This window comes from Nitrospirota bacterium (assembly GCA_004296885.1).
Taxonomy (GTDB): domain Bacteria; phylum Nitrospirota; class Nitrospiria; order Nitrospirales; family Nitrospiraceae; genus SYGV01.
Window position 1 is genome coordinate 171,069 of record SCVN01000023.1, and the last position, 406,322, is coordinate 577,390.

Genomic DNA, 406,322 nt, shown 5'->3' on the forward strand with positions numbered 1-406,322 from the left:
CCACGGGAATCGGCTGCTATTTCGATGACCCCGTGCACCAGACCTTCGGGATCAAGGACCAAGCCTTGCAATCGCTTTACCACTTTACCGTCGGCGGGCCGGTCGAAGATTCCAGGCTGACCACGCTCCCGCCGTATGGGCCGCAGACGCAATGAGGGGTATGCAGGATGTTCAAGATTAAGAAACGGGCCGCTGCCGCCGGAAAATCTCCGGTCCTCTACAACATCATCGAGGACTATACGGAGTTCGATGCGCCCGGCAACGTGACTCTGTGCGCGATGACGGAGCCGGAGGACCTGCCCGGCCATGCCCGAGTCCTCTCCGAGAGCTACGCAGTCCCGATCGATGCAATGACGAGGCTGCTTACCGAGGGCGGAGTCTACGTCTATCCGCAGGAAGGCGTATTGGTGACGCGAGGATTGTTTGCGTGCCAGCTCGATGTCGCCGGGAAAGGGCCCAAGCAGACCTGGGTCTTGGACGTTATGCAGTATGCGGAGGCGGAGCAGTTGACGCGGGCGTATGGGCTCAGCCTGGAAGAAGCAGCGGCGAGAGTGTTCCGCCGGACCCTGCCGCCTGAGCTCCAGGAACGGCTCAGGCAGCCGAACATTGGGCTCGACTATGCCAAGCTCGACCGGGCCGTGGCCAAGGGCGGCAATGTGAAGTATATCGATTTCAGGAAGGACTGGTCCCCACACTTCAAGCGGCTCTGCATCATGCCGGACGGCAAGCTGGTGGAGACCGGCGGCATCGAAGAATTTTCATCCTTGCACGGGATCACGCCCGCACAGGCCAAGCAGCTGTTGGAGGCCGGGGGCATCTTGGAAGTGGAGGAGGAGGTCCTGGCCTGCCAGGTGGTGAACGGCCAGCCGGCCGTGGCCCGGTTCAACCGTCACCAGTATGCCAAGGCGAAAGAGCTCGTGCAGAGCAAGGGTATGCATGTGATGGATGCGCTCAGCGAGGTGGGGCTGAGCGACCCGGCTTTAATGCGCTCCCTGCGTCGTCTGGAACGGCAGTCTTAAGGCTGGGCAATGGGAATGGATGAGTGGTGCGCCCGGAGGGAGTCGAACCCCCAACCCCTAGATCCGTAGTCTAGTGCTCTATCCATTGAGCTACGGGCGCGTCTTGGTGCCTGGACCTTATACAGGTCTTTGTATCGGGGGGTCAAGAGAAGTGGGGCAGGCTTAAAGGAACGGGAAAGCCGACGGTTCACCAAAAGGTTATCCGCCCTTCACCGGGCAGGGCAAAAGCTCTCCGGCCGCATGTGAGCGAAGCGACCGAGGCGATTGGTTGGAGCAAAATCAGCTGCGGATCGCGATCAGAAGCGCTCCCGCCAAGCAAGCTCGGGATGGCGGAGAGGGCGGGATTTGAACCCGCGACAGAGCTTTTGGCCCTGTGCCGGTTTAGCAAACCGGTGCCTTCGGCCACTCGGCCACCTCTCCGCATCGGCTGTCTCCGGATCGACTTGGTTATCGGTGCGTTTGGCTGACGTTCGCTATCTGGTCCCGGGGGACTCGCACCCCGGACCGCGCCCCCTCATGAGGGCTCACCCTTATACCATGCTTGGCCGTGAGAGGGAAGAAATAGGAACGGAAGGATGTTCCGTTGGGCTCAATGATATGGGTCAACAGCCGAACGCTCCAACGGAAAATATTGGAGGTATTCTCCGGCGGCACAATTCATATCATAGCCAGAAATACACTTGAGGTGTTTCTCCGTTGACCTCAATAGATAGGTCAACGGCTACAGCAAGCTGGGCGTGGCGGAGGGGGCGGCATTCGAGGTCGCGGAGCGACACCTTGTCATGGCCATGAAGCAGCATTGCCGGTTGGTACGGCTGGCGCGGCACTGCCTGTCGGCTGGTGAACCGACGGCTTCTGTCGCGCCAAGTCATGGCGGAGGGGGTGGGATTCGAACCCACGGTCGAGTTACCCCGACTCTGGTTTTCAAGACCAGCGCTTTCGGCCACTCAGCCACCCCTCCATACCACACTTCGTGTGAGCCGGCGGCTCAGTATCGTTTTATCGCAATTGATGCCGCCGGAGAAAACCTTCAAACAATTGCACCTTCGATAATTGCCCGGCCCTTCGATCACATGGGCCGGGAGAAGTATTTTGCCGCCAGTGAAATACTATGCCAAGCTTCGCTTGAACCGTCGCGTTCGAGCAAATCGCGGCGGAGATTTACATTCAACTGTCAGGTAAAATATTGCAGGCGACGTTTCGACGTGAACGGCTGCCCTGTTAGCTTTTCGAAATCCGCTCCGTGCCGCCCATGTATGGCCGCAAGACATCTGGGATCATGACGGACCCGTCTGCCTGCTGGCCGTTCTCAAGAATTGCGACCAGAGTCCGGCCCACGGCCAGACCCGAGCCATTCAAGGTGTGGAGGAAATCGTTCTTGCCGTTGGCTCGTTTGAAGCGGATACCGGCACGTCTGGCCTGAAAAGCTTCAAAATTGCTGCAAGAGGAAATTTCCCGGAACGTCTTCTGGGAGGGGAGCCAGACTTCTAGGTCGTAGGTCTTGGCTGCGCTGAAGCCCATGTCGCCGGTGCAGAGAGCCATGACCCGGTAGTGCAAGCCCAGGCCCCGGAGCACCGCTTCGGCGGCAGCCGTGAGTCGCTCCAATTCCTCGTAAGAGTCCTCCGGTTTCGCAAACGCCACCAGTTCCACTTTATTGAACTGATGCTGTCGGATCAGCCCTCGGGTATCCTTCCCATAGGAGCCGGCTTCACGACGGAAGCAGGGCGTATGGGCGGTGTATTTGATGGGGAGCTGCGCCTCCGTGACGACTTCCTCGCGATGCAGGTTCGTGAGCGGCACCTCGGCTGTCGGGATCAACAGATAGTCGTCGTCGCGCAGCCTGAATAAATCTTCTTCAAACTTCGGAAGCTGGCCTGTGCCGGTCATAGCCGCTCGATTCACCATGAAGGGGGGGAGTACCTCACGATACCCATGCTCCGTCGTATGCAGGTCCAGCATGTAGTTGATCAACGCCCGCTCCAGTCTTGCCCCAAGGCCGGTGAGTACCGCGAATCGCGCGCCGGCGATCTTGGCGGCCCGTTCAAAATCCAGAATGCCCAGTGCTTCACCAAGTTCCCAATGGGGTTTTGGCGCGAAGGAGAGCGCTGGGGCCGAGCCCCAGCGCCGCACCTCCACATTCGCCGTTGCATCCGGCCCGACCGGGACGGACTGGTGGGGGAGATTGGGAATGCGGAGCGCCATGTCCTGGACCCGCTCATCCACCAGGCGGAGACTCTCTTCGCCTTCTTTAATACGATCGCCCACAGCCTTCATCCGGACCATAGCCTCGTCTGCCGGCTGCTTCTCGCGCTTGAGCCGCCCGACTTCATCGGAACCCTTCTTGAGCTGGTGCCGAAGATCTTCCACCTGCGTCATCAGACGGCCGCGCTCCTGCATCAGCTTGCGCAGGTCGTCCCAAGGCACATCTCCGGCACGCAGGCCGAGCTGGGCCTTCAGCCCATCCAAGTTTTCACGAAGGAGCCGCATATCGTGCATGGGCTCGGATGTTACGTGAGGACCGTGGAATCGTCAATGGCTGAGCCGGTACCGGCAAGGTTGTCGGAGTAGAGGTCCTCCGGAGCGCGTATCCCAGAGGCGCTGTCCTTGAGCCGACCTTGACAAGGCCGGCCCGGGAGAGGGAGCATAGGGGCCGTGCGAACCGTCTCCAACCCCCCGAACCCGTTTGAGTCGCGGCATCGCCATCTCCTCGAACCTGCACCTCATGCACAACTTCAGGTATTCGATGATTCAACGAGAGAAATATTGAGTTCCAATGACAGTCCCGATCTGCCATTCCGTTGGAGCCTGAACCCCTACCGAGGTTGTTCCCATGCCTGCGCCTACTGTTATGCCAGGCCGACTCATGAATATTGGGGCTTCGGGGCCGGAACGGATTTCGACTCCAAGATCGTCGTCAAGCGCGAGGCCCCTGCGTTGCTCCGGCGGACTCTCCTGAAACCATCATGGCAGGGCGAACTGATCGTGTTTTCCGGCAACACGGACTGTTACCAGCCGCTGGAAGCCGCTTATGGGCTGACCAGGGCTTGCCTGGAGGTCTGCGCAGAATTTCGCAATCCGGTGGGTCTCATTACCAAGGCGGCGTTGATTACCCGCGACCTTGACGTGCTGACGCGATTGCACGACCAGGCCTGGGTCCAGGTCTATTTCAGTATTCCCTTCGCCGACAATGAGACGGCGCGGAAGGTGGAACCGCAGGCGCCGTCGACCGTAAAACGGTTCGAGGCCATGCGGCGTCTCTCGGAAGCGGGCATCCCCACGACGATCTCCATCGCCCCGGTGATCCCGGGGCTCAATGAAGACGATATTCCGGAACTGCTCGCCAGGGCCCGCGAGGCGGGGGCCGTCAGTGCGACCTTCGTCGTGCTTCGCCTGTCCGGCAGCGTCGAGCCGGTGTTCCTGGAGCGGATGACCGCGGCTTTTCCTGACCGCATCAAGAAGATTACCAACCGGATGAAAGAAGTCCGGGGTGGGAAGCTCTCAGAGGGACAGTTCTTCAAGCGGCATACGGGCGAAGGCACCTATTGGAACATGATCGAACGCCTGTTCGAGGTCGGCTACAGGAAGGCGGGGTTTCAGGACGATGCGGTGAGACCCGTGCCGCACAGTTTCCGCAGGCCTGGACCGGCACAACTAGCCCTGTTCGAAGGCGAGGAGGAGCTTAGTGAAACATAATCCGGGGTTTCTGGAGCTCGTAGAGCGGGCCAAGCAGCGGATCAAGGAATGTACCGTCGCCGAGGTCAAAGCCAAACTGGATCGAGGAGAGCCGATGCACTTCCTGGACGTTCGGGAGGATCACGAATTCGCCAAGGACCACGCGAAGGGGGCCAGACACCTGGGACGGGGCATTCTTGAGCGGGACATCGAAGGGCTTATCCAAGACAAGCAGGCGCCGATCATCCTCTATTGCGGGGGCGGGTACCGGTCGGCACTGGCGGCGGAAAGCTTGCAGCATATGGGCTATCGTCGCGTGGTCTCGATGGCGGGGGGGATCAAGGCTTGGCGTGACGCAGGTTTTCCTCTTGAGCGGGGGGGAGGGCCGGGCGCCGCCTGACGGCGGCGCCTCGATGCCTTACTTCACCGGATTGAGTTTATCGAATTCCTTGATCACTTGGTCGGTCAAGTCGATCGTGTCCTTGTTGTAGATGACGATCCGCAAGGTCTGTTCGCTGCCCTTGTCGACAATCACACTGAACCCGCCGCGCTCCGCCACGGCCTTGGTGGCGACGGCAATCCGTTTCATATAGTCGTCCACCATTTCCTTTTGCTTGCCTTGGAGGTCCTGGTTGAACTCCTGCGCTTGCTTCTGATAGTGCTGAATCTTGGCGCGAAACTGTTCCTCCATGGCCTTCTTTTCCTGATCGGACAGCTTCGATACCTGATCTTTCATTTTGCTCTCGAACGCCTTGAGCTCTTCCTCGTCGGTCGACAGGACTTTCTGTCTCGTGCGGGCGTACTCTTTGAGCGCATCCAGCGACCGCTTGCCGGACTTGGATTTTTCCAGCACTTCTTGCGGATCGAGCACGCCCATTTTGAACGCATCGGCAGCCAATGCGGGCGACGGGCCCATGACCATGAGGACGCAGGCAAAGACGGCCATCAATGCCAGCATTGCTATTCCCGCTGTTCGCTTCATCATAACCGCATGACTCCTTTTCCTTGGTGCCGATTCTGAGCCAAACGACAGGGGTCGATCGCCCCTGCACATTGCCTGGAATTCGCGCGAGAATAGCCGTAGCGGTCGGCTGTGTCAAGTTCTTCATCCGGTCCGATATGGTATGGGCGACTGCAGATACGGGGCACTTTTAACACCATTTTTACAATCCCGGTGTTACCGTAATCTTGCTGTTGGAGGAACCTGCCATGGACGCGATCTATCTGGATGTGGCCTTTGTCGGCGCGGCCGCCCTATTTTTTCTGTTGTCAGGGTGGCTCTGCACCGGGCTCGACAAGCTGTAGGAGGCACACGATGAGCGCGCTCTATATCGGCGCAGGCCTGGTGGCGGTGGGATTGCTGGTCTATCTCCTGGTCGCGCTGTTGAAGCCGGAGTGGTTCTGATGACGGGCCATGGCGTGCTGCAAATCGGGCTGTATCTCATTGCGTTGTTGGCCCTGGTGAAGCCCCTGGGCTGGTATATGGCGAGAGTCTATGAAGGGGCGCCGGTGGGAATGGATATCCTGCTCGGTCCGGTCGAGCAGGGGATCTATCGGCTCGCTGGCGTTCGACCCAGCGACGAAATGGGGTGGAGGGCCTATGCCGAGGCCATGCTGCTGTTCAACGCGGCGGGTCTTGTCGCCCTCTATGCTTTGCAGCGGTTCCAGGGCTTTCTCCCGTTGAATCCCCAGGGCTTCGGCGCCGTGCCGCCGGACCTGGCCTTCAACACCGCCGCCAGTTTCGTCACGAACACGAACTGGCAGGCCTATGGCGGAGAAACCACGATGAGCTACCTGACCCAGATGCTCGGACTGACGGTGCAAAACTTCGTATCGGCTGCCACGGGGATGGCCGTCCTCGTCGCGCTGATTCGTGGCCTGGCACGTCGGACGATCGAAACGCTGGGGAACTTCTGGGTCGATCTCGTCCGCAGCACTCTCTATATCTTGCTGCCGCTCTCGATCATTCTATCGCTGGCGCTCGTTGCGCAAGGGACGATCCAGACGTTCGACTCGTACAAAACGGTCGCGCTGGTCCAGCCGCTGACCTACGACAAGCCGATCACAGACGCCAACGGCCGGCCGGTGCTCGACGACAAAGGCCTGCCGAAGATCCGGCCAGTCACGGTGGCCGAACAAATCCTCGCCGTCGGTCCGGCCGCATCTCAAATTGCGATCAAACAGCTGGGCACGAATGGGGGCGGGTTTTTCAACGTCAACTCGGCGCATCCATTTGAGAACGCGACCCCTCTGTCGAACTTTCTGGAGATGCTGGCTATGCTGCTCATCCCGGCGGCGCTCTGCTATACCTTCGGCCGGATGGTGGGGGATACGCGCCAGGGATGGGCGATCCTTTTCGCGATGACGATCATCCTTGTCCTTTTTCTCGGGATGGGTTTCTGGGCCGAGCAAAGGGGCAATCCGATATTCGCAAACCTGGGGCTCGATCAGGCCGCGGGCAGCCGGCAGCCGGGCGGCAATATGGAGGGCAAAGAAACCCGGTTCGGTATCGTGAATTCGGCGATCTGGGCGTCGGTAACGACGGCCGCCTCGAACGGCTCGGTCAATTCCATGCACGATTCCTACACGCCGCTCGGCGGGTTCGTGCCTCTCTTCCTCATGCAGTTCGGCGAAGTCGTGTTCGGCGGGGTCGGCTCCGGCCTCTATGGCATGATCGTCTTCGCGATCATCGCCGTCTTCGTCGCGGGACTGATGGTCGGCCGCACGCCCGAATACCTGGGCAAGAAGATCGAGCCTTACGAGATGAAGATGGCCGCGCTGCTCATTCTGATCATGCCGATCGTGGTATTGGGATTCACCGCGGTCGCGGTCATGACCCAGGCCGGCACGACCTCGATCTTCAATCCAGGGCCGCACGGATTCAGCGAAGTGCTGTACGCCTATGCGTCCCAGGGCAACAATAATGGAAGCGCCTTCGCCGGGCTCAACGTGAATACGCCGTATTACAACACGACCGGTGGAATCGCGATGCTGATCTCCCGCTTCTGGCTGGCGATTCCCACGTTGGCGCTGGCCGGGTCCCTCGCCCGCAAGAAGGCGGTGCCGGTCGGTCCCGGCACCCTCCCGACCCATACCCCGCTGTTCATCGTCCTGCTGATCGGGGTCGTGGTGCTCGTGGGCGCGCTCACCTTCATCCCGGCGCTGGCCCTCGGTCCGATTGTCGAGCATCTGTTGATGGTTCACTCCTCATGATCCTGTGGCAGTGAGGCATGCGTCATGACCAGTCATGAGAAGGCGATCTCCCTGTTCAGTCCCCCTCTCATCCGGCAGGCGACCCTGGAGTCGTTTCGAAAACTGGACCCGCGGCACCAAGCCCGCAACCCCGTGATGTGCGTGGTGGCTGTCGGGGCCGTTCTGACCACGATCCTCTTCGTGCAGGCGCTTGCGGGAGCCGGCGAAGCCTCCGCCTGGTTCATCCTCGCCATCTCCCTCTGGCTGTGGTTTACCGTGCTGTTCGGAAATTTTGCCGAGGCGATGGCGGAAGGCCGTGGCAAAGCTCAGGCCGAGTCCCTGCGAAAGGCCCGGCGTGAGCTCACCGCCAAGAGGCTCGACCGGCGGGAGCCCGGCGTCGAGTCTGTGGCAGGATCGAGTGCGATGGGCAAGGCAGGCGAAGGCTATACCGTGGTCTCCGCGAGTATGCTGAAAAAGGGAGACACGGTCCTGGTGGAGGCGGGCGACTATATCCCGGTGGATGGCGAAGTGCTCGAGGGTATCGCGTCGGTGGACGAAAGCGCCATCACCGGGGAAAGCGCCCCGGTCATCCGCGAGACCGGCGATCGCAGCGCCGTGACCGGCGGAACGCGCGTCCTCTCCGACTGGCTGATCGTCCGCGTCACGGCCACGGCCGGCGAAACGTTCCTGGACCGCATGATCGCCATGGTGGAAGGGGCCCAACGGCAGAAGACGCCCAACGAGCTGGCGCTGAATATTCTGCTCGCCGCCCTGACGATCATCTTTTTGCTCGCGACCGTCACGTTGCTACCGTTCTCGCTCTACAGCGTGCAAGCCATGGGACAGGGCGTGCCGGTCACGGTGACGGTGTTGGTGGCGCTCCTGGTTTGCCTGATCCCGACGACCATCGGCGCCCTGCTCTCGGCGATCGGCATTGCGGGCATGGATCGCATGATCCAGGCCAATGTGATCGCCATGTCGGGCAAGGCGGTGGAGGCGGCCGGCGATGTGGACGTGCTGCTGCTGGATAAGACCGGCACGATTACCCTCGGCAACCGCCAGGCGGCCGAATTCATTCCCGCGGAGGGCGTGACGGAATCCGCGCTGTCCGACGCGGCGCAACTCTCCTCCTTGGCAGACGAGACGCCCGAGGGACGGAGTATCGTGGTGCTGGCGAAGGAGCGGTACGGCTTGCGCGCGCGCGACATCCATGAGCTGGGCGCCGTCTTCGTGCCCTTCACCGCGCAGACGCGGATGAGCGGCGTCACCCTCAACGGCCGCGAGATTCGCAAAGGCTCGGCCGACGCCATTGAAGCCTATGTCACCCATCGGGGCGGGCGCTTCTCCGGGAAGGTCCGGACGACCGTCGAGACGATTTGCAAGCAAGGGGGCACCCCGTTGGTGGTCGCCGAAGGGGCGCACGTGTTGGGGGCCATCCATCTCAAAGACATCGTGAAGGGCGGGATCAAGGAACGCTTCGCCGAACTGCGCCGCATGGGGATCAAGACGATCATGATCACCGGGGATAATCCGCTGACGGCGGCGGCCGTGGCGGCGGAGGCGGGGGTGGATGACTACCTGGCGCAGGCAACGCCCGAGGCCAAGCTCCAGCTCATTCGCGAGTTGCAGACGGGCGGGCGGTTGGTCGCGATGACCGGCGACGGGACCAACGACGCGCCGGCCCTGGCCCAGGCCGATGTGGCGGTCGCCATGAACACCGGGACCCAGGCCGCCAAGGAGGCCGGCAACCTGGTCGATCTGGATTCCAACCCCACCAAGCTGATTGAAATCGTCGAAATCGGCAAGCAACTGCTGATGACCCGTGGCGCACTCACCACGTTCAGCATCGCCAACGACGTCGCAAAATATTTTGCGATCATCCCCGCCGCTTTCGCCGGCACCTACCCGGCGCTGGGAACCCTGAATGTTATGCGACTGGCGACGCCGGAGAGCGCCATCTTGTCCGCGGTGATTTTCAACGCGCTCATCATTATCGCCTTGATCCCGCTGGCGCTGCGCGGGGTGCAGTATCGTGCCATGGGGGCGGAGCCGTTGCTCCGGCGGCACCTGTGGATCTACGGGGTCGGGGGAATCCTTGTCCCGTTCGTCGGCATCAAGATCATCGATGTCCTGTTGGAAGTCTTGAGACTGATCTGAGGAAGATATGACGCGTACGCACCTGCGACCGGCGCTCGTCATTCTGGGGCTTCTGACGGTCCTCACGGGGCTCGTCTATCCGCTCATGGTGACCGGGATGGCCCAGGTATTCTTTCCCCGGCAGGCGAACGGCAGCCTGATCGTCCGCGACGGAAAGCCGGTCGGATCCGTGCTGATTGGGCAGCCGTTTGACGCGCCACAATACTTCTGGAGCCGTCCCTCGGCGACGTCCCCCTTTCCGTATAACGCGGCGGCCTCCGCCGGCTCGAACCTGGGACCCACCAATGCAGCCCTGGTCAAAGCCGTCCAAGCTCGAATCGACGCGCTCAAGGCGGCTGATCCGGGGAATCCCAAGCCGATCCCCGTGGATTTGGTCACCGCGTCCGCCAGCGGACTCGATCCGCACATCAGCCCGGCGGCGGCCGACTATCAGGTGCGCCGCGTGGCCAAGGCACGCGGGATGGACGAGGCGGTGTTGCGGCAGCTCGTCGCCAGCCACACCCACGGTCGGCAATGGGGTCTGCTGGGAGAGCCGCGGGTCAACGTCTTGGAGTTAAATCTGAGGCTGGATTCCACGCCATAATCGGCTCTCGCGGCCTTGTCCTTGCAATTCCAAGCCAGGTTGTTTCCTTCGGAAGCCGCTGACTTCGTTGACGCCTTGGCATACCTCTTCTACAATCCCAGCGAGATATTTGTGCCTATCGTGATGTGCGGGTAACAGTACTCGAGAGCTCAGCGCAGGAATCCGATGAACGATCAACGACCTGACCCTGATGCCTTGCTGAGACGCGTGCAAGCCGAAGAGGCCGAGCAGGCACGCGGCAAGCTCAAAATCTTCTTCGGCGCCACGGCCGGCGTGGGCAAGACCTACGCAATGCTGGAGGCGGCGCACGAACAGCAGGCGGACGGGGTGGACGTGGTCATCGGCTGGGTCGAGACCCACGGACGGGTCGAGACCGATGCTTTGGCGAGGGGACTGGAACTTCTTCCTCCCAGGACCGTTGAACACGGTGGAACGGTCCTGCGAGAGTTCGACCTGGATGCCGCGATCGCCCGCCGTCCGACCTTGATCCTGATGGATGAGTTGGCCCATACCAACGCGCCTGGCTCGCGCCATCCGAAGCGGTGGCAGGACGTCCAAGAGTTGCTCGGTGCGGGGATCAACGTCTATACGACGATCAATGTCCAGCACCTCGAAAGCCTCAACGATGTCGTCGCCCAGATCACCGGCGTGGTCATGCGGGAAACGGTGCCGGACTCGGTCCTGGAACGGGCCGACGACGTCGAATTGGTCGACCTGCCGCCCGATGACCTGCTCCAGCGGCTCAAAGATGGAAAAATCTACCTGCCTCAGCAGGCGGAGCAGGCACTCCGCAATTTCTTCCGCAAGGGCAACCTGATCGCGTTGCGTGAGATGGCCCTGCGTCGCACGGCCGACCGCGTGGACGAGCAGATGCAGGTATATCGGCGCGATCATGCCGTGGTCCGGACCTGGCCGGCGGCCGAGTGCATCATGGTTTGCGTCAACATGAAGCCACGGGGAGCCCGGCTGGTACGTGCCGCCCGCCGCATGGCGGCGGGGCTGCACGCCAAGTGGCTGGCCGTGTACGTGCAGATGCCCCGGCATCTGCAGGCGAAAGAAGCCGATCGGGATCAGATCGTCCAGACCCTCCGTCTTGCCGAGCAACTGGGCGCTGAGACGGTCACGTTGAGTGGAGAGAACGTCAGCCAGGAAATCCTGAGCTACGCGCGCGCCCGCAACGTGACAAAGGTCATCGTGGGCAAACCGGTCCGCGCCCGCTGGAAGGAGTGGGTGTTCGGATCGGTGGTGTCGGACCTCGTCCGCAACAGCGGCGAGGTTGATATCTACGTGATCACGGGGGAGGCGGGCGAAGGCCGACCCCTAGCCGCCCCGGTGTTCCAGCGGACCAGCAACTGGTGGTCCTATGGGCGGGGGGTGCTGGCGGTCGTCTTGTGTACGGCGCTGGCCTGGCTCATGTTTCCGTACTTCGGCGTGACCAATCTGATCATGGTCTATCTGATGGGGGTGGTCATCGTGGCCACCCGGTATGGTCGCGGTCCCTCCGTGCTGGCATCCATTCTGAGCGTCGCCACCTTCGACTTTTTCTTCATCCCCCCGTACTTTTCTTTCGCCGTATCGGATACGCAATATCTCCTGACCTTCGGCGTCATGTTAGTCGTGGCCCTGTTGCTCAGCGGGTTGACCGGGCGCATCAAACGGCAGGCGGAATTGGCCCGTCAACGGGAACGGCGCACGTCCGTCTTGTATGCCATGAGCCGCGACCTTGCGACACGCCGTCGCGTGGAGGATCTGGCCACGGTGGCCGCCCGGCATATCGGCGAGGTGTTCGAGAGCCAGATCGCCATCTTTCTCTCCGCGCCCGATGGCCGCCTGGCCTGGCAACGCGGCGCCCAGCTCTCTTTCGAGTTCGATCCCAAGGAAACCGGCCTGGCCCAGTGGGTCTACGAACATGGTCAACCGGCCGGACTGGGGAGCGATACCCTTCCCGGGGCCGGCGCGCTGTACCTGCCGTTGGTGGGTGCGCACGGACCGGTAGGAGTCCTGGCCGTGCGCCCCTCGCGTCCGGGGCGTCTCTTTGATCCGGAGCAGCTGCACCTCCTTGAAACGTTTGCCGGCCAGATCGCCCTGGCGATTGAACGCGTCCGTTTGGCCGAAGAAGCCCAGCGGGCGCAAGTCCTGGCGGAAACCGAACGAATGCGCAATGCGATTCTCAGCTCGGTCTCGCACGATCTGCGCACGCCGCTCGCCACCGTGACGGGCGCCGCGAGCAGCCTGGTGGAGGGCCGCGACCGGCTCGATGCCGCCGCGCGGCATGACCTCGCCAAGGCGATTTATGGAGAGGCGGCCCGCTTGGATCGCCTGGTCAAAAACCTGCTGGACATGACGAGACTGGAAGCCGGCGCCGTCCAACCGAAGAAAGAATGGCATCCGATCGAGGAAATCGTCGGGGCCGCGCTGACGCGGCTCGAGGGGAGCCTGCAGGGCCATCCGGTCAAAACACAGTTTCCCCCGGACCTGCCGCTGGTGCGCCTTGACGGGGTGCTGATCGAGCAGGTGCTCGTGAACCTCCTGGAGAACGCGCTGAAATATGCGTCGCCGGACGGCCCCATCGAACTCTCGGCTTCCAGGAGCGATGATGCCGTCACGGTGGAAGTGGCCGACCGAGGGCCGGGATTGCAGCCCGGCGACGAACAACGGATTTTCGACAAATTCTATCGTGGGAGTCAGGCACGGAAGGGTGGCGTGGGATTGGGGTTGACCATCTGTCGCGGCATCGTCGAAGCGCATGGCGGTCGGATTTGGGCCGAGAATCGGCCCGGCGGCGGCGCCGTCTTCCGCTTCACGTTGCCGCTGGACGCAACCCAACCCACGGTTGAACCAGAACGGACGGAACCGCACCCGGCCGCGTAACAACCATGCCGACCTCGAATTCCCAGATGCCCGTTGCCGCCGTCCAGCATAACGCCGCGGTGTTGCTGATCGAAGACGAACCGGAGATCAGACGATTCCTCCGGGCGATGCTCTCGCCGCAGGGTTATCGGCTGCACGAAGCGACAACGGGACAGGACGGACTGGCGCAAGCCGCCGCCCGCAATCCTGATCTAATACTGCTCGACCTCGGCCTGCCGGACATGGATGGACTGGAGGTGGCGCGACGGTTACGTGAATGGACGAGCGTCCCCCTCATCGTCCTGACGGCCCGCGGCGAGGAACAATCCAAAATCGAAGCGCTCGATCTGGGCGCAGACGACTATGTCACCAAACCCTTCAGTGCGGGAGAATTATTGGCCCGTATGAGAGTGGCCTTGCGCCACGCCGCGAAACCGCCAGGAGATGAGGGGGAGGCCAGCTTTGCGACGGGGAACTTGCGGGTGGACCTTTTGCGCCGGCAGGTGTTTGTCAAAGAGAAGGAAGTCCATCTCACGCTCATCGAGTATAAACTCCTGACGACGCTGGTCCGCCACGCGGGAAAGGTCCTGACGCACCGCCAACTATTGAAGGAGGTCTGGGGTCCGTTGCATGTGGACGAAGCCCACTATGTGCGGGTGTATATGCGGCAACTCCGCAACAAGCTGGAAGACAATCCGGCCCGCCCGCAACTGTTGCTGACGGAACTTGGCGTCGGCTATCGCCTCCGTACGGAGTAGTCCCAAAGTCGTCAAATCAGAAAGTCTTCAAGTCTCGTTTGCACCGTCTGAGACGGTCCGGCTTTATAGACTGTCCAGACTTTTCAACTTGACTGTTAGGGCGAATCGAAGGTCCAGAGGACGCCGAAGAGCAGCAAGTGCTGGCCCGGCGTGAGCATCGGCTGCCCATTGGCAAAGTTCCCGTTCTTAAAGAAGCCGCCCTGGGGACCGGTGGACTCGTCATAGCGGTATTCCGCTCGGAACGTCGTGTTTGTCCACTGAAAAGGCGTTTTGTATTCCACCGTGTTGGTGATGGCTTTGACGAGCTGCTGGTTGCCTGTCCAGCGTCCGTTTCGGTCCCAATAGAACTCCGGCCGCAGGGCCAGGCTCCAGGGCCCGGCCACATGCCACCTGGTGAACAGAGCCCCGCCCATGACAAACGCCCTGGGGCTCCCCGGCTGCCCGGCGATGTTTTCCGTTCCGAAGTCGTAAGACAACGCGACCGTGACATCGTCGCCCTTCCATTCGGTGATGTAATTGGAATACAACCGCCAGAACTCCATGGCGGTATTGGCTTGAGCCGGACCGTAATAGATGGTTTCCGTCACCGTCACCCGCGACGTCGCCTTCCAGGACAATTGCCCCCCGTAGCTGGGCTGGTCGTTGGCATGGGCCAAATGATAGTACCCGTTGATCACGAAGGCCGCCGCCGTCAGGTCGTCGTTGATCGGATAGCGGGCGTTGACGCCGAACATCATGTAGGGGGTATTGTCCGCGATCCAGGACCGGGTGTAATTGAAGTTGTCCTTGGCATAGAGCGATTCGTAGCCGATCAAGCTGTTGAACAACCCCGCCGTAACCGTCAAGTCCTTGCCTCCGACAGGAGCCAGGTAGGACAGGTTGGCACGGGAAAAATGGCGGAGCGTATCGGCCCCTCCGACTTTCGGCTCCCCTTGGAGGAACGCAAAGTCCTTGGTGTCGTAGCCGCCTTGCGCACCGAACTCCATGCCCCACCGGGATTCGGCCGTCGCATCCTTGCGCATGTAGACCAGTCCCATGTTCGGGTCCAGCTCGTTTGTTCGTTGAGTTGTCGTTCGGCTTCGGAACAGATGATTCTTGGGAAAGTTGAAATCGACGTCGTAGCTCAAGTCGACATAAGCGCCATAATGCCAGAGGGGAGGGGCGGCCTGCGCAGCATCTGGAGCCGGCGGTGGCTCAGCGGCTGTCCCTCCAAGAGGCTCCTGTGCAGCGACGGACGTGACCAACAGCCACATCAACAGCGGCAACGTCCAGCTCAATCGGACCGTAAACCGTGCCATGAGATCTTTGCCTTTCCTTCCGGTAACATCGCTCTGATACCACATCTCGAATCAGGATGGCGAATGGGAGACTAAGTTCAACGTCTGTTTTCCCGCTCCGCCGTGTCCCTCATAATCCACAGACACAAGCCACCCAGGATCAACACCCACGCAATCAACACCATGACACACCTCCTTCTGTATGCAGAATCGGCAGCGGTGATCGAACCATGCTCATGCATACATGTCGGTGCAGGTTACGCGACGGCGTATCAAAACAGGGGCAAAAGGGGCCGGGAACGTATTAAAACGGCGTAAAAGTCCTGCGCTGGGGTAGGAGGAAAGAGATGCGGAGCCGGGAAGCGTTCTTCAAGCCGGAAGAGATGGCCGGTCATTTGATTCTTGAGCGGAGCACTGTTAGGCTTGTGCGAAATGCGAGGGCAGACATGAGCACCAAGACCCCATCATTACAGCCGTACGGACATCCAGAATTCGTCAAGGCGCTGCAGCATGAAACCATCCCATGTCCGACCGTGGGATGCGCCGGGCCGCTCGACGTGACCGACCTCTCCCAGTTGAAGGACCGGGTCAAGACGTTCAGTCTCCGCTGTCCGCACTGTGGGTGGGAAGGGCAACTGAGGGGGCAGGAGGCCCTGGCCCCCCCCTGGGACGACGCCTCGCTCCTGCTCATGGCGGATGAGCATCTGATGCATCAGCAACCGATCTGCCCGTTCGACGATACCCCGGTGGTGTTCACGTCCTTGCCGAACCCACGTCGGCGGGCCCGGTATCGGCTGTCCTGTTTTTATTGCGGGCGACAGACGGAATTGGACTGGCCCCCGGCTGAGTCCAGGCGGTAGCAAGGGCGATGGGGAGGGAAGAGCCGGTCAGGTGCGCTGGACCGGAACCGATTCGGGAGACGGAGCTTTGGAGTCGAGCATCGGCAAGTGGGCGACGCGGTTCCGCCCCTCTCGTTTGGCCATATACAGGGCCAAATCCGCCACTTTTAAGATTTGCGCGGGAGTCGGGGTCTCGGTCTTGTCGGGGAGGTAGGTTGTGAGGCCGACGCTCGTCGTCAGCTTTAAGGTGCGGGTCTCATTGCCGAATTGATACTCTTCGACCGCCTCGCGCAGCCGCTCCGCGGCGGCGAGCGCCCCATCCTTTCCCACGCGGGGCAGGATCCAGATAAACTCGTCGCCGCCCATCCGGCCAGCCAGGTCGTAGCCACGGCTTTGAACCGCGAGGATGGAGGCATAATCCTTCAGCACCCGGTCGCCCATATCATGGCCATACGTGTCGTTCACAAATTTGAAATGGTCCACGTCGATGACCGCGCAGGACAGGGGGCAGTCAAACCGCCTCGATTCTTCCAACGCCCGGGACAGGCTCCCCAGCAAATGCCGACGGTTAGGCATCCCCGTCAGTTCGTCGTGCATGGCATCGTGGGCCAACTTTTCTCGATGCGCCCGCTCATGCTGGGCGAATTCAGCCAATGCTCCGTAAAAAAGCGTCATCACCAGCAAGAAGGGGAGCCGAATCAGGAGCGTGCCGACCGGCAGGGGTTTATGCTGCGTGATGAATAAAAAGGTGCTGTAACCAAGATAGGCGGCGCAGGTGATCGAGGCCAGGATCAAGGCCCGCTTCAGATTCCCGGCGGCGCCCGCGATCATGATGATTCCGAAATACACCACGAAAATGTCGGTGCTGCTCGTCCCCGTGACATACAGCATGGCGGGCACGAGGAGGGTATCGACAATCACCAGGGTCGCCGGAATCGAACCGGGGGCAATCAGCTTCGGCAGGCCGTAGAGCAGAAGGGCGTTGCCGGCAAGCAACACCAGAATCAGAAAGATGGCATCGCTGGATTCGAGGGCGGATTCTGCGGTGACGACGTGAGCCGACAGTACCACCACCACAAGCCACTGCATGATGGGAATCGGCTTGACGAATTTCTCAAGGGCTTCGGCCATCCCTTCCGCCGCCTCCCACGCACTTGCGCGGCATTGTGTACTGGAGGCAAAAGATTTGTCAACGTATTTGCCGCCGGACACAACCGCACGAATACGGGCAAGTGTCTCATGAGACACTTGCGCATGAGTACGCATAGATGAGCAACGCCGGCCTTCCCCTGATTATGTGTTTTGGCGACAGCCTGACGGCTGGCTATCAGTCGCCGACCATGGCTTGCCCGCAGCTATTGGAGACGCCCTACGGCCGCTTCCTTCAAGATCGATTGCGCGGAAGAGCCAAGGTTGTCGTGAGCGGCCTATGCGGAGAAACGACGGGCGACATGGTGACGCGTTTTCAGCGGGACGTACAACTGCACCGGCCGGCCTGGGTTGTCATCTTGGGCGGCACCAACGACCTGGGGTGGAATGCCGCGCCGCTCGAAATCATGGACAATCTGGCTCATATGTACGGCCACGCGCTGAACCGGGGCATCCGGCCGGTTGCCGTGACCGTCCCGTCCATTCGCGTGGGAGAGGAAGGCAAAAACGAAGACGCCTCTCCTGCCGCTACCGACCCGGCCCTCCTCGGGGAGGCGCGACAATGGCTGGCGGATCATATCGACCGCCGCCGGATATTGAACCGACTCATCATGGACTATTGTTCCGGAAAGGGAATGGCCTGTGTCGATCTGTTCACCGACACGGTGGTCCCGCTGACGGGGCAGCTTGCCGCCCGCTATTCCAACGATGGACTGCACCTGACGACCGAAGGGTACGAACGGCTGGCGGTACTGTTATACGAACGGGTCTTTGCCGCAGCCTGCGCTGAGGGAAACCGATGATTCGCGACGTCCGTGACGACGAATTCGACCGGATTGTGGAAGGGGCAAGCCGGCCGGTTCTGGTGGAATTCTGGCAGCCAGGGTGCGGAGGCTGCCGGGCCTTACTGCGCGAGCTGGAAAAAGTTCAACTCGATGCAGGGCATCGTCTTGTCATCCTCAAGATGAACGTGCAGGAAAACTATCAGATCCCGGCCGAACTGGAGATTTCGTCGCTGCCCGCCCTGGCCTTGTACCGGCACGGGCAGTTTGAGCGGTTCATCGGGGGCTTGGGCACAAAAGACATGATCCTGCAACAGTTACAAGAAGCGCTGAATGATGCATGATGAACGAAAACGATCAGCTCAGAAATTCATCATTCTGCATTCATCGTTTATCACTGCTATAGAATGCGCCATGTCCGCCCATCGCTCTGGATCAAGCGATCGGCTTCGACCGGCCCCCAGGTCCCGGCCGGATATTCCGGCAGCCACCGGACCCCTTGCGCCCGCCAACCTTCCAGAATTCCACTGACCCAGGCCCAGGACACTTCGACCGCATCGCGCCGCATGAAGCGTGATGCGTCGCCGGTCATGACGTCCAGCAGCAGCCGCTCGTAGGCCTCCGGAGAAGGGGTTCCGAACACTTCGCTGTATTTGAAGCTCATATCCACCGGGTGAGTCTCCGCTCTGGTTCCCGGTACGCGCGACATGAGACGCAGGGACAGCCCCTCTTCTGGCTGAATCCGAAGAGTCAGAAGGTTGGGCACCTGCGGCGTGGCGGGATCGACATTGAAAAGCACCCTCGGAATTTCCTTAAACTGCACCGCAATCTCGCTGGCCCGCTTGGGCAAGGCCTTGCCGGTTCTCAGATAAAAGGGGACGCCGGCCCAGCGCCAGTTCTCCACGAAGCACTTGACCGCCACATAGGTCTCGATCAGGGACTCGGGGGAGACGCCGGCTTCCCGGCGGTACCCGGGGACGTCTTTGCCATGAGCCTTGCCCTGGCTGTATTGAGCGCGCACGGTAAAGCGCTCCACGTCTTGGCCCAGGATTGGCCGCAGACAGTGCAACGCCTCGATCTTGGCGTCGCGGACCACGTCCGGGTCGAGCGAATGGGGCGGCTCCATGGCAACCAGGCAGAGCAACTGGAGCAGATGGTTCTGCACCATGTCGCGTAATGCGCCCGATTCCTCGTAATAGGTCGCCCTGGTGCCGACGCCTTCCGCCTCGCTGACCGTGATCTGCACATGGTCGATGTACTTGTGGTTCCAGATGGGCTCGAAGATGCTGTTCGCAAAGCGCAGGACCATGAGGTTCTGGACCGTTTCCTTGCCCAGATAATGGTCGATGCGGAAGGTCTGCGATTCGTCGAAGACCTTCCCGATCGTGTTGTTAATCGTCCGCGCCGACTCCAGGTCTCGACCGACCGGCTTTTCCACAATCACCCGGGAGTAGGGCTCGCCGTTTTGAATCGGGCGGACCAAGCCGGCTTGCTGTAGACCTTCACAGACCGGCGCGATCGAAGTGGGGGGGATGGCCAGGTAGAAGATCCGGTTGCCCGGCAACTTCAAATCGGCTTCGAGCTTCTCCGCAGCCGCTTTGATGTCGTGATAGGAGGCGTGGTCGTCGATCACCGAGGCCTGATAATGCAGATGCCGCTCAAAATCGGCCCACTTGGATTCCGTCAGCGCCTGGCGGGAAAAGGTCTGCACCCCCTCGCGCGCAATGGTTCGGAATTCCTGATCGCTCAGCGGTTTGCGGCCGAGTCCCAGCACGGTATAGCGTTCGGGGAGCAGGCCGTCCAGCAGCAGATTGTAAAGCGCGGGCACCAAACGACGCCGGGCCAGGTCGCCGGACCCGCCGAAAATCACCACCGTGCAAGGCTCGGCAGCTCCGTTGCGTCCATGCTCATCGGCAAGCGGCTTCTGTCCTGGTTGCGTCATGCGTCGGCTCCTCGTCCGCTCATCCCGGTGTTATCGGCGGACCGCATGGCCGCCGAACGCGTTCCGCAGGGCCGCCAGCATCTTCTCGGCAAAGGTATCCTGCTGGCGGGATCGGAAGCGGGTGAAGAGCGCGGCGGTCAGCGTGGGAACGGCCACGTCCTTTTCAATCGCATCCAGCACCATCCAGCGGCCTTCCCCCGAGTCCTGCACATAGCCTTTTAATTGATCCAGGCGCGGGTCCTGGGCCAGGGCATCGGCGGCCAGTTCCAGCAGCCAGGAACGTACGACGCTGCCGTGCATCCACAGGTCGGCGATCTTGGCCAAGTCCAGGTTGTAGGTGCTCTTGGCCATCAGCTCGAATCCCTCGGCATAGCCTTGCATCATGCTGTACTCGATGCCGTTATGCACCATCTTGACGTAATGGCCGGCCCCATGGCTCCCCATATGAGCCCAGCCGTTCTCCGGGGCTAGCGTCGTGAAGATGGGCTCCAGGCGCTTGACCGGCTCCTTGTCGCCGCCGACCATCAGGCAATAGCCGATCTTGAGCCCCCAGATGCCCCCGCTCGTGCCGGCGTCCACATAGTGGATGCCCTTGGCCTTCAGGTCCGCGGCCCGTCGCACATCGTCGTGGAACTTCGTATTGCCGCCGTCGATAATGGTGTCGCCGGGCTTGAGCAGCGCCGCCACCGCTTGCACGGTCTCTTCGGTGGGCTGCCCGGAGGGAACCATGATCCAGACCGCCTTGGGCGCGGCCAGCTTCGAGACGAGATCGGCCAACGAGGTTGCGCCGACGCACCCTACGCCTTCCGCCTGTTTAACCAAGTCCGCCGTCCGGTCATAGACCACGACCCGATGTTTGTCCCGTTGCAGGCGCGTGACCATATTCATGCCCATCTTGCCCAGTCCGACGAATCCGAGCTCCATAACGATCCTTTCTCCGTCTGTGTTCGCCCGCCATGGCGGGGAGGGAACAGAAGACAGCTATCCCTATCCATCTTCTATCGGGCGCAATTCTAGCATACTTGAGAGGGGGAAACGGAAATGTTGAGGAGATCCAGGGGCCCTACAGGATGGTCAAAAAACCGTCAACGATGCGAGAACGAAGCGATAGGTTTTCCTGACATCCTGTTAATCGACGCGTTGGGGGTGGGGAATGTCATGAAACAGATGGAGCGCAAGATTCCGCCCGATGCCGAGCCGCTCGGGCATGGTCGGTGCAGCCAGGAATTGCTCGATGAGGTCCGCCAAAGCGGCGTCCCGCGAGGCGACAAACCGGAGCGTGTCGGCCGGTGCCGTCGGCCAAAACCCGCGGAGGCGGAAGAAGTCGTCCACGAGAGCTTCCAGGAACAGTCCCAGGAGATACTCAGCCGTGGCCGGTTGCTGGCTTAGATCCTCGACTTTGCCCAGTCGGTGGAAACACTCGGCCTTGAGGCGGATTTTCTCATGCATGCCGATCGGGGGAGGGCCGTTCCGGAACCGCTGGTTGGCTTTGTCGGTCAGCTTCGAGCCGGCCCCTTCGAGTTCGAACAGCACACGCGCCTTCCGGAGTAACGGTGGAAGACGGAGCACCAGCGCCAGATCCTGCTCGACCCCTTTATATTCCCGGTAGCGGATCTCCACCTGCCGGTTGGCCACGCGCACGATTTCATCCCCCTCGCCCTTACCCTTCACGAGAGCGATCAAGTCCACATCGCTGTGCGCGGTCCACGCGCGCCTGGCGCCGGAGCCGACCAGGAGCACGGCCAGAAGGTCGGCGCCTCGCCGTCCGCGGACATAGCGCAAGGCGGCCTCCAGCACCTGCTCCACGCCGGGAGGATCGGGCACCGGGGGCGCGTCGGGCACATCCGGCACCTCCAGGAGTTCAGCCTGCAGTTCCTCGCGAGAAGGCCGCTGCGCGAGCGGATCGCTGGCCGATTGTTCCGACGGCGGGGTCGACACGTGGTCCATTATATGTCCAGGCCTTTCTGCCCTGAGCGTGCGTCGTTCACGAACCGGTCACCTTGCGGATCTCCGCCTCGAGGGAGGCCAGCCACTGTTCGAACGGGAGGGTCTCGTCCACCACGATCTCCAGTTTCCCGTTCGGCAGTTTATGCACCAGTCCGGGACTGGCAGGAGAGAGGGGAATTTCCACCCACTCGCGCGACAATCCCAGCCGGTCCGTCAACTCTAAGATGCGATTGATCTGTGGAAACGTGACCATGGATATCATGGCGCATTCTAGAGAGGGGGTGAGGAGCCTGTCAAATCAACGACACGCCTTGGCTTCGCGCCTCACGCTTCACGAGTACTAGCGGGTGAGCACGCGGGAGAAAATTCGGCCCGCCTCCTCGATCGCCTGGGCGGACACATTCAGGTGGGTGACCGCGCGAAAACTCATCCCCCCGACGCTGTTGATCAGCAGGCCCGCCTGTTTCAAAGTCCCGAGGATTTCCGAGGAGGAGCGGGAAGGATCGGTGACCTCAAACACCACAATGTTGGTTTCGACGCCCTCTGCGTCGATGGACACGGAGGGAATCTTCCGGAGCTGCCCGGCCAAGGCCTGGGCATGTGCATGATCGTCTTTCAGCCGGGCGATGTTGTGCTCCAGCGCGTAGAGGCCGGCTGCGGCCAGAATGCCGGCCTGCCGCATGCCGCCTCCATACATGCGCCGGAGCGGTCGGAGCTTCGCGACCGTATCGGCATCGGAGACGATGATCGAACCGACCGGCGCTCCAAGACCCTTGGACAGGCAGAACGAGACGGTCTCGAAATGCCGGGCATAGTCGGCCGCCGGCACGCCGGAAGCCACCACGGCATTGAACAGCCGGGCTCCATCCAGATGCATGGGGATGCCGCGCGCAACGGCTATGTCTCTGATCCGCTGGATGGTCGGCAGGGGATAGACTGAACCACCGCCGCTATTGTGGGTGTTTTCCAGGCAAATAAGTCTGGTCTGGGGATTGTACGGGTCGTTGGGACGGATGGCCGTCAGGACTTGCTCCGGCTCCAGAATGCCGCGCTGTCCGCTCACCCAATGGAGCTGCACGCCAGCCAGGGCCGCGGCGGCGCCATGTTCGTATTTCACGATATGGGCGCGGCTGTCCACGATCACTTCATCGCCCGGCTGGGTATGGACCCTGAGGGACAGCTGATTGGCCATGATGCCGGTCGGCACAAAGAGCGCCGCCGCTTTCCCAAGCAAGGCGGCCGCCATCTCCTGCAAACGGTTGACGGTCGGATCTTCGCCGTAGACGTCGTCGCCGACGGGCGCCGTCGCCATCGCGTCCCGCATGGCTTGGGAGGGCTGCGTCACCGTGTCGCTGCGGAGATCGATCATGGGGTCTGACCCAGATGGCGCCGGTCTTCAAACTTGTACTGTTGCCGGCTCAGGACTGGGAGGACGGAGAAGATCGGCGTGTTGCAGGGGACCACCGCACTGTCCGTTCCGGGCAGCAATTGCAGGTGCATGTTCACGAAGTTGAAACTGAGCCCCTCCGTCCAGGCCTGAGTGACCGCCTCGGCATAGGCTTGGACCTTTTCGGTGGCATAGGTGCGCGTCAGTAGTCCCGCGCCCCCTTGCAAGCCATACTCGTGCAAGTCCGGCGCGCCCTGGACGAGGAGCGAGACCGATGCCGCGTCGAACCAGACCTTGAAGTTGCAGACCACCTGGATGTACGGCCCCAAGGCGTTCGTGGCATCCAGGAATGCGCGGGGGAGGCCGATCTCCATGGGCACATCCGACGGCAGCGGACGCTCGATCGATCCCAATTCCGTTTCCTTCACCGGAGAAGCGGAGACGAACAACAAGTTCGGATCGTCCAGGGCAATGTCCAGCACCTGATCGTCGTAGTAGCTGCAAAGCTTCCCCATCCCATAGCGGAGTGGAAAGGAATAACCCATCGTCGCGTACCAGATGCGGAGCGCGGCGTCCAGCGGTTCGTCCGGCTTGCGGCTGATCTTCAGATCGAAGGGGAGCATCAGATGCAATGCGCTGGTCCGCACGGCCATGAAGGGAGCGCAGGCGCCGGCAAACTCCTTGTGGACGGCGGGATTCTCCGGCTCGAACTTGCGGGCTGGGCCGGTGAAGTGCTGAGCGGTCTTGGACTCTTTGGTCAGCTTGTACTTGTTCTGATAGTAGGCCGACGCACGCTTTTGGGCTGTGTCCAGAAAGTAATCCGGCAGGTCGGTTTCGACGATGATGCGTTGCTTGTCGAGCGCCGTCGGGGCCTGCGGCCGATTCGACCGCATCGCTTCGTTGTAGAGGTCCAGCTCGGCAGTCGCCTTCTGGATCTCCTGGGTCAGGTGCTGTGCTAATCCCGGATCGGGGCAGGAGGTCTGCCGGAGCAGATGCAGGGCCCGTTGAAGGTAGTCGAGCTTGTGGCTGTAACGCTTCGGCTCGGCCGCGAAGGCCTCGGCGGTGGCCATGTAGAGGTTGAACTGCTCCTCTGGCAGGAGGCCGAGCTGGTCCAGGTCATGGTCCTTGATAAAGGCCATGGCCAGGGGCCCGAACGACTCCTCTTTCCTGATGCAGAGGGTCATCAGATAGTTGTATCGGGCGCGGGCTTCTTGTGATGTCATGTCGGCATTCTAAGGGAATCAGGAGCAGGGGAACAAGTGACCGAGGCCGGGCGGGAGGTTTTGTCGTCGTAGACGCCTCCGGGTGCACCCAACTACGCCTTGCGCGCTGGAATCCTGCAAACTCGGCCGGAACGGCCTCAGACAGTGCAGGCTTCTCCCTTGCCTGCAAAGAGCAAGGACGCGCGCAACGGCTAGTTGTGTCCCGCCCCCTCCGGCGATAGGCGACAAACCTCCCGCCCGGCTCACGGAAGCATCCAAGTTAGGATTATTGACAGTATTAGGAGAGAGGACTATAAGCAGGTAACCTGAGTCGAGGGCTGACCTGCACTGGATCTTAACTAAAAGTGGAGGCGGGTGATGGACAAGGGAGTGAAGAGATCTCTTCAACAGTATGCCCAGGTCTTTCAGGACGGCCGCCAGCGAGGCATCAATGAAGCAGATACGGTCATGTACCTCACTAAATTTTTCACTGATGTGTTGGGATATGATCTGTTTTCAGAGATTACAAAAGAATTCCAAGTACGAGATCGCTATTGTGATATCGCCGTAAAGATCGGAGGGCAGGTTAGATTCCTTGTGGAAGCAAAAGCCATGCCCTTACCGCTGGCAGACAGGCATATTGAGCAAGCAGGAAATTATGCGTCACGGTCTGGGATTCCATGGGTAGTCCTGACCAATGGCATCTCCTGGAGACTGTACCATTTAACCTTCGATGCGGGTGGAATTGAACATGACCTTGCTTTTGAAGTTGATCTCGCTCCCGAATCCGACCTTGAAGAGGCGTGGAGATGCTTGCACCTTCTCTCTCGTGAGAGCTTAGTCAGTGAAGGACTGGAAGACTTCTGGGCTCACAAGAAAACATTAAGCCCCGCGTCACTCGTTAAGGCTCTTTTTACTGAAGAAGTCTTGAATGCTCTCCGGAGAGATTTGCACCGTAAATCAGAGGTGCGCTTGGAGTTAACCGATGTTGCTGCTTCACTTCGGCGCCTACTTAACCCTGAGGTCCTGACTGAGGATATTAAAATACGCAAGGCCAGAAAAAAGAAAAAGAAAAGCGCTAAGACAGAGGGTCAAGGAGATGCAGACGGCAATGATCTTCAAGACCCTGAAGAAGAGCTAGCCGATGCAACAGATGAAGGCATGGCTGGCCCTGCATCAAATCAGGACGGCCCGCCAGCAGGGAACATTGACTAGGCGCCTCGCCCTCCCTTCCTTCTCAGCCGAGACATCCCACTCTTTTGACTGGCCTGAAAACTGCGTGCTATAGTCCCGCCACGGTCAGGCACTTCACGTTTCACGAGGACACCATGGTTGAAGTTCCGGTCAAGATGTATGTGGCGGCCCTCGCCAAAAAAGCGAAAGAGGCGGCGCGGGCGATGGCGCTCGTATCCGGTTCCGTCAAGACCAAGGCCTTGTTAGCCATGGCCGACCGCTTGGAGGCGGAAGAAGAAGCTATTTTTGAAGACAACCGGCTGGATGCGGAAGCGGTGGGCAAGAGCCTGACCGGTGACACCAACCGGGACACGGTGAAAGAAGCCGTGGATCGGGTCCGCTTTGCGGAGGATGCCGTCAAGGAGATGGCCAAGACCTTGCGCCAGGTCGCGGATATGCCTGACCCGGTCGGAGAGATGACCAAGCTTTGGCGCCAACCCAACGGAATGCAGGTCAGCCGCATGCGCGTGCCGTTGGGCGTCATCGGGATCATTTCCGACGGAGGGCCGCCGGTCACGACCGAGTGCATCGCGCTCTGCTTGAAGGCGGGCAACGTCAGCCTGGTGCGCGGAGGCCCGGAATGGGCCAAGTCCGGCGCCCGGGTGGCGACCATCCTGCGCGAGGCGGCGGAGGCGGCCGGTGTGTCGGCCGGGGGCATCACCTTCGTGGAACGCAACGAAAAAGACGCGGCGCTGGAGCTGCTCCGGCTCAACAAGCATCTGGACGCGATCCTCCCTCGGGGCGGGGCCGGCTTGCGCAGGACGGTCATCGAGCAGACCCGTCTACCGGTGCTGGGTCAGGACGTGGGCGTAAGCCATGTCTATATCGACGGGGATGCGGACCTGCCGCTAGCCCAGAACATCGTGGTGAACTCCAAGGCGCAGCAGCCGACCGCACCCAACGCCGTGGACTGCGTGCTGGTCCACCAAGCCGTGGCTCGGTCGCTCTTGTCCGCCCTGATTCGGCGCTTGCTGGACGAGTTTCGAGTGGAAGTGCGGGGCTGCCCTAAGACGATCGCCATGACCGGGTCTTTCGCCTTGCCCGGTTATATGAATCTCATCGCCGCCACGGACGACGACTGGGGAAAACAATTTCTGTCCAAGACGTTGGCGCTCAAGGTCGTGACGGATATGGACGATGCCTTGGCCCACATCGCGCAATATGGTCCCGGCCATACGGATACGATCGTGACCCGCGACTATACCTCGGCGATGCGCTTTATCCGCGAGGTGGATGCGAGCGCGGTCCTGGTGAACGCCTCCACGCGACTGCACGACGGGCAGGAGTTCGGATTGGGCGGGGGGCTGGGCGTCAATACCACCAAGCTGCCGGCGCGCGGGCCCGTGTCGTTGGACGAACTCACGTGCCAGAAATATGTGGTCATGGGCACAGGCCAACTCCGTCACCCCCATCCGGTGCCGGTGACCTATGAAGACGCGATCATGTTGAAACGGCCCTCGTAAGAAGCTGTCAGCGATCAGCAGTCAGCTTTTTCGAAATGAGCCCCGACAAACGCCTCATCATAAGCTGATAGCTGAAGGCTGATTGCTCTCCCGTCACCATGACCGGCCCAGACCTCCACTCTCTGCAAACCGGACTCGCCGAGCACCTTGCCTGGTGGGGATTGCGGCATGTCGAGTCCGACCGAGTCTACTTCGAGTGGCAGCAGGAGACTCTGTCGCCGGGCCAGCTGACATCGCTCCATCGGGCAGTGGAAGCCAAACAGGCCCAGCCCCAGCGAGCCGATCTGGAAACGGCGTTTTACGATCTGGCGGCCGATCCGTCTATCCTGCCGGTCCTGTACAGCCAACGCTATGAACTGTATCAAACCGTCGGCCCGCTGATCGCCGCCCTGTTGTCCGCCGAAGGTCCGGCGCAGGGGACGGTCCTGGATTTCGGCTGCGGGGTCGGGGTGCTGACGACCTTCTACGCCAAGGTCTTTCCGAGCCTGATGATCGTGGGGCTCGATCGCTCCGTCGCCTCGGTCAAGGCCGCGCAAGAGCGGGCCCAGGCCTTGGGACTCACGAACGTCCGATTTGAATCCCTGGATATCGAACGGGCACCAGTTCCCGGCCCCTTCGATGTGATCCTTTCGGTTCATGCTCTCTTACAAGCCGAGGGGGAGCCGGGCCTGCCGAGCCGGGATTGGACGACATTCGAACGTCCGCCTGGGACAGGTCCCCAAGAGGCGTTTGAACAGCGCACCGGATTGGGGCTCAGGCTCGACCGGCTCTGTGCCGTCCTGGCTCAGGAGGGGCTGCTCATTGCTTTTGAGAAGACCCGCGAATTGGCGAGGCGGGTTCCCTTCCAGCGCGCCCTCGCCGCCCGCGGCCTGATCCTGGCCAAGCCTCCGCTGCCGCTGCGGTATCGGATCATCGAAGAGGTCTCGGACGACGGGCCCTTATATGTGACGGGCCGGGGAGGGGCATCGGGCGAGGGCCATCCCGGAAACGAAGCCCAGCCCTGGGATGAAACCCCGGAAGAGCGGGGAGAAGCCATTGCGTCCGTTACAGAGTTGCTCGCGCAGGTGCGGGCCTCAGCCACCAGGGCTCCAGCCACCTCCCAGGCCCCCCTCTATGAAAATCACGAGGCTTCGGCTGAGTCGGTCTGGCTGGGTCTGCCGGACCGCCTGATCCGCCGCGAACAGACCTTTACGGCCCCCACCGGCGCTCAGGTTCACGTCGAACTCGGCGAGTCAGACGGACTCAGGTACCTCTACCAAGCCACGACCCTTGACCACCGCCAATTGGTCCTGGTCGAGCCGGCTCGGGCGGCCCTGCTGGAGGCCTACTATGCAGAACTGCTTCCCCAACAGCCAGACATGTAACCCTAGGAGCCGCCTTCTCAGTGCAAGTCCATGAAAATCAAAGGCCTTGACCAGGGGCGCGTGCACCGCCTAGAATGACCCAACATTCCGGGCTGGGGACTCTCTCCCATGCGCGTGCAATACTCCAAGGGGACGCAAGCCTCCGAGGAATTGATACAACTTCATCGGCGAACCTCCGAGGAGGCAGCCGGCGGGCGAAAGGTCAAAGTACTGTTGATCTTTCCGCCTGATTGGTATCCCTCCGAGCCCTACCTCAGCTTGCCCACGCTCACGTCCGTGCTCCGTGCCGCCGGCCATACCGTCGTCCAGAAAGACGTCAATCTGGAAATGTACGACTGGTACTTCAGCGAGGACTTCCTCAAGAAGGTGCTGCGGCGGGTGCCCCAGCAGTTGGACCGGCTGAGAAAGCTCGCCAAGAAGCGCGCCCTGGAAGAATGGGAACGGGACCTGCAACTGGCCCTCTGCGACCTCACGCGGGAACGGATCGCCGAGCTGGCCCGCAAGGCCGAAGAGGCCAAACGCATCGTCCGCAGCCAGGACTTCTACGACATCGACAAGCTCGAATGGGCCGTCAATACGTTTCGCGAGGTTACCGCGGCCATTTCGCTCGTCTATGCGCCGGCCCGCATCTGCATGCCGCCGATGGAGACCGATCTCTCTTATAAAGTCTACGTTTCGTCCGAGATCATGGACGCCGTGCAGGATCAGCAGGTCAACGTCTATCGCGACGTATTCGAGCACCTGGTCAAACCGGCGATCGAGGCCGAACGGCCGGACGTGATCGGCATCTCGATCGTGCTCCAGCAGCAGCTCTTCTCCAGCATGACCTTCTGCGCCCTCATCAAGCAGCATTTCCCCGACATCCACGTCACGATCGGCGGCAACACGGTGACGCGCTTGCGCGACCTGCTGCCCCAGTCGCCGCTCTTCGCCTATTTCGACAGCGCGGTCTTTTATGAAGGGGAAACGGCGTTCCTGCAACTGGTCGAATCGGTGGGGGCGGGGCGCAGCCTGGACGGCGTCCCCAATGTGCTCTACCGCGATGCATCCGGGGTGCACACCTCGACGCTGACCTACTCGGAAGACATGGAGGCATTGCCGCCGCCGGATTTCGATGGCCTGCCGCTGGACAAGTACTTTCTGCCGGACAAGATTCTGCCCTATTTGGCGACGCGCGGCTGCTATTGGGGCCGCTGCGAGTTCTGCGACCACGGCGAGGGCTACACGGCCGGCTACCGGACGAAGAAGATTCAGCAGATTCTGGACGAGGTGCAGCAGTTACGCGACAAGCACCGGGTCCGGCATTTCCACTTTACCGACGAATCCTATCCGCCGGCCCTGTTCCGCAAGCTCTGTCGCGGGCTGATCGAGCGCCGCATGGACATCGCTTGGACGACCCACATGCGCTACGAGAAAAGCCTGCTCGACGAACCGGTGTGGGAGGACGCCAAGCGGGCGGGACTCAAGTACCTGCACGTGGGCTACGAGTCGGGCAACGAGCGGGTGCTCAAGCTGATGGACAAGGCGACGACGACGGACGTGATCACGCGCAGCCTCCAACTGTCGGCCAAGGCGGGCATCTGGAATCACGCGATGGGCTTTTTCGGATTTCCCGGTGAGACCCGCGAGGAAGCGCTGGACTCCATCCGGTTCCTGGCCAAGAACAAGGACATCGTCCATTCCGTCGGCTTCGGCACGTTCGATCTCAGCCGCCACACGCCGGTGGCCAAGAATCCCGAAAAGTGGGGCGTGACACCCTATGTCAACCCCGAGTGGGACCTGGCGCTGGACTACTATTACACGGTCAAGCAGGGGCTCAGCATCGAGGAAGCGGAGCAGGTCTTCGAGGAGTTCGAGCGGAACCATCCGTCCAACTGGGACCTGCGGATTTTCATTCGGGAGTATATTTTCCTCTACGTCGCCCGGTTCGGCTTGAGCACATTGCCGGCGCTCCAATTCGACGCGGCGAAGGCCGGCTCCGGATCGCCCCCGTCGCTGGAAGCGAAAGTCTGTTGAGCATGAGCACGTTGCTGCACATTGACGGCACCATGCCCAGCGCGGCGCAGGCGCATACCGCTCCCGCCCGCAAGCTGAAGACCATGCTCCTGTTCCCCCCGGAATGGGTGCCGACGGCGCCCTACCTGGCCTTGCCCAGCCTCACCGCGGTGCTGCGTGAACAGGGGCATGAGGTCGTGCAGAAGGACATCAACATCGAGATGTACGACCACTTCTTCAGCGACTCCTTCCTGATCTGGGTCAAGACCCGCATGGCTTCGCAGCTTCGCGCCCTGGAGGACAAGGCCAAACACGCCTGGCTGACGGAAGCGGAAACCCAGCACAAAGCTTGCCTGACCGCCAAGGTCGATCTGGACGTCTTCGAGCTCATCGAACAGGCCCAGCGGGCCAAATCCATTGTGCGCGGGGAGGCCTTCTACCAGGCGGACAAGCTGGAATGGGCCCTGAATACCTTCCGCCAGGTGATGCAGTACATCTCGGCCGCCTACTATCCGGCATCGATCGTCTTCTATCCGATGGAGAGCAATCTCGGCTATCGGCCCGGCGTCTCGCGCGAAGTCCTCGCTTGCCTGGATGACGACCAGGTGAATGTGTATCGGGATATCTGCCGGCAACTCGTGCTTCCGGCAGTGAGCAAGGAGGCGCCGGACGTGGTGGGGGTTTCGATCGGCACGCAGATGCAGCTCCTGGCCGGGCTGACCTTCTGCAAGATGGTCAAAGAAGCCTTCCCAAACATTCATGTGACGGTCGGGGGCAACGTGATCACCCGCCTGCAGGAAGAGCTGCCCCGGCAGGAACGGTTTTTCACCGAGGTCTTCGATTCGGCCATCATGTACGAGGGCGAGCACGCACTGTTGTGGCTCCTGGAGGCCCTGTCCGGAGGACGGGCCATCGAGTCCGTGCCGAACCTCATGTATCGGGACGCAACCGGCATCCACGTCAACAAGGAAATCTATACGGAGAAGACCGCGGCCTTGCCGCTCCCGGACTTTGAAGGGCTGCCCCTCGACCATTATTTCTCGCCGGTCCGCATCCTGCCGTACCTCGCCACCAGAGGCTGCTACTGGGGCCGCTGCACGTTTTGCGATCACGGACAGGGCTATTTCGACCAGTACCGGGGGCTGCCGGCGCAGGACGTCGTCCGCCAAGTCAAGGCATTGAAGGAAAAATACCAGGCCGAGCATTTTCTCTTTGCCGACGAGTCCTATCCGCCGGCCCTGTTCAAGAAAGTCTCCCAACTGCTGGTCGAGCAGAACGTCGGGATCAAGTGGACCACGTTGATCCGCTTCGAAGAAACCCTGCAAGAACAGGACATGAAACTCGCGGCTCAGGCCGGCTGCTGCACCCTCTATTACGGCATGGAGTCGGCGAACGAGCGGGTGCTGGGCCTCATGGACAAGCACGTCAAGAAGTCTATCATCGCGCGCAACCTCAAGGACGCGGCCCAGGTCGGAATCTGGAACCACGTCATGGCGTTTTACGGATTCCCGGGGGAGACCCGCGACGAGGCGCTGGAGACCAGGCAGTTCGTCCTGGACAACCAGCCGCAGATCCATTCGGTGGAGCTGTTCTACTTCGTGGCCTATCGACACACGCCGATGGTGCGCAAACCGGAACAATTCGGCATCACGATCCACAAGCAGGACGACTATGATCTGCCGCTGGATTATTATTACACGCTGAACGAACCGGTCGGGCTGACCTGCCTGGACGCGATGCAGCTCTGCGAGGAGTTCTATCAGAACGACTTCGAGCCCTGGGCCGTGCGGGTGAATGCCCGCGAACACGTCTTCCTCTACATTTCCAAGTACGGCACGAACTGCTTGCCGCAGATTTATGCGAAGACGAAGAGCGGCGATGAGGTTTCCGGTCTCGTCACCTGGCCGGTTGCGCGGGGGGAGGAAGGCGACATGGCCCGCGTGGTCAGCCACGCGGTTTCATAGAGAAGAAAAGAGCCGATGGCTAATGGCATATAGCAGGAGCCGACTACCTTCCGGCCATAAGCCATACGCCATATGCTCTTTTCTGTTACATCGGCCATCAGCTCTTGGATGTTTCTTCAAGCCAGGCGGCCAGGACTTTATAGGCCGCCTGGATTTCTTTCGTCATGGCCTCGCCCTTCTTGTACATCTGCATGTACTTGCGCGGGTTGTTCGTGAGGTTGGCATAACGGTGCGGATGCCAGGTCGCCAGCAGTTCTTTCTTTCTCGCCTCCAGCTGTTCTCGTGTCGGTTTTTCCGTCAGCCCGAAGGTTTGCAACGCCCGGATAATGTCTTCTTGCGCCACGTTGGCTCCAGGTTACGCCATATGTGAGCGGGGAGTCTGACAAACCTTTTCCACCTCTGTCAATGAGGGCCAGATTCGATGAACCGCCCGCTCCCCATCCTCCAGCCGGCCAAACTCCTTGCGGGGAAGGATTACCGCGAGGTGCTCAACCAGGAGATGGATGCGGGGAAGATCCCCATCAGCCTGGGGAAAAACTGTCCGGTCAAGTGCGAGTTCTGCTACGAGACGGACCATTCCTACCGTGAAACCCTGGAGCCGCCCAAGACCACCCAGGAAGACTGGGCCTACATCCTCGACTACCTCAACAAGAAGCCGACCGATCCCGCGCAATTTTGGTGTCTGGGCGGAAACGAGTACATGGAGTGGACCGACCTCTTTCTGCACCCCAAGGCCATGGAATGGGTCGAGGATTTTCTCAAGCACACGGACAAGAACCTGACCTTCTTCACCGTTGGCTTCGTCCACGTGCCCAAGATCCATCAATTGGCCGCCCAATATCCGGGGCGGATCAATTTCGAGCTGTCGGTGATCACGCTCGGAGACTATCGGCAACGGCTGATGCCCCATGCGCCGGCGGTCAAACACTTGCTCAAGGTCCTGGACGGCCCGGCCGTGTCGTCGGCCAACTTCTACAGCTTCGGCGACCAGACGATGTCGAGGGATGCGGCGATGATTTCGGAGGTCAATCAGAAGTGCGTCCTCTGGATGGGCTGCCTGACCCCGGTCCGCGGGATCAAACCGGAGACGGCGGACCTGATGCGGCAGGGCCGGAAAGCATTGCCTCAGGAAGCCCGGCGCATCTACGACTTGGGCCTGCCGAATATGACGACCATTCACACGGAGGCTTACATTACCGCCTTCCTGAACCGTCGCCGCATCGTCAATGAGTTCGACAAGCTGGAGTTGGAGAAGAAAGACACGGTCATCGTGGCCGGCAGCGTCTACAAGATTCTGAACCTGTACCGGAAGCGGCGGGCCCGGTACCTCTATGTGCCGAATACGACCTTGGGCGGGGATTCGGACTGCACGGTGCTCCTGACCTTCGACGATATCGCCAGGCGGATTACCAAGGAGAAGCTCGTCCACATCCCCAAGTGCGTCATGCAGTCGGGGCGCGGACCCTATCGGGACATCGCCGGCGTCTCGCTGGACGATTTCATAAAAAAAACCGGCGTCAAGGTGAGAGTCCTGCACAAAATCGACACCAACTTCGCCAACCGGCAACTGTACCGGAACGGATTTCTGAAGAACTACGTGGAAGACTACCTCCGCCACCCCTTGGCGCAATCGTACGAAGCCCTCTCCGTCCCGGCCTGACCCACGCCTTGGCGGCGTTGACAAGCGTGGCCGCCTGACCTAGAGTACGACTCGACCTATGAGTCCGGATCGCCGCAGCCTCCAGTTCTATCAAGCCGATGTCTTCACCGATTTGCCCTTCGGGGGCAATCCGGTGGCGGTCGTTCCGGACGGGAGCGACCTCAGCGACCATGAGCTCCAGCAAATCGCGCGGGAAATGAACCTGTCCGAGACGGTCTTCGTCCTCCCGCCCACCGATCCTGCCGCCGCCATCAAGCTGCGCATTTTTACGCCCTCCCAGGAGATTCCCTTTGCCGGACATCCGGTCTTGGGGACCTTCTTCGTGCTCGCCACCTTGGGGCGGCTGTCTCTCAAGGGCCCGGTGACGCGCCTGCTCTACGAATGCAACATCGGCCTCTTTCCCGTCGAGGTCCACGTCCGCGACGAGACCATACTCCGAGTCGTGATGTCCCAGCCGAAGCCGCAGTTTCTCGGGGCGATCGAGCCGGTCCAAGACTTGTTCGAAGTGGCTCAGGCGCTCGGCCTGACCAAGAGGCAGATCGACGGCACGAAGCTGCCGGTGGAGGTGGTGTCGACCGGCTTGCCGGTCATGATCGTGCCGGTCAGGACCCTCACGGCGGTCCGCTCGATCAAGCCCGATGCCAGCGCGATCACCGAACTCTGCGCACGATACGGCGCCAACGGCATGATGGTGTTCACCACGATGACGGTGGAGGAGGTGTCCACGGTCCACACGCGCATGTTCGCGCCGCCGATCGGCATTCCCGAGGACCCGGCCACCGGCAGCGCCAGCGGGGCCCTGGGGGCCTATCTCGTGCAAAATGGAGTGGTGGATGTGGGCCCGACCAGCACGATCATTGCCGAACAGGGGTATGAACTGGACCGCCCCTCGCGCATCATGATTCAGGTGGAATCGGACGACGATGCGATTCAGGAGGTGAAAGTCGGCGGGCAGGTGGTCATGGTCCTGCAAGGGACGCTGACGTTCTAACCGGACTACTTCGTGATTTCGCGGAGCATGTGCCCCAGCTCCGGCAGGACGAGCTTCTCCATGGCCAGGCGGACCGCCCCTTCGGAGCCGGGGGTGGAGATGACGATCCGGTTCTTGTAGAGGCCGGCGGTCGCACGGCTCATGATGGCGGCCGAGCCGATGTCCTGATAGGTCAGGTAGCGGAAGATCTCGCCGAAGCCCACCAGGCGTTTTTCGAGCAGGGTATCCACCGCCTCAAAAGTCGAATCGCGCCGGGAGATGCCCGTCCCCCCGTTGATGAGCACCGCCTGGATGTGCTTGTTGCGCGCAGCCTGCTGAATGAGCGCGGTGATCAGCTTCGGCTCGTCTTTGACGAGATGGTAGGCCACTACCTCATGGCCGGCTCCCTCCAGCTCCTTCCGAATCAGCCATCCGCTGGTATCGGTCTCCGGCGTCCTCGTGTCGCTGCAGGTAATGACCATGCACCCGACACGGGTCGGAGCCTGCTCCTTATGTTCCTTATGGGAGGGAAGGGAGACCTGCGGCGACACAGAACGCCGAGGCCCGGAGGATTTCTTCGGCTTGGAAGCCTTGCGACTATGCTTGCCCATCGCCCGTGCAGCGCCGAACAGCTGGTCAGCCCCAGACCGAGTCCGGTTTGAGCTTGGCCACCGGCTGGCCCTTGCCGATATGTTCATCCAGAATGGCCGGCACGTCGGCCTCCTTGACCTGCGAGTACCAGGTTCCGTCCGGATAGACCACAACGGTCGGGCCTTGCTCGCAAGGCCCCAGGCAGGCGGAACCGGTGACCAGCACCTGGCCAGGCTGAACGCCCCGCTCCATCAAGCCCATGTTGAACGCCATCAGCAACCCCGGCGAGCCAGCCGCGCCGCAGGAGGGCTTGGGATGGCCGGGAGGCCTGGTGTTCGTGCAGACGATAATGTGATATTTCGGCTTCGGCATTATGTCTCCTTGGTTTGCAAGAAACTGTCAGCCTTCAGCTCTCCGCATTCAGCTTGTTGAAGAAGAACTGACGGCTAATTGCTGATAGCTGTGTGCCGTCTCATTTCGGCATGAACGAGCGCCACCGCTCGATACATTCTTCGGGCAACTTCCAGTACTTGGCTCCTTTGAGCACCCACTCCAGATAATGTTCCTTGGGCTTGAACTTGCCGATGGGGGCGGCCACATGGGTGTTCACCAGCATTTTCTCCCCTTGCTCGCCCACCACCGTGACCTGCAGATGACGAAACGCCCCGTCGGGCACCTCGCCCTCGAACTCGTCCATCAGCTTGAGATCTTCTTCGGTCACCTCCAGCACCACGCCCCAGACCTGTTCGCCGGGGGAGGGAGCCACGCTGGCCAATCCGCATCGCCACTGGGACGACCAGCGGCAAAACTGAAGAGCATGGTCGGGCAGGTACGCCTTACAGACGAACTGGTGCTCGGGCGCCCGGCGCTTGAGTTGGGTCGGATTCAGATTGTCCGCATACACGAAAAATTTCATGGTTGTGCCGTGAGTGGGCGCGCAGATGGGCTCTGTGCAAGCAGAAGCAGTTGTACCACAAGGCCTTCCGGCCTTGTCAAGGCCGGTATGGGCTGTGGCCTGATGTTGCCGCTGGATGCGTTGACATTTCTTCGAAGAGGCAGTTAAGCTGATTCCATGGGGATCCGCCGGGCCATGATGATCGGAGGTCTCCTGCCGGCCTCGCTCTTGATCTGGGCGGCGGTTACGCCGGCTTCCGGCTGGACTGCGGAATACTACAGCTGGATTGATTCATCCGGCACCTTGGTGTTGACGGATGATCTGAGCGGGCTCCCTCCCTCGATGCCATCCACGTCCGTCTGGACGTATAAATTCAGGGACCGGCCCTCGACCTCGACTTCCAACCACACTCAAGCCATGAACAGCAACGCAGCATCAAGTATGCAGGAGTCGGCGCCGGCCAGCGAAATCGCGAGGCTGGCTCCGCCGACCGAATCACCCGGCGAGGCCCGGACAGACTTGCAGGGCCAGATGGAACAAGCAAACAATCAACTCGCCTTGGGCCAGGCCTTGACGCTGGGTGTTCCCTTGCTCGGCAGCTCACGACCCGGCCAGAGTTTTCCATTCGGCTCGATGGTGATCCCTCCTGGCCCAGGCGGATTGCAGCAGCGTTTGCGGGAGCTGCAAGCGTTTCAAGCCCACTCCTTCTCCCATCTTCCAATGCCTCATGCCAAGCCGGGATCTCGGCAGGTCGTAGCCGGACAAGGCCACGGCCATCGCTAGCCCTACGATGCAGCCGGAACACAGCGACGCGACTCAGGCGGCCGGTTCATTCTCCACCAGCAAGGTGCTCCATTATCTTGCCGTCGGTCTGCTGGTCCTCGGCGGCCTTGCCTACTGGGTGATGAAACCCCCAACGGCCAACCCAATGGCCGACCCGCGAGCCGCCGAGGCGATGGCGCTCGTACAAACCCATCGGGCCAAGCAAGCCCCCACGCTCCGTCAGGCGCTCACCGAGCGGGTGCAAGGGATGGCGGCCCGCGGGAAAGGGGTCCGCATGGGTGAGTGGACGGTTGAGAAGAAGCGCGACGACCTGTATGTGGTGAAAGTCTTTGTCCGCGAGGAGGGGAGCCAAGGCGGAGGGCTGCGCTGGTTCGAGCGGGACTATGAGTGGCAGGTGGACCTGACGAAACAGTCCGTCGTGCCCATGTCCATGCCCGCGGAAGACCTCATGCCCCCTGGGGCTGCCGGCCCTCTGCTCCGCGGAGGCGGACCGGCGGGCCTGTGAGTTAAGGCCCGATGCCTTCCGTTTCCGGAGGGACTTGCACCACAATTTCTCCCTCCACAATCTGCACCACATACCGGCTGACCGTCAAAACAGGATTCTCCGGCCGTTCGCCCGTGCAGACGTTGAACCGCCAGCCATGCCAGGGACATGTCACGATGTTGCCTTGCAACGTCCCTTCCCCCAGCGGGCCGCCAGCATGGGGACAGCAGTTATCCAACGCATAGATCGTTCCCTCGACATTGAAAAGCGCGATGCCTCGCCCCTCGGCCTCAACCGAGAGACAAGCGCCAGGCGCCAACTCGTCCACCTTCGCCACCTTGACCCACTGAGCCATCATCGCCTCCTCAATGGCCGCCCAGTCTAGCCAGTCGGAGCGGAGGCTGCAAGGTGCATAGCCGCCGTGGACGTGCCAAGGGATTGATTTTACAGCAGGACTATGGCATAGAGTAGAGCAGTGAAAGCCTTGGTTCGGCACTGTCGACTTGCGGGGTAACCCAGGAGGACAGATGGAACTGACGCTGCTACTGAACTCGACCTACGAACCGCTTCGAGTCGTCACCTGGAAAAAAGCCATTACGCTCCTCTGGCAGGAGAAGGTGGAAGTCCTGGAAGTGTACGACCGGGACATCCAGGGGATTTCGATCTCCATCAAGCTTCCGGCCGTCATGCGGCTGCTCAAGCTGGTCAAGTTGAAGGACAGTCACCGGGCGGTCAAATTTTCCCGTATTAATATTTTTACGCGCGACGGCTATACCTGCCAGTACTGCAGCCAGAAATTCCGGACCGAGGACCTGACCTTCGACCACGTCGTCCCCATCGCCAAGGGGGGCAAGAAGACCTGGGAAAACATCGTCACGGCCTGCTGGCGCTGCAACAACCGCAAGAGCGGACGGACGCCGGACGAAGCCAGCATGCGGCTAATCCGGAGGCCGGTCAAGCCGCGCTGGAATCCCGTGATCACGATCACGATCGGCATCAGGAACGCACCGGAAAGCTGGCGGGACTATCTGTACTGGAACCTGGAACTGGAGGCGGACGCACCGGAGGCAGGCTAGTATTCCTTTAGTACTCCTTGTCGATCACGATCGCCACTTCCCGCGATCCCACCAAGGTTGGATTCTTCGCAAACTTCCCTTCCAAATCTCCCGGCTGCGGCGGCCCGGCCTGGCCGTCCCGGTCGATGCGAGCCAGCACATCCACCATCCCGCGTAATTCCGACCCGCTTGCCATCACGTCCTGATTGGTAATTTCGAACGAGACCGGAAACGTCGGGTTGTCGATACGCTTCGCCGCCAGGGGACGGGGCGCTCCCTGCGGCCTGCGAACGATGACGAACAGCACGTCCGTCGGGCGGACTTTTGACGCCAAGGCCGGATCGATTGTGACCTGTCCGGCAATCACGCCGCTGCCCGACGGTTTTTCGCACCCGTGCGCCAGCCCCATCCAAGCGGCCAAACCTGCCAGGGCAATCACGCCGCCGGCCATCCCGATCACCCGCATTGTGCCTTCTGCCACCTGCGTCCTCCTTCACGTCAGACCCAACCAGAACAGCCAACGCGGCGCATTATACAAGCCGGATCGGGGAATAGAAAGGGAGCTTCCTCCAGGCAGGGAGGCTGTTGTATGATACGCGCCGGCAAGCACCAACGAGGGCATACAGGTCTTGAGATGATGGGTAGGGAGGAGCAATGGCAGCCAATCCAGGGTTTCAAGTCTCACTCGATGTAAAAGGACGGTCCTGCGTGGTCTTGGGAGGCGATGACGAAGCCTCCGACAAGGTGGACCGCCTCTTGGACAGCGGCGCCAAGGTCACGGTGATCAGCCCCACCTTGAACGACCACCTTCGGAAACTCACGGCGACCGCCAAGATCCTGCACCGGGTCCGGCTGTTTCGTTCAACCGACGCGCAGGGCTGCTTCCTCGTCGTCAACACCCTAAGGCACGATCAGGACTTTTCCCGTTCCCTCTACGAACTGGCCCAGAAGGAGCGGTTTCTGCTCCTCGCGTCAGACCAGCCTGAACACTCGACGGTGATGCTTCCCGCCGTGGCCAAGCGGGGTCATTTGCGCCTGGCCATCAGCACCAGCGGCGTGGCGCCGGTCCTGGCCGGCAAAATCAGACAGGATTGCGAGCAGCTCTTCGATGAGGAGTTCGAGCGATTCCTGGAATGGTTGGCCGTCATCCGGGATGAAACCAAGGCTGCCGAGCCGGACGCGGAGCAACGTCGCGCCAAGTTGCGCGAGGCCGTCGAAGGCTTCAAGCTCAGCGGCACCATTCAATACCCGAAAGCCTGGCTCAATGCGCGCCGGCAACAACAAGCCTGATTGGAAGGAGCGATACATGGTCCTCTTGGAATTCAGCATGTCCCCGCTGGGCAAAGGGGAGAGCGTCGGCAAGTACGTGTCGCGATCCCTGGACATCATCGACAAGAGCGGGGTGGACTACCGGCTCAACCCGATGGGCACGGTCCTGGAAGGGGAGTGGGACGAGGTGTTCGGGGTGGTGCGCAAGTGTTACGAACGGATGAAGAAAGACTGTGGCCGCATCTCCTGCACGATCAAGGTGGATTACCGCAAAGGACACAAGGGACGCCTCGCCGGCAAAGTCGCCAGTGTGGAGAAAAAGCTCAAGCGAAAGCTCAAGACCTAGCAGATCGCAACGGCTGGCGACGGGAGGACAGTCGGCATCCCTTCACTACAAGCCATGGGGCACAGAGACGGGTGACAAAGGGCGGGCAACTCAGGCGTCGGCCTGATGCGATGATCTCCTCAAGCTAGCCGCACCATACCGTTGGCAGGTCGCCTCAACGGACGACCGGAGCCCGGCGACCTGCACCCTCTTGGCTATTAAACTTGCTTTGCCCGCCAGACCGAACGCCTTCGTGCCCATCCCTTCCACCCGCGTCGAGAATAAAAAAGAACGAGCAGGGACAGGCCGCTTGTAGGCCTGTCCCTGTTCCTAATCCCATCAAGATTAGATTCTTCCCCAACAGGAATCGTTATTGTGCTCGGCTGGCTGGTTTGGGAGGCCAGCCTTTTCCCCTTTGGTCATCAGGTAACTTCTCGATTGGACCCGAGCTAGTTATCGTCCTCACAACCGCTGGGTAGCCAAGCACATAGCCATCTCGCACATAGTTATCGAACAAGTCTTGCCCCCGAAGTGCCGGCCGATCTCCGGGAACGAGGAGTCCGTCATCTCACGACAGAGACACACGGCGATCTGCCGCAGATAGGCCAGCGCCTTGCTCCACCACCGGCTCTTCAACTCGGCGATCTTCACATGCAAGAGGGATTTATAGAAAACAGAACGGGGGATAGGTCTACAAGCGACCTGTCCCCCGTTTACTTTCTCTCCCCTCAGCTGGAACGGCTAGGCAGGGAGGTGGCGGCACGGCGGGGATGGAGCATCAAGAGCAGGAGGAGTGCCGGTCGCCAGGCTCCGCTCATCCGTTGAGGCGACCGACCAACAGTAAGGGCGAGGGTGCAGTTTGAGATCAACGCATCGTGCCGCCGCCGAGGCTGTCAGCCGTTCGTCAGCCGAGCTATCTAAATTCTGCGAATGTTTTAGACGCAAGCGGCAAGAGGACTGGCAAGAAGTTGCTGCGATTCTTTCGAGATGCCAGTTAAAACACTGAAAACTTGAAGTATTTAGTGGGGTTCTTTTTGACGTCTTCGATCAGGCTCTCCACTTCGGTCAGTAGCTTATCCGCCCGCTGGTAGAGTTCATCCTGATTGATCAGCTTGCCCGCCGTGCCCTGGCTTCCTTCTACTTTCGCCAGCAATTGCTCGCCCCTGCTGGTCAAATTGTCCAGTCGCTTGTAGAGGGTCGGGTCGGCCAACCTGGCCAGGGTCCCGTTCTGATCGTTGAGCTTGCCGGCCAGGGCGTTCAGTTCCTTGACCGCCTGGTTGGCCCGCACATAGAGCTCCTTGTCCGTCATCAACTGCCCGATCGTGCCCTGGCCCTTCTCCACTTTTTCCAGCAAGGCCACGCCCTTTTCGGAGGCGATCTCGATGTTTTGCACCGCCTTCTTGGACTGTTCATAGAGAGCCGGATCGGACAGCAGTTTGCTGGCCGTGCCCTGGCCTTCGTTCAGCCGCACGAGAACCTTCTGCATTTCACGCAATGCCGCATTGACGTTATCCAGCGTAGCGCTCGCACCGGAAGCAAGGTTCGTCAGGTCCGACTCGGCCTCGCCGACCAGGACGCTGCCAGGCGCCAAGGCCGGCTCGGTCTGGCTGCCGGGCATGATCTCCAGAAACTTGTCCCCCAGCAGGCCCATCGGTCTGATGCTGATCTTGGCATCCCGATGAATGTGCGGCGCCACGGCCTTCTGCACCGTGAAGAGAATGTCCACGTTGGGAGAATCCTGCGCGATGGCGATGCGGTGCACATTGCCGATATCTACCCCGTTCATGCGCACGGGGCCTCCGACCTTGAGCCCCTGCGTGTGAACCACAGTGGCCCGAAACTTGACCTGCCTGGCGAAGAGACCCATCCCTTCCTCCAGGTTCATGATCACCCCGATCAGGATCGCCAGGGCCACCAGCACAAGCATGCCCACCTTCACTTGGGCCCAATGGAGCTGCGACTGCCTGTTCATGACACACTCCTTGGTGTGGCAATCGGCCGCACGAGCGACTCATCGGACATGCCATTCGAGTTGGGCGAGGGCGTCCATTCCGACGGCATGCTGCTCGGGTCGAGGAATTGTCTCACCTCCGGCCGTTCGCAACGCCGGAGTTCATCCGGAGTGCCGTCGAAAGCCAGCCGTCCTTTGACGATCAAGATCATCCGGTCCGCGACCCGGTAGGCGGTATCCAAATCGTGCGTGACGACGACCTGGGTGACGCCCATGGTCTTGAGCCGGAGAATCAGCCGGCCGATCACGCAGGTATTGATCGGGTCCAGGCCGGCGGTCGGCTCGTCGTAGAGGAGAGTCTTGGCCCCGCTGGCCAGGGCCCTGGCGATGCCGACCCGCTTCCGCATGCCGCCGCTCAGTTCCGCCGGCATCTTGTCGAGTATGTCGTCCAGCCCGACGAAGCACAGGCTTTCCAGCGCCTTCTGCTCGATCTCTTCGTCGGAAAGCAGGCCCTGTTCCCACAAGCGGTAGCCGACATTCTCACGGACGGAGAGGGAATCGAACAGGGCCGCATCCTGAAACACCATGGCCATCTGTTGCCTGACTTGAAACAGGTCACGCTCCGGCAGGCCGGTAATGTCCTGCCCGGCTACCTTGATCCCGCCCTTGTCCGGGCGGTAGAGGCCCAGCGCCAGCCGGAGCAGGGTGGTCTTGCCCGACCCGCTGCCTCCCAGGATCACCCTGGTCTCTCCCGGCTGCACCACGAACGAGACGTCCTTGAGGATCAGCCGATCCCCCAGCGTCAGCCAGACATTCGCATACTCGATCATCGTCGCCCCGCGCCTCTAGCTTAGGCAAAGGCCATGAAGAACTTCGTAATAAAAAAATCGCTGGCCAGGATCAAAATGGACGAATAGACCATGGACTGGGTGGTGGAGACACCCACGCCGGCCGTGCCGCCCTTCGTCGAAAATCCGGCATAGCAACTCACCATCGCAATGATGAATCCGAAGACCAGGGGTTTGACCAGCCCTTGCACGATGTCGTCGAGTTGAATCGCTTCGAACGCCCAGGTCCAGTAGAAATAAGAGTCGATGGCCAGGTACAGCCTTGCGACCAGCCACCCGCCCAGAATCGCGATGCAGTTCGTGATGATCGTCAGCAGGGGGATCATGATGAGACAGGCGGCCAGCCTGGTCGTGGCCAGCTTTTTGATTGGATCGGTGCCTTCCGCGCGGAGGGCGTCGATCTGTTCCGTCACTTGCATCGACGCGATCTCTGAGGCGATGCCGGTTCCCACACGTCCCGCGATCATCAGGGCGGCCAGGACCGGGCCCAGCTCCCGGACGACGCTTTCGCTGATCAGGCGGGACACGTACATCGTCGCGCCGTAGGGCTCCAGCTGCACCGCGCCTTGCAGCGCCAGCACCATGCCCGTGAACAAACCGGTCAACATCACGATGAACAGGGACCCGACGCCGATCCGGTCCAGTTGCAGCATGATTTCTCGAAGATACCAGGGAGGCCGGACCAGCCCGGCGACCGTCTGGGCGCAAAGGATCGTAAACTCCTGCACGATCAGGAGCAGATCGAAGAGCCTGGCCGCAAGATTGAACGAGGTCGGCATCACCGCACCGTCTTTCTGCATCACCGCCCCCTGTCACGCGCCATTATAGGGCAACCGCCCGGCGCGAACAACGAACACCACCGGAGGATATCGCCCGGGCTGGGAGCAAGGCGATGTTCAGGAATAGACCCGCAGTACCCGCGGCCCGATCCCGCAGAGGACTTCGTAGGGAATCGTCCCGCTCCAGGCTGCCAGGTCGGTCGCCAGGATTGCGTCGGTCCCTTGGCGGCCGATCACGACCACCTCGTCGCCGGGGCGGACGTCCGGCAGGTCCGTCACATCCACCAACGTCATGTCCATGCAGACCCGTCCCACGACCGGACACCTCCGGCCCTGCACCAGTAGATGCCCGCGGTTGGAGAGGGCCCGGCTATAGCCATCCGCATAGCCGATCGGCAGGACGGCAATCTTGGAAGGCCTGCTTGCGACGAAGGATCGGTTGTAGCCCACACTGTCGCCCTGCGCCAGACTCCTGACTTGCGCAACCTGGCTGCGCAGGGAGAGGACCGGTTTCAGCGTCTCCGCCTGGCCGCTTTGCGGAGCGGTGGAGTACCCATAGAGCATGATGCCGGGCCGCACCAAGTTGAAGTGCGCGGCCGGATGCCCAAGGATGGCCGCGCTGTTGGCTGCATGGATCAGCGGAACCGGGAGGCCGGCCTTACGCAGCCCGGCCAGGACCGTTTGGAACCGCTCGATCTGGATCTGGGTATAGGCAGGATCGGCATTATCGGCATCGGCCAGATGCGTCATGAGCCCTTCCAACCGCAACGGACCTTGGAAGACAGGGGATTGGAGCAGGGGCAATACTTGTTCCGACAGGAGACCGAGCCGTCCCATCCCCGTATCAACCTTGAGATGGACCGGGTAGGGATTCGACCTGCGGCCGAGCCTGGCCGCCAGCTCTGCCGCAATGCTCGACTCGTAAATGACCGGCGTCAGGGCATAGCCCAGCAGATCGGCGAGCTGGGCCGGAGGCAAAGCTCCCATGACCAAAATCTGCGCCTGGATACCGGCGTCACGAAGTTGGGCCCCTTCCTGGATCGTGGCGACCGCGAACCGCGTTACTCCTTGCTGTGCCAAAGCCTTGGTGATGGCGACGGCGCCGTGCCCATAGGCATCGGCCTTGACGACGGCCAGGATGTCGCAACCGTGGGACAAGAGTTGCCGCGCCTGCCGCAGATTGGACGTCAGGGCAGAGAAATCGACAGAAGCGATGGTCGGGGGTGCGGTCGTGAGGGGAGACACGCTGGTTACTGAGATCGAAGCGGACCGCGAGCCCGCTCAGATTTCGAGGATCTCCTCCTCCTTTTTCTTGAGGGTCTGGTCGACTTTCTGGACGTATTGATCGGTCACCTTCTGGATCTCGGCTTCCGCCTTGCGGACGTCGTCTTCAGACAACTTGCCGTCCTTGTGCAGGCCCTTGAGTTCCTCGTTGCCCTCGCGGCGGATGTTCCGAAGCTGGACCTTGCTCTCCTCCCCATGCTTCTTGCACAACTTGATCAGGTCCTTGCGCCGCTCCTCCGTCAGGGATGGGACCGGGATGCGAATCAACTTGCCGTCGTTGGAGGGGGTGAGCCCGAGCCCGGAGGCCTGGATGGCCTTCTCGATTTCCTTGATGAGGGCCGGCTCCCAAGGCTGTACGGTGATCAAGCGGCTCTCGGGCACGCCCAAATTGGCCACCTGCTTGAGGGGCGTCAACGTCCCGTAGTAGTCCACTTTCACCCCGTCCAGCAGAGCCAGGGAGGCACGGCCGGTCCTGAGGGTGGCCAGATCCCGTTTCAGATGTTCCAGCGCCCCTTCCATCCGTTCCTGGACTTGTTTGTGCGTGGCGCCCGACATAAGCCTCTTCCTCCGCCTCAGCGGCTGCCGGCGGTCACGAGCGTCCCGATCTTTTCCCCGCGCACGACCTTGGCCAGGTTGCCGCGTTCCTTCAGATTGAAGACGATCAGGGGCAGGTTGTTGTCCATGCAGAGCGTGACGGCCGTCGAATCCATGACTTTCAGGTTTTTATTGATGATGGACAGAAACGGCACCTCGGTGAACATCTTGGCGGTCGGGTTCGTGACCGGGTCCGCTTCGAAGACCCCGTTCACTTTGGTGCCTTTCATGATCACCTCGGCCCCGATCTCCATGGCGCGAAGGGCGGCGGCCGTATCGGTCGAAAAGTAGGGGTTGCCGGTTCCGCCGGCGAAGATGACGACGCGCTTCTTTTCCAGATGCCGGATCGCCCGGCGGCGGATGTATCCTTCAGCCAACTGCCGCATCTCGATGGCCGACTGGACGCGGGTCGTGACCCCTTTGCGTTCCAGCGCATTCTGCAGCGCCAGCGCGTTGAGCACGGTGGCAAGCATCCCCATATAATCCGCGGAGGCCCGTTCCATCCCGCTGGCACTGGCCGCGATGCCCCGGAAGATATTGCCGCCCCCGATGACCAGCGCTACTTCTACATTCAGCGCCACGACGGAGGCCACTTCCTCGGCCAGGCCTTCCAGCACGGACGGCTGAATACCGTAACCCTGGTCGCCGGCCAGAATCTCGCCGCTGATCTTGAGCAGGATCCGCCGGTATTTGGCGGCACTCATTCGTGCCCCAGTTGATAACGCGTAAACCGCCGGATAGCCATGTTCTCGCCGATCTTGGCGATTTTCTGCGCCAGCAGGTCCTTGATCGTGACCGTGGGATCCTTGATAAAGGCCTGCTCCAACAAGCAGCTCTCCTGGTAGAACTTTTCGAGCTTGCCGTCGACGATCTTGGCCCAGGCCGGTTCCGGCTTGCCCATTTCCTTGGCCTGCGCCAGGTATATCTGCTTCTCTTTCTCGACGACGGACGCCGGAATATCCTCGCGCTTCACGAAGGAGGGATTGGATGCGGCGATCTGCAACGCCAGATCCCGGACGAAGGACTGAAACTCGTCGTTCCGCGCCACGAAGTCCGTTTCGCAATTGACTTCGACCAAGACCCCGATCCGGCTGCCCGGATGGATGTACGAGGAAATGATGCCCTCGTTCGTCTCCCGCCCGGCCTTCTTCTGGGCCGCGGCCAGGCCCTTCTGCCGAAGGTGCTCAATGGCTTTTTCGATGTCGTCGCCGGATTCGACCAACGCCTTCTGGCAATCCAGGATGCCGGCGCCGGTTTTCTCCCGCAGCTCTTTCACTAACGTCGCATTGCCTGCCATGCCGTTCGCGCTCCCCTTGGTAATCGTCACACAGTGACAGTCGGCCCGACGCCGGACCCGTTACGAAGCCGGAACGGCTTCCATCACCATCCCGGTCGCCTTGCGCACCTCTCCCTGGGCCTCGGGCTTCTCGCCCTCCTCGCGCTGCGCACGCAGGTGCGCGCCCTCGACACAGGCGTCTGCAATGCGCGACACGACCAGCTTGATGGAACGGAGGGCGTCGTCGTTCCCCGGGATCGGATAATCGATGCCGTCGGGATCGCAGTTGGTGTCCACGATCGCGATGACCGGAATCCCGAGCCGGTTCGCCTCCATGATCGTGATGTGCTCGATCCGCGTGTCCAGCACGAACACGCAGCCGGGCAGGCTGTTCATGCTCTTGATCCCGCTGAGATACTTTTCCAGCTTGACCCGCTCTTTTTCCATCTGACCGACTTCTTTCTTGGTCAGCCGCTGATGGGTGCCGTCGGTCAGAGCCGATTCGAATTTCTTCAGCTTCTCGATGCTCTTGCGGATCGTCTGGAAATTCGTCAACATCCCGCCCAGCCACCGCTTGTTGACGAAGAACATGCGGGCCCGCTTGGCTTCTTCCTCGAGAATGTCCACGGCCTGGCGCTTGGTGCCGACGAAGAGCACGGACTCGCCGGCCGAGACCGTATCACGGACAAAGGCGTAGGCGGCTTCGAACCGCTGCACCGTCTGCTGCAGATCGATGATGTAAATCCCGTTGCGCTCGCCGAAGATGAACCGTTTCATCTTCGGATTCCAGCGATTGGTCTGGTGGCCAAAATGGACACCGGCTTCCAGCAATTCCTTGATCGCGATCATCCCCATCCGTTCACCTCCTTCCTCTGCTTGCGGAGCGTCCGACGACATCGGACGAGAGGTCTTTCTCCCCTTATTCCCAAGCCGAGTGGCGTGCAACACGCCAATTCGAATTTGAGTAATGAGCCTTGCGGCTTTCCCCTGAGTACCGAAGTCTGCGTTTGTCGAAATCGTACAAGGGCTTGAAAACGTAGCATGATCGGGACCGGATTTGCAAGCCGGCGGCGTTCGTTCCTACGATCGATAGGACGCGTTGATCCGCACATACTCGTAGGAGAGGTCGGTCGTCCAGATGGCGCCCTGCGCAGAGCCGAGTCCCAAGTCGATCACGATTCGAAACTCCCGCCGGCGGAACAGCTTTGCAATGGCTCGCTCCGCGGCGTGCCCAAGACTGACGCCGCCTTTGACGATCGGCGCCCCTTCGATGGTCAACCCGATCCGCTCGGGTCTGATGCGCACGCCGACGCGCCCGACGGCCGCCATGATCCGGCCCCAGTTCGCGTCTTCCCCGAAGAAGGCGGTCTTGACCAGGCAGGAGGTGCCGACGGTGTTAGCCACGGCCTTCGCGTCAGCCGTTGACTTCGCCCCCGTGACCAGAACCTGCACGATCTTCGTCACCCCTTCACCGTCGCGGCAGATATGCATGGCCAGCGAACGGCAGGCTTCGCTGAGCAAGGCCTGGAATGAAGCCAACTCCTTCGTGCCGTCGCGCAACGGAGCATTACCCGCCAGGCCGTTTGCTAGACAGAGGACGGTGTCGTTGGTGCTGGTGTCCCCATCCACCGAAATGCAGTTGAACGACGTCTCGGCCGCCACCCGCAGCGCTCGCTGCAATACCGGCGGTGTGATCGCCGCATCCGTGGTCAGATAGGCCAGCATGGTGGCCATGTTCGGATGAATCATTCCGGACCCCTTGGCCATTCCGCCGACCGTCACCACATGCCCGGCGATCCGCGCCCGCAGGGCCACTTCCTTGGCCTTCAGATCCGTCGTCAGAATTGCCTTGGCCGCCTCCCGTCCTCCGGTCCGGCGCAGCCGCTGGACCAATCGCGGGACTCCCTGCCTGATCGCGGTCATCGGCAAGAACTGGCCGATGACCCCGGTGGAGCTGACAAAGATCGAACGAACGGGCACGCCAAGGCACTGAGCCGCCAACGTGGCCATTGCCTTCGCGTCGGCCAACCCCTGGGCGCCGGTACAGGCGTTGGCATTGCCGCTGTTGACGATGAAGGCGCGCCCCATCCCTTGCCCTTGCTTGAGATGGAGTCGATCCAGGACCACGGGGGCGGCGGCAACTTGGTTGGTGGTAAACAGCCCGGCAACAGGCCCCGGCTGTTCGGAGGCCACAAGCGCCAGATCCAGGATCGAGGGTTTTTTGATGCCGGCATGGAGACCGGCAGCGAGAAAGCCGCGCGGGGCCGTGATCCCGCCGGGGATCTTGTGAATGGTCGTCGGCTTCATGTTATCGAGAGACCAAGCAGGGGCGGGCGGTAAGTCTGCTCACGGGAAGACTCCCGGCGAGCGGAGGCCCATGTCTTCCGGAAACCCCAACATCAAATTCATGGCCTGAATCGCCTGGCCCGCAGCTCCCTTCACCAGGTTGTCCAACGCCGCGACGGTGACCACCCAACCGGATCGCGCGTCCGAAAAGGCGGACAGGTCGCAGAAGTTTGATCCGCGGACGTGGCGCGGATTGGCGGAGGCGTTCCCGCTCTGGAGCCGGATGAAGGGCTCCCCCTTATAGAAGTCCGCGTACAGGGCTCTCACCTCATCCTGTCCCAGCGGCTCGCGCAGCCGGCAATAGGCGGTGCTGAGGATGCCGCGATTCATCGGCACCAAGTGGGGAGTAAAGGCCACTCGCAAGGCGGCCGTCTTCGCTGCCGAACGCCGGCTGAGCAGACCCAACTCCTGCTCGATCTCGGGAATATGACGATGCTGGCCGACCTTGTAGGCCTCAATGGACTCATGGGCTTCGGGAAAATGATAGGGGAGCGCCGGGCTCCGCCCCGCGCCGGAGACCCCGGACTTGGCATCGATCACCAGCGTATCCGGCGTTACCAGTCCCTTGGCGACCAATGGCGCCATCTGCAAGATGGCTGCGGTTGGGTAACAACCAGGAGAGGCCACTAGGCGCGCCGACTTAATCGCATCCCGGTGCAGCTCCGGCAATCCATAGACTGCCTCGCGCAATAAGTTCGGATGGAGATGCGGCGTCTGGTACCAGGTTTCATAGAGCACCGGATCTTTCAGCCGGTAGTCGGCGCTTAAATCAATCACGTGCTTGCCAGCGGCCAGGCAGGCCGCAACCGGCGCCAGCGATTTGGTGTGGGGGAGGGCCAAAAAGATCACGTCGGCGCGCTTCGAGATCTCCTCCGGAGCCAGGGCTTCAAAGGACAGGGAAAGCACCGACGCCAGGTGGGGGAACGAGGCGGCCACGGGACTCCCGGCTGACTTTTCCGAGGTGACCGCCGTGATCTTCACGCGCGGATGCCCGAGCAACAGGCGCAGCAACTCACCGCCTGTGTAGCCGCTGGCCCCCGCCACCGCCACGGTGATGATTTTAGTCGTACTCACGCCGCTGATTCCTTCGACAACAGACAGAAAAAAGGGAAGGCCGCGAGGCCTTCCCTTTTGACAGACAACTCGCGATGCCTTAACGCTTGGAGAACTGGAACCGCTTCCTGGCTCCCTTCTGCCCGTATTTTTTCCGCTCCTTGACGCGCGAATCGCGGGTCAGCAGGCCTTCCTTCTTGAGGGGCTCCCGCAAGGCCGGATTCATGGTCACCAACGCTTTGGCGATGGCATGGCGTAGCGCGCCGGCCTGGCCGGTGGTGCCGCCGCCGCAGAGCGTCGCCTTGACGTCACACTTGCCAGCGAGGCCGGTCACTTCGAGCGGGAATTGAATCAAGCTCTGCAAGGACGGCCGGGGAAAATACTGGTCCAGCGGCCTGGTGTTGACGACGATGCTGCCGTTGCCGGCGGACACCCACGCCCTCGCGATCGCATACTTGCGTTTGCCGGTTGCATACTGTGTTGCGGCCATCGACGATGCCTCCTTCAGTCCCGTAGAGAGATCAGGTTAGAGCGCGAGCACTTCCGGGCGTTGCGCATGGTGCGGATGCTCGGCCCCCGGATAGACTTTCAACTTTCTCGCCATCTGCTTTCCCAGCGTGTTTTTCGGGAGCATGCCCTTGATGGCCCGAGCCAGCAACTCCGTGGGGTTCTTCGCGTGCAGATGTTCGGCGGAGGTGGTTTTGAGCCCGCCGGGATAACCGGTGTGATGGATGTACAACTTGGTGCGCATCTTGTCGCCGGTCAGATGCACCTTGCCCGCATTGATCACCACCACATGGTCCCCCGTGTCCACATGGGGCGTGAACGTAGGCTTGTGTTTGCCGCGCAATAAGATGGCGACCCGTGCCGCCAAACGACCGAGCGTCTTGCCGTTGGCATCCACCAGATACCACTTGCGCACGACGTCCGCCGGTTTCTCAAGATAGGTTCCCATGATCCTCTTCCATCCTTCCTGTGTCCGATGCCCGTTCCTAAGCCGAGTTACTTCCCGAGATTCTTTGTCCCGAACCGCTCCAGCCATGCGTCCAGATTCGTGCCGCCCCGCTGCTTCAGAACCTCCTGCGTCACAAAAATCGGACAGTTGGTGCGAAGCGCCAAGGCGATCGCATCGCTCGGACGCGAGTCCACCGTTTGTTCGCCATCCGCGGTGAGCAGGTGAATCCTGGCATAATAGGTGTTGCTCTTGACCTCCGTGATCACCGCCTGCGTCACCTTGACGTTCAAGTGCTCCGCGAAGCTTCGAATCAGATCGTGGCTCATGGGGCGTGGCGAAACCATTCCCTCCAACGCCATTCTGATCGCGTTACCTTCCGCCGCGCCGACCCAGATCGGCAACACCTCGGCATGCTGTTCATCCCGAAGGATAACGATGTGGGTGTCGGTGTTCTGGTCGGGCAGGACTCCATGCACCGACAAGCGGATCAGTTCACCGGCGTCTACGTCATCGGCTGCCATCGTCGTCCATGGTCGATTGTTTGCGCGGTCTGCCGAAAAGCCGAACGGTTGGTCGTTCCGGCCTTACCGAAGGCCCGTCGGTCAGGATTCGTACTTCCCAAAATCTTCCGGCTTGAGGTTCTCCAGCCACTGCCCCAGCTCTTCGGACGCCTGCTGCCGAATCACGTCTTCTTTTGCAAAGATCGGCGCATCGGCTCGCAGGGCCAACGCGATGGCGTCGCTGGGCCTGGCGTCGATGGAATATTCCGAATCTTCGCTCATCAGGTGGACTCTGGCGTAGTAGGTGTTGTCCTTCAAATCCGTGACGACCACGCTGATCACCTTGGCTCCGGCCGCATCCAACACGGCCTTCATCAGATCATGCGTCATAGGTCGCGGCGCCGCCACGCCCTCCAACGCAAAACTGATCGCGCTGGCTTCTGATTTTCCAACCCAAATGGGTAACATATCCACGTTATGCTCATCCCGCAAAATGACCACAAAGGTATTGCTATAGGGATCAAACGTCAGCCCGCGGACTTTCATCTGTGTAATCATAGGGTCGGGCTCTTTAGCATAACCGAGCTTCTATACCATCCGCCGATGGTAATTGTCAATGAAACCCCTCGCCAGCCTTGCCGGAAAACCTCATGACCGATCGGAAAAATCGAAGGCTTTCCCTGACATGGCCGGAGTCGCCGAGGCCACAAGGCGGAGCAGGACCTGGGCCGCCTCGGATGGGGTATGCAGGCGCCGTCGATCTTCACGCGGATAGGCCCGGGCTCTCATGTCGGTCTTCGTTCCCCCCGGATTGAAGGTGAACGCGATGACGCCGCGGGTCCGAAGCTCATCGGCGAGTATCTGGCTCATGCCCTCTCCTCCGAACTTCGAGACGGCATAGCCGCCCCAATTCGCACGTCCTGCCCGGCCCACTGAGGACGAGATGGTGACGATGCACCCTCTACCCTGAGCCGCCATCAGCCTGGCCGCCTGCTGGGTGACGATAAAGGTCCCGGTCAGGTTCACCCGCAGCACCTTACTCCACTCGCGCAGGGGATACGCGACGAGGGGCGCCAGCGGCCCCAGAATCCCGGCATTGTTAATGAGAATGTCGAGCCGACCGTAGCGCCGCTTGGCCAGACCCGCCAAGGCTCGCCCCTGCCTGGCCAATCCGATGTCCGCCACCCGCGCCACCGCTTCTCCACCGCCGGCGACGATGGACTTGAGCGTCGCATCGAGCTGTCTCTTGGTTCTTGCGCACAAGACAAGCCGCGCGCCGGCCTGTGCGAAGAGTTCAGCCGTAGCCCGACCGATGCCGCGGCCGGCCCCGGTAATGAGCGCCACTTGACCGGCAAGCGGTCGGGACTCGGACCGGATACCGGCGCCCCTTGTCATCCGTGATGGGCGAGGGGCGGGGGGGCGCGGTTTTCTGTAGGTTGGCCTATCCGTCAAGGCGAGACATGAACCATCATCGAGCCGATCGGAGCGCTATGCCTGGGGCTTGAAATTCTGCTGCAGCTTGCTGGTATCCACCGCCTCGCCGAGGTTGAGAAAGGCCCGCATCTGTTTCTTGACGAGTTCTCGCCCACTCTCCTCGCCGAGATTGACCTGATACTCGTTGATGACCATGACCCGCATGCCCTCCCACTGCTTCCAGCAGTCCTTGCACACCTTGGCCTTGATCTCGGATTCAAGTTTTCCCATAAAGAGCGTATCGGTAATCGCCTCGCCCTCTTTGGCGCATTTGACACATTGCACAGCAGCCATCAGAACATCCTCCTTACCCCTCGCGCGCAGACATCATGCAGGGGCATTCTAGCATTCATGCCGAGAGAAAGAAAAGAGGCGCGCCCGGTTGACGGCCTGCCGACATCAATGTTAAAGAAACGCCATTAACCTATCGGCCCGGATGGCGGAACTGGCAGACGCGCGAGACTCAAAATCTCGTTCTCGCAAGAGAGTGGGAGTTCGATCCTCCCTCCGGGCACCATCCTCCCGCCTCACGAATACATTTTGATACGAAAGCTGGAGGCACCCTCCAAGAACTGAATACCACCCCAGGTAGTGGCATGGGCGACCTTTCGACACAATCAACGGAATTTCCCTCTTGACAGACAGGGGTGAATATCCTAATATCCGCGCCTGTCTCTCTATACATGCGCCAATGAATCGGGTACGTTACATCGGTTTTGTCGTTCATCATTCATAGTCTAACTCACAAGGAGGCAGCACATGCGTAAGGCATTTTTGTTCGGAGCAATGATCCTGCTCGCCGGCTCCGTGGGGGTGGCAACGGCCCAAGAGCGGCTACCGCAGTCATCCTCCGGGTCCGGCTTCGGAGTCGGAGCGGGCGTCGGCGACGTGTCCGGCAACTCGACCCGCACCAGCTCCTTTGACAAGAGCGCGTTCCTGGAGCGGCTCTCGCAGAACGAAACGGTCTTCGGTCGCGTGCTGGCCATCGATATTCCTGGCCGGCGGCTACACCTCGAGACGGGTGGCAGCTCACACGACGAAGGCCGGGCAGGGACCGGTGCCATGTCCTCCCTGACCCTCTATCTGGATAGCGATACCAATATGGAGTTGATCAAGCAGGTCAACAGCGGTGATGACGTGACCGTTCAGGTCCGTGAAGAAATTTCTGCGAATCAGCCCTTTGGAACAGGCCGAAAGTTGGTCCGTGACGTTTCCGTCCTCCGCGGTAACGAGAAACTGGCCGGCTTCGGCGGCCTCGGCCAGCGGCCCAACCCCGGAACCGAGCGGGGCATTGAGACCAACTCCGGCTCAGGAACAGGCGGCCCGGTTGGACAGATTCTTCCTGGCGAAGTGACCGGCGCCAAGGGCTTCAATAGCTCGATCGGCGAAGTCACCGGTGCCGCTCCCTGCTGGAACTGCGATCCGCAGCCGGGCTGGGGCTATGGCAACAGCACCAAGAGCGACTACGGAAGCTCCGACAAGCCTTCCTATACGAAGGGTCTGCAGTAAACCGCGACCCGGTTGTCGGATCAGTCAGAGCGTGAAGGCGGTGGCGGCGATAAGCCGCCACCGCTGTTTTTAGCCCCTTGCAATCTGGCGGTAAGATGAACGAGCCGGCACAGGCAGCTTTGGACAACTTGCATGCCGATGCGGAACTGGATTTGCGGGGCGTGATCTGCCCCTACAACTTCGTCAAGACCAAACTGAAACTGGAAACCATGCAGGCGGGACAGATCCTGGCGGTTATTCTCGACGAGGGGGACCCGATCCGCAACGTGCCGCGAAGCGTGTCCGACGACGGGCATACCGTGCTTGCACAGGAATTGTTGACAGGCGCCTATCGCGTCACGATCCGGAAACGCGCTGCCTCTTAAGCCGCGTTTTTTTCTTCCGATTTTGTCCGGCCTTTCCCTCGCCTCCTTCAATCACCAGTGTCACCGCTCCGCTGATGGGGATCTCAAGAAGCTGCCTCATGACAGCGTCGGCTTGGCCGCGGACGACCGTCTCCCCGGACATCGTCAGATCCTCGGCCACTACAACATTTCGGTCGCCCAGCACTTCCTTGACGGCTTGGAGGATCTTGCGAAGCCTGCCCGCAGTCGCCAGGAGGATCAGCGTGCCTGGCTCCTTCCGCAAGGTTCCTAACAAGCGATGCAGGGCCGCAAATGTATTGGGAATGGCCCCCAGGAAAAGAAACCGGTCCCCCGAGAAGCCGGAAACAGAGAGGGCCGCCAATCCGGCGGATGGGCCCGGCACCGGAGCAATCGGGATGCCCGCACGGATGGCTTCTTGAATCAGAAACTTTCCGGGGTCGGCAATCACCGGAGTCCCCTCGTCTGCGACCAGCGCCACACTGGCCCCCTCGCGAAGACGCGACAGCAGCACCGCGGTTTTTTCTTCTTTGTTCTCATTGTGGTAACTGGTAAGCGGCGCGCAGAAATCATGCCGCTCGCAGAGCGCCCGGGTCTGTTGCGGATCTTCCGCGGCGATGACCGCCACCTCCCGGAGAACACGAAGCGCCCGAAAGGTTACGTCTTCGATGTTGCCGATCGGGGAGCTGACGACATATAACGTTCCCGGGCTGACGCTGTTTTTCATCACACCACCCTTCGGATCAGGCACAAGATGTATCGGTTATCCTACTTGTCCTCTCAGCGGAATGTCTAGAAGTGCGCGCGGACGAGCCGGCCGCAATGATCCTCCGATGAATCAGTCCCTTCCTTGACCCTCTCGCACGCTTGACGTTATAATAACGGGTTTTAAGGTAGGAATTTTCTCAGTGAAGTTGCGAGGATAGGGCTGATGCCGGTCACGTTTTTTATCGCGACGATCGTCCTCTATTTTGCAGGCACAGGTTTTTTCCTGGCCTACCTGCTCCGACGATCGGAGGCCCTATCACGGGTCTCCCTGGGCGTCACGGCGGTCGGATTCCTGACCCATACCCTGGCTCTATTGACACGCATGCTGGAGGCGGGACAGGTGACGCTGGCCAGCTTCCACGAAGCCATGTCGTTTTTTTCCTGGGCACTCGTGCTGGTGTTTCTGTTTGTGGAGATCCGTCAGCGTATCCATGTCCTCGGCTCGTTTATTCTTCCCCTGGCCTTGATTTCCCTCCTGTCCGCCGCGGCTCTGCCCAAAGAGGTCCCGACGCTGGAGCCGGTGCTCAAGACCGTCTGGGTCCACGTGACGCTCAGTATGTTGGGCACGGTCGGATTCGCCGTGGCGTTCGTGGCCGGAATCATGTACCTGATCCAGGATGGCCTGCTCAAATCCAAGCGATTCAATGTCCTCTACAGCAAGTTGCCGCCGCTGGACTTTCTGGACCGACTGAACCAGCAGTCCATCGTGATGGGATTTCCGCTCCTGACCATGGGCATTATCGCGGGCGCCTTTTCCGCCGAGTTCGCGCAAGGTTCATACCTTAGTTGGAATCCCGAACAACTCTGGGCGCTGGTCACTTGGCTGTTTTATTTCGTGGTGCTGATGGGACGTCTGACCGTCGGCTGGCGGGCCAAGCGTGCCGCCTATCTGACGATCATCGGGTTTGCCGGAGTGGTCTTGACCTTCATCGGCGTGGTGCTGAAAGCCCATGGAGCCGTCGCATGAGGGCTTCCGTGAGGTCCAGAGCATGAACATCATCGCGGTCGGCTTGAGCCATAAGACGGCTCCCGTGGAGGTGCGCGAGCGGCTGGCCGTCCCGGAGAGCCGATTGGGCGAAGCGCTGCACCGGTTGTGCGGCTACCAGGGGATCAAAGAAGGCGTGCTCCTCTCCACGTGCAACCGCGTCGAGGTCTATGCCGTCGTGGACGATGTCGATGCCGGCTTTGCGCGGGTGCAGGAGTTTCTGGCCGATACGCATCTCTCTCTGTCTTCCGAGCAACTCACGCCGCACCTCTATTGGCATACCGACGGCCGCGCGATCAGTCACCTGTTTCGGGTCGCGGCCAGCCTGGATTCCATGGTCATCGGAGAACCGCAAATCCTGGGCCAACTCAAGGACGCGTTCGAGGCCTCCTTGACGCATAAAGCCAGCGGGGTGGTGCTCAACAAGCTGTTGCAGAAAGCGATTTCGACAGCCAAGCGGGTCCGGACGGAAACCAAGATCGCCGAAACCGCGGTGTCGGTTAGTTACGCCGCCGTCGAACTTGCCAAGAAGATCTTCTCGAACCTCAGCGAGAAGACGGTCCTGCTGGTCGGAGCGGGGGAGATGGCCAAACTGGCCGCCAAACACCTGATCAACAACGGCGTGCAGCGGGTCATGATCACCACCCGGAATCCCCAAGGCGCGATCGAACTGGCGCAACGATTCAACGGCACCTCGATTCCCTTCGATGAATTCCGCCGGGCCATGGCGGAGGCCGATATCGTCCTCTGCTCGACCGGCGCCGCGCACTACCTGATCCGGGCCGCCGACGTGGAAGAAGCCGTCCGGCGGCGCATGAACCGCCCCATTTTCCTGATCGACATCTCTGTGCCGCGCAATATCGAACCGGCCGTCAAGGACATCGACAACGCGTTTCTATTCGACATTGACGATCTGGAAATGCGGGTCGAGCAGAACCGGGAAGAACGCCGGCGCGAGGCGGTCAAGGCGGAAGGCATGATCGAGGAAGAGGTGGTCACCAGCCTCCAGTGGCTTAAGTCCTTGGACGTCACCCCGACGATCGTCGCCCTGCGCAAACGGGCCGAAGACATCAAGCAAACGGAGATCGACAAGGTCATGGCCCGGCTCGGACACCTGTCGGCGCAAGAACGAGGCGCTATCGAGGGATTGGCCTCCGCCATTGTCAACAAGCTGCTGCACGGTCCCTTGGTGACGCTGAAAGCGGAAGCCCATTCCGCCGGCAGCTCCATGTACGTCGAAGCCGCCAAGCGATTTTTCAGCCTGGATGCAGACCAGTTGCCGCCCGCCATCCCCGCGGAGCCCACCCTGGCCAGGAGCGAGAGCAGGGGGGCGGCACAGGTTCCGGCACCGGCGGCAGCCTTGAAACAAAGCGCGCCAGGCGGAGAACCGGAGCAGAAGCGGGCGTAACGGTTCACAGGCAAGGCGATGGCACAGGGCCCTCAATTATTTACTTGCCCCAAGTGCCGGAGTACGTATCTGGGTCATGAACCGCTTCCCGACTGTCCCCGGTGCGGATATGACTACCGGGAGCAAGAAGGGTTTCGTTGGGACGTGTTGATGTATCTGTTGGCCATCATGGGACTGCTGAGCTTTCTGCTCGTGGCCTCGTATTACCGAGGCAACTTGGGCGTCACACCACGCCTGTCGGCAGCATCCCCGAGCGAGGGACGTGAAAAGCCGCCGGGAGACCGCTCTCCGGCAGACTCGCCCGCGGCTCCATTCCCAAGTCCTGATCGCGAACCAGGCCGGTAAGTGGGCTCGGCCAGACAAACTCACATGCGAATATGATGGCATACTCCACCACACGACGCTCATCGCTGATTATTGGCACGCGGGGAAGCAAGCTGGCCCTCTGGCAGGCCGAATGGGTCCAGGCCAGCCTGCATGCCATCGTCCCGGACCTCTCGGTCACCCTCAGGACCATCAAAACCTCCGGGGATAAGATTCTGGATGTGCCCTTGGCTGCCATCGGCGGCAAAGGTCTCTTCGTGAAAGAAATTGAAGAGGCCCTGCTGCGGGAAGAAATCGACCTGGCCGTGCACAGCATGAAAGATGTCCCGACTCAGCTTCCCGAACAGCTCGCGATCCTGTGCATCCCCAAACGGGAAAACCCGCACGATGCGCTCATCAGTCGGAACTCGTGTAAGTTGGCGGACCTGCCGGCTGGAGCCCGCATCGGCACCAGCAGCCTACGCCGGCAAGCCCAGCTCCTCCATCACCGACCGGATCTGCGCATTCAGATGCTGCGCGGCAACCTGGACACCCGTCTGCGCAAAGTTCGGGATGGAGACTACGAGGCCATTGTTCTGGCGGCGGCCGGCCTGACTCGCTTAGGATGGCTGGATGAGGTAACGGAATATTTGCCTTTCACGATCAGTCTTCCGGCTATCGGGCAGGGGGCCATCGGGATTGAGGGGCGTCGTGATGATGCGTTTGTGGGCACGCTCCTCCAGAAATTGGACCACCTGGAAACCCGTATAGCCGTATCGGCGGAGCGGGCCCTGCTGGAACGGCTGGAAGGAGGCTGCCAGGTTCCTATCGCCGCCCATGCAACAGTCCAGGGCAAAACTCTCTTGATGGAAGGGCTGGTTGCCAGCGTGGATGGCCGGCAAGTCTTGCGCGAGACGATCGAAGGACTGGCCCCCGAAGCCGAACATGTGGGACGCCAACTGGCTGAACGGCTGCTGGCTCGCGGAGGGCAGGCCATTCTGAGCCAGATTTACGGGAAAGGCTGACCGTGATTAAAAAGAGCGGCACAGTCTATTTGGTCGGCGCAGGGCCCGGCGATCCCAAGCTCCTGACGTTGCGCGGAAAGGAATGCCTCCAACAGGCCGATGTCATCCTCTACGACTATCTGGCCAACCCGCTGCTCCTCCATCATGTCTCGGCCCACGCTGAGCGCATCTATGTAGGGCGCCGGGGCCGAGGACGGTACCAGGACCAGGAGGCCATCATCCGCCTCATGATCGAAAAGGCTCGCGCAGGGAAGGTCGTGGTCAGGCTGAAAGGGGGAGACCCCTTTGTGTTCGGCAGGGGCGGAGAGGAAGCGGAAGCCGTGGCGGCGGCCGGGCTGCCGTTCGAGGTCGTGCCCGGGGTCACCTCCGCGGTCGCCGCTCCGGCGTACGCCGGCATTCCGGTGACCCATCGCACACTGGCCTCGACCGTGACTTTCGTGACCGGCCACGAGGACCCGGCAAAAGGAGCCGCGACTCTGGAATGGCCGCGCCTGGCCGCAAGCCACGGGACTCTGGTCTTTCTCATGGGGATGAAGAACCTGCCGACCATCGTCGAGCGCCTGCTGGCGGAAGGGAAAGCGGGCGAGACGCCGGTGGCCTTGATCCGCTGGGGAACCAGGCCCGATCAGTGGACCCTGGTAGGCACGCTGACAACAATCGTCGCCAAAGCCCAAGCGGCAGCGCTGGAGCCCCCCACCGTCATTGTGGTCGGCGAGGTGGTGCGACTCCGGGACCAGTTGAATTGGTTTGAAACCAAGCCCCTGTTCGGCAAACGCATTCTCGTGACCAGAGCCAAGGAACAAGCAAGGGAGCTGACTCAGCTTCTCGGAGCCTACGGGGCCGACCCAGTCGAATGTCCGACCATTCAGATCGTCCCGCCTGAGTCCTGGGAAGAACTCGACGGCGCGGTAACCCGTCTCTCCCTCTATCAATGGCTGGTGTTTACCAGCGTTAACGGCATCCGGCCCTTTATGGAGCGGCTGCGCCAGCATAATCTGGATAGCCGCGCCCTGGCCGCTTTGCGAATTGCTTGTATCGGGCCTCGGACCGCCCAGGAATTGGCCGCCTATGGCCTGCGTGCGGATCTGCTCCCCGCTGAATTCCAGGCCGAAGGGCTGGTGGAGGCGATGAAAGCCGCAGGGGTCGCGGGACAACATGTGCTGATCCCCCGCGCGGCGGTGGCACGCGAGCTGCTTCCGGAACAGTTGCGCACGCTCGGCGCGGAGGTGTCGGTGGTCACCGCCTACCGGACGGTCTGCCCGCCAGCGGACCGAGCCTGGCTGAAAGATCTCCTTCGACAGGGCGCGATCCACCTGATCACATTTGCCAGCTCCTCGACGGTCCGGAACTTTGCCCAGCTCTTCGACGGTCAGCATGAGATGAAGACATTGACCGCCGGGACCGCCATCGCCTGCATCGGCCCCATCACGGCCCAAACGGCGGCGGACGTCGGACTACCGGCGACGATCACGGCAACCCAAAATACCATCCCGGCCCTGGTGGAGGCGATTCTCAGGCATTCGGCAAGTCCGGCCATGGCCGCCCATTGAACGTGGCGACCGCACAGTGCAACATTGTCAACGCGCCCTTACTTAACCGCAGTCATCACTAGCGAACGGAGGACAGTATGGTTCCTGTGAAGTCGTTTATGGTGCCCAAGGAAAAGTTCATTACGGTGGATCGGGACACGGATGTGCGGAAGGCGGCCCAGGTCATGCGCGACCGCAACATCGGCAGCGTCTTCATTACGAGAGATCAGGAAATCATCGGTATCCTGACCGATACCGATCTAGTGCGGCGCGTCGTCGCCGTGGGCGCCGATGCCGCCAAGACCCCCGTCGAGCAGATCATGTCGGCGCCGATCCTGACCATCGAGGAAAACAAGACCATTCTCGACGCCAACGATATGATGGCCGTCCATCATTTGCGGCATCTCGGGGTGACCAGGGACGGTGCGCTCGTGGGCATGATCTCGGTACGCGACCTGGTGGTGTTCCTGACCAACCTGCCGAGAAAATAGGAGCGAGGCATGGCATTTCCCGATCAACGAATGAGGCGCTTGCGGCAGAGCGAACCCCTGCGCCGGATGGTCAGAGAGACGAGCCTCAGGGCCGCCGACCTGATCTACCCCCTGTTCGTGGTGAACGGCCGCGACCAGCGGCAACCGATCACGTCCATGCCGGGCCAGTTCCGCCTGTCGGTGGATCTGCTGGTGAAGGAAGCCGACGAAGCCAGGCAGCTCGGCATTCCGGCCGTGATTCTCTTCGGCATTCCCGACAAGAAGGACGAGCGGGGATCAGGGGCGTACGATCCGGACGGCATCGTGCAGCGGGCCGTCAAAACGTTGAAGGAGCAGGTACCGGAGCTCGTCGTCATCACGGACGTCTGCATCGACGAGTACACATCCCACGGCCACTGTGGCATCGTGCAAGACGGGCGCATCCTGAACGATGCGACCTTGGACTGTCTTCGGGCCATGGCCCTGACCCATGCCAAGGCCGGGGCGGACATGCTGGCGCCTTCCGACATGATGGACGGGCGAGTCGGCGCCATCCGTAAAGAACTGGACCGCGGAGGATTCAGCGAACTGCCCATTATGGCGTACAGCGCCAAATTCGCCTCCTGCTTCTATGCGCCCTTCCGTGAGGCGGCCGATTCCAGCCCCAAGTTTGGGGACCGCCAGTCCTACCAGATGGACCCGGCCAACGCGCGCGAAGCGCTGCGGGAAATCGACTTGGATATCGAGGAGGGGGCGGACATTGTCATGGTCAAGCCGGCCTTGCCCTTCTTGGACATCATTGCCACCGCGAGGACCAGGATCAACCACCCCATCGCCGCCTACCAAGTCAGCGGGGAATACAGCATGATCAAGGCAGCGGCTCAAGCCGGATGGGTGGACGAGACCCGTGCCATGCTGGAGTCGCTCCTCTCGATCAAACGGGCGGGCGCCGATCTGATTCTGACCTATTTCGCGAAAGACGCAGCCCGGCTGCTTCACGGCTGACGTGATGAAGATCACCAGAGGCTTGGACGAACACAAGCGGTCCCCCTATCCCGTCCTGACAATCGGGAATTTCGACGGCCAGCATCGGGGCCATCAGGCCTTGCTTCAGACGGTCGTGCGGACCGCCGCCGAGACCGGCGGCACTCCGATGGTGCTGACGTTCGATCCCCATCCAATTACGGTCCTGAGGCCAGGCATTGACCTGTTGCTCCTGACCCCCCTTGAGGAAAAGCTCGCACGCTTCCAAGACGCCGGTATCGAGGAAGTCCTCTTTCTCACATTCAATGCCGCTTTGGCGGCGTTGACACCGGAGGAGTTCGTGGACCAGGTGCTCGGAGAGGGGATCGGGGTCAAGGAACTCTTTGTCGGCCAGCATTTTGCCTTCGGAAAAGGCCGAGCGGGACGCATGGACGATCTGCTTCGCCTCAGTGCCAAGACCGGCTTTCGCGTCCATGCGGTCGCCCCTGTGCTGGTGGACGGGGAGGTGGTCAGTTCCACCAGGGTCCGGCAACTGGTGCAAGCCGGGGAACTGCGCGCAGCCGCTCGCTGCCTGGGCCGTCCTTATGGATTCAGCGGCACCGTCGTCGCGGGCGCACAACGAGGCCAGACTCTCGGTTGGCCGACCGCCAACCTCCCGCTGCCACGAGGGCTTGCGCTCCCGCCGGATGGAGTGTACGCCACGATGGCGCACTGGAGAGGGAACCGCCTCGCCTCGGCCTCCTACATCGGAACGCGCCCGACGTTTGACGCCGGGGCACGGCTCTTGGAGGTGCATCTTCTGGATCAGGCGGTTCAGTTGTACGGCCAGGAGATCCGGGTCGAGTTCATCGAACGTATCAGGGGCGATCTGCGCTTTGACTCGGCGGAGGCCCTGTCCGCCCGCATTGAGCTGGACGTGCGGCTGGTCCGGGAAGCATTAGCCAACCAGCCGCAGACCTTGGCCGAAGCCTAGGAAGAGACCAACACCTCGTGCATCGCACAGCCCAGACACAGAGAAAATCCACGCAACTGCTTCAGCTTGTCGCCAGGCACGCCAAGGCCGCAGGCCTCATTGAGCCAGGGCAGAGGCTCCTGGTTGCGGTCTCAGGAGGGCCGGATTCCGTGGCGCTCCTCTCGGTCCTGAAGGAACTGGCGCCGGCTTGGCGGTTGACACTCTATGCCGCCCACATTAACTATGGACTGCGCGGGGAGGAATCGGAGGAAGACGCCCGGTTCGTGGCCCGGCTCTGCGACCGCTTCGGGATTACTCTGCACTGCGAACGAGTCACCGTGGCGCGAAAGGGGAGCGTCCGCGATCGCTCGTCGCTGCAAGAACGCGCGCGGGAAGCTCGGTATCGGATTCTGACAGAATTGGGCCGAACATTGACAGCGGACAGGATCGTCCTGGGCCACCAAGCAGACGACCAAGCCGAAACCGTGCTCATGTGGATGCTGCGTGGGGCCGGCATCGCCGGACTGGCCGGCATCCCGCCGATCCGTGAATCCCTCTTTATCCGCCCGCTACTCGGCATTTCCCGCGAAGCGGTCATGGAATATTTGTGGAGCCGCGAGTTGCCGTTCCGGCTCGACTCGAGCAATGCCAAACCTCTTTACTTGCGCAACCGAATCCGTCACGAATTATTGCCCGTCATGAAGCGGCTCAACCCGTCGATTGTCGAGGGCTTGGCGCGCCAGGCCGATATTCTCCGCGAAGACGATGTCTACTTGCACCGGTTGGCGTACGACGCAATGGCCCCGTTGGTACATACAAGCGATCAAGGGGTCATGGTCGACAGGACCGGATTTTTGGCCCTTCCCCTGACGCTCCAACGACGGATTCTTCGTATCCTTCTCCAAGACCTGCATCCGCGCCGCAAAGGACCTGGATACAGGACTATCGCCTCGCTCCTGGAAACGGTGTTTGAGGGAAGGACCGGATCGAGCACCACCATCCAAGGCGTGCTGGTCACCCACGAATATGGAACCGTCCGACTCCAAGCAGATCCGTCCGCACGTGTGACTGCAAACGCAGCCGATGATGCGACGGTCCCTGCTCCCAACGGTCTGACCCTGCCGGTTCCGTCATTACTCCGTTGGCCCCTCACAGGCCAGCTGATTCGAGTCAGCCTGGGGCCCCGATTCCTTCCTTCAAGCAGGGCCATTCCCCGCAACCAAGCTTGCCTTGATCTCGATCTGGTATCCATGCCGCTGAAGGTTCGATCATGGCAACCAGGCGATGTTTTTCAGCCGGCGGGGATGGGGGGGCGGACAAAAAAGTTGCAGGATTATTTTTCGGACATCAAGCTGCCACGCCACGCGCGTGCGCTCGTCCCCATCATCCTGGCCCCGGATGGCATCCTCTGGGTGGCAGGCCATCGGATCGATCACCGGTTTTGCGCTCGGCTTGGCACACAGCGGACCCTGCTGCTGGAACTGCTGGAGTCCACGTCAGAAGGAGGAACAGACTGAATGGAACGTATCTTCGGGCGTCCGATCGTCACACAAGAGCAGATGCGCACGCGCATCAAGGATCTCGGCCGGCAGATTGCGTCGGACTATGCCGACAAGGACCTCATTCTGGTCGGTATCCTCAAGGGCGCCTTTGCATTTTACGCGGACTTGGCCCGCGCCATCCGCATTCCGTTGCGGGTGGATTTCCTGGTAGTTTCCAGCTACGGTTCCCGCTCCAAGACATCGGGAAAGGTTAAGATGGTGACGGATTTAACGGAGAACATTGCCGGGCGGGACGTGCTGCTGGTGGAGGATATCGTCGACTCGGGTCTGACCTTGCAGCACCTGACCAAGACCCTTGCCAAACGAAGGCCCAAATCAATCAAGGTCTGCGCCTTGCTGGACAAGCCCGACCGCCGCCAGGTTGCGGTGCATGTGGATTATGTGGGATTTGAGATTCCCAATAAATATGTAGTCGGCTACGGCTTGGACTATCAACAGAAATATCGCAATCTTCCCTATTTGGCCATCCTGGATCAGGTCGACGAAGAAGGCGAGGCGACCTAGCAATCGGTTGTCAGCATTCGAATAACTATGTTAGAATTCGCAGTCGGTTTGATTCCTTGCCCCGGCTGGTGTGCAGGCTGAGGAGGAGTAATGAATTCTCGGGTGAAAAATTTACTGTTCTGGGTCGTGGTGGGTCTGTTCATGATCCTGCTGTTCAACTTGTTCAGCGTGCCCACCCATGCGCCGGAAGAGGATGTCATCTTCAGCGATTTCATGGCCCAACTCGATAAAGGCGAGATCACAAAGGTGATCATCAAGGCGAACCATATCAGCGCCATTCTCAAGGACGGTACGCGGATTCGCACCTATTCGGCCGACTACCCGGACATGGTGAAGGTTCTACGGGAACGGAACGTGCAAATCGAGGTTAAGCCGCCGGACGAAAACCCCTGGTACATCACGTTTCTCGTCACCTGGGGCCCATTCATCCTGTTTCTGGGGCTTTGGTTCTTCCTTATGCGGCAGATGCAGATCGGGGGCAACAAGGCCCTATCATTCGGCAAGAGTCGGGCCAGGATGCTGACTGAAGAACGTAAGAAGATTACCTTCTCGGACGTAGCCGGTATTGACGAAGCCAAGGAGGAAGTGGCCGAGATTATTGAATTCCTCAAGGATCCGCGCAAGTTTCAGAAACTGGGGGGACGCATCCCCAAAGGTGTCTTGATCGTCGGCCCTCCCGGTACGGGCAAGACCCTCCTGGCCAAGGCCATCGCCGGAGAAGCCGGGGTGCCCTTCTTCAGCATCAGCGGGTCCGACTTCGTGGAGATGTTCGTCGGCGTCGGCGCATCGCGGGTTCGCGACCTCTTCGAACAGGGGAAGAAGCATGCGCCTTGCATCATCTTCATCGACGAAATCGATGCCGTGGGCCGGCTCCGGGGAGCGGGCCTGGGTGGAGGCCACGATGAGCGAGAGCAGACTCTGAACCAGCTGCTCGTGGAAATGGACGGATTCGACACCACCGAAGGGGTGATCCTGATTGCCGCCACGAACAGACCGGACGTGTTGGATCCGGCTCTGTTGCGTCCCGGACGCTTCGACCGTCAGATCGTAGTCAATCGCCCGGATTTGCGCGGGCGGACCGAAATTCTCAAGGTCCACACCAAGAAGGTGCCGGTGGCCCCGGATGTGGAACTGGAGAAGATTGCGCGCGGCACCCCCGGCTTCTCAGGAGCGGACCTCGAAAATCTCGTCAACGAAGCCGCCTTGTGGGCAGCACGCCAGAACAAAAAAGTCGTGGAATTGGTGGACTTTGAGACGGCCAAAGACAAGGTATTGATGGGCGCCGAACGCAAGAGCATGGTCTTGAGCGACGAAGAGAAACGCGTCACCGCTTACCACGAGGCCGGCCATGCGCTCATGGCCAAGCTTCTTCCGGGTACGGACCCCGTGCACAAGGTCACCATCATTCCGCGCGGACGGGCCCTCGGCATGACCATGCAGTTACCGACCGACGACCGGCACAACTACTCCAAGGAATTCCTCTACAACAACCTCGCCATTTTGCTGGGAGGACGGGTGGCGGAGGAACTGGTCTTACACCATATCACGACAGGGGCTGGGAACGACATCGAACGAGCTACAGACTTGGCGCGCAAGATGGTGTGCGAGTGGGGCATGAGCGAGAAGTTGGGCCCGCTGACCTTCGGCAAGAAAGAAGAGGAAATTTTCCTGGGTCGCGAAATCGCCACCCGCCGCGACTTCAGCGAACAGGTCGCACTCGAGATCGACCACGAAGTCAAACGCCTGGTCACCGAAAATTACGAGCGGACCAAACGGATGTTGACTGAGCACATGGGAACCCTCAAAGCCCTCGCCGAAGCACTCCTCGAAAAGGAAGTGCTCGACGCGCCGGAAATCGACCAGATCATTCAACAGGGCTCGCTACCCCAGACCATGCCAGCCTGAACTCAAATGAGGTCCCCATGGTCTATGTTGTCCTGGGATCATGAACTACGGCAGCTCCTGCCTTGTCCCGTCCGCCTCGCAGGAACGATTCTGACTTAGGTCCTCCTCAGAGGATACGGCCCATGCCCCTTCCGATCGTCGCCAAGCCACCTTCCCAGCCAGGCCACTTGAAGGCTCGTGAATATTTCCTTCCCCTTCAGCGCCGGGTCCATTTGATGGGAATCTTGAACGTCACCCCTGATTCCTTCTCGGACGGAGGCCGATTCCTCGCCCCTGATGCGGCCGTTGCCCACGTTCTCGACATGGTCGAGGCGGGAGCGGACATGATCGACATCGGCGCCGAATCCACGAGGCCCGGGGCAGAACCGGTGGACGAGCCGGAGGAAATCCGTCGGCTCATCCCTGTCGTGAGAGAGGTCTGCCGCCGAATCACCGTGCCGGTTTCCGTCGATACATCGAAAGCATCGGTCGCCAGGCTGGCCCTGGAAGCGGGGGCCGCCATCATCAATGACATCAGCGCATTGCGAAACGACTCCCGCATGGGCACAGTCGTCGCCGAATCCGGCGCCGGTCTTGTGCTCATGCACAGACAGGGCACCCCGCTGACCATGCAACAGGCTCCGGCCTACCATGACGTGGTGGCGGAAGTCCGCCAGTTTTTGGCGGACCGAGTCCGGACGGCGCTGGAATGCGGTATCAGCCCCGCTCAGATCATGCTTGACCCGGGCATCGGATTTGGCAAGAATTTGCAGCACAATCTCACATTGTTAGCTCGGATGTCAGAATTGGTCTCCTTGGGTTACCCCGTCCTGGTGGGGGTATCGCGAAAGGCCTTCATCGGACAACTCCTGGGACGTCCGATCGAACAACGAGTGATGGGGACGGCAGCCGCGTCGACGATGGCGATCTTGGGCGGCGCACGAGTAGTCCGGGTCCATGATGTCGGCGAAATCCGAGACGTCGTCACGATGGTGGACGCGATCCGTGGCATGCAGCCGCAGACACTGTCAGCGTACCGATAATCATCCCGGCCGGCAAGACGCGCAAAGCGAGAGGACAGGCCTCATGAGAACGTTGTTCGGCACAGACGGGATACGCGGGGTGGCGAACCTCGAACCAATGACAAGCGAGACGGCGATGAAGCTCGGACGAGCCGCCGCCTATCTCTTCAAGCGCCGCTCCGGCCGGCATCAGATCGTGATCGGCAAAGATACCCGGCTCTCCGGCTACATGCTCGAATCAGCCCTGACGTCGGGGATCTGTTCCATGGGCGTAGACGTGCTGCTGGTCGGGCCGATGCCGACCCCAGCGATCGCCTTTCTGACCAGAAGCCTGAGGGCGGACGCCGGCGTCGTGATCTCCGCATCCCACAATCCGTATCAGGACAATGGGATCAAATTCTTTTCCAGCGACGGGTTCAAGCTACCCGATGAGCTGGAGACGAGGATGGAGGCCCTGATCACCTCCGACGAAATCCAGCACCTGCGTCCCACGGCCGATGAAGTCGGGAAAGCCTACCGGATCGACGACGCTGAAGGACGGTATATCGAGTTCGTCAAGCGCTCCTTGCCGCGGGACGTCGATTTCCAAGGGCTGCGGATCGTCGTAGACTGCGCCCATGGCGCCGCCTACAAGGTTTCTCCCAAGGTTCTGCGGGAATTGGGCGCCACCGTGTGGGTCATCGGAGACGAACCGGACGGGACCAATATCAACGACGGGTGCGGCGCTGTCCATCCCGAGCGGCTCCAGCAAGCGGTGCGCGAACACCACGCACAAATCGGCATCGCCCATGACGGAGACGCCGACCGGGCCATTTTCGTATGCGAACAGGGACGCATTATCGACGGCGATCACGTCATGGCCATGATTGCGATGGATCTGCAAGAACGGGGGCTGTTGAAGCGACAGACCGTCGTCGGAACGGTCATGAGTAATTTCGGTTTGGAGTTAGCGTTGGCCAAAGCCGGGATCGCCTTGGTAAGAACCGCCGTCGGCGACCGTTATCTCCTCGAGCGCATGGTCACGGATGGTTACAATTTCGGCGGCGAGCAATCGGGCCATTTCATCTTTCTGGACCATAACACCACGGGCGACGGCCTGATTTCTGCTTTGCAGGTCGTGGCCCTGATGAAGCGGACGGGGCGCTCCTTGTCGGATCTGGCCCGATGCATGACGGCTGTGCCGCAGATTTTATTGAACATCCGCGTCAACGGGAAACCGGACCTTAACCGGGTCCCAGAGTTGACGCAGGCGATCCGGACGGGAGAAGCCACGTTGAACGGGACCGGACGCGTCCTTGTCCGTTACTCCGGCACGGAACCGGTGCTCCGTATCATGGTCGAGGGAGAGGAGGCTTCGCTCATCCGCCTCGTCGCCGACGACCTCTCTGCAGTCGTCCAACGTCACCTCGGATAGCGTTTCCGGCTCAGTCGGTCGCGCCCAGGACTGGCGCCACTCGACTCAGCCTGCCGGCAACATTGTGTGACGCTGCCATGCTTGCCCAGATCACGATCGCCTTCCTGGTCGGTCTGCTCGTCGGTTCTGGTTTTCCTTTCACCCCGTTCCTCTGTATCGGCTTCCTCTTGCTCACAGCCATTGTGCTGGTGGGGCTTGAACGGTCCGGTTGGCTCCATTCGCGCCATAGCTCCATGCTCTACGCCGGCCTGCTGGTCGGACTCTTGTATTGGACTGTCTTTGCCTGGCTCAGCACCCCCGTATCCCTGCACCGCCTGGCAGGCAATGCCCCGCTGCCTATCACAGGGCGGATTACGGAACCTGTGCACTACGCACCGGGGCGTGCCTCGTTTCATCTGACCGTCAGCCAACTGGGTAACGCACCGGCTGATCGCCACAGAGACGGAACCCTTCGCATCACCTGGCGAGAGCCTGGTCGCGACCTAAAGCAAGGCGACCTGGTGACACTCACCGCCAGGATCCATCCGCCCTCCGGACAAGTCAACCCGGGCGGATTCGACTATGCCACTTACCTGATCAGGCATGGAGTGGATGCCACAGCTTCCGTTTCCGGTCCCGACGCAGTCAGATGGCTGGGCTCAACGAACGGCCTGACGCGATGGGCCCTGTGGCGCACAGTCGACGAATGGCGGGATCGCATCCGGAACGCGGCGGTGGCGTCCTTACGCGACCCGGCGCGCGGAATCTACTTGGGTATCATCGTCGGCCAGCCGGGCTATCTCACCGCTGAGGTCCGGGATGCCTTCATGGCCACCGGCACCGTGCACATTCTGTCGATCTCCGGTTCCCATCTCGGTCTGGTCGGGCTCCTGTCCTTCTTCCTGATCAGGCACACCTGCCGCCGCCTGCCCGCACAGTGGCTGTTGGGCCTCTCCCGCCACATCACATCGACACGAATCGCGGCCTTAGGTACGGTCATTCCCGTCACAATCTATGCGCTGTTGGCCGGCGCGGAAGTGGCGACCGTTCGCTCCTGGATCATGATCGTGGTATTCCTGCTGTCCGTTTGGCTGGGTCGGCAGGAACACCTCCTGCTGTCCCTTGCCTGTGCCGCCTTCTTGATCGCCCTCCACGACCCCCGGGCTCTCTATGACATCTCGTTTCAACTGTCGTATTGCTCCGTGCTGGCCATCGCATTGGTAATCCGCAGGCCGTCGGACGAAAGCGGGGAGCACCTCCCGCCATCGCGCTCTATTCGGAAGCGGCTCGAAGATTGGCTCACGACCTATGCCTGGATCACCGGCGGGATCACGCTCGCGACGCTGCCTCTGGTCGCCTACCATTTCAATCAAGTGGCCTGGCTGGGCCTCGTCGCAAACCTTGTCGTGGTGCCTCTGGCCGGACTGCTGCTCGTACCTCTGGGCCTTGGATCAGCCTTGTGGGTCGCGGCAACCGGGAATGCGACGCTTCCAGGAACATTTCTCAATCAAGCCGGCATGGATTTTTTATCCGATCTCGTTCACATGCTGGCCCGCCTCCCAGGGGCCGAATGGCACGTTGCGTCGCCGACGCTGATCTCAATTGTTCTCTTCTACGGGCTGCTCATCATGGCGATCAGCTTGCCGGCACATCACCGGGTCCGGCTCATCTGTTTTACAGGCGCAATCATTCTGGTTGCATGGTGGGTCTGGTCTCCACGCATGTGGGGGCAGGATGGATCCTTGCGCGTGACGTTTCTCGATGTGGGCCAGGGAGACGCCACGGTCATCGAACTTCCAGACGGCGAAACCGTTCTCATCGACGCCGGGACCCGGCATGAGACATGGGATATGGGGCGATCCGTCGTCGCCCCGTACCTCTGGGACCGGAGCATCTTTCGCCTCGACCACGTGATCGCCACACACCCCCAACTCGACCATATCGGCGGCCTCGCATCCGTCCTTCGACACTTTCCCGTCGGCCACTACTGGAGCAACGGGCTGACCAGGCAAGAACTGTTCTATCAAGAACTGCAACGCGCCTTACGGCATCAAGGACTATCCGAGTCCATTGCGGTCGAGGGAGAGGAAATTCTCGCCACCGGGACATGTCGTCTGTCGGTGCTCAACCCGGCGGTGGGCGAACAACCGCAACTATCGGCACCGACAAATATCGGCACCCTGCTGAATAATCAATCAGTCGTCACGAAGCTGCTTTGTGGTCCCCACTCATTCCTCTTCGCCGCCGATGCGGAAGCGCAGACTTTGTCGCGCATGGCCAAGACTGACGTCTCGGCCAGCGCACGCATCGTGAAAGTTCCACACCATGGAGCCAACAGCTCCCTGGACGAGCAATGGATACGGCACGTGGCTCCGGAGATCGCAGTGATTTCAGTCGGAGACCGCAACCCCTATGGCCATCCGACACAAGCAGTACTCCGGGCGTATGAGCAGCAGGGGAGCCGGATTTTCAGAACCGACCGGGATGGAGCCGTCTCGATCGCGGCCCGCCTGTCTTCACCCTTGTTTGAACTCTCTCGAGCTCGTGCGACCGAATTCAGACCTATCCGGTTTGGCGCCTCGATGTTCCACGACGAGTGGTTGAACTGGGGACGTTTGCGGTGTCAGATGGGCCGCGCTTAAAGCACCAGGTGCATACGTTGGGGCTCCCGCAAGACTCGCCCCTCCGCCTTCACATTGACAAATCCGCAGGGCTGACCTATAAAGAATCCATGCCGGTACCTGTGATACGAACCCGCCGCCGCACCCTGCGGGAGCAAATCAGGCAAAACTGGAAGTTTGCGGCTGGCTTGGTGGGCCTCTGTGCAGTGGTCGCCCTGGGAACAGCCATCGCAACTCAGGGGCTTGAAACGATCATGTCCCGCGCTTCCTTGGCGATGAAAGCGGTGGAGGACCCGAGCAAACTGTCCTCGGATGAAAAAGAGCAGATCAAAAAAATGGTTAAAACTAAGGGGGCCAAGGGAACGTTGGAAGCTCTCAGCCCGGAACAGAGAGAACAGGCCAAGCAAGCGTTCGGCGGGATGAGTGAAGATCAAAAGAAGAAGTACCGTGAGATGTACGGCAAGTGAACCCTCCGTTTCTACCCCTTCCGTAGCCTCTCATTCATTTCCGTTCCTCGATCGATAGAACCAAGTGGAACAACTCGGTCCATTTCAACCCAGTCCCTCACGATCGGAAGCAGATATTTTAGGCAGAACGGGGGCCGGTTTGCACGTCGCGATGGTTTTGACAATTTTATCGGGTCTATGCTAAAGTCCGCGAAAATTTATGGACTTCTGGCCAAAGACAGATGGCCGACAGGAGCATGATACGGAGTAATATGATGGGGTCGACGGGATCATCACCAGCACATCTCATTATCATCATCGGCGCGGGTCCGGCAGGCATGTCGGTCGCGAATTTGATGTCCAAGGCCGGACATGAAGTGGTTATCCTCAACCGCGACGTCAAGTTCGGCGGCTTGGCCGAATATGGCATTTTCCCGAACAAGTTGAAGCTGCGGGGCGGGCTGCGGAAAACCTACTGGGAGATTCTTGGGCGGCCCAACATCCATTACTTCGGCAATGTGACCGTGGGGCTCGGCAAAGACCTGACAGTTGAGGACCTCAAAAGCTTCGGCGCAAGCGCCTTGATCTTTGCCAGCGGCGCTCAGGGTACCAAGACCATCGGAGTCGAGGGCGATTCGGCCCTCGGCGTACACCATGCCAAGGATATCGTCTTTCATTTCAACCGGCTGCCTGGGTTTGGCGACAAACCGTTCGAGATGGGCCGCCGGGTCGCGGTAATCGGCGTAGGCGACGTCATGGTCGACATCGCTCATTGGCTCGTACGGTACAAGCAGGTCGAGCACGTGACGGCGATCGCCCGCCGAGGCCCGGCGGAGCGCAAGTACAATCCCAAAGAAATTCGTGCCGTCTGCGCCAATATCGACCAGACGGCCCTGGCTCAAGAGTTCGAACGGATCACGCCCAGACTGCAGGCAGCCGGTCAGAATCCCGGCGAACTCCTCAATGGCATGACCGCCGAATTCACCAAATGTGAGCCGCTCAAGAGCAACACCAGGATAAACTTCCGCTTTCTGGCTTCACCCCGTCGAGTCCTGACGGATGCGCAGAATCGGGTGCGCGGCCTCGAAATCGAGGAAACGAAGCTCGAACCGAAGGGAACTGACTTCTCCGCCGTCGGCCTGAAGCAGTACTACGAGTTTCCCTGTGACAGTGTCGTGTTCGCCGTCGGAGACCGGGTGGACGATACGGTTGGCCTCCCATACAAGAACGGATTGTTTCTCACCAACCCGGCCTCAACCGCAAACGAACCGGACGATGCCCTCTTTCAGGCTTACAATGAAGCTACCGGAAAGGTTCTTGATGGAGTGTTCCTGACCGGCTGGGCCCGCAAGGCAAGCGAGGGGCTGGTGGGGGTGGCGAAGCGGGACGGGGAGTGGTGCGCCGAGGTGGTCACCCGGTACTTGGCCGAGCGGACGCCGCAAGCACGACCCGCGGTCAACAAGGCCCTCGACCGTATCAAGACGACGCTCAAGGATCGGAAGGTGGAGGCGATCGACTTGGCCGGCCTCCGCGCCCTGGAAGCAGCCGAGCAGGAACACGGTTCCTCCAACGACTGCATCGGCGAGTTTAAGTTTGGATCCAACCAGGAGATGCTGGCGCAGATACAGCGCCGGCTCGAGCGGACCGGATCTTCCGCCAGATCCTAACCATCCCCCCACTTCAGCTTTCTTCGCAGGACATCGTAATAGGTCCGGTCCGAAAACCGGATGAGGCGCGTGGCGTGCTTCGAAGCGCCGACGGCAACCGTGTCCCCCTGCGTGATGGCCACCCCGACTTGTCCATCGAAAGTGGTCATGGCTCCTTCATCCTTGCTGGTGAGCGTCACTTCCAGCACCGCATTACTGGGGATCAAAAGCGGGCGATGGGTCAAGGTGTGGGGACAGATGGGGGTCAGGATCAGAGCTTGGACCGAGGGGGCAATAATAGGCCCTCCGGCGGACAGCGAGTAGGCGGTGGACCCCGTCGGCGTCGAGACGATCACGCCATCCCCCCGCAAGCTGGTCACAAACCGACCGTCGATGGCGATTTGCACCTCGATCATGCGGGCCAAAGTCCCCTTGCTCACCACCACATCGTTAAGCACCGTGGCCTGCGCCACGTGCTCTCCATGGCGATGGATCTCGGCCCGCAGCATGAGCCGATCTTCCAGCGTGAACTCGCCGGCAAACACGCGCTCGATCGTCGGGAATAGCTGATCGAGCGTCACTTCGGTCAGAAAGCCAAGCCCGCCCATATTGACGCCGAGGATCGGCACGCCCGTTTCCTCGACTAAACGGGCAGCGTTCAGCATCGTCCCGTCGCCCCCCAACACCAACACCATATCGGCCCTGGCGGCAATCTGGGTTTTCTTGGCGGTGCTGTGCTCGCCGATCAAGGACGCAGTCTTGCCGTCAAGCACAACGTCCTTGTCCCGTTCTCTCAGCCAGGCCACCAGATCCTTGAGAATGTGCCTGACATCGGGAAACTTCGGTTTGGTGAGAATGCCGATCGTTTTCATGGATCTCCGGGCGCTATGGGCCATGCACCCTTCTTCAGCAGCGGCAGGTGAGCATATATCGAGGAGCGGCCAGGATTGTATCGGGAGCCCTAACGGTTGTCAACGCACCTCAACGGCCCACAAAAAAGGCCGGGGAAGACTCTCCACTCCGAAATCGCACCGCCAATTCGCACCGACTCCTCTCACAATCGCATCTGGTTCTCGCGTCAGGGCTTGACAGGACAGCCACCTGCTTATAGAATTACAGCAAGTTTCTAAAGGGTTCCCGCGTTTCACCGCCCGCTCCGGATCGACAACCTCTGTCGACAACCAGAAGGAGGAAGGATGTTCGAACGATTCACGGACAAGGGTCGCAAGATCATCATCCTGGCCAGGGAAGAAGCTGAGCGCCACCAGAACGACTATCTCGGCACCGAGCACCTGGTCTTGGCCATCCTCCGTGAGTCCGATGGGATCGCCCTCATGATCATCAAGAAGATGGGGCTATCCACGGAACAAATCCGCCTTGAGATCGAGCGGAATCTGCCCGGAGGCGGCACGACCATGACCTTCGGAGAAATTCCGTTCAGCCCGCGCGTCAAGAAAGTCATCGAGTACGGAGTCGAAGAGGCCCGCCTGCTCGGGCATAACCACATCGGCAGCGAACATCTCCTGCTCGGCCTGCTCCGTGAAGAGGAGGGGATCGGCGGCAAGATCCTTCGGAGTCTGGGCGCAAATCTCCTGACAGCCCGGCAACTGACGGTCACTTTCCTTCGAAAGTCCGCTCCGCGCGAACGGGATCGCAAGAGCAACACGCCGGCGCTGGACGAGTTCGGCCGGGACCTCACCCAGTTGGCCCAGGACGGCCAACTCGATCCTGTGATCGGCCGCGCCGACGAGATCGAACGCGTCCTCCAGATTTTGAGCCGCCGCACCAAGAACAATCCGGTCCTGATCGGGGAGTCGGGCGTGGGCAAGACCGCCATCGTGGAAGGTCTCGCCCAACGGATCGTGATGTCGGAGGTGCCGGACAATTTGTTGTCGCGGCGCGTCATCGCCTTGGACCTTGGGTCCCTAGTCGCCGGCACCAAGTACCGCGGCCAGTTCGAAGAGCGATTGAAGGTGGTCATGAAGGAGATCGTCCAGGCCGGCAACATCATCATCTTCATCGATGAGTTGCACACCCTGGTCGGAGCGGGCGCCGCAGAAGGCTCAATCGATGCCTCCAACATGCTGAAGCCGGCCCTCTCACGCGGGGAAATTCAGTGCATCGGCGCCACCACGCTGGACGAATACCGCAAGCATATTGAAAAAGACGGCGCCCTCAAGCGGCGTTTTCAGCCGATCTATGTGCAGCCCCCTTCGATCGACGAAACCATCCGCATCATTCAGGGGCTGCGCGACCGTTATGAAGAACACCATGGCGTGGAGATCACCGAAGAGGCCATCACCGAGGCGGTCAAACTGTCCGACCGATACATCACGGACCGTTTCCTGCCGGACAAGGCGATCGACCTGATCGACGAGACCGGCTCGCGCGCGAAGCTTCAAACCTACGCTCTGCCCGGAGAACTCAAAGCCTTGGAGCAAGAGCTGAAAAAGGTTTCGCGCGAGAAAGAGCTGGCGATTTCGCTCCAGAACTTCGAAGAGGCCGTCAAGTTCCGGGAGGAAGAAGAGCGGCTCCGCAAGCTGCTGGACGAATCCAAGCGCGAGTGGAAGAAAAACCAGGAGAAGAACAAGCCTGTCATCACCAAAGACGACGTCGCCTACGTCGTATCGAAGATGACCGGCATCCCTCTGTTCAAGTTGGAAGAGGAAGAATCCAGCAAACTGCTCCACATGGAGGACTACCTCCACAAACGCATTGTGGGACAGGAAGAAGCCATTTCAGCCGTATGCCGCGCCATCCGTCGGTCGCGGGCCGGCCTGAAGGAAACCAAGAAGCCCATCGGCTCGTTCATCTTCCTGGGTCCCACCGGCGTCGGCAAGACGGAACTCGCACGGGCTCTGGCTGAATTTCTGTTCAATTCCGAAGACGCCCTGGTTCGTATCGACATGTCGGAATACCAGGAGAAGTTCACCAGCTCACGGCTCTTCGGCGCCCCTCCGGGCTATGTCGGTTATGAAGAAGGGGGCCAGTTGACCGAGCGTGTGCGCCGACGGCCCTATTCAGTCGTGCTATTCGACGAGATCGAAAAAGCGCATCCCGATATCTTCAACCTGCTATTGCAGGTCCTCGACGATGGCGTTCTGACCGACAGTTTGGGCCGCAAAGTGGATTTCAAGAATACAGTCGTGATCATGACGTCGAACCTCGGGACTAAGCTGATCCAAAAAGGGGTGGCGCTCGGATTCCAACGAGCCGAAGCGGAGCAGAATCGGCGCATCAAAGACGAGGTTCTGGCCGAGTTGCGCCGCTCATTCAGTCCGGAGTTCTTGAACCGCATCGACGAAGTTGTCGTCTTCCACCAGCTCGAGAAGGAACATTTGGTCACCATCGTGGATATCCTGATCAAGGAGCTCAACGGCCGTCTCCTGGAACGCGGCGTCCAATTGGAGGTCGGCGACGACGTCAAGCATTGGCTTATCCAGGAAGGGTACCAGCCCCTGTACGGAGCCAGACCGATGCGGCGCGCGATCCAGAAGAATATCGGCGATCCGCTGTCGGAGGAACTGATCAAGGGGCGCTTCAAAGATGTCCGGAAGATCAAGGTTCTTCTTCGGGACGGCCTGCCCATCTTCACGGAGGAAGAAGCGATGGCGGAGGTGTGATTCCATCCACCTCTGCGCATTCCTCGTCGCGTGACACAAGCATTTTCTTCAGCCATGGACAAAAGACTGTACGACCCTCGTGGGAACTTCCCCGGGGGTCGTTTCGTTTGGAACGGGCCGCCCGGGGTTTCCCGATCCGCGACTCATCGCGCCGCTCCCAAGCTTCCCCAGGCGGCCTGCGCTGATGCCTCATCGTTGGCAGCCGTGCCCCTAATGACCATGACATCTTCGGCACCAGTCATTCTTGGCATCGAAACATCGTGCGACGAGACCGCCGCGGCTGTCGTTGCAGGAACGGGCCAAGTGCTCTCCTCCGTCTTGACCTCGCAGCATGATGTCCATGCCAAGTATGGCGGCGTGGTTCCAGAACTGGCCGCCAGACGTCACATCGAAACCATCGAGCCCCTCGTCAAGGCCGCCATAGAGCAAGCCCGCCTCGGCTGGACGGACATTCATGCCGTTGCCACCACGCGCGGCCCCGGCCTCGCCGGAGCATTGTTAGTGGGAGTGAGTTACGGCAAAGCCTTGGCCTATGCCTTACAAATTCCCCTGATCGGCGTCCACCATCTGGAAGGCCATGTGGCTTCGGCCTGGATCAATCGGCCTGACATTCCCTTTCCCTGCGTGGTCTTGGTCGTTTCAGGCGGCCACACCCACCTGTACCTGGCTGAATCGGACGACCGGTTTGAATTATTGGGGCACACATTGGATGATGCCGCAGGCGAAGCCTTTGATAAAGCCGCGGCGATGTTGGCCCTCGGGTTTCCTGGCGGCCCGGCTATCGATCGGGCGGCTCGTTCCGGCAATACAAAGGCCGTACGGTTTCCGAGGCCGTACGCGAAACCCGGGAACCTGGATTTCAGCTTCAGCGGCCTCAAGACTTCGCTCCGGTATTACCTCAGGGACCTCGATCGAGCCGGCCATCCCAGGCCCGTCGCGGATATCGCGGCGGGGTTCCAGGAGGCCATCGTGGATGTGCTCGTGACCAAGACCTTCGATGCCGCCTACCGGTGCGGCGTCAAGACCGTGGCGGTAGTCGGCGGGGTCTCCGCAAACAGCCGGCTGCGGACCCGCCTTGTCCAGCGCGCACAAGCAGACGGAGTCCTTCTGGCGCTGCCTGACCCGGTCTATTGCACCGATAATGCGGCAATGATCGCCGCCGCCGGGCTGCGGGCCTATCGACGAGGCCATGTCGCATCATGGGAAATGGAAGCGGAGGCAGGGCTGGCTTTTCCCGCCGTGTCCCGTCTCCGGGCCCGTGGCGCATCCGGCAAGCGTGGCAAACCCTTCACGCAACCGGCCTGATCGGGAGGTTTCAGATTCCCACCGTTTTGGGCAACATCAACAATCTCAAAGCCAGCCAGATCCTGCAGCTGGAGCACCTGTACCGTCGGCGAGTCCCGGTGGACAAACTCATCAGCAACGAATTGGCACGGGCCTGCACCGAGCTGTCCCAGGAACTGCGCTGCCAACTCGGCCTGCTGATCAACCGGCGCGGCCTGATCGAGCAGGTGATCGTCGGAAACGGGCACGAGCTGGTGCTCAACGACCTCTCCCGTCTGCGTCTGGGAAATCGGCTGCTGCGCGGCGTGCGGCTGATCCACACGCATCTGCACAACGAGCCGCTCAGCCAGGACGACGTCACCGACCTAGCCTTGCTGCGACTGGACCTGATCGCCGCGATCGGTGTTGGGGCCAACGGATTGCCGGCCGACGTGCAGGTCGCCCATCTTCTGCCCCCGAATCCCCAAGGCCGTGTCTGCGACATCATGCCGGCAACGCCCTTTTATGCCTTCGAATTGGACTGTCAAAAATTCGTGGAGGCGTTGGAGGCCGAGCTGGCCCGCGGCAAAGCCAGCCACGAGGTCAAAGCCGGCCATGAAACCGCCATTCTGATCAGCGCCTCCAAGCAGTCCAGAGCCGATCAGGAAGAGCGCCTGGAAGAACTGGCCGAACTGGTCCGGTCCGACGGCATGACCGTACTGGGGACCGTCGTCCAACGGACCCCGGAGATCCATCCGAAATACTTATTAGGGAGCGGCAAACTGAAGGATGTCGTGATCATGGCGCTCCATCAAAGCGCGGACTTGTTGATTTTCGATCAAGACCTCGCCCCGGCCCAGGTGCGGGCGATCGCGGACCTGACGGAAATGAAAGTCATCGACCGCACACAACTCATCCTGGACATCTTCGCCCGCCGAGCCCACAGCCGTGAGGGCAAAGTGCAAGTCGAACTGGCGCAACTCCGGTACCTGTTGCCGCGCCTCTCCGGGAAAAGCACGGCGCTGTCGCGCCTCGGGGGAGGCATCGGGGGAAGGGGACCCGGCGAGACCAAACTGGAGACGGATCGGCGCCGAGTCCGTGATCGCATCGGCCACTTGGAACGGGAACTTGGGCATCTGACCCGCCATCGGGACCAGCGACGGGCGCGGCGAGTCCGCCACATGATTCCCATCATCTCCATCGTGGGATACACGAACGCCGGGAAATCGACCTTGCTGAACGCGCTCACCGACAGCACCGTTCCGGCCCAGGACCGGCCCTTCGAAACGCTGGACACGTCCAGCCGACGCCTCCGGTTCCCCCACGAACAGGAGGTGATCATCACCGATACGGTGGGCTTCATCCGCGACCTTCCCCAAGCCCTCGTGGGCGCATTCCGCACCACGCTGGAGGAGCTCCGGGACGCGGACCTCCTCCTGCACCTCGTCGATGCCAGTGCCAAAGATCCCTCCGCCCAGATCAAAGCGGTCGACGACATCCTCGCCCAGCTCGACCTCGATCACATTCCGCACATACTGGTCTTCAACAAATGCGACCGCCTGCCCGGCCATGAGGCGGACGTCTTATGCCGACGGTACGGAGCAATCGGCATCTCGGCCCTGCAGTCGTCAAGCCTGACACCACTGGTCGACCGTCTGGCCCAGACCATGCGAGCAAGGCTCACGCCACTACACCCGGTACCACAGACGGCACCTTCCTTGGCTGCCCTGAGCGCAAGCCGGGAGCACCGCCCATGATTTCCGCTGCCTCCGACCGCCGGAAGAGAGGCGGACGACCGGCCCGGCGCATGACGCCCGGGATCAATGGCGGACCGACTCCGGCAGCCAAACGGCGAGCCGCGCGCATTCTCGATCGACTCGAGGGCACGCTGCCCGAGGTGCAGGTGGAACTGTCTCACCGAAGTCCGCTGGAGCTGCTCATCGCGACCATCCTGTCGGCTCAGTGCACGGATCGGCGGGTCAATCAAGTCACGCCGCAGTTGTTCGCCCGCTATCGGCAGGCAGAAGACTATGCCCAGGCCGACCACACGGAGTTGGAAACACTCATCCGGCCCACCGGCTTCTTCAAGAGCAAAGCCCGCAACATCGTCGCCTGCGCAAAGGCGCTCACGGCCCGTTTTGGCGGACAGGTCCCCGCCAGCATGGAGGAACTGACCAGCCTGGCCGGAGTCGGCAGGAAAACCGCCAACGTCATCCTCGGCGCCTGCTTCGGCAAACCGGCCGTCGTGGTGGACACCCACGTCAAACGCGTCGCGACTCGTTTGCGGTTGGCGTCCAGCACGAATCCGGAAAAAATTGAAACCGCCTTGCAGCAACTGATCCCTCCATCCCTCTGGACCAAAGGTTCCCAGCGACTCCTGTTGCACGGACGCTATGTGTGTCTGGCAAGGGCCCCCCGCTGCGCGCATTGCGCGATCTACAGCCTCTGCGACTGGACCGGAAAGGCCGCACGATGATCAAAAGCATGACGGGATACGGCCGACGCGAAGCCGCCTGGCCCGGAGGATCGGTGGCCGTGGAGATCCGCTCCGTCAACCATCGCCATTGTGAAATTTTCATCCGTTTGCCGAAGGGCCTGTCGGCCTTGGAAGAGGGTCTGAAACGGACCATTCAGTCCCGATGCCAGCGAGGACGGATCGAAGCGACCGTGTCCCTCTTCGGCAGGGTGGAGGGGGAGAAGCAGGTGAGCCTTGACCGCTCTCTCGCCAAACAGTACTATGCAGGGTTGCAAGCCATCAAGACGGGCCTCCGCGTAAGCGGCCAGGTGGATCTGGCCTTGCTGGCCGGCTTCCGTGAGATCTTCGTGCTCTCCGAAGCGCCCCTGGACGACCGGCGTCTGGGACAAAAGGTATCCCGGCTGATAACGGGAGCCCTGACCGATCTTGACGGCATGCGCCGACGAGAAGGGCGTACGCTGGCGCAGGATATCGCGCAGCGGCTGAAGCTGGTCCGCAGAATCGCCCAGGCCATCGAAGCCCGCGCCCCTGACTCGGTGCGCGGGCACTTCGAGCGCATGCAGACCAGAATTGCGCAGCTGAGCGGGACGGAGCAACTTGATCCGAACCGCATGGCTCAGGAACTGGCCCTCTACGCCGACCGCTGCGATGTCACCGAGGAGTTGACCAGGCTCGGATCACATGTTGCGCAGTTTGAAGCAACCCTCACCAGCCGGGAGCCCGTGGGCCGAACGCTGGATTTTCTCCTTCAGGAGATGGGCCGGGAAGTGAATACCGTCGGGTCCAAGGCCAACGACGCCGAGATTGCCGGGCACGTGGTTCGGCTGAAGAGTGAGATGGAAAAGATCCGGGAGCAAGTCCAGAACATCGAGTAGCCTTGCTGAGGCGCCGATCGACCACTATTACACATGCCGCAAGATCCAGGACAACGCAAAGGATGGCTGTTCGTCGTATCCGCGCCGTCAGGCGCCGGCAAGACCACGCTCTGCAAGCAATTGGTCGCGACGGTGCCGGGACTTCGGCACTCGATCTCTTACACCACGCGGAAGCCCCGGCCGGGCGAAGTGCACGGTCGTGAATATTTTTTCGTGGAGGACCAACTGTTTCAGGACATGATTCAGCGGAACGAGTTTGCCGAATGGGCGCCGGTATACGGCCACTTCTACGGAACGCCGCGCAGCGCGTTGACCGGCATGATGAACCAGGGCCTGGACGTCCTGCTCGAAATCGACACCCAAGGAGCCACACAGATCAAGAAGCGCTTCGAGGATGCGGTCTATATCTACATTCTGCCGCCGTCGCTGGAGACGTTGCGTATCAGGCTGGAGAACCGCGGCGGGGATGCCCCGGAGGAAATCCAACGACGCCTCCAAAAAGCGCGGGAGGAAGTCTGGAGCTACCGGAATTACGACTACATCGTGCGGAACGACGACATGAAACAGGCGTTGCAGGAACTCGAAGCCGTCATTCTGGCCGAACGCATCAAGACCAAACGGCTGGACATCGGCTGGCTTGAAGAAAACTTCATCCGCGAAAAGGACGACGCGTCCGCAGTTCGAGACGGATCCACCCTCACCCCACAGCAGGAGAACAGACGCCCATGATCGACATGCTATCGTTGTTGCCAGAGGCCAACCAGGACCGGTTCGATTCGCGCCATCGCCTGGTGATCGCGGCCGCCCAGCGGGCGAAACATTTGATGCAAGGCGCGCCGCCTATGGGCCCGGTCCGGTTCACGAAAGAGACCACCCAGGCGCTCGACGAGGTCTTGCAGGGACGGATCAAGTTCCTCACAGGAAAAGACGCCCGACAGGCTCTCAAGGAAGCCAAAAAGGGTCGAGAGGGCGAACTGGAACGAACCGTCGCCGTCGAGTCGGCGGAGGACGCCCGGGAGATCAAAAAAGAGCTGAGCGTCTACGTGGATGACTCGCCCAAACCAGCGGAATCGGACAGCGAGGAGTAACGGAAGACCCCGATGAGGCCCGAGCCGCCCATGAAGCTGACAGGGAAACGTCTCGTGCTCGGCGTGACCGGCAGCATCGCGGCCTACAAGGCTGTCGGGCTATTGCGGACGTTCATGCGGGAGGGGGCCGACGTCTCGGTCGTCATGACTCAGGCCGCCGGCCGTTTCGTGACACCGCTCACCTTTGAGACCCTTTCCAAGCATCCGGTTGCCACCGACCTCTTCGCCGCTCAGCAGGACATGCCGCATCTGGCTCTGCCCGAGCGCGCCGATGCGGTGATCGTGGCCCCGGCCACCGCCAACCTGCTGGCCAAGTGCGCGCTGGGCCTGGCGGACGACCTGCTCAGCACCTTACTGTTGAACGTCACCAGTCCACTGATCGTCGCACCCGCAATGGATGGCGGGATGTGGCACCATCAGGCCGTTCAGGCCCATGTCGCAACGCTTCGGGCGCGGGGGGTGACGGTCTTGGACCCGGAAGAGGGTCCGCTCGCCTCGGGCCGGATCGGACTCGGACGCCTGGCGGAAGAATCACGGATCATGGCCGCGCTGGAACAGGCCCTCGCTCCGCGACAAGATTGGACCGGCCAACGGCTGCTCGTGTCCGCCGGTCCGACGCAAGAAGCCATCGATCCGGTGCGATACATCTCCAACCGGTCGTCCGGCAAGATGGGGTACGCCATCGCACAGGCGGCCCGCGAACGCGGCGCCGCCGTGGCACTGGTCAGCGGCCCCACGACACTCACCGCCCCTCCCGGCGTCGACCTGATTCACGTCGTCACGGCGGAAGAGATGCAGAAGGCCCTGCTGGCCCGCTTGCCCTGGGCCACCGTCGTCGTCATGGCGGCCGCGGTGGCGGACTTTCGACCCTTGCGGCCATCCTCCGCCAAATTGAAAAAGGACGGCGGGTACTGGAAGAAGCTGGACCTCGCCCCGACCGACGATATCCTGCACCAGCTCTCGCAACAACGCCGCGACCAGGTTCTCGTCGGTTTCGCCGCCGAGACCGAATCTGTGCTGGCCCACGCGACGGCCAAACTGAAACGGAAAGGTCTGGATCTCATCGTGGGCAACAACGTCGCCGCCGAAGGCTCCGGATTCGGTTCCGACACCAACGCCGCCACACTGATCGACCGCAACGGCCAGGTCAGGGAGCTGGGACTCCTGCCGAAACGAGAGTTGGCCGATCACATTCTGAATGCCGTCCTGACATTGATCCGCCCGCGCCGGAAACCGGGGCCTTCGAAAGGCGGCACCTGACCGTCACCGACTCGCCGGCATCGCGGCCGAGCGCGAGCACTTTCCCTCGCATCGCCGGCTCCGCACCCATGTTCTTTTATTTACTACCTACTTAAAGGCTGCTACAATACACAACTTCGGCAAGCGAAACCCGAGTAGGCCATGGCGACGCTCACGAACAGCACGAAAACCCGGTCGACGCTCCGCATCCTGGTGCTGCATGGGCCCAATTTGAATCTGCTGGGAACGCGCGAGCGATCGCTCTATGGCCGCACGACGCTCAAAACCATCGAGGCGCAAATGGCCGAGCTGGCCAAGCAAGAGCGCATCTACGTGGAGAGTCGGCAATCGAACCAGGAAGGGGAGTTGGTCACCTGGATACAGGACGCCCGCGACCGCTTCGACGCCATCGTCATCAATCCGGCCGGCTACACCCATACCAGTGTCGCCATCAGAGACGCCATTGCCGCCGTGGAGGTCCCGACCGTCGAGGTGCATCTCACCAACATCCATGCTCGGGAAAAGTTCCGCCGGCGGTCGTATATCGCCGCAGTGGCGGTGGGACAAATTTCCGGCTTCGGGCCTGCCGGCTATCTCTTGGGCATCAAGGCGGCCGTCGATCACGTGCGGCACACACGTTCATCCGCCGCCAACTGAGGCGTCTACGCTAAGGAAGAAAGGGGTTCTGACTCGTGATTTCAACCGCAGATTTTCGCAACGGGACCAGGCTGATGGTGGAAGGCGACCCGTACTACATCGTCGAGTTCCAGCACGTGAAGCCGGGCAAAGGGGGCGCGTTTGTCCGCACCAAGCTGAAAAGCTACAAGACCAACAACATTCTCGATCGGACCTTTCGCTCGGGCGAACGGTTCGAGGAGCCGGACCTGGAAGAGCGGGAAATGCAGTTTTTGTATGCCGCCGGCGATTCGTACACCTTCATGGACACCGAGTCCTTCGAGCAGTTTACCTATGAGAAGAAGCAACTCGGCGAGAACGCAGACCTGCTCAAAGAGAACATGATCTCCAAGATCCTGGTGTACGAACACCGGCCGATCGCCGTGGAACTGCCCATCTTCATTGAACTGAAAGTGGTGGACGGCGAACCGGGCGTGCGCGGCGATACGGCCTCCGGCGGAAACAAGCCCGTCATCGTGGAGACCGGTGCCGTCATCAAAGTGCCCCTGTACCTGGAAATCGGCGAGGTGATCAAGATCGACACCCGAACCAGGGAATACGTGGAGCGCGTCAGGTGAAGAAGCCACAACCGCACCGCCAGCCGAAACGAAACCCGACCCGCACCAAAGCCGCGAAGCCGGAGGCCCGCACGCCGCGCGCCGCCGGTTCGCAGGATATTTCCAGGGCGCAGCGGAACCACATCGCGCAACTGGTCGAGCTGCTGAAGGAGCATAACCTGACCGAACTGGAGTTGGAACGGGACGGCGTCAGAGTCCGAGTGCGCCGGGATTTCTTTCCGTCCGCCGGCCAGCCGATCTCCTGGGAGAACGCCTCGGCCGGTCAAGTCGCGCAACCGGAGCCCAGCGCCGAGCCGACTCCGACGGCGGAAGTCGCCGGGGGCATCACGGTCACCTCGCCGATCGTCGGCACCTTTTACCGGTCGCCGTCCCCGGACGCCGACCCCTATGTGAGCGAGGGGGACCTGGTCAAGAAGGGCCAGGTGCTCTGCATCGTGGAAGCCATGAAACTCATGAACGAGATCGAATCGGAGATGGACGGCCGGATCGTCAAAATCCTGGCTGAGAGCACAAAGCCCGTCGAATACGGGCAGCCGCTGTTTCTGATCGCGCCCGCGTCAGCGTCATAAGAAGACCACCCCGCAGGAGTCTCCGTGTTTAAGAAAGTGCTCGTCGCCAATCGAGGGGAAATCGCCCTCCGGGTCATTCGGGCCTGCCAAGAGCTTGGGATCCAGACCGTCGCGATCCATTCCGAGGCGGATGCAGCCTCGGTGCACGTGCGGACAGCGGACGAACATGTCTGCGTCGGCCCGGCCGAGAGCGCGCTCAGCTACCGGAACATTCCCAACGTGCTCAGCGCCGCCGAGATTACCGGTGCCGATGCGATCCATCCCGGGTATGGATTTCTGGCTGAAAACGCGCATTTTGCGGAAGTCTGCGAATCCATCGGCGTGAAATTTATCGGACCCACTTCAGAAAACATCGCCATGATGGGGGACAAGGCCAAGGCGCGGGAACTCATGATCCGCCGCGGCATTCCGGTCCTTCCCGGCAGCCCGGGCGAACTCCACAGCGAAAGCGACGCGCTGGAGGCCGCCCGCAAGATCGGGTTTCCGGTCATCATCAAGGCGTCCGCCGGCGGGGGCGGCCGCGGCATGCGCGTGGTCAACAAGGAAGAGGAAGTGGTCCGGGCCTTTCAGACGGCGCAAGCCGAAGCCAAGTCCACCTTCGGCAACGAGGGCGTCTATCTCGAACGGTACTTTCTGGAGCCTCGCCACATTGAAGTCCAGATCCTGGCCGACGAGCGGGGCCGCGTGGTCTTCCTGGGAGAACGGGACTGCTCGATCCAGCGCCGTTACCAAAAGCTGGTTGAAGAAACCCCGTCCCCGGCCGTGGATGACCGGTTGCGCCGGGAGATGGGCCGCGTCGCCGTCGAAGCCATCAAAGCCGCCCACTATCGCAACGCCGGCACCGTCGAATTTCTGCTGGACAAGGACCAGAACTTCTACTTTATGGAGGTCAACGCCAGAATCCAGGTCGAACATCCGGTGACGGAAATGGTCACGGGCATCGACCTGATCAAGGAGCAGATCCGGATCGCGGCGGGCTTGCCCTTGGCCTTCCGGCAACAGGACATCAAGCTGTCCGGCCACAGCTTCGAATGCCGGATCAACGCGGAAGATCCGGAGAAGTTCACCCCCTGTCCCGGCCCGATCTTCCGCTACCATCAGCCCGGCGGGATCGGCGTCCGGGTGGATTCGGCCATGGAAGCCAACAGTACCGTGGTGCCTCACTATGATTCGTTGATCGCCAAACTGATCACCCACGGGCAGGATCGCGACGAAGCCATGGCGCGCATGCGCCGGGCGCTGGGCGAGTTTGTGATCGAGGGGATCAAGACCACGATCCCGCTGCACCGCCGGATTTTCAGCGACGCGGAATTCCAAAAAGGCCGGGTCTCGACCAGTTACCTCGAACGCTTCCTCGCCAACCATCCGGTCAACCCTGCGCACTGACTCAGGTGGCTGCGCATCCAACCCGTTCGTCTCCGCTCAAGGGCCTCTACGTCATCCTCGACCCGATCGCCTCCGGCAGCAAGCCCCCGGAGGAATTGCTGCGCGAGGCGGCCTCCGCCGGCGTGCGCTTGTTTCAATACCGCAACAAGACGGATTCCGCCCTGACCGTCTATCGTCAGGCCTTGCACCTCCGCCAAGTGGCCGCCGACGTGCAGGCCCTGTTCATCATCAACGATCGCTGCGATCTGGCCCTGGCGGTCGAAGCGGACGGCGTCCACCTGGGCCAGGACGACCTTCCAGTGCCCCTCGCCAGATCCCTCATGGGACCGGACAAGTTGATCGGCATCTCCACCCACCGAGAGGCGGATGTTCAATCAGCCATAGCCGGAGGAGCCGACTATCTGGGTTTCGGCCCGATCTTTTCCACGGCCAGCAAACGGGACCATGAGCCGGTGGTCGGGCTCGAAGAGCTGCGCCGAATCAGAACCCTGACCAGGTTGCCGATCTTCGCCATCGGAGGGATCACGGCAAACAACGTCGCAGCCGTTGTCGAGGCGGGAGCGGATGGAGTCGCGGTGATTTCAGCTCTGGCACAAGCTGCCGACGTGCCTGCGGCCGTTCGGGCCTTCAGAGCCCATCTCGGCTGACGAGGTCGGCCAGCGTTTCGATGCCCGGATCGCGGGACAGTTCCGACACACCCACATCCCCCCCTCCGGCCAGGCCCGCCAGGTAGGGGAGAGGCCCAATCACGGGGACGCCGCTCCGTTCCTTCAGCAAGGCGACCGTCGAGGCCGCTTGCAGATCTTCATCCAAGGCTGCCTGATACGGAATCTGTTGGTTCAGCACCAGGGCCAGCACGGGAATCTTTCGCGCCCGCAAGGCTTCGAGCGTCAGCAGCGCGTGGTTGACGCCGCCGAGCGCGCAGCGGCCCACGAGCACGACCGGCAAGGCCAATCGCTCGATCAGATCCCGCATGTCTTCACGGTCGGTGAGCGGCACACAAAGGCCGCCCGCCCCCTCGATCAGCACGGCACGATAGCGAGCCGCCAACCGTCCATAGGCTTCCACGATGCGGTCCAGACTGATGACCGCTCCGACTTGTCTGGCGGCGGCCAGCGGCGCGATGGGGGCAGAGAACTGATAGAGGCTCAGGAAAGCGCCGGGATCGTCGCCGGCCAAGCAAGTAAGAAACCGTTCCGCATCGGATGGCCCGGCAGAGCCTGCTTCATAACCGGTTTCAACCGGCTTCAGAACACCAACCGAGAGCCCTCGACGCTTTAAACAGACAACCAGCGCGGCCGTAACCACCGTCTTGCCGACACCCGTATCCGTTCCGGTCACAAAGCAGCTGCCGGACGATAGGGGAGAGGCGCTGCGCGGAAGACCCGTCATGATCTGAAGCCTGCCATCAGAGGATGCGACTGTCCAGATTCCAAATTTGACCCGAGGCGGCGGGCAGCAGGGCCAGATGATAGATGGAGCGAGCGACCGACTCCACGTCCGTCAACCGACCCAGCACATGCTCGTTCACGCCCATTGCCTCCTTGATGCCCGATTCTTCCGGCATGGCCGAGCCGGTCAGATTCGACCGGTGCCAACCGGGACAGACGGCATTGACTCGGACGTTGTCGGCGCCCCATTCGCGCGCCGCGCTTTTGACGAGACCCAACAGACCCGCCTTGGCCGCCGCATAGGCCGCCTGCCCGGTCGTCCCTTGCAAAGCCGAGAAGGAAGCGACGACCAACACGGAGCCTCCCTGCTGTCGAACCATGACGGGACCGGCAGCCTGCAGACAGTGAAACGTCCCGGTGAGGTTCGTCTCGATCGTATCCGTCCACTGCTCCACGCTGGTCTTGAGCACCAACCCGTTGCCGGCCTGCCCCGCATTGCAGATGAGCACGTCCAGGCGCCCCCAACGGGAGAGGAACGCATCGACCATGGCCCGCACCGGCTTGGCCTCTCGGATGTCGGCTTGCAGGCAGCAGGCAGTCCCTCCGCTCTCGACAACCGTCGCCGCGGTACGTTCCGCCTCTTCTCGTCTTGTTCGGTAGTGCACTCCGACGTTCCACCGGGCACGGCCGAATTCCACACAGAGGGCCCTGCCGATGACGCCGGAGCCGCCGGTGACCAGCACGGAGGAGGGCGTGGAAGACTCTCTTCCCATCAGATCGTTCTCTGCGGTGAATGTGTCCGAGCGTCACCCACGATGGCATTATCGTGAATTGGCCCGAGAAAACACAAGGAGGCACAGCCGGTGGCGCGTGCTTCAGCCTTGCTCGATTTCCCGCACTTGTGCTACCGTGTCGCGCCAATGTATCCAACAGGAGTTGCCATGCCCCATGTCCCCTTCAAACCGGCCCTCATAACCATGGCAGCCGTGGGGCTACTGTTTCTAGGCCATCCGGCCCTTCCCCTCGCTGCCGGCGCCGAGCCTGAAACCATCGCCCATGCCGACGAATACTTCCCCGACGCGCCGGGCAGCCGTTGGAAGTACCGGGGTTATGTGGAAGAGGGGCCTCTCCAGAAAATAGCCGGCAAGGGGTTTGTCAACGTGTCGACCGTCCAGGGGGTCGAAAATCTGAAAGGCGTCACCGTCAAAGTCTTTCACGATACGAATCCCGGCGACCACGGCCCCAGCGACAGTTACTACCGACGGGACGCAGTCGGGATCGTCTACTACGGGTCCCAACCGGGCACCCCGCTCGAAAAGCAATTGGTGCCCTATCAGATTGTCCGCTTCCCGCTGGTCATCCCGTCCTCGTTTCAGCAATTCGATCGGAAGGGCGTGACGCTCGGCGCAGATCTGGACGGGGACGAGCAGGAGGAACGAGTGGACGCCGAGGCCAGCGTGCACGTGCTTGGCAAAGACACCATCTCCGTCCCGGCCGGCACGTATCAGGACACCATCCGTATCGAGGCCCGGATGCGGATGCAAATTACCCTCTCAGGGAGCGGGAGGAAGGTCTACGGCACCGACGTGATGACCGCCTGGTTTGCCAGGGGAGTGGGGCTGGTCAAGTACGTGGAGCGGCAGGAACTCCCGCCGGTCAAGACGGACCAGGGCTTCATCACCGAGATCATGGAAGAACTCGAAGAAGTGGTGATCGGAACCCGGTAGTTCAGTCCGCGGGAGCAAACCCGCGGCGCAGGGTGTTTTCACTGGTCACCCGCATGACCATGAATTGATTCAAGTAGCCTTGCCCTCCCGTCTTCGCCCCCACGCCGGACAAACGATGCCCGCCGAACGGCTGGCGGCCCACCAGCGCCCCCGTGATGGGGCGATTGATGTAGAGATTGCCGACATCGAACGACTCCGCCGCCAGACGGATATTGACGGGGCTCCGTGAATAGACGCCGCCGGTCAAGGCATAGGGCGAATCATTGGCCAGGGTAAGCGCTTCGCCGAAATCCCGCGCCTTCAACACGGCCAGAACCGGGCCGAAAATCTCTTCCTGTGCCAGCCGTCCGCCGGGGGGCACATCGGCAAACACGACCGGCCCGACAAAATATCCTTCGCGTTCCACCTGCCGTTCCAGCACCAGTCGCCCTTCGCGCTTCCCGATCTGAATGTACTCACGCACCGTGGCGCAAGCCCGCTCATCGATCAGCGGCCCCATCCTGGTCCCCGGGTCTTCCGGATCGCCGATCGGCAGGCTGAGGACCGTATCCGCCAGCCGCTGCAGGAAGGACTCGTAGATTGCTTCATGGACGATGGCCCGCGAACAGGCTGAGCACTTCTGCCCTTGGTAGCCGGTAAAGGAGTCAACGACCCCCGTCACCGCCTCGTCAAGATCCGCCGTCTCGTCCACAATGATCGCGTTCTTGCCCCCCATCTCCGCGATAACGTGTTTGAGGCCCTGCCGTCCAGGCTCGACGGAGACCGCCTGGGCCAGGATCGAGAGTCCGACATCCTTCGACCCGGTAAACGCAATCATCCGCACATCCGGATGGCCGACCAACGTCCGCCCGACATCCGGCCCGCCGGGCATGAATTGCAAGACGCCGCTCGGCAGCCCGGCTTCGGCAAACACCTCCATCAACAGATGCCCGACCCGAGGCGACCGTTCCGACGGTTTGAACAGGACCGGATTGCCCGTCACCAGCGCGGCGCTGACCATGCCGGTCGGGATCGCCAGCGGGAAATTCCAGGGAGCCAGCACGGCGGTCGCTCCGCGCGGCGCATAGAGCACCTGGTTCTGCTCGCCCGGCGCCTGCCCCACGCATTGGGACTCAACGAGTCGCTGCATGTCTCGCGCATAAAATTCGAGAAAGTCGATGGCCTCCGCCACATCCGCATCCGCTTCACGCCAGGGCTTCCCCGTTTCGAAAATCTCCCAGGCTGCCAACTCCAGGCGCCGACGGCGCATAATTTCGGCAGCCTTGACCAGGTACGCCGCCCGTTCCGAGGGCGACACGGTCCGCCACGCAGGCCACTGTTCCTGCGCGACATGGACCAACGACGCGACGTCGCCTGGCGCAACTGTCGGCATCCGGCAAATGATTTCCTGCGGCCGAGCGGGATTCCGCGAAACCAATTCGGGTCCGGATGGAACCGGACCGGCATCCGGCCATCGGGCCAGAGGCTTGTCCAGCAGGGCGCGGACGGAAGCCAGGGCCTCGGCCATCGCAGCCCTGGCCGACGCCAGGGAGAAGTCCGTATGGGGTTCGTTCTCAAACCGGTCTACACGTTCAATCCGCTGATCCATTGGCGGTGGGGCGGGGGAAGCCAGCAGCAAATCCACCGAAGCAGCTTCGGCATATTCTTTGCGCAAAAACGATTCATTGGAGGTATTTTCAAGAAGGCGTCGCACCAAGTAGGCCATGCCGGGAAGAAACTCTCCGACCGGGGTGTAGAGCCGGACGCGACGTCCTTCCGCCACCACGGCATTCTGGAGCGGTTCCGCCATGCCGAAGATCATCTGGTACTCGCAGGCTTCGGGAGGCAGCCCGGTTGCGTCCGCCAGGGCCTGCGCATAAGCCAGGCTGCGGAGGTTATGCGTCCCAAACGAAGGCCGGATATGATCCGCATGGTGGATCAACAACCGGCTCATCGCTTCGTAATTGGCATCCGTCTCGGCCTTGTGCCGGAACAGGGGGACCGGCCAGCCCCGCTGTCGGTAACGAACCATGTCGGAATCCCAATAAGCGCCCTTGACCAATCGTACCCCCACCGGCGCCGTACGCTTGCCGGCCCACTGAATCAGGGCCTCCAAATCATGGACAGACTCGGTCAGGTAGGCCTGCAAGGCAATGCTCCCATAAGGGTACTGCCGATAGGCCTCTTCGGAGAGCAGGCGCATAAATATCATCAGCGTCAGATCCTTGAGCTCCGCCTGCTCCATGTCGAACGTAAGACCGGCCGGCAGCCGGACCGCCAGGTCCAGGATCGGGCGCAGCCGCGCGGCAACCGACGCAAAACCGCCCTCCGGATCGATGGGGTCCAGATGGGAATAGAGCGCGGAGAGTTTCACCGAGAGGTTGACGCGCGGCAGGGGGCCCAAGTGATCCTGTTCGAGGCGTGAAGAGGAAGGCCAGTCACCGGCAGCTCGCCCCAGCCACGTCAACGCATCGAGGCAGCGGTCTCGATAGTGATCCGCCTCCTTCTCGCTGACCGTGGCTTCTCCCAAGAGATCCACGGAAAAACCCCGCCCGTCCTTCCACAGACCGGCCAGCACCGGTACCGCATCCCGTACCGAGTCGCCGGCAATGAAGGTGCGCGCCATCTGTTCGATGCGCTTGCGGAGCGACCTGGCGCTGAGCCTCGCGCCCAACTTGCTTGCCGACACAGCCTGCACCCCCCACTGCAGGGGATTGGCGCCGCTCTGCAGGCCGGCAAAATACTCCTCCGCCAGTCTCGCCACCTGTGCATCGCTGTTCAACGAAGGCAACACGTCAACGAAGCGGAAGAGCTGCACCTTGAACGTCTCGTTGCGCATGCACCAATCCAGCAGGCTGCTCGACCACCAGCGACGGTCGAAGAGCGACGGCACATGGCCGGCCGATTGCGCGGCCAGCATCCGGCCAATGCGTCCGGTGGCCGCCTCCACGTCCCGGTCACTGAGTTCTCTGCGATGCGTCCCGGTCACCGAAACCTCACGACTGTTTTCTGTCTCCAAGTATACACCCTCGAAAGTTTCCCTTGAAAACTATGAATGATTCCGCTAGGCTACGCCCGCCTTGCAGGAATACACCAGAGAGGAATGACTTCGGAGGCCGGACAAACACGGGGAGGAAGCCTGGTGAACAAACCCATGCCGAAGACAGACTACCCCTGCATCGTCCTCTTTAGCGTCATCACCGTCGCCACCCTCGTTGGCGTCCCGCTCTTCGCCTGGACCTACGGCTTCACCAAACTGGACTGGATCATGTTTGCCATCCTATACATGGCCAGCGGCCTGGGCATCACGGTCGGCTACCATCGGTTGATCTCGCACCGAAGCTTCGACTGCCCCAATTGGGTCAAGGCCTGCTTCCTGATCGCTGGCGGCTGGGCATTGGAGAACTCCGCGCTGCGCTGGTGCTCGGACCATATCCGCCACCATGCGCGCTGCGACCAGGAAGAAGATCCCTATAACGCGCTCAAGGGGTTCTGGCACAGTCACTGCGGTTGGATTTTCATCAAGTCCCCCTACCGGGACGAAAAATACGAGACCAAGCTGCGCAAAGACCCGTTGATCATGTGGCAACACCGGTACTATCTGCCGATCATGCTCTCCGGCCTGCTGCTGCCCTTCGTCGTCGGACTTGCGCATGGGGGCTGGATCGGCGGGCTGAGCTGCTTTCTGCTGGCCGGAGTCTGCCGGACCTTCCTGGTCCTGAACTCCACCTTCTGCATCAATTCGATCTGCCACATGTGGGGCTCCCAGCCGCACGGGACGGACGATAGCAGCAGGGACAGTTGGTGGATTTCGTTGCTCACCTTCGGCGAGGGCTATCACAACTACCACCATGCCCACCTGCGGGATTATCGCAACGGCCCCAAGTGGTACAATTTCGACCCCTCCAAATGGCTCATCTTCACTTTGTCCAAACTGAGGCTGGCCTCGAATCTACAGCGCTACCAAGCCTAGCAGGCTGTTGAAAAAGTCCGCCAGCTTTGTTCTCGCGTCGCTCAGGGACTCAACGTACCGCACAGAGTACGCCTCGCCCCTTCGCTGGCTGCGGCCTCGCTGGACGGCCTTTTTGACCATCCTGCGGGAGGTTCTCATATCATCCCAAGCCATCGAACGATTGGTGCCTGAGTGGCTCCAAAATAGTTTTCAACAGTCGGCTAGGTCTTTTCCCCCTCCTATTACCGGCCCAATAGCCCCTTGTCTGAATCAGACGGGGGGGCGTATCATGACCCAGTGAACAGTCCGTGCCAGGCGCGTCAGACGACGCCCGGCACCATGACGAGGGTAGGAGGCTGATTCCATGGCAGATACAAGCGCGGGACAGACAGCGCAAGCAGGGGGGCCGAGCAAACAGGACTTGATCCCCGACGTGAAGCACGTCATTGCGGTCAGCAGCGGCAAGGGCGGCGTGGGCAAGTCCACGGTCGCCGCCAATCTGGCCGTGGCCCTGGCCCAATCGGGGGCGAAAGTCGGGCTCATGGATGCCGACATCTACGGCCCCAACATTCCGATGATGATGGGGGTGCCGAAGCCGCCCGAGCAGCAAGACGGCAAGATCAAGCCGGCCGAGAGCCACGGCGTCAAAATCATCTCGATGGGCTTCTTCGTGCCGGAAGAGACGGCGGTCGTCTGGCGGGGCCCCATGATCCACACGGCCATCCAGCAGTTCTTCAGGGACGTGACCTGGGGGACCCTGGATTACCTGTTGGTGGACCTGCCGCCCGGCACGGGAGACGCCCAGCTCACCATCTCGCAGTTGGTGCCCCTCTCCGGCGCGATCACGGTGACGACCCCCCAGGAGGTGGCGCTCCACGACGTACGGAAGGGCATGATGATGTTCCAGAAGGTCAACGTGCCGTTGCTGGGCATCATCGAGAACATGAGCTTTTTCGTCTGCGGCCATTGCGGGGAACGAACCGAAATCTTTTCGACCGGCGGGGGAGAGCGGGCGGCCCAAAAACTGGGCATTCCCTTTCTCGGACGGGTCCCGATTGATCCGGCGATCCGCGCCGGCGGCGACTCAGGCATGCCGATCGTCGTGGCCGATCCGGCTTCGCCGCAGGCGGCGGCCTTCCGTGAGATCGCGGCCAAACTGGCCGCCCAGTTCACGGAAAGGGGGGGCGGAGACCAGCCGTCCAACCCGATCGAACGGATGTTGAATAAGCTCAAGCGACCGGCCGGGTCGAATTAGACCCGCAACGATAAAGGAGAAGATCATGGCGGAATTCGTGCGAGTGGCGGGAGCGGGAGATGTCAAAGCCGGCACCGGCATCACGGTTGAAGCAAACGGCCAAGCCATCGCCCTGTTCAACGTGGACGGGACCTTTTACGCAATCGACAACACCTGCGTGCATCGGGGCGGGCCTTTGGGAGAAGGCGAGCTGACCGGCGACACCGTCGCCTGTCCCTGGCATGGCTGGGAATACAACGTCAAAGACGGCAAGTGCTCCACCAGCCCCTCGGCTTGCGTCAAGACCTATGAAGTGAAAGTCGAAGGGCAGGACATAAAGGTTCTCTTGTAAAGGAGACCCACCATGGCCACCTCCACCCATATCGACACGACGGAAACCTTCGTGCGGCTCTACGTCTTCCTCAGCCAATATCTGGACCGTTGCCGTGACGAGGCGGCCCGCCGGTCGTTTCCCGAAGCGGAACTGCAGGCCCATCTGTCCGCGACCAAGGCCAAGATGCTGGACATCATGGCAGTCAACCGGGTGGTCAAAGAGAAAGTCTCACAGGAATGTGCCCGCATCCTGGCTCTGGGCGAGACCTGTCTGAAACAGGGGGGAGCAACCGCCTCGGTCGTGGAAGAGGTGAAGCGGGAACGGGCAATTCTCCAGAACAAGACCATCGCCCTAAGCGACCTCCTGGCGGTCTTTCGCGCGGCAGGCAATTAACCCGGCGGGACTGGGTCGTGCCGGAGCAGACCATCGAGAAGCACCAACTGGCCGGGGTGGACGAGCGGGATCGTGGATTCAACCGGCTGGTCGAGATCGAACCGACTGACGGGGGTCCTCGCGCTATCCTCCGGTATGAGGCGATGCTGATCGTGACCCCTCCCTGCCACACCGAATCTGCTTCGCTCGACCATCTGATCGGCCTGTTACATAGCCGAGGCTACAGGCAGCTCCGCAGCCGGCTCAGTTTCCAAGGGACGGCCTATCTGGGCACGCAGAAGGACTGGATCGAATATCCAGACCCGGAGCAGCCAAGCCTCGTCACGGTCCTCCTACAACGGTTGCGGCAGATGTTCGGGTTCGACCGGAAGGGAACCGCATGACCTTCGTCCCGCTACAGCAGATAGGCAAGTCGGAGGGAACGTCCCGGCCCAGCCAGGAACGCCAGCGACTTCCGCCCTGGTTCAAAGTCCGGCTCAGCCAGGGGCCTGACTATCGGGAGATCCGCCAGACGATGGACCGGCTGGGGCTGCACACGATCTGCGAAGAGGCCCGTTGCCCGAATGTCTGGGAATGTTGGAACAACCGGACCGCTACGTTCCTGATTCTGGGCGACATCTGCACCAGGCGTTGCCACTACTGCGCCGTGACGACCGGCCGGCCGTTTGAACTGGACCGGGAGGAACCGTTACGAGTCGCGGAAGCGGTCCAGGCCCTGGGCTTGCGCCATGCCGTCATCACCTCCGTGAACCGGGACGAACTGCCGGACGGGGGAGCGGCGATCTTTGCCGAAACCATCAGACACATCCGCCGGCTGATTCCAAGCTGTGCCGTGGAAGTGCTGATTCCGGACTTCGAGGGCAACGAGGAGGCCCTGGCTTCCGTGGTGGCGGAACGGCCGGACATCCTGAACCACAATATCGAAACCGTCGCTCGCCTCTTCCCTTCCATCCGCCCGCAGGGCAAGTATGCCCGGTCAATCGAGTTATTGGATTGGGCTAAGAGGCTCGGCGCGCGCACCAAATCAGGCCTGATCGTCGGGATGGGCGAGACTACCGAGGAAATCCGAGAAGTGATGCAGGACCTCCGAACGGCTCAGTGCGATATCCTGACCATCGGGCAATATCTCCAACCCAGCAAGGACCATCTGCCCGTGGCTCGTTTCTACCACCCGGACGAGTTTGCGGCCTTCAAAACCGAAGGGCTGGCCCTCGGCTTCAGCCATGTCGAGTCCGGGCCGCTCGTCCGAAGCTCTTATCATGCTGAGCAGCAGATCCAGTGAACTTACTGACAACATGATTTCCTAGACAAGTCGGCCATGCCCAGCACAAAGAAACGACGAAGGAATGTTCCGGCTTCTATAGCTGACAAAGTCGCGTACATGGCGGACATGCTCTGCTGTGCGTGCGAGAAGCGAGGGCATCAAATTCATCACATCGATAGCAATCCATCGAATAACGACTTGGATAATCTAGTTCTTCTTTGCTTTGAACATCACGACGAAGTTACTTCACGTGGCGGATTATCGCGCAAGCTCTCCCCTGGCATACTCCGACAATATAGAAAAGCGTTATATCGCAAGATAGAAGCACGCAGAGAGATGTCGAGTGTTTTTAAACTCGCAAAATCGAAGAAGGCATTAACTAATACGGACCAGCTCTTTCAACTCATGCTAGATGCTGTCACGGTCAGGGAGGTGCAGAAAGTCTACCAACAGTGCGGCCGACATGAATGGGAGCATGCCAGCGAGGTTGCTCGACAACTTAGATGGTTTACCGATTCCATTGGCCATCGAGCCAGGCATGCAATCCTGGAGATACTGGACGATATCTCATCCGGCGCAAGATTTGGAATTCCCGCACACGTGGCAAAATCCGTAGCATGTGTTGCATTCGATGCACTTCCAGTCAGAGGACTTAGAACCCCTAGTAAGCATAGAATCACACCTGAAGAAACCGAGCTTCTACACTATGGGCTATCTATCGGGCTCAATCTTGCCTATGACGGAGCGTTATATATTCACAATTTGGAAGTTGTTGAAGCAGGAGGCGAATTGCTTTGGAAAATTCTTCGATATGCTCGAATCAACAAACACAAAGTACTTCTACAAAACACCTTAAGAGAATTTGACACCGCAGAAGACGCAGCAGCGAGAGCAAACAATACCGCCGCGCTCACTCTACTAAAAGTCCAACGCAAGCACGGCATGTCTGGAAACCATCGACACCCGGAATATCCCCTTGACCTAAACGAAAAGCTTGCCACTGAATAATGTAGCTACTCACATTTCGGGTTAACTTGCGCAGACACGACCGTTGCCTCATCCCCACGCTTTCCTGTGAAGATCAGGCCGCTGGAGCGGCATCGGAGCCCTGTTGTGCTCCGCCGTTGCCGAACCGACGCGTCAGCCGAAGGCTGGGGCGAGGACTGCTCGAAGTCCCGTTCGAGCAACGCTCGGGACGGGACGAGTTCCGCAGCCAAGCAAAGGTGAGGCTACGGCGGACCAACAGGGCTCTGGCATTAAGCGACAGCGGCCTGGCCTTCATATAATTGACTCTCCTCCGACCCCTCCCTATAATGCCGTCATCGCTGAATTTCCTGGATTTTCTTCCCCATGAACCCACAGGTCAAAGCGCATCTGGCCCAGCGGATTGACGGGCTGAAAGCCGGTCTCAGACATGCCTTTGCCCTCGGCTCGCCCGATAAGCAACTCACTGCCGAGGAAACGGCGCTGCTGGAGAAAGTCGCAACAACGATTGTCCGGCGAAAGATGTCCGGCCCGGCCCTGTTGTTTCTCGAATCGGCCGGCCCGATGAATTTCCTCGGCAGCCAGGCCTTGCACTTCCTGGCCCCCATCCTCGACCTGGCCTGCGACGCGCGGGAGGTCGAGCTGGCGGCTCATCTTCTTGAACGGCGCGACGCCATCTCCCACCTCATCGCCATGATTGAAGCCTTGGACAGTCCCGGGACGACCGTTCCTCAATGACGCCCGCACCCGCCTCGCCGACAAGCCAGCAGGGAGATCATCCGCTCTCGGTGATCATTGCCACGGATTGCGGCAGCACCACGACCAAGGCCATCCTGATCGAGAAAGTCGGCAACGAATACCGGCAGACTTACCGGGGCGAAGCGCCCACCACGGTCGAAGCCCCGTTCGAGGACGTCACCCGCGGGGTCCTGAACGCCTTCGCCGAAGTCGAAGAGCTTTCCGGCCGCAAGATTCTGGACGGGGAGCGGATCATCACGCCGGCGCGGGAGGAGCAAGGCAAGAAAGTCGGCGTGGATATCTATGTCTCCACCAGCAGCGCCGGAGGCGGCTTGCAGATGATGGTGGCCGGGGTCGTCCAAAACATCAGCGGGGAGAGCGCGCAACGTTGCGCCCTGGGGGCCGGCGCGATCGTCATGGACGTCCTGGCCAGCAACGACGGCCGCTTGCCGCACGAGAAGATCGAGCGGATCAGGAGGCTGAGACCAGACATGATCCTCCTCTCCGGCGGGACCGACGGCGGCACCGTCACCCACGTGGTGGAGATGGCCGAATACATCGCCGCGGCCGAGCCGCGCCCCAGGCTGGGCATGAGCTATTCGCTCCCGCTCATCTATGCCGGCAACAAGGATGCGCAGCCGCGCATCAAGGACATCCTGGAGCAGAAGACCGCCCTGACCCTCACCGAGAATCTGCGTCCCACGCCGGAGCGGGAAAACCTGGCCCCGGCCCGCAACAAGATCCACGACTTGTTCCTGGAGCACGTCATGGCCCAGGCGCCGGGTTACAAGAAATTGATCGACTGGACCGGAGCGCCGATCATGCCGACGCCGGCCGCGGTGGGACTCATCATGCAGACCATCGCCAAGCGGGAAAACCTGAACCTGATCGGCGTGGACATCGGCGGCGCGACCACCGACGTCTTCTCCGTCTTCGGGGAGACCTTCAACCGGACCGTGAGCGCCAACCTGGGCATGTCCTACAGCATCTCCAACGTCCTGGCCGAGGCGGGTCTGGCGAACATCATGCGCTGGGTGCCGTTTACGCTCGAGGAACAGGTCCTGCGCAACCGGATCAAGAACAAGATGATCCGGCCGACGACGATTCCCCAAACTTTGGACGAACTCCAGATCGAGCAGGCCATCTCGCGGGAAGCCTTGCGGCTGGCTCTCATCCATCACAAGTCCCTGGCGACCGGCTTGAAGGGCGTCCAGCAGGAACGCACGATCTCGGACATCTTCGAGCAGCAAGCTTCGGGTAAGACCCTGATCGACATGTTGAAGCTGGACTTGATCGTCGGGAGCGGCGGCATCCTGTCCCATGCGCCGCGCCGTATCCAATCCATGCTGATGATGGTGGACGCCTACGAGCCGCTCGGCTTCACGGTCCTCTCCGTGGACAGCATCTTCATGATGCCGCACCTGGGCGTCCTCTCCACGGTCAACGAACAGGCGGCGACGGACGTGTTCGTCCGCGACTGCATGGTCTACCTGGGCACCTGCGTCGCGCCGATCGGGCAGGGGAAGGACGGGGAACGTTGCGCCGACTATACGATCACCTTCGGCGGAAACCGATCAGCCGAGACCGGCGCCCTGGCCTTCGGCGACCTGAAGCTCTTGCCCCTCGGCACGGAGGAGCGGGCGACCGTCGAGCTGCGACCGGCCAAGAATGTAGACATGGGCTCAGGCAAAGGCACAGCAGTCACCCGTGAAGTCAGGGGAGGGGTGGTAGGGTTGCTGCTCGACGGCCGGGGCCGCCCGCTCCAGTTGCCTGGCGACAACCAGGCCAGGCTCAAGGCGCTCACAAAGTGGTATCAGGCGGTGGACTTGTATCCGAGATGAGTCTATCAAGTCGGAAAGTGTGAAAGTCTTTCAAATACCGACCCTATAACTTTTAGACTTTTCGACTTTCCAACTTTGAGACGCTAATTTATGGCCCATTCCTACACACCAGGCCTGACAGTCACCGAGACAGCGGTGCTTCGCAAACGTCGGCTCCTGCCCATTCCCGGCACGGTCACGGTGAAGACCGGCGATCAGGTCCAGGCCAATACGGTGGTCGCGCGGACCGAGCTGGCCGGCAAGGTCCACGTGGTGAACGTGGCCAACCTGCTCGGAGCGGCGCCGGACGAGATCAGAGACTATCTGACCAAGAAGGAAGGGGAGACGATCACCCGCGATGAAGTAATCGCCGAGAGCAAGCCTTTGATCAAGTGGTTCAGGACCGAGATCCGGTCGCCCATTGCAGGCAAGCTGGAGTCCGTTTCCTTGATCACGGGACAAGTCCTCCTGCGCGAGCCGCCCAAGGCCCTGGAACTCCTGGCCTATGTGGACGGGACCGTCGTCGAGGAACTGCCCGGCCAGGGCGTCACGGTGGAATGTACCGCCAGCTTCGTGCAGGGCATCTTCGGCATCGGGGGAGAGACCTGGGGGGAACTGGCCATGGCGGTCCGGTCGCCGGATGAGCAGCTCACGCCTGGCCATCTCCAGCCCTCGATGAAAGGCAAGATCGTGGTCGGCGGTTCGTTCCTGGGGGCCGACACGATGGCCAAGGCCAGGGAGATCGGCGTGGCGGCCCTGGTCGTCGGGGGCATCCACGATAAGGATTTACGCGAGCTGTTGGGCTATGATCTGGGCGTAGCGATCACCGGAACCGAGCGGATCGGCTTTACTCTCGTCATCACGGAAGGATTCGGCGTGATCCCCATGGCGGCCAAGACCTTTGCCCTGCTGGCAACCCATGAAGGTCAAAAGGCGTCAATTTCTGGCGCCACGCAAATCAGAGCCGGCGTCATCCGGCCGGAGATCATCATTCCGAAGCCTGCCAAGTCCGCCGCGGCGCAGCCTTCCGGCAAGGGAGCGGAAGAGCGGGCCGGCATCCAGGCCGGCGATCAGGTCCGGGTCATCCGCGACCCATTATTCGGCCGGATCGGCAACGTGAAGTCACTGCCGACGGATCTGCGACTGATTGAAACAGAAAGCCACGTCCGGGTGCTCGAAGTCGGGTTTGCGGATGGAAGCTCGACCGTGATTCCCAGGGCCAACGTGGAACTCATCGAAGGCTGAGGATGAACGAAGCGCGTGACATGACCGGCTTAATAGGATGGGCGCGCTTGCTGGTTCTGGCAATCGCCCTGGTCGCAGCCTGGCCGGCAGCCCTGTGGGCGTCCGGAGTCTCGGCCCCGCGCGAAGTGCAGGTCTTCGACACCCCCAACGACGGAGGCGGAGGCCTCACGGTGACCTGGGCGCCCGAGCCGGGGGAAGGGCCGTCGGTTCACTATCACGTCATGCTAGCCGCAGCCCAGGACGGGGCTTCGGCCAAGCAACTGGCTGAGTTCCCCGCCAACAGCCACTATGCGAAGGAGCTCAAGAACCCCTGGTGGACCCGCCCGGTCCCCATGACCTATCACCAATACGACATCAAGACTGGCAAGGGCGTCGAACTCAAGGACGGGACTTCCTACGTCGTGACCCTCGCCATGACCAACGGGGAGGAGCGGGCCGAGACAAGGGCGGCGCCGGCCACGCCGGAGCCCAATTGGATCAACTGGAACCAGGCCAACAATCTGCTGCTTGTCCTGCTGTTCGGCGCGGTGCTCTTCGCCTCGATCCAGGCGGCCAAGAAACGGGAGATATTCCTCCGACGCATCGCCGGGCTGGACGCGGTGGACGAGGCGATCGGGCGGGCCACGGAGCTGGGCAAGCCGATTCTTTATCTCACCGGCGCCGGCGACATGAGCGAACCCTCCACGATCGCCGCCGCCGTGATCCTCGGCCGCGTGGCCAAGCGCGTCGCCGCCTATGAAACGGACCTCATGGTGCCGCATCGGGACCCGATCGTCATGGCCGTCTGCCAGGAGATCACCAAACAATCCTATCTGGAGGCGGGCAAGCCGGATGTCTTCAAGGAAGACTCCAATTTTTTCATCACCACCGACCAGTTCAGCTACACGGCCGCCGTGGACGGGATCATGTTGCGGCGCAAGCCAGCCGCCAACTTCTTCATGGGCTCCTACTTCGCCGAGTCGCTGCTGCTGACCGAAACCGGCGCCAGCACCGGCGCCATCCAGATTGCCGGCACCGACTCCGACCACCAGTTGCCCTTCTTCGTGACAACCTGCGACTATACGTTGATCGGAGAGGAGCTCTACGCGGCCAGCGCCTACCTGTCGCGCGAGCCGGTCCAGGTGGGCACGTTGCGCGGGCAGGACATCGGCAAGGGCATCATCCTCTGCGTGCTGGGGATCGGGACGATCCTGGCGACGAGCGGCATCCTGTTCGGCACGGAGTTCCAAACGCTCTTTCTCGATTTCTTCAAGGACGTGAAATGATCTTCTTCCGCCGCCAACTGCCCCTGCTGATCACGCTCGTGACGGGAATCGTCTTCGCGGCCCAGTATTACGTGCCGCATCCCGCCTCCGAGGAGATGCTGACCACCGTCACCAAGTGGTTGCAGATCATCGGCGGCTTCGCGCTCGTGCTGGGCGTCACCAGTCTTTTCCATCTCCATGCGGTCAAGATCCGCCGCAAGGAGCCGGGCTGGGGCTACAGCTTCGTCCTCTACGCGGCCATGCTCGGCACCATCGCGGTCGGGCTCTGGCTGGAGGGGAAGGAAACGGTCAACGGCACCATGACCGCCTTCGGCTGGATCTACAACTTCATGATGGTCCCGCTCCAGGGCACCATGTTTGCCATCCTGGCTTTTTTCATCGCCTCGGCCGCCTACCGGTCGTTCCGGGCCAGGAGCCGCGAAGCGGCGGTGCTCCTGATCGCCGCCATCATCGTGATGATGGGCCGGGTGCCGCTGGGGGAGTATCTGGTGCCGATCAGCGGAGACATCACGCAATGGATTTTGAACGTGCTCAACGCCTCGGTGCGGCGCGCGATCCTGATCGGGGTCAGCCTGGGCGCCGTCGCCCTGTCGCTGAAGATCATCTTCGGAGTCGAGCGCGCCTATCTGGGCGGGGGAAAGGAGTAAAACGTGAATGGTGAATAGTAAAAGGCACGGAAAGACTTTTCGGCCTTTCACTGTTCACCGTTCACTATTTACGCATTTATGACCTTCGCCGAACGCATGTTGAAAATCGACCGCCGGATCATCTTCGCCGTGATCGGGCTCTGCACGCTCTTGCCGCTGCTCTACCCGGTGGGGCTGGCCATCCGGATTTCCCCGGAAGTGAAGGCCGTGCACGACTATATCGAATCCCTGCCGGAAGGCTCGGTCTTCCTCCTGTCGCTGGACTTCGACCCAGCCTCCAAGCCGGAGCTTTACCCGCAGGCCGTGGCCCTGCTCCGCCACGCCTTCAAGCACAACCTGCGCGTAATCGGCATGACTCTCTGGCTGCCGGGCACGGGCATGGCCAACGAGGTCATTACGAGGATCGCGGAGGAACAGGGCAAGGTCAACGGCAAGGACTATGTGTTCCTGGGCTGGAGCCCCGGCGGCAGCTCCGTCATCATCAACATGGGGCAGGACCTCTACAAAGCGTTCCCAACCGATTACGGCAACCAGCCGACCAAAGGCTTGGCGGTCCTGAACGGCGTCCAAAACCTCCGCGACGTGAGCTATGTGGTGAGCCTGGCGGCGGGCACGACGGGGATCGAAACCTGGTACGTGTTCGGCAAGGACAAGTACAAGTTCGAGCTGGGCGGCGGCTGCACCGGCGTGATCGCGCCAGGGCTCTATCCGCTCCTGCGCAGCGGCCAGATCAACGGCCTGATCGGCGGCCTGCGCGGCGCGGCCGAGTACGAAGTCCTGATCGGCCAGAAGGGCCGGGCGGTCGCCGGCATGGACGCCCAGTCCGTCACGCACTTTGCGATCATCATCCTGGTGATCCTCTGCAACGTCTTCTATCTGTCCATCCGGAGGGCCAGGCAGGCCCAGGGGCAGGGGAGCCATTCCTGATGTCGTTTGAACTCTTACTCGGAGCCTGGGTCGCCACGGGACTGACCCTCTTCATCTTCACCTTCCTCTACGAGGACAACCCTCTGTTCAAGATGGCGGAGCACCTCTACGTGGGCATCTCCGTCGGCTATGCCATCGTCAAGACCTATGACACGGTAATCATCCGCCTGATCTACGAACCCATGGTCAAGCAAGGCGACTGGTCGCTGCTGATCCCCCTGGGTATCGGCATGCTCATGCTGGCCCGGTATGTGCCCAAGGCCACCTGGATGTCCCGCATCGCCTTCGCCTTCATCGTCGGGGTCGGCTCGGGTCTAGCCATTCCCCGGGTCGTTTCGTCCTTCATCCTCAAGCAGGTCGAGGATACGGTGCGCCCGCTGGCCTCCATGGTGCAGGGAAACCCGACTTTCTCGTTCAGCCTGGCCGATCCGGCCAGCAACCTGAACGCCATCATCCTGCTGGTCGGGGTGGTCTCCGTGCTCTTTTATTTCTTCTTTTCGATCGAACACAAGGGGCCGGTGCAAGTCGCGGCCAGAACCGGCATCCTCTTTCTGATGATCGCCTTCGGCGCCGCCTTCGGCTATACGGTCATGGCCCGCATGTCGCTGCTCATCGGCCGGCTGACCGACCTTATCGAATATGCAGAGCCCCGCTACGGCCGGCCCTCCCTCTGGCTGGCCGCCGTCACGGTCATCGGCCTGGTTCTCTGGAGCATGAAACGCAGGCCACAGACAGAGCCCACGGAGGAATAGACAGCCTCCTAAACGGTTGCAGAGGGCGCCCAGCCTCAGGTACCATCCCCACACTATGACTCACGCAAATAAAGGACGAGCACCGGCATGACCCAGGCCATACAAGACGCCCCCAAAGACCCAGCCAAGTTCCCGCTCTTGCGGAACCTCCAATATTCGCCGATCAAGGAGAAGGAAGAGCAGTATGTGGTCCTCTGGGACCCGACCGGGCTCAGCCAGGAGAAGCTGGTCCTGCCGGTCCATTACTTTTTCATCATCCAGCACCTCGACGGCGAACATTCCCTCGAACAGATCGGGGCCGCCTACCTCAAGCGCTTCGGCGAATTCTTCATGCCGGACCGGCTGCAGCGGCTCATAGCGGACCTGGACGAGAAACTCTTCCTGGAAGGGGAGCGGGTCGAGGCGGCCAAGCGTGCCGCCCAGGCAGACTATCGCAATGCCCCAGTCAGGCAGGCCAGGTTTTCAGGCAAGAGTTACGAGGCTGACGGAGCAAAACTCAAAGTACAGCTTGATGGATTCTTTACGTCCAAAGAAGGGCCGGACTTCAAGCCGTCCGAGAACAAGGGCAAGAAGATCAAGGGCCTGGTGGCTCCCCATTATGAGCTGCGCCAGGCGGGACCGATCTATGCCTGGGCCTACAAGGAACTGCAGGAGGCGGAGGCGCCCAGCCTGTTCGTTGTCCTGGGGACCAGCACGGCGGGCCTGACTCACCCCTTTGCCGTCACCGACAAGGATTTCGAGACTCCGCTCGGGGTCGTGCCGGTGGATCGGGACTTGGTCGCGAGATTCAAAAAGCTGGGAGGGGAACCCTTCTTCGACGAAGACCTCAGCCACCGCAACGAGCACACCATCGAATTCCAACTGCCGTTCCTGCAACATGCCATGACCGACAAACCTCCGTTTACGATCCTGCCGGTACTCTGCTCCTTCCCCCCCACCTGCATGGTGGATCCCGAGATGAAGGACCTGGCCGGACAGGTCGAGACCTTCATCGGCATCCTCAAGCAGGCCCTGGCTGAGTCGGGGAGGGACTACTGCCTGATCGGCAGCGCCGAACTGGCCCACCTCGGCATGAGGTACGGAGACCCATCGCCACCGACGGACTTCTCCTTCCACCGCTGCATGCAGACGGATTTGGAGATGCTCAAGCCGGTGGAGGAATTGAACCCTGCGTCCTTCGCTTCGTTCATCCAGAAGGAAGGGGACCAACGCCGCATCTCCGGCTTCGCCACGATCTATACCCTCTTGCGGCTGATCCAAGCGGAAAAGGGAACAGTGCTGCGCTACGACCGGGGCATCACGGATCAGTACAATTCGACGGTGACATACGCCTCCATGGCCTTCTTCTAAAGAAACAATCGGCCGTCAGCTTTCAGCAAGACCTCTCTCCACCGCTCTTCTTCATCGAGCTCTCGGGAACGTTGACAAGTTCTCAAAAACCGCCGACAATCGATGAAACTGTCGAGGGCTGCCGAAGCGAGAATGGAGCCTAGCTATTGATGCCAAACGATGTCGAATATCTTGAATTGATCCTTGAGCCAATACGGGTCTGCGCTCAATACAAACCAAAGTTCGGCCAAGGCGCGAAAGGAGGCGGGCTAACCTTGGCGCAGTTTCAGACACTATACCAAGGCGACCCGTTCTACAGCTGGTTCGGCCTCGATAACCCAATGATGTACGCCGCTCACAAGGCGGCTGGCGGCATGACTAGCGTCTATCGGCAGATTGGTATAGGTTGCGAAAAGTTGTTCCGCACCGTGCTTAAAGATTCCCTTGGCCTTTCTGCAAGCGATGTCACATGGTCCTATGAGGTGCCACTGCCAAGCGGAAAGACTCGGACTCTCTACCTTGATGGGCGCGTCCCGCTTGACAAGATCGCCGATGCGACCAAGCGTAAGCGATTCAAGATGTGGATGAAAGAGTCTTCGAAGGCCATCGGTGTTGATCCAAAAGTGTTCTCGACCTTAACTGGCACCATCTTCGAAGTGCGACAGGGCTACAAGAGCAAGGACTCGAAGCGTCAAAATGCTGATATTGCCAACGCGGCAACGGCCTACACGAAGGCATATCTTCCTTGCGCCGTGATTCTCTCGGCGCAGATCGACAACGACATTCTCATGCGCTACCGCGCAGAAAAGTGGGCTGTAGTCACCGGCATTGAAGGCGCGAAGAACCCTTTGATATCCACCTATGACTTCATGAGAGACGTCGTCGGCTACGACCTCGCTGCGTTTTTCAGACGGAATAGCAAAAAACTGCGCACCGAAGTTGACAGCGTCTTGAAGGCACTTCTTGCGCCGGAGATAACTTAATGAGTGACGTTCTCGAACGCGAACAACTCCGCCAACGGGCGGACTATACCTATAAGTTCAACGCAAAGACCGGGCGGCATGGCTGGTTACGCCTAACACCCGCGTACTCTTTGAAGATCGTTGAAGAATTGGTTGTAGGATGCGAACGGGCCCGGATGGTTTTCGATCCGTTTTGCGGTACCGGAACAACGGCCCTGAGCGCTGCATATCATGGCCATAAAGGGGTAACAACTGATATCAATCCTTTTCTGGTGTGGCTTGCTCAAGCGAAGACGGCGTACTACTTACCCAAAGTCATTATTGCCGCACGCAATGCATGTGCTTCCGCTCTCGACTTGGTGAAACGCAACGCGGTGGAGCCAGCGCCAGCGCCACCCATACACAACATCGAGCGATGGTGGCCTCCAAAAGCGCTTGAGTTCTTGCGTATGCTTCGTGCGGCCATACCAGCCGTAACGAAGGATCGTTCCGCAGAACGGACATTGCTTCTGGTTGCCTTCTGCCGCTCATTGATTGACCTCTCACACGCCGCCTTCAACCATCAGTCGATGTCTTTCAAGGATGGCGGACAGCTTGATATCGATTTTGATATCGATATGGCCCGCATCTTTGTTGAGGACGTGCAATTTGTTCTCCACGGCGCCAGTGAAAATCCTCCAGGCGTCGGAAATGTTGTGCTTGGGGATTCACGAAACCCATCTACTGTAGTGCAAGGACCGTTTGACTTGGTCGTCACCTCACCGCCTTACGCAAACCGGATGTCCTACATTCGTGAGCTTCGGCCCTATATGTACTGGCTTGGATTCCTAACCAACGGTCGTGACGCTGGCGAGTTAGATTGGACGGCTATCGGGGGAACGTGGGGCATTGCCACTAGCCGATTGATTGACTGGGAGCGTCCGAACTCGCACTTCAAAAGCAACCGACTCCGTGATGTGCTCAAAAAGATCGCGCGAGCCGATAACAAGAATGGAGTTATCCTCGCAAATTATGTGGCAAAGTATTTCGACGACATGTGGGCGCACTTTCAAGGCTTGGCTCCTGTGCTTGCGCCATGCGCAGAAGTGCATTACATCGTAGGGAACTCGACGTTCTATGGCTCGCTTGTCTCGACCGAACTTCTGTATGCCGATATGTTGACGGCTCTTGGTTTTGAGAATGTCGAATGCAGGACGATTCGCAAACGCAATTCAAAGAAAGAGCTTATTGAGTTCGATGTCTCAGGAAAGTGGAAGAACGGCTAAGAAGTCGTGCATTGGACAGCTTCCAACCGCCGCCGTTAGTTCGTGCCTGCTTTTCATGTCAAACGTTAGCCAGAATCGCTGTTTGGAGATCCCCCCGCATGGCCAAGTTCTATACAGAGTTGAATGACGGACTGAAGCAGTTCATTGCGGCGCAGCATGTATTCTTCAACGCCTCGGCCCCGAATGAGGGCCGTATCAACCTCTCGCCCAAGGGCCTCGACACCTTCCGTATCCTGAGCGACAAGCAGGTGGCCTACCTGGACCTGACCGGCAGCGAGAACGAGACGGCCGCCCACATCGCCGAGAACGGAAGGCTGACGCTGATGTTCTGCAGCTTCGAAGACAAGCCTTCGATCCTGCGCCTCTACGGAAAGGGGCGGGTGGTGTTTCCTCGCGACCCAGAGTGGCAGGAGCTGCACCCTCAATTTCCGACGATCCCCGGCGAGCGGCAGATCGTGCTGCTCGACATCGAGTCCATTATGACGACTTGCGGGTTCGCCGTGCCGCTCTTCGAATTCAAGGGGCAGAGGACTCTGTTGCCCGACTGGTCCTGCAAGATGGGGGATGAGCGGCTCACCGAGTATCGGCACGAGCGGAATCTGAAGAGCATCGACGGACTGCCGACGCACCTGGAAGAAGGACCAGCTGAGTAGGGAGAAAGAGGAGGGCCATGCACTACTTGCTGTTCTACGAGAAGGGACCGAATTTCGAGGTCCGGCAGGGGCCGTCGCGGGCGCCCCATCTGGCCCATGTGCAGGCTTCCGTCCGCCGAGGCGAGCTGGTCCTGGCCGGTTCGTTGCTCGATCCAAACGACGGGGCGGCGGTCCTCCTGTTCAAGGCCGATTCTCCTGCCGTCGCCGAGGCCTTTGCGAAAGGGGACCCCTATGTCACCGAAGGGATCGTGAACAAATGGTGGGTGCGCAAATGGGACACAGTGGTGGGGAAAGACGCGGCCAACCCGCTGCCAGACTAGGAGGAGAGCTGATGGCCTATGGCATATAGCGTATGGCCCGGAAACAACACAGATGGCGGCAGATTAGGACCCTGGCAACTAACTTTTGCCATAAGGGATCAGCCATAAGCTCTTATCGTTCTATTCTTTGATCGTCACTGTCATCGTCACCGGCTCAAGCGGATTATCGTGCTCGTCGCGCGGGAGGGCGACGATCTTGTCGATGACATCCAGCCCCCGATAGACCTCACCGAAGACCGAATAGACCCGGTCCAGCCCGCCCGCTTCGGCTGCGCAGATGAAAAACTGCGACCCATTGTCATTGGGGTCCCTTGTGCTGTTGGTCTCGCGCGGCATCTTGGCCATGGAGATCGCGCCGCGCTTATGAGGGTGATCGTTAGGCTCGGGGTTCAGCCAGTAACCGGGACCGCCCGTACCGTGCAACATCCGATCCGGCTTGCGGCTCAGCGGATCGCCTCCCTGGATGATGAAGCCGGGCACGACCCGATGGAAGGTGAGGCCGTTGTAAAATCCCATTTTGGCCAAGGAGATGAAATTCTCCACGTGCCGGGGCGCCGCATCGGTATAGAACCGGATCAGCATCTCGCCGAACTTGGTCGAGATCACCGCCCGCGGATCTTTCTTCTGGAACTGCATGGTGTCGGACATGGGGAGGAATCTAACAGCAGGAATGCGCACTTCGCAAGGGGCGTTTTCACGAGTGATTCGTATCTCGTCGTTCGTGAAGCGTTGTTCGTAGGAAGCGGCCTTTCTTCACGCTTCACGCTGCCGCAGCCCGTCGCCGGGTTTGATTCCAAGCCAGAGGATGCAGCCGAGCAGCGCAACCGCCGCGGCCACCCCAAGGGTGGCGGCCCAGCCGACTTGCTCGGCCAGCCAGGGGGTGAGGGTAGGGGAGAGGGCGCCGCCGATGTTGGCGCCGGTATTCATGAGGCCGGAGAGGGTACCCGCATGGGCTTTGGACAGGTCCACGGTCGAGGCCCAGTAGGCGCCGACGGAGAAGTAGAGCCAGCCGGCCCCCAGCGAGAGCAGGCCCAGCGCCGCGAAGGGCGACTCGGTATAGGCCCCCAACAGGATGGAGGCTGCGGCCAGCAACATGCCCAGGCCACCCACCCAGGCCCGCCCTCGATTGACGCCCCATCGGATGACCAGTCGATCGGTCACCCACCCGCCGAGCGGACAAAAGGCCGCGATCGCCACAAACGGCATGGCGGCATAGAAAGCGCCTCGCAGCAATCCGAACCCGCGGACATTCACCAGGTAGAGGTAAAACCACGAGAGGTAGACGTAGGCCACATAGCCCAGGCAGGTGTAGCTCAAGACCAGCCACCAGACCGTCGGCGTCCGCAAAAAAACATGCCAGGGCACCCGCACATCCGATGGTGCGGACTCCACGGCACCAGGACCGGCGATCAGTTCGATCTCGGCTCGATTGACGTGAGGATGGTCGGCAGGCCGATCCCTCGCATAGACATACCAGCAGCCGGCCACCAAAAGCCCGACCACCCCGGCGGCATAGAAGGCGGTCTGCCAGCCGAAATTCACCATGATCCAGGCGGTGAGGGGAGGGGTCAGGGCGGACCCGACGCCCAGCCCGCCGATGGCGATGCCCATCCCCAGCCCCCGCTCGGACGGCGGCAGCCAGTTCGCGACGGTCCGGTTGAAGTTGGGCAATGCCGCGGCCTCGCCGATTCCCATCAGGAAACGGACCAGGACCAGAGAGCCGAGGATACCCAGCAGATCGGCAATCGGCAGCGTCGCGGCCACGGCGGTCAACGCGGTGAACGCAGACCACCAGACCAGGGCGACGGTGAGCACCCGGCGAGACCCCCAGCGATCGCCGAGCCAGCCGCCGGGAACCTGGCCGAGGGCATAGCCCAGCACGAAGGCGGAAAAGACCTCGCCCATCTGGACTTCCGTCAACCCCAAGGCCGGCATCATCTGGCGGGCCGTGACGGAGATGTTCACCCGATCCACGTAAGTGATGACGCTGATCGCCAACAGGAGGGCGAGAATGATCCAGCGGATGCGAGACGGGGATGCGTCCGGCGCAGTCATCGGGCTGCCAACCATCTCATCGGTCGCTTGTAGGCTTCTCCCGCCCCCCTGTCAAGGGCGACCTGAGCCTGGATTTCCAGCCGGTGATTCGGTAAGATGAGGCTCCTTGGTCCCGGGTTTCGCATCGCGTACGATCACCGCCGGTGATCCTCGCTCGGAGGAGGAGTGACGGTTCGGGCTCGACCTCTACTTCTCAGCCTGCTGGCAATCCTTCTTTTCGCCGTCCTGGCATTCCAGTTCTTCTACGATCCCGAGCAAGTCAAAGCCCTGCTGATCCAACAGGTCGAGGACCAACTCGGCCGCACCATGGAAGTCGGCCAGGCGCGGATCTCCCTGTTTCCCCGCATCCGGCTGGACCTCTCCGACGTCGTCATCCGGGACCTCGACCCCTCGCGTGTCTTTTTCAAAGCCAAGAAACTTGATCTTGTGTTGCGCTCCACGCCCTTGCTCCAACTGCGCGTCGTCATCAAACGGGTGCATATCGAGCAGCCGGAAGTGACGCTGCACCGGAACCAGATGGGGCGGTGGAACTTCCAGTCCGGCTCCGCCGGCGCGACAAACGGGAGTCAAGGGGAACGCAATCCGCTGGGCCTGCTGCTCTTGATCCAGGAAGTGAAGCTCCTGGCCGGGCAGGTCACGATCCTGGATGAGTTTCGTCCAGGCGGGCAGCGGACGCTCCGCCTAGGCGTGACCGACGCCCACCTGTTTAGAAACTCCCAACAGGGGACGACCGAGGTGACGCTTGCGGCCACACTGCCCGGCGAGCAGGGCCTGTCCTCGCTCAGCCTGACGGGACAGATGAGCCAAGAGCCGGCCCAGGCAGGACAGTCGGCGAACGGCATGCTGGCCTCCCAACGCCTCCATTTCCAAGGCGACGCGGCGTTTTTGAACCTGGACTTGCGCCAGCTCGCGGACTTCTTCGGGCCCCGCCCGATTCCTCCGCGGATGAATGGCGCCGCCAACTTGCGCGGCGCCCTCTCCATGAAGCCCGGCGTCAAAGGCTACGACATCCTGTTGAGTAGCATGCAGGCCGACGTCGGGCACCTCATGCTCAAGGGACAGGCGGGGGCCTCCGGACTCATGACGGGCCAGCCGACCTTTTCCCTCACCTTTACCTCCTCGCCGGTCGGGCTCGATGAGTTGTTGCAGCGCCTCCCCCTGCAATGGATCGACGCGCGGCTTCAGTCAGTCATCGAGAACCAGGAGATCAGAGGCACGGTGGAAGTGAGCACGGCCACGCTGACGGCGACCGTCGGCGCCGATGTCCCTCCGTCGCTCACCGGGGAACTCCGCATCCGTGACGGCCACGCCCTGATCGGAACCGACCGCACTCCGATCGAAGACCTGGCCGCCACCGTGGTAGTGGAGCCGGGCCGCATCAAAGCCACCGAACTCAGCGGCCGCTACGGCCCCCTGAAGGTCACGGCGGGGAAGGCCACCCTGGTCTTCCAGGAAGCAGGGCCCTCGTTCGAGCTGGATGTGCCAGGGGCCATCCAGGCTGCGGATCTGGTGGCGTTTCTGAGCCGGACCTTGGGGACGCAGACCTGGGTCCGACGTCTGGCCGAACTGCGCGAGGTGCAAGGCGACGCTTTCCTGACCCTGCGGCTGGCCGGGTTGCTGAACAGCGAGGAGGGACTCCGATTTATCAGCGGGGAATTGGATGCGCACAACCTGAGCTTCCGCAGCCCCCACCTGCCGGATCGAGTGGAGAACGTCACCGGCCTGCTTCAGTTCACGCCAGCCAGCACCGTCTTCACGCGGGTGGCGGGACGCCTCGGCCCCAGCTATCTCTCGGTGGATGGCACCATCGACACGGAAGGGGTCGTGGCCTATCGTGACTTCGTCGTGAATGTGGCGGCGGACACGGCCCACCTCGAACGGCTCCTGCCGGACATCAAGTTCGTGACCAGCGCCATGAAGGGAACGGTCGCGGGAACCGTCGCCCTGTCCGGCTCGACCGACCAGCCGAGCATGCAGGCACGGTTGGATTTGAAAGACACGGCCATCCTGGTGCCGGGCCTTATTCAGAAAGCGATGGGGACCCCTGCGACGGTCGCCCTGGATACCGCCCTGGGCCGGGACCGGCGATGGATCATTTCACGCCTGGATTTGAACCTCCCGCCGCTGCACTTGGGCGGTAAGGGCCGCATGCGTCTGGGCGGTAAATTCTCCCTGGACCTGGCGTTGGCGGCGGAACCGCTTTCGCTGGCTGCGCTGCCGAAGGGGCTGGCGATGGGCGGGCTGGATGCGGGAACGCTGGAAGTGACTCTCGACATCAAGGGCAAAGGCACCCACTGGAAGACCTGGCAATACACAGGCTGGGTGGCCCTCACCAACGGCTTGATCAGCCCCAAGGGGGTCGAGGCTCCGCTCCGCGACGTGTATCTGCGGCTTCAACTGGTCCGGAACGGGGCCGACGTCAAGCGCTTGTCGTTCAAGATCAAAGACAGCGACATCCGGCTGTCCGGCACCCTCCAGAACTGGTCGGCCCCCGTGATCCAGGCCCAGGCCGAATCCGCCCAACTCGATCTGGCTCTTGTGATTCCGGAAGGTGCACGTTCGCCGCTACGCCCCCTGCTCGAACAGCTGGCGGCCACCAGTCACGTCGCGCTGACGGCCAGTATCGGGCAGGGACGGTACAAGGGCCTGGCTTTGTCCACTCTCTCCGCCAAGGTCAGCATCGGCGACGGCCTCGTGATCGTCGAGCAACTGACCGGAGAGGCCTATGGGGGCAAGGTCGCCGGACGCCTTTCGGTCCGGCTGCCGGAAGAGAAGCCGGCGGACCTGGACATTGCCATCCAAGCCACACACGTCCCCTATGACAAGCTCTCGCAAGGCTTCGGAGACAAGAAGACGCAGGTCACGGGCAACTTTTCCGGCAGCGTGAGCCTCAAGGGACACGGCCGGGACCCGAAAGGGGACTTGCACAGCCTGAACGGTTCGGCGGAGATCGCCATCAAACATGGCCACATCCAACGGGGGAGAGTCGTGCCGCAGATCGTCAAAATTCTCAACCTCCCGGCTCTCCTGCAAGGCAAGGTGGACCTTGCCAAAGACGGTCTTCCGTTCGAACGGCTGAGCGCCACGCTGGCGGTGAAGGACGGGGTCGTGAACAGCGAAAACGTGATTCTGGACGGTCCGGTCCTGAAAATCACCGGGGCCGGCAGCTATGACCTGACGGAAGACCAATTCGATGTCGTAGTGGCAGTCAGCCCTCTCGGCTCCTACACGAAGCTGCTGCAAAGCATTCCGCTCTTCGGCAAACTCTTCGCCGGGGAACGCGAAGGCTTCACCACGGCCTTCTTTGAGGTCAAGGGACCGATGCAAGAGCCAACGGTGAGCTACATGCCCTTGAAGTCCTTGGCCACCGGCGTCACCGGCATGGCCCATCTCGCCTTCGACCTTCTGAAAAATACGCTCCTCTTGCCGAAAAACCTGATCGCGCCGTCCGACGATGCCCAGACCGAGCCTCCGGCCAAGGGCACAACTCCGGATCAGACCGTCCCTGCGCCTGAGCCGGCCACGCCCTGATCGTTCCGCCTGTTGCCCCCACGGTTGACCCCTCTCAGCCCCCGTGATAGCATCGGCCAGTCTACGGGTTTTCCTTCAGACCCGAGACACGGTTCAACACTTGCCCGGACGGGAGCCCCTCATGTCAGCCGAGCATGCCACGCTCATGATCGCAGCCAGCGAATCCGATTCGAACCTCTTTTACGCCACCCGTTTCATGGCGCCGGACCCGTTCATCTTCCTGGAGATCAAAGGAGAACGGATCCTGATCATGAGCGATCTCGAAATGGATCGGGCCCGCAGCCAGGCGACGGTGGATCGGGTCCTGTCCTACTCGGAGTTGGAACGCGACGTGCGCGGGAAGGGCGTGGACAGCCCCGGCTCATCCGACCTCGTGCACGCGGTGTTGCAATCGGAAGGGATCAAGCGGCTTCTGGTTCCCGGCAACTTTCCCTACGCCCATGCGGCGCGCCTGCTCGAGTTGGGCTACCGGCTCGAGACGAAGAAAGAGCCGTTTTTCGAGCGTCGGGTCGTGAAGACCGGCGAAGAAGTCCGCCACATCGAAGCGGCCCAGCGCGCCACCGAAGAAGCGGTGGCCGCCGCCCATGACGCGCTTCGCCGCACCACGATCAAGAAGGGGCTGCTCTGGCTGGACGGAGAGCCGTTGACCTCCGAACAGATCAAGAAATTGATCAACGTGAAATTGATGGAGCGGGACTGCGTCGCCCAGCACACGATCGTGGCCGGGGGAGAACAGGCCTGCGATCCCCACAATGAAGGATCCGGCCCTTTGCCGGCGGATCGCAGCATCATCTTCGACGTCTTCCCCCGTTCCGCTTCATCTCGCTACTTTGCGGACATGTCGCGCACGGTCGTTCGCGGCACACCTTCGCCGGACTTGATACGCTTGTACCAGACGGTGAAAGACGCCCAGGAAGAAGCGATCACCAAGGTCCGGGACGGGGCCGACGGGGCGAAGATCCACCAGGGCATCTGTGAACGCTTCGAGGCCGCCGGCTACAAGACCGGCCTGGTGAACGGTCGGATGCAGGGCTACTTCCACGGAACCGGCCATGGAGTGGGGCTGGACATCCATGAACCGCCGCGGATCAGTAAGACCGGATCGCCCCTGCAGGAAGGCCACGTCGTCACCGTCGAGCCGGGGCTCTACTATCCCGGACTGGGCGCCGTCCGGATCGAGGACATGGTCCTGGTCACCAGCGACGGATGCCGGAACCTCACGAACTTCCCGAAGACGTTCGAGTTGGAATGCTAAGAAGCTTTCAGCCTTCAGCGGTCAGCTTTTTACAAGAAGCTGAATGCTGAGAACTGAGAGCTGAGAGCTCTCTCACATGCGCCTGACCTTCACGATCACCCGTTTCAATCCCGAAACCGACCCGCACCCGCACGACGAGCCCTACCGGCTGGACGTCGGCCGCGGCTGGACGGTTCTGGAAGCCCTGATCCGGATCAAGCATGAACAGGACGGCTCGCTGGCCCTCCGCTATTCCTGCCGCTCCGCCATCTGCGGGTCCTGCGCGATGGACATCAACGGGGCCGAGAAGCTGGCCTGCCGGACGTCTGTCCGCAAAGAACTCGAGCGTCACGGACACGTCACCGTAGCCCCCTTGCGCAACTTTCCGGTCATCAAAGACCTCGTCGTGGACATGGCGGCCTTCTGGGGCAAGGTCCGGGCCGTGACTCCCTGGCTGTCCGCATCGCTCCACACACAGCCGGGCCAGCCGGTCCGCCAGATGACGCTCTCGCGGGACCGCTATCAATTCCACAACGTGGACGCCTGCATCATGTGCGGCGCCTGCGTCGCCGCCTGCGCGTCGCACGAAGTGTCCCGCGGATTTCTCGGCCCGGCGGCCCTGGCCAAAGCGGAACGGTTCCTCGCCGACCCACGGGAGCCGGTGGACGCCAAGCGGACGCGCCTCCGCTTCCTGGAGCAACCGGACGGCATCTGGGACTGTACCCGCTGCAATTTCTGCGTTGAGGTCTGCCCGAAAGACGTCCAGCCCATGGAGGCCATCATCCGCCTGCGCCGCGCGACCATCGAGGCCGGGCTGACCCGTTCGGGGGGCGCGCGCCACATCACCGGCTTCATGACGCTGATCCGGCGGGGAGGGCGCCTGAACGAAGCCCTCATGCCGTTGCAAGTGGTCGGCTTCAATCTCCGCCGCCTGCTGCACGTGCTGCCGCTCGGGCTCCGCATGCTGTGGAACGGCAAGGTGCCGAGCCCGCTGGCGCCGCCCATTCCCGGCATTGCGCAAATTCGGAATATCTTCCACTCGTTCGGCCGCCTCAAGCGGATCAGTTGAGCGGGTCATCATGACCTATCAATACCGGATTCTGGAGGATGTCGCGCTGGCCGATACGGCGTTCGAAGCGACCGGCGACTCTCCGTCCGAACTCTTTCTCGCGGCGGGACAGGCCATCATCGAGACCCTCGCCGATCCACGCCGCGTGCAGCCGGCCTGCACCCGATCCTTCGAGCATCGCGACCGGGACCTAGCCGCCTTGCTGTTCGCCTGGCTCTCGGACATTGTGTATTTGAAAGACGCGGAAGGGCTCGTGTTCCGGGACGCCGAGGCCCGTGTCTCGAGGCAAGGCGACGACTGGCTCTTGCACGGCACCTTGTCCGGCGAGCCGATCGATCCGGCGCGCCATGAGCTCAGAGCCGACATCAAGGCGGTCACCAAGCATCTCTACGAGGTACGGGAGGAGGCAGGCCGGTGGATTGCCCGGGTGGTATTGGACATCTAATGGAATTCGTGGAGGGATCGCTGAACGTCGGGCACACACCTAAGGAGGCCCCCATGCTGACAGCCATCAGGCTCATCACGTTCGCCCTGGGCATCACGGCCGCAACGGTCTATCCGGTTCAGGCCGGCACCCAGGCTCCGGCCGACGCCCACAGCACGCAATTGTCGCAACTGCTGCTCTCGTCCGCCTGGTGTTCCTTTTCCTACAACCAGGTCAGCGGCGCCTCCCATTCGACCCGCGTGCAATTTTCGGCCAACGGCCATTGGGCGGCCGGCAGCCGGGGCGAGACCTATTCCAGCGGCCAGGCCGGATCGGTCGCCGGCCAGCATGATGCAGACACGGGAGGCCAATGGGCCGTCCAGCAGGGCCAGCTCTTCATGTCCAACCCGCCGGAAACACCGGGCCTGTCTCCGGTCCATCTGACGATCAAACGGAATTCCAACGGCTATCCCATCCTGACCGCCGACGGCAAGGAATATTCCCAATGCCGGTAAGCACGCGGCAGCCCTGCCTTGGCAACAGGCCACGCGGCGGGCCCGGAGCCCGATGAAGCTGCAGACGGACTTCACCGTCAACCGCATCACCGATGAGGTCTGGGAAATCCCCGTGACCGAGAAGCCCGGCATGCTCGTCCCGGCGAGAATCTACGCCACGGAGCCGATTCTCAGCAGCATGGACAGCGGGGTCTTCGAACAGGTCACGAACGTCGCCTGCCTGCCCGGCATCCGACGCTATGCCCTCTGCATGCCCGACGGCCATTGGGGCTACGGGTTCCCCATCGGAGGCGTCGCCGCCTTCGACCCGGAGGATGGCATCATCTCCCCAGGAGGCGTCGGCTACGACATCAACTGCGGCATGCGCCTGATCCGGACGGACCTGACCCTGGCCGAGGTGCGGCCCCGCTTGGAACAGCTCATGACCGAGCTGTTCCGGAACGTTCCGGCCGGCGTCGGATCGCGCGGCTTCCTGCGGGTTACCCCCCAGGAATTCGCGGACGTTATGCGCAAGGGCGCCCGCTGGTGCGTGGAGCGGGGATATGGCTGGCAGGAAGACTTGGACCGTACCGAGGAGCAAGGCTGCATCGGCGGGGCGGACCCTGCCGACGTCACGGACTATGCAGTTCAGCGGGGCATCACTCAACTGGGCACTCTGGGCTCAGGCAACCACTATCTGGAAGTGCAGGTGGCCTCCCAGGACCGGCTCTTCGACCCGCAGACGGCAGCCGCGTTCGGCGTGACCGGCCATGATCAGATCCTGATCATGGTGCATTGCGGCTCACGGGGCTTCGGCCACCAGGTCGCCAGCGATTTCCTGAAAGTATTCGAGAAGGCCATGCGGCGCTACAACATTTCGGTCAAGGATCAGCAACTGGCCTGCGCCCCGTTCCGCTCGCCGGAAGGCCGGCAATATTTTTCTGCCATGAATGCCGCTGCCAATACGGCCTTTGCCAATCGGCAGGTCATCACCCATCAGATCCGGGAGGCCTTCCAGTCCGTGTTCGGCCAATCGGCCGAGGCGCTCGGCATGCACGTGATCTATGACGTCGCCCATAACATCGCCAAGGTCGAACGCTATGCCGAGGGAGACCTTGTGGTTCACCGGAAGGGGTCCACCAGAGCCTTCGGCCCGGGACGGCCGGAGATCCCTGACCTGTACCGTCAGGTGGGCCAACCGGTCATCTGCGGGGGTTCGATGGAGACCGGCTCCTATCTCTTGGTTGGGACGACCGATGCCATGGAGCACACCTTCGGCTCCACGATGCACGGCTCAGGCCGGACCATGTCGCGCGCCCAGGCCAAGCGATCGGTCAAAGGAGAGCAGGTGCAGCGAGACATGAAGCGACGGGGCATCATCGTCAAAGCCGTCTCCATGTCCGGCCTGGCCGAGGAGGCGGGATTTGCCTACAAAAACATTTCCGACGTCGTGGAGGCAGTGGATCGGGCGGGAATTACCAAAAAAGTGGCGGAGCTGCGCCCGATCGGGAACATCAAAGGCTGACATCGACCGGGAAGCGAGGGAGGCCCCATGACAATCCGGCATCCGAGCAAGGACCGCTTCCGACTGACGCCCATCAGCGAGGCCCCTATCAGACCGTTGTTGGAGGCGGCCTTGCGGGACTTTCGCCAGGCGCTGATCGACCGCGGCGTCTATAAGAACAGGCACCGGAATCTGGACCGGGCGGTCAACGGCGCTCGGGACTTCGTGGATTTTCTTTTCGAGGGGCCCTGGGTGTTGGAAAAAGGACGCCGGCGCTCGATGCCTCGTTGAAGCCGGACGAATGACGCGGGCCCTTCTCATCGCGCTGACCCTCTCGTTGTTCACCGCTTGCTCCCATCACATCCAGCTCATCGGCGCCGCCGACGGCACGACCATCACGGGCACGCACGACGTCTGGCACCGGACGATTACCGTCACCTTGCCTTCCGGCATCAGGCTGGAAGGTCCGTACCAGCCGCTCACTACTGGATCAATCGGCGAGGGGTCGCTCTTCTTCGGCGCCAATGTCGCGGAGCTTCTCGGCCGCCCCATGAGCGGGCGTATGCACGGCTATGCACGCTTGACCGGCTCGGAACGCACCGTGCTGGAGATGGTCTTTGCGCTCGAGTGGATCGGGAGAGGTTACGGTGTCGCGAGGGTCAGCACCGGAGAGGAGTATCGGGTGATGTTCTAGCACTCAGCCGGTCGAGGGCTCAGGCACGAAAAGATAGCGACCGCACGCATGCCAGCGGCCCCAACGTTTCTTGCCGCGGACCATCCTATCGCCAAGCAACGCATCGCTGTGCTAAATTCGACGTCACTCATCCGACGAGGTTGGCATGTCCCTGCAATATGCCCTGTATCCAGGCTGTGCGGCCAAAGGCGCCACGCCGGAACTGTACCAGTCCACCATGGCCATCATCGGCCGGCTGGGCATCGAGGTGCAGGAACTGGCCGCCTCCTCTTGCTGCGGAGCCGGCGTCGTGGGGGAGGGGGAACCGGACGTTGCGTTGGCGCTGAACGCCAGAACGTTCGCACAAGCCGAGCAGCTTGGGCTGGACGTCATGACCATCTGCGGGACCTGCCAAGGGGTGATGGGAGCGGCAAACAAACGCTTGAAACAGGAGCCGGGGCTCCTGAATCGGATCAATCGGGTCTTGGAACGCGACGGCCCCATCTACCGCGGCACGATCCAGGTCAAACATCTGCTGTGGATCCTGGTGCGCGAGGTCGGGTTGCACCGTCTCGGACAAGAAATCCGCGTGCCCCTGAGCGAATTCCGGATCGCGCCCTTCTACGGCTGCTATATTCTGCGCCCCTCCTGGGACCTGGGGTTCGACGACCCGGAAAATCCCACCTCGCTGGAGAAAGTCATCCGGGCCGTCAAGGGCGAACCGGTGGCCTATGCGGGCCGGACCAAGTGCTGCGGATTCCCCGTCATCCTGGAGCAGGAAGCCATCGCCGTCGCCATGGCGGGCACGAACATGAAAGAAGCGAAGGACGGCGGCGCCGATTTCATGGTCACGCCCTGCCCCCTCTGCCACATGAGTCTGGACATCTACCAGGATCGGGCGGGGCAGGCCGTCAATGCCCACCTGAACCTTCCCATCCTGCACTTACCCCAGTTGCTCGGGTTGGCGATGGGCATACCGGCCAAGGATTTGGGCGTCTCGCGTCATCTGGTGCCGGTTCATGCGATTACCAGAGTCACGGAGTCACGTCGAATGCAGCTGACAGACCGTAAAGGAGTGGCGAGCCATGAAAGTCATTAATCTCTCTGACTATCAGCAGTTCAACAACGAGAAGATGAAGAAGAACAATATCTTTCAGACGTCTCGTTTTTTCTGCGATGTCTATTGTTTCGAGCCGGGACAGGAGCAGAAAGGTCACATACACGGGGAGCAAGACAAGGTCTATCTGGTGCTGGAAGGGGAGGGGACATTCAAGGTGGGCACCGAGACGAAGGTGCTTGGGCCGGGGCAGGGCACGATGGCGCCGGCCGGTGAAGAGCATGGGGTCCTGAACCATACAACCGGGCGCTTGAAGGTCCTGGTGTTCGTCGCGCCAAATTCCAACTGAGGCACGATCCGCACGGATACAAAACCGGCGGGACCTCCGATAGGGGCGCCCCGCCGGTTCTTTTTCCGACCGCTCGGCCTATTGCGCCGGCGGTGTGATCTCGCTCTGGGGAGCAACAGGCACCCAGGGCGTCATGGGCATCAGCGGCGCCGGCTTCGCGTCCGGCCCCACCACCAGCACGGCAATCGCGCCACGCAACGCGCCCGTCAGCGAGTGAGTGACCAGCGGGTAGGCGCCGGCCGATTCCGCCACCACGTCAAACGTTGCCGCGCTGCCAGGTCCCACCACGTAGGTCTGAACCCCGGTCAACTTGTTGCCGGGATTGCCGCTCTCATACACATTGTCCCAAATTTCTCCGATCGGGTGGAACGCGGAAAACTCGTTCGGACCGGCATTGACGAAATAGACCCGCACCCGCTCACCAGGTTTGGCCTCCAGCGGTTTGCCGCCGGTGACGAACGGATGATACTTGAAGATGCCGCCGTTGAACACGACATGGTCGAACTTCCGGTCAAACATGGCCGGGACGTCGTCCGGATTCTTGAACAGCTCCGACTGCACCAGGACATACTCACGATCCGCTTTCGGCCAGGCCTTGGCATTCTTGGGGTCCACGATAATGGCCCCGATCATGCCGCGGGCCACGTGCTGGATCATCGGCGGGGCGCCACAATGATAAAAGAAAATGCCCGGCTTTTTGGCCACGAAGGTGTAGCTGATCGTTTCGCCGGGATTGATCGCCCGATAGTTCTTCAAGAAGTCGATCTCCGCCGCATGGAAGTCCATCGAGTGCGGGTAGGTGTTGGTCTTGGGGTTTTCCAACGTGAACTTGATCGTGTCCCCCTCGGTGACCCGCACGACCGGGCCGGGGAACTGGCCGTTGAACGTCCAGGCCTTGTAGGTTGCGCCCGAACCTTCGATGACGACGTCGGTCTCCTTTGCCGTCATGTTCACTTCATGGGTCGTGGCCGCAGCCGGCTGGGCCGTGGCAAGCAGGCCTCCCATCACCAGCATGGCGCCAAGAGCTGAACGCATCCGCTTCATTCGCTACCTCCTCAATGGATCGATGATACCAGTACACATGACTTACTGTGGCCGGCAGGATAGCCTGCGGAGCCGCCGCATAAACATGACCTACATCATGTTTTGAAAATTAATGGGGTCGGGAGGAAGCAGACGCCAGATCCGGCTGTTCAGACGCGAGGGCCTTCAGTTTGGCAAGGTCACGGATGACAATGTGCTTGGCCGTGCCGGACACCAACCGGGCGCGCTTAAACCGCCCCATGATGCGGATGGCGGTCTCCACCGTAATTCCGACCATATTGGCCAGGTCCTGGCGGGTCAACCGGACGGTCAGGCGAATCCCGTTCGCATCCTTCACCCCGGTCCTGGCGGCCATGTTCACCAGCAGGGCGGCCAAGCGTTGTTCGGCCCGATCCAACGCCAGCACTTTGGCGTTCTCTTGGGCCTCGTTCAGACGTTGGCCGAGGTACCGGATGACTTCAATGGCGGCCTCGGGATTCCGGCGGAGCACGTCGAAGTAGGCTTTCTTGCTCAATCGGAGTACACGCACATCCCCCATCGGCTGGGCACAGCCGGGATGGGGCGCTCCGTCAAAGACCGCCGCCTCGCAACAGAAGAGATCGCCCGGCAGCAGCACCTTGAGCGTCACCTCTTTTCCGTCCGGCGAGGTCTTGACGCACTTGACGCTGCCTTCTTTGAGGATGTGGAAATACTCCGCCGGATCCCCCTCTCGGAAGATAAACTGGTTCTTGCTGTAGGAGGACTCGACGATCTGACCAGCGAGATTCCGACGGTCTTGGACCGTCAGGACGTTGAGCAGCGGAATTTTCTTATGGAGAGGATCGGCGACGCCCATTGCCTCAACGATCTTCCAGGATGGTCAAAACGGCCGCTCGCCGAGCAGCGCCTGAACGTGCTCGGTAGGGGAGCGCAGGCATCATACCACAGCCACCCCCCGTATTTTTCGACCTCCTGTCAGAGCATCTGCTTGGCCGCCTCGACGATTGAGCGCGCCCCGATGCCGAAGTGATCGATCAGCTCGTCCGGCTTGCCGCTGTGGGGGATTTCCAGGACCGCCAGCTTGCGCACGCGCACGCCCTCGCTGCCGACCGCCCCGAGCACCGCGTCGCCCAAGCCACCGTGCAGGTAATGGTCCTCCACCGTGAGGATGCGGTTCTGCGTCGCCTTCGCGCAGTTGAGCAGGGTCGTCCGGTCGATCGGGGCGATGCTGTAGAGATCCACCACCCGCACCGCGATGCCGGCGGCCTTGAGTTGGTCATGCGCCTTCAGGGCTTCAAAGAGAGTGACACCGGCCGCTACAATGGTGAGTTTATCGGATTGGCTCTGCCGCAAGACCTTGGAGCCTCCGATCGCAAAGACCTCGTCGTTACCGTAGAGGATCGGCGCTTTAGGCCGGCCGGTCCGGATATAGACCGGTCCCTGGTGGGCGGCGGCCGCCTCGATCATCCGGTAGGTGCAGACGGCGTCGGACGGGTAGAGCACGACCACGCCCGGCTGCGCCGCCATCATGGCAATGTCCTCGAGGCCCATTTGCGAGGGACCGTCCTCGCCGATGCTTACTCCCGCATGGGTCCCGACCAGTTTGATGTTGGAATGGCTGATGGCGGCCACACGGATAAAGTCATAGGCCCTGGTGAGAAAGCAGGCGAAGGTGGCCGAGAAGGGAATCTTGCCGCACGCGGCCAGACCCATCGCGGCCCCCACCATGTTCTGTTCCGCGATGAAATTCTCGAAAAACCGGTCGGGGAATTGCTTACCGAACTTGTCCGTATAGGTGGAGTTCTTCACATCCGCATCCAAGCCGACTACCAACGGATTGGCTTCGCCGAGCGCCGCCAAGGCCGCCCCGAAAGCCTCGCGGGTGGCCACAGAGTCGGTTGACTTGTAGCTGGGCGGCGCCATGGCTTTGGCCGGTTTGCTCCCGTTCACAGAAGCAGCAGGCTTCTTGATGGCCGGCTCCGCGACTCCGGGCTTGAGCTGTTTCGTCAGCTCGTCGATGGCCTTCTGGCTCTCCTCGCCCTTCTTCAACGCCTTGCCATGCCAGTCCATCTTGTCTTCGACAAAGGAAATGCCTTTGCCTTTGAACGTCTTGGCCAGGAGCACCGTGGGCTTGCCCGTCGTCCGGGCCGCTTCGTCGAAGGCGGCCAGCAGGGCGGGGATATCATGGCCGTCCACCACAATGGCATGCCAACCGAACCCGGCCCAGCGGGACCGATAGGCCTCCATATTGTGCTGCAGCATGGTGGGGTCGCTCTGGCCCAGCCGATTGACATCCACGATGGCGCAGAGATTGTCCAAGGCAAACTGCCGGCCCAGTTCAACCGACTCCCAGACCGATCCCTCGACCGATTCGCCGTCGCCCATCAGCACATAGATACGCGCGCCGGAACGATCGAGCCGTTTGGCGTTCAAGGCCATGCCGATCCCGGCGGACAGCCCCTGTCCGAGCGAGCCGGTCGCAACGTCCACAAAGGGGAGACGCGGCGTCGGGTGTCCCTCCAGATCACTGGTCAACGTGCGGAGCTTCAACAGGTCCTGTTTGTTGACCAGGCCGGCCTCGGCCCAGGCCGCGTAGAGGAGGGGGGCCGCATGCCCCTTGGAGAGCACGAAACGATCATTGCTCAACTGCCGCGGCTGCTTCGGATCGTACCGCATCACAGAGAAGAAGAGGGTGGCGACGATGTCGGCGGCGGAACAACAACTGGACGGGTGCCCGCTCCCTGCTTCGGACGTCGCCCGGACGCTTTCGATTCGCAAGTGGGCCGCTTTATTCGAGAGCGCGGCGATAAGAGTTTCCGGCATCGTGGTAGCCATGTGTAGACTCTCCTTCCCTAGAGATCAGTGGCAGGGCACTTGTAACAAAGTGACGCCCCCCAGTCAATTGCGCAAATTCTTTGGATTTACTTGCGGTCCCGCTTGCGACACACGAGCCCTATCTTACCTTATCGGCACCCGGGAGCACCGGCTTGAGGACATTCTTCGAGGCCGGGGAAAAGAATCGTTCGTGGAGGGCCCTAATGCGGAGCCCTCTGCCGGAAGAACCGGAGCAACAAATACGCATTGATCGCCACCACGGCGGCCAGGAGGCCGTGGGCGACTGCTGGAATCGTGAGCTTCAGTTCCACAAGCACCCGAGACAATCCGAACCCGACCACGACCGCGTCAAAACTCATGCACAGGCGCCGGAAGGTTTCAGGGTCCATCCAGCGAATGAGATAGGTCCCGATGGGAATGCCGATCAGCACGCTCGGCACGATATACGGAATGATCTCCAGGCTGCCCATGCTATACAGCCCGATGAAGTAATACGCGACGGCTGTCATGCTGGACTCCGCCGTGCGGATGACGGCCAGCGCTGCGCGAAAATCCTGCTTCGCATAGCCCTGATTATTGAAGAGCAAGGCCAGCGGCGGGCCTGAAATGGTGGTCACGGAATAGAGCAATCCGATCCCTGTTCCAAACGGTACGGCGATGGCGTTCTCGGCCTGGATAGGCCTCCGGATGCCGGCGGCCTGCAGGAGGATCAGGGGCAGGAGCATGAAATAGGTGATGAACTTGACCCAGCTCGGCTGGACCAACGACAGCACGTAGGCGCCGACTCCAACGCCGATGAGCAAGCCGAGGAGCATGGGCATCACGCGCTTCCAAATGTGCGGCACGCTGTGCCGGTTGATCAGCAGGACATAGCCGTTGATGACCAGCTCCACCAGAACCAATGCCGGGTTCAGAATTCGGTTGACGTAAAACAGCAGGGCCACGGGGACGGTGATGGACGAGAAGCCATAGCCGAGCCCCCCGTTGACGATCGCCGCCACGAATGTGATCAAGATAAGAGCAATGTGATCCATATCTATCCTTGAATCTTTATGATGACATTTCCCCTGAACCGGTGATGTTCAGGATTGTGGCGTCTTGCGGCGACCCGATGCAAAGTCTCGCAGCGTATAGTTATCGAGAATTTCCGCTATCGCGTTACGAACATCCAACATGACCTGCTGAATTGGACAACTGTCCGTCTCCGCATAAGGACAGTCCTGACACTTCTGATAGGCGGTCTTGCTGACGCAGGCGATCGGCGCCAGGGGGCCATCCAAAAGCCGGATCACCTGTCCGAGCGTGATCTCTTCGGGCGCCTTCAGCAGGCTGTACCCCCCGTTGATGCCTCGCTTGCTGGTCAAGAGGCCCGCGTTCTTGAGCGTCAACAGGATCTGCTCCAAAAATTCAATGGGGATATTTTGCCGTTCGGCGATCTCATGGCGCTGCAGGAGGGCGGAGTCCCGCTGCGCCGTCAGTTCCAGTAAGGCCCGAAGCGCGTACTCGCCTTTTTTGGAAAATTTCATCTCAGACTCAAAAGTAAAGTGATTCGCTCAATTTTTCTGACAATAGACGAACCGGAGACGCTGAGTCAAGCTGTATGACGCAACTAACCGCATACCTCGTGGTCAAATCCCGACTCGTCACGTCATTGTACAACCCACAAAGCCCCCCATGATCTCCCTGTCGTTACCTTGACAGGGAAAGGGGTTTCTTGTTAGTTTGACGCCGCTTCTGGAGGCGATATAGCCTCTGAAGCGGCCACATGGGCATCGACCCATCCCGTTATCGACCAGGCAACAGCGGCAAGGGCGTTCTGTGACCCTCCAGGAGCTCATCCTCTCCCTCCATCGCTACTGGGCCGACCAAGGCTGCGTCATCCACCAACCCTACGACTTGGAGATGGGTGCGGGGACGTTTCACCCGGCAACATTTCTGCGCGCGCTGGGGCCGGAGCCCTGGCGGGCCGCTTATCCTCAGCCCTGCCGCCGCCCCACGGACGGCCGCTATGGTGACAACCCGAATCGGATGCAACATTACTATCAGTACCAGGTGGTGCTGAAACCTTCGCCGGCTAACATTCAGGACCTGTATTTGGAGAGCTTGACCCGCCTCGGCATCAATCCCAAGCAACACGACATCCGCTTTATGCAGGACGACTGGGAATCGCCCACGCTCGGAGCCTGGGGCCTGGGTTGGGAAGTGCGGCTCGACGGCATGGAAATCACCCAGTTCACGTATTTCCAAGAAGTGGGCGGGATCGAGCTCAACCCCATCACCGTGGAGATCACCTACGGCACCGAACGCATCGCCATGTACCTCCAGCAAGTTGATAACGTCTACGACCTTCGATGGAACGACCAGATCAGCTACGGGGACATCCATCACCAGACAGAAGTCCAGTTTTCCACCTATAATTTCGAGGCCTCGGACACAACGATGCTCACGGCGACGTTTCAGACCTTCGAAGCCGAGTGCATGAAACTGATCGACCGGGGGCTGATCCTGCCGGCCTACGACTACTGCATCAAGTCCTCCCACGTGTTCAATCTGCTGGACGCGCGCGGCGCCATCGGGGTCGCCGAGCGGACCGGCTTTATCGCCCGCGTTCGAGCCTTAGCCCACAAATGCGCCGAGGGCTACCTGGCGCAACGGGAACAACTCGGGTATCCGCTGCTCAAGAAGCAGACAGCGGGCAAGACGGTCACCAAGTAACGACGCCCGGATGATGCCACGCGTAAAGACAGGCCAAACCAGGACCAAGGCCAAGAGCAAGGCGGCCAAACCGGCTGCCGGCGAACTGCTCCTTGAGATCGGAACGGAAGAACTGCCGTATCAATTCATCCAGCCGGCCCTCCGCGCGCTCCACAGCCTGACCGAACAATTATTGCAAGAGCAGCGGCTCACGCATGGACCGGTACGAACCTTCGGCACCCCCCGGCGCCTCACACTGTCGGTTGCATCCTTGTGCGATCGCCAGACCGCGATGACCAAGGAAACGATGGGGCCTTCGAAGGCGGTGGCGTACGACGCAGCCGGCCAGCCGACCAGGGCTGCGGTCGGGTTCGCCGCCGGGCAGGGAGTGCCGGTCGAAGAACTCGAAGTCCGACAAACGCCCAAAGGCGAGTATCTGTTCGCCGTCAAACGCGAGACAGGACAGTTGACGGCATCGGTCCTGACCGAACTGCTCCCGACGCTCATCGGCAAGCTGTCCTTTCCCAAATCCATGAAATGGAACGACACGGGAGCCAGGTTCGGGCGCCCCATCCGCTGGATCCTGGCCCTCTATGCGGGGAAACCGGTTCCCTTCCAGGTCGCCGGGGTTCGTTCCGGCGCCCGCACTTGGGGACACAGGTTTCTCGGCCCGGCCGGCCGCAAAACATCCCAGGGCCTTCCGGTCACCGACCTCAAGTCATACCTGCGCACATTGGAGCAGCACGGCGTGATCCCGGATCAGGAACGCCGGCGCGAGCTGATCCTGGCACACGTCGAGAAACTCACCAAAGCGGCGGGCGGACGCCCGCATCGCGACGAGGAATTGCTGAATCAGGCGGTGTTCTCAACGGAATCCCCGCATCCGCTTCTCGGCGGATTCAACCCCCAGTACCTGTCGCTCCCGAAAGAAATCCTCATGACCTCCATGAAGGAGCACCAGGGCTTCTTTTCGGTCCTGCGCAAAGACGGCGCCTTGCTGCCTGCGTTCGTGTCCGTCACCAATATGAAACTGGCCAACATGCGGCTGATTCAAGCCGGGAACGAACGGGTGTTGGCGGCGCGCCTGGCCGACGCCCGCTTCTTCTTCGACGAGGACCGCAAGGTCCGCTTGGCCGATCGGGTCGAGAAGCTCAAGGGCGTCACGTTCCACAAGAAAATCGGCACCGTATTCGAGAAGCAACAGCGGATCAGACAGTTGGCGGATCGACTGGCAGGCATGTTCGCCCTCGACCGTGATACCTCTCGGGCTTGCACGAGGGCCGCTGAACTCTGCAAGGCGGATCTGACGACCGGGATCGTCGGCGAGTTCCCCGCGCTACAGGGAATCATGGGCGGGGAATACGCCACACATGACGGGGAAGCGGACCAGGTAAGCCGGGCCATTGCCGAGCATTATTTGCCTCCTTCTATGGAGGGAGACATTCCTGGGTCGGCAGCAGGGAAAGTCCTTTCCCTGGCCGATCGTCTCGACACGATCTTTACCTTTTTCCGTGTGGGCCTCGTCCCGTCCGGCTCCGAAGATCCCTTCGCCCTTCGGAGAAACGCCCTGGCGGTTGTGCGCATCGCCCTTGAAGGACGGCTCCCCCTGAACCTGGGGAATTTACATGTTCATATGGCCGACCTTTTAGATGACAAAGGCTTCAAACCAACTGCCTCCTCCAGCGACCCCACCGACTTCATACTGGAACGCCTTCGGTACTATGGTCGCACAGTTGACGGCCTGCGCGACGACGTGATGCTCGCCGTCCTGAAACCAACGCACCGCTCCCAATTGAACTTGCTGACCCTCTACGACAAGATGACAGCCCTGCAGGCCATCACCGGCAGGCCGGAGTTCGAACCCTTAACCATCGGCTTCAAACGAGCGCACCGCATCGTTGAAAAAGAAAAATGGGACGCCGAAGAGATTAACCCCGCTCTGTTTCAACACCTGTCGGAAACCGAGCTCTACAAGGCGCTCGAAGATGCCCGACTCCAAGTTCCGTTCTCCATCACACAAGGCGATTATGCAACGGCCCTGGACGGGTTGGTCCGGCTCAAGCCGGCTATCGACGCATTTTTCGCCGGCGTTATGGTGAATGCCGACGATCAGGGCATCCGGGCAAATCGGCTTTCGCTCCTCTGCATGATCGATCGTCTCTTCCTCTCCTTTGCGGACCTGTCCGAGATCCTGGTACCGGGCGCATAACCATGGTGAGCCGCGATGCAGTCGGAGTCAACGCAGCCGAATCCGTCGGAACCGGCCGTCGACGCGGACAAAGCCGGGAAGCTGCGGCGCTACTCGTATGGAGTGTCGGCGGCCCTGATCGTCGCCTGCAATGCGGTTTTTCTGGCCGGACTCTGGGGGAGCGGGGTGAATCTGGATGCCTTGATCCGCACGCCCGACGTCTTCGATGCCACCCAGGACGTCTGCCTGCGCTTCACCTGGCATCGCGTCATCGGCGCCGAGGAGCCGGTTCAACTCTGCCACGAGTGGATCAACCTGTCCGATCCCTCGGGGAAAACCCACATCTTTCGCAAGGAAACCAAGGTCGTGCGGGGAGGGGACGGGAAGCTCTACTTCGACCACGGGGCGCAAGTGGACTACCGGCTGTTCCTGTTGGCCGCGTTCGTGGCCACGGTGATCGCGCTGGGCGTCACGGCCAAACGGCACCTGATCGCTCGGTATCGCATGAGGCTGGACATGCAGGGCAATACTCCGTCATGATTGTCATCCAAGGTTGGGACGCATCATAAGAGGAGAGGCAGGCGTGAGCACGAAGAAATTCGTCTATTACTTCGGTGACGGCAAAGCCGAGGGCGACGGAAACAGCAAGAACCTCCTGGGCGGCAAAGGCGCCGGCTTGGCCGAGATGACGAATCTGGGCATCTCCGTCCCTCCCGGCTTTACCATCTCCACCGATGCTTGCATCGAATACTACCGCCACAAGAAGACCTTCCCGCCGGGCATGTGGGATCAGGCCCTCCAGAGCCTCAAGCGGGTGGAGCGATCCATGGGGGCACAGTTCGGCAATCCCGCCAGCCCGCTGCTCGTCTCGGTGCGTTCGGGCGCCAGGGCCTCCATGCCGGGCATGATGGATACGGTGCTGAACGTCGGCCTCAACGAACGGACCGTCGAGGGGCTGACCGCCAAGACCAAGAACGAACGGTTCGCCAAGGACAGCTATCGGCGCTTCATCACCATGTACGGCAACATCGTCATGGGCGTGGAGCGGGAGCACTTCGAGCATATTCTGAAAGAGAAGAAGGCCGAGCGCGGACTCGTGCACGACACCGACCTGGACGCCAAGGCCCTGACCGACCTCGTGGTCCGGTTTAAAGCCCTGGTCAAACGAGAGACCGGCCGTGAGTTTCCGGAAGACCCGCTGGACCAGCTCCGGATGGCGATCAATGCCGTCTTCTCCTCCTGGTACGGCGCCCGCGCCGTGACGTACCGGCGACTCTACAACATTCCCGACAACTGGGGCACCGCCGTCAACGTCGTCGCCATGGTGTTCGGCAACATGGGGGATACGAGCGGCACCGGCGTGTCCTTCACCAGGAATCCGGCCACCGGCGAACGGGCTTTCTTCGGCGAATGCCTGTTGAACGCCCAGGGAGAGGACGTGGTCGCCGGCATCCGCACGCCGCTGCCGGTCACGGCCCTGGCCAAGACGCTTCCCGGAGCTTACAAGGACCTGGTCAAGACCTACCGGACGCTCGAGCAGCATTATCGGGACATGCTGGACCTGGAATTTACGATCCAGGAAGGCAAGCTCTACATGCTGCAGACCCGGGTGGGTAAACGCACCGGGATCGCCGCCGTCCGGATTGCCGTGGACATGGTCAAGGAAGGGCTGATCAGCAAAAGCGAGGCGGTGCTCCGCGTCGGCCCCGAGCAGCTCTCGCAGTACCTCTATCCGGTGTTCGACGCCGCGGCGGAAAGCAAGCATCCCTCATTGGGCAAAGGTCTGCCGGCCGGTCCCGGCGCCGCGGCTGGCAAAATCGCCCTGACCCCGGACAAGGCCGTGGACATGCAGGCCCGCGGTGAGCGGGTCATCCTGGTCCGCCAGGAGACCAGCCCCGACGACATCCACGGCATGAACGCCGCGCTCGGGTTTCTGACCGCGCGCGGCGGCATGACCTCCCACGCGGCCGTCGTCGCCCGGCAGATGGGCAAGGTCTGCGTCGCCGGCTGCGAGTCCATCGAGGTCACCGGCAGCACGACCGTCAAGATCGGCGGCCGGCCCTTCAAGGAAGGGGATTTCCTCTCGATCAACGGATTCACGGGCCACGTCTACGGAGACGACATCCCGGTGGTCGAGTCGGAGGTCATCCAAGTGATCCAGGGCAAACTCGACGCCCGCCAGTCCGAGAAGTACCGCTGTTTCGCCACGCTCCTGGGATGGGCCGATCAGGTCCGCCGGCTCAAAGTCAGGGCCAATGCGGACGTGCCCGACCAGGCCATGATCGCGCGGGGATTCGGGGCCGAGGGCATCGGGCTCTGCCGGACCGAGCACATGTTCTTCGCGGAAGACCGCATCCCCATCATGCAGAAAATGATCCTGGCCAGAACCAGCAAGGAGCGCGCGCAGTACCTGGCGCAACTCCTGCCGCTTCAGAAACAGGATTTCATCGGCCTGTACCGGGAGATGAAGGGGTTCCCCGTCACCATCCGTCTGCTGGACCCGCCGCTGCACGAGTTCCTGCCCAAGCGGGAAGACCTGATGGTCGAGATCGCGCGCCTGGAATTGACCGGCGCGGACCCAGCGCTGGTGGAGGAAAAACGCAAGCTGCTGGCGCGGGTCGAGGAACTCCACGAGTTCAACCCCATGTTGGGCCTCCGCGGCTGCCGGCTCGGCATCACGATGCCGGAAATCACCCGCATGCAAACCCAGGCCATCATCGAAGCCGCCTGCGAGCTGGCGCGCGAGGGCAAGAAGATCGTGCCGGAGATCATGATTCCCCTGGTGGGCATGGTCTCGGAAATGAAAGCCCAGAAGGATCTCATCCGAGAGGTGGCGGAGGAGACGCTCAAGCAGCGCGGCGTCAAGCTCTCCTACCTGATCGGCACGATGATCGAACTGCCGCGGGCCGCCGTCACGGCGCGCCGCATCGCGGAGGAGGCCGAATTCTTCTCGTTCGGCACCAACGACCTGACCCAGACCACGTTCGGGTTCTCGCGGGACGACGCGGCCAAGTTCATCGCCTTTTACATGCGCCGGCAGGATAGCTGTCCCCATTGCCTGAGCACCGACGTGGACTGGAAAGACATGCGCTGCCGCGCCTGCGATGCCGCCATCGCCAAGAAATCCGAAAACATTCTGGAGTCGGACCCGTTCGCCGTCCTGGACCGGGAGGGGGTCGGCGCCATGATGAAGATGGCCATCACCGAGGGCCGCGCCACCAGACCCGACATCAAGCTCGGCATCTGCGGCGAGCACGGAGGCGACCCCAGCTCCGTGGAATTCTGCCATCAGCTGGGGTTGGATTACGTCAGCTGTTCGCCCTATCGTGTCGCCATCGCGAGGCTGGCGGCGGCGCAGGCGGCCTTGACCGGGGCAGCGGAGAAAAAGCCGGCGCTTCGTTCTTCGAAGAAAAAGGCCAAGGCCAGCCGGACCGGCCGCGCCGCCGCGCCGGCCAGAGCTTCCAGAAAACGGTGAAGGACGCGGCCCGCGACCGTCGGTACATGGCGCTGGCCCTCCGGCTGGCAGCCAAGGGGCAGGGACGCACCAGCCCCAATCCGATGGTCGGGGCGGTGGTTGTGGCAAGCAACCGGATCGTCGGGCAGGGGTATCATCGCCGGGCCGGCGGTCCCCATGCCGAAGTGATCGCTCTCCAAGCTGCAGGCCCCCGTACACAAGGCGCCACCCTTTACGTCACCCTCGAACCCTGCTGTCATACCGAGAAGCGCACCCCTCCCTGTGTGCCGGTCCTGATCGCCGCCGGACTGAAGCGCGTCGTTGTCGCGATGCCGGATCCCAATCCTCATGTCGGCGGACGAGGCATCAGAGCCCTGCGTAAGGCCAGCCTTGAGGTCGCCGTCGGGTGCCAGCGCGACGAAGCCGAACGGCTGAACGAAGCCTATCGCCATTGGGTCAGAACCGGCTTGCCCTTCGTCACCCTGAAAGCCGCAATGACCATGGACGGCAAAATCGCCACGGCTGGCGGCGAGTCCCAATGGATCACCGGGGAACCGGCACGACGCTATACCCACCAGCTGCGCAGCCGGATGGACGCAATCCTGGTCGGGGCTGGGACGGTCCAGCGCGATGACCCCCGATTGACTGTGCGGTTGGGGAGAGGAGCGGTCGCGCCCAAACCGACTCATCAACCCTTGCGCGTCATCCTGGACAGCCGGCTGCGCATTCCCCTTATATCCAGAGTCCTCGGCCCCGGAACGGTCATCGCCACCACCGCTCAAGCCCCGGCCGGAAAGATACGACAAGCGCAGGCCAAGGGCGCCCAGATATTGGTCCTGCCAGCCCGGAATGGCCGGGTATCCCTACGCGCTTGCTTGGCCGAGCTGGGGAAACAGGGCATCACATCGGTGCTGATCGAAGGGGGCAGCGAAATCAACGCCTCCGCCATTCGGGCGGGACTGGTCAACCGGGTGGCCCTCTTCATCGCCCCCACCTTATTGGGTGGCCAAGACGCGAAAGGCCTCATCGGCGGGCTTGCGCCGAAACGGTTGGCGCAGGCGATGCCGCTCGACGATATCCGCATCCAACCTCTCGGGAGGGATTTCCTGCTGGAAGGGACCCTCTCGACGAAGTAGCCGGTCAGGCACATCCGACGTACCAGTTTGGATTCCTCAGCACAAAACCGTACAGACCCGTCCCCCGCGCCAGTCACGAACAGGCTGAAATTTCAACGTCCTCGCAAGAGTCCCCGCTGGTACCGCTTTTGCTTTGTGTCCCGGCATGGGACCGCACCGACTCCTAGCACCGCTGGATCCGTTCTTCACAGAGCCGGCCGTCGCGACTGCGATAGACTCGCTGGGCGCATCGCTCCGCGCACGCGATATCAACACCTATGCCCATTCTTCCCGTTTGATTCCCTATGCCAGCAAGATCGGGGAAGTCCTGAGCCTCTCCCCGGACCGGCTCCACATCCTGCAATGCGGCGCCTTGTTGCACGATATCGGCAAGCTCGTGGTGCACGAACAGATTCTCAGCAAGCCGGCGCCTCTCTCTGATCCCGAGTGGTCGGTCATGCGACAACACCCGGCCTCCGGCTACCGAATCGCGGCCGCCGCGTCCGTGCCGGACGCCATCGCCCGCATCTCCCTCACACACCATGAATGGTACGACGGGTCCGGGTATCCGCTGGGGCTGAAAGGAAAGAGGATTTCGCTGGAGGCCAGAATCTGCGCGCTCGTGGACGTACTGGACGCCCTCACCTCAACCCGCTCCTACAGACAGCCGATCAGCTTCACAGAGGCCGCGCTCGCCATACAAGCCGAGCGTGGAACTCACTTCGACCCGCTGGTCGTGGATGCCTTCCTCTCCGTACCGGTCGAGGTCTGGGTTGGGCTGCGCCCGGCCGATGCATTGCCCTCACCGACGGCGCGGGACACGATATTTGACCGTTTTGACAAGCCGAATACAAAGGTGATACGGTCTGCCGGTGCGCATCCGCCTCACTTCTCCGACCCTGTTCCACATCATGTGCCTTCTTCTGCTGTTCACTGCTCCTTCTGATCACAGCTCCGCCGCCGCAGACGCAACCGGCCAATCCTTGCCGGACCTGGTCCAGGCTTACCTGGACGCCGACGCCCCCGACAAGGCCGCAGTCCTGCTGGCTGATATCCTGAAGGACCCCCAGGCCACTATCGCCACGGTGACCGGTCTGCTGAAGCAAGGGAAGGCCTATGGAGTGGCGCCGGTCGGGCTCCAGCCTGGGTTGCCGGTCACGGTGCACGCACGGACCTATCGCTATGGGCTCTACGTGCCGCCGACCTATGACCCGACGAAGGAATATGCGTTGGTGTTGTGTCTCCACGGGGCCGGCTTCACCGGCGATGCCTATTTGGAACGATGGCAGACCCGCCTCGGGGAGAACTATATCCTGGCTTGCCCCACCTACATGCAGGGCACCTGGTGGACCAGACACGGAGAAGAGCTCGTCCTGGCCACGCTCCGGACCGTGCAAGCGCGCTATCATATCGATCCGGACCGGGTCTTCCTGACCGGCATGTCGAACGGCGGCATCGGGACCTATCTTGTCGGCACCCACAATGCGCCCCTCTTCGCCGGGCTCGCGCCGATGGCCAGCGGCCTGGATACCGTGCTCATGCCGTTTTTGGAGAATCTAAAGAACACGCCGGTCTATATGATCCATGGCCGTCAGGACGACGTCATGCCGGTCGAACTCAGCCGGGCGATCGCGCAAGAGTTGACCCGCCTCGGCTATGTCTTCCAGTATCAGGAACATGACCGGGTGCATCCCATGGCCGGCGGACACTTTTTCCCGCGCGAAGAGTTGCCCGCCTTGGTCCGCTGGTTCGACGGCCAGCGCCGTACCGCCTTGCCCAAGCGCCTGATCGTCGCCCGCGACGCCACGCACCTGACGCCCTTCGGATGGGCCAGGATCGACGCCACGGACCGGATTGCGGCCTTCACGGACCTCTTGACCGACAGCCGGGACGAAGCTATCGTGAGCCGCCGCTACGCGCGACTGGATGCAGAGATCGTCGGCCCCAATCGCATTGAAGTACGAACCGAACGGGTGAAGCGGTACAGTCTCTACCTGAACGAGACTTTGGTGGACTTCTCCCAACCGGTGACGATTACGACGAACGGACGGATCGGTTTTCAAGGGCTGGTCGTCCCCGGCATGGAGACCTTGCTGCGGGACGCGCGGCAGCGCCAGGACAGACGAATGTTGTTCCCGGTCCTGCTCCACCTCGCCATGGAGGATGTGCCGTGACCGTGCCGCACACCCACGATGTCCGAACCGGTTCGAGCCGGGCTCGGCGGATGCTGGCCGGCCTGATGCTCGGATTGATCCTGTCCGTTTCAACGGCTTCGGCGGACAACTGCCCCGTCGCCGCGGAACAAGGCCACATGACGTTTCCCGTCGACCGCCTGGATTCCGCCTCCCGCTGCCTGGTCTCCTCCGTGGCGGACAGCCCGACCACCGCCGGCCTGGTCGGCCCGATCCGAATCCCGATCCCGCAATACCTGTATGAATATCTCCTGGACCATCCGACGATCATTGCGGCGCTGCTGCAGAAAATGGGCATGGGCAATTATCAGTTCATGCACAGGGGACCGAATCAATTCTGGGGCAACGATGGAGACGGCACGCAAGGCCTGTTCTCGTTGCTTCAGCGCGAAGGAACCACCCGCATCTATCATATCGATGGGTACCATGAAGGGCATGTCTTTCCCATGGTTCGCGCCAAGGCGGTCGTGTTTCTCAAGATGGCCCAGACCGCATCGCCCGATGGACATCCGGCCGTGGACACCTCGCTGATCGCCTATACGAAACTCAACGATCCGGTTCTCTCCGGCCTCGTCTGGGTCCTGCGCCCCCTGGTCGGGGACGCGGTCACGCGCAAGCTGACGCGGGGATTTGACGTCACTAACCAATTGGGTGCCGCCATCGCCCAAAACCCGGACCGCATCATCCAGGAACTGCCGACGCTCCCGGCCATTGCACCGCAGGAACAGCGGGCCTTGACCGCCTTGCTGCAGACTCTCCCCCCGACCGGCATGACCTTGCCCCGTCTGACCCCATGACGCCGGCGCGCTCATTCCTCCTGCTGTGCTGGGTGGGCACCTGTTGCTTCCTCAGCTACAACCTCGTGCGCATGCCGGTGCTGGCCCTGTTCGCCCAATCGCTGGGAGCCGGCCCGGAACGGATCGGCCTCGTCGTCTCGGCCTCCACCCTCACCGGCGTGCTCCTCAAACTGCCCGCCGGCGCCCTGTCCGACATGTACGGCCGGCGGCTGCTGATGCGGATCGGGGTCTTGGCCTTCGCGCTTCCGCCGTTCGCCTATCTGTTCGTCAGCGATTTAGGAGCCCTCACCGGATTGCGCTTTGCGCATGGCCTGGCCACCGCCATCTTCGCGCCCGCCGCGCTGGCCACCGTGGCGGACCTCTATCGTGAGAAACGGGGCGCCGCCATGGGCTGGTATACGGCCTCCACGCAAGCCGGCGCCCTGTTCGGTCCCGTGCTGGGCGGATGGCTGGTCTATGCCGCCGGCTTCCCGACGACCTTCCTGACCGCCGGGCTGTTCGGTTGTCTCGGCTTCCTGATTTTCTCCTGCTTGCGGTTGGCCCCGCCGACACCTCGTCCGGGAGCGCAAGGACTCCAGCCGGTGCTGGCCGAGATGTGGGAGGGCTTCCAGACCGTCTGGTCCAACAAGCCGGTGCTCATCACCAGCGTTACCGACGGCGCCAAGATGATTGCGAACGGGGCCCTCATGGCCTTCCTCCCGATCTACGGCCTCTCGGTCGGGCTGAATCCCGGCGAAGTCGGCCTCCTGTTCGGCGTCCAAGGGGTCACCTCATTCCTGTCCAAGCCGGTGATGGGCCGAACGTCCGATATGGTCGGACGCCGGCCGCTCATCCTGATCGGGCTGCTGATTTGCGCCGGCACCTTTATATTGATCCCGCACAGCGCTTCGCTGCCGGTCCTCCTGGTCCTCGCCGCTGGGTTCGGCTTCGGGGAGGCGGTCGTCTCCTCCTCGACGATCGCCTTGGTGGCCGACCTCTCCCCCATCAAGACGATGGGAGCCGGGATCGGCATGCAGGGCACGATCAACGATATCGGCCATGCGGCGGGACCGCTACTGGCCGGTTTTCTGATCGCCGGCTTCAGCTACCCGTCAGCCTTCGCCGTGATCGCCGGCCTGCAGCTCGTCGCCGCCGGCTTATTCTGGGTGGTCGTCAAACAGACCAAGTCACACGGGTAGAGGGCCACAAGACCGGCAGCCGATGGTATAATGGCTCCTCCTCAGTGGGCGTTGGTTGCCGCAAGAGGGATCGAAAGGGACTGCATCGTGCAAGCAGAGATGGGCACTGCGGACATTGTCGTCGGGATGTTGGCCGGCCTCGGCATCCTCGTGTTGCTCGTCGTCTTCGCCTACGTGGTCAAAACCGTCTTGCTCAAAAAAGAAGAATAGGGGAGCACGAGTCAACATGTTTACCGGCATCGTCGAAGAAATGGGTGTCGTGAAGATGTTCGAGCCGACGCTGGCCGGGACCAGACTGAGCATTCTCGCTGAAACCATCATGGACGACTTGCCGATAGGGGCGAGCGTGAGCGTGAACGGCGCCTGCTTGACCGTGGTCGCGAAAGGGGACCGCGAGTTCACCGTGGACGTCTCGCCGGAAACCCTGGCGGTCACATCCCTGGGTAAACTGGCGGTCGGGGTCCCGGTGAATCTCGAGCGGGCGATGAAGCTGAACGAACGGATCGGCGGCCATCTGGTGGCGGGTCATGTGGACGGGGTCGGCTGGATCAGGGAGAAACGTCAGGACGGCAACGCCCTCGTCGTGACGATCGAGGCCCCGCCGGAGATCCTGCGTTACTGCGTGCCGAAGGGCTCGGTCACCATCGACGGCATCAGCATGACGCTCAACTCCGTCGCCGTCCACACCTTCAGCATTGCCGTCATCCCGCACACGGCGAAAGTCACGACGCTGGGCCTCAAAAAAGTCGGAGATCCGGTCAATCTCGAATCCGACCTGATCGGCAAATTCGTCGAGCGGCTGCTGCAAGAGCGGGGACTCGCGCCCCAGAAACCGGCCCCGACCATCGACCGGGACTATCTCCAGAAACGCGGGCTGATTTAAACATCGCCGGCACTCAGCCGTCAGCGTTCGGTTCTTTTCAGCACGAGGCTGACGGCTGAGTGCGGAACGCTGCCGGCTACTTCACGACGAACGCTTTCGTATCCTCCCCCGAAGCCGTTGTCACCGTCAGCAGCCGAATGCCCTTGTGTCCCTCCGGCACGGTCGCCGTCACCCTGGTGTCGCTCACATAGGAGAACTTGGCTTCGCCACCCGGGCCAAACGACACGGCCGTCAGGCAGCCGGCCGCCCCGAAGCTCTCGCCTGTGATGGTGACGGTGTCTCCGGCCTTGCCCTCGTCCGGCGTGACCTTCTCGATCTTGGGCGTATTGCCGAAGCAGGCTTGCGCCTTGGCGGCGATCCCGGCCCCGGAGGCCTTGGTGCTGGGGACATGGGCGGTGCCGCTCCGGTCGGCTGTTGGCGTGGCGGCTTTCTTGACGATTTTTTCTTTGTTCTTCTCGGCCTTCTTTTCCTCCGCCCCATAGACATCAAAGGGCATAGCACTGGCAAAGAGCAACGTCACGATCCCGGCCGCGGCGACCGCCCTGTACAAACTTTTCACATGGGCTGGCATATCCGGCCTCCTTATAGTATTGATCCGCACGGTTTGAGCACCGACTCGATTGAGTCCTCTCCGACTACTGCGCCTACTCTTCGATCGTCGAGATGTCGCCCGGGTCCTGGCCAAGCTCCTTGGCCTTGAGCACGCGGCGCATGATCTTCCCGGATCTGGTCTTGGGCAACGAGGAGACGATATCGATTTCCTGCGGCACGGCGATCTTGCCCAGTTCCTTCAGCACATGATCTTTCAAGCCCTGGACCAACTCCGGGCTCTCCCGCTCGCCCTGCTTGAGGATGACAAACGCCTTGATGGACTCGCCGACGGTCTTATGCGGCTTCCCGATGACCGCCGCCTCCGCGACGGACGGGTGGCTCACGATCGCGCTCTCCACCTCGGCCGTACCGATGCGGTTGCCCGCCACTTTGATCACGTCGTCGGCCCGCCCCATGAACCAGAAGTACCCGTCTTCGTCCTTGCGGCAAACATCGCCGGCCGTATAGCAGTTGGGAATCGTATTCCAATAGACCAGGTACCGGTCCGGATCTTTGTAGATGGTCCGCATCATGGCCGGCCAGGGTTTCTTGATCACCGCAAAGCCGCCGCTGTTGGCGGGGAGGCTGTGGCCCTCACGATCCACGACGTCCGCCTCGATGCCCAGAAACGGCCTCGTGGCGGAACCGGGCTTCAGCGGCACCGAGGGGAGGGGCGTGACCAGGATCATGCCCGTCTCCGTCTGCCACCAGGTGTCCATGATCGGCTTGGTCCCGCCCGTTACCCGGTGATACCACTCCCAGGCCTCGGGATTGATCGGTTCCCCGACGCTCCCCAGCACGCGCAACGAAGAGAGGTCGTACTTCTTGGGCCACTCTTCGCCATACTTCATCAACAACCGGACGGCGGTCGGCGTCGTATAGAAGATCGACACCCCATAGCGTTCGATCAGATGCCACCAGCGTCCCGGATTGGGATAATCCGGCTTGCCTTCCGCGGTCAGGATCGTGGCGCCGTTCAGCAGCGGGCCGTAGACGATGTAGCTGTGCCCCGTGACCCAGCCGGGATCGGCCACGCAAAAATAGACATCCTCTTCCTTCAGATCGAACACGTACTTGGTCGTGATGTAGGTGCCGACCATGTACCCGCCGTGCACGTGCACCACGCCCTTCGGCTTGCCGGTCGTCCCGGAGGTGTACAGAATATACAAGGGCGCTTCGGCATCCAGCGGCACCGCCTCACAGACCGGCTTCTCGCCGGCCAGCCAGTCGTCCCAATCCACCTCCTTGGGGGCGGCCAACGACACAACGGGCTTCTCCCGGCGCACCACCACCACGGTCTCAACCGACCCGCAATTGGCCACGGCCTGATCCACCACCGGCTTGAGCCTGATCACCTTGCCCCGGTCGTAGCCGACGTCGGCGGTAATGACCACGCGAGACTCGGCGTCTTTGATCCGGCTCTCCAGGGCCGGCGCGCTGAATCCGGAGTACACCACGCTGTGGATGACCCCGATCCTGGCGCAGGCCAGCATCGCCACGATCTGCTCGGGGATCTTGGGCAGGTAGATGGTGACCCGGTCGCCCTGCTGCAAGCCCAAGGCCTTCAGGGCGTTGGCGCAACGGTTTACCTGGCGCGCGAGTTCGCCGTAGGTGAAGATCCGCTCTTCCCCTTGCTCGCCGACCCAGATGACCGCGACCTTGTTCTTGCGCCAGCTGTTGACGTGCCGGTCCAGGCAATTGTAGGAAATGTTGCACGTCGCCCCCACGAACCATTTGGCCCAGGGGTAGTTCCAGTCCAGGACCTTGCGCCAAGGGGCAAACCAGTCCAACTCCTTCGCGATGCGGTCCCAGAACTGCTCCGGATCGGCGATGGATCGACGGTAGTCGGCCTCGTAGTCTTTGATATAGGCCGCCGCCTTGGTGGCCGGGGTCGGGTGGACGACGCGGTCCGCCCGCATCAGACTTTCCAGATGCTGCTCACCATTGCCCATAGACTCGCTCCCTGTCTCTCAAGTCGGCTCGCAGGCTTTTCTATTCAACGCAACCGTCAAACCGCGCAGACCTGCATTATGGGCAAGCGGCGGGCGCGGCGCAAGCCCGCACATCCTTGACAGCCAAAAGAGCCGAAGAGTAGCATCGGCCACCATGGTTCGCTCGCGTCAACAGGGCCTGCACCTCTGCCGCACCGGCCTCCTCGCCTGGGCCTTCGTCTTGTCGCTCATTCCGACCGCAAGCGCTCAACTGGGCCGCCCCGAAGGGCTCTACTACAAATCCTGGGCCGTCGTGATCGGCATCAACGATTACCTGGTCGCGCCCAAGCTGGACGGAGCCGTCGAGGACGGGAAGGCGGTGGCCGAGGCGTTCCGCAAGCTCGGGTTTCAAGAGGTGCTCGAAGTCTATAACAAGGACGCCAGTTCCAAGCGCATGCACCTCATCCTGAACGAGTACCTGCCCCGCAAAGTCGGGCGCCACGACCGGGTCGTGATCTTCTTTGCCGGCCACGCCGGCGCCAGCCAGGACATGCACAACAAGGACATCGGCTACCTGGTTCCCTGGGATGCCCAGGTCTCCAACGTGTCCAAGGCCGTGACCATGGACCATTTGAAGGAATTCTCCCGCCGCGTCATGGCCAAACACGTGTTGTTCGTGTTGGACAGCGCCGTGTCCGGCTGGGACATCACGCCGCCCCAGCCACTGTCGCTGGAAGGCCGCCTCTCGCCGGAAGAAGACACGGACAAACGGGCCGTGCAAGTCCTGAGCGCCGCCCGCCAGGGCGGGACGCTGTCCAGGAAGAACGGGCAGGGGACGTTCGTCACGGCCTTCCTCGCCGGGGTGCAGGGCGCCGCGGACGAGAACAAGAACGGCTGGATCATGGCCAGCGAAATCGGGGCCTACGTCATCACGCAGGTGAACCGGCTCAGCGGCGGCTCCCAACAGCCTCAATTCGCCCGCCTCGACGGAGAGGGAGACACGGTCCTGGTCGAAGGGAAAATGAGCGCCTACCGGGCCGGGCCCGAGCCCAGGACGGAAGCGGAACGGACCGCGGCAGCCAAAGAAGAATACGACAAGGCCTTCAGCCTCCTCCAGCAGCAGAAAGAAAAATCGCTGGAGGAAGCGCTTGAGCGGCTGGAGAAAGCCATCCGGTACAGTCCCGCGTTCGGCGACGCCTACGTCCTGAAGAGTTACCTGTACCTGGATCGCCTGAACAAGTTGGACGAAGCCTTGTCGGCCGGGGAACTGGCGGTCAAGCATGCGCCGACCAACCCGGACGCCCACTACACGCTCGGGCTCGTGCTACAGAAAAAAGGCCGGTACAAGGACGCGGAAAAGGCGTTTCTCCAAGCCCTTGCCGTCAACCCCGGCTACTCGGACGTCCATCTGTCGCTCGGCGATCTCTATGCCGACGACTTAAAGGACCGACCGAAAGCCGTGGCCTCCTACCAGCGGTACCTGGAAACCGGAGGGAACGAAAACCGCGTGCGGGACTACCTCGGCAAGGCCAACGCAACGGACCAGCCCACAAAACAGTGAGGAACGTTTTGAATTGTGAGTGTTGAGTTTTTAGTTGAGGGTCGAATCCGACTCAACTAAAAATTTACAATTCACAACTCACAATTCTCGCTCAATCCTGCGCTCCGCCCTTCATATATCCGAGGCCGATCTTGAGCGCCCGCCTGGTGATTTCCGCCCAGCGTACTTCCGGATATTCGGCCAGCACCGCCGCCGCCTTGGAATCCATCACGTCCAGATCCTTGACCTTAATGATCCCATCTTCAATTTTGACATCAGCCACAGAATATCCTCCGCAGAGTTTGAGGTGAAGCCAGGGTCGATCGAGTGTAGTCGCCTGGCCCTCCAAAGACAAGGCGCCATACGCAGTAAGGCCATCCGACCAGGGCCATTTTCACCCGGCCCTTTCGTTGACAGGGTGGGGGGTGCATGCTAGCATCGAATCATCAAGTTTTTCGACGAGGCAGCCGATCACGATCTACCGGCCCATGATCTCCAGTTGACTCCAATCAACCAATGACAGGTCAGGAAGGAGGCGCTCCATGAGGTTGAACACGAATGTGCCGACACAGTGGCTCCGCAGCGGTCTGGCGCTGGCCTTGCTGCTCACGCTCTCGGCTTGCGGCGGCCCGCCCGCCTGGGTGAAGAAGGGCTCCGCGGCCTACAACGAGAAGGATTCCAAGCAGATCTATGGGGTCGGCTCGGTCGTAGGCGTCCGCAACGAGCCCCTGGCCTGGGACGCGGCCGAAAACATGGCCCGCGCGGAGATCACCAAGCGGTTCCAGACCTACACCGCCTATCTGATGAGAAACTACGCCGCCTCCACCACCGCGGCGGATTTCAGCAAGTCCACGGAAGAACAGAACGTCGAGCGGGCCGTGAAGACCTTCTCCTCCGGCACTCTGTCCGGCGTCATGCCGGTGGACCGGTACAAGGACGAGGACAGCCTGACCTACTATGTGCTCGTCAAGATGGACTTGAAGTCCATGCAGGAGGCGCTGGCCCAGAGCAAGGAACTCTCCCCCCAAGTCCGCGACTATGTCCGCCAGAACGGGGAGAAGCTCTTCGAGAAGCTGGAAAAAGAAGAAACCAAGCGGGACAGCAAGTAAGAACCGCCGAATGAGGAATGATGAAGACATGTCTTCGCATCGATTCACCATTCACCATTCACCATTGAACATTTCTGCGGTGGCGATGTTCGTATTGGCCGTCGCCACCGCAACGACCGGCTGCGGCGAATCCACGAGGGTCACCCGCGTGGATTCGGGCGTCGTCACCGACTTCAGCGGTCGCTGGAACGACACCGACTCGCGCCTCGTGGCCGAGTCCATGGTCAAGGAAGCCCTGGACAACCCCTGGCTCGCCAAGTACAGGAGCGCGAAGGGGCGGCAGCCCGTGGTCGTCGTCGGCACCATCCTCAACCGGAGCAGCGAACACATCAACGTCCAGACCTTCGTCTCCGACCTGGCGCGCGAGCTGACGAATTCGCAAAAAGTCACGTTCGTGGCCGGCAAGGCAGAACGGGAGGAACTCCGCGAAGAACGCCGCGCGCAAGCCGAGCAGGCCCGCGAGGACACGCAAAAATCGCCGGGCAAGGAGATCGGCGCCGACTTCATGCTGAAAGGCAATATCTCCACGATCGTGGACGAATCCGAGGGCGTGCGCGCCATCTTCTATCAGGTGGATTTGGAGATGATCGATCTGGAAAACAACGTGAAGTCCTGGTTCGGACAGAAGAAGATCAAAAAAGTCGTCGAACGGAAACGCACGGTTTTTTAGGCCCGCCTGTTCGTGAGTCCGGCCATGTCATCCTCGGCCTCTCCGGCTCGGACAGTGTCCGGCCCGCCCTCGCGGTTTCGGCTCTCCGCCATAGCCGGCCTCCTCGGGCTCCTGCTCGTGACCGGCTGCACCTCCCCCAGCACCCGCTATGCGCGGGTCGATCACAGTCTCCTGGCCGGCAATCCCCAGCAAGCCGACCAGATCATCGAACAGGCCGAGGAGGAGTACGGCACCGTCAGCCGGGTGTTGTACCGGATGGATCGGGGCATGACCCTCCATCTGGCCGGACGTTATCAGGACAGCACCGCGTTGCTGGAACAAGCGGAATCCGAAGTCGAGGAACTCTACACCAGACGGGTGCGCACCGAAGCCAAAGCCTTTCTGGTCAACGATACGCTGCTGCCCTACGAAGGCGAGCCTTACGAGCAAGTCATGCTCAACGTCCTCAAGGCGCTGAATTATGCCGCCACCGGTCAGTGGAACGATGCCCTGGTCGAGGCACGACGGATCGACCAGCGGCTCAACCTGTTGGCCGATCAAGCCGGCGACAAAGACGCGTACCGCGACGACGCCTTCGCCCGCTACCTGACCGGCATCCTCTACGAATCCACCGGCGACCAGAACAACGCCTTTATCGCCTACCGCAAAGCCTACGACCGGTATCAAGCGGCCCAGCCCTGGGCGCGCGTTCCGCCGCCGCCTACGCTGCGCGCGGACTTGTTGCGCACCAGCGAAGCCCTCGGCCTGACGCAGGAGCATGAAGAGTACAAGCAAGCCTTCCAGGGCCTGTCCTGGGAGCCGGCCCAGAAGCTCCGGGAATTCGCCCAGATCGTGGTGATCAGCTATAATGGCCGGGCGCCGCACAAAGAGGACCAGTTCATCGACCTCCCGGTCAGCCTCGACGCCTTGCGCCTGGTGCTGATGACCAAGGGAGCCCTGGGGCGCAGCAATCAGGATACGCGGGGAGCGGAAACATTGCTCTATGGGTTGAGCGGGCAAGTGGTGCGCGTGGCGCTGCCCAAACTGGTCCCGCACAAGACGGGGATCGCGCACGAAGAAGTGACGGCGACCGGGGCGGGAGGAGATTACTTCGCCAAGACCGAGTTGACGCAGGACATCAGCGCCCTGGCGGCCAAGAGCTTGAACGACCGGTACGCGCAGATTGTGCGCAAGGCCGTCGCCCGCGGCGCGATCAAATATGCCTTGGCCGAAGGAGTCGGGCGGGGAGCGCGCATGGCGGCGTCCAGCCAAGGCAATCAAAGCTTCGGCCCCCTGATCGGCCTGCTGGTGGGAGGACTGGCCCATGCCCTGGCGATCGGCACGGAAGAATCGGACAAACGAAGCTGGCGCACGATGCCGGATGAAATTCAGATCGCCCGGCTCTGGGTGCCGCCCGGCTCCTACCAGGTGCGGGTCCGACCGGTCAATCGCAACGGAACGCCGGGCCACGGCCTGGTTCAATCCGTTATCCTGCAAGCGGGAGAAACCCGGTTGTTGACCGAGCAGGCACTGCCATAAGGAGTGTCTCAATAATCACTGTACAATCCGTTCGTGGTGAGCCTGTCGCACCAGGAACGGAACCCTTCGCTGGAGTGCCTCCTTCGACGGGCTCAGGGCGAACGGGATATGACAAGGCCATTGAGAGACATAACCCTCGTAGAACGACGATGGATCACCACCGAGCGCACCGCATGAGACGCCGGATCGTCATCTCATGCTCGTTGTTCGCCCTGCTGACCCTGAGCGGATGCGCCTGGCTCGGCCAGAGCAAGCCCCCGTCCTGGATTCTCGGCCCCAGCAAGGAGTATCCGCCGGACCAATACCTCACCGGCGTCGGCCAGGCCGATGCGCAAGACGCAGCGAACGACCGGGCCTACGGGGCCGTAGCCAAGATATTCAAAGCCGAGGTCGATGCGCAGGCCAGAGATTGGGAGTCCTTCCTCCAATTCGAGAATCGCGGCACCACCAGCGTCGAACGACGCCTCACCCTGGACCACGTCACCCGAGTTTCCACCGACAAGATCTTGGAGAACGTACGGATCATGGCCGGCTGGTCCGACGAAAAGACGGGCCAGCATTATGCCCTCGCCGTCATGAGCCGGGCGCAGGCCGGGACCGCCATGCTGGGGCGCATCGGAGAGCTGGACGACCAAGTGGAGACCGAGTTGAAGGAGTTTCGCCAGACCCAAGACAAGCTAGCCAAGCTGCGGCACCTCCGGCGGGCCATCAAGAGCTTGGTCTTGCGGGAGGCCCACAATGCGGACCTCCGCATCATCCGCCAAAGCGGGCAGGGCACCGCCTCCAATTACAAGGTGGCCGAACTGACGGCGGAGCTCGAACAGTTTCTCTCCTCCAATCTGGCCGTCAGTGTGGAGGTGACCGGCGCCCAGGCCGAGCCGGTCCGCAGGGCCGTCATGGAAGGATTGATCCGCGAGGGGTTGCCCGTCACCGCCAAACCGACCGTCCAGACCGGCACGAACGGGCAGGTCGGCGGAGAGCCGGGCAGCCGGCCGCTGGAATTGCTGGCCAAGGGCACCGTCCGGCTCTGGAATGCCAACGTGCCCGACCCCCGGTTTCGCTACGTCCGCTGGTGCAGCGACTTTGTCGTCGTGGAGAGCGGCTCCCAGCGGGTGGTCGGAGCCGTGTCTCGATCAGGCAAGGAAGGGCATCTGACCGAGGGAGAGGCCAACGCCAAAGCCGTACGCGTGATGCAACAGGAATTGACGTCCGAACTGGCCAAGACACTGGCCGGGTATGTCTATGGAGAAGTGGACCCGCCGACGGCCATTCCTCCGGCGGCCTGCCCGCAAGAAGAGGGACGGTAGGGAATGGCCGTCCGGCACCGGATCACCCATGAGGGAGAGTCTATGTCTAAATCGGTGAAGCTCAGCGCCGGCAAAGCCAAGCCGGCAAAAACGCGCAAACCGGCGGCGCCCGACCGTCAAGCCGCCTCAAGCGACAGCCGGCAAGGCTCCAGCCGCCAGGGCAAGAAACGTGTGTTGGAACGGATCAAGCAGGACACCGGCCAGATTCAAGCCGGCAGTCTCATGGCTTCGTTGCGGAAGCAGGGCTATGAGGAGTTGCCGCTGGAAGAAATCCAGGATCGGCTGTCCAAGCTCCGCACGTCGCTCGCGGAATTCATCGTGTCCAGGAGGGGATGAACGATGCCCGTCTACTATTTCGATACGTCAGCGCTCGTCAAACGCTACAGCCGTGAACGGGGCACGAAGACCGTGAACGCCCTGCTGGCCAAGCGCGGCCGCCTCGCCATCCTCGGATCGGTGGCCATCCCGGAATTCTATGCGGCCCTGGCGTTGAAAGCCAGGCTCGGAGAGTTAACGAGGGACGACTGGTATTCGGTCCTGTTCAAATTCGAGGCGGAATCGGATCGCGGGCTCTTTCAGTTCGTCACCCCGTCCAGCCGGACATACCTGGCGACCAAGCAGTTCATCCTCGACTATCCGTTTCTCCGCAGCGCCCAGGCCATTCATCTGGTGTTGGCGCAGGAACTGCGCCCTTTGCGGCTCTCATTCGTGAGTTCGGACCGACAGGCGCTGGAGCTCTGCCGCCCCTTCGGCATCACACCGATCAATCCGGAGGACGACTGAAGAGAAGAGCTGATGGCTGATAGCGTATAGCCGGAGGAGTTGGAGAAAGCGCTTCTACTTCTGACTATCAGCTATATACCATCTGCAATATGCTCTTGCTTGCTTCTGGCCACCTGCCATCAGCCATAGGCTCTTGCTTTCTCTGGCCATAAGCCATCTGCCATAAGCTCCAATCTTCATTGGCACTGGAAATCGTCTTCCATTTCTTCGATCGTCTTCACCCAGCCTTGCGCTTGAGACAAGAGATTCTTGGATTCGGCTGCATGGCGTTGGTCGAGCGCGGAAGAACCGGGCCGCTCCAACTCCAACAGATCCATCGCCTGGTTGATGGATTGGCCGGCCAGCTGCATCGTGCTGCACACCCCCGATGACGCGGGAGGCTGCCCGCCGGCCCGCTGATAGAGTGCCAGCGCGCGATACCCATGCTCCTGCGACCGGAACAGGGCTTCGGCGCCGCGATAGAATCGGCCGAACGCCGAGTCCGCCTGGTTCCGTTTCGCCAATTGCCCGGCCATCAGCGCCGCCTTCCCGCTATGCAGAGCCGCGCCATCCGCATCGCCGTTTGCAATGGCTTCTTCGGCGCGATTCTGCAACCGCTGCATCTCGGCCTCGTCGCCGACGACCTGGGCAAAGAGGGTCGGGGCTTCACTTCCCAGAAAGAGCACGATCAGGATGTTCAAAAAGGCCATCTTCTCACCCGCCCGCCCCAGGCGCGCCAAGACGCGCCTTTCCCCGTGGCGAGGCCGCAGCGAGTCCTCCCTCAGCTCCTTGCGTCTCACGCTTCACGTTTCACGGAATCCGACTATTGGATGTATTCCCATGTATCGATCTGCTTGAGCGAATAGTTCACCGCGTCTTTCAGCTTTTTCTGCTTGGGGTCCGGGTCGGTGCTGTGCATCTTCTGGAGAGATTTGGAGAGGGCGAAGAGCGGCTCATACGAACGCTTGTCGGGCAACTTCCCGAGGGCCAGGACGACCTCGGTCTTCACGCCGAGGTCGTCGTTCTTCAAGGCCTCGAGGAGGGGCGTGATCACCGAGAAATCGCTGTGCAGGGAGCCCAGCACCCCCAACCCCTTGGCCGCCGCCGCCGGCAACTCCGGCTTGCCGGACTGCATGGCCCCAACGAGGGCCGGAATACTGTCCTTGTTCCCGATATTGCCCAGCGCCACGGCCGCGGCTTTCGCCACCTCGAGGTCGGAGCCCTTCAGCTCTTTGAGCAACTGCGGGACCGCCTTCGCTGAAAACAGATCGCCGAGCGCGACGACGATCTGCACCTTGCGCCCCGACGTGGCCGCCGGATCGTTCAGCATCTTGAGCAGCCGGTCTTCCTGCCCCCAGTCCGCCGTCACCAGGACCGGGAAGTCATACTGCGCCAGCCGCTCCGTCAGCTTCGCCAACGCATACTGGCCGGGATCGGCCGCCTTGGCCACGGCCGCCGCCTGGAGCGAATCCAAGAACTCCGTGCGGACCTCCTTCTGCCAGCCCAGTTTCTTGCCGCCCAGCAAATAGAGCAACTGGCAGGCCGGCCCCTTCCAGACACGGGACGGGGAGTCGGGCAAGTCGGCATCGCTGCCCATCGTGGTCGTGCCTTCCCACACTTTCCGCTGCTCGCACTTCACCTTGAAGACCACATCGGACGGCTGCGCCGGGTCCGTCACCACTTGATAGCCGGCTTCCTTGAGCCGTTTGACCACGACCTCCTGAAGCGGGCCCGGTTCCACCGGCCCCTGATCCGTGATCGCCACGACCTCGACCAGAATACGATCAACTTTGGCCAGCTGGGCTTTTTGCTCCGGCTCCAAGATGTCCCGGCGGGCCGACACGTCGGTGCCGAACAATGCGATCATGCCGATCAGGATCAAGACGGATAAAGAAAGGGCTGGCTTCATTGGACCCTCCCGCACAAGCAATAGAATGACTCCGCGTATGAGATGTAATCAGCTGCATGTCCGCAACTGTACCCAAGCCCTCCGGGGGTTGCAAGTTGAAGGGGGAGAAGGCCGCCGGTATGATCGCGCCATGACCGTCAAGAAACAGATTGCCATCATCGGGGCGGGGAACATGGCGGAGGCTTTGGTGGCCGGCATGCTCAAGGCCGGCGTTGCCAAGCCGAAGCAGCTCTACGCCACAGACATCCTGCCGGAACGCCGTACCCAGCTTCAGAGCCGATACCAGGTCAAAACCGGGATAGACAATAGAGAAGCAGCCGCCTGGGGCGACGTGCTGATCCTGGCCGTCGAACCTCAAATTATTGATGAGGTCATACAGCTAACAGCTCAATCTATAAAGAAAGATTCCCTGGTGATTTCCGTTGCCGCAGGCTATCCGATCGGCAACCTGGCTCAACACCTTCCTCCCGGCGCAAGGATCATCAGGGCCATGCCGAACACCCCATCGAGCGTGGGTGCAGGGGTGACCGCACTCGCGCTGGGGCCAGGCGTGACCAAGGAGGATAGGGAAATGGCCGAGGCCATTTCCGGATCGGTCGGCACGGTCGTCACCATAGAAGAGCGGCTCATGGATGCCGTCACCGGCCTGAGCGGCAGCGGACCTGCCTATGCCTATCTGATCATCGAAGCCCTGGCGGACGGAGGGGTCAAGGCGGGACTGCCTCGCCAGACTGCGCAACTCCTGGCAGCCCAGACTGTGTTGGGGGCAGCGCGAATGGTCATCGAGAGTGGGGAGCATCCGGCCGTCTTGAAGGATCGAGTGGCCTCGCCGGGCGGCACGACCATCGCCGGCCTACACCAATTGGAAGAAGGCCGGTTACGCGCCACACTCATCAATGCGGTGGAGGCAGCGTGCAAGCGCTCGAAAGAGTTGGGAGCCGATCCCCGAGACTAGGGGGCAAAGAAGGCTTGCCCGCTCCGCCGCAATCCAGTAGACTGCCGCCCCATCAGCTTCTTCCCCTATTATTTGAGGAGTGTCTTCCTATGGTCTACTGGGTCAAAGTCGTGTTCACCGACAATCAGGAACTACTGGTCAAGGACGCGATCCGGCACACGATCAGCGAGGACATGGAAGTGCTGGAAGTGGATTCGGCCAAAGAAGTCATCATCATCCCCATGAAGCAGATCAAGTACATCGCCTGCGACGCCACGGTGTTCTCGACAAAACCGAAGACCTAGCTTCGACATGGAGCGGAATGTCACGGTTCGGCCATGCCACAACGTGCAATGCCGGCACAAGAGAATCCACGAAACCCGCTGAGAGTTCTCCTGCAAGGCCTTCCCTGATGACCCCTGACCATCCCGTTGCCGTCAGTCATGGCTCCATAGCCAAGAGAGGCACCCTGCTCCTCTGGGCCTGCATTCTCGTCGGCTGCGCCTCGTCCGGCGATGTGGAACGGCTTCGGATGGAACGGGAACAGGCCAAGGCCGCGATGAGCGCCGAATTGGGTCAGGAGCGCAAGCTGCTGACCGACATCGAACGGGACAGCGAAGCCCAACGCGCCTCCGCCGAAAAGTTGGCGAGTGCCCTGGGAGGATCACCGCAAAACCGGCCAGCCGCCGCGGACGCAAGCGCCTGCCTATCTTCCGGTACGGCCACCACATCGGTCGAATTCTGGATTGCTCCCCATGGCAATGACGCCAATCCGGGAACCCGGTCGGCGCCGTTTCTGACGTTGGAGCGGGCACGCGAGGCGGTCGCCCACGTTGAGAAGAAACGGTGGGAGGAAGGGGACGTCGTCGTCTTGCTTCAAGACGGCATCTATCGGATCGAGCGCCCCTTGCGACTCCGCAGCGATGATTCCGGCCGCAACGGGCATGATGTCGTATATCGTGCCGCGCCCGGCGCCCATCCGATTATTTCCGGCTCGGTCCAGGTCAAGGATTGGACCCTGCACGATCAAACGTTGAATGTCCATAAAGCCTTCGTGGGGCAGCGTCGGTCGCGTCAGTTATATGTGAACGGCCGGCGCGCGACCCGCGCTCGCACCGAACCCTTTCCGGCAGGATTCCGGCCCCTGCCGCTCCCTCCATCGGATGCCGACCAGAACAAGCCCTACCTCGTCGGCGGCGGGATATTGTTTGCCACGACCAACTTGAACCCAGAACGATGGCGGAATCCCATGACCTGGACGAATCCGCGCGAGGTCGAGGCGGTGGGCAAAGACCAATGGAGAATGGCGATCGTGCCGCTGGCATCCATCACAGGGGCCCAGGGAATCGGGACGATGACACTCCGCCAGCCGGCCTGGACGAATGCCAACATCACCACCACGCCCATCTGGAATTTCTGGCAAGTCGAGCGATTCGAGAATGCCTATGAGTTTCTGGATGAACCGGGAGAATGGTATCTGAATGCCGCCTCGGGCTGGCTGTACTACATCCCCCGTCCCGGCGAAGATCTGGCCAAAGCCGATGTGGAGCTGCCTGTGCAGGAAGTGCTCATCGAAGGGCAAGGGACGCCCGAGAATCCCATCTCCCATCTTCGCTTCGAGGGGCTGACCTTTGCCTATGCCACATGGATGGGACCGAGCGGCGACAACGGCTACGTTCCCGATCAGAGCGGGTTCATCCTCGAGGGCTCAGGCCACCGACCCAACAAGATCGGCCACAGCAAGAACGTCACGCGTACGCCGGGCAACCTGTCCTTTCTCTATGCCTCCCAGGTGACGTTTCGTCAGAACCGCTTCGAACACTTGGGGGCGGTGGCGCTTGACTTCAATACCGGGAGCAAGTGCAACAGGGTCCGGGACAACCTGTTCCAGGACATTTCGTCGGCCGCCATCCAGTTGGGCGGGGTGTCCGACATAGACCATGCCCCGCCGCCGCCGGAAGAGCCGCATCTCACGAGCGACAATGAGATCGTGAACAACGTCATTAAAGAAACCGGGCGGGACTTTGTGGATACGGCGGGTATTTTCGTCGGGTTTACCCGAAACACCCTCATTGAACACAACACTATCTCCGATGTGCCTTGGTCCGGCATTGCCATCGGGTGGGGCTGGGGTCTGCTCGACCAAAGCGGGTTCCCCGGAGTGCCTGGCGCAACCTGGCACCAGTGGGGCGACTATCCGCTGACGCCCAACAGCGGGAACAAGATCCGCTACAATTTTTTCGAACGCTTCCTCGGCGACCGCTGGGACGGCGGCGCGATTTACACGACCGGCCAGCAGGGCCATTCCCCGGAAGATCCGCTGCTGATCGAAGGCAATGTGGCGATCGGAAAACGTGCGGCAGGCGGAGGCAACACCTTCTATACGGACGGGGGCAGTCGCTACATTACACTCAAGAGCAACGTGTCGTTGAACAATCCCATCGGCCACATGGATTTCGGCCTCCCCCCAAGGCCCGGCGATCCCCTTCCTTATACGACGACATTTCCGGTGGCCAAGATCAACACCATCCCCTACGGAAGCGATAGCGGTGGCTGTGTCACCTATGGGGAGATTGTCTTCGAAGATAACTATTGGCTGGAAGGAACTATCCCGGCCAAGGAGCTGTTCATCGGATTGTCGGACTTGCTCCTCACTGGTTTCTTGTCGGACCTGCTGCACAAGGATGTGCTGTTCGACCCCTATTCCGCGCAGGGCTATTTCGACATTTGCCCCTATACGGATAAGGCCACCAAGATTTCCTATCCCACGCAGCTCACCTACATCAACAATCACATGATCAAGGGGCGGGGAGACGTGCCAAAGCAGATACTGGACCAGGCTGGGGCGCAGACCAAGCTGCTCGAACAGATCATGGAGAAGTGAGCGAGCCCGGATTTGACGGACATATATCGGAACGTGGCGTGGCATTACTTTCGGTCTTGCCCCAAGTATATCGCCTGCGACGCGACGGTGTTGTCCACCAAGAAATAGCCCGCGGATTGATCGCTTGAAGGTACGGGCTACTTCCCCGGCGAGAGCCGCTTGGCGAGGCGCTTGGCCAACCGCACCATGGCGGGAGACCGGTCGGCCTGATCCAGCACCACGTTCAGCACGTGCATCTGCTTCTTGTCGCGCAGGGCCGCCAGCAGCGCCTGGATCAGCTCGCCGTGCGTGGCCACCCGGTAGCCGACACCTCCACCCACCAGGTCGCAGACCTTTTCGTAGCGCCACTCGTTCACATCGTTGAAGGGCCCGTCCAATATCTCCCGTTCCGTTCCGTAGCCCCGGTTGTTGAGCACGATCACGATCGGCGCCTGGCCGTAACGGAAACAGGTGCTCAGCTCCGTGCCGGTCATCTGGAAGGCTCCGTCGCCCACGAGCACGATGGGGCGGAGCGACGGATCGGCAAACCCGACGCCCACCGAGGCGGGCACCGCAAACCCCATGGACGTATAGTAGGCGGGGGAGAGGAACTCCGCGCTCTTGTGGACGCGCAGATCCGCCCCGGCGAAGAGCGCCTCGCCGATATCGGCCACCACCAGCATCTTCTCATCTAGCACGCTCTCGAGTTGGTGAAACAATCCGCTGAGCATGACCTGGCTCCCGGCGGCCGGCGCCTCCTGCTTGCCGGGATCGCGGGAGGGCAAGCGGCGCGCATGGAAGGTCGGCATGGGCGCGGCGATCAAGGCCCGCACGAAGTCCTCGAAGTAGACCCCCTCGTACCGATGGTGCTTGATCGTGATCGCGTCGGCGGTCGCGTGGATCGCGCGGCCTTCGGCTAAAAACGGGGACTGGGCGCTCAGGTCCTCGATATCCGTCAGGATGGAGCCGAGCATCAGGAGACAGTCGGACCGGTCTACAAACTCCTGCACTTCGTCGCGTCCGATGAGCCCTCCGTAGACACCCACGAAAAGCGGATGGTCTTCCCGGATCACGGACTTGCCCAACAGGGTGGAGACGACCGGAATGTTCATCCGTTCGACCAGGCGCGACAGATCATCCTGGAGCCGGAAGCGATGTACCTCCGCGCCGACCAGCAGCACCGGCTTTTCCACCGCCGCGAGCATTTCGCGCACCTCGGCGACCGCCTCCGCCAGAGCCGCCTTGTCGCTCAACTGGCCGGCCTTCGCCGGCTGGCGCGACGGCCCCTCGATGGGGGCATGGACCAGGTCGCGCGGGATTTCGATGTAAACGGGGCGCTTGTAGCGGACCAACGCTGTCAGAGCCCGGTCGATCTCTCGTTCGGCCGTGAGCGGATCGTCCAGCACGACCGACGCGACGGTCACTTTTTCAAACACTTCCTTTTGCGTGGAGAAGTCGCGGACCATGTGGTGCAAGTAGGGATTGCGCACCCGCTCCGCTAGGCCGGGCGAGCCGGTGAGCAGGATCACGGGCGACCGTTCGGCATAGGCGCAGGCGATGGCATTGACGACGTTCAATCCGCCGACGCAGTAGGTGACGCAAACCGCGCCGATGCCCCTGATCCGTGCGTAGGCGTCCGCGGCAAATCCGGCGCAGTCCTCCCGCGTCATTCCCACCTGTGTGATGGGCGATTCTTCGATCAGTTTGTACAGGGTGAGCACATAGTCGCCGGGGACGCCGAAGATATGCTTCAGCCCCAGGTCATGCAACCGCTCCAGCAACACCGACCCGATGGTCCTCGTCTTCGCCATGTCCTCTCCTCGTTCTCTTGTGCCCCTCGTTCTCTTGTACCCCGTCTTCACCGCCAATGTCGAACCGATTGTACTATAATCGCCCGGATGAAGCCGATCGCGACCGGCCCACCTATCCAAACAAGCCCTCCGGATACGCCCGTGATTCCCCCAGGGACGGAACTGCCCGAGATCACGCTCAAAGGCATGGTCCTTTCGATCGTTCTGGCTGCGGTACTGGCCGGCGCCAACGCCTATCTGGGCCTCTTCGCAGGGATGACCGTGTCGGCTTCCATCCCGGCCGCCGTCCTGTCCATGGCCGTACTGCGGCTCTTCCGCCATTCCAACATTCTTGAAAACAACATCGTCCAGACAGCCGCCTCGTCCGGCGAAGCGCTGGCAGCCGGCGTCATCTTTACCATTCCCGCCCTCATCCTGATCGGCTACTGGACCAGCTTCGACTATTGGCAGACCGCCTCCATCGCGTTGGTCGGTGGCCTCCTGGGCGTCCTCTTCACGATCCCGCTCCGCCACGCCCTCATCGTCCAGGCGCGGCTGCGCTTCCCCGAAGGAGTGGCGACAGCCGAAGTGCTGAAAGTCGGGGCAGACGCCGAAGCCGGCTCGTCGGATGCAGGGGCGAGGCAGGGGGTGAAAACCCTGCTGACCGCCGCCTTGCTGGGCGGGGCCGTCAAGCTGGGGGAGAGCGGCCTGGGCCTCTGGGCCGAAGCCCTGGAAGGAGCCGCTAGGATCGGACGCTCCGTCGTCTATGCCGGCGTCAACCTCTCGCCCGCACTGCTGGCCGTGGGCTACATCATCGGCCTCAGGACCGCCGTCGTCGTCTGTTTCGGCGGAGTACTGGGCTGGCTGGTCTTGATGCCCCTGTACGGGCTGATGAACGGGCTGCCGAACGGGACCGACGCGCTGGCCCAGGCCAAGTCCGTGTGGAGCGGCCACATCCGCTACGTGGGAATCGGTGCCATGCTCGTCGGAGGGCTCTGGACCCTGGTGCAATTGCGCCGGCCGATCTACGACAGTCTGTTGACCGTGAGGCAGGCGTACCGAACGGCCGGTTCCGGCTCCGCCGTCCCGCGGACCGAACGCGATGCTTCGTTGCCTTGGATCGTCGGGCCCTTCCTCCTCGCGCTCATCCCCATGACCGTCATCTATGCACAGGTGGTCGGGCACATCGGCGTGGCGATCGGCATGACGCTCGTGATGGTCGTCGCCGCCTTTCTCTTTTCCTCCGTCGCCGCCTACATGGCCGGCCTCGTCGGCAGCTCCAGCAACCCCGTGTCCGGAGTCACCATCGCCACGATCATGCTGGCGGCCTTGCTGCTCGTGCTGGTCATGGGGCAGGGGAATCCGGCCGGTCCGGCCGCCACGCTCCTGATCGGCGCCGTCGTCTGTTGCGCCGCGGCCATGGGCGGAGACAATCTGCAAGACCTCAAGACCGGCCATCTGGTCGGCGCCACGCCCTGGAAGCAGCAGATCATGCAAGTGGTCGGCGTGGCCGTGGCCGCCTGCGTGATCGTGCCGGTCCTGGCGCTCCTGCAGGCCAAGTATGGGATCGGCGAAGTCACGGCAGTCCATCCGCATCCGCTCAGCGCCCCGCAGGCGACGCTTATGGCCAGTTTAGCGCGCGGGGTCTTTGGCGAGGGGCTGCCCTGGCCCATGGTGGGGCTGGGAGCCGGCATCGGAGTCGGCGTTATTGTGTTTGACCGGTGGCTGGATCGGCAGGGCTCGTCTTTTCGTGCGCCGGTGCTCGCCGTGGCGCTCGGGATTTACCTCCCGTTGAAACTGTCCGCCGCCATACTCATCGGAGGGCTGATTGCGGAGCTGGCCCATCGGATAGCGCCGCAAGGGAAGGGATCGGGCAACGGCGGGCTCCTGTTCGCCGCCGGGCTGGTGACCGGCGAAGCCTTGATGGGCATCCTGCTGGCCCTGCCCATCGCCCTCAGCAGCCTCTGGCCTTCGCTCGGCGCAGACCCGTTCAAGCTGTTCGCAACGCCGCCGCTCGGCGCCTGGCCTGGGCTGCTCGCGGTCGCAGGAGTGGGGTGGATGCTGTATCGAACGACGACGGGAAGCAGAAGCAAGCGGGCCTAGTCGCTGGGCGGTTCGAAATGACCGGACGGGCGCGACTGCCACGGGACGGTCGATTGCCGGGATTGCTTGACCAGACTGCGCAAACTGGCTTCGGCTGCGCGCACCAGCTTCGGCTCGCCACCCTGGAGCAGGGCCGTCAGCAGCACGTAGAGTTCGCGCTCCTCTTTACTGCCTTGCAGCACCCGCTCGGTGACCGGGTCCACCGATGTTTCGGAGGGAACGAACAACGGTTCCCCATCCGGGTCGGTGGTGAGTAGCGCCAACTGTTTGGGATCGCCATAGAGCCAGGGAACGGGAATACCTAGAGCCAGAGCCAGGGCTTCTAAGGTCGAGACAGGGGGGTCCAACTCGCCGCTTTCAATCGCCTCCAGCGACGAGGAGGGGAGGCCGGCCTTGTCGGCCAGCCCCGAGACGGACTGCCGTTTCGAGAGGCGCCAGGCTTGGATGGTCGGGCCGATCGGCATGAGCGGATGATAGCGAATCACCAGGCGGCACGCAACCGCTTGACAGGGTCATTCCATCCCGGTACTGCTGGTCCACAAAGGAGAGACCGTGCCTGCTTATTCCCCCAAACCGCTCTCAGCCGCCAAAGCCCAACTCATCCGCTCACTCGTGAAACAGAAGAAGGAGCGCGATCAGGAACGAGCCTTCGTGCTGGAAGGGGAGAAACCGATTCTTGAGTTGCTCGCATCCGACGCGATGGCCTTGCTGGCCCTGGTGATCGGAGAAACCAGGCTCGCACAAGCGGATGCAGGCGTGCAACAGATCCTGCGTCGCAAGTCTGTTCCGATTCACACCTGCCGCGACTCGGTCTTCGACAGCCTGTCGGACGTCACCAGTCCGTCCGGCATCCTGGCGGTGGTGCGGCAACCGGCCTGGGATCAGCAGGAGATTCTCAGTCGATCGTCGCTGCTGGGACTCTACGGCGAGACCTTGCAGGACCCGGCCAACGTCGGGACGATCGTCAGGACGGCGCTGGGGTTCGGCCTCGATGCCCTGTGGCTCTCGGCCGACTCGGCCGATGTCTTCAATCCCAAGGTCGTGAGGGCGACGGCCGGAGGCGTCCTGAAACTGCCGGTGCTGTATATAAAGGATGTGGCCAACTTGACGGGCCAGGGCTGCGCCCTCCTGGCCTCCGTGCCGGCCGGCAAGACCAGCCGCCCTATCACAGACCTTACGAACCTGCCGGAGCGATCGGTGCTCGCCTTCGGAAACGAAAGCCGTGGCCTGTCGGACGCCACGTTGCGACAGGCCACGGTCCGTTTCCATATTCCCGTCAGTCAAGCGATCGAATCCTTGAACGTCGCCGCCTCAGCAGCCATCGCTTCTTTCTACTTTCGCGCCCTATCCAAACAGAAGCAGCCAGCAGAACATCGGTAGTCGTTGGGGGGGTAATCGGGGACTGTCTGCTCTGGTTAAGAATCGTCTCGGAATGGGGCCAACGTCATCAGGCATCCAACACTTTCGCTCGGCAATCCTCTATCACTTCTTGGGGAATCATCTTCAACGCCACAATGACTAATGCCGGAAGAATGACCAGATCATCCAGGTAGCCGACAACCGGGATAAAGTCGGGAATGAGGTCGATGGGTGAGACGGCATAGGCGACAGCCAGGCCTAGCAGCCATTTTGCGAGCTTCGGCGTACGAGGATCTGCGAGAACCAGCCGATACACAACCAGCTCGGCCTTGATGGTCTTTCCTGCTGATCGCAGGCGGTCAACGATCGCCATGATGATTAAGGATACACGCCATGATTGCAGAATCCAAATGCGAGGGGAACGCGGGCGAGCACCGCAGGGCCGGGCACGGATTCGACAGAACCGGACCGGCCCGCGGGGGTTCGGGGGCGCAGCCCCCGCTTCACTTGTTACTAATGGTCAAAGTAGCACCAGCATATTGAAGAAGTTGTCACTCTGCCTCTGCATAACCCATGTATTTTGAACCTCTTACTACCCCTACTATTTTCTTGATAATCATGCCGTTCGAGCCCATCATCTTCGAAGTGGCATTGAACCAACGTTTACAGCAATCAAACTGAGGTGAGTTGTGTCGCATCCAAATCGAGTCGTGGCATGGGTAATAGCTATTGCCGGGTCGGTAACGATGGGGCTCTGGACTTCAGCCACGGCAGAAGAAACCCAGTTCGGAACTCCAAAGGGCACCGAAGGGACCAGAATTTTTAATGCCACCGAACATCCGTTTTACAGCGGCGAATTTCATCTCAAAGGTGAACGCACCACTTTGGTAGGCAGTCTGCATGATACGTCGCCATGGGATCATCTCGATTATGTGGGCAAACACTTGACCTCCGTGAAAGGGGCCATCGAGATTGACGTGAATGAAGTAACTAATACCGGGACAGTTGTGGCCGAGTTTGTGGAGGGCGCTGATCATTATCGGATTGTCTTCGACCGGTTTGCCGCCGCGCAGCCGTTCCAGGATGGCGGAATTGCAACGCGGATATACGAGCATGGTGACTCAGGTCATGGCGACCCTCTGTACCCCAAGACGTGGCTATACCTCGCTGGATGGGGTACCGCAACCATGTTCCAGAACGATCAGGTTCTCTATAAAGATTATCCGGCTCACTTCATGGTGATGGAGCGATCACGTGACCCGAAGACGCACGAAGTCCGCTATCCAGTCAAACGGACTCTTCCAGGTGGAGAAACTGACCCCGCCGGTATGGAGATTGATCTATGGGTTCGCTCAAAAGAGCAGAACCCCCAGAATTTCCCTCCCTACGAAACGTTTATTCATCTCTGCTGGGAAGAAGTCACCTGGCGGTAATCAGAGGGACACAGCCGCACCAAGGAGCCCACCGATGGAAAAAAAGAGTCTAGAGGTGATCAAAGAATTTTCACCGCGCGGTTTTGTGAGACGGCGGGTGTGGCAGTCGGCTCAGCTCCACTGCAACATTTACTGCTTTGAACCTGGCCAGCAAAACAGCCTCCATCGTCATCCTGGGGCCAATGAGGTTGTCTTCTGTTGGGAAGGTGAAGGAGTGATTGTGGTCGGAGGCGAGCGCTCTTCGATAAAGGCCGGCGAAACGGTACTCGTGCCCACGGATGTTCCGCATGGTTACCTGAACACCAGTCGAGACCGCCGCATGATCATTACGGTCGTCCAGTGCCCGCTTCCCGTGGAGCATGTACCAGTTGAGTCTGGAGATCTGATGGCCCCGCTCAATTCATTGAGCAGGGCACGTCCATGAGAAGCATACATTCTTGCCGGACATGGAGCATTCGACTGTTCGCAGTCTTGGCCCTGACGTGTGGAGGAACATCGGGGGCGGCCACCTCAGCGGCTGCTCCGGATGAGCAGCCTCGCCTCTGGACGTTCGACGCCGATGCCGCGGGCACGTTACCTGACGACTTTTTTGTCGGGACGTTATTTGATGGGCGACCAGCTGGTGAGTGGAAGGTTATTTCGACAAGCAATGCGCCAAGCCCGCCACATGTGCTTGGGCAACTTACGGGCAAGGGGTCAGAGCATGCGTATAAAGTGGTTCTGATCAATGGAACCACGTCTTCCGATGCGGATATAGAGGTCTCCTTGCTGCCGGTGGATGGAAAAGCTGACATGGGGGGCGGCCTCATCTGGCGTGCGGCAGACGATCGCAACTACTACCTGGTCCGAGCGAATCCCTTAGAGCAGAATATTCGAATTTATCGGGTTGCGAAAGGCGTCAGGCAGATGATCAAGAATTTCGACCAGATTATCGATGTCCGAAGGTGGCACGCGCTTCGCGTTAAAATGAGAGGCTGTGCGGTGCAAATCTTCTTTGACCAGGAGCAGGTCTTTGACCTTTGTGATGAGACTTTCAAACAAGGGCGTATTGGTCTGTGGACAAAATCTGACGCGGTGACGCACTTCGATAACCTCCGCCTACAGCGGCTATAGGGTCTTGGGCTTATTGTGTCCTCGCCGGTGGTAACGCGAGCGGGCCTTATCGGGATGTAGCAGGGGGCGCGAGACTCCCCCCTTTGCGTTTCTGAACCAGGGGGTATGAGCTTTGAGTTGGGAAGGATGCCAGGAAGAAACTACGTGCTACAGTGCACGAGCGGAGAGTACTTCGTCTTGGCGGAGTGCTTCGAGGGCAGAAGCAGGCACGGCAATCACGGCCAGTGTGCCACCGACGGCATTGAGCACCTCCACGGAATACCCCTCTGTCCCATCGGGAGCCACGTGGTAGTCGACTAACTTGACGATGTCTCCGCGCTTGAGCCGGTGTTCCGGCACATCCCGTGCCAACGCAACATCAGTATAGAGCTCGAATTCCATCATGCTCCTCACTTGCCTGGGATGAGTGTAACGAACTTCGTGATCCCGAGCAAGTGTTCGGTCATCCAGATGGTGCGAACCGAGAGCGTCACCCCGTTTGGGCCGGTCAGCTTACCGCGAATTTCGTAGTATTGCCCGAACTTGTTAGATCCCAGCGCTGTCGCATCCAACGGCAGGATCTGGCTCCGCAGATCCCGGAGCAATTGTTCGGCGTTATCCCTGGCATATCCAGCTCCCGCGAGAAATGCTGATTTGTCGCCGCGCGCCTGGGGCACAAGCAAATAGCGGGTAAGCTTGTCCATGGCAATCAAGGCATCCGCTGGAAGCTTCAGGGGAATCTAAGTTACTGGAGGAAAGGTACCACTCCGCCGCGAGTTGATCGAACGCGGCGGATCACACGAAGTGCGGATTTGAGGAGAAACGCTACTGACTGGAGGTGTTCTCCGCCGCGCACATCACGAGCGCGTCGGTACACGCAAGCGAGGGATGGTGCCGAGGGACAGAATCGAACTGTCGACACCAGCCTTTTCAGGGCTGTGCTCTACCAACTGAGCTACCTCGGCACGGGCGCCACCATAACAAGCGGCCTTTCTCACTGTCAAGCCGACATCGCGCTCATTTTCGCTAAAATTTTCACGTCTTGTTCCCTTTCCTCTCTCTGCGGGTGGCGCCGATGACGGGACCACCTCCATCACCTTGACGCCCTCAACAACGACAGAGTATTCTCATTCCACGTCAGCCAGCACACAGGTCATCACCGACTCCGTAAGGACAGCCCCGTTTATGGATACACAGGCTCCGCTCACTGATGCGTCGGACGCTTCGCTTGAACCGGTCTCGCCCGAGGCCCTCGTTCCCGAAGCTCCTCCCAAGACGAACCAGGAATACATCGAAGACTTGGTGAAGCAGGCCCGGTCCGCCGCCGGGAAGCTGGCCTCGCTCTCGACCACCGTGAAGAACCAGGCGCTGCTGGCCATGGCGGACGGCCTCGAAGCCAAGACAGAAGAGATCCTGGCCGCGAACGAGAACGACCTGAAGGCCTTCGAGGAGGGCGAGAAGGGCAAGGACAAGGCCTTCGCGGACCGCCTCCGGCTCACGTCCCAACGGATCGCCGAGATGGCCAAGGGCCTGCGGGAGGTCGCCAAGCTGCCCGATCCGGTCGGCGAGTCGCTCAAGATGTGGCAGCGGCCCAACGGGATGCTGGTCGGCCGCGTGCGCGTGCCGATCGGCGTGATCGGCATCATCTACGAATCGCGTCCCAACGTCACCGCCGACTCGGCCGCGCTCTGCCTCAAGTCCGGCAACGTCTGCATCCTGCGGGGCGGGTCGGAAGCAATTCACTCCAACCGCGCCATCGCTGCCGTGCTGGTGGAGGCGGCGGAACAGGCCGGGGTGCCGGCCGGCGCCATCTCGCTCGTGGACCGGACGGACCGGGAGGTGGCGCTGGAGTTGCTCAAGCAGGATCAATTCGTGGATCTGATCATCCCGCGGGGCGGGGAGTCCCTGATGAAAACCGTGACGGAGGAGTCCCGCATCCCGGTGATCAAGCACGATAAGGGCATCTGCCATACTTATGTGGATTTGGACGCGGACCTGACCATGGCCAAGTCCGTCTGCGTCAACGCCAAGGTCCAACGCCCCTCCACCTGCAACGCGATGGAAGCGCTGCTGGTCCATGAGAAAGTCGCCAAAGCATTCTTGCCCGACTTCATCAAGGAGCTGTGCGCGGCAGGGGTCGAAGTCCGCGGCTGCGCCAAGACCTGCCAGATCAGCCCGGACGCCAAGCCGGCTTCGGACGAGGATTATGGCCAGGAATTCCTGGCCCTCATTCTGGCCGTCAAGGTAGTCAAGAACATGGACGAAGCGATGGAGCATATCACCCGCTACGGCTCCCGCCACACAGAGGCCATCATCACCAACGACTATGGACGGGGGCTGCGCTTCCTTCGCGAGGTGGATGCCAGCGCCGTGATGATCAACGCCTCGACCAGGCTCAACGACGGCTATCAATTCGGGCTCGGCGCGGAGATCGGCATCAGCACCACCCGCATCCATGCCCGAGGCCCGATGGGGCTGGAAGAGCTGACCTGCTCCAAATTCGTCGTGTATGGAAGCGGACAAGTTCGAGAATAGATGTCCGACGACCCTCAGATCCTCTCTATCCTGACCCAACCAGGCAGTCTGACCTTTCCCTCCAATCTCCCCTTTGCGAAGGACTTCGCGGCAGCCGGCGGTCGAGTCGTCCGCCACTCGAGCGGCCACCTGGTCTTTTACGGACCGGATCACCGGCGCTTTCTCGCCACCGATCCTGAGGGCAATCCCTTACATGAATGTGAATGGAGCGCGACTTCGGACGGGCCCGCCACACTCTTGAGAGCCCGTCTGAAGTTGGATTGGGGCCAATGGGTGGGGCTCAAGCCTGGAGGCCTCGTCAACTCGACCCAACTGGATCTGTCCAAGAAACCGGGGTGGCGGCGGTTATGCGCCGACGACCTCCGCCAGATGGCGGCCCAGGCGATGCAGGTCCCCTTCGAGGAAGTGAAATTCTTCTACGGCGACGAGGACTTGGTCATCGACAAGCTCGGCCACGCCACCATCCGGCATAAGAAGGACGCCTTCTACCTTCTTGAAGACGAAACCTTCGCCCGGGCCAAGTTCATGGCCTGCATGGGCGCAATGCATTGGAGCCGGATCGACTTTCTGCCGGTCGTGGAGCTGTTCCAGTCGCTCCTGCCGGGAACCGGCTCCGCCGCCTTCGAACTCATCCGGGGACTCTACGACGACCAGAACCAAGGCCAGTCCCAACCGCTGCCGCTCCGGTATCGCGGCATTCCCACCTATCCGTCCGACGCGGCCTACCGGCTGTTCAGCGGGTTTTTCACTCCGCACCTGCCCCGCGGCGGCGACCCGCTGCCGATCTTCATGGATCAGTCCCGTTCGCATGAAGTGCTCTGGCTGCCTTCATCCGATCCACCGAGACGCTATTTCAATCAGGCCCGACGGCTCTGCATCACCATTAAAGGGGAGACCGTTCAGAAGGTCACGAAGGCCGACGATCCGGCAGGGTTGCCCTTCGTCAAACCGGCCCCGAACGGGTTCGCCCCCTGCGATCGGCGCGTCACGGTCACCGGCGGAACGCTGCTGCTCCATCATCCTAAGGAAATCGTACGCGTGCCGCTCAGCCCCACCTGGGGCCCGATCAAAGACACCGTACCTCCGTCTCAAGGAGTCACAAGGATAGGGGAGGGGTGGCAGTCGGTCTTCGCGGGACAGCTCCCACCGGTCGAGCCGGCCCAGGCCTTTTCGGCGGTCCTCATCTATCCGGATGATGACCGGGAAATCGGCGAACTCGAAAGCCAGCCGTTCGTCGCCGATTACCTGCAGGACCTGATCGAGCAAGTGCCGGAATTGTCGGCGCGCGTCGGCCGCAGCGCGACTGTGTTGATTGACGGATTCGATGCAGCCCTCACCGCCTGCCTCAGGCTGGATGCCCCCCGCACCCATACCGTCCTGTACCGCCGGCCGGCCTTTGCCCAGAAGCAGGCCCAGTTCCTCTGGAACCAGCTGGCCCAGACCAACCATCTGGACCGACTCCCGCACTTTATCTTTCTTCCGGCCGTTGGAGCGGGCGAGGAAGCCTACCGGCAGGCTCATGACATCCTCTTCACTTGGACTCCCTTTGCAGACTTCGCCAGACCGGAGCGGCTCCAGGAAGGCTCTCGCCGGATTGCAACAGCCCTTCGTCCGGGCGGGCTGGCCTTTTTCGTCGGGCCGGCGGCCGCGCAGCGGCACTTAGCCACAGCCGGCCTCACGATTCTTCAGCAGACCCCCGTCGAACAACTGCCGACCTTCGCCATGCACCGCACAATCCTGCCGACAGCCCGCCTCAAACCAGGCCTGCTGCTCTACCTCACCACCAAGCGCTAACCCCCGGCGCACCCACTTCGGCCCCCTTCAAGTTCTGTCACGGTTCGACCGATGAAGCACCCAGAGCCGCACTCATTCCCGCAGCCCCGGCACGACCGGACAAAGAGGGGACCCCCAATGAACCAGACGTCCGATCTCCTGACCAACACGTCGTTACGCAAACTGATTGGCGACATGCAGACGCTCCCCAGTCTGCCGTCCCTCTATCGCGAGTTGATGAACATCCTGCAGGCAGACGACGCGTCCGTTGAGAAAGCCGCCCGGATCATCGCTAAAGATGTCGGGATGGTGACAAAAATCCTGCAGGTCGTAAACTCGCCCTTCTACGGACTGCGGGGGAAAGTCTCCAATCCCAGCCAGGCCGTCACCCTGCTGGGCTTGAACACGATCAAATCCTTGGTGCTCTCCCGCAAGGTCTTCAGCCAGTTCGACCAGAGCAAGATTCCATTCTTCTCATTGGAAGTGCTCTGGCAGCATGGCATGACCACCGGAGTCCACGCGCGCGCCATCGCGAAAGAGGAAGCCGTCGAACAGGCGATGACGGAAGATGCCTTCACGGCAGGGATGCTTCACGATGTCGGCACGCTGGTCCTGGCCAGCAACCTGCCCGACCAATACACCGAGATGCTCGCGCTGATGCAGGAACAAGGGCTCTCCGAATGGGACGCGGAACGCCGACTCTTCGGCGCCACGCATGCGGAGGTGGGGGGCTTCCTGCTCGGCCAGTGGAGCCTCAGCCAGACAATCGTCGACACCGTGGCCTACCATCATGAGCCCTCGCATTGTCCGACTCCGAGCTCAATCGTCCTGGCCTCCGTGCACGTCGCCAACGCCACGGAAGAAGAAACGCAAGCATCGGCCATCGGGGAGCCCGTCCATCCGATGGACCTCACCTATCTCACCGATTGCGGCTTCGCCGACCGGCTTCCCCTCTGGCAGGCCCTCTGCCGCGACGAGAGTTTGAGCAAGGCAGGGGGGTGACGCCCCCCCTGTCCGCTCCCTGATCTCCGTCGAACTCACGTCGGTTCTTGACACTCCGCATCCAACCCCGTAAGATGCAGCTGCCTTTAACGCTCATCCAGTGAGGTGAGCAAGGAGCGTGACTATGCGAAACGGCCTGCACTGCGCCGTCACCGACAACCGAACCTTCTTGCCATGGCCTGGCGGGAAGGTTTTTTTGTGCCCACATCAGTTAAAAAGTCAAAAGTCTGAAAGTCATAAAGTTTGCGACTTTCAGACCTTCGGACTTTCAGACTTTCCGACCTACCACTCATGATTCAAAACGACAAGCAGCATGAAAAGCTCATCATGGACGGGCACGAGGTGGCGCGGGCCATGACGCGCATCGCCCACGAGATTCTGGAGCGGAACAAGGGGGTCGAGGGGCTGGCCCTGGTGGGGATCAGGACCGGCGGCGTCCATTTGGCCCACCGGCTGGCTAAACGGATTCAGAGCATCGAAGGCGGGACCGTCCCCATCGGCGACCTGGATATCACCCTCTACCGGGACGACCTGGCGCTCCGGAAAGACCAGCCGGTCCTCCGCAAAACCTCCATCCCGTTCAATATCTCCGACCTGAAGATCGTGCTGGTGGACGATGTGTTGTTCACCGGGCGGACGATCCGGGCCGCCATGGACGGGCTCATCGACCTGGGACGGCCGGCCGAGATCCAACTGGCCGTGTTGGTGGACCGGGGACACCGCCAATTGCCGATCAAGGCCACCTACATCGGCAAGAACATCCCCACCTCGCGGGACGAAAACGTCCACGTCTTCCTTGAAGAAGAAGGCGAAGAGGATCGGGTTGTCATTCTCAACGGAGGCGCGCCATGAGCCTCAAACATAAAGATTTAACCGGCATCGCGACGCTGTCGCCGGACGAGATCATGCTGATCCTCGAGACCGCCGACTCCTTCAAGGAAGTCAGCGGCCGCGAAATCAAGAAAGTGCCGGCCCTCCGCGGCAAGACGGTGGTGAACTTCTTCTTCGAACCCAGCACGAGGACCCGCACCTCGTTCGAGTTGGCCGCCAAGCGGCTCAGCGCCGACGTCATCAACTTCTCCCCCTCGTCCAGCAGCGTGGTCAAAGGCGAGACGCTCCTGGACACGGCGCGCAATATCGAGGCCATGCAAGCCGACATCATCGTGCTACGCCACCAGGCCGCCGGCGCCGCAGAAACCCTGGCCCGGGGAGTGAAGTCCTCGGTCATCAACGCCGGGGATGGGTGGCACGAACACCCGACCCAGGCCCTGCTGGATCTGTTTACGATGCGCGAGAAGCACCCGACGTTCAAAGGGCTCACGGTCGCCATCGTCGGGGACATCGCGCACAGCCGCGTGGCCCGGTCGAACATCTATGCCCTCACCAAGATGGGGGCGGAAGTCCGGGCCGTGGGCCCGCCTACCATGATTCCGGCCTGCCTCGACCGGCTGGGCGCCAAGGTCTACCACCACATGGACGAAGCCTTGCGGGGCGTGGACGTGATCATGATGCTGCGGCTGCAACTGGAACGGCAGGGACGGGCGCTGTTTCCGACGATCCGCGAATACTCCCGTCTCTACGGCTTGACCGCGGAACGGGTCAAACTCGCCAATGCCGGCGCGCTGATCATGCACCCGGGCCCCATCAACCGAGGCGTGGAGATCGCGCCGGAGGTGGCGGACAGCTTCTCGTCCGTCATTCTGGATCAAGTCACCAACGGGGTGGCCGTCCGCATGGCGGTCCTCTATCTTCTGGCAGGAGCCAATTAAGCGATGAGTCGAAAAGTCAAAAAGTTGAAAAGTCCTTCAAGCCGAACGCGTAACTTTTGGCATCCTGACTGTACGATCTTCAGACTTTCGAGACTTTTCAACTTGATAGACTTTCGGACGGAGCACAACCGATGACTATTCTGATCAAAGGCGGACGGGTCATCGATCCGGGCCGGCTCAACGGCCCCGCCGAGGTCCTGATCGAAAACGGCAAGGTCGCCGCCGTCGGCCAGAACCTCCTGGCCTCCGCCGGCCGGGACAAGGGCTCCGTCACCACGGTGGACGCATCCGGCAAGCTGGTCCTGCCCGGCTTCGTGGACCTCCACGTCCATTTCCGTGAACCCGGCTTCGAGTACAAGGAAACGATCGCCACCGGCGGCGCCTCGGCCGTGGCCGGGGGCTTCACGGCGGTCTGCTGCATGCCCAATACTAATCCCGTCAACGACAGCCAGTCCGTCACGGAATTCATCCTGGAAAAGGCCCGCGCCGCAGGCAACTGTTCCGTCTTCCCCGTCGGCGCCATTACCAAGGGTTCGGAAGGGAAGGAACTGGCGGAGATCGGGGACTTGCGGCGCGCCGGCTGCGTGGCGATTTCGGACGACGGGCGGCCGGTGATGAACAGCATGGTGATGCGCCGGGCCATGGAGTATGCGCTGGCCTTCGACCTGCCCGTGATCGACCATTGCGAAGACCTGCACCTCTCCGAAGGCGGCTGCATGAACGAAGGGCTGGTGTCCACTGAACTGGGCCTCGCCGGCATCCCCGCCGCGGCGGAAGACGTCATGGTCGCGCGCAACATTGCGCTGGCCGAACTGACCGGCGCCCGGCTGCACCTGGCCCACGTCAGCACGGCCGGGTCGGTACGGATGGTGCGCGAGGCCAAGGCCCGGGGCATCCGTGTCACGGCCGAAGCCTGCCCCCATCACTTTTCCCTGACCGAGGAGGCCGTCCGGGGGTTCAACACGTTGGCCAAGATGAACCCGCCGCTCCGCGCCTGGCAGGACGTGCAGGCCATCAAGGAGGGGCTGGCGGACGGCACCATCGACGTGATCGCCACGGACCATGCGCCCCATGCGGTCCAGGACAAGCAGCGCGAGTTCTCGGATGCGCCCTTCGGCATCGTCGGCCTGGAGACCGCGCTCCCGCTCACCCTCGCCCTGGTGGAAGAAGGCATCTTGTCGTTGGAACAGGCGGTGGCCAAACTGACCACCGAGCCGGCCAAGGCCTTCAGCCTCGCCAAAGGCGGCCTGGCGCCCGGCGCGGATGCGGACCTGGTGATCGTGGACCAACAACAGAGCTGGGAAGTAGACCCGGCCCGGTTCCGTTCCAGGAGCAAGAACACGCCCTTTGCCGGCTGGAAGGTCAAGGGGCGCGTGCTCCGGACCTTCGTGGCCGGACGGATGGTGTACGAGTTTGCCTAACGGCTCTGCATCGTGACGGCAAGAGAGCCAGGACGAGGGCTGGTCGTCTGTCGCACGCTGGAGCTGGTGGCGCTGGCGGTCTGGGTGGGGGGCTTGGTCGCGATCGTCGGCGCGGTCATTCCGGCCGTCTTCAACTCCTTCGGGATGGAGCCGGGCGGGCGCTTCCTCACCAGGGTCTTCGACGGGTATAATCGGCTGACCACCGCAGCCATCGTGGTCTTGGCCGGCACGACCGGCTGGCGGGTCCGGCAGAGCCAGCACGCATCGGTGGACGAACCGTCGGCCGGTCAGGTGCAGCGAACGGAAGGACTGCTTTTGACCGTGATGATCCTGATCGCGGGGCTGATCATCCTGGTGCTGGGCCCCTCGTCCGTCATGCTCCAGGAGCAGGCCTTTGCGGCACAAGGGGAGGCGGCCAAGAAAGCGGCCTACGACGCTTTCTTTCGGACCCACATGATCGTGCGCGCATTATATGTGGTAAATCTGGGGCTCGGCATTGCGTTACTGGCGGTGAAAGCCGCCCGTTGGACCAACGCACAGCAGGCAGCGACATGAAGAAAGCAATCCTGGCTCTGGCAGATGGGACGGTCTTCGAGGGCCGCGCGCTCGGCTTTCCCGGTGAAACCGTCGGCGAGCTGGTGTTCAATACGTCCATGACCGGGTATCAGGAAATCCTGACCGACCCTTCCTACAAGGGCCAGATCGTCACGATGACCTGCCCCCATATCGGCAACTACGGCGTGAACACATCGGACGTCGAGTCCCGCCGCACCTGGGCCGATGGGTTCGTGGTCAAAGAGTCCAGCCGCAGGCCGAGCAACTGGCGCGCAGAACTGGGGTTGAGCGAGTATCTGACGGAATCGCGCATCGTCGGCATCGAGGGACTGGACACCCGGGCTCTCACCCGGCACTTGCGGGACCGGGGCTGCCAGCAGGCCGTGATCTCGCACCTGGATCTCGACCCCAAGCGGGCAACCGAAAAGGCGCGGACCGCCCCCACGATCATCGGCCGAGACCTGGCCGCTACCGTCACCTGCGCCGCGCCCTACGAATGGACGGAAGGCTCCGGCGCCTGGCCGCCGGACATCGCGGCGCACGACGCGCCTGGCCGGCCAGGCAGGGCGGGGCAGCGGCCCTTCCGGGTGGTCGTCTACGACTTCGGCGTCAAGCAGAACATTCTCCGCCGGCTCGTGGATGTCGGCTGTGCCGTCACCGTCGTGCCGGCCTCGACCAAGGCCGAGGCCGTGAAGGCGATGCGTCCGGACGGGATCATGTTCTCCAACGGACCCGGCGACCCGGAGGCCCTGCCTTATGCGGTGGAAACGCTCCGGCAGTTGATCGGTTGGCGGCCGCTCTTGTGCATCTGCCTGGGCCATCAGATTCTGGGGCTGGCGCTGGGGCTCAAGACCTACAAGCTGACCTTCGGCCACCACGCCGGCAACCACCCGGTGATGGACCTGCGCACCAAGAAAGTCGAGATCACCGCCCAGAACCATAACTTCGCGGTGCAGCTGCCCAAACCGTTCGATCCGACCGCACCCCAGGCGACCGTGGACACAAAGTTCGGGCGGGTGGCCGTCAGCCACCTGAGCTTGAACGACGGCTCGGTCGAGGGACTGGCCTGTCTGGACCATCCGGTCCTGTCCTTGCAGTACCATCCGGAAGCCTCGCCAGGACCGCACGACTCGGCCTATTTATTTCGTCAATTCGCCCAGATGATGGAGACACACCATGCCTGAGGGAATCACGACCAGTCGCGTAAGAGCGGCGCATAGCCTGGCCATCGCCGCGGCCCTGCTGTTGCTGTCTGGCTGCATCACGATCAACCTGCTCCCCGGAGCCGGACCGCTGAAGGAAGAAGAGTTGAGCGGGAGCGGCAAGGCCAAGGTGCTCCTCATCGAACTCTCCGGCCTGATCAGCTCCCAGGAGAGCGGCGGGCTCGTGGAGCAGCCCAACCTGGTCGCCCGCCTGAAAGAAGAACTGACTCGCGCGAGCGAGGACCAGGCGGTCAGCGCGATCGTGTTGCGCATCAACAGCCCGGGCGGCACTGTCACGGCGTCGGACATCATGTACCATGAGCTGAAAGTCTTCCGCGAGAAGCGCAAGGTCCCGATCATCGCCTCGATCATGGACGTCGGCGCCTCGGGGGGCTATTACGTGGCGGCGGCGGCGGACAAGATCATGGTCCATCCCTCGACCGTCACCGGAAGCATCGGCGTGATCATGCTGACCATGGACGCGCACGGGCTGCTGGACAAAATCGGCCTGGAAGCCAGGGCCGTGACGTCCGGTCCGAAAAAAGACATGGGCTCTCCCTTCAGGACCATGACGGCCGAGGAGCGGGCGATCTTCCAATCGGTGATCGATTCCTTCTACGAACGGTTCCTGACCGTCGTGAAGGAGGGCCGGCCGAATCTGTCCGCCGAACAGATCCGCAAGCTGGCCGACGGGCGCATCTACTCGGGGGACCAGGCCAAAGCGGCCGGGCTGGTCGACGGCATCGGCTATCTGGATGACGCCGTGGATCTGGCCAAGCAACAAGCCGGCGTGACCGAGGCCAAAGTGGTGGTCTACCGCCGGGCCGGCGAATACCGCCCCAACATTTATGCGAAATTCATGGGCACAAGCGGGAGCGCCGGCTGGAGCCCCTTGTCGAGCTTCGACCTGATGGGACTGGTGCGCGGCGGCACGCCCCAGTTCATGTATCTCTGGATGCCGTGACGGCCCAACAACGCTGAATGATGAACGCGGAACGACAGACAGGGGCCTCGCCTCACACCGACACCTGGGATCGGCTGGCGGCTACGCCGATCGGACGGCGCGCGGCCTTGTGCCTGGGCGCGCGCGGCGCGCTCGGCCTCTGGACGGCCCTGGGCGCCGGCGCCGCATTCGGCCTGTTCGAATCCCTGACCGGCTGCGTCCGCGCGCCGGGCACCGCCCGCGATCAGCTCATCTTCATCTCCGAGGAGCGCGAGATGGAAATGGGCGTCCAGGCATTCCGCGGGGTCTTGCGGGGAACTCGGCTCAATGAAAACCCCGAGATCAACGAGATGGTCCACCGGGTGGGGCAGCGGATCGCCGAAGCGGCGCGGAAGCCGGAGTACCAGTGGGAGTTCGCCGTGATCCAGGACGATCGCACGATCAACGCCTTTGCCTTGCCGGGCGGCAAAGTCGCCGTCTTCACGGGCATCCTCCGGTTGACGCGCGACGACGACGGACTGGCCACCGTCATGGGACACGAGGTCGCGCATGCGCTGCAACGTCACGGCGCGGAGCGAATGAGCCGCGGCATCCTCGAACAAATCGCGCAGGTCGGCACCATGGCGGCCTCGGCGACCGGAGCCATCAACCCCGCCGCCATGCAAGGCCTGCAGAGCGCCTACGGCGTCGGCGTGTCCTTGCCCTTCAATCGCAAGCAGGAATCGGAAGCGGATTTTATCGGGCTCCGCCTGATGGCCCAAGCTGGCTACGATCCAAGAGCCGCGGTGCCCTTCTGGGAACGGATGAGCGGCTGCCCTAGACAGATGATCGGCAAGCTCTGCTTCCGCACGCAAAACGCGATCCCGGAGTTTCTGTCGACCCACCCGTCGGACGCCACTCGTATCGGCCAGATCGAAGCCTGGATGCCGGACGCCATGCGCTTCTACCAGCCGCCTGGCGGGTCCGAACCGGTTCAGGATATCCCCGCTCCGAAACCGATTTACAAACCGCAAATCGGGCCGATGCCGGGATGAGATGAATAGCGCCATAAAACAATTCTCCTCAATAATCTCCGCCAACTTCGCAGGCTGTTCAAAAAGGCCGTCCAGTGCGGCCGCAGTGAGCGAGAGGGGCGAGGAGGTACATACCGAGCTTCGCTTGAACCGCTCGCTTCGATCATATGCGAGCGGAGAGGTACTTTGCCGCTCGCTCTCCCGTACGGTGAGCCTCCGAACGAGGCGAGAACAAAGCTGGCGGACTTTTTAACGGCCTGGTAATGCCTAAACGCACCGACATCAAGACCATTCTCCTGATCGGCTCCGGCCCCATCGTCATCGGGCAGGCCTGCGAATTTGACTATTCCGGCACCCAGGCCTGCAAGGCCCTCAAGGAAGAAGGCTACCGGGTGGTGCTGATCAACAGCAATCCGGCCACGATCATGACCGATCCGGAGCTGGCCGACCGGACCTACGTGGAGCCCATCACACTGGACGTGGTGGAGCAGGTGATCGAACGGGAACGGCCGGACGCCCTGCTCCCGACAATGGGCGGCCAGACGGCCCTGAACACCGCGATCGGCCTGGCCAAGCGCGGCACGCTGGCCAAGTACGGAGTCCAGCTCATCGGCGCGTCGGCCGAGGCGATTCACAAGGCGGAGGACCGCGAAGCCTTCCGGCAGGCCATGTGGAAGATCGGGCTGAAGACCCCGGAGAGCGCCGTCGCGCGGACGCTGCTCGACGCCGAACGCGAACTCGACCGGATCGGGTTTCCCACCATCGTGCGGCCGTCCTTCACGATGGGCGGGACCGGCGGGAACATCGCCTACAACATCGAAGAGTTCCGTCACTGCGTCGAATGGGGTCTGCAGGCCAGCCCGGTCGGGGAAATTCTGATCGAACAGTCCGTGATCGGCTGGAAGGAATTCGAACTGGAGGTGATGCGGGACCTCAAAGACAATGTCGTGATCGTCTGCCCGATCGAGAATTTCGACCCGATGGGCATCCACACCGGCGACAGCATCACCGTGGCCCCGGCCATGACCTTGACCGACAAGGAATACCAAGCCCTGCGGGACGCGGCCGTCCGGATCATCCGCGAGATCGGCGTGGATACGGGCGGCTCCAACATTCAATTCGGGCTGCACCCGGACACGGGCGAGATGGTGGTCATCGAAATGAACCCGCGCGTCTCCCGCAGCTCGGCCCTGGCCTCCAAGGCCACCGGCTTTCCGATCGCCAAGATCGCGGCGAAACTGGCGGTCGGCTACACGCTCGATGAGATCACCAACGACATCACCCGCGTGACCAAAGCCTCCTTCGAGCCGACCATCGACTACGTCGTCGTGAAGATTCCGCGCTTCACCTTCGAGAAATTTCCCGGCGCCGACCCGACCCTGACCACCCAGATGAAATCGGTCGGGGAGGCCATGGCCATCGGGCGCACCTTCAAAGAGGCCCTGCAGAAAGCCGTCCGCTCGATGGAGATCGACCGCTACGGTCTGGTCTCCCTGCTGGGCCTGGACCGGGGAGTTCCGGCCAAGGCCAATCGGGAGGAATTGGCGACCAAAGTCCGCGACCGTCTGCGCAGCCCTCACCCGGACCGGCTCTGGCATCTGGCGGACGCCATGCGGCTGGGACTGCCGACGGAGGAACTGTATCAACGCACCAAGATCGACCCCTGGTTCCTGGAGCAGATTCGCGAGATCGTCCGGTTCGAGGATCGGCTTCGCGGAGAAGCCTTGACGGCCGATCTCCTGCGGGAGGCCAAGCAACTTGGCTTCTCGGACGAACGAATCGGTCAGCTGAACGGACTGGACGGCAAGACTCTCCGCGAGCGCCGCATCAATCCGCCGGTCGAGACCGAGGCGATCCGCGCCACGTACAAGCGGGTGGATACCTGCGCCGCGGAATTCGAAGCCAAGACGCCGTACCTCTATTCCACCTACGAACGGGAATGCGAAGCGGCTCCGACCCAGAGGAAGAAAGTGGTCATCCTAGGCGGCGGCCCGAACCGGATCGGACAGGGCATCGAGTTCGATTACTGCTGCGTCCATGCCGCGTTCGCCCTCCGCGAAGAGGGGTACGAGACCATCATGGTCAACTGCAATCCGGAGACCGTGAGCACCGACTACGACACCTCGGACCGGCTCTACTTCGAGCCCTTGACGCAGGAGGATGTGCTGAACATCATCCGGGTCGAGCAGCCGCTGGGCGTGGTCGTCCAGTTCGGCGGGCAGACGCCGCTCAAGCTGGCTCTGCCGCTGGCGCAGGCCGGCGTCACGATTCTCGGCACCAGCCCCGACGCCATCGACCGGGCGGAAGACCGGGAACGGTTCCGCGACTTACTGGAGAAGCTCAAGCTCCGCCAGCCGGACAGCGGGATCGCCCGTTCCGTGGAGGAAGCGATCCAGCGAGCCGCCGCCATTACCTATCCCGTGATGGTCCGCCCCTCGTACGTGCTGGGCGGCCGCGCGATGCGCATCGTCTACGACGAGGCCGGCTTGAGGGGCTACATGACCTCGGCGGTCACCGCGTCCCCGAATCATCCGGTCCTCATCGACAAGTATTTGGAAGATGCGATCGAAGTGGACGTGGACGCCCTGTCCGACGGGCGACGGGTCGTGGTCGCCGGCATCATGGAACACATTGAAGAGGCGGGGGTCCATTCGGGCGATTCGGCCTGCTCGCTTCCGCCCTATACGCTGGGGCATTCCGTCGTGGAGGAAATCAGACGACAGACCACCGCATTGGCCATGGAACTGGGCGTCATCGGCTTGATGAACGCCCAGTTTGCCGTCCGGGACGGCAAAGTCTTCGTGCTCGAAGTGAACCCGCGCGGCTCGCGGACTGTGCCTTTCGTCAGCAAAACCATCGGCGTCCCTCTGGCCAAGCTGGCCATGAAAGTCATGATGGGCAAGACGCTTGACGAACTCGGCTTCACCGAAACCAAGCCCTTGGCCCATGTCGCGGTGAAAGAGGCCGTCTTCCCCTTCATGAAATTCGCCGGGGTGGACGTGCTCCTCGGCCCGGAGATGCGCTCCACCGGCGAAGTGATGGGCGTGGACGGGGATTTCGGCTGGGCCTTTGCCAAGTCTCAAGCCGGCGCCGGCGTGGCCCTGCCGCGCGGCGGCACGGTCTTCCTGAGCGTGAAGGATCAGGACAAGCCGGCGGCTCTGGATGTCGCGCGGCACCTGCAGCGCCTCCGGTTCAAGATCGAAGCCACCAGCGGCACCGCCGCCTACCTGCGCAACCAGGGGGTCGAGGTGCAGACGGTCAACAAGGTCAACGAAGGGCGCCCGCACATCGTGGACCACATCAAGAACGGTGAAATCAGCCTCGTCATCAACACGGTCGGGAGCGAGGCCTCGCATGCCGACTCCGCCTCGATCCGGCGCGAGGCGCTGCAAAAGGGCTTGCCTTACTATACGACCATGCGTGGCGCGCTGGCGGCCGCCTTGGGAATCGACGCGTCGCTCCGCAAGGCATTGACGATTCGGTCTCTCCAGGAATACCATGCGCGCAGGGAATGTTGAACGATGAATGATGAATGATGAACGAACAGACGAACCACTTCCCGTTCATCATTCAACATTTTGCATTCACCATTAAGGGGTAACAATGCCGACACCGATCACCAAGAAAGGCTACGACGCGCTGAAAGCGGAACTGGACCGGTTGCACAAGGTGGAGCGACCCAAGGTCATCGAAGCGATCGCCGAGGCGCGCGCGCACGGCGACTTGAGCGAAAACGCCGAGTACGACGCCGCCAAGGAACGGCAGGGATTCATTGAAGCACGGATCGGCGAACTCAATCACAAGCTGGCGGATGCGCGGATCATCGACACCTCCAAACTCTCGAGCGAGACCGTGGTTTTCGGCGCCACGGTCCTGATCGTCGAATGCGAGTCCCAGCAGAAAAAGCAGTACACCCTGGTCGGGCAGGACGAAGCCGACCTCAAGGACGGGAAGATTTCGGTTCAATCGCCTGTAGGCAAGGCTCTGATCGGAAAACGAGTCGGGGACCTGGTCGAAGTCACCACCCCGGCCCGCGTGGTGGAGTACGAAGTCTGCGAAATCCGGTTCGAGACACTTTAAATGAGTCGAAAAGTCTGTAAAGTCAAAAAGTCTGAACGTCGCATCCAGGCTTTGGACTTGCCAACTTTGAGACTTGTTGACCGTTCAACTCACGCCTAGCAACCATGCCGTCCGCCATTTCCGTCATCACGCTGCTGACCGACTTCGGCACCCGCGATTACTTCGTGGCCAGCATGAAGGGGGTGATCCTCAACATCAACTCCCAGGCCCGCCTCGTGGATCTCTCCCACGAGGTCGCGCCGCAGCAGATCGAAGAGGCGGCTTATCTGCTCAAATCCTCCTACCGATACTTCCCGGACGGGACCATCCACGTCGCCGTGGTTGACCCGGGCGTCGGCAGTGCCAGGCGCCCGCTGCTCGTGACGACCTCCCGCTATTTTTTCATCGCGCCGGACAACGGGCTGCTCAGCTACATCTTCGAGGAAGAAACCGGGGTGGAGGTCCGCGTAATCGAGAACAAGCAATACAGGCTGGATTCGGAAGGAGCCACCTTCGACGGGCGGGATCTGTTCGCGCCGGCGGCCGCCTGGCTGACCAGAGGCCAGTCCCCCGGTTCCTATGGGCGATTGATTCGGGACTATGTGAAGTTGCCCATCGAGGAACCGGCGGTGGCCCACAAGGTGCTGACCGGCCGGATCGTGTACGTGGATCGCTACGGGAACCTGATCTCGAACATCACCCCGCTGCACCTCAAAGAACTGCAAGGAGTCGCCAGAAAATCCGCGTCCGATGTCACGATCCGCCTCGCCGGCACCGAAATCCAGGGGCTCGTGGGCTGCTACGCCGACGGGGACAAGGCCGATCCCAAAGCCCTGATCAACAGCAACGGGCAGGTGGAAGTCTTCGTCAAGGAGGGCAGCGCCGCCGACACCCTTAAGTGTTCCCGCGGCGAGAAGATCGAGTTGTTCTAGGCGAACCCTCCACGGAATCCGCAGCGAGTCCAGCCAAGCGACTGAGAACGAAGCTGGAGAGCTTTTTCAGTAGCCTACTCGCGCCAGAGAAAGATGCCGCCTAAGAGCCCAGCCACGTTCGGGACAATCTTCACATTGGAGGGGAGAGGAATGGCAATGTGCTTGGTATTGCCACCACCGATGTAGAGAACGTCATAGTTAAATAGAGCGTCCAGCGCTTGGATGGCCTTGCCCAGCCGGCTGTTCCACTTGTCCTTGCCCGCCTTCTTGAGCGCTATATTGCCAAGCTGTTCCTCATAGGTCATGCCCTTGCGGAAGGGATGGTGCGCCAGTTCGAGATTGGGAACCAGGCGACCGTCCACAAAGAGAGCCGACCCCATGCCGGTGCCCAGCGTCATGACCACTTCGACGCCGCGGCCCGTAATGGCGCCGAACCCTTGCACATCGGCATCGTTGGCGACACGGACAGGCTTTCGAAGGAGGCGCTTCAGCGAAGCCGCCAACTTGTAGCCTTGCCACGCCTGATCCAGATTGGGCGCGGTCACTGTGACACCGTTTCGAACCACGCCGGGAAAGCCGACGGACACCCGGTCAAACGGCCCTTTTGCCTTGGCCAGGCCGGCAATCACGTCGAGCACCGCCTTCGGCGTGGCCGGCTTGGGAGTCGCCACGCGGCCCCTGGTCGTCAAAGGCTTGCCCGACCCATCCAGGATCAGCGCCTTGATTCCGCTCCCGCCGATATCGACCGCTAACGTCTTGATCTGAGCCGGCGGCTCAACCTTGCCTTTCGCCATCGCTCACTCCCGCACGCATCCTAATTGGAGAGGGCCCGCCACTTGGCCAGATATTCCTGCACGGTCGCCACAAAGGTGGCATGGCTCCAGGTCAAGGGCGACACGGACAGAGGGGCATGGGTCTCGGGATGCACTTGCTCCGCTAAGACTCCGGAGGCCAGCCCATGCTCAACGCACCAAGTCAGCACGTCGGCAGCCGGCTTCAGATCCCCCCGTTTCGTGGCCGTCGCGATGGTCCACTGGGCCAGCCAGAGCGTGCAGATGAACCAGGGATTGCCGGGCACATTGGCCACATCCTGGCTCTGCTGGTGGTAGTAGTCGTTTTCATAGCGGGCCACGCCGCCGACGCCGGTCTTGATCCACAGTCGTTCGCGGATCGCCTTCATCGTGCGGACGATGCGCGGATCATCCGGCCCAAACATGCCGAAGTACCAGAGTCCGAACATGGAGGCGTCCAGCGTCTCGTCGAACTCCCAGGTCCCATCGGGCTTCTGGTTGGCCATCCGGATGAACCGGTCCCGTTCCGGCCGATAGAGGACCGTTTCAACACCGGCCTTGATCTCAGCCGCAGCGGCCAGGTACTGCTCGCCTTGTTTCATCTCTCCGAAGGCTTGCGCAAAGCTCGCGGCCGCCGTCAAACCGGCCCAGACCGCCGCAGTGGTGAATGCCAGGACTCCGCGGCGCTCTTCCCAGAGATCGTAGGAGGGGAGGGGCAGCCCGGTTTTCTTGTCCCGGTATCCGACCATGAAATCGGCGGCCCGGACGATCAGCGACCGGTACAGCGGCTTGATGTATTCGACGTCCTTCCACCGTTCGAAGTGGTTCCAGAGGGCCCAGAGGACCAGCGCCGTTTCGTCCTCCTGAATCGGCAAATCCTTGTGACCTTCACGCACCCAGGGATGCCAACTCGAGGCCAGGGTGCCATCGGGGTTGTACTTGTGCAGCAGATAGCCTTCCTTGCTCAGAATCTCCCGGCAGAAATTGAAGAAGGCCTGTGGAATGGGCAAGTAGCCGGCCAGGTTTATCGCATGGGCGACCAACGCGCCATCGCGGGGCCACATATAGGAATAGGTATCGCGCACGGCGGAGGCGATATCGGAATCGTTCGCCGCAATAATGGCACCGCCATTGTCGATCTGCGTCCGCAGGATCAACAGACTCGCCAAGTAGAGGCGGCTGATCTCGGCGGACAGGTCGCCGAAATCCGGTCGGTGCACATCCAACCAGAGATGCCAGTAGGACGCGGTCCGGCTCAGAAAGTGCCAGGGCCCTCGGTGGCGGACGGAGCGGTTGAGTCGCGTCACTTCTTCGAAGTCATTGCCCACCGCCAGCCAGTAATAGGCGGTCTGCATCGTCTGGGGAGGAAGCGTCAGGTGCACCGCCACGGTGGAGTCCACCGATCCCTGCGCGATCGGATTGCCGGACAGAACCCCATCCTCGGCATCCCGCCACGTGCCTTGCAGCCCGCTGACGCCCTTATGCCCGCAGGCCCATTGCTGCAAGCCGATGTGCCAGCCGGCCACCGAATCGGCCGCATCTTCCGGCCGCTTGCCCGGCGTCGCCCCGTTGATCAGGAACCATCGGGCCCCCTTGTAGTGACAGACCGATCGGCGCTCCGGCTCGTAGTAGGCCGTGTCGCCCACTTCATGGGATGAGATATGCAGATCGTGGTGAAAGAAGAACCGGACCTCGCGCGCCCGGTCCGTCTGGTTGTTCACGTCGATCCGGCGCACATAGAGGTTTTCGTGAAAGTCCACCGCATCATGGCACACCAGCTCGAGTTCCAGTTCAGGGTGCGACAACTGGACTTGGGTCACCAGCGTCTCCTCCTGATAACAGAGTCGCCGCGTCCAGCCGGGATCGTCCAGCCATTTGAACCGCCCCTCCACCCAGACGCCGAATCGGAAGACCTGCCCCTTGGTATGGTTTTCCAGCCCCACATGCGGCCAGTACAGATCACGGAGCTGGTAGGTACAGTCGAAGTTGACGAGGAGTGAGCCGTTCCCGATGGGCAAATCGCGCGGCATGCGTCTGACTCCCTTCCTTCAGATTGAGCCGCCAGTGTACCTTATCGGCGCAATCGTCCCAACACAAAAGGCTTTTCCCCGACTATGGCCGCATGCGCGGGCGCCGGCCGGCGGCCGGCGGGGGCTCGGTCACCGTCCGGATCGCAGCAGAAACAATCGCCGTCATGCGGGACAGTTCCGTCACCGTGACGGCCAGCGGCGGCATCAGGACCACGACGTTGCCCAAAGGCCGGAGCAGCAGACCGCGTCGGCGCGCCTCCATCACCACCCAATGGCCTTTTCGCTCCGTCAGCGGATAGGGCTCCTTCGTGGCTCGGTCCTTGACCAGTTCGATGCCGACCATGAACCCTCGTTGCCTGACGTCCCCCACATGCGCCAAGCGGGCAACCGGTTTGAGCAGCCGGCGCAACGTGCGAATCTTGCCTTGCATGCGGGCCAGCGTCCCTTCCGTTCGGAACACCTCCAGGTTTGCCAAGGCAACCGCGCACGCCAGGGGATTGCCCGTGTAGCTGTGGCCATGAAAGAACGTCTTCCATTCCCCGTATTGTCCCAAGAACGCGCGATAGATTGCCTCCGTGGCCAATGTCGCCCCCAACGGGAGATAGCCGCCGGTGAGCCCCTTGCTGACGGCCATCAAATCCGGGGTGACCTGCTCATGCTGACAGGCGAACATCTTCCCGGTCCGCCCGAATCCCGTGGCCACTTCGTCGGCGATCAAGAGGACCTTGTATTTCGTGCAGAGTTCCCTGATGCGGGCCAGATAGCCGGGCGGCGCCGTCAGCATCCCGGCGGCCGCTTGCACCACAGGCTCGATGACCAGCCCGGCAATGTCGCGATGCCGCCGTTTCAGAATCTGCTCGATCGGGGCGACACAGGCCAACCCGCAAGTCGGATAGGTTTTCTTCAAAGGGCAGCGGTAGCAATACGGCGGCTCCGCGGCGATCGCGCGTACCAGCAGGGGATTGAACCGGTCCCGGAACAGACCGATCCCGCCGATGCTCATCGCCCCGGCCGTATCGCCATGGTAGGAAAGTTGGAGATGCAGAAAGGTCCGCTTGGGGCCGGCCTTGGGATGGCGCTGCCGCCAGTACTGGATGGTCATCTTCAGCGCGACTTCCACGGCGGTGGAGCCGTCGTCCGAATAGAACACCCGCGTCAATCCGCGTGGAGCCAGCTTCACCAACGATCGGGCTAGGGCAATGGCCGGCGGGCTGGACAAGCCCAGCAGGGTGCTGTGGGCGACTTTCCCGAGCTGAGTGCGGATCGCGCGATCGAGGGTGGGATGCCGGTGGCCGTGAACATTGACCCAGATCGAGGAGACTCCGTCGAGGTACTTACGGCCCTGGGTGTCGATCAGCCAAGAGCCGCGGCCCCGCTCAATGATCAGGGGAGACTCTTGCTCCCATTCCTGCATCTGGGTGAAGGGGTGCCAGAGGTACCGGCGGTCCCAGTCGGCAAGCTGTTTTGCGTCAGAAGAGGGAGTCATGCAAGCCAAGCCGCATCCACGTGACGAATCGCCGGATTATACGGGCCGTTCACTTCTTTGACAACCCGGCAATGACCGCCTATAATGGGCTGATTTACGAGCATGAGCAAGGACTTGCAAACCCGCATCAGGAATTTTTCCATTATCGCCCATATCGATCACGGGAAATCTACCCTCGCTGACCGATTCCTTGAAACGACGGGGGCCATCACCGCCCGCGAGTCCCGAGACCAGATCCTGGATGCCATGGACCTGGAACGGGAGCGCGGCATCACGATCAAGGCCCATGCGGTGGCCATCCGGTACAAGGCGGACGACGGGCAGACGTACCAGCTGCATTTGATCGATACGCCGGGGCACGTGGACTTCACCTATGAGGTATCCCGCAGCCTGGCCGCCTGCGAAGGCGCCATTCTGTTGGTGGATGCCACGCAAGGGGTGGAAGCCCAGACGATCGCCAATGCGCACCTGGCCATGGCCAACAATCTTATGATCCTCCCGGTCATCAACAAAATCGACCTGCCGAGTTCGGATGTGGAAGGGGTCAAGCACCAGATCCAGGAGGTCTTGGGACTGGATGTAGCCGACACGTTGCTGGTCAGCGCCAAAGAAGGGAAGGGCGTCAGGGAAATCCTGGAAGCCGTGGTGGCCCGGGTGCCGCCGCCTTCGGGAGATTCGGACAAGCCCCTGAAGGCCCTGATCTTCGATTCCTGGTTCGATAATTACCAAGGCATCATCGTCCTGACCCGGATCGTGGACGGCTCGATCAAACCCGGCACGAAGATCCGCCTCATGTCGAACAACAAAGTCTTTGACGTACTGGAAGTGGGCCAATTCACGCCGAAGCGCACGAAGACCGAGCGGCTGAACACCGGGGAAGTCGGCTATGTCTGCGCCGGCATCCGGGAAGCCGCCGACACCAAAATCGGCGACACGATCACCGATGCGAACCGCTCCACCGACTCGGCGCTGCCCGGCTACAAAGAGGTCAAGCCCCTGGTCTTTTGCGGACTCTACTCCACGGACACGGCCCGATTCGAGGACCTGCGCGACGCGTTGCAAAAGCTGCGGTTGAACGATTCCTCGTTCGCCTACGAACCGGAAACCTCGCTGGCGCTGGGGTTCGGATTTCGCTGCGGCTTCCTCGGACTCCTGCACATGGAGATCATCCAGGAGCGGCTCGAGCGGGAATACGAACTCACGCTCATCACCACCGCGCCCACCGTGGTGTACCAAGTCCTCACCACGAAGGGGGACATCCTCCAGATCGACAACCCGGCAAAACTGCCGACCCCGTCGGCCATCGCCAGCTTCGAGGAGCCGTTCATCCAAGCCACGATCATCACGCCGGAGCGCTACGTCGGCAACATTCTCCAGCTCTGCCAGGATCGGCGCGGCACCCAGAAGGGATTGCACTATCTGGACCCGACGCGGGTCATGCTCACGTACGAATTGCCCTTGAACGAGGTCATCCTGGATTTCTACGACCGGCTGAAATCCAAGACGCAAGGATATGCGTCGCTTGACTATGAGTTGATCGGCTACCGTGAATCGGACCTCGTCAAAATCGACATGCTGCTGAACGGGGAGACCGTGGACGCGCTGTCCTTCATCGCCCACAAGGAGAAAGCCCATATCCGGGGCCGGCAGATGGCCGAGAAGATGAAGGAGCTCATCCCCAAACAGATGTTCGAAATCGCCATTCAGGCGGCGATCGGCAACAAAGTGATCGCTCGCGAAACGGTAGGCGCGATCAAGAAAAACGTCACCGCCAAGTGTTACGGCGGCGACATTTCGAGAAAGCGGAAACTGTGGGAGAAACAGAAGGAAGGCAAGAAGCGGATGAAACAGATCGGGCGCGTCGAAGTGCCGCAGGAGGCCTTCCTGGCCCTGCTGAAGGTGACCGGCGAATGAGCCTGGAGCAGGACCAGCCCAGAGTGGAGGACGTGACGGGGACTGCGGTGCACCACGCCGACCCTGCCATGCCGGAGTCCGTCTCGGCGGCCGAGCCGGTCGCGACGGCCGGCGTCGCCTCACGCGCCGGCAAATCCCTGCTGCGCGAGTACGCGGAGGCGATCGTCGTGGCGATGCTGCTGGCCTTCGCGATCCGCGTCTTCGTCGTGCAGGCGTTCAAGATTCCCTCCGGCTCCATGATCCCCACGCTGCTGATCGGAGACCATATCCTGGTCAGCAAGCTCTCCTACGGGTTGCAGTGGCCCGCCGACTGCAAGTTCCGCATGAGCTTCCCGCCGGTCACCTGTTACGCGTCCCGGACGGTGCTGTCCTTCGGCAAACCGGAACGCGGCGACGTGATCGTATTCCGGTACCCGGAGGATGAAGAGAAGGATTTCATCAAACGCATCGTGGGCCTGCCCGGCGACACCATCGAGATCCGCCGCAAGATCGTGCACGTGAACGGAGCCCCTTTGGATGACCGGGCCTTCACCCAGCGGGTTGATCCCGGCGTCATCGACGGCCATATCAACCCGCGCGACAACTTCGGACCGATCACCGTCCCGGCACAGTCCTACTTCGTCATGGGCGACAACCGGGACCAAAGCCTCGACAGCCGGTTCTGGGGGTTCGTGAGCGAGGAAAAGATCAAGGGCAAGGCGTTCCGGATCTATTGGTCCTGGAGCGGGCAGGGCGCCTGGCAGGACTGGGTACGATGGGAACGATTCGGCAAGGCCATTCGCTAAACCACGTGACGCGACATGAGTCGTGAGTTGAACTCAAAACTAAAAACTCAAAATTCAAAGCTGATCGGGCATATCCGACGCTTTCCCCAGGCCACCGTCCTGGTCCTCGGCGATCTGATCCAGGACCATTATATTTGGGGCAAGGTCAGCCGCATTTCCCCCGAAGCCCCGGTGCCGGTCGTCCACGTCCAGTCGGAATCCCGCCAACTCGGCGGCGCGGCCAACGTGTACCACAACATTCTCACTCTGGGGGGCAAGGCCGACCTCTGCGGCGTGGTGGGATCGGACGAGGAGGGGCGGCGCCTGTTCAAGCAGATGGGCGGAGGGCAGGCATCCAGAAGCGGCATTGTGGTCGATCCGGACCGGCCGACTACCTGCAAGACCCGCGTCGTAGCCCACCATCAGCAAATCGTCCGGTTCGACGTCGAGCGGGCGGTCGAGATCAAAGCAGCGATCCAGCGCCGCCTTATCCGGCACGTCGAGTCCCGGCTGCGACAGATCTCCTGCCTGGTCGTCTCCGATTATGCCAAAGGCGTGGTCACGGCGCCGCTCATGGCCGAGTTGACCCGCCTGGCTGCGCTCCGTCGCATCCCGATCATCGTGGACCCCAAGGTCGAACACTTTGCCTACTATAAAGGCGTGACGGTTCTCACCCCGAATCATCTGGAAGCGGGACAGGCCGCAGGTATCCAGGCCGAGGATGACCGGTCCGTGACCGAGGCCGGCGAAGTCATCCGCCAACGGCTGGGCTGTCGCTCGGTCCTCATCACCAGAGGCGAGAAGGGGATGAGCCTGTTCGAGCCGGACGGAGCGGCCTGGCACATTCCGACGATGGCCCGGCAAGTCTTCGATGTGACCGGCGCGGGCGACACGGTGATCGGCACCCTGGCGCTGGCCCTGGCAACCGGCGCGTCCCTGAGAGACAGCGCCATCCTGGCGAATCAGGCGGCCGGCATCGTCGTCGGCATGGTCGGTACGGCAACCGTCACCGCGACGCAACTGACCGAGGCCTTGCAACATGGCTAGCCCAACGACATCGGTCACCGTCGTCATTCCGGCCCGCTACGGGTCCTCGCGCTTTCCCGGCAAGCCGCTGGCCCGCCTCGCCGGGAAGCCCATGATTCAACACGTCTACGAACGGGTGCGGGATGTCCCGCACATCCGTCAGGTCCTGGTAGCCACCGACGACCAACGCATCAGCGACGCCGTCACGGGATTCGGAGGCCAGGTCATGCTCACGCAGGAGCCCTACCGGACCGGGACGGACCGGGTCGCGGGCGTGGCCCGCCAGGTTCCTGGCGAGGTCTTCGTCAACCTGCAGGGGGACGAGATCGCGCTTCACCCGGGCCTCTTCAGCGATTTGATCGAGCCGTTCCTCGACAGCCAGGCCGAGATGGGTACCCTGAAACGGCGCCTGACGACGGCGGACGAGATCGCCAACCCGGGCATCGTGAAAGTCGTCACGGACCACGAGGGCCATGCCCTGTACTTCTCGCGCGCACCCATCCCTCATGTGCGGGACGGGGAACCGGCGCCGGGACGGTCCGGGTTGCATTATGTGCACTTGGGCATTTACATTTACAGGCGTGAAACGCTGATGCGGATCGCCGGCCTGCCGACCGGCCAGCTCGAGGAGGCCGAGAAGCTCGAGCAATTGCGGGCGCTCGAACAGGGCATCCGCATCCGGGTCTGGGAAACACACCATCCCTCGTTGCGGATCGACACGCCGCAAGATTTGGATGGCGCGGCCAAGACCTTGGAACGGCTGGCGCCTTGTTCCGCAACGTCCTCATGAGGCAACCAATCCGGACCGTACGGCATTCAGGCGGAGGGTGACATGGCCACCAGCAGCAAGTACATATTCGTGACCGGCGGCGTGGTCTCGTCGCTGGGCAAGGGCCTGGCCTCGGCCTCGATCGGCAACCTGTTGGAAAGTCGGGGACTCAAGATCACATTCCTAAAGCTGGACCCCTACATCAACGTGGACCCGGGCACGATGAACCCCTACCAGCATGGAGAGGTCTTCGTCACCGACGACGGGGCGGAGACCGACCTGGACCTGGGCCATTACGAACGCTACACCTCGCTGACCTTGACCAAGGAGAACAACTACACGACCGGTCGGATCTACAACGCCGTCATCACGAAAGAACGGCGCGGCGACTATCTGGGCGGGACGGTCCAAGTGGTGCCCCACATCACGGACGAGATCAAGCGGTCGATCACGCAGGTCGCCCAGGGCGTGGACGTGACGATCGTCGAGATCGGCGGCACCGTCGGCGACATCGAGAGCCTGCCGTTCCTGGAAGCGATCCGCCAGATGCCCTACGACGTGGGCCGCGAGAACGTGCTCTACATCCACCTGACGTTGCTCCCCTATATCGGCGCGTCCGGCGAGCTCAAGACCAAGCCCACACAGCACTCGGTGAACAAGCTCCGGGAAATCGGCATTCAGCCCCATATCCTCTTGTGCCGGACCGACCGGTATATCCCGCCGGAACTGAAAGCCAAGATCGCCCTCTTCTGCAACGTGGAAAAGGACGCGGTCATCACCGCCAAGGACGTGGAGACGGTGTACGAAGTGCCGATCGTCTTCCGCAAGGAAGGGTTGGACGAGCTGATCATCCGGCTGCTGCATCTGGAGACAGGTCCGCCCAACCTCCGCGAGTGGGATGCGATGGTGCAGAAAATCAAGTATCCCAAACACGAAGTCTCCATCGCACTCGTGGGCAAGTACGTGGGACTCAAGGAGTCCTATAAGAGCCTGACCGAAGCGCTCGTGCACGGGGGCATCGACCATGAGACGCGCGTCACCATCCACTGGCTCGAATCGGACGAGATCGAGCGGGTCGGGAACGAACGGCTGTTGCGGGACGCGGACGGCATCCTGATTCCCGGCGGATTCGGCGTGCGCGGCATCGAGGGCAAGATCGAAACCATCCGCTTCGCGCGCGAACGAGGCGTGCCGTTCCTCGGCCTCTGTCTGGGCATGCAGTGCGCGGTGATCGAGATGGCCAGAAACGTCGCCGGGCTGAAAGGCGCCAACAGTTCCGAGTTCGACCCGCAGAGTCCGCACCCGGTGATCCACCTGATGGCCGACCAGCGTTCGGTGCAAGAGCTGGGCGGAACCATGAGACTGGGCGCGTATCCCTGCCGGATCGAAGAGGGCACCTTGGCCCACAAGGCCTACGGCGTGACCGAAGTGCGCGAACGCCACCGTCACCGGTACGAGTTCAACAACGCCTACCGGGAACAATTGACCGCTAAGGGCCTGGTGTTGTCCGGCCTGTCTCCGGACGGGCGTCTGGTGGAGATCATCGAACTCAAGGGACACCCCTGGTTTTTGGCCACGCAGTTCCATCCGGAATTCACCTCGCGCCCGCACCGGCCGCATCCCTTGTTCAGCGCGTTCATCGGCGCGGCCCTGCGGCGCAAGTGCGGACACTGAAAAACAACGCTGCATGCTGAAGGCAAAATGATGAATGAAATCCATGGAAGAGCGGACCGTTCCGCCGTTCATCATTCATCGTTCATCATTTATCATTGGATCTGCCATGCATGAAGTGGATCTCGGCCCGTTCAAAATCGGGGCCTCGCACCGCCACTTTCTCATCGCCGGCCCCTGCGTGATCGAAAGCGAAGGGCTCGCGCTCGAGACCGCGCAACGCATTGCCGAGATCACCCGTGCGCTCGGCATCCCTTACGTCTTCAAATCGTCCTACGACAAGGCCAACCGGACCTCCATCACATCCTTTCGAGGTCCCGGGTTGGAGGCAGGACTCGCCGTGCTCAAGAAAGTGCGCGAGCAGGTGGGCGTGCCAGTGTTGACCGACGTGCATGGGCCGGAGGAGGCCACGCGGGCAGGGGAGGTGGTCGACGTTCTTCAGATTCCGGCGTTCCTGTGCCGGCAGACCGACCTGCTGGTCGCCGCGGCCAAGACCGGCCGGGTGGTCAACGTCAAGAAGGGCCAGTTCCTGTCGCCGGGAGAAATGGCCAACGCCGTCAAGAAACTGGAAGAAGCAGGCAACCGGCGCATCATCCTGACCGAGCGGGGCTCCTCGTTCGGTTACAATAATCTCGTCGTGGACATGCGTTCCCTGCCGATCATGCGGAGCTTCGGCTACCCGGTGGTCTTCGATGCCACCCATAGCGTCCAGTTGCCGGGCGGCGCCGGGACCAAATCTTCGGGGCAGCGGGAGTTCATCACCCCCCTGGCCTGCGCCGCGGCGGCCGCGGGTTGCGACGGGTTTTTCATGGAGGTCCATCCGAATCCGGACGTCGCCTTGTCGGATGGCCCCAACATGGTTCCATTGCACGCATTGAAGCCGTTGCTGGAGCGGCTGCTCAGGATCTGCGAGGCGGCAGGGAAAGGCGCACCGATAGCATGAGCGTTCCGGAAGGCAAACGCGTGCTTGCGATCGAGGCCAAGGCCATCGCCGGCCTGGTCGAACGTCTCGACCACCGGTTCACCGAAGCCGTGGACTTGCTGTACGGCTGCACCGGGAAGGCCGTGGTCTCTGGCATGGGCAAGTCCGGCCTCATCGGACAGAAAATCGCCGCCACCATGGCCAGCACCGGCACCCCGGCCTTCTTTCTCCATCCGGCCGAAGGCATTCACGGCGACCTGGGCATGCTGGCCCGTCGCGACGCGCTGATCGCCATCTCCAACAGCGGCGAAACGGAAGAACTGCTCAAGCTCTTGCCCTTCGTCAAGCGCCTGAACATCCCCGTCATCGCCATGACCGGCCGGACCCAGTCGACGCTGGCCAAGAACAGCGAGATCGTCCTGGACGTCTCGGTGCCGGAGGAGGCCTGTCCCATGGGCCTGGCCCCGACCGCCAGCACGACGGCGACGCTCGCCATGGGGGACGCCCTGGCCATCGCCTTGCTGCAAAAACGCGGGTTCAAGGAAGACGATTTCGCGCAATTTCACCCGGGCGGCACGCTCGGCCGCCGCCTCCTGCTCAAAGTCCGAGACCTCATGCACCAAGGCGCCGCAATTCCGCAAGTGTCTGGCCAGGCTTCCGCCCACCACGCCATTCTCGAAATGACGGCCAAGAAGCTCGGCCTGACCACCGTCGTGGACCAGGCCGGTCAACTCCTGGGCATCATCACGGACGGAGACTTGCGCCGGGTTCTGGAAAAGGGCATGGATCTGGCCACGGCCCGCGCCGGAGATCTGGCGACGAAACGGCCCAAAACCATCGGGCCGGACGAACTGGCGGCCAAGGCCCTGCAGATCATGGAGCAATATTCCATCACCGCCCTGGTGGTGGAGGATGCGGGCCGCATCGCCGGCATCATCCACTTGCACGACTTGCTCAAGAGCGGTGTCGTCTAACCATCGTGGAGATTCCTTGAGCTTACGCGCAACCGACGCAGTCAAGCCCACCGGAGCCCCAGGGTTCCTGGTCCAGGCCCGCGCCGCGCTGGCCACGAACGTCAACCTGGCCAATCTCCTGACCTTCGCGCGGATCCTGTTGATTCCGGTGTTCGTGGTCTTGTTCGCCAATCCCACACCGGACCGGTCCCTGGCTGCCGCCCTGGTGTTCGCCGTGGCCGCGGTGACAGACCTCCTGGATGGCTATGTTGCCAGGCGCACCGGCCAGATCACCACATTGGGGAAACTCCTCGACCCGATTGCCGACAAGCTGCTCGTCTTGTCCGGCCTCATTCTGCTGGTGCAATTCGATCGGGTTGCGGCCCTGGTAGCCATCGTCATCATCGCGCGCGAGCTGGCGGTGACCGGGATCCGAGCCATCGCCGCGACGGAAGGGGTGGTGCTGGCAGCGGAAACGATCGGGAAGTGGAAGATGGCCCTGCAAGTGGTGGCCATCGTCATGCTCATTCTGGAGGACAGCCTGACCGCCATCGCCTGGCCCTTGCACCTCCTGGGGACGGCCATCTTATACTTGGCCCTAGCCCTCGGCCTGTTCTCCGGCGGCCAGTATCTCGCAAGTTTCTGGCGACAAATCGCATCCAAATACATCTAGCATCACTTGAACAATGACCGTGCATGCCGGTGAAGCACTGAGATGGCAGAAGAATGGATCGCTGCCGGCCTGGCAGTAGCCGGATATCTGCTTGGCGCCATCCCGTTCGGAATTCTGGTGTCCAAATGCCTGGGCTTGCCGGACCCGCGCACCGTCGGCAGCAAGAACATTGGGTTTACCAATGTGCTGCGGGTGTCCGGAAAAACAGCCGGCCTCCTGACCCTGATCGGCGATATGGGCAAAGGCTGGCTGATCGCCTGGATTGCCGCCCAGAGCTTGCACCAGGAACCGCTGATCCTAGCCGTCGCGGCGACACCGATCGTCGGGCATCTGTTTCCGGTCTTCCTCGGCTTTCGAGGCGGCAAAGGCGTGGCTACAGCCATGGGGGCGGTCGCCGGCGTGGCGCCATGGCTGGGGCTCATGCTGCTGGCGACCTGGCTGATCACGGCCGGAATCTGGCGCTATTCATCGGGGGCGGCCTTGACTGCCTTTGCCGTGCTACCTGGGGGCGCATGGGCAGCCGGGAAGAGCACAGCCTTCGTGGCCTTTACGATTGCCATCAGCGTGGCGATCTATTGGAAGCACCAGGGCAATATCAAACGGCTCCTAAACGGGACCGAATCGAAGATCGGCCAATCTACGAGTTGACATAATCGATCTTATCCGACGCTGAATATTTGACCACGGCGAGCAAATAAGGTCCAATAGCCCATGACTACCGAGTTTCTCCATCGCATCCGCAAAGAGCTCACCGTCACGCTCACCGGCCTGCACGAAGTCGTCATTGCCGTCTCCGAGCGCGTGAACCGGAAAGTACAGATCCTCAAGCTCCATTGGCAAGCCTCAGCCATGGATCAGCAGATCGAAGCCATCCACCAGAGGATCGGCGAGCAAATCGTCTCCCGCCTGACAGAGGGCGGTGCGGCAACGCACTCCGACTCCAACCGGCAAGAGATCGACCACCTCCTCGCCGAGGCCACCTCCAGGATTCGCCTTCTCAAAGGCGACCTGGGCCAAGTGGAAGCCTTGATGCGGGAACTGGAAGCCGAAACCCTCCGCGAGACATTACTCAAGGTCCAGCACGACTTGTTCACCCGTGCCGCCTCCCTGGAGCGGGTCGTGGTCAACCACGGAGCTTCGGCCAGCGGCCGCGCGCCCGCGCAACTCGGACTGGCCGCTTCCACCCACGTCGTCGCGATCCTCCGGGGAACCGCCATCTTGACCCAGCCGGACAGCATCGCATTTCGTCCCGGCGACATTGTCATCCTGATCGGACGGCGGGACGATTTGCAAACCGACACGCAACTCTTCACCCAACGTCAACGCGCCCTGGCATAAGAAAGAGGCCCCGCCCATGACGCTCAAGCCTCTGCGAACCCTCCTCATCCTCGGCGCCCTGGCAACCTGGCCCTTGCCGCAACCGGCTGCCGCGGAAAGCGCCGGGCTCCGCATGCTCGAAGAAATGCAGGGGGTCATCACGGACTTGGCCGAACGGGTCAAGCCCTCGGTCGTCAATATCCTGCCCTCCCCGGGACCGGGGCGTTCCAAAGACAGCCCGAAGGACCGGCCGCCGCCCAATTCGCCCGGCACCGGATCGGGCGTGATCATCGACGGGAACGGCTACATCCTCACCAACAACCACGTGGTCGGCGAGGCCAACGAAGTCGAAGTACGCCTATCGGATCGCACCAAGCTCATCGCGCAGGTCATCGGAAAGGACCCGGACACGGACTTGGCCGTGCTGAAGGTGTCCACCGATCGTCCTCTGCCCAGCGCCACGTTCGGCGACTCGGGCTCCGTGAAAGTCGGCCAGTGGGTGCTGGCCGTGGGCAATCCCTTCGGCCTGGAGCGCACCGTGACCCTGGGCGTCGTCAGCGGCATAGGCCGGGAGAACATGAACCTGTCGCGGTACGAGAATTTCATCCAGACCGATGCCTCCATTAATCCCGGCAATTCGGGCGGCCCCCTCTTCAACGTCCACGGTGAAGTCATCGGGATCAACACCGCCATCATCAATTTCGCCCAGGGGATCGGCTTTGCGATCCCCTCGAATATGGCCAAACAGGTCTTCGAGCAACTGCGCACCCACGGTAAGGTCGTCCGGGGCTGGCTGGGGGTCGGCATTCAACCGGTCACGGGCGAATTGGCGGCCAAGTTCGGCGTCTCGGAAGCCGAAGGGGTCCTGGTCAACGAAGTGTTCGAGCACGATCCGGCGGCACGCGGCGGCATCAAGCCGGGCGATATCATCACCAAGGTGGACGGGAAAGTCGTAGATACGCCCAACGCCCTCTCCCGCCTGATCGCCGCGCTGGAACCGGGCGCCACCACCTCCATCGAAGTGGTCCGCGACGGACGGCGGCAGACGCTGGCCGTGGCCCTGACCGAGCGGAAGGACGCCCCCATCGTCGCCTCCCTCCCCGCGTCACGCGCCGAGATGAAGCTGGGCATCGACGTGCAGGACCTGACCAGCGAGCTGGCCGAGAAGTTCAAGCTGCGGGACAGCAAGGGGGTGCTGATCGCCAAGGTGGACCAGGGAAGCATCGCCTACACGGAGGGACTGCGGGAGGGCGATCTGATCAAGGAAGTGAACCGCAGCGAGGTCGGCACGGTCAACGAATTTGCGGCCGCCGTCAAACAGGTCCGGCGCGGCGAGACGATCCTGCTACGCGTCCTGCGCGAAACCCGGGCGTTTTATGTGGTGCTGAAACCCAGTGACAAGTGAGAGGCCACGGCTGGCCCACCCCTCCCACTCCCCTGCCTGTTCAATGAACCCAAGATAGCCACGGATGACGAAGAGAAGAGAGGGCGGCCTGGTTAATCCCCTGTGCTCGCAGAGCGCGCAATAAGCACGTGCTCGCTCGATGCGCGCAGTGGGGGATCAACCAGGCCACCCTTCAAAAATAGCTTTCCCGCCACGCTGCCCCCTGCCCATCCCTTCCATCCGTGGCGAAGAGAGAAAAAGAGAACGGGGCCAGACCGCTTAGAGGCCTGGCCCCGGCTGCCAGTTCTAACTGTTTTTAATTCACACTCACACAATTCGACGCTTCAATTGCCAACTGGTGAGAGCATCAGATTTAGGTCCTACCAGTCAGCACCGGCACTGGTGGCAACGATCCTCGCCATTGCAGATACTCACGACCTTTGGGGGTGATCTGTATAAATTCTCAACCTCGCTGACCAAGTGGTGGCTTTGGATTGCGGCGAAAATAGCACCACGTTCGTTTGCATCTGGAATGAATGGCTGGAGAAATGAATCGAAAAAATTGCGCGAAACAGGCTGCGGGAGAGTAGCGAGCCAGTCTAATACGGCCTGCGTTGATCGCACCAAAAATAAATTCAGATAACGATACTCCCAAAGTGCAGCATTGGCCCGCTCAGACTGGATAAGCTGGCGAATCTGCTGAGCCTGTTCCTGACTCACATTGATTCCCACTGGCAACAGAATCTGCGTTTGGTCCGCGAGGGCTGGCGGTTGCTGCCTCGGGGCAATGTCTTCTTGAACCCTTTCTTGCTGTGACGCGATGATTTCGCTTCCACCTGGAAATTTTATGCGAAATATCCTCCCGATAAGCCCAGCGATGTCTTTGCGAAACATCATCAGAAAGGCCAGTGCCACGACGCCGAAGATAACTGGAGCAGAGAAGAGGACTTTCATGTATTCGAGAACGAGACGGGCTAGCTCCATCTATTATCTCCAACAATGATTATTGATGCACCGCTGCCTTGGTGGCCTTATGCTCGTCGATGATGCGCTGGGCCTGGTCGCGGGGGACTTCTTCGTAGGAATGGAACTCCATGGCGTAGCTGCCGCGGCCGCCGGTGATCGAGTTGAGCGTGGGCGTGTATTTCAGCAGCTCGACTAGGGGCACCAGGGCCTTGATGGTCTCGGTGGCCCCAGTGGCGTTGACGCCGAGGATGCGGCCCCGGCGTGAATTCAAATCCCCGATCACCGCCCCCACCGCGTCGTCCGGGGCGGTCACTTCGACCGTCATGATCGGCTCCAACAGGATCGGCTGCGCGGACTCCAGGGCTTTTCTGAAGCCCATCGAGGCGGCGATCTTGAAGGACATTTCCGACGAGTCCACCGTATGGTAGGACCCGTCATAGACGGTCGCGCGCAGGTCCACCACCGGAAACCCGGCGAGAATCCCTTCGTGCGTGGCGTCGATGACTCCCTTTTCCACCGCCGGGATGAAGTTTCGGGGAATGGCCCCGCCGACCACCTTGTTGACGAACTCAACCCCCTTCCCGCGCGGCAAGGGATCGAGCTGGAGCCAGCAATCCCCGAACTGTCCGTGCCCGCCGGTTTGCTTTTTGTACTTCCCCTGGGCTTGCGCCATTTTGCGGATCGTTTCCTTGTAGGGCACCTTGGGCGTATGAATGTTGACGTCCACCCCATACTTCCGCCGCAGCTTCTCGAAGGTCACGTCCACGTGCAACTGGCCCATGCCGCTGAGAATCATTTCCTTGGTTTCGTTATTGCGGACAAACTCCAGCGTGGGGTCCTCCTCGACCAGCTTGTGCAGCCCCAGACTGACCTTTTCGATATCCGCCTTGGACTTGGGCTCCAGGGCGAAGGACATGACCGGCCGGGACAGGTGCGGATTGGGATAGCGGATGGGATGATGATCGTCGCAGATCGTATCACCGGTCTGGGTGTCCTTGAGTTTGCCGATGGCGCCGATCTCCCCGGCCTTCAGCAGCGGCACCTGGACATATTTCTTCCCGAGAATCCAGAAGACGTGGCCGCCCTTTTCCTTCACCGTACGGGTCGAATTGTAGAAAGCCGCATCTGCCGCCAGCGTCCCGGAGAGCAGACGCACATAGCTCAACCGTCCCATAAAGGGATCGATGATGGTCTTGAAGACGTAGGCCGACATGGGGTCGGTCGGGTCGGCGTTGCGCGTCACCGGCTCCCCCGTCTGGGGGTGGAGCCCAGCCAGCGGCGCCTGGGCTTCCCGCTCGACCGGCGACGGCAGGCACCCGGCCAGCATGTCCAGCAGCAAGGTCGAGCCGATGTTCCGCACCGCCGAGCCGCAGAGGACCGGCAGGAAGCTCAGCCTTTGCGTCCCATTCTTCAACCCTTTGGTGAGCTCTTCCGCCGTCAGATCGCCTTCGGCCAGATACTTTTCCAGCAGCCGGTCATCCGTCTCCGCCACCCCTTCCGCCAGTTTCTTGCGCGCCTCCGCGCACTGGCCGGCCAGGGCCGCAGGAATCGTCCCCTGCTGCACCTTGGGACTGTCCTTGACCGGCCGCCAGCTCGCCCCTCCGACAAGGTCCACCACCCCTTCCAACTGTGGCCCTTCCCCGATCGGGACTGCAACCGGCAATCCCTTGAACTCGAGCGCTTTCTCGCAGCCCTCCAGCGCCGGTCCAAGGAGGGTCCGATCCTTGTCGAGGTCGTTCACGAACAATAGGCAGGGCAAGCCCAGCTCCTTGATGCTGGACCAAATCTTCTCCAGCTCAGTCTTCACGCCGGCCGCCGCACTAACCACGATCAGGACACCATCGACCGCCCGAAGCGCCATCCTGGCCTCGCCTTGAAAGCTCAATGCCCCGGGGGCGTCAATGACATTGAACCGGACCCCCTTCCAGTCGAAGTGGGCGACCGATGCGCCGATGGACACCTTGTGGTGCGTTTCTTCCGGCTCGTAATCGCAGACCGTCGTGCCGCTGGGAATCGACCCCATCGCGGGAATGGCCCCGGCCGTATAGAGGAGGGCCTCGACCAACGACGTTTTCCCCGCGCCCGTATAGGAAACGAGCGCGATGTTGCGGATGTTGCTGATAGTCACGTCTTTCATGGCACCTCCCTGTTCAGCCCGCAACTGGGGTTTCAGGAACATGCGCATCAAATCCGACGATGGTCCGGGTTCCGGACGTCCCCCGTCGGTCGAGGGCTTGGATCTGGCCTGGGAGCTCCGGTCTGTCGTTCAACTCCTGCCAGAGATCGGCCGGATTTTTCTCGAAGATGCTTGCGGCATCCGCCGGCAGCACCCGCCAAGAGCCTTGGGCCATTTCCGATGCCAGTTGGCCCGGCCCCCATCCAGCATAGCCGGCAAAAGCCCGAAATGTCTCGGCCGGCGACGGCTTGGCAATGACCCGTTCGAGATCCTTGAGATTCCCGCCGAGGTAGATGCCCTCCAACACCCGACGCGCCTGCGCCGGCTCCTGCGTCAGCCGGAACAGCATGAGCAGGGCTTCCGGCTGCACCGGTCCGCCGGCAAATAAGAGATGGGCTGTGCCTTGCAAGGTCGGCACGTCGGACAGGGCCTCGGACAGGAGGAAATTGGTCGGACGATTGAGGACCAGCCCCAGCGTCCCCGCTGACCCATGGTCGCAAATCAGAATGACGGTGTGGCGGAAGTTCGGATCTAGAAGGCTGGGACTGGCGACGAGAAATACCCCTTTCCCCAGGGGCGTCGAGATTGCGCCGGTGAGACGTGCTCCGGCAACGACCGGCCGGGACGAGAGCGCCAGCACGGTTGCTGCGACCAGAGAGACGGCCAGGACCAGGCACACACCGAATGCCGGCCCCGTCGGGACCGTCCGCTGCGCCCTTGGCCCGTGGTTGGTCATCCTCGACCACCCCCTGCCGACACTTCGTAACGAGCTTATAGTAAACCCACCGGCGCCCGCAAATGGATTCCGCGACCCCGCCCCTTCCCGTGCATCAAGTATCCGACCCGTCTGGCCCGGACCGCTTCCGCAGGGCTTGAGGCCTACGTCCGCGCCGGCGCGTGGCCGGGACCGCAGTTCCGTCGGACAAGGGGCCGGCCCGCTCGCTCAACCAGCCCTGGTCGGCGAAACTGACATAGCGGCCGTCCCCGACGATCAGGTGATCCAGCACGGCAATGCCCAGGAGCTGGCCGACCGAAACCAGCCGTTCGGTCAGCAGCCGGTCCTCCTGGCTGGGAGCCGGGTCACCGCTGGGGTGATTGTGCAAAAAGATCACGGCCGCAGCCGATTCCCGCACCGCCAACGTAAACACTTCCCGCGGGTGAACGATGCTGAGCGTGAGGCTTCCCACGGACACCGTCGCGTCCCGAATGATGGCATGCTTCGCATCCAGCAAGATGATCTTGAAGACCTCGTGACGCAGATCGCGCAGAAGCGGGTGATAGTGCGCGAACAAGTCCCGGCTGGACCCGATGCGCGTCCCCGTCGAGAGCGGGGCCGCCAACACGCGCTTACCCAATTCGATGGCCGCCTTCAACTGCGCCGCCTTGGCCGGACCGATCCCCGGCACTTGGCAGAGTTCCTCGAATCCCTGGCTCGCCAGACTCCCCAACCCGGACGATTGCGCCAACAGATCCATCGCCACCTGCACCGCAGACCGGTCCTGCCGCCCCACGCGCAAGAGAATGGCCAAGAGCTGCGCATCGGAGAGGGATTCCGGTCCCTCACGGGCCAGTCGCTCGCGTGGCCGCTCGCTCTCCGGCCACCGGTTGATGCCTCCGGGACGGCTCTGTTCTCCCACCTCACAACCTCTCAAGACAAAACGGAAAAACCACGTAGGTGTGACAATTATGACGCAGGAAAGTGACGATTTTTGGAATCATTGTCTTTGCTACGGCCATGTCATCACCTAGGCCAACATGCGTAACATATTGATATTACTTAAATGACATCCATGGTCTGATATTTGCTTGATTTATCGCCCCAGTACAGCACCCGTGACCAGGAGGATGACATGGAATGTCCGAAATGCAACGGGTTGATGATGTCGGAGCGCTTCTCCGACTTCTTCCTCATCTTCTACGCCTGGAAGTGCATCAACTGCGGTTCGATCATCGACCGCACGATCTCCACGAATCGGCGGAAGAGCTTAGAAGCCCCGGACATGCACCCGGTGCCGACGCGCTGAGCCGGTACGGCTCAGCCTCGGCGCCTCTTCGCGATTCCACCGCCGCCGTTCGCTCGCTTTTCGCGTACTACCTTCACCAAGTCACCTTCCACCCCGAGCAATTATAGGCGTTGGGCCCGACTCCGTCAAAATGAGCCGGTCGGCCGGCCACCCCTCGGAATCCGTTCGCCGAACACTCTCCTCGCTTCCCAACGTGCGGACCGGCCATTTCGTTGCCTTGACCCATGAAAAAACGCTGTGATAGAGTCAGCCACGACTCATTTTCGGAGAGTAGAAAATGCGGGTCATTGCCGGTGCGCAGAGAGGACGGCGTCTGATGGGACCGAAGGGCCCCGGGTTGCGCCCCACCTCCGACCGCGTCAAGGAGGCGCTGTTTTCCATCCTCAACCCCCGCCTCGCAGGAGCACGGGTTTTGGATCTCTATGCCGGCACCGGCGCGATCGGCATCGAAGCCTTGAGTCGAGGGGCCCGGCACGCCACCTTTGTCGAGCCCCATGCCTCCTCGTTGCGCGTCCTGCGCGCCAATCTTGAACTCTGCGGACTAAGCACCCAGGCTACCATCCACCCCTGCACAGCCGAGGCTTTTTTCAAGCGCCGGACTGCAGCGGAACCGGCCTACGACATCATCTTTGCCGACCCACCCTATGACGACGAGGGCGCCTCCGCCTTGCTGTCCGTCTTCAGCCAACACACCAGCCTCCAGCCCACCGCTACGCTGGTGCTGGAACACGGCTCGAAGACCGAACCGGTCGTCGATGGGCTGGCCCTCATCCGGCGCTATCGCTATGGAGACACAACGTTGTCGCTATTCCGCCCTCGGCAGGAAGAGAGCCTCGCCCCATGAAAATCGGGGTCTATCCAGGCACTTTCGACCCCGTCACCCACGGCCACACGGATATCATCGCGCGGAGCCTGCGGGTCTTCGACCGGGTGATCGTCGCCGTGGCGTTGAACCCCAGCAAACGGCCGCTCTTCGACCTGGCCGAGCGCGTCGAGATGGTAAAGCTGGTCACCAAGAATCTGCCCCACGTGGAGGTGGAGGCCTTCGACGGGCTCCTGGTCGAGTACCTCCGACAGCACAGCGCTCATGCCGTGATTCGCGGCTTGCGGGCCATCGCGGACTTCGAGTACGAGTTTCAGATGGCGTTGATCAATCGCAAGCTGGACAACAACTTCGAAACGGTGTTCCTCATGCCCAGCGAAGAATATTCCTATCTCACCTCGAGCATCATCAAGGAAGTCGGAGGACTGGGCGGCTCGCTCAAGGACTTCGTGCATCCCGAAGTCGCCGACCGTTTGCGCCAGCGCTTGCGGAGGCCCACCGCATGAAACTGGCAGCCCGCGCCGGACGCATCGTCCCCTCGCCGACGCTCAGCATTACCGCAACCGCCAAGGCGATGGCGGCCCAGGGGCTCGACGTCATCGACTTCGCCTCGGGCGAGCCGGACTTCGACACGCCCGAACCGGTCAAGGCGGCGGCGGAGGCGGCGATCCGGGCCGGGTTCACCAAATACACGGCCTCATCCGGGATCGATGAACTCAAAAGCGCCATCGTCGACAAATTCCAGACCGAACAGGGATTGCGGTACGAGAAATCGCAGGTTCTGGTGTCCTGCGGCGCCAAACATACCCTCTATAATCTGGCCCAGGCTCTGTTCGATGCGGGCGATGAAGTCCTCATCCCCTCGCCTTTTTGGGTTTCCTACCGCGATCAAGTCCTCCTGAACGATGCCACCCCGGTGTTGGTGCAGACGAGCGAAGCCTCCGGCTACGCCGTCACCAGGGCACTGCTGGAGGCGCACCTGACACCCAGGAGCAAGGCGATTATCGTCAACAGCCCCAGCAATCCGACCGGCGCCACGTACGACCGCGCCACCCTGGAGGATATCGCCGACATCGCCCTGCGGCACGATCTCGTCGTGATTTCCGACGAGATCTATGAAAAGATTCTCTATGACGGAGCGAAGCACATCAGCATCGCCACCTTGAGCCCCGAGATCGCCGCGAGGACCGTGGTCGTCAATGGAGTCTCCAAAGCCTACGCGATGACCGGCTGGCGCATCGGCTATGCGGCCGGCCCCAAGCCGCTGATTACCGCCATGGCGGACATTCAAAGCCAAAGCACATCCAATCCCACCTCCATCTCGCAGAAGGCCGCCGTGGCCGCGCTGCGCGGGGGCGATGCCTTCCCCCGACTCATGGTCGTTGAATTTGATCGGCGGCGGCGATTGATGGTCGAACGGCTGAACAAAATGCCCGGCATGAGCTGCCGCATGCCGGCCGGCGCGTTCTACGCGTTTCCCAACGTGGCAGGCCTCCTCCAACGCCGCCATGGCCAGACCCCCATTGATACGCCGGCGGCCTTGGCCGCCTATTTGCTCAAGGAAGCTCAGATCGCGGTCGTGCCCGGCGAGCCCTTCGGCAGCGCCTCCCACATCCGCCTCTCCTATGCCACCAGCATGGAAGCCATCACGCGCGGCATGGACCGGATGGAGGCCGCGCTGAAGAAACTGACCTCGTAACCGTCAGACTCCCACAATGGGGCCAAGAACAGGTACAATGAGTATGCGTGCGCATCCGCTGAGAAGACTGTAGGGAGCGTGAGCGATTGACTTTTTCGGATCGAGGGCTTATCTCAGCGGCAACGCCGGCAGCAAACCAATAAGAGGATCGGTTCCGCAGCGTAAGCTAGAGAGAGATGAGGTGAGTCGTGCCGATTTACGAATATGTCTGTCAGGGCTGCGAACATCGCTTTGAAATCAAACAAAAGATGAGCGACCCGCCGGTGACTGGGTGCCCGCGCTGCGGGCAACCGGTCACCAAGGTGATCTCGGCCCCGGCCATCATGTTCAAAGGAACCGGCTGGTATGTCACCGACTACTCGGACAAGATGAAGCCGCCCGGACAATCGGAATCCGCCGGAAAACCATCGAACGGCCAATCCGAACAAAAGAAAGACGCGATGACAACTCCGGCGGCGCCGGCCGCCGGCGCCTCGGAAAGCGCACCCGCTGCTCCTTCGTCCAGCAGCGGAACGGGCGGAACGAGCAGCAGCGCCCCATCAAGTCAACCGGCCGGCACGTCGTCGTCCTCGACTCCGACTTCAAGCGCATCCAAGACGCCTTAGGCCGCTCCCTCAGACTTTTTTCTTGGCATGGGCCTTCGCCTGAGTCTTGGCCGCCGGTTTCTTCTTCGCCGGGGCCGGCGCAGGCTTGGCTGCCGCCTTGGGAGCCGCCTTCGTACCGGACTTGCCCAGCTTGGCGGTTTTCTCACGTTCCGCATCCAGGGCTTGCTTGAGGTTGGCAATGTTGCCGGCCAGTTCGCGATTCAACCGTGACAGTTCATCCAGTCGCGCCTGAATCTCCTCCTTGGCCTTCACCGCGTCCTTCAGCTGGTTGTCGAGGTTGGCCCGTTCCGCGGCCGCCGTCTGCACCTCGGCTTTGAGCTGCTCGATCTGAGCCTGGAGCGCCGGCGGCCAATAGTCGCAGCCGGTAAGCATCATGGCCATTCCCGCCGCCAACACCAGTCCCCGCACACTGGTCCTCATTGCAGACGTCATGCTTGTCCACTCCTTCCTTTCCGAATGGTTACGTACCTGCCGAACTTTCACATCATACCTGCCCGGGCGAACGGCGTCATCCGATTCCTCACAGGGACGACGCCAATCCCGCCTCTGCCAGGACCGCCAGGATCTGCGCAGAGGCAATCGGCCCTTCCCGCAATACCCGAACAGCACCGCTGACATCGACCACTGTCGAGGGCCGCGCCGCCGGCGTCGGCCCTCCGTCGAGAATCATATCCACCTCGTCCCCCACGGCCTGGTCGACTTCCTCCGCCGTCCTCGCCGGAGGCGCACCGGATCGGTTCGCGCTCGTGCCGGTCAAAGGACCGGTCCGGCGCAGCACTTCCTGCAAGAGGGGATAGGCCGACAGCCGGATCCCCACCGTACCGGTCCCGGCGGTCAGCTCATCGGGCAACCCCTCGGCTGCGGGAAACACGATCGTCAGCGGACCAGGCCAGAACTGCTGCATCAGCACCGTTGCAGCGCGAGGCACCGAGGCCACCAGAGAATCCAACTGGGCATGGTCTGCAATCAACACCAGCAAGGGCTTGCCGTCTCCCCGCCCCTTGATGCGGCAGACGCGGCCAATCGCTTCCACTTGCCTTGCAGCACAGCCGACCGAAGCGCCGAGCGCATAAAAACTTTCGGTCGGCACGGCCAAGACCCCGCCGGCCTGCGCGATGCGGCCCGCCTCCTCCAGCGCCAATCCCATGGCGGACGGGTCGGTCCTGGTCAACGTCAGTACGCGTGCCACGGATGTTCCATTCCGTCCCATTGCATGCCGGCCTTCACACAGTGGGCCGAATCGCCCTGGCTCCGATATCCGACCGGAACTGGCAGCCGTCGAACGAAATGGCACGAGCCTGGCCGTAAGCGCGATCGCGGGCTTCTGCCAGCCCATTGCCGGTCGCGGTCACACCCAGCACCCGGCCTCCGGCAGTCACCACCGTTCCATCTTGCCGCTTCGTGCCTGCATGAAACACCATGACGTCGGATGCCGACGGGGCATCCGGGAGTCCGGTGATCGGCATACCGGTGGCATAGGCCCCGGGATACCCGCCGGCAGCCATGACCACGCAGACGGCCGCCCGATCATGCCACTCGATCGGCAGTTGGTCGAGACGATGTTCGACCACCGCTTCCAGCACCGTCACCAGATCGGTTTTCAGGAGCGGCAACACCACCTGCGTCTCCGGGTCGCCGAACCGGGCATTGAACTCCAGAACATAGGGCTGGCCGCGCACGATCATGAGGCCGGCATACAGGACCCCCTGAAAGGGACTGCCCATTTTCGACAGGGCCTCGATCGTCGGACGGAGCACCCGTTGTAACACCGTTTCACGAAGCGCGGGCGTCGCCAAGGGGGCCGGCGCATAGGCCCCCATGCCTCCCGTGTTGGGTCCCGTGTCGCCATCCCCCACCCGTTTATGGTCCTGGGCTCCCACCATCGGTATCACGGTCCTGCCATCGGCGAAGGCCATGAGGGTCAATTCCTCGCCGTCCAAAAACTCCTCGATCACCACCCGGCGGCCGGCCTGCCCGAACGCATCTTTTTCCAACATATCCGTCACAGCCTGCACCGCCTGTTCTCGGCTGGTGGCAATGACAACGCCCTTACCCTGCGCAAGCCCGTCGGCCTTCACCACGAGGGGGAACGGATGTCGCTCCAGATAATCCAGCGCCGGCTTGAGCGTATCGAAACTACGCGCGGCGGCGGTGGGAATGCGCTGCCTGACCAACAGGTCCTTCGTAAAGCTTTTACTGGCCTCGATCTGCGCGGCCGCACGGGTCGGCCCGAAGATGCGAAGCCTGGCCTTCCGGAACTCGTCCACAATGCCCAGAGCCAGCGGCGCTTCCGGTCCGACCACGGTCAGATCGATCCGCTCCGTCGTCACAAACGCCTTCAGCGCCGCCACATCGTCCGCCTTGATCGGAACGCACTTCGCTAATTGTTCGATGCCGGCATTGCCGGGCGCGCAGACGATGGAAGACACCCGCGGGCTCTGGGCAAGCTTCCACACGAGGGCATGTTCGCGTCCCCCGCTACCGATGACGAGCACTTTCATGAGAAAACCGCACAGGGAGGAACTGTTTGCGATGGGATGCTAGAAAGACGCCGGATGCTCAAAAAATTCTCCAACGAGGCCGCAAGGAGTGAGAGGCCCGAGGTGGCACAGAGCAAGCTCCGCTTGAACCGCTTTCAGCATCCGTCAATGGCGGAAGTGGCGCATACCGGTCAAAATCATCGCCATCTGATGCTCGTCCGCCGCTGCAATCACTTCCTGGTCGCGAATCGATCCGCCCGGTTGAATGACGGCCGTGATCCCCGCCTGCGCCGCCGCATCCAGCCCGTCCCGGAAGGGGAAAAAGGCATCCGACGCCATTACGCAGCCCTTCACAGGCAACACCGCCTTCATGCCGGCCAGCTTAACGGAATCCACCCGACTCATCTGTCCGGCCCCGATCCCGACAGTCTGTCCCACCCGCGCATAGATGATGGCGTTGGACTTCACATGCTTGCAGACTTTCCAGGCAAAGGCGCAGGCTGCGTACTCCTCATCCGTGGGCTTCCGCTTGGTCGGCACCGTCAGCTTGCGCAGATCGCCCAGGGCGCCGAGGTCCCGGTCTTGCACGATCAGCCCGCCCACTAACTTCTTCAAGTCCACCCCGTCTCGCGTCGACAACGTCAGCGGTCCGACATCCAGCAAACGCAAATCTTTCTTGCGCTTCAGTTCGGTCAGCGCATCCGCTTCATACCCGGGGGCCACAACCACTTCCACAAACGTGGAGGTAATTTCCTTGGCCGCCGCCAAATCCACCGGTCGATTGAAGGCAATCACGCCGCCGAAGGCCGAAACCGGATCGGTCTCTCTGGCCTTCACATAAGCTTCTACCGGACTGGCCCCCACTGCCACCCCGCAAGGATTGTTATGTTTCACAATCACAACAGCGGTCGAATCGGTGAACTCTTTCACCAGCTCCAAGGCTGAATTCGCGTCCAAGAAGTTGTTGTAGGACATGGCCTTGCCATGCAGCGTCTTGGCACGAGACACAGACGGCTCGCGGGCGCCCAGCTCACGGTAGAAGGCCCCCTGCTGATGCGGATTCTCCCCGTAGCGAAGCGTTTCGACTTTCTCAAAAGCCAGCGACAACATCGGCGGGAACTGAACGCTCCCTCCCTGTTGCTGCGCCAGATAGTTGGCAATCAGGCTGTCATAGCGGGCCGTATGCTGGAACACTTTTCCGGCCAACTCCAGACGGAGTTCCTTGGTCACCGTCCCGGCCTTGAGCGCCTCCAACACCCGGCCATAGTCGGCCGGGTCTACGACCACCGCCACATCTTCGTGATTCTTGGCTGCGGACCGGAGCATCGACGGCCCACCGATGTCGATGTTCTCAATCGCGTGCTCAAAGGTGCAGTCGGGCTTGGCAATCGCGGCCTCAAAGGGATAGAGATTCACGACCACGACATCGATGGGACCGATCCCCTGCTGCTGCATCTGCGCGACGTGCTGCGGCAGCGAACGGCGCCCAAGAAGGCCGCCGTGAATCTTGGGATGCAAGGTCTTGACGCGGCCGTCCAGAATCTCCGGCGAACCGGTATAGGCGGCCACGTCCGTGACCGCCACGCCCGCGTCCCGCAGCGCCTTGGCCGTGCCGCCGGTGGACAGGATTTCCGCGCCCAGCGCGGCCAACCCCTGGGCCATCTCCACGACGCCGGTCTTGTCCGAGACACTGATCAACGCCCGCTTGATTCCGGCCATGTCCTCTCCCTTGTGATGCAGTTGGCACCGTCAAAAGCGCGGCAAGAATATCAGATACCTTCCCGAAGTTTCAAGGCAAGCACGAGGCAAATGAAACGAATTGCCCTCCCCCTAGCTTAAGGGGAAAAGGCCAGCGTGAGGGAATAATGAAAGGCTATTGCGCGCGCTCGACCAAGCGGCCAGCGCCCTTACGGAGCAGGTCAGGACTGGCCAAGAGTTGCGGCGTCTGTTCGTTGTTCAACTGCTTGCGAGCCACTCGCTGCACCTGCGGCCTGACATATTCGAACAGTTCCGCCATCTCAATCGAACCGTCCTTATTGAGATCTCCGGCTCCTTGCAGGCCTTTCAAGAAGAAATAGGTCAGCAGGCCATGGCCCTTCTCTGAATAAGCGCTGGAAGTCTGATCGCCCGAACTGGCTGCCAGCACTACCGTCTTTCCACCAGCAACCATGAAGTTTTCGACAGAGAGCACCATTGGCTTGACGCCCTGGGCCAGCACCGACCGCCCGCCCGCTCCAGAGAAGCAGGAGTCCAGCACAACGGTGATATCCTTAGCCGGCAGTTTGTCGAGTGCTGCATAGAGCCGCTTCAGCGGGTAACCGGTTTTCTCGATGAAGGTGGGGTCGCCATCGTAAGGCACCAGAAAAGCATCGCCGGACTTTGTGTTGGGCGTGCCATGTCCGGAGTAATAGATGAAAATGGAGCTGTCCTTCTCTACATTGTTCGGCAGCCAGGCCTCGAAATACTTCTCCATATCCGTTCGAGCCGCCTTGTCGTTGACCCGCACCACGACATTCTCTTCAGGATAGCCGAGAACCTTGGTCAGATACTCGCCCATCAGAATCGCGTCCCGATCGGCAAAGTCCGCCTTGGGAAGGCGTTCCCGGTACTGCTCAATGCCAATGACCACCGCATAGGCATGGGGCTTCGGCTTAACCGCCAGACTGGGGACCCGTTCGACGTCCCCCGCCAGACCAGCCGGTGGGGATACGGAAATCTGACCGGACCGCAACGCGGGAGTCTCCGCCGTGACCGCTTGAACCGCCGGCGCCCTTCGGATGGCCTGCGCATACTGAATAAATTTTGGGGCATTCGTCATGCTGATCAGCACGTTCCTGATTACACCGGCAAAGGTCTCCTGCAGGCTGTAGTCTGAACGCGCGGTGCCCGTATACGCGGCCTCCCCGATAACCCCTTGCCCGGATCCGTCGGTCAGGCGGGCACTGACTTCCAACTGGTAAGTCCATCGTTCCGGCGGATAAAACAAGGGCCAAATTTGCCAGAACGCGATAACTTGGATGAGACATATGCTATCCGGAACGACTTTCGGGGGGTTGAACTCCACCAAGACATCGTAATGCCCCGCCGCTTTTGCTTTATCTGAGACCAGATCGACGGACTGAAAGGTCTGCGAAACCATCTGATAAGCCAGCTGGCTGAATTCCTGATCATAGGGAACGGTCACGATCGTCTCGCCGAATGCACAGCGCGTGCTCACGACAACCGGCGGCATGGCCGATATCTCAGGCACCACCACGCCTGCACGCAACGGTATGGGGCTGGTACCGGAAGCCGGTATCTGAAAGCCCGGCCTGAAGGTCACCCCGTGCTGCAACGTACAAGCGACCAAGCCCCCACTTACGAGACAGACCAGGAGGCCTCCCAGGATGCGCAGCCGAGGCACAGGATTTCCTGATGGTTCCGTATGGTCGAACATGATCAGCCTCACAGCGATGGAGGGGGTGGCAAGGGCAAAGCCTAGAGAAGTTGAAACGGAAACGCAAGAACCTCTGCCGCCTGTCCACCAAATGAACGGATCCAGGTCTCGGCAGAAAATCTGTCGCGGCAACGAGGGCTCGCCCTCCTTCATTTCATCCGGCCGGATGGAACGAATGCGGGCTGAGAGAAGCGGCATGGCGAGCAACTGCCTATCGGAAGCCATACAGAGTGCCGCGCCCCGTTCCGCTATTCCGATAAAGGGGCGCGGCCAATGTAATCGCATCACCAGACCACCCGGCCACAACGCATCATGCCGCAATCGAACGCACGCGTCGTTCGTCATCCGGCCCCCCTACCCTTTCCATTGACTTCCCAGGGGGGTGCGACTACAATTTCCCCACTGAGGAACCCCCCGTGCCTGCCCAATTCGTTCACCTGCACCTCCATACCCAATACAGCCTGCTCGACGGGGCGAACCAGATTGACCCGCTGATCCAGCAGGTCAAGGGTTTCGACATGCCGGCCGTGGCCATCACGGACCACGGGAACATGTTCGGCGCCATCGAGTTCTATCAGAAGGCCAAGGCCGGAGGCGTGAAACCGATCATCGGCTGTGAGGCCTATCTGGCTCCGGGGAGCCGCACAACCAAAGACAGCGGCCTCGCCAACAACGACTACTATCACCTGATCCTGCTTGCGGCCAACCTCAAGGGCTATCAGAACCTGATCAAGCTGGTGAGCAAGGCCTATCTGGAAGGTTTTTATTACAAGCCGCGCATGGACAAGGAGCTGCTCAAGGAACATCACGAAGGGTTGATCGCCTTGTCCGGCTGTCTGAGCGGCGAAGTGGCCTACCTGATCGGGCAGAAGGACTTGGAGGGGGCGACTAAGGCGGCCGGCGAGTACCAGGATATCTTCGGGAAAGACCATTACTACCTGGAGATCCAGGCCAACGGACTGGAGCACCAGCGGATCGCGAATAAAGGGCTGCTGGAGATCCACAAGAAGCTGGGCATTCCCCTCGCTGGCACCAATGACTGCCACTACCTGAACAAGGGCGACGCCAAGCCGCACGACGTCATGCTCTGCCTCCAGACCGGTAAGACGCTGAACGATCCGAACCGGATGAAGTTCGACACGGACCAGCTCTACGTCAAATCCACCGATGAGATGGTGGCGGAGTTCGGCGAGACGCCGGACGCCGTGCTGAACACCTGCCGCATCGCGGAACAGTGCGACCTGAACCTGCCGCTGAACAAGAGCTATCTCCCCCAATACAAAGTTCCGGATGGAGAGACCCGGGAGAGCTACCTGGAGAAACTCTCCCTGCAGGGACTCGCCGACCGCCTCAAGGAACGTCCGCCCAGTGCATTGCGCGAAGCCTACGATTTGCGTCTGCGCGAGGAACTGACCGTCATCATGACGATGGGCTACGCCGGGTATTTCCTGATCGTGTGGGACATCATCAACTATGCCCGCTCCCACCGCATCCCGGTCGGCCCGGGCCGCGGCTCGGCCGCAGGCAGCCTGGTCGCCTATGCGCTGCGGATCACCGACCTCGACCCCCTGGCCTACGGCCTCCTGTTCGAGCGGTTCCTGAACCCCGAACGCATCTCTCTCCCCGACATCGACATGGACTTCTGCATGGATCGCCGGGGCGAGGTCATCAACTATGTGATCGACAAGTACGGCAAGGACCACGTCTGCCAGATCATCACGTTCGGCACGATGAAGGCCAAGGCCGCGATCCGGGACGTGGGCCGGGTGCTGGAGATGCCCTATGCGGACGTGGACCGCATCGCCAAGCTGGTGCCGGACGATCTCAAGATGACCCTGGACAAGGCCCTGGAACAGGAACCGCGCCTGAAGGAGCTGACGGAGACCGACCCGAAGGTGGCCGAGCTGATGGAGACGGCCCGCGCGCTGGAAGGGCTGGCCAGACATGCCTCCACCCATGCCGCCGGGGTCGTCATTTCCGACGAGCCCCTCACGGACCACGTGCCTCTCTACAAGGGCGCGAACGACGAAATCGTGACCCAATACTCGATGGGGGACGTGGAAAAGATCGGGTTGGTGAAGTTCGACTTCCTCGGCCTCAAGACCCTGACCATGATCGCCCATGCCGAACGGCTGATCAACGCCAGACGGCCAGAGGGGCCGCTCTTCTCGACGGCGACCTTGCCTCTGGACGACGCCCAGACCTTCGCCCTCCTCTCTTCCGGCAAGACCATGGGCCTCTTCCAGCTGGAAAGCGCCGGGATGCGCGACCTTCTCGTCGGGCTCCGTCCGGACCGGTTTGAAGACATCATCGCCATCATCGCCCTCTATCGCCCCGGCCCGATGGACCTGATCCCCGACTTCATCAAAGCCAAGCAGGGCAAGATTCCCGTCACCTACTTCGGCATTCCCGCGCTGGAACCGATCCTCAAGGAGACCTATGGGGTCATCGTGTACCAGGAGCAGGTGATGGCGATCGCCAACAAGATGGCGGGCTTCTCGCTCGGGCAAGCCGATATTTTACGGCGCGCCATGGGCAAGAAGAAGCAGGAGGAGATGGACAAACTCCAGGCCAAGTTTCTGGAGGGCGCCAAGCAGCACAAGCTCTCCGAAAGCAAAGCCCAGACTCTGTTCGAGCTGATCAAAAAATTCGCCGGGTACGGGTTCAACAAGTCCCATGCGGCGGCCTATGCACTGGTCACCTACCAGACCGCCTATTTGAAGGCCCATTACCCGACCGACTTCATGGCCGCCCTGCTCACCAGCGAAATGGGGAACACCGACAAGGTGGTGCGGTACATCGCCGAATGCCGCGAGCTGGACATCCGCATCCTGCCGCCGGACGTGAACGAAAGCGACAAGGACTTCTCGGTGACGACGGAGGGTGTCCGATTCGGCTTGGCGGCCATCAAGAACGTCGGGGACGGACCGATCGAGGCCATTATCGAGGCGCGCACCAAACAGGGACACTATGCCTCCTTCTTTGATTTCTGCCATCGGGTGGATACGAGAAAAATCAACAAACGGACCATCGAATGCCTGATCAAAGCCGGCGCCTTCGATTCCACAGGCGCGAGGCGGGCTCAAATGGCCGCCGTACTCGACCGCACTGTAGACCAGACGGCGGCGGCCCAGCGGGCGGCGTCACACGGACAGACCAGTATTTTTTCGGCGATGGAGCCGGAAACGGACGCCACGACGGGCCGGGCCGTGCTGCCCGTGGACGAGAGCCTGCCGGAGGTGCCGGAATGGGACCAGGGGCAACGGTTGAAATACGAACGGGAACTGACCGGGTTTTACATCACGGCCCACCCGCTGGCCCGCTACGAAGCCGCCATCGCCAAGTTTGCGACCACGAGCACGGAAAAACTCGCAGATACACCCGATGGCAAAGAAGTCAAACTTTGTGGCATCATTACGACGATCAAGAGCCTGACGACCAAGAAAGGCGACCGGATGGCCTACGTCCAGCTCGAAGATCCCCAGGGCTTGGTGGAAGTGATCGTGTTTCCCAACCTCTTCCAAGCAGCCGGCCCGCTCCTCACGGCCGAAAGCATCATCCAAGTGACCGGAACCGTGGACCGAGCAGAGAAGGGCATCAGGATCAAAGGCACCAAGATCGAAGCTCTGCCGGAACTCCAGACCCGCTCGGTGGCGAAGGTTCACCTCCACCTCGGCGACGCACCGGAGACGGCCCAACGCTTGCACCAGCTCTATACCGTCCTGAACCGGCATCCGGGGCCAGCGGCGATTTCGTTGACGTTTCATCTGCACCCTGACGTGGAGGCGGATACAGCCCCGCTTCCAAGCCTCACCGTGTCGCCGAGCGAGAAGTTCGTCACCGAGGTGGAAGACTTGATGGGAAAGGGAACCGTAGCGTTACTGTAAAGACGATATTTATCGTTTGACTACAATAACTTAAAAGAAAATCATGAAGGACTATCTGGAGTTTGAAAGGCCGATCCGCGAACTGGAGGAGCGGATCGAGAAGCTAGCCGGCACCGCGGCTGGTCGCGCCTCGGTACAGGATGAGATCCGCAAGCTGAAGGCCAAGCTGGCCCAGACCGAGACGGAGATTTACGCCTCCCTCACACCGTGGCAGCGGACCCAGATTGCCCGCCACGCCCAGCGACCTTCGATCCTGGACTATATCAATGCCTGCTGCCGCGACTTCGTGGAACTTCATGGAGATCGGGCGTTTGCCGACGACCAAGCCATCCTGGGCGGCCTGGCGACATTCGGCGGTCGCTCCGTCATGGTCATCGGCCACCAAAAAGGCAAGACACTGAAGGAACGGATGCAGCGGAACTTCGGCATGCCGAACCCTGAGGGCTACCGCAAGGCCCTGCGTCTCATGAAGCTGGCGGAAAAGTTCGGCCGGCCGATCCTGACGCTTATCGATACACCCGGTGCCTACCCAGGCATCGGCGCTGAAGAACGGGGGCAGGCGGAAGCCATCGCACGCAATTTGCTGGTCATGGCGCGGCTGCGGGTGCCGATCGTCTCGGTGGTAATTGGAGAGGGCGGAAGCGGAGGAGCCCTGGCACTGGGTGTCACCGACCGCGTTCTAATGTTGGAACATTCTGTCTATTCGGTGATTTCGCCGGAGGGTTGTGCCGCCATTCTCTGGGACGATCCGGCCAAAGCGCCGGACGCGGCTGCGGCGCTCAAAATGACCGCCAGCGACCTGGCGGCCCTCAAGATCATCGACGAAATCCTCCCCGAACCGACCGGAGGGGCACACCGAGAGCCGCAGGCCATGGCGGAACGAGTGGCCAAGGCTCTCACGACCCATCTGTCTCGGTTGGAAGAACTGCCGGTGGAGGAGTTATTGGCCCAGCGAGATCAAAAGTACCGGCAAATGGGAGTCTTTACCGATCCACCCGCCCCGGCTGCCTGACACAGACTCCGGATCAGGCGCATGCGAGCCCCCGTTTAACCCGCGACGAGCTGATGCTTCCCCAGGGGAACCCGCGTGCCCAACAATTGCTCGATGGCGTGGAGCTGGCCCTTTTCTTCCGGCGTCACGAAGCTGGAGGCCCGGCCCGTGGCTTCGACGCGCGCCGTCCGGCCGATGCGGTGGACGTAGTCCTCGGGCGAGTTCGGCAGGTCATAGTTGATCACATGGGCGATCCCGGTCACGTGAATGCCCCGCGCCATGATGTCGGTCGCCACTAACACTCGGTATCGTCCCCGCTTGAACCCTTCCAGCGCTTCCCGCCGCTGGCCCATCGTCCGATCCCCGTGCAGCACCGCCACGGGAAGCCCGTCCGCCTGAAGCATCTTGCCCAGCCGGTCGGCCCGCGACTTCGTGCGCGTAAAAACCAGAGTTGAACCGGACTCTTCCTTCAGCAGCCGGCGCAGCAAGATCGTCTTCTGCTCCCGGCTGGTATGGAAGAGATGTTGTTCGGCCCTCGCCGCCACCGTCCCGCTGGGTGCGATTTCGATCCGGGCCGGATGTTTGAGGCTGGCCTTGGCCAATGCCGCCACATCGCTCGGCATGGTGGCCGAGAAGAGCATGGTTTGCCGCTCTTCCGGCAAGGCGTCCAGAATCTGGTTGATCTGCGGGGCGAACCCCATGTCCAGCAGCCGATCCCCCTCGTCGAGGACGAAGATTTGCACGGCCAGCAGATTGATATTGCCCCTCCACATGTGGTCGAGAACCCGGCCCGGCGTGGCGACCAGCACATCCGGCCGCTGCTTGAGCGCCCGCTCCTGCTGGGCCATGTCAGCGCCCCCGACGATCAGGGTGGCGTACACCCCTCGGGTTTTCCCGAGCAGTTCGAAGGTTTTCTGGATTTGCATCGCCAATTCGCGCGTCGGAGCCAGGATCAGGGCACGCGGCCCCTCTCCCCCGGCGAGCCGCTCGATCATCGGAATCGCAAAGGCGGCGGTTTTCCCCGTGCCGGTCTGCGCGCAGCCGATGACGTCTTTCCCGGCCAGGGCCGGGGGAATGGCACGGGCTTGGATCGCCGTCGGTTCGGCATATCCGGCCTTGGCCACCGCCTGCAACATAGCGGCGGAGAGGCCGAGGTCATGAAATGATTGGATCGTTGGTGTGGTCACACATCATCCTTTAGTTGGGGTCGCTGCGTGGGGCAGGGAGTCAACAAGTGGAAGGCGCAAGGCGGGACAACGATCGTGAACCAGCCACTCTGAATGAATCCAAACTCTCGCGGACCCGATGTCGGCCCGTGTCTCTTGCTGACTGCATGCCGCCGCCACAGACCGTTGGAAACGACGACAAAACACACTATACAGGAAAAACCCTACATTGTCAATGCAAGTTCCCCCGTTTGCTCAGGGATTCTGCCACATGGCCCCGTCGTGGACGGGATTGAACTGATGGGTCAGCTTCACCGTATCCCCATCCCTGACTTTCGAGTCCAACCCGCCGACTTTTCGATTGACCGTGATGAGCAATTCCCCCTTGTTCATGAACGGCAGGAGCGCGCCGAGACGATCCCGATTGCTTTCCAGCAACGCCTTGAACGTCACCGGCGCCGAGACCTCGCACTGGAACTCGGATTCGCCCATGGCTTGGCGCAAGGTTTCCCCGAACAATAAGAGTGTGACCATAGTCCCCTCTCTATCCTCCCTCCGCCTGACGGTGGCACCGAAAACAATCCTGACGCTTGGGGTGCCGCTCGACCAAGGGACGGCTCTGCCCCACCGCATGACACCCGAGGCAGTCCTTCTCCGACGTCAGGCTACGATGCTCTGGAGTGCCCGGGATCGGCGGATTCCGCTCACGGGGCGACGGAAGCAGCGAGACCATAAGCACCACCAGTCCCGCCGCTAAAAGGAATAACCAGTCTGCCCGTCTGATCGTCATGATGCAACAACCGGAGGCGGCTCGTGAGCGGCTTCCTGCAGCAACTCCGCCACGTGCGCGACCCGGACCCGGTCATCCAGCCCATTCCTCAATTGGATCATACAGGCCGGACAACTGGTCGCCACCACCTCCGCCCCGCTTTCCAGGATCGCGCGCCGCTTCCGCTCGAAGATGTTCTGCGAGGTCGCATAGTCCTTGACAAGATAGGTCCCCGCCCCTCCCGCACAGCGATCCGCATCCTGCATCTCGACGAACTCAACGCCCGGCAACATGGCCAAGACCTGCCGCGGCTGCTTCGTCACCCCGGCCGCACGTAGATGACAGGAGGAATGGTAGGTGACCCGCTTCCGGCCAAGTTCATTCCGATACTGTATGGGTTTCGGGGATGCCGCCACCACCTCCGTCACGTGCTTGACCTTGGCCGCCAACCGATCGGCCGCGTCCCGCTCCGGACCGGCCTCGAACAGCTTGGGATAATCCTTGAGCATCAAGGTGCAGGAAGCGCAGCCGGTCACGACGACTTCGAACGGTGCCAAGGAGACCAGATTGAACCGGGCCGCCTCGAGCACCCAATCGGTATGGCCGTATGTTTGAATGGGGGTGCCCGAACAGCGCTGCGGCGGCAGGGCCGGCTCGATCCCATGCTGGCGCAGGACGGCGATGACGGCATCCCCGACCCCGTCGTCGAAATACTTGGCGGCGCATCCGTGAAAGTAGGCCACCTTCTGCCCTGCCGGTCCGCCGCCAAATGTCGCAAGCTCAGGGTATCGGTCGGGCAGCTGCCGGGTCGCCAAGCGCGGGAGCCGTAAGTCATGCGAGAGCTTGGCCGTCTTGGCCAAACAGCGCATCACCGGACCCGTGAGCCGTTCCAGCCAGGCGCGGGGTCCGGGACGGTCCCAGAACGGTTGCGTCACCGCGACGCATTTCAACAACAGGTCAAACAACCACTGCTGCGCCTGCACCCTAAAGATCAGGCCGGCCAGCCGGTTGGGCTGCTCCGCACGACGCTTCAGGATCAGATCCGACACATCCACACCGGCGGGGCAGATGGTCCGGCAGGATTTGCAGTTCAGACAGGCTTCCACCACCCGCTTCGAGTTCAGGTAACTGTAGTCCTTGGCCGTGACGATCTCAAACCAGCCGCGCGCGCTCATGTCTTCGGACTGGAACACATCGTAGACCGGGCACACCGAGTTGCATTTGGCGCAAGTCGCACAAGGCTTGGCCAGCCGGGTGAAGTCGATATGGTCGGTAAACGGCGCCTCGCTGATCTTCACCCCGGGATTCAACATCCCGGCCGGATCCAGGCTGCGCTTGACCTGGACGAAGAGGTCATAGAGTTCGGGCCCGAACATCCGGCGGACGAATGAGGCGCGCACCCGCCCGTCCCCATGCTCGCCGCAGATGGAACCGCCGAAACGGGTGAGCACCGTCTCGTGAATCTCGCGGTACCCCTCGACCATCCGGGAAAAATCGGCCTTGTCGTTGACATCCAGCAAGGGCACGATGTGGGCATTGCCGTTCCCGATGTGGCCGAAGATGGCGACGGGGACTTGCTGCGCACCGAAGTACCCTTCCAGATATCGGATCAGCTCGCCGATCCGCTCCGCCGGCACCACGACATCATCCACGTAGTTGATCGGCTTCTTCCTGGGATCATAGCGATAGAGCGTGGGATAGAGCGCCCTGCGCGCCTTCCATAAGGCATCCCGTTGCTCCCGCTCGAAGGCCACCGCCGGCTCCCCCGCCAGACGGTAGCGTCGGCAGACCGAGAGCAGGCGGGTGGCCAGCTCCTCGAGGCCAGGCCCTCCCGCCTCCTGATCCAATTCGGCCAACAGCGTGGCGGCAGCATCGGGCGGGACGCCGTGCGCGGCCCGCCCGATCAGATTCAACGTATTGCCATCCATGACCTCCAGCGCACTGGGGGACAGGGCCAGCAGGTGGGGGATCGCCTCCCCGACCTCCTCCAGGTGCCGAAAGTGCAGAAGGGCCGTGGCGCTGGCCTTCGGGCGGTCCACCAGTCTGATTGTCGCTTCGCTCATGACCCCCAGCGTGCCCTCGCTGCCGACGAAAAGACGCGGCAGGTCGAACTGCGCCCGATCCAGTCCATCGACCAATCCGAACAGATTGTACCCGCAGCTGTTCTTGCTGACGGTTGGACGCCTGGCCCGGATGGTCTCCGCATGGTCCTGCACGAGCCGCAAGACTCCGCGTAACGAGGGATGGTCGCTCAGAACCTGCGCCAACGCCGGATCGGTTAAAGGAAAGGAATGCGCATCCAGCCAGCCGGAGGCCAGGCAGACCCGCAAGGTCAGGACATTATCCTTCACCGAGCCATAACGGAGGGTATGGGGCCCCGAGGAATTGTTGGCCAGCATCCCGCCCAACTTGCACATGTCTCCGCTGGACGGATCCGGACCGAACAGCAGATCGGATGAGGCGAGCCGGCGATTCAGCTCCGCATAGACGATCCCGGGCTGCACGCGCGCCCATCGCTCTTCCCGATTGACCTCCAAGATCCGGTTCAGCTTGGAGACGTCGAGAATGATGCCCGGACCGATTGCGGAGCCGGTGAGATTGGTCCCGGCCGCCCTGGGCGTCAGCGGCACACCCAGCCGGACCGCATAATCCACTGTCCGTTCGATATCCGCCTCGGATTCCGCCAGCACGACCGCCAGCGGAACGATCTTGTAGATGCTGGCGTCGACGGCATAGGCGGTCAACGTGGGAGCATCGTCGCGCACCCGCTCGGCGCCCAACAGGCGGCGCAAATCCGAGGCCACGGACCTGGTCTTTTCAGGCAGGAGCAGTTCCATACGATGCATTCACCCCCTGCGGGTCATTCTAGGGAGGATGCAGACGGAGGGCAAGGGCCGTGGAGGGAAAGCGGCAACGGATGAACGGGCGCCGGTCAGACTTGCTCCAGCGTTTCCTGCTCGATCGGCTCGGAGGGCTCCTCATCAGCGGCAGGGCCAGACCCGACCACCACGAGAGGATCGTCGCCGACCGGCAGCATCTCCTGCTCCGGCTCCCCCAGTTCCTTGAACTCCCGCAACGGCGGCAGTTCCGCGAGGTCACGCAGGCCGAAGTGTTGCAGAAAATACTTGGTCGTTCCGTACATGATGGGGCGGCCGGGCATCTCTTTCCGTCCCACCATGCGGATGAGTTTGCGCTCGAGCAAGGTGCGGATAACCCCCGAGGCTTCCACACCGCGAATCTGCTCGACCTCCGCACGGACGATCGGCTGTTTATAGGCAATGATCGCCAGGGATTCCAGCGCCGATCGCGACAGCTTCGGGGCCGGCTTATTCTTCTCCAACCGTTTGATCCAGGGGCCATAATCGGCCCGGGTGACGAGCTGAAACCCTCCGGCGACCTCGACGATCTGCAGTCCCCGTCCCGCCTGGTCAAACTCTTCCCCCAAGCTACGCAAGGCCTGCCGCACCTCGGTCTTCGGCACCCCTTCCAGCACCGAGGCCAACCGTTCCACCGTCACCGGTCCGTGCGACACGAACAAGAGCGTCTCGAGAATCGCCTTCAACTCCCGCAGCGCGAGCGCATCGGACGCGGCCGACGCTTGGAGAGCTTCTGGAGTCTGCTCCTTTGCCGCAGCCTGTTCCTTGTCGCCGCCGGCCGCCGCCAGCTCTTCGAACAAGACCAGGTCGCCGGCCGCCTGCTCCGGCACGACGTCAGACACCGGCGCCTCAGACCTTGCGCTCATACCATCCTCCTAGGCGTAATCCGAGAACTCCCCCTCAATGTCCTGTTCCATCGGTGCAAACGCTCGGGTGAGCAGAATCTGTCCGAAGGTTTCGGACTGGAATACCCGGACCAACTTAAGCCGCGTCAACTCCAGCAAGGCCAGGAACGTCACGATGATGAACAGCCTGTGCCCTTGCTCCTCAAACAGCGCCACGAAGGTGACCGATTCTTTCCCTTCCAGGATTTCCAGAATCGCGTTCATCCGGTCCTTCACCGTGAGTTGGTCGGCAGCGATCTCCATCAACTGACGATGCGGCGTTCGGACCAATACCGACTGCAGGGCATCCACGAGATCAAAGAGCGTGACCTCTTCCAGTAGCGTCTCCGCCGCCTTGGCCGGCGTCGGCAGAACTTCCACCCTGGCAAAGACATCACGCCATTCCCGCTCTCGGGTGTCCAGTTGGCTGGCAACGTCCTTGAACTGCTTGTACTCCAAGAGCCGCCGGATCAACTCCTCACGCGGGTCGGGCCCATCCTCTTCATCCCCTTCGATCTGCTCGGCCGGCAGCAGCATCCGCGCTTTGATTTGCACCAAGGTCGCCGCCATCACGAGGAATTCTCCGGCCACCGTGAGGTTCAGCGACTTCATGAGACTCAAATACTCGATATACTGTTGGGTTATCAGCGCGATAGGGATGTCGTAGATATTGATTTCGCTCTTTTTAATCAGGTGGAGCAGGAGGTCAAGCGGCCCTTCGAACTTCTCAAGCCGAACTTGATATGGAATTTCAAGCTGTTCCACAGGTCTCTTCCTATTTTCAGGCTAAATGACCTAGACGCTTATACTATCTTATGGGGACAAACGCAAGATAATTTCTATATGTAGTGGGTCTGTGGATAACATTCCCTACGAAACAGCTCAGGAATGCTTTTTCAGCAGATAGACGAACCAGAATAGAAACAGGATCAAGGCCGCCACAATCCCATACATGATTCGAGGATCCTGCAAGCCGCGCGGGATCGGACGTTCCCCGGTCAGCTTGGTCCTGGTGAAGCGCGGTTCGGCCGAGAACAGGACCTTGGAAAAATCCTCCAGCCCGCGGAACTCCGCGTCCGAGAAGTCGGCCACCCCCACAAACGTCGCGCGGCGAAAATAGGCGTCTTTCGCAAACAGCGTATGCGTGAAAAACGCTTCCCGATCGAACCGCGCTTCGGAAAAATCCAGCAGGCCGCCGAACCGGCTTCCCGAAAACCCGGTGCCCAACTTGAAATACGTCTGGGCAAACTGGGCCTCCTGTCGAAACTGAACTTCCAGAAACTCGGCCAGTCCGTTGAAGCCCGCCCGCTTGAACGTGACCGGCCCGGCGAACGTCGCCTTGTGAAAGCGTGAGTGCGTGCCCAATGCGGTGGCTTCAAACCGGGCCCCCTCGGTAAACCGGGCATGGATGAAAAACCCTTCGCGCAGCAGGATGGCATGCGAAAAATCAACCGGCCCGCCGAAGACCGCATAAGATAAATCTACCATGCGTTCAAAGGTCGTCCCGGTCATCGTGACGGGCCCATTGATCACCAGCAGCCCGGTCGTAAGGTTGGTCTCGATGGTTCCCCGCACCAGCGAATCCTTGATCGCCACCGGGCCGGCGATCAAACGGACATCCCGAATATCTTCCACAGGAATGATGTCTTGAATGCGCGGGGGGAGCTTGAACACGGCTTCAGGAGTCAGCAGAGGCAATTGGTCCAACGCCACATCCCCGACCACCACCACCCCTTCGAGATCGAGTCCCCGTCCGGCCTGCAACGCCGCCAGCAACTCCGCCGCGGGAACAGCCTGCGCTTCGCGTTCCTGCTGGGTGCAGTCCTGCCCGAAGTGTCTGGTGAAGGGTGCCGGTGCCCCAGCCCCGCGCTCGATCAGGCAGGCACCAGCGGCGGAAGCCCAGAGGGTCAAAACCACGAAAAGAAGCGGCGCGAAAACAGCCGACCAAGGATTCGAGGCTCGTGCGAACAATCGCATCGCGCTTCTTATACGAGCGACGGATGTCAAAAGCAAGGAGCCGCCCTCACTCTTGACTGGGCCAGCATGCCTCCCTACACTAAAAATGATGGGCACCAACCGATGCATAGACCGGACGGGGCCGACACGACTTCTCTCTCCACTCCTGTTAGTACTCCTCTACGGAGTCGTGGCGACCTGGCTCCTGATCGATGCCGGCCAGGCCTCAGCCGCCCATGTGGTGGAAGTGCCGGTCTTGTCGGCCGTCAATTTCAATAATAAGGGCGCCTTCCAAGTCATGGTCATAAGTTGGGACCAGCAGGCAACGCCGGACCCAGTCGAGGCCAAGTGGGGCAATAACCGCGTGAGAGTCAAAGGGACTGCGCTCGACGCCTTGGGCAAGGCATTCTTCTATGCGGTGAGGCAGAGTGATTCGCTTCACCCGACCGGCACGATTTCGATCTACGGGGCTGCGTACGCACCGGTCAGCAACGACGGTCCCAGTGCCGGCGCAGCCATGGCCATTGGGTTTCTGGCCGTCTTGCGGGGAGACCCGATTCTCCGCGGAGTCGCCCTCACCGGCACGCTGCAACCGGAAGGGCGGATCGGCCCGGTGGGTGCGATCCCGGACAAAGTTCGTGCGACGGCGCGCGAGGGGTATCGCACCATCCTCATTCCCCAAGGTCAACTCGACAATGGTCGATTTAGCGACCCCAAATGGAATCTCAACGGGTTGGCCATGGAACTGGGATTGACGATCAAGGAAGTCGCGACAATCGCCGAGGCCTATGAACTCATGACCGGCCGCCGGCTGTGACAGGCTCCGGAGACCGCCCCATCGTCCACGCTACACAGGACCACGCAATCCCCCTAGCCCATTGAGCAGCGCAGCATACTGTTCCCGGGTGACACGATGCATCCCAAGGTTCAGACGGCGGGTCAACTCCGCCTGATCGGGCACCTCGAGCACCTGATGCAATAGGGTCAAGCTGGCCTCGGGAGTACTCTGCCAACTCTGCGTGACCTGCACCCGCACGAACCCGTAGCGCGTTTCCTCACGGAGTTCGTCCCGGACAAACTCACCCAACTCTTCCGGAGGCAGCACACGAGACCGGATGGCAAAGCCGGCTCGGAGACCTTGCTTCAAGACATAGACCAGCCCGCAGGAGTCATCCGTCAGGTAGGTACGCAGGTTGTCCCGAATTAGCGCGGTGCGAAGCCCCCAGAGCCCATGCGACAACTGGACTTCCGCGCTGGCCTGGGAACTGCGCTCCCGCAGCGCACCGGCAATAAACAAAAAATGACTCATGTCGTAACAAAGATGAAGAGACGTTGGGAGGAGATCGCGCCGGAGCCTACGCCCAGCGCATCCATCACGGAAGCTGAGAAGCCCGTTCCATCTCCATTGACAATCAGGCAGGCAGATCAGGCATTGTGGTAGTCGTCACTCTCCCCTGAGAGGTCATCCGGTTTGTCCAAGTAATCAGGCTCCGCCTCCTCATCATCGAGCGACAATTCCTCGTCGCGCATCTCCTCGCCCAACTCTTCTTCCATCTCTTCCTCGGGAAGCTCCAACTCTTCCGCCAGCTCTTCATGCATGGCTTTCGGCTCTTCCTCTCGCATGGGACGGGCCGGCCGGTGCAAGGCCTTGGCCGGAGATGGAGCCGGAGCAACGGTTTTCTTGATGACGGGGGCGGGAGTCGCTGCGGGGGCGGCTTTCTTCGTGGCCTTCGCGGCAACCTTCTTTGCAGCCCGAGCCGCTTTTTTAGGCTTGGTGGTCGTCTTGCGTTTGACGGCCGCTTTCTTGACCGCCTTCTTCGCGGCGACCTTCTTGCTCGCGGTTTTAGCCTTCTTGGTCTTGGTCTTACCCTTAGCCCCTCGCCCCTTAGCTCCGGCTTTCTTGGCAGTCTTCTTCGCGGATGCTTTGCTCGGCTTTTTCCGTTTCGTCGCCATCGTCCCCTCCTCTGCTCACAATCCCGGCGGATCCCCGCCTCTCGCGGCACCCATCTAGCATGAATCAGGCACGGCTTGCAACCATGGCCAAAGCCGAAGCAACAGGCATCTTCCTCGAGCTTCCGACAGGCCCGCAACAGACGCTGGATCGTGAAAAGCGAGGTAACGGAAGGAGTTAGGGGACTACCCACACGTTGACGAATACCGGCATGCTGTCGGCGCCTTTGACCGTATCCGGTCCTTTCATGTCCGTCACCCGCAGTTTGAATCGAAATAAGCGCTTGGCTGACACCTTGGGCGCGACAAAGGTCGCCTTGGAGGAGTCTGCGTCGAGCAACGACACCTTGTTGCCCCGTACTTGTGCCCATTCATATCGAAGGGGGTCTCCATCCGGGTCCCTGCTTTGAAGCGCGCTGAGCACCACTGTCGCTCCGGCTTGCACGGTTTGGTCGGGACCGGCTTGGGCGATCGGCACCCCGTTGGGCTCCGCCTCCGATTTCACCACCACATCCAACCGCCCTTCACGGCCACGATTCTTGACCGTCAGCGTGGCGGTCCCGTTTCCGATGACCCGCACGAAGCCTCCCGGATAGATCGCCAGCACCCCTTCGTTTGAGCTGTCATAACGGCTGCCCGCCGACGTCCCACCGATCCAGCGGGCGACACCATCGGCGAACTGGCCGATGACCGGCACCTCGAGGATCTTGCCGATGGTATCCAACCGCCAGGGCTTTTCGACCTCGAACTCGATCCCCGTCAACGCCGCCGGGGGCTCAACCTGCAGGAGGATTTCATCGAACTCTTCCTGGCCGGCAAGGCGGCCCCTGGTCACCTCGCCGACAGCCAGCAGCCGCATGGCGCCGATCACCCCGTTCGGCACGGTCAGACGCCCCCCGAACGGCGGCGTCGCCGCGCTGATGGACTCCAGCGCCAATATCGCCTGCTGCGCCACAAGCGGCTCCTCCCCCAAGCGATACCAGTAGTACAGGACCCGGCTGACGCCGATCTCCGTCCCAAGGTCCACCCGGACATCCAGCGATTGGCCGGCCACCAGCACCGCCCCCTCCGTGGGAGCCGTGACCCGAAACGCCCAGGCAGGAGTCGAAGCCCAGACTAAGCCGACAAGGGACATGAACGACAGAACGACAAGAAGGCAGATACGGTGACGGGACAGGAATCGGCGCATGCTCATTCCTTGCATACCGAGATGGTCGCGCGCCGCCAGTATAGCAAGATCCAAGACCCTGGTCACCGACGGCCGATTCCGCTACACTGGCGAACGCAGCGTCCTTTCCATGCCGGGGCAACGATGAACGTGAAGGAACAGACGATTCTGAAAGTGCTGGTCGGCTCCCAGGCTCATGGGCTGGCCGGGCCGGACAGCGACGCGGATTATCGGGGTGTCTTCGTCACTCCGACCGAGTGGCTGTTTCGTCTCGACTTCAAATACAAGGGCAGCCGCTGGACCGAAGGCCAGGAGGATGAAACCTATTGGGAAGTCGGCCGGTTCCTCTCGCTGGCGACCCATGGCCATCCGTTGGTGCTGGAGACCTTCCTGGCGCCGGTCGTGACGGCGGACTCATGGGGCCGGGAACTCCTGGCGCTGTTTCCCTCCGTCTGGACTCCCCTGACGGCCTACGAGGCCTTCGTCAGCTATGCGTTCAACCAGCGCAAAAAGTTTCTCGAGAAAAAAGATGCGCGGCCCGGCAAATACGCCCTGGCCCACTTACGGGTTCTGTTCAATCTCTGCGAACTGCTCGAAACCGGAACGTTCACCATCCGGACTGCCGACACCAGCCTCGGCGAGACGCTCCGCCAGGTGAAAGCCGATGCGCTCACGGCCGGCCAGATCGTCGACGCAGGCGAACGGCTGTTCCAGGAGGCCACTCAGCGCCTGGCCCGCTGTACCCATCAACCCAATCTCGAATCCGTCAATGCCTTCCTGGGCCGGTTGAGAAAAGCCTTCCTCGCCTAAACACCGACCACAGGCACGCTCTAGCAGGCATTGAAAAACTATTTGGGAACCACTCGGACCCCAGCTCGACGGTCTAGGATGGCTGGAGAATCCCCGCAGGATGGTCAAAAAGGCCACTTTCTCACCCGCCCGCCCCGCGTGCGTCGAACGCACGCTGTTCCCGTGGCTTGGCCGCAGCAAGCGAGTGGCGAGGAGGTACATACCAAGCTTTGCTTGAACCGCTCGCTTCGATCAAATGCGAGCGGAGAAGTACTTTGCCTCTTGTCTTCCCGTACGTGGAGCCTCTGAGCGATGTGAGAACAACGCTGGCGGACTTTTTCAACATCCTGCTAACGTACGACCGCCGCCAGAAAGCGTTCCACCACATAGGTGCTGAGTTGGCCGCAAGGCCCGCTGAAGTTGGCGTCACAGCCATGGGTCGCCCAAGGCAGCCGCAGCAAGAACAGGGACCGTCCCGCCTGAGCCAGCCGTACCGCGAGCCGCTCGCTCTGGATCGGCTTGACCAGTTCGTCCCGTTGCCCATGGATGAGCAAGGTGGGAGGCGTGCCGACGCCGACGAAATTCAGCGGCGAGGCGGCAGCATAGGCTTCCGGCCGTTGTTCCGGACTGCCCCCCAAATAGGCCGTGAGCACGCCGCGCGAGTCCAGTACCAAGGGATTGCCCGGATGCTCATAGCTATATCGCAAATCGGCCGGCGCATAAAAAGCGATGGCGCCACGGATCGCCGGATCACCGGCCGTATAGGCCACCAACAGTGCCAGTTGGCCTCCGGCCGAACGGCCCAACAAGACCATTCGTTGCGGATCGAGCCCCAGTTCTGACGCATGGGTTTGCAGATAGGCCACCGCAGCCCGCACATCGTTCCTGGCTGCGGGAAATGGCCACCGTGGGGCAAAGCGATAGCCGACTGCAGCCACGACATAGCCTCGGGAGGCAAGATGACGATTGAGATCGGCCAGTTGGCTTCGATCTCCGCTCTGCCACGACCCCCCGTGAATCACGATAACCGCCGGAGCCGGTAAGGAGAGACTCGCCGACCGGTACAGGTCCAGCCGCAGGGGTTCTCCCTCCGGCGCCGCATAGACTAGGCTGCTTTGCTGTACCGGCTCCTGCGCCACTCCCGACAAGAGGTGCGTGAATTGCAGAGGGCTGCCACCAGCCGGCTCGACGCTAGTGTCGGATGAGGGAGCCGGACCCAGAGGAAACGCCGCCGCCAGGTCCTGTTCAAGCCGCTCAGCCACCAGCAGCGCCCGCAAGAGCGGGGCCAGGAGCAGCAAGGCGCCGACCAGGGCCAACACACGGCCCAACTGGCCGGCTCCTCGCCAGCGGACGCTCGCTTCTCCCGAGCAACGATTGCGGAATGGAAGGAGGGCGCAAGCGAACGCGATGGGAACCAGCCAATAGCCCCATTCGGTGGCGCCGATCGCCACGATCCACAAGAAATGGGTCGGCGCCTCTATGACCGTCAGCAAACCAACCACGACGGCAAGAGCCCCGACAAGGAGGCGAATGGCGGCACCCACGGAACCAGCAGCACAGAAAGGGTTGACCATCACACCTCGATGGTTATGAGATGAAGGAGTCCTGTGGGCATCCTCTGGCCCCGAAGAGAATGGTATAATAACCCATAAGTCCCGATGAGGATTAAGACCATGTTTGTCAGCCTGACTCGGATGTTCATTGCGGCAGCCGTCGGTTTGCTGGGAATGGGAGTATGGCCCGGTTCCGCCGCGCTGCCCCCGCTCCAGATCACCATTGAAAGCAGCTCACCTTATTATTTGCCGGCCTCCGCAACGGTTTCAGCCGGCGCCCCCATTCAATGGGACAACCCCACCGCCTCCCACCATACTGTTACGCATGACGGATGCGAATCGGATGGGCCTTGCGCCTTCGACTCAGGCTCCGTGGCCCCCAATGGGAGCTTTGCCCTGCCTGGCCTCCCGCCAGGCCGCTACCCCTATCACTGCACCCTGCATCCTATCATGCGCGGCATTCTCACCGTCGTAGACCCGGCGCCGCTCCCGTCTACCACCTGACCCCCCTCAACAGGGCCGTCACGCTGCTTGCCTCGCCCCATGGCTTGGTGTACCCTGCTGCCCTTGCTCATTGCGTCATCATCGATCACGAGAGCATAGGACGACCATGGAGTCCAAATCCGTCATACGGGAACCGCTCCCCCTCACCGGCGACCAGCTGACCCAGCGGGCATGGAGAATGCCGGACATGGTGGTGTACCAACACACGCCGGAGGAATGGTGGCTCACGCCGTTGGACGACCACCTTCCCCTGGTACGGCTGAACCGGATGGGGATCGAGCTCCTGACCTCCATGGACGGCAAGGCATCGGTCGGCTGGCTCCTGGATAAGTTCGGCAAATGGGTCTGCGGACCGGATGGAGAAACCGGCCGCTGGCATCTGGAACGGTGGGCCCTGCCCCGCTACGCCCTCTGTTACTACGGCACCGAACCCCCGACCGGACAGCACCGGAGCAACGCCAAGTGGGACCTGCTCCTGCAACAGATTCGCGAAGGCTGGTCCGGCTCCCGCGAATTCGAGGGGGAAGACCATCTCCACGCGTTTCACCTGCGCGACATCGCCACCCAGGAAGGGCACTTCGACCAGATCGAGACGACCGTGTCCCACCTGTTCCGTGAGCCCAGCGAGGCGCTCCAAGGCCTGACCTATGGACGGCTCCTGGCCAAACACCTGCGCCGTCTCGGCTGGTGGTCGCCCAAACCGAAGCTGGTCGTGGAAGTTGGCGGGGGTCTCGGGTATGTCTCCCGTGAAATCGCGGCCGAGCTGTCGCCGGTCGAAAAACAGGGCGTTCTCTATACGTTTCTGGATATCACCCGCCCCTTCCTCCCCTCCCAACTGAAGCTGGCCGGCGAAGCCGGGTGGCGGTGCGGCGGCACCCAGGCCAATGCCGAATGGCTCCCCTTTCGCAACAACAGCGTGGACCTGGTCATCGACAACGAAAACCTCGCCGACATGACCCCGGTGCAGCTCGCCAAGCGGGAGATCGAAACAGGCAGGGGGGACACGCCCTTGCATCAGGAGGCTCTGGACTGGATCAGGCGCATCCGCTTGCCGCTCGAGCCGGACCTCCCCGATGAAGTGATGTTCAACCTCGGCCCGATCCGGTTTCTCGCGGAACTCTGGCGGGTCTTGAAGCCGGGCGGACGGGCGATCCTGATCGAATTCGGCATCGAACAGGGCTGGCCGGCCCCGGTCAAGCTGCCTGGCCATACGGAATATGAGGTGCAGTACCAGCACCTCCGCCATGCGGCCAAATGGCTGGGGTTCCAGGAACAGTACTTTGCCCTGCCCCAGTTCTTCGTCATCCGGCCTGATACCCGCCTGCTCTGCACCGGCGCCGCCTACACGATCCAGCGTTTCTGCCAGGCTCAGGGGAAACCCTTTTCCATCCGGGCCTACACCGAAGCCGAGCTGAGCAAGGCCCTCGGAGACATGCTGCCCAAGCTGATGGGCTGTCACTACCACGAGGTGATCAACCCGGCCTGGTTCGGACTCTGGGACTTCAAAGTGCTGTTGGTGGAAAAACCAGGCGCCGCGCCGCGCCCGACGTTCCAAGAGACAAAAGGCTTTCGCTGGTATTCACAACGATAATGGGAGCTGTTAGCTGTCAGCATTCAGCCGTCAGCGAAGGTCAATCCTTCCAACACTGAAAGCTGATCACTGAAGGCTGTCAGCTATTCTTCAGGCGGGCCGCCAGGTCCAACAGGACCCCCTCGCGCAGCCCCAGGTCACTGACCAGGCAAGTCCGGAAGCCCAGGGTTTCCATAACCCCGCGCAGAATGATCGTCCCGGCCACGATCACATCTTCGCGCCCCAGTTCCAGCCCCAACAGCCCTTCGCGCTGCGCCTTCGTGCGGCTCAGGATATCCGCCTCAAGTCCCTTGATCGTCTCCAGCTCCAGCCGGTAGTTGTGGATCCGCGACCCCACGTAGGCCGGCAGTTTCTGGGCCATGGCCGCGAGCGTCGTGATCGTGCCGGCCGTGCCGACAAAGGTCGCACCGGCCAGGTCGCCGAGCGTGAGGCGAGCGTCTTGTGCGGTCTGTTGGACAAGGTCTCTGGCTGCCTGCAACTCGCCGACCGTCGGCGGATCGTGAAGCAGGAGCCGCTCGGTGAGCCGCACCACGCCGATTTCCTTGGAACAGACGATCGGGGTTCTGCCGGGCTGATCCAGGATGAATTCCGTACTGCCGCCGCCGATATCCAGCCCGAGCATCTTCGCGACTCCGGCGGGGAGACCGGACCGGATGCCGAGCAGGGTCCGGCGGGCTTCCTCTTCTCCGCTGATGATCTCGACCGTGAAACCGGTTTCGCGCCGCACCAGGTCGAGAAATGCATCCCGATTGCTCGCCTCTCGGACCGCGCTGGTCGCCACCACGGCCACCGCCTCGGCCCGGTGCGTCGTCACCTGACCCTTCCACTCGCGCAAGACCTCGATCACGCGCTGCGCGGCGGCCGGACTCAGCTTGCGGCTGTGATCCAACCCCTCGCCCAGCCTCAGGACCCGCCGCTCGGAATGCAACTCGACGAGCGGCCGGTTGGCCTGCCACCTGGCAATCAAGAGCCGACAGGTCAGGGTTCCAATATCAATCCCGGCCAGGATCATGACGGAGCCTTCTGCGGAATGAATGAGCGGCGGGAGGCGGTTGAAGAGAGTCAGGACGAGGCTTTGGCATCTTCCATTTCGGCCAGCAACTTGGCCCGCTGGAGTTTCAGCTCCTGAGCCTGGTCCGCGCCACGCACGATTTCGAAATCGGAGAGGATCTGTTCCGTCGTCACGTTCCGTTCCTGCAGCTCCACGGCGCGCTCGCCGATGTCGCGGGACAGGTCGCCGAACCGGCCGTCCAACTTGCGCAACTCCCGACGCAACTGCAACAACTCCGTTTCCACCATCGCACGGTTGGCCGCCTGCGCCGCCCCATAGCGCAGGCTCGCCCAGCCGACCCTCAAATCCTGTTTGACTCGTTGCAGCAACCCCATAGTCCCCTCCCCACCCGGGTCAGCTGACGGACCCGAGATCCAGCTTGTCCTTCCAGCGCCGCAGCATCACGGTCCGCAACGCTTGGTGGCGCGGCTCGGACAAATGCGGGTCCGACGCCAGCAACGCAAACGCTTCCTGCCTTGCCGATTCGAGTAAGACCCCGTCCCGGATGAGATTGGCCACCCGTAATTCAGGCAACCCCCACTGGCGCACACCGAAAAATTCCCCCGGCCCCCGGATGCGGAGGTCTTCTTCCGCAATGACAAAGCCATCGGTCGAGTTGACCAAGGCCTCCAGGCGTTGGCGCGAAGGGCTGGCTCCGGCTCCCCTTGGGGACCCGGATCGAGCCGCTGGCTGCCAACTCTGCTCCTCACGGTTCCCGGCGGCTCCCCGCCCCGAAGCCAGGAGCAGACAGTAGGACTGGATCGCGCTCCGCCCCACCCGGCCCCGCAGCTGATGCAGTTGCGCCAGCCCAAACCGCTCGGCATGTTCCACGAGTATCACAGTCGCGTTCGGCACGTCCACCCCGACTTCCACGACGGTGGTCGCCACAAGAATCTGAATCGTGCCGGCCTTAAACGCCGCCATCGTCCGTTCTTTCTCGTCGGCCTTCAAGCGCCCATGCAGGAGCCCCACGCGGGCGTCGCGGAACTCCTTGGCCTGAAGTTGCTCGGCCGCCTGGATCGCCGCCTGCAGATCGACCTTTTCCGACTCCTCCACCAGAGGATAGACGATATAGCCTTGCCGGCCGGCCCGCACTTCATCGTGCACCAACTGATAGGCCCGGCGACGCTGGGATTCGTTGAACAGCCAGGTCCGGACCGGGCGACGCCCCGGCGGCAACGCGTCGATCACCGAGATATCCAAATCCCCATAGACGGTCATAGCCAAGGTCCTGGGGATCGGCGTGGCCGTCATGACCAGCACGTCCGGGTGATAGCCCTTCTCCAGCAAGGTCTTCCGTTGAAGCACCCCGAACTTGTGCTGCTCGTCGATCACCGTCAGCCCCAGCCGCGCGAATTGGACGCCCTTCTGGATCAGCGCATGGGTGCCGATCACGACATGGGCCGCGCCGCTTTCGATCTGCGCGAGCGTCGCCGCTTTCGCCTTGGCCGCCCCCCCACTCTTGAGCAGCACCACCGTCAGCCCCAGCGAATCCAGGAGCGGACGCAAGTTGAGGTAATGTTGCTCCGCCAGGATTTCGGTCGGCACCATAAGGGCCGCCTGGTAGCCGGACCCGCAGGCAATGACCATCGCGATCAGCCCGACGATCGTCTTGCCGCAGCCCACATCGCCCTGGATCAGCCGATTCATCGGCCGCAACGATGCCATGTCCCGCTGGATTTCGCCCAACACCCGCTCCTGAGCCGCCGTGAGCTGAAACGGCAAGAGGGTCCGAAGCTTGGCCGCCAGTTGCGTGCCGGTATCGAACCGGATGCCTTTCACCTCTTCCTTGACGGTCCGTTGGCGCATGGCCAAAGCCAGCTCCAGCACGAAAAATTCCTCGAACGCCAGCCGCCGGTGCGCCGGAGTCGTCCCGCGATCGAGCGCTTCCATCGAACCCTGGCCGGCCTGGCGGCCCGGCACGGGAGGGAAATGGAGATCGGGAATCGCGCGGTGGATCGACGGGAGGCGCAGCTTGGCCAGCAATGAGGCCGGCACGATGTCTTCCATGCCTGGCGCATACTGATCCAGCAAGCCCTTGACGATCGTTCGGAACTGGCGGGACGTGAGCCCCTTCGTCTCATGGTAGATCGGCACGATCCGGCCGACGTGCAACGGCGTATCCTGTTCCTCCCCCAAGACCTCGTATTGAGGAGACTCCAGGCCGAGATCGGTCCAGCCTTTGCGGCCGGCCGACACTATGCCGCTCAGCATCACGCGGGCCCCCGGCTTTAACTGCGTTTCCAGATAGGGCTGATTGAAGAAGACCGCATGTACCGAGCCGGTTGCGTCCTCCACCGTCACCTCCAGAATGGAGAGACGACGCCTGGCCGCGCGCTTCAGCTCGCTGCTGTGCACGATCCCGCAGACGGTCGCCAGCTTGCCCGGCGCCAGTTGCCCGATGGAAGTCACGACCGACCGGTCCTCGTAGCGCCAGGGCAGGAACCAAAGGGCATCTTCAACCGTCCTGATCCCCAGCCGCTCCAGCAACGGCGTCCGCTTGGGCCCGACACCCCGAGCAAACTGGATCGGAAGATTCCACAGGTCGGAAGCAACGGGGCCGGAACTCGGGATGTGAGGATGGGTCTGCCCCTGCCCTGCGCCTCGCGCTTCTTCCTTCGCGTCTATGTCCATCGAGCGCAGCCGGCTCAGGATCGCCTGCGCGCTTGCCAGCCGGCGCTTGCGCTCGGCCTGATCGGGAATCTGGTCGTAATCGGCGAAGAGTTGGCGGATCGTCAGCAAATCGGTTTCGACGGCGGCCGAGTAGACATCGTCAGCCAAGGCCTCCACAACCTGGCGCGACACGAACGGGCCGAGGCCTTTCACCGTCGAGAGATACGCGTAGGCATCGCGGCTGGCGAAGTCAATGGGACGGGCCAGGCGCTGCACAATGTGCTGCAGTCGCTCCATGCAGACAGACGGCACCAAGGTAGGCTTGTCAGACAAGACGCCCGTATGGTAGCATACGCCCCGTGTACAGACAATTTTGACCGTCTCGTGAGGGAAGGAGTTCGAACCGTGGCTTTTTCATGCGACCTCTGCGGCAAGAAGCATCAATCCGGCCATAACGTGAGCCATGCCAACAACAAAACCAAGCGCATCTTCGCGCCCAATCTCCAGCGGGTCAAGGCGGTGGTGGAGGGCGCGACCAAGCATATCCGCGTCTGCACCCGCTGCCTGCGCACCGGATTGGTCAAGAAAGCGGTCTAGCACCCTCGTCACACAGCACATTCCGCTTCGACGGTTTCATCGCCAGACCGACCGCATCCTCCCGCGTATTCCCGTTCCCCATCCGGTATTCGCCCAAGTCCATACGCATCCTCAAGGCTAACAGCAAGAACGGGAGCACGTGCGGTGCGCAGACGTGGCGACGCCAGGGCAACAGAGAGCTGTCATCAATCCCCCACGGGGAACTGGGGCAAGCAGGCAGGTTAGTTCGGTTCGAGGAGACGCACGCCTTTCTTGAGCATGTCCGGACTGCCCAGGAGTTGAGGACTCTGTTCATTGTGAAATTCTCGTCGGGCCACCCGTTCGACCTGCGGCTTCAAATACTCGAACAACTCCCTGAGATCGATGCTCCGATCCTTGTCGCGACCTCCCTCTCCCTGCAGGCCTTTCAAGAAGAAATAGGTCAGCAAGCCGTGGCCCTTCTGATCGTAGGTTGACGAGACTTGCTCGCCGGAACTGGCGGCCAGCACCACGGTCTTGCCCTTGGCCAGCAGCGGATTTTCCACGGACAGTACCATGGGCCTCATCCCCTTGGCGATCACGGAACGGCCGCCAGCGCCGGAGAAACAGGAGTCGAGCATGACCACGACTTCCTTCGCCGGCAGATCAGCCAGCTTGGCGTAGAGCCGATCCAGCGAGTAGCTAGTCTGGTCCACGAAGGTCGGGTCACCGTCGTAGGGTACAAGAAATGCCTTGCCGGTTTTCGGGTTGGGTGCCCCGTGCCCCGAATAGTAGATGAAGACCGAGTCGTCTTTCTCCACGTGATCGGGCAACCACCCTTCGAGATACTTCTCTATCCCCGTCTTGGTCGCCCGTTCGTTGAGCAACACCACGACGTTCTCCTCCTGGTAGCCCAACGTCTTGGTGAGATATTGCCCCATGACCTCGGCGTCATGTGCGGCAAAGTCCGCCTTGGGCAGCTTCTGCTGATACTGCTCGATGCCGACGAGGATCGCATAGGCATGGGTCCTGGCCTTGACGTCCGACGCGGGCACACGATCCACATCGCTCGCGGGCACAACCGCCGCCGCGGGCGGGGCTGCCGTCAGCGGCGCGGAAGACGACGGCACGCCCAGCTTGGCCAATTCCTTCTCCTCGGCATATTCAAGCAATCGCGCGACTTTGGTGTTCCCCGTATGCTTGGCATATTGGAGCGAGGTGCACATGTTGATGTCGAATCCGCCGGAATCGCAGACCTGGACCTGCGCGTTGTTCGTTTCCGCTCCCCGCTCCAGCAGGAATTGGACCATCTGCACATCGCCTCTGCCCACGGCCGCATCGAGGGGCGTCATGTTCCAATTGGTCTTGGCATTCACGTCGGCGCCACGCTCCAACAGGAATTTGGCCACCGGCTGATTGCCCGACCAGACCGCGCAGAACAAGGCAGTCTCTCCGGCATTCATGCCACAGGCGTCCTTCTCGTTGACGTCTTGCCCCTGCTCCAGCAATGCGCTCATCGCTTTCAGATCGCCTCGTCCCGCCGCATCGCCCAAGGGGGTGGCGCAACCGGCGAGCAGAAGGAGCAACAGTCCCGTAAGGAGTCGAACCGGCGCAGTCATAATCGACCTCCGCTTGGCTGGCGGCAATCCCAGCGCAATACAATGGACATGAAAGAAAGATGGAAGGACGTCAGCCAAGAAACACGTGACGTGCTTCTTTATAGGCATCAATGACGCTAAGGCAATAATAAACCGATGGGTCATGCAAGCGAGGTATGGAGCGGGAGACGGGATTTGAACCCGCGACAACTAGCTTGGGAAGCTAGGACTCTACCACTGAGCTACTCCCGCCCTCAGGATATGTGCGATGAGAGAACGACCGAATCCTACGCTGCGGCTTCGAGCAAGTCAAGGGCGACTGAACGCTTAAATCAGGAAGCTTTGTATTCAACGGTCGCAAATTTTCGCTTGCCGATTCGAAGCCGGTATTGCCGGCCGGCGACCAAAGGGGTGGTTGCGTTCGGGTCGGTCTGCTTCTGCTCATCCATCTCCACCCCGCCCTGGACGATCAGCCGCCTGGCTTCGCTCTTGCTGGGCACCAGCTTGGTTCTGGCCACCAGATCCACCAGCCCAATCGCCGGCGCAGCCGGATCGGCCACATCGGCAGCGGTCAACATCACCCTTGCATCCGGCTCATCCGGAAATTCCTTCTCGCTGAAGCGGTGGGCAAATTCCTGCCTGGCGCCTGCCGCCGCGTCGGCCCCGTAGTACCGGGTGACGATCAGTTCCGCCAGCTTCTGCTTGGCCTGCATCGGATGGGCCGATTTGACCTGCTCCAAATTCTCCGTTGTCAGCAACTCATAGTACCGGAGCATCAGTTGATCGCTGATGGACATGAGTTTGCCGAACATGTCGTTGGGGACGTCCCTGATAGCGATGTAATTCCCAAAGCTCTTGCTCATCTTGCGGACCCCGTCGGTCCCTTCCAGCAAGGGCATCGTCAGCACGACTTGCGCCTCCTGCTTGTAGTCCCGCTGCAAATCGCGCCCGACCAGGAGATTGAACTTCTGGTCCGTCCCGCCCAGCTCCACGTCGGCCTTGAGCTCCACCGAGTCGTAGCCCTGGATCAAGGGATAGAGAAACTCATGGATACTGATCGGTTTCTGCTCGTGATAACGTTTGTGAAAGTCCTCCCGTTCCAGCATCCGCGCCACGTTGTAATGGGCGCTGAGCTGGATCAACTGGTCGGCCGTCATCCGGCTCATCCAGTGGCTGTTGAAGACGATCTCCGTCTTCGCCGGATCGAGGATCTTGAAGATTTGCTCCTGATAAGTCCTCGCGTTCTCTTGGACCTTCTCCTTGGTCAATGCCACGCGCGTCTCGGACACGCCGGTCGGGTCCCCGATCATGCCGGTGAAATCGCCGATCAGGAAGAGCACATGGTGTCCCAGGTCCTGAAAGTGCTTGAGCTTGTGGATCAGGACCGTATGGCCCAGGTGCAGGTCAGGCGCGGTCGGATCGAACCCGGCCTTCACGCGCAGGGGCCGCTTCTCTTTGAGCGAGCGGGTGAGCTTGGATTCCAGCTCGTTCTGCTGAATGACCTCCACGGCCCCGCGGAGAATCAAATCGAGTTGCCTGGTCAGTTCGCTCATCGTTCCGCCTGATCTTTGGCCCGTGGGGCCGCTTCCTGTCGGGGTTTGGGCGCAGGCGTCGCGCCGGCAACCGGCGCACTGAATGAACCGACCGTCACCAACGGCCTGATCTGCCGCAGTTTCTTCTCCCCGATGCCTTTGACGTGATTCAATTCGTCCACCCTCTTGAACGGTCCCCGCTCACGCCGCCATTGCACGATACGCTGGGCCAGCACCGGACCGATGCCCGGCAACTGTTCCAGTTCGCCGGCGGTCGCCCTGTTCAAATCCAATTTCTGAGACGCGTCGGTCGTTCCGCCGGCCTTGGGCCCACTCGCTCCCGGTTGAATCGTGTTCCTACCTATTGCGCTGTCCCGGACAGACTCCGCTCGGGGCATCGGAGCGGGAGTTGGCCCCTCCCCCTCCTCCGGCCCCGACTCATCCGGCATCGGCCAGCCGATCCAGAACACCAGAGCGACCGCCGCAGCCAGCATGGCCAGCTTGATCAGCAGCGACTGCACCATAGTCCATAAAGTCAGAAAGTCAAAAAGTTGCAGGCCTCAAGACGTGACGACTTGCTGACTTTCAGACTTTACGACATTCTTTTTCTCGCCTGATGGATCGCCATTCCCGCGACGTCTTCCGCCGCTTCCATCAGACCCTCGGCCAGGGTCGGATGGGCGTGAATCATGTCGGCCATCGTGGACACGGTCGCTCCCGCTTGCATGGCCAGGGCCGCTTCATGGACGAGGTCGGCCGCATGGGCTCCGACGATGTGGGTTCCCAGCACTTTTCCCGTCTTCCCATCGGCGATGACTTTGAACAGGCCCGTGGCATCCCCCGTCGCTTGCGCCTTACCCAATCCCAGATACCGGAACCGCCCCACTTTCACGTCCTGTTCCGGATTCCCTCCCCGTTGGGCGCACCGTTCTTTGGCTTGCTGCTCGGTCAGTCCCACCCGGCCGATTTCCGGCAGGGTGAAGATGCCCGCCGGCACCACATCATAGGAGATCGCCTCCGGATGGCCCATGATATTGGCCGCCGCCACTTTCCCCTGCGCGGAAGCCACATGGGCCAGCATGGCCTTCCCGACCACGTCTCCGATTGCATAAACACCCTTGACGGTGGTCTCCATCCGGTCGTCGACCAGGATCTCGCCCCTCCGACCGAGCTGGACACCGACGGTTTCGAGGCCGATGCCCTTCGTGTTGAAGCCGCGCCCCACCGAGACGAGCAGCTTGTCCCCCGTCAGCCTGGTCCCGTCCTTGAGCAGGGCCGTCACGGCATCGGCTTCCCGCTCGACGCGTTCGACCGTCGTCCCGGTGCGCACCTCCACCCCTCGCTTTTTGAGCTCCCGCTCCATGAAGGAGGCAATCTCTTCATCTTCGAGCGGCAGGAGACGGGCCATCAACTCGACGACCGTCACCTTGGTTCCCAGACCGCTATAGAGCGCCGCGAACTCGCAGCCTTCGACGCCGCCGCCGACGATCAGGAGGCTGGCCGGAACCGCCGTTTGGTCCAGGGCCTCCTTGCTGGTGATGATCTGCCGCCCGTCGACGGGGAACAGCGGCAGGTTCGGCCAGGAGGAGCCGGTGGCCACGATCACCGCATCCGCCTGCACTCTGATCTCGGTCCCGTCCGGCTTTCTCACCAACAGCGTTCGCGCATCCAGCAGCTCGCCGGTCCCGGCTATGTGTTCGACGCCCCAGGCTTTGAACAGAGTGGCGATGCCCTTGACCAGCCCTTCCACGACCTTGTTTTTTCTCGCCACCATGCGGGCGAGGTCGTAGGTCACGCCCCCGCCCAGCCGCAGGCCAACGTCCGCCGCCTTCTTGGCCCTGTCCCCCAACTCTACGACGGCGAGCAGCGCTTTGCTGGGAATACAGCCCCAGTTCAGACATACGCCTCCCAAGGCCTGGTTCTCCACGACCGTCACCCGCGCCCCGAGCTGGGCGGCTCGGATCGCCGCCACGTACCCGCCGGGCCCCGCGCCCAGGATCGCGATGTGTGTCCGGTCCGTCATGCTGTCAGTCGGTGCTACTTTTTCTGAGAGGCGAGGAAGGTCTCGTACTGTGCGGCGGTCATGAGCTTATCCACTTGCGCGGGATCGGACAGCTCGATCACCGTCATCCACCCCTTGCCGTAGGGATCGGCGTTGACCGCTTCGGGATGGTCTTTGAGGTCGCCGTTGATCTTGGCGATGGTGCCGCTCACAGGGGTGTAGATGCTGGAGGTCGTCTTGGTGGATTCCACTTCGCCGATCTGCTGCCCCGCCGTGACCGCAGTCCCCGGCTTCGGCAGGTCGATGAAGACGATATCACCCAGCGCATCCTGGGCGAAATTGCTGATGCCCAGGGTGGCCTGCTTGCCTTGCACCCGGATCCATTCATGTTCCTCGTGGTACCGCAGATCGTTGGGTTCCATGCTCTCCTCTCGTGTCGTAGGGCGCGGCCGGCGGCGCGCAGTTCGTCTCGCAAAACGGTTTGGGGATCGTAGTGCAGGAGGTAGGGTTTGTCAAGGAACGGAGCCGGCCGGCATCACGTACCAGAGACCGATGCCCGGCGGAAGCCCGGCCTGTGCGATCGCCGCGGGCAGCCGCTCGTCCAACTTCATGGGATCGCCGCCCTGCAGCCGAGTCTCCATCCAGATCGGACGCCGTTCCCCGAGCAACGCAACCGCCTTCGTCACGACTCCGGCCTGGCCCTTCCCCTGCCCCATGGAGGGTGACGGCCTCGGCATGATCACATAAAAATCCCATGCGCTCTGATTGGCTTCCAGGACATCTTCCCGGTAACGGACCAGGGCGGCCACCGGCTCCGTGACCGTTTCCTCATGCACTTCCAGTCCGACCTGCATCGTGGCGGACCGTTTGCGCACCGCTTGCGCCAGCCGGTCCAGCACTTTCACCGACTGACGGGACTCCCAGCCCAGCCAGCGCCAGACTTCAGGCGCATAACCCCGCTGATCGCCCCTCAAGGATTCGGGATCGAGCCTGACTCCAAAGTCCCGTTCGACCGCTTCCCGCGCAAACCGGCTGAGCCGCTCGCCTGGGTCGGCGCCGGGCGGCGCGCGAAACAGGACCCCGTCCGCGCCGGAACCGGCCAGATCCGTTACTAATCCGACGAGGTACTCCTGAAACGCCGGATGGAAGAGGTCCAAAAATAGGGATGGCCTGAATTGGCCGCCGGCGGCATCGTAAGCCTGGGCTTGCCACCCGAGCGCCGGGTCCACCCAGGCCATCCGCCAGGGATTGACCGTGACATAGACCGCCATCCCTTGCCGATGGGCCAAGGGGACCAGCTGCCCGATCGTATCCTGGACGGTAAAGGCCCAGTCCGTTCGGAAATACACTCCGGCCGGCGCTGTCGGAGCACCTCCGGACTTTTGACTCCGGGCCTCCTCTGTGCCCGCCTCCAACACCAACGTGGTGACCCCTGCCTTGGCCAATGAACGTAGCCATCCATCCAACAAGGACGGCTGCGGGAGGCGTTGCGTGGGCAGCCCGAGAGCCGTCTGCTTCCCGGCAAGACGCGGCGGGCCTTCGGCAGGCCGTTCCAACGAAGCGATACGGCTGCGCGCCGCAGCAACCAGTTCACTGTCCCCGCCGGCCTGCACGACGCTTCGATACTGAGCCAGGGCCGCGTCGAGATCGCCGGCCTGTTCGTAGGAACGGCCCAGCCACCAATGGGCTTCCCAGGCCAACGGCGAGCGTGGGTATGTCCGCAACCACCGCTCCAGGAGTTGCACCGCCGCCTGGCTCCGGCCTTGACGGTGGAGCTCCTGCGCATCCCGGAGGAGCCGACGCTGGATCTCAAGGCTCGGTTCGGAAGGAGCCGGCGCGCCTGGCGGGGCGGAGACCCGAGGGCCGGCGCAGCCGGCCCAGACCAGGACACAAGCCAGCCCCAGCAGGGCCAGCCACCCGGCAATAGGAGCCTTGTTCCAATGACAGGCAGGCCGCTTCATGCTTCCGCAGGAAGGAACGAGCGCAGGCCGGATGGAGGAAGCAAGAGGCATCTCTCGCTTCCCGTTGCGTCGACGTGGCGCGATTTACCGGGCAACCAAGTCCATTTCAGGAAAGAAGTAGCCGATCTCGAATCGAGCGGTGTCCGCGGAATCGGACCCGTGGACCGCGTTGAATTCAATGTTGGTCCCATGCACGGCCCGGAGAGTCCCGGGATCGGCCTTGGCCGGGTCCGTCGCGCCCATCAGCTCGCGATGCCGCTTGATGGCGTTGTCTCCGGCCAGCACCACGACCACGACGGGACCGGAGGACATGAAGGCCGTCAGGCTGTTGAAAAACGGCCGCTGCTTGTGCACCGCGTAGAACCCTTCGGCAGCCGTCTTCGTGAGCTGCATCATCCGGATGGCCACCGGGTGCAGATTCGCCGCTTCATACCGCTTGATGATGTCCCCGATGACCTGCTTCTTGACCGCATCGGGCTTGATGATCGCCAACGTCCGTTCGCTCATCGTCCGTCACTTTCTCCATAATAAGGTGAAAAGATGCGCCGCGCTGCATCCGACCGCGCGGCATTCTAGTCGAAGCGCAGGCCGGTTGCAACCTCCGCTACGTGCGGAACCGCTCGGCCAGCTCTCCCGGCTTGAACACGCCTCGTTCCGTAATGATCGCGGTGATGTAGGCGGCCGGCGTCACGTCAAAAGCCGGATTCAGCACCGGAACGCCGACCGGCGCTACGACCGTCTTGCCGCAAATCGACGTGACCTCCCCCGGCTGTCGCTGCTCGATGGGAATCTGTTCGCCCGACGGCGTCTTCAGATCGATGGTCGAATAGGGAGCGGCGACATAAAAGGGAATGCCGTGCGCCTTGGCCAGCACCGCCACCGAGTAGGTCCCAATCTTATTGGCCACGTCTCCGTTGGCCGCGATCCGATCCGCCCCCACGACACAGAGGTGCACCAGTCCCTGCCGCATCAACGCCCCGGCCATGTTGTCCGTGATCAACGTGACCGGAATGCCGTCCTGCATCAACTCCCAGGCCGTCAATCTGGCTCCTTGCAGCACGGGTCTCGTCTCATCGGCCAGCACCTTGATCTTTTTGCCCTGCTCCCAGGCAGCCCGGACCACCCCCAAGGCCGTTCCATAGCCGGCCGTCGCCAAAGCCCCGGCATTGCAGTGGGTCAGAATCGTCTGCCCATCTTTGACGAGCGCCGCTCCATGACATCCCATGGTCTTGTTCATGGCGATGTCTTCATCCAGAATGCGCTGCGATTCGTCCACCAGCCGCCGCTTGATGGCCTCCACCGGCAACTGTCGGCTCTCGGCCAGGACCCGCTTCATCCGTTCGATGGCCCAGAACAAATTCACCGCCGTCGGGCGCGTCGCGGCCAGCACGTCACAAATCTCATGCACCTCTTTAGAGAACACATCGAAGTTACTAGACTTCAATGAGTTCGCTCCCAATGCCACACCCATCGCCGCCGTTACGCCGATGGCCGGCGCCCCCCGCACCCGCAGCTCACGGATCGCCCGGGCCACCGTCTGGTAGTCGCGACAATCCAGAAAGACCACTTTCTCCGGGAGCTGAGACTGATCCAGGAGCCGGACCGCTCCCTCTTTCCACTCCACTGTCGGTACCATACGGCTATTCTCCTCGTCAGTTGTTCAACTACGGTTCGTTCTCGTGCCGAGCGTAATGCTCCAGGATGGTAATCATGATCATGATCAAGGCGGCCTGGGCCAGCAGGAGGATCGCCTCCGTCGTGCCCACTTTGCGCAACACGATGGCGGCCAGTCCCAAGATTATTACTAACGCGAAGATCAGCTCGACGCTGGCCCGCCGGCTGCCCAGCATCCGTGCAAACCGATGGTGCAAGTGATCCGTGCCCACATAATCGATCCATTGCTTCACCGACGCAACCTTGCCGGTCCGGACCCGCTCCACGGTGATATGGATCATGTCATAGATCAGCACCCCGAAGATCAGCAAAGGATTGCTGAACGACACGATCGGATTGTTGTCGGCCCATTCGCCCTTGACGGCCAGACAGGCGAGGGTAAAGCCAAGGAAAGTCGACCCGCCGTCGCCCAAAAAGATCAGGGCAGGCCCCCTATCGAGCCTGAAATTGAAAAAAAAGAACCCCAGGCAGGAACCGATGATCGCCACGGCCAGCCAGGCCAATCCCGGCTGGTTCGTCTCATAGGCCACGACCCCCATAAAGAAGGCCATCAGCATGGCCATGCCGGACGCCAGTCCATCCATGCCGTCGAAGAAGTTGAAGGCGTTCGTGATGCCGACGATCCATAAGAACGTGAGCAAGACGTTCATGGTCGTGCCGAAGAGGCCCGGAGAAAACAACGTGAGCATCTTGCCGGTCGCAATCACCATCCCGGCGCCCAGCAGCTGGACCCCCAATCGAAACCAGGCCGGAAGCCCTCTGGCATCATCGACAATTCCGACCACAAGGAGCAGTGAACCGGCCAACAGAATGGCCACCATCCAGTCTTCCAGAATCGAATTGAGCAAGATCGCCACGACGAATCCGAGATAGACGGCCAGACCGCCGATGCGCGGGGTCGGCGTCGCGTGAATCTTCCGTTCCGAAGGCTGGTCCACTAACCCCCACTTGACGCCCAAGCGGATCAGGAGCGGCGTAAGCGTAAAGGCCATGACAAACGACAAGAGCAAGATGTAGAGCCACCGGCGCCCCCCCACGATGTAGAATTCGCGTGTGGAGGGAATGAGGAGCAGCACCAGAGCGGCCAGCCCGATCCACAGGGCCCAACCGGGCCACCTCGGCTCGTCGCGCTCGACCGTCGTCATCGGAACTCCTCACACAGGGCTTGGATCACCGAAGCCACTTCGGCATCCGTCAACGAGGGATAGATGGGGAGCGATAAGGCCCGAGCATGGGCTTCGTCGCTGACGGAAAATCCTGACGCTCCCAGGTACTGATGGATCGGCCGAAACACAGGTCGCCGGCACTGGACGCCCCGTCCCTCCAGCCGCTGCATGATCCCGTCCAAGGGCCCAGCCGACTCTGGAATCCGCACCACATATCGATAGTAGACATGCGTGCGCCCGTCCGGGACGGCCGGCAACGTGAGCCCCAAGGTGCCGAGCGCCGCCCCGTACCTGGCGGCAATGACCGCCCGCCGCTGCGCGAGCTCGTGAAACCGGTTGACCTGGACGAGACCAAGCGCAGCCTGAAGATCCGTCATCTTGCGGTTGAAGGAACGAGGGTCCAACCGGTCACCTTCATCGTATGTGCGCAGACTCCGCCCTTTTTCCAGTAATCCGGCGTCGTTCGACAGCACCATACCGCCTTCGCCCGCACACAAGAGCTTGGTAGCGTAAAAGGAACAGATGGTCACGCGTCCCACGCTCCCGACCCGCCTGCCTCGCTCAAGAGCCCCCACCGTTTGCGCGCAATCTTCGATCAAGGGAATTCCGCAGGATTCCAGGGCGGTCAGGTCCGCCGGCAAGCCAAACAAATGCGGCACGATAACCGCCCGCGTGCGGGGCGAGAGGGCCTTCCGGACGGCAGCCGGATCGATGTTGCAGGATCGTCGCTCGATCTCCACGAGCTTTGGAATCGCCCCCACTCGGGTCACGGCCAACCAGGGCGCGACGCAGACGTAGGTCGGGAGAAGAACTTCGTCACCGGGACCGATGCCCAGAGCCAGCAGCGCGACTTCCAGTGCGACCGTGCCGGAACTGACGGCGACGCCGCCGCGGACCCCCAGCAACTCCGCTACGGCCCGCTCGAACGCATCGGTTTGCGGCCCCTGAGCCACCTGCCCCGAGGCGAGCACCGAAGCCACGGCCTGGGCTTCAGCCTCGCCGAGGGTGGGACGCGAATGGGGGATCAGCGAAACACCGTGGGTCATGGCATTAGGGCAAGAACATGCGCAACGGCACGAACCCTTCCGCGTTCCTCACCCGTCCCTGGATGCCGCGAAAATGCGCGGCCGACTTCGTCACTTCAACGATGCTCAGCCCTTCTACGTTAGTTTTATTGACCTGGGACGCATGGGCTTGCAGCGCCTTGATCTTTTCGTCCAGGACCGCCCCGATGTCCACAAAGACCGTCGGGGAGAAATGCTGCGTCGTCGGCCCTTCGTAGAAAAGCACGTTTTTGGTATAGCGTGACGCCGAGACGGTGCTCATCGCCAGATGGCGGTGATCCTGGTGCGTATCATCGGGGAAATGCACGAAAATCACATGGGGAGCGACCTCCTGCACCACCCGTTCGATCTTCTGCACCAACCCTCGATCGTTGGGAATGGCGGTATCAGGATAGCCGCCCCAATAGACCTTGTCGACTCCCAGAATCTTTGCCGCATCGCCTTGCTCGGCCGTGCGGACCCGCGCATCGCCTCCCAACTCGCCTTCGGTCATGACCATCAAGAAGACCCCATGGCCTTGCTTCGAGTACCGCAGGAGAGCTCCCCCGCACCCGGCCTCGATATCGTCGGGATGCGCACCCAGTGCCAAAATACGAATCCGGTTCGAGTCCTCCGAAGCCATCGCCACCTCCATACCAACCTTCGGTTGAACCCGGCACTTCGATCAAGTGTGCCGGGAGAAGTTTTTTACCTCCAGTGAAATATCAACCAACCTTCGGTTGAACCGCCATACCAAGCTTCGCTTGAACCGCTCGCTTCGATCAGATGTGAGCGGATAGTTTTTGCTACCGGTATTCTTTCCGATCATTTGCGGGCGGAGAAGGTTTTTGCCTCGTACGATTCTCTCACACCTCGTATCTCATAAAGCGGACCTCGCTCTGCTGCGTCCGACACTTCACGCCTCACAGGATTGTTGCCGCGCGCGGCGCAGGAGCCGGAGCGCCTCGCCGCCGCAGGCAAAGAGCAGGTCAATGGCGGCCATGCCGGGCATGAATGGTTCATAACATTGAGCATAGACCGGATGGTGAAAGTCCTGCACCTCCAAGCGTATCCCCGAGGCTTCGAACCTCGGCCTATCCATGTATCCGGCCGCGCCAGCCCCGGCCAGATAGCTGGTGCCGCCCACTGTCCGGCAGATATCGATCAGCCGATCCGTCGGCTCATCCCGGAGCGTCATCTCCGACGCCATGCGCAAAGGCGTCGTGATGCCGTAGGCGTCCAGCAGCCACGCGAGCACCGCCACATTGAGATCCGACAAGCGTTCCCAGGGCCGCCGGCAAATCGCGCGCAACCCCTCCAGGAACGGCTCACGGTACGGCGCACGAGCATAGTGCATCTCGATCGTCCGCACGTGCTTGGCGCCCCATGCCTCGCTCGGATTGATGCGGACTTCATTGATCGGCTGCCCGAACCGATGGAGCACGGGCACGGTCACCCACTGGCAGCCCTGCGCCGTCCGGATGCGATTGCGGTTTTGCCATTCGTTCTTCTTGAACTGAACGGTGTCCAGTATCACAAAGACATCGGCCCGATCAATCTTATCCAGATAGCCCAACCAGGGCAGATATTGAGGTTGATGGATCGCGACCCGCATTACAACCCTTGCGACCCCACGGCCTGAGCCGGAGCCGCATCCGGCTGTATCGGCCTGCCCATCTCATCATACTGAGCGGCGGGCACCGGCCCGACGAAAATCGGGTTGCTCAGGATCTCGCTGCCCTTGCCCTGGATCGAAACCCGATAGAAATTCCAGACTCCCGGGGGGGCTCCTGGATCGGGAATCGTTTGCTCGAACGGCGTGATACCCGTCAGGGTCACGGCTACCTGGCCCGAGCGGATCAGCGTCAGCGTAATGGGATGCGCGCCCTGATCCACAGCCGTGACTCTCAGCCGCACCACCACATCCCTGGCCCCGTTGGGGTCCAACGACTCGCCGCTCCCGGCTCCCCTGGCACCGCCCTCGCATTCGACGCGGAACTGATCGAGGCGCAGGCCGGCCCCCTTGAGGTATTGGCCTGCCGAATAGAGCCTCCCGCTGCGGAGCGCCTCCACCAGCCCGGCGGCGCTCCGCTGGCGGACCCAGAAAATTGTCAGAACCTGGTCGAGTTCCCTGGTGTCCCGATTGACGCCGTGGAAGGCAATCTCCCCGACCGTGAACGGCGGAGCCTGGCCCTTGCGCTGCGTCGCATACTGAGCCAGGATTTGGTCCCAATCATTGCCCGGATTGATCACCGTCCGATTGTCCTGATAGATCCCGCCAAACCCTGTGTAACCGCTGGTCATCACCAAGGCATCCGCGTATGGCTCCGTCTTGACCGTCACCTTCCCCAAGGGGCCGTAGTCGAACACATTGAAGTCTCGCGCTTCGGGCATGGACCAGATTGTCACCCCGCCACGCGCCGCCACGGCGTCAATAAACGTTTGATAGGGCTTGTAGCTCAGGTGATCGTCATAGATGCTGTAGACCGGCGAGCCGACCGGCCAGGCATTGAACAAGAGCAACGAGGCGGCGACAGCCAGCATGAAAGAGGCCAGGCGGTGCTTGCGACGCACCCGATAGGTGACCCGCCCATCACGCGAAATCCTGGGGCTCCGACGGAACCAGAGCCGGACCGCCGGCACGAACAGCAGCACCGGCAATAAGGCCACACCGCTGGCCCCATCATAGTGGTAGGAACCGGGGTTGCCGTTCGCCGGCAGGGCAGCATAGTCTTCCGCACGCGCCAAGCCGAACGCCAGGATGTTTTTCTGGGAATTGTGCATCGTCAGGTTCCCCTCGAACAGGGAACCGGTCCAATAGTAGTGGGGCACAGCCTCGACGCCGGGAATCAACAATACCTTGGGGTGGCGAGCCTGCGCCGCCGCCACATCGTTCAGATACCGCTCCACCCCGTTATCGAGGACCGAGTGCAGCGAATAGGTGTACTTGAGCAATCCTCGCAGCGGATAGAGGCCGTACTCATAACGAAGAACGAAGTTGTCGGTCAGGACCACCGCATCCAGCCCCACGGCTTCCGCCTGCTCGGCCACTTGATCCAACGAGAGATCGCCGGTGCTGGCCCGGCTGTGCACGTGAAAGCTGGTCACCAACGGCGTCAATGTCGGCTGGTCCGCCCTGGCCTGGACGACAGCCGCGGCCATCCAGAGGCCAGCCAGCACGATCGGTATCAGCCGCCGACGGTTCATTGCATCCCCTGTTGACCGGCTGCCATGCCGGCCTTGTCGTAGACAGACTCAATGGCGCGCACCATCGACTCGGCACCAAACCGGTCGCCGATGCTCCGACTGGCTGCCGCGCCAAGCTCTCTGGCCCATTCCGGCTTCTGGATCAGCTCCTCCAAGGCGGATGCCAGAGCCCCGGCATCGCCGGCCGGCACAAGCAGTCCGGTACGACGATCCTCCACGATCGCCGGGACGCCGCCGACCTTGCTGGCCACCACGGGAAGACCGGCCGCCATGGCTTCGATCAACGCCCGCCCCATCCCTTCATTCAACGAAGGAAGCACGAACAGGTCCATGCCGGCCAGACATTCCGGCACATCCTGCCGATCCCCCAGCAAGTGCACCGAGCCGTGCACCCCCAACCGATCCGCCAGGGCCAGATAGGCGTCGCGCAAACCGCCGCTCCCCACGATCACCAGGTGCAGGCTCGGATGCGACGGTTTCAGCTTGGCAAAGGCTTCAATCAAAAACCGGTGTCCCTTCACCTCCGTCAACCAGCCGACCGATCCTATCACAATGGCTTCTGGGGAACAGCCAAACCAGGATGGACGTGCACGATGCCCCTCCATGGCGGCGGCCCGAAACCGACCCAGATCGATTCCGCTGGGCACGACGGAAAACTGCTCCGCGCGGCCGACACCGAGGACGAGATGCTCGTCCCGCTCGGCCTCCGTCAAAGCAATCAGCCCGGTCGTGCCTCGCGCCAACACCCGCTCGATCCACAGAAAAAACCGGGACGTCGCGCGGCCGAAATGGCCGTAGAAGACATGGCCGTGGGGCGTGTGCACGACGACCTGCACGCCGGCCAACCAGGCGGCGAGTCTGCCCAGCACGCCGGCTTTGGATGTATGGGTATGGACAATCGCCGGCCGTTCCAGCCGGAACAACGTGGCCAGCCGCCAGAGAGTTACCAGATCCTTGAACGGATTGATCTCGCGCGTCAGCGTCGGCAACAGCATCCATCGTATGCCGGCCTCGGTCAGACGCCGACAATTGGCCTCGGTCGCTTGATCACCGCCTTGCGCGTCCCACCGTCCGGCGCGCCCCGCCACCACGAACGGCTCGAATTTAGTCCGATCGTGCCCAAGCGCCGTCAGCAGCGTGTTCTGCGCCGAGCCCCCCCGATCCAGCCTGGCAATGCAGTGCACGACTTTGACTACGGGACGGCCTGCGTGCCCTCGGACAGGGTCTGGTGAAGCTTCGTGGCAAGGCTCGCCCAATTCAGTTCCTCCTCGCATCTTCTCCGTCCATTTCGCCCAAGCCGCCTGGCATACTCCTGGTCTTGACCGATACGCACCACAGCCTGCGCGATGGCCTGCACGTCCAGCGGGTCAACCAGGAGCCCTGTCACTCCGTCAAGGACCGCGTCCGGCATCCCTCCGGAATTCCCTCCGATGACGGGCTTGCCGCACGCCCCCGCTTCCAGAAACACGATGCCAAAACCTTCGACAAGGTCCAGCCGACCGGGCATTTCCCTGCTTGGCATGATGAACAGATCGCACAGATTGTAGTAGTCGACGAGATCCGCCTCCGCAACCGTGCCGACCATCTTGACGATGCCCGTCAGGCCCAAACGATCAACGAGCTGCCCCAACCGTGCGCGTTCCGGCCCCGCCCCAACAATGACATAAGCAATCCCTGGAATATGTTCGCGCACCAGGGGAAGCGCACGAAGCACGACATCGTGCCCTTTGTGCAAATCCAGTCGCCCGACCGTGAGCAGGACGGTGGTAGCCGGCCCGAGACCCAGCCGGCTCATCAACGCCGGGCTTTTCGGAGCAGGGCGAAAGACGTCCGTATCCACTCCGTTATGCAGCACCCTCATGGGCGCCACCACGCCGGCCTTGGCAAGTTGCTCTCTTGTGTAATGACTCACGGGCAACACCCACGCAGCCTGCCGAAACATATATCCCTTCCAGGCCCTGCATAGACTCTTGACGGCTCGCCGCACGGTCACATAATCATCAAATATCTCTGATCCATGCGCGGCAACGGCATATTTGATTCCACGCAGGTTGTGGCTCGCATGCGCCAGCAAGCCACAGGGGAACCACACGGCACTGACAATCCAATCGATGGGTTCGGTGCGGTGGATGCGCAGGATCGCTCTCAGAAAAAGAGCTTCCCGCAAAAGCGGAATATTGGGAACCCGGACCGTCATGAACGTCTGGCCCTTATCAAATTCCTTCCATCCAGGCGTCCGCACCGTAAGCACCTTCACCTGATCGTGCGTCGCCAGAGCCTTGGCTATCTGATAGGTATACTGGGCGATGCCCCCGATCACAGGAGGGTAGTCTGTCGAACACACTATGACGTGCATGACCCTGCCTTGCGTCCTTTCGCCCAGACCCACGAATCGCCGACGAGAGTGGTTTCAATCTCCGCCAGTCCCGCCCGCCGAAACCAACCCAACATTTCTTCCTCGCTGTACGAATGGCTGACCGGAGCCGCAAGCCGGTCGAACCAATCCGTATAGCTGGCATAAAAATCATAGCCGGCATACTCCTTGATCCGCAGGGGCGCGTATTGTTCAACCACCGCGAGGCGCCGGAACAAGCGATAGGCATTCACAAAGACCCCATAATCCAGGACCGTGGCAAACCAGGCCACGCCTTTGGCGAGCCAGAGCGGCAGGCGGGTCGTCACCCTGCGCGCATGCTCAAGAAGCTCCTTGCGTGTGGTTCGTTGGTACACCCATATGAAGATCACCGCACCAGGCTTGAGCAGCGGCATCAGCCCACGGAACCCCTCTTCCGGATCCGGCAAATGATGGAGCACGCCCAGACTGTAGATGAAATCGAACGAAGCCTGACGGAACGGCGCACGACGGATATCCGCCTGTACGAACTGGGTCGTCCTCTCCTCCGGATCACGACGGACCGCCACGTCAACGGCCTGGCTCAGATCCATTCCGATAATCTGGGCGCCTAAGGTCGCCGCCTGCTGAGCATGACGTCCTGCCCCACAACCCACATCCAACCCCAGCTTGCCGGCGAAAAACCCCTCCCCCAACGGCTTGATGAACAAGCTGAAATTATCCACGGCATACCGGTTGAATTCCGTCCACTCATAGCCGAAACTCGCCTGCGTGTGAAGCACCGTCCGCGCCGCCACGTCCTTGCTCGACCGGTTGACCGATGCCTGGCATGACCCTCCGGTGGCCGGCTGGTTCTGGACCGAGCCGAGCGCCTGTGCCCGCAAGTCGCCGATAAGCAGCCGCGGCACGGAGCCGATAATAGGAAACGTCTCGCCGCACGGACACTCGAGCCGCCCATTTCTGATCGAGTCGTTCGGACCGGCGTCAACAGTGACGGCCGTCAAATCGGCGCCGCAGACAGGACAACAGAGAATGTTCAACAGTCGTTTCTGCATGGCTGAATTGCCTCATGGTTGTCAATGCCCCAGCAGCTTCCCACTCAGCCGCACCTCCGGTGCCACAATTCCAGAACGACCATGGCATAAATCTGATCGGCAAAATTCCGCCGCCCGGCGTCGTGCTCCCGGAGCAGCCACCGCACATATTCGGGCTTCACATAACCCCGGCGACGCACGGTCTCGTCGCTGAGCAGATCCCGGACCATTTCGCGGAGATCTTCGCGCAGCCAGCGCGCGATCGGCACCTGAAAGCCGCGCTTGGGCGCGTTAAGAATCGCGGGTGGCAAGAAGCGGCCCAACGCTTTTCGCATGAATCCTTTCAAAGTCCACCCGTCGAACCGGACCGACGGCGGCAGGCTACAGGCGAACGCCAGCAATTCATGATCGCAAAAGGGCACGCGCAACTCCAACGAATGGGCCATGCTAAGCCGATCCCCCATCCTAAGGAGATCATCGGGTAGATAGGTCTGGAGATCCAGCCCCATGGCCCGGTCCGATGGAGCGTCGGCGGGCCAGCGATCAAACCGCTCCCGATAGGCCTGGGCGACCAGCTCCGGCCCTCTCCCGGCCAAACAGACCGGAGTGAAGGCCGAATCGCCCCACTCAGCCGGCAAGAACGTGATCCATCGGACATATTGCGCGGACAGATCCAGACGGCCGTCGCGCAAGAACCGCTTGAGCCGACCGAGTTGATCCCGGCTGCCCTCCCCTTCGCGCAACAGCGGCGCCACCCATGCTCCCACCCACCCGCGCACGATGGCCGGCACCAGCGCATAGCGGGCAGCGGCGCGCACCCCCAGATATCGGGGATATCCTCCGAACAACTCATCCCCGCCGATTCCCGACAGGGCCACGGTGACGGATCGACGAGCAACGGCCGAGACCAGGTAGGTCGGAATGGCCGAGGAATCAGCGAAGGGCTCCCCCATGGCCGCCACGATCTTCGGCAACAGGGTCACGACATCCGGCGTCAACCGCTCTTCCGTATGCTCCGCGCCAAAGTGGTCCGCCATGAGGCGGGCCGCGTCAAGTTCGTTGTAGGACCGATCCGCCGGTGCCCCGTAGCCGATCGAAAAGCTTTTGATCGGCCCGTTGGTCACCGAGCGCATCATGGCCAGAATCGCGCCGGAATCAAGCCCGCCGGACAGAAAGAGGCCCAAAGGGACATCGCTTACGAGGTGCGCTCGGACCGTGTCCTTGAGCAAGGCCAGAAACCGTTCTTCCGTCTCGGGTTCGGATTCCCTTCGGTGCGCCAGCGAGGCACGCGCCGACTGAGCGGCGCTCGGGCGCAGGGCTTCGCTCGGATGATAGTAGCGCCCGGTTTCGATCTTACCGCCTTCCACCTTCAGCCATTCTCCGGGCGGGAGTTGCCGCACCCCCTCGTACATCGTTCCCGGCCCGGGCACGTAGAGCAGGGTCAGATACTGGGCCACCGCCGAGGGGTCGACGGAACGGGACGGGAGGGCTTCCAGGAGAGACGGCAGCTCGGAGGCAAAGGCCAGTCCCGGCCCGCCCCCCTCCGCGCCAGGCACCAGCGCGTAATAGAGAGGTTTGATGCCCAGCCGGTCGCGGACCAGGAGCAAACGGCGACGCTCGCGATCCCACAGTGCGTAGGCGAACATACCGCGGAGCCGTTGCACGCCGGCCTCGCCCTCCTGCTCGTACAGGTGGACGAGCACCTCGGTATCGCAGTTGGTCGTAAACCGATGGCCCTTGTCGATCAACTCCCGCCGCAGTTCCCGGTAGTTGTAGATTTCCCCGTTCATCACCACCCAGACCGTCCCGGTTTCGTTGGAGATCGGCTGATGTCCGCCTTGCGGGTCGATCACGCGCAGCCGTTGCGTCCCCAGTCGGATGCCGGCCTCCTGGTGCACCCCGTTCTCATCCGGTCCCCGATGCTCCAAGCGGCGCATCATGCGCGCCAGGACCGCCTCGTCTCCCTGTCCAACCAGACCGCAAATCCCGCACATCAGTGTCTCAACTCCCGGATGACTTGCACGCAACCATCCCTAGCCGCGGGAAAACCAGAATTTGTAGACGGGCATCACCACGGACAGCCGCGGCGGGCCCTGTTGCCCACGCTCACCGATCATAATCGTCACGCCTTCTTCCGCCACCGTTCCTGGAGAAAGCCGACCGCGTAGGCGACCTCGCAAAGACACCAAATCGGCTTTCCGGTCAGCAGCGCCTTTGCTAGCTGCCATGGAAACCTGACCGCCCGGACCCAAAATGGAACCCTGAGCGTGAAGGCGCCGTGGTCCGACGGCGTCTCGATCGCCCATTGCGGATAATGGCGATTCACAAACGCCGCTTGCCTCCCGTTGCGGACGAATTGCCGGAGGAGCCCCCGCCAGGTCGTCGGCGGCAGGTGAGAATAGAGCACGCCGGGCGCGACAACGACCCGTTTACCAAGATCACGGAACGCCTGACGCAGGTACGGATCCAGCCCGCGAGGCAGCAATTCGTTCTCACCACCGACAGCCTTGAATTCCTCGGTCCGCATCACCAAACAGGGATGTTCGGCCAAGTCGGATTCCGTCACCTCCTTCACCGGCATCCACGAACGCCGCGGGATCTGCCGCATCGCCCGCCGCACGAACGGACTGGCATCATCCGGAATCACATTGTTCCCGCCGACCATGCCGATCTCGGGACAGGTCTCCAGCACGGCCACCAGGTTCGCAAACGTTTCCGGCGCATGGATGGAGGTATCGTCGTCCAACGTGAGCACGTAGCGCCCCTGCGCCAGGGCCGCCGCGACATTGATGGCCCGCCCCTGACGCGGATCACCGAGCACGACGATCAGTTCATACTGCTGCAGCGTCTGCCGACTGATCTGTCCCAACAGCTGTGCGAAGTAGCCGCCCCGATCCGCATCGATCGTCGGAATGACCACGGTCACCAACGACGCGCCGGGCCCCCGGCCCACCTGCCAGAACACCCCGGGCGAAGGCGCAGGATGGGGGTGGCGCACGAAAGGCCGGGCGATCTCCCCGGCCGGCCGCCACACGGCTGATTGAAATTTATCCCGCAGATCCTGCATGGCCGCGCGTCCGCTTTCCTTCCTAGGCTCCCTGTGCCCACTCTCGCAGCGCAGCAAAGAGCGGAGAGCACTTCACATACCGAAATACCGTGAAGAGCACAACATTGACCGAAACCCAGAGCGCAAGTCCCTGCCGGTGCCGCCTGACCGCATGCGGAAGCCGCTGGCGGAAAAGATCAGCATGAGCGGCTCGAGCGGCAGGCGGAAACCTGGAGAACCGTAACAACCAGCATGCGAACAGGAGGGCCAGGAGCAGCACCTGCACGAGCCGCTCATTGGAATCCAGGTCTCGCTCTTGGCTCGCCAGGCCATCAGGCCGGTCATAACAAGAGGACGGACTATCCAACCCATCGAGCGATCGACCGACGGCCCTTGCCCCTCCCCGTCGTCCACCGTCACCTCCCCTTGTCCTTGACGGCCACCATGAGTAAGTCATGCGAGGTATCGAACCACCAGGGAAACCATTCCAGCATGCCGTCGACCGCGCAGACGAACGCGAAGAGGAGCGGGTGACGGGCCAGCCAGGGATAACCATAGACCAACGTGCTCCCACGTCTGAGCCTAACCTGGAATCCCACCTCCCGGGCCAGCTCCCGCCAGGCTCCGGCCGGCTTTTCCGACACGTGTCCGAAAATCCCAGCCGCTTCCTGCGGGGAGAACCCGGTGCCGGCGCTACGCTCGATCATCCCGGCGTAGGCCTGTTCCCGGAGACGTCCTTTCATGATACGATCCGCCCAATCGCCGACCTTTCGCGGATAGTTCGACAGATTCGGTGTCGTCACGATGGCCGTGCCCCCCGGCGCGAGCACGCGCCAGATCTCCTCCAGAAGCAGCCGCGGCTCGCGCAAATGCTCGATGACTTCGGAGCAGAGGATCAAATCTGCGCTGCCCGGCGGCAGGCCTGTCCACATCACATCGCCGAACCTGAGTTCCACGTTGGCATAGCGACGGTAGGCACACCGACTCGCGGCATGCCCGAGGGCCGTCCGCTCCAGGTCGATCCCGATGTACCGGATGCCCTCCCGTTCCACCCGACGGCGCAGCGCCAGGAGGTTGAGCCCTTCCCCGCAGCCAAGATCCACAACCGTAGCCTGCTCCCTGCCGGCCAACAGCTTCGCCATGCAATCCACAATCCGGTGATGCTGGACAAAATGCGCATATGCGACCGTATAATTCTCCTCGACGAAGATGGCTTCCTGCCAGCGGACCGTCTTGATGTCGGTTTCGCTCAACTGGTCCCGGTTTGGGATCGGCATCGGCTCGCTCATGGCTGCGTCACCTCCAGCACAAAGATCCGGCGGTAGGGATCTTTCGCGTCCCATCGGCTGCCCAGGTTCACGATCCAGCCCGTCAAGAGTCGCCGCACATAGTTCCGTGGAATGGCGATGTCCAGAGCCTCCAGGGCATACCACAAGCGGAGAGGCGCATTGCCGATGACTCGCAGCCTGCCTTGGGGTACGGCCGTCCGAATCTCGCGGACAAACGCGGTTTCCTCCGGGAGCCCGTGCTCCCAATGCTCCACGAGCCAGCGATTGGACAACCCAAACCGTTTCCGGTGGTACCGATCCAGCCGCTTTTCCATGTCCATCGCCCTCTGCCCGCATGGCACCGCAATCACGACAGAGGAGCGGGCGACTCGCGCCATCTCCCGCAAGGCCCTGTCGCGCACCGAAGCGGGCAGATGCTCGAACATGTCCACGGCGATCACGGCGTCGAACGAGGCATCCGGAAAGGGCAGGTGTTCGATCCTGCCCCGCACGGGCAACACGAGGCCCTCCGCCCTGCTCAGATTTTCCCGATCAAAGCGGAGATCCAGCGCCACCACCCGCTGCCCAAGAAACGGAGTGATCCCGCGATCGGCCGAGCCGACTTCCAGCACGGGCAGCGCCGTGCCGGAACGAATCCGTCTCAGGAGCCTCACAATGGGAAGATAGCGAATGGCATGGGACCCGTACCAGTCATTGTTCCAGAGCAGATACTTCCGGAGCCACCGCGCGAGACAGCCCGGTGGAAGATCCGGCTCATTCCATCTGAGCCAGCGTTTCATCCCGCCGATCATCAGGCCCATTGCTTCCGGTCCTCTCGCGTCACCCAAGCCGGCCTGGCACCAAGGAGCGCCTTCACCGCTTCCCTGAAGGCCACCGCCTGTTCGGCCCTGCCCAGAACAGTGGCCAGCAGCCACTTGACGAATAGGATGCACGCCAGCGGCAGGCGCAACAGAATATAGGACGAGGCACGATTGGTCTGCATGAAATGCAAGAACCCCAGAGTCACCGAGAGCAGAACCACCGTACCGCTCCGTTTTCCGCCACTGGAGCCGGAATGGTGATGCACCATGGCCGGCATGGGGTAAAACCATACCCCATACCCCGCGTGCCGGACCTTCCAGGCATAGTCCAGCTCCTCCACCCCAAAGAAATACCGGCGGTCGAACCCGCCCACCTGCTTCCAGAGGGCCAGTCGCGTCAGCAGGCAGGACCCTTCGACCGCGTCAACGGGAAAGGGGTCCGTACCTTCAAGCTGTCGGCCATAGGGCCGCAACAATCGGCAGTGCGGCATCACGCGATTCAATCTGGTCTCGTACAACAGGATCGTGGCGGTCGTCGGGAATCGTGTCGCCGAAACATAGGGGACGCCGTCGGACGTGAGCAGCCTCGGCCCCACCACGCCAATGTCCGGACGGGCCTCCATGAATGCAACCAGTCGTGCCAGCGACCCCTTGATCAAGGCGCCATCGGGATTGAGCAACAACAGATACTCGCCGGACGCCAGAGCGGCGGCTTGATTGACGGCCGGCGCGAAGCCGATATTTTCTTTGTTCTCTATCCAGCGCACGCCTGGGAATCGAGGCTTGAGCGCTTCCACGGTTCCATCCCCGGAGGCATTGTCCACGCAAATGACCTCCCGGGTTCCAGAAAACCCGTTGTCCTCGATAGACCGCAGGCAGGCCGCCAGCAGGTCGCGCACCCGATAAGAGACGATGATAATGCTCAGTATGGGCACAGGTCTTCCTTTGTTATGGCCACCGGCCGCAACCCGACGATCGCCCGCAGGATCTGGCGATAGGCCCAGCGCCGCGGATCGCTCCACCGGACAATGAGCAGCTTCACAGCGAATTCGACGAAGAGCAGCCCTTTGAGAAACAAGAGTTCAAGCCCGCTCCGGTGCTTCTGAAAATACCGCAACTCGCTCACAGTCCCCGAGAGAGTCAACAAGCCGCCTCTGGCCTTTTCGCTGGACCCGCCGCCGTGATGCACGATCCGTCCTTGGGGCACGTACTCGACCAGCCACCCAGCCCGGCGTGCCCGCTCGCAAAGATCGGTTTCCTCCATATAAAAGAAATAGCCCTCGTCGAAGCATCCCACCTCTTTCAATACCCGCCGGCGCACCATCAAGCAGGCGCCGGACAGCCAGTCCACCGCCACCGGCTCCCCGCTCCGGCGAGCCCGCTCCCAGACCTGTCGATAAGGATTGATCCTGGCATTGGTATAGAAATAATGCCGCAACCCCGTGTGGGTCAGGAAGAGAAACCACAAACCCGGAGCCGGACAGATGGTGGGATAGGCAGGCCCTCCCTCAAACTCCTCGGTGGGCCCCACGATCCCGACCTGTGGCTGTTCATCCAGACGCCTGAGCAACGGGCCGAGCGAGTCCGGCAACAGGCAAGTATCGGAGTTGAGAAACAAAATAATGTCGCCCGTCGCCAGCGCCAACGCCTGATTGTTGGCGGCGGCAAATCCGCGATTGTCCGGATTGGCGATCAGGCGCACCTCGGAAAACTGCTCTGCAACGAGCTCCGGGCTGCCGTCCTTGGACCCGTTGTCCACGACGAACACCTCGTAAGACTCCGCCGGCGGATGGGTGCGGATGGACCGGAGACATTGCTCCAGCATCCCCTTGGTATTGAAACTGACGATCAGGATCGACAGGATCACCGGCTTGCCCCCAGAAGCTCCGCATAGACCCGCTCAAAGCGTTCTACGATCCGATCCCAGCCGTACTGCGCCCCCGCCTCTCTCGCCGCTCGACGCATCGACTCTTGCAGGGCTTGATCGGCCAGGATGCGGCGCATGGCGTCAGCCAAGGCCTGGGAATCCGCGGGCGGCACCACCAAGCCGCTTCGGCCTTGCTCCACCGCCATCGCACTGCCGCAGGCCGTCGTCACGACGACGGGACAGCCCTCATTGAGCGCCTCCACCACGACGATCCCGAAGGGCTCCATTACGCTGGAGAGCACGAACAGGTCCACCTGTCGCATCAGGGCGAGAACGGTGTCGTGCGGCAGCCAGCCGTAAAACCTGACGAGCGAGGCGATGCCGAGGCGGAGGGCCAGCGCCTCCAACTCGGTGCGCAACGGCCCGTCTCCGACCATGTGCAGAGTCACTCCCGGCCAATCCTTGGCCAGCATGGCCACAGCCGGCAAGAGAAAGGTTTCGCCCTTGTCCGGCTCCAGGTGTCCCACAAAGAGCAGGTTCGGTCCGGCCGTACTCATCATGCGCCGGGCCGTCGCCTCCACCTCCGGCGCAATCCGCTCCGGCTGATAGCCGTGCGGCAGCGACTGGACCGGACCGGCGGCGTAAGGCCTGATCGCCGTGGCGAACAGGTCGCTGACAGCCAGAGTTTTGGTCGCGTAGCGAATCGCCGGGCCCACTTCCAATATCCGGCGGAGCGGCCCCGCTTCATGAAAGTCCATGCCCTGGACATAGGTGATGGAGGGGATCGACAACCACCACCCCACCACAACCGCAAAGAGACCGCATGAAGCCGCCTGCCCCTGCACGAGGTCGGGACGGATCTTGCTCGCCAGCAGAAGAATCCGTACCAACCGCTGCACGGTCCCGGTAAACGGCACGTTCCAGACCGCAAGACGGCGGACTCGCACCAGGCCGACCGTTTCTTCGGAGGGCGCCCCCTCGGAGCGGGCGACGATCACCTGGACCTCCCACCCACGCCGGGCCAGCGCCTGGGCCAGCGAGGCCGTGGCCATGGCGGTTCCGCGCAACTGCTGAGGAGGAAACTCATTGACGATGAGGAGAATTCTCACGGCAACAGGTTCCTGGCCGCGGCATAGACCTCGTCCACCGTAATGGCCCAGGGAAAAGCCGCGTCCTTGCGGTCCCGTATATCGAAGGGAAGCGGGTTCTTCAAGATCACGGCCTCATCGGGGGCATAGCGGTGATAGCGGGTTCTGCCCGGCCCGATCAAGCCGATCGTCGGGCGTCGCCTCGCAATCGCCACGTGCATGGGGCCGGAATCGTTCCCGATGAAGAGGTCCGCCACATCGATGAAGGCCGCCATCTGAAACAGATCGGTCATGCCGGCGACATTCAAGACCGCCCCCGGAGGCAAGGAGCCGGCCAACTGCTCCGTGAGGCTTCGTTCCTCTTTCGTGCCGATCAGCACAATTCCATCCCCCTCGGCTTGCAATCGACGGGCAAGGTCGAGAAAGCGCTCGATGGGCCAGAGCTGCGCGGCATGAGTCGCCCCCACGTGCAGGCAGACCATGCGATGCCGATCCGGCATGGCCTGCCGGACCTGGTCCCTGGCCTGCTGGATCTCGGCCGGCTCCAGCGGAAATTCCGTGGCCAGATCGTTCCCCGCCTCGCCCACGAGTCCCACCACCTCCAGAAACAATGGCCGGTAATGGCGATCGCCCAGTTGAGATTCCGGCAAGGCCCGATCGAAGACCCCGGACCCCGCCACACAATCCGGATTGATCCCCACGGCAAAGCGTGCACCGGAGCGGGCCGCGACCCAGAGCTCGAACAGGTACCATTGCGACAGCCACGTGTGGTGAAAGCTCACGTAGAGGTCGCATGGTTCCTGCCGGAGGAAACGGATCGGCCGATCCAGGCCCAGCCAGAAGGCAGGCGTCCAGATGCGCCTCAGCTCCAACTCGAACAATGGGAACTCGCAGCCGCGACGCATGTATGGAAGGCGAAAGAGGAACACCGCATTTTCCAGCTTGTACGTGATCAAATCGATCCGGGCTTCCGGATACAGCCGGTGCAGGGCCCGCAGCGCCGGTGTGATCAAGAGCAGATCCCCCACCCCGCTCATCTGCAGCACGACAATCCGGTGTACGGACCGGGGATCCGGCAGGGCTCGCCACCCCCGCACCGCCTGCGCAACGGACGAGCAGAGGCGGATGAGTGTTCGGACCAGGAGCTCTTTCACCCGTCCCGCTCCTTGCGCGCCACCAGCAAGGTCCCCGCCGCCACTCCCTCCGGCCCGACGGCTTCGTCGTAGAACGGCCGGATCATCCGGACAAAGACCCGTTTCCAGAAGCGCTCTCCACCCAATCTCCGCAAGAGGCCCGACAGGAAATAGAACGTGCCGGAATGGGTCCAGAAACCGGGGCACGGAAACGGCCGCGCCAGGATCGACTCCAGCAGGGTGGTAAACCGGGCCCCCCGCGCGGTCAGGTAGGGGTCGAACGCGACCGGTTCAAGCCCGGCCCGACGAAACTTCACGGTCCATTCTTCAGGCCCGAACAGGTTGAGGTGCGCCACCGTTCGGTCATGCGCATCCACGATCTTCCGGCCGAGCCGGGGCCATCCCAAGGCCGAGAAAAACCGGTTCCAGACGTAGAGCTCCTTCCAATGGGCACTGGGGACCGAGGCGATCAGGATGCCCCCCGGACGCAAGACACGGGAGGCCTCCGCCAAGCAGAGGTCGATATCAGGAAAGTGTTCGATCGCACAGTTGCCGAAGACCGCCCCGAAAGTCCGGCTCCGGAACGGCAGGCGACGCGCATCCGCCCGAGCCACTCCGCGCAGGAACTGTTTGGCTTTCGGGAGCGACGTCGAGTCCCAATCGATCCCGATCGAGTCGAATTCGGCCAGGAACAGCCGATTAATCTCTCCATCTCCACACCCGAGATCCAAAATGGGCGACGCCAGCAAGGCGTGCCGGCGGCGGACGCCCCGTCGCTCCAGCGCGCGAAAGAGGGCCAGCGAAGGCTTCCACGGAAACAGATCAACCAGGATCTCCAGATCCGATTCCCCTGCCGCGGTCATGGGCCTACCCCTTTCTCGCAAGCAGACGCACCACGTCCGATTCTCCCTTGACCTCGGCCCAGTAGAACTCGTTCAGCCTCCGCACCGCTCGCACCGATGCGCGGAACCCGGGTATATGTCGGGCCCATTCGTAGAACCGTTTGGCGCCTTCGGGCCCGCCACAAGCCGCATTCATCAGCCCCGTGCTTTCGACCTCCCGATGCACGGCCAGCACCCGAAACCCCTGCGCCGTCAGCAAACGGGTGAGCGTCCGCTCGCTGAAGTAAAACAGGTGCTCCGGCACTTTGATATGGACCCACTGGGCCCCATCCCGCTTGGCCTGTCCCGAGTCGATATCCGGCGTTTCCACCCACAAGATCCCGCCGGGCGCCAGCCAACGGCTGATCCGCTGCACCATGCGGACCGGATCCCGGAAATGCTCGATCACATGCTGCAACGTCACCACATCGAACGCGTTCGCAGGAAACTCCACTTCTTCCAAGGAGCCGGTGGTCACGGTACTGATGCCGAACTGGTCCCGTGCGTGTTCCGTCGCAAATGACGACACATCCGCCCCCGCCACCGTCCACCCGGCGTCCCGAGCCGTCTTGAGCAAGAACCCGGGGCCGCATCCCAGGTCCAGCAACCGGCCTCGCCGGCCCAGCGCTTCTTCGATCTCCTCCAGGACTTCGCGGCAACTGTCCAATCGCCTGGCCACGCGCGCCGGATCGAGCACGTTCTCCTGCCCGCGATCCTTCACGGCGCAATCGCCCCGGTAATAGGCCTCGGCATAGAGCCGTTCATCGGAGCAGGCCGGTTGCGGGTTGAACAGGGCCAAGGAGCAGTCGGCGCAGCGTTCCACGTCCTGCCCCGAAACCGTGAACAGGCGGCCGAGCTTCTGCGACCCGCAGAGGGGACAGACAGTCAATCGCGTCATGCCGGCGCCTTCACAAGCGACCGCATGAACGGCAGATACCCGCCAAGCAATTCCCAATCCCGTCGGTCCAAGACGCCCGAGCAGCGAATAGCCGCCAGGTAGGCGGGCACGTAGAGCCCCACGCACCCGGCGAAGGCCAGCAGCGCCGCCCCGCGATCTCCCTCCTGCATCCACCCAGCCACCCAGAACAAGTAGGCCAGCGAGAGCAGCGCCGCCGGCACATTCAGCAGCGCGATCCTGAGTATCAACTTGAGGTGTGCGGCAACCGGACGATCGAAGTCCCGACAGAACTGCAGCAGCAGATATCCATTGCTGCACACGAGCGCTGTCAGCGTGCCGATCAACGCCCCCGTATATCCTATCGCCAGGATCAGACTCAACGAAAGCCCGAGATTCAACAGGCTTTGCACGAGCCCGGCCTTCATCTGAGGGCTCACCCAGCCGATGCCGGCTCCCACGGTCGCCACCATGCCCATGCTGATGGACGTCCAATAGGCGGTCGAGAGAAACAAGATGGCCCGATGTACATCCGCAGAGACATGGTTGAGCCAGACCTGCAGGATCAAATGGGCCGTCAGCCAGGTACCGAAGAGGATCGGCAGGCTCAGCATCAGCAAATACTTCGTCCCCCGCTCATAGAGCAGCCAGAGCCGCTGCTGATCGTCCCGGCCGGCCAGTTCGGAGGCCGCCGGGAAGACCGCGTTGAAGAAGATGTACGGCAGGTCGTGCAGGAAATAGGCCACTTTCGCGCCCAGGTCATAAAACGTCACATAGCGAATGGGCACGAGCAGGCCCAGTAAAATCTTGTCCGCGTAAAAACACACGAGTTCGGCCACCCGAGGCATCTGAAGACGCGCCCCGTACCCGAATAAGCCTCGCACCATCGAGAACTGGACGTGCCGCCAGTCGAGGCGTAGCGGGGGAAAGATCCGCTTGGCAAACAGCACCAACACCAGGAGCTGCAGGAGATAGACCCCTCCTGCGACCATGACCAGCCCCGAAAGCCCCCAACCTTGACGAAGCACCCAATAGGAACCCAGCACGTTGGGGACCGACACCAGGACCAACGTGAGATTCGTCAACTCCATCCGCTGATACCCTTTCAACAACGCATCAAATAGGTTTACGAAGTAGAGAAGGATGAGAATGACGAGGCCGCCTCGGAAGGTCTGCACGGCTTCCGGCAGGAGCTCCGGCGGCAACGACAGGCGGGCGGCCAGCCACCCCAGCGCCGGCCACAGCCCGATCAGCAGCATCGCCCCCATCAGGAGATAAAGACAGCACACCGTCGTGATGGCCCGGTTGATGGATTGCGTCTCTTCTTTCGACTGAAACTGGGCAAAGTGCTTGACCAGCGAGGGACCCAATCCCATGTCCAGAAAAATGAAGTACTGGGTCAAGGTCCAGAAGAGCACCCAGATGGCGAACCGATCTTGCCCCAGATAGGACAAATACAAGGGGGTCAGCAGTAAATTGGTTCCGATCAACCACAGCCGTCCGGCGGCGTTGAAGAACGTATTGCGCAGCAATCGATCGCCGATTCCCTCTTTCCCCGCCTTCCCCATCAGCCGATGTGCCCCCTCTGAAAATTCATCACGCCTTCTGCAACACAGCCAGCAGCGACAGACCGACCGGGAACGGGAAGACCCGATCCAGAAGCTTCAGCCAGGGGATGGCCCGATTCATCCGGCGCAGCTCTTCTGGCGAGAAGGTGAGGGAGAAGTTCGTGGCCCGTTTCAACACCTTCCCCTTGACCCACCAAGGCACAACGGCGATCGGATTCATGGTCGAGAGCAAGACCACTTTGAAGCCTTCACGCCGGGCAAGGGCTTCGATGTCCCGTTTCGCATAGCGGCGAAAATGACCGGAAGCTCGATCCATCGTGCCGTACAGCCACCGGTGCGCGGGCACTTTCAAGAGCAGGTGCCCCCCCGTTGCCAACAAGCTTCGAAAATGGGCCACGACTTGCTCATGGGCTTCCAGATGTTCCAAGACATCCAGGCAAAGAATCGTATCGAAGGCTTCCCGTCCAAGGCGCAAGAGGCCCGGGTCCTGGAGGTCCTGACACCAGACCTCGACCCCGGCAACCCCCTTGAAGCGCTCCCGCATCTCCCCACACTGTTCCTCGTTGATGTCCACCAACGCCAACCGTTCCCACCGAGATACCAGCACCGTGAGGTTCCCGATGCCCCCGCCGGCATCCAGAATCCGCGAGCCGATCCATGGTCTGAGTCGTCCGAACACCCACTCGTAATAATTGGGCAACTGCGCCATCCGGTGCAGCGCCGCATGATGCGCCTGGCTGACCGGCGCCGGTCGTGCTGTCTCCATGTCCCTCCTGGCTCAGCGACGCCGGACGATGAGGTCTGCGAGAATCCCGATGGCAGCGGTGAGCACCGTCCCGACAAACAGGATCGTCGTGGAATCGGTCAAGTTCGACAGCACGAACACGTCGTAGCCGACGCGGGCGACGGTCAGGGAGAGAAAGCACAGGCTCAGCGGCAGGAACACGCGCAACGGATTGAAATAGGTGACCGTGCGGAGGATCAGAATGAGAAAATTGAGCGCGTCCGACGGCTTGATTTTTGACCGCCCGACCCGCTTGCGGTAATTGATCGGGACAAACCGAACCCCCAACCCGTCCGACAAGAAACACAGGGTGATGGTCGTGGTGAAGGAGAAGCGGTTGGGCAGGATATGGAGGTATGGCCGGACCGCTTCCCGGCGGAACGCTCGCAGTCCCGAATTCAAGTCGGGAATGGTGCGCTCCGACAGATGTTCGGCCAACCGCCGCAGCACCCACTTGGCCGGCTTGCGCACAAGGGGGATACTGACGTCCGAGCCGGTCCTGGCTCCCACCACCATCTCCACCCCTGGCTGCAGCTCATGAAGGAGTCGGGGAATCTCGGCCGTCGGATAGGTTCCGTCAGCATCGATGATCAGCACGATCGGAAAGCGCGCGGCGTGGATGCCGGTCTTCAAGGCCGCCCCATAGCCGCGATTCTCTTCGTGGCAGAGGAGACGGACCGTCTCCGCATGAACCTGGATGTTCTCTCGCGTCCGATCGGTTGAGCCGTCGTCGACGACCAGCACCTCGAAGGCCAGGCCGCTCCGCGCCATTTCTGACGAGACCTGCGTGATGAGGGCCCCGATCCCCCTCTCCTCGTTGTAGACCGGCACAACGACGCTGACCCCCCCGTTGCGCATCTGCTCCTCCACTCCACTCTCCTCCCTCATCTCACCATCTCACGCATCCGTCGCCGGCAATGCCACTGCCAGCAGATAAATCCTGTCGTAGGGGCCGGCGCGCCGGACATCCTGACGAAAAATGCGATAATGGCACTGCTCCAGCAGATAGGGGAAATTGTGACTGTAGGCCGTGCTGCCCCTCGGTCGCGAAATGGTCTGCTCCGCCCAACCCGGCTCAACCGCCGCAAAGATCCCGATGGCGACCCGCCCCAACTGCTTCCGAATACACTGGAATAACTCCGTTAACTCCTGCGGGCGAATGAATTCAAAGGTTTCACTGGCCACAAAGATGGTCCCACTGCGGCCAGACTGTTGGACCCACTCTAGCACCTCGCCGTGAACAAACTCCATTGAGAAGTCGGCATAGGTGTGCTGGTTTTCCACTATCTGCTCCCGGTTCAAATCAATGCCGACGAAACGATTAATGGTGGGAAACTCCTTGGTCAGGTGCTGCAGGAACAGGCCGTTGCCCGTTCCGACTTCACAGATCGTGTGATACCCGGACTCCTCCGTCAGGAAGGCCTTGATCTGTTGAACAAGTGGAAGCCGTGGCTCCAGAAACCATTGACTGTGGAGAATCGGGTCGCGATAACGCTCGCGACTGAGTTCATGCCACCTCCTTCCAGGCTCCGAGGCCCAGAACAGCTCCCGGCTCTGTCGTCGGATTTCTCCTGCATCACGCGCAATATAGTATTGTCGATTTAATTCCGCGCGGACCATGTCGGCTAGTATGCCCGACGGCCCCTTGGCCGTGAAAAACTCGCGGCGCACACGGTCTAGGTAAGACGCCGGCAGGAGCATGACAAGGACCTGCCCCAGGTAGGCATAGGGCCGCTCGCGGAATAGCACGTACCAAGCCCTCTTCAGCGCCTCCCTAACGCGCGGCATCGGCATCCCCCATCGGAGTCCGCAAATAACTCAGCGCACCGGCCGCAAACAGACACCACAAAGGCACCAGCGCATAGCCGTAGCGCCTGATCGAGTGGGTCAACCCGAAGACGACCAGGCAATAGGCGATCCCGGCCACGACCGGCCACACCGACACATCCCGCCGATACGTCCTCAGAAGAAATGCCAGGGCGGTCCCGACGAAAGCCACGTTAACGACGAACAGCGTCCCGGCCAGGGCCGTGGACCGCTCCCGGACGGTGCTCGTTCCCGGCGGTGGCGACACGGTCAGGATAAGTGCGCGGTTGAGTATGAATTGCGCATAACGGAACGGGTGCTCGATGATGAGATCCCTCAGCTCCAGACGTTCCTTCGCGCGACGGTCCTCCCACGGAAGCTCCGCTCCGATTCTTGCACGCTCCCGTAAAAACGCGCGGGCCTCTTCCCGTTCCTGCTCCAACTGCCGCATATCGCTGATGGTCCACCAGTAGCGGCCGGCGAAGAGAGGATAATGACCGAACATCACCGCGCGGTGCTGAAACTCGGCAATCTCCTTGTCCCCTCCCGGAAGGAGGTGCGTACGGACCTGCCAGGGCGCCCACAGTACAAGCGCGACCAGGAATAGGCCCAGCAGGCGTCCCACGTGCGGGTGCATACGTCGGTCAATAACGCCCAAGCACAGGAACCCAGCCGGAAGGTAGAAAAACGCGGAATTCGTCAAGGTCAAAGCCCCGGCCAGCAAGCCCGCACCCCAGAACCACCCGGCGCGTCTTTCCTGAATACCCACCACCAGGACATAGAGACAGCCCACAAACAGAGGCGTCTGCAGGTTCTCCCGATGCAACTGAGCGGCCATCTCGAACGAGGGGTGCACCGCATACAGCCCTGCGCCCCAGAGGGACGCCGACTCCGAGAAGAACCGCCGCCCAAGCAGATAGACCAGGACGGGCATGGCGGCGTTGAGCACGGCCTGTCCATACCAGGCGACCGCGTAGCGATCGCCGAACAACGCATAATGAAGGGCAAGAAAGGCGGGATAGAGCGGAGGTCGGAATGTGGTGGGATGGCCCGGCTCCACCGCAAACCCCTCCCCCTTGAGGAGATTCACGGCAAGCCGGTGGTAATCCAGCTCATCCCCGGCCGGAGGCTTGGCCCCAATTTGGATCACGATCAGGCTGAGGGAAAGGGACAGGAGAAAGAAGGCCAGCAGCCACCAGACATGGCGCCGGTCCGAGGAGCCATCAATCGCGTCGTGGTTCAACACCGGTCCCCATGAGGACTCCTCGCCATCGCATAGCGGACCGCTGCATGGCCCTGTTCATTCAAGATCTCCGCCGGTCCGATCGTATCGACACCCCCCGCCTCCCGCCCCACTATCCAACCCCTCCCAAAGCTGTCCGGGAGGGCATCGGCTCCGGCCGGCCCTCCTGTGCCTCAAGTGACGGCAGAGCAAGATAGGCCTTTGCCAAAAAGGCGGCGTACAGCCAGAACGGCTCCATGATCCGCACGATAATGAAGGTGTTGGACCCGAGCCCGTGGATCAGGAGTCCCATCAAACCGAGCATAAAACCCATCGCCAGCCCTTGCACGGCAGGGTCAGGGGAACGGTTGTAGCAGAGGAACGCCATACGAAAGAGGCTGTATACGATGGTCACGAACGCAACAATCCCCAACAGCCCGGTCTCGGTGATCAGGCGCGGGTACATGGCATCCATGAAATAGGGAGAGCCGGTGATGCCGGCTCCCCACAAAGGAGACTTTTGAAAATACTTGAACGAATTTTCCCAGGAGTGCAGCCGCTCCGACGTAGAAGTATCCACCTTCAACCCCCCAAGGCGCAGCTGACCGACCTGGGATTCCTGGGTGAAGGTAAACGTCACGCGCTCCTTCACACTCTTCGGCGCCCATAAGGGAGAGGTCGCAATCAGCGCCAGCACCATCACAAAGAGGAGCGGCTTCTTATAGCTGGTAAACAGGACCACGACCAGCACGATCACCGAGAGCGCCAACATGGAAGAGCGCGACAGTGTGGCAAAGATGCCCAGGACGCCAGCACCCAGGAGGAGAATGAACTGCCACTTCTTTTGCCCGATCGCACCCCGCGTCATGAGCAGTCCGATGGCAATAGCCATCATGAAGACCAGATAGCCGCCCAATGTATTGGGCTCTCCCTGTTCTCCTTCAAAGGGGGCCGAAGCCCGCTCCCCGGATGGAATTTGTGCAATCCCGAAGAGCGACACGAGGAAACAGGTGATCAGGCTGGCCTTGATGAGGCCCCGGACCTCTTTTTCGGTATCCACCGCATTGACCACCATGAAGTATACGAAGAAATATTCGAAATACTTCAAGTTGAAGAAAAATCCGGTCTGCGGCTTGACGCGTCCGGCCACCACCCCCATCAGCGTGGCAAACAGACAGATCGCCACATAGAACATCATGGGCCCGTTCAACGGCGTGTATTTGACCGGGGACTCTTCTTTGTGGATGGCCGACTTGACGAGCCAGACGAAACCGATGATGGCCAATAGGAAATCATCGAAACGGAGCGTCACGCCGCGCCCCTGCGTAGCGCTGACACCGCCCATCCCGCCAGCCACGAATTCGGGACCCAGCAGCATCGAGTAGACGAGCAGATAGAGACTCAGCGGGGTGGAAAGGAACGAGATGACGAGCAGGGCCATCCCGCCGACCGCGCCGACAATCGGGCCGGCTTCTTCATACATGACGGCCAACGCCAGCCCTATCGCGAGCAACAGCAGCGTGATCAGGCCCAGCGGTCCGATTGGCATGGACAACCTGCGGAATGGTCTCGCTACTTATAGCTGTAGCGGTACATCTCGTAATCGGGCGTCAGCTCGGCGCTGACGTTGCTCAAGACGATCCCGATCAACGAGGCATGGGCGTTTTCCAGAAGCGACTTGGCACGCTTGAGCGCGTTGCGTCCCACCTTGCCGACTTGGTAGACCATCACGACCCCGTCCACCTTGGAGCCCAGCGTCACGCCGTCCGTGACCGGCAGGATGGGCGGACAGTCGAAGATCACAATGTCGTACTCCTTCCGCACACTGTCGATGAGTTCGGTCAGCCGCGGAGAATTCATGAACTCGGACGGATTGTCCGGACGCTTGCCGGAGGGAAGGATGTTAAGGTTGTCGATACCGGGCGCATTGATCACCTGATCCACCCCCAACTTGCCCAACATCAGGTCCGTCACGGTGCGGATCGCCTCCGGGTAGGCCACCGTGCCCAGGATCACCTCGCTCAGGCCCGGTGCCTGCTCCAATCCCAGCCGTTCGTGGATGGTGGGCTTCCGCAAGTCGGCATCGATGAGCAACACCCGTTTACCGTCCTGGGCCAACGCGATCGCCAGATTGACCGCGCTGGTGGATTTGCCTTCCTGCGCACCGGCACTGACAAAGGCCAACACCCGATTGCCCTGGATCCCGCCGGCGAATTGAATATTGGTGCGCAGCGATCGATAGCCTTCCGCCAACGGCGATTGCGGATCGAACAGGGCGACCAGATGACAGTAGAGATCCAGCGTCTCGCGATCCAGCTTGTCCTGAAATCCCATCTGGATCTCCCGCTCGACCTCCTTGCGATCGACCCGCGGGATGACGCCCAGGACCGGAACTTTCAAGTATGCTTCGACTTCTTCGATCGTGCCGATGGAGGTATCGAACGATTCTTTCAGAAAGGCCGCCACCAGCCCGACCATACTGCCCATCAAAACGCCCAGGAACGCGTTCAGCGGGAGGTTCGGGGCATTGGTGGGCCGGGTCGGCATCGGCGCCGGCTCGATGATCGTCACCTCCTCGATCTGCTCGGCCCCTCTGATCATAAATTCCTGATGTTTCGATTTCAGCGCCGCATAGAGATTGCTGTTGACCATCACGTCCCGTTCGAGCCGGGCCAACTGGATTGCCGCCTGCGGAAGGCTCAGGTACCGTTCCTTATACCGTACGATCGACTCCCGGATCGCCCGTTCCCGCTCATCGAAGGTGCCCAGCTTGGCCTCCAACTCCCGGATCATCTCGTCTTTCACGTTGAGTATCCGGCGGTCCAACTCCCGCACCAAAGCGTGTTGGGGAGTGTAATTGATCAGCAGCGTATCCCGTTCCTGTGTGAGATCCGACATGCGCTGGTTCAACTTGCTGATTAGCGCCTCCACCTCGTCGGAATAGACACGACTGCGGACCTCCGACACGACCCCTTTGGTTTCCTTGAGCGACTGCAATTGGGCCAGCACTTCTTTCTTGACCCGCTGCAGCCGATCCTGTTCTCCCTCCAGCCTGTTATACTGATCCAGCGCTTGCTTGGCCTCCTCCGTGACGAAGACCTGCCCTTCCTGTTCCTTGAATTCCCGAAGCGCCTGCTCGGACTCGTGCAAGCTGGCCGCCAACGTTTTGAGCTGCCCCTCCACAAAGCGACGCGCCTCGATCACCTGTCGGTTTCGGTTGTAAATGTTCTCTTCGCGATAGGCCTCGGCGATTAAGGTCGCGTACCGCTCCGCCGTCCGGGGGTCCGATGCGGTCGCCGTGATCTTAATGATGTTGGTCGACGCCTCTTGCGTCGCTTCGATGTGCCCCTGAATGTCATAAATGATGTCCAAGAGCTCGTGGTTGGCGCGGATATCCTTGGATTCCATCGACTTATCGACAAAGTTCATCCCCTTGGCGACCCGTTCGATCACGTTGAAGCTCTTGATCACCTCCGCTTGCGTCGCGATGTCGCTGCCTTCTCCGACCGCACCGATGGATTCTTGCAGAAGGCCTGAAGCCGTCGTGGAGCGCTCGTATTTGACCCGGGATGAAGCCTTGAAGATGGGGGGAGGGCCGACGAGGAAGGGCATGGTTGAGGTCAAACCACCCACCAGCCCAACGGTAAAGAGGATAATGAGCTTTCGGCGGCGGATGATCAGCCAGAAGTCGACGAGATTGAGATCGTATTGTGCCATAGGTGCTCTACCGACCGGCCTACGGCAACCCCGCCGCCGCAACGACGGGCGACTCCCGATGCGTTCTGGTCTCTATGGTCTTGATCGCCTGAGCCAGGAGGCGGTCAAAGAGGGGCTTGACGAACATCTGCAAGCTTGGATGCCGCTCCAGCACATGCGCGACCTGCTGCCCATGCCGGCGATACAGATCGGCGAACCAGCGGCCGACTCGGTGTTCCGACAGCGGCCCGGTGATGTACCAGCGAAGCACGTTGGTCTGCCAGGCGTGGTCTCCATACAGCACGCCGGCGACCCAGCAGACCGGAATGGCCGGCGTGACTGGTTGATCCGTAGGCGTCCTGAATGACGCGTCCAGAGCCTTGCCGATGAAGACGCCGTTGAGCACGTTTGTGACGGACCCGATGATGGGCAGCGCCACCTTGTTGTAGTAGTTCAAAAAGTCGCCGGCCGTGCTTCTCGGGACAAAGATGATGTCGTTATCGTTGATGGGGATATCGGGAGCTTGGTCGCCCGAGATCAACGCGACCTTCATATTCACGATCCGGATCAGCGGCTTACGTCCCGACTGCTTGGAGATCACAACCACTTTCTCCGTCAGCGCGATATCCGTATACCCTCCCGCGACCGCGACGGCCTGCAGGAGAGTCATCCGTCGCGCGATCGGAATTTTCCCCGGTGATTTCACTTCTCCAATGGCGTAATAATTCTTCGCTCGGCCCGCAGTTTTTTGCGCCACCCGCACCTGACTGCTGGGATTCCTGATCACTTTGGACAATTCTTGATTGATGCGCTCTTCAGCCTGGAACTCGGTCAGCCCCTTGACGTTGATTTCCTGAAACGACACCGTGACGATGCCGTTGGCCCGGACGGCCGCCTGGTATTTTTCCTCTCCCGCGCCGCGCCGAACCACGATCTCCAACACGTCACCGGCTTCAATCAGGTCTTCAGGATCCGGTTCGGGGGCTTCCAGCGTCGTCACGGCTGGTCCGGACGGTTCGTCGCCTCCGGACATGACATACACGGAAGGGATGTTATCGGGAACCTTCGGCTGGATCACGCCGCTCCAACTCGAACATCCGACCATGGCGACGACGATCACGCCAAGCATCAGCTGATGAGGCCCGGCCCGGCCTGCAGCTTTCATCACCCCCACTGTCCCTCGGCGTTGGGGAACCCTGCCGCGGTCAATCGTATTCATATTCGTTGGGAACGACCCGTCAGGCAAACTGCAGCGCATCCACTATCTCGGCCACATGCACCAAGGGAGATCCGCTCAAGTCCAGGTTCTTGGGTTCGCGCAACCGCTGCCCGCCCTGGTCAATGATGATTTTGACCGCGGGACGCAACGGGAACCGCGGGTTCGACCGGAAGACCTCGCCGATTTCCCCCGAGGTCAACTTCACCCAGGTGCCGACCGGAAACAGCGAAAACTGCTGAAGGAGGCTTTTAAAAATACGCGTGGGGAAGCCGGTCTTCTCGCGTGACAGGAGCAACCGGACTGCCTCATGCGGAAGCAGGGCCTTCCGGCTTGCCCGCGACCGCAGCATGGCGTCGAGGACATCCGCCAGACCGATGACCAAGGCGAACTCGTGAATCTGCGGCCCTTGCAGCCCCTTCGGGTAGCCCGTGCCGTTGATCCGTTCGTGCTCCTGCAGCACAATCTCGGGCAGCCACGGATGCGCTTTGGCGGCCTGCTTGAGCAGATCGGCTCCCGTTTGAGGATGTCGGCGCAGCAATTCGATCTGCCCTTCCGTCCAGCGGCCCGGATGGTCCAGCATCTCGGCGGGCAACTGGAACATGCCCACGTCATGCACCAGCGCCGCCAGCGCCAGCTTCGCCAGTTCATCCGGCCGATAGCCCAGTCCCATGCCGATTTTCACACCGAAGATGGCGGTATGCACCATGTTGCCGATCAGGGAATGGCCGCTTTGGTGGGAGATCGCGCGGACTAAAAGACGATCGTCGATGGCAAGGGACTGTGCCATGCCTTCGGCAATTTGCGGAAGGTCGCCGAGCGACACCGCACGCTGTTTGTTGACAGCCGTCGCAATTCCCGCGAGAGCCGCTTCGGCCTTGCCATACCAATCCACCTGCGACACCGAAGACGGAGCTGTTTGCGTGGTAAATCCGGTCAGATCCGGCGGCAACTCCAGCACCGAAGCCCTGGGCTGGGTGAGGGGCGCAGCCGGAGTCATCGGCACGGTTGGCGCCGCCGTGAGGATCGCCGCTTCCAGGGTCATCGTGCGTGGGCCGGCCGGCGAGGCCGCTTGCGGGACCGGAGGCGACGTAGGCAATGCCACCGCGGGGGCAGCTTGACGCTGAACCTGCTCCTTGAGGGCGCGCAACTGGATCGACGGAGCAACAGGCGCATCAGGCGGAGGCGCAGGCGCTTCCGCGGAAGAGGCATCCGCCCCTGCCTTCGCCTCATCTGCGGTTTCTGGCGGGACCTTCGCCCCCCTGATCAGGTCAGTGAGTCGAACCACGCGACTCCCCTAAGTTAAAGTCCGCGATGACACGGCTGACAACCGGGCCATCAATTTGCGCCTTCCGCTCAAGGAATCCGCTCAACAGCGCCAAATCGGCCATGGTGTTGATGTTCCTCGGAATCCCGCCGGAACTCCGGAAGATCAGATCAATCGCATCCGGAGAGAAAATCGGCCGACGGTCCGCGCCCGCCGTCTGGAGGCGGAATTCCATATACTTGGTGGTCTCCTGAAGGTCGAAGGCCGGCAAATGGAACCGGATGGCAATGCGCTGCGCAAACTGCTTGATGGCATTGATCCGCGCGTTCAACTCAGGCTGGCCAAGCAGGATCAGCGTGAGCAGAAAGCGCTCGTTGAGCTGGAAATTCAAGAGCAACCGGAGTTCCTCAAAGACGCTGTCATCTTTGATTGCCTGCGCTTCATCCACGATGACGACCGTGTCTTTGCCTTTTTTTAGGTTCTCCAGCAAATGCTCGTTGAGCTGATGCATCCGGTCAAGCTTGCTCCCGTTGCTGGTCAACCCGAACTGATACAGCACCTCGCCGATAAACTCCTGCGCATCAATGGCGGGATTGGCGATCAACGCCGTGTCATACCGTTCGTGCGCTAGGTGCTGAATGAACTGGCGGCTGAGGGTTGTCTTGCCGCAGCCGATCTCACCGGTAAGCAACAACGCGCCCTTACGCGCTTCCACGCCGTAGAGGAGACGGTGCAGCCCCTCTTCGTGCTTCGGCGAAGGAAAATAAAACTTGGGGTCAGGCACGTTTTCGAAGGGTGAGAGCTTCAGCCCCCAGTAGTCTTCGTAATGCACGTGACTTTCAACCCTTTCTCCAGGCTAATATTGACATGGCTACGTCCTGTGAATTCCTGTATATTGTGACACAACTTTATGATTTGTCAAGATTTTATAGCCATTCCTCGAACGATCAGCGCGAACAGGCCATCAGGAACACCTGGCATTTCGCGAATGTCTCGCAACAATCTATGACCAAGCTATGACTAAGAAGCTATGACCAAGAGGGAGCCTAACCGCCTCATGACGGGACTACCCGCGACCGAACGGCCAACCGCGTCCGCTGCGACCGTGAACGGTTGTCGCTTTGATAGAGAATGCGGCAAATACCGGTGAAGAAGTCCAGCAGGGCACCGATGACCCCCTCGCGCACAGAGGAAACCGGCGGCTCCGTCACCTCCATCAGGACCCACTGGCCTGCGATGCGGCGACTGATGCGCACATCCGGCGGTCCGCTCTGGCCCTGCTCGTTGACGCTGAGAAGATATTCTTGTCCGTTTCGATCCTCTACCAGAAGGCCTTTAGCTAACATCCCTGCCCTCCTCGTTCCCTGGAGCCCAAGAACCTGTCCGCCATGGAGATATCAATTCATATGCCAAGACATCCACACCTGAAATATTATCGCGAACTCAATTAGATCGGATATCTCGCTCGAGAAATCAACGCAACGGCCTTTGGCCGTTGAGACATTCGCGCGACACATCTTCGTTGCGGCACTGTCTCAACGAGACAGTGCCGCAAGTAGCATGAATGAAGCAACAGGGAAAGACTCCGGCAGGTAGAGACGGCTACTAGTAGTAGCCCGCAGGCAACAGAGGGGATAGCGTTGGCTCAACAGGACGTAAGGACGGCCATGTTGCCCTCGTAGACCTGGCCCGGACGATATAACTTGTTCTCACGAAGCTGCTCGAACCAATGGGCCAGCCACTCGGCCACCCGGATCATCGCACTCATCAAGAAACCAGCCACCTTGCAATGCAGAGTTCGGCTTGGCATACTGAATTGGCTGGCTCATGGGAGCACCGCCGACAGGACGCCTACCCTAGGGCCAGGATCCATGACTCGTTCATTGCGCATCGCCTTACTGGCCGGAGGACTCGCAGCACTCGCAGGCCTGACCCTGTGGCTGTGGATGTGGGGCGGAATAGAGCGAGCACTCCCCGATCCGCCGGGAACTTCGATTGCGCCCCCTCCCGGAGCACCGGGCAGAATGGTCGGCACCAGCGCGATCAGCCACGGCGGCCCGGCCACACCGCCGGCAGCCGGACCTGGGACCGCGATGCCGGCCCCCGTCACCAAGGAGCGAAAGGGCACCGAGTGATGAAACCGCATGGATGGTGGATTGGAACTATCGCAGCTGCGGTCTTCTTCCTTTCGACCACGGCGGCTCTGCCGCAGCAGGATCCGTTGATCATTTTTGCCGTCGTCACCAAGGTTTCCAAAGACAAGAAGCAAGTCACCGCACAAGTGTCCGACGGGGGGCCACCCGTTGAGGCAGCGCTGATCCCCACCGATCCGATTCTGGACAACCTGATCTGGCGGAAACTGGAAATCTGCCATGCCTTGAAAGCCGAGGCCTGGAAAAACCAGGAGGGGTACCGAATCGTGTCCGTTCGTGTGCTGGATGCGGGCATGCTGCCGATGCCGCTACAGGGAGTGGCGGGAGATTGCCTGATCAAGAAGGCGCTGGATTTCGGCCCGCTCGTGGATTGAGCGGGCTAGACCAAGATTAGACAGAACAAGCGGGACAGGCCGTGGGCTCCTCGTCCGCTTGCGCCTCATCGTGGGTCAAGGGAAACGGCTGTTCACATTGCCGACAAGGCCGAATTTCGAAGTAGGCCACGCCGGCATCGTTGATCTCCGTGGGCAGCAGCAGCTCGGTCGGATCGAATCCCAGAAACACCCCGTCGGAAAACTTCACGACCGCCAGGCGCACGTTGAAGAGTTCGAACACCGCCTCCTGGCCCTTGCGTTCGGGAACATGTCCGACCACGAACACCGGCTGTCCCTTACGTTTCGTCCGCAAATCCTTGAGGGTCCGCTGGCCCGGTTGGGCGATGGCAAAACTCCCGCTTGAACTGGTTCCGGCTGTCGGCATAGGCTTGCTCCACGATATGGGCTGGCACACGAGGCAGGCGGCGTACGAGCGTCGAACTCTCGCCCTTGCCAGGGGTTCATCTATCACGTACCGAAAAAGCAGGTCAAGAGACCGAAGAGAGGGAGATCGGCCCGATGAAGATCACGATTTATCAAAAACCCACCTGCAGCACCTGCCGGGAAGCCGTCAAGCTCCTCGCCGCGAGCGGCCAGCCCTATGAGGCCGTGAACTATTACGAGACCCCCTTCACCAAAACGACGTTGAAGGAGGTGCTGAAGAAGGCGGGGCTCGCGGCTAAAGACGTGCTGCGGACCAAGGAATACATCTACAAGGAACTGGGGCTGGCGAAAAAGCAGGCGTCGGAAGACGAACTGATCGACCTGATGCTCAGGCACCCGGACCTGATCCAACGGCCGCTGGTCGTCAAGGGCACGCGCGCGATGCTGGCCAGGCCGGCGGAGACGATCAAACAGCTGCTTTAGCGGTCCGGATCGACCGTCTCCAGCCTGAGTCTTCCGCTCTTCGGCTCCACTCTTACCCTCACCGCTCCATCCAGCACCTTGAGCAGAGTCTCGCCGGCCAGCACCCGCCGCCAGCCCTGTAAGATCGGCACATCCACCGATTCGCGGCTCCCCTTGGCCTCCGCCAACTGTTGCAGGTCCGCGGCGCTGGCCAGCAGGCTGGGCGCGATCTCGGCCTCCAGCGCACAGGCCTTCAACACGGCTTGGAGCAGCTCGACCAGGCCGGCGGCCTCCGGCTCCGGCTTGCGCTCGCGCGGGATCTCCGGCCATTCCGACGGAGGTAGAGCCAGACCGGTCTTGATCGCGGCGAGAATCGCCTCTCCCCGCTTCTCCGCTTCCGAGGCATGCAACCCGCGCGTTACGCGCAGAGCGGCCGGGGTTGCAGGCTGACGGCGCGCCAGTTCCAACAAGACCTCATCCCGCACAACCCGCCCCCGCGGCACATTCCGCCGCCGAGCTTCCCCTTCCCGCCAGTTGGCCAACTCCCGGAGCACCGCCGCCGACTTGGGCTTCAACCCATCCCACCCGCGGATCCGTTGGTAACGGAGCCCGGCCTCCGACGAGGCCTCCATCAGCTTGGATTCCAGACGCCGGAACTCTTCCTGCACCCAGTCCAGGCGCCCCAACAACCGAAGACGCTGCTGGAGATGCTCGTGGACCTGCAGCAGGTACAGGACATCGTCGAGGGCATAGGCGATCTGCTCGGGGGACAGCGGCCGTTGACTCCAGTTCGAGAGCGTGTGGGACTTGTCCAGCTTGGTCCCGACGATACGTTGCACGAGTTGCGCATAGGCCACCTGCGTCCCATACCCGACCATGGCCGCAGCCATCTGCGTGTCGAACACCGAGGCCGGCAGCTGCCCCGTATGCGCGTAGAACAGCTCCAGATCCTGCCGCCCCGCATGCACCACCTTCTCGATGCCGGGATCGTTGAGCAGCGCCGCAAAGTCGCCGAGCGAGCCGATGGCGGGAAAATCGATCACGGCGCTGATATCCCCCGCCGCCACCTGAATGAGTTCCAGCCGGGGCACGAAGCTGTCCTCTCCCACGAACTCCGTGTCCAGGGCGAACCGCGGATGTTCCCGCAGACGGACGCAGAGCGCCTGCAACGAATCACGATCGGCTATGTAGTGCGGGCCGGGCTGGGCCATGGCTATCGCCTCATCTCTGAACGAGTCGGCCGCTTACACGTCGCGCGGCGGCTCCGTCATGGACACACTCAAATGCTCCTTGAGGTACTGATAGGCCTCGATGATGCGGCGAAGCTCCGGCTCCGCGCTGCGATCCCCTTTGCGCGCATCGGGATGCAGCCTCTTGGCCCGCTGCCTGAACGCGGCCGTCACCTGCGTCATGGAACTCCCGTACTCCAGCTCCAAGACGGCAAAGGCTTCGGACACGCTCCCGATCTCTCCACGGACCGCCGGCATCTCACCGCCGCCACCGCCGGCCGCCTTGAAAAAATCGGCAAAATTGATTCGGCGACGGCGACGTCTCGGACGTTGCCGGATCTCGCTGTCGAACTCTTCGAACCGGTCTTCGACGAACTCCAGCCGGGACTGGAGACGAAACGCCCCGCTCTGGTCCTGAATATGCGCCAGTTCCTCCTCGATCAGCATCAGGGTCCGGTCGATCTCTTCCAGCCCCTCTTCGACCTTGAAATAGCTGTCCACCCGCTCTTGCATCATGTGGTCCATCGCAAAATCGAGGCTGTCCTCCGTCCTGCTCTTGAGTTCCCCAATGCGCCTGGCCATTTGGGCTTGAAACTTGGCCTGTTTCGCCGCGTCGAATGCCATGATTCCTCTGCCTGCCTGAACCAGCGTGGGCCGCATTCTAGCATAATCCGGCCGCGCATCGGGCCTGCCCGGACCCAGGATTGCCTCGACATTTCGCCCTGTGCTAGACTCCCGCCCCGTTGCGCACCACGAACGCCGCCCCCGGCAGGCGCACGCGTCATCTATGCACCGAGGAGGAAGAATGAAGCCCCGGACTTGGTACCTTGCTGTCAGCTGGAGCCTGCTTCTCTGGTCCACCGCCGCACAGGCCGCCGACCCATCCGGCTATGGGCAGGCCGGCGGCGAGTTCGACATCAAAATTCCACGGGTCCCGGCCGCGGAACTGCCGGCCGCCAAGGCGGATAAGCCCCCCTTCGCCCCCACCCCGGAGATCCTCGCCGAGGGCAAGGCGATCTTTCTGGGCCGCGGCACCTGTTTTCAATGCCACGGGCCGGAAGGCAAGGGCGACGGAGGCGCTGCCAAGGTGCTCCCGATCCAGCCGCGCGACTTTACGAACCCCAAATTCAACAAGGTCCGGACGCCGGGGGAAATGATGTGGGTCCTGAAGAACGGGAGCATGGGCCAATCGGGCAAAGTCCCTGGCACCGGCATGCTGCCCATCGTCGGCCAGTTCCTGAGCGAAGAGGATGGGTGGAAGGTGTTGCTCTACGAACGGAGCCTCGGCGAAAGCCGGTAACCCGGGAGTCGCCAAATCGTAGTTGACAATCCTAGATACTTTGGTCTAGGTTCAACGCCTGTTTTGATCCCGGGCAGAATCAGCAAACCGTTGGTGGAAGGAGGTGATCTCTCATGAAGCGGATTATGGTCGCAATGCTCGCAGTCATGTTCCTCGCCGGCTTCAGCGGCATGTCTTTCGCAGCCGATGCCCCCAAGGGTGACGCCAAGGCTGAGAAGAAGGCCGAGAAGAAGGACGAGAAGAAGGCTGAGAAGAAGGAAGAGAAGAAGGGTCACTAATTCTTCGCTCTCCATCTTTTGCCGATCGAACGGCCCGTGCCCGGCTCACCCCGAGGCTACGGGCCGTTTCATTTTGAGCCCCTGACAAGCGATTGACCAGTCTCGTTGACGGATGGTACGGTGCATCCATGTCATCGAGCGAGCGACCGGCCAACCGTTTGGCCCGTGAAACCAGCCCCTACCTGCTTCAACACGCCCACAATCCCGTCGACTGGTACCCCTGGGGAGAGGAGGCGCTGCGCCGGGCGCGCGAGCTGAACCGCCCCATCCTCCTGTCCATCGGCTATTCCGCCTGTCACTGGTGCCATGTGATGGAGCGGGAATCCTTCGAGGATGAGCGGATCGCGTCGCTCATGAACGAACACTTCGTCTGCATCAAGGTGGACCGGGAAGAACGGCCCGACCTGGACGAGATTTACATGCAGGCCACCCTCCAGCTCAACCAGGGCCAGGGCGGCTGGCCCATGACCGTCTTCCTGACCCCCCAGCAGGAACCCTTCTTCGCCGGCACCTACTTTCCCCCGGCCGACAAGTGGGGCCGCCCGGGATTCCCTGCTGTCCTGCGCAAGGTCGCAGAGTTCTGGCGAAAAGACCCGGACGCCTTGCGACAGCAAGCGGCTCAGTTGACCGAGCGGATGAAACAGACCTTGCAAGGAGGCTCGCCCATGGCCGTGGGCCAGGCCGAGTTGGACGCAGTCGTGACCCAGTCAGCCGAGGAATTCGACGCCCGCCACGGAGGATTCGGCGGCGCGCCGAAATTTCCTCCCGCCACCGGACTCTCCCTCTTGCTCCGCTGCCACCATCGAACCGGCGACCCGCAGGTCTTGCACATGGTGCGGAAGACGCTGGATGCCATGGCGGCCGGCGGGATGTACGACCAGATCGGAGGCGGCTTCGCCCGTTACTCCACCGACGAACGCTGGCTGGTGCCCCACTTCGAGAAAATGCTCTACGACAACGCCTTGCTGACCCGCACCTATCTTGAAGCCTATCAGGTCACGCAGGACCTGGAATACCGGCGCATCGCGACCGAAACCCTGGACTACATTGTCCGCGAAATGACGTCCCCGGACGGAGGCTTCTACTCGGCCACCGATGCGGATTCCGAAGGGGTGGAAGGCAAATACTTCGTCTGGACGCCGGAGCAGATCCGCGCCGTCATCCCCGACGAAACAGAGGCCCGGCGCTTCTGCTCCTTCTACGACATCACCCCCGGCGGCAACTGGGAACAGGCCAGTATCCCCAACCGGCCCCGTTCCTGGGAAGCCGTCGCACAGGAACTGGGGATCGAGCCGGAGGAACTCCGCCGCACGGTCGAACAGGTCAAGCCGCTCGTATACGAAGCCAGACGCCAGCGCATCCCGCCGGCCCTGGACGACAAGATCCTCACCGCCTGGAACGGCATGATGATCAGCGCCATGGCCGAAGGAACCAGGGTCTTGCTTGCGCCCCGCTACTTACAGACGGCCGAGCGAGCTGCAGACTTTTTATTGACGTCGCTCTCTCGTCCCGACGGAGGCCTCTACCGAACCTACAGAGCCGGGAAGGCCCACTTACCCGCCTATCTCGAAGACTATGCGTACCTGGCGGAAGGGCTGGTTGACCTCTACGAAGCAGGAGGCGCAGAACGCTACCTCAAGGACGCGGTCCGCCTGGCCGAACGCATCCTGGCCGATTTTTCCGATCAGGAGAAAGGCGGCTTCTTCACTACGGCCAAGGACCATGAAGCCTTGCTCCTGCGCAGCCGCGAAGGACCGGACGGAGCCATCCCCAGCGGCAACGCCGTAGCCGCGTCGGCCCTGGCCCGCCTCTCCTTTCATTATGACCGACAGGACTTTCGTGAGGCCGCGACCTTGGCCATCCGGGCCTATGGCCGCCAGACGACCCGCTACCCCCGAGCCTTCGCCAAGAGTCTGGCCGTGGTGGATCTGTTGCTGGCAGGGCCGGTTGAGTTGGCCCTGGTCGGAACCCCCGGGAAACCGGACTATGAAGCCCTGCGCGCGGCAGTCAACCGTCCCTACTTGCCCAATCGCATCATCGCCCATCACGATTCAAGCGGGTCGGCAACCACCCATCCGCTGCTGAGTGGCAAAACCCTGGTCCAGGGTCGTGCGGCCCTCTATATCTGCCGCAACTTTGCCTGCCAGGCCCCGATCACCGATCCGCAGACAGTGGCGACGACATTAGCCGGCCCGGACAAGGCGGCGGCCCCATCCGGCTCAGGACAGAAAACCCTTGCCGGTAGCCGCCTCCCCGGCCATGCCACAGCCGGCGGCACCGGTGCCTATGCAGTCCGGATGGTGAACCGACCCGGAGTGCTCAGGGGATTGGCGCACGGCTATACGACGTTCGGCTCCACCGGCCTGACCGCCAGCAAACTCGGGTTCGGTTGCTACCGCACCCATACGGAAGAGCCGGAGCATCGCGAGGCCCTCATCAAAGCCCTGCGCGAAGGGATCAACGTCATCGACACCTCCACCAACTATGCCGACGGAGACAGCGAGCGTCTCGTCGGGCTCGTGCTGGCGGATCTGATCAAGCAGGGCGAGGTGACCCGCGAAGAGATCATCGTCGTCTCCAAGATCGGCTATGTGCAGGGCCAAAACTTGAAACTGGCGGAGGCGCGCGAAAAGGCCGGCAAGCCGTACCCGGAGATGGTCAAATACGGCGAAGGAATCTGGCACTGCCTGCATCCAGAGTTTCTGGCCGACCAGTTGGACCTATCGCTGGATCGGCTGGGCGTGGAGACCTTGGATGTCTTGCTGTTACACAATGCAGAATACTTCCTCTCCGACGCGGCCCGCCGGATGGACAAGAACCTGGATCGGCTGCGGGAGGAGTTCTACCGCCGGCTCCGGGCAGCCTTTATCTATCTGGAAAGCCAAGTCCAGGCAGGACGTATTCAATGCTACGGGGTTTCCTCCAACACCTGCACGGCGGAGCCCAATGATCCGGAAGCCGTCTCCCTGAGCCGCATGCTGGACTCGGCCCAGGCGACGGCGAAGGAGCTGGGCCTGCCTCGCCATCATCTGCATGTGTTGCAATGTCCGATGAATCTGTTCGAATCGGGCGCGCTGCTCACACCCAACTGCGGTCCGGGAACCCGGCAGACGGTCCTAGACCTGGCCAAGGCCGAAGGCCTCGCCGTCTTGCTGAACCGACCGCTCAATGCCATGCAGCCGAAGCGAGGCGGTATGACCAGGCTGGCCTCGCTCCCGATCGAGGCCTCGACCGTGGCCTTTGAGGCTCAGCGGGACCTTCTGGCCAAGCTGGAAGAGGAATACCGGCGCGCCATCGCCCCTGCCGTCACCCATGCAGGCCAGGGCATGCCGCCGGCGGAGTATTTCAACTGGGCGGCGGAACTGACCGGACTGCGGCCGCGTATCCAAAGCCTGGAACATTGGGAACAGATCGAAACCCAGATGATCGCGCCGCACATCAACCAGGTCCTGCGCGCCCTCACGCAACATCTGAGCGGCGAGCTGGGGGACCGCTGGCAGGATTGGCGTGAACGGTACATTCCTGAGCTGCTGACGCTCTTGAAAGAACTGCGCCACGAGGCGACCGTGAAGAGCCGGGCCAGGACCGACGCCATCGCCGCCGCCATCGCCCCCCTGCTGCCCGAATCCAGGCGCCATACATCCCTCTCTCGGAAAGCTCTCTGGATTCTCGCCTCCACACCGGGCGTCACCAGCGTATTGAACGGCATGCGTAGCCGTGGCTATGTCGAGGACTCCGCCGGTATCCTTGGATGGGAGCCGCTCCCGAACCCACGAGCGATCTATGAAGCCTTGCGGAACACGCCAGCCTAGCCCTCCCCCTCCGGACTTCCACGAGTGCGCATGGTCTTTGCATGTATAATTCGATAGGATTTCCACATTGCCATAGGCCTGATTACCACCACGGCGGATTCCATTCCGCTCTTCAGAGGCACGGATGCGACGGATAGTGACCTGGCTCAGCAACCTTCCCATTGAACGAAAGCTGCTGCTCACTTCGGTGATTCCGGTCCTGGCGATCGTCTTACTGAGCGCGATCACCTATCGCAGCGTGCAGACATTTTCGGAGGACGAAGAACAACTCAACAATATCTACCTCGCCCAGCGGAAAGGGGCCGAGTACCTGCGTCTCGCCCTCGACTTGCAATCAGGATTCAGGGGCTATGTCCTGACCCAGCAGGAAAGCTTCCTCATTCCCTTTCGGCAGGCCGAAGACCACGTACTGGAAGCGGGCGACTCTCTGCTCGCGATGGTCAGCGGTCGTGCCCCTCAGCGTCAGGCCATCCTCAAGGTCCAGCAGTTGGTCAAACGGCACATTGCCGAGAAGAACCAGCTCATCGACGCCGTGAAAGCGGGGCATCTCACGGAAGCGATGCAATACATCGAAGAAGGCCGGGGGCGCATGCTCATCATTCGGGAACAGATGGACCAGTTCGAGCGGCTCGAACAGCAGGCATTGAGCGAAGCATTTGCCAATATCGCTCGAGATCGTTCGTTAATGATATCCGTGATCCTGGGTGGAGGGCTCCTGGCGCTTGCGCTGATGCTGGCGGCATTGCACCTGATCGCCCGCTCGATCACGGCGCCCCTCGTCGGTCTGGCCAAGGCCATGGGAACCGCCACCGGAGGGGCCATCCCCTTCGTGCCGATCCTCGACCGGAAAGACGAAATCGGCGCCTTGACCAATGTGATGAGCGCGATGAGCGCGCAGGTCCGAGACCGTATCGCGCAAGTGGAAAAGTCGGAGGCCGAACTCCGCACCCTCAACCAGGATCTCGCCGCCTCGGAGTCCAAGTATCGCAGCATCGTAGATCACGCTCCCTTTGGGATCTTCAGAACGGAAGGCATGGCGCTGGTCTACAGCAACCGCTATAATCGCATCCTCGCCGGACTGAATCCGGACGAAGAAGGCGATCCGGAAGCCATCCGACAATCGATCCATCCGGAGGAACGCGAGCGGGTCCTGTCCGAGTACGCGCAGGCGGTTCGGGAGAACCGGCCCTACGAAACCGTCTTTCGGTTCCTGCACAAGGACGGGACCATCACGAAAGTCTTGAGCCGGCGCATTCCCATCAAAGACGACGCCGGCCGGACCGTCATGTACCAAGGATTCAACATCGACATCACGGCGCTGGAGCAGATGCAGGCACGCCTCAGCCGGGCCGAACGCCTGGCGACGCTCGGCCAAATGGCGGCCGGTATCGCGCACGAGATCCGCAATCCCCTGGTCGGAATCGGGTCCACCGCCTCGGTGCTGCTCGAAGACGCCGAGCCGACGGACCCCCGGCGTCCGGATCTTGAAACCATTCTGAAAGAAACCCGCCGACTCGACCGGATCGTGAATCAGATCGTCGACTACGCCCGTCCCCGGACGCTGGCGCCGATCCTGTTCGCCATGGAGGAGCTGGTGCGGGAGACCCTGGCCGTTCTGGGAGAGCCGCTCGCGAAGAAACAGATCCGCGTCGAAGGCCCCCACCAGCCCCATCTGCCCCCGATCCAGGCCGACCGGGACCAACTCAAACAGGTGCTGCTCAACATTGTCCAGAACGCGGTCGAGGCGATGCCCAATGGCGGCGTTCTCCGGATTTCTGCCTTCGAGTTCATGCGCGATCAGGAACCGGGCATGACGCTGACGTTCACCGACAACGGGGCCGGCATCACCCAGGCCGATTTGCCGCATGTCTTCGAGCCCTTTTTCACCATCGGCAAGCATCGCGGCACGGGGCTCGGCTTGGCCATCTGCCGCAACATTGTGGACGCTCATCAAGGCGAGATCCGGCTGGAGAGCCAGCCGGGACGGGGCACAACCGTGGCCCTGTGGCTCCCGCTGCGGCAACCCTCGATCGTGTCCGGAGGCTAACCATGCGCGCGACCATTTTCGTGACCGACGATGAGCCCGCCATCCGCTCGGCCATCGGCAAACGACTCAGCCGCCAGCAACACCAGGTCCGCACCTTCGAGTCGGGCGAAGCGCTCGTGGACGCGCTCGACACCGAGCCCCCCGACCTGGTCCTGCTCGACCTGAAGATGCCCGGCATGACCGGGCTTGAGACGCTCAAGGTGCTCCGCCAAAAGTCCCCGCAAGCGCTGGTGATCATCCTGACCGCCTTTGGGACCGTGCAGGATGCGGTGGCGGCCATGAAACTCGGCGCCTACGACTTTTTGATCAAGACCGTCGACCTGGAGGGCATGGACTCGGTCCTCGAGCGGGCGTTGGAACTCCTGACGCTCCGGCGTCGCGTCCTCTTCGAGATGGAGCATGCAGGCAGCCAGTACACCCTGGAAAACTTGGTGGCGCACAGTTCGGCCATGCAGCATCTGGTGACGCAGTTGCGCGACGTGGTACAGAACCCGAAAGCCACGGTCCTGCTCCAGGGTGAAACCGGGACGGGCAAGGAGTTTATCGCGCGGGTCCTGCACCACAATAGCAGCCGCGCCTCGGCGCCCTTCATCGGAGTCAATTGCACGGCGATCCCCCGGGACCTGTTCGAGAGCGAACTCTTCGGCTACGAACGGGGCGCGTTCACCGGAGCCGGCCAGCGCAAGCTGGGCCTGCTGGAACGGGCCGAAGGCGGCACCATGTTCCTGGACGAGATCGGAGATCTCGACCCCGCCATGCAGGCCAAGCTGCTCCGCGTCCTCCAGGAACGATCCTTCAGGCGGCTGGGCGGGGCCGACGATATCGCCGTGGACTTTCGGCTCATCGCCGCCACCAACCGCGACCTCAAGAAGGAAGTCGCCCGCGGCACCTTCCGGGAGGACCTTTTCTTCCGTGTGAACATGGTGCTGTTCGAACTGCCGCCGCTGAGGAAACGTTCGGAGGACATCCTTCCCCTATGCCTGCGCACCCTGATGCGCGCCAACAAGGAGTTCAATAAGGAGGTCCTGGACATCGAGCCGGATGCCCGCGTCATGCTGGAACGGTATGCTTTTCCGGGCAATGTCCGGGAACTGCAGAACATCATCGAGCGGGCCCTGATATTCTGCCACGGCAAGACACTCACCGCCGCCGCCCTCCCGCAAGAGCTGCGGCAGACTTCCCCGCCGGTCACCACGACGGCGACCACGGGCGCCGGACAGGTCCTGCGCGTCGAGATGCCGCTGGGGCAGATGTCCCTCGCCGAGGTCGAGGACGCTATCATCCGGGAAGTCCTTCGCCTCGCCGACTACAACAAAAGCCTCGCCGCCAAACACCTGGGGCTCACGCGATTTGCGCTCGACCGCCGATTGAAGAAGGGGCAAGAGGAATAGCCCCGGTCCGTTCTGCCGGTCGAGGGCCTACTTCTTGAGCCGCACGACGACCGCGCCCATCAAGCTCTGGCAACGATCACATTGCATCGTGCCCCCTCGCCGGCTGGAACGCCGGATCGCAGCGGGGCAAGACCGGCCGAACCGAGATACGCCAGGCGTCAGAACGCGGATCATCCGCCTACAAGCCAACCGGCAGGTCTTTCGCTTTTACGAGGAGACGGGCCTTCCCGGTTGGAGCATCAGCACAATCCCCCACAGCCCCGGCGTGCCTAACTTCATGAGGCACTCCTTCCATCCGTCGGGAGACGGGTCCCCCGCACGTCGCGGCCAGATCGGCAGGGAAACGGAGGGGATACCCTCACAGGAGGGCAAGGGCATCCATACAGCGGGGCACACCACTGTATTGTCCTCCGTTCCATGTGCCGATCACTCCGACATCCCAGAAGGAGCGTTGCCCTCCCTGCGCAACGCGGCGACGCTCTCCTCCTCCAGCGTCACCGTGAGGCCGGGCCGGCTCCAATTGCGAGCACGCCCCGGCCGTGTCAATTTCAGCTGCGGCGGACAGGACCTGTTCGCCGTGATGACAGCATCCTCGATGCACCCGCAGTTCAGGCATCGCACGCCCGGAAGCATCCCCGCAGGCATTCTTTCCCCCGTCCCTTCATAGGTCTCCCGAATAGCCAACCCGCCACAGCGACCGCATCGCATGGCAGCGGCTCCCCCCTTGATTCCGGCCTTTTCAGGCCAGGCCCTGTGACATACCCGGCATGTTTTCTCGCAACAAAATCTCCATGTCCCATTTGTGAGGGAACAGGTCGATCAGATGCCTGGCATGGAGTCGGCTCAACGCCGACAGGAGAACCTTCCACGAACAACCGCTCAAAACATCGGCAAGCTCAAGAAACATCACTCGCCGGCGCCGACGCAAGAAATCCAGGATTTGGTCTTCGACGTGCGATGCCGTCGGCATCGTGAACCGGTGAGTTTGCATACGCCGTCCTTCAAGCGGGTCCTCATAACTTGTGCGGCTTCGCTGTTGGTGCGCGTAATCCGTGCAAATCCTATTCCCTTCTCCAGTGCCCCTCCTATCATCACGAGAGTTGCGTGAATGCGTGCAGGAGTTACACGATTGCGTCATGAGGCCCTCTCTTTTTTGTGCGGCGGACTGGCGCCCTCGCACTGTGCGCCATGTGCGATACCGCCCAGGCGACCGTCACCCCGAACCTACATCAGTCACACATCAGTCAATGGCGATGGATGATCGATTGGCAGGCTGCCACAGCCAAAGCGCGGGCGCCTCGCCCCAGAGGTCGCCCAAGGAAACGACCGTCCACCGATCCGACCTTCCGGTCGAGGGCCTACTTCTTGAGCCGCACGACGACCGCGCCCATGAGATCCCCTTGCTTGAAATCCCTCTTCGTGCTGGTGGGATGCTGGTTGTGGCAATCGGCACAGGCCTGCTCGATGGCGAAGTCCGCGGCCAGCCCCTTGAATTGATTGCCGTCCGCGAAGGTGATCACCGTCTGGCTTGGGTTGTCCGTCAGGGCCTTGAGCGCGGCGACTTCGGCCTCGGTTTGAGGGAAATTGGACGAATAGATCGGCGTCAGCGAGATCACCCCCACGTCCACATCCTTGACCGCGCCCTTGAGTTCTGCCGCCGCCAGCTTCACAAACTGAAAGGGCAACATGATGGCGTGGACATCCTGAGCCCAGTGCTCCTTGGGATGAATCCCCCCTTTCTTGACATGCTCCTCGACGTATTTCACGTAGACCGTACGAAAGGCTTTGACCGTCGCCAGCAGATAGCGAACCACCTGCTCTTTGGGCTCCGAGTCCGGTTGACCTGCCCGGCTCACCGGAGCCATCGCCCCCACGAACAGGAGCGTTGCGACGGCTCCTGCCATGATTCTTTTCCGCTTGCCCATGAAACCTCCTCGAAGCGAATTGCGCCCCATGCCAAGCCGCTTCTGCGCTCGGTGTTCAATAAATCAAGGTGAACCGGAAAATCAGCATGTTTGCAGCCCGAGGGGCGGCGTACATCTGATTCGCGCCTTGAAACTCGGAGTGCTCCCAAATCCACTGGTAACGGAACTCCCGGCTGGCGTACCAGTTCACGGCGAAGCTGGTCGCCTTGGTCGTGCGAACGTACTGGGCCGTGTCGGCAAAATTGAGCCCGAAGGCTTGAGGGTCGATGCGCTGTTCGGAGTACCGAGCCGCGACCGTCCAGGCGCCCCACCGGCCCTTCTTCGAGAGATCGAACGGCTGCCTGGGCGTGACACGGATGAAGGCCGGCTCGTCGTCCGTCACCGCGACCTCGGCCTGCGCCATCCAGGCTTCGTTTTGCAGCAGGCCCGCCTTCCCGGTGGTCTTGTCGATCTTGGGCTCCCAGGTATGGATGAACGTCGCCATGACGCCGAGCCGCCCGTAGAACCAGGTCATCTGCGGAAGGACCTTGGTTTCAAAGCCGTTGCCGGTGACTGCGGGTTGATACTGGAAGACGATGCGGTCCTGGCCCATCGTGTACATCGGCTGCTGGCACGCTGAATTCGTGCAAGCCCCGTAGAGAACCCCCACCCCGATATCGAATTGTCGAAAGGCGCGGGGGCCTTTGAGCAGAAACGGCGTGACCATGACTCTGGCCATGCCCAGCTTGTCGTTGTCGACCGAGGGCTCCGGCACGCTGGCACTGCCGATCGCCCCGTTGTTGCTGTTGAAGACGCCGAGATCGTAGCGGACGTGTCGATCCAAAATCCGGCCCGTCACGTTCGCGCCGAAGTCGCGCCGCAAGGCAAAGTTTTGGACGAGCGAGCGCTCGGCGAACACGAGGTCGAATTCCCCCTGTTGATTCTCGACGTTGAGCACCGGCTTGAACTGGCCCACGCGCACGCGGGCCCAATCATAGTAATCCCAGTCGATGAATGCGTTGAACAACTCGCTGCGGCGGCGCGGAGCCAGGTCCGGCATGATCTGGCCGCGGAAATAGTTGGCGATCCGGAAGTCCAGGATCGGACGAACCCGACGCAGCACGAACCCATCCGATTCGGCCCCCGGAGCATGTCCTGTTTGGCCGCCCGGGTAGCCATGGTAGTCGGCCTGGATGCCGCCGTTGAGGTGCAGCCGGTTGTTGCCGTCCGTGGAATAGAGGGAAAAGCCCCGTTCCTTAATTTCGGGCGACCAGCCCAACCCCCGCTCCATCACCCCCCGCTTATGCCCGCTCCCGACCGCCAGTGATTCCAACACGTTCAGGCGACGATCCAGCTCGCGGAGTTGCTGCTTGGTCGAAGGCGCACGCGGAGTGGCGGGAGAATGAGGACCCTGCACAGGAGCGGTCCGGTCCGTATTTTCCGGCTGGACCGTATCGGGCTCGGCGGCCCAGGCCGTCCCATCCAACACAAGGATGAGCAGGAGCAATCCGGTGATGGCCACGGTTAAAACGTCATTTGCATGCGGAACATCAACCCGTCTTCGTGGCTGGCGGCGCGGTAGGCGCGCGTCGCCCCCGTGAAGTCGGTATGGACGAAATTGGTCGTCAGCCTCACATTGGTATTGAGATACCAGTTCAGGCCGACGGTTGAGCTTTTGGCCCGCAAGACGTTGATCGTAGGATCGGCCAGGTTGTACGCAAAGGTTTCCGGATCGATGTTGAGCTGGGCGTACCGGGCCGCAATTTCCCAAGCCCCCCAGTGGCCTTTCGACGGTTCGACCGGATAGCGGGGCTGCACATGGCCGAAGGTGGCCGTGTCGTCCGTCAGAAACCAGGAGGCCTGGGCCGACCAGGACTCGTGCGTCGTGCGGACCGATGGCCCCCCGGTGACCAAGCGCAGTTGTTGCGTGCTGCGCACATACTGACCGAGCAATCCCAGCCGTCCCACGTACCAGGCCACCTGGGGCGAAATGCGGATACGCTGGCCGTCTCCGGTGACATTGCTGTTGTATTGAAAGAAGGTGTAACTGAAAGTTTCCGTCTGCATCGGATCCTGCCCGCTGCTCCCCTGCTTGACCGACCCGACGCTCATCCCAACGCCATACCCCAGGCCCCGGAACATACTGGTCGTGGAGGCGACGAACGGACGCGAGAAGATCCGCGCCTCCAGCGTCTTGGCCGATCCGGTGGCGGCGCTTTCCTGGTAAAAATTCGCGTTGGGCACGCCGTTGAACACGCCCAACTGATATTCAAAGAGGCCCCGTTCATAGACGCCCCAGACCATCGCCCCCAGGTCGCGGTTCGGCAGCAGATTGCGTGTCAGCGATCGCTCCATGAAGCTGAGGTTCTGCGGCGCCTGGAGCATCTCCAGGCCGATCGGGCTCTTGAACTTGCCCATGCGGATCCGGAACAGCGAAAAATAGTCCCATTCGCCGAACGCATCCGGAACTTGCACACGTCCCTGGACGTTCGGATTATTGGTAAAGCCATTGCCGAAATCCGGCGTCATGTAGCCGCGGAAGTACCGCCAGAGGCGGAAATGCACCATGGTCCGAGCCCGCTCAACAATGAACGTGCTCGGGTTCACGCCGGGATTCGCGCCATTCTGGCCGCCCGGAAAGGTCCGCAGATCGGTCTGCAGCAACACCGGCAGCCGCAGGAAGAAATCGCCGTCGCCGGACATGAGAAAGAACCCGTTGTGCCTGGTGTAGCCGCCGATCATCCCGGCCAACCCCTGATGTTCCTCCGTCCCCACGAGCACCCGTTCAAGTTCACCGACGCGCTGACTGAGCTTTTGCACTTGTTGGTCAAGTTCGGGACTGAGACTGTCTTTGGGAGCCGGCGAGGGCTGAGGCTGGGATGATGGCTCTTCACCGAGGCGCTGCGCCTGCAGGCGCTGGAACGTCTTCCGCAGCTCGTCCACTTCCTGAAAATCGATCGGCGGAGCCCCGTCGCGTTCGTCCACAATCGGCGGAGGCAGCGGCGCAGGTTGCGGGAGCCGGTCCGGCTCCGTGGCGGGACCGGCGTGAGGCAACCTCGCACGGGCCTCCTGCAGTCGCTCCCGCGCCGCATTCAGCTCAGCCTCATCGATGGGCGGCACTTCGTCGTAGTAGCCGAAATAGGGCTCGACGGCCCAGACCGGCTGGGCCCAGTTCATGCACAGAATGGCCGCGGCCACGCCGAGCCGCCGCTTGAACAAGCGTGAGGATTCGTGGCACCATTGAGCGAGTTGCGAGACTGTCATCGTCGGACAACCTTTCGTGAGGAGGACGCCATGCCGAGGCGCCTGAGGAGCCCATCCGGAGCCATCCTGGCTTGTGCCCTATGGGGAATCGCGGCCTGCTCGACCGGTCCGATGAGCGGCCCCCATGCCGAACGGCTACGTACGCCGGAAGGCCTCGCGGAATGGAATCAGCAAGAACTGAGCCTACGCGGAGAGGTACGCGCCACGGCCGATCAGTACGGGCGTGCCAAGTCTCTGGATGCTCTGCAGAGCTACGAGAAGTCGGTCCGCGCGTTTCTCGATCACGGATTCGCCCTTTACCGGGCCTATCGGGCGGCCCGTTTGGACCCTCCGCCCGATCTCATTCCTTCGCTGGAACAGCGCACGGCTTGGCTCATGGACGTGGCGGAGGAGTACATCAAGCTCGGCAGCGTCGCGATGGGGGAAGGAATCGCGGCGGACGTGGTGCACGACTATTCGGATCTGCCGGTGCTGGCGCCGGCCCAGCGGCGCGCCGAGGCCGTGCTCATGCGGTACCGCTATCGGCAGGACTACTAAAACGCTAGTCTTCGGAGACGACGGTCCACTCGACCAGACGGCCGTCCCGAAAGACGAGGTCCCATTCGTAGGGCCGGTCGAGCATGGCCAGGTACCGGAATCGGGCCATGGCCCCGACGGCAAACCGCTCCGTGGGCTTCCCGTACAGCCGCAGCACCTCTTCCATCGTTGCGCCCAACTCCAGGCCTTCTTCCGTGCGCAGCGACATCGTGTGCGCCAAGGGGGCATAGCAGACGCCGGCGAGCGGAGGGTCCTTGGAAACCGTAATGGCATCCACGCGACTGTTGACTTCCAGCCGCAGGAAATAATGGCCTTTGGCGTCCTTGGCGTTGTAGAGATACGACACGGTGTCGCCGGTCAGGGACGGCACCAGGCACGGCGACGCGCCGAGCTTGCGTTCCACATCCGACGCCCCGTCGTGGCCCACCAGCACGGTGGCGATGCCTAGGTCATGCACGATGCCCGCCGGCTCGGCAGCCCAGACCTGACCACTCTCCGCCGACAACAGGAGTAACATCAGGCACCTTCCCCCGGTCCGAATGACGCTCTTCATAATCCAGCCCCATCTCCCATGGCCATGTGGTGGAACAGCAGTTTTTATATAGAGCAATGCGCATGCCACGCTATCCCGTCCCGATAGCCTTACAATCTGACCGGCCGTCTGGATTATTGAGCGAACGCGCACAGGCCGCACTGTGCACGACCTCAATGAACCGGCATGGCCAAGGACACAAGGTTGGTCCCGTGGGCCATGGCAGGCAGAGGGCGCTGCTTCGATTTCGGGGGCATACCGAGACTGAAGAGGACTGGAAGACAGGACGGATAGACAGTCGAACCGATGCTCGCTCGTGCATTCGAGTTCAACCCAGGGGCAGTCGTTGTCAATGCAAATGGCGGACTAACCGGGCAAGGACGGAAGGACTCTCGCCTGCCGATGGCAAGACAGGCGCTGACGGTGCAAACCGCACCGCCGCTACGCCCACAAGCCGCTCCCTTTGCGGGACGCCTCCGCAATCCTCCGTATCAGCCGACCAAGACAGCGCCCCGCTATCCGCCGTTGCGCCTTTCGCGCCAGAGAAGCTCCGGCCTGTGAAACACTATGCGGCGATACTGCTCCGGATACCACTCTCTGCAACAGTCGAGACACATGCCATGCGAGAAAATGGCCTCGGAATGCTCCTCAATGTACTCCTCAAACTTTCTCCACTCATCCCGGCTGTCTCGAATCTTCTTGCAGGAGGCGCAAATGGGCAAGAGGCCGCGCAGGCCCCTGCGCGGCTCTTTATGCATGAGGATCAACAGAACCGTCACCCAGATCGCCAGGACCGCCAGTGCCCGGTTGAGTACCCCCATCCAGACAATGCCGTCCTGCGAAGACAGAAAAAACCCGACAATGGTCAGCAGCGTTCCCGCCGAGGCTGCGATCAGCGTATCGTGTCGCAACGAGGGCCAGAGGGTCACGAGCACCGCCCCGACATACAGCATCGGAACCGCGACGCCATGCGGGGCCACTAGGTCCAGAGCAAACACGGCGACCGACCAGATCATGGCCGCCACCACCGATTGGAAACGCTTCGTCTGTTCCGCCGCCGTCATCAGTACCCCCAAGGCAAGTGCCGCCCACTCACACGAGTGTCCTGTGCCCCCGCCTCACGGTCCCAAGCGAATCGCCACGTGCCGCCGGCGCGGGCCTCTCCCCGATGCCGGCGCCGAGGAGCGTCCCGCCAAACGGAGCCAGGTCCGTCGCTCGACAATGTGAGCGTCCACCACCTCGCCGCAATTCATGCAACGCCAGACGTGCAGCCAAATGGAGCTGCTGGATTCTTTCAAGTCCAACAGATGATCTTCGGCCATCAGCCCCTGACATCGTGCGCATTGCAGGGCGGACTTCTTCATACGGAATCTGGCCTCGTCACTCCCGCACAAAATCTGTCGAAGCGGAATGCACGGCCGCAAACCGATCGCGCTTCACCTGCATCAAGCGTCGAATCAGCTCCGGCAACCGTGCCCCCACTTCCCACTTCGGCACAAAGCCATCGGCGCCGGCCGCTTCGGCCGTTCGCCCGTAGGCTTCCTGGTCATGCAACGTCACAATGATCACCAGGGGCACGGGCGTCCCGGCCTTGATACGCCTGGTCACTTCCAAGCCGTTCATCAAGGGGAGGGTCAGATCCACGACGACCACGTCGGGACGAAGACGCGCAACAAGTTCCAGCCCCTTGGCGGCCGAATAGGTCCCGCCCACAATTTCGAACGCCTCATCGTCGGCGAGCAACTGCCTGACGGTCTTTAAAAATTGGGGATTATTGTCAACCAGCAGGATTCGAATCGCCGGCATCGCCTGCCTCGCCGCTCGTGTCATTGCCCTGTGCTTCCATACCCCCTGCACCAAGCCCTTCCGTCCAAGCTACGCTGAGGCAGGTACGGGATCCCTTGCAAAACCCGATCCTGTGCCGATTACCGGAAACCCTCATGGAAGTTGAAGAATGATCGCGCAATAGATGAGGCGCCTCCGGCATCGCACTGTGCGCCCCGTGCAATATCGCTCGACCGGCTATCACCTCGATCCGCATCAGACAATAACAATGGACGATCAGTTGGCAGGCTGCCGCAGCCGAAATCCCGGGGCCTTTTGTCGGCTGCCTGAAGGTGCGGTTACACAACCGTCCGCTCTTGCCGGTCGCCCCCCGCCGCTTTCAGTTCCAGTATCGGATCTGAGTCGCGATGGGCTGCGGCCTGCTTCCGGCCCCAGCAAGCCGGACCCAGGTCCGATTGACGGAGCAAGGGGGAACGTCGGCGAACCAAGGTCCGGGCTTCTCGGAGGGATATGGGAGTCGGGTACGGCCCCGCGGTCTCTATTAGGAAAACCTCGATCGGTACGATCCGGGCCTGGCGCGACGCCAATCGCTCCCGATGGATTCGCGTGACGGTTGCCGGCTGCGTCAAGAGACTGCCCTTGCACGATGGCAGGCCCGACAACAAGCCCAACGCACAGGACCGCGCTGCGCAGGACGTGCTTCACGCCCACTCCTTCGTACGCTCACTGTCCCTCGACCGACGGGATTGCTTCTGAATCGGTCGCCGTCGCTTCTACGGAGACAGTTCCGCGATACTCAGCTCGACACTTTTCGGTACGGATGCCGTGCCTTGCGCCTCGCGGTCCTCCGACGTCGCCTTCGGTCGATCACGGTCGGCAAGCAGGTTGGCCGTCATGACCTCCCGGGCTATCGACTCCGCGTTCGGCAGTTCATCGGCATAGATGTCCGTCTCGTACTCCGAGGTGGAGACGGTCGCGAGCGAGGACCAGACGGACTGACCCGACTCGGCGACCTTGATCTGCGTCACCGTGGAGAGCCCCGGCCTGACGGGATGTTCCCGGATCTCGTCTTGCGGCAGGGAAATGCGCACCGGCACACGCTCGACGATGTGAATAAAATTGCCGGTGGCATTGTCCGGAGGCAAGAGGGCGAATGCGCTGCCGGTTCCGGGGACCAGGCCTTCGACGGTGCCGTGAAATGTCAGCCGTTCGCCGTACAAATCGACGCTGACCGAGGCGGGCTGGCCCGGCCGCACCAATTGCAGCTCGGTTTCGCGCAAGTTCGCCTCGACCCAGAGGTGGTCCAGGGGGACGATCGTCATCAAATCGCTGCCCGGTTTGACCCGATCCCCCACCTGGGCTCTCCGTTTGGCCACGTATCCTGACACCGGCGCCAGGATTTGCTGCCGCTTGTATTCCAGATAGGCGTCGATGAGTTCATGCTTGGCCAACTCGACGGCCGGATGGTCCATGATGCTCGTGCCGCCCACTTGCGCATCGAGTACCTCGAGCGCCGCCTGGGTTTCCCGGACTTCGGCCTCCAACGCCCGGATCTTGTCGGCGGCGTTCTGCAGAATCTGTTTCGAGACCGCCCCGCTCGGCGAAGCCAGTTGGTACCGATCCAAATCGTGGCGGACCAGGTCGAGCTGGGCTATCTTGGCCGACACTTTTTCCTCGAGCTGTGCGCGAGTCTTGAACAGCGCGGCAATCCGGCGCACCTCCTCCCCGAGACGCCCTCGCGCACGTCCCAGCGCCGCGAAGGCCTCGTGCTCATCAAGATGGATCACGAGGTCGCCCCGGTTCACAAACTGCGTCTCCTCGGCCAACACTTGCGTGACGATGCCCGAGGCCTGCGCCGCGACCGTGACAAGGTTGCCCGTGACGTACGCATTGTCGGTCCGAACCCAGAAACGGTCGTAGGACCACCAGTGCCAGCCGTAGGCGCCCCCGGCGGCGGCCAGCAGCAGGGCCACCAGCAGCAGCAGGCGGGTCCGCCTGACGCGAATGGTCTTGGGATGGATTTTGGGTGAAGGAGGTGTCGTGGTATGCATAGCCTCAGCCGGGTTTCTGTGTGGGTCTGTTCCGGACGTCCGGGTTATGGTACCCGCCGCCCAGCGCTTCGATGAGATCGACCGTGGCGACCAGTTGATCGCTTTCCAGGGCCTTCAATACATATTCCTGCTCCAAGACCGGATGCCGATGCCGCAACACTTCCCGGTCATCGTCCAGCCCGCTTGTCAGACGCACCTTGGCCAAGCGCCAATCGTCGCCGAGCGAGGCCAGGAGTCGCCGATGGGCCTCGAGCATCTCGTTGGTCGCCTGCCAGGCGCTCAAACTGTCCGCCACGTCCCGCATCGCATCCAGCAAGGTCTCGTTATAGAGTTCCACGGCCGCGTCATATTCGGCCCGCTGGGCGGCCAACTCACCCCGCAGCCGCCCCCCTTCAAACCAGGGAAGGCGAAAGCCTGGCGCCAAGCCATAGGAAAAACTTTGGCCTGAAAACAGCAAGTTGCCCAACTGATTGGAGCCTTTGGCAAGGGTCAGAGCATTGAATCCGACGAAACCCGTCAGGTCGATCGTCGGCAGGAATTGCGTCTTGGCCACTTTCACCAACCGGGCCGCCGCATCGGCCCTGTAAAGAGCGGCGGCCAAATCCGGACGATGGACCAACAGCCCGATCGAAAGATGATCGGGCAGCGGAATCTGCTCCGGAACGACCACATGGCCCGTGAAGAGGTCCTTCGCGAAATCAGGCCCCTTGCCGGCCAGCCGGCCGAGCAAGTGTCGCTGGACATCCAATTGATCCCGCACACCCGCTGCACGCTTGTTGGCCGCTTCCAACTCCGCGATGGCCTGCTTCACGGCGAGATCGTTGTCCAGCCCCAGCCGGAACCGCGTCTCCGCGAGCTGCCGCAGGTCGCGGCGGATGCCGACCATCGCCTGGACAAGGTCGAGTTGTCGGTGGAGCGCCTGGCCGCGGAAGTAGGCCCGCGCCACGCCGGCGGTCAAGTGCAGCCGCACTTCGGCTTTTTCCGCCTCCTCGGCCGCCGTCCGCCCCAGAGCCGCTTCGAGCATCGCGCGGTTCTTCCCCCAGAAATCGAATTCGTACCGGAAGCTCAAGGGGTTGATGACCCCATAGAGAATCCGAATGCCGGCCACTTCGCGGTTCAAGGCCGCAAAGACCCCATGCTGGGAAATCCGCTCATAGGTCAGCGAGGCATCGGCATCCAGAAACGGCAACAGCCGCGCGCCTTCGACGCGCACGAGCCCCTGCGCTTCCCGGAGCCGGGCCGATGCGACCTTGAGCCCGGGATTGTCCTGCAGCGCGGTCTCCATGAGCCGGTTGAGCTCGGGATTGCCGAACTGCTCCCACCAACGGTCGTCCGGCCACTGCTGCAAGCGGCTCGTCACCTCCGCCAACGTCGCCTTCATCTCCGGCGGCTCGATGATTTCCGCCGGGGGATCGCCAGGCGGAATCCAGGCGCACCCGCCCAAGAGGAACAGGCAGCCGAGGCCGAGACAGACACAGAGATGCCGGGAGATGACGTATGAGGGGCTCATGGCACCTCCATCCCCAATTCCTCCGCCAGCATCTCCGGCAACTCCTCTTCGACAGTCTGATGGGCGGGCAACTGCGTCGGCTCCGCCAGCCAGACCAGCGCCGCCAGGCCGAGGAAGATATAGCTGGCCACGAGAAACGCATCGTTCAACCCCAGGATGGCGGCGGACTGTTTGATGATCGCCGTCAGCTTGCCCTGAACCATGGCCGGATCGAGCCCGGCGTCGCCCAGCTTGGCCGACACATGCTCCAACCCGTCGAACGATACGAACTGCCTGCCACCGAAATGATCCGACAGATTCAGTTGATGAAAGGGGGCGCGTCGAAAGAGCACGATCCCCTGGAAGGCGATGCCGAAGGCTCCGGCCGCAATGCGCAACAGGGCCGCCAATTCCGCCGCCCGCCCGACGACCCGACCGGAGAGGCCGTGCAGAGTCAGGACGGTCAACGGGGTGAAAAACGATCCGAGGAACAGTCCTTCGAACAACATGGGCCAGAAAATCTGGTCATACGAGTGGGGATCGTCGAACAAGCCGATCCAGTAGAAGACGCCTGCAAACCCGAGACAACTGAGGCTTGCAAGCCACCGAGCATCGATGCGCTTGCAGAGTTCGTGCATGACGGCAATGGCCGGCGCGCCCAGCAGGATCATGGGCAGGAACACCAGGCCGGCCAGAAAGGACGAATAACCCAACAAGACCTGAAGCTGAACGATAAACAGCGCGAGCAGCCCTTGGATCGACAGGAACCCGGCCGTCAGGCAGAGCACCCCGATCGCAAAATTGCGATGGGCGAACAAGCGGACGTCCACCGCAGGATGGCGCTCACCCAACTCCCAAATGACCAGGCAAGGCAGCGCCACGAGGATGGCAACCAACACCCCTCGAAGAAAGGGCGAGTCCAACCAGTCAAAATCGTTCCCCATGTTCAGCAGCGTCTGGACGCCGCCGAGCACCAGGACCAAGAGGGCAAATCCGACAACATCGAAACGGATGAAGCGACGCTCGAACCCCCGACCATACAGCAACGAACCGGTGATGCCGGCGATGGCCACCGCCATGGGAATGTTCAGATAAAACAAATACCGCCAACCGAGTTCGTCGGCGATCCAGCCCCCCAGGGGAAGGCCGATGGTAAACGGCATCAACGTGAACAGCCCCCAGACCCCCAAGCCCAGCGATTTGAGCCGGTCCGGGTACTCGTTCAGCCACAGAGCCTGCCCAAGCGGGAGCGTGATGCCGCCGGCAAGACCGAGGAGCACCCGCGCAGGCAAAAACAGCCAGAGGGTCTGGCTGATGGCGCAGAGATACGAGGCGCCCGAATACAGGACAAAGGCGGCGACGAACAGGCGGTAATTGCCGACCCGGAACGCCAGCCACCGGGCGAGGGGGAATCCCAGCGCCAAGGCGACCATGAAATCGGTTTGGGCCCAGGTCCCGAAGCTCGGCAGAACCCCTCCGAGATCGCTGGCTGCATGTGGCAACAGCGCCACATAGGACCCGGCATTGAACAGCACGACCATGTGCCCCAGGCCGAGCATGAGGTTCAAGAGGAGAAAGCGCCAGCCTCGCAGCCGTTTGGGAAACAGGACCGGCATCGCGTATCCTCACTCAACCAAAATCAGAAGGATGCAAACGAACCGGCTCGGCTGCTGCTGTGGCCCTCTTGCAGTTGCATGGTCACACCTCCCGCAGGCGCCGGTTTGGCCGCGCGGTGCGTGGCATAGATCGCCAAACCGGTGAAGACCATCCCGCCGACCAGGTTGCCCAGCGTGACTGGAATCTGGTTCCAGAGCCACCAATTCGACAGGGTCACGTTGGCGCCCAACAACATGCCGACCGGAATCGCAAACATGTTCACTACGGCATGCTCGAATCCTTGGGAAAAGAACAGGACTGTAGGGCCCCAGATCGCGAGCATCTTGCCCGCGAAGGACGTCGACGCAAACGCCGCGATGACCGCCAGACTGACCATCCAGTTGCACAAGATCGCCTTCGTGAACACGGTGAGCAGGCCCGCGGAGCCATGCGCCGCGTAGTGAGTCGTCTTGGCTTCGGCGATCGCCATCAGCTTGGCCCCGACTGCGGAGACTTGGACGTCCCCTGCCATGGTCAGCGCGATCCAAAAAAACAGGGCATAGAGGGTGCTGCCTATGAGGTTGCCCAGAAAGACCCAGCCCCAGTTACCAAGCACGCGACCGATCCCCACTTGCCCCCCGCTCTCGACCGCCGCGCAGGGAAGCAACGCAAAGCTTCCGGTGATGATTTCCGCTCCGAGCAAAATGGCCAGTGCAAGTCCGAAAGGAAAGAGTATGGAGCCGACGATCCAGAATCCGGTTTCGACCGCGGCGGTGACCGCCATGCTGGTGGCCACGCCCAGATAGGCGCCGGCTAACATGCCTCGAATCACCAAGTGTCGAGCCGGCAAGTCCAGCTTGAACGCGCCGCCGGCCACCATGCTCTCGACCACACCTTGAGGCTTCACATAGTCCATGATGCCCCCTTCCAGACAATCGAACCGTTTTCACCGCCTCACGACAAAAACGCGACAATGCAACCTCCATGCCTCTATCATCACCAAAGCAACAAGCCTTCACATCCATCGCGCACACCTTTCAGCACAACCTTAAGATCCACGACACGCGCACTGTGCGCCCTGTGCGAAACCGCGCACCCGGCGATCTGCCCTAGAAAAACCGCGACGCATCGCGAGCCGCATGGCGCGGCGCCGGCCGGCGATCGGTGGCGCTCGATCGGAAAATCGGATATGATCGCGCCCGTGCCGGAGAGACATCGCTTCATTGCCGGACATCACAGGGCGTGGGAACAGCTTCCATTGCCAGAGACCGGCATGGAATGCCGGCCCCGCGCCCATGTCGCCGATTCATGGCTCACCCGGTGCTGACATGACGTGGTTCCGCCATCTCACGATCGGCCAGAAGCTCCTCGTATCCTTCGGTATCTTGCTCCTGCTGCTCGGCCTCAGCCTCTCGGCCATTCTCTTTTACCTGGCCCGCATCAACAGCTACGTGGAACGTCACGATCGCATCACCGTGCCGGCCATCGTCTCGGCGACGGACATGCGGCGGCGGATTTATGAGATGACCCTGCTGCTGCACTCCCTCAGGGAGAACCGCTCGGACGTCGATCGCCGGAACACACTCGACGGCATGCAACGACTGGAGTCGGATACGCGAAGCGCGTTAGCGTTCTACCGTACGACCCACACAGCCAGAACACATCCCGTGTTATTCCGCATGCTGACCCAACATGGCCAAGCGGCCATGGCCGATCTCGAGGATCATGCCTTGGATGAGACGGCCAAACTCCTGGAAGCCTTCGGAACCAGCTGGAGGGCGATGACTGCCCATCAGGGAAAGAGACAGGAGGCGGAAGCCGATCTCGCGTTCAACGAGGCGGTCGCGCTCACCCGTCAACTGACGGATAAAATAAACACGCTCATTGACTTGCACAGCAAAATCACAACCGAGATGAAGTCAGAGGGCGACTCCCTCTTTCGTCAATCTGCGTTGGTCATTCTTGCCCTGGTCGTCATGCTCGGCCTCTTGATTGTGGCCACCTATGTCATCGTGAACACCCAGATTGCTAGGCCGCTGAAGAGCCTCGCAAAAACCGCCGATCATGTGGCCCGCCACGAGCTGTCGGCCGGCTTCGATCCCTGGCCGGCGCAGGATGAAGTCGGCAACCTCGCCCGGTCGCTGGGCACCATGCTGGAGAACCTGCGGGACCGCACCCGCGCGCTGGAACGCAAAACGCGGGAACTCGAGGGGTTCACCTATTCCGTCGCGCACGATTTAAAAGGCCCGCTTCGGGAGATCGAAGGGTTTTCGTCGTTGATTCAGCAAAAATTTCCTGAGACCCTAAACCAGACAACCCGCCATTACGTTTCCAAGATCAGGACATCGGCCCTACGGCTCACTGCATTGATCAACGATCTGCTTCGATATTCACGGCTGGAGCAACAAGCCCTGCCCATGTCGCAGGTCAACGTGAGGACACTCATCGATCACATCCTGTCGGACCGCCTCCCCGCTGCGCCGCAGGCATCTCCTCTCATCCACGTCGCTCTCCCGTTCACCCACGTGCGGGGCGAACCGACCAGCATTCAGCAGGCTCTCGTCAATCTTGTCGGCAACGCCCTGAAATTCTCCCGCGACGCCGACCCGCCCGAGATCAGCATCGGCGGCGCAGTCCGCGCCCAGGAACGCATCATCTGGGTCCGAGACAACGGAATCGGCTTCGACCCCAAAGACGCCGACCGGATCTTCGGCCTGTTCGAGCGCCTGCACGGCCAGGAGGAGCATGAAGGGACGGGGGTGGGCCTGGCGATCGTGAAGCTGGTCATGGAGAAACACGGCGGCCGAGTCTGGGCCGAATCCTGTCCGGGCAAAGGCAGCACATTCTTTCTGGCGTTTCCGGACGCCCCGTCCGACGGAGGCACCGCATGACGATACCGTCCCCCATGCCGCTGCGCATCCTGGTCATGGACGACGAGGAACTGATCCGTCTCGTGCTGAAGGAGTCGCTGCAGGCGGAAGGCTGCGCCGTCACCACGGTCACCGATGGACGAGCCGGGCTCGACGCGCTCCAAGCGTCGCCGTTCGACTGCGTCATCACCGACCTGCGCATGCCGAGAGTCACCGGCTGGGAAGTCCTGCGCTGGGTACGGGAACATCAGCCGGACGTGGATGTGATCGTGCTCACGGGGCACGGCGAAGTGCCGTCGGCCGTGGAGGCGATCAAAGCAGGCGCCTGCGATTATGTGGTCAAGGAAACCCCGTTTAACGAGGGCCCCGTGAAGGCCGCGCTGGCCAAATTGCTCGCCGTACGAACGTTACGACAGGAGAATCTGGCGCTCAAGCTCGCGGCCCGCATGCCGGGCCTCGAGCCAATGGTTCCGGGAATCAGTCCCGCCTGGAAGAAACTGATGGAGACCGTGGAGAAGGTTGCGCCGTCCAATGCGCCGGTCTTGATCCAGGGCGAAACCGGCTCCGGCAAAGAGGTCGTCGCCGGAACCCTCCACCAGCTCAGCCCCCGGCGCGAGGCGCCGTTTCTAGCGGTCAACTGCGGGGCGGTCAGCGGTCAGTTGCTCGAAAGCGAATTGTTCGGGCACGAGAAGGGGGCCTTCACCGGCGCCGCGACGGCCAAGAGCGGCTTGTTCGCCGCCGCCGAAGGGGGCACGCTGTTCCTGGACGAAATCAGCGAAATGAGCGGCCCCATGCAGGTCAGTTTGCTGCGCGTCCTGGACCGGGGCGAATACCGCCAGGTCGGCGGCACGCGGACATTGCGCGCAAACGTGCGCGTCGTGGCTGCCAGCAATCGCAGTCTTCAGGACATGGTGCAGAGCGGTCGATTCCGCGACGATCTGCTCTACCGCATCAACACCGTCACGATCTCCGTGCCGCCCCTGCGGGAACGTCCCGAAGACCTGCCGCGATTGGCGGAGCACTTTTTGGGTCAGTTGCACGTTCCGGGCAAGGTCAAGCGAACCGTCTCCTCCGAAGCCCTGGCCCGGTTGTCCGCCTATCCCTGGCCCGGCAATGTACGCGAGCTGCGCAACGTGATCGAACGCCTCATCCTGCTGTCCGCTCCCGGCCGTGTCGAACCCATCGGCACCGAGGAATTGGCGTCGGTACTGCAGCCCATGCCTGCAAGTCCCGGCTCCGCCGAGCACGAGACGCACGGATCCCTGGAAAGCGCCGAACAAGCTCACATCCTGCGCGTCCTACAGGCGCAAGAGGGGAACAAGACTCAGGCGGCCCGGGTACTCCGCATTGACTACAAGACCCTCCTCAGTAAGCTGCGCAAGTATGGGCTGGAATCATAAAGAACCGGCAGTTCCGCCAGGTGCCTCTCATCTAAATCATCTGCTCGGGTAAACGCCTCCACCATGCTCACGGAAGGCGACCAAATTATTTTTCGCTCTGGAAAAATTCCACAGACTCCCTGGAAGATTTCCAGAATCGGCGCTTCTGTGTTGCATCTCTTGACGAAACGATTCTGCCTTATCGTTGAGAAATTGCCGCCTTGGGTTCTCCGTTATTCAAGGCACGCCCCTTGCTTTTCATTCTTTTACGACTCCCCATAGGAAGGTGGCGCAACGACTACACTCTAAGGAGGAAACATGCACCACCCTACCCGCGCAGGCGTTGCAGGCAAGCCTCTTTTGATCATCGGAGATGATCCGGACTACTGTGAACTGTTCCACGAAGCTGCTCGGCGACATGATGACGCAAATGAAACGAACATCGTGCATGGCATAGAATCCGCGTTGACGTTTCTAAAAGCCGCTCAAACCTCGCCCCATCTCAGACTGCCGCATCTGATTCTTCTGAATCTGAAACAGGAAAACAGCCGTAAGTTTATACGTCGATTCCGCGCAGATCCCGGCCTGGCTTCCATTCCGGTGGTCATGATGGTCTCCTCTGATGATCCGAAAGACATCAACACCTGTTATGCAAGCGGAGCAAACGGATACGTCGTCGCACCGGACACACTCGAAGGACTTGTCGTCCTGATCGCGAATCTTTACCGCCACGGGCTCGGCCAGAAACAATAAACGATGCTTCAGTTCGACCGCGCAAGCTACACACGAACCTTGCCAATGAAGATGCTTGTGCTCGTTTTCCGCCAATCCCTTGAAAAAGACCTGCTGCAATTACTGAATGAGCTCGACGTGCAAAGCTTCGCTCACGCTCCAACAGTCAACGGTACGGGCAAGACCGAACCGACGATGCACTCGTTCAGCTGGTCGGAACATAGCGGCACGATCCTTGCGGCTCTTCGCTATCCCCTGCGAATGCCTGATATAACTCCCTCTTCGCACGATCCAATTGGCATGAATTGTGCTTGGCTAATGAACCCATATGGACTATAAATCACTTCGCCCTTCGATACCGGACGGAGCCTAGCGGAACCAGGCCATCAGGAGCTTTGAGTGGTCCGAGCCTCGCTAAAAAATCCCTATGCCGTGGTGGCGATCAGCCTGATCATCGTCATCCTGGGCGTGGTGTCCTATCAGAAGATGGTCGTGGACATCTTCCCGGAGATCAATCTGCCCGTCGTCGCGGTGGTCACCTTCTACAAAGGCATGGGCCCCTCCGAAATCGAGGGGGCGATCACCCTTCGCCTGGAGCAGCTCTATCTGCAGGCTTCCTACATCGAACACATCGAGTCCCGTTCGCTGCCGGGCGTCAGCCTCATCAAAATCTACTTCCAGCCCTCATACGACGTCAACGCGGCGGTGGCCGAGATCACCAGCCTCACGTACAGCACCCTCCGCTACCTGCCACAAGGCGTCTTTCCGCCGATCATCGTCAAATTCGGCGCGACCAGCCTGCCCATCGCCGACCTGACCGTGAGCAGCGACCAGATGACCGAGAAGGAAGTCCGCGACCTGGCCTACTTCACCGTGCGGCCCCAGTTCGGCAACGTCCCCGGCATCTCCCTGCCTCCGACCTTCGGCGGCACGGTGCGGCAGATCACGGTCTTTCTGGATCGGGAAAAAATGCTGGCCCGGGGCATCTCGTCCGGCGACATCGTGGAGGCGGTGAACACCCAAAGCCTCCTGCTTCCGGCCGGCGACGTGAAGATCGGCGACTTCGACTACAACCTCTACACCAACAGCATGATCCGGGTCGTGGACAACATGAACGACATCCCGATCAAGATCGTGAACGGGACGCCGATCGCGCTGCGGGACGTCGGCAAGGCCGTTGACTCGACCATGATCCAGACGAACGTGGTGCGCATCGACGGGCGGCGCGCGGTCTACATTCCGGTGATGAAACAGGCCGGCGCCAACACCCTGGCGGTCGTCGACGGGGTCAAGGCCGCCCTGCCCAAATTGATCGGCCTTCCCGCCAACCTGGACGTGAAACTGATCTTCGACCAGTCCCTCTACATCCGGCAATCCATCAAGACGCTCGAGGACGAAGGGCTGATGGGCGGCGGCCTGGCCTGCCTGATGGTCCTCCTGTTCCTGGGCAGCCTCCGGTACACCGTCATCATCGCGCTGGCCATTCCCCTCTCGGTCACTGCCGCCTTCATCGGGCTCTATTTCACCGGCCATACCATCAACATCATGACGCTCGGCGGCCTGGCCCTGGCGGTCGGCCGGCTCGTGGACGACGCCATCGTCGTCGTGGAGAACACGCACCGGCATCTGGACATGGGCAAATCCGCCGCCCAGGCGGCCGGCGACGCGACGAGCGAGTTCGCTCTCCCCATGCTGGTGATCACCATTACCGTATTCCTGGTGTTTTTGCCGATCGCCTTCTTCACGGGCATCATCAAGTTCCTGTTCGTCCCCCTGGCCCTGGCCGTGGGCTACGCGATGATGGCCTCCTATGTGGGCGCCCTGAGCGTGGCGCCGGTCTGTCTGGCCTATTTGCTCAAGGGCCGGCATCACGGCCAACCGGAACAACCGGCGTCCGGATTGACGGGCCTGTGGCACAGACTGAACCTGTTCGATCCGTTCGTGGCCCGTTACGTCATGGTGCTGCGCTGGTGCCTGCACCACAAGGCATCGGTGATTGTCGCCGTGGCGGCCATCTTCGCCGGCTCGGTCATGATGGCCCCGCGCCTCTCCACCGAATTTTTCCCCAAGGTGGATGCGGGCCAGTTCATCCTGAACGTCGCCGCGCCGGAAGGCACCAGGGTGGAGAAGACCGAAGCGATCGTGGCCAAGATCGAAGATCTGATCCGCCAGGTGATCCCGCCGGCGGAGCTGGACCAGATCGTCGCCAACATCGGCGTGCCGCAAGGCTGGATGGTGCTCTATACCCCGGTCGTCGGCCCCCACCAATCCTTCATGCTGGTCAGCCTCAAGCGGGAACATACGATACGGACCGACGACGTGGTGGACCGACTCAGGGAACGGCTGGCGCAGGAACTGCCCGGCTTGAAATTTTCCTTCCAGACCGGCGGCATCGTCAGCGACGTCCTGAACTACGGGTTGCCGGCTCCCATCGACATCAAGGTCAGCGGCCCGAACCTCAACGAAGTGGCGGAGACCGCCTCGCGCATTCGGGAGGTCGTCGTCAAGGTTCCGGGCACGGTGGACGTGGCCGTGCGGCAGGGCATGGCCTATCCCGAACTGCACCTGACCGTGGACCGGTCCAAGTCGGCCTACCAAGGCCTCAACGAACAGCGGATCGTCACGGACGTGATCACCGGGCTCAGCTCCAACGTCCAGCTCAACCCGGGTTACTGGATCGACCCCAAGTCCAACAACGCCTACTTCGTCGTGACCCAATACCCGGAACAGTTCCTGGTCAAATTCGAAGACTTCCTGAATATTCCCCTCGTGGGCACCGATATCGAGCACTCGGGGACCTCCAGCGCATCAATGTCCCGCGGCAGTTCCCTGGCTTTGCAGCAGACGCCCTTCCCCGAACGGGCCGCCATGCCGCAAGCCAATGGCAACGCCAGCGCCCCGATCCTCTTGCGCGACCTCATCGAGGTCACGAGGAAGAACGGCCCTGAGACAGTGGACCATTACAATCTCCAGCGCACGGTGGATGTGCTGGTAGACGTGCCGGGCAACGACCTGGGGAAGGTCGCGGGGTTGATCGAGCAGGAACTGGCGAAACTGGACCTGCCCAAAGATGTCGTGGTCTCGTTCAAGGGCCAGGTGGACAGCATGCGACAGGCGCTGATCGGATTCGGCGGAGGCCTACCGCTGGCCGTGGTTCTGATCTACCTCGTGATGGTCGGACTGTTCCGGTCCTACCTGGACCCCCTCGTGATCATGTTCGCCGTTCCGCTGGGCCTCATCGGGGTGATCTGGATGTTGCTGCTCACGCACACGTCGCTCAACGTGGAGTCGCTCATCGGCACCCTCATGATGATCGGGATCGTGGTGTCCAACAGCGTCCTGCTGGTGGATTTCGCCAACCAGCGCCTGCGCGAGGGGGCTCCACTGGAAGAGGCGGTGGTGGACGCGGGCCGCCTTCGCATCCGGCCGATTCTCATGACCTCGCTGGCCACGATCATCGGCCTGGCCCCGATGGCGCTGGGCATCGGCGAGGGCAGCGAGGCGAACATGCCGCTGGCGCGGGCGGTGATCGGAGGCCTCTCCGTGTCCACCGTGATGACCCTGCTCTTTATTCCGGTCCTGCACATGCTCGCCCGGCAGCGGTCTGCCGCCCATTCGCCCACCGGGGAAACAGCTGATGAAACAGCAGCCTGAAGAACAGTATACTGACGCACAACCGGGTAACGGGCATCCCCATGCCGCAAGGGAGTTCCACGTGACGGAATCGGATCTGCCTGGCATGCCTCCCGAACCTCCCCCCGACCCAGGACCGGGCATCAGCCACCTCAAGCTCACGCTGATTGCGGCGGCAATCCTGTTCCTCGTCGTCGCCACGCTGGTGCTCCTTCAGGACCAGCCCCAGACCGCCTCCGCCCCTTCAGCGGAACCGGAAGCCGTCCAGACTCCGGCCGGCACCCGCCTGGTACAGGTCATCAAACCCCAACGGCGTGATCTGACCAGGACGCTCAGCCTCCCGGCCAACATCGCTCCCTGGTATCGGGCCACGCTCTATGCCAAAGTCTCCGGCTACTTGAAGTGGATCGGGTTCGACAAGGGCGACGAGGTCAAGAAAGGCCAGGTGCTGGCCGTGATCGACGCGCCGGAAGTCCAGGACCAGTATGAGCAGGCGGAGTCGGACTACGCCATCAAAAAACTGACCTATGAACGGCTCCTGAGCGTCTGGAAAGAAAATCCCGACGTGATCGCCAAGCAGGACGTGGACGTCGCCGCGGCGGCGGCGGAAGGGGCCAAACAACAGATGGAACGGCGGCGCACCTTCCTGGAGTACACCAAGATCACGGCGCCCTTTGCCGGCACCATCACGGCCCGCTTCGCCGATCCCGGCGCCATGATCCAGTCCGCGATCAGTTCGTCCACCCAGGCCAACCCCCTTTTCACGCTCATGGACCTGGATACCGTCCGGGTCTACGTCAGCGTCCCACAAGAAAGCGCCCTGCTCGCCACGGCCGGCGTGCCCGCACTGCTGACCATCAAGGAAATGCCGGGGGTGCAGATCAAGGGCCAAATCACACGTACGACCGAATCCCTGGACCCGGCGACCCGCACCCTCTTGGTCGAGATCGACTTGCCCAACAAAGACCACCGCCTGCAACCCGGCACATTCGTCAACGCCACGCTTGCGCTCGAACAACACCCGAACGTGCTCACCGTTCCGCCGGCTGCCATCGAACCGCCCTCGAACGGAAAGCCCAAGACCGTGGTCCTCGTGGAGAACGGCAAGGTCCGTCGCGTCCCGATCACCACCGGCATCGACGACGGGAGCTGGGTCGAGGTGGTGGACGGACTGACCGGCAACGAAGACGTCATCGTGGTCGGCAAAAACAACCTTGCCGAAGGACAGGCCGTGACGGCCTCCCCCTACGCGCTTCCGTCCGGCACGCCGGCCAAACAGAAATACTAGACCAACGCGGAATGATGAACGATGAATGATGAGCTCAGAAAATCCGTCATTCATCATTCCGCATTCCGCATTCATCATTCATCGTTGCCTCGGCAGAAAAATCCGGGAGCCATGGCGGGCTTCGCCGCCTGCTGCTTGCTGCTCTTCGCGGTCAACCCGCCGACCGCCGCGCCGGCCCAAGCAGACAACAAGGCGAGCTCGGCTGCCGCTCCGGCCGGGAAAGCTTCGAGTTCTACGCCGGCTCCATCTCCCGCGCACCTTCTCAGTCTGACCGAGGCCATTCGGGCCGGCCTGGCACAACACCCGTCGATCGAGCGCGCCCAGGCCACGTCAAAGAGCGCGGCCGCCGAAACCAAACAGGATCAGGGACGGCTGTATCCCTGGCTCGAAGCCTCCGCGGCGGGCGGCACCGGCTCGATTCGTGTGTTGAGCAGCGACGGCGCCAACATCCATGCAACCGGCGACTTGGCCTCCAGTTTCCGCAATCGGAGCGGATTTCACACCTACGGAGGCGGGCGCGGCTTTGCCCTGGCCGGCGCCCTGCCCAAACACAACATGAACATGACGACGGGCGGGTTGCTGTTGAACCAACTGATCACGGATTTTGGGACCAGCGCTCACCGCATCCTGGCCAGCCAGGCGACGGAAGCGGCGACGGAAAAAGAAATTCTGACGAGCAAGGCCCTGGTCATCCTGAACATCCAACAGGCCTACCTCACCTGCCTCATGCAGCAACGTTTCGTCGAGATCGCCGCCGAAAACCTAGCCACACGCAAGCTCATTCGGGACCAAGTCCAGAGCCTGTACAAGCATCAACTGAAGGCCAAGCTGGATCTGGACCTCATGACGGTCGAAGTCGAGAATGCAACCCTCGCCTTGATCAAAGCCAGGAACGACCTGGCACAAGCCTTTGCCTCCCTGAACAACGCCATGGGGGTCGAAGGGCCTGATCGCTATGCTCTGGAACCGGTGGCCATCGACAAGGGGGCGGCGCCGGCAATGGCCGAACTGGTGGAGGAAGGTCTCAAACAGCGGCCCGAACTCCTGGGCAGCCAGGATCGGCTTCAGGCCAGTCAGGAATTTCTCCAGGCGGTCAAGGCGCTCCATTTTGGCGATGTGTCGGCGGTCGGCACCCTCGGGATCACGAAATATGGGGATATCCATGATGCCGGTATTCCCTCCGACGGAGTGGCGCCCTTGTGGGGCTTCGGGGTCTCGGCCCGCCTGCCGCTGTTCACCGGCTTCAAGATCCAAAACCAGATCGTCGAGGCGGGACACCACAAGGGTGAGGCGGAACAAGAGCTGCAGAACCTCGCGAACGAAGTGACGCTCCAGGTCGTCAAGGCATCCCTGGGCCAGATCGCAAGCGCCGAGCAGATCACCCTGGAGCAGGAACGCACGGCCTTTGCCAAGGAGGCGGTGAACCTGGCGCAAGCCCGGTACAAACTCGGGCTCAGTTCCATCGTGGAGGTTGTCCGGGCGACGACCGCGCTGTTCGACGCGGAATCCAGGCTCGCCGAAGCCCAGTATGTCTACAAGAAAAGCCAAGCCTTGGTGGCCTACGCCGCCGGGCAGGAATACCGGAAGTATCCGTGAGGCATGATGGGTGACGGGTACAGGCGACACGGAGACGCGGGGACACGGGGACATGGAGATCGCCGCGTCGCCCCTCGCCGCATCTCCGCGTCGGGCGCCTCGCGCCTCACGTACGACGCTTCACGAGATACGAACGACAGGTTCAAAGGGAGAAAACGACCATGAACCGATCACATGGCATACGAAACAGCATCCTGGCGATCGGGCTGCTGATCTGCCTCTGGTCCGGCACAACGACCCTCGCCGCCGACACGCCCTCTCCCGCACCGACCGTCACGCAAACTCCGGTTCCGCCCGGTTCACCAAGGTTGACCTGGGATGAGGCCATCAAAAGCGGCGTCGCCCAGCATCCGCTGATCCAGGCGGCGCACCATGGGGTGCTGGGATCAGAAGCGGTCGGCAAGCAAATCGCCTCGGTGAACTATCCGCAAGTCTCCGGCATGTTGTCCAACTCGCTCGGCAACACCCGCGTCCTGTCCAATTTCGGCATTTCCGGATCGCTGCCTAAGCCCACGAACTACATGACCGACCCGGGGGCTCGCGTGGATCTGCTGATCACCGACTTCGGACGCACCGCCCACAAAATCCTGGCCAGCCAATCGCTCACGGCTTCGGCCGAGAAACAGGTCCTGACGGTCAAGGCCCTCGTCATCCTGAATGTCGAACAGGCCTATCTGGCCTGCCTGAAACAACAGCGGCTGGTGACCGTCACACGCGACGTATTGGCGGAGCGGCGGCTGATCCGGGAGCAGGCCGAGTCTCTCTTCCACCATCAAGTGCGATCCAAGCTGGATCTCGACTTTGCATCAGTCGAAGCGGCCAAGGCCGAGTTGGATTTCATCAAGGCGCAGAACGACCTCCAAGCCGCGTTCGCCGCCTTGAACCAGGCGATGGGCCGGCAGGAGCCGGTCCAGTATGTGCTGGAAGAAGTCCGCCCATCGCTATCGTCCGCGCCGCCGCTCGAACCCCTGTTCAAAGAAGCACTCGACCGGCGTCCGGAACTGCTGGGCAGCAAGGACCGAGTCCAGGCGGCGGAGGAGGCGCTGAAAGCGGCCCACGCATTGAACTATGGAAGCATTTCGGCCATCGGTGCAGCCGGGTATGCCTGGTGGGCCCGTCAGGAAGTGGTCAATGCCAAGGGCAACCCGAATAACCCAGGCGCACAGCTCGGCTGGTGGGGCGCCGGTTTTTCCTCCACAACCCCGCTGTTCACCGGCTTCCGCATTGAGGCCGAGGTCGAACAGGCCGAGGCGAATAAGGGAATCGCCCGGGCCACGACGCGGGTGATCGCCAACGACGTGGTGCTTGAAGTGGCCAAAGCCTATCTGAACCGGCTCACAGCCGAGCAACAGATCGCCGTGGCGCAGGACCGGGTCGCTCATGCACGTGAAGCGCTGACGCTGGCGCGCGAACGGTACAAGGCCGGCCTGGCCTCCATCTTGGACGTGACGACCGCCGCCGCCGACCTTTTGACTGCGGAAACCGGCTTGGCCGAGGCCCAATACGGCTACCTGGCCGGCAATTCCGCTTTGGCCTATGCAACTGGCGTGGAATACGGGAAGTACTGAAAGCAATTTTGAATTCTTAATGTTGAATTAAAGAAGATGCGCCCGATCGTCAATTCAAAATTGAACATTCAACATTTAACATTCATCCGGCTGCTGCCGGTCATGCTGGCCGTCGCCCTACCCGTCGTCGTTGCTGCCGCAGAGGAGACAACTCACCCCATGCCCAAGGCCGTCGGCGCATTCCTGGGGTACAAGACCGCGATCCAGATCGGGCTCGAACAACATCCCTTGGTGAAAAAATCCCAGGAGTCCGCCCTAGCCGCGGACGCGCTGACGCAGCAAGCCAAGGCCAAATACTACCCGCAAATCGACGCGTACGCGATTCAGACCGGTGGAAATGTCCGCCCCCTCAGCGCGTTCAACATCGCGGGCGCCCAAAACAAACCGACCTCCTACATCCAGAACGCCGGTATGATCGCGGACCAGATGATCTACGATTTCGGCCAGACTGCCCATACCGTCCTGGCGGAGCGGGCCAACCAGGCGGCGGCCGAGAAGAATGTCCTCACCCACAAGGCCCTCGTGATCCTGACCGTGCAACAGGCCTACCTCGACTGTCTCCGCCAGAAGCGCCTGGTGCAAGTCGCCGAGCAGACCGTCAAGGAACGCGGCGTGTTCCGCGATCACATCGCCCTGCTGCACAAAAGACAATTAAAATCCAAGCTGGATCTGGATCTGATTTCCGTCGAATTGCGGAACGCGGAAGTCCTCCTGGTCCAAGCCAACAATAATCTCCGTTCCGCCTTCGCCGCGCTGAATAACGCGATGGGTGTTCGAGGACCGGATGGTTACACACTCGAAGATGTACCGGTCATTCTCTCTTCGGTCGACACACTGGAGGCCCTCACCCAGGCAGGGCTCTCACAACGACCCGAGTTGCTGAACAGCGCAGATCGGATCCGCTCGTCGGAAGAGCGGCTCAAATCCGCCCAGTCGCTTTACCTGCCGACCATTTCGGCCGCCGGCATGGGCGGCGTCATCCATTTCAGCGATGCCCCGACCAACCAAGACCCCGGCGCAACTCCCGGCTTTACCCAGACCTGGTGGGGTGCTGCCGCCACGCTCTCCCTCCCCCTCTTCACCGGTTTCCTGATCGAGAACAAGGTCGCCGAAGCCCGTCAGCAAAAATACAAGGAAGAACAAAAGAAGACGGAATTGTCCAATAAGGTGGTGCTGGAGGTGACCGAGGCCTACCTGACCCTGCAGACAGCCAAGCAGCAGACCAAGGTGGCCGAGCAGGAAGTGGCCACCGCCAGGAACGCGCTGGCGTTAGCCGGTGAGCGCTACCGTCTGGGACTGGCCTCGATCGTGGATCTCACCACCGCCACCACATCGCTCATCTCTGCGGAAGTACAGCTCGCCGACACCAACTATGCCCTCCAGGCCAGTGCCGCCGCCGTCGCCTTCGCGACCGGGACTGGCTACCGGGAGTTTTAACGGCCGGCGCAGGGAGAAAAATCCAGACGCGGTTGACCCATTTGAAACGCCGTGCTAGCTTGTTTTTGACTTCGGGCCAGCTCCCTCGGGGTGTCGATGTTCAACAGAGCACTCATCTTGCGCAAAACAGTGCTGTTGTGGGTGATGCTGTGGATGGTGGCCATCCCGCTCGTCCACGTCCATCCCGAAACGGATCACCGCCACGGTGACATCGGGCATGCCCACGGCGGTACCGCGCATACGGTTTTTTCCTCCGACCTCCCCTGTGAATATGCAGCGCACCATTCCTCGTCCTCGCCCCCGACCATCGCCGCTGTGACCCAGGCCGCACATGACTTGGGTCACCCAGAGATTGGGTTTTCTCTGGCCGTCTCCGGGGATCGTTATCTCGGGAAAGCGGCGCTGACGGAGGCCTTGGCCTCTACCACGCCACCCCCTTTGCCGCAACTGAGCGGCTCGGCCCGCTCCGATCCGTTCCTAGACTCTCCTCCATCCGTTCTCTTGCTGGCCAACTGTTCGTCGCGTGCACCGCCCCGCTTGTTCGCCTAATCAACTCTCAGTTTCCTGAATTCGCACAGGCATCTTCGGCCGCGGACCATCCGTGGGAGCAACGGCGCTTTCCGCCTGCCCACTCGCGGCGGATTTCTACGTGAGGAACGCGATGTCGTACCTATGGTTGAAGCCTCTCGTGTGGCTTGGCTTGTCAGTTGTCTCTGCCGTCGGATTTGTGACGGGTGTTTGCGCAGATGAGGGCGCCTCCCTTTCTTACACCCTCGATGCCGTGATCGACCTGGCTCTGGAACGCAACCCCGCCATCGCCGGCGCCGCAAGCGTCATGGAACAAAACCATGGCCAACAGATTGCTGCCGGTGCATACCCCAATCCCAGCGTCGGTGGCTATAGCGGGCGTGGGCTCTTGCAGGACACGGGACGCGCAGGGATTGGGAATGATCCCAACACGGTCCGCTCGATCACCGAATACAACGTCACGGTCGGTCAGCCGATAGAATGGCCGGCCAAGCGTGCGGCTCGCCAACGCGCGGCCGAGGCGGGGGTGGCCGGAGCCGGAGCCGGGCTGGAGGAAGCGCGACTCAACTTGATTGCCGAGGTCAAGCTGGTGTTCTACCAACTGCTCCTGGCACAGCGGCAGTCCGACACAGCGGAGCAGAATCTCGTCATGGCGAAGGACGTGCTGCGGATCGTCAAGAGCCGGGTGGCAGCCGGAGACGCCACGCCGTTCGAGGCCATGAAGGCCAACGTGGAAGTGATGAAGGCCAATCTCGCGGTGACTCGATCGCGGAATGCCGTTCGTGTGGCGCGTGTCGGGCTGGACACGGTGACGGCGGGGGCACTGGGTCGGACTTTCGTCGTCAAAGGGGACTTCGAAACCTTCCGTCAGCGCACAGATGCCAGCGCCCTGACGACGTTGGCCTTCGAACGGCATCCAACCCTCAGGCGTCAACGGTCGTTGGTGGAGCAAGCCGATCACACCGTCGATCGGGAACGGCAGTCCAGGGTGCCGGACCTGACGGTGAATGGCGGCTACTGGCGGGAGATCGGACGGGAAGCCTTCGGGGGCGGTGTGAGCCTCCCGATCCCGTTCTGGTATCAACGGCAAGGTGAAGTGGCGACTGCGATGGGAGCGAAGCATCGAGTGGAGGCCGAGCTGCTCCGTACCCAGAACGAGCTGGGGCGTGCGATCCAGCAGGATTTTCAGGACGCACGGACGGCGGCGGAGCAGATCGACCTCTTTGAGAAGGAGCTTCTCAAGCAGGCACAGGAAACCCTTCGGATCGCCCAGTTCAGTTTTCAGCAGGGGGCTTCCGGCCTGCTGGATGTCCTGGATGCGCAACGGGTCTACCGCCAGATCCAGCTCGACTATGTACAGGCCCGCTATGAACTCTCGATCGCGCTGGCCCGGCTGGAACGTGCCACGGGTGGAACACTATGATCCCGCCAAGCAGCAGCGCCATGCACAACGGCCAGGTTGCACGGAGAGGATGGATCGCCTTGGTGGCAACTCTGCTGCTGGTCGGTTGCGGAGACCAGGGCGGCGAGCCAAAAACGGTTTCCCCCAATGCGGCCAAGCCAGGGCATTCGGGTCCGCACCTGATCCAGGCTCCCCCGTCGATTCATGGCCAGATACGGACGGAGGCTGCCGCTATACGCCCGATTCCCGAGATGGTCACCGCACCGGGCGAAGTGGCGCTCGACCTGAAGCAGGTGGCGAAAGTGACCTCGCGGATCGAAGGCCAAGTGGAACAGGTGCACGTACAACTGGGCGACCGCGTCCGCAGCGGGCAGCCGCTGGTCGCCATCGGAGGACCGAGGCTGGATGAACTGGTCCAAGAGTATCTTGTGTCCAAAGCGCAAGCCGACGTGGCCGAGAACAGTTTCCAACGGACCCAGAAACTGTGGGCCGAACAGATCGTCACGGAACGTCGGCTGGTCGAAGAGCGGGGCCACTTTCTTGAAACCAAGGCCCGCTATCAGCATGCCCGCGAGAAGCTGCTGAACATGGGAATGGCAGCCGGAGAGTTGCAACAACTCGAGCGGGACCACCATGTGGAGGGGCATCGCTATACCATCAAGTCGCCGATCGCCGGCACCGTGGTTGCGCAACATATCGTGCTCGGACAAGGGGTGTCATCGGGCATTGAATTATTTGAGATCGTCGACACAAGCCGTGTTTGGATCTTCGCCAGCCTGGCGATCGAACAGGCGCGCCGGTTCACAGTAGGAGACACCGCCATGATCGTGCCCAAGGGCGCCGAGCCGATCACCGCGCCACTCACCTACATCTCGCCCCTCGCCGACGAGAAAACACGGACGGTCCGTGTGCGGTTCGAAGTGGCCAACCAGGACGGCCGTCTCAAGCCGCAGGAATATGTGGAAGTCCGGCTGGCCGTACCGGCCGCCCCCACGCTGGCCGTGCCGGCGGCGGCCGTGACGTTGCTCGATCAGACCCGTGGGGTCTTCGTCCAGCGTGAAGCCGGCTACCTCTTCACGCCGGTCGAGGTGGGTCGCGAAGGGGAAGGGTGGGTCGAAATCAGAAGCGGTCTGACCGCCGGGGACCGGGTCGTCACCGACGGTGTCTTCGATCTCAAGAATGTGCTGCTGAAAGATCGCATCCAGTCGGGCGAAGGAGGGTGACATGGATCGCTTGCTGACCCTCTCGCTCCGGTATCGCTTCTTCACGCTCGTCGCGATGCTCATGGCCGTCGCGATCGGACTGTGGTCCATGTCCCATCTCGCCATTGATGCCATGCCGGACCTGACGCCGGTGCAGGTCCAGATTCTCACCCGCTCGCCGGCGCTGGGCCCGGTCGAAGTCGAACAGTTCGTAACGTTCCCGATCGAAGCCTCGCTGAGCGGGCTCCCCGGTCTCCGGGAGACGCGCTCGATCTCGCGCTACGGTTTATCCGCAGTAACGGCGATATTCGGCGACGACATGGACGTCTATCGGGCCAGGCAACTGGTGAGCGAACGCCTCGGCCGAGCCGTTGAACGCATTCCCCCGGAATACGGACGTCCGCTCATGGGGCCGCTGACGACCGGCCTGGGTGAGGTCTACCAGTTCACCATCCGGGGCGAAGGGTACAGTGCCATGGCCTTGCGGACTCTCCTCGAGTGGGATATCGGGATGCGACTGCGGGCGGTTCCCGGTGTGGTCGAGGTCAATATCTGGGGGGGTGAGGCGCAGCAGTATCAGGTCCTCGTCGATCCCGCCAAACTCCTCGCGTATCGGCTGTCGCTGCGACAGGTCTTCGAGGCGTTGGAACGGAACAATGCGATGGTGGGCGGCGGGTACATCGAACACCAGCGCGAGCAATTGCTCATCAGGGGAGAAGCGTTGGCGACGCGAACGGCGGACGTGGTCCGCATCGTGGTGGACCATGGGCCCGGCGGGGTGCCGATCTTCGTCAAGGATGTAGCCGAGGTCACAGAGGCCCCCGCCCTTCGGATCGGTGCGGCGACGGCCATGGGAAACGGCGAAACCATCATCGGCATGGTGCAGATGCTGGCCGGAGAGAATGCGCAGCAGGTAGTCGAGCGTGTCAAGACCAGAGTTCAGGAAATCCAGACCACGCTCCCGCCCGGAGTGGTCATCGCTCCCTACTATGATCGGACCCTACTCGTTTCGAATGTGATTCAAACCGTTCGGAACAATCTCCTTGAAGGAGGGCTGCTGGTCGTCGCGGTCCTTTTTTTGTTCCTGGGGGATCTCCGCGCCGGCTTGATCGTCGCATCGGCCATCCCGCTGTCGATGCTCATCGCTTTCACCGGAATGGTCCAGGTCGGACTCTCCGGAAATCTGATGAGTCTCGGCGCCATCGACTTCGGATTGTTGGTGGATGGGTCGGTCGTCATGATCGACAACATCCTTCGACGCCTGTCCCGGCAAGGGCCTGCGTCACCCGAGGCGAAACTGGCGACGATTCGCGCGGCGGGCCGTGAGGTGTTGCGACCGATCGCCTTCGCGGTCGGAATCATCATCCTCGTCTACCTCCCGATCCTGACGCTCACAGGGATCGAGGGAAAAATGTTCCGCCCGATGGCGGTCACTGTAATCCTCGCCCTGGCCGGTTCCCTCCTGCTGGCCATCACGGTCACACCAGTTCTGGCCTTCTGGTTCGCCCGACCCACGAAGACCGAGGAGGAAACACGGGTCGCCACCCTGCTTCGGCGGGCTTATGTTCCCTGCCTCCATTGGACTATGACACGTCCAATCTGGGTCTCCGGCTTCGCGGTCGGGCTGTTCCTGATCAGCCTCGGCATCGGTGCGACACTCGGCATCGAGTTTGTGCCCCGGCTGGATGAAGGGGACCTGGCTATCCAGATTTGGCGCCTGCCGAGCGTCTCGCTCAGCGAATCCGTCTCGACCGCCCTGCAGGTCGAGCGGGTGCTTCGTCGGTTCCCGGAGGTGACCGAGGTTGTCACGAGAACCGGCAGTCCCGAAGTCGCGACGGATGTGATGGGCGTGGAGATGTCGGATACCTTTGTGACCCTGAAACCACACAGGGATTGGACGACCGCTCAAACGCGGGACGATCTCATCGCCACCATGAAGTCGGCCGTGCTGAACGAAGTCCCCGGTGTTGGACTCGGCTTCACGCAGCCGATCGAGATGCGGTTCAACGAATTGATCGCGGGCACGCGCTCGGATCTGGCCATCAAGATCTTCGGGCCGGACTTAGAGGTGCTCAAACAGAAGGCCGAGGCTGTGGCCCGAGCGCTAGAACAGGTCCATGGCGCAGCGGACATCAAAGTCGAGCAGATCGCCGGCCTGCCCCTGATCCGGGTTATTGTGGACCGGGATCAAATCGCCCGGTATGGCTTGACGGCGGGGGAGGTCCTCGATCTGGTCCAGGTGACGCGAGTGGGACGTGTCGTGGGCACAGTGGTACAAGGGCACCGACGGTTCGAGCTGGTCGTCCGCTTAGCGGAAGAGGCGTCAGCAAGCCCCAACGCCTTGGGAAACCTCCTGATCCCGACCGCTCACGGCGAACTGGTGCCTCTGTCGCGCGTGGCCACGATCCTGGTGAGTTCCGGTCCGGCTCAAGTGAGCCGGCAAGACGTTCAGCGACGCATGATCGTGGAGTGCAACATCCGGGGACGCGACCTGGGCAGCTTTATGACGGAGGCACAGCGAACAGTGGCTGAATCGGTCTCGATGCCGATCGGGTACGAACTCAAGTGGGGCGGTCAATTCGCGCACTTGCAGGGCGCGTCGCGCCGGCTGGCCGTCGTGGTCCCGGCTACGCTCCTGATGATTCTGGGCATGTTGTCGGTGACCTTTGGGGCGATGCGTCCCGCGCTGCTGATTTTTCTGAACGTGCCGCTGGCCCTGTCGGGCGGAGTTCTGGCTCTCTGGCTCCGTGGGCTTCCGCTCAGTATCTCAGCCGCCATCGGCTTCATCGCCTTGTTCGGGATCGCGGTCCTGAACGGCGTGGTCTTGGTCAGTCACATCCGCCGGCTCGAGGCTGGAGGCCTCCCCACCGATCAGGCCGTTACGCAAGGCACGAGGGACCGTCTGCGCCCGGTTCTCATGACGGCGATGGTCGCCAGCCTGGGCTTTCTCCCCATGGCGTTGACCAGCAGCATGGGTGCGGAAGTGCAACGTCCGTTGGCGACGGTGGTGATCGGGGGACTCATGACATCCACCTTGCTCACGCTCTTCGTCATACCGACGCTCTATGGATGGTTCGTAGAACAGCCTGAGTAAAGCACGCTCGTCTTCCCGGCTCTCGGCCATGCCCGTCCTTCCCCTTCTTCGATTTAACCGAAATGTTACCCGCCGTTGACCGGACAGGAACAGGCGCAAGGCATGATCACGTCGGCACGAAATGAAAAGAGCAGACGGAGGAGGGTTTCAGCAATGATCACATTACTCGTCATCGCGGCGGGGCTGGTGGCCTTGTTCGTCTATACGCTTGCGACCTTGTCCGGCATGACTCCCAAGAGACTCTATCCCCTGTTGCGAGTCAAACAGACGGACGGACGGATCACGCCGCTGGTCATCGTCATGCACCTTCGAGACAGAACCCGTCACGCAACGACACTGTGTCCATACAACTCATAACGCAACCGCTCACATAAGGAGGACCCGATGCTCACAGCCTTGCACCTGATGAAACGAAACCTGGTCACAGTGCCGCACTCGGCGACGGCTTTGGATGCAGCCAAACTGATGCGGGAACGGCGCATCGGCAGCGTGTTCGTGGAGCAAGACAGTCAGATCGTCGGGATTGTGACCGAGTCGGACCTTGTCCGCGATGTCGTCGGCATGAGCCTCGCCGCCAATCACATTCGCGTCAAGGACATCATGAGCAGCCCGGTCATCGGCGTCGACGAGCGGAGCTCGATCACCGAAGCTGCCGACCAAATGGAACGGAATGGCACACGCCATCTGGCCGTATTCAAGGCCGACCAGATCGTGGGCGTGCTCTCGGTGCGCGACCTGCTGCATCCGGTGTCGGTCGATGAGTTCTGAGAAGGCGAGTACGCTGCCGATATGGCCGCAGCTCTCGAAGAGCTGCCTGTGGTTCGGGGGAGCGATTGGACGCGTGTGTGACATGGACCTGACCAAGCTCTGGACGAAGGGCATCAAGCTGGTCCTCAGCCTGCTCATCGTGACGATCCTGGCGGCGTTGACCGGCGGCGTGGCCAAGACGTTCCTCGACCTGGGACTGCTCCTGCGCAGTCCGGTCGAGGTGGCCTTGCGCCAGGTCATCATCGACACTCTCATCATTCTGGCGGTGGTGGAACTGTTCAAGACCACCCTCACCTACTTTTCCGAGGGGCGGGTCAAGGTCACCTTCATCGTGGACACGATCCTGGTCGTGATGCTGACCGAGGTGATCGCCCAATGGTTCAAGGGGGGCGAGGTCACCCACCTGGCCATCCTCGGCGCGACGATTCTCACGCTGGGCGTCATGCGGGTCCTGGCCGTGCGCTTCTCCCCAATTCATGGAGAAATCGAACGCGAAGCCGCTTGAGCGTGCAGCTCACTTCAGCCGACTATTCCGGAGAGTCGCATGCGACAAACTCTCGTCAAGAATAGGGTGACGATCGGACTCATCTGTGTGGCGTTAGTGCTCGTGCTGAATATCCTCCTGCTGAGTTACAACACCACCAGACAGCTCCACATCAGAGATTCCCACATTCAGACGTACGAAATCCTATCGGAACTGCAAACGGCGCTCTCGATCCTGAAGGACGCCGAAGCAGGCCAGCGGGCCTACCTCCTGACCGGCGAAGAGCCGTACCTGGCTCCGTTCGATCTGGCAGGCCCATTGGTCAAGGATCACTTGCTCCGACTCCGAGCGCTGACGATGGACAATCCGCTCCAACAACAGCAGCTGGACAGCTTGGAGCCGTTCGTCGCCTACACCTTGACGGAATTCAGGCGGACGACCGACTTGCGACGAGTGAAGGGGCTTGACGCCGCCTTGCGGAGCGTCGTCTACAGCCCCGCTAAATACAAAATTGCAGACATCGAACGCCTGATCGCGGCGATGGAACGGGACAACCGAACGCGACTGCAAGAAGAAGTCCGGGAAGCGCAGCACAACACCCGCCAGACTGCCGTCACCTTCGCCGCCACGACGCTGATTGCCTTTGCCCTGCTCTGGTTCATCAACCGTCGCCTCCACCGATACATTCAGGCGCGCGATCACGCGGAGGAAGCGTTGCGGGTTAGCGAAGCGAACCTTCGCCAATCACAAAAAATGGAAGCCGTCGGACGGCTGGCCGGAGGCATCGCGCACGACTTCAACAACTTGCTGACCGTGATCACGGGATACAGCGAGGTGCTGCTCAAAAAACCGGACATGAAGGACCGCCAGCGGAATTATGTGGAGCAGATCAAGCAAGCCGGCGACAGGGCCGCCAGCTTGACCCGTCAGCTTCTGGCCTTCAGTCGGAGGCAGGTGCTGCAACCGAAAGTCCTGGATCTCAATGAGGCGGTAACCGCTATCAGCCCGATCCTCCAACGTCTGATGGGCGAGGACATCCGACTGACTCTGGACTTAGGCCGGATAGGCTCCATCAAAGCAGACCCGGGACAACTCGACCAGGTTCTGATGAATCTTGCGGCCAATGCCCGGGATGCCATGCCACAGGGAGGAACGCTGATCATCAAAACCGCCGACATCGAGCTGGATGCCGGCGAGGCCAACCGACATCCCGGTGCACAAGCGGGCCCACACGTCATGCTGGCCGTGAGCGACACGGGATGCGGAATGGATACGGAAACGCTGAGACATATCTATGAGCCCTTCTTTACCACCAAAGAACAGGGCAAGGGCACGGGGCTCGGGCTCTCCACCGTCTACGGGATCGTCAAGCAAAGCGGCGGTTCGATCTGGGCCTACAGCGAACCAGGGCTCGGCACGACGTTCAAGATATACCTGCCGAGAGTCGAATCATGCGCACCACCCCTCTGCGCACCTTCCCCAAGCGCGCTCGCCGGCCGCTCAACGGAAACCGTCTTGCTCGTCGAAGATGAAACGGCCGTCCGCCTGCTCGTACGAACCATCCTCGCGGACCACGGCTACACGGTGCTGGAAGCCGCCTCTCCGGAAGAGGCGCTTTCAATCGGCGCCAGCCACCAGAGTCAGATCCACCTATTGGTGACCGACGTGGTCATGCCGGGAAGCAGCGGGCGGAAGGTTGCGGAGCGCCTCGCCGAATGCCACCCACACCTCAAGGTCCTGTATATGTCGGGGTACACGAACAATGCGATCGCCCACCACGGCGTATTGGAGGCAGGGCTCGCTTTTTTACAGAAACCGTTCACCCCGGACGCATTGGCGAACCGTGTCCGGGAGGTACTGAACGCGTGACCCCCTAAAATTTACACATCCGCAATCTGCGCTTAATCAAGATGAGACGATGAGCATCTATGCTGGCGCTTGTAGCGTTCTCCTGTGAGCCTCGGGTTCTTTCCAGGGTGTGCCCCCTGGGAAGAGTGCCCGGGGCAAGGAGACGGCTAAAGAAAGGAGGTGAATGACATGAGCTGTCCGCATTTTGCGGATCACGAGACGAGCGGAACGACCGCATTGTGCTTTGGGATCATCGTGCCGTTCAAGCCGAGCTTGAACGAACGGATGCAGTACTGCGAGACGGGACTCCATCAGTCCTGTCCACTGTATCACTGCGCAGGCAAGGATCTCTCGCTCGCGATTCACCAAGAGGTTGCCCGAGCGATCGGGTAACCTCTTGTCTTCACCGCTCCGATGCCGAGAGGGGCCTATGATGCGCACCGTCTCCTCCGACAAAGAACTCTTGCTGCTCGACCTACTGGCCCGCACCGGCTGCATGACCGTCGAGCAAGTCGCTGCCACATTGCCCGAACTCACCTGGTGTGAATTGTTCCACATGATCGACGACCTCAGCCGCAGCGGCGCCATCGTCCTTCAACGGAAGGGGTTTGCCTACGAACTCCGATCAGGTCTTCCGGCAACATCCCCAACCAAATGATTTTCATAATAAAATAGCCGATTGACTTGCCACCTCCTGCCTTCTAAGCTGCTCCTATGGCCAAACTGGCGGTTCTCGATATCGGCACCAATTCGATCCACATGGTCCTGGCGGAGGTCGAACCGGACTTCTCCTACAAGGTCTTGGATCGCTTCAAAGACATGACCCGCCTGGGCGACGGGGCCTTCAAGACCCGCCGCCTCTCCGAAGCGGCCATGACCCGCGCCTTGGAAGTCATCCGCACGCTCGCCACCCTGGCCCACAACAAGGGCTACGACCGGATCAAGGCCGTGGCCACCAGCGCCGTGCGCGAGGCCAAGAACGGCGGCGAGTTCATCGAAGAAATCGCCCGGCAGACCAAGCTCCGGGTGCGCGTGGTGACGGGCCAGGAAGAAGCCCGCCTCATCTACCTCGGCGTGCGCCACAGCATGGACCTCTCCGACCAGCCGACGCTGGTCGTGGACGTGGGGGGCGGGTCGGTGGAATTGATGGTCGGCAACCGCGAGGCCATGGCCCAGGCCCAAAGCCTCAAGCTGGGCGCGATCCGGTTGAAGGACATCTACCTCCGGCAGGACCCGCCCACCAAGGCGATGCTCAAAAAAATGCAGCAAGCCATCGATCAGCAGCTCAAAGAGGCGCTGCGGCAGTTCAAAACTACATCGTTCGAGCGTCTGGTGGCGACCTCGGGAATGGCCGCGAACCTCACCGAAGTCATCTATCTCCGCCGCACCGGCCGTCCCTTGACGCAACTCAACCTGACCCGGATCACGCGCAAGGAAATCCAGGCGGTGGAAAGTTTGTTGACCCATGCCAGCTTCAAAGACCGGCTGGCCATTCCCGGCCTCGACCCGAAACGGGCCGACACCCTGCTGCCGGCCGCGATGGTGTTTCGCAGCCTCATGGACCGGACCGGGCACGAACAGATGACGGTCAGCGACAAGGCGATCCGGGAAGGGCTCATTTACGACTTCATCGCGCGGCATAAGGACCGCATCCGCACCGAGCAGGAAATTCCCAACGTCCGCCGCCGCAACGTGGTCTATCTGGCCCGGCGGTGCCATTATCCCCAGGTGCATGCGGATCACGTGGCGTTCCTGGCGACGCGCCTCTTCGATCAAACCGCCCCTCTGCACGGACTGGGCGAGCGCGAGCGGGAATGGCTGGAGTATGCGGCGATCCTCCACGACATCGGGTACCTCATCAACTCGCGCCAGCACCACAAGCACGCCTACTATCTGATCATGCACAGCGACCTCTACGGGCTGACCGCCGACGAGGTCGAGATCATCGCCAACGTCGCGCGCTACCATCGACGGGCGCTGCCCCGTGACACCCACGCCGGCCTGGCCCAGTTGCCGCCCAAAAACCGAAAGATGGTCCTGACGCTCAGCGCGCTGCTCCGCATCGCCGACGCCCTGGACCGCAGCCAGTTCTCGGTGATTCAAGACCTCCGCGTTTCGGTCGGCGAGCCCCTGCGCGTCACGCTCAAAACCGGCGGCGATCCCGAGTTGGAAATCTGGTCGGCCCGCAACCGGTCCGACCTGTTCGAAAAAGTGTTCAAGCGGCCGATCCAGTTCGAGACGGCCGGCTCGCTCACCCGCGAAGGAGTGCCTGCATGACGCCCCCCCTGGTCACGTTCAACCAACCGCACCCCTTCCCCGGCAAGCTGATCATCGTGGAAGGCATCGACGGCTCCGGTAAAAGCACCCAATTGCTGTTGCTGCAAAAATGGCTGACCGCCAAGGGCTACAACGTGTTTTTTACCGAGTGGAACTCGTCCGAGCTGGTCCGCGAGACGACCCGCCGCGGAAAAAAGAACAAGTCCCTCACCCCGACGACGTTCAGCCTGCTCCATGCCACCGACTTTGCGAACCGGCTCTACTACGACATCCTGCCGCCGCTCAAAGCCGGCATGGTGGTGCTGGCCGACCGGTACGCCTACACCGCCTTTGCGAGAGACGCCGTGCGCGGCGTCTCGCCGGCCTGGGTGCGCAAGCTCTATGGGTTCGCAATCCGGCCGGACATGGCCTTTTATTTCAAGGTCCCGATCGAGGTGGCCATCAATCGACTGCTGGGCGGCATGCGAGCCCAATTCAAGTATTACGAAGCCGGCATGGACATGGGCCTGAGCCAGGACATGACGGAAAGCTTCCGTATCTTCCAGTCCCGCATCCTGCTGGAGTACGACAAGATCGTGAGCGAGTACGGACTGATCACGATGGACGCCACGAAGGAAATCGAAGAACAGCAAAACGATATGCGTCAGTTGGTCTCCACGGCACTGGAACATTACAAACCGAAACGGGGCACGCATGGAAAACGCGAGACAGTATTTTGGCGACGGTTTGCCGTACCAAAATCTGAATGACCTCAAAGGCAAGCTGATCGCGATCGAGGGCACGGACGGCGTGGGCCGCTCCACGCACATCGAGATGTTGCAGGAGTGGCTCGAGGTGCAGGGCTACGGCGTCGTGACGACCGGCTGGACCCGCTCCAACCTCATGTCCAAGACCATCGAGATGGCCAAGCAGGGCAACATCCTGGACCGCTGGTCGTTCAGCCTGCTCTACGCCACCGACTTCGCCGACCGCCTGGAACATCAGATCATTCCGGCCCTCCGCTCCGGCTTCATCGTGTTGGCGGACCGGTACATTTACACGGCCTTCGCCCGGGACTTCGTCCGCAGCGGGGACCGATCGTGGATCAGAGACGCGTTCGGCTTTGCGGTCGTCCCAGACCTGGTCTGCTACCTGCGGATCGACGTAGACACGCTGGCCCTGCGTGTGATCGAGACCAAGGGCATGAACTTCTGGGAGTCCGGGATGGACTTACGGCTGGGGGGCGATCTCTACGACAGCTTCAAGAAATACCAGGGGCTGCTGATCGAGGAATTCGACAAGATGGCCGAGGAGTTCAAATTCGAAGTGGTGGATGCCCGCAAGCCGCCGGAGGAAATCCAGGAAGCGCTCCGGGGCAAGATCGAGCCCCTGCTCAAGAACGGCCGGACCCAACTGGCGTCGGCAGGAACAGGGGGGCCGATCAAAGAGTCGGCTACTGCGCCCCCAGCTTCCTGAGCTGCGAGGGCGTGAGCCACCAGCGCAACATCCCCGGTCCGGCCTTGGGCAGTCCCTCGAAACGGACGCAGCAGGCGCCGGCTTTCTTCAGCGACAGGCCGGCGACCGGCTGGCCAAACAGCAACACGCCGGCGGCTTCGCCGAGATGAGGTTCATGGCCGACACAGAGCACGCACGCCTCGCCCGGCAGGGCCGTCAGCAAAGGCAGGAGCTTGTCCGGAGGCGCGTCGGGAACCAATTCGTCGCAGATCCGAATTTCCAGACGGAGCCGCAACGTGTCACGGATAATTTTCGCGGTGTCGAACGCGCGAAGCAATGGGCTGGACAGGATATGGGTCGGTTCCACGCCGAGTTGCACGAGCCCTGCAGCCCCCTCGCGAACCCGCTCCGCCCCCTTGGGCGTCAGCGGCCGTTGGGCTTCAGACCCCTTCCACTCCTCCGGCTCCACGGCAATCCCATGTCGAAACAATATACAGTCCATTCCGCTCTCCTCCCGCACGCGTATGCGAGCGACGACTGTACCATAACTGTTCAGCCGGCGTGAAGCGCCGGAACGAGGGTGCTCACCATGGCCGGACAGGCCTTACGCGGACGCCTAGTGGGACAGGATCGGGCCGCTCGGTACCGGGCCACGGTGCTGCACGCCCTGGCCTTGCTGGCGGCGGGAGACCGCCGCGCCAAGACCTTGCACCGGCTGCGCACCCACCTGCGACGGCTGCAAGCCTATCTGGAGCTGGTGGGGGAAGAAGAAAACGCCGCGATCATGGCCCGTTGCGTGTCGCGCTTCAGCCGGCTTCGGACCTTGCAAGTCTTCAAGCCCTATCTGGATCACTTAGGGGCCCCCGGACGAGATCGTCGACTGGTGCACGAGCAAATCCAGGCCATGCAGCGCAGGCTCAAGGACAAACATGCCTATCGAAAAGTCGAACGCCTAGTCGAACATCATGCCCTCCCGCCCACGCCGGCCTCCTTCGACTGGATGGGCCGACGCATCATCGCCTTACGGCGCATGCATGCCGACCGCCTGCGGAAACTGATCGCCAAGACCGAAGCCGAGCCCCGCCGCAAGCCTCTCCATACCCTGCGGCTCATGATCAAGTCCGTCCGCTATCAAGAGGAATGGGCTCTCGGCGAACCCTATGCCAGGCCTGACCTTGTGGCCTGGCTGAAACATGCCCAAACCGTCCTGGGGAACTACGAGGAACGGGCCCAGTTCCGCAAGCTTGCGGGCAGGCTCGGACTGAAGTCCCGCCGCGCCATCGAACAGGACTGGCATCGGGCACGCGACCGCGCCCGCGCCATGCCGGACCATCTCCACAAACGGCTCGGCACCCTGGCGACAACCCGGTTGCGGCTGCTTCCCGGCCGCAGAACAAGCCTTTCTACAGCCTGACCGGAGAGTCCTTCATGAAAGCCCCCCGCGCCGCCGTGACAGACGGATGAACGTGATGGCGGACAAGGAAGCCGCTGCCGCGCCGAACCAAAACGGCGCGGCAGGCCCGATGTGGTCCCACAACAGCCCTGCCATCACGCTCGCCGGCAGTATGGTCGCGCCCACGACCAAGTGAAAGAGGCCAAACCCCGTGGCCTTCCGCTCTTCCGGAACCAGCGTGGCCAGATAGGCTCGCTGCACTCCGTCCGTCAATCCCATATAGGCTCCGTACAGCCCAAATAACAGGGCGATCTGCCAGGGAGCCTCGGCCAGGGCAAATCCGGCGGACAGGCCCGCGAACAGGCAGAACCCGCCGGCAATCACCCGGCGCTTGCCGAACCGGTCCGCCAACATTCCGCCTGGAATCGAAAGCAAGGCATAGACGACGTTGAACGTCAGGTAGACGCCGGAGATCCTGGCCGGACTCATGCCCACCTGCTCGGCTTTCAGAATCAGAAACGCATGGCTGAAATTACCCAGGGAGAAGAGCCCGATGACCAGGAGAAATCCCCGAAAATTCCGATCGAATCCGCTCAGGGACCAGGAGAAGGCCGGCCGCGCCAAGGGCGCCGGTCCATCGGCCGAAATGAACAGGGCGATGAAGGCGACCGCCAGCAGGCCCGGAACGATGGACAACCAGAAGACCAGCCGATAATCGGAGGACCAGACCGCCAGGATCAGCAGAGCCACAGCAGGACCGACGACGGCCCCGGCCGTGTCCATGGCCCGATGGATGCCGAAGGCCAGCCCCGATTGCGCCGGCGGAGTGGACACGGCAATGATGGCATCGCGGGGAGCAGTCCGGATTCCCTTGCCGACCCGGTCGGTGAATCGGGCTGTCAGCACCATGCCCCAGCCCGTCGCCAGCGCCAGCAGGGGACGAGAGACCACGGAAGTGGCGTACCCGATCCCCATCAGCAGTTTGTTTTTGCCGAAGCGGTCGGCCAGCATGCCGGAGAACAATTTGAGCAGGCTTGCGCTGGCCTCGGCGATCCCCTCGATAATCCCTACCACCGATTTGCTGGCACCAAGCGTGGAGGAGAGGAACAATGGGACGAGGGGATAGACCATTTCAGAGCTGACGTCCATGAAGAAGCTGACCCAGCCCGTGATCCAGACATTTCGTGGCATTCTTCGTGGCATTCGATTGTTCATGGTCTGACAGGAATGCCGAGCCAATCCCCATTTGGCTGAAATTCCGATACGGCCCCGATGCAGTCATCACGCAACACGGATTCACTTCTGGCTCTTAGCTCTTCCAATTGTCAGTCTTCTCCACCTCTATCAGGGTGTACTTTGTGTAGCTTTGACACTCGTGCTGAATACCAACTCTTGAGACAACAGATACAGATCTTGGTTCATCAGGTTGACCGCGACTCTAAGGGACTCGAGCATTTCCGCCTGTGTTCGGAGGTCATCAATGGTATAGAGGCCACCATCGCCAAAGAAGAGCGCGATGCGCTGCCGTTCGGTCTCAGAGCCAGGCGTGCCCAAGGAACTATCTTGGCGCCAGTCCGCAACCAAACTCTCTCGCAAAGTGGGAGTATCCTCACTTGCCGTAGTCAGATATTTCCACACTGATGCGGGAAAGAGCTTCGAGTGCTCCGGCCCTTCCCAGGCTTCACGTAATAGATTGCGCCGATGTTGAAACTGATGTGTTTCCTTCTCTATAAAAGCCGCTAGTCCAAAGCCCGTGGCCAAACTACCTCCTGTAATGTCCATAGTGGCGGCAGCGACCCCCTCCGCCGCCAGGGATAATCCTCCCGCGACGATACCGATCATGGCCTCCCCGACAATCGCAACGAGTGTCTGTGTGTGCACTTTCTTATCTTGGACCACTTGGAGCCGATCCGCGAGGTGAGCGGCCCGCGCTTCCTCACAGGCCGCCTCCGCTGTCACACTGTGGATTTCGTAGGAGACGCGCAACAGACGATCTGCGAGTTGCTGACGCAACTCCAGTAACCGGATGCGCTCGCGATCAGTCGCGTGTACCCCATTTGCTTGATAGGCCGCAAGTTCCGAAAGGAGATCCAAGACCCCAATGATCTCCGCAGTATGCCGTGCTTGGGGGGAAAGCTGGGGCGCTGCAGGGCGATCCTTGTCGTCTAGTGACGGCTGTCGAGGGACCTCAGACACCCTTGGGGCTGAGAGTCCTATCTGAAGACTCGGCGGGGGCTCGCATTGACGGCTCAGTGTATAGAAAGGGAATTCTTCATGGACTGAACCGTGTTGCCTCGACGCACATCCTGAAACCACGCACAAGATGATAAGAAGGAAATGAGCAGGGGATTTCATTTTTCAGCCCTATCGGACATATATCCGCCCACGGCCCTGTGGCGGCCATGCGCGTCAAGACACAGGAAGGGCGGGCCGGGCCACCACTTTCGTCCCCGGCCTGAGTTCATCGGTCCCTCGGGCCGCCACGGAGTCTCCAGCACTCAGATCGCCGAACACCTCGACTAGGTTGCCGACAGCCCGCCCTTTCTGCACCTTGACCCATTCGACAGTCTCCTGCCGGACGCGGATCACGAACGTGAGTTCGGTCGTCGTCACGACCGCCTTGGCGGGCACAAAGAGGGTCGGCCCCGATCGCCGTACCGGCCACTCCACCTCCGGAAACATGCCGGGAGCCAGGCTCCCCGCGGGGTTGTCCACGTCGATTTCGACCGGCATCGTACGCGTCTTCATGTCGATCGAATGGGCGATCCGAGCGATGGTGCCGGGGAAGGTTTGCCCGGGAAACGCGGGAACCGTGAACGTGACGCTCTGACCCGGCGCAATCCCTCCCGTATAGGCCTCCGGAACGGGCACCATGAGCCGGAGATGGGCCGTATGTTCCAACCTGACCAAGGGAGGGTTCGCTCCCGCTCCCCCGCCACCGGCTGGCCCCACCAACGCGCCTGGGTGCACGTTCCTCGTGGTGATGACGCCGTCGAACGGCGCGGTGATCACCAAATACCCTTCCATCTCTTGGAGGGTTTTCACCCGCGCGCGATCCGCCTCCACCGTCCGCTGGGCGATATGCACATCGTTGGGCGCGACAACGCCGGGAGTGGCCGCGGCGGCAACCAATCGCGCATGCGTGATTTCGTCGGAATGCAACTTAGCTTCGGCCTCAACCCGCTGCGCAGTCAGCTCAGGGGCCGTGAGCCGAACCAGCACCTGCCCTTTTTTTACCTGCGAGCCGCGGTCGACGCCAATCCAGTCCAAGATCCCTGTGACTTTCGGGTAGAGGTCCACGCTGAGAAACGGCTGTAGCTCTCCCGGCAGACGAACAGTCTCATCCAAGCGTTGCGCGATCACCGGCACGACGGCCACCTGGGGAACGATTCCGCCCTGGCTCCCTGCAGGCGATCCTTGACCGGAGGGCACGGCCTTCTCGACCGTGCGACCGTCGTTGTTTTCGATAACCAGCATCAGCACAGCAATCATGAATACCGCGAGCAGACCACCGAGCACGAACCATCGTCTCATGACGGGAGCCCCTTCCGTAGCGAGTCGCCGGGAGGATCGTAATAAGCGCTGTACGGATCATCCGGGTCCAGCGAGACGGCGACAGGCCGGCGCCGGCGCTTGATCAGCGCGAAGACGGTGGGCAGGATCAGGAGCGTGGCCAGCGTGGCGGCGACCAAGCCGCCGATCACGGCCCGGCCGAGCGGCGCCGTCTGCTCGCCCCCTTCCCCGAGCGCCAGGGCCATGGGAATCATGCCGGCGATCATGGCCGCGCTCGTCATGAGGATCGGACGCAGACGTCCCTGCGCGCCCTCGATGGCAGCCTCCTCGGCGGAACGGCCGGTCCGCCATCGCGTCTCGGCAAAGGACACCAGCAGAATCGCATTCGCCACGGCGACGCCGACCGCCATGATGGCGCCCAGAAAGGACTGGATATTCAACGTCGTGCCGGTCAGCGCCAGCACGACCATGATGCCGGCCAGGACCGCCGGCATGGTGGAGAGCACGATGACCGCGTTCCAGACGGATTGAAAATTCGCAGCCAGCAGGAGAAAGATCACCCCGATCGAGAGGGCCAAGCCGATCCGTAGGCCGGCGAGCGTCTCCCGCATCGGCGCGGCCTGTCCTCGGAGGGCGACGGTCACCCCGCGGGGCGGCTCACCGGCTCGCGCGATGGCGGCTGACACTCGATCGGCGGCATGACCCAGATCTTCCCCCGCCACATTGGTAACGATCGTGACCATCCGCTGCATATTGTACCGCGCATACTCACCGATCATTTTCCCCGGGGCGACCCGCGCAAGATCCCTGACCAAGGGACCGGCAGCGGCATTGGGCATGACCGGCACGTTCTCCACGTCTTCCGCGGACGCCATCCGGTGCTGCGGCACTTCAATCTGCACCTGGTAGGCGTTGCCGGAGGACGCGTCACGCCAGAACATGGGCTGGATAAACCGGCTGGACGAGGTGGCGGAGACGAGCGAACGAGCCACGTCGGCCATGGACAGCCCCAGCTGGCCGGCCCGTACGCGATCCACCGCCACCTCGACCGTGGGGTATTCCAACGGTTGGCCGAACTGCAGGTCCCGGAGGGTGGGAATCCGCGCCATCTCCTGCAGCACGCGCTCCGCATAGGCCCGATTCGCCTCGAGCTTGGGCCCGCTCATCGCGACCTCGATGGCGGTCGGCGACCCCATGTTCATAACCTGGCTGATCACGTCGCCCGCCTCGAAAAGGTATTTTGTGCCGGGAAAGCGCCCGGGGAGCTTCTCCCGAAGCCGCTCCTTGACGTCTTCGACGGAGAGGCCGCTACCCCGTTTCAACGCGACCAGGAGCACCGCCTCGTGCGGCCCGCTCGTCCAGAGGTGCACGGTGTTGACCGGATAACTGGCCGGCTGGACACCGACGAACCCCTGCGTGATGGCCACGTTGTCGGAACCGACCTCCTCCTTGATCGCCTCCAGCACTTGCTGAGCCAGGACTTCGGTTCGCTCGATGCGGGTCCCGTCCGGGGCCCGCACCCGCAGTTGGAATTGACCCGTGTCCACGCCCGGGAACAGCTCCAGGCCGAGCCGGTCGGCCAGGCCCCAGATCACGATCGCCGCGACAAGCAGGTAGAGCGCCACGACCAACCACCGGAGCCGGACGAGTGTTCCAACGAGCCGTCCGTATCCCCGCTCGAATCGCAGGAAGCGGCCATCCACCTGTTCGAGCTGCGGCTCCATCCGGAGCAGCCAGGTGGCCAACACCGGCACCAGCGTGCTGGCCAGCACATAGGAAGCCGCCATGGCAAAGCCCACGGCGAGGGCCAGCGGCACAAAAAGCGCCTTCCCGACGCCGACCATGAAGAAGGAGGGAATGAAGACCGCCAGCACGCTCAGCATCGCGATCAGGCGCGGCACCGCCACGTCGCGGCCCGAATCCAAGATGGCACGTGCCCGGTTTCCGCCTCGTGCCAAATGTGCATGGATATTCTCGATCGCCACCGTGGACTCGTCCACGAGAATGCCCACCGCCAACGCCAGCCCGCCCAGCGTCATGATGTTGATGGTCTGGCCCGCGGCCCAGAGCGCCACCACCGCCGACAGGAGGGCGAAGGGGATCGTCAGGAGGACGATGCCGGCGCTGCGCCAATCCCGCAGAAACAGCAGCACCATCAGCCCCGTGAGCAGCGCGCCCAGGACTCCCTCCGTGGCGAGCGACCGCACCGCGTTCTTGATATAGACGGACTGGTCGAATTCGAAACTGATGGCAATGTCGTCGGGCACCAGCGCCCGGAACCGGGGCAGGGCCTCTTTGACGCGATCCACGACGGCCAGGGTGGAGGCGTCCGCCCGCTTCGTGACCGGGATATACACGGCGCGCTTCCCGTTGATGAGCGCATAGGCGGTCACGATGTCGGTGCTGTTCTCGGCGTAACCGATGTCCCGCAAGAAGACGGTGGCCCCGGCTCCGGTCCGGATCGGAATGTCGCCGAACCCCGACATCGTCGGGATCACGGAGTTGACCGTCGTGATGGTGGTCAGGTCTCCAATGCGGACGTTGCCGGCCGGCACGATCAGATTACTCTTGTTCACGGCCTGCACGACTTCGTCCGGCGCCATCCGGTACGCGCGCATCCGTTCGGGATCGGCGTGAATTACGACCGTGCGCGCATTCCCGCCGAACGGCGGCGGGGCGGACACGCCGGGGAGCGTCGCGAACATGGGGCGGACCCGGAACAGGGCGAGGTCCTGAATTTCTCCCACGCTCTTGGTCTCGCTGCGGAAGACCAGGGAGCCGACCGGCACGCTGCCTGCGTCGAACCGCACGATGAAGGGGGGCACGGTGCCCGGCGGCATGAAGGCCCAGGAGCGGTTGACGTAGGCCACGGTCTGCGCCAAGGCTTGGTTCATGTCCGTGCCCGGATGGAAGAACAATTTGATCAACGCCGCGCCTTGAATCGATTTGGACTCGACATGCTCGATGCCGGTGATATAGAGAAAGTGGTACTCGTAGAAGGAGACCAGGTAGCTCTCCATCTGGGCCGGGTCCATCCCGGAATAGGGCTGCGCCACGTAGATCGCCGGCAGGCCCAAATCCGGGAAAATGTCGATCGGCATCCGCTTCAAGGCGAGGCTCGAGCAGAGCGCAATCGCGACAATCGCCACCAGGATCGTAATGGGCCGCCGCATGGCGCCGAGGATCAGCCACATAGATTGCCGCCTTTACGGATTCCGTTGCCCGGTCGAGCTGCGTACCAGGTTCAAAAAGAGGCCCAGATCGCCCCGGGCCCCGGCCAGGCCCAGGATTGAACGCCAGACACCGAGACGCGCCAGGGCATCATCGATGCTCGCCTGGACGACCAACTGTTGGGCCTCCGCCACTTCGACGACCGTGGCAAGACCCGTTTGATACCGTGCCCGCGCCTGCACCTCCGTGTCACGCGCGGCGGTCAATTGGATCGGCGTGTTTTCGGCGATCCGATTGGCGCCCTTCACCGTTTCCACGGCCTTGAAATGCTTGCCAGTCAAGGCCTGGATCACCTGATCATAGGCCGCCAACTCCGCCTGCTGATTGTGCTCTTCCGTGAGGCGCTTGGCGCGGATGGAGGCAAAGTCGAATAGCTGGAAGGACATCGTCCAGCCCCCGACCCAGTTCGGCACGTCCGGAAACAGCCCCCCATAGCCTGGCTCCCGGTTCCCATTCCGTTCCCACGAACTGCCGCGCGAGGAAAACCCGGCCATGAGGTCAAACCGGGGCACCCAGGCCCGGTCCAAGGCTTCCTTGCGCTTTTGAAAGACATCGGCTGTCGCCTTCTGGGCCACAGCCAGCGGGTGAGCCCAAGGCGCCGGCTCCGGCAGCCGGCTCGAGCCCGGCAAGGTCATGAGCGGCCCGGGACGAATGTCAAATTGCTCCCCGGCGGCGCCAAGCACCTCGGCGAGGGTCGCCCGCGCAATCCCTTCCGCCTGCTCGGCCTGGATGAGCTGCGTACGCGCCATGGCCAGTTCGGCCAGGGCACGGGAGGCGTCCACCCCGGGACGCAAGCCGTTCTTCACCAGTACGTTCACCGTGTCGGAAAACACGCGCCGACGCTCCACATTGCCCTTCATGGCTTCGACCGTCTGCTGAGCCATCAAGACCATAAAGAACGCGTCTCCAACCCCGAGGCCGACGTCGAGCTGGGTCAAGGTCACCCCTGCCGCCGTCTGCCGTTCGGCTGCGCGGGCGGCTTCCACGTTGGCGTTTCGCAGTCCAAAATCAAAGGGCTCCCACGCAGCCATGGTCCCGGCGGCGCTGCCCCATGCGCCCCGATAGGAGACACCGTCCCCTTGCCGACCCCAAATCGGCGGCGTGTAGGGGGTCATGAAAAACACCCCGGAAGCCTTGTTGAACGTGCCCATGTTTTGTTGAAAGCCCATTTCCACACGCGGGAGGTAGGCCGTGCGTGTCAAATCAATGCCTGACTTCGCCGCTTCAACCCGGGCCAGGGCGACGCGCACGGAAGGGTAATGGTCGAGGCCGAACTGAATGGCGTGATCGATCGTCAAACCGGAAGGCAGCCGATCAGGGGACTGAGCCCATACCGCATCGGCCGAAGACCAGGTCATCAGCACAAGCCCCAGCCAGAACCACATCGAACGCCCGATCGCCCGCAAGCTCATCGATGCCGATCCTCCAGTACTTCTTCCACCAACTCTTTGATCCGCTTGCGGGCCTCTTCCAGCGCCCAACGTCCGGCCTTCGTGATCCGATAACACTTCCGTCGCCGCCCGTCGCACAGTTGCGACTCGCAGCGCAGAAAGCCCGCCGCCTCCAGCGCATGAAGCGTGGGATAGAGGGTGCCTGGGCTCAGCCGGTACCCGTGGGTACCCAGCTCCTCCGTGAGTTCCACACCGCAGACCGCCTCCTCGGCCGCATGGTAAAGGATGTGAATACGGACGAATCCCAGGAACAACTGGCGGGTGAGACGGCTCGACGCCGGATCCACTGCGGACCGGCCGGGCCGGCGCTTTGCATTGAGAGGCGACGATGCGGCCACTGGACCTCCTGATATCGAAATTAGATATCGAGTTTCGATAACATAAATGAGCCGACCAAGGAACGCAAGGAAAACTTTTCGACAGGCGCGCCCCAGCGGATGCCCGGATAGGCCGCCCCCAGCGCGCAACCCGTCTTCCGCCCCAGAAGCCGGAAGACGCTTCTCTCTCCCCTTGACTAATCAATTTTAATTGATATATCGTAGCGCATGATCACGACGCGCACAAAAGACTTGGAGCAGACAGCCCTCTGGTTCCATGCCCTGGCGGATGAGACCAGACTTCAGATCATCGAGCATTTGCTGGAAGGCGAACAGTGCGTGTGCGACCTGACCGACTTTCTCCAAACCGGTCAATCCCGGCTCTCGTTTCATCTCAAGACACTCAAAGACGCGGGACTGCTCCAGGACCGCCGGGAAGGCCGCTGGATTTACTATTCGCTGAATGCCGAAACGGTCGAAGCAATCGGCCAATGGTTGATGACTTTGAAAGGCACACGCGCAAAATCCAGACCGGCTGCCCCTTGTTGCGACTGAACTATTTTTTTCCCTGAATAATCAACTTTTATTGATGAATGGAAAGAGGCACCCATGAGCCCCCACACCGGCGAAAAGACCATTAAAGAACTCGTCAGGAACGAATATGGACAAGCCGCCTTGCAGGCCAAGAGCGGCGGCAGCTCTTGTTGCGGCGGCAAATCTCCGGGCAAGTTCGATCCGATCACATCCAATTTGTACCAGCCGTCAGAAACCGGGGCGCTGCCGGCCGAAGCTCTGTCGGCCTCGCTGGGCTGCGGCAACCCGACGGCCCTGGCCCAATTGAACCCAGGCGAAACCGTGCTGGACCTGGGATCGGGTGGCGGAATTGACGTCCTCCTCTCCGCCAAGCGCGTCGGCCCGACCGGCAAGGCCTACGGCCTCGACATGACGGACGAGATGCTGGCGCTCGCCCGCGACAACCAGCGCAAAGCCGGAGCGGACAACGTGGAGTTCCTGAAGGGCGAGATCGAGCAGATTCCCCTGCCCGACTGTTCCGTGGACGTGATCATTTCCAACTGCGTCATCAACCTCTCTCCGGACAAGGACCGGGTCTTTGCCGAAGCCTTTCGGGTTCTGAAACCGGACGGCCGTCTGGCCGTCTCCGACGTGGTCGTGCGCGGACCGGTTCCGACTGAGATTCGCCGCAACATCGAGCTTTGGATGGGCTGCGTGGCCGGCGCGCTGGAAGAATCGGAGTATCTCGACAAGCTGGCCAAGGCTGGTTTTACAAACATCAGCCTGGAACCGACCCGCATTTACCGGGCGGAAGATGCCCGAGAATTTCTGGCAGGAGCCGGGCTCAATGTCGAGGCCATCGCCCAGCAAGTCGACGGCAAATTTCTCAGCGCCTTCATCCGCGCCAGCAAACCGCCCGAGGAGCCAAGGCGCAATAACTGAGCGAGCAATAGATATGATTATGATCTTTCACTATCAATGATAACTAATTGATATTTCAATAGATTCAAACGTTAAATCTCCAAACGAAAAGCGCCTTAATCTGTTCCAGCGCTACCTGACCCTCTGGGTCGGGCTCTGCATGGTGGCGGGAGTGGCGATCGGGAAGCTCCTGCCTGGCCTGGTGGACTCCATGCGGTCGCTCGAACTGGGGGCAGACAGCCACGTCAACTTACCCATGGCGATCCTGATCTGGCTCATGATCGTCCCGATGATGATGAACGTCGATTTCGCCTCGGTTCGCAACGTCGGCAAACGGCCGAAGGGACTGGCCGTGACCCTCCTCGTCAATTGGCTGGTGAAGCCCTTTTCCATGGCGTTCTTGGCCTGGCTCTTTTTCCGCCATCTCTTCTCGGCCTGGATCACCCCGGCGGAAGCGGACCAGTACATCGCCGGGGCGATCATCCTGGCGGCCGCCCCCTGCACTGCCATGGTCTTCGTCTGGAGTTACCTGACCGACGGAGATCCGGCCTATACCCTGGTCCAGGTCTCGGTGAACGATCTGATCATGTTGGTCCTGTTCGCGCCCCTGGTCGGCTTTCTGGTCAGCGGCGCCTCTTCGTTGACCGTACCTTGGCTTGTCCTGTTCTATTCGGTTGCAGCTTTTATCGTCATCCCCCTGACCATCGGGACGGCGCTCCGAGCCTGGTTCATCAGGCAACGAGGCCTCCGCTGGTTCGAGGAGAACCTGCTGCCCCGTTTCGCACCGGTCACGATCACCGCCCTATTGGCTACGCTGGTCCTGATTTTCGCTTTTCAGGCGGACAATATCATGGGGCGCTCCTTTCACGTGGCCCTGATCGCCGTCCCGATCCTGCTCCAGGTCTACTTCAACTCGTCGCTGGCCTACGGCCTCATGAAATTCCTGCACGTGCCCCATGCGATCGCCGCGCCAGGCGCGCTGATCGGCGCCAGCAACTTTTTCGAGCTGGCCGTGGCCACCGCCATCGCCCTCTACGGTCCCGGCTCGGGCGCCGCGCTGGCGACGGTCGTCGGTGTGCTGGTCGAGGTGCCCGTCATGCTCTCGGTCTGCGCCGCCTGCAACCGAACGCGCCATTGGTTTCCGAGAGAGGCAGCCGCATGAAGCCACGCGTCTTGTTTCTCTGCACCGGTAATTCCTGCCGCAGCCAGATGGCGGAAGGCTGGCTCCGACATCTGGCCGGAGACCGTTTCGATGTGGCCAGCGCGGGCACTCATCCGGTCGGCTTGAACCCAGTCGCGGTCGCAGCCATGCGCGAGGTCGGCGTGGATATTTCACGGCACACTTCCAAAAACGTCAATCAGTTCCTTGGCGAGCGATTCGACTACGTCATCACAGTCTGCGACAGTGCCAAAGAAGCCTGTCCGACTTTTCCCGGCGCCACGTCCCGCTTGCACTGGAGTTTTGATGATCCCGCTGCAGCCCAGGGCTCGCTGGAGGAACGGCTGCAGGTCTTCCGACGGGTCCGCGACGAGATCGCCGGACGCCTACGCCTGTTCCTTGCCTTCGTTCGAATCTAAACCGCCCGCAGCACGACACCGTCACAGCCTTTCCACAAAACACAGGGCCGTCTCTGCCCATCGACGAGTCTGCTCGCTCACACGTCAGTTTACCCACTCTTAACGTTTCGGCAACCGCATCGCAACAGAGCTCATCTATGCTGGTCCTGTTCTCAAGGGCTCGCAACAGAAGATATCAATGGAGGAACGCGTGAAAAGCGTCGCCGTAAGCTATCTCGCCGTCTTCGCCCTGCTGATCGGTGCCGCACCGCTCCTGCGCGACTTCGCCGGGGCCCAGCCTGCATCGCTGGTGAAGATCGACGGCTCCAGCACGGTCTTCCCCATTACGGAAGCTGTGTCGGAGGAATTCCAGAAACAGAACAGAGGCTCCGTGCGAGTGACCGTGGGCATTTCCGGCACCGGCGGAGGCTTCAAGAAATTCTGCCGCGGCGAGACGGACATTCAAGATGCGTCGCGCCCGATCGCGGCGGCCGAGATGGAAGTCTGCAAACAACAGGGCATCCAGTACTACGAATTGCCCGTGGCTTTCGATGCCATGGCGCTGGTGGTCAGCCGCCAGAATGCCTGGGCGGATTCCCTGAGCGTGGCCGAACTCAAGACAATGTGGGAACCGCAAGCCCAGGGCAAGATCACCAGATGGAACCAGATCCGTACGACCTGGCCCGATGCCCCCCTCAAGCTGTTCGGCGCCGGGTCCGATTCGGGCACCTTTGATTACTTCACCGAAGCTATCGTGGGCAAGGCCAAGGCCAGCCGGGGCGACTATACGGCCAGCGAGGACGACAATACCTTGGTGCAGGGAATCGCCAACGACAAGCATGCGCTGGGATACATTCCGTTCGCCTACTACGAACCCAACAGCCAACGGCTGAAAGCCGTGGCCGTCGACGCAGGACGGGGTGGTGTGCTGCCGTCCCGCCAGACCGTCGAGAGCGGGACGTACCGACCTCTGGCCCGCCCCATCTTCATTTATGTGAGCAAGCAGGCGGCCGAGAGGCCGGAGGTGCGCCGCCTCGTGGACTTCTATCTCACCCACGCAGCCGAACTCGTCGCCCAAGTGAAATATGTGCCGTTGCCGAAGGAGGCCTACCGCATCGCCCTGGAGCATTTTCATCACGGCAAACTCGGGACGTCGTTCCAGGGAGCGTCTGCGGTCGGACTCACGATCGGAGAGTTATTGGCCCGCTCGAAGGCGGAATAGCGGAGGCCGTGGAAGCGTTGCAGACCGAGCCTATGCGGAAGACTGTGGGGCGCGTGCGCGAGCGCGGGATCGAGCTTGGGCTCTTTCTGGCAGCGCTCACCTCGGTCGCCGTCACCGTGGGAATCGTGGGAGTCCTGCTGTACGAATCGCTGGGCTTTTTCCGGCAGGTATCGCTCGGAGCGTTTTTGACGGACACCCAGTGGACTCCGCTCTTTTCGGACGCCCATTACGGGATCCTGCCCTTGGTCTCCGGCACGCTCGTGACCACGGTGGTGGCTCTGCTGGTCGCCGTGCCGCTGGGCACCATCACCGCCGTCTACTTAAGCGAGTACGCGCCGCTCCCCGTCCGTGAAACCGTCAAGCCCATCCTCGAGCTGTTAAGCGCGGTCCCCACCGTGGTGTTCGGATATTTTGCGTTGCTCTTCGTCACCCCGCTGCTGCAACGCCTGTGGCCGGACCTGCCCGGATTCAACATGTTGAGCGCCGGACTGGTGATTGGCATCATGATCATGCCCTACGTCAGTTCGGTGAGCGAAGACGCCATGCGGGCGGTGCCGATGCTCATGCGGGAAGGCTCGTATGCCATGGGCGCCTCGCGTCTCCAAACGGCCGTCCGGGTCGTCGTCCCCTCCGCGCTCTCCGGCATCGCCGCAGCGTATGTCTTGGCCGTGTCCCGAGCGATCGGGGAAACGATGGTGGTGGCCATCGCGGCCGGGATGCAGCCCACGTTGACCGCCAACCCGCTTGAGCCGGCCGCCACGCTGACCGCCTACATCGTCCAAGTCAGCCTGGGCGATCTGCCTCACGGCAGCCTCGGGTACCAGTCGATCTTTGCGGCCGGCCTGGTACTCCTGATCATGACGTTGACCTTCAACATTGCCGGGCACATGTTGCGCAAGCGGTTTCAGCATGCCTTCTAGGTTCCCCTCGGACAGGCCGTACGGTCGGGCCCTCCGAAAGCGTCTGGATATCCTGGTTGCCGGCGCCGGACTGCTGGCCATGCTGGCGAGCATCGCCACGTTGCTCATCTTGCTCGCCGGATTGGCCATGGACGGGGGCCCGCACCTCTCCTGGAAGTTTTTCACCTCATACCCGTCCCGATTCCCCGATGCCGCGGGCATCCTGCCGGCCTGGGTCGGCACCATGTTGGTGATGGTCGTGACCGCCGTGACCGCCGTTCCGCTGGGCATCGCGGCCGCCGTCTATCTGGAGGAATATGCGCCTCGCCACTGGGTCACCGATCTTATCGAGATCAACATGGCGAACCTGGCCGGTGTGCCGTCGATCATCTATGGACTTATGGCGCTGGGACTGTTGGTGTACCAGTTGCATTTGGGCCAAAGCATCCTGACAGCCGGGCTCACCTTGGCGCTGCTGATCCTGCCGATCGTCGTCATGGCCACCCGCGAGGCGTTACGGACAGTGCCGCAGAGCATCCGCGAAGCCGCCGGCGCCCTCGGTGCCACCAAATGGCAAACGGTGTGGGACCACGTGCTCCCCGCCGCCACCGGGGGCATCCTGACCGGCTTGATCCTGGCGCTCTCCCGGGCCATCGGAGAGAGCGCGCCGCTCATGACGATCGGCGCCCTGTCCTTCATCGCCTTCCTGCCGCATGAACCCTGGCAAACGGACTTCCCGTTTGTTTCGTTCGAATGGCTGCTCGATCCCTTCACCGTCATGCCTATCCAGATGTTCAATTGGGTGTCCCGACCGCAAGAGGCCTTTCACAGGATCGCCGCCGCCGCAGGCTTGCTCCTCATGGTGATGACCCTGGCCATGAACGGCCTCGCCATCTACATCCGCGCCCGTTATCGGAAACACATCCAATGGTAACGTTGCCTGTCGCCACGCCCGACGCCGCCCACGCCCTGAAAGCTGAGACCAAACAGCTCAATTTTTATTACGGGGCGGCCCATGCCCTGCGCGACGTCAATCTGGTGATCGCCGACAACCGGGTGACCGCCCTGATCGGCCCTTCCGGCTGCGGCAAGACGACCTACCTGCGCTGCTTCAACCGTATGCACGACCTCTACCCCGGCACCCGCTACGAGGGACAGATCGTGCTCTATCCGGAGGGAATGAACATCATCGATCCGTCCATCGATCCGCTGGCCATACGCATGCGGATCGGCATGGTCTTTCAGAAACCCAATCCGTTTCCGAAGTCGATTTTCGAGAATGTGGCCTACGGACTGCGCATTCGCGGCCAGGCTCAGCGCTGCCTGCTGGACCGTAAAGTCGAGCAGGCGCTGCGGGGCGCCGCCCTCTGGAACGAAGTCAAGGACAGGCTCCATCATCCGGCGTTCCAGCTGTCGGGGGGCCAACAACAGCGCCTCTGCATCGCCCGCGCTCTCGCAACCGACCCGGAATTCCTGCTCTTCGACGAGCCCTGCTCGGCCCTGGATCCGACCGCAACGGCCCGCATCGAGGAACTCCTGAGCGAGCTCAAGCAACGGGTCACCATCCTCATCGTGACCCATAACATGCAACAAGCCGCAAGGGTATCGGACTTCACCGCATTCATGTATCAGGGCCGGATCGTCGAATTCGGGAAAACCGACGCCATCTTCACCAATCCCGTCGATCAGTTGACGGAGGATTATGTGACCGGCCGCTTTGGGTAAGGCTCCCGACGCTTCCACGCAACCGAGGACACGATCATGCACCGACATTTTGACGACGAGCTCACCGATCTCAAAGACAAGCTGCTCCGGATGGGGAAGCTCGTCGAGGACCAAATTCAGCAGGCCCTCCGCGCGCTCACGGAGCGGGACTCGGAATTGGCCCGTCGGGTGATCGACAACGATCGCCGAGTGAATGCCTTGGACGTGGAAATGGACGAAGATTGCCTGCGCTTACTGGCCTTGCATCAGCCGACCGCAAGGGATTTGCGCTTCATCACAACGGCCATGAAAATCGCCACCGAGCTTGAGCGCATGAGCGACCTGGCTGAAAATATTTGCGAGCGCGCCATCGAATTAAACGAAGAGCCCCAGCTGAAGCCCTACATCGATATTCCACTCATGGCCAACTGGGCATTACGGATGGTAAAGAACAGCCTGAACGCGTTCGTCGACTACCACGCGCCGCTCGCCCGACAAGTCTGCGTCGACGACGATTACGTAGACAATCTCACCGAACAACTGTTCCGCGAGCTGCTGTCCTTCATGATCGAGGATCCCCAAACGATTTCCCGCGCGATCCGGTTGACCTTCATCGGCAAGTACATCGAGCGCATCGCCGACCATGCCACCAACGTGGCCGAGCTCGTGGTCTACATGGTCGAAGGCAAAATCATCCGCCACACAACGGATGCCGGTTGAGCGCACGCTTCCGTCGCTGCCGATGCGAAGCCGCGCCCCCAACACAGATCTCGCCGCCCGCGTCCCTGCTTCTTGTTTCTCTTCCCCTCTCCTCCAGGGAATCATTTTACGCACCTTTAACACGGCGCTCATTCATCCGTCACAGCACTACCGTACAAAGTCTCCAGCAAGATCAAGACCGTACCGCGTAGCGCGATTATCGAAACAGGCCTAAACCGATATGACTATCATCATTAACAAGGAGGACACATCGATGAAGAGCCGCCAGCCATTTTTCTGGATCGCCGTCTTTGCCGCCGCGCTCGCCATGGATTGTGGAGCCGGCCCAGCCGAAGCGGCCGAGTCGGCGAGCGATCCGTCCGGCTCATCACGGCCACTCCTTCCAGCCCAGAGCAACAGTCCCTCGTCGATGCTCATGACCCAGGCAGCCCCCGCCCCCCAATTACCTGCGACGCAAGTCACCGGGGCGCCCTATGAGATTCCCCGACAGATCGAACAACGGCTCGACATCATCGAAGAGTGGAAGGAAAAGGTCGAGAAGCTCCCGATCCTGACCGACAAAGTGAACTTCGGCTTGAACGCCCTGCAATGGCTCTACAGCCATCAGGATGCCCACCAGGCGGAGGGCAAGAGCCAAGACCAGTTCTCGATCCGACGGTCAGAGTTTCTCTTCTGGGGAAGAATCAACGAGTACCTTCCCCGTTGGCACGCCCTGTATGAGTTTCAAAGCACCGGCTTAACGAACAATACCCCGACGGGTAACAGCAGCACGGCAGCTGGCACTCCCACATCAGCCACCTTTTTCCGGGAGTCCTATATCGACTTCCGGCCGATTCCTTCTCTTGCGCCTAACCTGAACTTTTTCCGATTCGGTATCTTCCGTATGCCCTTCGGCATCTACACTGAGACATCGGGAGGTCTGCGGGACGTCATCAGCTCTCCCTACCTCACGACGGTCGGGAGCGGGGCGGCCAACAGCACGACCGGAAAAAATGGCGCCGCAGGGACAATTGAATTTATCCAGGAACGCGATTTCTTCCTCGACATGCGCGGACGGCTGTGGAACAAACTGGACTATGCGATCGGCGTGATGAATAACAATAACTTTCAGGCCAATTTTAACGGCCAAAACGGCGCCAATAGCCCCAAGGCGGTCTACTCGCGCACCAGACTGTTTTTGACCGACGTGTCGTTCGTCAGCTTTACGGTGATCGGGGGGGAAAGCAACAATGCAGGCACCTTCATCAACGGGCGCGGCAAAGGAGCCTTCGACCGATTCGGCGTGGACGCACGATACGTCTCCAAACTGATTCCGGGGCTCCATATTCAAGGCGAATACTGGATCGGCCATGACGGAGCCAACCAGACCTCGGTCGGCCTCCCGGCCCAGGGCGCCTGCCTGATCCAGACGCAATGCGGTGGGAACGGGGCCCCAGGTGTCCAGCGCCAGACCTGGTATGTCTATGGCAAATACCTCTTCACGCAAGGGCCCTTGGAGAACTGGGAGCCGATCATCTGGTATGAACAATTCAATCCGAACACCCACGCGGGATCAACCAACCTCAACGGCGGCGTCATGGCCGGTAACGACCTCTATACAAGAACGATCCTGGGGCTGAACTACTACTTCGAGAATCTGCCTCCCAAGATTCAAAGCAAGTTGATGTTCAACTATGAATTCCGGCACCATTCGGGCAATGGGTCCGGCCTTGTGGCCGACCCCACCAGAGGCGTCGGCGATCCTTTCGCCCAGAATGCGTTTTACGTGCAGTTTCAAATCCGGTACATGTAACACACAGCTTCTAGGCCACGACGCATACATAAAGGAGAGACGGTTATGAAACCCACAGGTATTGGCTCGGCACTTCTATTTTGTCTGACTCTTGGAGGCTGCACCACTCCCGCACTGTTTCCGGCAGACGTGATGGAGGACGTGGTCCCCACTTTTGATTTCAAAGCCTGGAGGCAGACATCCGGCAACCCCATGACGAGTGACCGAGGTGTCGATGCGAAGGGGCCGAAGGTGCAAGTGGGTGGGCGTATTGTCGCCTCCCAAGAAACTCCCAACGGCATTGTGATTGTTGGACAACAATTACCTATTGTACGCCATCCGGCTTACGGGCCAGCCGATACGGGTAAGCAGACCGGCGAATACGAGTTTGCCTTCCTCTTCAACGGCAAGCTTGACCAGCGGGCATTGATGACGGGCAATCGATTCATCATGGTCGGGAGAACGAAGGGCAAGCCGGAAACGGTGATGGTGGACGGGGCGCCGAAAAGCGAACCCTTTCTGATTGCTCAGTGCCTGCACGTGTGGAATACGGAAGGAAGGGAAATCGCGGACTTCATTTCTGGCGGTGTCGGGGGCGGCTTTACCGCACTGGAAGAAAACACCTATTGCGAGCCGAAGAAGTAACTGACAACGTGACACCCTGCCGCGAACCTTGTAGAATGTCTTTCTAGGGGGCCGCTCTCAGGGTGGCCCCCATCTCCATGCGAAAGAACTCTGTGACAAGGTTCTTCGGTCGGTGGATCGGCCTGGTCGCTTTCTGGGCCGGGCTGTCCGCTTGTATGCAAGAAGCCTCCTTCGTCCGTGAAACGCCTTCGGGAGGCGTCATCGGGTTCTCTTACACCAAAGAAATCGAAACGGTTTCCTCGCTCGGCCGTAACGAAGCCCTGACCTTGATGGATAGAAAATGCCCGACCGGATACCGCATCGTAAAGGAGGGAGTGCTCCCGAGGGTCAATGAGAAGGTGGACCAGAAATGGCGGGGAACGGTGAATACCGTGTACGATGGCGGCGTCGAAGAGCGGCTCTGGGGCATCCAATTCTCGTGCAAGTAATCCCGGACTCCGCCCCACAGTCATTCACCTACGTCGCGGCGCAGCCCAGGCGCAACAGGGTCGCGAACGACATACCAGACCATGCGTCAACACTTAACACACCCGTGAAGGATCGCTTCGTGTTTCGGCATACCATGCGCTCCCGACCCAGCCCGATCATTCCCCTTCTCCTTATAGTACTGCTCTGCACGGCGCCCGCTTGCGGTGCGCTGAGCCATGAGCGGCTCGTCTACAATGAACGGGATGTGCAGATAGGCACCGAGCACGATCCTTCCACCAGCAGTTCCCCGCCCACCGTCCTGAACAGTCACCCGGCTCGTTTGACGGTGGAAGATATCCGGGCCCTGCTCAGTTCGGTTCAGGTCAGCGGCTGGAGCGGCATGGTCGGCGGCCTCCTCAGGGACCCCACACCCATCCCTTTGCTCAAAGAAGAAGAGTTGAATCTGGTGGCCAAGCCTCTGGTGTCTGCACTGAGCCAGGCAAGACCGGACGAACGGGTGTTCTTCTCAGTTCCCAATCTGGCTGTCCGCTACAACGAGGACCGGACGGCCGGGTCCCTCTTCATTCGCGGACCCTACCTGCACCTGACGCTGCAAGACCACACGGCCTTTGTGCGCACCGACACGGCCGGCGGGGAGGACTATAAGGACCCGCGGGACTTCAAAGGGATGCATCTCTGGCTGGCGAGGCCGGCTCAACCAGCCTCGCTCTCTCCGGCGGACACACCGGCCTGGGGCCCCTTTGAGAAAGTCCATATTTCAATGAAGATTCAGGATGTCCTGGCGGCCCGCTCACTCCCTATCGCCGCCCAGACGGGACAGCCAGTACCGCAGGTGCCTGCTGCACAACTGGTCCCAGTCATTCCTACGCTACCAACCTCCAAGGGCAGTTCAGGCGCACCAACTACAGCCGAGTCGGCGGAAGACTTACGTCTGATGCTTCGCGAACTCTCCTCCGCCAACCTCGAGCTCCGCTCGCGCTTGAAAGACCAAGCCCAAGACATGCAGTCGCTCAAAGACGAGCTGGCAAAACTGAAACAAGAACTGACGGACAGCAAGCCCAAAGCCAAGTCTCGCCGCAAACCCGCCGCGCCACAGCAATAGTTTACACAGATGTAACAGGCTCGCTATCCGCCAGTAATGGCGGCAGGTTAGAGTTCTACGCATGTTGACTCGGAACTCACGAACCGCCACCGACCCGGAGGTATTGATGACCGCCTCTACACCCACTGCGTCCCAACTGCTCGGCGCCCTGACGGCCCTCCTCCTCACTTGGGGCTGTACCGCTGTGCAGACAAACCATCCTCAGGCCACAGACCCCTTCGCCAGGATCATGGCGCAAGGCGAACAGGAGTTTACGCAGGGGCAGAGCGATCGAGCCGTGGCAAGCTTCTCGCGGGCGATCCGGATGGAACCGGCCAGAGCCGAGGCGTGGAATGCCTTGGCCTTCGTCAAAATGCACCAGGGAAAACGGGCGGAAGCCGTCCACGACCTATCCCAAGCCACCACGCTTGCTCCGGAGAACGTCCTCTATCGCAACAACCTCGGCGTCGCCTACCTCGAACTTGGGAATCCGGCTTCGGCGCTCGATGTCCTCCAGGAGGCGGTTCGACTTTCTCCCCGGTCGGCTCTGGCGCTCACCCATCGGGGGCTCGCCTATCGCCAGCTCGGACGGTTGGACGAAGCCTTGGCCGACTTCAACGCTGCCCTGGATCTTGATAATCGCATGGCAGCCGCCTATGCGAACAGGGCCGTGGTCCATGCCCTCAAGCGCGACTTTCTTCTGGCCAAACAAGACCTGGACCGGGCGGAAGCCCTCGACCGATCCCTTGCCGAGGTCTATGAGAGCCGCGGCTTGATCCAGATCCTGACGGGAGAATTCGACCTTGCGGTGCAGGATCTGTCTCAGGCTCTTGCGCTTGGAGCGACCGACAACCTCCTCTATTTCAACCGAGCCGTAGCCTTGTCCATGTTGGGCGACTCAGCCAGCGCCCAGCGGGACTATCAGACGTCTTGCCAACGTGGCTATACCCCAGCTTGTCCGTTCAGCCAAGTTCATTACTCGCCTCCCTCTTCCGCAGCCCTTTAAGCCACCTCCCTCATATTCCTTAAGACGCAGGGCTAGGCCGGTTATTTCGACCGGCCTAGCAAAATTTATTGTTGCATTAATGTAAATTCTATGTTAAATAATTGTTACGTTTAAATTACGAAATTGTTATCGGTAGTCCCATTCAAGGATTCCAAGTAAGGAGGTGACCCATGAAAGCCTTCACCGTCACTTTAATGGCCGCCCTGGCTGCCCCCGTCCTGGCCTATGCCGCCCCGTCGCTTTTCCCCGCCGGCATAACCAACGACATTACCCCAAACGTGGAGTTTGGCGTGCTCAAGGCCAAGCCGGACACCTATAAGGGACGCGCTGTTCAGTTGGCCGGCCGCATCATGGAAGTCCGAGAGGTGGACAATGGCACCTTAATCGTAGCCAAGCAGCTCCCCATTCAGGAGTATCCAGCCTATGGCCCGGTGGAGACCGTCGGATCCACTGGGCTCATTGCGGTTCTGTATCCGGGAAAAGTCGATCCGGCAGGACTTAGGGATGGCAATAAGTTCATCGTGGTCGCTGAAATGCAGGGAGCCAAAGCGGTGAGCTTTGACGGGGCCACGAGGCCGCAGACCTATCTCCTCGCCCGCTGCATGCATGTCTGGAAGACCGGAAGATATTACGAGATCTCCGACTTCCCCCACGTAGCGGACGGCTATTACCCCTTGGAAGAACAGACCTATTGCACCAAGTAAGTTGCCGTAGCCTCTCCACCAGGGCAGACCCGACACAGAACGTGTCGGGTCTGCCCTGGCCCTTCCCTCTCCGCCCGCTTCGCGTCACTCGCACATTCCCAATAGCGGTGACAAGCTGCTTGTGAAGTCAGGCAGGGCTCCGCCGCACGGGAAGAACGACGGACATGTATGAGATAACCGTCGGTCTCACCGATTCACGGGTTTTGAGGCAGGCAGTAAGTCTGTTCGGCGAGGGGATAAAATCCATCCGGCAAATCCGGAAAGTCCCGGATGGCATAGCGGCCCGTTTTCCAAACATGGAGGCACCGCGCAATCAAATAGGGCACGGCTTTGGAGGCCCCGTCAATGACAATCGTTTCGGTTCCTCGCATCTCCCCTATCAGCAAAAACTTATTCGCATGCTGAAGGCCAGCCGGCTCTACCGACCCCAGATAGGTAAATACAAAGTCCCCGATCGGCTTCACGTGATCGATGGGGCGGCGAGAGGGACGTTCCTGGACCGGGAGTTCCTGGGCAACGATCACAAGGCCCTTATCCTTCCGTTCGGCTGAAACGATACGCCCGCCCAAGAGAACCATCTGTCCCTTGAGGTAGGTATCGGCCTCGGCGTTAAAGATGCCGAATTGCATGCCCGGATCGACCTTTTGCTCCACGCCAGACGGGAAGAGCGGATCGGCGGCGCAAGCTGCCAGCACCCACGGAGCCATGGCCATCAGGCCGACAGTTCTTGCCCGCACGGTTTACCTCCTCGATCTGACCGGCAACAACCAGACACTCAGCGCAACAAGAGAACGCAGAGAAGGACAGGTGCCCGCATCATAGGACACCAAGCGAGGCTTCGGCAAGCTTCATGACACCCGAAGGCATAGGACGCCGGCGTCCACGGCTTGGCAATATCCAGAGGACAGCCACGAGCTGTTGGGAAACGACATCGAGGTAACGGCGGTGAATCACTCACCCACATCGGAAAGCGGCTTCCGATATCGTACCGAAATATCAACGAAGCGGTGATCCTGGTGCCCCCCAGGTGATGGTCGCAGAGGCGCAGCGCTGAAGTTGAGCCGGAGGAACCGAGGGCTAGCCGCCTATGGGAGGGCTATTCGGTTTCCCTGATCATCCACCCTTTTTTCATGACGCAACGCTCGGTTGCCTCCAGCACCATGTAGCGGTTCCCCTGCTGCAACTTGGGATCTTTCAGCACATCGGACTCGCACCTGTTGTAGTCCTCCGTAAACGCCCCCTCAGGCTTGTTGGGATGAACCCATGAGCTAGCGCCGCAGGCCGTCAGTTGGACCACCACCGCCATCACTACAAGGATTTTTAAGACTCTCATCTCTTCCCCCCCTTCAATTGGACGGCGCTTGAGCGCGATAAAATAGACCAGCCGCTTGGCCCCGTCAAGCCGCGCCGGCCAGGAACGGCCAACGAATCGCCAAGGCTTGCCAGGGAACGGAGCCCCAGTGTACTCTCTGGGTCGGTGCTGGCGTAGCTCAATGGCAGAGCATCGGTTTTGTAAACCGACGGTTGGAGGTTCAATTCCTCTCGCCAGCTCCACACCGAGCTTGCTGAGCCGCCGGCCCTCCCACTTCAAGGGCCGGCGGAGAACACCTTATTAGCTTTCTTTTGAGGTCTTCATGGCAGTCCGTGATCGCGAATGGCCGGCTTATACCCAGTGGTACTGCTGCCCTGCCTGCCACCGCCTGTGGACGTTCCAGGGCACGGAGGTCGTGGCCCTGGATACGAAGTTTGCGCTGGCCCCCGCCCGGCCCAGCAACGGTGTTCCGGCCAGGGTCTGCACCGTCTGCGAAGGCGACCATACCGCGCCCGTCGCCGAGATCTGACGAACAGCTGTTCAGCTTACAGCAGTCAGCCAGCAGCTGATGAATTCTCATCGGAAGCTGAAGGTTGACGGCTGACAGCTCCCTTGGCTTAGCTATGCGCCCCCCATCCCTCCCCGAAACATCCGCTGGCGACGCGACGCCCCGTGCAGCGCGGCAAACAGATGCCCGCGAAAGATCAGCATCGCCACAGCCAATGGCGGAGTCAACAGCATGACCAGCGCGGATCCGGCGGTCTCCGGCAGGCCCAGGTATCCGAGCCAGGCCGTGAGCAGCGTAAACGGCAGCACCAGCACCTGAAAGAAATCCAGCCCGGCTCCCCGTCCCAGACGCCCAGAAATCCCGAAGAAGAAGGACAGTCCTAGGGGCGTAACCAGTACGGCCAGAGGGAGAAACCACTCGATCCAGTTTTCCAAGACAAACTCGTAACTTTCCCGAATGACATCGAGCGGAGACTGGGGCCGCGCCTGATAGATGACTTCCGGCGCCGGGTTGAGCAGAATGAACAGGAGCATGAAGATCGCCGCGGCAAGGAAGGGGCCATTGGGATTGGCCGCCATGCCACGGTCCAGCACCATGATCGGCACCCAGAGCACAAACCCCACACCGATCACATCTCCGAAGTATCGTCCGAAGCTGTCCCAAATATCCTGAAACGTCATCCGTCGTATGCCGGCGACCGCCTGCTCGATCAGCCCGAGTGTTGCCCCGATCAACAGCGCATTGACCGCGCCCAGGATGAACCCACCGATCATACCCAAGGGCGCCGCCACCGAGGTCGCCAAGACCATCAGCCCCGCGAAAATCACCACAGCCAGGGCCAAGAGCCAGCTGCGAGCAAACGACTTCAGCGTGGCGCGCAGGGCGCCCCGGTAGAGTTCAATGGTCGCGCGGACGATTCCTGTCACGTATCTGTCCCCCTTCTTGCTTCTTCCCGCCTATCAGCTTCCCTTTGACCGCCTCATCCACCAGGCGGCACCTCTCGCGAGCAGTCCCCTAGGCACCCACCGGCCCAGCCAATCGGTCAGTGCCCCGCTCCAGTGTGTCGTGACGACCGTGCGCCCGCTACCCAATGCCCCCAGGGACGCGGCCACGACCTCCGCAGATGTCTGGGCCCTGAACGGACCCTTCTGGTGCGATCCGGCCGTCTGATGAAAATCGGTCAGCGTGGCGCCGGGGCAGCAGACCTGGATACGCACGCCGGCCGGGCGAACCTCTTCGGCCAGGGCCTCCGAAAAGGCGATGAGGAACGATTTCGTCGCTGCATATTCCGTCATGCCGGCAATCGGCATGAAACCCGCCGTCGAGGCCACATTGATGATGGCGCCGGACCGACGTTCGACCATGCCGGGCAGAAACAGCCGGCAGCTTTCGACGACGGTATTCACGTGCAGCCGGAGCATGGCCTGGATGCGGGCCATCGACATGGCGATAAAGTCCCCGCTCGACCCGAATCCGGCGTTGTTGATCAAGAGGTCCACCGCCGCACGACGCTCTCGCGCGGCCTGGTACAGCCGATGGGCCGCCTCCGGGTCGGACAGCTCCAGCAGCGCGATATCCGCTTGTACCTGGTGTCGTCCCGTCAATTCCGAGGCGAGCAGTTCCAGCTTGGGACGATCCCTCGCCACCAACAGGAGATCATAGCCACGGAAGGCCAGCACACGGGCATACTCGGCCCCAATCCCCCGGGACGCCCCGGTGATCACGGCAAAGGACCGTGTAGTTCCTTGATTTGCCACACATACCTCGCGCGCGACAATAGTCCGGGCTGGCCCTTGGGGTCAAGCGGGTTATCCCACACCTGTCCGGCAAATATAGAGCAGGAGGAAGCCCCGCGAGGCGCGCCCCATCCGCGACCTTCCGCGAAGCTACGCCTTACGCCGACCACCCCCTGAGAGACGCATACATAGAATCTCGGGCGATTCTGCATTTACCCGGCTCAGGTCGTTGACTTGAAGGCTGGCATGATTATTGTTCTCTCATATTCGCATCGCTTGCCTCATAATAAGGCCCTGGAGGACATCAAACATGGATATGAATCGCATGACGGTGAAGCTGCAGGAAGCCCTGCAGACCGCCTCGGCCCACGCGATGCGGCGGAGTCACCAGGGCATTGACGTCGAACATCTGGTGCTGGCGCTGCTGGAGCAGACAGACGGCATTGCCACGCCGTTGCTGGAACAGGCGGGCATCTCGGTGCCGGCCATCAGCGCCGCCGCCGAGCAGGTCCTGGCCAAGCTCCCTCAAGTCCAGGGAGGCGGCGCCACGCCGGGACAGTTGCACCTGACCTCCCGCCTCGCCAACGTCCTCAGCCGCGCCGAACAGGAGATGGCCGGACTGAAGGACGAGTACTTGAGCGTGGAGCACCTGCTCCTGGCCATGACCGAAGAAGGCGGGATTTTCCGCAAACTGGGACTGACCCGCGATCGGCTCCTGGCAGCCCTGCAGCAGGTCCGCGGCAACCAGCGGATCACCAGCCAGGACCCGGAGGGCACCTACCAGGCCCTGGAGAAATACGGCCGCGACCTCACCAAACTGGCCGGTCAGGGCAAACTGGACCCGGTCATCGGACGCGACGAGGAAATCCGGCGCGTGATTCAAATTCTCTCGCGGCGCACGAAGAACAACCCGGTGCTGATCGGCGAGCCGGGCGTGGGCAAGACCGCCATCGTGGAAGGGCTTGCGCAACGGATCGTGAAAGGCGACGTGCCCGAAGGCTTGAAACAGAAACGCCTCATCGTACTGGACATGGGTGCGCTGGTGGCAGGAGCCAAGTTCCGCGGTGAATTCGAAGAGCGGCTGAAGGCCGTGCTCAAGGAGATCCAGGCGGCGCAGGGCCAGATCCTGCTGTTCATCGACGAACTGCACACCGTCGTGGGCGCCGGCGCGGCGGAAGGCTCGATGGACGCCGCCAACCTGCTCAAGCCCATGCTGGCGCGCGGCGAGTTGCACTTGATCGGCGCGACAACGCTGGACGAATACCGCAAGCACATCGAAAAGGACGCGGCGCTGGAGCGGCGGTTTCAGCCCGTGCTGGTGGATCAACCCTCGGTCGAGGACACGATTTCGATCCTGCGCGGACTGAAGGAACGGTACGAAACCCACCATGGCGTGCGGATCAAAGACGCGGCCCTCGTGGCAGCCGCCAAGCTGTCGCATCGCTACATCGGCGACCGGTTCCTGCCCGACAAGGCGATCGATCTGGTGGATGAAGCGGCGGCCCGCCTGCGCACCGACATCGACAGTTTGCCGGCCGAGCTGGACGAAGTGTCGCGCAAGGTGATGCAACTGGAGATCGAGCGCGAGGCCCTGCGCAAAGAAACCGATCCGGGCAGCAAGGCCCGGCTGGATACCCTGGAACTAGAGCTGGCGGAGAAACGCCGGGATATGGACGCGCTCAAAGCGCGCTGGGAGGCCGAAAAGGCTTCGGTGGGACGCCTGCGCAAGATTCGCCAACAGATCGAGGGCGCGCGTCAGCAGGTCGAGCGGGCGGAACGAGCCTACGACCTCAACCGGGTGGCGGAACTGCGCTATGGCGAGATCCCGAAGCTGGAGCGGGAACTCTCGATCGAAGAACAGGCCCTGGTTAAGAAGCAAGGCGAGAGCCGGCTCCTGAAGGAAGAAGTGGATGAAGAGGACATCGCGCTGGTGGTCAGCCGCTGGACCGGCATCCCCGTCACCCGGTTGATGGAAGGCGAGATGGAAAAGCTGCTCAAGCTGGAGGACCTCCTGCACCAGCGGGTGATCGGCCAGGATGAAGCGGTCCGGGCCGTAGCCGACGCCGTGCTCCGGGCCCGCTCCGGCATCAAGGACCCGAACCGGCCGATCGGCTCGTTCCTGTTTCTCGGTCCGACCGGCGTCGGCAAGACCGAGCTGGCCCGCGCCCTGGCCGTCACCCTCTTCGACGACGAGGCCAATTTGATTCGGATCGACATGTCCGAATACATGGAAAAGCATACAGTCGCGCGGCTCATCGGCGCCCCGCCCGGCTATGTGGGCTACGAGGAAGGCGGCCAGTTGACCGAAGCCGTGCGCCGGCATCCGTTCTGCGTCATCCTCTTCGACGAGATCGAAAAAGCGCACCACGACGTCTTCAACGTCCTGCTGCAGGTCCTGGACGACGGTCGGCTGACCGACTCGCAAGGCCGGACGGTGGACTTCAAGAACACCGTGTTGATCATGACCTCGAACCTCGGCAGCCAGAACATTTTGGACGCCCAGCGGCACCAGGCCTCGCAGGAAGACGTTCGGGCCCTGGTGATGGAAGAACTGCGCCAACACTTCCGCCCGGAGTTTCTCAACCGCGTGGATGAGACCGTGGTCTTCCACACGCTCAGCGCCGACCAACTGACGAAGATCGTGGACATCCAGCTGGCGCGGCTGCGGAGCCGCCTGGCGGAACGTCGCATCCCGCTGGTCCTCACGCCGGCGGCGCTCAAGCAGCTCGCCACGAGAGGCTACGATCCCATCTACGGAGCGCGTCCGCTCAAGCGGCTGATCCAGCAGGAGGTCGAAACGGCGATCGCGCGGCTCCTCATCAAGGGAGACCTGCGGGATGGAGACACGGCGACCGTGGACGTCAAGGACGGCTCGGTCCTGGTGGTCCCGACGGTGCAGGCGTCACCCGACTGACCGTCGGCCTTGCCCCGGGGCTTGACCGGCCGTCAAACCTGGTTATCTAAAGCACTGGTTCGCAGGCGGATAAAACAGGCCATCGAGCCATTCATTCACATAAGGAAGGGGGATGCTATGACCCTGATGACATACACACCGTTTGATCGGCAGATCGATCAGCTCTTCAACGAGACGCTCGGGCTGCGGAGCAAACCCGCGGCGGCATGGGCACCTCGTTGCAACGTTTACGAGGATGAGCAGCGCTTTGTGGTAGAGGCGGCTCTGCCCGGGATGGATGCGAAGGAAATTGATATCCAGGTCGAGGATGGGATACTGACCTTGGCGGGCGAGCGCAAAACCGCGCACAAGCCCGACCAGACCTATCTGGTCAAGGAAATCGGCTTGGGACCATTTTCCCGGTCCTTCACGTTGCCGACCAACGTGGATCAGGGAAAGGTCGCCGCATCCTACAAGCAAGGCGTGCTGGTGATCGAACTGCCCAAGCGCGAGGAAACCAAACCGCGCCGCATCACGATCGACGCCGAGTAAGGCAAGCACCGAATGGCCGGGCGGGGGAGCAGCCGCTCTCCCGCCCGGCCATTCCCCTAGCCGATCGCAACCGACTTCCCCTTGAGATCCTGGGTCTTCCCGCTGGCGTGGCGCTTCTCGATGCGCCATTCGGTGGGCGTGATTTGCAGCAGATGCCCTTTTACCGTCAACAATTCCCCCTGCGTGAACCGCACGCGCCCGGCATCTCCCAGCTCAACCTGCAGCACCACTTTCCCCGTCTCGGTGTTCTTGATCAAGAGACTGGTCGGCGTGCGGCTAAGCTCATGCGCGCGCCGTTCGTTGAACGCCAACGTACTGTCCACAACCTTGACGATCAGCCGGCTCATCTCATCGTACAGCACACAGCTGACCCGCAGCGGCCCGACCGGCTTTGGCAGCGACACTTCGATCTGCGGAATATTTTCGATTTCCACTGTGCCATCGCAGTTGCGATACAAATTGGACCCGATTTCTATGTCCACTCTATCCTCTCGCATCTCAATCAAGCCGTCAGCCATCAGCTTTCAGCACGGAACGATCCGGCCTCAACTGAGGGCGGATCGCTGACGGTTCCTGGTTATGATCTCTTGATCCGATCCAGAATCAGCGCCACGCACCCGCCCAGCAACCCTCCGCCCACCACCGCGGTAAGGAGTTCGACCAGCTTCACCTCCCACAAAGAGCCCTGGGCTTGCACGACTTCCCGGATGCCGCCTTGAAGCATGATCACCGACAATGCCATGGCCGAACCGATCAGAAACCACCAGGCGAACATCTTGACGACTTCCATGGCGCGGCTCTCCTTTACGACCAGTCGCTTCCGCGTCGGTCCAGACTGCGGTACTGAATCGCCTCCGCCAAATGGGAGGCCTGGATCCGATCCGACCCGGCCAGGTCGGCGATCGTCCGCGCTACGCGCAGAATGCGCCCGTAGGCCCGGGCGGACAGGCCGAGCGTCCCGATGGCCCGTTCCAGCAGCTCCCGGTCGCCCGTATCCAGCGCGCAGTATTTCTTCAAATGACGGGGCTTGAGCTGGGCGTTGCTGAAGATCGTTTCCTTCCGGTAGCGGAGCGCCTGTCGCTTCCGGGCTTCCGCCACCCGCTCCCTGATCGTTGCGGACGGTTCCCTGGTTCCGTCCCGTCCCAACTCGCGGACCGGGACCGAGGGAACCATCACCTGAATGTCCAGCCGGTCCATCAGTGGCCCGGACAGACGGGTTCGGTACATCCTGATCTGGTTCGGGGCACATCGGCACTCCTTGGTTGAGTCTCCGTAATAGCCGCAAGGACAGGGATTCATCGCCGCCACCAGCATGACGCGCGCCGGATATCGCAGCGATCCGCTGACCCTCGTGAGGGCCACGGTACCGTCTTCGAGGGGCTGCCGCAACCCCTCCAGCACATGCCGCTTGAACAAGGGGATCTCGTCCAGAAACAAGACCCCGTGATGGGCCAAGGACACTTCGCCCGGACGGGGCACGGCGCCCCCGCCCACAAGCCCGGCGTCGGAAATGCTGTGATGCGGAGCCCGGAAGGGCCGGGTCGTCACCAGCGGATGCCCCGCGCCCAGCAACCCCGCCACGCTATGCACACGCGTGGTCTCGATGGCCTCTTCCGGCTCCATCGCCGGCAGGATGCCCGGCAGGCGCCGCGCCAACATCGTCTTGCCGGAGCCGGGAGGCCCGACCATCAGGACATTGTGTCCGCCCGCCGCCGCAATCTCCAGCGCCCGCTTTGCGTGCTCCTGCCCGACGACCTCCGCAAAGTCATCCTCCGACAGGACCGGTTCAGCCAGCAGGGCCTGACGGTCCACTTCGACCGGAGGGATGACCGAGCGGCCGCTCAGAAACTCCACGGCTTCGGGCAAGGTCCGAACCGGATGGGCCGCCACCCCCTCGACAACCGCGGCCTCCGTCGCGTTCGCCTCCGGCAGCACCAACTGGTGGGTCCGCCGGAACGCCAAGCCGATCGAGAGGGCCCCGACCACGGGCTTAATGCGGCCATCCAGCGACAGTTCCCCGACCAACACCCGATCGCGCAACGCCTCCGGTGGAAGCACCTCTTCCGCGACGAGAATGCCCAGGGCGATCGGTAGGTCCAGGCCGGACCCTTCTTTTTTCAACCCGGCCGGCGCCAGATTGACCGTGATCTTTTTGACCGGAAACGAGAAACCGGAATTCTTGAGCGCCGCGCGGACCCGGTCACGGCTCTCGCGCACGGTGGCATCCGGCAACCCCACCACCGCAAACTGCGGCAGGCCGCCTCCGATATCCACCTCGACCTCCACCGGATGCGCATCCAGTCCGACCAACGCTGCGCTGAGAACCTTGGCCAACATACGATTGCCTTGCGGCGAGGCGACGGATCGAGGCTTCGCGATTATAGGCCTGCCCCACGGACATTTCAATTGGACTTTTCAATCACAGCAGGCGGGCCGACGCACAACCGAACGCCCCCGTGTATAATACAGCTATGCGCCGCTCGATCGTCCACGGCTTCGTTGTTCTCTCATTGCTTCTGGGCCTTGCGTTGACGGATCCGCCGGCTTCCTCCGCCCTTGCACAGGAACCGCCGACGACTCCTCGAAGCCAGGGCCGCGCCTCTGCCGCGCAGGTCGGAACGGTCATGGCCCTGCTGGCGACCTTTCAGGACGCCGGCGCCCTTCCCCCGGAATCCAGCTCCGAGGCCAACCGACTCATCAAAGCCCTCATTCAGTTTCAGGCGGCGTTCATGAAAAGCGGAGACTCTAGCGTCTCGGACGTCTTGCTCCAGGCCCTCTCGGCAAAGTTCGGCAGCGATGCACCGGCGGCGGCTCGGGCCTTTCGGACCGACGGGTGGACCTCCGAATCCTTGGAAGCGTTGGTGGACTATGTGACCGGCAGCCCCCCCTGGGAAAAGGGATCGTTTGAACAGGGCCTGCGCGCGTATAATGTGGGGCGGCAGGATTTTGAGTTGCTGGCGCGCGTTTTCGTCGCCGCCCGCCTGGACCTGCAACGCCGGGGACAGGACCTGCATCAGGTCTATCGAGCCAGGAGACTGGAAATGCCTGGCGGGCGAACCGTCCCCAAGAAGAGCACTCCCGCCATCGAATGAACGCAACCGGACAGGCAGCGATCGACCCATCACTAACGGAGGAGGCGGAGCATGGCGACAAAAGCCTACATCCTGATCAAGGTTAAGGCCGGCAAGACCAAGGAGGTCATCAAGCAGCTCAAAAAGATCCCTGGCCTCGAGCAGGCGCACCCCTGCTTCGGCCAGCCGGACATCTTCAGCTTCGTCAATGTCGCCGACGAGAAAGCCCTGTCCGACGTGGTGATCACGAAAATCCACACGATCGAGGGCGTGGAGGAGACCGACACGCATATTGTCGCGGAAACCTAACCGGCAAAGACCACCTGCGCAACCGGCGGCAGTCAACGACAACAAGGGTGTGGGAGAGGCGGGGGTCTCGGGGCTCCCTCCCACGCTCATTGACAAGCCGGCGGGGCCGTCGCTATAGTACGCCCCGCTCGCCGCAACCAAGGCCACCACGCGATTCTTCACCGCCCATCGAACCAAGGAGCACCATGCCCGAACGGCTTCCTCGTTTCACGAAAGACCAAATCGGCACAAGCGCCGTACGCTTCCCGAGCGGCGTTCCGATGCCCTCCATGACCGATGCCGCCGTGGACCCCTACGCCAAGACCAGGGTCTCCAAAGAAGTCTTGGTGGAAGGGTTGCTGTTCGGCCCGCAGGAGAAGGGGCCGTTCCCCGGCATGGTCCTGTTGCACGAAGCCTGGGGGCTCACGGCCCAGATCAAGAACCTCGGCAGCCGGCTGGCCCAGGAAGGCTATGTGGTGCTGATCCCCAACCTCTATTCCCGGCAAGGCGGCATGGTCACGGCCAACGAGGAAATTGCGAACGCCCTGGCCGCCCGCGTCAAAGAGACGGACCTGTTGCAGGACATCTCCTCATGTTGTGAATTTCTCAATACCCGCGACCACGTCATGCGCAACATTCATGGCGTCATCGGATTCGGCCTGGGCGGAGCGCTGGCCATGCGGTTTGCCTGCCAACGCAAGCGCCTCCGCGCCGCCGTAGCCTTCTACGCTACACCGCCAACTCCACCGACGGTCCTGAACGATCTGGTCTGCCCGCTCCTCTACCATCAGGCAGGAGCCGATACCCGGGTGCCGGCCGACTCGGCGGAACAGCTTCGCCAGACGGCCAAGACGACAGGCAAACAGGTAGAGATCCGCACTTACGCCGGGACTCCCCATGCCTTCATGAACGAAGCGAAGCCGGACAGCTATCGGCCGGAAGCAGCGAATGAGGCCTGGGAAGCGACCATTCAATTCCTCAGTCAACACCTAAAATAAACAGTGCAAGCCATCGCAAGACTAAACGTATTCAACCATCGACAAGACTGGATTGCCCGCGCCCTACTGGTGGGCGCCATCATCCTTTCAGCCTGGGTTATCCCCTCCCATCCAGCTCATGCCGACGGCCCGGCTGATCAACCTGACTTCGCCTCCATCGTGAAAGCGCACCAACAAGGCCTGGCCTCCCTCGCTTCCGATGCCCAGGCCCAGACCCTCTTTGCATCCAGCCTGGGGGCGGCCTTGAACCTCAAAGATGGCCCCCCGACCGGCAAGCCTGGAGCCAGAAGCCAGCCGCAATCCGACCGGAGCGACCGCGTTGCAGGACAGGCGGAGGGGTCACCTCAAACAGAATGGGGCAACTTCTCCCTTCGGCTCACCGCCGAGCTGGCCGCCTGGAACCTGGCCGTCGGCCTGAGAGAGGCGGCCGACAAGGGAGACCAGGCACTCCAGACGTTGGTCCGGGCTAACGGCATGCAACACAGTTGGCTCACGGGAACCAACCAGCAACGTGAACGCCTGCGCCGAGCGTTTCTCCTGGCCGAAACCCTGACCGCCTTCGCCCCGACCGGTCAGCCCACTGGCGAGGGAACGGGGAGCCTCGACTATGCGGCAGACCTCGACCGCGCCATGCCCCTCACAGGCGCCGACAATTCGTGGTTGACTCTGGCCGAACGGACCGGGGCGACCGGCCTCAGACAACGCCTGCGCTCCGGCGCGCCGTCGTCGTCCAGCGAACCGGATATGGACCGTCTGGCGCAGACCTACTTCGAGACAAGACTGAAACCGGTATTCGTCGCGCAGGTGATCGCGCTGGCCTTGCGGGCGGAAGCGGAAGCGGAGCGGAACAGCCGAGAGGCCTGGCTCCAATTGCGGACCTGGCGGGATCGTCAGCGGGAAAGCAAAGGGTTGGCGCGCCTGTGCGGGACTTGGCAATGGACCATTCACAACCACCAGAACCACCAGGACCACAAGATGGTGATGGTGTTCGCCCCGCCGCCAGAGACGCAGCAAGCCGCTTCGGCCCAGGGGATGAAGCCGGCCAAGATCGTCGTCCTGGGGGAAGGCGTCTATCTGCGCTGGGAATCAGCGGGAGGATATCAGGAAGACAGCCTGCTCTTCACCAGCGAAGGGCAACGACTGGAGGGCAGCTTCGTCAACTCGGCCGGAGCCTGGGGATCGATCACGGGCAAACGCGTGGCCGCCTGCAAGAATTGACGATTGAGTGATTGAAGATTGATGATTGAAAGAACACGATTCGTCGATTCCTCTTCCGACAACGATTCGCTCATCAACCATCATCAATTCCGTTCAATCATTAATCCTTCTTGATAGCCCCCCCACGCCAAACATCCCCATCCCGCGATGAAACAGACCCCGCCCACCGGCGTGATCGCGCCCAGCCATCGAAGGCCGCTCAAGGCCAGCGCATAGAGACTGCCGGAAAAGAGCAGGATGCCGGCGAGAAACAGCCAGCCCGCGAGACGCAAGCACCTCCATCCAGCCTGCGCCTCCGGCCCCCTTCGCTCGAGCAGCATCCCGGTCAGCAGAAGCGTCAGCGCATGGTACATCTGATAGCGGACTGCGGTTTCGAAGACCGCTTGCATCTCCGTCGGCAGGACCGCCTTGAGGGCATGGGCGCCGAACGCACCGGCCGCGACCCCCAAGGCTCCCAGCGCCGCCCCCAGCAGCAAGAAATTCGACGGTTGCCCCATGTCCATGCGTTCCATCGGCCCTCCTTCCGTCAGCCCTGCACCTGTCGGCCCTCCTCTATAACCACGCGATACAAAACCTGGCTGAATGCGACGAGTGTATAGGGCTTCGCCACCATCCCGCAAAATCCGTAACGACGATAATCGGCCATGACCGGATCGTTGGCATAGCCGCTGGAAACGACGGCCTTGACCTGAGGATCCATCTCCAACAGTTGCTCGAGCGTTTCCAGCCCGCCCATGCCGCCAGGAATTGTCAAATCCATGATGACCGCGTCGAACGGCCGGTCCTGCTCCTTGGCCTCCCGATACATCTGCAGCGCCTGGGCGCCGTCGCTCGCCTCCGCCGCTTCATAGCCGCATTGCGTCAGCATCTCGACGCCCACGGCGCGAATCACCGGCTCGTCGTCCATGATCAGCACCCGCCCCCGCCCTTGCATCACGAGATGTACCCGCTCCTGGGGAGCCGGCGTGCCGGCCGACGAGGCCGGCAGGTAGATCGAGAAGCTCGTGCCCACGCCGAGCTGGGATTCCACCGTCAAATGTCCCTCATGGTTCTTGACGATTGAGAACGAGGTGGATAGGCCCAGACCGCTGCCCACTTTCTTCGTCGTAAAATAGGGGTCAAAGATCTTGGTGAGAAACTGCGGCGCGATGCCCACGCCCTGATCCCGGATCGTGACCTTGACATAGCGTCCGTCCGGAAGCGGCGGTTGCCGGGCCACGGCAAAGCCGGCCAGCACCACATTTTCCCCCCGAATCGTCACGGTGCCTCCGTTGGGCATGGCTTGCTGCGCGTTGAGGACCAGGTTGTGCACCACCTGGCTCATCTGCCCCTCATCGATATCGACAGCCCACAGATCCTGGGGAAACAGGCAATCGCACAGGACGTTGCTCCCGCGCAGCACGAAGTTCGCCCACTCCGGCAACAGCTCGCCGATCGCCGAGACCCGCTTGAGCGGCTGCCCCCCCTTGGAAAAAGTCAGGAGCTGTTGGGTCAGGCCGGTGGCCCGGAGCGTGGCGCTTTCCGCCTCGCTGAGCCGGCGGAACAGTTTGTCCTCCTGGTTCAGCCCCCGCTTGGCCAGGGAAAGATTCCCGAGGACCGCCGTGAGAATGTTGTTGAAGTCGTGGGCGATCCCGCCGGCCAGGACTCCGATCGATTCCAGCTTCTTCACAACTAGCAGCTGCCGTTCGATTTTCGCCTGCTCGGTCACATCCCGAAACACGAGCACCACGCCGATGATCGTCCCGTCGTGCGCCCTGATGGGAGCGCCGCTGTCGGCCACGAGCCGTTCGGCCCCGTCCTTGGCGATGAGGAGCGCGTGGGCGCTCAACGCCACCACGTGGCCCCTCCGCAGAACCTGCTCGGCGGGACTGACACGGGGCTGGCGCGTCATCTCGTCCACGATATGAAAGACCCGGTTCAGCGGCTGTCCCTGCGCGTCCGCCTGGGTCCAGCCGGTCAGCGTCTCGGCGACGGCGTTGAGCAGCTGAACATATCCTTCCGCATCGGTGGCGATCACGCCGTCGCCGATCGAGCGGAGCGTCACGTCCAGCCGCTCCTTTTCGGCCGCCAAGGCACGCTCGGCCTCCTTGCGTTCGATGAATTGGCCGACCTGCCGTCCGACGGCCGTCATCATGGCCAGCAAATTCTCGTCCGGTTGCCTGGGCGCCCGACTGAAGAACTCCAGGACTCCCAGCGTGTCCGTTCCCACCTGCACAGGAAATCCGAACGCGCCGTGCAACCCGGCGTCAGCCGCCGCCTGCTCGCGCGGGAAATTTCTGTCCTGCGCCACATCGGCAATCCAGGCCGCCTCGCCTCCGGCCCAGACTCGGCCCGGCAGACCCACCCCCCCCTCGAAGGTCCGGCGCCGACTCTCCTGCACAAACCCCGGACAGTTCGCCTCGAGGAGCGGGTGTTGCCAGCCATGCTCGAACCGAAGGTGCTGTCCGGCTTCATCTATCGTCCAGAGCAGCCCCACATCCCAGGCCAGGGTCCGGCAGATCGTCTCCAGCAGCTTCGGGGCGGCCTCCGGGAGAGAAGCGGACTCCGAGAGAATGCGGGTGACCGTATGCTCCGCCAGCATCTGCTTTTCCGCCTTCCGCCGCTCCTCGATCCCGCGGAAGACCAGCACCACCCCGATCATCCGCCCTGCCGCATCCCGGATCGGGGCCCCGCTGTCGTCGATGGGACATTCCGTCCCGTCCCGCGCCATCAAGATCGTATGGTTGGCCAGGCCCGCCACCATCCCTTCCCGCAGCACCTTGGTCACGGGGCTCTCCACCGTCTCGCGGCTGTTCTCATTGACGATCTTGAAAATCTCATCCAGGGGCCGGCCTTTCGCGTCCGACTGTTGCCAGCCGGTCAGCGATTGCGCGATCTGGTTCATGAACAGGACCGTCCCATGACGATCAGTGGCGATCACGGCATCCCCGATGCTCCCGAGCGTGATGGACAGCCACTCTTCCCGTTCCTGGGAATAGCCGTACAGGCCGGCCAGGGACCGCGCGGCCCAGAGCGTCAAGCCCAGCATGGGCAGCCACACGAGCAAGCCCAGCCCGCCCAGGCGCAGCAAGTCCATGCGGATCGGCGCCAGCACATCGCCCCGATTCATCCGCACGAGGACGCCCCACTTTACGCCGCCCCCGGCGTCCACGCCGTGCGTTCGCGCATAGCCCGTGATCACCTGGACATGCCGGCGCAGATGTTCTTCTTCGACATAGCCCGAGCGATCCGATTGGCTCAGCCTCGCCGAGGGCAACCCGAGTCGCAGCAGGTTGATCGGCTCCTTGAAGGCCTGTTCGGAATCCACAAAAGCCGCTCCGGATGCGGTGACAAACTGGTACTCCAGACGGCCGGAAAAGCCCGCGCGCATTTGGAACGTCCGCAAGGTCTGCGTGACAGCCTCTTCCAACTCCGCCAGCCCCACGAGGGCCGTGACTGCGCCGAGGAACTCGCCGCCCGGCCCGGCCAGACGTGCCGTAAACGCCAGCGTATCGGGCCCGCCCGCCTCCGTGAACGGCGAGACATCGGCGATGTGGAAGGCGGCGCCGTCCCGCACCGTGCGAAACCATGCGGTCTCCGCCCGGTCCCGGCCGATCGTCGCCGCATCGGTGGCGGCCAGGATACGGCCTTGCGCATCGGTCACCCCCAACCATACATAGTCCGGCGCCTGCACCGCTTTAATGTCCCGGAGAAATCGCGTCATCGCGGCCGAGTCCCGGCTGTGGAGCACCGGGCTGGAGGCGATGATCCGGACGTCCCCCAGACGTTCGCGCAGAACCCGGTCCACCTTGTCCGCGATCTCCGCCGCCGACAGGCTCAATGTTTCGCCGGTCGCCTGCACAAGCCGGCGCTCCACATACCGCAGCCCCAGCGCCGCGATCGCACAGGCCAGCAGAGAGATGAGCACAATGAGGAGCAGGAGGCGTCGGGAAGGCCCAGCCCAGGGGTAAGCCGATCCGGCTGATGTGTCCGTCCGAGGTGTCATGAGTAGGCCGCGGCCTACTAACCATTCGGCGGATGATTTGTCAAGTGCGCGGACCTGCGGAAGGACTCAGGGTAAACCAGGAGACGCGGGCGGCGCGTTCGGGACAGACGATTCCGTAAAGACGGTCAACTCCACGCGCCGGTTTTTGGCGCGGCTCTCCGGCGTCAGGTTGTCGGCGACCGGCTTGAACTCGCCGAAGCCGGTCGCCTCAAACAGTTCGGGCTTGACCTGATACATCTCGGTCAGCACGCGGACCACCATGACCGCGCGAACGGACGACAATTCCCAGTTGGAGGGAAACTGCGCCGTTTGAATGGGCACGTTGTCCGTATGTCCCTCCACCTTCACGTGCGTCGTCTTCACCCCGACCTCGCTGTGGGAGAAGACCTCTGCGAGAGCCTCCAGGAATGGCAGGGCTTCCGGACGAATGTCGGCGCGGCCGCTTTCGAACAGCGTGCTGTCGGCAATCGTCAGAAGAACCCCCTTGTCGGTGGACAACAACCCCGGGATCGGCTTGACGGTAATCGGATGCCCCGGGCCTTGCAACTTGGAGATGGCGAGTTCGAGTTTTTTGACGAAGGAAGTCTTGGGGCCGGCCACCGGAATGAGGGAAGACTTATAGTCGCCGACGTCGATGCGATGGGACGAGACCGGCGGCGAAGTCACCGGGCGCAACGCGGCCTGGATGGACTCGCTGACCGCCCGGTACTTCCCCTCGTTGACCGAGGAGACGGAATACATCACGACGAAAAAGGCGAAGAGGAGCGTGATGAAGTCGGCGTAGGAGACCAGCCACCGCTCGTGGTTCTCATGCTCTTCGTGTTTGTGCTTCTTCGCCATGGCGGAAAGTAAGCGGTCGGCATTCAGCTCTCAGCTCGTTGCTTCGAAATTCATGCTGAAAGCTGAGGGCTGACGGCTGCTCACTTCTTTTTCTCGACGGCACGCTCGCTGTGCGGCAGATAGCCTTCCAGCTTCTCCTGCAGCATGCGGGGATTCTCGCCCTGCGCCAGCCCGACGAGCCCCTCGATCATCATCGTACGCGCCGTGGTCGTGCCCTTGATTTTCAATTTGATCTTGTTGGCGAGCGGCAAAAAGAACAGGTTGGCCGCGCCGACCCCGTAGACGGTCGCCACGAAGGCAACCGCGATGCCGCCGCCCAGCTTCGAGGGGTCGGCCAGGTTTTCCATCACATGGATCAACCCGAGCACGGCGCCGAGAATCCCGACCGTCGGGGCGTAGCCACCGGCTGCCTCCCACACCTTGGCCGCGGTCACCCCCTCCTCCTCCTCATGCTCCACCTCGAGCTCAAGCATGCCCTGCATCACCTTGGCATCGGTCCCGTCCACGATCATCTGCACGCCCTTTCGGAAGAGCGGGTCCTTGATGTCTTTCAGCTTGCCCTCCAGCGCCAGCAGCCCTTGCTTGCGCGAGATATTCGCCAGGTCCACGATCTGGGCGATGTGCTCCTTGGCATGGCTCTTGGGATCGAACAGCGCGAGGGACAGCGAGGTCACGCCCTTGATCACCACGGACAGGGGATTCTGGACGCAGATCGCCCCGATGGTGCCCCCCATCACGATGATGAAGGCGGTCAGCTGCATGATGGAGCCGAGGTGTCCGCCTTCCAGCGCCTGGCCGCCGATGATCGAGCCGAGCGCAAGCGCGATCCCGACGAAGGTCATAATGTCCATGACGCGTCGCTCCTAACAGGCACGATCCGACACAAACCGGCAGCAACGGCGCGAACCAAGCCGGGCTTCACTTTCCCCGCTTGCACGCCTGAAAAATCTCTGATATAGGCTAGGCAAGAAGTGCCTCGTCGGTTCACCCGCAACGTATGGAGGCTCCATGACACCGGCAGACAGCCTGATGCTGGACGCCAAGCAGGCGATTCTCGAGGAACAGCACCGTCGCTTCCAGTCTCTGCAGGAGGAAGGACGGCTGCAGGAAGCCATGCAGCAGTTCCAGGTCACACTGGGCTGCGCATCCGACCTGCTGAACGATTCGCTCGGCGTGCTGGAGCGGTTGCTGGTCGAACGACGCAGCGCCGTCCTCCCGCACGGCCAAGAGCCGCCCCGGCTCCCCGAGCTGGGCGCCTAACTCCGCCCGCGGAACCCCCTTCAGGCCGCTTCCGACACCGCCCCATCGGTGGGCAAGAGGAGCCGTTTCAGGTCCAAGAGCGTCAGCAGCCGGTCCTCAAGCCGGCCGACGCCTTGGATGAACTCGGCGCCGACGGTCGCGCCCAGCGACGGCGCCGGCTCCATGGCGCTCTTGGGAATCCGCAACACCTCCGAGACCGAGTCCACGACCAGACCGACCACCCGCCCGCGCACCATCACCACCACGATGCGCGACTGGGCCGTCCGCGCCGCCTCCGGTACGCCCAGACGCCGGCGCAGATCCAGCACCGGGATGATGCGGCCGCGCAGGTTGATGACCCCTTCCACGAAAGACGGGGATTTGGGGACTCTGGTAATCTCGACCATGCGGATGATCTCCTGAACGCTCAGGATATCCACCGCAAATTCCTCCCCGTCCACGTGGCAGGTGACGAACTGGGAAAACTCCTCCGTGCTTGCTTCGTGTTCGGCGGACGCGGTGTTATAGACATCGCTGGCTCTCGCCGGATCGGTCTTCTGGGTGATCATCCCCTTACCCCCTGCGCTTGTCCGAGCCGGCGATTTTGAACCCGCCGACGATGGTCTGCAGCTCCGTCGCCAGCACGCTGAGATCCTGGCTGGCCTTGGCCGACTCCGTGGCTCCGCCGGCCGACTCCTTGCTGACCTTGGCGACGTTCTCCAGATCGCCGGAGATCTGCTGAGTGGCCACGGACTGCTCTTCCGCCGCGACCGCGATCAGCCGGATCATGTCCGCCGTCTGCGTCACCCGTTCGGCGATGGTGGCCAGGGATTCGCCGGTCTTGTTGACGAGATCGACCCCGCTGTTGACCTTTTGCGTCCCCTCGTCCATCGAGGCCACCGCCCCCTTGGTGTCCTGTTGGATGTGGCGGATCATGTCGCCGATTTCCTTCGTGGCTTTGGTCGTCCGCTCGGCCAGCTTCCGGACCTCGTCGGCGACGACCGCGAACCCGCGGCCCTGTTCGCCGGCCCGGGCCGCTTCAATCGCGGCATTCAACGCCAGCAAGTTGGTCTGGTCCGCGATGTCCTCGATGACCCGCACGATCTCCCCGATCTGATCCGACGATTTGCCGAGCGTCGCGATGATCGTCGCCGACTGGGACACGGCGTCGGAGAGCTGCTGCATCCCCGAAATCGTCTCCTGCACGACGTCCTTGCCGCTCTTGGCCGTTTCCACCGCTTCCTGGGCGATCGAGGCCGCCTTGCCGGAGTTCTGGGCCACCTCGCCGACGGTCGCGTTCATTTCCTCCACCGCGGCTGCGGTCTGGGCCGTCCGCGCCGTCAAGCCGTCGGCCCCCTTGGCCATCTCCTCGGAGGTGGCGGACAGTTGAACGGACGCGGCCGCCACCTTGTCCGTCACATGGGCGACTTTCCCGATCATCCCCTGCAATTTCTCGATGAACAGGTTCATCCAGCCGGCCAGTTCGTTGATCTCATCCTTCCCGGCCACCGGCACCCGCTTGGTCAAATCGCCTTCGCCCTCGGCAATGTCGTGCGTGATCGCCGTCATCTGATGCAGGGGCTTCAGCACAACCACGCGCAAGAGGCCGTACATCGCGGCCAGGATGGCCAGGATCATGCCGATGAGGACCATCGCACTCTTGACAAAGGAATCCTGCGCAAATTGTTTCGCCTTGACCATCGGGAAGGACACCGACAATATGCCCAGCGTATCCCCGATTTTCTTGTCCGTATGGCAGCCGATGCAGGCGGCCACCTGGGCCTTGTCCGGGGTCGCGCGGCGGTAGAAGGGCTCTCCGTTCTGCTCTTCCACCCGCGCATAGGATTCGGCTCCGCCCATAATGGCCCTCATCGCCGCTTCCTCGAAGCCGTCCTTGGGCGCATTGCTCGGATTCAGCGGGGTCGCGCTCACCATGCGTGCCGTCAAGATCCCGTCCTTGCCCAGTATCTCGCCGATTTCCCTCATGGCCGTGGCCGGCAGCGGCACCGCCTTGGGATTGTCCGCATGGTCCTTGACCACGACCATCTCGCTCTTGGGCATAGCCTTGACCTTGGCCACATAGTTCTTGGTAATGTAGGCGCGGGTGGCTTCCATCTGCGCCTGCACGACTTTGCCACGCATCTCCAGCATCCCCAACAGTTGGACTTGGTTTTGCTGGTAGGTCACCCACAGGCCGATGGCCATGACCACGAGCCCGACGCCCGTGATCAACATGAGAAACTTCGGTCCGATTTTCATTTGCTGCAACATGGCACTCCCCCCTCCTTGGTATTGTGCGGCGGCTCCGTGCCCCGCACCTCCTGTGACGCCTGTGACGATTGAGATGCTCCCTCGAGACTCCCTAAATCATGTTCATCACTTCGCCCGCGACGTGAGACAGAGGCACGACCTTGTCCGCATAGCCTCCGTCCACCACCGCCTTGGGCATGCCGTAGACCACGCAAGTCGCCTCGTCCTGGGCCACCGTCCGGCCCTTGGCCCCCTTGATGGCCTTCATCCCCTCCAGCCCGTCGTGGCCCATGCCGGTCAGGATGACGCCGATCCCGCGCCCCGAATAGATCTCGGCCACCGACTGCATCATGATGTCCACGGAAGGCGCGTGGAGATGGTTTTCTCGGTTGGGCGCCAGGGTGATCGACACATCGAGCGCGCTCCGCCGGGCCACCCGCATCTGCAAGCCGCCCGGCGCCATCAAGGCGACCCCGGGGGCGACCACCTGGCCGTCCTCCGCCTCACGCACCTCGATCTGGCAGAGCTGGTTCATCCGCTCCGCGAAGGGCTTGGTAAAGTATTTCGGCATGTGCTGGACGACCAGGATGCCGGCCGGAAAATCTTTCGGGAACAGGGGCAGGACATCCTGGAGCGCCTTCGGTCCCCCGGTCGAACAGCCGATGGCGACGATCTTGTTGCCCCGCATCACGCTGAGGGCCGATTGCGTGAGCGTCGGCAGCGGCAGGGGCTTCGGCCGGCTGCCGTTGGGCCTGGCAATCTTGCCCGCCGAACCGGCCGCCGCGATGATTTTGGCGATCAACTCCTGCTGGATCGCCACGATATTCGTCGAGACCCCGTCCAGTTGCTTGGGCAGATAATCCACCGCGCCCAGTTCCAGGGCTTTCAGAGTTTCCTTCGCCCCCTCCTCGGTCAGGGAGCTGACCATGATGACGGGGAGCGGCCTGATCTCCATGATCTTTTTGAGCGCCTCCAGCCCGTTCATCCCCGGCATCTCGACGTCCAGCGTCACCACGTCCGGGTGCAACGTCCCGACCTGCCGGATGGCTTCCTCCCCGTCCCGGGCCATGCCGACCACGGTCATGCGCGGATCGCTGCTCAGCATGGTGCTGATCGTCTTGCGCATGAAGGTGGAATCGTCCACCACCAGAACTTTGATCGGCGCCTGGCTCATGGTCGTGTCCCCTCAAGCATCGAGATACTTGAGAATTTTTTCCGTCAGAATCTTGGGATCGAACTTGGTCACGTAATCCGTCGCCCCGACGCTTTTCCCCTTCTCTTCGTTGCAGACCCCGGTCAGCGAGGAATGCAGGATGATCGGGATGCCGGCGAAGCGGTGATCGGAGCGGACCTGCTTGGTCAGCGCGAACCCGTCCATCTCGGGCATTTCAATATCGCTCAGAATCAGATGGACCTCGTCCCGGACCGACTTCCCCTCGGCCTGCGCCTTGTCCGCCAGGGCGGCCAATTGCGTCCAGGCCTCGCGGCCGGTCGTGGCTTGGTGAAACGACATGCCGAGCCGCTCCAACGTCTTGCGGATCTGTGTGCGGGCGACCAGGGAATCGTCCGCGAACATCACGTGCCTGGCTTTCAGGTCGGTTTTTGCCGCAACCCCGGCGAAGACCTCTTCGTCCGGCCGCGGACAGATGTCGCTCAGCACCTTCTCCACGTCCAAAATGAGAACCATCCGCCCGTCCTCCAGCGTCGTCACGGCGGTGACCGCTCCGCCGCCGCCCACATGGCGCATCAACGGCGGCGGCGGCTTGACCTGGTCCCAGGACACCCGGATGATTCGATCCACCCCGGCCACGTGCAACCCCTGCAGCGTCTGGTTGTACTCGGCGACGATGAGATTGCCCGAGTCGGCCGAGAGACCAGGCCCTTCGCCCAGGTCGATCTTCAGCGCCGACACGAGGTTCACCACGGGAACCGTCTTGCCCCGGAGATTGGCCATCCCTTCGATGCGCTCATCCGTCTCCGGCACTTTCGTCAAGGGGGGCAACTTCATGACTTCCCGCACTTTGAAGACGTTGATCCCGAAGACTTCCTCGCCTCCCAGGAAAAAGAGGAGCAGTTCCATCCGGTTGGCCCCGGCCAGCCTGGTCCGGGCATCTACTTCCTTGATGAGTGTCGACATAGCCGCTCTCCTCGAGCCTCCAAACGTTTCAACAACTGCGCACGTTTTGCACGAGCTCGCCGATGTCCAGGATCAGGACCACCTTGCCTTCCCCCGTGATCGTCGCGCCGGCAATGCCCTTGATGGCGGCCAGATAGTCCCACATGGACTTGATGACCACTTCTTCCTGGGAACGGAGCCGGTCCACGACGACGCCGATCTGCCGGTCGCCGACCCCCACCACCACCACGTAGAACTTGTCCAAATTCGGATCGCCGGGCATCTGAAATTCCTCCGCCATGCGGAAGAGGGGCAGCACCCGTTCGCGCAGATTCAGCACCTCGCGGCCATTGATCGTTTTGACGTCATCCTTGGTGATCTTGACCGCCTCGAGCACCGACCCGAGCGGAATCGCAAAAATCGCCCGATCCACCTCCACCAGCAGGGCTTGGATGATGGCGATCGTCAACGGCAGCTTGATCGTCACCAGGCTTCCCTTGCCCGCTTCGGAGGCCAACTCCACCGTCCCGTTGATCTTGCGGATATTGGTCCGGACGACATCCATCCCGACGCCGCGCCCGGAGATATCCGACACCTGATCGGCCGTGCTGAAGCCCGGCAGAAAAATCAGATTCAACACCTCGCGCGGCTCCATGGTGGCGAGTTCGGCTTCGCCGACCAGGCCTTTGGCCAAGGCTTTGGCCTTGATCTTTTCTACCTGCATGCCGCGACCGTCGTCCTCGATGCGGATGACGATGCTGTTCCCTTCCTGGCTGGCCGCAATCCGCACCACCCCTTCGCCGGACTTGCCGGCCGCCATGCGATCGGCCGGCGGCTCGATCCCGTGATCGATGGCGTTGCGCACCAGATGGACCAGCGGATCACCGATTTCGTCGGCCACCGACTTGTCCAACTCGGTTTCTTCCCCGTGCAGTTCCAGCCGGACCTGCTTGCCGATCTTCTGCGACAAGTCCCGCACCATACGCGGGAACTTGGCCAAGGCCTTGCGGATCGGCAACATGCGGGTCTTCATGACGGCCAGCTGCAGGTCGGTCGTCACCAGATTCAGCTGGGCGAGGGTCTCGGAGAGTTCCCGGACTTTCGGATCGTTCTCGTGGATCTCCTCCAACTCGCCGCCGATTTTCATCATGCGGTTGCGGCCCAGCACCAGTTCGCCGACCAGGTTCATGACCTGATCCAGCCGCTTCGTCTCGACCCGGATCGTCTGGTCTTCCTCGGGCCGCTTGGCCGGCTTCTCCTGCTGCTGCTTCTGTAACGCCGCGTCCAGCGTTTGTTCGTTGACCGCCTCCATCTTGACGAGGATCTCGCCGAGGGGGACCTTGGTCTCCTGCTTGTCCAGCGCCTCGATCACCTGCTCCTTGGACACCGCCCCCTGTTCGATCAGGATCTCGCCGAGCCGGGAGGGCGTCGGCGGCTTCGACAGAGCGCCGGGCTCCACCGACGGAGCGGACGGGGCGTTGGGCTTGGCTTCGGCCTTCGCCGGAGACGCGTTCAGGACCGGATCGGCGTCGAGGCTCAGCACCAGGTCCAGCTTGTTCGACATCGCATCGGTTTCCACATGCTGGTCGGTTCCGGACTCCCGGATGTCCGCCATGAGCAGCTTCACGACGTCGATGGTCTCGAGAATGACGTTGATCACGCCCGGCGTGACCGTCATGTCGCCCTGACGCAGCTTGTTCAGGATGCTTTCCGCCCGGTGGGTCACGTCCACCAGCCGGGTGAAGCCCAGGAACCCGGCGGACCCCTTCATGCTGTGCATGGCCCGGAAGATCTCGTTCAGGAGATCCTTGTTGCCGGGGTCGGTTTCCAAGGTGATGAACCGCTGATCGAGCAGTTCGAGCATCTCCTGGGTCTCCGCAAGAAAGTCGTTGCGGATCTCTATCATTTCGTCTTCCATGGTCTCCCCCCGGTCACAGCCTTCAGCGATCAGCTTTCAGCGAGGACGACTCCTCGGATTGCATTCAATTGAATCCGCACTCGCCGAGAATGTCGTCCACCAGATCCTGCTTGAGCGCGGTCGTCCGGGACGCTTCCAGCTCTTTGAGCATCTGTCCGGCCCGGTTATCCTCGGCGCGCCGCTCCCCCTCCTGCTTGCAACCGAACACCACGATCATCTCCAGCAGCCGTCGTTGCACATCGTCGAGAATGACCAGAATTTTCTTGACCCGCTGGCCGACGAGATCCTGAAAAGACAGGGCCGTCATGATGTCAAGCAGCCGCTTATCGTCGGCCACCAACAGCCGTTTGATCGAAGCGATCCGGTCCGCAATGCCGGCGTCCAACTTGGCCTGCAGGGCCAGCCCGGCGAGTTGATCCAGCAACTTGGTCGCTTCCGCCCGCCCATCCTGCATCTCCTCGGTCAACTCCATCACCTGATGGGTTCCTTCCTCGGTCAACTTCGTCAGGTCCGAGAGCTGCGCGGACACTTGCGGCAGGTTTCCGAAGGACGGCACCGCCGCCGCCTCCATGTCCGACACCGTCCGGACGGTGGCATTGATGAACCGGCTGACCTCCACCACCTTGCGGTACAAATCCTGACTCTCTTCATTCACGATGGCCTCCTGCTCACGGAAACGATCGACGCCGAGCGTCGGCCGACGGCTGCACGCCGAGTATGATTGCCTATTTGAAGATCTTCGCCATCTTGTCTTGCAGCGCCTCGGCCGTAAACGGCTTGACGATGTAGTTGCTGACGCCGGCCTGCACCGCCTCGATGATGTTCTCTTTCTGCGCTTCCGCGGTCACCATCAGGACCGGAATCTGCTTGAGCGCCTCGTCGGCGCGGATCGCCCGGAGCATGTCGATCCCCGTCATGACCGGCATGTTCCAGTCGGACACGACGAAACCGTAGGGCTCCCCCTTGAGCTTCTCGAGGGCTTCCTTCCCGTTCTCGGCTTCCTCGACATTGGTGAACCCGAGCTGCTTCAAGACGTTTTTGACGATGCGACGCATCGTGGACATATCGTCCACCACCATGATTTTCATATTGGGATCAGCCGGCATGGACTCCCCTCCTCCTTACACCCATTCAAATGCGCCGATGATTCGCGCCACGGTGACATTCCTGTTGAGTCGGCCGGCCGGGCAGCCCGGCTCCGTCGCCGATCCGTTCTGCCGCTCTTGTCGGCAGTTCCGCGCAAGAACATGAGTAGAACCCACCTGCCCACCCTCGAAACCGCCGCCCGGCAGCCCTTCCGTCAGGCTTTCTGGTACAGCACCGTCCGATGCGCGTGCATCGTTTTGAAGGCGCTCGAAACCGCGTGCATGGACTCCGAGAACCCGATAACCAGATAGCCGTTCGGCCGCAAGCAGTCATACAGGCTGGCCACGATCTTTTGCTTGGCCTTGTCGTCGAAGTAAATCAGGCAGTTCCGGCAGAAGATCACATCCATCCCCCGCAGCATCTTCAGGCGCGCCTGGTCGTAGAGATTGACGTTCATGAATTTGACGAGTTGCTTGGCCTTGGGGGACAGCACGTACTGACTGCCCTCGAGAGCAAAGTATTTCTTGAGGAGATCCGGCGGAATGTTGCGCACCGAGTGGGCACTGTAGGCGCCTCGGCGGGCATGGCTCAGAACGGTCTCGCTGATGTCGCTGCCCAGAATTTCGATCGACCAGTTGGCCAACGCCGGCCGCTCCAGCAGCATCATGGCCAACGTGTAGGGCTCGTCCCCCGTGGAGCAGGCGGCGCTCCAGATCCGGAGCTTCGACGCCTCTCGGTTCGCCTCCATAATGGCCGGCACGATCGTGTCGTTGAACGCGTGCAATTGGGGCACGTCCCGATAGAAAAAGGTTTCGTTCGTCGTGATCAAGTCGAACAGGGCCGTCAGCTCGCTGTCCCGCCAGGCGTCGAATTTCAAGAGATTGTAGTAGTCTTCGTAGGATCGGCAGTGTCGCTCGCGCAGCCGAGACTGCAACCGTCCCTCCAGGATGTATTTCTTGTTGTCCTGAAAATACATCCCGCTCCGTTCGTAGATCAGATCCCGGAGCTGCTTGAAGGTGTCGGGGCTCAACTGCATGGTGCTATTTCCTTCACGAGACGGACAGACCCCGGGCCCCATCCGCCGGCCGGCCCAAGTCCAGCCGTGGGTCTACGTCCGAGGCCTTCCGCCACGGCCCAGTTAACCGATCAAGAGCTGGTTCGAGCGGCTGTGGACCCACTGCTGGATATCCCTGCGCTGAAACCGCCAGTGCTTCCCGATTTTGGAAGCCGGCAGTTCGCCCAGCCTGGCCAATTTGTAGACCGTGGACTTGGGAACCCGCAGAAACCGGGCGACGTCAAGCACGGTCAAAATCTCGTGCTCGGCCCCCGAGCGTGTGTCCTGGCTCATGTCGGTTGCTGTCAATAGTGCGTCATTCATATCGAATGGAGTTATCGGACAGCCGGCGGGGAAACTTGAGCCACGCCGGCGACCGATCCGGAGACACTCTCCTGCGGACAATTTTCCCCGGGTGTAGTACACTCCCGGCCATGGCGATCATCGTGTCGGTGGCGTCCGGCAAGGGCGGCGTGGGCAAGAGCGTCGTCGCGTCGAACCTGGCCCTGCTCTTGGCGCGACACGGCAAGCAGGTCGTGCTGGCCGATCTGGACGTCGGCGGCGCCAACCTCCACGTCCTCTTCGGCCTGTTCCACCCGTCCCGCACCCTGACCGATTTTCTCGCCAAGCGGGTGGAGACGCTCGACGCCGTGGCCCAACCTCTCGACGCCCATCCCGGCCTCCGCCTGCTGCCCGGAACCGGAGAGACGCTGGCCACCGCCAACATGCCCTTCGCAAAGAAAAAGCGCCTGATTCGTCATCTGAAGGACCTGCCCGCCGACATCGTCGTCGTGGACGTGGGCGCGGGCACCAGCTATCATGCGCTGGATTTTTTCCTGATGGGCGACGCCCACCTCGCCGTGGCCACGGCCGACCCCACGTCGGTGCTGGACCTCTACCGCTTCATCAAGCTGGCCGCCATCCGGCGGGTGCTGTCGGCGTTCCTCGCACGGGATGAAATCGCCGAGGTCCTGTCCGACCGCGACTTCGCCAGCGTCGAGGAAGTGCTGGAGGCCGCGGGCAAGACCGGCGACGCGGGCCGGGCCCAAGCCGCGGACATGCTGCAAGGGTTCCGTCCCTACTTGATTCTGAATCGGATGTCCGGACGCTCGCGGATCAACACCCTGCAGCTCAAGAACCTGCTGCAATCCTACGTCGGCGGGGACTTGGCTATGCTCGGCGAGATTCCCGAAGACGAAGCGGTGGAACGGTCCGTACGCCGCTATCTCCCGGTCGTGGACCATGCGCCCCTATCTCCTGCCGCCGAGTCCTTCAACCGCCTCGCGGAGGCGCTCCTGTTGGAGCTCCGCGGACGGGCCTAGACAGCCATGCCGCTGGACCGCGTGATGCGTGAGCCCACGTTTCACGCACGACGCATCCGCCGCTAGCTCTCGTCGCCTCGTGCATATGCCGCACCCATGTGGCGCGCACGCAGCCGCTCTGCCTGCAGGTGCAGGATGTGCCGGATGAGCCGCTCCCGTCCCTCCGAGTTGATCGAGGCGAACCGCGCCGCCGTCGAAAACCGGTCGGAGCCTCCGCGGGACGCCGCATCGGAGTGGCTGCGCCGAACCGGAATCACCCGCACCACTTCAGCCACCGTCGCGATGGGCACGAAGGGCGGCAGGATGATCCGCAGTTCCAGTTGCGCGCCACCCTCGAACCGGCGCGGCGCCTCGAAGCAGATCCCGCCGCCGCTGATATTCACCTCGGTCAGGCAGGGAATGGCCAGCCCCTGCGGGCTCATGCGGGCCACGGTTTTCAGGATCAGCTCCAGCGCCCAATCCACTTTCATCAGCCAGGGGGCAAGCCGCGCTTCGATCACGGTGGCCTGATCCGCCTCCTGCGCGGCGGCCCGGGCCAGCAGGTCGGTGGTCGGGCGCGCAATGAACGCCGTAATGGCCTCGTCCACCTGCGGCAGGGAGCGGCGTTCGCCTGATTCCGGCGCCTCGCCGAACGGCCAGTACTCAAGGAGCAACCGGTCGTCGATACGCAGCAACTCCCGCCGATCATCCTCGACCGGCTGGGTCTCGCGCAGCCGTGGCGTGTCAGCTGAGGATACGCGCGCCATCTCAGCACCTGGCCCCGGCGTTTCCGACGCCGACCTTTTCCCGCTTGTACACTGGGCCCTCCATCGTCTGCGCCGCCCCATTCCGGACGGACTGGTTCGTTTCGACGCGGTTCCGTCCGCGCGTCTTCGCCTGGTAGAGCGCCTCGTCGGCCGCCGCCACGAGATCGTCCACCGTGGCGATCTGCGGATTGGGCGTCTGGGCGATCCCCATACTGACCGTCAGGCCGAAGCGCGCGCCGTCGGCGAGAAACGTCTGCTGCGCCAGCAGCTCGCGGATGCGATTGGCCAGCACCTGGGCCTGAGCCACGTCGGTCCGCGGCAGAATGATCGCAAACTCCTCGCCCCCGTACCGCGTGGCAATGTCCACCGTCCGAATGGCCTGCCCGATCAACCCGGCCACATCCTGAAGAAGCCGATCTCCGACCGGATGCCCGAACCGGTCGTTCACGGATTTGAAATGATCCACGTCCAGCATGATCAGGCACAGCGGAGTCTGGTATCGTTCGGCTTCGCGGAATTCACGGGCCAGAATGTTCGTGAAGGCCCGCCGGTTGAGCAGGTTCGTCAGCCCGTCCGTCAACGCCTGGCTTTGGACCTGCAGATGCGCCTCCGCATTCCGCAGGGCCAACGCCAGCGAGGTTGTGACGGCCTTGATGAGTTCCACATGGTACGGCTCGAAGGGTTCGCGTGATCCCCGTTGGAGCCGCAGGAACCCGACCGGCTCCTGGGCCACCCTGAGCGGCACTTCCAAGACCGCGCCCCCGACGGCAGACTCGCCTGCGACCGTCCCCTCCGGGGTCCGCGTGACCGATCCGGATCCGCCGGCGAGCAAGACACCCTGCACTCGCTGAATGGTCGCCGAGTCGGTCGCCGGGGCGGCATGGACCCATGCGCGCGGGGGCGCACACCAACCGACGCCCAGCAGGTCAAGATCGAGCATAGGGGTCAGCCGATGGCCGACCATCTGCACGATTTCCTCGGCATCCAGGGTGCCGGCAAAACTCTGGCTGAGATCGTTGACCAGCACGAGACTCTGGTTCCAGTGCCGCAACCCGTCCCGTTCCCGGGCCAGCTCTTCGTTGGCTTGCTGCAACTTGTCGGACAGTTCCCGGACCTGCAGAAAGGACCGACGGACCTCCAGCCCCTGGCGCAACGCCTCTTCCAACCGGCCGTCCGGCACGGGAGTGGCCAGATAATCGAAGGCGCCGGTCCGCAGCAAGGCCGCCGTGCGCTCGGCTCCGTGATCCCGCCCCGCCACAATCAGGCAGGCATCGGAATGGGAATCTCGGAGATCCTGCAAGAGCGCGAGCGCCCCCATTCCCGATCCGGGGAGATGGCAGATCACCGCTTCCACGTCGCAGGCGCTCCCCTCCGGCCCGCTCCACACGTCGTAGCCGGCGGCCTGCACCCGAGCCTGAAACGCCCTCCGGACCGACGCGGTGGGGCTCATCACCATCACTCGGGCTCGCTGGGAATCAAGTATGCTCACGGGCAACCTCCGTCTCGATGGCGGCGCCCCATTCGGGACCGCCGTGACGATGCGGACCGACTACGGCAACTTCTTCCTGTGCCGGAAAAGTAAAGCAAGGAGTGGGCCAGCGGCCGCAGAACCATTTGGAGGTGAGACGAAAGACGACAACCAGTCGCGGAACGTCTAAACTGGGTCGTTGAAAGAGGGATTAGACAGGAGCGGCCCGTCCGTAGGCAGTATTTGCCGGGTGAAAGACGGATCATCCGGCGTCAGCGACCGGCCGGTTCGGTCGGTCCGCTGACAGTCGGTCATCGTCGGGCTGACGTCGCGCCCTGGCTCTGACCGACCTTGCCGAGGCCTTGCTGCAGGTTGCGGGCTTCAGACGAAATGGAGACCCGGTCGTCCTGTTCGGAGGCAGCCCCCTCGGATGAGGACGGACCGGAGTGGTCCAGGTTCAGCACCCGCTGATAGGTCCGGACCAGATTATGAATCTCGCTGCCTTGAATACTCACGTTGGGCTTCCTTGAACGTCGGCATGAACGGACCGGCGTGCCAGACCTTAGCCCTGGGTATGCATCATCCCCTGGGCATGGAGCGCCACGCCTGCGTAGCCGGCCATGGCGACGCTGCCTGCCTTGGCGGTACAGAGCCACTCCTGCGTCTGCGCCTTCCAGGCGGTAATCCTTTCTTGGTTTCTTTCCGAACGATTGATCGCGTCCCGCATCAACAGGCCGAGCGATTCCAATGCGGCCTCCTCGCCGGCCAACCCGCCCGTGACTGCCTGGGCCTCCAAATCCGCCAGGACGTCGCGCATCTCCGCGAGCACCAGCGCCGAGGCCGCCGCCACCGCTTCCAACGCCTCGAGGTCTTCCCGTTCGATGGCTTTGGCGCCACGATCCAACAGGTCAAGGTAACGCCGATACGGGCTCTCAAGCTGTTGCTGGTACATCCTTGTGCCTTCCTCCGGCTTCCTCGGCCGGCTGACGGTTTCACCATCCTGCTAGCCGACGCTGTTGAGCTGCCGCATGGGGACGCCGGGCTTGACGTATCCGGCGGGCGGCTGCGCCCCGCCGGCCATCTGCTGCGCCAACCCCTTCCATCCCTGCTGCAACTCCTCCAAGAGACGGGCCACTTCCGCCATCGGTTTGGGATCATTCTCGTAATTGGCGACGGTGAGCTGCTGCACCATGTAGGTGTAGAGCTGGTCCAGTTTGGCCGCGATTTCTCCGCCCCGGTCCTTGTCCAGGACGGCGTGCAGCTCGGTGATGATATCCACCGCATGACAGATCGCCTTGGCCTTGTCCGCGAGCCGACCTTCCTGAACCAACCGGGCGGCGTCGCCCAGCCGCGTGATCGCCTTGTCGTAGAGCAACACGACCAGTTCGATCGGCGAGGCCTGTTGGAGCTGGTTCTGGCGGTAGACCTGAATCTTGTGCGTAACAAGCATGAATCCCTCCTGAGGCGTTCGCACCAATGATCGCGAGCGATTATCGTTTACTGATCGAGGTCGCCAAATTCTGCAGTGCCGAGAGCGAGTTGTTCACCGCCTGGCTCTGGGTTTGGAACTGCCCCAGCACGCTCTCCAGCCGGTTGAACTGGTCGCGCAGCCGTTTTCCCTCTTCGTCGATCGCCGCGCTCTTCCTGGCGACGTCCTTGTCTATCAGCGCAATGCTGTCGGTCAGCCCGTTGACCCTGGCCTGGATCGGCCCGTTCACCCTGGTCGTGACGTCAAGAAGGCTGGCCACCCGGTCCGAGACGCCCGCCGAGACCGTGACGGTTCCGTAAGAACCGACCGTGGTCACCGGGGCCTTGACCTTGAGGCCGCTTTCCAGCCCCCCGCCGGCGGTCAGTACCTCGCCGGCCCCGGTCGCCTTGTGGCTGTTGATGCGACCGGCTACGTCCACCCCTTGGGAAGTGAGGGCGGTCGCGCCGATCCCCGATTGATTGGTTGCGGCCACGGTCGAGAAGGCCACCAGTTTGTAGTCGTCACCGTAATTGGTGGCGGTAATCTGCAGCGTGCCACTGTTGTTGGAGGCGCTGGCGGCGATACCCTTGGTGGCGAAGGCGCTGTTGAGCCCGTTCACAATGTCGCTGATCTTGCTCCCCGCCGAGAACGTCGCGCTGGCGGCAAGAGGCGTGTCGCCCGACACAGTCGCGTTCGAATAGAGACTCACCGTGATGGTCTCGGCCGCCGTGATTCCGCCGGCGGGGACGGTGTTGCCGCCCGTGATCGTGGCCTTCGTCGGCACCTGGGTGACCTCGACCGCATAGGCGCCCGGTTGGGTGTCGGCGGTCTTGCTGACGTATTGGACCAGCGAGTTGCTCGGCACGCCCAGTCCGACGAAGAGCCTGGTGACATCCCGCAAGCTTTTGGCGACGGCCGCGTCGAACTTCGACTCGTCCAGCGTGAGTTGCCCGGTCGTCTTGTTGGTGCTGACGCCCACCTTGCCGAGACTGTTGATGTCCGTGCTCGCGCCGGGGACCACCGAGGTAATCAGGCTCTGAAGCCGCCGTTGGAGCATGAGGGCCGTGCTGTCCCCCAACAACGGCTTGGCGCTGCTGCCTTTGGGGTCGTACGACAGTTGCCCCTGCAGATACTTGATCGCCGTGTTATAGCCGGAGATAAAATCTTTGACTTTGGTCTTGATGTTGCTCGTATCGGATGAGACCGTCACATTAACGGTCTCGCTGCTGGCTGCCTTTAAAAGGTTCAGCGTGACGCCCTGGATCGCATCGGTGACGGTGTTGCTGGCTTTCGTGAATGTCAGGTTCCCCACTTGCACGACCGCATCCTGGGCCGATTGCAGCGTCGGATTGAAGACATCCACCGAAAAGGTGTCGTCGGCAACCAAGGTGCCGGCCCCGAAGGCGAGCTGGACCCCTTCGTTCGTCGAATTGGAAGCGGCCGCGCTGTCGATGTAGTTCGTGAGGGCGCCCTGGGTTGTGATCGCGTTGGACCCGTTATAGGTTGCCCCGTTGGCCCCCAGGTAGGTGATGCCTCCGTCCGTCGAATATTTGTAGGTGGCGGCCCCGGCCGCGCCGCCAGCGACGATTTTTACCAAAAAACTCTTATTTGTGGTGCCCGTGTAATTGTTGCCGGAATTGGACGAGACCGTGCCCGCGAAGCTATTCGTCGTCGCAGCATAGGCCGCTTCCACTTGCTTGTTGGCGAAATCCAGGTTCGTCGGGTTGCTGGAGATCGTGATCGTATTGGCCGAACCCGAGTTCTTGGCGGTCAGGACCAACCGATAGGGATTCGAGCCGGACCCGTCGCTCAGGATGGAGGCCGTCGCGTCCCCGGTCTGCGCGTTGATCAGATCCCGGAGCTGCGTCAAGGTCGTGGAGGTCGTCACCGCCACGCTGGTGGTCTTGCCGGCCGCGCCCACTTTAAAGGCGAACGTGCCGGCGGCGCCGGCGACCGCGGTCGTGCTCTGGTCCACAAATCCTTGGGACGCCAGCACCTGCGCTTGCGCAAGTTGGTTGACTTTGACCGCATAGGTCCCGGGAGAAGCGGAGGTGGCGACGGATGCCGACAGCAGATCCAATCCCGTGGAAGACTTTGTGACCGAGACCGTATTGCTGTTGAAATTGGCCAGAGCGGCCAGAGCACCGGCCTTGTCCTTGAGCCCGGACATTTGCACGCTTAAGTTGTTGAGTTCGACGCCGGTCGCCGTCAGCGCTTGTTTTTTCTGGTTCAACAGGTCGATCGGGCGCTGCTGAAGCTGTAAAATGTTCGCGATGAGGTCGTCGTATTTGGTCCCGGAGATCAGACCGGTTGAAGAAGTAATCCCCATGTATGCTCCCAGACCTACTGTGACCCGTCAGATCAGACCCGTTGATTGAGAAACAAGCCGGCCACGGCACGGAGACGAGCGGCGATGGACAACTGCTCCGGCGACGGGACTTGCCGGATCACCTTGCCCGTATTTTCGTCCAGCACGCTCACGACGATCTGGTTGGTCTCATCGTCATGGGCGAATCGGAACGACGTCGAGGCGGCTGCCAAGGCCCGATTGGCTTCTCTGATCGCGTCCTCGACGGCGGCACTTCCACCGGAAGTTGCCGCCACCGGCGAGGATGCGGGGGCGGGATGGGTCGACGTCCTGTCCGGGGCAGAGGCCGTCAGCAGCCCTCCGGCACCGTTTACGACTGGATGGAGGTCATTGCTCATAACGCACCTACTCTCGCTGCGGAGTGGGGAGGAGGGATCCCCTCCCGGGAATCCCTCCTCCGTCACCGCTTACCGTCCCAGGAGCTGGAGAGCCACCTGAGAGGTTTGGTTGGCCTGAGCCAAGATGGCCGTGCCTGCCTGCGTCAAGATCTGCGCCCTGGTGAACCGGGCCGTCTCGAACGCATAGTCGGCGTCCCTGATCCGCGATTCGGAAGCCGAGAGGTTCTCGGCCGCGGTGTTCAGGGTCTGGATCGTCTGCGTGATCCGGCTTTGGACCGCGCCGATGCTCGACCGCGTGACGCTGATCTGGTCGATCGCCGCGTCAATCGAAAGGATCGCGTTCGTGGCACCCGACTGCGTCGAGATGTCCAGCGTGCTCACCTTGTTGGTGCTGTCCACGGCCACCGTCCTGGCCGTCAGGTTGGTGCCTGAGGAATCCGCCCCCAAACGGCTGACCGTGGTCCCGCCGATCGTGAACGCACTCTTCGAGTTCAGCGTCACCGTCCCGCGTTGCACGTTGGCGCTGTTGGTGAACGTCAAGCCCAGCGCGGTGGTCACTGCGCTCAGCCCGTTATTGGACACCGTGATGTTCCGGCCGTCCTTCGCGGTCAACTTGAGCTTGCCGGCTGCGTCGATGGAGGCCGACACGCCGGTGCTGCTCGTCTGGGCGTTGATCGCCGACGTCAAGGCGCCGTTGCCGTCACTGGCTGTGACCGTCACCGCGCCGATGTCCACGCCGTTGATGCGGAAGTCGCCGGCGCTCAGCGTGACGGCTGTGATCGCCCCGCTGCCCGTCACGACGTTCGCATCGGCCGTGGCCGACACCTGGGTGGTGTTCTTCACCGCGTTGATCGCGGCGGCTTTGGCGATCGCCGAGCTCTCGCCGTTCCGTGTCACCACCGCACTCGCGGTGTTGGACGCCAGGAAGCCGCTGGCGATGGTCCCGATTTCCGACCCGAGGATCAGGGCCAAAGCCGTGCCGGCCGCGCCCTGGCAGCCGGAGAGCGTGAGGTTCCGCCCGCCGCTCACCGAGACGGTCACGTAACCGGTACCGGCCGCGCCCGTGCCGCGGAGGCTGACCCCCACCACGCTGGCCAGAGCCAGGTTCGTGTTGACCGTGTTGATCACGCCGGCCGTGAGCGATCCGCCCGAGGCCGCCGTCGTGGAAGTGTAGGCGCCCACCAAGATGGTCGCCGTCGTGGCGCCGTTGCCCACGACCAGGAACGTGCTGGACGTGCTGGTCACGCTGGCGACACCGCAGGCGATGTTCCCCGTGAACTCCACGACCGAGTTGGTGTCGTCCGCGCTGTCGGTCACGACGTTCGTGCCGTTGACGGTCACCTGACCGGCCGTGATGTTCCCGCTCTGGCCGTTGAACGCGCCGTCTTGCAGGTACGACGTCAACGTCGCGCGGGTGCCGAGGCTCTTGGCCCGGGCATCGCTGATATCGAAGCCGAGGGTCTGGTTGGCGTTCGCGCCGATCTGGAACACCCGGCCGCTGTAGGAACCGTCCAACAGGTTGGCGCCGTTGAACTCCGCCGTATTCGCCACCCGGGTCAACTCTGAAACCAACTGCCCTGCTTCCGCGTTCAGCGTGGTCCGGTCGGCCGCCGTGTTGTCGTCGGAAGCCGACTGCACCGCCAACTCACGCAACCGCTGTAGAATGGTGGTGCTGGTGTTCAAGGACCCTTCCGCCGTCTGCACCAGGGAGATCGCGTTGTTGGCATTGCGCGCCGCCTGCTGCAGTCCACGGACCTGCGCATTCAGCTTGGTTGCGATGGACAGGCCGGCCGCGTCGTCGGCGGCCCGGTTGATCCGCAGACCGGACGACAGCCGTTCCAACGATCTGGAGAGCTCGCTGTTGGACACGCCGACGTTCCGCTGCGCGTTGATGCTGGAAAGATTGGTATTGACTGTGAGTGCCATTGCGAATCCTCCTTGAAGGGTATGGTTACCAACGCATCCGTGCTGGTAACGTCAAGTTAGTTGTTCCGCTTGCCAGACTCATTCGCACCGTTGCGCTCCTTCACCCCCTTTCGTGGAGCTTGTCGAACGAGGCTGTTATCGGAGGTTCTTCCTGACAACTTGACCCCCTGTTTCGTTCCCGGAAACAACGTTCATCTCCCTGCACAAACGGACAGGAACCGACAGGCCCGATCAGTTTCCTTCCACACGGGCCAATGCCGGTTGAGCGGCCCGGCCCGCCTTCCGGTCTTCCCGCGCCAACACTTCCAGAAACCAAGCCAGGTCGCCTTTGCAGCTCGTGCAGTAGAGGCCGGGGTGGTGTTCGGAGGGCCGGTTGAAATACCCCTCCCTCCACAGCTGCCTCACGTCTTCATACGTCAGGTTCAGACAGTAGCAGAGCATGTCTCTTGCCATAGTATCCTCGTCCTTCGACTTCGCTCGAAACGACACGGCGACGCGGAGACACGGAGATCGCCCCCTCTCCCATTCACCGCGTCACCCCTTCCCCGCGTCTCTTTACATCACGCATCCCGGAGCACCGCTTCCGGCTCCGGCTGGTTCTCCCAGTTCCCCCGTTTCCTCGCTGGGCTTGAATGTCTGCATCAGATGTTCCAGAAACGTGAGGGTCCCGGTGCGCCGGTCCAGGCCGGCCACATAGCAGACCGGCTTTGCGTCACCTCTGATGGTCAAGTAGCGCAAGGGGTCGTTGCCGGGATCATCCGGCAGATCCACGACCCGGTGGGCCAGCGGCGGCAGGGAGACGACAAACCGACGCACCTCCTTCGTCGTGACCACCCGCACCTCAGGCTCAATCACGGCATGTTCGGACACATTCCCCAGAAACAGCCGGATGCCCAGCCAAGGCGGAAGGGGGCCGAGCGGAAAGTACCCGTAGTTGGGCTGGTAGGTAATCGCATCCGTCAAGCCGAGGGCGACATCCAACGGATAGTGGATCGGCGAAGCGCCGGGACCAGGCTGATACAAGAACCCGTACTCGTAGGGGTGCCGCTTTCCCTTGAGATCGTAGGTCACCTCGGTCAAGACCATGGCGCTGTCGTCCCACACGGGCAGGACCGTTCCGAGATCCACCACCGTGTCGTCTAATGGAAGGTTGGTCGTCGCCAGGTCGCGACCATCCGGAGCATAGAGGAAGGCCCGGACCCCCGTGACACCGCACCGATCAAACCGATCGTACGGATGCACCAGCTCAAGGTGCTGGCTGGTGCCGGGGATTAAGAACGTGGCAAACAACATCTGCCGCATGACGGTCCTCACGTGCGGCGCTCAGCGCGCCCTCACTTGATGTGCTGGATCGAGAACGCTTCCGCTGCCGCTCCGTCGCGCTCGCTCAGGGTATACAAGTCGTAGGGATAGGTGGACTCCACCAGAAAGCGCGCAGCGGTCCCGTCAAAGACCGTCCCTTCCAGGAGGCGATTGAGACAGACGATCTTGCATCCGAGTCTCGGGATGTCGGCGGTGAGCGTCGAGACCCGTCGCCTCTCCGTCAGCCGCGAGATCGCAATGCGGTTGTCCCCGCTGCCTCGGTTCATCAGGAACAGGGACAAGAGCGCCCCCGGCTGCAGCGGAAACGGGATGCAGCGCACGTGCCGCCAAGCCGATTCCTCGAGCGGGTGCCGGCGTGAATGGCAGGTAGCGAAAGTTCCGGGCCCCACGATCTGGAAATGGTTGAGGGTATAGGGGCCGCGAAACACCAGGAGGCCATATTCCAGGCCGGATTGAGGCGTCAGCCCCAAGGACAGACGCCAGATTTCACCCGGCGCCACCCGCTTGGCGTGGCTGGCCAACAGCGTTCCGTCGGCCGCATATTGATCCACAACCCGTTCCACGCCGGCCTGCTGTTCCAACTTCCGGCGCCGGGCGGCAGCGATCGCCGCCGATCCGGACGGTACCCCCAGCGAATGGATCAAGTCGGAGACCAGGACGTGCGTTTCCAGGCTCTCGGTCCTGAGCCAGGGGCAGAACTCGACCGGCTTCCCTTGCGGGTAGGTGATGCGGGCGGCCTGTTTGTACTGGTGCACTGCCGCAAGTTCAGGCATGGGAGGCGTTGCCTTCCGGGGATATGCGCCACAGGTAGGCTTCATCGGGTACCAGAGCCCTGGCCGGCTGATCCGGTCTCAGGGCATTTTTGAAGCCGCCCCTTCCCTCCAGGAACCGTCCCCCGGGGAACAGGGTCTCGGCGACCTTCCGATAGGTGGCCGCATCGTGCAGAAACAGCATGCCTCCCGGGCGGAGCACTCCTCGCGTGGCGATGCGCTCCAGTGTCGGAATGCGTGCACGTCCATCCACGATCGCCACATCGACCGGCCCTGCAATCGCCTCCAGATACTCGTGAAACTCCTCGGCGGTCCCGTCGCCGGTCATCCCCGTGGCCTGCCGGAGCAGGAGCTTGACCGTCAAGGGTCCGGCCAGGAACAGCGAGTCCACGTGCAGCACCGGCTTGGGATAATACTTGGGCCGGAGCGGGCCGATAAACCGCCGCTGCTCGACGGGAACGCCCCCCGCGTGCAGCGTGAGGAGGCGTCGAATCCACGCTTCCACGACTTCGAACCAGCTCCAGTTATGCTCGATCCCGATGTAGGTGCCGCCGGTCGTCCGGATCTGGTCGCACAGGTGGTAGGTGGAGAGGCCGATCCCGGTTTCCAAGATGGTCGGCCGCTGGACCGTGGCGATCGTTTCCTGGAGCGCCGCGAAGACCGTCGGGCTCATGTTCGGCTGAAGCCCCTTCACATCGGCATAGGCCAGCGAAAGATCCGGACGGTGCTTGAGCATCACGGGGTCCACCGCCGCGTTCATCGTCCCTCCATCGCCAACGCCGGTTTCGCGGTCGTGGTCGCTTGCCGGTAGGCCGCGGCGGCCTTGAGGATCAATGCCACGTTCTCCGGATGACGGCGCAGCGCCTGCTCGAACAGCTCTCCCGCCGACATATAACAGGAGACCTGATAGAGCAGGTCTCCCGCCTCCTCGCAGAGAGACGGGTCGAGCGCGGCGGCGGCGCACAGAAACTCGGCGCCCTGATGAACCTGGTCGTGACGGAGCGAGAACAATCCCAGCTCCTTGAGCAGCGAGGGGCTCTCGGGACAAGCGGTCAGGCCTTCCTCAAACACCGCGACGACCGCCTGCAGATCTCCGGTTGCTTCATAGTGCCTGGCAAGGCTTATGTAGGCCTCCGGGCCGGTCGGCGCCACCCGGATCGCCTCCGTCAGTTTTCGCTCCGCCCTGGTCCGGTCGCCGGCCAGCCGATAAAATTCCGCCTCGGCTCGAAGCGCGTCGGCTCCGGAAAGCCTCTGCGCGCGCGACTCCAGCACCGCCCGCGCCTCGGCTGTCTTGACGGCCCAGGCATCGGTTTTTTCACGGCAGAGGCGGATCAGTTCTCCCACATTCATATAGCGGGGCGCTCGCGCCGCCACCTGCTTGAGCAGCGGCAAGGCCTCATGCGGCCGATGGCAGCGGTAAAGAATATCGCCCAGGTGGAACAACGCCTCCAGGTGCTGCGGCGCTTCCTCGATGAGCCGCCGGTACAGCTCCTGGGCGCGGGGATAATCCATGAGCTGCTTGTATCCCAAGGCGATCTGAAGCCGCTGCTCGACGGTCTCGGACGGAAGCCCGAGCAGCCGCTCCACTTCGTCCAATCGTTGCAGGAGGAGCTTGGTCCCCTCCGCGAAGGGCGTCAGCGCATCCTTGAGGCCTCGGTAGTAGGTCAGCGCTCGCTCGATCTGCCGCTTGAAGCGCTCCTTGGGATCGGCAATCTGGTCGATGGACAGGGTGGACTCCCGCGTCATATAGAGTTCCAGGAGATAGGCCCCCTCGACCAGCAGACCCATGAGTTCGTGGCGCCCTTCCATCAGCTGGCTCTGTCGCTCGGCCATTTCGGACAAGTACTCCGCCCGCTTGCTATTTTCTTTGCCTCGCTGGATCACCCGCTCGGCACGTTCCACGTAGGTCAGCATTTTCTGCGCGACCTTGAGCGTCTCCTTGGCCTCCGCGTCAATCCGCGCGACCTCGGCGCGCAGGCCGGCCCGGTCTGTTTCGCCCGGCGCATCCTTCGACACGGACGCGAACCGCTCGGCCACGCCGATGGGCTCCACGGGGCAACATTCCGCCAGGGCGTCCCGCAACGTGAGCACCTCGCTCCCCTTCAGGCCCAGCCCGCCCTCCGTCGCGTTGATGACTCGCGCGGGACTCTCCCGGATCATGTCTTCGAGGATGATTTTGAAGCTCCGGAACAGCGTCGACGTCTCGACCGGCCGCCCCAGAATATCCACCGCCTGCTCCCGATCCTGCGGCGTGCCGGTGACGCTGGACGGACTCTCCTTGGTCAAATTACCGGCGTGTTTCTTGTCGCGATAGAAACAGAGGTCCTGACCGACAAAGATAATGGGGTCGGCGCCGAGGAGCGTGGCGGCATTGAAGGCTTGATGGGCGCTGGACTGCGACCGGTGATCCACCCGCCCCTTCGAGGCCCAGAACCGGCTCAGGAACTTGTAGAGCGTCAGGTGCGTATCGGTGGTGAAGCGGCGCCCGGCGAAGGTGCGGAAGATGTCCGGATAATTCGCCGGGTGGCAGATCAGGATGGAGTCGGGATCCATGGGCAGGTCACGGAACTTCCGGTAGGTCATCTCGTGCGGATCGGCCGTGATCGTAATGTCGGGCACAATGCCGTTCGGCACGAGCATGCGCAGCACCGTGTCGCAGGCAATGATGACCGCCCGCCCCTTCGCGTCCCGCAGGAGGTCAAAGTTGGCTTCCAACGAGGGCCCGGCTGAGACGATGATGGCGGGCTTCCCCTTGAACAGACCGGTGAAGCGGGCCACCCCCGGCATGTCCAGGGTGAGGTGGGCGTTGTCCAGGACATTTTTCAACATGCGCAGCCCCAACCCGCCGATCGTATTCCGGTTGATTTCCAGCACCTTCATCCGTTCCTTCACTCGCTCTTCATAGCGGGCGTAGAGAGTCTGGTGCCACCGGGCGCTGAACCCGCAGCGGACGATGCGCAGCTTGTCGGTGACGAACATCGGCTTGCTGCAGAGGCTGAGGATATAATCGAGCCGCGGCAGGTCGTCCCCCACCACCAGATGCACCCGCTCGTCGTTCAGCAACCCCGTCAGATCCTGATGAAACATGGCCGCGTGGAAGATGCGGGGGTCGGCCTCGCAGACGATCAGGACGTGACCGCGATTCAGACGACTCAAGACTTCCGTGGCCAGGTAGCCCAGCCCCAAGCCCAGGAGCACCACCACGCCTTCGACTCCGAAATCCATGCGTTCCACAACACGCCGGGCGATGTCGCGCGGGTCTCTGTCGTAGAGGTGTCGCGGCTCCCCATGCGTCCGTTCACAGAGGTTGAGGTATCCGCTTGAAGTCTGCTCCACCGTCACCGCCGAGAGGTCCGCATCCAAGTCCGGGGGACGGCCCCGGTCCTTGTTGATCGATTTGAGCGCGGCGAGGTTGCGCGCGTACTGGCCGTCCTCGGCCGTGAACTCGCGGAAATACCGGATCACCCGCTCCGGACTGTCGCCCGCTCCTTCGCGCCAGCCCGTTCGCACCTCCGCCTTCTTGGCCAGGACCAGGAGCCCCTTGTGGTCATAGGTCTGCGCGACGGGGGTAAGTCCATTCCGCTCCAGCAACAGACGGAGGGTCGGCAGGGAAAAGATCCAGAGGTGCACCGCCTGGAGCGTCTGCGGATGGACCGGACGCAGCGGGCGCATCAAGGTCGGCACGCCGATAAACACGTGGCCGTCATCCTTGAGGTTGATGCGCGCCTGGCGCAGGAGCGCATCCGGGTCCGGCACATGCTCCAGCACCTGCGAAAACATGATCAGGTCGAACGTCCGCCCCTCGTACGAGCCGGGCCCGTAAAATCCGGTCTGCACGTCCAGGCCGAACGACTCCCGCGCATGGGACGCAAAGGTGTCGGCCGGCTCGATCCCGCAGACCTGCCATCCATATTCCCGAAAGACCGAGAGGGCGACACCCGCCGCACAGCCGACCTCCAGGAGGGACGGGGCCGGCTGGCCGTCCTGCGGCAGCCCGAGTTCCTTGGCAACCCATTGATACCGAGCCAGGTAGACCTTCCGATTGGCCTTCAGGTAGGCAGGATCGGGGGCATGGGGCCGCAATTTGTCCCCGTAGAGCGTCGTGAGCTCCTGCTCATCCAGCATGGGGTTGGTGTAGACGAAACCACAGCGCCGGCAGACCACATAGGTGACGGGCGTTTCGTGCAGATGGTCGAGATGCCGGTGATACGGATCCTGCTCGTAGCGGACCAGGAGTTCTCCGTCGCTCGCTCCGCAGATCAGGCAGGCAGTGGCTTTCATTGCATATCCTTTCCAGGCTGGTCAGCCCCGTGCACAGATGGTCTCCGTGGAATCCGGGTCAGCCGACGGGTCTGTCTGGCGGCGTGAGCCGATTTTGAGCAAGACGTCGAACTCTTCGTAGAAGGGGTGCCTCATCGATCCCACTTGAGGATCCTTGAATTTCCTCGCGCGAAGGGTTCCCCGCTCCCGGGCGATCCGGCGGATGAAGCTCACATCCGATCCGACGTGCAAGGTCACACGCGGAGAGCGGAACAGCGTCGAGAGGTCTCGGCACCGGATCGCCGTGGCAAACAAGCTCGGGTCCGCTTCCCAGATCAGAAGCTGACAGGATGGAGGCAGGTGCGCATCGAGCAATTCCGCCAGGTGTCCCAGGCCAAGACCCATCAGCAAGACGTGGTCGATCGAGCCATCCGGCATTAGTCCGCCCGACAGACATCGATGGGCCCTGGCCCGACTCCCTTCCGCCCCGTAGAGCCAGGCGATGGCCCCGTCCGTCTTGTCCTTCCCTATGTTGTCGATCCCCTCGTCTGTTTGGTTGGCATGGAACTGTCGCGTGTCATGCCACTTGCAGGCTTCCTGCAAGACCGGCTCGTGGTGCTCGACGAGCGCGGCAAGGTTCCGCCCTAACAGGACCGCTTTCTCAGGGCTGAAGAGCCCCCGATACAGGGCATGCACCGCCCTCCAATCGTCTTTCTCGCGCCAGTCCGGCGTCGGCGGACCATCCGCCTTCATGGCCAGTACCCGCAGCCCTCTCGGCTGATGGGTCTCAATGGTGACCACTCTAAACCCGCACCGTCTGAGATAGGCTCGGAGCGTCCGCGATGAAAACAACCTCACATGGTCGCCCCCGAAAAGGCCCGGGTAGAGCTTGCGATGAGGAGCCAGCACATCGGGAGTCCCGATGAAGAGATAGCCGCCGTCGGTGAGCTTCTGCCGGATCGCCTCGAGGACGGGGGCTGGGTCCAGCACATGTTCGATGACGTGGGAAAAGAGGATGAGATCGAACTGCCGGCCGGGAAAGCTCTCGCTCGTAAAGAATTCCGAGCGCAAATCCAGGCCGAACGCGCGCTTCCCATAGTCGATCCACTCCCCTCCTGCGTCCAGTCCGACGGCATTCCAGCCTTGCTGGACGAAGGGCCGCAGGAACATCCCCGTCGCACAGCCGATGTCCAGCACCGACCGGTCCCGGCCGCTCATGCCGGTCTTGGAGGCGATCCACGAGAAGACCTCCAGGGCGCAGACCCGGTTGGCGTTCAGATAGCCGGGGTCCGGTTGATCGGGGCGATACCGGCTCGTGTAGAGCAGATCCATCTCCGCTTCGTCCATCATCTGGTGCTGATAGACGAAGCCGCAGCCGCAACACACGACATAGTGAACGGTGTGATCCGTTCTTGCAGGCAGCCGCTTCAGGTACGGGTCCCGTGGAAACGAGACGAGCTCGTTACGGGATGGGCTTTCGCAAATTGGACAGCAGGCAACTTCGTGCATCGCCCCTCCTCAGTTGGTCCTGCCGGTCACGGATGCCACGGCAACCGGCTGTGGTTCCTGCACGCCCAACAGATCGATGAAGCCTTGATAGAGGTCTCTGTTCCACCGGCCGGCCGAGGCGGTTACAAACAGCCTGGCAAGGCTCATCATCCGCCGGCGCTGGGCCGCCATCAGGTGAACGTGGCGGCCTACCAACAGGGTGACTTGCGCAGAGGCCCAGAGAGGACTCAGATCCACGGCCATCAGGACGGCCTTGGCCAAGGCGGCATCCGCCTCCCAGATGACCAGATGCTGACTCTGCCGCAGGCGTCCCGCGAGCGCCATGGCCAGTTCGCCGGACCCCAGGCCAAGCTGGACCAGCGTGGCTCCCTCCGGCAAAGAACACTGGTCGGTTTCGACATCCACCGGCCGGAAGCCATCCAGCTCCCCCGAGCGAACGACCGGGATCGCCACGCCATCCTCGTTCGTCACGAGCAGGCAGAAGCCGCCCTGCAGGCCTGGCTCAAGCCGGACGTGCCGATCAGGGACCTTCATGCAGAGCGCCTCGATGGCCACCCGCTGTCTCCGCGCAATGGCGGCGAGGTTGTACCCCAGAAAATCGGGCGAGTCCGTGGCCCCCAGACCCCTGTAGAGGGCATGAACAGCGGCCGCATCATCCACCGGTTGATCCGGCACCCCTTCCATGGGCCGCACGATGATCCCCTGCCCATAATCGGACTGGAAAAACAGCGAGGCTTCGGTTCTGAACCCGCTCCGAGCCAAGACGGTTCGCAGCGCACGCCGGCTGTAGAGCCGCACATGGGCGCCGGCCAGATGGCCTCGAAAGAGCTTCTCCTTCGAGGGAGGCTGCAGGAGGTCCGGCGCAGCCACGAACAACAGGCCGTCCTCCGCCAGGTGACGGTGCATCGTCCGAAGCATCGGAATCGGGTCGGGAATGTGTTCGACCGTATGGGAAAACAGGATCAGGGAGAAGCGCCGCCCCGGGAACGACTCCGGTCCGTATTGTCCGGTCACAATCGTCTGATCCGTACCGTCCACCAAGCGCCGGGCAAACTCCGTCCAGGCTGGCACTGGGTCGATCCCGAAGACCTGCCAGCCTCGTTCCTTGAAGGCCGCGAGCAGGCTGCCCGACCCGCAGCCGATATCCAGCACCGTCCGGCCTTGCGTCCTTCGCTCAGCCAGCGGCGCCAGATCGTCGCCGATGGCCCGCCCTCGTTCGATTTCTTTGGCCAGCGCCGTCTCCGTCTTGAAAAAGGGGCGGTAGTCGTCGGTGTACAAGCGCTCCAGATCGTCGGCATCCAGGATCGGGTCCTGGTAGACATGCCCGCAGGCTTCGCAAATGACGAAGCGCACGACGGCCCGATCCTGCCCGCTCAGGCGGTTCGCGAAACGGTCCGCGTCTTTCCTCGCGAACTCATTGGCGCGCGTCGAGCCGCAGATCAGACACCAGCCAGGCTGCATCAGATTTCTCCACGATCAGCAATCCGTATTCAGCCGTCAGCTCTCAGCTCGACACCGTGCCAAGCCTCTTCTCATTCTCGCCGAGGGCTGACGGCTCCCGGTCTTCAACGTAATACCGAGGTCAGCGTCAGATGCCGGGCCAGAAACAAGCCGACCTCGTCGCGCGTATCCACCCTCGCGCTCAGCGTGCGCAGCGGGATCAGCCCGACTTTCTTGCCGAGCCGTTTGCCGTCCAGAATGAACGGAGCGCGCGTGGCGGTCACGATCCCGCCCATCTCGCGATACAGGGGTTCGCGGTTCTGCCGGGGCAGGTCCTCGGCGTCCCCCACGCGCACAAGCGATCCGTATCGGTCCATCCGCCAGAACGTCTGGCCCTCCTCCACCGCCGTGAACACCGAGTCCAGTTCTTGATCAAGCAGCACCTCCAGCACCTGGTCGATCAACCCCTCTTCCCGGATGGGATGCGTGATCTCCAAGAGCGTCACGATGTCGGTCCGGTACCGCTCTTCCCGTTTCAGCCATTCGACGCCGTGTTTGAGCACCTGCCCCAAGGTCACGTCACGGCGGCTCAGTTCGACGGGACGGAGGAACGGGACCTCCGCGCCGCAATCCTGCGCCAATCTGGCGATGTCCGGATTGTCGGTCGTGACGATCACCCGCTCGATCAGCCGCGAGGCCTTGGCCGCCTCCACCGTGTAGGCCAGCAGCGGCCGCCCGCCCAACTTGAAGTCCGGCTGGCCCTGCGGGTCGTCGCCGCGGATCGGGATGATGGCGATGGTGCTCATTTACAAACTCACAAGAGCCTGAAGAGCGTATGGCTTATGGCCAGCGATGCAGAGCTCCGATCTTTCTTGCCATAAGCGATAGGCCATTAGCGCTTCTCCTCAGTCGTTGACCGTCCGCTTGCCCTGGCGGAGGATTTCTTCCGCCAACCAAAAGTCGAACTCATCGTGGATGTCCACACCGGTGCAGTAATCGTCGGTCACGACCAAATCCACCCGGTCGCCGAGCCGGCGCCCTTGCTTGATAAATTTCGCCCTGGTGGCGCAGGCCAGGCCCGTGTCCTCCCGATACAGAGCTTCCCGCTTTTGCCTGGGCCCGTAGCTGATGTCCGGAGCCAGCCGGATGCACTTCCCGTCCTGCTTGCGCCAGAAATTCTTGTGGGTCTTGTAGGCGGCGAAGACCGAGTCCAGACTCTCGTCCTCCAGCAGCCGTCGGACCACCTGCTCCACCAGCCGATTCTTCCGGAAGATGTCCGTCGGCTGGAAGAACACCACGATGTCGGTTTTGTAACCCTCCTCCCGCTCCAGCCACTCGACGGCATGGGCGAGGACCGGCTCGGTCGGCGTGTCATCTTGAGCCAAGTCGGGCGGCCTGATGAACGGGGCCTCCGCCCCATATTCCTCGGCCACCGCCGCGAGGGCCGGATCGTCCGTCGTGACGAGGACCCGGTCGATCAAGGGACAGGCCTTGGCCGCTTCGATGCTGTAGGCCAGGAGAGGCTTCCCGTTCAGCACCCGGCGGTTCTTGCCCGGCAGACCCTTCGATCCACCACGAGCAGGAATAATTGCAACAACATGTACTTGTGCATGATTCTTCATGTTTTGATTCATCGCTGTGCTCCCCGAAGAACTTGCGGGCCAACCGGTTCTGGACGGCCGTTGTGGATCAGTTCGATCACCCGCACCACACGATCGGCCCGCTTGCTGTCCCCGCCGTGATTGATCCCATGGTGGTGGTACACGGAGGCATAGGGCTCGTAGAGGATTTTGTGGCCCTGATCCAGGACCCGTCGGGCCCAATCCCGATCCTCGACGCCTGCGATCTCTTCGTCGAACGGGATGCGCTCCCAGACCGACCGGCGGATCATCGAGTTGGCGTTGTGGAAAAAGTAATCCTTTTCCTGCACCCGGCGTTCGAGCCCGAACACCGTCAGCAGATCCCGCTTGTCCAGACTGTTGGTGTCGGGCAGCGGCTCTTGCTTGCCGTACACGCCGGCCACGGCCGGATCGAGTTGAAACCCCCGCCAGAGACGATAGAGCCACTGGTCGGTGGCTGGAATGCAGTGGCCCGACACCATGGCGATGAAGTCCCCCTTGGCCGCCTGAATGCCGACGTTCAAGGATCGGCCAAAGGTGAACTCCCCGTCCGAGATGGAGACCACCTTCACTTCGAACCGGCGCACAATGTCGAGGGTCGCGTCGGTCGAGGCATTGTCCACCAGGATCACCTCGTACTCGGCGAAGGCCTGCCGGGTGATCGCGGCCAGGCAGCGCCCGATCCACTTCTGCTCATTCTTCGTGCGGACAATGATGGAGATCATTCCGGGCAACCCAGGTTGAGGTTAAGGTCGAGTTCAGACTTCGCCTCCGCCGTAGCCCTCATCTCAGCCTTAACCTCAGCCTCAACCTTCATGAGAGGTCCAGCATCCCGAAGGTGATGAAGTCGTCCGGCTCCAGGTCGTACAACACTTTCTTCCCGACCACATCCGGCGCGAGTCTGGGGCTCAGGCCTCGATAGGGCGCTTTGAGGGACAGGAGTTCCTCGGTCAGGACCGTGCCGGCGGGAATCGCCCTGGCCGCCACCAGCGAAACCTGGTCGTCGTCGAACGTGTCGCTTTGCGCCGCGATGAGCTTCTTGCGAATATCGGCCAGCGGTTCCTTGTCCGTCTCCCGGATCGTGGCCACCAGCCGGCTCATCTCGGCCGGACTCAAGCCGCCGCCGCGCGGGAGATCCAGATCCTTGTCCAGGGTCAGGGCTTTCTCGATGACCGAGGCGCCGAGCCCCAAGGCACCCATCACCATGGTGACGCCCGGCTCGTTGTCCGTGTACCCCACCCGCCGCCCGAACTGCTCCAGCCAGGCGACCACGCCCAGGTAGGCCAGGTTGACCTCGAACGGTTTCAAGAAGACGCTGTGCAAGAGGGCCAGGTTGTGCCCGTTGAACAATTCCACGGCCTCTTCGATCTCCGCTTCGGTCAGGAGCCCGGTGGCGAGGAACACGCGCTTCTGGCGTCTGGCCATGGCGTGGAGCAACGGCCAGTTGCTGGCGGCCACCGCATCCACCATCAGGCCGTCCGGTTCCAACGCATCCGCCACGGCCAGCGAGTCGAGCGTGAAGGGCGCCACGACAAAGTCCACCCGGCCGGCGCAGTAGTCCCGCAGTTCCCGCAAAGCCTCCGGCGAATACTCCAATTCCTGGGCGACGCCGCGCACGGTCTTCCCCAACCGGGGGTACTTCAACAAAGGCCGGTCCAGCACGGACCGGACGACTCCCTGCTCGGCCGACCGCTTGTCCAGCCGGATCGCGTCGCAGCCGCTCTGCACCGCCGCGTCCACCAGACGCTTGGCGGCATTGAGGTCGCCCAGATGGCTGTCCGTGATGCGGGCCAGCACATAGGAGCGACGCCTGCTTCCCTGTATGCCGCCGGTTCGTTTTGCCTGCGCCATGTTCCCTCGAAAATTGACGATTGTGGAATTGTCGATTGACGATTGACCGGAACGCTCAATGCCGCTCAATCGTCAATGCTGGCAATCGTCAATCCTCACCACACCGAACACATCCGCTCCACGATGGACCGGTAGGTCGTCGTTTCGTACCGGCCGGCCTCCTCGAAGTGGGACTGGAACACCCAGTGAAAGAGGGCGTCGGCCGCCTGGCAGATATTCATCCCCTTGCCGTTCAGCGTCTGGTGCCCCGACAACCGCGCCTGCCGCAGCAAGGTCGTTTCCAGCGGCGAGTAGACGATATCCAGGAACCGGACCGAAGCGGGAACCTGGGTCATGAGCGATGCGGACCGGAGGTTGTTGTTTTGAATATCCAGCAACGAGTCCCTGTAACAGGCTTCATAGACGCTCCGGGGGTCTTGACCCGCCGCGGCACGGACCTGGGCCGGATTGGAGTTGACCAGCGGCGAGTAGGGCTCCAGACAGATGACCCGGCCTTCGGTCAGGAGCCTGACTCCCGACTGTCCGACGGTCGTCGCATTGACGACCAAGTCGACCTTCCGCGCCGTGATCCCGATCGCGTTGGACTCCACGTAGACCGCAGTGGGATTGACGCTCCGGATCGACCGGCACAGCTCATCCCCGCTACTCCGGCTCCGGTTCGCCACATAGAGCGTCCCCGCCCCGATCGCCTCCGCCAGATACCAGGCCAGGGCCTTGCCCGCCCCGCCCGAGCCGATCAGCAGCACCCGGCTCCCCTGCAACTGCCGGATGAAGGGCTCCCCCTCCGCAGAGAGCGGCGTGGTCAAACTGGCCAGACCGCCGGATCCGTCGGTGTTGGCGCCGACCAGCCGGCCGTCCTTCCGACGCACCACGACGTTCACCGCGCCGATGGACTTCGCCCGACCATCCAGTTCATCGAGGAGCGGAATGATCGCGGTCTTGTACGGCATCGTAACGCTGAAGCCTTTCATGCGCTGATCCTGCCGGACCGCCTCCACGAATGCCGCCAGGTTCGCCGATGCGACGTCGAAGGGACTGTAGAAAGCGTCGAGGCCGATCGCCTGCAACACCGGATTCCAGATCGAGGGACTCTTGGCATATTTCGACGGATTTTCCCCCACGATGCCGGCCAGCCACTGCGATGACGTGGCTCGGGCATCCAATTGGTTCGTCACGACGTCTTGCAGCGAACAGGTCTTCACCATGGCCGTCTCCTTCAATGCAGAATGATGAATGCTGAACGCTGAATGGAAGAATCGGGTTTCAAAGATTGTGATTCATCGTTCAGCATTCACCATTCACCATTCATCGTTACGCCGCCCGCCCCAGGACCGCCGCGATCCCGCGCACCTCGGTCATGAGCTGTCCAAAAGCCTTGTAGTCGAGCGCTTGCAGCGGGTCCACCGCCGCCTGAGCCGGAACCGGGTGCACGTCCAGAATCAATCCGTCCGCCCCCGCCGCCACGGCGGCCCTGGCGATGGGCGCGACATACTCGCGCCGGAACGTGGCATGGCTGGCATCCACGATCACCGGCAGGTGCGTGAACTCGTGCAGGGCCGGCACCGCCTGCAAATCCACGATGAAGCGCGACGCGGGCTGGTGGGTGTGCGGCGCGACGACGCCGCGCTCGCAGAGGACCACCCGGCTGTTCCCGTTGTAGAGCAAGTACTCCGCTGCGCCGAGCCAATCCCGCAAGCTGGAGCCGTAATGGCGCTTGAGCAGCACCGGCTTGCCCGTCTTGGCCACCTCTTCCAGCAAGGGAAAGTTCTGCATGCTGCGCGAGCCGATCTGGATCATGTCCACATAGCCGGCCACCATCTCGACCAGCCGCACATCCACGACTTCGGACACCACGGGCAGACCGGCTTGCCGTCCCGCCTCCTGAAGAAACGCCAGGCCCCGCTCCCGCAGCTCGAACATCTTTTCGTTGCGATAGGGGAACGTCAGGGGCTTGAAGGCCCCGCCGCGCAGGATGGCGGCGCCGGCGGCTTTCACCTGTTTCGCGATCGCCAGAACCTGCTCCGCCCCCTCCACCGCACAGGGTCCGGCCATGACGGCGACCCGGCCGCCGCCGATCTCCGCCGGCCCGACCGACACGATGGTCCGATGGGTCGGTCCCTGTTTCGCCACGAGCCGAAGGTTCGTTTTCAGGTCTTGTTCGCTGATGTCCTTCATCGGCCCACCGGGGCGGCTTCGATCAGCGACGCAAGACTGGAGGCCTGCACGTCGGCCGACTGAATCGCCGCCGC

At 61.9% G+C, this 406,322-nt stretch carries 379 protein-coding genes, 7 tRNA genes and 1 pseudogene (1 of these 387 only partly in view); 202 read left to right on the forward strand and 185 right to left on the reverse strand.

What is annotated here, in order from left to right; genetic code table 11:
* Positions 1 to 155, forward strand: partial view of a SagB/ThcOx family dehydrogenase gene (locus EPO61_13905; GenBank protein TAJ07070.1) — the end only. It extends 1,546 nt beyond the left edge of the window; the window shows 155 of its 1,701 coding nt (coding positions 1,547–1,701); the start codon falls outside the window, past its left edge; its stop codon occupies positions 153 to 155.
* Positions 156 to 167: 12 nt separating this feature from the next.
* On the forward strand, positions 168 to 1,019 hold the full coding sequence (locus EPO61_13910; GenBank protein TAJ07071.1) for a hypothetical protein: 852 nt from the start codon (positions 168 to 170) through the stop codon (positions 1,017 to 1,019).
* A gap of 24 nt (positions 1,020 to 1,043) precedes the next feature.
* Here the strand turns inward: EPO61_13910 and EPO61_13915 are convergent.
* The 4 genes from EPO61_13915 to EPO61_13930 all read right to left on the reverse strand — a co-directional run bounded on the left by EPO61_13915 (position 1,044) and on the right by EPO61_13930 (position 3,515).
* Positions 1,044 to 1,119: transfer RNA gene (locus EPO61_13915), tRNA-Arg, on the reverse strand.
* A 227-nt stretch (positions 1,120 to 1,346) separates the two neighbouring features.
* Positions 1,347 to 1,439: transfer RNA gene (locus EPO61_13920), tRNA-Ser, on the reverse strand.
* A 451-nt stretch (positions 1,440 to 1,890) separates the two neighbouring features.
* Positions 1,891 to 1,980 (reverse strand) — tRNA-Ser (locus EPO61_13925).
* Positions 1,981 to 2,240: 260 nt separating this feature from the next.
* Positions 2,241 to 3,515 (reverse strand): serine--tRNA ligase, encoded by a 1,275-nt coding sequence (locus EPO61_13930; GenBank protein TAJ07072.1) that lies wholly within the window; start codon positions 3,513 to 3,515, stop codon positions 2,241 to 2,243.
* Positions 3,516 to 3,671: 156 nt separating this feature from the next.
* On the opposite strand from EPO61_13930, the gene EPO61_13935 reads away from it, so the two are divergent.
* Positions 3,672 to 4,712 carry a PA0069 family radical SAM protein gene (locus tag EPO61_13935; protein ID TAJ07073.1) on the forward strand — a complete coding sequence of 347 codons (1,041 nt, stop codon included), beginning with the start codon at positions 3,672 to 3,674 and terminating at the stop codon, positions 4,710 to 4,712.
* Positions 4,702 to 5,091, forward strand: coding sequence for a sulfurtransferase (locus EPO61_13940; GenBank protein ID TAJ07074.1), 390 nt, complete (start codon positions 4,702 to 4,704; stop codon positions 5,089 to 5,091). The genes EPO61_13935 and EPO61_13940 overlap by 11 nt, the downstream gene beginning before the upstream one ends.
* Positions 5,092 to 5,109: 18 nt before the next feature.
* On the opposite strand, the gene EPO61_13945 is transcribed toward EPO61_13940, so the two are convergent.
* Positions 5,110 to 5,745 (reverse strand): OmpH family outer membrane protein, encoded by a 636-nt coding sequence (locus tag EPO61_13945; GenBank protein TAJ07075.1) that lies wholly within the window; start codon positions 5,743 to 5,745, stop codon positions 5,110 to 5,112.
* A 261-nt stretch (positions 5,746 to 6,006) separates the two neighbouring features.
* On the opposite strand from EPO61_13945, the gene kdpF reads away from it, so the two are divergent.
* The 6 genes from kdpF (at position 6,007) to EPO61_13975 (ending at position 14,231) form a co-directional block, all read left to right on the forward strand.
* Positions 6,007 to 6,096 (forward strand): K(+)-transporting ATPase subunit F, encoded by a 90-nt coding sequence (gene kdpF / locus EPO61_13950; GenBank protein TAJ07076.1) that lies wholly within the window; start codon positions 6,007 to 6,009, stop codon positions 6,094 to 6,096.
* Positions 6,096 to 7,904 (forward strand): potassium-transporting ATPase subunit KdpA, encoded by a 1,809-nt coding sequence (kdpA, locus tag EPO61_13955; protein ID TAJ07077.1) that lies wholly within the window; start codon positions 6,096 to 6,098, stop codon positions 7,902 to 7,904. The genes kdpF and kdpA overlap by 1 nt, the downstream gene beginning before the upstream one ends.
* Positions 7,905 to 7,928: 24 nt before the next feature.
* The gene (gene kdpB / locus EPO61_13960; GenBank protein ID TAJ07078.1) at positions 7,929 to 10,040 is read left to right on the forward strand and encodes a K(+)-transporting ATPase subunit B; all 2,112 of its coding nucleotides are present in this window, start codon (positions 7,929 to 7,931) and stop codon (positions 10,038 to 10,040) included.
* Positions 10,041 to 10,047: 7 nt separating this feature from the next.
* On the forward strand, positions 10,048 to 10,623 hold the full coding sequence (gene kdpC / locus EPO61_13965) for a potassium-transporting ATPase subunit KdpC (protein TAJ07079.1): 576 nt from the start codon (positions 10,048 to 10,050) through the stop codon (positions 10,621 to 10,623).
* A gap of 165 nt (positions 10,624 to 10,788) precedes the next feature.
* Entirely contained in the window at positions 10,789 to 13,494 is a 2,706-nt protein-coding gene (locus EPO61_13970; GenBank protein ID TAJ07080.1) for a sensor histidine kinase KdpD, read from the forward strand.
* A gap of 26 nt (positions 13,495 to 13,520) precedes the next feature.
* Positions 13,521 to 14,231 (forward strand): response regulator, encoded by a 711-nt coding sequence (locus EPO61_13975; protein TAJ07081.1) that lies wholly within the window; start codon positions 13,521 to 13,523, stop codon positions 14,229 to 14,231.
* Between the two features lie 95 nt (positions 14,232 to 14,326).
* On the opposite strand, the gene EPO61_13980 is transcribed toward EPO61_13975, so the two are convergent.
* Complete coding sequence (locus EPO61_13980; protein ID TAJ07082.1) at positions 14,327 to 15,529, reverse strand: porin; 1,203 nt, start codon at positions 15,527 to 15,529, stop codon at positions 14,327 to 14,329.
* Between the two features lie 425 nt (positions 15,530 to 15,954).
* Here EPO61_13980 and EPO61_13985 point away from each other — a divergent pair, with 425 nt between their 5' ends.
* Positions 15,955 to 16,368: a hypothetical protein gene (locus EPO61_13985; protein ID TAJ07083.1), complete on the forward strand. Its 414-nt coding sequence runs from the start codon at positions 15,955 to 15,957 to the stop codon at positions 16,366 to 16,368.
* Between the two features lie 27 nt (positions 16,369 to 16,395).
* Here EPO61_13985 and EPO61_13990 read toward each other — a convergent pair whose 3' ends face one another.
* Positions 16,396 to 17,613, reverse strand: a complete 1,218-nt coding sequence (locus tag EPO61_13990) for a GGDEF domain-containing protein (GenBank protein ID TAJ07084.1) — start codon at positions 17,611 to 17,613, stop codon at positions 16,396 to 16,398.
* 2 nt (positions 17,614 to 17,615) lie between these two features.
* Here EPO61_13990 and EPO61_13995 point away from each other — a divergent pair, with 2 nt between their 5' ends.
* Both EPO61_13995 and EPO61_14000 read left to right on the forward strand, forming a co-directional pair.
* The gene (locus EPO61_13995; GenBank protein TAJ07085.1) at positions 17,616 to 18,299 is read left to right on the forward strand and encodes a hypothetical protein; all 684 of its coding nucleotides are present in this window, start codon (positions 17,616 to 17,618) and stop codon (positions 18,297 to 18,299) included.
* A complete protein-coding gene (locus tag EPO61_14000) occupies positions 18,296 to 18,622 on the forward strand; it encodes a thiol reductase thioredoxin (protein TAJ07086.1) in 327 nt (108 codons plus the stop codon). The genes EPO61_13995 and EPO61_14000 overlap by 4 nt, the downstream gene beginning before the upstream one ends.
* 56 nt (positions 18,623 to 18,678) lie before the next feature.
* Here EPO61_14000 and zwf read toward each other — a convergent pair whose 3' ends face one another.
* The 6 genes from zwf to EPO61_14030 all read right to left on the reverse strand — a co-directional run bounded on the left by zwf (position 18,679) and on the right by EPO61_14030 (position 24,777).
* Positions 18,679 to 20,220, reverse strand: a complete 1,542-nt coding sequence (zwf, locus tag EPO61_14005; GenBank protein TAJ07087.1) for a glucose-6-phosphate dehydrogenase — start codon at positions 20,218 to 20,220, stop codon at positions 18,679 to 18,681.
* Between the two features lie 30 nt (positions 20,221 to 20,250).
* Entirely contained in the window at positions 20,251 to 21,144 is an 894-nt protein-coding gene (gene gnd / locus EPO61_14010) for a decarboxylating 6-phosphogluconate dehydrogenase (GenBank protein ID TAJ07088.1), read from the reverse strand.
* A 204-nt stretch (positions 21,145 to 21,348) separates the two neighbouring features.
* Positions 21,349 to 22,167, reverse strand: coding sequence for a hypothetical protein (locus tag EPO61_14015; GenBank protein TAJ07089.1), 819 nt, complete (start codon positions 22,165 to 22,167; stop codon positions 21,349 to 21,351).
* A gap of 37 nt (positions 22,168 to 22,204) precedes the next feature.
* Positions 22,205 to 22,429, reverse strand: a complete 225-nt coding sequence (locus tag EPO61_14020; GenBank protein TAJ07090.1) for a hypothetical protein — start codon at positions 22,427 to 22,429, stop codon at positions 22,205 to 22,207.
* A gap of 78 nt (positions 22,430 to 22,507) precedes the next feature.
* Positions 22,508 to 23,536, reverse strand: coding sequence for a low-specificity L-threonine aldolase (locus EPO61_14025; GenBank protein ID TAJ07091.1), 1,029 nt, complete (start codon positions 23,534 to 23,536; stop codon positions 22,508 to 22,510).
* Positions 23,533 to 24,777 (reverse strand): hypothetical protein, encoded by a 1,245-nt coding sequence (locus tag EPO61_14030; protein TAJ07092.1) that lies wholly within the window; start codon positions 24,775 to 24,777, stop codon positions 23,533 to 23,535. Before EPO61_14030 ends, EPO61_14025 begins: the two co-directional genes overlap by 4 nt.
* A gap of 357 nt (positions 24,778 to 25,134) precedes the next feature.
* Between EPO61_14030 and EPO61_14035 the strand changes: the two genes are divergently transcribed.
* The 5 genes from EPO61_14035 (at position 25,135) to EPO61_14055 (ending at position 32,775) form a co-directional block, all read left to right on the forward strand.
* Complete coding sequence (locus EPO61_14035) at positions 25,135 to 25,971, forward strand: hypothetical protein (GenBank protein TAJ07093.1); 837 nt, start codon at positions 25,135 to 25,137, stop codon at positions 25,969 to 25,971.
* Between the two features lie 113 nt (positions 25,972 to 26,084).
* A complete protein-coding gene (locus tag EPO61_14040; GenBank protein ID TAJ07094.1) occupies positions 26,085 to 27,452 on the forward strand; it encodes a glutamate-5-semialdehyde dehydrogenase in 1,368 nt (455 codons plus the stop codon).
* Positions 27,453 to 27,550: 98 nt separating this feature from the next.
* Entirely contained in the window at positions 27,551 to 28,816 is a 1,266-nt protein-coding gene (locus EPO61_14045) for a class I SAM-dependent methyltransferase (GenBank protein TAJ07095.1), read from the forward strand.
* Positions 28,817 to 28,924: 108 nt separating this feature from the next.
* Positions 28,925 to 30,832: a radical SAM protein gene (locus EPO61_14050; protein ID TAJ07096.1), complete on the forward strand. Its 1,908-nt coding sequence runs from the start codon at positions 28,925 to 28,927 to the stop codon at positions 30,830 to 30,832.
* An 83-nt stretch (positions 30,833 to 30,915) separates the two neighbouring features.
* Positions 30,916 to 32,775, forward strand: coding sequence for a radical SAM protein (locus EPO61_14055; GenBank protein ID TAJ07431.1), 1,860 nt, complete (start codon positions 30,916 to 30,918; stop codon positions 32,773 to 32,775).
* Positions 32,776 to 32,872: 97 nt separating this feature from the next.
* On the opposite strand, the gene EPO61_14060 is transcribed toward EPO61_14055, so the two are convergent.
* Entirely contained in the window at positions 32,873 to 33,118 is a 246-nt protein-coding gene (locus EPO61_14060) for a hypothetical protein (GenBank protein ID TAJ07097.1), read from the reverse strand.
* 78 nt (positions 33,119 to 33,196) lie between these two features.
* Between EPO61_14060 and EPO61_14065 the strand changes: the two genes are divergently transcribed.
* Positions 33,197 to 34,435: a hypothetical protein gene (locus EPO61_14065; protein ID TAJ07098.1), complete on the forward strand. Its 1,239-nt coding sequence runs from the start codon at positions 33,197 to 33,199 to the stop codon at positions 34,433 to 34,435.
* Positions 34,436 to 34,493: 58 nt separating this feature from the next.
* On the forward strand, positions 34,494 to 35,426 hold the full coding sequence (locus tag EPO61_14070; protein ID TAJ07099.1) for a PhzF family phenazine biosynthesis protein: 933 nt from the start codon (positions 34,494 to 34,496) through the stop codon (positions 35,424 to 35,426).
* Positions 35,427 to 35,431: 5 nt separating this feature from the next.
* Here EPO61_14070 and EPO61_14075 read toward each other — a convergent pair whose 3' ends face one another.
* From EPO61_14075 to EPO61_14085, 3 genes are all read right to left on the reverse strand, one after another.
* Positions 35,432 to 36,016, reverse strand: a complete 585-nt coding sequence (locus EPO61_14075) for a MogA/MoaB family molybdenum cofactor biosynthesis protein (GenBank protein TAJ07100.1) — start codon at positions 36,014 to 36,016, stop codon at positions 35,432 to 35,434.
* Positions 36,017 to 36,041: 25 nt separating this feature from the next.
* A complete protein-coding gene (locus EPO61_14080; protein TAJ07101.1) occupies positions 36,042 to 36,368 on the reverse strand; it encodes a (2Fe-2S) ferredoxin domain-containing protein in 327 nt (108 codons plus the stop codon).
* A gap of 100 nt (positions 36,369 to 36,468) precedes the next feature.
* Positions 36,469 to 36,912, reverse strand: coding sequence for a gamma-glutamylcyclotransferase (locus tag EPO61_14085; GenBank protein ID TAJ07102.1), 444 nt, complete (start codon positions 36,910 to 36,912; stop codon positions 36,469 to 36,471).
* A 156-nt stretch (positions 36,913 to 37,068) separates the two neighbouring features.
* On the opposite strand from EPO61_14085, the gene EPO61_14090 reads away from it, so the two are divergent.
* Complete coding sequence (locus EPO61_14090; GenBank protein ID TAJ07103.1) at positions 37,069 to 37,674, forward strand: hypothetical protein; 606 nt, start codon at positions 37,069 to 37,071, stop codon at positions 37,672 to 37,674.
* Positions 37,675 to 37,681: 7 nt separating this feature from the next.
* The gene (locus tag EPO61_14095; GenBank protein ID TAJ07104.1) at positions 37,682 to 38,179 is read left to right on the forward strand and encodes a hypothetical protein; all 498 of its coding nucleotides are present in this window, start codon (positions 37,682 to 37,684) and stop codon (positions 38,177 to 38,179) included.
* 1 nt (position 38,180) lies between these two features.
* Here the strand turns inward: EPO61_14095 and EPO61_14100 are convergent, their stop codons facing one another.
* The gene (locus EPO61_14100) at positions 38,181 to 38,513 is read right to left on the reverse strand and encodes a Rieske (2Fe-2S) protein (protein ID TAJ07432.1); all 333 of its coding nucleotides are present in this window, start codon (positions 38,511 to 38,513) and stop codon (positions 38,181 to 38,183) included.
* A 172-nt stretch (positions 38,514 to 38,685) separates the two neighbouring features.
* Between EPO61_14100 and EPO61_14105 the strand changes: the two genes are divergently transcribed.
* Positions 38,686 to 39,234, forward strand: a complete 549-nt coding sequence (locus tag EPO61_14105; protein ID TAJ07105.1) for an HNH endonuclease — start codon at positions 38,686 to 38,688, stop codon at positions 39,232 to 39,234.
* A 7-nt stretch (positions 39,235 to 39,241) separates the two neighbouring features.
* On the opposite strand, the gene EPO61_14110 is transcribed toward EPO61_14105, so the two are convergent.
* Positions 39,242 to 39,694: a hypothetical protein gene (locus tag EPO61_14110; GenBank protein ID TAJ07106.1), complete on the reverse strand. Its 453-nt coding sequence runs from the start codon at positions 39,692 to 39,694 to the stop codon at positions 39,242 to 39,244.
* A gap of 173 nt (positions 39,695 to 39,867) precedes the next feature.
* Between EPO61_14110 and EPO61_14115 the strand changes: the two genes are divergently transcribed.
* Positions 39,868 to 40,503 (forward strand): bifunctional precorrin-2 dehydrogenase/sirohydrochlorin ferrochelatase, encoded by a 636-nt coding sequence (locus EPO61_14115; GenBank protein TAJ07107.1) that lies wholly within the window; start codon positions 39,868 to 39,870, stop codon positions 40,501 to 40,503.
* A gap of 16 nt (positions 40,504 to 40,519) precedes the next feature.
* Positions 40,520 to 40,828 (forward strand): MTH1187 family thiamine-binding protein, encoded by a 309-nt coding sequence (locus EPO61_14120; GenBank protein ID TAJ07108.1) that lies wholly within the window; start codon positions 40,520 to 40,522, stop codon positions 40,826 to 40,828.
* 441 nt (positions 40,829 to 41,269) lie between these two features.
* On the opposite strand, the gene EPO61_14125 is transcribed toward EPO61_14120, so the two are convergent.
* The 17 genes from EPO61_14125 to EPO61_14205 form a co-directional block, all read right to left on the reverse strand.
* Complete coding sequence (locus EPO61_14125) at positions 41,270 to 41,539, reverse strand: hypothetical protein (protein TAJ07109.1); 270 nt, start codon at positions 41,537 to 41,539, stop codon at positions 41,270 to 41,272.
* 262 nt (positions 41,540 to 41,801) lie between these two features.
* The gene (locus EPO61_14130; protein ID TAJ07110.1) at positions 41,802 to 42,779 is read right to left on the reverse strand and encodes an MCE family protein; all 978 of its coding nucleotides are present in this window, start codon (positions 42,777 to 42,779) and stop codon (positions 41,802 to 41,804) included.
* Positions 42,776 to 43,588 (reverse strand): ATP-binding cassette domain-containing protein, encoded by an 813-nt coding sequence (locus EPO61_14135; protein ID TAJ07111.1) that lies wholly within the window; start codon positions 43,586 to 43,588, stop codon positions 42,776 to 42,778. Before EPO61_14135 ends, EPO61_14130 begins: the two co-directional genes overlap by 4 nt.
* Positions 43,589 to 43,608: 20 nt before the next feature.
* A complete protein-coding gene (locus EPO61_14140; GenBank protein TAJ07433.1) occupies positions 43,609 to 44,385 on the reverse strand; it encodes an ABC transporter permease in 777 nt (258 codons plus the stop codon).
* A 117-nt stretch (positions 44,386 to 44,502) separates the two neighbouring features.
* The gene (gene alr, locus EPO61_14145; GenBank protein ID TAJ07112.1) at positions 44,503 to 45,645 is read right to left on the reverse strand and encodes an alanine racemase; all 1,143 of its coding nucleotides are present in this window, start codon (positions 45,643 to 45,645) and stop codon (positions 44,503 to 44,505) included.
* Between the two features lie 21 nt (positions 45,646 to 45,666).
* Complete coding sequence (locus EPO61_14150) at positions 45,667 to 46,224, reverse strand: ribosome recycling factor (GenBank protein TAJ07113.1); 558 nt, start codon at positions 46,222 to 46,224, stop codon at positions 45,667 to 45,669.
* A gap of 17 nt (positions 46,225 to 46,241) precedes the next feature.
* Positions 46,242 to 46,967 carry a UMP kinase gene (locus EPO61_14155; protein TAJ07114.1) on the reverse strand — a complete coding sequence of 242 codons (726 nt, stop codon included), beginning with the start codon at positions 46,965 to 46,967 and terminating at the stop codon, positions 46,242 to 46,244.
* Entirely contained in the window at positions 46,964 to 47,560 is a 597-nt protein-coding gene (gene tsf, locus EPO61_14160) for a translation elongation factor Ts (protein ID TAJ07115.1), read from the reverse strand. The genes EPO61_14155 and tsf overlap by 4 nt, the downstream gene beginning before the upstream one ends.
* A gap of 60 nt (positions 47,561 to 47,620) precedes the next feature.
* Positions 47,621 to 48,394 (reverse strand): 30S ribosomal protein S2, encoded by a 774-nt coding sequence (gene rpsB, locus EPO61_14165; protein ID TAJ07116.1) that lies wholly within the window; start codon positions 48,392 to 48,394, stop codon positions 47,621 to 47,623.
* 225 nt (positions 48,395 to 48,619) lie between these two features.
* Entirely contained in the window at positions 48,620 to 49,846 is a 1,227-nt protein-coding gene (argJ, locus tag EPO61_14170) for a bifunctional glutamate N-acetyltransferase/amino-acid acetyltransferase ArgJ (GenBank protein ID TAJ07117.1), read from the reverse strand.
* A 39-nt stretch (positions 49,847 to 49,885) separates the two neighbouring features.
* On the reverse strand, positions 49,886 to 50,944 hold the full coding sequence (locus EPO61_14175; protein ID TAJ07434.1) for an N-acetyl-gamma-glutamyl-phosphate reductase: 1,059 nt from the start codon (positions 50,942 to 50,944) through the stop codon (positions 49,886 to 49,888).
* 94 nt (positions 50,945 to 51,038) lie between these two features.
* The gene (locus EPO61_14180; GenBank protein ID TAJ07118.1) at positions 51,039 to 51,428 is read right to left on the reverse strand and encodes a 30S ribosomal protein S9; all 390 of its coding nucleotides are present in this window, start codon (positions 51,426 to 51,428) and stop codon (positions 51,039 to 51,041) included.
* Positions 51,429 to 51,464: 36 nt separating this feature from the next.
* Entirely contained in the window at positions 51,465 to 51,896 is a 432-nt protein-coding gene (locus EPO61_14185; protein TAJ07435.1) for a 50S ribosomal protein L13, read from the reverse strand.
* Between the two features lie 44 nt (positions 51,897 to 51,940).
* Positions 51,941 to 52,414: a bifunctional nuclease family protein gene (locus tag EPO61_14190; GenBank protein TAJ07119.1), complete on the reverse strand. Its 474-nt coding sequence runs from the start codon at positions 52,412 to 52,414 to the stop codon at positions 51,941 to 51,943.
* Between the two features lie 81 nt (positions 52,415 to 52,495).
* A complete protein-coding gene (locus EPO61_14195; protein TAJ07120.1) occupies positions 52,496 to 52,951 on the reverse strand; it encodes a bifunctional nuclease family protein in 456 nt (151 codons plus the stop codon).
* 90 nt (positions 52,952 to 53,041) lie between these two features.
* Positions 53,042 to 53,788, reverse strand: coding sequence for an SDR family NAD(P)-dependent oxidoreductase (locus EPO61_14200; protein TAJ07121.1), 747 nt, complete (start codon positions 53,786 to 53,788; stop codon positions 53,042 to 53,044).
* A 93-nt stretch (positions 53,789 to 53,881) separates the two neighbouring features.
* On the reverse strand, positions 53,882 to 54,160 hold the full coding sequence (locus EPO61_14205) for a Fe-S cluster protector protein (GenBank protein ID TAJ07122.1): 279 nt from the start codon (positions 54,158 to 54,160) through the stop codon (positions 53,882 to 53,884).
* A gap of 136 nt (positions 54,161 to 54,296) precedes the next feature.
* Here EPO61_14205 and EPO61_14210 point away from each other — a divergent pair.
* The 3 genes from EPO61_14210 to EPO61_14220 all read left to right on the forward strand — a co-directional run bounded on the left by EPO61_14210 (position 54,297) and on the right by EPO61_14220 (position 55,740).
* Positions 54,297 to 54,383: transfer RNA gene (locus tag EPO61_14210), tRNA-Leu, on the forward strand.
* 242 nt (positions 54,384 to 54,625) lie between these two features.
* Positions 54,626 to 55,375: a hypothetical protein gene (locus EPO61_14215; GenBank protein TAJ07123.1), complete on the forward strand. Its 750-nt coding sequence runs from the start codon at positions 54,626 to 54,628 to the stop codon at positions 55,373 to 55,375.
* A gap of 95 nt (positions 55,376 to 55,470) precedes the next feature.
* Positions 55,471 to 55,740 (forward strand): sulfurtransferase TusA family protein, encoded by a 270-nt coding sequence (locus tag EPO61_14220; protein TAJ07124.1) that lies wholly within the window; start codon positions 55,471 to 55,473, stop codon positions 55,738 to 55,740.
* Here the strand turns inward: EPO61_14220 and EPO61_14225 are convergent.
* Positions 55,712 to 56,464 (reverse strand): rRNA small subunit methyltransferase 1, encoded by a 753-nt coding sequence (locus tag EPO61_14225; GenBank protein TAJ07125.1) that lies wholly within the window; start codon positions 56,462 to 56,464, stop codon positions 55,712 to 55,714. The genes EPO61_14220 and EPO61_14225 overlap by 29 nt on opposite strands.
* A 204-nt stretch (positions 56,465 to 56,668) precedes the next feature.
* Here EPO61_14225 and EPO61_14230 point away from each other — a divergent pair, with 204 nt between their 5' ends.
* From EPO61_14230 to EPO61_14300, 15 genes are all read left to right on the forward strand, one after another.
* Complete coding sequence (locus EPO61_14230; protein ID TAJ07126.1) at positions 56,669 to 57,472, forward strand: c-type cytochrome biogenesis protein CcsB; 804 nt, start codon at positions 56,669 to 56,671, stop codon at positions 57,470 to 57,472.
* Positions 57,473 to 57,494: 22 nt separating this feature from the next.
* Positions 57,495 to 58,898 (forward strand): glutamyl-tRNA reductase, encoded by a 1,404-nt coding sequence (locus EPO61_14235; protein ID TAJ07436.1) that lies wholly within the window; start codon positions 57,495 to 57,497, stop codon positions 58,896 to 58,898.
* A gap of 380 nt (positions 58,899 to 59,278) precedes the next feature.
* Positions 59,279 to 60,226, forward strand: coding sequence for a hydroxymethylbilane synthase (locus tag EPO61_14240; GenBank protein TAJ07437.1), 948 nt, complete (start codon positions 59,279 to 59,281; stop codon positions 60,224 to 60,226).
* Positions 60,227 to 60,228: 2 nt separating this feature from the next.
* On the forward strand, positions 60,229 to 61,776 hold the full coding sequence (cobA, locus tag EPO61_14245; protein ID TAJ07127.1) for a uroporphyrinogen-III C-methyltransferase: 1,548 nt from the start codon (positions 60,229 to 60,231) through the stop codon (positions 61,774 to 61,776).
* Positions 61,777 to 61,853: 77 nt separating this feature from the next.
* The gene (locus EPO61_14250; GenBank protein TAJ07128.1) at positions 61,854 to 62,246 is read left to right on the forward strand and encodes a CBS domain-containing protein; all 393 of its coding nucleotides are present in this window, start codon (positions 61,854 to 61,856) and stop codon (positions 62,244 to 62,246) included.
* Between the two features lie 9 nt (positions 62,247 to 62,255).
* Positions 62,256 to 63,230 (forward strand): porphobilinogen synthase, encoded by a 975-nt coding sequence (hemB, locus tag EPO61_14255; GenBank protein TAJ07129.1) that lies wholly within the window; start codon positions 62,256 to 62,258, stop codon positions 63,228 to 63,230.
* 4 nt (positions 63,231 to 63,234) lie between these two features.
* Positions 63,235 to 64,182, forward strand: a complete 948-nt coding sequence (locus EPO61_14260) for a bifunctional riboflavin kinase/FAD synthetase (protein ID TAJ07130.1) — start codon at positions 63,235 to 63,237, stop codon at positions 64,180 to 64,182.
* Positions 64,183 to 64,331: 149 nt separating this feature from the next.
* Positions 64,332 to 65,678: a tRNA lysidine(34) synthetase TilS gene (tilS, locus tag EPO61_14265; GenBank protein TAJ07131.1), complete on the forward strand. Its 1,347-nt coding sequence runs from the start codon at positions 64,332 to 64,334 to the stop codon at positions 65,676 to 65,678.
* Positions 65,679 to 66,227 (forward strand): hypoxanthine phosphoribosyltransferase, encoded by a 549-nt coding sequence (gene hpt, locus EPO61_14270; protein TAJ07132.1) that lies wholly within the window; start codon positions 65,679 to 65,681, stop codon positions 66,225 to 66,227.
* A 90-nt stretch (positions 66,228 to 66,317) separates the two neighbouring features.
* Positions 66,318 to 68,132, forward strand: coding sequence for an ATP-dependent metallopeptidase FtsH/Yme1/Tma family protein (locus EPO61_14275; protein TAJ07133.1), 1,815 nt, complete (start codon positions 66,318 to 66,320; stop codon positions 68,130 to 68,132).
* Between the two features lie 122 nt (positions 68,133 to 68,254).
* The gene (gene folP / locus EPO61_14280) at positions 68,255 to 69,154 is read left to right on the forward strand and encodes a dihydropteroate synthase (protein ID TAJ07134.1); all 900 of its coding nucleotides are present in this window, start codon (positions 68,255 to 68,257) and stop codon (positions 69,152 to 69,154) included.
* A gap of 43 nt (positions 69,155 to 69,197) precedes the next feature.
* A complete protein-coding gene (locus tag EPO61_14285; protein ID TAJ07135.1) occupies positions 69,198 to 70,547 on the forward strand; it encodes a phosphoglucosamine mutase in 1,350 nt (449 codons plus the stop codon).
* A 77-nt stretch (positions 70,548 to 70,624) separates the two neighbouring features.
* Positions 70,625 to 73,168: a DNA internalization-related competence protein ComEC/Rec2 gene (locus tag EPO61_14290; GenBank protein TAJ07136.1), complete on the forward strand. Its 2,544-nt coding sequence runs from the start codon at positions 70,625 to 70,627 to the stop codon at positions 73,166 to 73,168.
* An 89-nt stretch (positions 73,169 to 73,257) separates the two neighbouring features.
* Positions 73,258 to 73,614 (forward strand): hypothetical protein, encoded by a 357-nt coding sequence (locus tag EPO61_14295; GenBank protein TAJ07137.1) that lies wholly within the window; start codon positions 73,258 to 73,260, stop codon positions 73,612 to 73,614.
* A gap of 221 nt (positions 73,615 to 73,835) precedes the next feature.
* Positions 73,836 to 75,260, forward strand: a complete 1,425-nt coding sequence (locus EPO61_14300) for a hypothetical protein (protein TAJ07138.1) — start codon at positions 73,836 to 73,838, stop codon at positions 75,258 to 75,260.
* Here EPO61_14300 and EPO61_14305 read toward each other — a convergent pair.
* Positions 75,257 to 76,111, reverse strand: coding sequence for an NAD(+) kinase (locus tag EPO61_14305; protein TAJ07139.1), 855 nt, complete (start codon positions 76,109 to 76,111; stop codon positions 75,257 to 75,259). The genes EPO61_14300 and EPO61_14305 overlap by 4 nt on opposite strands.
* Positions 76,112 to 76,435: 324 nt before the next feature.
* Between EPO61_14305 and EPO61_14310 the strand changes: the two genes are divergently transcribed.
* The 13 genes from EPO61_14310 to thiE all read left to right on the forward strand — a co-directional run bounded on the left by EPO61_14310 (position 76,436) and on the right by thiE (position 89,658).
* On the forward strand, positions 76,436 to 78,862 hold the full coding sequence (locus tag EPO61_14310; GenBank protein ID TAJ07140.1) for an ATP-dependent Clp protease ATP-binding subunit: 2,427 nt from the start codon (positions 76,436 to 76,438) through the stop codon (positions 78,860 to 78,862).
* A gap of 219 nt (positions 78,863 to 79,081) precedes the next feature.
* Positions 79,082 to 80,167: a tRNA (adenosine(37)-N6)-threonylcarbamoyltransferase complex transferase subunit TsaD gene (gene tsaD / locus EPO61_14315; protein TAJ07141.1), complete on the forward strand. Its 1,086-nt coding sequence runs from the start codon at positions 79,082 to 79,084 to the stop codon at positions 80,165 to 80,167.
* Complete coding sequence (gene hflX, locus EPO61_14320; protein ID TAJ07142.1) at positions 80,062 to 81,882, forward strand: GTPase HflX; 1,821 nt, start codon at positions 80,062 to 80,064, stop codon at positions 81,880 to 81,882. Before tsaD ends, hflX begins: the two co-directional genes overlap by 106 nt.
* Before the next feature lie 50 nt (positions 81,883 to 81,932).
* Positions 81,933 to 82,601 carry an endonuclease III gene (gene nth / locus EPO61_14325; protein ID TAJ07438.1) on the forward strand — a complete coding sequence of 223 codons (669 nt, stop codon included), beginning with the start codon at positions 81,933 to 81,935 and terminating at the stop codon, positions 82,599 to 82,601.
* Positions 82,598 to 83,476: a YicC family protein gene (locus tag EPO61_14330; protein ID TAJ07143.1), complete on the forward strand. Its 879-nt coding sequence runs from the start codon at positions 82,598 to 82,600 to the stop codon at positions 83,474 to 83,476. The genes nth and EPO61_14330 overlap by 4 nt, the downstream gene beginning before the upstream one ends.
* A gap of 66 nt (positions 83,477 to 83,542) precedes the next feature.
* On the forward strand, positions 83,543 to 84,205 hold the full coding sequence (locus tag EPO61_14335) for a guanylate kinase (GenBank protein ID TAJ07439.1): 663 nt from the start codon (positions 83,543 to 83,545) through the stop codon (positions 84,203 to 84,205).
* Positions 84,202 to 84,564: a DNA-directed RNA polymerase subunit omega gene (gene rpoZ / locus EPO61_14340; GenBank protein TAJ07144.1), complete on the forward strand. Its 363-nt coding sequence runs from the start codon at positions 84,202 to 84,204 to the stop codon at positions 84,562 to 84,564. Before EPO61_14335 ends, rpoZ begins: the two co-directional genes overlap by 4 nt.
* Positions 84,565 to 84,594: 30 nt before the next feature.
* Positions 84,595 to 85,824, forward strand: a complete 1,230-nt coding sequence (coaBC, locus tag EPO61_14345) for a bifunctional phosphopantothenoylcysteine decarboxylase/phosphopantothenate--cysteine ligase CoaBC (protein ID TAJ07145.1) — start codon at positions 84,595 to 84,597, stop codon at positions 85,822 to 85,824.
* A gap of 141 nt (positions 85,825 to 85,965) precedes the next feature.
* Complete coding sequence (gene aroQ / locus EPO61_14350) at positions 85,966 to 86,460, forward strand: type II 3-dehydroquinate dehydratase (protein TAJ07146.1); 495 nt, start codon at positions 85,966 to 85,968, stop codon at positions 86,458 to 86,460.
* Between the two features lie 35 nt (positions 86,461 to 86,495).
* Complete coding sequence (gene efp, locus EPO61_14355) at positions 86,496 to 87,056, forward strand: elongation factor P (protein TAJ07147.1); 561 nt, start codon at positions 86,496 to 86,498, stop codon at positions 87,054 to 87,056.
* Positions 87,057 to 87,178: 122 nt separating this feature from the next.
* Complete coding sequence (gene accB, locus EPO61_14360; protein ID TAJ07440.1) at positions 87,179 to 87,625, forward strand: acetyl-CoA carboxylase biotin carboxyl carrier protein; 447 nt, start codon at positions 87,179 to 87,181, stop codon at positions 87,623 to 87,625.
* 24 nt (positions 87,626 to 87,649) lie between these two features.
* Entirely contained in the window at positions 87,650 to 89,011 is a 1,362-nt protein-coding gene (gene accC, locus EPO61_14365) for an acetyl-CoA carboxylase biotin carboxylase subunit (protein TAJ07148.1), read from the forward strand.
* 53 nt (positions 89,012 to 89,064) lie between these two features.
* Positions 89,065 to 89,658 (forward strand): thiamine phosphate synthase, encoded by a 594-nt coding sequence (gene thiE / locus EPO61_14370; protein TAJ07441.1) that lies wholly within the window; start codon positions 89,065 to 89,067, stop codon positions 89,656 to 89,658.
* Here thiE and bioD read toward each other — a convergent pair.
* Both bioD and EPO61_14380 read right to left on the reverse strand, forming a co-directional pair.
* Positions 89,639 to 90,403 carry a dethiobiotin synthase gene (bioD, locus tag EPO61_14375; protein TAJ07149.1) on the reverse strand — a complete coding sequence of 255 codons (765 nt, stop codon included), beginning with the start codon at positions 90,401 to 90,403 and terminating at the stop codon, positions 89,639 to 89,641. The genes thiE and bioD overlap by 20 nt on opposite strands.
* 16 nt (positions 90,404 to 90,419) lie before the next feature.
* The gene (locus EPO61_14380; protein ID TAJ07150.1) at positions 90,420 to 91,175 is read right to left on the reverse strand and encodes an SDR family oxidoreductase; all 756 of its coding nucleotides are present in this window, start codon (positions 91,173 to 91,175) and stop codon (positions 90,420 to 90,422) included.
* Positions 91,176 to 91,343: 168 nt separating this feature from the next.
* On the opposite strand from EPO61_14380, the gene EPO61_14385 reads away from it, so the two are divergent.
* A complete protein-coding gene (locus EPO61_14385; protein ID TAJ07151.1) occupies positions 91,344 to 92,129 on the forward strand; it encodes a hypothetical protein in 786 nt (261 codons plus the stop codon).
* Position 92,130: 1 nt separating this feature from the next.
* On the opposite strand, the gene EPO61_14390 is transcribed toward EPO61_14385, so the two are convergent.
* The gene (locus EPO61_14390; GenBank protein TAJ07152.1) at positions 92,131 to 95,097 is read right to left on the reverse strand and encodes an aldehyde dehydrogenase family protein; all 2,967 of its coding nucleotides are present in this window, start codon (positions 95,095 to 95,097) and stop codon (positions 92,131 to 92,133) included.
* A gap of 165 nt (positions 95,098 to 95,262) precedes the next feature.
* On the opposite strand from EPO61_14390, the gene EPO61_14395 reads away from it, so the two are divergent.
* The 19 genes from EPO61_14395 (at position 95,263) to EPO61_14485 (ending at position 112,192) form a co-directional block, all read left to right on the forward strand.
* Positions 95,263 to 96,081: an acyl-CoA desaturase gene (locus EPO61_14395; protein TAJ07442.1), complete on the forward strand. Its 819-nt coding sequence runs from the start codon at positions 95,263 to 95,265 to the stop codon at positions 96,079 to 96,081.
* Between the two features lie 343 nt (positions 96,082 to 96,424).
* Positions 96,425 to 97,315: an ATP-binding protein gene (locus tag EPO61_14400; GenBank protein TAJ07153.1), complete on the forward strand. Its 891-nt coding sequence runs from the start codon at positions 96,425 to 96,427 to the stop codon at positions 97,313 to 97,315.
* A 25-nt stretch (positions 97,316 to 97,340) separates the two neighbouring features.
* Positions 97,341 to 97,646, forward strand: a complete 306-nt coding sequence (locus tag EPO61_14405) for a non-heme iron oxygenase ferredoxin subunit (GenBank protein TAJ07154.1) — start codon at positions 97,341 to 97,343, stop codon at positions 97,644 to 97,646.
* A 12-nt stretch (positions 97,647 to 97,658) separates the two neighbouring features.
* On the forward strand, positions 97,659 to 98,021 hold the full coding sequence (locus tag EPO61_14410) for a hypothetical protein (GenBank protein TAJ07155.1): 363 nt from the start codon (positions 97,659 to 97,661) through the stop codon (positions 98,019 to 98,021).
* 17 nt (positions 98,022 to 98,038) lie between these two features.
* A complete protein-coding gene (locus EPO61_14415) occupies positions 98,039 to 98,404 on the forward strand; it encodes a hypothetical protein (GenBank protein ID TAJ07156.1) in 366 nt (121 codons plus the stop codon).
* Positions 98,401 to 99,303 (forward strand): lipoyl synthase, encoded by a 903-nt coding sequence (lipA, locus tag EPO61_14420; protein TAJ07157.1) that lies wholly within the window; start codon positions 98,401 to 98,403, stop codon positions 99,301 to 99,303. The genes EPO61_14415 and lipA overlap by 4 nt, the downstream gene beginning before the upstream one ends.
* 36 nt (positions 99,304 to 99,339) lie before the next feature.
* A complete protein-coding gene (locus tag EPO61_14425; GenBank protein TAJ07158.1) occupies positions 99,340 to 100,293 on the forward strand; it encodes an HNH endonuclease in 954 nt (317 codons plus the stop codon).
* Positions 100,294 to 100,635: 342 nt separating this feature from the next.
* Complete coding sequence (locus EPO61_14430; protein TAJ07159.1) at positions 100,636 to 101,007, forward strand: hypothetical protein; 372 nt, start codon at positions 100,636 to 100,638, stop codon at positions 101,005 to 101,007.
* The gene (locus EPO61_14435; protein TAJ07160.1) at positions 101,004 to 102,848 is read left to right on the forward strand and encodes a methylaspartate mutase; all 1,845 of its coding nucleotides are present in this window, start codon (positions 101,004 to 101,006) and stop codon (positions 102,846 to 102,848) included. Before EPO61_14430 ends, EPO61_14435 begins: the two co-directional genes overlap by 4 nt.
* 90 nt (positions 102,849 to 102,938) lie before the next feature.
* Positions 102,939 to 104,072, forward strand: coding sequence for a hypothetical protein (locus EPO61_14440; GenBank protein TAJ07161.1), 1,134 nt, complete (start codon positions 102,939 to 102,941; stop codon positions 104,070 to 104,072).
* A gap of 20 nt (positions 104,073 to 104,092) precedes the next feature.
* Positions 104,093 to 105,337, forward strand: a complete 1,245-nt coding sequence (locus tag EPO61_14445) for a hypothetical protein (protein TAJ07162.1) — start codon at positions 104,093 to 104,095, stop codon at positions 105,335 to 105,337.
* Positions 105,334 to 105,984, forward strand: a complete 651-nt coding sequence (locus EPO61_14450) for a hypothetical protein (GenBank protein TAJ07163.1) — start codon at positions 105,334 to 105,336, stop codon at positions 105,982 to 105,984. The genes EPO61_14445 and EPO61_14450 overlap by 4 nt, the downstream gene beginning before the upstream one ends.
* Before the next feature lie 78 nt (positions 105,985 to 106,062).
* The gene (locus EPO61_14455; GenBank protein ID TAJ07164.1) at positions 106,063 to 106,911 is read left to right on the forward strand and encodes a hypothetical protein; all 849 of its coding nucleotides are present in this window, start codon (positions 106,063 to 106,065) and stop codon (positions 106,909 to 106,911) included.
* Complete coding sequence (locus EPO61_14460; protein ID TAJ07165.1) at positions 106,911 to 107,663, forward strand: hypothetical protein; 753 nt, start codon at positions 106,911 to 106,913, stop codon at positions 107,661 to 107,663. The genes EPO61_14455 and EPO61_14460 overlap by 1 nt, the downstream gene beginning before the upstream one ends.
* 87 nt (positions 107,664 to 107,750) lie before the next feature.
* On the forward strand, positions 107,751 to 109,013 hold the full coding sequence (gene amrB, locus EPO61_14465) for an AmmeMemoRadiSam system protein B (GenBank protein ID TAJ07166.1): 1,263 nt from the start codon (positions 107,751 to 107,753) through the stop codon (positions 109,011 to 109,013).
* A 149-nt stretch (positions 109,014 to 109,162) separates the two neighbouring features.
* Positions 109,163 to 109,975 carry a hypothetical protein gene (locus EPO61_14470; GenBank protein ID TAJ07167.1) on the forward strand — a complete coding sequence of 271 codons (813 nt, stop codon included), beginning with the start codon at positions 109,163 to 109,165 and terminating at the stop codon, positions 109,973 to 109,975.
* Positions 109,975 to 111,219: a DNA methyltransferase gene (locus tag EPO61_14475; protein ID TAJ07168.1), complete on the forward strand. Its 1,245-nt coding sequence runs from the start codon at positions 109,975 to 109,977 to the stop codon at positions 111,217 to 111,219. Before EPO61_14470 ends, EPO61_14475 begins: the two co-directional genes overlap by 1 nt.
* A gap of 98 nt (positions 111,220 to 111,317) precedes the next feature.
* The gene (locus EPO61_14480; GenBank protein TAJ07169.1) at positions 111,318 to 111,872 is read left to right on the forward strand and encodes a pyridoxamine 5'-phosphate oxidase family protein; all 555 of its coding nucleotides are present in this window, start codon (positions 111,318 to 111,320) and stop codon (positions 111,870 to 111,872) included.
* A 17-nt stretch (positions 111,873 to 111,889) separates the two neighbouring features.
* On the forward strand, positions 111,890 to 112,192 hold the full coding sequence (locus EPO61_14485; protein ID TAJ07170.1) for a hypothetical protein: 303 nt from the start codon (positions 111,890 to 111,892) through the stop codon (positions 112,190 to 112,192).
* A 120-nt stretch (positions 112,193 to 112,312) separates the two neighbouring features.
* Here the strand turns inward: EPO61_14485 and EPO61_14490 are convergent, their stop codons facing one another.
* Both EPO61_14490 and EPO61_14495 read right to left on the reverse strand, forming a co-directional pair.
* Complete coding sequence (locus EPO61_14490; protein ID TAJ07171.1) at positions 112,313 to 112,840, reverse strand: peptidylprolyl isomerase; 528 nt, start codon at positions 112,838 to 112,840, stop codon at positions 112,313 to 112,315.
* A 105-nt stretch (positions 112,841 to 112,945) separates the two neighbouring features.
* Positions 112,946 to 114,262 carry an MFS transporter gene (locus tag EPO61_14495; protein TAJ07172.1) on the reverse strand — a complete coding sequence of 439 codons (1,317 nt, stop codon included), beginning with the start codon at positions 114,260 to 114,262 and terminating at the stop codon, positions 112,946 to 112,948.
* A gap of 150 nt (positions 114,263 to 114,412) precedes the next feature.
* Between EPO61_14495 and EPO61_14500 the strand changes: the two genes are divergently transcribed.
* From EPO61_14500 to EPO61_14545, 10 genes are all read left to right on the forward strand, one after another.
* On the forward strand, positions 114,413 to 117,778 hold the full coding sequence (locus tag EPO61_14500) for a DUF3971 domain-containing protein (protein TAJ07173.1): 3,366 nt from the start codon (positions 114,413 to 114,415) through the stop codon (positions 117,776 to 117,778).
* Positions 117,779 to 117,899: 121 nt separating this feature from the next.
* Positions 117,900 to 119,033, forward strand: coding sequence for an aminopeptidase P family protein (locus tag EPO61_14505; GenBank protein TAJ07174.1), 1,134 nt, complete (start codon positions 117,900 to 117,902; stop codon positions 119,031 to 119,033).
* A 76-nt stretch (positions 119,034 to 119,109) separates the two neighbouring features.
* Entirely contained in the window at positions 119,110 to 120,081 is a 972-nt protein-coding gene (locus tag EPO61_14510; GenBank protein TAJ07175.1) for a succinate dehydrogenase iron-sulfur subunit, read from the forward strand.
* A gap of 10 nt (positions 120,082 to 120,091) precedes the next feature.
* Positions 120,092 to 120,526 (forward strand): archease, encoded by a 435-nt coding sequence (locus tag EPO61_14515; protein TAJ07176.1) that lies wholly within the window; start codon positions 120,092 to 120,094, stop codon positions 120,524 to 120,526.
* 53 nt (positions 120,527 to 120,579) lie between these two features.
* The gene (locus EPO61_14520) at positions 120,580 to 121,020 is read left to right on the forward strand and encodes a hypothetical protein (protein TAJ07177.1); all 441 of its coding nucleotides are present in this window, start codon (positions 120,580 to 120,582) and stop codon (positions 121,018 to 121,020) included.
* Between the two features lie 52 nt (positions 121,021 to 121,072).
* Complete coding sequence (locus tag EPO61_14525) at positions 121,073 to 122,524, forward strand: RtcB family protein (GenBank protein TAJ07178.1); 1,452 nt, start codon at positions 121,073 to 121,075, stop codon at positions 122,522 to 122,524.
* A 27-nt stretch (positions 122,525 to 122,551) separates the two neighbouring features.
* Complete coding sequence (locus EPO61_14530) at positions 122,552 to 122,794, forward strand: hypothetical protein (GenBank protein ID TAJ07179.1); 243 nt, start codon at positions 122,552 to 122,554, stop codon at positions 122,792 to 122,794.
* Between the two features lie 10 nt (positions 122,795 to 122,804).
* Complete coding sequence (locus tag EPO61_14535; GenBank protein TAJ07180.1) at positions 122,805 to 123,197, forward strand: hypothetical protein; 393 nt, start codon at positions 122,805 to 122,807, stop codon at positions 123,195 to 123,197.
* A 145-nt stretch (positions 123,198 to 123,342) separates the two neighbouring features.
* Positions 123,343 to 124,275: a heterodisulfide reductase subunit B gene (locus EPO61_14540; GenBank protein ID TAJ07181.1), complete on the forward strand. Its 933-nt coding sequence runs from the start codon at positions 123,343 to 123,345 to the stop codon at positions 124,273 to 124,275.
* A complete protein-coding gene (locus EPO61_14545; GenBank protein ID TAJ07182.1) occupies positions 124,262 to 124,582 on the forward strand; it encodes a cupin domain-containing protein in 321 nt (106 codons plus the stop codon). Before EPO61_14540 ends, EPO61_14545 begins: the two co-directional genes overlap by 14 nt.
* Positions 124,583 to 124,660: 78 nt before the next feature.
* On the opposite strand, the gene EPO61_14550 is transcribed toward EPO61_14545, so the two are convergent.
* The 5 genes from EPO61_14550 to EPO61_14570 form a co-directional block, all read right to left on the reverse strand.
* Entirely contained in the window at positions 124,661 to 125,626 is a 966-nt protein-coding gene (locus EPO61_14550) for a nitrite reductase (protein ID TAJ07183.1), read from the reverse strand.
* A 109-nt stretch (positions 125,627 to 125,735) separates the two neighbouring features.
* A complete protein-coding gene (locus tag EPO61_14555) occupies positions 125,736 to 126,461 on the reverse strand; it encodes a Crp/Fnr family transcriptional regulator (protein TAJ07184.1) in 726 nt (241 codons plus the stop codon).
* Between the two features lie 119 nt (positions 126,462 to 126,580).
* On the reverse strand, positions 126,581 to 128,440 hold the full coding sequence (locus EPO61_14560) for a transketolase (protein ID TAJ07185.1): 1,860 nt from the start codon (positions 128,438 to 128,440) through the stop codon (positions 126,581 to 126,583).
* A 200-nt stretch (positions 128,441 to 128,640) separates the two neighbouring features.
* Entirely contained in the window at positions 128,641 to 129,474 is an 834-nt protein-coding gene (locus EPO61_14565) for a sulfite exporter TauE/SafE family protein (GenBank protein TAJ07186.1), read from the reverse strand.
* Between the two features lie 48 nt (positions 129,475 to 129,522).
* Entirely contained in the window at positions 129,523 to 129,966 is a 444-nt protein-coding gene (locus tag EPO61_14570) for an Rrf2 family transcriptional regulator (GenBank protein ID TAJ07187.1), read from the reverse strand.
* A 292-nt stretch (positions 129,967 to 130,258) separates the two neighbouring features.
* Between EPO61_14570 and EPO61_14575 the strand changes: the two genes are divergently transcribed.
* The 10 genes from EPO61_14575 (at position 130,259) to EPO61_14620 (ending at position 142,941) form a co-directional block, all read left to right on the forward strand.
* The gene (locus EPO61_14575) at positions 130,259 to 131,155 is read left to right on the forward strand and encodes a glycine--tRNA ligase subunit alpha (protein TAJ07188.1); all 897 of its coding nucleotides are present in this window, start codon (positions 130,259 to 130,261) and stop codon (positions 131,153 to 131,155) included.
* 10 nt (positions 131,156 to 131,165) lie between these two features.
* Positions 131,166 to 133,343 carry a glycine--tRNA ligase subunit beta gene (locus EPO61_14580; GenBank protein ID TAJ07189.1) on the forward strand — a complete coding sequence of 726 codons (2,178 nt, stop codon included), beginning with the start codon at positions 131,166 to 131,168 and terminating at the stop codon, positions 133,341 to 133,343.
* A gap of 15 nt (positions 133,344 to 133,358) precedes the next feature.
* Complete coding sequence (locus tag EPO61_14585) at positions 133,359 to 133,862, forward strand: hypothetical protein (GenBank protein TAJ07190.1); 504 nt, start codon at positions 133,359 to 133,361, stop codon at positions 133,860 to 133,862.
* 43 nt (positions 133,863 to 133,905) lie between these two features.
* Positions 133,906 to 136,797, forward strand: a complete 2,892-nt coding sequence (locus EPO61_14590; GenBank protein TAJ07191.1) for a pyruvate, phosphate dikinase — start codon at positions 133,906 to 133,908, stop codon at positions 136,795 to 136,797.
* A 26-nt stretch (positions 136,798 to 136,823) separates the two neighbouring features.
* Positions 136,824 to 137,912: a bifunctional diaminohydroxyphosphoribosylaminopyrimidine deaminase/5-amino-6-(5-phosphoribosylamino)uracil reductase RibD gene (ribD, locus tag EPO61_14595; GenBank protein ID TAJ07192.1), complete on the forward strand. Its 1,089-nt coding sequence runs from the start codon at positions 136,824 to 136,826 to the stop codon at positions 137,910 to 137,912.
* Between the two features lie 145 nt (positions 137,913 to 138,057).
* Entirely contained in the window at positions 138,058 to 138,837 is a 780-nt protein-coding gene (locus EPO61_14600) for an HD-GYP domain-containing protein (GenBank protein TAJ07193.1), read from the forward strand.
* The gene (locus EPO61_14605; GenBank protein TAJ07194.1) at positions 138,803 to 140,065 is read left to right on the forward strand and encodes a hypothetical protein; all 1,263 of its coding nucleotides are present in this window, start codon (positions 138,803 to 138,805) and stop codon (positions 140,063 to 140,065) included. Before EPO61_14600 ends, EPO61_14605 begins: the two co-directional genes overlap by 35 nt.
* Positions 140,062 to 140,880, forward strand: a complete 819-nt coding sequence (locus tag EPO61_14610) for a hypothetical protein (protein ID TAJ07195.1) — start codon at positions 140,062 to 140,064, stop codon at positions 140,878 to 140,880. Before EPO61_14605 ends, EPO61_14610 begins: the two co-directional genes overlap by 4 nt.
* Positions 140,877 to 142,058, forward strand: a complete 1,182-nt coding sequence (locus EPO61_14615) for an MFS transporter (GenBank protein TAJ07196.1) — start codon at positions 140,877 to 140,879, stop codon at positions 142,056 to 142,058. Before EPO61_14610 ends, EPO61_14615 begins: the two co-directional genes overlap by 4 nt.
* Before the next feature lie 226 nt (positions 142,059 to 142,284).
* Positions 142,285 to 142,941, forward strand: coding sequence for a riboflavin synthase (locus tag EPO61_14620; protein ID TAJ07197.1), 657 nt, complete (start codon positions 142,285 to 142,287; stop codon positions 142,939 to 142,941).
* Positions 142,942 to 143,017: 76 nt separating this feature from the next.
* Here EPO61_14620 and EPO61_14625 read toward each other — a convergent pair whose 3' ends face one another.
* Both EPO61_14625 and acs read right to left on the reverse strand, forming a co-directional pair.
* Positions 143,018 to 143,512, reverse strand: coding sequence for a hypothetical protein (locus EPO61_14625; protein TAJ07198.1), 495 nt, complete (start codon positions 143,510 to 143,512; stop codon positions 143,018 to 143,020).
* Between the two features lie 73 nt (positions 143,513 to 143,585).
* On the reverse strand, positions 143,586 to 145,484 hold the full coding sequence (gene acs, locus EPO61_14630; GenBank protein ID TAJ07199.1) for an acetate--CoA ligase: 1,899 nt from the start codon (positions 145,482 to 145,484) through the stop codon (positions 143,586 to 143,588).
* Positions 145,485 to 145,638: 154 nt separating this feature from the next.
* Here acs and EPO61_14635 point away from each other — a divergent pair, with 154 nt between their 5' ends.
* The 7 genes from EPO61_14635 (at position 145,639) to EPO61_14665 (ending at position 152,390) form a co-directional block, all read left to right on the forward strand.
* Positions 145,639 to 147,024, forward strand: coding sequence for a tetratricopeptide repeat protein (locus tag EPO61_14635; protein TAJ07200.1), 1,386 nt, complete (start codon positions 145,639 to 145,641; stop codon positions 147,022 to 147,024).
* 521 nt (positions 147,025 to 147,545) lie between these two features.
* A complete protein-coding gene (locus EPO61_14640) occupies positions 147,546 to 148,112 on the forward strand; it encodes a hypothetical protein (GenBank protein ID TAJ07201.1) in 567 nt (188 codons plus the stop codon).
* An 85-nt stretch (positions 148,113 to 148,197) separates the two neighbouring features.
* A complete protein-coding gene (locus EPO61_14645; protein TAJ07443.1) occupies positions 148,198 to 148,782 on the forward strand; it encodes a penicillin-binding protein activator LpoB in 585 nt (194 codons plus the stop codon).
* Positions 148,783 to 148,806: 24 nt separating this feature from the next.
* Positions 148,807 to 150,300, forward strand: coding sequence for a hypothetical protein (locus EPO61_14650; GenBank protein ID TAJ07202.1), 1,494 nt, complete (start codon positions 148,807 to 148,809; stop codon positions 150,298 to 150,300).
* 149 nt (positions 150,301 to 150,449) lie between these two features.
* Complete coding sequence (locus EPO61_14655; GenBank protein TAJ07203.1) at positions 150,450 to 151,607, forward strand: hypothetical protein; 1,158 nt, start codon at positions 150,450 to 150,452, stop codon at positions 151,605 to 151,607.
* Between the two features lie 42 nt (positions 151,608 to 151,649).
* Positions 151,650 to 151,943, forward strand: a complete 294-nt coding sequence (locus tag EPO61_14660; protein ID TAJ07204.1) for a hypothetical protein — start codon at positions 151,650 to 151,652, stop codon at positions 151,941 to 151,943.
* A gap of 3 nt (positions 151,944 to 151,946) precedes the next feature.
* Positions 151,947 to 152,390 carry a hypothetical protein gene (locus EPO61_14665; protein TAJ07205.1) on the forward strand — a complete coding sequence of 148 codons (444 nt, stop codon included), beginning with the start codon at positions 151,947 to 151,949 and terminating at the stop codon, positions 152,388 to 152,390.
* A 176-nt stretch (positions 152,391 to 152,566) separates the two neighbouring features.
* On the opposite strand, the gene EPO61_14670 is transcribed toward EPO61_14665, so the two are convergent.
* Both EPO61_14670 and EPO61_14675 read right to left on the reverse strand, forming a co-directional pair.
* Positions 152,567 to 153,109 (reverse strand): hypothetical protein, encoded by a 543-nt coding sequence (locus EPO61_14670; protein ID TAJ07206.1) that lies wholly within the window; start codon positions 153,107 to 153,109, stop codon positions 152,567 to 152,569.
* 83 nt (positions 153,110 to 153,192) lie between these two features.
* Entirely contained in the window at positions 153,193 to 154,278 is a 1,086-nt protein-coding gene (locus EPO61_14675) for a HEAT repeat domain-containing protein (protein ID TAJ07207.1), read from the reverse strand.
* A 130-nt stretch (positions 154,279 to 154,408) separates the two neighbouring features.
* On the opposite strand from EPO61_14675, the gene proC reads away from it, so the two are divergent.
* The 3 genes from proC to EPO61_14690 all read left to right on the forward strand — a co-directional run bounded on the left by proC (position 154,409) and on the right by EPO61_14690 (position 158,096).
* Positions 154,409 to 155,233, forward strand: a complete 825-nt coding sequence (gene proC, locus EPO61_14680; GenBank protein ID TAJ07444.1) for a pyrroline-5-carboxylate reductase — start codon at positions 154,409 to 154,411, stop codon at positions 155,231 to 155,233.
* 89 nt (positions 155,234 to 155,322) lie between these two features.
* Positions 155,323 to 155,517 carry a hypothetical protein gene (locus EPO61_14685; protein TAJ07208.1) on the forward strand — a complete coding sequence of 65 codons (195 nt, stop codon included), beginning with the start codon at positions 155,323 to 155,325 and terminating at the stop codon, positions 155,515 to 155,517.
* A gap of 17 nt (positions 155,518 to 155,534) precedes the next feature.
* Positions 155,535 to 158,096 carry a right-handed parallel beta-helix repeat-containing protein gene (locus EPO61_14690; protein ID TAJ07209.1) on the forward strand — a complete coding sequence of 854 codons (2,562 nt, stop codon included), beginning with the start codon at positions 155,535 to 155,537 and terminating at the stop codon, positions 158,094 to 158,096.
* 137 nt (positions 158,097 to 158,233) lie between these two features.
* Here the strand turns inward: EPO61_14690 and EPO61_14695 are convergent, their stop codons facing one another.
* Complete coding sequence (locus EPO61_14695) at positions 158,234 to 159,886, reverse strand: alpha-keto acid decarboxylase family protein (GenBank protein TAJ07210.1); 1,653 nt, start codon at positions 159,884 to 159,886, stop codon at positions 158,234 to 158,236.
* Between the two features lie 87 nt (positions 159,887 to 159,973).
* Between EPO61_14695 and EPO61_14700 the strand changes: the two genes are divergently transcribed.
* Positions 159,974 to 161,968, forward strand: a complete 1,995-nt coding sequence (locus tag EPO61_14700; GenBank protein ID TAJ07211.1) for an oligopeptide transporter, OPT family — start codon at positions 159,974 to 159,976, stop codon at positions 161,966 to 161,968.
* Here the strand turns inward: EPO61_14700 and EPO61_14705 are convergent.
* On the reverse strand, positions 161,965 to 162,432 hold the full coding sequence (locus tag EPO61_14705; GenBank protein ID TAJ07445.1) for an XRE family transcriptional regulator: 468 nt from the start codon (positions 162,430 to 162,432) through the stop codon (positions 161,965 to 161,967). The two genes, EPO61_14700 and EPO61_14705, sit on opposite strands and share 4 nt — an antisense overlap.
* 88 nt (positions 162,433 to 162,520) lie before the next feature.
* On the opposite strand from EPO61_14705, the gene EPO61_14710 reads away from it, so the two are divergent.
* A complete protein-coding gene (locus EPO61_14710) occupies positions 162,521 to 163,348 on the forward strand; it encodes an RNA methyltransferase (protein TAJ07212.1) in 828 nt (275 codons plus the stop codon).
* 67 nt (positions 163,349 to 163,415) lie between these two features.
* Here EPO61_14710 and EPO61_14715 read toward each other — a convergent pair whose 3' ends face one another.
* Positions 163,416 to 163,700, reverse strand: a complete 285-nt coding sequence (locus tag EPO61_14715) for a DUF1232 domain-containing protein (GenBank protein ID TAJ07213.1) — start codon at positions 163,698 to 163,700, stop codon at positions 163,416 to 163,418.
* A gap of 373 nt (positions 163,701 to 164,073) precedes the next feature.
* On the opposite strand from EPO61_14715, the gene EPO61_14720 reads away from it, so the two are divergent.
* From EPO61_14720 to EPO61_14730, 3 genes are read left to right on the forward strand one after another with little or no spacing between them, the layout of a single operon-like run.
* Complete coding sequence (locus EPO61_14720; GenBank protein ID TAJ07214.1) at positions 164,074 to 164,760, forward strand: hypothetical protein; 687 nt, start codon at positions 164,074 to 164,076, stop codon at positions 164,758 to 164,760.
* A gap of 34 nt (positions 164,761 to 164,794) precedes the next feature.
* Positions 164,795 to 165,184, forward strand: a complete 390-nt coding sequence (locus tag EPO61_14725) for a cupin domain-containing protein (protein TAJ07215.1) — start codon at positions 164,795 to 164,797, stop codon at positions 165,182 to 165,184.
* Positions 165,185 to 165,231: 47 nt separating this feature from the next.
* On the forward strand, positions 165,232 to 165,873 hold the full coding sequence (locus EPO61_14730; GenBank protein TAJ07216.1) for a hypothetical protein: 642 nt from the start codon (positions 165,232 to 165,234) through the stop codon (positions 165,871 to 165,873).
* Between the two features lie 147 nt (positions 165,874 to 166,020).
* Here the strand turns inward: EPO61_14730 and EPO61_14735 are convergent, their stop codons facing one another.
* The 3 genes from EPO61_14735 to EPO61_14745 all read right to left on the reverse strand — a co-directional run bounded on the left by EPO61_14735 (position 166,021) and on the right by EPO61_14745 (position 166,817).
* The gene (locus EPO61_14735; protein ID TAJ07446.1) at positions 166,021 to 166,254 is read right to left on the reverse strand and encodes a DUF4926 domain-containing protein; all 234 of its coding nucleotides are present in this window, start codon (positions 166,252 to 166,254) and stop codon (positions 166,021 to 166,023) included.
* 8 nt (positions 166,255 to 166,262) lie between these two features.
* Complete coding sequence (locus EPO61_14740) at positions 166,263 to 166,586, reverse strand: hypothetical protein (GenBank protein ID TAJ07217.1); 324 nt, start codon at positions 166,584 to 166,586, stop codon at positions 166,263 to 166,265.
* Positions 166,587 to 166,741: 155 nt separating this feature from the next.
* Positions 166,742 to 166,817 (reverse strand) — tRNA-Phe (locus EPO61_14745).
* A 220-nt stretch (positions 166,818 to 167,037) separates the two neighbouring features.
* On the opposite strand from EPO61_14745, the gene EPO61_14750 reads away from it, so the two are divergent.
* The 13 genes from EPO61_14750 to EPO61_14810 all read left to right on the forward strand — a co-directional run bounded on the left by EPO61_14750 (position 167,038) and on the right by EPO61_14810 (position 183,056).
* The gene (locus EPO61_14750; protein TAJ07218.1) at positions 167,038 to 168,387 is read left to right on the forward strand and encodes a glutamate-5-semialdehyde dehydrogenase; all 1,350 of its coding nucleotides are present in this window, start codon (positions 167,038 to 167,040) and stop codon (positions 168,385 to 168,387) included.
* Positions 168,388 to 170,181, forward strand: a complete 1,794-nt coding sequence (locus EPO61_14755; protein TAJ07219.1) for a hypothetical protein — start codon at positions 168,388 to 168,390, stop codon at positions 170,179 to 170,181.
* Between the two features lie 51 nt (positions 170,182 to 170,232).
* The gene (locus EPO61_14760; protein ID TAJ07220.1) at positions 170,233 to 171,162 is read left to right on the forward strand and encodes an HDOD domain-containing protein; all 930 of its coding nucleotides are present in this window, start codon (positions 170,233 to 170,235) and stop codon (positions 171,160 to 171,162) included.
* Between the two features lie 291 nt (positions 171,163 to 171,453).
* Complete coding sequence (pyrR, locus tag EPO61_14765) at positions 171,454 to 172,014, forward strand: bifunctional pyr operon transcriptional regulator/uracil phosphoribosyltransferase PyrR (GenBank protein TAJ07221.1); 561 nt, start codon at positions 171,454 to 171,456, stop codon at positions 172,012 to 172,014.
* Positions 172,011 to 172,931 (forward strand): aspartate carbamoyltransferase catalytic subunit, encoded by a 921-nt coding sequence (locus EPO61_14770; GenBank protein TAJ07222.1) that lies wholly within the window; start codon positions 172,011 to 172,013, stop codon positions 172,929 to 172,931. Before pyrR ends, EPO61_14770 begins: the two co-directional genes overlap by 4 nt.
* 131 nt (positions 172,932 to 173,062) lie before the next feature.
* A complete protein-coding gene (locus tag EPO61_14775; GenBank protein TAJ07223.1) occupies positions 173,063 to 174,352 on the forward strand; it encodes a dihydroorotase in 1,290 nt (429 codons plus the stop codon).
* A 9-nt stretch (positions 174,353 to 174,361) separates the two neighbouring features.
* Positions 174,362 to 174,907: a DUF4149 domain-containing protein gene (locus EPO61_14780; protein TAJ07224.1), complete on the forward strand. Its 546-nt coding sequence runs from the start codon at positions 174,362 to 174,364 to the stop codon at positions 174,905 to 174,907.
* A complete protein-coding gene (gene carA / locus EPO61_14785) occupies positions 174,904 to 176,091 on the forward strand; it encodes a carbamoyl-phosphate synthase small subunit (protein ID TAJ07225.1) in 1,188 nt (395 codons plus the stop codon). Before EPO61_14780 ends, carA begins: the two co-directional genes overlap by 4 nt.
* Entirely contained in the window at positions 176,084 to 177,073 is a 990-nt protein-coding gene (sppA, locus tag EPO61_14790; protein TAJ07226.1) for a signal peptide peptidase SppA, read from the forward strand. The genes carA and sppA overlap by 8 nt, the downstream gene beginning before the upstream one ends.
* A 20-nt stretch (positions 177,074 to 177,093) precedes the next feature.
* Positions 177,094 to 178,086, forward strand: a complete 993-nt coding sequence (locus EPO61_14795) for a M48 family peptidase (GenBank protein TAJ07447.1) — start codon at positions 177,094 to 177,096, stop codon at positions 178,084 to 178,086.
* Positions 178,087 to 178,328: 242 nt separating this feature from the next.
* Positions 178,329 to 181,583 (forward strand): carbamoyl-phosphate synthase large subunit, encoded by a 3,255-nt coding sequence (carB, locus tag EPO61_14800; GenBank protein ID TAJ07227.1) that lies wholly within the window; start codon positions 178,329 to 178,331, stop codon positions 181,581 to 181,583.
* Positions 181,584 to 181,668: 85 nt separating this feature from the next.
* Complete coding sequence (gene greA, locus EPO61_14805) at positions 181,669 to 182,145, forward strand: transcription elongation factor GreA (GenBank protein TAJ07228.1); 477 nt, start codon at positions 181,669 to 181,671, stop codon at positions 182,143 to 182,145.
* Between the two features lie 104 nt (positions 182,146 to 182,249).
* On the forward strand, positions 182,250 to 183,056 hold the full coding sequence (locus EPO61_14810) for a hypothetical protein (GenBank protein ID TAJ07229.1): 807 nt from the start codon (positions 182,250 to 182,252) through the stop codon (positions 183,054 to 183,056).
* Between the two features lie 74 nt (positions 183,057 to 183,130).
* Here EPO61_14810 and EPO61_14815 read toward each other — a convergent pair whose 3' ends face one another.
* The 3 genes from EPO61_14815 to bioA all read right to left on the reverse strand — a co-directional run bounded on the left by EPO61_14815 (position 183,131) and on the right by bioA (position 187,363).
* A complete protein-coding gene (locus tag EPO61_14815) occupies positions 183,131 to 183,850 on the reverse strand; it encodes an ROK family protein (GenBank protein TAJ07230.1) in 720 nt (239 codons plus the stop codon).
* A 20-nt stretch (positions 183,851 to 183,870) separates the two neighbouring features.
* Positions 183,871 to 185,877 (reverse strand): glycoside hydrolase family 15 protein, encoded by a 2,007-nt coding sequence (locus tag EPO61_14820; GenBank protein TAJ07231.1) that lies wholly within the window; start codon positions 185,875 to 185,877, stop codon positions 183,871 to 183,873.
* Between the two features lie 82 nt (positions 185,878 to 185,959).
* Positions 185,960 to 187,363, reverse strand: coding sequence for an adenosylmethionine--8-amino-7-oxononanoate transaminase (gene bioA / locus EPO61_14825; protein ID TAJ07232.1), 1,404 nt, complete (start codon positions 187,361 to 187,363; stop codon positions 185,960 to 185,962).
* Between the two features lie 102 nt (positions 187,364 to 187,465).
* Here bioA and EPO61_14830 point away from each other — a divergent pair, with 102 nt between their 5' ends.
* The 11 genes from EPO61_14830 (at position 187,466) to EPO61_14880 (ending at position 198,777) form a co-directional block, all read left to right on the forward strand.
* Positions 187,466 to 189,277, forward strand: a complete 1,812-nt coding sequence (locus EPO61_14830) for an elongation factor 4 (GenBank protein TAJ07233.1) — start codon at positions 187,466 to 187,468, stop codon at positions 189,275 to 189,277.
* A complete protein-coding gene (lepB, locus tag EPO61_14835; protein ID TAJ07234.1) occupies positions 189,274 to 190,062 on the forward strand; it encodes a signal peptidase I in 789 nt (262 codons plus the stop codon). Before EPO61_14830 ends, lepB begins: the two co-directional genes overlap by 4 nt.
* A 15-nt stretch (positions 190,063 to 190,077) precedes the next feature.
* Complete coding sequence (gene rfaE1 / locus EPO61_14840) at positions 190,078 to 191,088, forward strand: D-glycero-beta-D-manno-heptose-7-phosphate kinase (GenBank protein ID TAJ07235.1); 1,011 nt, start codon at positions 190,078 to 190,080, stop codon at positions 191,086 to 191,088.
* Entirely contained in the window at positions 191,081 to 191,857 is a 777-nt protein-coding gene (kdsB, locus tag EPO61_14845; GenBank protein TAJ07236.1) for a 3-deoxy-manno-octulosonate cytidylyltransferase, read from the forward strand. Before rfaE1 ends, kdsB begins: the two co-directional genes overlap by 8 nt.
* A gap of 42 nt (positions 191,858 to 191,899) precedes the next feature.
* A complete protein-coding gene (locus EPO61_14850) occupies positions 191,900 to 193,510 on the forward strand; it encodes a CTP synthase (GenBank protein TAJ07237.1) in 1,611 nt (536 codons plus the stop codon).
* Between the two features lie 106 nt (positions 193,511 to 193,616).
* Positions 193,617 to 194,450: a 3-deoxy-8-phosphooctulonate synthase gene (locus EPO61_14855; GenBank protein TAJ07238.1), complete on the forward strand. Its 834-nt coding sequence runs from the start codon at positions 193,617 to 193,619 to the stop codon at positions 194,448 to 194,450.
* Complete coding sequence (locus EPO61_14860; protein ID TAJ07239.1) at positions 194,447 to 195,403, forward strand: KpsF/GutQ family sugar-phosphate isomerase; 957 nt, start codon at positions 194,447 to 194,449, stop codon at positions 195,401 to 195,403. Before EPO61_14855 ends, EPO61_14860 begins: the two co-directional genes overlap by 4 nt.
* Complete coding sequence (pgsA, locus tag EPO61_14865) at positions 195,342 to 196,055, forward strand: CDP-diacylglycerol--glycerol-3-phosphate 3-phosphatidyltransferase (protein ID TAJ07240.1); 714 nt, start codon at positions 195,342 to 195,344, stop codon at positions 196,053 to 196,055. The genes EPO61_14860 and pgsA overlap by 62 nt, the downstream gene beginning before the upstream one ends.
* A gap of 42 nt (positions 196,056 to 196,097) precedes the next feature.
* A complete protein-coding gene (gene plsY, locus EPO61_14870) occupies positions 196,098 to 196,703 on the forward strand; it encodes a glycerol-3-phosphate 1-O-acyltransferase (protein ID TAJ07241.1) in 606 nt (201 codons plus the stop codon).
* Between the two features lie 63 nt (positions 196,704 to 196,766).
* On the forward strand, positions 196,767 to 197,393 hold the full coding sequence (locus EPO61_14875) for a hypothetical protein (protein TAJ07242.1): 627 nt from the start codon (positions 196,767 to 196,769) through the stop codon (positions 197,391 to 197,393).
* Between the two features lie 16 nt (positions 197,394 to 197,409).
* Positions 197,410 to 198,777 (forward strand): Do family serine endopeptidase, encoded by a 1,368-nt coding sequence (locus tag EPO61_14880; GenBank protein TAJ07243.1) that lies wholly within the window; start codon positions 197,410 to 197,412, stop codon positions 198,775 to 198,777.
* 366 nt (positions 198,778 to 199,143) lie between these two features.
* On the opposite strand, the gene EPO61_14885 is transcribed toward EPO61_14880, so the two are convergent.
* The 4 genes from EPO61_14885 to EPO61_14900 form a co-directional block, all read right to left on the reverse strand.
* Positions 199,144 to 199,740 carry a hypothetical protein gene (locus EPO61_14885; protein TAJ07244.1) on the reverse strand — a complete coding sequence of 199 codons (597 nt, stop codon included), beginning with the start codon at positions 199,738 to 199,740 and terminating at the stop codon, positions 199,144 to 199,146.
* 19 nt (positions 199,741 to 199,759) lie between these two features.
* A complete protein-coding gene (locus tag EPO61_14890) occupies positions 199,760 to 201,859 on the reverse strand; it encodes an elongation factor G (protein TAJ07245.1) in 2,100 nt (699 codons plus the stop codon).
* Between the two features lie 13 nt (positions 201,860 to 201,872).
* Positions 201,873 to 202,634, reverse strand: a complete 762-nt coding sequence (locus EPO61_14895; GenBank protein ID TAJ07246.1) for a YqgE/AlgH family protein — start codon at positions 202,632 to 202,634, stop codon at positions 201,873 to 201,875.
* A 94-nt stretch (positions 202,635 to 202,728) separates the two neighbouring features.
* Positions 202,729 to 203,535 carry a JAB domain-containing protein gene (locus tag EPO61_14900; GenBank protein ID TAJ07247.1) on the reverse strand — a complete coding sequence of 269 codons (807 nt, stop codon included), beginning with the start codon at positions 203,533 to 203,535 and terminating at the stop codon, positions 202,729 to 202,731.
* 664 nt (positions 203,536 to 204,199) lie between these two features.
* On the opposite strand from EPO61_14900, the gene rsmD reads away from it, so the two are divergent.
* The 4 genes from rsmD to EPO61_14920 all read left to right on the forward strand — a co-directional run bounded on the left by rsmD (position 204,200) and on the right by EPO61_14920 (position 207,049).
* Entirely contained in the window at positions 204,200 to 204,766 is a 567-nt protein-coding gene (gene rsmD / locus EPO61_14905; GenBank protein ID TAJ07248.1) for a 16S rRNA (guanine(966)-N(2))-methyltransferase RsmD, read from the forward strand.
* Entirely contained in the window at positions 204,763 to 205,251 is a 489-nt protein-coding gene (locus EPO61_14910) for a pantetheine-phosphate adenylyltransferase (GenBank protein TAJ07249.1), read from the forward strand. The genes rsmD and EPO61_14910 overlap by 4 nt, the downstream gene beginning before the upstream one ends.
* Complete coding sequence (locus EPO61_14915) at positions 205,248 to 206,444, forward strand: pyridoxal phosphate-dependent aminotransferase (protein TAJ07250.1); 1,197 nt, start codon at positions 205,248 to 205,250, stop codon at positions 206,442 to 206,444. Before EPO61_14910 ends, EPO61_14915 begins: the two co-directional genes overlap by 4 nt.
* A 188-nt stretch (positions 206,445 to 206,632) precedes the next feature.
* Complete coding sequence (locus tag EPO61_14920) at positions 206,633 to 207,049, forward strand: zinc ribbon domain-containing protein (GenBank protein ID TAJ07251.1); 417 nt, start codon at positions 206,633 to 206,635, stop codon at positions 207,047 to 207,049.
* Positions 207,050 to 207,058: 9 nt separating this feature from the next.
* On the opposite strand, the gene EPO61_14925 is transcribed toward EPO61_14920, so the two are convergent.
* From EPO61_14925 to EPO61_14945, 5 genes are all read right to left on the reverse strand, one after another.
* Positions 207,059 to 207,481 carry a hypothetical protein gene (locus EPO61_14925; GenBank protein TAJ07252.1) on the reverse strand — a complete coding sequence of 141 codons (423 nt, stop codon included), beginning with the start codon at positions 207,479 to 207,481 and terminating at the stop codon, positions 207,059 to 207,061.
* 88 nt (positions 207,482 to 207,569) lie between these two features.
* Positions 207,570 to 208,385 carry a threonylcarbamoyl-AMP synthase gene (locus tag EPO61_14930; GenBank protein ID TAJ07253.1) on the reverse strand — a complete coding sequence of 272 codons (816 nt, stop codon included), beginning with the start codon at positions 208,383 to 208,385 and terminating at the stop codon, positions 207,570 to 207,572.
* On the reverse strand, positions 208,273 to 209,550 hold the full coding sequence (gene purD, locus EPO61_14935; protein TAJ07254.1) for a phosphoribosylamine--glycine ligase: 1,278 nt from the start codon (positions 209,548 to 209,550) through the stop codon (positions 208,273 to 208,275). The genes EPO61_14930 and purD overlap by 113 nt, the downstream gene beginning before the upstream one ends.
* 144 nt (positions 209,551 to 209,694) lie before the next feature.
* The gene (gene purH / locus EPO61_14940) at positions 209,695 to 211,248 is read right to left on the reverse strand and encodes a bifunctional phosphoribosylaminoimidazolecarboxamide formyltransferase/IMP cyclohydrolase (GenBank protein ID TAJ07255.1); all 1,554 of its coding nucleotides are present in this window, start codon (positions 211,246 to 211,248) and stop codon (positions 209,695 to 209,697) included.
* A gap of 154 nt (positions 211,249 to 211,402) precedes the next feature.
* Positions 211,403 to 212,668, reverse strand: coding sequence for a caspase family protein (locus EPO61_14945; protein TAJ07448.1), 1,266 nt, complete (start codon positions 212,666 to 212,668; stop codon positions 211,403 to 211,405).
* A gap of 713 nt (positions 212,669 to 213,381) precedes the next feature.
* On the opposite strand from EPO61_14945, the gene EPO61_14950 reads away from it, so the two are divergent.
* Together EPO61_14950 and EPO61_14955 are read left to right on the forward strand one after the other, a co-directional pair.
* On the forward strand, positions 213,382 to 216,852 hold the full coding sequence (locus tag EPO61_14950) for a DNA polymerase III subunit alpha (protein ID TAJ07256.1): 3,471 nt from the start codon (positions 213,382 to 213,384) through the stop codon (positions 216,850 to 216,852).
* Positions 216,853 to 216,895: 43 nt separating this feature from the next.
* Entirely contained in the window at positions 216,896 to 217,864 is a 969-nt protein-coding gene (locus EPO61_14955) for an acetyl-CoA carboxylase carboxyltransferase subunit alpha (protein ID TAJ07257.1), read from the forward strand.
* 35 nt (positions 217,865 to 217,899) lie between these two features.
* Here EPO61_14955 and EPO61_14960 read toward each other — a convergent pair whose 3' ends face one another.
* The 6 genes from EPO61_14960 to EPO61_14985 all read right to left on the reverse strand — a co-directional run bounded on the left by EPO61_14960 (position 217,900) and on the right by EPO61_14985 (position 225,515).
* Positions 217,900 to 218,979 carry a DEAD/DEAH box helicase gene (locus tag EPO61_14960; GenBank protein ID TAJ07449.1) on the reverse strand — a complete coding sequence of 360 codons (1,080 nt, stop codon included), beginning with the start codon at positions 218,977 to 218,979 and terminating at the stop codon, positions 217,900 to 217,902.
* 285 nt (positions 218,980 to 219,264) lie between these two features.
* The gene (locus tag EPO61_14965) at positions 219,265 to 219,543 is read right to left on the reverse strand and encodes a hypothetical protein (protein TAJ07258.1); all 279 of its coding nucleotides are present in this window, start codon (positions 219,541 to 219,543) and stop codon (positions 219,265 to 219,267) included.
* Positions 219,544 to 219,795: 252 nt separating this feature from the next.
* A complete protein-coding gene (locus tag EPO61_14970) occupies positions 219,796 to 222,624 on the reverse strand; it encodes an FAD-binding oxidoreductase (protein ID TAJ07259.1) in 2,829 nt (942 codons plus the stop codon).
* A gap of 86 nt (positions 222,625 to 222,710) precedes the next feature.
* Positions 222,711 to 223,349 carry an SMC-Scp complex subunit ScpB gene (scpB, locus tag EPO61_14975; GenBank protein TAJ07450.1) on the reverse strand — a complete coding sequence of 213 codons (639 nt, stop codon included), beginning with the start codon at positions 223,347 to 223,349 and terminating at the stop codon, positions 222,711 to 222,713.
* A 180-nt stretch (positions 223,350 to 223,529) separates the two neighbouring features.
* Positions 223,530 to 224,303 (reverse strand): segregation/condensation protein A, encoded by a 774-nt coding sequence (locus EPO61_14980; protein ID TAJ07260.1) that lies wholly within the window; start codon positions 224,301 to 224,303, stop codon positions 223,530 to 223,532.
* A 117-nt stretch (positions 224,304 to 224,420) separates the two neighbouring features.
* Complete coding sequence (locus EPO61_14985; protein ID TAJ07261.1) at positions 224,421 to 225,515, reverse strand: hypothetical protein; 1,095 nt, start codon at positions 225,513 to 225,515, stop codon at positions 224,421 to 224,423.
* An 85-nt stretch (positions 225,516 to 225,600) separates the two neighbouring features.
* Here EPO61_14985 and EPO61_14990 point away from each other — a divergent pair, with 85 nt between their 5' ends.
* Positions 225,601 to 226,311 (forward strand): hypothetical protein, encoded by a 711-nt coding sequence (locus EPO61_14990; GenBank protein ID TAJ07262.1) that lies wholly within the window; start codon positions 225,601 to 225,603, stop codon positions 226,309 to 226,311.
* A gap of 30 nt (positions 226,312 to 226,341) precedes the next feature.
* On the opposite strand, the gene EPO61_14995 is transcribed toward EPO61_14990, so the two are convergent.
* From EPO61_14995 to EPO61_15005, 3 genes are all read right to left on the reverse strand, one after another.
* Positions 226,342 to 226,803: a hypothetical protein gene (locus tag EPO61_14995; GenBank protein ID TAJ07263.1), complete on the reverse strand. Its 462-nt coding sequence runs from the start codon at positions 226,801 to 226,803 to the stop codon at positions 226,342 to 226,344.
* Positions 226,804 to 226,919: 116 nt separating this feature from the next.
* Positions 226,920 to 227,447: a hypothetical protein gene (locus EPO61_15000; GenBank protein ID TAJ07264.1), complete on the reverse strand. Its 528-nt coding sequence runs from the start codon at positions 227,445 to 227,447 to the stop codon at positions 226,920 to 226,922.
* 175 nt (positions 227,448 to 227,622) lie between these two features.
* Positions 227,623 to 228,633, reverse strand: a complete 1,011-nt coding sequence (locus EPO61_15005; protein ID TAJ07265.1) for a hypothetical protein — start codon at positions 228,631 to 228,633, stop codon at positions 227,623 to 227,625.
* Here EPO61_15005 and EPO61_15010 point away from each other — a divergent pair.
* The gene (locus EPO61_15010) at positions 228,610 to 229,422 is read left to right on the forward strand and encodes a hypothetical protein (GenBank protein ID TAJ07266.1); all 813 of its coding nucleotides are present in this window, start codon (positions 228,610 to 228,612) and stop codon (positions 229,420 to 229,422) included. The two genes, EPO61_15005 and EPO61_15010, sit on opposite strands and share 24 nt — an antisense overlap.
* A 329-nt stretch (positions 229,423 to 229,751) precedes the next feature.
* Here EPO61_15010 and EPO61_15015 read toward each other — a convergent pair whose 3' ends face one another.
* Positions 229,752 to 230,978: an alpha/beta hydrolase gene (locus tag EPO61_15015; protein TAJ07267.1), complete on the reverse strand. Its 1,227-nt coding sequence runs from the start codon at positions 230,976 to 230,978 to the stop codon at positions 229,752 to 229,754.
* A gap of 96 nt (positions 230,979 to 231,074) precedes the next feature.
* Between EPO61_15015 and EPO61_15020 the strand changes: the two genes are divergently transcribed.
* Positions 231,075 to 231,458 (forward strand): hypothetical protein, encoded by a 384-nt coding sequence (locus tag EPO61_15020; protein TAJ07268.1) that lies wholly within the window; start codon positions 231,075 to 231,077, stop codon positions 231,456 to 231,458.
* Positions 231,459 to 231,564: 106 nt separating this feature from the next.
* Positions 231,565 to 233,049, forward strand: coding sequence for a class I SAM-dependent methyltransferase (locus tag EPO61_15025; protein ID TAJ07269.1), 1,485 nt, complete (start codon positions 231,565 to 231,567; stop codon positions 233,047 to 233,049).
* A gap of 79 nt (positions 233,050 to 233,128) precedes the next feature.
* On the opposite strand, the gene EPO61_15030 is transcribed toward EPO61_15025, so the two are convergent.
* Genes EPO61_15030 through recG form a run of 3 tightly spaced genes read right to left on the reverse strand, consistent with a single transcriptional unit; the run spans position 233,129 to position 237,010 of the window.
* Complete coding sequence (locus EPO61_15030) at positions 233,129 to 234,061, reverse strand: hypothetical protein (GenBank protein TAJ07270.1); 933 nt, start codon at positions 234,059 to 234,061, stop codon at positions 233,129 to 233,131.
* Between the two features lie 50 nt (positions 234,062 to 234,111).
* Complete coding sequence (locus EPO61_15035; protein ID TAJ07271.1) at positions 234,112 to 234,435, reverse strand: hypothetical protein; 324 nt, start codon at positions 234,433 to 234,435, stop codon at positions 234,112 to 234,114.
* Between the two features lie 19 nt (positions 234,436 to 234,454).
* Positions 234,455 to 237,010, reverse strand: coding sequence for an ATP-dependent DNA helicase RecG (gene recG / locus EPO61_15040; protein TAJ07272.1), 2,556 nt, complete (start codon positions 237,008 to 237,010; stop codon positions 234,455 to 234,457).
* Between the two features lie 108 nt (positions 237,011 to 237,118).
* Here recG and rpmB point away from each other — a divergent pair, with 108 nt between their 5' ends.
* A complete protein-coding gene (gene rpmB, locus EPO61_15045) occupies positions 237,119 to 237,310 on the forward strand; it encodes a 50S ribosomal protein L28 (GenBank protein ID TAJ07273.1) in 192 nt (63 codons plus the stop codon).
* A gap of 221 nt (positions 237,311 to 237,531) precedes the next feature.
* On the opposite strand, the gene EPO61_15050 is transcribed toward rpmB, so the two are convergent.
* The 39 genes and pseudogenes from EPO61_15050 to EPO61_15240 form a co-directional block, all read right to left on the reverse strand.
* Positions 237,532 to 239,031, reverse strand: coding sequence for a peptidase C14 (locus tag EPO61_15050; protein ID TAJ07274.1), 1,500 nt, complete (start codon positions 239,029 to 239,031; stop codon positions 237,532 to 237,534).
* A gap of 12 nt (positions 239,032 to 239,043) precedes the next feature.
* Positions 239,044 to 239,118 (reverse strand) — tRNA-Gly (locus tag EPO61_15055).
* A gap of 80 nt (positions 239,119 to 239,198) precedes the next feature.
* Positions 239,199 to 240,419, reverse strand: coding sequence for a tyrosine--tRNA ligase (locus tag EPO61_15060; protein ID TAJ07275.1), 1,221 nt, complete (start codon positions 240,417 to 240,419; stop codon positions 239,199 to 239,201).
* Complete coding sequence (locus EPO61_15065) at positions 240,416 to 240,922, reverse strand: helix-hairpin-helix domain-containing protein (protein TAJ07276.1); 507 nt, start codon at positions 240,920 to 240,922, stop codon at positions 240,416 to 240,418. The genes EPO61_15060 and EPO61_15065 overlap by 4 nt, the downstream gene beginning before the upstream one ends.
* 68 nt (positions 240,923 to 240,990) lie before the next feature.
* Positions 240,991 to 242,421 (reverse strand): dihydrolipoyl dehydrogenase, encoded by a 1,431-nt coding sequence (gene lpdA, locus EPO61_15070; GenBank protein ID TAJ07277.1) that lies wholly within the window; start codon positions 242,419 to 242,421, stop codon positions 240,991 to 240,993.
* A gap of 14 nt (positions 242,422 to 242,435) precedes the next feature.
* On the reverse strand, positions 242,436 to 242,822 hold the full coding sequence (gene gcvH / locus EPO61_15075) for a glycine cleavage system protein GcvH (protein TAJ07278.1): 387 nt from the start codon (positions 242,820 to 242,822) through the stop codon (positions 242,436 to 242,438).
* Positions 242,823 to 242,912: 90 nt separating this feature from the next.
* Positions 242,913 to 244,412, reverse strand: a complete 1,500-nt coding sequence (locus EPO61_15080; protein ID TAJ07279.1) for a tetratricopeptide repeat protein — start codon at positions 244,410 to 244,412, stop codon at positions 242,913 to 242,915.
* A gap of 33 nt (positions 244,413 to 244,445) precedes the next feature.
* Positions 244,446 to 244,868 (reverse strand): nucleoside-diphosphate kinase, encoded by a 423-nt coding sequence (locus EPO61_15085; protein TAJ07280.1) that lies wholly within the window; start codon positions 244,866 to 244,868, stop codon positions 244,446 to 244,448.
* A gap of 97 nt (positions 244,869 to 244,965) precedes the next feature.
* A complete protein-coding gene (gene mtnA / locus EPO61_15090) occupies positions 244,966 to 245,997 on the reverse strand; it encodes an S-methyl-5-thioribose-1-phosphate isomerase (protein TAJ07281.1) in 1,032 nt (343 codons plus the stop codon).
* 28 nt (positions 245,998 to 246,025) lie between these two features.
* A complete protein-coding gene (locus tag EPO61_15095; protein TAJ07282.1) occupies positions 246,026 to 247,180 on the reverse strand; it encodes an undecaprenyl/decaprenyl-phosphate alpha-N-acetylglucosaminyl 1-phosphate transferase in 1,155 nt (384 codons plus the stop codon).
* Positions 247,177 to 248,247 (reverse strand): DegT/DnrJ/EryC1/StrS family aminotransferase, encoded by a 1,071-nt coding sequence (locus tag EPO61_15100; GenBank protein TAJ07283.1) that lies wholly within the window; start codon positions 248,245 to 248,247, stop codon positions 247,177 to 247,179. Before EPO61_15100 ends, EPO61_15095 begins: the two co-directional genes overlap by 4 nt.
* Before the next feature lie 4 nt (positions 248,248 to 248,251).
* Entirely contained in the window at positions 248,252 to 248,899 is a 648-nt protein-coding gene (locus EPO61_15105; GenBank protein ID TAJ07284.1) for a PIG-L family deacetylase, read from the reverse strand.
* Positions 248,900 to 249,160: 261 nt separating this feature from the next.
* Positions 249,161 to 249,859, reverse strand: coding sequence for a hypothetical protein (locus EPO61_15110; protein ID TAJ07285.1), 699 nt, complete (start codon positions 249,857 to 249,859; stop codon positions 249,161 to 249,163).
* The gene (locus EPO61_15115) at positions 249,859 to 251,451 is read right to left on the reverse strand and encodes a hypothetical protein (protein ID TAJ07286.1); all 1,593 of its coding nucleotides are present in this window, start codon (positions 251,449 to 251,451) and stop codon (positions 249,859 to 249,861) included. The genes EPO61_15110 and EPO61_15115 overlap by 1 nt, the downstream gene beginning before the upstream one ends.
* Positions 251,448 to 252,725, reverse strand: a complete 1,278-nt coding sequence (locus EPO61_15120) for a glycosyltransferase family 1 protein (GenBank protein ID TAJ07287.1) — start codon at positions 252,723 to 252,725, stop codon at positions 251,448 to 251,450. The genes EPO61_15115 and EPO61_15120 overlap by 4 nt, the downstream gene beginning before the upstream one ends.
* Positions 252,644 to 253,807, reverse strand: a complete 1,164-nt coding sequence (locus EPO61_15125; protein ID TAJ07288.1) for a glycosyltransferase family 1 protein — start codon at positions 253,805 to 253,807, stop codon at positions 252,644 to 252,646. Before EPO61_15125 ends, EPO61_15120 begins: the two co-directional genes overlap by 82 nt.
* Complete coding sequence (locus EPO61_15130) at positions 253,795 to 254,859, reverse strand: methyltransferase domain-containing protein (protein ID TAJ07289.1); 1,065 nt, start codon at positions 254,857 to 254,859, stop codon at positions 253,795 to 253,797. The genes EPO61_15125 and EPO61_15130 overlap by 13 nt, the downstream gene beginning before the upstream one ends.
* Positions 254,860 to 254,903: 44 nt before the next feature.
* A complete protein-coding gene (gene asnB / locus EPO61_15135; GenBank protein ID TAJ07290.1) occupies positions 254,904 to 256,832 on the reverse strand; it encodes an asparagine synthase (glutamine-hydrolyzing) in 1,929 nt (642 codons plus the stop codon).
* A gap of 128 nt (positions 256,833 to 256,960) precedes the next feature.
* Positions 256,961 to 257,905 carry a glycosyltransferase family 2 protein gene (locus EPO61_15140; protein ID TAJ07291.1) on the reverse strand — a complete coding sequence of 315 codons (945 nt, stop codon included), beginning with the start codon at positions 257,903 to 257,905 and terminating at the stop codon, positions 256,961 to 256,963.
* A 395-nt stretch (positions 257,906 to 258,300) separates the two neighbouring features.
* On the reverse strand, positions 258,301 to 259,509 hold the full coding sequence (locus tag EPO61_15145) for a class I SAM-dependent methyltransferase (GenBank protein ID TAJ07292.1): 1,209 nt from the start codon (positions 259,507 to 259,509) through the stop codon (positions 258,301 to 258,303).
* On the reverse strand, positions 259,170 to 259,973 hold the full coding sequence (locus EPO61_15150; GenBank protein ID TAJ07293.1) for a class I SAM-dependent methyltransferase: 804 nt from the start codon (positions 259,971 to 259,973) through the stop codon (positions 259,170 to 259,172). Before EPO61_15150 ends, EPO61_15145 begins: the two co-directional genes overlap by 340 nt.
* Positions 259,964 to 261,022, reverse strand: coding sequence for a glycosyltransferase family 2 protein (locus EPO61_15155; protein TAJ07294.1), 1,059 nt, complete (start codon positions 261,020 to 261,022; stop codon positions 259,964 to 259,966). The genes EPO61_15150 and EPO61_15155 overlap by 10 nt, the downstream gene beginning before the upstream one ends.
* A complete protein-coding gene (locus tag EPO61_15160) occupies positions 260,896 to 261,840 on the reverse strand; it encodes a glycosyltransferase family 2 protein (GenBank protein ID TAJ07295.1) in 945 nt (314 codons plus the stop codon). Before EPO61_15160 ends, EPO61_15155 begins: the two co-directional genes overlap by 127 nt.
* Entirely contained in the window at positions 261,837 to 262,949 is a 1,113-nt protein-coding gene (locus tag EPO61_15165; protein ID TAJ07296.1) for a glycosyltransferase family 4 protein, read from the reverse strand. The genes EPO61_15160 and EPO61_15165 overlap by 4 nt, the downstream gene beginning before the upstream one ends.
* Positions 262,946 to 264,082 carry a glycosyltransferase family 9 protein gene (locus EPO61_15170; GenBank protein ID TAJ07297.1) on the reverse strand — a complete coding sequence of 379 codons (1,137 nt, stop codon included), beginning with the start codon at positions 264,080 to 264,082 and terminating at the stop codon, positions 262,946 to 262,948. Before EPO61_15170 ends, EPO61_15165 begins: the two co-directional genes overlap by 4 nt.
* Positions 264,079 to 264,924, reverse strand: coding sequence for a class I SAM-dependent methyltransferase (locus tag EPO61_15175; GenBank protein TAJ07298.1), 846 nt, complete (start codon positions 264,922 to 264,924; stop codon positions 264,079 to 264,081). Before EPO61_15175 ends, EPO61_15170 begins: the two co-directional genes overlap by 4 nt.
* Positions 264,925 to 264,928: 4 nt before the next feature.
* A complete protein-coding gene (locus EPO61_15180) occupies positions 264,929 to 265,840 on the reverse strand; it encodes a class I SAM-dependent methyltransferase (protein ID TAJ07299.1) in 912 nt (303 codons plus the stop codon).
* Positions 265,837 to 267,405, reverse strand: a complete 1,569-nt coding sequence (locus EPO61_15185) for a hypothetical protein (GenBank protein ID TAJ07300.1) — start codon at positions 267,403 to 267,405, stop codon at positions 265,837 to 265,839. The genes EPO61_15180 and EPO61_15185 overlap by 4 nt, the downstream gene beginning before the upstream one ends.
* A 28-nt stretch (positions 267,406 to 267,433) precedes the next feature.
* Positions 267,434 to 268,171, reverse strand: coding sequence for a class I SAM-dependent methyltransferase (locus EPO61_15190; GenBank protein TAJ07301.1), 738 nt, complete (start codon positions 268,169 to 268,171; stop codon positions 267,434 to 267,436).
* 12 nt (positions 268,172 to 268,183) lie between these two features.
* On the reverse strand, positions 268,184 to 269,077 hold the full coding sequence (locus tag EPO61_15195; GenBank protein ID TAJ07302.1) for a glycosyltransferase family 2 protein: 894 nt from the start codon (positions 269,075 to 269,077) through the stop codon (positions 268,184 to 268,186).
* A 9-nt stretch (positions 269,078 to 269,086) separates the two neighbouring features.
* A complete protein-coding gene (locus EPO61_15200) occupies positions 269,087 to 269,983 on the reverse strand; it encodes a class I SAM-dependent methyltransferase (protein TAJ07303.1) in 897 nt (298 codons plus the stop codon).
* A complete protein-coding gene (locus EPO61_15205) occupies positions 269,964 to 271,241 on the reverse strand; it encodes a glycosyltransferase family 39 protein (GenBank protein TAJ07304.1) in 1,278 nt (425 codons plus the stop codon). Before EPO61_15205 ends, EPO61_15200 begins: the two co-directional genes overlap by 20 nt.
* Positions 271,242 to 271,350: 109 nt before the next feature.
* A complete protein-coding gene (locus EPO61_15210; GenBank protein ID TAJ07305.1) occupies positions 271,351 to 272,766 on the reverse strand; it encodes an O-antigen ligase domain-containing protein in 1,416 nt (471 codons plus the stop codon).
* A gap of 23 nt (positions 272,767 to 272,789) precedes the next feature.
* Entirely contained in the window at positions 272,790 to 274,934 is a 2,145-nt protein-coding gene (locus EPO61_15215) for a hypothetical protein (GenBank protein ID TAJ07306.1), read from the reverse strand.
* 19 nt (positions 274,935 to 274,953) lie between these two features.
* Positions 274,954 to 276,171, reverse strand: coding sequence for a polysaccharide export protein (locus tag EPO61_15220; GenBank protein TAJ07307.1), 1,218 nt, complete (start codon positions 276,169 to 276,171; stop codon positions 274,954 to 274,956).
* Positions 276,152 to 277,234: an HD domain-containing protein gene (locus EPO61_15225; protein ID TAJ07308.1), complete on the reverse strand. Its 1,083-nt coding sequence runs from the start codon at positions 277,232 to 277,234 to the stop codon at positions 276,152 to 276,154. Before EPO61_15225 ends, EPO61_15220 begins: the two co-directional genes overlap by 20 nt.
* Before the next feature lie 166 nt (positions 277,235 to 277,400).
* A complete protein-coding gene (locus EPO61_15230; GenBank protein TAJ07309.1) occupies positions 277,401 to 278,228 on the reverse strand; it encodes an AAA family ATPase in 828 nt (275 codons plus the stop codon).
* A gap of 223 nt (positions 278,229 to 278,451) precedes the next feature.
* The gene (locus EPO61_15235; GenBank protein TAJ07310.1) at positions 278,452 to 278,742 is read right to left on the reverse strand and encodes a hypothetical protein; all 291 of its coding nucleotides are present in this window, start codon (positions 278,740 to 278,742) and stop codon (positions 278,452 to 278,454) included.
* A gap of 189 nt (positions 278,743 to 278,931) precedes the next feature.
* A pseudogene (locus EPO61_15240) lies at positions 278,932 to 279,206 on the reverse strand (hypothetical protein).
* Between the two features lie 61 nt (positions 279,207 to 279,267).
* Here EPO61_15240 and EPO61_15245 point away from each other — a divergent pair.
* Both EPO61_15245 and EPO61_15250 read left to right on the forward strand, forming a co-directional pair.
* A complete protein-coding gene (locus EPO61_15245) occupies positions 279,268 to 279,531 on the forward strand; it encodes a hypothetical protein (protein ID TAJ07311.1) in 264 nt (87 codons plus the stop codon).
* Entirely contained in the window at positions 279,528 to 279,923 is a 396-nt protein-coding gene (locus EPO61_15250) for a hypothetical protein (GenBank protein TAJ07312.1), read from the forward strand. Before EPO61_15245 ends, EPO61_15250 begins: the two co-directional genes overlap by 4 nt.
* A 16-nt stretch (positions 279,924 to 279,939) precedes the next feature.
* Here the strand turns inward: EPO61_15250 and EPO61_15255 are convergent, their stop codons facing one another.
* Positions 279,940 to 280,308: a hypothetical protein gene (locus EPO61_15255; protein TAJ07313.1), complete on the reverse strand. Its 369-nt coding sequence runs from the start codon at positions 280,306 to 280,308 to the stop codon at positions 279,940 to 279,942.
* A 134-nt stretch (positions 280,309 to 280,442) separates the two neighbouring features.
* Here EPO61_15255 and arsC point away from each other — a divergent pair, with 134 nt between their 5' ends.
* Positions 280,443 to 280,790 carry an arsenate reductase (glutaredoxin) gene (arsC, locus tag EPO61_15260; protein TAJ07314.1) on the forward strand — a complete coding sequence of 116 codons (348 nt, stop codon included), beginning with the start codon at positions 280,443 to 280,445 and terminating at the stop codon, positions 280,788 to 280,790.
* On the opposite strand, the gene rnd is transcribed toward arsC, so the two are convergent.
* The gene (rnd, locus tag EPO61_15265; GenBank protein TAJ07315.1) at positions 280,787 to 281,980 is read right to left on the reverse strand and encodes a ribonuclease D; all 1,194 of its coding nucleotides are present in this window, start codon (positions 281,978 to 281,980) and stop codon (positions 280,787 to 280,789) included. The genes arsC and rnd overlap by 4 nt on opposite strands.
* 33 nt (positions 281,981 to 282,013) lie before the next feature.
* Positions 282,014 to 282,658, reverse strand: coding sequence for a hypothetical protein (locus EPO61_15270; protein TAJ07316.1), 645 nt, complete (start codon positions 282,656 to 282,658; stop codon positions 282,014 to 282,016).
* A 127-nt stretch (positions 282,659 to 282,785) separates the two neighbouring features.
* Here EPO61_15270 and EPO61_15275 point away from each other — a divergent pair, with 127 nt between their 5' ends.
* From EPO61_15275 to EPO61_15290, 4 genes are all read left to right on the forward strand, one after another.
* Positions 282,786 to 283,298: a cytochrome c class I gene (locus EPO61_15275; GenBank protein ID TAJ07317.1), complete on the forward strand. Its 513-nt coding sequence runs from the start codon at positions 282,786 to 282,788 to the stop codon at positions 283,296 to 283,298.
* 406 nt (positions 283,299 to 283,704) lie between these two features.
* The gene (locus EPO61_15280) at positions 283,705 to 287,388 is read left to right on the forward strand and encodes a DUF255 domain-containing protein (protein ID TAJ07318.1); all 3,684 of its coding nucleotides are present in this window, start codon (positions 283,705 to 283,707) and stop codon (positions 287,386 to 287,388) included.
* 133 nt (positions 287,389 to 287,521) lie between these two features.
* Positions 287,522 to 289,435 carry a PAS domain S-box protein gene (locus EPO61_15285; protein TAJ07451.1) on the forward strand — a complete coding sequence of 638 codons (1,914 nt, stop codon included), beginning with the start codon at positions 287,522 to 287,524 and terminating at the stop codon, positions 289,433 to 289,435.
* 2 nt (positions 289,436 to 289,437) lie between these two features.
* Positions 289,438 to 290,826: a sigma-54-dependent Fis family transcriptional regulator gene (locus EPO61_15290; GenBank protein TAJ07319.1), complete on the forward strand. Its 1,389-nt coding sequence runs from the start codon at positions 289,438 to 289,440 to the stop codon at positions 290,824 to 290,826.
* Between the two features lie 739 nt (positions 290,827 to 291,565).
* On the opposite strand, the gene EPO61_15295 is transcribed toward EPO61_15290, so the two are convergent.
* The 4 genes from EPO61_15295 to EPO61_15310 all read right to left on the reverse strand — a co-directional run bounded on the left by EPO61_15295 (position 291,566) and on the right by EPO61_15310 (position 295,994).
* Positions 291,566 to 291,796 (reverse strand): hypothetical protein, encoded by a 231-nt coding sequence (locus EPO61_15295; protein ID TAJ07320.1) that lies wholly within the window; start codon positions 291,794 to 291,796, stop codon positions 291,566 to 291,568.
* Between the two features lie 388 nt (positions 291,797 to 292,184).
* Entirely contained in the window at positions 292,185 to 292,781 is a 597-nt protein-coding gene (locus tag EPO61_15300) for a DUF3365 domain-containing protein (GenBank protein TAJ07321.1), read from the reverse strand.
* 25 nt (positions 292,782 to 292,806) lie between these two features.
* Positions 292,807 to 294,252, reverse strand: coding sequence for a hypothetical protein (locus tag EPO61_15305; GenBank protein TAJ07322.1), 1,446 nt, complete (start codon positions 294,250 to 294,252; stop codon positions 292,807 to 292,809).
* 2 nt (positions 294,253 to 294,254) lie between these two features.
* A complete protein-coding gene (locus EPO61_15310) occupies positions 294,255 to 295,994 on the reverse strand; it encodes a hypothetical protein (protein TAJ07323.1) in 1,740 nt (579 codons plus the stop codon).
* Positions 295,995 to 296,024: 30 nt separating this feature from the next.
* Here EPO61_15310 and EPO61_15315 point away from each other — a divergent pair, with 30 nt between their 5' ends.
* Positions 296,025 to 296,531 (forward strand): hypothetical protein, encoded by a 507-nt coding sequence (locus EPO61_15315; GenBank protein TAJ07324.1) that lies wholly within the window; start codon positions 296,025 to 296,027, stop codon positions 296,529 to 296,531.
* A gap of 4 nt (positions 296,532 to 296,535) precedes the next feature.
* Here EPO61_15315 and EPO61_15320 read toward each other — a convergent pair whose 3' ends face one another.
* From EPO61_15320 to EPO61_15355, 8 genes are all read right to left on the reverse strand, one after another.
* Positions 296,536 to 297,048, reverse strand: coding sequence for a hypothetical protein (locus EPO61_15320; GenBank protein ID TAJ07325.1), 513 nt, complete (start codon positions 297,046 to 297,048; stop codon positions 296,536 to 296,538).
* A gap of 530 nt (positions 297,049 to 297,578) precedes the next feature.
* A complete protein-coding gene (locus EPO61_15325; protein ID TAJ07326.1) occupies positions 297,579 to 298,127 on the reverse strand; it encodes a hypothetical protein in 549 nt (182 codons plus the stop codon).
* 54 nt (positions 298,128 to 298,181) lie between these two features.
* Positions 298,182 to 298,385, reverse strand: coding sequence for a hypothetical protein (locus tag EPO61_15330; protein TAJ07327.1), 204 nt, complete (start codon positions 298,383 to 298,385; stop codon positions 298,182 to 298,184).
* A gap of 58 nt (positions 298,386 to 298,443) precedes the next feature.
* Positions 298,444 to 298,893 carry a response regulator transcription factor gene (locus EPO61_15335; GenBank protein TAJ07328.1) on the reverse strand — a complete coding sequence of 150 codons (450 nt, stop codon included), beginning with the start codon at positions 298,891 to 298,893 and terminating at the stop codon, positions 298,444 to 298,446.
* Between the two features lie 728 nt (positions 298,894 to 299,621).
* Positions 299,622 to 300,899, reverse strand: coding sequence for an HlyD family efflux transporter periplasmic adaptor subunit (locus EPO61_15340; GenBank protein TAJ07329.1), 1,278 nt, complete (start codon positions 300,897 to 300,899; stop codon positions 299,622 to 299,624).
* 4 nt (positions 300,900 to 300,903) lie between these two features.
* Complete coding sequence (locus EPO61_15345; protein TAJ07330.1) at positions 300,904 to 302,409, reverse strand: efflux transporter outer membrane subunit; 1,506 nt, start codon at positions 302,407 to 302,409, stop codon at positions 300,904 to 300,906.
* Positions 302,406 to 304,004, reverse strand: a complete 1,599-nt coding sequence (locus EPO61_15350) for a DHA2 family efflux MFS transporter permease subunit (GenBank protein ID TAJ07331.1) — start codon at positions 304,002 to 304,004, stop codon at positions 302,406 to 302,408. The genes EPO61_15345 and EPO61_15350 overlap by 4 nt, the downstream gene beginning before the upstream one ends.
* A gap of 23 nt (positions 304,005 to 304,027) precedes the next feature.
* Positions 304,028 to 304,900, reverse strand: coding sequence for a formate/nitrite transporter family protein (locus EPO61_15355; protein ID TAJ07332.1), 873 nt, complete (start codon positions 304,898 to 304,900; stop codon positions 304,028 to 304,030).
* A gap of 379 nt (positions 304,901 to 305,279) precedes the next feature.
* On the opposite strand from EPO61_15355, the gene EPO61_15360 reads away from it, so the two are divergent.
* The 22 genes from EPO61_15360 to EPO61_15465 all read left to right on the forward strand — a co-directional run bounded on the left by EPO61_15360 (position 305,280) and on the right by EPO61_15465 (position 331,545).
* Positions 305,280 to 306,875 (forward strand): HAMP domain-containing protein, encoded by a 1,596-nt coding sequence (locus EPO61_15360; GenBank protein ID TAJ07333.1) that lies wholly within the window; start codon positions 305,280 to 305,282, stop codon positions 306,873 to 306,875.
* Positions 306,872 to 308,254 carry a sigma-54-dependent Fis family transcriptional regulator gene (locus tag EPO61_15365; protein TAJ07334.1) on the forward strand — a complete coding sequence of 461 codons (1,383 nt, stop codon included), beginning with the start codon at positions 306,872 to 306,874 and terminating at the stop codon, positions 308,252 to 308,254. Before EPO61_15360 ends, EPO61_15365 begins: the two co-directional genes overlap by 4 nt.
* Before the next feature lie 297 nt (positions 308,255 to 308,551).
* Positions 308,552 to 308,986, forward strand: coding sequence for a response regulator (locus tag EPO61_15370; GenBank protein ID TAJ07335.1), 435 nt, complete (start codon positions 308,552 to 308,554; stop codon positions 308,984 to 308,986).
* A gap of 3 nt (positions 308,987 to 308,989) precedes the next feature.
* Positions 308,990 to 309,304, forward strand: a complete 315-nt coding sequence (locus EPO61_15375; GenBank protein TAJ07336.1) for a hypothetical protein — start codon at positions 308,990 to 308,992, stop codon at positions 309,302 to 309,304.
* Between the two features lie 60 nt (positions 309,305 to 309,364).
* Positions 309,365 to 312,619, forward strand: a complete 3,255-nt coding sequence (locus tag EPO61_15380; protein ID TAJ07337.1) for an efflux RND transporter permease subunit — start codon at positions 309,365 to 309,367, stop codon at positions 312,617 to 312,619.
* Positions 312,603 to 313,886, forward strand: coding sequence for an efflux RND transporter periplasmic adaptor subunit (locus EPO61_15385; GenBank protein TAJ07338.1), 1,284 nt, complete (start codon positions 312,603 to 312,605; stop codon positions 313,884 to 313,886). Before EPO61_15380 ends, EPO61_15385 begins: the two co-directional genes overlap by 17 nt.
* 21 nt (positions 313,887 to 313,907) lie before the next feature.
* Positions 313,908 to 315,482: a TolC family protein gene (locus tag EPO61_15390; protein TAJ07339.1), complete on the forward strand. Its 1,575-nt coding sequence runs from the start codon at positions 313,908 to 313,910 to the stop codon at positions 315,480 to 315,482.
* A gap of 161 nt (positions 315,483 to 315,643) precedes the next feature.
* A complete protein-coding gene (locus tag EPO61_15395) occupies positions 315,644 to 317,050 on the forward strand; it encodes a TolC family protein (protein TAJ07340.1) in 1,407 nt (468 codons plus the stop codon).
* A 36-nt stretch (positions 317,051 to 317,086) separates the two neighbouring features.
* Positions 317,087 to 318,487 carry a TolC family protein gene (locus tag EPO61_15400; protein ID TAJ07341.1) on the forward strand — a complete coding sequence of 467 codons (1,401 nt, stop codon included), beginning with the start codon at positions 317,087 to 317,089 and terminating at the stop codon, positions 318,485 to 318,487.
* Between the two features lie 96 nt (positions 318,488 to 318,583).
* Complete coding sequence (locus tag EPO61_15405; protein TAJ07342.1) at positions 318,584 to 319,036, forward strand: hypothetical protein; 453 nt, start codon at positions 318,584 to 318,586, stop codon at positions 319,034 to 319,036.
* A gap of 112 nt (positions 319,037 to 319,148) precedes the next feature.
* Entirely contained in the window at positions 319,149 to 320,438 is a 1,290-nt protein-coding gene (locus tag EPO61_15410) for a TolC family protein (GenBank protein ID TAJ07343.1), read from the forward strand.
* On the forward strand, positions 320,435 to 321,640 hold the full coding sequence (locus EPO61_15415) for an efflux RND transporter periplasmic adaptor subunit (GenBank protein ID TAJ07344.1): 1,206 nt from the start codon (positions 320,435 to 320,437) through the stop codon (positions 321,638 to 321,640). Before EPO61_15410 ends, EPO61_15415 begins: the two co-directional genes overlap by 4 nt.
* A gap of 1 nt (position 321,641) precedes the next feature.
* Positions 321,642 to 324,713 (forward strand): efflux RND transporter permease subunit, encoded by a 3,072-nt coding sequence (locus EPO61_15420; protein TAJ07345.1) that lies wholly within the window; start codon positions 321,642 to 321,644, stop codon positions 324,711 to 324,713.
* Positions 324,714 to 324,866: 153 nt separating this feature from the next.
* Positions 324,867 to 325,070, forward strand: coding sequence for a hypothetical protein (locus EPO61_15425; protein ID TAJ07346.1), 204 nt, complete (start codon positions 324,867 to 324,869; stop codon positions 325,068 to 325,070).
* Positions 325,071 to 325,097: 27 nt separating this feature from the next.
* Positions 325,098 to 325,481, forward strand: a complete 384-nt coding sequence (locus tag EPO61_15430; GenBank protein ID TAJ07347.1) for a CBS domain-containing protein — start codon at positions 325,098 to 325,100, stop codon at positions 325,479 to 325,481.
* 82 nt (positions 325,482 to 325,563) lie between these two features.
* Positions 325,564 to 325,986 (forward strand): hypothetical protein, encoded by a 423-nt coding sequence (locus tag EPO61_15435; protein TAJ07452.1) that lies wholly within the window; start codon positions 325,564 to 325,566, stop codon positions 325,984 to 325,986.
* Between the two features lie 39 nt (positions 325,987 to 326,025).
* Positions 326,026 to 327,834 (forward strand): response regulator, encoded by a 1,809-nt coding sequence (locus EPO61_15440; GenBank protein TAJ07348.1) that lies wholly within the window; start codon positions 326,026 to 326,028, stop codon positions 327,832 to 327,834.
* Between the two features lie 168 nt (positions 327,835 to 328,002).
* Complete coding sequence (locus EPO61_15445) at positions 328,003 to 328,206, forward strand: hypothetical protein (GenBank protein TAJ07349.1); 204 nt, start codon at positions 328,003 to 328,005, stop codon at positions 328,204 to 328,206.
* A 37-nt stretch (positions 328,207 to 328,243) separates the two neighbouring features.
* A complete protein-coding gene (locus tag EPO61_15450; protein ID TAJ07350.1) occupies positions 328,244 to 328,471 on the forward strand; it encodes a hypothetical protein in 228 nt (75 codons plus the stop codon).
* Between the two features lie 56 nt (positions 328,472 to 328,527).
* Entirely contained in the window at positions 328,528 to 330,090 is a 1,563-nt protein-coding gene (locus EPO61_15455) for a Ppx/GppA family phosphatase (protein TAJ07351.1), read from the forward strand.
* A complete protein-coding gene (gene tmk, locus EPO61_15460; protein ID TAJ07352.1) occupies positions 330,087 to 330,839 on the forward strand; it encodes a dTMP kinase in 753 nt (250 codons plus the stop codon). The genes EPO61_15455 and tmk overlap by 4 nt, the downstream gene beginning before the upstream one ends.
* Entirely contained in the window at positions 330,784 to 331,545 is a 762-nt protein-coding gene (locus EPO61_15465; GenBank protein ID TAJ07353.1) for a thymidylate kinase, read from the forward strand. Before tmk ends, EPO61_15465 begins: the two co-directional genes overlap by 56 nt.
* Here EPO61_15465 and sixA read toward each other — a convergent pair.
* Positions 331,523 to 332,026, reverse strand: a complete 504-nt coding sequence (gene sixA, locus EPO61_15470) for a phosphohistidine phosphatase SixA (protein TAJ07354.1) — start codon at positions 332,024 to 332,026, stop codon at positions 331,523 to 331,525. The two genes, EPO61_15465 and sixA, sit on opposite strands and share 23 nt — an antisense overlap.
* Before the next feature lie 87 nt (positions 332,027 to 332,113).
* Here sixA and EPO61_15475 point away from each other — a divergent pair, with 87 nt between their 5' ends.
* Complete coding sequence (locus EPO61_15475; protein TAJ07355.1) at positions 332,114 to 332,938, forward strand: CHAD domain-containing protein; 825 nt, start codon at positions 332,114 to 332,116, stop codon at positions 332,936 to 332,938.
* A gap of 12 nt (positions 332,939 to 332,950) precedes the next feature.
* On the opposite strand, the gene EPO61_15480 is transcribed toward EPO61_15475, so the two are convergent.
* The 6 genes from EPO61_15480 to EPO61_15505 form a co-directional block, all read right to left on the reverse strand.
* Positions 332,951 to 334,120 carry an MFS transporter gene (locus EPO61_15480; GenBank protein ID TAJ07356.1) on the reverse strand — a complete coding sequence of 390 codons (1,170 nt, stop codon included), beginning with the start codon at positions 334,118 to 334,120 and terminating at the stop codon, positions 332,951 to 332,953.
* Positions 334,121 to 334,261: 141 nt separating this feature from the next.
* Positions 334,262 to 335,011: a hypothetical protein gene (locus EPO61_15485; GenBank protein ID TAJ07357.1), complete on the reverse strand. Its 750-nt coding sequence runs from the start codon at positions 335,009 to 335,011 to the stop codon at positions 334,262 to 334,264.
* Between the two features lie 315 nt (positions 335,012 to 335,326).
* Positions 335,327 to 336,451: an efflux RND transporter periplasmic adaptor subunit gene (locus tag EPO61_15490; protein TAJ07358.1), complete on the reverse strand. Its 1,125-nt coding sequence runs from the start codon at positions 336,449 to 336,451 to the stop codon at positions 335,327 to 335,329.
* Positions 336,448 to 339,624 (reverse strand): efflux RND transporter permease subunit, encoded by a 3,177-nt coding sequence (locus EPO61_15495; GenBank protein ID TAJ07359.1) that lies wholly within the window; start codon positions 339,622 to 339,624, stop codon positions 336,448 to 336,450. Before EPO61_15495 ends, EPO61_15490 begins: the two co-directional genes overlap by 4 nt.
* 12 nt (positions 339,625 to 339,636) lie before the next feature.
* Positions 339,637 to 341,073, reverse strand: coding sequence for a TolC family protein (locus EPO61_15500; GenBank protein TAJ07360.1), 1,437 nt, complete (start codon positions 341,071 to 341,073; stop codon positions 339,637 to 339,639).
* The gene (locus EPO61_15505; GenBank protein TAJ07453.1) at positions 341,070 to 341,399 is read right to left on the reverse strand and encodes a PadR family transcriptional regulator; all 330 of its coding nucleotides are present in this window, start codon (positions 341,397 to 341,399) and stop codon (positions 341,070 to 341,072) included. The genes EPO61_15500 and EPO61_15505 overlap by 4 nt, the downstream gene beginning before the upstream one ends.
* Positions 341,400 to 341,657: 258 nt before the next feature.
* Between EPO61_15505 and EPO61_15510 the strand changes: the two genes are divergently transcribed.
* The 15 genes from EPO61_15510 (at position 341,658) to EPO61_15580 (ending at position 354,601) form a co-directional block, all read left to right on the forward strand.
* Positions 341,658 to 341,984: an ArsR family transcriptional regulator gene (locus EPO61_15510; protein ID TAJ07361.1), complete on the forward strand. Its 327-nt coding sequence runs from the start codon at positions 341,658 to 341,660 to the stop codon at positions 341,982 to 341,984.
* Between the two features lie 54 nt (positions 341,985 to 342,038).
* Positions 342,039 to 342,884, forward strand: coding sequence for an arsenite methyltransferase (gene arsM / locus EPO61_15515; GenBank protein ID TAJ07362.1), 846 nt, complete (start codon positions 342,039 to 342,041; stop codon positions 342,882 to 342,884).
* Positions 342,885 to 343,023: 139 nt separating this feature from the next.
* Positions 343,024 to 344,025 carry an ACR3 family arsenite efflux transporter gene (gene arsB / locus EPO61_15520; GenBank protein TAJ07363.1) on the forward strand — a complete coding sequence of 334 codons (1,002 nt, stop codon included), beginning with the start codon at positions 343,024 to 343,026 and terminating at the stop codon, positions 344,023 to 344,025.
* Positions 344,022 to 344,441, forward strand: a complete 420-nt coding sequence (locus EPO61_15525; protein ID TAJ07364.1) for an arsenate reductase ArsC — start codon at positions 344,022 to 344,024, stop codon at positions 344,439 to 344,441. The genes arsB and EPO61_15525 overlap by 4 nt, the downstream gene beginning before the upstream one ends.
* Positions 344,442 to 344,619: 178 nt before the next feature.
* The gene (locus EPO61_15530) at positions 344,620 to 345,642 is read left to right on the forward strand and encodes a PstS family phosphate ABC transporter substrate-binding protein (protein ID TAJ07365.1); all 1,023 of its coding nucleotides are present in this window, start codon (positions 344,620 to 344,622) and stop codon (positions 345,640 to 345,642) included.
* A gap of 32 nt (positions 345,643 to 345,674) precedes the next feature.
* Positions 345,675 to 346,562 (forward strand): phosphate ABC transporter permease subunit PstC, encoded by an 888-nt coding sequence (pstC, locus tag EPO61_15535; protein ID TAJ07366.1) that lies wholly within the window; start codon positions 345,675 to 345,677, stop codon positions 346,560 to 346,562.
* A complete protein-coding gene (gene pstA / locus EPO61_15540; GenBank protein ID TAJ07367.1) occupies positions 346,552 to 347,475 on the forward strand; it encodes a phosphate ABC transporter permease PstA in 924 nt (307 codons plus the stop codon). The genes pstC and pstA overlap by 11 nt, the downstream gene beginning before the upstream one ends.
* Positions 347,469 to 348,266: a phosphate ABC transporter ATP-binding protein gene (gene pstB, locus EPO61_15545; protein TAJ07368.1), complete on the forward strand. Its 798-nt coding sequence runs from the start codon at positions 347,469 to 347,471 to the stop codon at positions 348,264 to 348,266. Before pstA ends, pstB begins: the two co-directional genes overlap by 7 nt.
* A 36-nt stretch (positions 348,267 to 348,302) precedes the next feature.
* Positions 348,303 to 348,965 carry a phosphate signaling complex protein PhoU gene (phoU, locus tag EPO61_15550; protein ID TAJ07369.1) on the forward strand — a complete coding sequence of 221 codons (663 nt, stop codon included), beginning with the start codon at positions 348,303 to 348,305 and terminating at the stop codon, positions 348,963 to 348,965.
* A gap of 253 nt (positions 348,966 to 349,218) precedes the next feature.
* A complete protein-coding gene (locus EPO61_15555; protein TAJ07370.1) occupies positions 349,219 to 350,757 on the forward strand; it encodes a hypothetical protein in 1,539 nt (512 codons plus the stop codon).
* 45 nt (positions 350,758 to 350,802) lie between these two features.
* A complete protein-coding gene (locus EPO61_15560) occupies positions 350,803 to 351,381 on the forward strand; it encodes a hypothetical protein (GenBank protein TAJ07371.1) in 579 nt (192 codons plus the stop codon).
* 92 nt (positions 351,382 to 351,473) lie between these two features.
* Positions 351,474 to 351,809: a hypothetical protein gene (locus tag EPO61_15565; protein ID TAJ07372.1), complete on the forward strand. Its 336-nt coding sequence runs from the start codon at positions 351,474 to 351,476 to the stop codon at positions 351,807 to 351,809.
* A 134-nt stretch (positions 351,810 to 351,943) separates the two neighbouring features.
* Positions 351,944 to 352,912, forward strand: coding sequence for a hypothetical protein (locus EPO61_15570; protein ID TAJ07373.1), 969 nt, complete (start codon positions 351,944 to 351,946; stop codon positions 352,910 to 352,912).
* 61 nt (positions 352,913 to 352,973) lie between these two features.
* Positions 352,974 to 353,897, forward strand: a complete 924-nt coding sequence (locus EPO61_15575) for a tetratricopeptide repeat protein (GenBank protein TAJ07374.1) — start codon at positions 352,974 to 352,976, stop codon at positions 353,895 to 353,897.
* 170 nt (positions 353,898 to 354,067) lie between these two features.
* Positions 354,068 to 354,601, forward strand: coding sequence for a hypothetical protein (locus tag EPO61_15580; GenBank protein TAJ07375.1), 534 nt, complete (start codon positions 354,068 to 354,070; stop codon positions 354,599 to 354,601).
* 194 nt (positions 354,602 to 354,795) lie between these two features.
* Here the strand turns inward: EPO61_15580 and EPO61_15585 are convergent, their stop codons facing one another.
* Together EPO61_15585 and EPO61_15590 are read right to left on the reverse strand one after the other, a co-directional pair.
* Positions 354,796 to 355,338: a hypothetical protein gene (locus EPO61_15585; GenBank protein ID TAJ07376.1), complete on the reverse strand. Its 543-nt coding sequence runs from the start codon at positions 355,336 to 355,338 to the stop codon at positions 354,796 to 354,798.
* Positions 355,339 to 355,697: 359 nt separating this feature from the next.
* Positions 355,698 to 355,934, reverse strand: coding sequence for a hypothetical protein (locus tag EPO61_15590; protein ID TAJ07377.1), 237 nt, complete (start codon positions 355,932 to 355,934; stop codon positions 355,698 to 355,700).
* Between the two features lie 146 nt (positions 355,935 to 356,080).
* Between EPO61_15590 and EPO61_15595 the strand changes: the two genes are divergently transcribed.
* Positions 356,081 to 356,155 (forward strand) — tRNA-Thr (locus tag EPO61_15595).
* Positions 356,156 to 356,235: 80 nt separating this feature from the next.
* On the forward strand, positions 356,236 to 356,442 hold the full coding sequence (locus EPO61_15600) for a hypothetical protein (GenBank protein TAJ07378.1): 207 nt from the start codon (positions 356,236 to 356,238) through the stop codon (positions 356,440 to 356,442).
* Between the two features lie 92 nt (positions 356,443 to 356,534).
* Here the strand turns inward: EPO61_15600 and EPO61_15605 are convergent, their stop codons facing one another.
* Both EPO61_15605 and EPO61_15610 read right to left on the reverse strand, forming a co-directional pair.
* Positions 356,535 to 357,347, reverse strand: a complete 813-nt coding sequence (locus EPO61_15605; protein ID TAJ07379.1) for a hypothetical protein — start codon at positions 357,345 to 357,347, stop codon at positions 356,535 to 356,537.
* Between the two features lie 33 nt (positions 357,348 to 357,380).
* Positions 357,381 to 358,199: an SDR family oxidoreductase gene (locus tag EPO61_15610; protein ID TAJ07380.1), complete on the reverse strand. Its 819-nt coding sequence runs from the start codon at positions 358,197 to 358,199 to the stop codon at positions 357,381 to 357,383.
* 268 nt (positions 358,200 to 358,467) lie between these two features.
* On the opposite strand from EPO61_15610, the gene clpB reads away from it, so the two are divergent.
* A complete protein-coding gene (clpB, locus tag EPO61_15615) occupies positions 358,468 to 361,071 on the forward strand; it encodes an ATP-dependent chaperone ClpB (protein TAJ07381.1) in 2,604 nt (867 codons plus the stop codon).
* Positions 361,072 to 361,188: 117 nt separating this feature from the next.
* Positions 361,189 to 361,602, forward strand: coding sequence for an Hsp20/alpha crystallin family protein (locus EPO61_15620; protein ID TAJ07382.1), 414 nt, complete (start codon positions 361,189 to 361,191; stop codon positions 361,600 to 361,602).
* Between the two features lie 56 nt (positions 361,603 to 361,658).
* Here EPO61_15620 and EPO61_15625 read toward each other — a convergent pair whose 3' ends face one another.
* The 3 genes from EPO61_15625 to EPO61_15635 all read right to left on the reverse strand — a co-directional run bounded on the left by EPO61_15625 (position 361,659) and on the right by EPO61_15635 (position 363,939).
* Positions 361,659 to 362,099 (reverse strand): hypothetical protein, encoded by a 441-nt coding sequence (locus EPO61_15625; protein ID TAJ07383.1) that lies wholly within the window; start codon positions 362,097 to 362,099, stop codon positions 361,659 to 361,661.
* Positions 362,100 to 362,179: 80 nt separating this feature from the next.
* The gene (locus EPO61_15630) at positions 362,180 to 362,392 is read right to left on the reverse strand and encodes a hypothetical protein (GenBank protein ID TAJ07384.1); all 213 of its coding nucleotides are present in this window, start codon (positions 362,390 to 362,392) and stop codon (positions 362,180 to 362,182) included.
* A 14-nt stretch (positions 362,393 to 362,406) separates the two neighbouring features.
* Positions 362,407 to 363,939: an ATP-binding protein gene (locus EPO61_15635; GenBank protein ID TAJ07385.1), complete on the reverse strand. Its 1,533-nt coding sequence runs from the start codon at positions 363,937 to 363,939 to the stop codon at positions 362,407 to 362,409.
* A 134-nt stretch (positions 363,940 to 364,073) separates the two neighbouring features.
* Between EPO61_15635 and EPO61_15640 the strand changes: the two genes are divergently transcribed.
* From EPO61_15640 to EPO61_15655, 4 genes are all read left to right on the forward strand, one after another.
* Positions 364,074 to 364,694 (forward strand): hypothetical protein, encoded by a 621-nt coding sequence (locus EPO61_15640; protein ID TAJ07386.1) that lies wholly within the window; start codon positions 364,074 to 364,076, stop codon positions 364,692 to 364,694.
* A gap of 51 nt (positions 364,695 to 364,745) precedes the next feature.
* The gene (locus tag EPO61_15645) at positions 364,746 to 364,982 is read left to right on the forward strand and encodes an Lrp/AsnC family transcriptional regulator (GenBank protein ID TAJ07387.1); all 237 of its coding nucleotides are present in this window, start codon (positions 364,746 to 364,748) and stop codon (positions 364,980 to 364,982) included.
* A 185-nt stretch (positions 364,983 to 365,167) separates the two neighbouring features.
* Positions 365,168 to 365,959, forward strand: a complete 792-nt coding sequence (locus EPO61_15650; GenBank protein TAJ07388.1) for a dienelactone hydrolase family protein — start codon at positions 365,168 to 365,170, stop codon at positions 365,957 to 365,959.
* Positions 365,960 to 366,118: 159 nt separating this feature from the next.
* Positions 366,119 to 367,177, forward strand: coding sequence for a hypothetical protein (locus EPO61_15655; GenBank protein TAJ07389.1), 1,059 nt, complete (start codon positions 366,119 to 366,121; stop codon positions 367,175 to 367,177).
* An 83-nt stretch (positions 367,178 to 367,260) separates the two neighbouring features.
* On the opposite strand, the gene EPO61_15660 is transcribed toward EPO61_15655, so the two are convergent.
* The 4 genes from EPO61_15660 to EPO61_15675 all read right to left on the reverse strand — a co-directional run bounded on the left by EPO61_15660 (position 367,261) and on the right by EPO61_15675 (position 372,853).
* A complete protein-coding gene (locus tag EPO61_15660) occupies positions 367,261 to 367,674 on the reverse strand; it encodes a DUF423 domain-containing protein (GenBank protein TAJ07454.1) in 414 nt (137 codons plus the stop codon).
* 29 nt (positions 367,675 to 367,703) lie between these two features.
* Positions 367,704 to 371,162 (reverse strand): PAS domain S-box protein, encoded by a 3,459-nt coding sequence (locus EPO61_15665; protein TAJ07390.1) that lies wholly within the window; start codon positions 371,160 to 371,162, stop codon positions 367,704 to 367,706.
* A 66-nt stretch (positions 371,163 to 371,228) separates the two neighbouring features.
* Complete coding sequence (locus EPO61_15670) at positions 371,229 to 372,002, reverse strand: flagellar motor protein (protein ID TAJ07391.1); 774 nt, start codon at positions 372,000 to 372,002, stop codon at positions 371,229 to 371,231.
* Between the two features lie 80 nt (positions 372,003 to 372,082).
* A complete protein-coding gene (locus EPO61_15675) occupies positions 372,083 to 372,853 on the reverse strand; it encodes a flagellar motor protein (GenBank protein ID TAJ07392.1) in 771 nt (256 codons plus the stop codon).
* Between the two features lie 157 nt (positions 372,854 to 373,010).
* Between EPO61_15675 and EPO61_15680 the strand changes: the two genes are divergently transcribed.
* Positions 373,011 to 373,262 (forward strand): hypothetical protein, encoded by a 252-nt coding sequence (locus EPO61_15680; protein TAJ07393.1) that lies wholly within the window; start codon positions 373,011 to 373,013, stop codon positions 373,260 to 373,262.
* 20 nt (positions 373,263 to 373,282) lie between these two features.
* On the opposite strand, the gene EPO61_15685 is transcribed toward EPO61_15680, so the two are convergent.
* From EPO61_15685 to EPO61_15725, 9 genes are all read right to left on the reverse strand, one after another.
* Positions 373,283 to 373,810: a chemotaxis protein CheW gene (locus tag EPO61_15685; protein TAJ07394.1), complete on the reverse strand. Its 528-nt coding sequence runs from the start codon at positions 373,808 to 373,810 to the stop codon at positions 373,283 to 373,285.
* 4 nt (positions 373,811 to 373,814) lie between these two features.
* Positions 373,815 to 375,512 (reverse strand): methyl-accepting chemotaxis protein, encoded by a 1,698-nt coding sequence (locus tag EPO61_15690; GenBank protein TAJ07395.1) that lies wholly within the window; start codon positions 375,510 to 375,512, stop codon positions 373,815 to 373,817.
* 91 nt (positions 375,513 to 375,603) lie between these two features.
* Positions 375,604 to 376,665 (reverse strand): chemotaxis response regulator protein-glutamate methylesterase, encoded by a 1,062-nt coding sequence (locus EPO61_15695; protein ID TAJ07396.1) that lies wholly within the window; start codon positions 376,663 to 376,665, stop codon positions 375,604 to 375,606.
* 12 nt (positions 376,666 to 376,677) lie between these two features.
* Positions 376,678 to 377,628, reverse strand: a complete 951-nt coding sequence (locus EPO61_15700; GenBank protein TAJ07397.1) for a chemotaxis signal transduction protein CheV — start codon at positions 377,626 to 377,628, stop codon at positions 376,678 to 376,680.
* Positions 377,629 to 377,656: 28 nt separating this feature from the next.
* Positions 377,657 to 379,525 (reverse strand): chemotaxis protein CheA, encoded by a 1,869-nt coding sequence (locus EPO61_15705; protein TAJ07398.1) that lies wholly within the window; start codon positions 379,523 to 379,525, stop codon positions 377,657 to 377,659.
* Between the two features lie 64 nt (positions 379,526 to 379,589).
* A complete protein-coding gene (locus EPO61_15710) occupies positions 379,590 to 380,183 on the reverse strand; it encodes a hypothetical protein (protein ID TAJ07399.1) in 594 nt (197 codons plus the stop codon).
* Positions 380,184 to 380,250: 67 nt separating this feature from the next.
* Positions 380,251 to 380,613, reverse strand: coding sequence for a response regulator (locus tag EPO61_15715; GenBank protein ID TAJ07455.1), 363 nt, complete (start codon positions 380,611 to 380,613; stop codon positions 380,251 to 380,253).
* 212 nt (positions 380,614 to 380,825) lie between these two features.
* Positions 380,826 to 381,689 (reverse strand): protein-glutamate O-methyltransferase CheR, encoded by an 864-nt coding sequence (locus EPO61_15720; protein ID TAJ07400.1) that lies wholly within the window; start codon positions 381,687 to 381,689, stop codon positions 380,826 to 380,828.
* Positions 381,690 to 381,749: 60 nt separating this feature from the next.
* Positions 381,750 to 381,959 carry a DNA-binding protein gene (locus tag EPO61_15725; protein ID TAJ07401.1) on the reverse strand — a complete coding sequence of 70 codons (210 nt, stop codon included), beginning with the start codon at positions 381,957 to 381,959 and terminating at the stop codon, positions 381,750 to 381,752.
* A gap of 35 nt (positions 381,960 to 381,994) precedes the next feature.
* Here EPO61_15725 and EPO61_15730 point away from each other — a divergent pair, with 35 nt between their 5' ends.
* Positions 381,995 to 382,987, forward strand: a complete 993-nt coding sequence (locus tag EPO61_15730; GenBank protein TAJ07402.1) for a MinD/ParA family protein — start codon at positions 381,995 to 381,997, stop codon at positions 382,985 to 382,987.
* Positions 382,988 to 383,049: 62 nt separating this feature from the next.
* On the opposite strand, the gene EPO61_15735 is transcribed toward EPO61_15730, so the two are convergent.
* The 21 genes from EPO61_15735 to aroF form a co-directional block, all read right to left on the reverse strand.
* Positions 383,050 to 383,814: a PilZ domain-containing protein gene (locus EPO61_15735; protein TAJ07403.1), complete on the reverse strand. Its 765-nt coding sequence runs from the start codon at positions 383,812 to 383,814 to the stop codon at positions 383,050 to 383,052.
* On the reverse strand, positions 383,735 to 385,222 hold the full coding sequence (locus EPO61_15740; protein ID TAJ07404.1) for a diguanylate cyclase: 1,488 nt from the start codon (positions 385,220 to 385,222) through the stop codon (positions 383,735 to 383,737). The genes EPO61_15735 and EPO61_15740 overlap by 80 nt, the downstream gene beginning before the upstream one ends.
* A 290-nt stretch (positions 385,223 to 385,512) precedes the next feature.
* On the reverse strand, positions 385,513 to 385,716 hold the full coding sequence (locus EPO61_15745) for a hypothetical protein (protein ID TAJ07405.1): 204 nt from the start codon (positions 385,714 to 385,716) through the stop codon (positions 385,513 to 385,515).
* A gap of 47 nt (positions 385,717 to 385,763) precedes the next feature.
* Positions 385,764 to 386,153, reverse strand: coding sequence for a hypothetical protein (locus EPO61_15750; protein ID TAJ07406.1), 390 nt, complete (start codon positions 386,151 to 386,153; stop codon positions 385,764 to 385,766).
* A gap of 51 nt (positions 386,154 to 386,204) precedes the next feature.
* Positions 386,205 to 386,651, reverse strand: a complete 447-nt coding sequence (gene fliS, locus EPO61_15755; GenBank protein ID TAJ07407.1) for a flagellar export chaperone FliS — start codon at positions 386,649 to 386,651, stop codon at positions 386,205 to 386,207.
* Positions 386,652 to 386,691: 40 nt separating this feature from the next.
* Entirely contained in the window at positions 386,692 to 388,998 is a 2,307-nt protein-coding gene (locus EPO61_15760) for a hypothetical protein (GenBank protein TAJ07408.1), read from the reverse strand.
* A gap of 32 nt (positions 388,999 to 389,030) precedes the next feature.
* Positions 389,031 to 389,375 (reverse strand): flagellar protein FlaG, encoded by a 345-nt coding sequence (locus EPO61_15765; protein TAJ07409.1) that lies wholly within the window; start codon positions 389,373 to 389,375, stop codon positions 389,031 to 389,033.
* 69 nt (positions 389,376 to 389,444) lie between these two features.
* Positions 389,445 to 391,301: a hypothetical protein gene (locus tag EPO61_15770; protein TAJ07410.1), complete on the reverse strand. Its 1,857-nt coding sequence runs from the start codon at positions 391,299 to 391,301 to the stop codon at positions 389,445 to 389,447.
* A gap of 231 nt (positions 391,302 to 391,532) precedes the next feature.
* Positions 391,533 to 391,754, reverse strand: a complete 222-nt coding sequence (locus tag EPO61_15775; GenBank protein TAJ07411.1) for a hypothetical protein — start codon at positions 391,752 to 391,754, stop codon at positions 391,533 to 391,535.
* A gap of 102 nt (positions 391,755 to 391,856) precedes the next feature.
* The gene (locus EPO61_15780) at positions 391,857 to 392,603 is read right to left on the reverse strand and encodes a hypothetical protein (protein TAJ07412.1); all 747 of its coding nucleotides are present in this window, start codon (positions 392,601 to 392,603) and stop codon (positions 391,857 to 391,859) included.
* A 32-nt stretch (positions 392,604 to 392,635) separates the two neighbouring features.
* Positions 392,636 to 393,397, reverse strand: coding sequence for a hypothetical protein (locus EPO61_15785; protein TAJ07413.1), 762 nt, complete (start codon positions 393,395 to 393,397; stop codon positions 392,636 to 392,638).
* Positions 393,390 to 394,154, reverse strand: a complete 765-nt coding sequence (locus EPO61_15790; GenBank protein TAJ07414.1) for a hypothetical protein — start codon at positions 394,152 to 394,154, stop codon at positions 393,390 to 393,392. The genes EPO61_15785 and EPO61_15790 overlap by 8 nt, the downstream gene beginning before the upstream one ends.
* On the reverse strand, positions 394,151 to 397,675 hold the full coding sequence (locus tag EPO61_15795; protein ID TAJ07415.1) for a DUF115 domain-containing protein: 3,525 nt from the start codon (positions 397,673 to 397,675) through the stop codon (positions 394,151 to 394,153). Before EPO61_15795 ends, EPO61_15790 begins: the two co-directional genes overlap by 4 nt.
* Before the next feature lie 21 nt (positions 397,676 to 397,696).
* Positions 397,697 to 399,163, reverse strand: coding sequence for a class I SAM-dependent methyltransferase (locus EPO61_15800; protein TAJ07416.1), 1,467 nt, complete (start codon positions 399,161 to 399,163; stop codon positions 397,697 to 397,699).
* A gap of 9 nt (positions 399,164 to 399,172) precedes the next feature.
* Positions 399,173 to 400,624: a class I SAM-dependent methyltransferase gene (locus EPO61_15805; protein TAJ07417.1), complete on the reverse strand. Its 1,452-nt coding sequence runs from the start codon at positions 400,622 to 400,624 to the stop codon at positions 399,173 to 399,175.
* A 104-nt stretch (positions 400,625 to 400,728) separates the two neighbouring features.
* Positions 400,729 to 401,409, reverse strand: coding sequence for a hypothetical protein (locus tag EPO61_15810; GenBank protein TAJ07418.1), 681 nt, complete (start codon positions 401,407 to 401,409; stop codon positions 400,729 to 400,731).
* 99 nt (positions 401,410 to 401,508) lie between these two features.
* Positions 401,509 to 402,237: an acylneuraminate cytidylyltransferase family protein gene (locus tag EPO61_15815; protein ID TAJ07419.1), complete on the reverse strand. Its 729-nt coding sequence runs from the start codon at positions 402,235 to 402,237 to the stop codon at positions 401,509 to 401,511.
* A complete protein-coding gene (locus EPO61_15820; protein ID TAJ07420.1) occupies positions 402,234 to 402,947 on the reverse strand; it encodes a glycosyltransferase family 2 protein in 714 nt (237 codons plus the stop codon). The genes EPO61_15815 and EPO61_15820 overlap by 4 nt, the downstream gene beginning before the upstream one ends.
* A gap of 88 nt (positions 402,948 to 403,035) precedes the next feature.
* Positions 403,036 to 404,073, reverse strand: coding sequence for a hypothetical protein (locus EPO61_15825; protein TAJ07421.1), 1,038 nt, complete (start codon positions 404,071 to 404,073; stop codon positions 403,036 to 403,038).
* 95 nt (positions 404,074 to 404,168) lie between these two features.
* Positions 404,169 to 405,278 carry a shikimate dehydrogenase gene (locus EPO61_15830; GenBank protein TAJ07422.1) on the reverse strand — a complete coding sequence of 370 codons (1,110 nt, stop codon included), beginning with the start codon at positions 405,276 to 405,278 and terminating at the stop codon, positions 404,169 to 404,171.
* Between the two features lie 106 nt (positions 405,279 to 405,384).
* On the reverse strand, positions 405,385 to 406,248 hold the full coding sequence (gene aroF, locus EPO61_15835; GenBank protein TAJ07423.1) for a 3-deoxy-7-phosphoheptulonate synthase: 864 nt from the start codon (positions 406,246 to 406,248) through the stop codon (positions 405,385 to 405,387).
* Positions 406,249 to 406,322: the final 74 nt, after the last annotated feature.

Bases quoted from the DNA above. Each gene is read 5' to 3' on its own strand.
- EPO61_14400 (TAJ07153.1), top strand. From the start codon at position 96,425: ATGGCAGATACAAGCGCGGGACAGACAGCGCAAGCAGGGGGGCCGAGC.
- EPO61_14120 (TAJ07108.1), top strand. From the start codon at position 40,520: ATGGTCCTCTTGGAATTCAGCATGTCCCCGCTGGGCAAAGGGGAGAGC.
- EPO61_15410 (TAJ07343.1), top strand. From the start codon at position 319,149: ATGTCGTACCTATGGTTGAAGCCTCTCGTGTGGCTTGGCTTGTCAGTT.
- EPO61_14795 (TAJ07447.1), top strand. From the start codon at position 177,094: ATGAACGCGGAACGACAGACAGGGGCCTCGCCTCACACCGACACCTGG.
- EPO61_15405 (TAJ07342.1), top strand. From the start codon at position 318,584: ATGTTCAACAGAGCACTCATCTTGCGCAAAACAGTGCTGTTGTGGGTG.
- hpt (TAJ07132.1), top strand. From the start codon at position 65,679: ATGGAACGTATCTTCGGGCGTCCGATCGTCACACAAGAGCAGATGCGC.
- EPO61_15620 (TAJ07382.1), top strand. From the start codon at position 361,189: ATGACCCTGATGACATACACACCGTTTGATCGGCAGATCGATCAGCTC.
- EPO61_15725 (TAJ07401.1), bottom strand. From the start codon at position 381,959: ATGAGCCAGGACACACGCTCGGGGGCCGAGCACGAGATTTTGACCGTG.
- EPO61_15475 (TAJ07355.1), top strand. From the start codon at position 332,114: ATGGCCGGACAGGCCTTACGCGGACGCCTAGTGGGACAGGATCGGGCC.
- EPO61_14380 (TAJ07150.1), bottom strand. From the start codon at position 91,175: ATGGGAAGAGAGTCTTCCACGCCCTCCTCCGTGCTGGTCACCGGCGGC.
- EPO61_15445 (TAJ07349.1), top strand. From the start codon at position 328,003: ATGAGCTGTCCGCATTTTGCGGATCACGAGACGAGCGGAACGACCGCA.
- EPO61_14285 (TAJ07135.1), top strand. From the start codon at position 69,198: ATGAGAACGTTGTTCGGCACAGACGGGATACGCGGGGTGGCGAACCTC.
- EPO61_15030 (TAJ07270.1), bottom strand. From the start codon at position 234,061: ATGATCCTGGCCGGGATTGATATTGGAACCCTGACCTGTCGGCTCTTG.
- EPO61_14555 (TAJ07184.1), bottom strand. From the start codon at position 126,461: ATGGGCGTCGCCGATCCTCTCCATAAGAAAATTCCGCTGCTCAACGTC.
- EPO61_15340 (TAJ07329.1), bottom strand. From the start codon at position 300,899: ATGCATACCACGACACCTCCTTCACCCAAAATCCATCCCAAGACCATT.
- EPO61_14485 (TAJ07170.1), top strand. From the start codon at position 111,890: ATGCACTACTTGCTGTTCTACGAGAAGGGACCGAATTTCGAGGTCCGG.
- EPO61_14815 (TAJ07230.1), bottom strand. From the start codon at position 183,850: ATGGCGAAAGGCAAGGTTGAGCCGCCGGCTCAGATCAAGACGTTAGCG.
- EPO61_14600 (TAJ07193.1), top strand. From the start codon at position 138,058: ATGGGACCGCACCGACTCCTAGCACCGCTGGATCCGTTCTTCACAGAG.
- EPO61_14735 (TAJ07446.1), bottom strand. From the start codon at position 166,254: ATGGAATTCGAGCTCTATACTGATGTTGCGTTGGCACGGGATGTGCCG.
- EPO61_14665 (TAJ07205.1), top strand. From the start codon at position 151,947: ATGCCCGTCTACTATTTCGATACGTCAGCGCTCGTCAAACGCTACAGC.
- EPO61_14035 (TAJ07093.1), top strand. From the start codon at position 25,135: ATGGACAAGGGAGTGAAGAGATCTCTTCAACAGTATGCCCAGGTCTTT.
- EPO61_15095 (TAJ07282.1), bottom strand. From the start codon at position 247,180: ATGACGACGGTCGAGCGCGACGAGCCGAGGTGGCCCGGTTGGGCCCTG.
- EPO61_14535 (TAJ07180.1), top strand. From the start codon at position 122,805: ATGACGCGGGCCCTTCTCATCGCGCTGACCCTCTCGTTGTTCACCGCT.
- EPO61_15210 (TAJ07305.1), bottom strand. From the start codon at position 272,766: ATGCCAATCGGACCGCTGGGCCTGATCACGCTGCTGTTGCTCGCGATA.
- EPO61_15270 (TAJ07316.1), bottom strand. From the start codon at position 282,658: ATGCGGCCCACGCTGGTTCAGGCAGGCAGAGGAATCATGGCATTCGAC.
- EPO61_15370 (TAJ07335.1), top strand. From the start codon at position 308,552: ATGCACCACCCTACCCGCGCAGGCGTTGCAGGCAAGCCTCTTTTGATC.
- EPO61_15385 (TAJ07338.1), top strand. From the start codon at position 312,603: ATGAAACAGCAGCCTGAAGAACAGTATACTGACGCACAACCGGGTAAC.
- coaBC (TAJ07145.1), top strand. From the start codon at position 84,595: ATGAAGCTGACAGGGAAACGTCTCGTGCTCGGCGTGACCGGCAGCATC.
- EPO61_15820 (TAJ07420.1), bottom strand. From the start codon at position 402,947: ATGATCTCCATCATTGTCCGCACGAAGAATGAGCAGAAGTGGATCGGG.
- EPO61_14290 (TAJ07136.1), top strand. From the start codon at position 70,625: ATGCTTGCCCAGATCACGATCGCCTTCCTGGTCGGTCTGCTCGTCGGT.
- EPO61_15425 (TAJ07346.1), top strand. From the start codon at position 324,867: ATGATCACATTACTCGTCATCGCGGCGGGGCTGGTGGCCTTGTTCGTC.
- EPO61_14105 (TAJ07105.1), top strand. From the start codon at position 38,686: ATGGAACTGACGCTGCTACTGAACTCGACCTACGAACCGCTTCGAGTC.
- EPO61_14065 (TAJ07098.1), top strand. From the start codon at position 33,197: ATGAACCGCCCGCTCCCCATCCTCCAGCCGGCCAAACTCCTTGCGGGG.
- rpoZ (TAJ07144.1), top strand. From the start codon at position 84,202: ATGATCGACATGCTATCGTTGTTGCCAGAGGCCAACCAGGACCGGTTC.
- folP (TAJ07134.1), top strand. From the start codon at position 68,255: ATGCCCCTTCCGATCGTCGCCAAGCCACCTTCCCAGCCAGGCCACTTG.
- EPO61_14725 (TAJ07215.1), top strand. From the start codon at position 164,795: ATGGAAAAAAAGAGTCTAGAGGTGATCAAAGAATTTTCACCGCGCGGT.
- EPO61_14820 (TAJ07231.1), bottom strand. From the start codon at position 185,877: ATGCCGCGCGATTTGCCCATCGGGAACGGCTCACTCCTCGTCAACTTC.
- EPO61_14410 (TAJ07155.1), top strand. From the start codon at position 97,659: ATGGCCACCTCCACCCATATCGACACGACGGAAACCTTCGTGCGGCTC.
- EPO61_14490 (TAJ07171.1), bottom strand. From the start codon at position 112,840: ATGTCCGACACCATGCAGTTCCAGAAGAAAGATCCGCGGGCGGTGATC.
- EPO61_15000 (TAJ07264.1), bottom strand. From the start codon at position 227,447: ATGGCGACGAAACGGAAAAAGCCGAGCAAAGCATCCGCGAAGAAGACT.
- EPO61_14330 (TAJ07143.1), top strand. From the start codon at position 82,598: ATGATCAAAAGCATGACGGGATACGGCCGACGCGAAGCCGCCTGGCCC.
- EPO61_14885 (TAJ07244.1), bottom strand. From the start codon at position 199,740: ATGGAGCTAGCCCGTCTCGTTCTCGAATACATGAAAGTCCTCTTCTCT.
- EPO61_14720 (TAJ07214.1), top strand. From the start codon at position 164,074: ATGGGGCTCTGGACTTCAGCCACGGCAGAAGAAACCCAGTTCGGAACT.
- EPO61_14195 (TAJ07120.1), bottom strand. From the start codon at position 52,951: ATGATTACACAGATGAAAGTCCGCGGGCTGACGTTTGATCCCTATAGC.
- EPO61_14985 (TAJ07261.1), bottom strand. From the start codon at position 225,515: ATGCGATTGTTCGCACGAGCCTCGAATCCTTGGTCGGCTGTTTTCGCG.
- EPO61_15730 (TAJ07402.1), top strand. From the start codon at position 381,995: ATGGAGTTATCGGACAGCCGGCGGGGAAACTTGAGCCACGCCGGCGAC.
- EPO61_14445 (TAJ07162.1), top strand. From the start codon at position 104,093: ATGACCGGCTTAATAGGATGGGCGCGCTTGCTGGTTCTGGCAATCGCC.
- EPO61_14085 (TAJ07102.1), bottom strand. From the start codon at position 36,912: ATGAAATTTTTCGTGTATGCGGACAATCTGAATCCGACCCAACTCAAG.
- EPO61_15195 (TAJ07302.1), bottom strand. From the start codon at position 269,077: ATGAGGGAGGAGAGTGGAGTGGAGGAGCAGATGCGCAACGGGGGGGTC.
- lepB (TAJ07234.1), top strand. From the start codon at position 189,274: ATGAGCCTGGAGCAGGACCAGCCCAGAGTGGAGGACGTGACGGGGACT.
- EPO61_14580 (TAJ07189.1), top strand. From the start codon at position 131,166: ATGATGCCACGCGTAAAGACAGGCCAAACCAGGACCAAGGCCAAGAGC.
- EPO61_15310 (TAJ07323.1), bottom strand. From the start codon at position 295,994: ATGACAGTCTCGCAACTCGCTCAATGGTGCCACGAATCCTCACGCTTG.
- EPO61_14760 (TAJ07220.1), top strand. From the start codon at position 170,233: ATGAAGCACCCAGAGCCGCACTCATTCCCGCAGCCCCGGCACGACCGG.
- EPO61_15580 (TAJ07375.1), top strand. From the start codon at position 354,068: ATGAAAGCCTTCACCGTCACTTTAATGGCCGCCCTGGCTGCCCCCGTC.
- EPO61_14755 (TAJ07219.1), top strand. From the start codon at position 168,388: ATGTCCGACGACCCTCAGATCCTCTCTATCCTGACCCAACCAGGCAGT.
- EPO61_15275 (TAJ07317.1), top strand. From the start codon at position 282,786: ATGCACCGAGGAGGAAGAATGAAGCCCCGGACTTGGTACCTTGCTGTC.
- EPO61_15665 (TAJ07390.1), bottom strand. From the start codon at position 371,162: ATGACACCTCGGACGGACACATCAGCCGGATCGGCTTACCCCTGGGCT.
- EPO61_14850 (TAJ07237.1), top strand. From the start codon at position 191,900: ATGGCCACCAGCAGCAAGTACATATTCGTGACCGGCGGCGTGGTCTCG.
- EPO61_14545 (TAJ07182.1), top strand. From the start codon at position 124,262: ATGAAAGTCATTAATCTCTCTGACTATCAGCAGTTCAACAACGAGAAG.
- EPO61_14200 (TAJ07121.1), bottom strand. From the start codon at position 53,788: ATGACAAGGGGCGCCGGTATCCGGTCCGAGTCCCGACCGCTTGCCGGT.
- EPO61_14150 (TAJ07113.1), bottom strand. From the start codon at position 46,224: ATGTCGGGCGCCACGCACAAACAAGTCCAGGAACGGATGGAAGGGGCG.
- EPO61_14890 (TAJ07245.1), bottom strand. From the start codon at position 201,859: ATGAAAGACGTGACTATCAGCAACATCCGCAACATCGCGCTCGTTTCC.
- EPO61_15495 (TAJ07359.1), bottom strand. From the start codon at position 339,624: ATGTGGCTGATCCTCGGCGCCATGCGGCGGCCCATTACGATCCTGGTG.
- hemB (TAJ07129.1), top strand. From the start codon at position 62,256: ATGGCATTTCCCGATCAACGAATGAGGCGCTTGCGGCAGAGCGAACCC.
- EPO61_15525 (TAJ07364.1), top strand. From the start codon at position 344,022: ATGAAGCCACGCGTCTTGTTTCTCTGCACCGGTAATTCCTGCCGCAGC.
- sixA (TAJ07354.1), bottom strand. From the start codon at position 332,026: ATGGACTGTATATTGTTTCGACATGGGATTGCCGTGGAGCCGGAGGAG.
- EPO61_15450 (TAJ07350.1), top strand. From the start codon at position 328,244: ATGATGCGCACCGTCTCCTCCGACAAAGAACTCTTGCTGCTCGACCTA.
- EPO61_14645 (TAJ07443.1), top strand. From the start codon at position 148,198: ATGTTCGTATTGGCCGTCGCCACCGCAACGACCGGCTGCGGCGAATCC.
- EPO61_15630 (TAJ07384.1), bottom strand. From the start codon at position 362,392: ATGGAAGTCGTCAAGATGTTCGCCTGGTGGTTTCTGATCGGTTCGGCC.
- greA (TAJ07228.1), top strand. From the start codon at position 181,669: ATGCCGACACCGATCACCAAGAAAGGCTACGACGCGCTGAAAGCGGAA.
- lipA (TAJ07157.1), top strand. From the start codon at position 98,401: ATGACCTTCGTCCCGCTACAGCAGATAGGCAAGTCGGAGGGAACGTCC.
- EPO61_14030 (TAJ07092.1), bottom strand. From the start codon at position 24,777: ATGACATCACAAGAAGCCCGCGCCCGATACAACTATCTGATGACCCTC.
- EPO61_14955 (TAJ07257.1), top strand. From the start codon at position 216,896: ATGAAGGACTATCTGGAGTTTGAAAGGCCGATCCGCGAACTGGAGGAG.
- EPO61_14440 (TAJ07161.1), top strand. From the start codon at position 102,939: ATGGCCCATTCCTACACACCAGGCCTGACAGTCACCGAGACAGCGGTG.
- EPO61_14040 (TAJ07094.1), top strand. From the start codon at position 26,085: ATGGTTGAAGTTCCGGTCAAGATGTATGTGGCGGCCCTCGCCAAAAAA.
- EPO61_15005 (TAJ07265.1), bottom strand. From the start codon at position 228,633: ATGCGCCGATTCCTGTCCCGTCACCGTATCTGCCTTCTTGTCGTTCTG.
- EPO61_15415 (TAJ07344.1), top strand. From the start codon at position 320,435: ATGATCCCGCCAAGCAGCAGCGCCATGCACAACGGCCAGGTTGCACGG.
- EPO61_14305 (TAJ07139.1), bottom strand. From the start codon at position 76,111: ATGAAAACGATCGGCATTCTCACCAAACCGAAGTTTCCCGATGTCAGG.
- EPO61_15830 (TAJ07422.1), bottom strand. From the start codon at position 405,278: ATGGTGAAGACCTGTTCGCTGCAAGACGTCGTGACGAACCAATTGGAT.
- hflX (TAJ07142.1), top strand. From the start codon at position 80,062: ATGGGAAATGGAAGCGGAGGCAGGGCTGGCTTTTCCCGCCGTGTCCCG.
- EPO61_14625 (TAJ07198.1), bottom strand. From the start codon at position 143,512: ATGCCAGCCCATGTGAAAAGTTTGTACAGGGCGGTCGCCGCGGCCGGG.
- EPO61_15350 (TAJ07331.1), bottom strand. From the start codon at position 304,004: ATGCCGGTCCTGTTTCCCAAACGGCTGCGAGGCTGGCGCTTTCTCCTC.
- EPO61_15560 (TAJ07371.1), top strand. From the start codon at position 350,803: ATGAAACCCACAGGTATTGGCTCGGCACTTCTATTTTGTCTGACTCTT.
- EPO61_14235 (TAJ07436.1), top strand. From the start codon at position 57,495: ATGAACATCATCGCGGTCGGCTTGAGCCATAAGACGGCTCCCGTGGAG.
- EPO61_14055 (TAJ07431.1), top strand. From the start codon at position 30,916: ATGCTCCTGTTCCCCCCGGAATGGGTGCCGACGGCGCCCTACCTGGCC.
- EPO61_14615 (TAJ07196.1), top strand. From the start codon at position 140,877: ATGACGCCGGCGCGCTCATTCCTCCTGCTGTGCTGGGTGGGCACCTGT.
- EPO61_15765 (TAJ07409.1), bottom strand. From the start codon at position 389,375: ATGAGCAATGACCTCCATCCAGTCGTAAACGGTGCCGGAGGGCTGCTG.
- EPO61_14220 (TAJ07124.1), top strand. From the start codon at position 55,471: ATGAACGAGCCGGCACAGGCAGCTTTGGACAACTTGCATGCCGATGCG.
- EPO61_15245 (TAJ07311.1), top strand. From the start codon at position 279,268: ATGACTCGTTCATTGCGCATCGCCTTACTGGCCGGAGGACTCGCAGCA.
- EPO61_14115 (TAJ07107.1), top strand. From the start codon at position 39,868: ATGGCAGCCAATCCAGGGTTTCAAGTCTCACTCGATGTAAAAGGACGG.
- EPO61_14295 (TAJ07137.1), top strand. From the start codon at position 73,258: ATGCCGGTACCTGTGATACGAACCCGCCGCCGCACCCTGCGGGAGCAA.
- pstA (TAJ07367.1), top strand. From the start codon at position 346,552: ATGCCTTCTAGGTTCCCCTCGGACAGGCCGTACGGTCGGGCCCTCCGA.
- EPO61_14650 (TAJ07202.1), top strand. From the start codon at position 148,807: ATGTCATCCTCGGCCTCTCCGGCTCGGACAGTGTCCGGCCCGCCCTCG.
- EPO61_14025 (TAJ07091.1), bottom strand. From the start codon at position 23,536: ATGATCGATCTCCGCAGCGACACGGTGACGCAGCCCTCCCAAGCCATG.
- arsB (TAJ07363.1), top strand. From the start codon at position 343,024: ATGGTGGCGGGAGTGGCGATCGGGAAGCTCCTGCCTGGCCTGGTGGAC.
- EPO61_15635 (TAJ07385.1), bottom strand. From the start codon at position 363,939: ATGTTGGCCAAGGTTCTCAGCGCAGCGTTGGTCGGACTGGATGCGCAT.
- EPO61_14405 (TAJ07154.1), top strand. From the start codon at position 97,341: ATGGCGGAATTCGTGCGAGTGGCGGGAGCGGGAGATGTCAAAGCCGGC.
- EPO61_15600 (TAJ07378.1), top strand. From the start codon at position 356,236: ATGGCAGTCCGTGATCGCGAATGGCCGGCTTATACCCAGTGGTACTGC.
- EPO61_13985 (TAJ07083.1), top strand. From the start codon at position 15,955: ATGAGCACCAAGACCCCATCATTACAGCCGTACGGACATCCAGAATTC.
- EPO61_15680 (TAJ07393.1), top strand. From the start codon at position 373,011: ATGACACCGGCAGACAGCCTGATGCTGGACGCCAAGCAGGCGATTCTC.
- EPO61_15060 (TAJ07275.1), bottom strand. From the start codon at position 240,419: ATGAGCGAACTGACCAGGCAACTCGATTTGATTCTCCGCGGGGCCGTG.
- EPO61_15695 (TAJ07396.1), bottom strand. From the start codon at position 376,665: ATGAGCCAGGCGCCGATCAAAGTTCTGGTGGTGGACGATTCCACCTTC.
- EPO61_15175 (TAJ07298.1), bottom strand. From the start codon at position 264,924: ATGACCGCGGCAGGGGAATCGGATCTGGAGATCCTGGTTGATCTGTTT.
- EPO61_14695 (TAJ07210.1), bottom strand. From the start codon at position 159,886: ATGGCGAAGACGAGGACCATCGGGTCGGTGTTGCTGGAGCGGTTGCAT.
- EPO61_13930 (TAJ07072.1), bottom strand. From the start codon at position 3,515: ATGCACGATATGCGGCTCCTTCGTGAAAACTTGGATGGGCTGAAGGCC.
- EPO61_14080 (TAJ07101.1), bottom strand. From the start codon at position 36,368: ATGCCGAAGCCGAAATATCACATTATCGTCTGCACGAACACCAGGCCT.
- EPO61_14205 (TAJ07122.1), bottom strand. From the start codon at position 54,160: ATGGCTGCTGTGCAATGTGTCAAATGCGCCAAAGAGGGCGAGGCGATT.
- EPO61_15375 (TAJ07336.1), top strand. From the start codon at position 308,990: ATGCTTCAGTTCGACCGCGCAAGCTACACACGAACCTTGCCAATGAAG.
- EPO61_15150 (TAJ07293.1), bottom strand. From the start codon at position 259,973: ATGGGCCTGATGATCGGCGGGATGAAACGCTGGCTCAGATGGAATGAG.
- EPO61_15650 (TAJ07388.1), top strand. From the start codon at position 365,168: ATGCCCGAACGGCTTCCTCGTTTCACGAAAGACCAAATCGGCACAAGC.
- EPO61_15510 (TAJ07361.1), top strand. From the start codon at position 341,658: ATGATCACGACGCGCACAAAAGACTTGGAGCAGACAGCCCTCTGGTTC.
- kdpB (TAJ07078.1), top strand. From the start codon at position 7,929: ATGACCAGTCATGAGAAGGCGATCTCCCTGTTCAGTCCCCCTCTCATC.
- EPO61_15100 (TAJ07283.1), bottom strand. From the start codon at position 248,247: ATGACCCACGGTGTTTCGCTGATCCCCCATTCGCGTCCCACCCTCGGC.
- pgsA (TAJ07240.1), top strand. From the start codon at position 195,342: ATGCGGGCCGCATCGCCGGCATCATCCACTTGCACGACTTGCTCAAGA.
- EPO61_14430 (TAJ07159.1), top strand. From the start codon at position 100,636: ATGAACCCACAGGTCAAAGCGCATCTGGCCCAGCGGATTGACGGGCTG.
- EPO61_14995 (TAJ07263.1), bottom strand. From the start codon at position 226,803: ATGAGTCATTTTTTGTTTATTGCCGGTGCGCTGCGGGAGCGCAGTTCC.
- ribD (TAJ07192.1), top strand. From the start codon at position 136,824: ATGGCGCTGGCCCTCCGGCTGGCAGCCAAGGGGCAGGGACGCACCAGC.
- EPO61_15805 (TAJ07417.1), bottom strand. From the start codon at position 400,624: ATGCAGCCTGGCTGGTGTCTGATCTGCGGCTCGACGCGCGCCAATGAG.
- EPO61_14635 (TAJ07200.1), top strand. From the start codon at position 145,639: ATGGTTCGCTCGCGTCAACAGGGCCTGCACCTCTGCCGCACCGGCCTC.
- EPO61_15500 (TAJ07360.1), bottom strand. From the start codon at position 341,073: ATGAGCTTGCGGGCGATCGGGCGTTCGATGTGGTTCTGGCTGGGGCTT.
- EPO61_14090 (TAJ07103.1), top strand. From the start codon at position 37,069: ATGGGGATCCGCCGGGCCATGATGATCGGAGGTCTCCTGCCGGCCTCG.
- EPO61_15750 (TAJ07406.1), bottom strand. From the start codon at position 386,153: ATGTACCAGCAACAGCTTGAGAGCCCGTATCGGCGTTACCTTGACCTG.
- EPO61_14015 (TAJ07089.1), bottom strand. From the start codon at position 22,167: ATGGACCACGTGTCGACCCCGCCGTCGGAACAATCGGCCAGCGATCCG.
- EPO61_15020 (TAJ07268.1), top strand. From the start codon at position 231,075: ATGTTTGTCAGCCTGACTCGGATGTTCATTGCGGCAGCCGTCGGTTTG.
- EPO61_15780 (TAJ07412.1), bottom strand. From the start codon at position 392,603: ATGCGGCAGATGTTGTTTGCCACGTTCTTAATCCCCGGCACCAGCCAG.
- gcvH (TAJ07278.1), bottom strand. From the start codon at position 242,822: ATGGAACCCAACGATCTGCGGTACCACGAGGAACATGAATGGATCCGG.
- pstB (TAJ07368.1), top strand. From the start codon at position 347,469: ATGGTAACGTTGCCTGTCGCCACGCCCGACGCCGCCCACGCCCTGAAA.
- EPO61_14990 (TAJ07262.1), top strand. From the start codon at position 225,601: ATGATGGGCACCAACCGATGCATAGACCGGACGGGGCCGACACGACTT.
- aroQ (TAJ07146.1), top strand. From the start codon at position 85,966: ATGGCGACGCTCACGAACAGCACGAAAACCCGGTCGACGCTCCGCATC.
- EPO61_14435 (TAJ07160.1), top strand. From the start codon at position 101,004: ATGACGCCCGCACCCGCCTCGCCGACAAGCCAGCAGGGAGATCATCCG.
- EPO61_15215 (TAJ07306.1), bottom strand. From the start codon at position 274,934: ATGGCACAATACGATCTCAATCTCGTCGACTTCTGGCTGATCATCCGC.
- EPO61_14450 (TAJ07163.1), top strand. From the start codon at position 105,334: ATGATCTTCTTCCGCCGCCAACTGCCCCTGCTGATCACGCTCGTGACG.
- argJ (TAJ07117.1), bottom strand. From the start codon at position 49,846: ATGAAGCCGACGACCATTCACAAGATCCCCGGCGGGATCACGGCCCCG.
- EPO61_13970 (TAJ07080.1), top strand. From the start codon at position 10,789: ATGAACGATCAACGACCTGACCCTGATGCCTTGCTGAGACGCGTGCAA.
- EPO61_15490 (TAJ07358.1), bottom strand. From the start codon at position 336,451: ATGAGACGATGGTTCGTGCTCGGTGGTCTGCTCGCGGTATTCATGATT.
- rsmD (TAJ07248.1), top strand. From the start codon at position 204,200: ATGCGGGTCATTGCCGGTGCGCAGAGAGGACGGCGTCTGATGGGACCG.
- carB (TAJ07227.1), top strand. From the start codon at position 178,329: ATGCCTAAACGCACCGACATCAAGACCATTCTCCTGATCGGCTCCGGC.
- asnB (TAJ07290.1), bottom strand. From the start codon at position 256,832: ATGTGCGGGATTTGCGGTCTGGTTGGACAGGGAGACGAGGCGGTCCTG.
- EPO61_15345 (TAJ07330.1), bottom strand. From the start codon at position 302,409: ATGAGCCCCTCATACGTCATCTCCCGGCATCTCTGTGTCTGTCTCGGC.
- EPO61_14140 (TAJ07433.1), bottom strand. From the start codon at position 44,385: ATGCCGACCTCGTTCAATCTTGCGGCCAGGCTCTTCGATCTGCTCCTG.
- bioD (TAJ07149.1), bottom strand. From the start codon at position 90,403: ATGACGGGTCTTCCGCGCAGCGCCTCTCCCCTATCGTCCGGCAGCTGC.
- gnd (TAJ07088.1), bottom strand. From the start codon at position 21,144: ATGGAGCTCGGATTCGTCGGACTGGGCAAGATGGGCATGAATATGGTC.
- EPO61_14385 (TAJ07151.1), top strand. From the start codon at position 91,344: ATGCCCCATGTCCCCTTCAAACCGGCCCTCATAACCATGGCAGCCGTG.
- EPO61_14000 (TAJ07086.1), top strand. From the start codon at position 18,296: ATGATTCGCGACGTCCGTGACGACGAATTCGACCGGATTGTGGAAGGG.
- EPO61_14070 (TAJ07099.1), top strand. From the start codon at position 34,494: ATGAGTCCGGATCGCCGCAGCCTCCAGTTCTATCAAGCCGATGTCTTC.
- EPO61_15355 (TAJ07332.1), bottom strand. From the start codon at position 304,900: ATGGACTATGTGAAGCCTCAAGGTGTGGTCGAGAGCATGGTGGCCGGC.
- EPO61_14970 (TAJ07259.1), bottom strand. From the start codon at position 222,624: ATGCATCGTATGGAACTGCTCCTGCCTGAAAAGACCAGGTCCGTGGCC.
- EPO61_15555 (TAJ07370.1), top strand. From the start codon at position 349,219: ATGAAGAGCCGCCAGCCATTTTTCTGGATCGCCGTCTTTGCCGCCGCG.
- EPO61_15570 (TAJ07373.1), top strand. From the start codon at position 351,944: ATGCGCTCCCGACCCAGCCCGATCATTCCCCTTCTCCTTATAGTACTG.
- EPO61_14515 (TAJ07176.1), top strand. From the start codon at position 120,092: ATGACCTATCAATACCGGATTCTGGAGGATGTCGCGCTGGCCGATACG.
- EPO61_15065 (TAJ07276.1), bottom strand. From the start codon at position 240,922: ATGGTGCAGTCGCTGCTGATCAAGCTGGCCATGCTGGCTGCGGCGGTC.
- EPO61_15685 (TAJ07394.1), bottom strand. From the start codon at position 373,810: ATGATCACCCAGAAGACCGATCCGGCGAGAGCCAGCGATGTCTATAAC.
- EPO61_14050 (TAJ07096.1), top strand. From the start codon at position 28,925: ATGCGCGTGCAATACTCCAAGGGGACGCAAGCCTCCGAGGAATTGATA.
- bioA (TAJ07232.1), bottom strand. From the start codon at position 187,363: ATGACTCCCTCTTCTGACGCAAAACAGCTTGCCGACTGGGACCGCCGG.
- EPO61_14075 (TAJ07100.1), bottom strand. From the start codon at position 36,016: ATGGGCAAGCATAGTCGCAAGGCTTCCAAGCCGAAGAAATCCTCCGGG.
- EPO61_14925 (TAJ07252.1), bottom strand. From the start codon at position 207,481: ATGACGTCTGCAATGAGGACCAGTGTGCGGGGACTGGTGTTGGCGGCG.
- phoU (TAJ07369.1), top strand. From the start codon at position 348,303: ATGCACCGACATTTTGACGACGAGCTCACCGATCTCAAAGACAAGCTG.
- EPO61_14455 (TAJ07164.1), top strand. From the start codon at position 106,063: ATGACCTTCGCCGAACGCATGTTGAAAATCGACCGCCGGATCATCTTC.
- tsf (TAJ07115.1), bottom strand. From the start codon at position 47,560: ATGGCAGGCAATGCGACGTTAGTGAAAGAGCTGCGGGAGAAAACCGGC.
- recG (TAJ07272.1), bottom strand. From the start codon at position 237,010: ATGGAGCGACTGCAGCACATTGTGCAGCGCCTGGCCCGTCCCATTGAC.
- EPO61_14685 (TAJ07208.1), top strand. From the start codon at position 155,323: ATGGTCTACTGGGTCAAAGTCGTGTTCACCGACAATCAGGAACTACTG.
- EPO61_15715 (TAJ07455.1), bottom strand. From the start codon at position 380,613: ATGAAAATCATGGTGGTGGACGATATGTCCACGATGCGTCGCATCGTC.
- acs (TAJ07199.1), bottom strand. From the start codon at position 145,484: ATGGGCAATGGTGAGCAGCATCTGGAAAGTCTGATGCGGGCGGACCGC.
- EPO61_15200 (TAJ07303.1), bottom strand. From the start codon at position 269,983: ATGCCGATGCCGCGCGTTAGGGAGGCGCTGAAGAGGGCTTGGTACGTG.
- EPO61_14810 (TAJ07229.1), top strand. From the start codon at position 182,250: ATGCCGTCCGCCATTTCCGTCATCACGCTGCTGACCGACTTCGGCACC.
- EPO61_15235 (TAJ07310.1), bottom strand. From the start codon at position 278,742: ATGTTAGCTAAAGGCCTTCTGGTAGAGGATCGAAACGGACAAGAATAT.
- EPO61_14875 (TAJ07242.1), top strand. From the start codon at position 196,767: ATGACTACCGAGTTTCTCCATCGCATCCGCAAAGAGCTCACCGTCACG.
- EPO61_14585 (TAJ07190.1), top strand. From the start codon at position 133,359: ATGCAGTCGGAGTCAACGCAGCCGAATCCGTCGGAACCGGCCGTCGAC.
- EPO61_15085 (TAJ07280.1), bottom strand. From the start codon at position 244,868: ATGAGCGAACGGACGTTGGCGATCATCAAGCCCGATGCGGTCAAGAAG.
- EPO61_14225 (TAJ07125.1), bottom strand. From the start codon at position 56,464: ATGAAAAACAGCGTCAGCCCGGGAACGTTATATGTCGTCAGCTCCCCG.
- EPO61_14530 (TAJ07179.1), top strand. From the start codon at position 122,552: ATGACAATCCGGCATCCGAGCAAGGACCGCTTCCGACTGACGCCCATC.
- rnd (TAJ07315.1), bottom strand. From the start codon at position 281,980: ATGGCCCAGCCCGGCCCGCACTACATAGCCGATCGTGATTCGTTGCAG.
- EPO61_15815 (TAJ07419.1), bottom strand. From the start codon at position 402,237: ATGAATCAAAACATGAAGAATCATGCACAAGTACATGTTGTTGCAATT.
- EPO61_15480 (TAJ07356.1), bottom strand. From the start codon at position 334,120: ATGCCACGAAGAATGCCACGAAATGTCTGGATCACGGGCTGGGTCAGC.
- kdpA (TAJ07077.1), top strand. From the start codon at position 6,096: ATGACGGGCCATGGCGTGCTGCAAATCGGGCTGTATCTCATTGCGTTG.
- plsY (TAJ07241.1), top strand. From the start codon at position 196,098: ATGGCAGAAGAATGGATCGCTGCCGGCCTGGCAGTAGCCGGATATCTG.
- nth (TAJ07438.1), top strand. From the start codon at position 81,933: ATGACGCCCGGGATCAATGGCGGACCGACTCCGGCAGCCAAACGGCGA.
- EPO61_15690 (TAJ07395.1), bottom strand. From the start codon at position 375,512: ATGTTGCAGCAAATGAAAATCGGACCGAAGTTTCTCATGTTGATCACG.
- EPO61_14915 (TAJ07250.1), top strand. From the start codon at position 205,248: ATGAAACTGGCAGCCCGCGCCGGACGCATCGTCCCCTCGCCGACGCTC.
- EPO61_14540 (TAJ07181.1), top strand. From the start codon at position 123,343: ATGTCCCTGCAATATGCCCTGTATCCAGGCTGTGCGGCCAAAGGCGCC.
- EPO61_14565 (TAJ07186.1), bottom strand. From the start codon at position 129,474: ATGGATCACATTGCTCTTATCTTGATCACATTCGTGGCGGCGATCGTC.
- sppA (TAJ07226.1), top strand. From the start codon at position 176,084: ATGCCTGAGGGAATCACGACCAGTCGCGTAAGAGCGGCGCATAGCCTG.
- EPO61_14045 (TAJ07095.1), top strand. From the start codon at position 27,551: ATGACCGGCCCAGACCTCCACTCTCTGCAAACCGGACTCGCCGAGCAC.
- kdsB (TAJ07236.1), top strand. From the start codon at position 191,081: ATGGCTAGCCCAACGACATCGGTCACCGTCGTCATTCCGGCCCGCTAC.
- EPO61_14310 (TAJ07140.1), top strand. From the start codon at position 76,436: ATGTTCGAACGATTCACGGACAAGGGTCGCAAGATCATCATCCTGGCC.
- EPO61_15790 (TAJ07414.1), bottom strand. From the start codon at position 394,154: ATGAACGCGGCGGTGGACCCCGTGATGCTCAAGCACCGTCCGGATCTT.
- EPO61_15775 (TAJ07411.1), bottom strand. From the start codon at position 391,754: ATGGCAAGAGACATGCTCTGCTACTGTCTGAACCTGACGTATGAAGAC.
- EPO61_14570 (TAJ07187.1), bottom strand. From the start codon at position 129,966: ATGAAATTTTCCAAAAAAGGCGAGTACGCGCTTCGGGCCTTACTGGAA.
- EPO61_15325 (TAJ07326.1), bottom strand. From the start codon at position 298,127: ATGACGGCGGCGGAACAGACGAAGCGTTTCCAATCGGTGGTGGCGGCC.
- EPO61_15395 (TAJ07340.1), top strand. From the start codon at position 315,644: ATGAACCGATCACATGGCATACGAAACAGCATCCTGGCGATCGGGCTG.
- EPO61_15760 (TAJ07408.1), bottom strand. From the start codon at position 388,998: ATGGGGATTACTTCTTCAACCGGTCTGATCTCCGGGACCAAATACGAC.
- pstC (TAJ07366.1), top strand. From the start codon at position 345,675: ATGCGGAAGACTGTGGGGCGCGTGCGCGAGCGCGGGATCGAGCTTGGG.
- EPO61_13910 (TAJ07071.1), top strand. From the start codon at position 168: ATGTTCAAGATTAAGAAACGGGCCGCTGCCGCCGGAAAATCTCCGGTC.
- EPO61_15080 (TAJ07279.1), bottom strand. From the start codon at position 244,412: ATGCCTCTTGCTTCCTCCATCCGGCCTGCGCTCGTTCCTTCCTGCGGA.
- EPO61_15785 (TAJ07413.1), bottom strand. From the start codon at position 393,397: ATGCCTGAACTTGCGGCAGTGCACCAGTACAAACAGGCCGCCCGCATC.
- EPO61_14965 (TAJ07258.1), bottom strand. From the start codon at position 219,543: ATGGTCACACTCTTATTGTTCGGGGAAACCTTGCGCCAAGCCATGGGC.
- EPO61_14960 (TAJ07449.1), bottom strand. From the start codon at position 218,979: ATGTTGCAGGCGGTGGCCAAGGCCGGATATGCCGAACCGACGGCGATC.
- EPO61_14895 (TAJ07246.1), bottom strand. From the start codon at position 202,634: ATGACCAACCACGGGCCAAGGGCGCAGCGGACGGTCCCGACGGGGCCG.
- EPO61_14880 (TAJ07243.1), top strand. From the start codon at position 197,410: ATGACGCTCAAGCCTCTGCGAACCCTCCTCATCCTCGGCGCCCTGGCA.
- EPO61_15025 (TAJ07269.1), top strand. From the start codon at position 231,565: ATGGAGTCCAAATCCGTCATACGGGAACCGCTCCCCCTCACCGGCGAC.
- EPO61_15675 (TAJ07392.1), bottom strand. From the start codon at position 372,853: ATGGACATTATGACCTTCGTCGGGATCGCGCTTGCGCTCGGCTCGATC.
- EPO61_15420 (TAJ07345.1), top strand. From the start codon at position 321,642: ATGGATCGCTTGCTGACCCTCTCGCTCCGGTATCGCTTCTTCACGCTC.
- EPO61_14460 (TAJ07165.1), top strand. From the start codon at position 106,911: ATGTCGTTTGAACTCTTACTCGGAGCCTGGGTCGCCACGGGACTGACC.
- EPO61_14775 (TAJ07223.1), top strand. From the start codon at position 173,063: ATGACTATTCTGATCAAAGGCGGACGGGTCATCGATCCGGGCCGGCTC.
- zwf (TAJ07087.1), bottom strand. From the start codon at position 20,220: ATGACGCAACCAGGACAGAAGCCGCTTGCCGATGAGCATGGACGCAAC.
- EPO61_15770 (TAJ07410.1), bottom strand. From the start codon at position 391,301: ATGGCACTCACAGTCAATACCAATCTTTCCAGCATCAACGCGCAGCGG.
- EPO61_15705 (TAJ07398.1), bottom strand. From the start codon at position 379,525: ATGGAAGACGAAATGATAGAGATCCGCAACGACTTTCTTGCGGAGACC.
- EPO61_14425 (TAJ07158.1), top strand. From the start codon at position 99,340: ATGCCCAGCACAAAGAAACGACGAAGGAATGTTCCGGCTTCTATAGCT.
- fliS (TAJ07407.1), bottom strand. From the start codon at position 386,651: ATGCTTGTTACGCACAAGATTCAGGTCTACCGCCAGAACCAGCTCCAA.
- EPO61_14190 (TAJ07119.1), bottom strand. From the start codon at position 52,414: ATGGCAGCCGATGACGTAGACGCCGGTGAACTGATCCGCTTGTCGGTG.
- EPO61_15390 (TAJ07339.1), top strand. From the start codon at position 313,908: ATGAATGATGAGCTCAGAAAATCCGTCATTCATCATTCCGCATTCCGC.
- kdpC (TAJ07079.1), top strand. From the start codon at position 10,048: ATGACGCGTACGCACCTGCGACCGGCGCTCGTCATTCTGGGGCTTCTG.
- EPO61_15295 (TAJ07320.1), bottom strand. From the start codon at position 291,796: ATGCCGACGGCATCGCACGTCGAAGACCAAATCCTGGATTTCTTGCGT.
- EPO61_15795 (TAJ07415.1), bottom strand. From the start codon at position 397,675: ATGAAAGCCACTGCCTGCCTGATCTGCGGAGCGAGCGACGGAGAACTC.
- EPO61_14155 (TAJ07114.1), bottom strand. From the start codon at position 46,967: ATGAGTGCCGCCAAATACCGGCGGATCCTGCTCAAGATCAGCGGCGAG.
- EPO61_15435 (TAJ07452.1), top strand. From the start codon at position 325,564: ATGGACCTGACCAAGCTCTGGACGAAGGGCATCAAGCTGGTCCTCAGC.
- EPO61_14510 (TAJ07175.1), top strand. From the start codon at position 119,110: ATGCGCCTGACCTTCACGATCACCCGTTTCAATCCCGAAACCGACCCG.
- EPO61_14180 (TAJ07118.1), bottom strand. From the start codon at position 51,428: ATGGCCGCAACACAGTATGCAACCGGCAAACGCAAGTATGCGATCGCG.
- amrB (TAJ07166.1), top strand. From the start codon at position 107,751: ATGACCCAGGCCATACAAGACGCCCCCAAAGACCCAGCCAAGTTCCCG.
- EPO61_14690 (TAJ07209.1), top strand. From the start codon at position 155,535: ATGTCACGGTTCGGCCATGCCACAACGTGCAATGCCGGCACAAGAGAA.
- lpdA (TAJ07277.1), bottom strand. From the start codon at position 242,421: ATGACGGACCGGACACACATCGCGATCCTGGGCGCGGGGCCCGGCGGG.
- EPO61_14475 (TAJ07168.1), top strand. From the start codon at position 109,975: ATGAGTGACGTTCTCGAACGCGAACAACTCCGCCAACGGGCGGACTAT.
- EPO61_14715 (TAJ07213.1), bottom strand. From the start codon at position 163,700: ATGGCGATCGTTGACCGCCTGCGATCAGCAGGAAAGACCATCAAGGCC.
- EPO61_15700 (TAJ07397.1), bottom strand. From the start codon at position 377,628: ATGTCGACACTCATCAAGGAAGTAGATGCCCGGACCAGGCTGGCCGGG.
- EPO61_15735 (TAJ07403.1), bottom strand. From the start codon at position 383,814: ATGGGGCGGCGCAGACGATGGAGGGCCCAGTGTACAAGCGGGAAAAGG.
- EPO61_14230 (TAJ07126.1), top strand. From the start codon at position 56,669: ATGCCGGTCACGTTTTTTATCGCGACGATCGTCCTCTATTTTGCAGGC.
- EPO61_15530 (TAJ07365.1), top strand. From the start codon at position 344,620: ATGGAGGAACGCGTGAAAAGCGTCGCCGTAAGCTATCTCGCCGTCTTC.
- EPO61_14620 (TAJ07197.1), top strand. From the start codon at position 142,285: ATGTTTACCGGCATCGTCGAAGAAATGGGTGTCGTGAAGATGTTCGAG.
- EPO61_14945 (TAJ07448.1), bottom strand. From the start codon at position 212,668: ATGGTTTCGCAGACCTTTCAGTCCGTCGATCTGGTCTCAGATAAAGCA.
- EPO61_14250 (TAJ07128.1), top strand. From the start codon at position 61,854: ATGGTTCCTGTGAAGTCGTTTATGGTGCCCAAGGAAAAGTTCATTACG.
- EPO61_15130 (TAJ07289.1), bottom strand. From the start codon at position 254,859: ATGCAGAAACGACTGTTGAACATTCTCTGTTGTCCTGTCTGCGGCGCC.
- arsC (TAJ07314.1), top strand. From the start codon at position 280,443: ATGAAGATCACGATTTATCAAAAACCCACCTGCAGCACCTGCCGGGAA.
- EPO61_14660 (TAJ07204.1), top strand. From the start codon at position 151,650: ATGTCTAAATCGGTGAAGCTCAGCGCCGGCAAAGCCAAGCCGGCAAAA.
- EPO61_15280 (TAJ07318.1), top strand. From the start codon at position 283,705: ATGTCATCGAGCGAGCGACCGGCCAACCGTTTGGCCCGTGAAACCAGC.
- EPO61_15640 (TAJ07386.1), top strand. From the start codon at position 364,074: ATGCGCCGCTCGATCGTCCACGGCTTCGTTGTTCTCTCATTGCTTCTG.
- EPO61_15825 (TAJ07421.1), bottom strand. From the start codon at position 404,073: ATGGCGCAGGCAAAACGAACCGGCGGCATACAGGGAAGCAGGCGTCGC.
- EPO61_14560 (TAJ07185.1), bottom strand. From the start codon at position 128,440: ATGGCTACCACGATGCCGGAAACTCTTATCGCCGCGCTCTCGAATAAA.
- EPO61_15190 (TAJ07301.1), bottom strand. From the start codon at position 268,171: ATGGAGACAGCACGACCGGCGCCGGTCAGCCAGGCGCATCATGCGGCG.
- EPO61_15335 (TAJ07328.1), bottom strand. From the start codon at position 298,893: ATGACACGAGCGGCGAGGCAGGCGATGCCGGCGATTCGAATCCTGCTG.
- EPO61_14770 (TAJ07222.1), top strand. From the start codon at position 172,011: ATGAGCCTCAAACATAAAGATTTAACCGGCATCGCGACGCTGTCGCCG.
- EPO61_15465 (TAJ07353.1), top strand. From the start codon at position 330,784: ATGGAAAACGCGAGACAGTATTTTGGCGACGGTTTGCCGTACCAAAAT.
- EPO61_15575 (TAJ07374.1), top strand. From the start codon at position 352,974: ATGTTGACTCGGAACTCACGAACCGCCACCGACCCGGAGGTATTGATG.
- EPO61_15590 (TAJ07377.1), bottom strand. From the start codon at position 355,934: ATGAGAGTCTTAAAAATCCTTGTAGTGATGGCGGTGGTGGTCCAACTG.
- EPO61_15220 (TAJ07307.1), bottom strand. From the start codon at position 276,171: ATGCGCTGCAGTTTGCCTGACGGGTCGTTCCCAACGAATATGAATACG.
- EPO61_13995 (TAJ07085.1), top strand. From the start codon at position 17,616: ATGAGCAACGCCGGCCTTCCCCTGATTATGTGTTTTGGCGACAGCCTG.
- purH (TAJ07255.1), bottom strand. From the start codon at position 211,248: ATGGCCGGAATCAAGCGGGCGTTGATCAGTGTCTCGGACAAGACCGGC.
- EPO61_15320 (TAJ07325.1), bottom strand. From the start codon at position 297,048: ATGTTACTCCTGTTGTCGGCGGAGAGTGGTCAGGTCTGGGCTGCCGAG.
- EPO61_14130 (TAJ07110.1), bottom strand. From the start codon at position 42,779: ATGAACAGGCAGTCGCAGCTCCATTGGGCCCAAGTGAAGGTGGGCATG.
- kdpF (TAJ07076.1), top strand. From the start codon at position 6,007: ATGAGCGCGCTCTATATCGGCGCAGGCCTGGTGGCGGTGGGATTGCTG.
- EPO61_14550 (TAJ07183.1), bottom strand. From the start codon at position 125,626: ATGAAGCGGATGCGTTCAGCTCTTGGCGCCATGCTGGTGATGGGAGGC.
- EPO61_15720 (TAJ07400.1), bottom strand. From the start codon at position 381,689: ATGGGGCCCGGGGTCTGTCCGTCTCGTGAAGGAAATAGCACCATGCAG.
- EPO61_14505 (TAJ07174.1), top strand. From the start codon at position 117,900: ATGTCAGCCGAGCATGCCACGCTCATGATCGCAGCCAGCGAATCCGAT.
- EPO61_15810 (TAJ07418.1), bottom strand. From the start codon at position 401,409: ATGAGCACCATCGCCATCATCCCGATCCGCGGCGACGACCCGCAGGGC.
- EPO61_15145 (TAJ07292.1), bottom strand. From the start codon at position 259,509: ATGCGGGCAGAGGGCGATGGACATGGAAAAGCGGCTGGATCGGTACCA.
- aroF (TAJ07423.1), bottom strand. From the start codon at position 406,248: ATGAAGGACATCAGCGAACAAGACCTGAAAACGAACCTTCGGCTCGTG.
- EPO61_14480 (TAJ07169.1), top strand. From the start codon at position 111,318: ATGGCCAAGTTCTATACAGAGTTGAATGACGGACTGAAGCAGTTCATT.
- EPO61_15290 (TAJ07319.1), top strand. From the start codon at position 289,438: ATGCGCGCGACCATTTTCGTGACCGACGATGAGCCCGCCATCCGCTCG.
- carA (TAJ07225.1), top strand. From the start codon at position 174,904: ATGAAGAAAGCAATCCTGGCTCTGGCAGATGGGACGGTCTTCGAGGGC.
- EPO61_15800 (TAJ07416.1), bottom strand. From the start codon at position 399,163: ATGCACGAAGTTGCCTGCTGTCCAATTTGCGAAAGCCCATCCCGTAAC.
- EPO61_15365 (TAJ07334.1), top strand. From the start codon at position 306,872: ATGACGATACCGTCCCCCATGCCGCTGCGCATCCTGGTCATGGACGAC.
- EPO61_14260 (TAJ07130.1), top strand. From the start codon at position 63,235: ATGAAGATCACCAGAGGCTTGGACGAACACAAGCGGTCCCCCTATCCC.
- purD (TAJ07254.1), bottom strand. From the start codon at position 209,550: ATGAAAGTGCTCGTCATCGGTAGCGGGGGACGCGAACATGCCCTCGTG.
- EPO61_14605 (TAJ07194.1), top strand. From the start codon at position 138,803: ATGTGCCTTCTTCTGCTGTTCACTGCTCCTTCTGATCACAGCTCCGCC.
- EPO61_14240 (TAJ07437.1), top strand. From the start codon at position 59,279: ATGGCATACTCCACCACACGACGCTCATCGCTGATTATTGGCACGCGG.
- EPO61_14275 (TAJ07133.1), top strand. From the start codon at position 66,318: ATGAATTCTCGGGTGAAAAATTTACTGTTCTGGGTCGTGGTGGGTCTG.
- EPO61_14135 (TAJ07111.1), bottom strand. From the start codon at position 43,588: ATGATCGAGTATGCGAATGTCTGGCTGACGCTGGGGGATCGGCTGATC.
- EPO61_15180 (TAJ07299.1), bottom strand. From the start codon at position 265,840: ATGACGCGATTGACTGTCTGTCCCCTCTGCGGGTCGCAGAAGCTCGGC.
- pyrR (TAJ07221.1), top strand. From the start codon at position 171,454: ATGATTCAAAACGACAAGCAGCATGAAAAGCTCATCATGGACGGGCAC.
- EPO61_14640 (TAJ07201.1), top strand. From the start codon at position 147,546: ATGAGGTTGAACACGAATGTGCCGACACAGTGGCTCCGCAGCGGTCTG.
- EPO61_14675 (TAJ07207.1), bottom strand. From the start codon at position 154,278: ATGAAGCCAGCCCTTTCTTTATCCGTCTTGATCCTGATCGGCATGATC.
- EPO61_13975 (TAJ07081.1), top strand. From the start codon at position 13,521: ATGCCCGTTGCCGCCGTCCAGCATAACGCCGCGGTGTTGCTGATCGAA.
- rfaE1 (TAJ07235.1), top strand. From the start codon at position 190,078: ATGAGTCGTGAGTTGAACTCAAAACTAAAAACTCAAAATTCAAAGCTG.
- EPO61_14700 (TAJ07211.1), top strand. From the start codon at position 159,974: ATGAAGCCGATCGCGACCGGCCCACCTATCCAAACAAGCCCTCCGGAT.
- EPO61_15315 (TAJ07324.1), top strand. From the start codon at position 296,025: ATGCCGAGGCGCCTGAGGAGCCCATCCGGAGCCATCCTGGCTTGTGCC.
- EPO61_15625 (TAJ07383.1), bottom strand. From the start codon at position 362,099: ATGCGAGAGGATAGAGTGGACATAGAAATCGGGTCCAATTTGTATCGC.
- EPO61_14495 (TAJ07172.1), bottom strand. From the start codon at position 114,262: ATGGTTGGCAGCCCGATGACTGCGCCGGACGCATCCCCGTCTCGCATC.
- EPO61_14860 (TAJ07239.1), top strand. From the start codon at position 194,447: ATGAGCGTTCCGGAAGGCAAACGCGTGCTTGCGATCGAGGCCAAGGCC.
- proC (TAJ07444.1), top strand. From the start codon at position 154,409: ATGACCGTCAAGAAACAGATTGCCATCATCGGGGCGGGGAACATGGCG.
- EPO61_15360 (TAJ07333.1), top strand. From the start codon at position 305,280: ATGTCGCCGATTCATGGCTCACCCGGTGCTGACATGACGTGGTTCCGC.
- EPO61_15140 (TAJ07291.1), bottom strand. From the start codon at position 257,905: ATGCAGGATCTGCGGGATAAATTTCAATCAGCCGTGTGGCGGCCGGCC.
- EPO61_15115 (TAJ07286.1), bottom strand. From the start codon at position 251,451: ATGAACCGTCGGCGGCTGATACCGATCGTGCTGGCTGGCCTCTGGATG.
- EPO61_15035 (TAJ07271.1), bottom strand. From the start codon at position 234,435: ATGGGGTTGCTGCAACGAGTCAAACAGGATTTGAGGGTCGGCTGGGCG.
- EPO61_14300 (TAJ07138.1), top strand. From the start codon at position 73,836: ATGGCCGACAGGAGCATGATACGGAGTAATATGATGGGGTCGACGGGA.
- EPO61_15110 (TAJ07285.1), bottom strand. From the start codon at position 249,859: ATGCGGGTCGCGATCCATCAACCTCAATATCTGCCCTGGTTGGGCTAT.
- EPO61_15440 (TAJ07348.1), top strand. From the start codon at position 326,026: ATGCGACAAACTCTCGTCAAGAATAGGGTGACGATCGGACTCATCTGT.
- EPO61_14655 (TAJ07203.1), top strand. From the start codon at position 150,450: ATGGATCACCACCGAGCGCACCGCATGAGACGCCGGATCGTCATCTCA.
- EPO61_14930 (TAJ07253.1), bottom strand. From the start codon at position 208,385: ATGGGCTGGCAGAAGCCCGCGATCGCGCTTACGGCCAGGCTCGTGCCA.
- EPO61_14520 (TAJ07177.1), top strand. From the start codon at position 120,580: ATGCTGACAGCCATCAGGCTCATCACGTTCGCCCTGGGCATCACGGCC.
- EPO61_15105 (TAJ07284.1), bottom strand. From the start codon at position 248,899: ATGGAGGTGGCGATGGCTTCGGAGGACTCGAACCGGATTCGTATTTTG.
- EPO61_14910 (TAJ07249.1), top strand. From the start codon at position 204,763: ATGAAAATCGGGGTCTATCCAGGCACTTTCGACCCCGTCACCCACGGC.
- tsaD (TAJ07141.1), top strand. From the start codon at position 79,082: ATGACATCTTCGGCACCAGTCATTCTTGGCATCGAAACATCGTGCGAC.
- EPO61_13990 (TAJ07084.1), bottom strand. From the start codon at position 17,613: ATGCGTACTCATGCGCAAGTGTCTCATGAGACACTTGCCCGTATTCGT.
- EPO61_14095 (TAJ07104.1), top strand. From the start codon at position 37,682: ATGCAGCCGGAACACAGCGACGCGACTCAGGCGGCCGGTTCATTCTCC.
- EPO61_15255 (TAJ07313.1), bottom strand. From the start codon at position 280,308: ATGCCGACAGCCGGAACCAGTTCAAGCGGGAGTTTTGCCATCGCCCAA.
- EPO61_14100 (TAJ07432.1), bottom strand. From the start codon at position 38,513: ATGGCTCAGTGGGTCAAGGTGGCGAAGGTGGACGAGTTGGCGCCTGGC.
- EPO61_14395 (TAJ07442.1), top strand. From the start codon at position 95,263: ATGCCGAAGACAGACTACCCCTGCATCGTCCTCTTTAGCGTCATCACC.
- EPO61_15050 (TAJ07274.1), bottom strand. From the start codon at position 239,031: ATGACCCATCGGTTTATTATTGCCTTAGCGTCATTGATGCCTATAAAG.
- EPO61_15670 (TAJ07391.1), bottom strand. From the start codon at position 372,002: ATGGCGAAGAAGCACAAACACGAAGAGCATGAGAACCACGAGCGGTGG.
- EPO61_15125 (TAJ07288.1), bottom strand. From the start codon at position 253,807: ATGCACGTCATAGTGTGTTCGACAGACTACCCTCCTGTGATCGGGGGC.
- EPO61_15120 (TAJ07287.1), bottom strand. From the start codon at position 252,725: ATGCGAGGAGGAACTGAATTGGGCGAGCCTTGCCACGAAGCTTCACCA.
- EPO61_14855 (TAJ07238.1), top strand. From the start codon at position 193,617: ATGCATGAAGTGGATCTCGGCCCGTTCAAAATCGGGGCCTCGCACCGC.
- EPO61_15455 (TAJ07351.1), top strand. From the start codon at position 328,528: ATGGCCAAACTGGCGGTTCTCGATATCGGCACCAATTCGATCCACATG.
- EPO61_15430 (TAJ07347.1), top strand. From the start codon at position 325,098: ATGCTCACAGCCTTGCACCTGATGAAACGAAACCTGGTCACAGTGCCG.
- EPO61_14705 (TAJ07445.1), bottom strand. From the start codon at position 162,432: ATGCCGATCGGCCCGACCATCCAAGCCTGGCGCCTCTCGAAACGGCAG.
- EPO61_14750 (TAJ07218.1), top strand. From the start codon at position 167,038: ATGGATACACAGGCTCCGCTCACTGATGCGTCGGACGCTTCGCTTGAA.
- EPO61_15660 (TAJ07454.1), bottom strand. From the start codon at position 367,674: ATGGGGCAACCGTCGAATTTCTTGCTGCTGGGGGCGGCGCTGGGAGCC.
- clpB (TAJ07381.1), top strand. From the start codon at position 358,468: ATGGATATGAATCGCATGACGGTGAAGCTGCAGGAAGCCCTGCAGACC.
- EPO61_14020 (TAJ07090.1), bottom strand. From the start codon at position 22,429: ATGATATCCATGGTCACGTTTCCACAGATCAATCGCATCTTAGAGTTG.
- EPO61_14830 (TAJ07233.1), top strand. From the start codon at position 187,466: ATGAGCAAGGACTTGCAAACCCGCATCAGGAATTTTTCCATTATCGCC.
- mtnA (TAJ07281.1), bottom strand. From the start codon at position 245,997: ATGGTACCGACAGTGGAGTGGAAAGAGGGAGCGGTCCGGCTCCTGGAT.
- rpsB (TAJ07116.1), bottom strand. From the start codon at position 48,394: ATGGGGATGATCGCGATCAAGGAATTGCTGGAAGCCGGTGTCCATTTT.
- EPO61_15400 (TAJ07341.1), top strand. From the start codon at position 317,087: ATGCGCCCGATCGTCAATTCAAAATTGAACATTCAACATTTAACATTC.
- EPO61_15645 (TAJ07387.1), top strand. From the start codon at position 364,746: ATGGCGACAAAAGCCTACATCCTGATCAAGGTTAAGGCCGGCAAGACC.
- EPO61_14215 (TAJ07123.1), top strand. From the start codon at position 54,626: ATGCGTAAGGCATTTTTGTTCGGAGCAATGATCCTGCTCGCCGGCTCC.
- EPO61_14470 (TAJ07167.1), top strand. From the start codon at position 109,163: ATGCCAAACGATGTCGAATATCTTGAATTGATCCTTGAGCCAATACGG.
- EPO61_15330 (TAJ07327.1), bottom strand. From the start codon at position 298,385: ATGGCCGAAGATCATCTGTTGGACTTGAAAGAATCCAGCAGCTCCATT.
- EPO61_15185 (TAJ07300.1), bottom strand. From the start codon at position 267,405: ATGGGGAAGGCGGGGAAAGAGGGAATCGGCGATCGATTGCTGCGCAAT.
- arsM (TAJ07362.1), top strand. From the start codon at position 342,039: ATGAGCCCCCACACCGGCGAAAAGACCATTAAAGAACTCGTCAGGAAC.
- EPO61_15300 (TAJ07321.1), bottom strand. From the start codon at position 292,781: ATGGGGCGCAATTCGCTTCGAGGAGGTTTCATGGGCAAGCGGAAAAGA.
- EPO61_14525 (TAJ07178.1), top strand. From the start codon at position 121,073: ATGAAGCTGCAGACGGACTTCACCGTCAACCGCATCACCGATGAGGTC.
- EPO61_13980 (TAJ07082.1), bottom strand. From the start codon at position 15,529: ATGGCACGGTTTACGGTCCGATTGAGCTGGACGTTGCCGCTGTTGATG.
- tmk (TAJ07352.1), top strand. From the start codon at position 330,087: ATGACGCCCCCCCTGGTCACGTTCAACCAACCGCACCCCTTCCCCGGC.
- EPO61_13945 (TAJ07075.1), bottom strand. From the start codon at position 5,745: ATGTGCAGGGGCGATCGACCCCTGTCGTTTGGCTCAGAATCGGCACCA.